Annotated in this window: 429 protein-coding genes, 6 tRNA genes, 1 other RNA gene and 5 pseudogenes (2 of these 441 running past the window's edge); 146 read left to right on the forward strand and 295 right to left on the reverse strand. The window is 64.5% G+C overall.

Annotation, left to right across the window (positions count from 1 at the left end):
• Positions 1-449: the 5' portion of a ribonuclease J gene (locus GUY30_RS10885; protein WP_167197286.1), read on the reverse strand. 1,198 nt of this gene lie to the left of the window's left edge; 449 of the gene's 1,647 nt are visible here — the first part of the coding sequence; its start codon is at positions 447-449; the stop codon falls past the left edge of the window.
• A 34-nt stretch (positions 450-483) separates the two neighbouring features.
• Complete coding sequence (gene dapA, locus GUY30_RS10890) at positions 484-1,407, reverse strand: 4-hydroxy-tetrahydrodipicolinate synthase (protein ID WP_062244047.1); 924 nt, start codon at positions 1,405-1,407, stop codon at positions 484-486.
• A 208-nt stretch (positions 1,408-1,615) separates the two neighbouring features.
• Between dapA and GUY30_RS10895 the strand changes: the two genes are divergently transcribed.
• Entirely contained in the window at positions 1,616-2,896 is a 1,281-nt protein-coding gene (locus tag GUY30_RS10895; RefSeq protein WP_323127748.1) for an ATP-binding protein, read from the forward strand.
• A gap of 38 nt (positions 2,897-2,934) precedes the next feature.
• Here the strand turns inward: GUY30_RS10895 and GUY30_RS10900 are convergent, their stop codons facing one another.
• The 3 genes from GUY30_RS10900 to ypfJ form a co-directional block, all read right to left on the reverse strand.
• Positions 2,935-3,558 carry a TetR/AcrR family transcriptional regulator gene (locus GUY30_RS10900; protein ID WP_167197289.1) on the reverse strand — a complete coding sequence of 208 codons (624 nt, stop codon included), beginning with the start codon at positions 3,556-3,558 and terminating at the stop codon, positions 2,935-2,937.
• The gene (locus tag GUY30_RS10905; protein WP_167197292.1) at positions 3,555-5,555 is read right to left on the reverse strand and encodes an oxidoreductase; all 2,001 of its coding nucleotides are present in this window, start codon (positions 5,553-5,555) and stop codon (positions 3,555-3,557) included. Before GUY30_RS10905 ends, GUY30_RS10900 begins: the two co-directional genes overlap by 4 nt.
• Positions 5,556-5,690: 135 nt before the next feature.
• A complete protein-coding gene (gene ypfJ / locus GUY30_RS10910; protein ID WP_167197295.1) occupies positions 5,691-6,572 on the reverse strand; it encodes a KPN_02809 family neutral zinc metallopeptidase in 882 nt (293 codons plus the stop codon).
• Between the two features lie 68 nt (positions 6,573-6,640).
• On the opposite strand from ypfJ, the gene GUY30_RS10915 reads away from it, so the two are divergent.
• Positions 6,641-7,933, forward strand: a complete 1,293-nt coding sequence (locus tag GUY30_RS10915; protein ID WP_167197298.1) for a heparan-alpha-glucosaminide N-acetyltransferase domain-containing protein — start codon at positions 6,641-6,643, stop codon at positions 7,931-7,933.
• Between the two features lie 96 nt (positions 7,934-8,029).
• Here the strand turns inward: GUY30_RS10915 and GUY30_RS10920 are convergent, their stop codons facing one another.
• From GUY30_RS10920 to GUY30_RS10955, 8 genes are all read right to left on the reverse strand, one after another.
• The gene (locus GUY30_RS10920; protein WP_167197302.1) at positions 8,030-8,488 is read right to left on the reverse strand and encodes a tetratricopeptide repeat protein; all 459 of its coding nucleotides are present in this window, start codon (positions 8,486-8,488) and stop codon (positions 8,030-8,032) included.
• The gene (gene dapB, locus GUY30_RS10925) at positions 8,488-9,234 is read right to left on the reverse strand and encodes a 4-hydroxy-tetrahydrodipicolinate reductase (RefSeq protein ID WP_167197305.1); all 747 of its coding nucleotides are present in this window, start codon (positions 9,232-9,234) and stop codon (positions 8,488-8,490) included. Before dapB ends, GUY30_RS10920 begins: the two co-directional genes overlap by 1 nt.
• A gap of 203 nt (positions 9,235-9,437) precedes the next feature.
• Complete coding sequence (locus GUY30_RS10930) at positions 9,438-10,001, reverse strand: GNAT family N-acetyltransferase (protein WP_167197308.1); 564 nt, start codon at positions 9,999-10,001, stop codon at positions 9,438-9,440.
• A gap of 131 nt (positions 10,002-10,132) precedes the next feature.
• Positions 10,133-10,759: a superoxide dismutase gene (locus GUY30_RS10935; RefSeq protein ID WP_101553700.1), complete on the reverse strand. Its 627-nt coding sequence runs from the start codon at positions 10,757-10,759 to the stop codon at positions 10,133-10,135.
• 183 nt (positions 10,760-10,942) lie between these two features.
• The gene (locus GUY30_RS10940) at positions 10,943-12,109 is read right to left on the reverse strand and encodes an acyl-CoA dehydrogenase family protein (RefSeq protein WP_167197310.1); all 1,167 of its coding nucleotides are present in this window, start codon (positions 12,107-12,109) and stop codon (positions 10,943-10,945) included.
• Between the two features lie 70 nt (positions 12,110-12,179).
• A complete protein-coding gene (locus GUY30_RS10945; protein ID WP_228281257.1) occupies positions 12,180-13,814 on the reverse strand; it encodes a thiamine pyrophosphate-dependent enzyme in 1,635 nt (544 codons plus the stop codon).
• Positions 13,815-13,816: 2 nt separating this feature from the next.
• A complete protein-coding gene (locus tag GUY30_RS10950; RefSeq protein WP_167197316.1) occupies positions 13,817-15,904 on the reverse strand; it encodes an acetate--CoA ligase family protein in 2,088 nt (695 codons plus the stop codon).
• Positions 15,905-15,908: 4 nt separating this feature from the next.
• Positions 15,909-17,087 carry a Glu/Leu/Phe/Val dehydrogenase dimerization domain-containing protein gene (locus tag GUY30_RS10955; RefSeq protein WP_167197319.1) on the reverse strand — a complete coding sequence of 393 codons (1,179 nt, stop codon included), beginning with the start codon at positions 17,085-17,087 and terminating at the stop codon, positions 15,909-15,911.
• Positions 17,088-17,202: 115 nt separating this feature from the next.
• Here GUY30_RS10955 and GUY30_RS10960 point away from each other — a divergent pair, with 115 nt between their 5' ends.
• Positions 17,203-17,868, forward strand: a complete 666-nt coding sequence (locus GUY30_RS10960) for an SDR family NAD(P)-dependent oxidoreductase (RefSeq protein ID WP_167197322.1) — start codon at positions 17,203-17,205, stop codon at positions 17,866-17,868.
• A 106-nt stretch (positions 17,869-17,974) separates the two neighbouring features.
• Here the strand turns inward: GUY30_RS10960 and GUY30_RS10965 are convergent, their stop codons facing one another.
• The 14 genes from GUY30_RS10965 to GUY30_RS11030 form a co-directional block, all read right to left on the reverse strand.
• Positions 17,975-18,667 (reverse strand): TetR/AcrR family transcriptional regulator, encoded by a 693-nt coding sequence (locus GUY30_RS10965; RefSeq protein WP_167197325.1) that lies wholly within the window; start codon positions 18,665-18,667, stop codon positions 17,975-17,977.
• 77 nt (positions 18,668-18,744) lie between these two features.
• Positions 18,745-20,100 carry a M16 family metallopeptidase gene (locus GUY30_RS10970; protein WP_228281258.1) on the reverse strand — a complete coding sequence of 452 codons (1,356 nt, stop codon included), beginning with the start codon at positions 20,098-20,100 and terminating at the stop codon, positions 18,745-18,747.
• A gap of 62 nt (positions 20,101-20,162) precedes the next feature.
• A complete protein-coding gene (locus GUY30_RS10975) occupies positions 20,163-22,385 on the reverse strand; it encodes a polyribonucleotide nucleotidyltransferase (RefSeq protein ID WP_167197328.1) in 2,223 nt (740 codons plus the stop codon).
• A 388-nt stretch (positions 22,386-22,773) separates the two neighbouring features.
• A complete protein-coding gene (rpsO, locus tag GUY30_RS10980) occupies positions 22,774-23,043 on the reverse strand; it encodes a 30S ribosomal protein S15 (protein ID WP_101547286.1) in 270 nt (89 codons plus the stop codon).
• A gap of 91 nt (positions 23,044-23,134) precedes the next feature.
• Positions 23,135-24,073, reverse strand: a complete 939-nt coding sequence (locus tag GUY30_RS10985; protein WP_167197331.1) for a bifunctional riboflavin kinase/FAD synthetase — start codon at positions 24,071-24,073, stop codon at positions 23,135-23,137.
• A gap of 89 nt (positions 24,074-24,162) precedes the next feature.
• Positions 24,163-24,534 (reverse strand): hypothetical protein, encoded by a 372-nt coding sequence (locus tag GUY30_RS10990; protein ID WP_167197334.1) that lies wholly within the window; start codon positions 24,532-24,534, stop codon positions 24,163-24,165.
• Entirely contained in the window at positions 24,524-25,159 is a 636-nt protein-coding gene (locus tag GUY30_RS10995; RefSeq protein WP_167197337.1) for a hypothetical protein, read from the reverse strand. The genes GUY30_RS10990 and GUY30_RS10995 overlap by 11 nt, the downstream gene beginning before the upstream one ends.
• A 125-nt stretch (positions 25,160-25,284) precedes the next feature.
• Positions 25,285-26,277, reverse strand: coding sequence for a tRNA pseudouridine(55) synthase TruB (truB, locus tag GUY30_RS11000; RefSeq protein WP_167197340.1), 993 nt, complete (start codon positions 26,275-26,277; stop codon positions 25,285-25,287).
• An 11-nt stretch (positions 26,278-26,288) separates the two neighbouring features.
• Positions 26,289-27,173, reverse strand: a complete 885-nt coding sequence (locus GUY30_RS11005; protein ID WP_167197343.1) for a VldE C-terminal domain-containing protein — start codon at positions 27,171-27,173, stop codon at positions 26,289-26,291.
• Positions 27,174-27,364: 191 nt separating this feature from the next.
• Positions 27,365-27,790, reverse strand: coding sequence for a 30S ribosome-binding factor RbfA (gene rbfA / locus GUY30_RS11010; protein WP_167197346.1), 426 nt, complete (start codon positions 27,788-27,790; stop codon positions 27,365-27,367).
• 192 nt (positions 27,791-27,982) lie between these two features.
• On the reverse strand, positions 27,983-30,910 hold the full coding sequence (gene infB, locus GUY30_RS11015; protein WP_167197349.1) for a translation initiation factor IF-2: 2,928 nt from the start codon (positions 30,908-30,910) through the stop codon (positions 27,983-27,985).
• A 130-nt stretch (positions 30,911-31,040) separates the two neighbouring features.
• On the reverse strand, positions 31,041-31,379 hold the full coding sequence (locus tag GUY30_RS11020) for a YlxR family protein (protein WP_323127749.1): 339 nt from the start codon (positions 31,377-31,379) through the stop codon (positions 31,041-31,043).
• 9 nt (positions 31,380-31,388) lie between these two features.
• Complete coding sequence (gene nusA / locus GUY30_RS11025; protein ID WP_101547295.1) at positions 31,389-32,351, reverse strand: transcription termination factor NusA; 963 nt, start codon at positions 32,349-32,351, stop codon at positions 31,389-31,391.
• Between the two features lie 137 nt (positions 32,352-32,488).
• Positions 32,489-32,953: a ribosome maturation factor RimP gene (locus tag GUY30_RS11030; RefSeq protein ID WP_167197353.1), complete on the reverse strand. Its 465-nt coding sequence runs from the start codon at positions 32,951-32,953 to the stop codon at positions 32,489-32,491.
• A 191-nt stretch (positions 32,954-33,144) separates the two neighbouring features.
• Here GUY30_RS11030 and GUY30_RS11035 point away from each other — a divergent pair, with 191 nt between their 5' ends.
• Positions 33,145-34,110: a hypothetical protein gene (locus GUY30_RS11035; protein WP_167197356.1), complete on the forward strand. Its 966-nt coding sequence runs from the start codon at positions 33,145-33,147 to the stop codon at positions 34,108-34,110.
• A complete protein-coding gene (locus GUY30_RS11040) occupies positions 34,107-35,126 on the forward strand; it encodes an aminoglycoside phosphotransferase family protein (protein WP_167197359.1) in 1,020 nt (339 codons plus the stop codon). Before GUY30_RS11035 ends, GUY30_RS11040 begins: the two co-directional genes overlap by 4 nt.
• Before the next feature lie 68 nt (positions 35,127-35,194).
• On the opposite strand, the gene GUY30_RS11045 is transcribed toward GUY30_RS11040, so the two are convergent.
• Both GUY30_RS11045 and GUY30_RS11050 read right to left on the reverse strand, forming a co-directional pair.
• Positions 35,195-36,004 (reverse strand): TSUP family transporter, encoded by an 810-nt coding sequence (locus tag GUY30_RS11045; protein ID WP_228281260.1) that lies wholly within the window; start codon positions 36,002-36,004, stop codon positions 35,195-35,197.
• A 9-nt stretch (positions 36,005-36,013) separates the two neighbouring features.
• Positions 36,014-37,861, reverse strand: coding sequence for a proline--tRNA ligase (locus tag GUY30_RS11050; protein ID WP_167197362.1), 1,848 nt, complete (start codon positions 37,859-37,861; stop codon positions 36,014-36,016).
• Positions 37,862-38,067: 206 nt separating this feature from the next.
• Between GUY30_RS11050 and GUY30_RS11055 the strand changes: the two genes are divergently transcribed.
• Both GUY30_RS11055 and GUY30_RS11060 read left to right on the forward strand, forming a co-directional pair.
• On the forward strand, positions 38,068-38,865 hold the full coding sequence (locus tag GUY30_RS11055) for an NUDIX hydrolase (RefSeq protein ID WP_167197364.1): 798 nt from the start codon (positions 38,068-38,070) through the stop codon (positions 38,863-38,865).
• 1 nt (position 38,866) lies between these two features.
• The gene (locus tag GUY30_RS11060) at positions 38,867-39,283 is read left to right on the forward strand and encodes an RNA-binding S4 domain-containing protein (RefSeq protein WP_167197367.1); all 417 of its coding nucleotides are present in this window, start codon (positions 38,867-38,869) and stop codon (positions 39,281-39,283) included.
• 12 nt (positions 39,284-39,295) lie between these two features.
• Here the strand turns inward: GUY30_RS11060 and GUY30_RS11065 are convergent, their stop codons facing one another.
• Both GUY30_RS11065 and ispG read right to left on the reverse strand, forming a co-directional pair.
• Positions 39,296-40,177 carry a GNAT family N-acetyltransferase gene (locus tag GUY30_RS11065; protein ID WP_167197370.1) on the reverse strand — a complete coding sequence of 294 codons (882 nt, stop codon included), beginning with the start codon at positions 40,175-40,177 and terminating at the stop codon, positions 39,296-39,298.
• A gap of 81 nt (positions 40,178-40,258) precedes the next feature.
• The gene (gene ispG / locus GUY30_RS11070; RefSeq protein ID WP_167197373.1) at positions 40,259-41,422 is read right to left on the reverse strand and encodes a flavodoxin-dependent (E)-4-hydroxy-3-methylbut-2-enyl-diphosphate synthase; all 1,164 of its coding nucleotides are present in this window, start codon (positions 41,420-41,422) and stop codon (positions 40,259-40,261) included.
• 280 nt (positions 41,423-41,702) lie between these two features.
• Between ispG and GUY30_RS11075 the strand changes: the two genes are divergently transcribed.
• On the forward strand, positions 41,703-43,103 hold the full coding sequence (locus tag GUY30_RS11075) for a serine hydrolase domain-containing protein (protein WP_167197376.1): 1,401 nt from the start codon (positions 41,703-41,705) through the stop codon (positions 43,101-43,103).
• Positions 43,104-43,123: 20 nt separating this feature from the next.
• On the opposite strand, the gene GUY30_RS11080 is transcribed toward GUY30_RS11075, so the two are convergent.
• Together GUY30_RS11080 and dxr are read right to left on the reverse strand one after the other, a co-directional pair.
• The gene (locus GUY30_RS11080; RefSeq protein WP_167197379.1) at positions 43,124-44,635 is read right to left on the reverse strand and encodes a M50 family metallopeptidase; all 1,512 of its coding nucleotides are present in this window, start codon (positions 44,633-44,635) and stop codon (positions 43,124-43,126) included.
• Positions 44,632-45,852 carry a 1-deoxy-D-xylulose-5-phosphate reductoisomerase gene (gene dxr, locus GUY30_RS11085; RefSeq protein ID WP_167197382.1) on the reverse strand — a complete coding sequence of 407 codons (1,221 nt, stop codon included), beginning with the start codon at positions 45,850-45,852 and terminating at the stop codon, positions 44,632-44,634. Before dxr ends, GUY30_RS11080 begins: the two co-directional genes overlap by 4 nt.
• Before the next feature lie 159 nt (positions 45,853-46,011).
• On the opposite strand from dxr, the gene GUY30_RS11090 reads away from it, so the two are divergent.
• Positions 46,012-47,211, forward strand: coding sequence for an acyl-CoA dehydrogenase family protein (locus tag GUY30_RS11090; RefSeq protein WP_167200928.1), 1,200 nt, complete (start codon positions 46,012-46,014; stop codon positions 47,209-47,211).
• A 206-nt stretch (positions 47,212-47,417) separates the two neighbouring features.
• Here GUY30_RS11090 and GUY30_RS11095 read toward each other — a convergent pair whose 3' ends face one another.
• The 9 genes from GUY30_RS11095 to rpsB all read right to left on the reverse strand — a co-directional run bounded on the left by GUY30_RS11095 (position 47,418) and on the right by rpsB (position 55,698).
• On the reverse strand, positions 47,418-48,299 hold the full coding sequence (locus GUY30_RS11095) for a class I SAM-dependent methyltransferase (protein ID WP_208091406.1): 882 nt from the start codon (positions 48,297-48,299) through the stop codon (positions 47,418-47,420).
• Between the two features lie 73 nt (positions 48,300-48,372).
• The gene (locus tag GUY30_RS11100) at positions 48,373-49,128 is read right to left on the reverse strand and encodes a hypothetical protein (protein WP_167197385.1); all 756 of its coding nucleotides are present in this window, start codon (positions 49,126-49,128) and stop codon (positions 48,373-48,375) included.
• Positions 49,121-49,681 (reverse strand): DivIVA domain-containing protein, encoded by a 561-nt coding sequence (locus GUY30_RS11105; RefSeq protein ID WP_025777300.1) that lies wholly within the window; start codon positions 49,679-49,681, stop codon positions 49,121-49,123. Before GUY30_RS11105 ends, GUY30_RS11100 begins: the two co-directional genes overlap by 8 nt.
• A gap of 112 nt (positions 49,682-49,793) precedes the next feature.
• On the reverse strand, positions 49,794-51,098 hold the full coding sequence (gene rlmN / locus GUY30_RS11110) for a 23S rRNA (adenine(2503)-C(2))-methyltransferase RlmN (protein WP_228281262.1): 1,305 nt from the start codon (positions 51,096-51,098) through the stop codon (positions 49,794-49,796).
• Positions 51,099-51,229: 131 nt separating this feature from the next.
• The gene (locus GUY30_RS11115) at positions 51,230-52,252 is read right to left on the reverse strand and encodes a phosphatidate cytidylyltransferase (RefSeq protein WP_167197388.1); all 1,023 of its coding nucleotides are present in this window, start codon (positions 52,250-52,252) and stop codon (positions 51,230-51,232) included.
• Entirely contained in the window at positions 52,252-52,809 is a 558-nt protein-coding gene (gene frr / locus GUY30_RS11120; protein ID WP_167197391.1) for a ribosome recycling factor, read from the reverse strand. Before frr ends, GUY30_RS11115 begins: the two co-directional genes overlap by 1 nt.
• 209 nt (positions 52,810-53,018) lie before the next feature.
• Positions 53,019-53,771, reverse strand: coding sequence for a UMP kinase (pyrH, locus tag GUY30_RS11125; RefSeq protein ID WP_092012402.1), 753 nt, complete (start codon positions 53,769-53,771; stop codon positions 53,019-53,021).
• A 184-nt stretch (positions 53,772-53,955) separates the two neighbouring features.
• Positions 53,956-54,783 (reverse strand): translation elongation factor Ts, encoded by an 828-nt coding sequence (tsf, locus tag GUY30_RS11130; RefSeq protein ID WP_167197394.1) that lies wholly within the window; start codon positions 54,781-54,783, stop codon positions 53,956-53,958.
• Between the two features lie 33 nt (positions 54,784-54,816).
• The gene (rpsB, locus tag GUY30_RS11135) at positions 54,817-55,698 is read right to left on the reverse strand and encodes a 30S ribosomal protein S2 (protein ID WP_167197397.1); all 882 of its coding nucleotides are present in this window, start codon (positions 55,696-55,698) and stop codon (positions 54,817-54,819) included.
• Positions 55,699-56,238: 540 nt separating this feature from the next.
• On the opposite strand from rpsB, the gene GUY30_RS11140 reads away from it, so the two are divergent.
• Complete coding sequence (locus GUY30_RS11140) at positions 56,239-57,309, forward strand: D-alanyl-D-alanine carboxypeptidase family protein (RefSeq protein ID WP_228281264.1); 1,071 nt, start codon at positions 56,239-56,241, stop codon at positions 57,307-57,309.
• Between the two features lie 16 nt (positions 57,310-57,325).
• On the opposite strand, the gene GUY30_RS11145 is transcribed toward GUY30_RS11140, so the two are convergent.
• The 5 genes and pseudogenes from GUY30_RS11145 to GUY30_RS11160 form a co-directional block, all read right to left on the reverse strand.
• Positions 57,326-58,447 (reverse strand): tyrosine recombinase XerC, encoded by a 1,122-nt coding sequence (locus GUY30_RS11145; RefSeq protein WP_167197401.1) that lies wholly within the window; start codon positions 58,445-58,447, stop codon positions 57,326-57,328.
• 27 nt (positions 58,448-58,474) lie between these two features.
• A complete protein-coding gene (gene dprA, locus GUY30_RS11150; RefSeq protein WP_167197404.1) occupies positions 58,475-59,704 on the reverse strand; it encodes a DNA-processing protein DprA in 1,230 nt (409 codons plus the stop codon).
• Positions 59,701-60,312, reverse strand: coding sequence for an ATP-binding protein (locus GUY30_RS11155; protein WP_228281884.1), 612 nt, complete (start codon positions 60,310-60,312; stop codon positions 59,701-59,703). Before GUY30_RS11155 ends, dprA begins: the two co-directional genes overlap by 4 nt.
• Before the next feature lie 128 nt (positions 60,313-60,440).
• Positions 60,441-60,644: pseudogene (locus tag GUY30_RS18240) on the reverse strand (IS1634 family transposase); the annotation flags it as partial.
• Positions 60,645-61,941: 1,297 nt separating this feature from the next.
• Complete coding sequence (locus GUY30_RS11160) at positions 61,942-63,240, reverse strand: LacI family DNA-binding transcriptional regulator (protein WP_323127750.1); 1,299 nt, start codon at positions 63,238-63,240, stop codon at positions 61,942-61,944.
• Between GUY30_RS11160 and GUY30_RS11165 the strand changes: the two genes are divergently transcribed.
• The 9 genes from GUY30_RS11165 to GUY30_RS11205 all read left to right on the forward strand — a co-directional run bounded on the left by GUY30_RS11165 (position 63,142) and on the right by GUY30_RS11205 (position 73,490).
• Entirely contained in the window at positions 63,142-63,363 is a 222-nt protein-coding gene (locus tag GUY30_RS11165; RefSeq protein ID WP_167197410.1) for a hypothetical protein, read from the forward strand. The two genes, GUY30_RS11160 and GUY30_RS11165, sit on opposite strands and share 99 nt — an antisense overlap.
• Complete coding sequence (locus tag GUY30_RS11170; protein WP_167197413.1) at positions 63,360-64,874, forward strand: sodium:solute symporter family protein; 1,515 nt, start codon at positions 63,360-63,362, stop codon at positions 64,872-64,874. Before GUY30_RS11165 ends, GUY30_RS11170 begins: the two co-directional genes overlap by 4 nt.
• Before the next feature lie 64 nt (positions 64,875-64,938).
• On the forward strand, positions 64,939-66,084 hold the full coding sequence (locus tag GUY30_RS11175) for a histone deacetylase-like amidohydrolase (RefSeq protein WP_167197416.1): 1,146 nt from the start codon (positions 64,939-64,941) through the stop codon (positions 66,082-66,084).
• 182 nt (positions 66,085-66,266) lie between these two features.
• Positions 66,267-68,270: a primary-amine oxidase gene (locus tag GUY30_RS11180; RefSeq protein ID WP_167197419.1), complete on the forward strand. Its 2,004-nt coding sequence runs from the start codon at positions 66,267-66,269 to the stop codon at positions 68,268-68,270.
• A 136-nt stretch (positions 68,271-68,406) separates the two neighbouring features.
• The gene (locus GUY30_RS11185) at positions 68,407-68,862 is read left to right on the forward strand and encodes a hypothetical protein (protein ID WP_167197422.1); all 456 of its coding nucleotides are present in this window, start codon (positions 68,407-68,409) and stop codon (positions 68,860-68,862) included.
• 77 nt (positions 68,863-68,939) lie between these two features.
• On the forward strand, positions 68,940-69,734 hold the full coding sequence (locus GUY30_RS11190; RefSeq protein WP_167197425.1) for a FadR/GntR family transcriptional regulator: 795 nt from the start codon (positions 68,940-68,942) through the stop codon (positions 69,732-69,734).
• Positions 69,731-70,429 (forward strand): cache domain-containing protein, encoded by a 699-nt coding sequence (locus GUY30_RS11195; protein ID WP_167197428.1) that lies wholly within the window; start codon positions 69,731-69,733, stop codon positions 70,427-70,429. Before GUY30_RS11190 ends, GUY30_RS11195 begins: the two co-directional genes overlap by 4 nt.
• Before the next feature lie 174 nt (positions 70,430-70,603).
• Positions 70,604-72,034: an APC family permease gene (locus GUY30_RS11200; protein WP_167197430.1), complete on the forward strand. Its 1,431-nt coding sequence runs from the start codon at positions 70,604-70,606 to the stop codon at positions 72,032-72,034.
• Positions 72,035-72,068: 34 nt separating this feature from the next.
• Positions 72,069-73,490, forward strand: a complete 1,422-nt coding sequence (locus tag GUY30_RS11205) for an aldehyde dehydrogenase family protein (RefSeq protein ID WP_167197433.1) — start codon at positions 72,069-72,071, stop codon at positions 73,488-73,490.
• 70 nt (positions 73,491-73,560) lie between these two features.
• Here GUY30_RS11205 and GUY30_RS17935 read toward each other — a convergent pair whose 3' ends face one another.
• The 5 genes from GUY30_RS17935 to GUY30_RS18110 all read right to left on the reverse strand — a co-directional run bounded on the left by GUY30_RS17935 (position 73,561) and on the right by GUY30_RS18110 (position 77,998).
• Positions 73,561-73,920, reverse strand: a complete 360-nt coding sequence (locus GUY30_RS17935; RefSeq protein WP_407645277.1) for an integrase core domain-containing protein — start codon at positions 73,918-73,920, stop codon at positions 73,561-73,563.
• A gap of 128 nt (positions 73,921-74,048) precedes the next feature.
• Entirely contained in the window at positions 74,049-75,659 is a 1,611-nt protein-coding gene (locus GUY30_RS11215) for an SIR2 family protein (protein ID WP_167197439.1), read from the reverse strand.
• Between the two features lie 143 nt (positions 75,660-75,802).
• Positions 75,803-76,468, reverse strand: coding sequence for a hypothetical protein (locus GUY30_RS11220; RefSeq protein WP_167197442.1), 666 nt, complete (start codon positions 76,466-76,468; stop codon positions 75,803-75,805).
• Between the two features lie 6 nt (positions 76,469-76,474).
• The gene (locus GUY30_RS11225; RefSeq protein ID WP_167197445.1) at positions 76,475-77,347 is read right to left on the reverse strand and encodes a restriction endonuclease; all 873 of its coding nucleotides are present in this window, start codon (positions 77,345-77,347) and stop codon (positions 76,475-76,477) included.
• Between the two features lie 267 nt (positions 77,348-77,614).
• Positions 77,615-77,998, reverse strand: a complete 384-nt coding sequence (locus tag GUY30_RS18110) for a helix-turn-helix transcriptional regulator (protein ID WP_323127751.1) — start codon at positions 77,996-77,998, stop codon at positions 77,615-77,617.
• On the opposite strand from GUY30_RS18110, the gene GUY30_RS11235 reads away from it, so the two are divergent.
• Positions 77,891-79,083 (forward strand): IS3 family transposase gene (locus GUY30_RS11235; RefSeq protein ID WP_228281248.1). Its coding sequence is split into 2 segments (ribosomal slippage): positions 77,891-78,175 and positions 78,178-79,083, totalling 1,191 coding nucleotides; the frame shifts between segments, so codons are not numbered across the junction. The genes GUY30_RS18110 and GUY30_RS11235 overlap by 108 nt on opposite strands.
• A gap of 767 nt (positions 79,084-79,850) precedes the next feature.
• Here the strand turns inward: GUY30_RS11235 and GUY30_RS11240 are convergent.
• The 20 genes and pseudogenes from GUY30_RS11240 to smc all read right to left on the reverse strand — a co-directional run bounded on the left by GUY30_RS11240 (position 79,851) and on the right by smc (position 100,582).
• Positions 79,851-80,072, reverse strand: coding sequence for a hypothetical protein (locus tag GUY30_RS11240; RefSeq protein ID WP_167197451.1), 222 nt, complete (start codon positions 80,070-80,072; stop codon positions 79,851-79,853).
• Positions 80,073-80,114: 42 nt separating this feature from the next.
• Positions 80,115-80,441: pseudogene (locus GUY30_RS18200) on the reverse strand (DUF6262 family protein); the annotation flags it as partial.
• On the reverse strand, positions 80,416-82,314 hold the full coding sequence (locus GUY30_RS11245; protein WP_167197454.1) for a tyrosine-type recombinase/integrase: 1,899 nt from the start codon (positions 82,312-82,314) through the stop codon (positions 80,416-80,418). The gene GUY30_RS11245 and the pseudogene GUY30_RS18200, both read right to left, overlap by 26 nt.
• Positions 82,315-83,011: 697 nt before the next feature.
• Complete coding sequence (locus GUY30_RS11250) at positions 83,012-84,151, reverse strand: tyrosine-type recombinase/integrase (protein WP_167197457.1); 1,140 nt, start codon at positions 84,149-84,151, stop codon at positions 83,012-83,014.
• 109 nt (positions 84,152-84,260) lie between these two features.
• Positions 84,261-85,313: an ATP-binding protein gene (locus GUY30_RS11255; protein ID WP_228281268.1), complete on the reverse strand. Its 1,053-nt coding sequence runs from the start codon at positions 85,311-85,313 to the stop codon at positions 84,261-84,263.
• The gene (locus GUY30_RS11260; protein ID WP_167197461.1) at positions 85,310-85,747 is read right to left on the reverse strand and encodes a YraN family protein; all 438 of its coding nucleotides are present in this window, start codon (positions 85,745-85,747) and stop codon (positions 85,310-85,312) included. Before GUY30_RS11260 ends, GUY30_RS11255 begins: the two co-directional genes overlap by 4 nt.
• Before the next feature lie 132 nt (positions 85,748-85,879).
• The gene (locus tag GUY30_RS11265) at positions 85,880-86,197 is read right to left on the reverse strand and encodes a DUF2469 domain-containing protein (protein WP_135810242.1); all 318 of its coding nucleotides are present in this window, start codon (positions 86,195-86,197) and stop codon (positions 85,880-85,882) included.
• Entirely contained in the window at positions 86,194-87,012 is an 819-nt protein-coding gene (locus tag GUY30_RS11270; protein WP_167197464.1) for a ribonuclease HII, read from the reverse strand. The genes GUY30_RS11265 and GUY30_RS11270 overlap by 4 nt, the downstream gene beginning before the upstream one ends.
• On the reverse strand, positions 87,012-87,719 hold the full coding sequence (gene lepB, locus GUY30_RS11275) for a signal peptidase I (RefSeq protein ID WP_167197467.1): 708 nt from the start codon (positions 87,717-87,719) through the stop codon (positions 87,012-87,014). The genes GUY30_RS11270 and lepB (GUY30_RS11275) overlap by 1 nt, the downstream gene beginning before the upstream one ends.
• A gap of 161 nt (positions 87,720-87,880) precedes the next feature.
• Entirely contained in the window at positions 87,881-88,504 is a 624-nt protein-coding gene (gene lepB, locus GUY30_RS11280) for a signal peptidase I (RefSeq protein WP_167197470.1), read from the reverse strand.
• Between the two features lie 31 nt (positions 88,505-88,535).
• Complete coding sequence (rplS, locus tag GUY30_RS11285; protein WP_025777317.1) at positions 88,536-88,877, reverse strand: 50S ribosomal protein L19; 342 nt, start codon at positions 88,875-88,877, stop codon at positions 88,536-88,538.
• 172 nt (positions 88,878-89,049) lie between these two features.
• Positions 89,050-89,868 (reverse strand): tRNA (guanosine(37)-N1)-methyltransferase TrmD, encoded by an 819-nt coding sequence (gene trmD, locus GUY30_RS11290; RefSeq protein ID WP_167200938.1) that lies wholly within the window; start codon positions 89,866-89,868, stop codon positions 89,050-89,052.
• 56 nt (positions 89,869-89,924) lie between these two features.
• A complete protein-coding gene (rimM, locus tag GUY30_RS11295; protein WP_167197473.1) occupies positions 89,925-90,425 on the reverse strand; it encodes a ribosome maturation factor RimM in 501 nt (166 codons plus the stop codon).
• Between the two features lie 178 nt (positions 90,426-90,603).
• Positions 90,604-90,834 (reverse strand): RNA-binding protein, encoded by a 231-nt coding sequence (locus tag GUY30_RS11300; RefSeq protein ID WP_039210974.1) that lies wholly within the window; start codon positions 90,832-90,834, stop codon positions 90,604-90,606.
• Between the two features lies 1 nt (position 90,835).
• Positions 90,836-91,279, reverse strand: a complete 444-nt coding sequence (gene rpsP, locus GUY30_RS11305) for a 30S ribosomal protein S16 (protein WP_167197476.1) — start codon at positions 91,277-91,279, stop codon at positions 90,836-90,838.
• Between the two features lie 157 nt (positions 91,280-91,436).
• Complete coding sequence (gene ffh / locus GUY30_RS11310) at positions 91,437-93,050, reverse strand: signal recognition particle protein (RefSeq protein WP_167197479.1); 1,614 nt, start codon at positions 93,048-93,050, stop codon at positions 91,437-91,439.
• Between the two features lie 636 nt (positions 93,051-93,686).
• Positions 93,687-94,907 carry an ammonium transporter gene (locus GUY30_RS11315; protein WP_167197482.1) on the reverse strand — a complete coding sequence of 407 codons (1,221 nt, stop codon included), beginning with the start codon at positions 94,905-94,907 and terminating at the stop codon, positions 93,687-93,689.
• A 182-nt stretch (positions 94,908-95,089) separates the two neighbouring features.
• Positions 95,090-96,232, reverse strand: coding sequence for a signal recognition particle-docking protein FtsY (gene ftsY / locus GUY30_RS11320; protein WP_167197486.1), 1,143 nt, complete (start codon positions 96,230-96,232; stop codon positions 95,090-95,092).
• A gap of 161 nt (positions 96,233-96,393) precedes the next feature.
• A complete protein-coding gene (locus GUY30_RS11325; protein WP_025777325.1) occupies positions 96,394-96,795 on the reverse strand; it encodes a hypothetical protein in 402 nt (133 codons plus the stop codon).
• 238 nt (positions 96,796-97,033) lie between these two features.
• Positions 97,034-100,582 (reverse strand): chromosome segregation protein SMC, encoded by a 3,549-nt coding sequence (smc, locus tag GUY30_RS11330; protein ID WP_167197489.1) that lies wholly within the window; start codon positions 100,580-100,582, stop codon positions 97,034-97,036.
• A gap of 87 nt (positions 100,583-100,669) precedes the next feature.
• On the opposite strand from smc, the gene GUY30_RS11335 reads away from it, so the two are divergent.
• From GUY30_RS11335 to GUY30_RS11345, 3 genes are all read left to right on the forward strand, one after another.
• Positions 100,670-100,742 (forward strand) — tRNA-Asn (locus GUY30_RS11335).
• A 281-nt stretch (positions 100,743-101,023) separates the two neighbouring features.
• The gene (locus GUY30_RS11340) at positions 101,024-102,850 is read left to right on the forward strand and encodes a BCCT family transporter (protein ID WP_228281270.1); all 1,827 of its coding nucleotides are present in this window, start codon (positions 101,024-101,026) and stop codon (positions 102,848-102,850) included.
• Between the two features lie 93 nt (positions 102,851-102,943).
• Entirely contained in the window at positions 102,944-103,441 is a 498-nt protein-coding gene (locus GUY30_RS11345; protein WP_167197492.1) for a hypothetical protein, read from the forward strand.
• 148 nt (positions 103,442-103,589) lie between these two features.
• On the opposite strand, the gene mutM is transcribed toward GUY30_RS11345, so the two are convergent.
• The 7 genes from mutM to GUY30_RS11380 all read right to left on the reverse strand — a co-directional run bounded on the left by mutM (position 103,590) and on the right by GUY30_RS11380 (position 108,641).
• Positions 103,590-104,504, reverse strand: a complete 915-nt coding sequence (gene mutM / locus GUY30_RS11350; protein ID WP_167197495.1) for a bifunctional DNA-formamidopyrimidine glycosylase/DNA-(apurinic or apyrimidinic site) lyase — start codon at positions 104,502-104,504, stop codon at positions 103,590-103,592.
• A gap of 94 nt (positions 104,505-104,598) precedes the next feature.
• Positions 104,599-105,303 (reverse strand): ribonuclease III, encoded by a 705-nt coding sequence (gene rnc / locus GUY30_RS11355; RefSeq protein ID WP_167197498.1) that lies wholly within the window; start codon positions 105,301-105,303, stop codon positions 104,599-104,601.
• A 4-nt stretch (positions 105,304-105,307) separates the two neighbouring features.
• Positions 105,308-105,511 (reverse strand): 50S ribosomal protein L32, encoded by a 204-nt coding sequence (gene rpmF, locus GUY30_RS11360; RefSeq protein ID WP_025777330.1) that lies wholly within the window; start codon positions 105,509-105,511, stop codon positions 105,308-105,310.
• A gap of 2 nt (positions 105,512-105,513) precedes the next feature.
• Positions 105,514-106,077 (reverse strand): YceD family protein, encoded by a 564-nt coding sequence (locus GUY30_RS11365; RefSeq protein WP_228281272.1) that lies wholly within the window; start codon positions 106,075-106,077, stop codon positions 105,514-105,516.
• A 93-nt stretch (positions 106,078-106,170) separates the two neighbouring features.
• Positions 106,171-107,358, reverse strand: a complete 1,188-nt coding sequence (locus GUY30_RS11370; protein ID WP_167197501.1) for an MFS transporter — start codon at positions 107,356-107,358, stop codon at positions 106,171-106,173.
• A 3-nt stretch (positions 107,359-107,361) separates the two neighbouring features.
• Positions 107,362-107,871, reverse strand: a complete 510-nt coding sequence (gene coaD, locus GUY30_RS11375; protein WP_167197504.1) for a pantetheine-phosphate adenylyltransferase — start codon at positions 107,869-107,871, stop codon at positions 107,362-107,364.
• Entirely contained in the window at positions 107,868-108,641 is a 774-nt protein-coding gene (locus tag GUY30_RS11380; RefSeq protein ID WP_167197508.1) for a GntR family transcriptional regulator, read from the reverse strand. The genes coaD and GUY30_RS11380 overlap by 4 nt, the downstream gene beginning before the upstream one ends.
• A gap of 116 nt (positions 108,642-108,757) precedes the next feature.
• Here GUY30_RS11380 and ehuB point away from each other — a divergent pair, with 116 nt between their 5' ends.
• From ehuB to ehuA, 4 genes are read left to right on the forward strand one after another with little or no spacing between them, the layout of a single operon-like run.
• Positions 108,758-109,636 carry an ectoine/hydroxyectoine ABC transporter substrate-binding protein EhuB gene (gene ehuB / locus GUY30_RS11385; protein WP_101544591.1) on the forward strand — a complete coding sequence of 293 codons (879 nt, stop codon included), beginning with the start codon at positions 108,758-108,760 and terminating at the stop codon, positions 109,634-109,636.
• Between the two features lie 20 nt (positions 109,637-109,656).
• Entirely contained in the window at positions 109,657-110,403 is a 747-nt protein-coding gene (ehuC, locus tag GUY30_RS11390; protein ID WP_167197511.1) for an ectoine/hydroxyectoine ABC transporter permease subunit EhuC, read from the forward strand.
• Complete coding sequence (gene ehuD / locus GUY30_RS11395) at positions 110,403-111,059, forward strand: ectoine/hydroxyectoine ABC transporter permease subunit EhuD (protein WP_167197514.1); 657 nt, start codon at positions 110,403-110,405, stop codon at positions 111,057-111,059. Before ehuC ends, ehuD begins: the two co-directional genes overlap by 1 nt.
• A complete protein-coding gene (gene ehuA / locus GUY30_RS11400; RefSeq protein ID WP_167197517.1) occupies positions 111,046-111,852 on the forward strand; it encodes an ectoine/hydroxyectoine ABC transporter ATP-binding protein EhuA in 807 nt (268 codons plus the stop codon). The genes ehuD and ehuA overlap by 14 nt, the downstream gene beginning before the upstream one ends.
• Here the strand turns inward: ehuA and rsmD are convergent.
• From rsmD to thiL, 4 genes are read right to left on the reverse strand one after another with little or no spacing between them, the layout of a single operon-like run.
• Entirely contained in the window at positions 111,849-112,451 is a 603-nt protein-coding gene (gene rsmD / locus GUY30_RS11405) for a 16S rRNA (guanine(966)-N(2))-methyltransferase RsmD (protein WP_167197520.1), read from the reverse strand. The two genes, ehuA and rsmD, sit on opposite strands and share 4 nt — an antisense overlap.
• Positions 112,452-112,461: 10 nt before the next feature.
• Entirely contained in the window at positions 112,462-114,609 is a 2,148-nt protein-coding gene (locus tag GUY30_RS11410) for an ATP-dependent DNA helicase RecG (protein WP_167197524.1), read from the reverse strand.
• Positions 114,606-116,237, reverse strand: a complete 1,632-nt coding sequence (locus GUY30_RS11415) for a DAK2 domain-containing protein (RefSeq protein WP_167197527.1) — start codon at positions 116,235-116,237, stop codon at positions 114,606-114,608. Before GUY30_RS11415 ends, GUY30_RS11410 begins: the two co-directional genes overlap by 4 nt.
• A 1-nt stretch (position 116,238) precedes the next feature.
• Positions 116,239-117,246 (reverse strand): thiamine-phosphate kinase, encoded by a 1,008-nt coding sequence (thiL, locus tag GUY30_RS11420; protein ID WP_167197530.1) that lies wholly within the window; start codon positions 117,244-117,246, stop codon positions 116,239-116,241.
• Between the two features lie 32 nt (positions 117,247-117,278).
• Here thiL and GUY30_RS11425 point away from each other — a divergent pair, with 32 nt between their 5' ends.
• Positions 117,279-117,803, forward strand: coding sequence for a DUF3515 domain-containing protein (locus GUY30_RS11425; protein ID WP_167197532.1), 525 nt, complete (start codon positions 117,279-117,281; stop codon positions 117,801-117,803).
• Positions 117,804-117,865: 62 nt separating this feature from the next.
• Here GUY30_RS11425 and GUY30_RS11430 read toward each other — a convergent pair whose 3' ends face one another.
• The 7 genes from GUY30_RS11430 to leuC all read right to left on the reverse strand — a co-directional run bounded on the left by GUY30_RS11430 (position 117,866) and on the right by leuC (position 125,046).
• Positions 117,866-118,981: a D-alanine--D-alanine ligase family protein gene (locus tag GUY30_RS11430; RefSeq protein WP_167197535.1), complete on the reverse strand. Its 1,116-nt coding sequence runs from the start codon at positions 118,979-118,981 to the stop codon at positions 117,866-117,868.
• A gap of 93 nt (positions 118,982-119,074) precedes the next feature.
• Complete coding sequence (locus tag GUY30_RS11435) at positions 119,075-119,608, reverse strand: YbhB/YbcL family Raf kinase inhibitor-like protein (protein ID WP_167197538.1); 534 nt, start codon at positions 119,606-119,608, stop codon at positions 119,075-119,077.
• 42 nt (positions 119,609-119,650) lie between these two features.
• Positions 119,651-120,664, reverse strand: coding sequence for an NAD(P)H-dependent glycerol-3-phosphate dehydrogenase (locus GUY30_RS11440; protein WP_167197541.1), 1,014 nt, complete (start codon positions 120,662-120,664; stop codon positions 119,651-119,653).
• On the reverse strand, positions 120,661-121,428 hold the full coding sequence (locus GUY30_RS11445) for a lysophospholipid acyltransferase family protein (protein ID WP_167197544.1): 768 nt from the start codon (positions 121,426-121,428) through the stop codon (positions 120,661-120,663). Before GUY30_RS11445 ends, GUY30_RS11440 begins: the two co-directional genes overlap by 4 nt.
• Positions 121,425-122,741 (reverse strand): UDP-N-acetylglucosamine 1-carboxyvinyltransferase, encoded by a 1,317-nt coding sequence (murA, locus tag GUY30_RS11450; RefSeq protein ID WP_167197547.1) that lies wholly within the window; start codon positions 122,739-122,741, stop codon positions 121,425-121,427. The genes GUY30_RS11445 and murA overlap by 4 nt, the downstream gene beginning before the upstream one ends.
• Before the next feature lie 204 nt (positions 122,742-122,945).
• A complete protein-coding gene (leuD, locus tag GUY30_RS11455) occupies positions 122,946-123,545 on the reverse strand; it encodes a 3-isopropylmalate dehydratase small subunit (RefSeq protein WP_167197550.1) in 600 nt (199 codons plus the stop codon).
• 16 nt (positions 123,546-123,561) lie between these two features.
• Positions 123,562-125,046, reverse strand: coding sequence for a 3-isopropylmalate dehydratase large subunit (gene leuC, locus GUY30_RS11460; protein WP_167197553.1), 1,485 nt, complete (start codon positions 125,044-125,046; stop codon positions 123,562-123,564).
• Positions 125,047-125,222: 176 nt separating this feature from the next.
• On the opposite strand from leuC, the gene GUY30_RS11465 reads away from it, so the two are divergent.
• From GUY30_RS11465 to GUY30_RS11480, 4 genes are all read left to right on the forward strand, one after another.
• A complete protein-coding gene (locus tag GUY30_RS11465; RefSeq protein ID WP_025777351.1) occupies positions 125,223-125,939 on the forward strand; it encodes an IclR family transcriptional regulator in 717 nt (238 codons plus the stop codon).
• 90 nt (positions 125,940-126,029) lie between these two features.
• Positions 126,030-126,788 (forward strand): DeoR/GlpR family DNA-binding transcription regulator, encoded by a 759-nt coding sequence (locus GUY30_RS11470; protein WP_167197556.1) that lies wholly within the window; start codon positions 126,030-126,032, stop codon positions 126,786-126,788.
• 149 nt (positions 126,789-126,937) lie between these two features.
• Entirely contained in the window at positions 126,938-128,635 is a 1,698-nt protein-coding gene (locus tag GUY30_RS11475; protein WP_167197559.1) for a sodium:solute symporter family protein, read from the forward strand.
• A 15-nt stretch (positions 128,636-128,650) separates the two neighbouring features.
• Positions 128,651-128,944 carry a hypothetical protein gene (locus GUY30_RS11480; RefSeq protein ID WP_167197562.1) on the forward strand — a complete coding sequence of 98 codons (294 nt, stop codon included), beginning with the start codon at positions 128,651-128,653 and terminating at the stop codon, positions 128,942-128,944.
• A 73-nt stretch (positions 128,945-129,017) separates the two neighbouring features.
• Here the strand turns inward: GUY30_RS11480 and GUY30_RS11485 are convergent, their stop codons facing one another.
• The 3 genes from GUY30_RS11485 to galT form a co-directional block, all read right to left on the reverse strand.
• A complete protein-coding gene (locus GUY30_RS11485) occupies positions 129,018-129,875 on the reverse strand; it encodes an alpha/beta fold hydrolase (protein WP_228281274.1) in 858 nt (285 codons plus the stop codon).
• A 150-nt stretch (positions 129,876-130,025) separates the two neighbouring features.
• The gene (locus GUY30_RS11490) at positions 130,026-131,321 is read right to left on the reverse strand and encodes a galactokinase (RefSeq protein ID WP_167197565.1); all 1,296 of its coding nucleotides are present in this window, start codon (positions 131,319-131,321) and stop codon (positions 130,026-130,028) included.
• Positions 131,318-132,529 (reverse strand): galactose-1-phosphate uridylyltransferase, encoded by a 1,212-nt coding sequence (gene galT / locus GUY30_RS11495; protein ID WP_167197568.1) that lies wholly within the window; start codon positions 132,527-132,529, stop codon positions 131,318-131,320. Before galT ends, GUY30_RS11490 begins: the two co-directional genes overlap by 4 nt.
• A gap of 119 nt (positions 132,530-132,648) precedes the next feature.
• Here galT and GUY30_RS11500 point away from each other — a divergent pair, with 119 nt between their 5' ends.
• Positions 132,649-133,713, forward strand: coding sequence for an aldose 1-epimerase family protein (locus GUY30_RS11500; protein WP_167197571.1), 1,065 nt, complete (start codon positions 132,649-132,651; stop codon positions 133,711-133,713).
• A gap of 175 nt (positions 133,714-133,888) precedes the next feature.
• Entirely contained in the window at positions 133,889-134,536 is a 648-nt protein-coding gene (locus GUY30_RS11505; protein WP_167197574.1) for a DUF4282 domain-containing protein, read from the forward strand.
• Between the two features lie 201 nt (positions 134,537-134,737).
• Here the strand turns inward: GUY30_RS11505 and GUY30_RS11510 are convergent.
• The 5 genes from GUY30_RS11510 to GUY30_RS11530 all read right to left on the reverse strand — a co-directional run bounded on the left by GUY30_RS11510 (position 134,738) and on the right by GUY30_RS11530 (position 138,849).
• Positions 134,738-134,810, reverse strand: a tRNA-Glu gene (locus GUY30_RS11510).
• 38 nt (positions 134,811-134,848) lie between these two features.
• Positions 134,849-134,920, reverse strand: a tRNA-Gln gene (locus GUY30_RS11515).
• A 181-nt stretch (positions 134,921-135,101) separates the two neighbouring features.
• Complete coding sequence (locus GUY30_RS11520) at positions 135,102-136,430, reverse strand: alpha/beta fold hydrolase (protein WP_167197578.1); 1,329 nt, start codon at positions 136,428-136,430, stop codon at positions 135,102-135,104.
• 2 nt (positions 136,431-136,432) lie between these two features.
• Entirely contained in the window at positions 136,433-137,899 is a 1,467-nt protein-coding gene (gene gltX, locus GUY30_RS11525) for a glutamate--tRNA ligase (RefSeq protein ID WP_167197581.1), read from the reverse strand.
• A 143-nt stretch (positions 137,900-138,042) separates the two neighbouring features.
• The gene (locus tag GUY30_RS11530; RefSeq protein WP_167197584.1) at positions 138,043-138,849 is read right to left on the reverse strand and encodes a fumarylacetoacetate hydrolase family protein; all 807 of its coding nucleotides are present in this window, start codon (positions 138,847-138,849) and stop codon (positions 138,043-138,045) included.
• A gap of 83 nt (positions 138,850-138,932) precedes the next feature.
• Between GUY30_RS11530 and GUY30_RS18205 the strand changes: the two are divergent.
• The 3 genes and pseudogenes from GUY30_RS18205 to GUY30_RS11545 all read left to right on the forward strand — a co-directional run bounded on the left by GUY30_RS18205 (position 138,933) and on the right by GUY30_RS11545 (position 143,948).
• Positions 138,933-141,798 (forward strand): annotated as a pseudogene (locus GUY30_RS18205) (ATP-dependent RNA helicase).
• Between the two features lie 37 nt (positions 141,799-141,835).
• The gene (locus GUY30_RS11540) at positions 141,836-142,804 is read left to right on the forward strand and encodes a 3-methyladenine DNA glycosylase (RefSeq protein WP_323127755.1); all 969 of its coding nucleotides are present in this window, start codon (positions 141,836-141,838) and stop codon (positions 142,802-142,804) included.
• An 88-nt stretch (positions 142,805-142,892) separates the two neighbouring features.
• Positions 142,893-143,948: a zinc-binding dehydrogenase gene (locus GUY30_RS11545; RefSeq protein ID WP_167197587.1), complete on the forward strand. Its 1,056-nt coding sequence runs from the start codon at positions 142,893-142,895 to the stop codon at positions 143,946-143,948.
• A 6-nt stretch (positions 143,949-143,954) separates the two neighbouring features.
• Here the strand turns inward: GUY30_RS11545 and GUY30_RS11550 are convergent, their stop codons facing one another.
• The 11 genes from GUY30_RS11550 to GUY30_RS11600 form a co-directional block, all read right to left on the reverse strand.
• Positions 143,955-144,389 (reverse strand): HIT family protein, encoded by a 435-nt coding sequence (locus GUY30_RS11550; RefSeq protein WP_167197590.1) that lies wholly within the window; start codon positions 144,387-144,389, stop codon positions 143,955-143,957.
• Between the two features lie 51 nt (positions 144,390-144,440).
• Positions 144,441-145,019, reverse strand: coding sequence for a maltokinase N-terminal cap-like domain-containing protein (locus GUY30_RS11555; protein ID WP_167197593.1), 579 nt, complete (start codon positions 145,017-145,019; stop codon positions 144,441-144,443).
• 50 nt (positions 145,020-145,069) lie between these two features.
• Positions 145,070-145,855 carry an FAD-dependent thymidylate synthase gene (gene thyX / locus GUY30_RS11560; RefSeq protein WP_167197596.1) on the reverse strand — a complete coding sequence of 262 codons (786 nt, stop codon included), beginning with the start codon at positions 145,853-145,855 and terminating at the stop codon, positions 145,070-145,072.
• Between the two features lie 93 nt (positions 145,856-145,948).
• Positions 145,949-146,593 (reverse strand): Type 1 glutamine amidotransferase-like domain-containing protein, encoded by a 645-nt coding sequence (locus GUY30_RS11565; RefSeq protein ID WP_228281275.1) that lies wholly within the window; start codon positions 146,591-146,593, stop codon positions 145,949-145,951.
• Between the two features lie 158 nt (positions 146,594-146,751).
• Positions 146,752-147,831 (reverse strand): lipoate-protein ligase small subunit, encoded by a 1,080-nt coding sequence (locus tag GUY30_RS11570; RefSeq protein WP_167197599.1) that lies wholly within the window; start codon positions 147,829-147,831, stop codon positions 146,752-146,754.
• A 10-nt stretch (positions 147,832-147,841) separates the two neighbouring features.
• Positions 147,842-150,028 carry a prolyl oligopeptidase family serine peptidase gene (locus GUY30_RS11575; protein ID WP_167197602.1) on the reverse strand — a complete coding sequence of 729 codons (2,187 nt, stop codon included), beginning with the start codon at positions 150,026-150,028 and terminating at the stop codon, positions 147,842-147,844.
• A 36-nt stretch (positions 150,029-150,064) separates the two neighbouring features.
• On the reverse strand, positions 150,065-150,727 hold the full coding sequence (locus GUY30_RS11580) for a GNAT family N-acetyltransferase (protein WP_167197605.1): 663 nt from the start codon (positions 150,725-150,727) through the stop codon (positions 150,065-150,067).
• 179 nt (positions 150,728-150,906) lie between these two features.
• Positions 150,907-152,502 carry an HNH endonuclease gene (locus GUY30_RS11585; RefSeq protein WP_167197608.1) on the reverse strand — a complete coding sequence of 532 codons (1,596 nt, stop codon included), beginning with the start codon at positions 152,500-152,502 and terminating at the stop codon, positions 150,907-150,909.
• A gap of 161 nt (positions 152,503-152,663) precedes the next feature.
• Positions 152,664-154,196 (reverse strand): MFS transporter, encoded by a 1,533-nt coding sequence (locus tag GUY30_RS11590; RefSeq protein ID WP_167197611.1) that lies wholly within the window; start codon positions 154,194-154,196, stop codon positions 152,664-152,666.
• 259 nt (positions 154,197-154,455) lie between these two features.
• The gene (locus GUY30_RS11595) at positions 154,456-155,547 is read right to left on the reverse strand and encodes a branched-chain amino acid aminotransferase (protein WP_167197614.1); all 1,092 of its coding nucleotides are present in this window, start codon (positions 155,545-155,547) and stop codon (positions 154,456-154,458) included.
• A gap of 178 nt (positions 155,548-155,725) precedes the next feature.
• The gene (locus tag GUY30_RS11600) at positions 155,726-156,763 is read right to left on the reverse strand and encodes a 3-isopropylmalate dehydrogenase (RefSeq protein ID WP_167197617.1); all 1,038 of its coding nucleotides are present in this window, start codon (positions 156,761-156,763) and stop codon (positions 155,726-155,728) included.
• A 297-nt stretch (positions 156,764-157,060) separates the two neighbouring features.
• Between GUY30_RS11600 and GUY30_RS11605 the strand changes: the two genes are divergently transcribed.
• Together GUY30_RS11605 and GUY30_RS11610 are read left to right on the forward strand one after the other, a co-directional pair.
• Positions 157,061-157,912 carry an HpcH/HpaI aldolase/citrate lyase family protein gene (locus GUY30_RS11605; protein ID WP_139468861.1) on the forward strand — a complete coding sequence of 284 codons (852 nt, stop codon included), beginning with the start codon at positions 157,061-157,063 and terminating at the stop codon, positions 157,910-157,912.
• Positions 157,909-158,610: a phosphatase PAP2 family protein gene (locus GUY30_RS11610; protein ID WP_167197620.1), complete on the forward strand. Its 702-nt coding sequence runs from the start codon at positions 157,909-157,911 to the stop codon at positions 158,608-158,610. The genes GUY30_RS11605 and GUY30_RS11610 overlap by 4 nt, the downstream gene beginning before the upstream one ends.
• A 21-nt stretch (positions 158,611-158,631) precedes the next feature.
• On the opposite strand, the gene GUY30_RS11615 is transcribed toward GUY30_RS11610, so the two are convergent.
• The 6 genes from GUY30_RS11615 to GUY30_RS11640 all read right to left on the reverse strand — a co-directional run bounded on the left by GUY30_RS11615 (position 158,632) and on the right by GUY30_RS11640 (position 166,182).
• A complete protein-coding gene (locus GUY30_RS11615; protein ID WP_167197623.1) occupies positions 158,632-159,396 on the reverse strand; it encodes a hypothetical protein in 765 nt (254 codons plus the stop codon).
• Positions 159,397-159,456: 60 nt separating this feature from the next.
• Positions 159,457-161,049 carry a phosphoglycerate dehydrogenase gene (gene serA / locus GUY30_RS11620; protein ID WP_167197626.1) on the reverse strand — a complete coding sequence of 531 codons (1,593 nt, stop codon included), beginning with the start codon at positions 161,047-161,049 and terminating at the stop codon, positions 159,457-159,459.
• A gap of 127 nt (positions 161,050-161,176) precedes the next feature.
• The gene (locus GUY30_RS11625; RefSeq protein ID WP_167197629.1) at positions 161,177-162,469 is read right to left on the reverse strand and encodes a GNAT family N-acetyltransferase; all 1,293 of its coding nucleotides are present in this window, start codon (positions 162,467-162,469) and stop codon (positions 161,177-161,179) included.
• Positions 162,470-162,597: 128 nt separating this feature from the next.
• Positions 162,598-163,629 (reverse strand): ketol-acid reductoisomerase, encoded by a 1,032-nt coding sequence (gene ilvC, locus GUY30_RS11630; protein ID WP_167197632.1) that lies wholly within the window; start codon positions 163,627-163,629, stop codon positions 162,598-162,600.
• 106 nt (positions 163,630-163,735) lie between these two features.
• Positions 163,736-164,251 carry an acetolactate synthase small subunit gene (ilvN, locus tag GUY30_RS11635; protein WP_167197635.1) on the reverse strand — a complete coding sequence of 172 codons (516 nt, stop codon included), beginning with the start codon at positions 164,249-164,251 and terminating at the stop codon, positions 163,736-163,738.
• Positions 164,248-166,182, reverse strand: coding sequence for an acetolactate synthase large subunit (locus GUY30_RS11640; RefSeq protein WP_167197638.1), 1,935 nt, complete (start codon positions 166,180-166,182; stop codon positions 164,248-164,250). Before GUY30_RS11640 ends, ilvN begins: the two co-directional genes overlap by 4 nt.
• Before the next feature lie 407 nt (positions 166,183-166,589).
• On the opposite strand from GUY30_RS11640, the gene GUY30_RS11645 reads away from it, so the two are divergent.
• Both GUY30_RS11645 and GUY30_RS11650 read left to right on the forward strand, forming a co-directional pair.
• Entirely contained in the window at positions 166,590-168,380 is a 1,791-nt protein-coding gene (locus GUY30_RS11645; protein ID WP_167197641.1) for an ABC transporter ATP-binding protein, read from the forward strand.
• Positions 168,377-170,230: an ABC transporter ATP-binding protein gene (locus GUY30_RS11650; RefSeq protein WP_167197643.1), complete on the forward strand. Its 1,854-nt coding sequence runs from the start codon at positions 168,377-168,379 to the stop codon at positions 170,228-170,230. Before GUY30_RS11645 ends, GUY30_RS11650 begins: the two co-directional genes overlap by 4 nt.
• Positions 170,231-170,232: 2 nt before the next feature.
• Here GUY30_RS11650 and GUY30_RS11655 read toward each other — a convergent pair whose 3' ends face one another.
• Complete coding sequence (locus tag GUY30_RS11655) at positions 170,233-170,847, reverse strand: protein-L-isoaspartate O-methyltransferase family protein (protein ID WP_167197646.1); 615 nt, start codon at positions 170,845-170,847, stop codon at positions 170,233-170,235.
• An 89-nt stretch (positions 170,848-170,936) separates the two neighbouring features.
• Between GUY30_RS11655 and GUY30_RS11660 the strand changes: the two genes are divergently transcribed.
• Complete coding sequence (locus tag GUY30_RS11660) at positions 170,937-171,455, forward strand: adenine phosphoribosyltransferase (protein ID WP_167197649.1); 519 nt, start codon at positions 170,937-170,939, stop codon at positions 171,453-171,455.
• Between the two features lie 49 nt (positions 171,456-171,504).
• On the opposite strand, the gene GUY30_RS11665 is transcribed toward GUY30_RS11660, so the two are convergent.
• From GUY30_RS11665 to GUY30_RS11675, 3 genes are all read right to left on the reverse strand, one after another.
• Positions 171,505-172,209 (reverse strand): hypothetical protein, encoded by a 705-nt coding sequence (locus GUY30_RS11665; RefSeq protein ID WP_167197652.1) that lies wholly within the window; start codon positions 172,207-172,209, stop codon positions 171,505-171,507.
• A 303-nt stretch (positions 172,210-172,512) separates the two neighbouring features.
• Entirely contained in the window at positions 172,513-172,965 is a 453-nt protein-coding gene (locus GUY30_RS11670; protein ID WP_167197655.1) for a PTS sugar transporter subunit IIA, read from the reverse strand.
• 123 nt (positions 172,966-173,088) lie between these two features.
• Positions 173,089-173,322: a PTS sugar transporter subunit IIB gene (locus GUY30_RS11675; RefSeq protein WP_039211300.1), complete on the reverse strand. Its 234-nt coding sequence runs from the start codon at positions 173,320-173,322 to the stop codon at positions 173,089-173,091.
• A 116-nt stretch (positions 173,323-173,438) separates the two neighbouring features.
• Here GUY30_RS11675 and GUY30_RS11680 point away from each other — a divergent pair, with 116 nt between their 5' ends.
• Together GUY30_RS11680 and GUY30_RS11685 are read left to right on the forward strand one after the other, a co-directional pair.
• The gene (locus tag GUY30_RS11680; RefSeq protein ID WP_167197658.1) at positions 173,439-174,809 is read left to right on the forward strand and encodes a PTS transporter subunit EIIC; all 1,371 of its coding nucleotides are present in this window, start codon (positions 173,439-173,441) and stop codon (positions 174,807-174,809) included.
• 125 nt (positions 174,810-174,934) lie between these two features.
• Positions 174,935-175,756, forward strand: a complete 822-nt coding sequence (locus tag GUY30_RS11685) for an aldo/keto reductase (RefSeq protein WP_167197661.1) — start codon at positions 174,935-174,937, stop codon at positions 175,754-175,756.
• A gap of 132 nt (positions 175,757-175,888) precedes the next feature.
• Here the strand turns inward: GUY30_RS11685 and mdlC are convergent, their stop codons facing one another.
• The 9 genes from mdlC to cysK form a co-directional block, all read right to left on the reverse strand.
• On the reverse strand, positions 175,889-177,508 hold the full coding sequence (gene mdlC / locus GUY30_RS11690) for a benzoylformate decarboxylase (protein WP_167197664.1): 1,620 nt from the start codon (positions 177,506-177,508) through the stop codon (positions 175,889-175,891).
• A 95-nt stretch (positions 177,509-177,603) separates the two neighbouring features.
• On the reverse strand, positions 177,604-178,545 hold the full coding sequence (locus GUY30_RS11695; protein WP_167197667.1) for a D-2-hydroxyacid dehydrogenase family protein: 942 nt from the start codon (positions 178,543-178,545) through the stop codon (positions 177,604-177,606).
• Between the two features lie 103 nt (positions 178,546-178,648).
• Positions 178,649-180,361, reverse strand: a complete 1,713-nt coding sequence (gene ilvD / locus GUY30_RS11700; RefSeq protein ID WP_039211062.1) for a dihydroxy-acid dehydratase — start codon at positions 180,359-180,361, stop codon at positions 178,649-178,651.
• 182 nt (positions 180,362-180,543) lie between these two features.
• The gene (locus GUY30_RS11705) at positions 180,544-181,488 is read right to left on the reverse strand and encodes a 2-hydroxyacid dehydrogenase (protein ID WP_062243761.1); all 945 of its coding nucleotides are present in this window, start codon (positions 181,486-181,488) and stop codon (positions 180,544-180,546) included.
• 113 nt (positions 181,489-181,601) lie between these two features.
• On the reverse strand, positions 181,602-182,066 hold the full coding sequence (locus GUY30_RS11710) for a MarR family winged helix-turn-helix transcriptional regulator (RefSeq protein ID WP_167197669.1): 465 nt from the start codon (positions 182,064-182,066) through the stop codon (positions 181,602-181,604).
• 1 nt (position 182,067) lies between these two features.
• Positions 182,068-182,781, reverse strand: a complete 714-nt coding sequence (locus GUY30_RS11715) for a CE1759 family FMN reductase (protein ID WP_228281277.1) — start codon at positions 182,779-182,781, stop codon at positions 182,068-182,070.
• On the reverse strand, positions 182,778-183,968 hold the full coding sequence (locus GUY30_RS11720; protein ID WP_167197672.1) for an LLM class flavin-dependent oxidoreductase: 1,191 nt from the start codon (positions 183,966-183,968) through the stop codon (positions 182,778-182,780). Before GUY30_RS11720 ends, GUY30_RS11715 begins: the two co-directional genes overlap by 4 nt.
• 325 nt (positions 183,969-184,293) lie before the next feature.
• Positions 184,294-184,968 (reverse strand): serine O-acetyltransferase EpsC, encoded by a 675-nt coding sequence (gene epsC / locus GUY30_RS11725; protein WP_167197675.1) that lies wholly within the window; start codon positions 184,966-184,968, stop codon positions 184,294-184,296.
• Positions 184,969-185,114: 146 nt separating this feature from the next.
• Positions 185,115-186,041 carry a cysteine synthase A gene (gene cysK, locus GUY30_RS11730; RefSeq protein ID WP_062243758.1) on the reverse strand — a complete coding sequence of 309 codons (927 nt, stop codon included), beginning with the start codon at positions 186,039-186,041 and terminating at the stop codon, positions 185,115-185,117.
• A gap of 393 nt (positions 186,042-186,434) precedes the next feature.
• Here cysK and def point away from each other — a divergent pair, with 393 nt between their 5' ends.
• Positions 186,435-187,007 (forward strand): peptide deformylase, encoded by a 573-nt coding sequence (gene def / locus GUY30_RS11735; protein ID WP_167197678.1) that lies wholly within the window; start codon positions 186,435-186,437, stop codon positions 187,005-187,007.
• Between the two features lie 18 nt (positions 187,008-187,025).
• Here the strand turns inward: def and GUY30_RS11740 are convergent, their stop codons facing one another.
• From GUY30_RS11740 to GUY30_RS11785, 10 genes and pseudogenes are all read right to left on the reverse strand, one after another.
• Positions 187,026-188,060 carry a hypothetical protein gene (locus GUY30_RS11740; protein ID WP_228281278.1) on the reverse strand — a complete coding sequence of 345 codons (1,035 nt, stop codon included), beginning with the start codon at positions 188,058-188,060 and terminating at the stop codon, positions 187,026-187,028.
• A 213-nt stretch (positions 188,061-188,273) separates the two neighbouring features.
• Entirely contained in the window at positions 188,274-189,755 is a 1,482-nt protein-coding gene (gene gatB, locus GUY30_RS11745; protein ID WP_167197681.1) for an Asp-tRNA(Asn)/Glu-tRNA(Gln) amidotransferase subunit GatB, read from the reverse strand.
• Positions 189,752-191,254: an Asp-tRNA(Asn)/Glu-tRNA(Gln) amidotransferase subunit GatA gene (gene gatA, locus GUY30_RS11750; protein ID WP_167197684.1), complete on the reverse strand. Its 1,503-nt coding sequence runs from the start codon at positions 191,252-191,254 to the stop codon at positions 189,752-189,754. Before gatA ends, gatB begins: the two co-directional genes overlap by 4 nt.
• Position 191,255: 1 nt before the next feature.
• Entirely contained in the window at positions 191,256-191,561 is a 306-nt protein-coding gene (gene gatC / locus GUY30_RS11755; RefSeq protein WP_062862017.1) for an Asp-tRNA(Asn)/Glu-tRNA(Gln) amidotransferase subunit GatC, read from the reverse strand.
• Between the two features lie 153 nt (positions 191,562-191,714).
• The gene (locus tag GUY30_RS11760) at positions 191,715-192,278 is read right to left on the reverse strand and encodes a hypothetical protein (RefSeq protein WP_167197687.1); all 564 of its coding nucleotides are present in this window, start codon (positions 192,276-192,278) and stop codon (positions 191,715-191,717) included.
• Positions 192,279-192,434: 156 nt separating this feature from the next.
• Positions 192,435-194,645 (reverse strand): NAD-dependent DNA ligase LigA, encoded by a 2,211-nt coding sequence (gene ligA, locus GUY30_RS11765; RefSeq protein WP_167197690.1) that lies wholly within the window; start codon positions 194,643-194,645, stop codon positions 192,435-192,437.
• Positions 194,642-195,865: a uroporphyrinogen decarboxylase/cobalamine-independent methonine synthase family protein gene (locus tag GUY30_RS11770; protein WP_228281280.1), complete on the reverse strand. Its 1,224-nt coding sequence runs from the start codon at positions 195,863-195,865 to the stop codon at positions 194,642-194,644. Before GUY30_RS11770 ends, ligA begins: the two co-directional genes overlap by 4 nt.
• Positions 195,858-197,951 carry a S9 family peptidase gene (locus GUY30_RS11775; RefSeq protein ID WP_167197694.1) on the reverse strand — a complete coding sequence of 698 codons (2,094 nt, stop codon included), beginning with the start codon at positions 197,949-197,951 and terminating at the stop codon, positions 195,858-195,860. The genes GUY30_RS11770 and GUY30_RS11775 overlap by 8 nt, the downstream gene beginning before the upstream one ends.
• Positions 197,952-198,017: 66 nt before the next feature.
• Positions 198,018-199,230: pseudogene (mnmA, locus tag GUY30_RS11780) on the reverse strand (tRNA 2-thiouridine(34) synthase MnmA).
• Positions 199,227-200,438, reverse strand: a complete 1,212-nt coding sequence (locus GUY30_RS11785; RefSeq protein WP_167197697.1) for a cysteine desulfurase family protein — start codon at positions 200,436-200,438, stop codon at positions 199,227-199,229. The pseudogene mnmA and the gene GUY30_RS11785 overlap by 4 nt, the downstream one beginning before the upstream one ends.
• Before the next feature lie 114 nt (positions 200,439-200,552).
• Here GUY30_RS11785 and GUY30_RS11790 point away from each other — a divergent pair, with 114 nt between their 5' ends.
• Both GUY30_RS11790 and GUY30_RS11795 read left to right on the forward strand, forming a co-directional pair.
• The gene (locus tag GUY30_RS11790) at positions 200,553-200,903 is read left to right on the forward strand and encodes a hypothetical protein (protein ID WP_139468900.1); all 351 of its coding nucleotides are present in this window, start codon (positions 200,553-200,555) and stop codon (positions 200,901-200,903) included.
• A 131-nt stretch (positions 200,904-201,034) separates the two neighbouring features.
• Positions 201,035-201,427, forward strand: coding sequence for a hypothetical protein (locus GUY30_RS11795; RefSeq protein ID WP_167200957.1), 393 nt, complete (start codon positions 201,035-201,037; stop codon positions 201,425-201,427).
• A gap of 104 nt (positions 201,428-201,531) precedes the next feature.
• On the opposite strand, the gene GUY30_RS11800 is transcribed toward GUY30_RS11795, so the two are convergent.
• The 3 genes from GUY30_RS11800 to GUY30_RS11810 all read right to left on the reverse strand — a co-directional run bounded on the left by GUY30_RS11800 (position 201,532) and on the right by GUY30_RS11810 (position 206,118).
• Positions 201,532-203,208, reverse strand: coding sequence for a hypothetical protein (locus GUY30_RS11800; RefSeq protein WP_228281281.1), 1,677 nt, complete (start codon positions 203,206-203,208; stop codon positions 201,532-201,534).
• Between the two features lie 167 nt (positions 203,209-203,375).
• The gene (locus tag GUY30_RS11805; protein ID WP_167200961.1) at positions 203,376-204,341 is read right to left on the reverse strand and encodes a tetratricopeptide repeat protein; all 966 of its coding nucleotides are present in this window, start codon (positions 204,339-204,341) and stop codon (positions 203,376-203,378) included.
• Between the two features lie 157 nt (positions 204,342-204,498).
• Positions 204,499-206,118 carry a DUF8094 domain-containing protein gene (locus tag GUY30_RS11810; protein ID WP_228281282.1) on the reverse strand — a complete coding sequence of 540 codons (1,620 nt, stop codon included), beginning with the start codon at positions 206,116-206,118 and terminating at the stop codon, positions 204,499-204,501.
• A gap of 311 nt (positions 206,119-206,429) precedes the next feature.
• Here GUY30_RS11810 and orn point away from each other — a divergent pair, with 311 nt between their 5' ends.
• The 3 genes from orn (at position 206,430) to GUY30_RS11825 (ending at position 209,164) form a co-directional block, all read left to right on the forward strand.
• Positions 206,430-207,014, forward strand: coding sequence for an oligoribonuclease (gene orn, locus GUY30_RS11815; RefSeq protein ID WP_139909818.1), 585 nt, complete (start codon positions 206,430-206,432; stop codon positions 207,012-207,014).
• Positions 207,015-207,131: 117 nt separating this feature from the next.
• Entirely contained in the window at positions 207,132-207,503 is a 372-nt protein-coding gene (locus tag GUY30_RS11820; RefSeq protein ID WP_062862026.1) for an ArsR/SmtB family transcription factor, read from the forward strand.
• The gene (locus GUY30_RS11825) at positions 207,500-209,164 is read left to right on the forward strand and encodes a SulP family inorganic anion transporter (protein ID WP_167197700.1); all 1,665 of its coding nucleotides are present in this window, start codon (positions 207,500-207,502) and stop codon (positions 209,162-209,164) included. The genes GUY30_RS11820 and GUY30_RS11825 overlap by 4 nt, the downstream gene beginning before the upstream one ends.
• A 7-nt stretch (positions 209,165-209,171) precedes the next feature.
• On the opposite strand, the gene GUY30_RS11830 is transcribed toward GUY30_RS11825, so the two are convergent.
• Entirely contained in the window at positions 209,172-210,092 is a 921-nt protein-coding gene (locus GUY30_RS11830; RefSeq protein WP_167197703.1) for an SCO6745 family protein, read from the reverse strand.
• A gap of 309 nt (positions 210,093-210,401) precedes the next feature.
• Here GUY30_RS11830 and GUY30_RS11835 point away from each other — a divergent pair, with 309 nt between their 5' ends.
• The 9 genes from GUY30_RS11835 (at position 210,402) to GUY30_RS11875 (ending at position 219,563) form a co-directional block, all read left to right on the forward strand.
• On the forward strand, positions 210,402-211,397 hold the full coding sequence (locus tag GUY30_RS11835) for a (Fe-S)-binding protein (RefSeq protein WP_167197706.1): 996 nt from the start codon (positions 210,402-210,404) through the stop codon (positions 211,395-211,397).
• Complete coding sequence (locus GUY30_RS11840) at positions 211,394-212,917, forward strand: lactate utilization protein B (protein ID WP_228281287.1); 1,524 nt, start codon at positions 211,394-211,396, stop codon at positions 212,915-212,917. Before GUY30_RS11835 ends, GUY30_RS11840 begins: the two co-directional genes overlap by 4 nt.
• On the forward strand, positions 212,914-213,636 hold the full coding sequence (locus tag GUY30_RS11845) for a LutC/YkgG family protein (protein ID WP_167197709.1): 723 nt from the start codon (positions 212,914-212,916) through the stop codon (positions 213,634-213,636). The genes GUY30_RS11840 and GUY30_RS11845 overlap by 4 nt, the downstream gene beginning before the upstream one ends.
• Before the next feature lie 91 nt (positions 213,637-213,727).
• Positions 213,728-214,459: an LmeA family phospholipid-binding protein gene (locus GUY30_RS11850; protein WP_167197712.1), complete on the forward strand. Its 732-nt coding sequence runs from the start codon at positions 213,728-213,730 to the stop codon at positions 214,457-214,459.
• 81 nt (positions 214,460-214,540) lie between these two features.
• Complete coding sequence (locus GUY30_RS11855) at positions 214,541-215,779, forward strand: M20 family metallo-hydrolase (RefSeq protein WP_167197715.1); 1,239 nt, start codon at positions 214,541-214,543, stop codon at positions 215,777-215,779.
• 26 nt (positions 215,780-215,805) lie between these two features.
• Positions 215,806-217,356: a SulP family inorganic anion transporter gene (locus tag GUY30_RS11860; protein WP_228281289.1), complete on the forward strand. Its 1,551-nt coding sequence runs from the start codon at positions 215,806-215,808 to the stop codon at positions 217,354-217,356.
• 149 nt (positions 217,357-217,505) lie between these two features.
• Positions 217,506-217,655 carry a hypothetical protein gene (locus GUY30_RS11865; RefSeq protein ID WP_167197718.1) on the forward strand — a complete coding sequence of 50 codons (150 nt, stop codon included), beginning with the start codon at positions 217,506-217,508 and terminating at the stop codon, positions 217,653-217,655.
• 113 nt (positions 217,656-217,768) lie between these two features.
• On the forward strand, positions 217,769-219,055 hold the full coding sequence (gene nhaA / locus GUY30_RS11870; protein ID WP_228281291.1) for a Na+/H+ antiporter NhaA: 1,287 nt from the start codon (positions 217,769-217,771) through the stop codon (positions 219,053-219,055).
• Between the two features lie 139 nt (positions 219,056-219,194).
• Positions 219,195-219,563: an antitoxin gene (locus GUY30_RS11875; protein ID WP_167197724.1), complete on the forward strand. Its 369-nt coding sequence runs from the start codon at positions 219,195-219,197 to the stop codon at positions 219,561-219,563.
• Between the two features lie 121 nt (positions 219,564-219,684).
• Here GUY30_RS11875 and GUY30_RS11880 read toward each other — a convergent pair whose 3' ends face one another.
• Both GUY30_RS11880 and GUY30_RS11885 read right to left on the reverse strand, forming a co-directional pair.
• The gene (locus GUY30_RS11880; RefSeq protein WP_167197727.1) at positions 219,685-220,419 is read right to left on the reverse strand and encodes a hypothetical protein; all 735 of its coding nucleotides are present in this window, start codon (positions 220,417-220,419) and stop codon (positions 219,685-219,687) included.
• Positions 220,419-221,279, reverse strand: a complete 861-nt coding sequence (locus GUY30_RS11885; protein WP_167197730.1) for a hypothetical protein — start codon at positions 221,277-221,279, stop codon at positions 220,419-220,421. The genes GUY30_RS11880 and GUY30_RS11885 overlap by 1 nt, the downstream gene beginning before the upstream one ends.
• A gap of 193 nt (positions 221,280-221,472) precedes the next feature.
• Here GUY30_RS11885 and GUY30_RS11890 point away from each other — a divergent pair, with 193 nt between their 5' ends.
• Both GUY30_RS11890 and GUY30_RS11895 read left to right on the forward strand, forming a co-directional pair.
• Positions 221,473-222,804: a glutaminase gene (locus GUY30_RS11890; protein WP_167197734.1), complete on the forward strand. Its 1,332-nt coding sequence runs from the start codon at positions 221,473-221,475 to the stop codon at positions 222,802-222,804.
• Positions 222,805-222,986: 182 nt separating this feature from the next.
• On the forward strand, positions 222,987-223,805 hold the full coding sequence (locus GUY30_RS11895) for a siderophore-interacting protein (RefSeq protein ID WP_167197737.1): 819 nt from the start codon (positions 222,987-222,989) through the stop codon (positions 223,803-223,805).
• Positions 223,806-223,823: 18 nt separating this feature from the next.
• Here the strand turns inward: GUY30_RS11895 and GUY30_RS11900 are convergent, their stop codons facing one another.
• The 4 genes from GUY30_RS11900 to GUY30_RS11915 all read right to left on the reverse strand — a co-directional run bounded on the left by GUY30_RS11900 (position 223,824) and on the right by GUY30_RS11915 (position 228,204).
• Positions 223,824-225,974, reverse strand: a complete 2,151-nt coding sequence (locus GUY30_RS11900) for a choice-of-anchor I family protein (protein WP_167197740.1) — start codon at positions 225,972-225,974, stop codon at positions 223,824-223,826.
• 172 nt (positions 225,975-226,146) lie between these two features.
• Entirely contained in the window at positions 226,147-227,040 is an 894-nt protein-coding gene (locus tag GUY30_RS11905) for a dihydrodipicolinate synthase family protein (RefSeq protein ID WP_208091527.1), read from the reverse strand.
• A 102-nt stretch (positions 227,041-227,142) separates the two neighbouring features.
• Positions 227,143-227,988, reverse strand: a complete 846-nt coding sequence (locus tag GUY30_RS11910) for a ribokinase (RefSeq protein WP_167197746.1) — start codon at positions 227,986-227,988, stop codon at positions 227,143-227,145.
• 143 nt (positions 227,989-228,131) lie between these two features.
• A tRNA-His gene (locus tag GUY30_RS11915) sits at positions 228,132-228,204 on the reverse strand.
• 227 nt (positions 228,205-228,431) lie between these two features.
• Between GUY30_RS11915 and GUY30_RS11920 the strand changes: the two genes are divergently transcribed.
• From GUY30_RS11920 to GUY30_RS11955, 8 genes are all read left to right on the forward strand, one after another.
• The gene (locus GUY30_RS11920; RefSeq protein ID WP_167197749.1) at positions 228,432-230,138 is read left to right on the forward strand and encodes a hypothetical protein; all 1,707 of its coding nucleotides are present in this window, start codon (positions 228,432-228,434) and stop codon (positions 230,136-230,138) included.
• A gap of 385 nt (positions 230,139-230,523) precedes the next feature.
• Positions 230,524-231,924, forward strand: coding sequence for a hypothetical protein (locus GUY30_RS11925; protein WP_167197752.1), 1,401 nt, complete (start codon positions 230,524-230,526; stop codon positions 231,922-231,924).
• 6 nt (positions 231,925-231,930) lie between these two features.
• Entirely contained in the window at positions 231,931-232,653 is a 723-nt protein-coding gene (locus tag GUY30_RS11930; RefSeq protein WP_167197755.1) for an ASCH domain-containing protein, read from the forward strand.
• A 96-nt stretch (positions 232,654-232,749) separates the two neighbouring features.
• On the forward strand, positions 232,750-233,034 hold the full coding sequence (locus GUY30_RS11935) for a DUF3618 domain-containing protein (RefSeq protein ID WP_062862037.1): 285 nt from the start codon (positions 232,750-232,752) through the stop codon (positions 233,032-233,034).
• Positions 233,027-233,347 carry a GroES family chaperonin gene (locus tag GUY30_RS11940; protein WP_082819400.1) on the forward strand — a complete coding sequence of 107 codons (321 nt, stop codon included), beginning with the start codon at positions 233,027-233,029 and terminating at the stop codon, positions 233,345-233,347. Before GUY30_RS11935 ends, GUY30_RS11940 begins: the two co-directional genes overlap by 8 nt.
• A gap of 150 nt (positions 233,348-233,497) precedes the next feature.
• A tRNA-Lys gene (locus GUY30_RS11945) sits at positions 233,498-233,570 on the forward strand.
• A gap of 289 nt (positions 233,571-233,859) precedes the next feature.
• The gene (gene nhaA / locus GUY30_RS11950) at positions 233,860-235,713 is read left to right on the forward strand and encodes a Na+/H+ antiporter NhaA (protein ID WP_167197757.1); all 1,854 of its coding nucleotides are present in this window, start codon (positions 233,860-233,862) and stop codon (positions 235,711-235,713) included.
• 444 nt (positions 235,714-236,157) lie between these two features.
• On the forward strand, positions 236,158-237,351 hold the full coding sequence (locus GUY30_RS11955) for an alcohol dehydrogenase catalytic domain-containing protein (protein WP_167200968.1): 1,194 nt from the start codon (positions 236,158-236,160) through the stop codon (positions 237,349-237,351).
• Positions 237,352-237,761: 410 nt separating this feature from the next.
• Here GUY30_RS11955 and GUY30_RS11960 read toward each other — a convergent pair whose 3' ends face one another.
• A complete protein-coding gene (locus GUY30_RS11960; protein WP_167197760.1) occupies positions 237,762-238,400 on the reverse strand; it encodes a GntR family transcriptional regulator in 639 nt (212 codons plus the stop codon).
• Positions 238,401-238,606: 206 nt separating this feature from the next.
• Here GUY30_RS11960 and GUY30_RS11965 point away from each other — a divergent pair, with 206 nt between their 5' ends.
• From GUY30_RS11965 to GUY30_RS12000, 8 genes are all read left to right on the forward strand, one after another.
• Positions 238,607-239,911, forward strand: a complete 1,305-nt coding sequence (locus tag GUY30_RS11965) for an NRAMP family divalent metal transporter (protein WP_167197763.1) — start codon at positions 238,607-238,609, stop codon at positions 239,909-239,911.
• Positions 239,908-240,699, forward strand: a complete 792-nt coding sequence (locus tag GUY30_RS11970) for a LamB/YcsF family protein (RefSeq protein WP_228281292.1) — start codon at positions 239,908-239,910, stop codon at positions 240,697-240,699. The genes GUY30_RS11965 and GUY30_RS11970 overlap by 4 nt, the downstream gene beginning before the upstream one ends.
• Complete coding sequence (locus GUY30_RS11975; protein ID WP_228281294.1) at positions 240,696-241,514, forward strand: putative hydro-lyase; 819 nt, start codon at positions 240,696-240,698, stop codon at positions 241,512-241,514. Before GUY30_RS11970 ends, GUY30_RS11975 begins: the two co-directional genes overlap by 4 nt.
• On the forward strand, positions 241,511-243,151 hold the full coding sequence (locus tag GUY30_RS11980) for a 5-oxoprolinase subunit B/C family protein (protein ID WP_167197766.1): 1,641 nt from the start codon (positions 241,511-241,513) through the stop codon (positions 243,149-243,151). Before GUY30_RS11975 ends, GUY30_RS11980 begins: the two co-directional genes overlap by 4 nt.
• Before the next feature lie 3 nt (positions 243,152-243,154).
• Positions 243,155-244,915, forward strand: a complete 1,761-nt coding sequence (locus tag GUY30_RS11985) for an acetyl/propionyl/methylcrotonyl-CoA carboxylase subunit alpha (protein ID WP_167197769.1) — start codon at positions 243,155-243,157, stop codon at positions 244,913-244,915.
• A 138-nt stretch (positions 244,916-245,053) separates the two neighbouring features.
• Entirely contained in the window at positions 245,054-245,527 is a 474-nt protein-coding gene (gene bcp, locus GUY30_RS11990) for a thioredoxin-dependent thiol peroxidase (RefSeq protein WP_167197772.1), read from the forward strand.
• Positions 245,528-245,663: 136 nt separating this feature from the next.
• Positions 245,664-245,745: transfer RNA gene (locus GUY30_RS11995), tRNA-Leu, on the forward strand.
• Positions 245,746-245,875: 130 nt separating this feature from the next.
• Complete coding sequence (locus tag GUY30_RS12000) at positions 245,876-246,340, forward strand: GNAT family N-acetyltransferase (protein WP_167197775.1); 465 nt, start codon at positions 245,876-245,878, stop codon at positions 246,338-246,340.
• A gap of 117 nt (positions 246,341-246,457) precedes the next feature.
• Here the strand turns inward: GUY30_RS12000 and GUY30_RS12005 are convergent, their stop codons facing one another.
• The 3 genes from GUY30_RS12005 to GUY30_RS12015 all read right to left on the reverse strand — a co-directional run bounded on the left by GUY30_RS12005 (position 246,458) and on the right by GUY30_RS12015 (position 248,231).
• Complete coding sequence (locus tag GUY30_RS12005; RefSeq protein ID WP_167197778.1) at positions 246,458-247,087, reverse strand: maleylpyruvate isomerase family mycothiol-dependent enzyme; 630 nt, start codon at positions 247,085-247,087, stop codon at positions 246,458-246,460.
• The gene (locus GUY30_RS12010) at positions 247,084-247,521 is read right to left on the reverse strand and encodes an ASCH domain-containing protein (RefSeq protein ID WP_167200974.1); all 438 of its coding nucleotides are present in this window, start codon (positions 247,519-247,521) and stop codon (positions 247,084-247,086) included. The genes GUY30_RS12005 and GUY30_RS12010 overlap by 4 nt, the downstream gene beginning before the upstream one ends.
• 80 nt (positions 247,522-247,601) lie before the next feature.
• Complete coding sequence (locus tag GUY30_RS12015) at positions 247,602-248,231, reverse strand: TetR/AcrR family transcriptional regulator (RefSeq protein WP_167197781.1); 630 nt, start codon at positions 248,229-248,231, stop codon at positions 247,602-247,604.
• A gap of 131 nt (positions 248,232-248,362) precedes the next feature.
• Here GUY30_RS12015 and GUY30_RS12020 point away from each other — a divergent pair, with 131 nt between their 5' ends.
• From GUY30_RS12020 to GUY30_RS12035, 4 genes are all read left to right on the forward strand, one after another.
• Positions 248,363-250,009: an amidohydrolase gene (locus GUY30_RS12020; RefSeq protein ID WP_167197783.1), complete on the forward strand. Its 1,647-nt coding sequence runs from the start codon at positions 248,363-248,365 to the stop codon at positions 250,007-250,009.
• Between the two features lie 15 nt (positions 250,010-250,024).
• A complete protein-coding gene (locus tag GUY30_RS12025) occupies positions 250,025-251,386 on the forward strand; it encodes an APC family permease (RefSeq protein WP_167197785.1) in 1,362 nt (453 codons plus the stop codon).
• 450 nt (positions 251,387-251,836) lie between these two features.
• Positions 251,837-252,184, forward strand: coding sequence for a PadR family transcriptional regulator (locus GUY30_RS12030; RefSeq protein WP_167197788.1), 348 nt, complete (start codon positions 251,837-251,839; stop codon positions 252,182-252,184).
• Positions 252,181-253,152 (forward strand): HAAS signaling domain-containing protein, encoded by a 972-nt coding sequence (locus tag GUY30_RS12035; protein ID WP_167197791.1) that lies wholly within the window; start codon positions 252,181-252,183, stop codon positions 253,150-253,152. The genes GUY30_RS12030 and GUY30_RS12035 overlap by 4 nt, the downstream gene beginning before the upstream one ends.
• Before the next feature lie 56 nt (positions 253,153-253,208).
• Here the strand turns inward: GUY30_RS12035 and GUY30_RS12040 are convergent, their stop codons facing one another.
• From GUY30_RS12040 to GUY30_RS12070, 7 genes and pseudogenes are all read right to left on the reverse strand, one after another.
• Positions 253,209-254,477, reverse strand: coding sequence for a class I SAM-dependent methyltransferase (locus GUY30_RS12040; RefSeq protein WP_167197793.1), 1,269 nt, complete (start codon positions 254,475-254,477; stop codon positions 253,209-253,211).
• A 53-nt stretch (positions 254,478-254,530) separates the two neighbouring features.
• Positions 254,531-254,812 (reverse strand): HPr family phosphocarrier protein, encoded by a 282-nt coding sequence (locus GUY30_RS12045; RefSeq protein WP_025778672.1) that lies wholly within the window; start codon positions 254,810-254,812, stop codon positions 254,531-254,533.
• Between the two features lie 121 nt (positions 254,813-254,933).
• Positions 254,934-256,603, reverse strand: a pseudogene (ptsP, locus tag GUY30_RS12050) (phosphoenolpyruvate--protein phosphotransferase).
• 38 nt (positions 256,604-256,641) lie between these two features.
• Positions 256,642-258,858, reverse strand: a complete 2,217-nt coding sequence (locus GUY30_RS12055) for a PTS fructose transporter subunit IIABC (RefSeq protein WP_167197796.1) — start codon at positions 258,856-258,858, stop codon at positions 256,642-256,644.
• On the reverse strand, positions 258,855-260,078 hold the full coding sequence (locus GUY30_RS12060; protein WP_167197799.1) for a 1-phosphofructokinase family hexose kinase: 1,224 nt from the start codon (positions 260,076-260,078) through the stop codon (positions 258,855-258,857). Before GUY30_RS12060 ends, GUY30_RS12055 begins: the two co-directional genes overlap by 4 nt.
• Positions 260,075-260,869, reverse strand: a complete 795-nt coding sequence (locus tag GUY30_RS12065; RefSeq protein WP_167197802.1) for a DeoR/GlpR family DNA-binding transcription regulator — start codon at positions 260,867-260,869, stop codon at positions 260,075-260,077. The genes GUY30_RS12060 and GUY30_RS12065 overlap by 4 nt, the downstream gene beginning before the upstream one ends.
• A 297-nt stretch (positions 260,870-261,166) precedes the next feature.
• Positions 261,167-262,543, reverse strand: a complete 1,377-nt coding sequence (locus GUY30_RS12070) for an MFS transporter (protein ID WP_228281296.1) — start codon at positions 262,541-262,543, stop codon at positions 261,167-261,169.
• Between the two features lie 326 nt (positions 262,544-262,869).
• On the opposite strand from GUY30_RS12070, the gene GUY30_RS12075 reads away from it, so the two are divergent.
• On the forward strand, positions 262,870-263,280 hold the full coding sequence (locus tag GUY30_RS12075; protein WP_039209735.1) for a universal stress protein: 411 nt from the start codon (positions 262,870-262,872) through the stop codon (positions 263,278-263,280).
• A 120-nt stretch (positions 263,281-263,400) separates the two neighbouring features.
• Here GUY30_RS12075 and GUY30_RS12080 read toward each other — a convergent pair whose 3' ends face one another.
• A complete protein-coding gene (locus GUY30_RS12080) occupies positions 263,401-264,189 on the reverse strand; it encodes an HAD family acid phosphatase (RefSeq protein ID WP_167197805.1) in 789 nt (262 codons plus the stop codon).
• Positions 264,190-264,300: 111 nt separating this feature from the next.
• A complete protein-coding gene (locus GUY30_RS12085; RefSeq protein ID WP_167197808.1) occupies positions 264,301-265,443 on the reverse strand; it encodes a threonine aldolase family protein in 1,143 nt (380 codons plus the stop codon).
• A gap of 63 nt (positions 265,444-265,506) precedes the next feature.
• Between GUY30_RS12085 and GUY30_RS12090 the strand changes: the two genes are divergently transcribed.
• Positions 265,507-265,938 carry a DeoR/GlpR family DNA-binding transcription regulator gene (locus GUY30_RS12090; protein ID WP_167197811.1) on the forward strand — a complete coding sequence of 144 codons (432 nt, stop codon included), beginning with the start codon at positions 265,507-265,509 and terminating at the stop codon, positions 265,936-265,938.
• Positions 265,939-266,194: 256 nt separating this feature from the next.
• Here GUY30_RS12090 and sucD read toward each other — a convergent pair whose 3' ends face one another.
• Entirely contained in the window at positions 266,195-267,091 is an 897-nt protein-coding gene (gene sucD, locus GUY30_RS12095; protein WP_167197814.1) for a succinate--CoA ligase subunit alpha, read from the reverse strand.
• A gap of 18 nt (positions 267,092-267,109) precedes the next feature.
• Positions 267,110-268,279, reverse strand: a complete 1,170-nt coding sequence (gene sucC, locus GUY30_RS12100) for an ADP-forming succinate--CoA ligase subunit beta (RefSeq protein WP_062243592.1) — start codon at positions 268,277-268,279, stop codon at positions 267,110-267,112.
• A 197-nt stretch (positions 268,280-268,476) separates the two neighbouring features.
• Here sucC and GUY30_RS12105 point away from each other — a divergent pair, with 197 nt between their 5' ends.
• From GUY30_RS12105 to GUY30_RS12120, 4 genes are all read left to right on the forward strand, one after another.
• Entirely contained in the window at positions 268,477-268,971 is a 495-nt protein-coding gene (locus GUY30_RS12105) for a MarR family winged helix-turn-helix transcriptional regulator (protein WP_167197817.1), read from the forward strand.
• Between the two features lie 55 nt (positions 268,972-269,026).
• Positions 269,027-269,716, forward strand: coding sequence for a GNAT family N-acetyltransferase (locus GUY30_RS12110; protein ID WP_167197820.1), 690 nt, complete (start codon positions 269,027-269,029; stop codon positions 269,714-269,716).
• 140 nt (positions 269,717-269,856) lie between these two features.
• Entirely contained in the window at positions 269,857-270,567 is a 711-nt protein-coding gene (locus GUY30_RS12115) for a hypothetical protein (protein WP_167197853.1), read from the forward strand.
• A gap of 66 nt (positions 270,568-270,633) precedes the next feature.
• Positions 270,634-271,821, forward strand: a complete 1,188-nt coding sequence (locus tag GUY30_RS12120; RefSeq protein WP_167197856.1) for an FAD-dependent oxidoreductase — start codon at positions 270,634-270,636, stop codon at positions 271,819-271,821.
• Positions 271,822-272,007: 186 nt separating this feature from the next.
• Here GUY30_RS12120 and GUY30_RS12125 read toward each other — a convergent pair whose 3' ends face one another.
• The 5 genes from GUY30_RS12125 to GUY30_RS12145 form a co-directional block, all read right to left on the reverse strand.
• Positions 272,008-272,448, reverse strand: a complete 441-nt coding sequence (locus GUY30_RS12125) for a hypothetical protein (RefSeq protein ID WP_228281309.1) — start codon at positions 272,446-272,448, stop codon at positions 272,008-272,010.
• Entirely contained in the window at positions 272,445-273,548 is a 1,104-nt protein-coding gene (locus GUY30_RS12130; protein WP_167200980.1) for an adenosine deaminase, read from the reverse strand. The genes GUY30_RS12125 and GUY30_RS12130 overlap by 4 nt, the downstream gene beginning before the upstream one ends.
• Before the next feature lie 35 nt (positions 273,549-273,583).
• Positions 273,584-274,750 (reverse strand): BMP family ABC transporter substrate-binding protein, encoded by a 1,167-nt coding sequence (locus tag GUY30_RS12135; RefSeq protein ID WP_167197859.1) that lies wholly within the window; start codon positions 274,748-274,750, stop codon positions 273,584-273,586.
• Between the two features lie 38 nt (positions 274,751-274,788).
• Positions 274,789-275,961: an amidohydrolase gene (locus GUY30_RS12140; RefSeq protein ID WP_167197862.1), complete on the reverse strand. Its 1,173-nt coding sequence runs from the start codon at positions 275,959-275,961 to the stop codon at positions 274,789-274,791.
• Between the two features lie 145 nt (positions 275,962-276,106).
• Entirely contained in the window at positions 276,107-277,216 is a 1,110-nt protein-coding gene (locus tag GUY30_RS12145) for a mannose-1-phosphate guanylyltransferase (protein WP_208091407.1), read from the reverse strand.
• A 345-nt stretch (positions 277,217-277,561) separates the two neighbouring features.
• Between GUY30_RS12145 and sdhC the strand changes: the two genes are divergently transcribed.
• The 6 genes from sdhC to GUY30_RS12175 all read left to right on the forward strand — a co-directional run bounded on the left by sdhC (position 277,562) and on the right by GUY30_RS12175 (position 282,929).
• Positions 277,562-277,939, forward strand: a complete 378-nt coding sequence (sdhC, locus tag GUY30_RS12150; protein WP_092011973.1) for a succinate dehydrogenase, cytochrome b556 subunit — start codon at positions 277,562-277,564, stop codon at positions 277,937-277,939.
• 1 nt (position 277,940) lies between these two features.
• Positions 277,941-278,390, forward strand: a complete 450-nt coding sequence (locus GUY30_RS12155) for a succinate dehydrogenase hydrophobic membrane anchor subunit (RefSeq protein WP_062243580.1) — start codon at positions 277,941-277,943, stop codon at positions 278,388-278,390.
• A gap of 9 nt (positions 278,391-278,399) precedes the next feature.
• A complete protein-coding gene (gene sdhA, locus GUY30_RS12160; protein WP_167197869.1) occupies positions 278,400-280,160 on the forward strand; it encodes a succinate dehydrogenase flavoprotein subunit in 1,761 nt (586 codons plus the stop codon).
• Positions 280,160-280,948, forward strand: a complete 789-nt coding sequence (locus tag GUY30_RS12165) for a succinate dehydrogenase iron-sulfur subunit (RefSeq protein WP_167197872.1) — start codon at positions 280,160-280,162, stop codon at positions 280,946-280,948. Before sdhA ends, GUY30_RS12165 begins: the two co-directional genes overlap by 1 nt.
• Positions 280,949-281,176: 228 nt before the next feature.
• The gene (locus GUY30_RS12170) at positions 281,177-282,397 is read left to right on the forward strand and encodes a D-alanyl-D-alanine carboxypeptidase family protein (protein WP_167197875.1); all 1,221 of its coding nucleotides are present in this window, start codon (positions 281,177-281,179) and stop codon (positions 282,395-282,397) included.
• A 361-nt stretch (positions 282,398-282,758) separates the two neighbouring features.
• A complete protein-coding gene (locus tag GUY30_RS12175; protein WP_167197879.1) occupies positions 282,759-282,929 on the forward strand; it encodes a hypothetical protein in 171 nt (56 codons plus the stop codon).
• Between the two features lie 211 nt (positions 282,930-283,140).
• Here the strand turns inward: GUY30_RS12175 and GUY30_RS12180 are convergent, their stop codons facing one another.
• From GUY30_RS12180 to GUY30_RS12190, 3 genes are read right to left on the reverse strand one after another with little or no spacing between them, the layout of a single operon-like run.
• Complete coding sequence (locus tag GUY30_RS12180) at positions 283,141-283,338, reverse strand: hypothetical protein (RefSeq protein WP_167193013.1); 198 nt, start codon at positions 283,336-283,338, stop codon at positions 283,141-283,143.
• A 10-nt stretch (positions 283,339-283,348) separates the two neighbouring features.
• Complete coding sequence (locus tag GUY30_RS12185) at positions 283,349-283,612, reverse strand: hypothetical protein (RefSeq protein WP_167197883.1); 264 nt, start codon at positions 283,610-283,612, stop codon at positions 283,349-283,351.
• Positions 283,613-283,653: 41 nt separating this feature from the next.
• Complete coding sequence (locus tag GUY30_RS12190) at positions 283,654-284,052, reverse strand: hypothetical protein (RefSeq protein WP_167197886.1); 399 nt, start codon at positions 284,050-284,052, stop codon at positions 283,654-283,656.
• Between the two features lie 128 nt (positions 284,053-284,180).
• Here GUY30_RS12190 and GUY30_RS18210 point away from each other — a divergent pair, with 128 nt between their 5' ends.
• Positions 284,181-284,654 (forward strand): helix-turn-helix domain-containing protein, encoded by a 474-nt coding sequence (locus tag GUY30_RS18210; protein WP_167197889.1) that lies wholly within the window; start codon positions 284,181-284,183, stop codon positions 284,652-284,654.
• Here GUY30_RS18210 and GUY30_RS12200 read toward each other — a convergent pair.
• The 11 genes from GUY30_RS12200 to GUY30_RS12250 all read right to left on the reverse strand — a co-directional run bounded on the left by GUY30_RS12200 (position 284,620) and on the right by GUY30_RS12250 (position 300,754).
• Positions 284,620-286,380 (reverse strand): glycosyltransferase, encoded by a 1,761-nt coding sequence (locus GUY30_RS12200; protein WP_167197892.1) that lies wholly within the window; start codon positions 286,378-286,380, stop codon positions 284,620-284,622. The two genes, GUY30_RS18210 and GUY30_RS12200, sit on opposite strands and share 35 nt — an antisense overlap.
• 295 nt (positions 286,381-286,675) lie before the next feature.
• Positions 286,676-287,047: a hypothetical protein gene (locus GUY30_RS12205; RefSeq protein ID WP_167197895.1), complete on the reverse strand. Its 372-nt coding sequence runs from the start codon at positions 287,045-287,047 to the stop codon at positions 286,676-286,678.
• 3 nt (positions 287,048-287,050) lie between these two features.
• Positions 287,051-288,085: a peptidoglycan recognition protein family protein gene (locus GUY30_RS17785; protein ID WP_208091408.1), complete on the reverse strand. Its 1,035-nt coding sequence runs from the start codon at positions 288,083-288,085 to the stop codon at positions 287,051-287,053.
• Positions 288,086-288,113: 28 nt separating this feature from the next.
• Entirely contained in the window at positions 288,114-288,419 is a 306-nt protein-coding gene (locus GUY30_RS12215) for a hypothetical protein (RefSeq protein ID WP_167197898.1), read from the reverse strand.
• A 2-nt stretch (positions 288,420-288,421) separates the two neighbouring features.
• Positions 288,422-288,823 carry a hypothetical protein gene (locus tag GUY30_RS12220; protein ID WP_167197901.1) on the reverse strand — a complete coding sequence of 134 codons (402 nt, stop codon included), beginning with the start codon at positions 288,821-288,823 and terminating at the stop codon, positions 288,422-288,424.
• A gap of 22 nt (positions 288,824-288,845) precedes the next feature.
• Entirely contained in the window at positions 288,846-290,420 is a 1,575-nt protein-coding gene (locus GUY30_RS12225) for a phage baseplate protein (RefSeq protein ID WP_167197904.1), read from the reverse strand.
• A 15-nt stretch (positions 290,421-290,435) separates the two neighbouring features.
• Complete coding sequence (locus tag GUY30_RS12230; RefSeq protein ID WP_167197907.1) at positions 290,436-291,032, reverse strand: hypothetical protein; 597 nt, start codon at positions 291,030-291,032, stop codon at positions 290,436-290,438.
• A 10-nt stretch (positions 291,033-291,042) separates the two neighbouring features.
• Positions 291,043-291,924 carry a hypothetical protein gene (locus GUY30_RS12235; protein WP_167197910.1) on the reverse strand — a complete coding sequence of 294 codons (882 nt, stop codon included), beginning with the start codon at positions 291,922-291,924 and terminating at the stop codon, positions 291,043-291,045.
• A complete protein-coding gene (locus tag GUY30_RS12240) occupies positions 291,917-293,068 on the reverse strand; it encodes a DUF5047 domain-containing protein (RefSeq protein WP_167197913.1) in 1,152 nt (383 codons plus the stop codon). The genes GUY30_RS12235 and GUY30_RS12240 overlap by 8 nt, the downstream gene beginning before the upstream one ends.
• Positions 293,069-293,078: 10 nt before the next feature.
• Positions 293,079-294,266, reverse strand: coding sequence for a hypothetical protein (locus tag GUY30_RS12245; protein ID WP_167197916.1), 1,188 nt, complete (start codon positions 294,264-294,266; stop codon positions 293,079-293,081).
• A gap of 311 nt (positions 294,267-294,577) precedes the next feature.
• Positions 294,578-300,754: a phage tail tape measure protein gene (locus tag GUY30_RS12250; RefSeq protein ID WP_167197919.1), complete on the reverse strand. Its 6,177-nt coding sequence runs from the start codon at positions 300,752-300,754 to the stop codon at positions 294,578-294,580.
• Positions 300,755-300,801: 47 nt separating this feature from the next.
• Between GUY30_RS12250 and GUY30_RS12255 the strand changes: the two genes are divergently transcribed.
• Positions 300,802-301,068 carry a hypothetical protein gene (locus GUY30_RS12255; protein ID WP_167197922.1) on the forward strand — a complete coding sequence of 89 codons (267 nt, stop codon included), beginning with the start codon at positions 300,802-300,804 and terminating at the stop codon, positions 301,066-301,068.
• Here GUY30_RS12255 and GUY30_RS12260 read toward each other — a convergent pair whose 3' ends face one another.
• The 4 genes from GUY30_RS12260 to GUY30_RS12275 form a co-directional block, all read right to left on the reverse strand.
• Complete coding sequence (locus GUY30_RS12260; RefSeq protein ID WP_167197925.1) at positions 301,069-301,290, reverse strand: hypothetical protein; 222 nt, start codon at positions 301,288-301,290, stop codon at positions 301,069-301,071. It lies immediately after the preceding gene.
• Positions 301,291-301,379: 89 nt separating this feature from the next.
• Complete coding sequence (locus GUY30_RS12265; RefSeq protein ID WP_167197930.1) at positions 301,380-302,042, reverse strand: deoxyribodipyrimidine photo-lyase; 663 nt, start codon at positions 302,040-302,042, stop codon at positions 301,380-301,382.
• A 129-nt stretch (positions 302,043-302,171) separates the two neighbouring features.
• Entirely contained in the window at positions 302,172-302,699 is a 528-nt protein-coding gene (locus GUY30_RS12270) for a phage tail tube protein (protein WP_167197933.1), read from the reverse strand.
• Positions 302,692-302,907 (reverse strand): hypothetical protein, encoded by a 216-nt coding sequence (locus GUY30_RS12275; RefSeq protein WP_167197936.1) that lies wholly within the window; start codon positions 302,905-302,907, stop codon positions 302,692-302,694. The genes GUY30_RS12270 and GUY30_RS12275 overlap by 8 nt, the downstream gene beginning before the upstream one ends.
• A gap of 93 nt (positions 302,908-303,000) precedes the next feature.
• On the opposite strand from GUY30_RS12275, the gene GUY30_RS12280 reads away from it, so the two are divergent.
• On the forward strand, positions 303,001-303,183 hold the full coding sequence (locus GUY30_RS12280; RefSeq protein WP_167197939.1) for a hypothetical protein: 183 nt from the start codon (positions 303,001-303,003) through the stop codon (positions 303,181-303,183).
• A 50-nt stretch (positions 303,184-303,233) separates the two neighbouring features.
• Here GUY30_RS12280 and GUY30_RS12285 read toward each other — a convergent pair whose 3' ends face one another.
• From GUY30_RS12285 to GUY30_RS12510, 46 genes are all read right to left on the reverse strand, one after another.
• Positions 303,234-303,644 carry a hypothetical protein gene (locus GUY30_RS12285; protein ID WP_167197942.1) on the reverse strand — a complete coding sequence of 137 codons (411 nt, stop codon included), beginning with the start codon at positions 303,642-303,644 and terminating at the stop codon, positions 303,234-303,236.
• On the reverse strand, positions 303,641-304,009 hold the full coding sequence (locus GUY30_RS12290) for an HK97-gp10 family putative phage morphogenesis protein (protein ID WP_228281313.1): 369 nt from the start codon (positions 304,007-304,009) through the stop codon (positions 303,641-303,643). Before GUY30_RS12290 ends, GUY30_RS12285 begins: the two co-directional genes overlap by 4 nt.
• A complete protein-coding gene (locus GUY30_RS18215) occupies positions 304,006-304,416 on the reverse strand; it encodes an HNH endonuclease signature motif containing protein (RefSeq protein WP_167197946.1) in 411 nt (136 codons plus the stop codon). Before GUY30_RS18215 ends, GUY30_RS12290 begins: the two co-directional genes overlap by 4 nt.
• Complete coding sequence (locus GUY30_RS12300; protein ID WP_167197948.1) at positions 304,416-304,856, reverse strand: DUF6093 family protein; 441 nt, start codon at positions 304,854-304,856, stop codon at positions 304,416-304,418. The genes GUY30_RS18215 and GUY30_RS12300 overlap by 1 nt, the downstream gene beginning before the upstream one ends.
• On the reverse strand, positions 304,853-305,218 hold the full coding sequence (locus GUY30_RS12305; RefSeq protein ID WP_167197950.1) for a hypothetical protein: 366 nt from the start codon (positions 305,216-305,218) through the stop codon (positions 304,853-304,855). The genes GUY30_RS12300 and GUY30_RS12305 overlap by 4 nt, the downstream gene beginning before the upstream one ends.
• 78 nt (positions 305,219-305,296) lie before the next feature.
• Positions 305,297-306,388: a phage major capsid protein gene (locus GUY30_RS12310; protein ID WP_167197952.1), complete on the reverse strand. Its 1,092-nt coding sequence runs from the start codon at positions 306,386-306,388 to the stop codon at positions 305,297-305,299.
• Between the two features lie 26 nt (positions 306,389-306,414).
• Positions 306,415-306,756, reverse strand: coding sequence for a DUF2190 family protein (locus tag GUY30_RS12315; protein WP_143924201.1), 342 nt, complete (start codon positions 306,754-306,756; stop codon positions 306,415-306,417).
• A gap of 1 nt (position 306,757) precedes the next feature.
• Positions 306,758-307,993: a hypothetical protein gene (locus GUY30_RS12320; RefSeq protein ID WP_167197954.1), complete on the reverse strand. Its 1,236-nt coding sequence runs from the start codon at positions 307,991-307,993 to the stop codon at positions 306,758-306,760.
• A complete protein-coding gene (locus GUY30_RS12325) occupies positions 307,990-309,042 on the reverse strand; it encodes a phage minor head protein (protein WP_167197956.1) in 1,053 nt (350 codons plus the stop codon). Before GUY30_RS12325 ends, GUY30_RS12320 begins: the two co-directional genes overlap by 4 nt.
• A gap of 12 nt (positions 309,043-309,054) precedes the next feature.
• Positions 309,055-310,605, reverse strand: a complete 1,551-nt coding sequence (locus tag GUY30_RS12330; RefSeq protein ID WP_167197959.1) for a hypothetical protein — start codon at positions 310,603-310,605, stop codon at positions 309,055-309,057.
• A 15-nt stretch (positions 310,606-310,620) separates the two neighbouring features.
• Positions 310,621-312,114 carry a phage terminase large subunit gene (gene terL / locus GUY30_RS12335; RefSeq protein ID WP_228281314.1) on the reverse strand — a complete coding sequence of 498 codons (1,494 nt, stop codon included), beginning with the start codon at positions 312,112-312,114 and terminating at the stop codon, positions 310,621-310,623.
• A gap of 815 nt (positions 312,115-312,929) precedes the next feature.
• Positions 312,930-313,559, reverse strand: coding sequence for a hypothetical protein (locus GUY30_RS12340; protein ID WP_167197961.1), 630 nt, complete (start codon positions 313,557-313,559; stop codon positions 312,930-312,932).
• On the reverse strand, positions 313,556-313,717 hold the full coding sequence (locus tag GUY30_RS12345; RefSeq protein WP_167197963.1) for a hypothetical protein: 162 nt from the start codon (positions 313,715-313,717) through the stop codon (positions 313,556-313,558). The genes GUY30_RS12340 and GUY30_RS12345 overlap by 4 nt, the downstream gene beginning before the upstream one ends.
• Positions 313,710-313,925, reverse strand: a complete 216-nt coding sequence (locus tag GUY30_RS12350) for a hypothetical protein (protein ID WP_167197966.1) — start codon at positions 313,923-313,925, stop codon at positions 313,710-313,712. The genes GUY30_RS12345 and GUY30_RS12350 overlap by 8 nt, the downstream gene beginning before the upstream one ends.
• Positions 313,922-314,077: a hypothetical protein gene (locus tag GUY30_RS12355; protein ID WP_167197969.1), complete on the reverse strand. Its 156-nt coding sequence runs from the start codon at positions 314,075-314,077 to the stop codon at positions 313,922-313,924. Before GUY30_RS12355 ends, GUY30_RS12350 begins: the two co-directional genes overlap by 4 nt.
• On the reverse strand, positions 314,074-314,274 hold the full coding sequence (locus GUY30_RS12360; RefSeq protein ID WP_167197972.1) for a hypothetical protein: 201 nt from the start codon (positions 314,272-314,274) through the stop codon (positions 314,074-314,076). The genes GUY30_RS12355 and GUY30_RS12360 overlap by 4 nt, the downstream gene beginning before the upstream one ends.
• Entirely contained in the window at positions 314,271-314,399 is a 129-nt protein-coding gene (locus GUY30_RS18055; RefSeq protein ID WP_266096026.1) for a hypothetical protein, read from the reverse strand. The genes GUY30_RS12360 and GUY30_RS18055 overlap by 4 nt, the downstream gene beginning before the upstream one ends.
• Positions 314,400-314,566: 167 nt before the next feature.
• The gene (locus tag GUY30_RS12365) at positions 314,567-314,890 is read right to left on the reverse strand and encodes a hypothetical protein (RefSeq protein ID WP_167197975.1); all 324 of its coding nucleotides are present in this window, start codon (positions 314,888-314,890) and stop codon (positions 314,567-314,569) included.
• Positions 314,887-315,147: a hypothetical protein gene (locus GUY30_RS12370; RefSeq protein WP_167197978.1), complete on the reverse strand. Its 261-nt coding sequence runs from the start codon at positions 315,145-315,147 to the stop codon at positions 314,887-314,889. The genes GUY30_RS12365 and GUY30_RS12370 overlap by 4 nt, the downstream gene beginning before the upstream one ends.
• Positions 315,144-315,779 carry a hypothetical protein gene (locus tag GUY30_RS12375; RefSeq protein ID WP_167197981.1) on the reverse strand — a complete coding sequence of 212 codons (636 nt, stop codon included), beginning with the start codon at positions 315,777-315,779 and terminating at the stop codon, positions 315,144-315,146. Before GUY30_RS12375 ends, GUY30_RS12370 begins: the two co-directional genes overlap by 4 nt.
• Before the next feature lies 1 nt (position 315,780).
• Positions 315,781-316,002, reverse strand: coding sequence for a hypothetical protein (locus GUY30_RS12380; protein ID WP_167197984.1), 222 nt, complete (start codon positions 316,000-316,002; stop codon positions 315,781-315,783).
• 210 nt (positions 316,003-316,212) lie between these two features.
• Positions 316,213-316,515, reverse strand: a complete 303-nt coding sequence (locus GUY30_RS12385) for a hypothetical protein (RefSeq protein WP_167197987.1) — start codon at positions 316,513-316,515, stop codon at positions 316,213-316,215.
• Positions 316,516-316,579: 64 nt separating this feature from the next.
• Complete coding sequence (locus GUY30_RS12390; RefSeq protein WP_167197990.1) at positions 316,580-316,756, reverse strand: hypothetical protein; 177 nt, start codon at positions 316,754-316,756, stop codon at positions 316,580-316,582.
• 114 nt (positions 316,757-316,870) lie between these two features.
• Positions 316,871-317,263 carry a hypothetical protein gene (locus GUY30_RS12395; RefSeq protein ID WP_167197993.1) on the reverse strand — a complete coding sequence of 131 codons (393 nt, stop codon included), beginning with the start codon at positions 317,261-317,263 and terminating at the stop codon, positions 316,871-316,873.
• Entirely contained in the window at positions 317,260-317,493 is a 234-nt protein-coding gene (locus tag GUY30_RS12400; RefSeq protein WP_167197996.1) for a hypothetical protein, read from the reverse strand. The genes GUY30_RS12395 and GUY30_RS12400 overlap by 4 nt, the downstream gene beginning before the upstream one ends.
• A complete protein-coding gene (locus GUY30_RS12405; protein WP_167197998.1) occupies positions 317,486-317,713 on the reverse strand; it encodes a hypothetical protein in 228 nt (75 codons plus the stop codon). Before GUY30_RS12405 ends, GUY30_RS12400 begins: the two co-directional genes overlap by 8 nt.
• Before the next feature lie 142 nt (positions 317,714-317,855).
• A complete protein-coding gene (locus tag GUY30_RS12410; protein ID WP_167198001.1) occupies positions 317,856-319,133 on the reverse strand; it encodes a replicative DNA helicase in 1,278 nt (425 codons plus the stop codon).
• On the reverse strand, positions 319,133-319,825 hold the full coding sequence (locus tag GUY30_RS12415; protein ID WP_167198004.1) for a hypothetical protein: 693 nt from the start codon (positions 319,823-319,825) through the stop codon (positions 319,133-319,135). The genes GUY30_RS12410 and GUY30_RS12415 overlap by 1 nt, the downstream gene beginning before the upstream one ends.
• The gene (locus GUY30_RS12420; RefSeq protein ID WP_167198007.1) at positions 319,826-319,990 is read right to left on the reverse strand and encodes a hypothetical protein; all 165 of its coding nucleotides are present in this window, start codon (positions 319,988-319,990) and stop codon (positions 319,826-319,828) included. It lies immediately after the preceding gene.
• A 456-nt stretch (positions 319,991-320,446) separates the two neighbouring features.
• Positions 320,447-320,824 (reverse strand): RusA family crossover junction endodeoxyribonuclease, encoded by a 378-nt coding sequence (locus GUY30_RS12430; RefSeq protein ID WP_167198010.1) that lies wholly within the window; start codon positions 320,822-320,824, stop codon positions 320,447-320,449.
• Positions 320,821-321,162: a hypothetical protein gene (locus GUY30_RS12435; RefSeq protein ID WP_167198013.1), complete on the reverse strand. Its 342-nt coding sequence runs from the start codon at positions 321,160-321,162 to the stop codon at positions 320,821-320,823. The genes GUY30_RS12430 and GUY30_RS12435 overlap by 4 nt, the downstream gene beginning before the upstream one ends.
• Before the next feature lie 3 nt (positions 321,163-321,165).
• Positions 321,166-321,522 (reverse strand): hypothetical protein, encoded by a 357-nt coding sequence (locus GUY30_RS12440; RefSeq protein WP_167198016.1) that lies wholly within the window; start codon positions 321,520-321,522, stop codon positions 321,166-321,168.
• The gene (locus GUY30_RS12445; RefSeq protein ID WP_167198019.1) at positions 321,519-322,229 is read right to left on the reverse strand and encodes a hypothetical protein; all 711 of its coding nucleotides are present in this window, start codon (positions 322,227-322,229) and stop codon (positions 321,519-321,521) included. The genes GUY30_RS12440 and GUY30_RS12445 overlap by 4 nt, the downstream gene beginning before the upstream one ends.
• Before the next feature lie 203 nt (positions 322,230-322,432).
• Positions 322,433-322,720 (reverse strand): hypothetical protein, encoded by a 288-nt coding sequence (locus tag GUY30_RS12450; protein WP_167198022.1) that lies wholly within the window; start codon positions 322,718-322,720, stop codon positions 322,433-322,435.
• Positions 322,717-323,097 carry a WhiB family transcriptional regulator gene (locus tag GUY30_RS12455; RefSeq protein ID WP_228281315.1) on the reverse strand — a complete coding sequence of 127 codons (381 nt, stop codon included), beginning with the start codon at positions 323,095-323,097 and terminating at the stop codon, positions 322,717-322,719. The genes GUY30_RS12450 and GUY30_RS12455 overlap by 4 nt, the downstream gene beginning before the upstream one ends.
• Positions 323,075-323,593 (reverse strand): single-stranded DNA-binding protein, encoded by a 519-nt coding sequence (locus GUY30_RS12460; protein ID WP_167198029.1) that lies wholly within the window; start codon positions 323,591-323,593, stop codon positions 323,075-323,077. Before GUY30_RS12460 ends, GUY30_RS12455 begins: the two co-directional genes overlap by 23 nt.
• 2 nt (positions 323,594-323,595) lie before the next feature.
• Positions 323,596-324,450, reverse strand: coding sequence for a recombinase RecT (locus tag GUY30_RS12465; RefSeq protein WP_167198032.1), 855 nt, complete (start codon positions 324,448-324,450; stop codon positions 323,596-323,598).
• The gene (locus GUY30_RS12470) at positions 324,447-325,379 is read right to left on the reverse strand and encodes a lambda-exonuclease family protein (RefSeq protein WP_167198035.1); all 933 of its coding nucleotides are present in this window, start codon (positions 325,377-325,379) and stop codon (positions 324,447-324,449) included. Before GUY30_RS12470 ends, GUY30_RS12465 begins: the two co-directional genes overlap by 4 nt.
• A gap of 157 nt (positions 325,380-325,536) precedes the next feature.
• Positions 325,537-325,731: a hypothetical protein gene (locus GUY30_RS12475; RefSeq protein WP_167198038.1), complete on the reverse strand. Its 195-nt coding sequence runs from the start codon at positions 325,729-325,731 to the stop codon at positions 325,537-325,539.
• The gene (locus tag GUY30_RS12480) at positions 325,728-325,943 is read right to left on the reverse strand and encodes a hypothetical protein (protein ID WP_167198041.1); all 216 of its coding nucleotides are present in this window, start codon (positions 325,941-325,943) and stop codon (positions 325,728-325,730) included. Before GUY30_RS12480 ends, GUY30_RS12475 begins: the two co-directional genes overlap by 4 nt.
• A complete protein-coding gene (locus GUY30_RS12485) occupies positions 325,940-326,158 on the reverse strand; it encodes a hypothetical protein (RefSeq protein WP_167198044.1) in 219 nt (72 codons plus the stop codon). The genes GUY30_RS12480 and GUY30_RS12485 overlap by 4 nt, the downstream gene beginning before the upstream one ends.
• Positions 326,155-326,337: a hypothetical protein gene (locus tag GUY30_RS12490; protein WP_167198047.1), complete on the reverse strand. Its 183-nt coding sequence runs from the start codon at positions 326,335-326,337 to the stop codon at positions 326,155-326,157. Before GUY30_RS12490 ends, GUY30_RS12485 begins: the two co-directional genes overlap by 4 nt.
• Complete coding sequence (locus GUY30_RS12495; RefSeq protein WP_167198050.1) at positions 326,334-326,600, reverse strand: hypothetical protein; 267 nt, start codon at positions 326,598-326,600, stop codon at positions 326,334-326,336. Before GUY30_RS12495 ends, GUY30_RS12490 begins: the two co-directional genes overlap by 4 nt.
• The gene (locus tag GUY30_RS12500; RefSeq protein ID WP_167198053.1) at positions 326,597-326,998 is read right to left on the reverse strand and encodes a hypothetical protein; all 402 of its coding nucleotides are present in this window, start codon (positions 326,996-326,998) and stop codon (positions 326,597-326,599) included. Before GUY30_RS12500 ends, GUY30_RS12495 begins: the two co-directional genes overlap by 4 nt.
• Positions 326,995-327,774 carry a phage regulatory protein/antirepressor Ant gene (locus GUY30_RS12505; RefSeq protein WP_208091409.1) on the reverse strand — a complete coding sequence of 260 codons (780 nt, stop codon included), beginning with the start codon at positions 327,772-327,774 and terminating at the stop codon, positions 326,995-326,997. Before GUY30_RS12505 ends, GUY30_RS12500 begins: the two co-directional genes overlap by 4 nt.
• 78 nt (positions 327,775-327,852) lie before the next feature.
• Positions 327,853-328,134: a hypothetical protein gene (locus tag GUY30_RS12510; protein WP_167198056.1), complete on the reverse strand. Its 282-nt coding sequence runs from the start codon at positions 328,132-328,134 to the stop codon at positions 327,853-327,855.
• A 241-nt stretch (positions 328,135-328,375) separates the two neighbouring features.
• On the opposite strand from GUY30_RS12510, the gene GUY30_RS12515 reads away from it, so the two are divergent.
• From GUY30_RS12515 to GUY30_RS12530, 4 genes are all read left to right on the forward strand, one after another.
• Positions 328,376-328,927, forward strand: coding sequence for a hypothetical protein (locus GUY30_RS12515; RefSeq protein ID WP_167198059.1), 552 nt, complete (start codon positions 328,376-328,378; stop codon positions 328,925-328,927).
• On the forward strand, positions 328,924-329,721 hold the full coding sequence (locus tag GUY30_RS12520; RefSeq protein ID WP_167198062.1) for a DUF3800 domain-containing protein: 798 nt from the start codon (positions 328,924-328,926) through the stop codon (positions 329,719-329,721). The genes GUY30_RS12515 and GUY30_RS12520 overlap by 4 nt, the downstream gene beginning before the upstream one ends.
• Before the next feature lie 188 nt (positions 329,722-329,909).
• Positions 329,910-330,320 (forward strand): ImmA/IrrE family metallo-endopeptidase, encoded by a 411-nt coding sequence (locus tag GUY30_RS12525; protein ID WP_167198066.1) that lies wholly within the window; start codon positions 329,910-329,912, stop codon positions 330,318-330,320.
• A 4-nt stretch (positions 330,321-330,324) separates the two neighbouring features.
• A complete protein-coding gene (locus GUY30_RS12530) occupies positions 330,325-331,422 on the forward strand; it encodes a tyrosine-type recombinase/integrase (protein WP_167198069.1) in 1,098 nt (365 codons plus the stop codon).
• A gap of 58 nt (positions 331,423-331,480) precedes the next feature.
• Here GUY30_RS12530 and nrdF read toward each other — a convergent pair whose 3' ends face one another.
• The 4 genes from nrdF to nrdH form a co-directional block, all read right to left on the reverse strand.
• The gene (gene nrdF, locus GUY30_RS12535) at positions 331,481-332,452 is read right to left on the reverse strand and encodes a class 1b ribonucleoside-diphosphate reductase subunit beta (protein WP_167198072.1); all 972 of its coding nucleotides are present in this window, start codon (positions 332,450-332,452) and stop codon (positions 331,481-331,483) included.
• Positions 332,453-332,608: 156 nt separating this feature from the next.
• On the reverse strand, positions 332,609-334,735 hold the full coding sequence (nrdE, locus tag GUY30_RS12540; RefSeq protein ID WP_228281888.1) for a class 1b ribonucleoside-diphosphate reductase subunit alpha: 2,127 nt from the start codon (positions 334,733-334,735) through the stop codon (positions 332,609-332,611).
• Between the two features lie 5 nt (positions 334,736-334,740).
• Entirely contained in the window at positions 334,741-335,154 is a 414-nt protein-coding gene (nrdI, locus tag GUY30_RS12545) for a class Ib ribonucleoside-diphosphate reductase assembly flavoprotein NrdI (protein WP_167198078.1), read from the reverse strand.
• Between the two features lie 2 nt (positions 335,155-335,156).
• Entirely contained in the window at positions 335,157-335,402 is a 246-nt protein-coding gene (nrdH, locus tag GUY30_RS12550) for a glutaredoxin-like protein NrdH (RefSeq protein ID WP_025778731.1), read from the reverse strand.
• A gap of 702 nt (positions 335,403-336,104) precedes the next feature.
• Between nrdH and GUY30_RS12555 the strand changes: the two genes are divergently transcribed.
• From GUY30_RS12555 to GUY30_RS12585, 7 genes are all read left to right on the forward strand, one after another.
• On the forward strand, positions 336,105-337,100 hold the full coding sequence (locus tag GUY30_RS12555) for an AAA family ATPase (protein WP_167198081.1): 996 nt from the start codon (positions 336,105-336,107) through the stop codon (positions 337,098-337,100).
• 12 nt (positions 337,101-337,112) lie between these two features.
• Positions 337,113-337,997, forward strand: a complete 885-nt coding sequence (locus GUY30_RS12560; RefSeq protein WP_167198083.1) for a DUF58 domain-containing protein — start codon at positions 337,113-337,115, stop codon at positions 337,995-337,997.
• Complete coding sequence (locus GUY30_RS12565; protein WP_167198087.1) at positions 337,984-338,436, forward strand: hypothetical protein; 453 nt, start codon at positions 337,984-337,986, stop codon at positions 338,434-338,436. Before GUY30_RS12560 ends, GUY30_RS12565 begins: the two co-directional genes overlap by 14 nt.
• A complete protein-coding gene (locus tag GUY30_RS12570) occupies positions 338,427-339,401 on the forward strand; it encodes a vWA domain-containing protein (RefSeq protein WP_167198090.1) in 975 nt (324 codons plus the stop codon). The genes GUY30_RS12565 and GUY30_RS12570 overlap by 10 nt, the downstream gene beginning before the upstream one ends.
• Positions 339,398-340,627, forward strand: a complete 1,230-nt coding sequence (locus GUY30_RS12575) for a vWA domain-containing protein (protein ID WP_167198093.1) — start codon at positions 339,398-339,400, stop codon at positions 340,625-340,627. Before GUY30_RS12570 ends, GUY30_RS12575 begins: the two co-directional genes overlap by 4 nt.
• On the forward strand, positions 340,624-341,406 hold the full coding sequence (locus GUY30_RS12580; RefSeq protein WP_167198096.1) for a tetratricopeptide repeat protein: 783 nt from the start codon (positions 340,624-340,626) through the stop codon (positions 341,404-341,406). Before GUY30_RS12575 ends, GUY30_RS12580 begins: the two co-directional genes overlap by 4 nt.
• A gap of 70 nt (positions 341,407-341,476) precedes the next feature.
• The gene (locus tag GUY30_RS12585; protein WP_167198099.1) at positions 341,477-342,601 is read left to right on the forward strand and encodes a histidinol-phosphate transaminase; all 1,125 of its coding nucleotides are present in this window, start codon (positions 341,477-341,479) and stop codon (positions 342,599-342,601) included.
• Positions 342,602-342,655: 54 nt separating this feature from the next.
• On the opposite strand, the gene GUY30_RS12590 is transcribed toward GUY30_RS12585, so the two are convergent.
• Positions 342,656-344,077 (reverse strand): PucR family transcriptional regulator, encoded by a 1,422-nt coding sequence (locus tag GUY30_RS12590; RefSeq protein ID WP_167198103.1) that lies wholly within the window; start codon positions 344,075-344,077, stop codon positions 342,656-342,658.
• A gap of 145 nt (positions 344,078-344,222) precedes the next feature.
• Between GUY30_RS12590 and speB the strand changes: the two genes are divergently transcribed.
• The 4 genes from speB (at position 344,223) to GUY30_RS12610 (ending at position 350,550) form a co-directional block, all read left to right on the forward strand.
• A complete protein-coding gene (speB, locus tag GUY30_RS12595) occupies positions 344,223-345,233 on the forward strand; it encodes an agmatinase (protein ID WP_167198106.1) in 1,011 nt (336 codons plus the stop codon).
• 2 nt (positions 345,234-345,235) lie between these two features.
• Positions 345,236-346,939, forward strand: a complete 1,704-nt coding sequence (locus GUY30_RS12600; protein ID WP_167198109.1) for a thiamine pyrophosphate-binding protein — start codon at positions 345,236-345,238, stop codon at positions 346,937-346,939.
• A 24-nt stretch (positions 346,940-346,963) separates the two neighbouring features.
• Positions 346,964-348,550: a sodium:solute symporter family protein gene (locus GUY30_RS12605; protein WP_167198113.1), complete on the forward strand. Its 1,587-nt coding sequence runs from the start codon at positions 346,964-346,966 to the stop codon at positions 348,548-348,550.
• Positions 348,551-348,873: 323 nt separating this feature from the next.
• Positions 348,874-350,550: a thiamine pyrophosphate-binding protein gene (locus GUY30_RS12610; RefSeq protein WP_167198116.1), complete on the forward strand. Its 1,677-nt coding sequence runs from the start codon at positions 348,874-348,876 to the stop codon at positions 350,548-350,550.
• Here GUY30_RS12610 and GUY30_RS12615 read toward each other — a convergent pair.
• The 9 genes from GUY30_RS12615 to GUY30_RS12655 all read right to left on the reverse strand — a co-directional run bounded on the left by GUY30_RS12615 (position 350,531) and on the right by GUY30_RS12655 (position 357,609).
• Complete coding sequence (locus GUY30_RS12615) at positions 350,531-350,725, reverse strand: DUF418 domain-containing protein (protein WP_167198119.1); 195 nt, start codon at positions 350,723-350,725, stop codon at positions 350,531-350,533. The two genes, GUY30_RS12610 and GUY30_RS12615, sit on opposite strands and share 20 nt — an antisense overlap.
• A gap of 236 nt (positions 350,726-350,961) precedes the next feature.
• On the reverse strand, positions 350,962-351,315 hold the full coding sequence (locus GUY30_RS12620) for an SdpI family protein (RefSeq protein ID WP_167198122.1): 354 nt from the start codon (positions 351,313-351,315) through the stop codon (positions 350,962-350,964).
• Between the two features lie 198 nt (positions 351,316-351,513).
• Positions 351,514-351,891: a transfer-messenger RNA gene (gene ssrA, locus GUY30_RS12625) on the reverse strand.
• 221 nt (positions 351,892-352,112) lie between these two features.
• Positions 352,113-352,583: an SsrA-binding protein SmpB gene (gene smpB / locus GUY30_RS12630; protein ID WP_167198126.1), complete on the reverse strand. Its 471-nt coding sequence runs from the start codon at positions 352,581-352,583 to the stop codon at positions 352,113-352,115.
• Positions 352,584-352,746: 163 nt separating this feature from the next.
• On the reverse strand, positions 352,747-353,976 hold the full coding sequence (locus GUY30_RS12635) for a M23 family metallopeptidase (protein ID WP_167198129.1): 1,230 nt from the start codon (positions 353,974-353,976) through the stop codon (positions 352,747-352,749).
• A 1-nt stretch (position 353,977) separates the two neighbouring features.
• On the reverse strand, positions 353,978-354,892 hold the full coding sequence (gene ftsX, locus GUY30_RS12640; RefSeq protein WP_167198132.1) for a permease-like cell division protein FtsX: 915 nt from the start codon (positions 354,890-354,892) through the stop codon (positions 353,978-353,980).
• Entirely contained in the window at positions 354,889-355,578 is a 690-nt protein-coding gene (gene ftsE, locus GUY30_RS12645) for a cell division ATP-binding protein FtsE (RefSeq protein ID WP_025780920.1), read from the reverse strand. The genes ftsX and ftsE overlap by 4 nt, the downstream gene beginning before the upstream one ends.
• 230 nt (positions 355,579-355,808) lie before the next feature.
• Positions 355,809-356,933, reverse strand: coding sequence for a peptide chain release factor 2 (gene prfB / locus GUY30_RS12650; protein ID WP_167198136.1), 1,125 nt, complete (start codon positions 356,931-356,933; stop codon positions 355,809-355,811).
• Between the two features lie 163 nt (positions 356,934-357,096).
• Positions 357,097-357,609, reverse strand: a complete 513-nt coding sequence (locus GUY30_RS12655; RefSeq protein WP_167198139.1) for a ferredoxin reductase domain-containing protein — start codon at positions 357,607-357,609, stop codon at positions 357,097-357,099.
• Positions 357,610-357,905: 296 nt separating this feature from the next.
• Here GUY30_RS12655 and GUY30_RS12660 point away from each other — a divergent pair, with 296 nt between their 5' ends.
• The 8 genes from GUY30_RS12660 (at position 357,906) to GUY30_RS12695 (ending at position 366,731) form a co-directional block, all read left to right on the forward strand.
• Entirely contained in the window at positions 357,906-359,129 is a 1,224-nt protein-coding gene (locus GUY30_RS12660; protein WP_167198142.1) for a TadA family conjugal transfer-associated ATPase, read from the forward strand.
• Positions 359,126-360,100, forward strand: coding sequence for a type II secretion system F family protein (locus tag GUY30_RS12665; RefSeq protein WP_167198145.1), 975 nt, complete (start codon positions 359,126-359,128; stop codon positions 360,098-360,100). Before GUY30_RS12660 ends, GUY30_RS12665 begins: the two co-directional genes overlap by 4 nt.
• Positions 360,097-361,035 (forward strand): type II secretion system F family protein, encoded by a 939-nt coding sequence (locus GUY30_RS12670; RefSeq protein WP_167198149.1) that lies wholly within the window; start codon positions 360,097-360,099, stop codon positions 361,033-361,035. The genes GUY30_RS12665 and GUY30_RS12670 overlap by 4 nt, the downstream gene beginning before the upstream one ends.
• An 83-nt stretch (positions 361,036-361,118) precedes the next feature.
• Positions 361,119-361,397, forward strand: a complete 279-nt coding sequence (locus tag GUY30_RS12675; protein ID WP_228281922.1) for a hypothetical protein — start codon at positions 361,119-361,121, stop codon at positions 361,395-361,397.
• 7 nt (positions 361,398-361,404) lie between these two features.
• Positions 361,405-361,854: a TadE/TadG family type IV pilus assembly protein gene (locus tag GUY30_RS12680; RefSeq protein ID WP_228281316.1), complete on the forward strand. Its 450-nt coding sequence runs from the start codon at positions 361,405-361,407 to the stop codon at positions 361,852-361,854.
• The gene (locus tag GUY30_RS12685) at positions 361,847-362,311 is read left to right on the forward strand and encodes a hypothetical protein (protein ID WP_167198152.1); all 465 of its coding nucleotides are present in this window, start codon (positions 361,847-361,849) and stop codon (positions 362,309-362,311) included. Before GUY30_RS12680 ends, GUY30_RS12685 begins: the two co-directional genes overlap by 8 nt.
• A gap of 1 nt (position 362,312) precedes the next feature.
• On the forward strand, positions 362,313-362,786 hold the full coding sequence (locus tag GUY30_RS12690) for a pilus assembly protein TadG-related protein (protein WP_167198155.1): 474 nt from the start codon (positions 362,313-362,315) through the stop codon (positions 362,784-362,786).
• A 144-nt stretch (positions 362,787-362,930) separates the two neighbouring features.
• Entirely contained in the window at positions 362,931-366,731 is a 3,801-nt protein-coding gene (locus GUY30_RS12695) for an FtsK/SpoIIIE domain-containing protein (RefSeq protein WP_167198158.1), read from the forward strand.
• On the opposite strand, the gene GUY30_RS12700 is transcribed toward GUY30_RS12695, so the two are convergent.
• Positions 366,705-367,745 (reverse strand): GNAT family N-acetyltransferase, encoded by a 1,041-nt coding sequence (locus tag GUY30_RS12700; protein WP_167198161.1) that lies wholly within the window; start codon positions 367,743-367,745, stop codon positions 366,705-366,707. The genes GUY30_RS12695 and GUY30_RS12700 overlap by 27 nt on opposite strands.
• 44 nt (positions 367,746-367,789) lie before the next feature.
• Here GUY30_RS12700 and GUY30_RS12705 point away from each other — a divergent pair, with 44 nt between their 5' ends.
• Together GUY30_RS12705 and GUY30_RS12710 are read left to right on the forward strand one after the other, a co-directional pair.
• The gene (locus tag GUY30_RS12705; RefSeq protein ID WP_167198164.1) at positions 367,790-368,599 is read left to right on the forward strand and encodes a purine-nucleoside phosphorylase; all 810 of its coding nucleotides are present in this window, start codon (positions 367,790-367,792) and stop codon (positions 368,597-368,599) included.
• Positions 368,600-368,664: 65 nt separating this feature from the next.
• Positions 368,665-370,488 carry a phospho-sugar mutase gene (locus tag GUY30_RS12710; RefSeq protein ID WP_167198167.1) on the forward strand — a complete coding sequence of 608 codons (1,824 nt, stop codon included), beginning with the start codon at positions 368,665-368,667 and terminating at the stop codon, positions 370,486-370,488.
• 62 nt (positions 370,489-370,550) lie between these two features.
• Here the strand turns inward: GUY30_RS12710 and deoC are convergent, their stop codons facing one another.
• The 7 genes from deoC to GUY30_RS12745 all read right to left on the reverse strand — a co-directional run bounded on the left by deoC (position 370,551) and on the right by GUY30_RS12745 (position 378,362).
• Positions 370,551-371,198, reverse strand: a complete 648-nt coding sequence (gene deoC / locus GUY30_RS12715) for a deoxyribose-phosphate aldolase (protein ID WP_167198171.1) — start codon at positions 371,196-371,198, stop codon at positions 370,551-370,553.
• 52 nt (positions 371,199-371,250) lie between these two features.
• Positions 371,251-372,582, reverse strand: a complete 1,332-nt coding sequence (locus GUY30_RS12720) for a thymidine phosphorylase (protein WP_167198174.1) — start codon at positions 372,580-372,582, stop codon at positions 371,251-371,253.
• Entirely contained in the window at positions 372,566-373,072 is a 507-nt protein-coding gene (locus GUY30_RS12725) for a cytidine deaminase (protein ID WP_167198177.1), read from the reverse strand. Before GUY30_RS12725 ends, GUY30_RS12720 begins: the two co-directional genes overlap by 17 nt.
• A 74-nt stretch (positions 373,073-373,146) precedes the next feature.
• Positions 373,147-374,430 (reverse strand): ABC transporter permease, encoded by a 1,284-nt coding sequence (locus GUY30_RS12730; RefSeq protein ID WP_167198180.1) that lies wholly within the window; start codon positions 374,428-374,430, stop codon positions 373,147-373,149.
• Between the two features lies 1 nt (position 374,431).
• Positions 374,432-375,664: an ABC transporter permease gene (locus GUY30_RS12735; protein ID WP_039209838.1), complete on the reverse strand. Its 1,233-nt coding sequence runs from the start codon at positions 375,662-375,664 to the stop codon at positions 374,432-374,434.
• Positions 375,661-377,220, reverse strand: coding sequence for an ABC transporter ATP-binding protein (locus GUY30_RS12740; RefSeq protein WP_167198183.1), 1,560 nt, complete (start codon positions 377,218-377,220; stop codon positions 375,661-375,663). The genes GUY30_RS12735 and GUY30_RS12740 overlap by 4 nt, the downstream gene beginning before the upstream one ends.
• Positions 377,221-377,294: 74 nt before the next feature.
• Complete coding sequence (locus GUY30_RS12745; protein ID WP_407645281.1) at positions 377,295-378,362, reverse strand: BMP family lipoprotein; 1,068 nt, start codon at positions 378,360-378,362, stop codon at positions 377,295-377,297.
• A gap of 338 nt (positions 378,363-378,700) precedes the next feature.
• On the opposite strand from GUY30_RS12745, the gene GUY30_RS12750 reads away from it, so the two are divergent.
• The 4 genes from GUY30_RS12750 to GUY30_RS12765 all read left to right on the forward strand — a co-directional run bounded on the left by GUY30_RS12750 (position 378,701) and on the right by GUY30_RS12765 (position 383,743).
• Positions 378,701-380,554 (forward strand): ABC-F family ATP-binding cassette domain-containing protein, encoded by a 1,854-nt coding sequence (locus tag GUY30_RS12750; protein ID WP_167198186.1) that lies wholly within the window; start codon positions 378,701-378,703, stop codon positions 380,552-380,554.
• 92 nt (positions 380,555-380,646) lie between these two features.
• Complete coding sequence (locus GUY30_RS12755) at positions 380,647-380,997, forward strand: TraR/DksA family transcriptional regulator (protein ID WP_167198189.1); 351 nt, start codon at positions 380,647-380,649, stop codon at positions 380,995-380,997.
• Positions 380,998-381,110: 113 nt separating this feature from the next.
• Positions 381,111-382,481 carry an acyltransferase family protein gene (locus GUY30_RS12760; RefSeq protein ID WP_167198192.1) on the forward strand — a complete coding sequence of 457 codons (1,371 nt, stop codon included), beginning with the start codon at positions 381,111-381,113 and terminating at the stop codon, positions 382,479-382,481.
• 212 nt (positions 382,482-382,693) lie between these two features.
• Complete coding sequence (locus GUY30_RS12765; RefSeq protein WP_062862095.1) at positions 382,694-383,743, forward strand: homocysteine S-methyltransferase family protein; 1,050 nt, start codon at positions 382,694-382,696, stop codon at positions 383,741-383,743.
• Positions 383,744-384,182: 439 nt separating this feature from the next.
• On the opposite strand, the gene GUY30_RS12770 is transcribed toward GUY30_RS12765, so the two are convergent.
• Positions 384,183-385,325, reverse strand: coding sequence for an aminotransferase class V-fold PLP-dependent enzyme (locus GUY30_RS12770; protein ID WP_167198195.1), 1,143 nt, complete (start codon positions 385,323-385,325; stop codon positions 384,183-384,185).
• 152 nt (positions 385,326-385,477) lie between these two features.
• Entirely contained in the window at positions 385,478-386,920 is a 1,443-nt protein-coding gene (gene gndA / locus GUY30_RS12775; RefSeq protein ID WP_167198198.1) for an NADP-dependent phosphogluconate dehydrogenase, read from the reverse strand.
• A 124-nt stretch (positions 386,921-387,044) separates the two neighbouring features.
• Here gndA and GUY30_RS12780 point away from each other — a divergent pair, with 124 nt between their 5' ends.
• Both GUY30_RS12780 and GUY30_RS12785 read left to right on the forward strand, forming a co-directional pair.
• Positions 387,045-387,557, forward strand: coding sequence for a gluconokinase (locus tag GUY30_RS12780; RefSeq protein WP_228281317.1), 513 nt, complete (start codon positions 387,045-387,047; stop codon positions 387,555-387,557).
• Between the two features lie 50 nt (positions 387,558-387,607).
• Positions 387,608-389,011: a GntP family permease gene (locus tag GUY30_RS12785; RefSeq protein WP_167198201.1), complete on the forward strand. Its 1,404-nt coding sequence runs from the start codon at positions 387,608-387,610 to the stop codon at positions 389,009-389,011.
• A 72-nt stretch (positions 389,012-389,083) separates the two neighbouring features.
• On the opposite strand, the gene GUY30_RS12790 is transcribed toward GUY30_RS12785, so the two are convergent.
• Genes GUY30_RS12790 through rsmA form a run of 3 tightly spaced genes read right to left on the reverse strand, consistent with a single transcriptional unit; the run spans position 389,084 to position 391,730 of the window.
• Complete coding sequence (locus GUY30_RS12790; protein ID WP_167198204.1) at positions 389,084-389,857, reverse strand: FadR/GntR family transcriptional regulator; 774 nt, start codon at positions 389,855-389,857, stop codon at positions 389,084-389,086.
• A 2-nt stretch (positions 389,858-389,859) separates the two neighbouring features.
• Complete coding sequence (locus tag GUY30_RS12795) at positions 389,860-390,807, reverse strand: 4-(cytidine 5'-diphospho)-2-C-methyl-D-erythritol kinase (RefSeq protein ID WP_167198207.1); 948 nt, start codon at positions 390,805-390,807, stop codon at positions 389,860-389,862.
• The gene (gene rsmA, locus GUY30_RS12800) at positions 390,804-391,730 is read right to left on the reverse strand and encodes a 16S rRNA (adenine(1518)-N(6)/adenine(1519)-N(6))-dimethyltransferase RsmA (protein WP_208091410.1); all 927 of its coding nucleotides are present in this window, start codon (positions 391,728-391,730) and stop codon (positions 390,804-390,806) included. Before rsmA ends, GUY30_RS12795 begins: the two co-directional genes overlap by 4 nt.
• A gap of 183 nt (positions 391,731-391,913) precedes the next feature.
• Here rsmA and GUY30_RS12805 point away from each other — a divergent pair, with 183 nt between their 5' ends.
• The 3 genes from GUY30_RS12805 to GUY30_RS12815 all read left to right on the forward strand — a co-directional run bounded on the left by GUY30_RS12805 (position 391,914) and on the right by GUY30_RS12815 (position 395,333).
• The gene (locus tag GUY30_RS12805; RefSeq protein WP_167198213.1) at positions 391,914-393,131 is read left to right on the forward strand and encodes a class I SAM-dependent methyltransferase; all 1,218 of its coding nucleotides are present in this window, start codon (positions 391,914-391,916) and stop codon (positions 393,129-393,131) included.
• A gap of 95 nt (positions 393,132-393,226) precedes the next feature.
• Positions 393,227-394,060: a sulfurtransferase gene (locus GUY30_RS12810; protein ID WP_167198216.1), complete on the forward strand. Its 834-nt coding sequence runs from the start codon at positions 393,227-393,229 to the stop codon at positions 394,058-394,060.
• Between the two features lie 373 nt (positions 394,061-394,433).
• On the forward strand, positions 394,434-395,333 hold the full coding sequence (locus tag GUY30_RS12815) for a C40 family peptidase (RefSeq protein WP_167198219.1): 900 nt from the start codon (positions 394,434-394,436) through the stop codon (positions 395,331-395,333).
• 195 nt (positions 395,334-395,528) lie between these two features.
• Here the strand turns inward: GUY30_RS12815 and GUY30_RS12820 are convergent, their stop codons facing one another.
• From GUY30_RS12820 to GUY30_RS12840, 5 genes are all read right to left on the reverse strand, one after another.
• Positions 395,529-397,172: a glycoside hydrolase family 3 N-terminal domain-containing protein gene (locus GUY30_RS12820; protein WP_228281318.1), complete on the reverse strand. Its 1,644-nt coding sequence runs from the start codon at positions 397,170-397,172 to the stop codon at positions 395,529-395,531.
• Positions 397,173-397,210: 38 nt separating this feature from the next.
• Positions 397,211-398,725 (reverse strand): mannitol dehydrogenase family protein, encoded by a 1,515-nt coding sequence (locus GUY30_RS12825; protein ID WP_167198222.1) that lies wholly within the window; start codon positions 398,723-398,725, stop codon positions 397,211-397,213.
• Entirely contained in the window at positions 398,722-399,675 is a 954-nt protein-coding gene (locus GUY30_RS12830; RefSeq protein WP_228281320.1) for a carbohydrate ABC transporter permease, read from the reverse strand. The genes GUY30_RS12825 and GUY30_RS12830 overlap by 4 nt, the downstream gene beginning before the upstream one ends.
• Positions 399,672-400,517 (reverse strand): carbohydrate ABC transporter permease, encoded by an 846-nt coding sequence (locus GUY30_RS12835; protein ID WP_208091529.1) that lies wholly within the window; start codon positions 400,515-400,517, stop codon positions 399,672-399,674. The genes GUY30_RS12830 and GUY30_RS12835 overlap by 4 nt, the downstream gene beginning before the upstream one ends.
• 122 nt (positions 400,518-400,639) lie before the next feature.
• Positions 400,640-401,998 (reverse strand): ABC transporter substrate-binding protein, encoded by a 1,359-nt coding sequence (locus GUY30_RS12840; protein WP_167198225.1) that lies wholly within the window; start codon positions 401,996-401,998, stop codon positions 400,640-400,642.
• 130 nt (positions 401,999-402,128) lie between these two features.
• Between GUY30_RS12840 and GUY30_RS12845 the strand changes: the two genes are divergently transcribed.
• The 4 genes from GUY30_RS12845 (at position 402,129) to GUY30_RS12860 (ending at position 407,098) form a co-directional block, all read left to right on the forward strand.
• A complete protein-coding gene (locus tag GUY30_RS12845) occupies positions 402,129-403,139 on the forward strand; it encodes a sugar-binding domain-containing protein (RefSeq protein WP_167198228.1) in 1,011 nt (336 codons plus the stop codon).
• Entirely contained in the window at positions 403,136-404,791 is a 1,656-nt protein-coding gene (locus tag GUY30_RS12850) for a xylulokinase (RefSeq protein ID WP_167198231.1), read from the forward strand. Before GUY30_RS12845 ends, GUY30_RS12850 begins: the two co-directional genes overlap by 4 nt.
• A gap of 5 nt (positions 404,792-404,796) precedes the next feature.
• Complete coding sequence (locus GUY30_RS12855) at positions 404,797-405,894, forward strand: ABC transporter ATP-binding protein (protein ID WP_167198234.1); 1,098 nt, start codon at positions 404,797-404,799, stop codon at positions 405,892-405,894.
• Positions 405,895-405,970: 76 nt separating this feature from the next.
• Positions 405,971-407,098 carry a glutamate--cysteine ligase gene (locus GUY30_RS12860; RefSeq protein ID WP_167198237.1) on the forward strand — a complete coding sequence of 376 codons (1,128 nt, stop codon included), beginning with the start codon at positions 405,971-405,973 and terminating at the stop codon, positions 407,096-407,098.
• Positions 407,099-407,371: 273 nt separating this feature from the next.
• Here the strand turns inward: GUY30_RS12860 and GUY30_RS12865 are convergent, their stop codons facing one another.
• From GUY30_RS12865 to GUY30_RS12880, 4 genes are read right to left on the reverse strand one after another with little or no spacing between them, the layout of a single operon-like run.
• Positions 407,372-407,926, reverse strand: a complete 555-nt coding sequence (locus GUY30_RS12865) for an NUDIX domain-containing protein (RefSeq protein ID WP_228281323.1) — start codon at positions 407,924-407,926, stop codon at positions 407,372-407,374.
• A complete protein-coding gene (gene tsaD, locus GUY30_RS12870) occupies positions 407,913-408,992 on the reverse strand; it encodes a tRNA (adenosine(37)-N6)-threonylcarbamoyltransferase complex transferase subunit TsaD (protein ID WP_167198243.1) in 1,080 nt (359 codons plus the stop codon). The genes GUY30_RS12865 and tsaD overlap by 14 nt, the downstream gene beginning before the upstream one ends.
• Positions 408,989-409,516 (reverse strand): SRPBCC domain-containing protein, encoded by a 528-nt coding sequence (locus tag GUY30_RS12875; protein WP_167198246.1) that lies wholly within the window; start codon positions 409,514-409,516, stop codon positions 408,989-408,991. Before GUY30_RS12875 ends, tsaD begins: the two co-directional genes overlap by 4 nt.
• Positions 409,513-410,460, reverse strand: a complete 948-nt coding sequence (locus tag GUY30_RS12880; protein WP_167198249.1) for an aldo/keto reductase — start codon at positions 410,458-410,460, stop codon at positions 409,513-409,515. Before GUY30_RS12880 ends, GUY30_RS12875 begins: the two co-directional genes overlap by 4 nt.
• 155 nt (positions 410,461-410,615) lie before the next feature.
• On the opposite strand from GUY30_RS12880, the gene GUY30_RS12885 reads away from it, so the two are divergent.
• Positions 410,616-411,254, forward strand: a complete 639-nt coding sequence (locus GUY30_RS12885; RefSeq protein ID WP_167198252.1) for a biliverdin-producing heme oxygenase — start codon at positions 410,616-410,618, stop codon at positions 411,252-411,254.
• Here the strand turns inward: GUY30_RS12885 and GUY30_RS12890 are convergent.
• Genes GUY30_RS12890 through alr form a run of 4 tightly spaced genes read right to left on the reverse strand, consistent with a single transcriptional unit; the run spans position 411,251 to position 414,289 of the window.
• On the reverse strand, positions 411,251-411,751 hold the full coding sequence (locus GUY30_RS12890) for a GNAT family N-acetyltransferase (protein ID WP_167198254.1): 501 nt from the start codon (positions 411,749-411,751) through the stop codon (positions 411,251-411,253). The genes GUY30_RS12885 and GUY30_RS12890 overlap by 4 nt on opposite strands.
• Positions 411,748-412,440 carry a tRNA (adenosine(37)-N6)-threonylcarbamoyltransferase complex dimerization subunit type 1 TsaB gene (gene tsaB / locus GUY30_RS12895; protein ID WP_167198259.1) on the reverse strand — a complete coding sequence of 231 codons (693 nt, stop codon included), beginning with the start codon at positions 412,438-412,440 and terminating at the stop codon, positions 411,748-411,750. Before tsaB ends, GUY30_RS12890 begins: the two co-directional genes overlap by 4 nt.
• Entirely contained in the window at positions 412,437-413,081 is a 645-nt protein-coding gene (gene tsaE, locus GUY30_RS12900; protein ID WP_167198276.1) for a tRNA (adenosine(37)-N6)-threonylcarbamoyltransferase complex ATPase subunit type 1 TsaE, read from the reverse strand. Before tsaE ends, tsaB begins: the two co-directional genes overlap by 4 nt.
• Entirely contained in the window at positions 413,081-414,289 is a 1,209-nt protein-coding gene (gene alr / locus GUY30_RS12905; protein ID WP_167198279.1) for an alanine racemase, read from the reverse strand. The genes tsaE and alr overlap by 1 nt, the downstream gene beginning before the upstream one ends.
• Positions 414,290-414,541: 252 nt before the next feature.
• Here alr and GUY30_RS12910 point away from each other — a divergent pair, with 252 nt between their 5' ends.
• Both GUY30_RS12910 and GUY30_RS12915 read left to right on the forward strand, forming a co-directional pair.
• The gene (locus GUY30_RS12910; RefSeq protein ID WP_167198282.1) at positions 414,542-415,219 is read left to right on the forward strand and encodes a hypothetical protein; all 678 of its coding nucleotides are present in this window, start codon (positions 414,542-414,544) and stop codon (positions 415,217-415,219) included.
• A 162-nt stretch (positions 415,220-415,381) separates the two neighbouring features.
• Positions 415,382-415,867, forward strand: a complete 486-nt coding sequence (locus GUY30_RS12915) for a hypothetical protein (RefSeq protein ID WP_167198285.1) — start codon at positions 415,382-415,384, stop codon at positions 415,865-415,867.
• A 6-nt stretch (positions 415,868-415,873) separates the two neighbouring features.
• On the opposite strand, the gene GUY30_RS12920 is transcribed toward GUY30_RS12915, so the two are convergent.
• From GUY30_RS12920 to glmS, 4 genes are all read right to left on the reverse strand, one after another.
• The gene (locus GUY30_RS12920; RefSeq protein WP_167198289.1) at positions 415,874-417,403 is read right to left on the reverse strand and encodes a bifunctional ADP-dependent NAD(P)H-hydrate dehydratase/NAD(P)H-hydrate epimerase; all 1,530 of its coding nucleotides are present in this window, start codon (positions 417,401-417,403) and stop codon (positions 415,874-415,876) included.
• 82 nt (positions 417,404-417,485) lie between these two features.
• Positions 417,486-418,796, reverse strand: coding sequence for a M20 metallopeptidase family protein (locus tag GUY30_RS12925; protein WP_167198293.1), 1,311 nt, complete (start codon positions 418,794-418,796; stop codon positions 417,486-417,488).
• An 84-nt stretch (positions 418,797-418,880) separates the two neighbouring features.
• On the reverse strand, positions 418,881-419,351 hold the full coding sequence (locus tag GUY30_RS12930; RefSeq protein ID WP_167198297.1) for a holo-ACP synthase: 471 nt from the start codon (positions 419,349-419,351) through the stop codon (positions 418,881-418,883).
• A 10-nt stretch (positions 419,352-419,361) separates the two neighbouring features.
• The gene (glmS, locus tag GUY30_RS12935; protein WP_167198300.1) at positions 419,362-421,236 is read right to left on the reverse strand and encodes a glutamine--fructose-6-phosphate transaminase (isomerizing); all 1,875 of its coding nucleotides are present in this window, start codon (positions 421,234-421,236) and stop codon (positions 419,362-419,364) included.
• A 171-nt stretch (positions 421,237-421,407) separates the two neighbouring features.
• On the opposite strand from glmS, the gene coaA reads away from it, so the two are divergent.
• The 3 genes from coaA (at position 421,408) to GUY30_RS12950 (ending at position 426,381) form a co-directional block, all read left to right on the forward strand.
• Complete coding sequence (coaA, locus tag GUY30_RS12940; RefSeq protein WP_167198303.1) at positions 421,408-422,445, forward strand: type I pantothenate kinase; 1,038 nt, start codon at positions 421,408-421,410, stop codon at positions 422,443-422,445.
• Between the two features lie 249 nt (positions 422,446-422,694).
• The gene (locus GUY30_RS12945) at positions 422,695-424,557 is read left to right on the forward strand and encodes an ABC transporter ATP-binding protein (protein WP_167198306.1); all 1,863 of its coding nucleotides are present in this window, start codon (positions 422,695-422,697) and stop codon (positions 424,555-424,557) included.
• An 87-nt stretch (positions 424,558-424,644) separates the two neighbouring features.
• Positions 424,645-426,381 carry an AfsR/SARP family transcriptional regulator gene (locus GUY30_RS12950; protein WP_167198309.1) on the forward strand — a complete coding sequence of 579 codons (1,737 nt, stop codon included), beginning with the start codon at positions 424,645-424,647 and terminating at the stop codon, positions 426,379-426,381.
• Here the strand turns inward: GUY30_RS12950 and GUY30_RS12955 are convergent.
• The 5 genes from GUY30_RS12955 to rplM form a co-directional block, all read right to left on the reverse strand.
• A complete protein-coding gene (locus GUY30_RS12955) occupies positions 426,314-427,741 on the reverse strand; it encodes an FAD-binding oxidoreductase (protein ID WP_208091411.1) in 1,428 nt (475 codons plus the stop codon). The genes GUY30_RS12950 and GUY30_RS12955 overlap by 68 nt on opposite strands.
• A gap of 367 nt (positions 427,742-428,108) precedes the next feature.
• Positions 428,109-428,876, reverse strand: coding sequence for a putative endonuclease domain-containing protein (locus GUY30_RS12960; RefSeq protein WP_062243420.1), 768 nt, complete (start codon positions 428,874-428,876; stop codon positions 428,109-428,111).
• 366 nt (positions 428,877-429,242) lie between these two features.
• Complete coding sequence (gene glmM, locus GUY30_RS12965) at positions 429,243-430,595, reverse strand: phosphoglucosamine mutase (RefSeq protein ID WP_167198312.1); 1,353 nt, start codon at positions 430,593-430,595, stop codon at positions 429,243-429,245.
• 490 nt (positions 430,596-431,085) lie between these two features.
• Complete coding sequence (rpsI, locus tag GUY30_RS12970; RefSeq protein WP_025779545.1) at positions 431,086-431,595, reverse strand: 30S ribosomal protein S9; 510 nt, start codon at positions 431,593-431,595, stop codon at positions 431,086-431,088.
• A gap of 32 nt (positions 431,596-431,627) precedes the next feature.
• The gene (gene rplM / locus GUY30_RS12975; RefSeq protein WP_101554123.1) at positions 431,628-432,071 is read right to left on the reverse strand and encodes a 50S ribosomal protein L13; all 444 of its coding nucleotides are present in this window, start codon (positions 432,069-432,071) and stop codon (positions 431,628-431,630) included.
• A gap of 269 nt (positions 432,072-432,340) precedes the next feature.
• Here rplM and GUY30_RS12980 point away from each other — a divergent pair, with 269 nt between their 5' ends.
• A complete protein-coding gene (locus tag GUY30_RS12980) occupies positions 432,341-434,809 on the forward strand; it encodes a glycosyltransferase family protein (RefSeq protein WP_167198315.1) in 2,469 nt (822 codons plus the stop codon).
• The gene (locus GUY30_RS12985) at positions 434,806-437,112 is read left to right on the forward strand and encodes a hypothetical protein (RefSeq protein WP_228281325.1); all 2,307 of its coding nucleotides are present in this window, start codon (positions 434,806-434,808) and stop codon (positions 437,110-437,112) included. Before GUY30_RS12980 ends, GUY30_RS12985 begins: the two co-directional genes overlap by 4 nt.
• A 437-nt stretch (positions 437,113-437,549) precedes the next feature.
• On the opposite strand, the gene GUY30_RS12990 is transcribed toward GUY30_RS12985, so the two are convergent.
• From GUY30_RS12990 to GUY30_RS13000, 3 genes are all read right to left on the reverse strand, one after another.
• Positions 437,550-440,150, reverse strand: a complete 2,601-nt coding sequence (locus tag GUY30_RS12990) for a bifunctional metallophosphatase/5'-nucleotidase (RefSeq protein ID WP_167198318.1) — start codon at positions 440,148-440,150, stop codon at positions 437,550-437,552.
• A 231-nt stretch (positions 440,151-440,381) separates the two neighbouring features.
• Positions 440,382-441,236, reverse strand: coding sequence for a tRNA pseudouridine(38-40) synthase TruA (gene truA, locus GUY30_RS12995; RefSeq protein WP_167198321.1), 855 nt, complete (start codon positions 441,234-441,236; stop codon positions 440,382-440,384).
• A complete protein-coding gene (locus GUY30_RS13000) occupies positions 441,233-441,859 on the reverse strand; it encodes a LemA family protein (RefSeq protein WP_167198324.1) in 627 nt (208 codons plus the stop codon). Before GUY30_RS13000 ends, truA begins: the two co-directional genes overlap by 4 nt.
• 250 nt (positions 441,860-442,109) lie before the next feature.
• Between GUY30_RS13000 and GUY30_RS13005 the strand changes: the two genes are divergently transcribed.
• Entirely contained in the window at positions 442,110-443,291 is a 1,182-nt protein-coding gene (locus GUY30_RS13005; protein ID WP_208091412.1) for a glycosyltransferase family 4 protein, read from the forward strand.
• Positions 443,292-443,324: 33 nt separating this feature from the next.
• On the opposite strand, the gene GUY30_RS13010 is transcribed toward GUY30_RS13005, so the two are convergent.
• The 9 genes from GUY30_RS13010 to GUY30_RS13050 form a co-directional block, all read right to left on the reverse strand.
• Positions 443,325-443,891, reverse strand: a complete 567-nt coding sequence (locus tag GUY30_RS13010; RefSeq protein WP_167198327.1) for a cysteine hydrolase family protein — start codon at positions 443,889-443,891, stop codon at positions 443,325-443,327.
• A gap of 196 nt (positions 443,892-444,087) precedes the next feature.
• On the reverse strand, positions 444,088-444,738 hold the full coding sequence (locus tag GUY30_RS13015) for an energy-coupling factor transporter transmembrane component T family protein (RefSeq protein WP_167198330.1): 651 nt from the start codon (positions 444,736-444,738) through the stop codon (positions 444,088-444,090).
• The gene (locus GUY30_RS13020) at positions 444,735-445,463 is read right to left on the reverse strand and encodes an energy-coupling factor ABC transporter ATP-binding protein (RefSeq protein WP_407645282.1); all 729 of its coding nucleotides are present in this window, start codon (positions 445,461-445,463) and stop codon (positions 444,735-444,737) included. The genes GUY30_RS13015 and GUY30_RS13020 overlap by 4 nt, the downstream gene beginning before the upstream one ends.
• Positions 445,460-446,116 carry a biotin transporter BioY gene (locus GUY30_RS13025; RefSeq protein ID WP_167198333.1) on the reverse strand — a complete coding sequence of 219 codons (657 nt, stop codon included), beginning with the start codon at positions 446,114-446,116 and terminating at the stop codon, positions 445,460-445,462. Before GUY30_RS13025 ends, GUY30_RS13020 begins: the two co-directional genes overlap by 4 nt.
• A 184-nt stretch (positions 446,117-446,300) precedes the next feature.
• Positions 446,301-447,884: a glutamine-hydrolyzing GMP synthase gene (guaA, locus tag GUY30_RS13030; RefSeq protein WP_167198336.1), complete on the reverse strand. Its 1,584-nt coding sequence runs from the start codon at positions 447,882-447,884 to the stop codon at positions 446,301-446,303.
• Between the two features lie 171 nt (positions 447,885-448,055).
• A complete protein-coding gene (locus GUY30_RS13035; RefSeq protein WP_167198339.1) occupies positions 448,056-448,493 on the reverse strand; it encodes a DUF3817 domain-containing protein in 438 nt (145 codons plus the stop codon).
• A 2-nt stretch (positions 448,494-448,495) separates the two neighbouring features.
• Complete coding sequence (locus GUY30_RS13040; RefSeq protein ID WP_228281327.1) at positions 448,496-449,440, reverse strand: SURF1 family protein; 945 nt, start codon at positions 449,438-449,440, stop codon at positions 448,496-448,498.
• Between the two features lie 55 nt (positions 449,441-449,495).
• Positions 449,496-450,629 carry a GuaB3 family IMP dehydrogenase-related protein gene (locus GUY30_RS13045; protein WP_167198342.1) on the reverse strand — a complete coding sequence of 378 codons (1,134 nt, stop codon included), beginning with the start codon at positions 450,627-450,629 and terminating at the stop codon, positions 449,496-449,498.
• Between the two features lie 135 nt (positions 450,630-450,764).
• Positions 450,765-451,670, reverse strand: a complete 906-nt coding sequence (locus tag GUY30_RS13050; RefSeq protein ID WP_167198345.1) for a LysR family transcriptional regulator — start codon at positions 451,668-451,670, stop codon at positions 450,765-450,767.
• Positions 451,671-451,870: 200 nt separating this feature from the next.
• Here GUY30_RS13050 and GUY30_RS13055 point away from each other — a divergent pair, with 200 nt between their 5' ends.
• A complete protein-coding gene (locus GUY30_RS13055; RefSeq protein WP_228281329.1) occupies positions 451,871-452,626 on the forward strand; it encodes a LysE family translocator in 756 nt (251 codons plus the stop codon).
• 74 nt (positions 452,627-452,700) lie between these two features.
• Here GUY30_RS13055 and panC read toward each other — a convergent pair whose 3' ends face one another.
• Both panC and panB read right to left on the reverse strand, forming a co-directional pair.
• Positions 452,701-453,603 (reverse strand): pantoate--beta-alanine ligase, encoded by a 903-nt coding sequence (panC, locus tag GUY30_RS13060; RefSeq protein WP_167198352.1) that lies wholly within the window; start codon positions 453,601-453,603, stop codon positions 452,701-452,703.
• A complete protein-coding gene (gene panB, locus GUY30_RS13065) occupies positions 453,603-454,589 on the reverse strand; it encodes a 3-methyl-2-oxobutanoate hydroxymethyltransferase (RefSeq protein ID WP_208091413.1) in 987 nt (328 codons plus the stop codon). Before panB ends, panC begins: the two co-directional genes overlap by 1 nt.
• Positions 454,590-454,918: 329 nt before the next feature.
• On the opposite strand from panB, the gene nadA reads away from it, so the two are divergent.
• Together nadA and nadB are read left to right on the forward strand one after the other, a co-directional pair.
• On the forward strand, positions 454,919-456,202 hold the full coding sequence (gene nadA / locus GUY30_RS13070) for a quinolinate synthase NadA (RefSeq protein ID WP_167198355.1): 1,284 nt from the start codon (positions 454,919-454,921) through the stop codon (positions 456,200-456,202).
• A protein-coding gene (nadB, locus tag GUY30_RS13075) for an L-aspartate oxidase (protein ID WP_167198358.1) crosses the window boundary here: on the forward strand, positions 456,202-457,818 show its 5' portion. 69 nt of this gene lie beyond the right edge of the window; 1,617 of the gene's 1,686 nt are visible here — the first part of the coding sequence; the start codon lies at positions 456,202-456,204; its stop codon lies off the right edge, out of view. The genes nadA and nadB overlap by 1 nt, the downstream gene beginning before the upstream one ends.

The raw sequence follows: 457,818 nt of genomic DNA on the forward strand, positions 1-457,818 counted from the left end.
GTGCGGATGAACACGGCCAGGGCGTCGGGGATCGAGTGGTTGACGGCGACGAATTCGAGGTCGAAGGGGCCGAGCTGGTCGACGTCGTCTTCCTTCACCACGCGGGTGATGGGCTTGATGCGGTGTTCTTTGAGCTTGGCTTCGATGAGCGCGATCGTCAGCTGCGAACCGAGGATCGGGATGTCGCCCTTGCGGCGCAGCAGGTAGGGAACGGCGCCGATGTGGTCTTCGTGGCCGTGGGTGAGGACGAGGCCGACGATATCATCGAGGCGGTCGTCGAGGTAGGAGAAATCGGGGAGGATGAGGTCGACGCCGGGCTGGTCCTCTTCGGGGAAGAGCACACCGCAGTCGACGATGAGGAGTTTGCCGTGGTATTCGAAGACGGTCATGTTGCGGCCGACTTCGCCGAGTCCGCCGAGCGCGACGATGCGGACGGCTTCTCTGTCCATCCTCGGCGGGAGGGACAGTTCTTGGGTCAATGCATTATTCACTGAGGTAACCACTCCTGGTCAATTGGGCGGCGACGAACGCCATCTGGTCCTCATCAGCTGGGAGCAGCGGCATACGCACGTCGCGGTTGTCGAGTATTCCTTGGGCCTGCAGAGCGGCCTTCGCCGAGATCACTCCCGGCATGTGGTTCATGAGCGCATCCACCACGTCCGCGGTGTCGCGGGAAAGGGTGCGTGCGGTGTTGAGGTCGTTGTTCGCCACTGCGGCGACCATGGCTGCGAACCGGTCCGAGCAGACGTGCCCGGCCACGGACACGAGTCCGAGCGCACCGAGGGACAGCAGCGGCAGGTTGAGCGCATCTTCGCCGGAGTAGTACACGAGCGAGGAGTTGTTCATCACGAACGAGGAGGCAAAGAGGTCGCCCTTGGCGTCCTTGACCGCGAGGATGTTCGGATGGTCCGAGAGCCGCAGGAGGGTGTCCGTGATAATCGGGGCACCGGCTCGGCCGGGGATGTCATAGAGCATGACCGGCAGGTCGGTGGAGTCGGCGGCCGCACGCATATGTGCTTCGATCGCCGGCTGGGTCGGCTTCGAGTAGTACGGGGTGACGAGCAGGATCCCGTCGGCTCCGGCATCAGCGGAGCGGCGGGAGAGGTCGATGGTGTGTGCGGTGACGTTGTTGCCGGTGCCGGCGACGATCTTCGCCCGCTTGCCGATGACGCCGCGGACGACGCGGATGAGCTCGACCTTCTCATCGTCGGTCGTCGTGGGAGACTCGCCGGTGGTGCCGGAGACGACGAGCATGTCGTTGCCGAGCTCGACGAGGTGGTTCGCCACCTTCTCCACAGACGCATAGTCGATGCTGCCGTCGCGTTTGAATGGGGTCACCATTGCCGTGCCGACGGAACCGAAAGCGTCAATGGCAGTCGCTGCTGCCTGGTCACCGAGAATCGCCATAGAACCAGGATAGCGCCCACGTCGAATCATCAGTGCAGTGGTCCACCCGCGTTGCGGGTGTCGTTCGCCTCGCCTGCGGCGCTGATGCGGTCATGTTGAGAGACGGATCACACCCGCGCCGGCCCGATCGCCTACTCTTGAGCACTGCCCGCCACCGAAACACAGGAGTTTTCGATGACCCGCACCCGCATCCGCGATTTCCATGATAATGATCTCGACGGAATCATCCGTCTCTTCGAAGCAGCCGTCCCGGAATCTGCGGCCGTTCCCCCCGCTCTATCCGCTCTCCGAGGTGCTGGCCGCCTGCCAGCGCAACCAGGCCGTCGTGGCCGTCCGCGATGAGGAGATCGTCGGTGCTGCCGTCGGCCGTGCCGCCCACGGTCAGGGAGTTCTCGTGTTCTTCCATGTCCTCGAGGCGGTGCGTGCCGATCCGGAGCACGGCACCCGCGCCGAGGCGGGGCTGCTCGATGCGCTCGAACGCCGTCTCATGCCGCTGGGGCTGGGGAAGCTGTCGATGCTCATTCCCGCTGGTACGTCTGCCTGCGATGGTCTGGTGGCCAATGGCTTCGAGACCCGGTCCGGGCTGAAGTACGTCGAGCGGCATCTGCCCGTCCAGCGGCGGGAGCTCGATCGGCTCAAAACGGTCGGGGGACGGATCCTGCCGCGCCACCTCTGGGATGGGGTGAGCGGGATGCAGGAGGAGAAGGACATGCTCGAGGACCGCCTCGTCGTGCCTTTGGCCGAGCCGGATCTCGCGGATCATTTCGGAGTGGTCCCGCCTCGGGCGGTGATGCTCTTCGGTCCTCCGGGGACGGGGAAGACGACGTTCGCGAAGGCGGTGGCATCGCGGTTGGATTGGCCGTTCGCCGAGGTGTTCCCGTCGCGTCTGTCCGGTGAGCCCGGCGGTGTGGCGGCGGGTCTGCGGACGACGTTCGAGCAGATCAATGAGCTCGAGCATGCGGTGGTGTTCATCGATGAGGTCGAGGAGATCGCATCGAAGCGCGGGGGTGAGCCGCCGTCGTCGACGCAGGGTGTGACGAACGAGCTGCTCAAGCAGGTTGCGGAGTTCCGGGATCGGGAGGGCCGGCTCCTCATCTGTGCGACGAATTTCGTCCGCGCCCTCGACGCGGCGTTTTTGCGGCACGGGCGCTTCGACTATGTCATTCCCATCGGGCTGCCCGATGGGACCGCCAGGGAGGCGATCTGGTCGCGCTACATTCCCGAGCACACGATCGCCGGTGTCGCTCTCGACGTGCTCGTCGATGCCAGCGACAGGCTGACCCCGGCCGATATCGAGTATGCGGCCCGGCGTGCATCACAGGAAGCTCTGGCATCGTCGCTGCGCCAGCAGCACGTCGATATCGCCTCCCGCACGGAGGTGCTCTCAACCGATGACTACCTCGAGGCTCTGCGGGCGACGCGGGCGACGGTGTCCGAGGAGACGGCTCGGGAGTTCAGCGAGGACGTCGATACGATCGCGCGGCTGTGAGACGGCCGCGCCCACCCGTCGCGCGGGCGCGGTGCCCCCTACCCTTCGAGCAGGCGGTCTGCGGTCTCGATGAGGATCCGCGTCATCGTGGACGGATCGGGACCGTGACCGGCGACGGTGGCCAGGTCGAATCCGTCGATGATGGCGACGAACGTGTTGACCACCTCGGCGGCGGAGAGCTGGAAGAGCCCGAATTCGTGCCTCTTCAGCCCATCATCGACGATCGTCCGGAACAGCTTCCGCCATCCGTCGAACACGGCATCGACACAGTTCTGCAGGCCTTCGTCCGTGCGCGCGGCGGTGACGAGTTCGAGCCAGATCCGCGACCGCTGCTCGTGCATTCCCACCCCATGGACTGCCGCGAACGCATCGTGCAGGCGATAGCGAGCCAGTCGACCGCGCGGGTCATCGCCTGGCTTCGCCATCTCCTCGAGGTGCAGCAGCACCGTCGCGGTATGGAAGGAGAACGCCTGGGCGAGCAGGTCGTCCCGGGACTCGAAGTAGTACTGCACGGTGCCGATGGACATGCCGACTGCTTTCGCCACGTCCCCGAGCCGGACCGCGGCGGGACCCTTGGCGACGATGGCGTCGAGGGTCGACTGGATGATCGCGAACTTCTTCGCCTCGGCCTGCTCGGGCGGCTGAGCCGGACGGGGGCTCATGCCGTGACCGATTCTCGTCGTTCGGCCAGATCGGTGGCTGCGGTCAGACCTTCGTACACGGCCTCCTCGACCGTGCGCGGGGCCAGAGCGTCGCCGATCACCGTCACCGAGGCGGCCCCGAGGTCGATGTCGACCAGTACCGATCGTGGTGCCGCGGACACGATCGTCGCGGCGACGTCGTCGACCTCGTGGACGACTTCGCAGAGTGTGGACTGCAGGTAGCCGGTATCGGCATCAACGCCGACGAGGCGGGAGTCGTTGATGAAGTCGATCCGACCGGAGCGCAGTGCCTGAGAGACGAGCAGGGTCCGCGTGTACTGCTGGAATGCGGCTCCGACGAAGTTCGCCGCCGTCGCCAGACTCACGTGTCGTCCGGCTTCGGCCAAGCGCAGGGCGATGCCGAGACCGATCCAATCGCCCTTCCAGTCGGTGACGAGCACGCGGCCAGGAGGCAGGACCGGGTCCTCGCGCAGATAGTCACGGGCGCCGATGACGAAGGCGTCGTCGGCGACTTCTAGGGCGGGCATGCGCTGCTCGGCTCCCGTGGCGATGATGACATGGTCGGGGGCCACCTCGGTGATGAGATTCTGGGTGGCCGGTGTAGACGTACGGATATCGACTCCGGCGCGGGCCGCCTCGGCGGACAGGTTCGTCACCGCTCCCCCGAATTCGGACCGGTACGGCAGTTCCTGAGCCAGCAGAACCGCCCCGCCGAGGTGGGGATCCCTCTCGCACAGGACGACGTCATCGCCCTGTTCGGCGGCGACCGCGGCCGCCTTGAGACCGGCCGGTCCCCCGCCGATGACAATGACCTTGCGGCGCGTGCGCACTGTCGGTCGGGGCAGGAAAGTCAGTTCCCGACCCGATTCCGGGTATTGGATGCACGAGATCGGCACGCCCTGTTGGAAGTGGCCGATGCAGGCCTGGTTGCAGCCGATGCAGGCGCGGATCTCATCGACTCGGTCGGCAGAGGATTTGTTCGCGATCTCGGGGTCGCAGATCATCGCACGGGTCATGATCGCCATATCGGTGCGGCCTTCGGCGATCGCGGTTTCGGCTTCGTGGGGTTGGTTGATGCGGCCGGCGACCATGACGGTCTTGTCGGTGATCTTCTTGACCTGCTCGGACAGACTCGTGGCGTAGCCCGGGTCGATCTGCATCGACGGCACGATGTGAACGGCGCCCTGCAAGGTGGAAGAGTCGCCGGCGGTGATGGAGAAGTAGTCGAGGCAGTCGACGTCGCCGGCCCGGAGGGAGTCGAGGTGGCCGATGAGGTCGAGGATCTCGGTGGCGACGAGTCCGTCCTCGGTCTTCTCCTCGCCTGAGATCCGCAGGCCCACCACGACGTCGGGGCCCACGGATTCGCGGACGGTCTGGGCCACCTCGGCGAGGAACCGGCGGCGATTCTCCAGGCTGCCGCCGTAGTCGTCGGTGCGGGTGTTCACGGACGGGTTGAAGAACTGGATGGGCAGGTAGCCGTGGCTGGCGACGATCTCGACGCCGTCGATTCCGGAGTCGGCGATGCGCTTCGCGGCACGTCCATAGCCGGCGATGATGTCCTTGACCTCGGCGGTGGACAGCGTTTCGGGGACGACCTTGAAACGCTCCTGCGGTTCGTCGCTCGGGGCTTTGGCGCGGGGTGCCATTCCGCGCTCGCCATCCATGACCTCGCGGCCGGGATGGAAGAGCTGGGCGAAGATCGTGGCGCCGTGACTGTGGACCGCCTCGGAGACGGCTTGGTATCCGGGCACGGAGGATTCGTCGGTGGCCATGAGGACGTGGCTGGTGTAGCGGGCAGTTTCGTGGACGCCGGAGACCTGGAGGACGATGAGCCCGGCCCCGCCCTTCGCACGGGCTTCGTGGTAGGCGACGAGGTCGTCGCCGATGTGGCCGTGATCGTCGAGCACGGTGTCGTGGCCGGAGGAGACGATGCGGTTGCGGATCGTCGTGGAGCCCAGCGTGATGGGTTCGAAGAGGTGCGGGAACAGCTTTGACATGATCGTCCTTGATCATTCGCGAATGGGGCTGACACGGTTATTCATAACACCGTATGACTAACGGCGGCAAGGGTTGCCCCCCCTGCTGCCCATCGCCGAAAGGGCGGCGCCCCTGCCGCCGAACGGATCGGTCTATCAGAGCTCGCTGCCCGACACCGCGAAGGTGTCGCAGCTATTCAGCCCCTCGTTGTATCCGGTGGTGAACCAGTTCTGGCGCTGCTCGCTCGAACCGTGGGTGAAGGATTCCGGGTTGACGAATCCGGACTGCTCCTGGATGTGATCGTCGCCGACGACGAAGGCCGCGTTGAGCGCGTCGTCCAGCTGTTCCTTGCTGGGCTCTTCGAGGTACGGGGTGCCGTTGTCGTCGGTGAGAGTGGTGACATTGCCCAGCCAGGCGCCGGCATAGCAGTCGGCTTGGAGTTCGATGCGCACGCCGTTGCTTTCCGGTCCGGTGCCGTTGTTCGGGTGCTCACTCATCACGCCGGTGATGTTCTGGATGTGGTGTCCCCATTCGTGCCCGACGATATAGAGCTGGGCAAGTTCATCGGCCGAAGCACCGTACTGCTGGCGCAGAATGTCGAAGAAGCTCGGGTCGATGTAGACGCCTTGATCGGCCGGGCAATAGAACGGACCGACTTGGTTCGAGGCGGTTCCGCATGCCGTCGAGGTCTGTCCGTCGACGATCGTCATCTCCGGCGGCTGGTAGCCGTCGACCTTCTGCGCCCAAAAGTCGTCGAGGACAACCTGGGCACCGGCCATGCGGCAATCCATATTCTCGTTCGCGTCCTGACCGGTATCGCACTGGGACATGCTCGTCCCGCTCGAGGAGTTCTGGCTGCCGTCGCCTTCCGGGGTGATGCCGCCCATCAGCCCGGTGACGTCGACTCCGAGCAGAGGTCCGATGAGGAAGACGAGCAGACCGACGATGCCCACGCCGCCACCGCCGACGATCGCGGTGTTGCGGCCGCGTTTGCTCGTCCTGTTGCCGCTGATGTCGGCGTTCGGGTTGAAGGTCATGGCATAAAGATACCCCGGCCGCGTGCCCGTTCGGGCGGGCGGAAGTGAAGTCGTGTGAGAATCGTTTCATGAGCTCTCACCCGGCGGACCCCCACCGAGCGTACGACGCGAACTCCACAGCCTCCTCGGCGAGGGTGGTCCGTCGTCTCAGCCCTGCCGGGCGGCTCATCGGACTCGATGTCTCCCGCGGGATCGCCCTGCTGGCGATGATGGTCACGCACATCTTTGCGTTGGCCGACGATGCGGGGATGCCGACGTGGGCGGCGGTCTTCGCCGGTCGCGCCTCGGCGCTGTTCGCGGTTCTCGCCGGCTGTTCGCTGGTGCTGTCCACGCACTCCCGACTGGCGGCGTCCGGGCGGCCGCGCGATGCCGCGCCCAGCGTGCTCATCCGGGCCGCGGCGATCGTGTTCATCGGGCTGTGCCTCGGATCGGTCTCCAGCCTCTTGGCGGTCATCCTCGTCAACTACGGGATCATGTTCGCCCTCGCCCTGTTCTTCCTGCGGCTGCGGGCGCCTGCGCTCTTCGCCATCGCCGGGGCGTGGATGCTGCTCTCCCCGGTAGTCTCGATGTGGGCGCGGTCGGCGTTCCTCCTCGAACCGAGCTACCTGCCGATGGGCTTCTTCGACTTCGCGACGCCTGCCACGATGCTCACGGACCTCTTCCTCACCGGCTACTACCCGGTGCTGCAGTGGATGTCCTACATCCTGCTGGGCATGGCCGTGGCGAAGCTCGACATCGGCAAGCACCTGATCGGCCTGTTCACCTTCGGGCTCGGACTCTTCGTCGTCGGTCGCGGCGCCTCGTGGGTGCTGCTCAACGTCGTCGGTGGGGATGCCGCGCTCGTTGAGGATGCGCAGATGTGGGGCATCGATCTCACTGCGGCCCTGTTCACCGGCAGCTATGGGGTGACTCCGGCGACCTCGTGGTGGTGGTTGGCGATCGCGGGACCGCATTCGGGCACGCCGTTCGATCTGCTCTCCACCGGCGGAACCGCGGTGATGACGATCGCCGCATGCCAGGCCATCGCCGCGCTGCTGGGCCGTCGTTCGTGGCTGCTCGCGCCGCTGTCAGCTCCGGGATCGATGCCGCTGAGTGTCTATGCGGCGCACGTGGTGCTGCTCGAGATCACCCGGCCGGCGCTGGTCGGCGATCCGATGGAGGGCGCGGGAACCGTGGCCGAACAGTCCACCGAATATCTCGTGCACGCGCTGAGCTTCGTGCTCATTCCGCTGCTGTGGAAGCTGTTCGTCAGTCCGCGCGGACCGTTGGAAGGTGGGATCGCGGCGATCATCCGTTCGACGTCGCGCTCACCTTCGCCGACGCGCTCACCCTCGCCGAGGCGGCCCGACGATTCCGTGTGAGTTCGGCCCGACTTCGCGTGGGTTCGGCCCGGCCTTTCCGTGTGAGTTCGGCCCGGCCTTTCCGTGTGGGTTCGGGGCGACTCCGTGTGAACGCGTTCAGGCGCCCTGCGTCTGACCTTCGCGGAAGAGGCTGATCGATTTGCGCATCGTGGCCCGGGCGCGCTTGCGGTCTCCGCTGGCGTCGTAGGCGCAGGAGAGGCGGAACCAGGACCGCCAGTCCTCGGGCGCGGCCTCGGCTTCGGCCTGGTACTTCACGAATTCCTTGTCGGCGGCTTCGCGGATGATCTTCCCGCCCGGAGTCCTGGGCAGGTCGTCGACGGGCAGTCCGCCTTCCTCGCCGAGGATGCGTGCGAGCTTCTCCGTCCGAGCGCCGAAGATGAGTTCGACGATGAGCGTCCATGCGCCGATGACCGGAAGCACGAACAGGGCGATGCCCATGACCTTGGGGATCAGGTCGGGTTCGCAGACGAGGATCCATGCCCGCTGCCCCATGAGCACAAAGTAGAAGACGAGGACGACGGAGACGACGATCGCCCCGATCTTAGCCTTCGACATCAGAGGTCGAGCATGTTCTCGAGGCCGTGGATGAGCCCCGTGTAATCGGCGATCGAGCGCACCGCAGTGACGATTCCCGGCATGAACGCCGAGGTGGAGTGCGAGTCGGTGCGGATGGTCAGGGCTTCGCCGTCGGAGCCGAAGTGGATCTCCTCGTGGGCGTTCATGCCCTGCTGGCGGATCGCGTGGACGTGGATGCCGTCGATGACGGCACCGCGGGCACCGAGCGGATCGGATTCTGTCGAGTCGGGAACGGCGGGCAGACCGGCGGCATTGCGGGCCGCGGCGATGCGCTGGGCCGTGTGGTTCGCGGTGCCGGACGGGGCATCGAGTTTGCGGGTGTGGTGGGTCTCGACAACTTCGGCAGAGTCGAAGTACGGAGCTGCGAGCTCGGCGAAGCGCATCGCCAGGACTGCACCGATCGAGAAGTTCGGGGCGATGAGGACCGCGGTCTTCGGGTGGTCTTTGAGCGTGGCTTCGAGGCGGGCCAGGCGGTCGTTGTCCCAGCCGGTGGTGCCGACAACGGTGTCGATGTCGTTCTCGACAAGGAAGGTGACGTTGTCTTCGGTGGACTTCGGCACGGTGAGTTCGACGGCGACGTCGATTTTCTGATCAACCAGGGTCTCCAGGGAGTCGCTGCTGCCGAGCGCGGCGACGAGTTCGAGTCCTTCGGCGTCGTTGATCGCATCGACGGCGTGGGATCCCATCCGACCCTTGGCTCCGATGACGGCTACGCGAATGCTCATATGCTGTGACTCCTTGTGTGACGATCCCTGCGAGGTAAGTCGATCCCTGCGATCTCCGCCAGCCAGTCTAGCGACTCCCCCACCCCGCACCGCGCATCCAGTGACCATCCGAACACTCCTTATTGCTACCTGACGGGGGCTGAGATACCTGGCGCCAGGTTGCTGAGCCCCCGTCAGGTAGTTCTAGAGGGGCGGGAGCTGGGTCAGTGAGGCGGTGCGGTGATCGGCATTCGCGAACCGGGGTGCCTCGGGTCTCCACTCAGACGAGCACATACCTCGGTGTCATAGCGGACGCCGTCGTAGAGCAGCTTCTCCCGTTCGCGGCCCTCGACGATGAAGCGCGCGTTCCGTGCAACTGCGGCCGAGGCCGGATTGTTCACGCGATAACCGAGTTCGAGCCGGTAGATCCCGAGATCGTCGTGAAGGAGATCGACAAAGCTGCGCAGCGCCGCCGAGACCAGGCCTTGGCCTCGAGCCTCAGCCGCGGACCAATTGGAGATCCAGGCGCTCGAATGCGGGCGATCGACCCCGGAGGCCATAACGTTGCCGAGGATGCGGTGCTCGGAACCGTCCCCGTCATCAACGATCGCCCGAGCGCAGAGGTCACCAGCTGCCTCGGCGTGGGTGATACTTGTGATCCATGTCCGGGCGCCATCGACGCTGCGGTCGTCGGGGATGTTGCTCAGCAGGGCATCATCGGCCCGTTCGTACACCTCAGCCAATGCCTCGGCGTCACCCGAATGCCACGGTCTGAGAATTGCGCTCATTCGGTCACCCTATCCGCAGCGGCCAGTCCGACGGCACCTCCACCGGCGCCGGTTTCGCTCCCCAAACAACGTGACGGCGGCCCAGCTACCTCGCGCGAGGTAGCTGGGCCGCCGTCAGGTAGCAATTAGTGTCAGCCGAGGAGGAGGCCCTTGGTCTGAGCGACTGCGCGGTCGAAGCGTGCGCCGGCGTCGGCCCAGTTCACGATGTTCCACCAAGCCTTGACGTAGTCGGGCTTGACGTTCTGGTAGTCGAGGTAGAAGGCGTGCTCCCACATGTCGAGCTGCAGAACCGGGGTGCCACCGAGCTGGATATCGGACTGCTGGTCCTTGAGCTGCTCGATGAAGAGGTTTCCGCCGAGCTGGTCGTAGACGAGGACGGCCCAGCCGGAGCCCTGGATCGTGGTGGCTGCGGTGGTGAAGTGCTCGCGGAACTTGTCGAAGGAACCGAACTGGTCGTCGATGGCTGCGGCGAGTTCACCGACCGGCTTGTCTCCACCGTCCGGGGACATGTTGTTCCAGAAGATCGAGTGGTTGACGTGACCGCCCAAGTTGAACGCGAGGTCGCGGGTCAGCTTCGGCACATTCGCGAGGTTGCCGGACTCGCGGGCTTCGGCCAGCTGCTGGGCGGCGGTGTTGGCACCCTTGACGTAGGTGGCGTGGTGCTTGTCGTGGTGCAGCTCCATGATGCGAGCCGAGATATGCGGCTCGAGAGCGGAGTAGTCGTAGGGCAGTTCCGGAAGTGTGTACTGCTCAGCCATGAGATTCCTCCTGATCAGATTTGATGACCACCACATCGGTGGCTTCATTTCGACCCTATCCCAGGGTCTCATCTCGGACAACAAGGGGATCCGTCATCCTATTCCATATGACGCGCGGTGACGGGACACTTCCCCGCCCGCGATTGCTTAAGACACCTCCGCCTGAGATCGCTCAAGACACCTTCACCCGAGGTTGCGTGAGATGAGCAGCCGCATGATGTCCGAGGTGCCCTCCTCGATCTCCTCGAGCTTGGCATCGCGCATCCACTGCTCGACGGGATGCTCTCGCGAATACCCCCATCCGCCGAGGGTCTGCACGGCCGCCCAGGTGCAGAACATAGCCGTCTCCGAGGCGTTCAGCTTCGCCATCGCCGCCGCGGCCGTCATCCGCTGTCGATCAACGATATCGCCTGCGTCGAGCATCCGCGCCGCATTGAGCACCTGCAGCCACGCCGCATCGATCCGCGAGGACATATCCGCCAGGCGGAACGCGACGGCCTGGTGATCGATGATCTTCGTCCCGAACTGCGTGCGCTCCCGCGCATAGTCACGCGCATATTCGAAGGCCGCCCGAGCCGTGCCGAGCGCCGCAGCACCGAGCACCACCCGTGAGATGTCGAAGGTGCGCATGAGTCCGTAGAAGCCCTGCCCCTCCTCGCCGAGGCGGCCCGACGTGGGCACGAATGCGTCGGAGAAGAAGATCTCCCGACACACGATGGCTCGCTGTCCCATCTTCTTCATCGGCGCACCGAACTCCATCCCCTCGGTCTCCCTGGGCAGCAGGAATGCGCTGATTCCGCGAGAGCGCCGGCTCGAGTCCGTCTTGGCGAAGACAACGTAGAAATCGGCGAGCCCCGCGTTCGATATCCAGGCTTTCTGCCCGTTGAGCACGTATCCACCGTCGACGGCATCCGCCCGGGTCATGATCGAAGCCGAGTCCGATCCGGATCCGGGTTCGGTCGTTGCCAGCGCCGTGATCTTCGGGTCTGCTCCAGTCAGCGGGCGCAGCCACTCCTCCTTCTGCTCCGGCGTGCCCAAAGCGAGGATCGGGTCGGCGAAGAAGCCGTTCGAACACACGAAGTTCCCGATGCCCGGATCCCCGAAGCACAGCTGTTCCTGGACGAGGCATTGGGTGAAGACATCGGTGAATCCGCCGCCGCCGAATTCCTCGGGGATCATGAAGTCGGTGATCCCGAGCTTCGCGGCGGCGGTGAAGATGTCGACGGGCGATTCGGTGTCGGCTTCGTCGACGCGGCGACCGGCCGGTCGGATCGTGTCGTGAGCGAATCCGCGCACGAGGTCGAGGATGTCGTGCTGTTCATCGGTCAGCGGCCACGGTGTGTAGTTCATCGGTTCTCCTTCGCATTGTCAGTGGAGGTCGGGCGCCCCATTGCGCCCGACCGACGTCCCTCGTCCCCAGTCAGTCGAGCATGTCCGCTCCGGCCCGGGAATCCTCGGTGATGTGGATGAGCGTCGGACCATTGGCTGCCTCCGCCTCGCTGAGCGCGGCCAGCAGCGCGTCCGCGCCGTCGACGTGGATTCCGCGTGCCCCCATCGCCTGCGCGAGTGCCGGGAAATCCGGCCCGGTGAGCTTCACCCCGGACGGAGTGTCCCCGCGGTCCTCCATCTCATTGCGGATCTCCCCGTACCCGCCGTTGTCGACGACGATGAGGCACATCCGCACGCCCGCCTGCACGGCCGCGGCGAGTTCGGCGATCGTGAACATCGATCCCCCATCACCTTCCACCGCGACCACTCTGGCCTGCGGAGCAGCGAGTTTCGCACCGATGCCGGCGGGCAGCCCGTAACCGAGCGTGCCCGCCCCGGCCGGGTAGAGGAACCGGTCACCGGAGCGAGCTTTCCACCCGGTCTGCACCCCGTAATAGCAGGCCATCGTCGAATCCGCTGCGACGAAGAGCGGTGAGGTGTCCGATTCCGCGAACGCTGTGAGTGCGGCCGACAGATCGGCCCAAGGTCGGCCGTCGGTTTCCATCGCCGAGGCGGCCCTTGACTTCCAGCCGACCGTCCAGTTCCGTGCGGCGGCGGTCGCGGACTCCGTCCGCAGCGCTGACACTTGTTCGTTCAGGGCCGCTGTCGCGTTCTTCGCGGCGGCGAGGATCGGATGGGTGACGGCCGCGTTCGTGAGCATCTGCACTTCGTCGATGTCGATGCGCACCACGGCGTCGGGCAGTGGCAGGGGTTCCGGCCAGAAGTCACTGGGTGCCAGTTCCGTACCGATCGCGATGACCGCATCGGCATCGCTTGTGAGTTCTGGAAGCAGCTCGAGGACCCCGACGGCGCCGATGGTGGTCTCGGCGCGGTCATCGACGAGTCCCTTCGCGTTCGAAGACAGGACGATTCCCGCTCCGAGCGTCTCCGCCAACGCTGCGACCTCCTCTCCTGCTCCGTGAGCTCCGGCGCCGGCGATGATGAGCGGTCGCGTCGAACCGGCGATCGCCTCGGCTGCGGCATCGATCGCTGAGGGCACGGGAGCCGGCAGTGCCCGGGCCACGGACGGATGGAGCGTGCCCGGGCCGGCGGTTTCGATGAGGTCGAGGGGGATCTCGATAGCGGCCGGGCGGGGCCGGCCTGAGCGCATCGCCGACAGCGTCTGCCCGACGGCCAGCGACACCTCGCCGGGGCTCGTGACCCGCATGACCTCGGTCAGTACCGCCGAGAGGGCCGCGGACTGGTTGCGCACTTCGTGAAGGAGTCCGTTCCCGCGGCCGGGGTGGGTCAACGGCATGCCGGGGGTGATGAGGAGGACGGGCACGGAATCGGTGAAGGACTGCAGCAGGGCGGTGAGTGCGTTGAGCGCGGCCGGCCCGGTCGTCGTGACGATGACCTGCACCTCGCCGGTGACGCGGGCGGCTCCATCGGCCATGTAGCCCGCGCCCTGCTCGTGGCGAGGTGAGACGATGTCGATGCCTGCGGCGCTCAGCTGCGCGAAGATCTCGAGGTTGTGGGTGCCGGGGATTCCGAAGACGCGGGTGATCCCTTCGGCCTGGAGCGCACGAGCCAGGTGTGCTCCGCCGGTGATGGTCGTCTGGTCCATTCTCATTCCTCGCTGTTCGGTTTCTCTGCTGGCACGTTCTCTGCGGTCGGGTTCTCCGTCGTCACGACGAGCGCGTCGACGGCCAAGGCGCCGTCCGGGGCAACTCGCACCGGGTTGATCTCGATCTCGGCGATGGCGTTGTTCCCGGCCACCAGTCTGGATACCGCGACGATGATTTCGGCGAGGGCGTCGATATCCGCGGCGGGCCTGCCCCGCCATCCGTTGAGCAGCCGCGAGCAGCTCAGCCGCGAGATCATGTCCAGCGCTTCGGTGTGGGTGACGGGGGCGAGTTCGAGCCACGTGTCGGCGAAGAGTTCGGTCTCCGTCCCGCCGGCGGCCACGATGACGAGCGGCCCGAAGTTCTCGTCCTGCCGACCGCCGACGAGAATCTCGACGACGTGATCGCGTGTGTCCATCTCCTCGAGGATGTACTCACCCTCGCCGAGGCGACCCACCATGTCCGCGTATGCCGTTTCAACTGCGGGGAGATCGCTCAGTCCCAGGACGATGCCGCCGACCTCGGTCTTGTGGGCGGGCCATCCTGCCTTGAGCGCGAACGGCGGTCTGAGTTCGGACGCCTTGGCCGCCTCGGCGGGTGCACGGGACTCCCCCGGGCCCACGCTGCCCACAGTCACAGCGGCAGGGACGGGAATCCCAGCGCCCGCGATCACTGCACGAGCGGCCGCATATCCGGTGCCCCACGGAGTGACGGGACCGGTGAGTTCGAGGGATTCGGTGAGCCGACCCGAATGGGCGGCGTAGAAGCCGGCGCGGGCGAGCACGCGCATGGCCGCTTCGATGGAGGTGTAAGCGGGTATGCCGAGCTCCCAGAGGCGGGTGACGGCGGGCGACGATGCGCTCATCGAGTGGACGGTGACGGGCTTCTTCGCCTCGGCGACGAGCTCGCCCAGATGATCGACGACAGCCAGTTCTCGGTCGAGCAGGTCGGGGACGTCCTCGCCGTACGAGCCGAAGTATCCGGACAGGACGACGGCGTCGATGTCCGTATCGGTCAGCAGCACCTCGGCGAGGTCAGCATAGACATCAAGGTTCTTCTCTCCTGCGCCGTCGAGGTCGATGGGATTAACGATGTGGTCGGCCTCGGGCAGCAGTTCGCTCACGCGTCCGGCAGCGCCGGCGCTGAGTTCGTGCACGTCGAGACCCCAGCTCTCGGCCGTGTCGGCGGCGATCGCTCCCTGCCCGCCGGAGTCGGAGAGCACACCGATGCGCGGGCCGTTCGGCAGCCAGGCGGAGGCGAAGAATCCGGCGAGTTCGACGAGTTGTCCGGGAGTGGCGAGGCGGATGGCGCCGGCGGCCCGGCAGGCGGCGTCGATGGTGTCCATGGCCGAGGTCATCGATCCGGTGTGGGATCGTGCGAGACGCGCTCCTGCGCTGGAGGCTCCTGTGGTCAGGATCATCGTGGGCTTCCCGGCGGCGCGCAGGGCTTTGAGGGCTGAGACGAGGGCGGCTCCGCCGGTGAAGGATTCGAGGTAGAGCGCGGCCTGAGCGGTCGCGGGGTCGTCGACGAGGGTGGCGAGCACCTCGGCGGCGCGGACGTCGGACTGTCCTCCGATCGAAGCGAATCGGGAGACGCCGAGTCCGCTGCGGGCCGCGAGTGTCGCGATCTCCGTGCCGAGCTGGCCGCTCTGGGTGACCACGGCGAGACTTCCGGGAATGAAGTTGCCCCAGGCCAGGAGCAGATCGGCGTGTGAGTCGACGATCCCGAGCGAGTTCGGGCCGATGAGGCGGCCGCCGGTCTCACGGATAGTGGCAGCCAGTTGGTCGGCGTCGGGGACGCGGGCGGAGATGATGAGGAAGGCGCGCACTCCGTTCTCGAGTGCTTCGGCGACGACTCCGGCGACGGTGGGCCCGGGCACGGAGATGACGAGCAGCTCGGGCGTCTCCGGCAGGTCTCTCAGGCGAGCGTACGTCGGCTGGCCCTGGATCGAGCCGGCTTTGGCGTTGATGAGGTAGACGCGGCGGCGCTCGGCCCCGCGCAGAGCTCCGGCGGCGAGCCAGAACCCCCATTTGCTGGAATCGTTCGATGCTCCAAGGACGGCGACGCTGCCGGGATCGAAGAACGCGTCCATATTGCTAGTTTTCCGTCACCGAAACGGCAGCACGATCGCCCAAAGCGGCGAGATTCGCATCGACCTTCGCCTGGGCGGCAGCCCGGGGACTGATGCCCTGGTCGCGGGCTGCGGTGAGGACTTCGACGGTGAGGTCGCGCAGGGTCGTCGTGACGATGGTGCGGCTGTCCTCCCAGCTGCCGTCGACGTCGCCGAAGGTCACCCACCACCACCAGGCGTTCGTCGCCGAGTTCGCGAGGAAGTCCGGGACGACGGTGACGCCGCGAGCCAGCAGCGTCTCTTCGGCTGCGGGCAGGACAGGCATGTTCGCGGCCTCGACGATGAGTGAGGCGGTGACGCGGTCGCAGTTGTCCGGCGTGATCGAGTAGCTCACAGCCGCAGGGACGAGGACATCGGCGTCGGCGGCGAGCCAATCGTCGCGATCGCCGACGCGGTCCTCCGGGCGCAGCGCTTCGCGGTCGATACCGCCGAACTGGTCCCGAGTGGCGAGCAGAGCTTCGACGTCGAGCCCAACGGGGTTGGACACGAACCCGTCGGCGTCGGCGATGCCGACGATGCGCAGTCCCGCCTCGGCGAGATGCCGGGCGGTGGCACCGCCCATGGAGCCGAATCCTTGGATGACGGCGGTGGATTCTCTCGGGTCGCGGCCGGCGTCGTGCAAGGCCGCGATCGCCGAGGTGGCCACACCGAGGCCGCCGACGAGTTCGTCTTGGGCGACGCCGTCGACGATGGCGGAGAAGGCCTTCTCGGCGCGGGCCTCGACGGCGACGGGATTGTCGACGAGCTTGTTGACGGCGGAGAGCCCCGAGCCGAGTTCGCGGCGGGCGAGGATCTCGTCGATGTCGTCCTGGCGAACGCCGAGGTCTTCGCCGAGGGCCCAGTAGGCGTGCATGATCGGGTTGATGTCGACGAGGAAGCGTTCGAGGACGTCCTCGGCTCCGGGTGCGCGGGGGTCGAAGTCGATTCCGCCCTTGGCTCCGCCGACGGGCACATAGCGTCGGCCCTCGCGCAGATGGATCGCTTCCTTGCGGGTCATCCCCTGGGCGAGTCCGCGCACCTCCTCGAGGGTGCAGCCTTTGCGCATGCGCAGACCGCCCGAAGCGGTGCCGCGCACAAGGGTGTCGATGACGACATACCCGAGTGCACCGGTGTCCGGATCCTGCCAAGTGATGTCCATGAACATGGGGCTCCCAAAAGATCGGCGTCTCAAGACTCTTACTGAACCGCTATTCAGTAAGACATGTGACTCCAGTCTGTCCGGGTGAGGGCCACCACGTCAAGGCCGCTAGGATCGAAGCATGCCGACAGCACTCATCACCGGAGCCGGACGAGAGAACAGCATCGCCGCGGGAGTGGCCGCACGACTGTCGTCCGACGGCTGGACCGTGTGCACGAGCGATCTCGATCGCGGAGACTACCCATGCGACTTGTCATCCGCTCACGAAGCGCAGGAGCTGGTCGGTCGGGTGAGCAGGGATCACGGCACCATCGACGGGTTGGTGCTCAGCCACGCTCACGGCGAAGAGTCCGGGATCCTCGACACCACCGCCGACAGCTTCGACCGCCACATGGTTGTCAACGCTCGTGCGTCGCTGCTCCTCATCGCAGCGTTCGCGAGACAGATCGACGAGTCGGGAGGCGCGATCGTCGCCTTCACCAGCGATCACGCCACGGGTAATCTGCCCTATGGAGCATCGAAAGGCGCGCTCGATCGAATCGTCATCTCCGCTGCGCGGGAACTCGGACCGAAGGGGATCTCTGCGAACGTCGTCAATCCTGGGCCGATCGATACGGGCTGGATGGACGACGAGACGAGAACCGGGATGATCCCTTATCAGCCGCTCGGCCGTATGGGCACTCCTCGCGACATCGCCGGAGTCACTGCATTTCTGCTCTCTGGTGAGGGTCGGTGGATCAGCGGCCAACTGCTGTCTGCCGACGGAGGGTTCTCCGCTCGCTACTGAAATAAGCGCACGGCAGTCGGCTTCAGCACCGTCCGAAGCCGATTGTCGGGTCAATCCCCGGTGTTCTGGACGTCCAGACCGCCGTGGATTGACCCAACAATCACCCTCAGCCGAGTTCGCGGGTGAGGAAGTCGTCGACCCAGGTGCTCAGCGCCTCTGTGTCAACGGCCTCCGAATTGACCATCACCTGGATCGCCAGGCCGTCGAGGAAGGCGAGGACCCGGGTCGCACACTCCTCGGTGCCGCCTTCTGGAACAGAGCACTCCCCCGCCACGATGGCCTCGTCCATGAGTCCTGCGAGGATCGACTTCCACTCCTGGTCGAGTGCGGCGTAGGTCGATCTCAGCTCGGCGTCGAACAGCCCGGCCGACCACGCGTCGATCCAGATCTTCCAACTGCGCGAGGATCCGCTGGGCAGGTACCAGCCGACGACCTCCCGCAGCTGCTTGAGCGCCGATTGCTCTCCCCTCGCCGAGGCGGTCCCCGACGTGACGTCTTCTCCGCCGTCGCGCGGTGCTTCCGTCCTCGCCGAGGCGGCATCTCCACCGCCGTCCCCAGACACCGCCGTCCCAGCCGCCAGTTCCCGGGCGTGCTCGATGTCCTGCCGCCCGGCGAAGTGGAAGGCCGCGGAGACGAGGGCTTCCTTCGTCTCGAAGTGGTAGATGACGAGGCTGGCGCTCAGTCCGAGTCGGGCAGCGACATCGGAGACGCGCAGCGCACGCAGGCCGGATGATTCGATCTCCTCGACCGTGGCCGCCAGGATCTCCTCCCGGCGGACCGCTGCCTTCTTCCTCGCCATCTCGCCTGTCTCCCTTCAAGTTCCTGCCGACGGGCATCCCGCGCTCGAAGGCCGAAGCCCCGACCGCAGCCATGCGCTCAGGGCAGTTCGACCTCGGCGGCCGGTCCGACCAAGGCCAGAGCCTTGGGCCGTGACAGCAGCCGTCCGGCCATCTCGCTGACATCCTCGGCCGTGACCGAACGGACGCGTTCGATGAGATCCATCGGCGATTCGAGCGGCAGACCGAAGATCTCCGACCGGGCCAGACGATTCATCCGCGCCGCCGAGGACTCGAGTCCGAGCACCATCGACCCCGACAGCTGGGAGACGATCTCGTCGAGCTCGAACTGGCTCGGCGACTCCTGAGCCAATCGGTCCCATTCGCTCATGGCCAGGTCGACGACGGCCTGAGCGTTCTCGGCCGTGCAGCCGGCATAGATGCCGAAGGTGCCGGTATCCGTGAACTGACTGGCCACGCAGTTGACGGCATAGGCCAGTCCGCGTTCCTCACGCACGCTCTGGAACAGCCGCGACGACATTCCGCCGCCGAGCATCGTGAGCATGACCGAATAGATGAACCGGTCGTCATCGCCTTCCGGCAGGCCTTCGCAGCCGAGCAGAATGCCCAGCTGCTCGATGTCCTTGACGGTGTGCGAGACTCCCGCCTGGAAGTCCGGACGCACACGCGCGGCACCGGCCAGGTGCGAGCCCTTCGCCACCGAGGCGGCCCCGCCGTTCGCGTCGTCCGTGTCCACCGGGCCCTCACCGTGAACGCCACTCACGTCGTCCGTGCCCACCGAGCCTGCACCGGCAACGCCGTTCCCGGCCCCCGACCACACATCGGCACGGGACCCGAGCCCCGCCTCGGCGAGGGCGTCCTCAACCATCGCGAGGACCTCTTCATGGGTCGCGCCGCCTGCGGCAGCGATGACCAGACGAGGCGGAATGTACGTCGACTGATAGTGGTCGATGACGGTGTGGTGGCCGAGCACGCGGATCTGATCCTTCGTCGCACCCACGGGCCGGGCCAGCGAATGCGAGCCGAAGACCAGAGAATCGAAGTCGTCGAAGAGGACGTCTCCGGGATCATCGGCGGACATGGCGAGCTCTTCGATGATGACACCGCGCTCGCGTTCGAACTCCTCGACGTCGAGTTGGGAGCTCGAGACCATATCGACGAGGAGGCCGGTGATGTTCGGCAGATCGGTCACCAGGCACCTCGAGTAGTAGCAGGTGAGCTCCTTGGCGGTGATCGCGTTCGAGTCCCCGCCCGTACGGTCGAAGGCCGCGGCAATCGACTTCGCGTCCCGGGTGCCCGTGCCCTTGAACAGCATGTGCTCGAGGAAATGCGTGGAGCCTGCGGTCTCGGCGGATTCGTCGCGGGAGCCTGCAGCGACCCAGATCCCGATCGTCTCCGAGGCCAAGCCCGGCATGAATTCGGTGGTCAGCGTCAAACCACCGGGGAGGACAGACCGATCGATTCGGCTGCCCTCCCCGGTGTGTGAACTATTCAGTATCAGTTGTCTGATCCCTCTTCGTCCGAGTTCTCGTCGTCATCGGTGACCGGGGCCAGCGAGAGCTTGCCGCGGTCGTCGATCTTCGTGATCTCGACCTGGACCTTCTGGCCCACGCCGACGACGTCCTCGACGTCCTCGACGCGCTTGCCGTCATTGAGCTTGCGCAGCTCGGAGATGTGCAGCAGGCCGTCCTTGCCCGGGGTCAGGGAGACGAAGGCGCCGAAGCTCATCGTCTTCACGACGGTGCCCAGGTAGCGTTCGCCGACCTCAGGGACCTGCGGGTTCGCGATCGCGTTGATCATCGAGCGGGCGGCCTCGGCGGCCGGTCCGTCGGTGGCACCGATGAGGACGGTTCCGTCGTCTTCGATGCTGATGTCCGCGCCCGTGTCCTCCTGGATCTGGTTGATCATCTTGCCCTTGGGCCCGATGACCTCACCGATCTTGTCGACGGGGATGTTCACGGAGATGATCCGCGGAGCCGTCGGAGCCATCTCGGCCGGGGCGTCGATGGCCTCAGCGATGACGTCGAGGATGACCATGCGTGCTTCGCGGGCCTGCTTGAGTGCGGCACCGAGCACCGAGGCGGGAAGGCCGTCGAGCTTGGTGTCGAGCTGGATCGCGGTGATGAAGTCACGCGTGCCGGCGACCTTGAAGTCCATATCGCCGAAGGCATCTTCGGCACCGAGGATGTCGGTCAGAGCCGCGTATGCGGTCTGCTCGCCCTGGTCGGTGGAGATGACGTCGGAGACGAGACCCATGGCGATGCCGGCGACGGGCGCCTGCAGCGGCACACCGGCCGAGAGCATGGCCAGCGTCGAGGCGCAGACCGAGCCCATCGAGGTCGAACCGTTCGAGCCGAGGGCCTCGGAGACCTCACGGATCGCGTACGGGAAGTCCTCACGCTTGGGCAGAACTGGCACGAGGGCGCGTTCGGCGAGAGCGCCGTGGCCGATCTCGCGGCGCTTCGGGCTGCCCACGCGGCCGGTCTCACCGACCGAATAGGGCGGGAAGTTGTAGTGGTGCATGTAGCGCTTCGACGTCTCGGGTGAGAGCGAGTCGATGGTCTGCTCGAGCTTGAGCATATTCAGGGTGGTAACACCCAAGATCTGGGTCTCGCCGCGTTCGAAGATCGCCGAACCGTGCACACGCGGGATGACGTTCGTCTCGGCGGTGAGCGGACGGATGTCCTTGAGCCCACGGCCGTCGATGCGGACCTGCTCGGTGAGGATGCGCTTGCGCACGACCTGCTTGGTCAGGGCGTTGAGAGCGTTCGCGATCTCCTTCTCACGGCCTTCGAAGCGCTCTCCGAGCTTCTCGAAGAGCTCGTCGAGGAGTGCGGCACCGGCGGCTTCGCGCTCCTGCTTGTCAGCGATCGTGAAGTTCTCGGTCTGCTTCGCCTCGGCGAGTTCCTTCACCGCTTCGAAGACGTCGTCCTCGTAGTCGCGGAAGACGGGGAATTCGACGGTCGGCTTCGCGGCGCGATCGGCGAGCTCGGACTGCGCGCGGCAGAGCTCGGCGATGAACGGCTTCGCAGCTTCGAGACCTTCGGACACGACCTCCTCGGTGGGGGCAGCAGCACCGGTCTTGATCTTGTCGATGGCGTTGTCGGTGGCTTCGGCCTCGACCATCATGATGGCGACGTCGTCACCGACAACACGACCGGCGACGACCATGTTGAACACGGCGTCCTCGAGCTGCGAGTGGTTCGGGAAGGCGACCCACTGGCCGTCGATGAGCGCGATGCGCACACCGCCGATGGGGCCGGAGAACGGCAGACCCGAGAGCTGAGTCGACATCGACGCGGCGTTGATGGCCAGAGCGTCGTAGATGTGGTCGGGATTGACCGACATCACGGTGACGACGACCTGGACCTCGTTGCGCAGGCCCTTGACGAACGAGGGGCGCAGCGGACGGTCGATGAGGCGGCAGGTCAGGATCGCATCGGTCGAGGGGCGTCCCTCACGGCGGAAGAACGAGCCGGGGATGCGGCCGGCGGCGTACATGCGCTCTTCGACGTCGACTGTCAGCGGGAAGAAGTCGAAGCCCTCACGGGGATTCTTTCCGGCCGAGGTGGCCGAGAACAGCATGGTGTCGTCGTCGAGGTAGGCGACGGCGGATCCGGCGGCCTGCTGGGCAAGTCGTCCGGTTTCGAAGCGAATGGTGTGTTTGCCGAAGCTGCCGTTGTCGATATGGGCAACGGCGGATTCAGGGTTGAGTCCCACGTAGTCTCCTAGTTTGTGCCGGTGCGCGGCGGTCATCGCAGGACCTGCAACGCTCGAGGGAGGCCCCTCGGCGCGAAGAGGCAGCGCTCTGCATTGCACAGTGCGAAGCCCCGCGCCCTTCCGGCGGGATATTGGCAGTGGACGATGCATGGATCCACGCCGGTCATCGATCGGGGCCCACGGAACCGGAGCTGCCAGCCGCTTGCCTTTGCAAGCCGGTGTCAGCGCACAATCCTCCGGAGGCCACTACCGAAGACCGAAACGTCCATGGCATGTGCGTCCACGCATGAGTCTACCGCAGAAGCACGAAAGCGCCCCACCGAGTGGTGGGACGCTTCCGAACAGTTCGAGACGGTCCGATCAGACGGTGCCGATCAGCAGACTCGAATCAGCGGCGCAGGCCGAGGCGCTTGATGAGCGAACGGTAACGCTCGATGTCGACCTTCGCGAGGTACTTGAGCATGCGGCGACGCTGGCCGACGAGGAGCAGCAGGCCACGACGCGAGTGGTGGTCGTGCTTGTGATCCTTGAAGTGCTCGGTCAGGTCGATGATCCGGCGGGTCAGCAGGGCAACCTGGACCTCGGGAGAACCGGTGTCGCCCTCATGAGTTGCATATTCCTTGATGATCTCTTGCTTCACAGCGGTGTCGAGAGCCATGGAGTTCTCCTTCGTGTCGTTGCGCGGCGCAGGGACCTGAAGTCTCTGCCCTATGGGACCGCGGCCGGTGAAAACGGCAGAGATCAGCTTATCAGGTGTGCAGGACCTCGCGCACATCGGCAATGTCCTCATGCATCTGCACGATGAGGTCGTCCATCCCGGTGAACGCGACCTGCCCGCGGATGCGGGAGACGAATTCGAGAGTCATCTCACGGTCGTAGACGTCGAATTCGCCGAATTCCTTGTCGAGCACGTACGCCTCGACCCGTCGGACCTGTCCCTGGAAGGTCGGGTTCGTGCCCACGGAGATCGCGGCCGGGTACGACTGGTCCTCACCAGTGAACGTCGCCCAGCCGGCGTAGACGCCGTCGGCGGGGACGAGCCCGTCGGGATTCTCGGAGAGGTTCGCCGTCGGGAATCCGAGGTCGCGTCCACGGGCATCGCCGTGGACGACGGTGCCGTGGAGTGCGTGGTAGCGCCCGAGCTGGTCGGCCGCCTCGGCGACATCACCGGCGCTCAGCTGCTCGCGGATCCGGGAGGACGAATACCGTCCCCCGCGTCCGACCTCGTCGATCGTCTCGGTCCGGAAGTCGAATTTCTCGCCGAGGCGGCGCAGCGTCTCGATCGTGCCTTCATTGTCCTTGCCGAACCGGACATCGTCGCCGACGACGACGATCTTCGCGCGCAGGGCTTCGACGAAGTAGCGGCGCACGAATTCCTCGGCCGACTGGGCGGCGAAGTCGAGGTCGTAGGGCTGGATGAGGAGTCCGTCGATGCCGGTGGCGGCGATGAGATCGGCGCGCTGCCGGGTCGAAGTGATCATCACGGTCGGATCTTCGGGACGGTGGACCGTGCGCGGGTGCGGGTCGAAGGTCATCGCGATCGAGCGCAGGCGCTCCCGCCGGGCGAGGGCGGCGACAGTGGTCAGCACCGTCTGGTGCCCGCGGTGCACGCCGTCGAAGTTGCCGAGGGTGACGACGGTGCCGACAGCGTCGACCTCGATTTCACCGAGTCCGTGATACAGCTCCACCAGACATTCGCTCCTTCCGTGCACCGACTCAGATTATCGCAGAGATCTTCCGCCTCCTAACCCGCACCTCGCCGAGGCGGGAGGACGGTTCAGGCGATGATCGCCCAGCCGATGACGCCGAGGAGGGAGGCCAGGGCGATCGAGACGAAGGTGCCGATGATGAACCGCTCCCCCGCCGCCGCCGAGGACTTGATCTCCGCGAAGCGTCCGAGGCCTTTGACCGCGATGACCACGGCCATGAGTTCGGGCCTCCCGAGCACGATCGCTCCGGCGACGAGTGCGCGCTCGACGATGCCGATCCACAGTCCGCCGCGCAGGACTTCGATGTCCTCGGCTCCCGTCCGTTCGGGTTTGGCTCCCGGACCCGAGTGGGTCAAATGGAGGAGGAGCGGCACCAGCGGCCAGCCGATGAACGCAGCGACGACCGCGGCGGCGACGGCGACGAGCACTTCAGTCCACATGCGCGGCCCCTTCCGACTGGGCGGGCTGGTACTGAGCGGGTTGGTGCTGAGCGAGGTGGTGCCGGGCGAGACGCTCGGCTCCCGCGACGAGGTCGGCGGGACCAGCCGCCAGCACGCGGGAGACGGCCTGCTGGGAGACGTCGAATTCGGCGGCGATCTCGGCTTGAGTGGCATCGGGGTGATCGAGGCGGAAACCGACGTACCCGCGGGAGTGACTGCGCAGATCGGTCAGAGTGCCGACGAGGAGGCGCAGGGCCGCCTCCGCAAGCTCACGATGCTCACCATCCGGGTCGGCGCACACGACGAGGTGAGCGGGTGCGGATTTGGCCTCTTCGACCGCCTGACGGGCTGCATAGAAAGCTGCTCCCCTGCCCTCGGCGGTCGTCTCGGGCAGAGGTCGTTCGACCTCACCGATGCCGATGCCGATATGCCACCCGGAGTCGATGGCGATTCGGCGCACCGCCTCGGCGACGGCAGCGGGGTCGTCCAGGACCCCCTGGACCTCGTCACCGATGGTCCGGGCGAAGGGAACGACCGTATCGATCGGAGAGAGCGCATCGAGGATACGCGGCACCGCGTCGGCGGTCGAACGCGAATCCTGCTGGTCGATGGTCAAGACGAACATAGGACCAGTAGACCAGATGACATCGAGAATAACAACCATTTAAGTTGTAATTCATGATTACAACTGTTTCCGTTGTTACTGGGCGGCAGCCAGCGGAACGCTCAGTGAAGTGACCGGCGAAACGCTCAGGCGAGGTCGATGGCGAAGGCCGTCAACGACTTGAGACCGCCGTTCCGACGCACTTCGGCCACAGAAACGAGCGCATCGTCGCAGACGACGGCGACTTCGCGGTTCGCTGAGTCGTCGGCGCCAGAGCCGGCGCCCGAGTCAGCACTGCCGGAATCGGAGGGCGAGGCGATAGCAGCCTCGTCGGCACGCCAGTCGCCAGCAGCAACGGTCTTGCCCTGCATGAGCGCCTTGGCCCGGTCGACATCGACGGTGACGACAGGCAGAAGAGTGCGGGCCGCCTCGGCGAGGGAGATGAGGGCGGGCGAGGGAACGTCGAGGTCCTCGGGCAGGGTCACAGCCTGGTCGATATGGAAATCACCGACGCGAGTCCGCCTGAGCGCGGTGAGGTGGCCGTAGACACCGAGGTCGGTGCCGATATCACGGGCAAGAGCGCGCACATACGTGCCGGACGAGCAGTCGACCTCGACGTCGACATCGATATGCCCCTTATCGGCAGAGAAACGGATGTCGATGATCTCGAACTCCGAGACCTCGACGCGGCGAGCCTTGAGTTCGACCTCCTCGCCGGCGCGGACGCAGGCGTAGGAGCGCTTGCCGTCGACCTTGATCGCCGAGACAGCACTGGGCACCTGGTCGATGGGACCGCGCAGTTTGGCCACGGCGGCCTCGATGGCAGAAATGTCGACACGTGCAAGATCGGTCGGCTCGGCGAACCGATCGGGTTCGGAATCGGCATCATCGGTCGGGGTCGATGACCCCAGACGGATGGTGGCGAAATAGGTCTTCGAGACCCCGGTGATATAGGTGAGCAGCTTGGTGCCGCGGCCGAGGCCGAGCACGAGGACACCCGTGGCCATCGGGTCGAGAGTGCCGGCGTGGCCGACTTTCTTCGTCCCGAACCAGCGGCGGATGCGGGAGACCACGCCGTGGGAGCTCAGGCCCTGCGGCTTATCGCAGACGAGGATGCCCTGCGGGGAAGAATCGCTCACGAAGGCAGGGATCAGTTGAAGGACGCGTGCACGTGGTCGAAGTGGTTGGCGGTTGCGTCACCGCGGTCCTCCATGGCCTTCCAGCCCTGTCCGGGCATCCAGATGCGCTGTTCCCAGATGACGTACTTGACGTTGAGGCTGCCCTGGTTCTGGATGAGGTACTCGGCGATGCGGTCGCCGGTGGCGCCGCTGATCATGATGTCGACGGCTTCACCGGTGTTGTGATCCGAGCCGGTGCCGGGGCGACGTCCGCCGAAGGTCTTGACCTCGGGGAACTTCGCGCAGACTGCACGGTAGCCGTTGACGGCGTTCGGCAGCAGACCGGACTCGATCGAGGAGGACACGCTGCACGGCGGAGCCGAGGTGTCCGAAGAGGTGCCTTCGCCTTCGCCGGAGGACTTCTCATCGCTCGACTTCTCATCGGAGGACGAATCGTCGCTCGTCTTCGCAGCGGCCGAGGATTCCGCGGTCGGCTTGGGCTTCGGCGGAGCCTTGACCTCGAGGTCGGTCTTCGAGGACTTGTTCTTGTACTTCGGGTCGTCCTTGACCTTCTCCAGGTACTCTTCGCCGGCCTTCTTGCGTTCGGCGTCAAGCTCCTTCTGGCTCACGGTCGAGGAAGTGGTCGACTCCTCGGGGGTCGTCGTCGAGGCGGCTTCGGTGGTGACGTTGCCGGACTCGGGCGGCCCCATGACAACGGTCGAACCGACGACGGCGGCGGTCGCGGCTGCAGGAACGGCGATCGCGGCGACGACTGGACGCTGCTTGACGGTCGCCAGCACGGAAGTCGCCGAGGACGGCGCATTCGCTGCGCGTCGTCCGGCGGGGCGCTTGCCGGGAGTCAGATCCCGGATCAGCTGCTTCGCAAACGACGGCTTCGGTGAGGAGTGCTTACCCAATGCAGAATTCCCTTAACAGAGTCGTAATCATTTCGTTACCGCAAAAAGTCTACGACATCTCGGAAAGATAACAAAACTGTTACGAGAACTTTTTTTCCGACGTGACGAAGGTCAAATCGGGCCCGCATCCGGCGATCGCTCGCACTCCCCCGATGACCAGGCGCGATGCCCGGGTCGGCCGGATAGGACGATCAGTCGTCGTCGTTCTTCTTGTACGGGTCGGACTCACCTGCATGCTGTGCGTTCTTGGCCAACCCGGCCACGCGGGCGTCGTCGGCGGCAGCCTGAGCGAGCAGTCCGTCGAGACGGGCGGCAGCCTCGGGGACGGCGTCGGCGATGAATTCGAGACTCGGGGTCAGACGGATCGTCAGCCCCTTGCCCACTTCGGAGCGGATGAAGCCCTTGGCCGATTCGAGGGCATGACCGGTGCCGACGAGGTCCTGGTCGTCGCCGTAGACGGTGTAGAAGATGGTGGCGTGCTGCAGATCGCCGGTCACGCGCACATCGGTGACGGTGACGAATCCGAGGCGGGGATCCTTGAGCTTGCGCTCGATGGTGCTGGCGACGATGACCTTGATCTGGTCGGCGATCTTGCGGGCCCGTGTCGAGTCTGCCATGACGTGTGTCCTTCTGTTCGGGGCCGGAACAACTCTTCCGGCCCTATATTAGCTGTGGAATCGAACCGGCTCCGGCCGGTCCCCCATCCGGGGGCCGACCGGAGCCATCGATTCACGGTATGAGCCCCATCCTTGTCCTCGTCAGCGCTGCTGCGCTGACGAGCCACCGGGTGCGACTCGCTCCGCGACCGATCAGTCGCGCGGCTTCTCCTGCATCTCGAAGGTCTCGATGATGTCGCCGACGCGCAGGTCGTTGAACTTGCCGAGTCCGATACCGCACTCGTAGCCCTCGCGGACCTCGGTGGCATCGTCCTTGAACCGACGCAGCGATTCGATGTGGACGTTGTCGCCGATGACGATTCCGTCGCGGGTGACGCGAGCGGTCGAGTTACGCTTGATGAGGCCGTCGCGGACGATCGAGCCGGCGATGTTGCCGAACTTCGAGGAACGGAAGACCTCGCGGATCTCCGCCGTACCGGTCTGGACCTCTTCGTACTCGGGCTTGAGCATGCCCTTGAGCGAGGACTCGATGTCTTCGATCGCCTGGTAGATGACCGAGTAGTAGCGGACGTCGACGCCTTCGCGGTCTGCCAGGTCGCGAGCCTTCGCTTCCGGACGGACGTTGAAGCCGAGGACGATCGCGTTGTCGACCGTGGCCAGGTTGATGTCGTTCTCCGTGATCGCACCGACGCCGCGGTGGATGATCCGCAGGTCGACGTCGTCGCCCACATCGATCTTGAGCAGCGAATCCTCGAGTGCTTCGACGGCACCGGAGACGTCACCCTTGAGGATGAGGTTGAGCATGTCGACCTTGCCCTCAGCCAGAGCCTTCGTGAAGTCCTCGAGGCTGATGCGCTTGCGACCGCGAGCCTGAGCAGCGTTGCGCTCGATGGCGTCACGCTTCTCAGCGATCTGGCGAGCCGTGCGATCATCATCGGTGGAGATGAACGAATCACCGGCGCGCGGCACGGACGACAGACCGAGCACCTGCACGGGGCGGGAGGGTCCGGCCTCCTCGACGACATTGCCGTTCTCATCGAACATCGCACGCACACGTCCGTAGGCGGTGCCGCAGACGATGGCGTCGCCCTGACGCAGGGTGCCGGACTCGACGAGGACGGTGGCAACCGCACCGCGGCCCTTGTCGAGCTTGGCCTCGATCGCGATGCCGCGAGCGGACTTGTCGGGGTTCGCCCGCAGGTCCAGGGCCGCATCGGTGGTCAGCAGGACGGACTCGAGCAGCTGGTCGATGCCCTCGCGTTTAAGCGCGGAGATCGGCACGAACATGGTCTCGCCGCCGTACTCTTCGGCCACGAGGTTGTATTCGGTCAGCTGCTGCATGACCTTGGCGGGGTTGGCGCCTTCCTTGTCGACCTTGTTCACAGCCACGACGATCGGCACATCGGCCGCCTGAGCATGGTTGAGAGCTTCGATCGTCTGCGGCATGACGCCGTCGTCGGCGGCGACCACGAGGATCGCGAGGTCCGTCGACTTCGCACCACGGGCACGCATGGCGGTGAACGCCTCGTGACCAGGGGTATCGAGGAAGGTGAGCTTGCGCTCCTGCCCCTCGTGGTCGACCTCGACCTGGTAGGCACCGATGTGCTGAGTGATTCCGCCGGCCTCGCGGGAGGCGACATTGGCCGAACGGATCGCATCGAGCAGCTTGGTCTTACCGTGATCGACGTGACCCATGACGGTGATGACCGGCGGACGTGCCTGCAGATCCTCATCGTCCTCTTCTGCGGCTTCGGCATCGAGGTCGATGTCGAAGGTCTCGAGCAGCTCACGGTCTTCGTCTTCGGGCGAGACGATCTCGATCTTGTAGCCGAGCTCCTCACCGAGGACCTCGAAGGTCGCTTCGTCGAGGGACTGGGTGATCGTGGCCATCTCACCGAGGTGGAAGAGCACGGTCACGAGGTTCGTCGGATCGGTGTTGATCTTCTCGGCGAAGTCGGCCAGCGAGGAGCCGCGACGCAGACGCAGCGGCGTATTGCCGTCTCCGCGCGGAACGGTGACGCCACCGACCGACGGAGCCTGCATCTGCTCGAGCTCTGCGCGCTTCGCCCGCTTCGACTTGCGTCCCTTCTGACGGGGGCCGCCGCCGCGGCCGAATGCACCCTGTGTGCTTCCGCGACCGCGACCTGAACCGCGACCACCGGGACCGCCGCCGGGTCCACGACGAGGACCGCCTGGAGCGCCGCCCGGTGCACCGGGTGCGCCGCCGGGGGCATTTCCGCGGCCGCCTCCACCGCGACCGCGGCCGGGAGCGGGCTTGTTCAGTGCCGAGTTCTTCAGCATCGACGGGTTGGGGCGGGGTGCGCCCGGGCGAGGTGCCGGACGCGGACCGCCGGAGGATTCCTCACCGGAACCGCGCTGCTTCTGACCGGGCTTCGGCATTCCCTGCGAAGGTGCGAAGGGGTTGTTGCCGGGGCGTCCGCCCTGTCCACCTTGACCGCCTTGACCACCCTGACCGCCGGAACGACCGCCGGGCTTAGGTCCACGACCGGGCTTCGGCATTCCCTGCGAGGAGGCGAAGGGGTTGTTGCCGGGACGCGCGGCACCACGGCCACCGGGCTTCGGGGCACCCGGCTTGGGCGCTCCGGGCTTCGGGGCGCCGGGCTTAGGCGCGGCAGCCGGCTTCGGCGCGCCGGGCTTCGGCGCCGAGGAGGCAGCAGGCTTGGCCTCGGCTGCGGGAGCCTCGGTCGGTTCTGCGGCCTTCGGAGTCGACGGCTTGGCGGCCGGCTTGGCGCCGGGCTTCGGTGCGGACTTCGCAGCGGGGGCGGCATCCTCGGCGGGGGCCGATTTTGCCGAAGCAGCAGGCTTCGAAGCACCGGGCTTGGCAGCCGACTTCGCGGCGGGCTTGGGTGCGGGCTTCGCACCGGGTTTCGGGGCTCCGGGCTTCGCGGCCGGCTTGGCGGCCTTCTTCGCGCCAGCGGACTTCTCACCACCGGCGGGAGCGGAATCGGCGAAGGCCTCCTTCACGCGGCGCACGACGGGCGCTTCGAGCGTCGAAGAGGCGGAGCGAACGAATTCGCCCATGTCCTGGAGCTTTTCGAGGACGTTCTTGCTTGTTGTGCCGAGCTCTTTCGCGAGCTCATGGACACGGGGCTTTGCCACAGTTCTCCTGTCCGGGTTCTTTCCCGGTCAGGAAAGAACCTCATCAATGAAGAGCAGTACTCATCTCACTGCTCTCTCGAATTCCGTCTGGGTGTCATCGTGCGACACTCACAACTTGTCATCCATTCGGCTACCCGTTCTCTTTGGGTTCGGTGTCCGGCCTCGGGAGGTCCGAGGCGGTGATCTTCGTTCGAAAGGATCGAGCGAAGGCGGCAGTGGTCAGGGCCTTGTTCAGGCACTTCTCGTCAGGGTGCACCCACGCACCACGCCCCGGCAGTGTCGCTGACACATCGTGGACGACGGCGGGGTGCTGATCGGGGCGGAACACGAAGCGTGTCAGCTCGTCCCGACCGGCCTTCTGCCTACAGGCGATGCACGTCCTTACGGGTCCATCACCAACATTCACAATGAATGATTCTACAGCACCGCCACCCCCGCGCGCGCCAAGGGGGCCAGTGGTGCGAATCACTGCATGAGGCTACTCGCCTGCGACGATGTCGATCTTCCAGCCGGTGAGCTTCGCCGCCAGGCGGGCGTTCTGGCCTTCCTTGCCGATGGCCAGGGAGAGCTGGTCGGTGGGGACGACGGCGCGGGATTCCTGTGCGGCGGCGTCGAGGATCTCCACGCTCTTGGCCTTGGCCGGGGACAGCGCGTGGGCGATGAACTTCGCCGGGTCGTCGGAGTAGTCGACGATGTCGATCTTCTCCTGGCCGAGTTCGTTCATGACCGCGCGCACGCGGGAGCCGAGTTCGCCGATGCACGAGCCCTTCGCGTTGACTCCAGGCTTCGTGGCGCGCACGGCGAGTTTCGTGCGGTGGCCGGCTTCGCGGGCCAGGGACACGATCTCGACGGTGCCGTCGGCGATCTCCGGGGCCTCATGGGCGAAGAGTCGGCGCACGAGGTTCGGGTGGGTGCGGGAGACGGTGACCGACGTGCCCTTCGTTCCCTTGTGCACGTCGGCGATGTAGACGCGCAGGCGGGTGCCGTGGGCGTAGGTCTCGCCGGGGACCTGCTCGTGCGGCGGCAGCACCGCTTCGACGTCTCCGATGTCGACCTGGACCATCTGCGGGTCCCGGCCCTGCTGGATGATGCCGGAGACGATCTCGCCCTCACGGCCCTTGAACGTGCCGAGCAGCGTCTCGTCTTCGACATCGCGCAGCCGCTGGTGGATGACCTGTCGAGCAGTCTGGGCGGCGATCCGGCCGAAGCCGGTGGGAGTGTCGTCGAACTCGCCGATCGGATTGTCGTCGTTGTCGAATTCCACGGCGAGGATGCGCACCTCGCCGGTGGACTTGTCGAGTTCGGCGCGGGCGTCGGGCCAGGCCCCTTCGGTCTTCTGGTAGGCGAGGAAGAGCGCCTGTTCGATGAGTTCGATGAGGGTTTCCAGCGGAATCTCACGCTCTCGTTCGATGACGCGCAGAACATTGAGGTCGATGTCCATGTCTAAGTCCTCTCTCGCTCAACCGAGCATTGAATTGTCTGTGTTCACTTATGCAGGCGTAACAGTCTATCCCAGTCTGCGCCTGCACTCTGCCTGCGCTGGGGCCATCTCACCGCCGGCGGAGCGTGAGGTTCGCCTCAGCGGAACTTCAATTCCACCTGGGCCTTGCGAATCTCGCCGAGATCGACCGTCTTCGACTCCTTGCGCTGGGGGTCCGTGCCCGTGATCGAACTCTCCCCCACCTCGGCGAGGTCGAGCTTGAAGGTGTCCTTCTTCGTCGTGATCTCCAGGCGACGGCCGATGACGCGTCGGAAGTGGCGGGGGGTCTCGAGCTGCCGGGTGGCACCGGGGCTCGTGACCTCGAGCTGGTACGGCTTGTCCCGGAAGATCTCGACCTCGTCGAGGGCGTCGCCGACGATCTTCGTCGATTCGGCGACCTTCTCCATCGACATCGGATCGGTGCTCGATTCGTCGAGGTCGACGACGACGGTGAGCGTGCGCCGCGGACCGGCCGCCACCGCTTTGACGGTCTCGAGGTGGAATCCCGCATCCTGCAGGGGCGGGGCGAGCAGTCCTTTGATCCGCTCGACGTCTTCGTCCATTTCTCCTCCATATCCTTGTGCGTCCCCTTCGCCGAGGCGGGGCGAGGGGGCCGGCGCACCGTGCACGTGTGCGACCGCCGTGTTCTCCCCCACCCTAAGCGACAGCCGCCGTCGAGGTTAAGCCTTCGGCGCGGTTCGGGTGGTGATCGGGTCTCCCCCGCCGGTGACGGGGCATCCGATAGGATTGCCTTATGCGTTTTCCCGTCAGTCGCCGCGGCCTGCTCACTGCCGGCGTCGGCGGGCTGAGCGTCGGCCTGCTCACCGCCTGCGGCCTGCGACTCGATCAGGATCCCGAGATCCCCACGCTCGATTCGACCCAGCAGCTGCGCAATCGTCTGGCCCGCATCCTCGACTCCACCTCCCCCGGCTCCGGGGATCCCGAAACCGCCGGTGAGGACCTCGCCGATTTCGTTGACGCGGTCGGACCAGTGTGGAATCCGCCGACCGAGTTCGCCACCGAGGCGCCCCCGACCGAGGAGGACCGCACCTTCGTCCAAGCCGCCGAGGTGGCTTCCCGCGCCGTCTTCGAAGCGTCGTCGTCCTTGGGCTCGGATCTCATTCCCGTCCTGGCCGATGTGGCCACGGGTCTGGCTCTGGTCGCCGGGACGAAGAAGCCGGAGCTCATCACCACCGCAGATGAGCTCATCCGCGCCGGCCGTGAGGAGCTCGATCAGAGCAAGGACGGAAAGCAGACGCCTCAGGGCTCGGACGACGGGGACGAGGGCGACGAGAAGAAGGCCGATCGCGCGAAGGTCTTCAACGCGATCCTCAACCAATCACGGGCGGCCGCCTACGGCTATGAACGGCTTGCCGTGAACTTCCATTCGAAGTCGCGCGAACGCAAGGCTGCGTTGGCACGGCTCGAATCCTTGGGCGCTCTGTCCGGGGAGATGCTGGAACTCCTCGGTGAGGACTCGGCCGACCCGGCCGCCTCGGCGTGGAAGCTCGACCCCACCCCGACGGATGCGGAATCCGCGAAGGAACTCGCGCTCTCCCTCGAGGACGGCGTCGCTTCCGCGCTTCTGCCCTGGTTGGAGGCGGACGCCTCGGCGATTCTCCGGCTCTGGGAATCGGCCCGGACCCGGATGGTCTTCGCCGCTACCCAGCCGCTGCGTTTCACCTATGACGAACCCGGGCAGGCGGAGGTGCAGGAGTGAAGGTCCCACCGGTTCTCTACCGCGCGACGCGCGAGATCATCGGCGAATATCGCACCGATTCGTGGGTTGCCGCGCTCGACTATATGGCCAACGAGCTCCTCGACCGGTGGAAGCTGCGCTTCGACGATGTGCCAGGGGCACCGTGGGCCGGCTGCGAGTCCTTGGTCATTCCGGTGCTCACTCAGGAGAACTATCAGGGGGTGCTGCGGTTCGCCGCTCCCACCTCGGCGCATACAGCCGCGCATGCGCAGGTGCTGCGCGCGCTGAAGATGTGGAACGGGCACGGGGCCGTCCGGGTCATCCGGGATGATCGCAGCTTCCGGGTCACTCTGCAGGAGAGGCTGCGCACGAAGGACAATCTGTCCGTGCTCCCCCTGGCCGATGTCCCGCCGGTGTGGGGTGCCCTGCAGCGGTCCTTGGAGATTCCGGCGACCTCGGAGTTCCTGCGGGTCCAGGACGTCGTGGCCGGGTGGCTGAACTCGTTCGATGCCGATGCCGCGCTGCTGACCGGGTGGTCGGAGGCAGGTCCGCACGATTCCATGCTGCTGTCGTTCGCGCGCAATTGGATGCAGACTCTCGCGTCGTCGGATGAGAACTGGCTCATCCACGCCGATCTGCATTACTACAACATCCTCGCAGGCAATCCCGATCCGACGGGCATCTCGACGTGGAAGGCCATCGACCCACAGCCCTTGGCCGGTCCGACCGCCTACAGCCTGGCTCCGATCCTGTGGAACCGTCTGGCCGAGATCCCCTCGGACCATCCGCAGGCGCAGGCGGCGTGGCTGCGCGGCTTCGCCACGGATCTGGCGCTGTGCGCCGGGGTCGATCCGCAGTACGGGATGGGTGCGACCGTGGCGCGGGAGATCACGAATATGTTCTGGTACCTGCGCGCGGCCTCCGGCGGGTCGAACTCGGGCTTGGCCGATGCCGCCCGATCCCTGTGGGTGGCGCGCGCCCTGTCGGGTGCCGACGTGGCCGGCGTCAATGCCCACGCCCTCAAACCCATCGGCTGACCCTAATTGCTACCTGACGGCGGCCCAGATACCTCGCGCGAGGTTGCTGGGCCGCCGTCAGGTAGTAATTAGTGGATGAGGCTGGTGATGACTTCGAAGCCGAGTTTGAGGATGAGGGCGGAGACGACGATGACGAAGATGACGCGGACGAACCCGGACCCCCTCGCCAGCGCGGTGCGGGCACCGAAGATCCCGCCGGTGACGTTGCCGACGGCCATGATCACGCCCAGCAGCCAGACGACCTGACCGTCGGGGATGAAGTAGACGAGTGCACCGAAGTTCGTCGCCCAGTTGATGACCTTCGCCGTCGCCGAAGCCTGCAGGAACGAGAATCCGATGATCGAGACGAAGGCGATGACGAGGAACGATCCCGTCCCCGGCCCGAGCACTCCGTCGTAGATGCCGATGACGAGCCCGATCAGCCACGACAGGGCATGGTGACGTTTCGACGATTCACCGAAGCGCAGCGTGGCATCGGCCCCGAGACTCGGGTTGAGCACGGTGAAGATCCCGACCCCGATGAGCGCCACCAGGATGATCGGGGTGAACGCGTCGCTGGGCACCAGGGTCGCGAGCTTCGCACCGAGCACGGCGCCTAAGAACGCCGAGGCCGCCGCTGGGATCGTCGCCGACCGGTCCGGGGTGATCTTGCGCAGATAGGTGATCGCCGAGGCGGTCGTGCCCGCAATCGACCCGATCTTATTCGTCGCGACTGCTTGGACGGGGCTCATCCCCGGCACCAGAAGCAGCGCGGGCAGCTGGATCAGTCCGCCCCCGCCGACGACGGCATCGATCCACCCGGCGAGGACTCCCGCGGCGAGCAGCCACAGGACCATGGTCCACGTGACGTCGATGCCTCCGGCGAGGGCTTCGAACACCGAGGCTGCTCAGGCGTTCTGGTCGGCCGTGACCGCCGCATCGGCCGCGGCTGCGGCCTTCGCGTACGCCTCACGCACGCGTGCCACGGTCGTGGGCACCACCTCGGCGACGGGCTGGTCGGACTTCTCCCCGGCCAGACGGTCGCGCACCTCGACGACTCCGTCGGCCAGGCCGCGGCCGGCGACGATGACGGTGGGGATGCCGATGAGCTCGGCATCGGCGAATTTGAATCCGGGCGAGACCTTGTTGCGGTCATCGAGGAGCACGCTCACACCTTCGGCTTCGAGCTCGGCCGTCATCTTCTCGGCGGCTGCAGCGATCTCCTCACCCTTGCCGGCGACGATGATGTGCACATCGGCCGGGGCCAGGTGCTGGGGCCACAGGAGTCCGTCCTCGGAGTGGTATTCCTCGGCGATGCAGGCCATGACGCGGGTGACGCCGAGTCCGTAGGAGCCCATGGTCACGGTCGTCGCCTTGCCGTTCTGGTCGAGGACTTTGAGGTCGAGGGAGTCGGCGTACTTACGTCCGAGCTTGAAGATCTGACCGATCTCGACGCCGCGGGCGAGTTCCAGCGGTCCGGAACCGTCCGGTGCCGGATCGCCGAGGACGACCTGAGCGGCTTCGATCGTGCCGTCGGCGACGAAGTCCCGTCCGGCGACGAGGTCGAAGACGTGGCGGCCGGGCTCGTTGGCTCCAGTGATCCAGCGGGTGCCGTCGACGACGCGGGGGTCGAGCAGGTAACGGATCTTCGAGGGCGATTCGAGGCCGAGGACCGGCGCATCGAGCGAGTTTCCGGGCCCGATGTATCCCTTGACGAGCTCCGGATGGGCGGCGAGATCCTCAGTCGTCGCGGCTTCGAGGTCGACCTCACCGTCGCCGAGCATTCCGGTGCCGGCGGCGCGGTCGAGGTCGACTTCGCGGTCACCGGGCAGGCCGATGACGATGATCTCGCGAGTGCCGTCGGGGTGGGTGACGGCGCAGACGACGTTCTTCAGCGTGTCTGCGGCGGTCCATTCGCGATCGGTGCGCGGGTGCGATGCGTTCGCAGCGGCCACGAGGGTCTCGATGGTCGGGGTGTCAGGGGTGTCCTCGACATGCGCGGCGGGCGACTGCGAGTAGGGAATCGCCTCGGGCACGATCGAGGTCACGGCCTCGACGTTCGCGGCATATCCGCCCGGGGACTTCACGAAGGTGTCCTCTCCGACCTCGGAGGGGTAGATGAACTCTTCGGTTCCGGAGCCGCCCATGGCGCCCGGGGTCGCTTTGACCGGCAGGCACGGCAGGCCGAGTCGGGCGAAGGCACGCAGGTAGGCCACGCGCATGGCCTCGTAGGAGGCGTCGAGTCCGGCGTCGTCGATGTCGAAGGAGTAGGCGTCCTTCATGATGAATTCGCGACCGCGCAGCAGACCGGCGCGGGGGCGAGCCTCGTCGCGGTACTTCGTCTGGATCTGGTAGATCGACAGCGGCAGGTCTTTGTACGAGGAGTAGAGGTCCTTGACCAGGAGGGTGAAGACCTCCTCATGGGTGGGGGCGAGGATGTAGTCGTTCTCGCGGCGGTCCTTGAGGTGGAAGAGGTCGGGTCCGAAGGCCTCCCACCGGCCGGACTTCTTGTACGGATCGGCGGGCAGCAGGCCCGGGAAGTGAACTTCCTGGGAGCCGGCGAGCGCCATCTCTTCGCGCACGATGGCCTCGATCTTCCCGAGCACGGCCAGTCCCAGCGGCAGCCACGTGTAGATTCCCGGTGCTGACCTGCGGATGTATCCGGCACGGTGCAGCAGTTTGTGGCTGGCCACCTCGGCGCCGACCGGGTCCTCCTTCTGGGTTCGCACGAACAGGGACGACATGCGCAGGGCCATGGGTAAATCTCCTCAACTTGTCAAGACTCAGATCGAACACTATCGCACGCGGGCGAGCCGGAGGGAATCGGTGCGGGCGCGGATTCGTCACCTGGGGGAAGAGAATTAGACTGGGGGCTGCAGCACCGAACCACAGCATCGGTCGGGGCCGTCCGGTTCCCCGCCCGGTCACCGCCGAGATGACGAGTCCGAACGATACGAAGAGCATGCCTGATCCCAGCCAACTCACGCAGTTCCCGCGGCCCTCGGTCGCGGTCGACACCGCGGTCCTCTGCCCCGTGCCCGGCCGTGGCCTGCATGTTCTCATGACCCATCCCGGAGACGGGGTGTGGCAGCTGCCCGGGTCGATCCTGCGTCCGCAGGAACGCCTCGCCGAGGCGGTCGCCCGCTGCCTGCGCGAGAAGGCCCGCCTCGTCGACCGTGCCCCCGTCCAGCTGCACGTGTTCGATCAGCCCGACCGTGATGATCGCGGCTGGGTCATCTCCGTGGCCCACCTCGATGTCCTCTCTGCCGCCGATGTCGGACTCGCAGAGGATGGCGGTCCAGGTGAGCAGGGTGCGGAAGACACCCCCACCGAGGCGGCCGTCCCCGAAACCGCCGACGCTGAGCTGCCGGAGTCGGATTCCGATCACCCGGATTTCCCCGTCCACCGGCGGAAGCTCGTTCCCGTCCACGACGTCCATGAGCTCAGTGCCGAACATCAGGAGATCGTCCGCGTAGCCGTGCACCGTCTGCGGGCGTTCCACGAGCGCACCCCGGATCCCTTCGGACTGCTGGAGAAGGAGTTCTCGCTGCGTCAGCTGCGCGAACTGCATGAGATCGTCGCCGGTGAGAGTCTGCAGGCCGATACATTCCGGCGCACCATGCTGCCGCTGCTCGACCCCACCGGGGAGGCCGTCAGTCAGGGACGAGGCCGTCCCGCGCAGACATTCACCCGGCGCTCGGCTCTGGCGCTGCGTGCCGACACCCGGATACAGGTGCCCGAGGGACCCCGACGGGAGTGAGATGACGGAGATCAACCGAGACGCGGACAAACATATGCGCGTCGACGTGTGGCTGTGGGCCACGCGGATGTTCAAGACCCGCAACCTCGCCACTCAGGCCTGCCGCGGCGGACATGTGCAGGTCGATGGTCAGCGCGTCAAAGCCGCGCAGAAAGTGACGATCGGCCAAGAGGTGCGGGTGCGTAAGGCCGGCTCCGAGTTCATCTGGAAGATCACCGGCTTCATCCCCACGCGGATGCAGGCCTCCATCGCCGTCCAGTGCTATGACGACCTCACTCCCCCGCCCGATCCCGCGCTGCGCGGGTTCGTGCCCCGGCGTGACAAGGGTCTGGGACGTCCGACGAAGAAGGACCGCCGGGAGATGGAGAAGTTCCTCGGCGATATGGCCAAGCCGCAGTCCCGGAACCGCCGCGACTGACATCCCGACGACTCAGTACATGACGGTGGCGAAGGTTCCGACCTGCTCGAAGCCGACGCGGGCATACATGCGCAGCGCCGTCTCGTTGTAGTCGTTGGCGTACAGGCTCACCGTGGAATGCCCCTTGTCGCGGGTGCGTTGGACGACTGCTGCCATGCCCGCGGCCCCGAGCCCCTGGTTGCGCACCCCGGGGTGGACCCACACTCCTTGCACCTGGACGATGCGGCGGGCACGGATGCCGATATCGGCCTTGAACAGCACCTGTTCGTCCTGTTCGGTGGCCGGCCAGCGGGGCACCGCGCCTCCCTGCGGCAGTGTCGACGAGATCCGGGCGTAGCAGTTCTTGCCACGGATGATCCCCCGCACCCGCGACAGGTATCCGGCGGTGCCGTCCTCGATCGGTGAGAAACCGACCTCTTTGGTGAACATGTCGACACTGGCGGGAAACACCGCGCCGAGGTCGTCAAGGGTCACTCGATGCACGTGCTCATCCGGGGTGACCTGCGGGTCGGAGCTGATGGCCAGCAGCGGCTGCCGTTCGCGCACTCCGCGCGCTCGGCCCCAATTGAGTCGCTGCTGAAGGTCGAGGATGACTGACCGGTTGCCGATGAGTGAGCAGGACACGCGTCCGTCGGCGTTGAGTTTGCGGGCGAGCACTTCGTTCGTCGCCGGGGTCGCCGCGACCGGGATGATGTTGCCGCCCACCCAGTAGGCGGCGACGGGCCGGTCCCCGTCGAAGATTCCGTACAGAGTGCCGGCCGGAGAGCCCAACCGGGCAGTGCCCGTGACCTCGAGCAGGGAGATGAGGTAGACGTTCTCGCAGGGATTGCGCGCAAGCAGGTCCGTCAGCCACCGAGTGTGCTGATGTTCCAGTCGTGCGATCCTCAGCGCCATGTGCCCCTGAACTCTTTCTCAGCCGTGAGCATGGGCCGATGACCGGACCATGTCTCTGTTCGTCCTCACAAGGTATCGCACCTACCCGACGGTGACTTCAGGCGGCCCCGACGCAGCACCGGATGGCTGCGCCGCTGCCTCCTCGGCGATGCGGTTGGCCTCATGGATGAGGGTCTCGACGATCTCGGATTCGGGCACGGTTCGGATGACCTCGCCCTTGACGAAGATCTGCCCCTTGCCGTTGCCGCTGGCCACACCGAGGTCGGCGTCGCGGGCCTCACCCGGGCCGTTGACGACGCATCCCATGACGGCCACACGCAGCGGCACTTCCATGCCTTCGAGGCCTTCGGTGACGCGTTCGGCGAGCGTGTATACGTCCACCTGCGCGCGCCCGCAGGACGGGCAGGAGACGATCTCGAGCTTCCGGGGCCGCAGGTTGAGTGATTCGAGGATCTGGTTGCCGACCTTGACCTCCTCGGCAGGAGGGGCGGACAGCGACACCCGGATGGTGTCTCCTATGCCCTCGGCCAGCAGGTGACCGAAGGCGGTAGCGGATTTGATCGTGCCCTGAAAAGCGGGCCCCGCCTCGGTGACGCCGAGGTGGAGCGGCCAATCGCCGCGCTCGGCGAGCAGCTCGTAGGCGCGGACCATGATCACCGGGTCATGGTGTTTGACGGAGATCTTGAAGTCATAAAATCCGTGCTCTTCGAACAGCGACGCCTCCCACAGCGCGGATTCGACGAGCGCCTCGGGCGTGGCTCTGCCGTACTTGTCCATCAGCCGTTTGTCCAGCGAGCCGGCGTTGACGCCGATGCGGATGGACACACCCGCCTCGGCGGCGGCCTTCGAGATTTCCTTGACCTGATCGTCGAATCTGCGGATGTTGCCGGGGTTGACGCGCACTCCCGCACAGCCGGCGTCGATGGCGGCGAAGACGTATTTGGGTTGGAAATGGATATCGGCGATGACGGGGATCTGGGATTTGCCGGCGATGATCGGCAGGGCCGCGGCGTCGTCGGCGGTGGGGCAGGCCACGCGCACGATATCGCAGCCGGCGGCGGTGAGTTCGGCGATCTGCTGCAGGGTCCCGTTGATGTCCGTCGTCTGCGTCGTCGTCATCGACTGCACGCTCACCGGGGAATCGGATCCGACCCCGACCTTTCCGACGTTGATCTGCCTCGTCTTCCTTCGCGGAGCGAGCACGGGAGGCGGTGGGGCGGGCATTCCGAGATTGACCGATGTCACGAAGGATCCCTTCAGTCGGGCTGGTGACCAGCCACAATGTCCGAGCCGGCGCCGATGCGGGGCCCGGATTGTGCGAACCATCACCATTGTAGGACCTCCCACTGACACACGACTGTCCCTCCGCAGGGCGTACCCCGGACAGTCAACCGGCGCACCTCGGGCGGCCCCCGCGCGACCTCGACTCCACCCGTACCACGCCATGGCCCACTGGTCCCGATCCAGTGTCACCGGCCGACGGTAGTGTGAAGGTGACCTGACGTCTGCGCGAAGGAGCAGCCCTGTGAGCACACCCGGATTCGTCGAACCCGATGTCGAGGCGATGGCCGCGGCTCTCGAAGCCGAAGCACAGAAACTCGACGACCAGGGTGGGTCCCTGGCCTGGGGAATCTTTCGCCGAGGCGGCCCTGCCCGAACCGCGAACGCCGACGTCCCGTACCGGATCGCTTCGATGACGAAGTCCTTCACCGCCGCAGCCATCGGGCTCCTCGCCGCCGACGGACTCGATCTCGACGCTCCCTTCGGCGCCCTGCTCCCGGAACTGACCGATACGGCCATCGCCGACCGCACCTGCCGGCAGGCGTTGACGATGAGCACCGGTTTCACCAAGGACGACCCGTGGGCGGACCGGATGGAGGCGATGACTCCGACCGAGCTCACCGACTGGCTGCACCGCGGCGCCATCGCCTGCGCCCGCGCCGACACCGGCTATGAGTATTCGAACCTCGGCTATGCCCTGCTCGGCATGGTCGCCGAGGCGGTCACAGGCAGGGCTTTCACCGAACTCGTGTCCACTGAGATCTTCGAACCCCTGAAGCTCACGCGCACCGGTTTCGACCACACGGACTTCCCGGACCTGGCGACCGGGTTCCGCGTCGACCTGGGCGGCGGCCTCCACCCGGCCGAACTCACCGGCCCAGGAGTCTTCTCCCCCATCGGCGGGGTCATCTCCACGGTGAACGACATCGGCACATGGATGGACGCGCATCTCGACGCCCTCGAACGCATGGACTCCTATGCTTCCGGATCCTGGTCGCGGATCCTCACCGACAACCAACAGCCACGACGGACCATGGAGATCCAGAGGAGCGACCATCACGCGGAGACGCTCAACTACGGGTACGGGCTCGAGACACGTCTGGACACGCGTTTCGGTCGCGTCGTCTGCCATTCCGGCGGTTACCCCGGGTACGGCTCACATATGCGCTGGTTCCCGGATCTCGGGCTGAGCATCGTCGCCCTCGGCAACACAACGTACTATCCGGCGCAGCGCGTCGTCCAGGACGCACTCGATCTCGGCTGGGCGGCGGCCACGGGACGACCGGGCACCCGACTGGAACGACGGACCACCTCGGCGCCGGTGCCCCGTTATCCCGCCGCCCAACCCCAGATCGACACCGTGATGGCCGCGGCGAACCTCGTCAACGACTTCGACGACAACCTCGCCGAGGCGATCTTCTCGATGAACATGGACCTCGACGAACCCCGCGACGAGCGGCGGGAACGCTTCGCCCGGTGGCGGGCGGATAAGCAGCTCGACCGTCCCCTCACCGAGGCGGACCTCACGATGGTCTCCCCGCTGCGCGGAATCGCCACGGTGCCGAGTAAGGCAGAGGCGAAGGCCACGATCACGGTCGGGCTCAACCACCTCGGCGAGGTGCAGGCGATCACCCTCAACTCCTGAGCCCACCTGCCGCCCGGAAACTAACCCCCGGAGTTGAAGATCGCGTCGAGGGTGATGGGTTTGACGAGGTCGACGTAGACGAGCAGCGCGGTCATGCACAGCATCAGTCCGATGCACACATACGTCAGTGGCAGCAGCTTCGCCGTGTCGAAGGGGCCTACGAGTCCGCGTCCGCGCCACCGGTTGAAGCGGCGACGCGCACCTTCGTAGAGGCCCACGGCGATGTGCCCGCCGTCGAGAGGCAGCAGCGGGATCATGTTGAACGCGAAGAGGAAGATGTTGAGCGAGCCGAGCATGCCCAGCCCCATCTGCGCCTTGTCAATGACGTCGATCTGGTCGGTTGACACGATCTCGCCGGCGATGCGGCCGACGCCGACCATGCCGACGAGTCCTTCGGCATCCCGGTCCTTCGTCCCGACGGCCACCTCGCCGATATCGACGAGTTTGACCGGCAGGGTGATGATCGCGTGGAAGACTCCGGAGACCTGGTCCCACACCGCGCCGGGGAACTCAGCGAGCGGCAGGGACTGACGTTCCTGGACGGGTCCGACGCCGAAGAATCCTTGGGTCTCGGTCTGCGGAGTTCCGTCCGGGTTGAGCACGGCCTTGCCGGTGTCGTCGACCTTCGGCCGTTCGCTGGCGATGATCGGCACGGTCACCGTTTGGGCCTGACCATCTCGGATGAAGTCGACATCGACGCGTTCGCCTGCATGTTCCTTGATGACCGAGGACAGCTGGTCCCAGTCCTTCGTCTCGACGCCGGCGATCGAGGTGATCTCGTCACCCGGTTTGATCCCAGCCTCCCACGCGGGGGTGAGCTGATCGTCGGGACGGCAGGTGTTCTGCTCCGAGGCGGGACGCTGCTGCGCTTCGGACGCGGGCACCGCACATTCGACGACGGTCTGGACGGTCGTCGTCGGAGTGACCACACCGATGCCCAGCAGCGAGATCCCCATGATGAGGATGCCCAGGATGAGGTTGACGAAGGGACCGGAGAACATGACGACGAGCCGTTTGGGGACGCTGAGCGCATAGAACGTCCGGTGCTCCTCCCCCGGCTCGATCTCCTGGTTCGAGAACTCGCGGGCATCGGCCATCGTGTCTTCGAACAGCCGCCCCTTCCGCTTCTTCCGGTCCCGGCGCAGCGGAGCGGCATCACCGTCATCCATCCCCTCGCCGAGGCGGTCCGACGTGCCGTCGACCCCGCCGTCGGCTGCGTCGTCGGCGACACCGCTGACGGTGCCGCCCTTCTGCGCCGCGACGGCTCCCTCATGGCGAGCCTTCGTCGCCTCCTCGGGCGGATACATTCCCGGCATCGCGATGAACCCGCCCAGCGGGAACGCTTTGATGCCGTATTCGGTCTCACCACGGCGGAAGGAGAACAGGGTCGGTCCGAATCCGACCATATAGTGCGTGACCTTCACCCCGAACTTCTTTGCCGGGGTGAGGTGACCGAGTTCGTGCAGCGCAATCGAGATCGAGATGCCGATGAGGAACAGAATGACCCCGACGATGTAGAGCACAACTGTCATCGGCGGCCTCCGTTCTGTTCAGCGACATCGGCGCGAGCGAAGTCGCGTGCCCATGCGTCGGCGGCCAGTACGGTATCGACCGTGTGTTCGGCTGCGGGTTCGTGAGCGGCCAGGGCCCGGGCCAGGCCTTTGTCGATTCCGGTGAAGGCGATGTCGCCGGCGATGAATGCGGCGACGAGCTCCTCATTGGCGGCGTTGAGCACCGCCGGATAGCTGCGACCCTTCCTGCCGGCGTCGATGGCCAGACCGAGCGCGGGAAAAGCGAGATGGTTGACCGGTTCGAACGACCAGTGCATGGGCTGTCCCCAGTTGTGCGGGACGGCTCCCGAGGTCAAACGCCTCGTCGCTCCATCGTCCTGTGTGCCCAGAGCATAGGAGATCGGCAGGCGCATATCCGGCGGGGAGATCTGCGCGATCGTCGAGGCATCGGTGAATTCGACCATCGAATGGATCTGCGACTGCGGATGCACGACGACTTCGATGTGGTCGAAGTCGATGCCGAAGAGCAGGTGGGCTTCGATGACTTCGAGGCCTTTGTTGACCAGAGTCGCCGAGTTGATGGTGATCATCGACCCCATCGACCAGGTGGGATGGTTGAGCGCCTGGGCGGGAGTGACCCGACGCAGGGCATCGCGGGTCATTCCACGGAAGGGACCGCCCGAGGCGGTGATGATGAGTTTGCTGACTTCTCCGTGCGTGCCGGCGCGCAGCGCCTGGGCGATGGCGGAGTGCTCACTGTCGACCGGCACCAGGCGGGCCCCGGAGGCACGAGCGGCATCGAGGACGATGGACCCGCCGATGATGAGTGATTCCTTGTTCGCCAGGGCCACGTCCGTGCCGCGTTCAAGGGCGGCTAGGGTCGCGCCGAGACCGGCGGCACCAGTGATCGCGTTGAGGACCATGTCCGCGGCCAACCCCGCGACCGCCTCGGCGGCGTCGACACCTAAGTGGATGGCTTCGACGGGATCGGCGATGCCCCGCTCGGCAGCCATCTCGGTCAGCCGCGCACGCACCTCGGCTTCGCCTCCGGCTGGTGGGATCGTGAGCCCGATGACGGGGACGTGGAAATCGAGGGCCTGCTCGAGCAGAAGGTCGATCTGGGTCCCGGCGGCCAAGCCGAGAACCGCGTGCTCGTCCCGGTGCTCGGCGAGGACATCTAGGGCCTGGGTGCCGACCGAACCGGTTGAGCCGACTACAATGAAACCACGTTTACTCACGCCAACCGATGATGCCAAAGTTCTCTGGGAAATGACTCGACACGGACTCGTGTGGCGCCCGACGGACCATGGTCATCTGACGCGCTTCGGGACACCGACCCTTCGAGGTGTTCCGGCAGAGTAAGTGAGTGAAGAGAATCAATGGCGAAAGAGATGGATATGAGCAAGACGCTGAGCCCTGACGACATTCTTGGACTGGATTCGGTCTTCGAACCTGATGACCTCGAATTCGCATCGATCGTGAAGAAGTGGCTGGACGAGAACGTCCGTGAGAAGATCGGCGACTACTTCCTCGACGCCACCATCCCCGCCCGCGAACTGGCCGAAGGACTCGGCGAACTCGGCCTGCTGGGCATGCACCTCGACGGCTACGGCTGCGGCGGATCGACCGCAACTCAGTACGGACTGGCCTGCCGTGAGCTCGAGGCCATCGACTCCGGTCTGCGTTCGCTGGTGTCTGTGCAGGGTTCGCTGGCGATGTTCGCCATCCACCACTGGGGATCGGAAGCGCAGAAGGAAGAATGGCTGCCGAAGATGGCCGCCGGCAAGGCCATCGGCTGCTTCGGTCTGACCGAACCCGATGTCGGCTCCGACCCGTCGGGCATGAAGACGACCGCGAAGAAGGACGGATCCGACTGGATCCTCAACGGCGCGAAGATGTGGATCACGAACTCCCCTGTCTCCGACGTCATGGTCGTGTGGGCCAAGACCGAAGAGGTCGACGACAAGGGCAAGAACGTCGTCCGCGGCTTCGTCGTCCCCTCGAACACCGAGGGTGTGCAGACTCCCGAGATCCACCGCAAGATCTCGCTGCGCGCCTCCATCACCGGTGAGATCGTTCTCGACAACGTCCGCCTGCCCGAGGATGCGATGCTGCCGAAGGCCAAGGGACTCAAGGGCCCCCTGTCCTGCCTGTCCGAGGCCCGCTACGGCATCGTCTTCGGTGTCACCGGCGCCGCCCGCGATGCGCTGCTCTCCGCGCTCGAGTACACCGGCACCCGCGTCCAGTTCGATCGCCCGCTGGCATCGTTCCAGATCACTCAGCAGAAGCTCGCGAAGGCCTTCGGCCAGTACTCGCAGATCACTCTGCTCGCCGCTCACCTGGGCAAGATCAAGGACTCGGAGAAGGGTGTGCGTCCGGAGCAGATCAGCCTGGGCAAGATGGTCAACGTCGACACCGCGATGAATGTCTGCCGTGACCTGCGCGCACTGTTCGGCGGCTCGGGCATCACGAGCGAGTACCCGCCGCTGCGTCACGCGGTCAACCTCGAGACCGTGCTCACCTACGAAGGCACGCACGAAGTGCATCAGCTGACCCTGGGTCGCACGATGACCGGAATCAACGCCTTCGCCAACTGAGCGACGTCGCCTAGGCGCTGCTGAGCGCCGTGCAACCTACCGCCCGTCGAATCCGCAAGGATTCGGCGGGCGGTCTGCGTACCGACACCACCCGCACCGACTGGTTCAACGTGCAGGCGCGCAGCCTTAAGGCCGTGCGCGTGCATTTAGAACCAGTCGGTAGGCAACCGGGCCGGCTGAAACCACCCGATTTCAGCCGGCCGTTGTCATTTCCCGTGGCCCGCAGGTGTCCGTCGCAGTTCGAGGACGACGGTGTGGTCATCCTCGCCGAGGTGGGTCCGGACTTCCAACCCTCGCGCGGTGGCGAATCCGGTGGCTTCTGCGACCTGATCCCGTCCGAGTTCGATGAGCAGCACACCGCCCGGAGCCAACCAGTCGAGTGACTCCGTGATGAGACGGCGGACGAGGTCGAGCCCGTCCGATCCGCCGAAGAGAGCGGTGCTCGGTTCGAAGTCGAGAGCTTCGCGTGGCAGGAAGTCGACGGCTGTGACGGGCACATAGGGTGGAACGGCCGCGATGACGTCAATGCCGCAGCGCAGCACGTCCGGCAGTCCGTGCAGACAGTCGAGGACATGCCCTTCCACGGTGGCACCGGAATCCCCTGCCTGTGCAGAGGCAGCCATGTTCGTCACGGCGCACCGCAAAGCCTGTTCGTCGGCATCACCGAGGTGGATGACCGCATCCGACACCAAGGCGGCCACGACGGCGGCGACGGGACCGGCCCCGCAGAAGGCTTCGAGCACAATGGGTTGTGGGACCGATTGCGCTCCTGGTCCGGCGCCACTCCCCCGTTGGTCGGTCAGCTGCCTGACGGCGGCCACTGCGCGTTCGGCCAGCAGTCTTGTCCGCTGCCGTGGCACAAACACTCCGGGCTGGACACTCAATCGCAAACCGGCGAAGTCGACCCATCCGACGATCTGCTCGAGGGGCTCACCGGATACACGGCGAGCCACCAGCCCATCGAGTCTCGGCGCGGAGCCATCGACGACAGGTGCGGAGCCAGTGAAGTCAGTTGCGACCGCCGCCTCAAGGAGGATCACTGCTTCGTCTTCGGCGAAGACGCAGCCCGCCGCGCGCAGCGTGTCCACGGTCTGCGGGAAGCGCCGATCAGCCCGAGCGGCGATGTCGTCTCTCGGGTCGAAGCCCCTGGTCTGCCAGGCCTCAGGAGGCAGAGAGGACCTCGTTGCGGTACCAGTCGAGGCTCGATCCGGCTGGGATCTCACCGTCGTCGGTGAGCAGCAGCGTGTGGTCGGGTGCCAGCGGTACGACAGCGGCGAATTCGACTCGGGAGTCGCGCATCGCCTGGTCGAGGTTCGCGGTCTCGGAGCCGATAGTCAGGCCGACACCTTCGAAGCGTGAACGAGTGACCCGCACTGAGGCACGGCCCGGCTCGATCGGTTCGGCGACGATTCCGTGCAGGACGATCGTGTTCTGGGCAGAATCTGTGCCGACTCCTTCGCCGCCACCAACGCCAGCACCGCCACCGTCGACACCGCCACCGTCGACACCGCCACCGGGCGTCGCTCCATCGGTCCCGGCGCGCAGATCCACGGCGAGTCCGATCCGGGCGGCAGCGAGCAGTCCGAGCGCCCGCGCCAGGGGTGGGACATCCTCGGCGAGGGTGAGCGTGGCTCCGGACTCCGGAACCACGCCCATCGCACGCAGCACTCCGGCGAGCTTCGAACTGCGGTCGAGCACCTCGGCGCGATCGAGTTCGACGGGAACAGACAGCGCCTTGATCAGGCGGGGGTCCGTGACTTCACGGCCGTCGACGAGCGGTTTCTCCGGAGCCGGACCGGTCAGCACGATGTCTTCGGCCTTGCCCATCGCGATCGGGAAGTCGAGGAATTCGTACACCGGGTTGAGTGTGCCGGGATCGGTCGCGGTCGGGACCGCGAAGTAGTGGAAATCAGTCAACGGAGGCCATCACTTCGACGACGCGGTCGATGAACGCATCGACCTGGTCCTCGTTGTATGCCTTCTTGCCTTTCGCGGTCTTGAACAGCACGCGGCGGACCTGATCGACGCTCATCGCCACGCCCTGCGTGAAGTATGAGTTGACCTTGTCGCACATGTCGTCGACCTGGGTGATGTCGTAGCCGATGACCCCGGGAGGCGGGTTGTCGAAGCGCTCTCCTGGTTCGCGGACGAGGCGTCCCCGCAAGGACGCGGCCACACGAGTGAGCTCGGAGACCCAGGCGTCCTGACCGGACTGCGCGATCAGACGATCGCGCGCCTGCTTGGCGAATGCGTCTTCGAGACGGTCGAGTGCGGCATCGACGACGGCGACGTGGTAGCCCTTGCGGACGAGATCGAAGCCGACCGTGCGCACCGCCCGGGAATCGAGGTCGCCGGGCTGCGGCGTCGGCCGTTCGAAGGACTCACGTGCGCGCTTGAAGAAGCTGTCGACCTGCTTGGGGTCGTATCCGTTCTTCCAACCGGACATTCGAGGGAAAGTCGTGTCCGCCATGTCTCCTCCAGAAGCGAGTGGCTGTGGTGTTTCCACCATCTTAGATGGAAGCCGCTGAAATTGCGTGGCCGCGGTCAGCTGATGCCGATCCGGACGTCGTTCCGGGCGTCGATCAGTCGGCTGCGGCGAGCTGTCCGCAGGCGCCGTCGATGTCGGAGCCGCGGGTATCGCGGATCGTCGTCGGGATGCCCTGATCGACGAGGCGGCGGACGAATTCGTCGGCGACTTCCGGTTCGGAGGCTGTCCACACCGAGCCCGGCGTCGGGTTGAGCGGGATCGGGTTGACGTGGACCCAGCCGCGTCCGCGGGCGTTGAGTTTCTTCGCCAGCAGTTCGGCGCGCCAGGCGTGGTCGTTCATGTCCTTGATGAGCGCGTATTCGATGCTCACTCGCCGCCCGGTCACCTGGTAGTAGTTGTAGGCGGCGTCGATGGCCTCGTCGGCCTTCCAGCGCGTATTGACCGGGATCATCTCGTCGCGCAGTTCGTCATCGGGCGCGTGGAGGCTGAGCGCGAAGGTGACGGGGATGTCCTCGGCGGCGAGTTTGTTGATGCCGGGCACCAGGCCGACCGTGGAGATCGTGATCCGCCGAGCCGACATGCCCAATCCTTCGGGCGTGGGTCCGACGAATCGGCGTACCGCGTTCATCACTCGCTTGTAGTTGGCCAGGGGTTCGCCCATGCCCATGAAGACGATGTTCGAGACCCGTTCGGGACCGCTCGCCGAGGTGGCCGTGACCTCCCCGTCGAATGCGGACTCCCCCGCCGCATCGTCATCGTCGGCTTCCGCGCCGAGCGCGGTCTCGCCGGCACCGGGCATATCCGACTTCGGAGCCTCGGAGAGTTCGCCGGCGGCGATGACCTGGTTGGCGCGGACGACCTGTTCGACGATCTCGGCCGTGGACATGTTCCTGGTCAGACCCTGCTGTCCGGTGGCGCAGAACGGGCAGTTCATTCCGCAGCCGCACTGGCTGGACACACACAGCGTGACGCGGTTGCGATAGCGCATGAGCACGGACTCGACGAGAGCTCCGTCGAAGAGGCGCCACAGGAACTTGATGGTGTCGCCGTTCTCGGTGCGCAGGCGGCGTACCTCGGTGAGCAGGTGCGGGAAGAACCGCTCCTGGATCTCAGCCCGCTTGTCCTTGGGCAGGTCCGTCATCGCCTCGGTGTCGGTGACGTAGTGGCTGAAGTAGTGGGTGGAGATCTGTTTGGCCCGGAACGCGGGCAGCCCCATCTCCTTGACCGCGTCGATGCGTTCGTCCATCGTCATATCGGCCAGATGCTGAGGCGGCTGCTTGACCCGTGCGGACTTGAAGTTGAGAAGGGGACGGCCATCGCGCATCGGGGTCTTCGATGTCGTGCCGTCGGCATGTTCGACGACGGGCCTGGTCTGCCTTCTGCCTGCTTGAGAACTCACACGGCCATTGTCTCATGTTCGCCGCGCGGCTGTCGTGTGTGAGCCGCCACGTCGGGCGGGATGAGAACGGGGCGCGTGCGAACCAGGCCCTGGGCGGAGTCGGCCAGACGAGTCGGTGTCAGCCGGGCAGGTCAGAGGTAGCCGGGCAGCACCGAGAAGAGGACGAGCGCAACGGGAGCTGTCGGCAGGATCGAGTCGAGTCGGTCCATCACACCGCCGTGGCCGGGCAGCAAGGTGCCCATGTCCTTGAGTTCGAGGTCGCGTTTGATCATCGATTCGCTGAAATCGCCGAGGGTGGCGAAAGCGGGGATGACGGCACCGATGACCAGACCGGTCCAGAACGGGGCCCCGACGACCGCGACCGCCAGGATCGTCGCGACGACTGCGGCGAAGACGGTGGAGCCGAGGTAGCCCTCCCAGGACTTCTTCGGGGAGATCCGCGGGGCGATGGGGTGTTTGCCCCACAACACGCCGAAGACGTAGCCGCCGGTGTCGGAGGCGACGACGGCGGAGAGGAAGATGATGACGAAGAAATTGCCGTCCGGCTGGGTGAGGATGTAGACGATGAAGCAGGCCATGAGGCCGACGTAGGTAAGGGCGAAGAGGGAGAGCGAGACGTCTTTGACTGCGTTCTTCCGGCGCTCGACCATCGTGAAGAGCATGACCGCTCCGGCGCTGGCGGCGAAGGTGACCCAGAGGGCTTCGCGGCCGCCGATGAAGGTGGCGACGACCATACAGGCGGCCGATACCATTGTGGGCACGCGGGAGACGAGGGAACCGGAGCGTGACAGCGCGTTCGCCAGCTCCCACATTGCGGCGACGATGCCGATGAGGACGATGAAGAGGAAGGAGATCGGCAGGAAGATCAGGGATGCCAGCACTACTCCGCCGATGAGCAGCCCCATGCCGATCGCGGCCGGCAGGTTGCGTCCGGCCCGACCGTAGTCCTTCTGCTCTGGTTCGCTTTCGGCCGCGGCCGCCTCGGCGGTGGGGTTCGACTCCGGGTCGTCAGGCGAATACGGCTTGTCCGAGTTGCGCAGATCTCGACGTCTGGGGAAAGGGGTCTCTGACCGCGCGGCCTCGCCTGACGGATCCGGCTCCCCGAAGGGAGCCGGATCTGTCGCGGGGCTGTCGGACCCTGTCACTGCGATCATCAGACCTCGAGCAGCTCAGCTTCCTTCTGCGCAAGCAGCTTATCGACGCTTTCGACCTTGCTCTTCGTCAGATCGTCGAGTTCGGAGATGCTGCGAGTGACCTCGTCCTCGCCGGCTTCGCCGTCCTTCTTGATCCGTTCGAGCGTCTCTTTGGCGTGACGGCGGATGTTGCGGATGGAGACCTTGCCGTCTTCGGCTTTGCCCTTGACGATCTTGACGTATTCCTTGCGGCGTTCCTCGGTGAGGTCCGGGAGGACGACGCGGATGACGTTGCCGTCGTTGGCGGGGTTCGCACCGATGTCGGAGTTGCGCAGAGCGTTCTCGATGTCGTTCAGCGTGCCCTTGTCATAGGGGGTCACGAGGATCGTGCGTGCCTCGGGCGTCTGGAACGAGGCGAGCTGCTGCAGCGGCGTCGGGGCACCGTAGTAGTCGATCTCGATATCGGCGAACAGTGCGGGGTTGGCGCGGCCGGTGCGGATCGACGCGAAGTCGTCCTGCGTGAATTCGACGGCTTTGTCCATCTTCTCTCTGGCTTCGGCCAGTGTCTCTTCAATCACGGTTGCCTCTTTCCATCTCTTAAAGCTTTGAGTTCATTCTATGGGTCATCGCTGGAAAATGCCGCACCGAATCTTCGCAGGAATGTTCTCACCTGCGTGGATGTGCGGCGGCAGGCCGCCTCGTTGTCAGCGGTTCAACGCTGTCGGGATCGACCTGCGGTCAGGGCCGGGCCACCTCGGTGGGATGAACCGCCTCGGCGGGATGGGTCTCAGTGAACGACCGTGCCGATCTTCTCACCGATGATGGCTTTGCGCAGGTTGCCCTCGCCTTCCATACCGAAGACGTGCATCGGCAGCTTGTTGTCCATGCACAGGCTGAAGGCGGTCGCATCGACGACTTTGAGGCCGCGCTGCAGGGCGTCCTGGTAGCTGATCTCGGCGATCTTCTCGGCGTTCGGGTCGACCTTGGGGTCGGCGGTGTAGACGCCGTCGACACCGTTCTTGGCGATGAGGACCTCATCGGCGTGGACCTCGAGCGCGCGCTGGGCGGCCACGGTGTCGGTGGAGAAGTACGGGAGTCCGGCTCCGGCGCCGAAGATGACGACGCGGTTCTTCTCCATATGACGCATGGCGCGGCGGGGAATATAGGATTCGGCGACCTGCGACATCGGGATCGCGGTCTGCACGCGGGTGTCGACGCCCGTCTGCTCGAGGAAGTCCTGCAGAGCCAGGCAGTTCATCACAGTGCCGAGCATGCCCATGTAGTCCGCACGGGTGCGGTCCATGCCGCGCTGGGAGAGTTCGGCGCCGCGGAAGAAGTTGCCGCCGCCGACGACGATGCTGACCTCGACATCCTCGGTGGTGGGAGCGACCTCACGGGCGACAGCGGCCACGACGTCGGGGTCGACGCCGATCTTGCCGCCGCCGAAGACCTCGCCGGAGAGCTTGAGCAGAACACGGCGGCGATGAGTGCGCACCGCTCGACTGGCGTAGCTGGATTCGTGAACTGGGGTGCTTGTCATGGAGTCCTTCTTCCGTGCGGGCAGGTCTGTGCCCGGTGGGATCTTCACTGTGATCGGGCGTCTGGGACAGTCTAGCGAAAAACGGGGCCGGACCGATTGGTCCGACCCCGCTCCTCGGGTGAGTTCTCACTCACGCGCTGAACCTCGGAAGCAGAGACGTATCCGCTTCACGGTCAGTGGTGTATCAGGCTCCGACGCGGTAGCGCAGGAAGCCGGTTGCCTTGACGCCGGCAGCCTCGAGCACCTTGGCCACGGACTGCTTGGGATCCTTGGCGAATCCCTGGTCGAGCAGGCAGTTCTCCTTGAAGAAGCCGTTGACGCGACCTTCGACGATCTTCGGCAGAGCCTGCTCGGGTTTGCCTTCGTTCTTCGCGGTGTCTTCGGCGATGCGACGCTCGTTCTCGACGAGATCGGCGGGAACGTCTTCGCGGGAGAAGTACTTCGGGGCCATGGCGGCGATGTGCACGGCGACATCGTGTGCCACGGTCTCGTCGTCACCCTCGAATGCCAGCAGCACGCCGACCTGCGGGGGCAGGTCCTTGTTGGTGCGGTGCAGGTAGGAGGCGATCTTGGCGCCCTCGAGGCGACCCACGCGACGCAGGTCGACCTTCTCACCCAGGGAGGCACCGGATTCGGTGATGAACTGGGAGACGGGCTTGCCGTCGGTCTCAGCGGCGAGCAGCGACTCGGCCGAATCGGCCTTGTTCGCCACGGCCAGTCCGAGGACCTCTTCCGAGAGCTTGACGAACGGTTCGGACTTCGCCACGAAGTCGGTCTCCGAGTTGAGCTCGATCATGGTGCCGACTCCGCCTTCGACGGAGGTCGCGACCAGACCGTCGGAGGTCGAGCGGCCTTCGCGCTTGGTGGCGCCCTTGAGGCCCTTGATGCGCAGGGCCTCCATGGCCTTCGCCTGGTCGCCGTCGGACTCGTCGAGAGCCTTCTTGACGTCCATCATTCCCGCGCCGGTCTTCTCGCGCAGTGCCTTGATATCAGCGGCAGTGTAGTTTGCCATTCTTTCTCCTCAGGATGGTGGAGTTAAACGAAATCAGGACTCGGTCGACTCGGTGGAGTCGGCAGCTTCAGCGGTTTCGGCCTCAGCAGCAGGAGCGGCTTCATCGGCCGGAGCAGCAGCCTCGGCGGGCTTCTCCTCGGACGTGCCTTCGAGGAGCTCGCGCTCCCACTCGGGCATGGGCTCGACAGCGGAGACGTTTTTCTCGCCGCCGGCGTCATCCGAGGAGTGGCGGGCGATGAGGCCCTCGGCCACGGCGTCGGCGACCACGCGGGTCAGCAGCGAGACCGAGCGGATGGCGTCGTCGTTGCCCGGGATCGGGTAGTTGACGTCGTCCGGGTCGCAGTTGGTGTCGAGGATGCCGATGACCGGAATGCCCAGCTTCTTGGCTTCGTCGACCGCGAGGTGTTCCTTCTTGGTGTCGACGATCCAGACGGCAGACGGAGTGCGCTGCATGTCGCGGATGCCGCCGAGGGTCTTCTCGAGCTTGTCCTTCTCGCGACGCAGGATGAGCAGTTCCTTCTTGGTGTGCGAGGAACCTGCAACGTCGTCGAAGTCGATCTCTTCGAGTTCCTTGAGGCGGCGCAGACGCATCGAGATGGTCTGGAAGTTCGTGAGCATACCGCCGAGCCAACGCTGGTTGACGTAGGGCTGACCCACGCGCTGAGCCTGCTCAGCGATGGATTCCTGGGCCTGCTTCTTGGTCCCGACGAAGAGGATCGAGCCGCCGTGGGCCACGGTCTCCTTGACGAATTCGAAGGCGTTGTCGATGTAGCCCAGCGACTTCTGCAGGTCGATGATGTAGATGCCGTTGCGCTCGGTGAAGATGAAGCGCTTCATCTTCGGGTTCCAACGACGGGTCTGGTGTCCAAAGTGAACGCCGCTGTCGAGCAGCTGGCGGATGGTGACGACGGCCATGCCGACGCCCTCCTTTCTGTGCACCCGAGGGTGCTTTTACGTCACGCGCGCGCCTGATCGTCCTCGCCGCGGATTCGCGTCGATTCGATCAGATGTTGCGTCGATGACATTTTCGGTTGATTCCTGGTACCCGGTTCGTCCGCCCCACAGGCACACCTGACGGCTGCCTGCACCATGGGAAGGAGAAGAATTCGGATACGCGTAGTCAGAAGACACGCTTCTGCTGGGCTTAAGTCTATCCCGGTGGGGCAAGCCATTTCCAATCGAGATCGATCCCTCGCCGAGGCGGCCCACCGACCCGCATCGCCGCATCGACTCGTGCGTCGACCGGTGTGGATCGTTCGCTTCGGGGTGCGCCGCTGTGAACGATTCGCTTCGGTCGTGGTGAGCTGGGTGGCCGTCGTTTCGGTGCACTGGGCCACCGTTTCCTGTGGACGGTCGTCTGACTCGAACGTCGGAGCCCTGTGGATGGAGACGATTCGTCCACAGCGGTGATTCTCTACCGTGACTCGACCGTGCTCCATGGGGTTGCATGCTCCTATGTCTCTCTTCGCGTTCGACCGCCTCCGACTGCTGTTCCGTCTCCGAACGAGACGCTCCGACCTCCGCTCACCAGACTCACTGCTTCTTGCCGTGATCATCGCAGCGGCTCTGGTGGTCACGACCACTCCCCCGGAGGCGAGCGCCGCTTCCGGGCCCGTGTCGACAACGGCGCAGAGCGGTTCGCAGAGGAGTGCTCCGACGAATTGGGTCACTCCGGTCCCGGCGATGGAGACCATCGAAGCCTTCGATCCCCCGGACAAGCCGTGGCTCAAGGGACATCGTGGAATCGACGTGCTCGCTCTCGAGGGCGAGCCGCTGCGGGCTCCGACGGGAGGGACGGTCCGCTTTGCAGGATCGGTGGCGGGAGTGGCCACTGTCAGCATCCTCACCGAGTCCGATCATGTGCTCACCTTCCAACCGGCCGCAACGTCGCTGAAGAAGGGTGAGAGTTTCACCGCCGGTGAGCAGATCGGCACGGTGGGCAGCGGAGGTCACTGTCAGCGTTCATGTCTGCATATCGGGGCATGGCCGGCCGCAAGCGACAGGAGATACGTCGACCCGGGCAAATTCTTCGGTCAGGAGCAGTCGGCATTGCTGCCGCTGTCACGCAAGCCTGCAAAAGAACCGAAGGGCGGCGGGGATTCGACCACTTCCGGTGCCGGGGCGTGGGGCGGTCACAGCAATGGGCGGATTCCCGCCTCGGCGATGTGTCAGCTGAATACGGCTCCCGGGCAGATGCTGCGTTGTGATGCTCAGGCGGCGTTCGATCGGCTCTCGACGGCGTTCGAAGCTCGGTTCGGTGCCCCGATCTCCGTCACCGATGCCTACCGGGACTACGCCACGCAGGTGATCCTCAAACGGCGGAAGGGGCGGATGGCGGCGACACCGGGAACGTCGAATCATGGGTGGGCGCTGGCGGTCGACCTCGGCAGCGGGATCAATTCCTTCGGCACCGCGCAGCATCAGTGGATGCGGGCGAATGCGCCGAAGTTCGGGTGGATCCATCCGGGCTGGGCGAGGCAGACGGGGTCGCTGCCCGAGCCGTGGCATTGGGAATTCCGGAAGTAGAGAACCGCTGTGAGTCTTAGGCTCGGGGGTGTGCTCGACGGTAGGTGTCCTGCAGCCGCTGCATGGATACGTGCGTGTAGATCTGAGTGCTGCTCATGGTGGAGTGGCCGAGCAGCTCCTGGATCTGCCTTAGGTCGGCTCCGCGGTCGAGCATATGAGTGGCCGCCGAGTGTCGCAGCCCGTGTGGTCCGATGTCCGGGGCGCTGGGGTCGTCAGAGCCGTACCGATGAACGAGTTCGCGCACCTGCCGCGCACCGATGCGTCGCCCACGGACGCCGAGGAACAGTGCGTCGCCGCTGTGGGGACCGACGAACAGTTCGCGGGTGGCGAGCCAGTCGTCGAGGGCCCGGCGTGCCGGGGTTCCGAACGGAACGCGACGTTCCTTGTTGCCCTTGCCGAGCACAGTGATCATCGATGCCCGGTGATCGATATCGCTGCGGTCGAGTCCGGTCAGCTCCGAGACGCGCACGGCGGTGGCGTAGAGCATTTCGAGGATCGCGGAATCGCGAATGCGTTTGGCCGCTGAGAGCGGATCAGGCTTCCCCTCGGCCGAGGCGTCGTCTGTCTCTGTGCCGCTGCGGGCGAAACCATCCGACCGTGATTGCCCGGTGTCGCGTTGAGCATCGCGGGATCTCTCGGCAGCGGAGATGAGGTCGGCCGCCTGCTTCGGTTTGAGCACTGTGGGCAGACGGGAGTCCTTCTTCGGTGTCCGCAGGCGTGCGGCAGGGTTGTTCTGCAGGTCCAGATTGCTCACGCAAAAGGCGAAGAAGGAGCGCACGGCAGCGATCTTGCGGGCCACCGTCGATTTCGCGGCACCGGCATCATCGAGGGCGATGAGCCACGACCGCAGATCATCGAGTTCGATGTTGGCCAGATCAATACGTGTACCTGGGGCCCGCTGAGAGGCTCCAACGCCGTCCGGCGAACGCTGACCGCTATCATTCGGAGCCTGTTCCGACGCACGCGTTGTCGCTCCTCCCGCGGTCCCGCGGCGGAGCTTCGTCGAGTGCACGGCGTGATCGAGAAAATCGGAGACGTCGGCGATATAGGCACGAGCGGTGTGCTCGGAGACATCACGAGACCGCAGGTGGTCGGAATAGCCGGCCACCACCTCGGCGACGGTCGATGATGTGCTCACGTCCCCAGGATACGCGGACGATCCGGTTCAGCCTCGAGACTTGTGCAGCTTCACCCACCCTGTGTCGCGGCGCTCGGCCAAACCAGCCAGGTCGAGTGCACTCAGGGAGTTGAGCGCATCGGCGATCGTCAGTCCCGCCCGGGAGGCGATGGTCCCGACGTCGAGCGGCTTCGACACGGTCAGCGCATTCAGGCAGATCTTCTCCCTCTCGTCGAGCGCTTCACGGGGGTCAGCTTTCGACGGATGGTCTCCGTTCTCCGAAGCAGCACCGTCTGCGGTCGCTGAGAAGAGGGCCGGAGAGTCATCGTCCATGAGCGCGATGACATCGTCGCTGCAGGTGACGAGTTCCGCTTCGTGTTCTCGCACGAGTCTGTGCGCCCCGGTCGAGGACGCCGAATACACGGATCCGGGGAAGGCCGCGACCTGCCGGGAGAGTTCAAGGGCATGCCGGGCGGTGTTGAGGGCCCCGCTGCGCCAACCGGCTTCGACGATGACACTCACCTGCGAGGAGGCGGCGATGAGTCTGTTGCGCAGCAGAAACCGGTGGCGCATCGGCGTCATTCCCGGAGCCGTCTCGGACACGATGGCACCGGTGGCGAGTATCTGGTCGAACAGTTCGGCATTCGCCGCCGGGTAGAAACGGTCGACTCCCCCAGCCATGAATGCCACCGTCGGTGCTTCGCGCGCAATGGCGGCACGGTGAGCGGCCGCATCGATTCCGAACGCACCACCGGACACGACGGTGATTCCTCGAGCGGCAAGATCCCAGGCAAGGTCGGAGGCGCATTTGGTTCCGTAGTTGCTGGCCGCCCTGGCACCAACGACGGCGACGGCGCGACTCAGCACGGTGCTGAGCGAGGCGACTCCCCGCACCCACAGCCCCAACGGTGCTGCGGGACCAAGGTCATCGAGCATTCCGGGCCACTCCTCGTCTTCGGGAATGACCAGACGACCGCCGACCCTCGCGACCATGTCCAGATCATTCCCTCTCGTCACGGCGTCCCCAGCTCTCACTGCCCACCGGTCGATGGCCTCCGACATCTGCCCATGTTCGGCCGCCTCGGTGCCCGTGGCGGCGAGGCCCTGCACGGCTTCGTGAGCCGTGGTCTCGCCACGGCCGACGGCCACGACGATCGTGTGGGCGGCAACCGGACCGATCCCGTCGACGAGCCGTTTGAGCAGACCGTCGCCGGGTTCGCCGATGCGCAGGAGCGAGGCGATGGCCCCGCGGACGTCTTCGTGTGTGTTCACGGTCATGACTCCTGTGTCCTCAGGGCGAGCGCCATTCTCATCGTGTCCGGGTCGGGTCCGGGCTTCCCAGCCAGATCCGCCAGCGTCGTCGCAACGCGCAGCACCCTGTCATAGCCGCGCATGGTGATCCGGCCGGTGTCGAGCGCCCGATCAAGATCGGCCAGGTCGACCGGTGTGAGGGCGAAGTGCTCGCGCAGCCAGGTTCCGGGCGCTTCGGCATTGAGTCTCCAGTCACAGTCGGCGAAGCGTTCCGCCTGCCGATTCCGCGCTTCGAGCACGCGAGCGGCCACCATGGTGCTCGACTCCTGATCCCCGCCGAGCCGGATGTCGGCGGGAGAGACGGGGAACAGTTCGAGCTGCAGGTCGACTCGGTCGAGGAGTGGCCCGGACAGCCGATTGCGATAGCGGCGTTTGTCCAAGGGCGTACACCGGCAGTCCGCGCCGGCTCCAGCCATCCCAACCCCGCAGGGGCACGGGTTCGCGGCCATGATGAGCTGGAAGGACGCCGGAAGCACCATCGAACCCCAGGCCCGGTGGATGTGGACGCGACGGGATTCCATCGGCTGTCGCAGTGCTTCGAGGACGTCGCGGGAGAATTCGGGAGCTTCGTCGATTTAACTTACTCGAAGGTTGTGTGTAGAGCTTTGACCTGGAACAACACGTCGCACACACTTGCACGACAAGCGCACAGGCGTCTCACCTGAGTAGCACAACTTTAGTTACCCGCCGCTGACAGCCGAATTTACGACTTTCCCAGCGCCTTGCGCATGTTCTCGACGGCCTCAGGTACTCCCGGCGCGAACGTGATGTCCTGCCCACCCACGCGCCCGGTGAACTCCCGCAACGGCCGCAAACTCGTGATGATCTTCTTCAACGACGCCCCAGTCGCGGCCTGCATAAATCTCGACACGGCCAACGCGGTAGACACGACAGTCAGGTGCGCCTCAGAAGTAGGTATGTGGCGACTTACTGGAGAGCTATGTGGCGGCCCGACAATTGAGAGCAGTAGCTGTGTCAGTATGTTTGGGCATGAAGCCACTCGGGCTGAGGTCGGGGACGCGGCGCTTGCCTCAGGCGTTACAGAGACTGAAGCGGGTGGTTGACGAAGGGAGCGCCTTCGACGACGGCGACGGCTGGGTTGACAGCCAGGAAGATCTTGCCGCTCGGCGTGTTCGACTAAGTGGTCAGCCCGTTAGGCATGTCCCAGACGATGCATAATTGCCCAAGCTTCTAGATGAGATTGAGGATTCCTGATATCGAAGTTCGTGTAGTAGGCGGTGCACCAGCCTTGCCAAAAGTCGTGGTCGATATCTTGCCCCCACGTCGACACCCGCGGACATCCGATGTGCTCTATGCTTCGTCCTGAAGCTCGCCGCAAGTAGGGGGCTGCATTTGTGCGGAATCGTGGGCCTGACCGGGCCAAGAGAGACCGGATGTGCGCAAGGGGCACTCCGTAGGCAACCGATTCGGATCCATAATGTGCTCTGTCTTTGGAATGAGGGGAGCGGCGCGTCCCTTCGTACGAGATACTGAGATAAGTAGTAGCGTCCTAGTGGGCATAGCGTTGGCGAAGCGCAGAGACTCGCGTCCTATGACAATTATCGGGCGTGCCGTAATTGAGAGTGTAGGTCCGGTCTGGGCTCACCGGACTCGAAGAGAAGTCTGGCAACGTAGTGGGCGAAGTTTCGAACTCCTAGTGCCGATTCCCGCAGATGCTGGAGTCTGCTGTTAACGGCCCCGATTAGGCCACCTGACGTCCCGGCTGGGTGAAGATCGCGAAAACATCAGCGGCTGGACTCTATAGAGTCCAGCCGCCTGAGCTGCCCAGCCCTGGTGGCTGCCTCGCTGTCAGGGCGTCGACGACCGGCTGGAGGAGCTTCACACCGTCTCCGCGGTCGATGGTGTTCTAGGCGCTGACGCTGTCTGGGCGGATGGTGAAGTCCAGGTGCCTTTGAAAGTGCTCAAGCTTCGGTCTGCGAAAAGTTTCGTGATCCCCTCTTGCCGCCTGGCGGTGATCAGACTGGCAACCGTAGGCGGAGCCCTAGTCCGCGTGTCCGACGTGATTGCGGGCGATCCTGCGGACAGCGGTGCTACGGACCAGCCGTCTACCGTTCCGTCGGCACCAGTCGTGGACGGTGATTGGGGCAGAACTCGAGGACCTTTGTGCCTGGTGATGTACTGCCACTAAAGTTGTGGAACTCAGGTCAGATACACGCGCAACGACGCATCAGCGCTTCGCTTCCCTATCTAGAGGTTATCTCTACCGAGTGAGTAACGACTTCTGATGGAAGAAAGCGCACACCGTTTAGTACCTGGGCAACAATCTCGACCGCGCGCGCCCCGAAATCTGCGGCGCGAAGATTCACTGCCACGACGGATTCATTCGCATCGGCGGCATATGCGCTGCTAACAAGCGAACCTATCGCGATATCGGTATTTGGATTTCGTCCGGATTTCGTGATCTCAACAAGTGCACGTTGGGCAAATCCCTGTGGACCAAACACAATTCCACCGATCTGAGGGTCGGTGACGATTCTCCGGACGACGGAATGAATCTCATGGTCACTAGCGGTGATCGGTAACGGGTGCTCACTCGGCCCCACGTCGAATTCATGACAGTAGTCACGATATCCGTCGCACATGTCTTTTGTCGCTGAAGACTGAAACTTTGCATCGCTGCAGACAAGCGCAATCCGACCGTGACCGCGTTGATGCAGTAGACCGGCAACCTTCGCCGCCGTTCCACGATGGTCCGCTTGGACCGTTGCATCAACTTGCGACTGCTTCGGGCCCAAAACCCGCCCAGCAGTCACCACTGGTAGATCCGAGTCGATAAATGCCGCTAGCGCCGGATCATCGCCAATCGGGTCGACGACGATGACCGCGTCCACCTGGGGTAAGGCCCCGGCAGTCGTGCTCGGATCTCGAGCGATCAGAAGCAGATCGCAGTCGATTTGGGCCGCTGCAGCCGTCGCACCGTGTGCGAATTCCATAAAGTAGCCGAAGCTGCGTACCTGCAGGGGGATGTAGAGCCCGATCGCATTCGACCGTCCGCTCCGGAGCCCTCGGGCGATTCGATTTCCCCTATACCCGAGTTCTTTCGCAGCTTGCTGCACTCGATCTCTCGTCGCAGCTGACATCCGGCCGCGACCAGCCAGCGCGTCGGAGACGGTGGTTTTGGAGAGACCCAGGTGGGTCGCGAGTCCCACTAGCGTCGGGCGCGGCGGTCCGGTTCTATCGCCTCGGGGCATGGAAATGTCGTCGTTGTCTCTCGTGGTGAGCATTAGCACCCGCTGGGGAGTAGTCCATGTGATCAACTTACATCGACTTTCAGATGCAACCTTGACTTTGGGTGTGATGTAGGTAACGTTTGAGCCATGCCGGAACGTTCCGTCACTGTTGATAAGCGTCGGCAACTCCATGTTTCTCGGAAGGGTCCCTTCATGAACTTCGACATTCGGCCGCCAACCCGCATTGCACGAACCGCCATAGTTTGGGTCGTAATCATCGACTTCGCACTCCTCCTGTTTCCACCGCTGCATTGGAGCCTGGCTAGCCTCAATCCAGCCTATGCCCTGATCTCCCTCGTGCTTTCGAGCGCAATCGTCACCGCATCGTTGCCTCTTATCAGTCACATCAATCGCAGAGCGGAAGGTGAAGCATGAATATCCTCATCGGCTACGGTGGCGTCCTGGTCCTGTTCTTGCTCATCGTTTTCGTCCTCGAGCGAAGCAGAAGGGCAAAGGCGACGACTAACTTCAGCGAGTACGCCACCGCTGGGCGCTCGTTCGGCTCGTTCTATTCCACAATGGCCTTCGTCAACACCTGGCTGCCTGGCACAATCTTCATTTCGTTCGCAGGATTGGCCGCGTCATCCGGTTTGGTCGGGTACTACTTCGTTCCCTACTCACTCATTGCCGTGCTGCTGATGTTCTTCCTCGCCAAGCCTGTCCACATGTGGGGAAAGAAATTCGATCTGCGGACCCAAGCCGACCTTCTCGGCTTCCGATATGGGTCCAATTCCGTAAGATTCACCGCCGCAGTAATCGGGATTGTCGCTTCCCTTCCTTGGGTGGTGCTCGGCATGCAATCGCTGACCTACGTGTTCTCCTTCCTCTCCTTCGGATTGGTTCCCGCAACAGTAGCCGTCTACATAGGCATCGCAGTGATCATCGTCAGGCAGATCTGGACGGTAAGATTCGGCGCCCGAGGCCTTGTGGTCAGCGACATGGTTCAAGGAATCGTCGCCTATGGAATCGGCACGGTGCTTGCTGTAGGCCTCATCATCTGGCTGGCGGCCCACGATCACGGCGTCTCGGAGGTAGACCCTTCGTTCTTCTCTCTGCCCGATCCCGGCAGTGACCTCGGTGGCCTCTACTTCTTTTGCATCGTCCTCACCGGCGGACTGGGCGCCTGGAGTTGGCCCGACATCTTCATCCGATTGTTCACCTCGAAGAGCACAACGGTCATCAGAAAGTCTGCGGTCCAAGCGGCTCCGATCATCTTCTTTTTCGGAACAGCAGTCACCATCGCGGCAATTTTGGCCTCGACACTCCCGGGAGTCGCCGAATCCAGCGACCTGGTGTGGCTAATCGCCGCGGAAAATGGCGGTCCCATCATCTTGACCCTGGCCGGCCTCTGCGTCATCGCAGGAACGATGGGAAATGTCGGCGGCAACCTTCAGGCGCTGGGCACCCAAACAGCAAACGACATCGTCGGTGTCGTTCGGAGGAAGCGGATCACCTCTGCGTTAGTCGGCAAGATCTCAGTCGCGGTCCTGTGCGCAGTCTCCGCAATCTTCGCGATCGCCACCGCCGAAGTCTCGAATGGTCTTATCCGTCTGGCACTCCTATCCTACGAAGGCATTGTGCAACTGGCTCCCACTCTGTTTCTAGGCGTGTTCTGGAAGCGCGGTACCCCAGCAGCTGCAGTGTCCGCAATGGTCACCGGATTCGTCACCGCTTCGATCTTGGCCGCGATTTACCCGACTTCGATTCCATGGCTCGAAGGCATCACCCCTGGCATCGCTGGCCTGTTCGTCAATGTGGTCGTCTATCTGGCCGTCTCGTTCATTCGGCCGAACCGCACTAGCGAAAACGCCCGAATCGACGGAGTCTTCGCTCATCTCAAATCGGACGCAGGCGCTCCACAACCTGTTCGTGAACGGGAGACCTGAACGCTCCAGTATGTTCGCCGCAGACTAACGTCCAACGCTCAATCACACCGCCGAAAGGAACACCATGGCAACCACCACTCCAGCTGTTCGAAAGACCGGTTACATCTGGCACGAGATCTTCGCCTGGCACGACACAGGAACGCGAGCCGGATTCCCCTACCCCACCGAGTACGCCCAGCCCTACCGCACATTTGAGAACTCAGAGTCCAAATCTCGTCTCGCTGGCCTGGTGGAAGTCTCGGGCCTCCTTGACCAACTAGTGCGGATCAAAGCCGAACCCGCATCACAAGAAGCCATACTGGCGATACACGAGGCGGACTACATCAAGCGAATTAAGAAGGAAAGCGCCACGCTCGGAGGCGACGGCGGAGACGGAACTACTCCGTTCGGCCACGGAAGCTATGATATCGCACGACTCGCAGCAGGTGGAACGATTGCCGCTACCGATGCAGTGATGCGAGGGGACGTCGACAACGCCTACGCGCTCGTGCGTCCACCCGGACACCATGCCGAACGCGGGAATGGCATCGGGTTCTGCCTGCTCGCCAATGTGCCGATTGCGATCGAGCACGCGCGTCGCGAATACGGCGTAGAACGCGTGCTCATCGTCGACTATGACGTCCACCACGGCAACGGCGCTCAGTCAATATACTGGGACGACCCCAATACAGTAACTCTTTCAATTCATCAGCAGCGCCTCTTCCCTCCGCAAGGCGGCGAGCTGGAGGAAACCGGCGGAGATGAGGCGCGTGGCAGCTGCATCAACGTCCCGCTTCCCGCGGGCTGCGGGAATCAAGCCTACCTCGAGGCAATTGATCGAGTGGTGGCACCAGCCGCCGCAGCGATGAAGCCCGATCTGATCATGGTCTCGAGTGGTTTCGACCCCGGGGTACTCGATCCGCTCGGCCACATGACTGTCACATCACAGGGATTTCACGCCATCGCGACGAGACTTGTCGAGATCGCAGACAGCGTGTGCTCGGGACGGGTCGTGTTTTCTCATGAAGGCGGATACTCTCCGGTCCAGGTCCCGTTCTGCGGCCTGGCGGTCCTGCAAGCTCTTTCCGGTGCTCAAACCGATGTCGAAGACCCGTTCAAAATCTATGAGGGGCTTCCCTCTCACGAAATTCAGCCCTGGCAACGAAGCATAATTGATAAGGCCAACTCCTTGGCTGAACATCTCAGTGGCAGGTGGGGCACTCCGGTCTAGCGCCGTGAGCCACACGGTTCACGGCCACATTCGCAACGAATGTGGGCCGACCTTCCACCCGCCAGACGGCGATCCACATTTAAACATTAACAGTAACTATTATTGCTTAAGGCTGTTTGGTGGTTTACGGTAGTACCAACCCCGCGTGACTGCGGCCATGCACAAAGAAGTGAGGAAACACCATGAAAACAGTCCCCGACGCAACACATACCCACGGGAAGCGCATCAGCACCCCTCTTGAAGTTACCCATCCTCTCGACCCTTTGACCGCGACAGAGATCGATCAGGTGCGCGCAGTCCTCGAGGAGGCAGGCCACCTGGGCAGGGAGGTGCGCGTAGCGTCATTGTTACCCAAAGACCCCCCGAAAGCACTGGTCGCGCAGTGGCAGGTCGGACAGCCGATGGAGCGCCGCGCACTCGTCACGCTTCTCAACCGCAGCAGTGGAGAAGCTCACGAGGTCACCATCAATTTGGCCACCTCCCAGGTCGACCTGATCACCCCGCTGAAAACCGGCGAAGCCCCCTACGGACAACCGCAAATTCTCGAAGAGGAATATACGGGCATAGACGACATCGTCAAGTCATCTCCCGAATGGCAACAGGCGATGAAGCGCCGCGGCCTCGAAGACCACATCGACACGTGCTACTGCACGCCATTGGCGCCGGGCTATTTTCCCGGACGCGACGACGAAGTCGGGCATCGTGTAGTGCGATCGCTGACCTATTTAATTCCGAACCCAGGGGACAACCCCTGGGCACACCCTGTCGAAGGCCTGCTTGCCCTGGTCAATCTGACCGAACAGCGAGTTGTCAGTGTCGAAGACAGGGGCGATGTTCCGGTTCCAATGAAACACGGCAACTATGGGCTCGACGCTCAAGGTCCCGCACGGACGTCTCTCAAACCGATTGAGATCTCCCAGCCGGAGGGGCCCAGCTTCTCTGTGAATGGCAACGAAGTTTCATGGGAGGACTGGAACTTCCGAGTAGGGTTCAACGCCAAGGAGGGACTTGTTCTCAACCTCGTCAGCTTTGCAGATCAGGGCGAGCAGCGCCCCGTCCTCACTCGAGCCAGCATTCCAGAAATGATCGTTCCCTACGGTGACACGCACCATACCCGCTACTGGATCAGCTACTTCGACGCCGGGGAATACCTGCTGGGACAGAACGCGAATTCTCTTGAGCTGGGCTGCGACTGCTTGGGCGTTATTCACTACTTCGATGCATTTGTCGCCGACGGGAACTGCTCCCCTCAGAAGATTCCGCAGGCCGTCTGCATGCACGAAGAGGACTACGGCGTGCAATGGCGCCACACCGACCACCGAGGCAGAAGCGAAGTCCGTCGCAGCCGCCGGCTCGTAGTCAGCTACTTCGCGACCGTAGGCAACTACGACTACGGCTTCTTCTGGTACTTCTACCTCGACGGTTCGATCCAGTTCGAAGCGAAAGCAACCGGCATCGTGTTCGCAGGCGCGAACTATCCCGGCACCAAGGATCCTCACGGAACCGAACTGTCACCAGGAATATTCACCCCAATCCACCAGCACATCTTCAGCGCGCGACTCGATGCCGCCATCGACGGTGAAGACAACACCGTTCATCAGATCGATCTGCAACCCATTCCCACGGGAGAGGACAACCCCTTTGGAAATGCGTTCACCTGGAACGAACTCCAACTGACTTCGGAGTCAGAAGCGCAGAAGAACGCCAAGAATGAAGTGAACCGGGTGTGGGAGGTTCGCAGTTCCCACAGGACCAACCACGTCGGCAAACCCACTGCCTATTGGCTGCATCCAGAGGGCAAAGCCACTCTTCTGGCACAGCCGGATTCCACAGTGTTCGCGCGAGGCAACTTCGCAACCAAACACCTGTGGGTCACTCAATACGCAGAAGACGAGCTGTATCCCGCCGGAGACTATCCGAATCAGCATGAGGGATGGGCTGGCCTGCCGTCCTGGACCAAAGCCGATCGCAGTCTCGATAAAGAAGACATCGTACTCTGGCACAATTTCGGCTTCACCCACATTCCTCGCACTGAGGATTGGCCGGTGATGCCTGTTGACTACTCCGGATTCTGGTTCAAACCGCACGGCTTCCTCGATGAAAATCCAACGATGGACCTTCCCTCGACCGTTGAGTCACGGAGGTCGGACGACTCCGCGGAACAGTCGTGCTGCTCCAACGACTAGCACCCGGACCGATTCCTGGCCGTCGACCATGACTACGCTCCTTGAGGGAACAATGGTGGCGTCATCTGGTGCCTGCCTCGCGGGGGCAGTCACGGCCCGAAATCTGCGAGCGATAGTTCCGTCTCTAATAATGTTCGTGTCGATGTTCGATACTGTTCTCTGGCACCAGATACCACCGGCAGTGTGGTCAGGTCTGCTTCTCGTTGCTTCCTTTGTCATCATTTCGGAGCTGCGCGCGGTTCGCATCACGAACCCGATTGCGAAGACTCATCCTGAGGCGACACCACACTCCCCCGACGCTCGCCAGGAGCGTCGCCGGCTGCTTGTCATGATTCCGACCTACGTCACGATGGCTTGGCTGGTGCTCGTCCATTCTCACGGCGACAGCAATATTCACACTGCCACCGGGCATGCACATCATGCCGGGCCTGGACTTGCACCGATCCTCACGGTTGCGTGGCTGCTTGCAACAATTTCAACCATTCAAGCGATCGCTTCAGCGCGTCAGCACCAGTTCTGGTCAGCCGTCGAATCGGCAGCGATGGCCGCCATGCTCGCGAGCATGCTCATCCCGTTCCTCGGGGTGTGGTGACCACGCAGAACAGGAAAAGAATGAGCCTCGGTTCGGGACTACGGTCAAACTTCACTGACGCTGGATATGCTGACACCATGGGTGAAGACAACACAGGCGCGCCGAACATGGTCTCTCCCCGATCTCTCGACATGATGTTGCAGGTCGGGACCAACTTTCCTGACGATTCCATGAGTCTTGCAGAACAAATTATGCATCGCTTCGAAGCCGCACTCAGCATAGGCATCCTCAGCCGCGGAGACCGTCTTCCTCCCGAGTCCGATCTGGCCGAACATCTTGGAGTCTCTCCGCTGACCCTCCGCCATGGTTTGCACATGCTGCGCCAGAGAGGCCTGGTCGCAACCCGGCGCGGACGAGGCGGCGGGAGCTATATCAGCGGCCAGGTCATCGACCAGAACGAGAACACCGAACTGCGGTTGCAGCAGATCGACACGGACGGGCTTCGCGATCTTTTCGATCTGGCGGCCAGCGCGGGCCGCGCAGCGGCACGACTCGGCGCGATGCGCACGGACGCGAGCGAAGTGGCCGGAATGCGAGCATGGAACGAACATTTCCTCAAGGAGACAACCAATGCGGGCCTACGGCGGGCAGACAGTCGATTCCACATCGAGCTCGGCGTCCTCGCGCAGTCGCCGCAGCTGACTTCGCTACTCGTGCGGGTGCAGTCAGAACTCGCCCCGATGACTTGGTGGGAAAAACAGATCGCCGAGCGCAAATCCACCGCCTACGACGAACACAACAGCATTATTGATGCAATCGCCTCGGGCAATCATGAGGAAGCCGAGTCACTTACCACCAAACACATCGAGAAGGAACAGGTGTATGCGATCGAACATCACCTACGCCTCCTGATGACGGAGAAAGAATTGTGAGATCAGAGCGGAATCATAAATTTCTCGCCGACACAGCAGACACCATCGCCGAGCGAGTCGACTCAGTGTTCGCGTCGCTGGAAGCGCTCCGCGACGCTGCGCTACCCATCTTCGATGCGCCTCGGGTCAGACACGAAGATCTTGCGGTGCTCGAACCGAGTGTCGCTGACATCATTGGGGACCACGATGGCCTTCTCACTGGGGCAGGCGTTGCGGTCTCGCCTGGGGCGCTGTCGAACACCTCGGCATGGATGCAATCCTGGCATGTCTCGGCCTCCGGTCTTCGATTCACTCGTCACAGTCTCAATCCGTCGTCCGTTGACTTCTACAACTACACAGAAATGCCTTGGTACCAGCAGCCACGAGCGACACGAGAGGCCTATATCTCGGGCCCCTATATGGACTTCGGCGGAACCGACTCACGGATCATCACCGCCGCCCTGCCCGTGGACAGCTGGAACGACAGCACAAGCGTGGTGGCTGCGGATCTGTCTCTGCCCAGTTTCGAACGCATCCTGCTGAGCACGATTCACACGTTTGATCCTGAAACCGCGCTCATCTCCCCCAGCGGCCGAGTCATCGCCACCAATTCCGCCTCCATTGCCGCCGCTGGCAAGACCACGCGAGATCCAAAATCCAGAGTTCGGATTCCTGCGCTGAGAGTGCAATGCTCGTGGGAACTGTGCTCCTTCTGACCCACTGACCGCGCAGGCACAACATTGCCACCGAGAATAGTGGTGCGAGAACATCCGCGTGAGTTTAAACATTAATAGTAACGACTATTGAATAGTCGTTCGCGCCGCACTATTCTGAACTCACTGAACCATTCGCTCGGCAGTCGCTGCCTCACAACACAAGGACGTGTTTCCATGACTGGTCAACGAAACGTCGAACTGGAAAAGACATTGGGCGTAGCGTCAATCGTCCTCTTCGGCCTCGCCTACATGGGTCCCCTAATCATCATCGGGATGTTCGGGATCATCGCTAACGCCAGCCAAGGCGCCGCGGCAGGGTCCATGTTCATCGCAACCGTGGCCATCCTCTTCACAGCACTCAGCTATGCACGTATGGCCCGCCACTACCCGATGTCCGGCTCTGGTTACACCTACGTCCGCAAGACCATCGGCCCGAAATCGGGCTTCATGGTCGGATGGTGTCTCCTCCTGGACTATGTTTTCATCCCGCTCGTCATCTGGCTGGTTGGAGCGGAGTACCTCTACGCTCAGTTCCCAGAAATACCTAAGGCCGTCTGGCTACTCATCTTCGTTGCCGTCACCACAGCGATCAATCTCGTCGGGATCAAAGTGGCCGACCGTGCCAACATGATCGTCATCAGTTTTCAAGTCGTCATCCTGGCGCTCTACTTCATTCTCTCTCTGACCAGCATCATCAACGACGGCGGCGCCAGTCGGCTGATCGATCCAGAGCCGTTCATCGGTGTCCAGCAGGAGCTCGGTCCGATTGCTAGCGGTGCCGCCGTCGCAGCGTATGTGTTCCTCGGCTACGACGCCGTCACGACACTTTCCGAAGAGACAAAAGACGCCGCCAAGAACATTCCGCGCGGAATCGTGCTCGTAGCACTCGTCGGCGGAGCCATCTTCGTCGTCATGGCATTCCTGATGGCCCTCATCCTCCCTGGAGGCCAGCTAGAGAATGCTGAAGCGGCCGGATCTCAGATCGCACTGACGATCGGCGGACAAGTCTTCGCAGCATTCTTCCTCGCTGCCCTTGTCGCCCAGCAGTTCAATGCCGGAATCGCCGCACAGGCAAGTTCGGCCCGGCTCCTGTTCGCTATGGGTCGAGACGGCATCTTCCCACGATCGTTCTTCGGCTACGTCTCCAGAAAGTTCCGCACGCCCAGCCTCAATATCATTCTCTGCGGCGTCATCGGACTCGGCGCGGTCTTCCTCTCGCTCCAGACTTCCACTTCGTTCATCAACTTCGGAGCTTTCGTCGGATTCACGATGGTCAATGTCGCGGTAATCGCCTACTACGTCCGCCACCGCGCCGAGAGGCTAAACCGCTTCCTCTACATTGTGCTCCCGGCCATCGGTGCAATCGTCGACCTCTACCTTCTCGTCAATCTCGACAATCTCGCGAAGCTGGTAGGCGGCTCGTGGCTTCTACTGGGTCTGATCTATCTCGCCGTCCTCACGCGTGGCTTTACTCGAAAAGCACCCGAACTCGGTGCCAACACCACCGCCGAGTGGCCGTCGCCCGCCGAGTCCAACAGCGGCGAAGAAGAGAAGTCCACCAAGGTCAGCCCTGAACCTTCCGCCCCTGCAACAGACGTCAACTGACCTCAGAACGAGTTCAATTCGAGAAAGGAAAACAATGAGCAGTTTCGACCGCTTCTACATCAACGGAGACTGGGTTCCTGCCGGTTCAGCTCACGAGCGCCTTCCGGTGCTCAATCCCACCACGGAGGAGGCAATCGCTGAAGTCGCCCTGGCCTCCAAAGATGACATCGACCGCGCAGTCGACGCTGCGCAGCGGGCACTGCCAAGCTGGTCGTCAACAGAACCGAAAAAGCGAGCCCAGTATCTGCACGCGATCGCCGACGCAATTGAGCAGAACGTTGACGGCATCGCCGCAGTCCTGACCGAAGATGTCGGAGTGCCCACCAAGTTTGCTCAAGATGTGCAAGTCGGTTGGACCATCCAATATTTCAGGGACGCGGCAAATGCTCTCTCAGACATCGAATTCGAATCCGCGTATGGAGATTCGGCCATTGTCAGGCGGGAACCTGTCGGGGTCGTCGCGGCAATCACTCCCTGGAACTTCCCGCTCATGCAGTCGGCAGCAAAAGTTGCTCCGGCACTGGCCGCCGGATGCACCGTTGTACTCAAACCATCCGAAGTAGCGCCTCTCAGCCTATTCTCTTTGGCCGAGATCGCCTCCGAGGTCGGGTTGCCGGCGGGAGTTCTCAACATCGCCACCGGGTATGGGCCCGAGATTGGAGAGCATCTCGTGTGCCACCCGGGTGTCAACGCCGTGTCATTCACCGGATCAACTCGCGCAGGAACCAGGATCGCCGCACTTGCCGCAGCTGATGTGAAACGGGTAACGCTAGAACTCGGAGGCAAATCTGCCGGTGTTGTACTTCCCGGAGCCGACATCGAACAAGCCGCCCGAGCAACGCTCCTCGATTGTTACCTGAATTCAGGGCAGAAATGTGTTGCCCAGACCCGACTCCTAGTGCCGCGGTCGCAACTCGAAGCAGCCGAATCAACAACGAAGGCAGTGGCGCAGAAACTCACTGTCGGCGATCCCGCGGACCCTTCGGTCGACGTCGGACCCGTTGTCTCAGCTGCTCAGCTGGCTCGCGTCCGTGACCATATCATTCGAGCAGAAGAATCCGGTGCACAGCTGATCGTCGGTGGTGCGGACTCGCCAGCCAACCTCGGCCGCGGGTACTTCGTCCGCCCGACCGTCTTCAGCTCGGTAACAACCGACATGCCCCTCGCTCAAGAAGAGGTGTTCGGCCCGGTGCTTGCCATACTTCCCTATGACACCGTTGACGAAGCGATCGAAATTGCAAACGACTCCGAGTACGGACTGGGCGGTGGAGTGTGGGCCAAGACACGCGATGAGGGTATCGCCATCGCCCGAAAGATCCGTACGGGCCAAGTTGCCATCAACGGTGCAATCCCGACCCCCGACCTCCCGTTTGGAGGATTCAAGAAGTCAGGGTACGGCAGGGAAGGCGGAGCCTACGCAGTTAACGAGTTCTTGGAAATTAAAACCATATACTAATCAACTCTTCATTGGTCGGAAACGAGAATGTCAAGCCCCGGGTTTCGTAGCGGCTCCTTTTCTTGGTTTCCTAAGCAGCCGCCAGTTCTGTCGTGGACTGGTTGATCCATTCGGAATGGACCTCGAACGGTGGTCGGTACCCGATCCCAGAGTGCAGTCGGGTCTGGTTGTACCAAGCCACCCACTTCGACGTCTCCGCCATCACCTCAATCAACCCCGACCACACCTTCCGGTCGATAAGCTCGGCCTTGTAGACCGAGTTCAGCGCCTCCGCCATTGCGTTGTCATACGAGTCCCCAGGCGACCCCACAGTTGCCACGACCTCTGACTCCGCCAGGGTCTCGCCACAGCGAATCGACCGGAATTGCACCCCGCGATCCGAGTGATGCGCCAGCCCGGAGGCGCCCCAATCGTCATCACTGTATCCCATAGCGGTACTCACGAGTCATCCCCAGCCGGGGGAGGGAGGCGAAGGAACAAACGGTTCGAATCCAAAGTTGCTGAAACCCCGAAACATCAGCAGATAATCAAATTATCCACTATGTCTCGCAAAGTTGTTCATGATTCAGAGGAAATCAAACAGTTATAACCGCCAAACACTGACGAACCAACAATCCTCAAATTGATAACAGGACCAAAGACGTGGTCGAAATATACCGTTTTCACAGTATTGGATTCCCAAACAGGAAAGGATAAGACTGCAGTCGGCATAGTCTGCTGCAATGGATGCTTAAATCTGTGCTGCGGGGAAGACAGTCCGACCCTTTGAATTGATCCGTCCGCGTTCACGGCTACTGTCTCGCCATGCACTTCAGCACCATGCAACTTAGGACCGTGCCAAGTCAATTCCAGTTGCGTGGACCCTTCTCCCCGTACACCAACCACCGTCACCAACGGCTCAGGATCACACACCGGGCGAGCCTCAAGAGCAACCCCCAGCTGATCAGATGCCCTACCTTCAACTAAGTGAACTCGAGGATGTAGCGCGGTACCGTCGGAATCCTGATGCCGTGCATGCTTCCCGATCAGTTCAGGCAGAAAGCGTTGAGAACCTTCTTTTCCAACCGGCTCATACATAAACGGTTCAAAGCTAACGTCCAGAACATTCATCGTTCGTCTAGAATCGCCAGCGATCCAGTCACGAAGCAAAGCATTGATATGGGAATCGCCGAATGAATACCCGACGACCACGAGGTGGTTCGACCTGCGCAATGCAACGCGAGCAGCATAGTTCAGCTCAAGAGTCGGCCCATCGGTACCTAGTTTGTCACGGTCTCCGACTACAATCCAGGGCAAGGACCTCGATTCGTTTTCAAGATCCTGTGATGATACGACGTTCAGCGCTTTCGGCATCGTAGTCAAATACGAACCCGCAACTTGCTCTATCTCACGCCAGTCCAAAGACCCATGCAGTTTCAACAAATTTAGAACTCGGTCCTCGGCAGGAAAACTCAACTCCTCGCCGGGAGTCCAGGTATCGATACCGCGATTCACCTTGATCTTATCGAGAGCAGCAGCCTCTACTGTGAGATCGTAATTCAGAGTAATTACGTCAAGCCCACCGGTCTGTGATCGAGCCAGATCGATGATCGGTTCCAGATACTCAACGTTGCCGTGCTCGTAAAGTATCTTAGCTAGCTCACGCAAAACAAATCGTTCAGCACCCCGAAAAGAATCTCGAAGGTCGGGCTTTAGTTCCGAAGCAGCGATCTGCGCGATCGAATCACTAATTGACCGATGGGTGGCAATAGAAAACCTATCTAACGCTTCGGCGATTGAAGCCACCAATTGCTTAGTTTCTCGAAGTTTAAATCGCGATCCCTTGAACTCGTTAAACGCTGTTAACCAATTTCCAACAAACGGCGCAACCTCGTGATCGTCACGTACTTGAAGCAGACGCAATGAAGATATAAGGGTCTCAATGTTCACAGCAAGCTGCGGATCGCGTCCGCGTAAACCCTGGTAACCAGCCATGGCGCCATAGACTGCATTTAAGACTCTCGTCCACTCGCTAAGTTCCCAAGGGTCGCTCCCCGAGTTCGCCCTTGCCAATATCTGAGAAGCAAGTTGCGAAGTTACGGGTAAACCTGCATCTACAGATGCACCTGCTCCGAGCAAAACGGCAACTTTCCCCGAATCATTCGATTCGACGCCAGTCTCTTGCCACATCGTGATGTCCTAACGCTTAGTAAATCAACTCAATACTTCACTGCTCTTCCCGTTTCGAGAATCATCCACTTCTTCGAATACGATAAAGCAAAGCCAGTTCAAGGGCCGACTAGAGACTTCACCCCTGACTCCCAAATACCAACTCAACCTATGACGTAGCTCGAGGAGACCTTATAGTCACCGGGCTTTTCACTAAGTTGGCCATCGATTGTTCGCTCCCACCGAAGCCCATTAGTGTCAGTGAACGTGATCCCAATGCCTATCGGTCCGGCTCGCCATCCCCCTTCTACCCACTCTGAGCTCCCGTCGTCGTTCTGCTCTAGAGACTTGACGACCCCATCCTGGTTGGGCAGATTCCAAGACAAATCTATGCTCTTCACCTCGGCACGCTGTGAGTTGATAAATGCACTCATTCCAGAATGACGTTCGGGGGAACCCATGGGCGGCAACGTTCCGCCGATAATGTCGTTCTGATTATTCGGTGCGATGAAACTAAGCACCGCATTATAAACAGGTTGATTACTGGCGTTGAACACCCGCACCTCGAACGAATCCAAGACGTCCTTCGTTAGCCACGCCGAAATTTGCGAAGCTTGTTCGCGTCGTTTCTCCCGGCCGCGCTCGGTTGCTTCAGACTCAAGCGCATCCACTTGATCCTGAGCAGACTTCATCTGCTGGAACGCGTATGTAGCTGCGAAAGCAGCTGCACAAAACGCGAGGAACGTCGATACAGCCGAAATCCAATCTGGTACAGACCCATATTCCCATGCCGATGTATCGACGTTCAAAAACGCGTAATGAAAGATCATCCAATATCAGTCCCCGGAACTACTCGCGGAAATTATGTTCAACGACGGCAGCGCATCGACAATCCTCATAGTCTCCAAGGACAACGTGACGATCCGGGCAAGAAGATCAAAAACGTAACGCGGATCCCCTACCTCGCGCGCCCAACCGTTAGCGTCGTTGACGATGCCGACCTTCGCCTGAGCCATCCACTCGCGTAACGTTTGAGAAAGTAGTTGGATCGGGGGCACTAAGAACAAGACTGTGCCGCCCTTACCGACTTGATCCTCGGCAATCTTTAGCGAGGTGAAAGTCTTACCTGTGCCGCAGGCCATGATCAACTTACCTCGATCATTGTCCGGCAGACCTTTGCGAACATCATTGATAGCAGCAATTCGGTGACGGCGCGGTTGGTGGGCTGTTGCCAGCTCAACGTGGTCCGGTGCCGACCATGAGTACTTGGTCCAATCAATCCTCGCATCGTCGAGAACACCGATATCAATTCGCTGTGCTACGTCTTCAAGCGTCTCTTCGGCGTTACCGGTCCATCCTGACGCTGTATCAAAGATGTAACGCTCGGTCCACTTACTGCCCGCGCAGGACGCGATGAACTTGTCGATTTCAGCTTTGGACACCTTTTGCTCTGGAGCATAGAACTTGCACTGGATGGCAGCCAGACCTTCGCCATCACGACGTTCGGCAACTATGTCGATACCGGTGTCAGTGCGGTTCCCACGATTGGGCCATTCAGACCACAACCAAACATTCTCGAACCTTGCTGTCCACTCCGGCTCATTGGATTGATAGGCCTTGATCAAACCTTCAAACCGGTCGCCCTTGTCTCGTGCATCGAGAGCAGACGAGCTGAGGCTATCTAGGAGGCTACGAATCGACATCGGCATGACGTCAGTATCTCAGGTACGTGACACAAATACTGCACTAGCCACTTATTGGCGGTGATTTGAACCGAGAACCACAGTTGCCCCCTGGCAGAGCCAGAACGAGCTAAGCGAAGCAGTTACTCGGACGGTTCTTTGGTGTCTCTTCCCTAGGCAACTGAATGTCATCTCATGGCCCAATTGTGCGGTCGTCCCAAACTACGTGCCACCAAAGACAGCAGCGCAACGCTTCAGCCTAGGTCGAAGTGTGCAGCAAAAGTGTGGCCAAGACTAGCCTCGGTCATGCCACACAGGAGATAAGAGATCATCCAAACTGACGCCAAATGCTCGTGCTAGCTTGAGCCAAGTCCTTAGGTCCCCGTTGAACTTCCCACTTGAGATATTCAAAAGTGTATTTCGCGAAACCCCGCTTCGCTCGACCAGCATGTCAAAAGTCATGTTCGCGTCATGACGTGCGACATTGAGAATCACGCGAAGGGGACTGATGCAGGGTTTGGGGACATCTGATCTGGCTTGTTCACAGGCAAGCCTGGAAGGATTGACACCATGCCACAGCCCTATCCGAAAGAGTTCCGCGACGACGTCGTCCGCGTCGCCTTGAACCGCGACGAGAAGACCACGATCGCCCAGATCGCCAAGGACTTCGGCGTCCACGAAGGCACCATCGCGAAATGGCTCCGCCAAGCAGACATCGATGCCGGCAACAAGCCCGGAAACACCACGGACGAGTCCGCCGAGCTGCGCGAGCTGCGACGTCGAACCCGTCTGCTCGAACAGGAGAACGAGGTCCTGCGCAGGGCTGCCGCCTACCTGTCGCAGGCGAATCTGCCGTCAAAAGGCTCTACCCGCTCGTGAGAGAGCTCGCCGCCGACGGGATCCCCGTGGCGGTGTCGTGCCGGGTTCTCAAGCTCTCCCGCCAGCCCTACTACCGATGGCTGGCGGCCCCTGTCCCCGAAGCCGAGGTGAATGAGGCGTATCGGGCCAACGCCCTCTTCGACGCCCACCGAGACGACCCCGAGTTCGGGTACCGGTATCTTGCCGACGAAGCTGAGATCGCCGGCGAGCCCATGGCGGTACGCACCGCATGGCGGCTGTGCTCGGATAACGCCTGGTTCTCGGTCTTCGGCAAGGCCCGGGCCAAGAATGGGAAGAAGCCCGGCCCACCTGTTCACGACGACTTGTGTGTCGTTACCGACGCCGATGGGCGCACCCGCCACGAGTTCCGGGCCGATGGACCGAATCAGCTGTGGCTAACCGATATCACTGAGCATCGCACCGATGAGGGCAAGCTGTACATGTGCGCGATCAAGGATATCTACTCCTCGCGGATCGTCGGCTACTCCATCGGGGCCCGAATGAAGGCGCGCTTGGCCGTTGATGCCCTCGAGATGGCTGTGGCCCGTCGCGGTGGTGACGTGGCCGGATGCGTGGTCCATAGCGATCGCGGCAGCCAATTCCGGTCGAAGAAATTCACCCGCGCATTGGCCCGCCACGGCATCGTCGGGTCAATGGGCCGCGTCGGCGCGGCTGGCGATAATGCGGCTATGGAGAGCTTCTTCGCTCTGTTGCAGAGGAATGTCCTCGACCGTCGCCGGTGGGCGAGCCGAGAGCAGTTGAGGCTCGCGATCGTGACGTGGATTGAGCGGACGTATCACCGACGTCGGCGGCAAGCTCGGTTGGGTCGTTTGACACCTGTTGAGTACGAAACAATTATTGAGTCACCTGCAGTCGCAGCGTGACACCCCGATTGTCACCTCTCTCTGCACCAGTCCCAAGTTGGGACATATCTGGTTCATTCGGTCCAAGGTTCACTCATACAGACCACCTAGGTTCTAGCCGAATCACAGCCCAAGACCTTGTACTTTCTAGTAGAATTCGACTAGGAACTCGCAGTCCTGTCCCGTCTCTAAGAGGATGGAAGTGCCTCAAGATGCACCCGAGACCTCACCTCAGCAACGATTCCTCAGACGCATCGCGTTCGAAACTCAATGAAGAACAACACTTCTGCGCTCGATTGCGGCACGATGTCCAGTGGGATAGTTTGCCCACGGCGGTACAGCGTTTGGGCAACGAAGCACGTGGCACGATGGAGCTAGTTGAAGGTCTTCTATCGCAGCCCGCACCGAATTCACCAACCTTCTGGACCGTCTCTAGCCCGATTCCCATGAAGGGTGCTGACGGCCTGGTTCAGGTCAAATATGTACCTCACAAGACTATTCAGTGGGGAGGCGACGACAACCTGATCTTTCTAAATGACTTTCCCGGAGCTTCTGGCACCGATGTTCTGCGTGCGGTAGCAACTGTGACGGACCTACATGGTTCGATTTGGGCGGTTGACTTCTCATATGAGGTACGTTGGTATCAGATATTGCCAGAATCCGTCAGGCGGAAGATTATATTTTAGTGGATCAGCGCTACTAATGTAGCTACGTTTAAGCTCCCGCCTCATGGCGCGTTCTCAGCGCGCCACGAGCCTCATTGCGACGATCGCAGAGATTAGATTCGGTTACCGATCATGCTCACGAGCCTGCTCCTCATTCCTGGCTCGTAAGTCAAGAATTTCAACTTCAAGCTGCGAAATACGCTTTTCCCGGAATCGCATTAAGTCCCGAACAGCCTCCAGCTGTCGCTCATTTGACTCCGCTTTTTCCTGCATCATCTCCAGTTCACCAGACTTCTCTATAAGCAACTCGTGTAACGCCTTCACACCACCGGGAGGAAGTCCCATATCCAACTCCCTGACATGGTGAAACTGCTCGGCTAGAGTCTTTCGGAGGGCAACAATTTCTCGTCGAAGACGAGCGACTTCAGATTCCGAGTTTTTAGCTCGCGTTAGAAGATCCGCATGGCTCTCCACGTGGCATCGTTCACGACTACCTACCTGTCGCCTCTGCTGCCTCGAATACCTAGCAACAAGCTCTGCAGCCTCTTCATTTTGGTATAAGAACGAACGTGAAACCTCGGCCATTCGCGCTAGATCCGAGATCGATGCCTGCGAACCACGAGCGGTCTCTCGGCTGATAATTCTACTCAAAGTAGCGAGCCTGACCTTCAATAACTCTTGGCGTGCGTTATGAGCGTTCGACAGGCTCACCATCTACCCCTCTGAGGCGCTCTTCTGCCACCTCGTACCCATGGTTCCAGATCGGACGGAAGAAGTTCTGTGGACGTCGCATATCCAAATTGCTTGCCTCCTCAAGCAGGCCATTTTCTCGTAATGCAACTTCGAGACCCTTTAGTGCCCTGTTCAACGGCTCTACCACTTCGTGCATGTACTCACGTGCTGAATCCGAAGGAGCCGCTTCGGCCAGTATTAGCCATTGTTCGCGTTTACGACGCCAATACACTAAGTCCGCCCCAGTCATTACAAAGTGTTTACAGCCAGAGCAGTTCAGCTTCCAAGGACACTCGCCACCGCGCACCACAGGCTGATACAGACAAAGTCCGCCCTCAGTCGGACTGCTAGATTTCATCAGATCTATGTGCGTCAAGGTAGAAGTCTGCACTGTGCTGCCGCCTTCACCCGCTGGGTGAACTCGTTCCTTGGTAGCTGCACCAGGATGGTTTGCCCCGGGGCCATCCACCCATACCTGCATCAGAGTCCTCTCCAAATCCTCATTAGCAATATGAACATAGTGCTCGGTCATCCGCTCACTCACATGCCCGAGAAAATGCTTGATGTGAGTGGTGGAGGCACCAGCACGGAGAAGTCTCGTGGCGATGGTATGTCGCGCTTGATGATTGACAACGGGCCCGAGGTCGAGAGAGGTTATCCAGTCCCTGAACGCGGAACTGTATCCCCCGTAAGAGATACTCTTTAGGCAGTGCGGATTCCGAACATTTGACGGGAAGAGAGCAACTTTCGCTTCATCCTCGGCCGTCAGCGAGCGACCAAGCCTAGCCTCAATTCGTGATCGGGAGATCACCTGTCTTCCTTGTAGTCGCTGATACAGGACTTCTGGGATAGGGATCGACGTCTCCCCTAGACCGACCTTCGTTTCCGAAAACTTCAATACCTTTGTGCCGCGCAGCTCCTGCAAACAGTCAAATCTAAGCCGAATGATTTCGCTTGCACGACGACCGGTATAGAGAATCGTTTCCCAAACGTCTCGAAGTCCAAGTTTGGAGGCATCAAAATTCTGCTCAAAAGCATCAAGGTTGGCGGCATCGCAGACGGCTCTGTAGGTATCGTCACTTAGAGGCGCACGCCGCTGCGGCCCTGTGTTGATGGTTCCGAATGGAAACTCGACGACAAACTCCCTCGATAACCCCGTGCTTTCATCTTGGAAATTGTCAACCATGTGTCGCAGGATCTGTCTAGCGCCGTTTAGTACATATCTATAGGTATTGGCTGTGATTCTCGCAGATGAACCATCACTGTTTTTTAAGGCTCTCGATGGAAGCCCCTTCTGCATACGCCGACGATAATCCCGAACAAAACTTTGCGCATCACTGGCAGTCAATTCAGCTGGTCGGTGTCCGCGAAACTGACTGTGCTGCTCTAGGAAAGCGCCAAGCTCTATGGCGCTTCGGCGAGTGGTATCAAGTATCGCCCTTACACGAGGCGGATTGGGGCCTTCTATACGAAAGCGAAGATAGTCCCATGCAGCATCTCGCAACCACCGCTGTGGAATCATTCTCAAATCTACAGTGCCCAGCATACCGGGAATGCTGTGGCCAAAGTGATCAAGGTAAAGAATCCCTTCTTCTTTCGAGGATTCCACGTCGGAGTAGAATACGCGCAAATAGGTTACGATACCGCGCGCAATGACATCAGCTCTGGAATCGTTCATTCCAAGTGATCGAACCTGGCCGATGCCGACCTCCAAATCCATGAAGGAAGAAATACGTCTATTCACCATCAACTCAATTAACTTGCGCATAGGAGTCATGTCCCATTTTGTCCCGTCGGGATCCTCAGTTCGAGCTTGAATGGCATATCTAAGTTCCCAGGATGCAAGCGACTCCATGCCCTTAAGGTTCAAAGTTCCGTTGGTTACGGCGACTCCGGCCTTAACACGCCAACGATCCAAGGTGCCACCACGTTTCAAGGGGACACGTGTGATCTCTCCGCGAGCGTCTCTGTGCCCCCAGTTTTGTCCCAAGCCAATGTTCAGTGAGTTTCCTGCCCGTTGGAATGCAGACAGATGGGGAAGGCATAGTCCTATCGGGTGTGAGGCGGTCGCCTCACAACGCGATACCACGCACACTCCAAACGACGGGAGAGCGCATTGACTACTCAACCACCGCTCGTACGCCTCGATATCGTCCGAATCAATCCCTGAGCGCTGCAGAATCCATCGATGTCGAAGGCACACCTCCGACTTCTTGCCGTCAGTTGGACGTCCAGGACAGATTCTGCACGGTTGTCCGGTAAGTCGTAGTCCTGTGACAGGATTCTGCGCGCTCTCAGCGAATTTGATCTCACTGTCGAATCCCGCAGTTCGACGAAATTCTCGCAAATGGGTGTGACAAAGCTTGTTACTAGCTACCCGCTTGGATGAGCACCCCACAACGATGCAACACCAATAAAACGGCGGCGCATCACCTTTGAAGCTGATCACTTCGGCCAAAAGGTGCGAGTCAAGTTCGACCGCCTTCAGCTTCAGTATCTTGGTCTCTGTGGGACTAACGTCCGGCAGGGCCCTCGACTGGCTCGTACCATTGTTATGCATTGGTGTTCCACACTTCCGCTAGAGCGGCTTCAAAGACTGAACTCCCCAAATCCGGATGACCATACACCTGTTCCACCATCTGGGCGCTTTGCCAACCGCCTGCCGCACTCGCAATATGCGTATCTTGCGACGCTTCTAACACACGATGAGCAAATCTGTGCCGAAACTCATGTGGGTTAACCTCACGGAGATCAGCTCTTCGGCAGAGCCTCCTAAGAACGCCCCTAACGCCGTGGGTGCCGATTGGCTCGCCTAGATTTTTGTTGTCCATCCTCCTGAGAAGAAATCCACTCGTGTTAGCCCATTCGGAAGTTTGAAGATCAAAGTACGCATGAACCATGTCTGGGCTAACCCGCCGCACTTGACCGCCTTGGACTATTCCATTTTTGGTAGACCAGGCATGCTTCACCTTTACCCTCGCCCTATTGGGCGCATATTCTTTATGGCAAATATGCACGTGAGGAGAATCGCAATCTCCACATGGAGCGTCATCTTGCAGATGTATCTCTGAATATTTGACTCCGCAAATCTCGCCCACCCGAAATCCAGCGTCACGCAACCATACAATTATGAGCTTGTCGCGGGGATTTGCTGCAACCGCCAGAAGTGAATCAATCTCCGAATCTGATACCCACGAAGGAGAAACAGTATAGTTTCGTACACCCTTCAAAGCGGAAAGACGCACAGCTGGGCGACTCAGATGCCCCAACATCTTCCTATCGATCCTACTTCTCGTTTCATACGTCGGAGAGGACTTGGAAAGCGAGGCGGAACTTCGACCAGTTGCAATCAAATACTTGTAAAATTCCGACAGACACGTAGCACTGACATTAATGGTCGAGGTCGAGGGCACCCCTTTGGAATAGGGCAAATCTCCGCGCTTCAAAAGAAACATGTAGCGTTCAAGATCAGGGTTCTCGATTTCGCGGACGTTCTTTCCCCATGCTTCAATGCAACGCAGGTGTTTGACTAACAAATACGCATAAGTCCGCGCCGTTCCCGAAGAATATCTTCTTAGAAATTCCTCGGCATCAGAATGCACTTTTCCGGAAGAATCGACAACCGTGTACGAATAGCCCAAGTCTATGTTTCCGACTTGCTGTACTCGAGTCACACCTGTGATCAACTGCATGATTAATACCGCCTTCGCGCTAGTGGAATAGCGCTCAGCGGCGGACCGACCAGGCGAACGGGTATCCGCCTAGTTGGAGACTAGTGTGACTCATGCTACCTCACACACGTCAAACACGTGTTCCAACTGCGCAAGTTAAATCCATGAACAGAACCCCGCGGTGGGCGCGGCTCAGTACTCCTACCGTTCCGGGTCTGCGTCCGCCGATGAGCGCCGAGGCGGTGCTGCGGTGATGGGGCGCCTCGAACGGGGGCCGGTGATCGAGTCCGTCGCTGCCGTCGAGTTCTCCGCGCAGGGAGCGGACTGTGGCGACTTCGACGGCTTCCTCATCGTCGAGCGGCGGCAGAATTCCGGGCAGGCATTGAGCCAGGAGGGTCTTGCCGGCTCCGGGCGTGCCGCGCATGAGCAGGTTATGGCCGCCCGCGGCGGCGACTTCGAGACCGAAACGCCCTTCGGCCTGTCCCTGGACTTCGGAGAGATCGTGGAGTTCCGGGGAGACGGGAACAGGTCGGTCCATTTCAAGGACTGGAGGCAGTTCGGGCACGGCCATCGATCCTCCGCAGACATTGACCACTTCGGCCAGAGAGGCGACCGGGAGCACTCTTGCCCGTCCGATGAGCCGTGCCTCGTCGGCATTGCCGATGGGGACGACGAAACGATCGAATCCGGCCTGCAGCGCGGTGTGCAGGGACGGGAGCACGCCGGTGACGGGACGGATCCTGCCGTCGAGCCCGATCTCACCGCAGTGGATGACGGCACCGGTGTCGTCATCGGTGATCAGCGACAGTGCTCTGAGCACGGCGACGGCAATGCCGAGGTCGAATCCGGTGCCGATCTTCGGCACTGTTCCAGGGGTGAGGTTGATCGTCAGGTGTTCGGTGGCGACGGGTTTCCCGAGGTAGGCAAGGGCTGCCCGCAGTCGCTTGCGTGATTCGCTCACCGACGCATCCGGCAATCCGACGATGTCGATTCCCGGCAGTCCGGCACTCACGCTGGCTTCGATCGACACGATCTTCCCGGTCAGCCCCCACAGTGCCACGGCAGAGGCCCGCCCGATGATATGCGCCGAGGATGTGGGTTCGCCATCGTCGGCCTCGGCTGGCTCGATCGGCTCCGGCAGATCGACCGGGGGATCCTCCCGACCCGGTGTCTCCTCACTCATGAGTCGACCTGGATGTTCGGGCAGTGGAAGTACTGAACGCGCGGTTCCATGATGATCCCAAGCGCATCGATGCGCGTTGAGGGAAAGTATTCGTCTTGACCGCTCAGCCAGATCCCTGCGAGTATGCGGATCCGGGCAAGCTTTGTGCGGGTCACGGCCTCCAACGGTGATCCCAGCATTGCGGTGCGCCGCGTCTTCACCTCGACGAATACCGCGGTGTCACCGTCGCGGGCGATGATGTCGAGCTCACCTCGAGCGCACCGGAAGTTGCGTTCGAGAACGACCAGACCGGCGTCTTCGAGGAACTCCGCGGCGAGGTCCTCTCCACTGCTGCCGAGCGCCTGCTTGCGCAGGCCCTTGGTGGTCCTCGTGTTCTTCCCCGTGCGTGTCCGACCAGACGTGCGTGTCCGACCAGGTGTTCGTATCCGTCCCATGTCGGTCAGATGAACACGGTGACAGTAATCAGGGGAAGAACAGAAAAACGGCCTGTGGAAGAGCGTTGCTCATCCACAGGCTGCTGACGGTCAAGTCACGGCTACGTCCACAGCGATCGGCGCAGGAGTGCCTCAGCCGCGGATGGCCGTCGGCGGTTCGAGATCGGACTTCGCGATCTCCTCGATGTTGACGTCCTTGAACGTCAGCACGTGCACGGTCTTGATGAACCGTGACGACCGGTAGCTGTCCCAGACCCAGGCGTCGCGCAAGGTGAGTTCGAAGTACACGTCGCCGGCGTCGTTGTGAGCCTTGAGGTCGACGTGGTTGGCCAGGTAGAACCGGCGTTCGGTCTCGACGACATAGGCGAAGAGCCCGACGACGTCCCGGTATTCCTTGTACAGCGCAAGCTCGAGTTGTGCTTCGTAGTCGTCAAGATCATCGGCACTCATGACAGGCCCTCCTTCGCTCCTGTGTCCACGCTCAGGCGGAAGCTTCTCCGGTGGTGGATACTGGGTCCGAGTTCGGTGATGCCCTGCCGGTGCTTCACCGTCCCGTATCCGACGTTTGATTCCCAACCATAGTGCGGATGGGCTTCGGCCAGCGCGATCATCGTCTCGTCGCGTGCCACTTTCGCCACGATGCTCGCTGCCGCGATCGCCGGAACGGAGCCGTCGCCTTTGACCACGGTGCGCACCGGCGGCAGTTCGAGGTCGGCACAGTCACCGAATATCCCCAAGGTGTCGAGGGTGAGTGGGGCCGAGAGCCAATCGTGGCGACCGTCGAGGAGGACCATCGTCCGCTCCGTAAATCCCCTCGCCGAGGCGGCTTCCCCGCTCCCCTCGGAACCGCCGGAGCCGTCAGAACCGGCCAGAGCGTTCCCGGTAGACCCGGCGGCGGACCCTGCGCCCACCCATTCGCCGAGCATCGAGAGCATGGCGCGACGTCCGGCGAGGTTGAGCGCCATCGTCATCCCCACCTCGTCGAGTTCGGCGGGGGTCGTCGACCCCACTGCCGCGGCGGTCGCCCACGATCGCACGCGATCAGTGGCCTCCTGCCTCGACTGCGCGCTCAGCTGCTTTGAATCATGGATGCCGGCGGGCACCTCGGCGGCAATGAGAGCGCGCAGGTCGAAGAGGGCGACACCGACGCTGACGGGTCCGGCCAGCGCCCCGCGGCCCACCTCGTCGACACCGATGACGAAGTCGAATCCCTCGCTGAGAAGTCCTCGTTCGACGCTGAGGTCGGTCAGTCCACGTGCAGCCATCAGTTCCCGGTGACTCCTGCTGGGGTGTCCGGAACGTCCGCGAAGACCTCATCGGGGGTCGAGACCCAGCTGAAGTGCTTGAACGGCCAGTTGATGAGGAACACGGTGCCGACCACGTCATCTTCGGAAACGTAGGGGTCCGTGTCCGTGTGATACCGCGAGTCGGCCGAGTTGCTGCGGTTGTCGCCCATCACCCAGTAGTGGCCTTCGGGCACGGTGACTTCGAATTCGACGTCCGAGGGTGCGGTGCCCTCATCGAGGTAGGTCTCGTCGATCGGTTCGCCGTTGACCATCAGGCGGCCTTCGGCGTCGCAGCACTTGATCGTGTCACCGCCGACGCCGATGACGCGTTTGATCAGCTGATTTCCCGAATCCGAGGGCGCCAGGCCGATGAATTCGAGGATCGGGTTCGGTGTGTACTCGGCGGTCTCGGCGGCCGAGAGCCAATGATCCGGGTCGTCGAAGACGATGATGTCGCCGCGATCAGCGGGTCCGAAGCGGTGCGCCATCTGGTTGACGAGCACCCGGTCATCGACCTGGAGGGTGGTCATCATGGACTCGGACGGAATGTAGAAAGCGCGGACGACCCACGTCTTCAGCGCCGTCGAGATGAGCAGGGCGACGACGATGATCGCCAGGGTCTCCAGCAGCCCGCGCGCAAACCGTTTCGAGGTGGATGGCGGGGAAGCTTCGGATTCGCTTGTCATTCGTTCGCTTTCACATCGGACCAGGACTGCGGCTGTGGACTGAACCGAGCGTATCAGCACAACTGTCGCCGAACACTCAGCCGCAATGCAGTTCCGTGCGAACGCTCAGAACTCCTCACAGACACTCAGTCGAGGACGATCGCCCTCGCCGAGGCGGGCGCTCAGTCGATCGAGGAACCGTGCCTGATGACCGGGCCGATGACCCGGTCGGTGGGGATGTATCCCCCACCGGGCCGTCCCAACAGCGACCGCGAATCGGCGGAGTCATTGCGGTTGTCGCCCATCACCCACATCGTGCCCTCGGGGACTTCGATGGAGAACTCCACTGCCGAGGCGGGGGTGGGGGCATAGTCTTCGTTCAAAGGTTTGCCGTTGAGGAGCAGACGCCCCTTCGCGTCGCAGCACTCCAAGGTGTCACCGCCGACGGCGATGACGCGTTTGACGTAGTAGACGTCACGGGGGCCGAGTCCGACCCAGGATCCGATCTTCTGCAGCGGAGTGGGCAGCGCATCGTCGACGAACGATCCGCGGCCGTCGAAGACGACGATGTCTCCGCGTTGGAGTTCTCCGCGCAGGGCGTCCGGTCGCCACACTGTGATCGAGTCGTCGACTTTCAGGGTCGGCTCCATCGAGGCGCTCGGAATGGTGAAGCGCTGGATGACGAATCCGCGGATCGATCCGCCGAGGACGACGATGATGACGACGATCGCCGCGATCGTCTTCCAGAACCGTGCCGAAGACAGAAGACGCGACCCGAAGGTCGCGTCTTCATGTCTGTTCGGCACCGTGTGATCATCTCCCACAGCGCCGGGCAAATCAGGCCTTTTCGCGGATGCGAGCAGCCTTGCCGCGCAGTTCGCGCAGGTAGTACAGCTTCGCACGGCGCACGGCACCGCGGGTGAGGACCTCGATCTTGTCGACGTTGGGCGAGTGCACCGGGAAGGTACGCTCCACACCGACGCCGAAGCTGATCTTACGAACGGTGAAGGTCTCGCGGACGCCGTCGCCCTGGCGACGGATGACGATTCCCTTGAAGACCTGGATACGCGAGCGCGAACCTTCGATCACCTTGACGTGAACGTTGAGGGTGTCGCCCGGACGGAATTCGGGAACGTCAGACTTCAGCGAGGCTGCATCTACAACATCGAGCTTCTGCATTGTGGTTTCTCCTGTGGCCTCTGCTTCAGGTCGAGGACACGCATATCGGACCGGTGAACCGGCAGCTGGATCGTCTGTCGGGATCTCTCCCCTTCGACCCGCCGATCGAAGCGACGGGCCACCGTGGGCACTCATCCCCCTGAAGCAGGTGAGTGCCAACAAACGCGACGCTCTATTCTGTCACGGTTGAGCGCTCAGACTCAAACCGCTCGAGCGCCGCCAGATCGTCCTTGTTCAGGTCATTGAGCTTCTCGAGCAGATCCGGTCTGACCTCGGCGGTGCGTTCGAGACGTCGGTCACGTCGCCAGCGTGCGATCGCGGCGTGGTTGCCGCTGAGCAGGATCTCGGGAACTTCGCGTCCGCGCCAGGTCGACGGCTTCGTGTAGATGGGGTATTCGAGCAGTCCGTCTTCGTGACTCTCCTCGGTCAGCGACTCGGGATTGCCGATGACACCGGGGATGAGGCGGCTGACGGCTTCGATCATCACCATCGAGGCGACTTCACCACCGTTGAGGACGTAGTCGCCGATGCTCATGGGCAACAGGTCAAAGTGCTCTCCCGCCCAGTCGATGACGCGTTGGTCGATTCCCTCGTAGCGTCCGCAGGCGAAGACGAGGTGGTCGCGACCGGCGAGGTCTTCGGCGATGCGCTGGTCGAACACCTGCCCGGCGGGGCTGGGCACGATGAGCGTCGGTCTGGGTCCAGCCGCGGCACCGTCAACCAGGCCGCGATCAGGGCTGTCACCATCCTCGGCGCTTCCCCGTCCCGTGAGGATGTGCTCGAGGGCCAGGGCCCAGGGTTCGGCCTTCATGACCATTCCCGCTCCCCCGCCGTAGGGCGAGTCATCGACGGTGTTGTGCCGGTCGAAGGTGAAGTCGCGCAGGTCGTGGACATCCAGGCGCAGGTGCCCGCGGTCGACGGCTTTGCCGATGAGCGAGAGCTGCAGCCCGGCGAGGTATTCGGGGAAGATCGAGACGACGTCGATCGACATCTGCGGGCCGGCCGCCTCGGTGGGGGTGTCGTTGTCGGTCATCGGGGACGGTTCGCTCATTCGGCGTCGAAGAGGCCGGCGGGCGGGGTGACGCTGATGCGGCCGGAGTCGATGTCGACGTCGGGCACGATCGCGCTGACGAAGGGGATGAGGACGACGTGACCGGCGGTGTGCTTCATGTGGAGCAGATCCTGGGCGATGCCGTTGGTGACGTCGACGATTTCGCCGACGAGGGCGTCGTTCTCATACACCTTGAGTCCGATGAGGTCATCGAGGTACCAGGCGTCGGATTCGTCTTCCTCTTCGTCCGCCTCGGCGAGGATGAGGGTGTTGCGGATCTCCTCGGCGCGATTGCGATCGGGGACCTCGTCGAAGGCCAGGAGCAGACGGTCGCGGTGCCACCTCGCCGACTTCAGTGTCAGCGGTCCGATGTCGGGATCGGTGGCGAAGGTCGCTCCGGGGTTGAGCCGTTCCTCGGGTCGGTCGGTGCGCACCTCGACGGTGAATTCGCCCTTGATTCCGTGCGGCTTGCCCAGCCGGGCGATCACCGTGTCCATACTGCTCCTCGAAGTCTGCTGTCTCTGTCTGTCCGGCCGATCATGCCTCCGGATGACTGCGCTTGCGCTCAGCCGGCGGACCGCCGTGTCCTGGCACCAGTGTAGTCGGCGACTGGTAAGTGAATGCACGAGAGGGGATGCGGCGCATATGCACCGCATCCCCTCTCGGATGTTGGAATTACGCCTCGATGAGGTCCACTCGCACCGACTCACGGCCGGCCAGCGAGTTCATCACGGTGCGCAGGGCCTTGGCGGTCCTGCCTGCACGGCCGATGACCCGACCGAGGTCTTCGGGGTGAACCCGGACCTCGAGGGTCGTGCCGCGCTGCGAAGAACGCGAACGAACGGAGACGTCGTCGGGATGATCGACGATTCCGCGGACCAGATGTTCGAGCGAATCAGGCAACATCTCAGGCTTCAGCGCTTTCTTCAGCAGCCTCAGGTGCGGCTTCGGCTGCTTCCTCGGCCGGAGCCTCGGCAGCCTCAGCGGACTTGCCGCCCTTCTGCGTGATGGCTTCCTTGATCACCGATTCGGCGTTGGGGGCCACGTAGGCTTCCTTCTCCGGCTGCGGCTTCACGGTGTTGACCGCTTCACCCTCGCCCTTGAACTTCTGCCAGTCACCGGTGAGCTTGAGCAGGGCCCTGACCTGGTCGCTCGGCTGAGCACCGACGGAGAGCCAGTACTGAGCGCGCTCGGAATCGATCTCGATGACCGAAGGCTCGCGGGTCGGGTGGTAGATGCCGATCTGCTCGATGGCCTTACCGTCACGACGGGTCTTCGAATCAGCGACGACGACGCGGTAGAAGGGTGCACGGATCTTGCCCATGCGGGTCAGACGAATTTTGACTGCCACTTTAGTGGTGTCTCCTTTTGTGTTCTGTGTGCACAGCTGTACCAGAAGAATCGTGGGGTTGATCTGCTGGAAGCCGCGGCTCGGACTATCACTTCGGCGCGGATGAGAGGGCCCGGACCGAGAGCAAAAGTACAAGAGTCAATTGTGCCAGAAGGCGCTACTTCTTGCCACCTGGGAAGATTCCGCCGAAGCCCTTGGGCAGGTTCGCCGGATCGAATTCCTCGTCCTTGCCCAGATCGACTCCGCCGAAGGCCGAACCGACCTGATCCTGGGTCTTGCCCGCCTTCTTGTCGGCCAGCGCCTGCGCTTCCTGCGCACGCTTGGCCGGGTTGCCCGACTGACCGCCCTTGCGGCCCTTCTTCTTCCCTGCGGGTTTCTTCTTCTTTCCACCCGCAGCACCAGGCATTCCGCCCATTCCGGGCATCTGCGGCATCCCGCCGCCACCGGGCATTCCGGGCATGCCGCCGCCACCGCGGGTCATCGACCGCATCATCTTCTGCGCCTGAGTGAAGCGCTCCATGAGCTGGTTGACCGCGGTGACCGTGGTGCCGGCGCCCTTGGCGATGCGGGCGCGACGGGAGCCGTTGAGGATCTTCGGGTTGGAGCGCTCCTGGGGTGTCATCGATCTCACAATCGCTTCGACCCGGTCGACCTCACGCTCGTCGAAGTTCGCCAGCTGCTCCTTATACTGACTCATGCCGGGCATCATGCCCAGCATCTTCTTCATCGAGCCCATCTTCTTCAGGCCCGCCATCTGCGTGAGGAAGTCGTTGAGGTCGAAGTCCTCGCCGGATTCGACCTTCTTCTTGAGCTTCTCGGTCTCTTTTTCGTCGAAGTTCTTCTCGGCCTGCTCGATGAGCGTCATGATGTCGCCCATGTCGAGGATCCGATCGGCCATCCGGTCCGGATGGAACTGTTCGAAGTCCTTCATCGATTCGCCAGTCGAGGCGAACATGATCGGCTTTCCGGTCACCTCGGCGACGGACAGCGCGGCACCGCCGCGGGAGTCACCGTCGAGCTTCGAGAGCACGACTCCGGTGAAGTCGACGCCGTGGAGGAACGCCTCGGCGGTCTTCACCGCGTCCTGACCGATCATCGCGTCGATGACGAAGAGGACTTCGTCGGGCTTGACCGCGGTGCGGATGTCCGCGGCCTGCTGCATGAGCTCCTCGTCGATGCCGAGGCGGCCAGCCGTATCGACGATGACGACGTCGTGGAGTTTGGACTTCGCGACTTCGATCGAATCGGTGGCGACCTGGATCGGATCGCCCACACCGTTGCCCGGCTCCGGGGCGTAGACCACGGCGCCGGCACGTTCGCCGACGATCTGGAGCTGGTTGACGGCGTTGGGACGCTGCAGGTCGGCCGCGACGAGCATCGGCCGGTGGCCCTCGGACTTCAGCCAGTGGGCGAGCTTTCCGGCCAGGGTGGTCTTACCGGCACCCTGGAGGCCGGCGAGCATGATGACCGTCGGCGGACGCTTGGCGAAGTTGAGGCGACGGGTCTGACCGCCGAGGATGCCGACGAGTTCGTCATTGACGATCTTGACGACCTGCTGGCCGGGATTGAGTGCGCCCGAGACCTCCTCGGACAGGGCGCGTTCCCGGATCCGGCCGGTGAAGGCACGCACGACAGGCAGGGCGACGTCGGCGTCGAGCAGGGCACGTCGGATCTCACGAATGGTGGCATCGACGTCGGCTTCGGACAGCCGGCCCTTCCCGCGCAGATTCTTGAAAGTCGCGGTGAGCCTGTCGGACAGAGAGTTAAACACGTACAAGCCTTCTTCACGATGGTTTGGTCGACTCTCTAGACTAGCAACTCACCCGGGGCCGGCTGAAACTGCGCATGCTGACAAAGCACCCTGAACCCCCTCACCGAGGCGGCCCACCCTCGGACGTCACCTCGGCGAGGCGGGCGCCTCAGCATGCCGCCGAGGCAGGCACCCCTCACCGTTAGTGCTTCACCCGATGCTCACTGGCAGATCATCCCGGCAGTCGCAAACCCTCGCGTTGCACCAAGTCTGATTACGCCGAAAGGTGAGGGATCCCCGAGCGCCTGTAGGAGATACCGCCAGCGGTGAGTGATGCTCGCCCGCCGGAGAGGTGTCTCTGGTCGGCGCTGAGGTGGCGTCGATGAGTATTGACGTCGCGAAAACGCCAATGCACGGGCATCGTTTTCCCGACCAGAATCAGGCACCCCCATCGGTGGTCACACACCACCTCGTTGCAGCGGGGTGATGTGTGGCGACCGATGAGGGATGCGGAGCTGCCTGTAGGAAGCAGCAGCAAGGGGAAGAGCTGCCGCCAATGATGACGAGTTCCGAGAAGTGACCTGTGGCAAGCGACCTTCGGGGCGTTGCCCGGCAGGCACCTGCCACCGGCCGCCGGAGGTGCGGAGTGCCCTGCGGTCACCGGAAGGAGTAGGCCTGCTCCGCGTGCTCGAAGGCGTCGATCCCCTCGAGTTCCTCGCGGGGGTCGATCCGCAGCCCCATCGTCGAACGCAGCACCAGCGAGATGGCCAGCGTGACGAGTCCGGCGAAGACGATGGCCACGAGGCAGGCGAGCACCTGTGCGATGAGGAGTTCGAGTCCGCCGCCGTAGAAGAGTCCGGCCGGTCCATCCTCGTGCGGGAAGGCGAAGAAGCCGATCATCACGGTGCCGATGATCCCCGCGACGAGGTGGACGGCCACCACGTCGAGCGCATCGTCGTAGCGCAGACGGTTCTTCGCTTCGACGGCGAAGATCGCTCCCGCACCTGCGGCGATGCCGATGAGCACGGCGGCGTAGGGGTCGACGTTGGCGCAGGCCGGGGTGATCGCGACGAGGCCGGCGATCGCTCCCGAGACGCTGCCGATGCTGCTCGGTCGCGAGGCCCGCAGCCGTTCGATCATGATCCAGGTGATCATGCCGGCGGCCGGTGCTGCCAGGGTGTTGATCCAGATGAGACCGCCCTGTTCGATCGTCGAGGCGGCACCGCCGTTGAACCCGAACCAGCCGAACCACAGCAGGGCCGCTCCGAGCACGGTGATCGGGATGTTGTGCGGTTTGTGCGGGGCCGAGAAGCGGGCGCGGCGTCCCATGACGACGACGAGGACGAGCGCCGAGATGCCGGCGTTGATGTGGACGACGGTGCCGCCGGCGAAGTCGATGGCGGGCCCGAACAGCCTGCCGATCGCACCGGATTCGCTGAGCAGTCCGTCGCCCCACACCATGAACGCCAGCGGGCAGTACACGAGGGTCACCCAAGCGGCGGAGAAGACCAGCCAAGTGGAGAACTTCGCGCGGTCGGCGACGGCACCGGCGATGAGCGCGATCGCGATCATCGCAAACGTCGAACCGTAGCCGATCGAGATCAGCGAGGCGGGATCATCGGCCACGGCACCGGTGAGTCCGAGCTGGGACAGCGGATTGCCGACGAGCCCGGCGATCGAATCACCCGAGCTCAGTCCATATCCGTAGAGCACCCAGACGAGGCCGCCGACGGCCATCGCGGAGAAGACCATCATCATCATGTTGATGGCCGAGGTGATGCGCGTCATCCCACCGTAGAAGAACGCCACACCCGGGGTCATGAGCAGGACCAACCCTGCTGCGACCATCATCCATACGTTCACTGCATCGAGTTCCATGTCGTCTCCCATCTGTCGAAGTCGGTTCCGTACCGAACCGTGTCGGTTCCTGAACGAACCGCGCAGAGACAGTTTCCATGACACATGTCACAGTGATGCTTCGGTCATGTTTCGTGCATATGACGAGCCGGGCCCCACCCAGCAGAGACAAGGGTGAGACCCAGCAGAATCAGTGTGCGGAATCAGTCGAGCAGCGCGTCGACGAACCCTTCTGCGGTGAATGGTGCGAGGTCGTCCGCACCTTCGCCGAGGCCGATGAGCTTGACCGGCACTCCGAGTTCGCGCTGCACGGCGACGACGATTCCGCCCTTCGCGGTCCCGTCGAGCTTGGTGAGCACGATTCCGGTGATGTCGACCGCCTCGGCGAAGACCTTCGCCTGCTGCATGCCGTTCTGTCCGGTGGTCGCGTCGAGGACGAGGAGCACTTCGTCGATCTCGTGGCCCTCCCCCAGCGGGCGGGTGGCCACTCGCTTGACCTTGCCGAGCTCATCCATGAGTCCGCGCTTGTTCTGCAGACGTCCGGCGGTGTCGATGAGGACGACATCGGTGCCATCGGCCTGGCCCTGTTCGACGGCCGAATAGGCCACCGAGGCAGGGTCGGCGCCCTCTTCCTTCCGGACGGTTTCGACGCCGACGCGTTCACCCCAGGTGGCCAGCTGTTCGGCAGCGGCGGCACGGAAGGTGTCCGCGGCACCGAGCAGCACGGTCTTGTCCTCGGCGACGAGCACGCGGGCGATCTTGCCCACCGTCGTCGTCTTCCCGGCACCGTTGACTCCGACGACGAGGATGACGGAGGGGTCATCGCCCTTGCCGGTGTCGGCAAGGGAGCGATCCATCGTCGGGTCGACGAGTGTGATGAGCTCTTCGCGCAGCAGGCCGCGGACCTCTTCGGGGTCCCGGGTGCCGAGCACCTTGACGCGTTCGCGCAGGCGGTCGACGAGTTCGGTCGTCGGTTCGACACCGACGTCGGCGAGGATGAGCGTGTCCTCGATCTCCTCCCAGGCGGACTCGTCGAGGTTGTCGCGTGAGAGCAGGTTGAGCAGTCCGCGTCCGAGCCCCGAATTCGACTTCGCCAGGCGTTCGCGCAGGCGGACGAGGCGGCTGGCCGGTTCGGTGGGAACCTCGGAACCGCGTGCTTCGGCTTTGTCCTTCTCGACCGCCTCGGCGACGTCATCGATGCTCAGCTCACCGGTGACCTCCGCATCGATGCCGCGCTTGTCGTCGAGGCCCTTCTTGCGGGCGTTGACGCGCAGGGAGATGCCCACGCCGACGACGATTGCGAACACGATCGCCGCGACGATGAGCAAGATGATCGGCTGATCCATGGTTCTTCCGTCCTCCTTTGAGTGCCGCCGTTCGGGCCGCCGGCACTCGAGTTCCCGGACTCTTCCGGTGGTGTCTGTGTGGCGGTGAGCGCGCCGGAATCAGACGGCGCGATCTCCGTTGTCCGCGGCCCCGACCACTCGAGGCTGCGTGGATCTTGAGGTCAGGACCCCCGGCTGCCGAAGAGCAGCCCGGCGGTGGTCTTCCACCCGGTTCCCGACTCGGGGATCTTCCAGTGGCGGGTGCGCGGGCGCACCGTGATGAGCGAGGGGGCCGCATGGCGTCGGGGCTGGGGGCGCAGCACATAGGAGTGATCGCGGATCGCGGTCACCGCCGCCTGTTCCCTGGTCGCCAGGTGCGAGGTGCCGTCGTCGTGGCCGAAGAATTCGTGGACTTCGTCGTCGTAGCCGGTCCACTCGGGCGGCAGACGGAATCGCTGCACGTCGGAGGAGTATCGCAGGCGTCCTTCGGCGCGCAGGCCGGGCAGAGCCACGAGGAGGACGACGACGAGTGCCAGGGCGAAGGAGATCGCGAGTCCGACGATGACGACAAGTACCGAATTCATGCCCTCGAGCCACCTCGCAGTACAGCAGCCTCGGCCATGGACGTCTCGCTCCTCACGTTCTTCGAATACCTGTGTCTCGGCCCAAGTCTATAGTCCTCGGCCACGACAATTGTGCTCGCCCGCCGCACGGCAGTTGCAAAATTCCCTGGGACTGTCCTGGGCATCACTGCCAAACAGCCTTGTGCTCCCGCGGCAGGCCCGTGACCTCAGGTGCGTCGTCCGGAATATCGACGGTGGTTCACGGGATCCGCTGCGATATGACTTTCGACACTCCGTCGCCGTGCATCGTCACTCCGTAGAGGGCATCGGCGATTTCCATCGTCCGCTTCTGGTGGGTGATGACGATGAGCTGCGATGAGTCCTGCAGCTCCTTGAACACCGTGAGCAGACGCGAGAGGTTGAGATCGTCGAGTGCCGCTTCGACCTCGTCCATGACGTAGAACGGGCTCGGCCGTGCTTTGAAGATCGCGACCAGCATGGCCACGGCCACTAGCGACCGCTCCCCGCCGGAGAGCAGAGACAGTCGTTTGACCTTCTTGCCGGCCGGGCGGGCGTGGACATCGACGCCGGTGGTGAGCATATCGTTCGGGTCCGTCAGGCTCAGTGCGCCCTCACCTCCGGGGAAGAGGCGGGAGAAGATGTCCTCGAACTCCCGCGCCGTATCCGCATAGGCTTCGGCGAAGACGCGTTCGACGTGCCGGTCGACCTCCTCGACAAGCTGCATGAGGTCCTTGCGCGAGGATTCGATGTCCGCGATCTGCTTCTCGAGGAACTGATGCCGTTCCTTCAGCGCCTCGTATTCCTCGAGCGCGAGCGGATTGACCGTGCCGATGCGCTTGAGCTGCGACGCCGCCTGCTTCTGCCGCTTCTCCACCTCGGCGCGCACATACGGACGATCCTCCCCGTCCTCGTCGAAGGACGGAACCGGCAGATGCGGCCCGAATTCGTCGATGAGACGGTCGATGCCCAGCCCCGTCTCCTCCTCCGATCGGTGCGCGATCTCCTCGAGTCGAAGCCGGAAACGTTCTTTCGCGAGTTCGGCTTCGGCCGCGGCGTCCTTGAGCTTCTGCAGCTGGGTTCGCGTCGACCCCAATTCCTCGCCGAGGCGGCCCTTCTCTTCGCGCAGACCGCCGCGTTCGTCAACGAGGACCTGGATCGCCTCACCGAGTTCGGCCACCGTGGAGGTGGCGAGCTCCGCGGCTTCGGCCGCGGTTTCGGCGATGAGCTGCACCGAGCCGGCCGCGCGCTTCTTCTTCGCGATCGTGCGCTGCGCCTGCTCCCGCGCTGCCTCTTCGGCCTTCGCCGCCCGCAGGAGGGAGTCCACCCGATCGCCTAAGAACCGGGCCCGGTCGGCAGCCGACCGGTGGCTGATGCGGGCTTCGACGAGGTCTTCCGAGGATTGGGCGACCTGTGCGCTCAGTTCGTCCCGCGCGGCGGTATCGACGACCTCGTCGACCTCGGCAGCTCCGGCCAGGGCTGCCGCGGCCGACTGAGAGTCGCGCTCGGCGGCCGCGAGGCGGGATTCGAGTTCGGTGGCATTCTCTTCTGCACGCTGCAGACGGGTGCGGGCCACACCGATATCACCGGTGATGCGCGAGACCTCCTCGGCCGCGGCCATGATCTTCGCATCCGAGGAGTGAAGAGCATCGAGGGCTGCGGCTGATTCATCACGTGCCGCGGTCAGGCGCGGTTCGAGTTCCCTCAAGGAGGCGTCGAGCTTGCCCGCCCGAGCTTCGAGGTCGGAGATGAGGGAATGAGTGTCCTCGAGCGCGGTCTGCGAGGCCAGGCGTGTGCCCGAGGCGGTCCGGGCGCGGCTGATCCGGGTCGCGGTGAGCACTTCACCGTGGACGGTGACGGCGGTGAGTTCGGGCCGAGCTTCCGTCAGCTCGATTCCGGTGCGCGCATCGGGGACGCAGACGACACCATTCAGCGCCCGGGCCAGCAGAACGCGCAGTTCGGGGACGTCGCTGTCGACGACGTCGGAGAGCCAGCGCAGGCCTTCCACCGCAGGCAGCGCGGGCAGGGTCGGCAGTGCGTCGAGGGCACTCCCGCCGCCCTTCCCGGACGATGCTTCGGCACCGGCGGGGATCGTCAGAGACACGTTCGTGTCCTCGCCGAGGTGGTCGAGCACTGCCAGCGCCACTTCGCTGTCATCGACGATGACACCAGACACCGTCGTCGACAGGGCCGCTGCCGCGGCCATCTCGAACCCGTGGTCGACGCTCAGCCGTTCGGTCACGGCCGTGCGAACTCCCGGCAGCTCCGCATTGACGATGTCTTCGAGGTCGGCTTCCAGAGCGGTGCCCAGGGCCAGGGCCTCCGCGCGGGCCTTCGCCGAGGACAGTTCGGAGGCGACCTTTGCCCGCTGTTCCTGCAGCTCGGTGCGTTCGGTCTCCAGCTTCTCGAGCTTCTCCTGCGCGGCCTCGTAGGCGGAGTCGAGTTCGGTCTCTCCGGCTTCGACGTCTTCGACACCGGTCTCGGCGGTTTCGAGTTCCCGGCTGCGCTCGGTGATGCGAGCGGAGACGGTTTCGATCTCCGTCTGGTTGGCTTCGATCCGAGACTTGAGGTCGGTGATCCGCTCGGCCGCTTGGGTCTGCTTCGACTGCAGAGCCGAACGGTTCTTCACCGCCTCGGTGATGGCGATCTGTGCGGCCTTGACCTCGTCCTCGGCAGTCTTCAGAGCTTGGGTGAGCTCTTCCTTCCGCTGCTGGCTGGCCTCGAGTGCGGTCGTCTTCTCGGTCACGGCCGCCTCGGCGTCGCCCAGCTCACCGCGGAACCGTTCGGCCTGTGCGCGCAGCTCTTCGGGTGACTTCGCTTCCCTCTGACCCAGGCTCGTGACCTCGGAGAGCAGATGGGAGCGTTTGTCCTGGGCACGTTGGCTCAGTCCTTGGGCGCGCACGATCTGCGTCTGTGTCCGCGACTCCGCGGTGCGTTGGACTTCGAGTTCGGAGTCGAGTTCGGACAGACGGGCTTCGATCTCGGAGAGTCGCGCCTCGGTACGGGTGCGGCGGTGGTCGAGCTCGGCGATGCGGTCGCTGTGATCTTCGCCGTCGCTGGATGAGGCGAGCGAAGACTGCATCCGCACGGCATCGTCGGCGAGCAGCCTGGCGGTGGCGTCGCGCAGAGTCGCTTGGACGGTCGCGGCTTTCGCTGCCGCTTCGGCCTGCCGCCCCAGGGGCCCCAACTGGCGGTTGAGTTCGGTGCGCAGGTCGGTGAGCCGGTCGAGGTTCGTCTGCAGTCCGGTGAGTTTGCGGACCGCTTTGTCCTTGCGCCGTCGGTGTTTGAGCACCCCGGCGGCCTCTTCGATGAAGCTGCGCCTCTCCAGCGGGTCGGCGTGGAGGATCGCGTCGAGGCGGCCCTGACCGACGATGACGTGCATCTCCTTGCCCAGGCCGGAATCATTGAGCAGCTCTTGGATGTCGAGCAGTCTGGCCGGGGCACCGTTGACGGCGTATTCGGATCCCCCGGTGCGGAAGAGGGTCCGCGAGATGGTCACCTCGGTGTAGTCGACGGGGATGGCTCCGTCGGTGTTGTCGATGGTCAGAGTCACCTCGGCGCGTCCCAGAGCCTGACGTTTCGAGGTTCCGGCGAAGATGACGTCGTCCATCTTTCCGCCGCGCAGATTCTTCGCACCCTGCTCGCCCATCACCCAGGACAGGGCGTCGACGACGTTGGACTTGCCCGAGCCGTTGGGTCCGACGACGCAGGTGATTCCCGGCTCGAATCGGAGGGTCGTCGCCGAGGCGAAGGACTTGAATCCCCGCAGTGTCAGGCTTTTGAGATGCATATTGGCTCCCAGCATATCCGCAGGCGGCGGCAAGATCCCGAATCTTTTGGTAGAGTTTCTCCTCGTGCGTAGGCGACTGCGCTGTTTTCCTCCGTAGCTCAGTTGGCAGAGCATTCGACTGTTAATCGAAGGGTCGCTGGTTCGAGCCCAGCCGGGGGAGCTGGAAGGGGCCCTGTCGTGCGCGGCAGGGCCCCTCATCATTTAACGCCCCGTGGGGCGGTGAAGCACAGCGAAAGGCGACCGATGGGGGTCCGAGAAGAGGGATTTCCGACCATCTTCGCCCGTGTTCTGTCATGATCATGAGTGAGAAGTGTTCGGGTGCACTCGGCTCGGATTCCTTCGGCCACCTGTCCGATGCAGTCCATTCAAGGAAGGAACGCCGAGGCGGCAGCCCGTTCTCATCTGCTCCACTGAGGACCCGCGCCTGATCGGCCCGATCATATGAGCAGTGAACACACTAAGACTCAGGAGCTCATCGAGCACCTGAAGCATCCGACGACCGCACTCAAGCCCTTCAAACGTGAAGGTTTGGACAAGGTCGTGTTCTTTGCGGCAGGCATCCTGGCCGTCGCGTTCGTCGTCTGGGGCTTCGTCTCCCCCGACAGCCTCGGTGCGGTGGCGGGCACGCTGCTGACCGGCGTGATGGACAACTTCGGGTGGCTCTTCGTCATCGCCGCCACGGTCTTCACGATCTTCGTCATCGTCGTCGCCGTCAGCAAGTTCGGACGGATTCCGCTGGGCAAGGACGATGAGAAGCCGGAGTTCAAGACCTCCTCGTGGATCGCGATGATGTTCGCCACCGGCATGGGCATCGGCCTCGTCTTCTCCGCGGTCGGCGAACCCCTGTTCTTCTACATGTCGCCTCCCCCGAACACCGTCGACGGGTCCACGCCTCAGGCGATGGGCACGTCCATGGGCACGACGCTGTTCCACTGGACGCTCTACCCGTGGGCGATGTACGCCATCGTCGGCCTGGGTGTGGCCTACGGTTCGTTCCGTCTGGGTCGTTCGCAGCTGTTCTCGTCGATGTTCACCCCGCTGTTCGGCGAACGCGCCGTCAACGGAATCGGCGGCAAGGTCATCAACATCCTTGCGATCCTCGCGACTCTGTTCGGCTCGGCCTGCTCGCTGGGCTTGGGCGCCATCCAGATCGGCGGCGGCATCGAGTCCGCAGGCATCATGTCCGATGTCTCCTCACCGGTCCTCGTCATCATCATCGCGATCCTCACCGCCGCCTTCGTCGCCTCGGCGGTCTCGGGTGTGGAGAAGGGCATCCAGTGGCTGTCGAACATCAACATGGTGCTCGCGGTCATCGTCGCCCTCATCGTCTTCATCGGCGGACCGACGCTGTTCATCCTCAACGTCATCCCCTCCTCGGTGGGTGCGTTCATCCAGGATCTGCCGCAGCTGGCCTCCCGGACGGCCGCCGACGGTCAGGGCGTCAATGAGTGGCTGTCGTCGTGGACGGTCTTCTACTGGGCATGGTGGGTGTCATGGTCGCCCTTCGTCGGTCTGTTCATCGCGCGCATCTCGCGTGGTCGCACCGTCCGTCAGTTCGTCACCGGCGTGCTCATCGTTCCCTCCGTCGTCTCGACCATATGGTTCGCGATCTTCGGCGGCGGTGCCATCGGCATCCAGGAGCGCGCCGAGCGCGGCGAGGGCACGGTCCAGGCGCTGGCGAAGGTCGTCGACGGCGAGCCGGACATCAACATGGACACGATCCTGTTCGACCTCCTCGGCGCTCTGCCTCTGCCGAACCTCATCGCGATCATCCTCATGATCGTCACGGTCATCCTCATTGCGATCTTCTTCGTCACCGGCGCGGATTCCGCGTCGATCGTCATGGGCACCCTGTCGGCCAACGGCATGCAGGAGCCGGGCAAGGGTCTCGTGATCTTCTGGGGCACCGCGACCGGTGCCGTGGCTGCGGTCATGCTCTTGGCGGGTGGAACTGACCCCGCTGAGGCGCTCGACGGGCTGAAGAACATCACGATCGTCTCCGCCCTGCCGTTCGTCATCGTCATGCTGCTGCTGTGCGTGGCTGTCTGGAAGGACCTGTCGAAGGATCCGCTCATCATCCAGGAGCAGCTGGCCGCGCACGTGCTCGAGTCCTCGGTGGCAACCGCGGTCAACGAGTACGACGGCGAGGTCTTCGGCCTCGAAACCTCCGAACTCGAAATCGAGGACGAGGACGAGGACGAGAATGCGGACAAGGACAAGGCCGAGTCGGACACGAAGTCCAAGAACGAGGACTCCCCGAAGGCCTAAAACGCATTGACTACTACCTGACGGCGGCCCAGCTACCTCGCGCGAGGTTGCTGGGCCGCCGTCAGGTAGTTCTGAGGAAATGGAAGTCGACAGATGCACAGAGTGATCAGGCGCGAGGGGAACATCTCGAAGTTCATCGGTTGGATGCTGGTCGTCATGGCGATACTCGCGTTCATCACGGTGATCCTCTTGGCGATCTTCGCCGATCCCATACTTCTCATCTTCCTCTTCGGCCCGGTCATCCTTCTCATCGGCGCGTGGGTGAATTTCCACATGGGTGCACGCGCCCGGCTGGAGATCACGCCCGAGGAGTTCATCTGGTGCGGCTTCACCGGCAGACCCCGACGGATTGCGTGGCGGGATCTCGACCGCATCCTCATCCCTGCCCCTGGTTCTCGTTATCGGCTGGCGGCGGCCGCGGGTCTCAGAGACGGTCGGATCGTCGAAATCGACTCACTGTGGCTGTCTCCGACGAACCCCGCGAACGTACTCGCGCCGCCCGACCACACCGAGGCGCAACGGGCCCTCATCGACGGCCACAAAGCCTATTTGGCACGAGCGTCCGCTCAGACCCATTCCCCCATGCGCTGATCGCAGGAGTCCTTCACCACTGGTGTCGTGTCACCCCGATGCAGCGGTGCACATTGCCGCCGTTGATGAATGATGGCGCACTGACGGTAGGAAGCGCCGCGAATGGGAGGAACTAGGAGCTGCGGTGCGTTGACTGATCCGCGGTGCGTTACCGGTACCGCGGCGGCTTCTGACAGTTCGGGCAGAAGTGAGAGCCCCGCCCGCCGACGGTGATCTTGACGATCTCCGTCCCGCAGCGCACGCATTCCTGTCCTCCGCGCCCGTAGACGAGCAGAGCCCGGTCGAAGTAACCGGATTCGCCGTTGACGTTGACGTAGAGAGCGTCGAAGCTCGTGCCGCCCACGGCCAGGGCATCGCTCATCACCTTCGTCGCGGATTCGAGAACCTCGACGAGGCGGCTCTTCCGTGTCCGCGCCGACACCGCCAGAGGGTGGACTCCCGCCCGGAACAGTGCCTCATCGGCGTAGATGTTCCCGATCCCGCTGACGAGCGTCTGATCGAGCAGCGCGGCCTTGATCGCCGTGCGCTTCTTCGCCAGGTCCGCCACGACCCGTTCCGGATCGAACGCGGGCTCGAGCGGATCGGCAGCGATATGCACCGCCGAGGCGGGGACGAGCCGACCGTAGCCGTGCACAAGAGGTTGGACGCCGATATGGCCGAAGATCCGTTGGTCGACGAAGCGCAGTTCGCGTTCGCTGTCGAGGTGGAGAATCGCCCGAGTGTGCCGATGGATCTCCTCGCCGGGCGAGTGGATGCGCAGCTGGCCGCTCATACCCAGATGCACGAGGATGCCGAGTTCGGGCCTCGGCGTCGACTGCCCGGAAGTGACGGCATTCCCCTCCCCCAGGCTCAGCCACATGAACTTCCCGCGCCGTTCGGCACGAAGGATGTGCGCCCCGGTCACAGCCGAAACGAACCCGGAGACCGCGGACGGATCGATGCGCCGCTGGGACGTCGTGCCCAGAATTCGGGGATCGGCCACCTCGGCGCCGGTGATCGTGGTTCCGGCCGTCCATTCGTCGACGCCGCGACGAACGCTTTCGACCTCGGGAAGCTCAGGCATCAGGACATCGCCCCTTCAGTCAGCAAGGAAGACCACAGCGAAGAACCTGTCGGCGAAGAAGACCCCAGCAATGGACCCACCGGCAGAGGCGAACTCAGCGCCGGTAGTCCGGGTAGATGGTGCGGATGGCTTTGACGGCCACCTCGGCGGCCGCGGCTTCGGCGGCCTTCTTCGAGGATCCGTCGCCGGCGCCCCAGTTGTTCGCACCGAGCATCGCGGTGGCGGTGAAGACCATGGCGTGGTCGGGCCCGGACGAGGTGATCTCGTAGCTCACGGTGCCGAGGTCGAGGTCGGCAGCGGCCTCCTGCAGGGTGGTCTTGAAGTCCATCCCCGCGCCGAGGTTGACCGCGTCGTCGAGCATTCCGTCGATGAGACGGTGGACGAAGGCGAAGGCCTCTTCGCGTCCGCGGGAGACGAAGGTCGCGCCGATGAGGGCCTCGACGGTGTCGGCGAGGATCGAGTCCTTGTTCCGGCCTCCGGTCAGCTCCTCACCCTTGCCCAGCAGGATGTGCTCGCCGATTCCGTGCCGGCGGGCGATCGATGCCAGCGCCCGCGTGTTGACGACGGCCGAACGCATCTTGGCCAACTGGCCTTCGGGCAGATCCGGGTTGTCGTAGAACAGCGACTCAGTGGCCACAAGGCCGAGAACGGAGTCGCCGAGGAATTCGAGGCGCTCATTGGTGGGGATGCCACCGGCCTCGAAGGCGAATGAGCGGTGCGTGAGCGCGAGACGAAAAGTCTCGGGATCAATATCGATCCCGAGACTCTTCTTCAGTGCTGCTGTGGTGTCAGTGTCCACAGTCTCAGACGTCAGCGACCTTGCGGCCCTTGTACTCGAGGTACAGCGGGGTGCCGGCTGCGTCTTCGACGACCTTGGCCTGGTGGGGGCGCGAGTACACAACGCGACCGTTCTCCACAGTCTTGACCAGGTTCGGAGCCTTGGCCTTCCACTGCGAACGACGGTGGCGGGTGTTGCTGCGCGACAATTTACGCTTCGGAACAGCCACGTCTAGCTCTCTTTCTTCTCTTCCAACAGATTCTTCAATGATGCGAACGGCGATTCGGATTCGTCCTCGTCCACCTCGAGGTCCTCCCCCAGGGTGTAGCTGAACTCCTCGCTCTCATCCCGTGAGGGATTGAACGGCAGAGCCATCACGACGGCGTCTCTGATCGCGGGCTCGAGGTCGAGCTGATCCCGGTCGATGACGTAGGAGTCCTCGTCCCCTTCGGCCTGCTCATAGACGTACATCTCCTGGATGTCCACATCTATAGGCAGCTCGATGGGTTCGAGCGTCCTCGCGTCTTCGCCGCGGGCCGTCGCCGAGACTGTCCCCGACACGTAGATCCCCTCCGACACACTCTCGAACATCAGCTCGAGCGTCAGTGGTGAACCTTCCGCAACCCCGATCACTTCGATCTTGAGATCCGCTGGAGCCGACAAGGTGGTGTTCACCCGTTCCCACTCACCCGGCTGACCGAGCAATCCCATGGATCTGAGATCATAGACGAATTCAGATCTGTTCTTCATGCCCTGTCCTCCTGGTGCGTTTGAGGATGTCGCTCCTGCGTTCACACGCGACTCACCATTCTAATCATCTTGGGCGGCCATTACCAATCGATCCGGAACCGCACCGCCAGTGTTCCTCGTCACCACCACCGTTCCTCGTCACCATCGTTCGTGATGATTGCGCCAGGTCACTCCCCCGGCGATGATGAGCAGCGCCCCGGACATCGTGAACACGATCCCGGAGCCGGCGACCACCGTGAGCGCCGAGGCGGCCGATGGGATGGCGACCTGGCTGAGTCGGTTGCCCGCCAAGCGGATCGAGAGCACCGCAGCCCGATTCTTCGCATCGGCCAGCGCGGACACCCAGGACATGGTCAGCGGCTGGGTGAGCCCGAAGCAGAACCCAGCGACCGTGAGCAGCACACCGAGCATCCACGGCTGGCTGAACACGGGGATGAGGACGACGCTGATGCCGGCCATCGCCGAGGCGGTCCACAACAGAGACAGGTCCCGCCACCTGGCCGTGAGGCTTCCGATGAAGAGCCGTGAGATCACCGAGGCAAGGGTGCGCAGTGCGAGCAGCCACGTCACCGTGGTCACCGACAGTCCGTTCTGCTGACCGATGAGCGGCAGGTAGGCGGTCATCAGGTCGACGGCGGCGAGCGTGGCCATGGACGCGAAGATCGCCGGCTTCATCCCCCGCAGCGACAGCAGCGCCCACGGCGACTGTGCGCCTTCGGCCGCGTCGGCGCGGGAGACGTGCGGAGTCCTGCCGCGGAGCATGACGATGACGGCAGCGATGAGAGTGAGCGCGGAGACCGCGGTCATGAACCACAGCGCGTTCGTGATTGCCGTATCGCCGGAGGTGGCATCGGCGACCATTCCCGCCAGGGGCAGTCCGACGGTCTGGCCGATCGAGACGCCGAGGGTGAGGTGGCCGAACTTCGAGGTCATCTGCGCCGCCGGGAAGCTCTGCGGGATGAGCGCTTGGGAGGCGACCGTGGTCAGCAGCTGCCCGACGCCGAGGCTCATCGTGGCGATGAGGAGCACGCCGAGGTTGGGCGCCACGGCCGCAAGCGCGACGGGCAGCACCGACAGCACTGTCCCCGTCCACAGCACCGCGGTGGCGTAGCCCCGATCGACGAGGCGGCCGACGAAGAGAGCGGTGAGCAGCGGAACGAGGGAGTACACGGCCGTCATCAGGCCGAGGACGACTCCCGTTCCGCCGAGTTCGAGGGTTCGGTAGGAGATGAGAACGCGGACGCCGTTGTAGGTGGCGTGCGCGAGCACGGTGTGGATGACGAGGCCTGGGAACCAGGCCCGGTTCGCTGGAGTTGCCGGGCCCATCCCTCAGCGGGCGCCGTCGTCGACGGCGGCATCGCCTTGCAGGGCCGCCAGCACCGAGGTGGGGACGAGGCCTTCGATGTCTCCGCCGTTCGCGTGGACTTCCTTGATGAGTGAGGAGGAGACGTGTTCGAACTTCGGATCGCCGGGGACGAAGATCGTCTCGAGTTCGGTCAGGTGCTTGTTCATCAGGGCCATCGGCAGTTCGTAGGCGAAGTCGGTGCCCGAACGCAATCCCTTGACGACGGCGGGAGCGCCGATCTTCGCGCAGTAGTCAACGAGGAGGCCTCCCGGCACAAGGTCGATCGTGACGTTGCGCGCCTCCCGAGTGCGTTCGTCGTCGGCCAGGGAACGGCGGATGAGGTCCGCGCGGACCTCCGGGTCGAAGCGACCGGACTTCGAGGGGTTGTGGACGACCGCCACGACGACCTCTTCGAACATCCGAGAGCTGCGGGCGATGATATCGAGATGACCCATGGTGATCGGGTCATAGGAACCGGGGCAGACGACCTTCATGCCCTCATCGTATCGTTCGGACGCTCACGCAGCTGCAGCCACTGATCGTCGGCGGGTGTCTCGTCGTCGTGGCCTTTGACCACCTGAGCTTCGAAACCGTCTTCGGGTCCGTGCAGACGCGAGGCCGCTTCGGCCATGATCCGGGCGACGATCGCCAGCGAACGGGGTTCGTCACCGGCGGCGACCGCCTCGGCGAGTTTGCGGTGGCTGTCGATGAGGTCGCACCGGACCTCGTAGCCGCGCTGATCGGACAGCGACAGCAGCCGGGTGTGGACCATTGAGACCTTCATGAGGTCGGTCAGCCGCGCCGATCCGGAGCACGCGACGATCGCGTGGTGGAAGTTGAGGTCGGCATCGCCGATCGTGCGCGCAACGTTTTCCTCGATGGCGTGTTCGAGCTCCCGCAGCGCCTGGCGGATCCGTGACGTGGACCGCCCCTGCCGGACGATGAGCTTGACCGCCTGAGATTCGGTCGCCTCGCGAACGGCGTAGACGTCGTCGATGTCTGCGGTGCGCATCCTCCGCACATGCACGCCACGTCCGGGAGCATGCGTCATCACGCCTTCGCTGATGAGACGCTGCAGAGCCTCCCGCAGGGACGGTCGCGACACCTCGAGCAGCTCGGCCGTGCGCACCTCGTTGATCGACTGACCGGGCTCGAGCGAACCGGAATAGATGGCGTTGCGGATCTGGTCGACGATGAGGTCGATCGTCGAAGCGCGGACCACTTTGCGCAGCACCGGGAGCTCGGAAGTCGGAGGATTCGTCACGGTCACGATCATATAACGTTGTCAGACAGTGTGACATTCGGACAACATAAGTATTGAATACTGTTCCAGAGACGCACGTCACGTTGATGTGTCGACGTTCAAGGAAGGAACAGCACATGAAACTCAAAGGACTGGCCGCCGCGACATCGATTCTCGCGCTGACGCTGACTCTCGGTGCCTGCGGCGGAAGCGACTCCGACGAGTCCGCTCTGCAGAAGGCCATCGACGAAGGAAAGATCTCTGTCGGCTTCGCTGGTGAAGCCCCGTACAGCTTCGAAGAGGGCGGCGAACTCCAAGGAGCGTCGGTCGCTCTGGCGAAAGCCGTGTTCAAGGAGCTCGGCGTCGAGGACGTCGAAGGCGTCAACACCGAGTTCGGCTCTCTCATCCCCGGCCTCAATGCCGATCGCTTCGATGCGATCTCGGCCGGCATGTCGATCCTGCCCGACCGCTGCGAACAGGCGTCCTTCGGTGACCCCGAGTTCATGTACACCACTGCCCTGATGACCAAGGAAGGCAAGCTCGACGGGATGAAGAATCTCGACGACGTCAAGGAGAAGGGCGTCAAGCTCGCCACCATGACCGGCGCCATCGAATCCGACTACGCCAAGGACCTCGGCATCAAGACCCAGCAGGTCGGCACCCCGCAGGACGGCATGGACGCCGTGACCACCGGTCGCGCCGATGTCTTCGCGCTCACCGCCATCTCGCTCAACTGGATGGCGAAGAACAGCGAGGACTCCGGTGTCGAGGTCAGCGATTCCTTCGTCCAGGAGATCGACGGAGTGCCGCAGGTCGGTGCCGGTGCCACGGTATTCCGCAGCGATGACGAGGAACTGCGCGACGAATGGAACAAGGGCCTGGAGAAGATCGTCTCCGACGAGAAGGCCTACCTCGACGTCGTCGGCGACTACGGATTCACGAAGGAAGAGCGCCCCGACGGTTCGATCACGACCGATCAGCTGTGCAAGGGCGAACTTCCCACCGCTGATTCCTGAGTCGGTTCCTCCCAAGCACCATGAATGACAATGTCACGACGTTGCTGAACTTCCTCCCACAGGTGTGGGAGGGAGTTCAGACAACCATCATCCTCACGGTGGCCGGCAGCATCGGCGCCGTCATCATCGCCCTCATCCTCGGTCTGACGATGACGTCGCCGAGCGCCTGGCTGCGCGTTCCGGCCCGCATCGTGGTCGAGTTCTTCCGCGGCACCTCGCTGCTCGTGCAGCTCTTCTGGCTGTTCTACGTTCTCCCGCTCCTCGGCGTCGATTTCGACCCCATGGCCTGCGGTGTCGCTGCTCTGGCACTGAACTACGGAGCCTATTCCGCCGAGGTGGTCCGCTCGTCGATCAAGACAGTGGCCCCCGGCCAGTGGGAGGCTGCGATCGCGCTGAGCCTCTCCCCCACCCGCCGCATGATCCGCGTGATCTTCCCGCAGGCGTGGGCACTGATGATTCCGTCCTTGGCGACGCTGCTCATCCAGCTGCTCAAGGGCACGGCGGTCGTCTCCTTCATCACGCTCTCCGACCTCACCGACAAGACCGAACAGCTGCGCCAGGCGACCGGCGACACGATGTTCGCCTATTCGATCAGCCTCCTCATCTACTTCGCACTGGCGTGGCTGCTCCAGGAGTTCATGAACTTCCTCGAACGCAGGGCCACCGCCGCTCTGGGCCGCAGACGCCCGAACTCGCGCACCGATCGTCGCGAGGCCAGGCACACGGCCCGGGCCGATGCGGCACGCGCGAAGGCAGGTGACCTCTGATGTGGAATTGGGAATTCGCCGCCGAGGCGCTGCCGATCCTGCTCCGCGGGTTCGTCAACACTCTCATCGCCACCGTCGTCGGCACCGTCATCGCCGCCATCCTCGGCCTCATCCTGGCCGTGGCCATCCGTGGTCTGCCACGCTGGATCAATTGGCTCGTCCGCCTCATCGTGGCGTTCATCCGCAACACTCCGCTGGTCGTCCAGCTGCTGTTCGTCTACTACGCGTTCGCCGACATTCCGGGTCTGGTCAATGTGCCTGCGCTCGTCATCGGCTTCATCGTCATCGGCATCCACTATTCGACGTACATGTCCGAAAGCTACCGGGCCGGGATCGACTCGGTGCCGCCGGGCCAGTTCGAGGCCGCTACTGCGCTGTCGCTGCCGCCGGTGCGCACCTTCACCGCGATCGTGCTGCCGCAGGCTCTGCGGGCGACCATTCCGTCGCTGGGCAATTACGCGGTCGCGATGTTCAAGGACACCCCATTCCTGTTCGCGATCTCCGTCGTCGAGCTCGTCACCGCGGCGAAGGAATTCGGCGGATCGACCTTCGCCTACACGGAAGCCTTCACTCTGGCGGGAATCATCTTCCTCATCGCCAGCTACCCGACCTCACTGCTCATTCAGAGATTGGATCGACGCCTTGCCTCCTACTGAGAACACCCCCACTGCACCGTCCGCCTCGGCGACCCCGGCGATCGAGTTCAAAGACGTGGAGAAGAGCTTCGGGCCGACCACCGTGCTCAAGAATCTCAACTTCACGGTAGCTCCCGGCGAACGCGTCACCCTCATCGGACCCAGCGGTTCGGGCAAGACGACGATCCTGCGCCTGGTGATGACCCTCGAAGAACTCACCGGCGGATATATCTATGTCGACGGGAAACCGCTGACCTTCGAAGAGCGCGACGGCAAACGCGTCGAGCTGCCGAAGAAGCGCACGCGTGAGATGACCACGCGCATCGGCATGGTCTTCCAGCAGTTCAACCTGTTCCCGAACATGACTGTGCTCGAGAACATCATCGAAGCGCCCGTCCATGTGCTCGGCAAGTCCAAGGCCGAAGCGAGCAAGGAAGCCAAGGAGCTGCTCGAACGGGTGGGCCTGGCCGACAAGGCCGATGCTCATCCGACTCGCCTCTCCGGCGGTCAGCAGCAGCGCGTGGCGATCGCCCGTGCACTGGCGATGAGCCCGGAGATCCTCCTCCTCGACGAGGTCACCTCGGCCCTCGACCCCGAGCTTGTCGGAGACGTGCTCGGAGTGCTGCGCGATATCGCCGAGACTACGGACATCACGATGCTGCTGGTCACGCACGAGATGCAGTTCGCCCGCGATGTCTCACACCGTGTGATGATGTTCGACGGCGGTCAGGTGCTCGAAGAGGGTCCGCCGGACCAGATCTTCAACAACCCGCAGCACGAGCGCACCCGCTCGTTCCTCTCCAGCGTGCTCTAGTCAGCCGCGGGCTGGTCCGAGTCAGGCTCCCCGACGAGCTGGACGAAGTGGATCGCAGTCTCGCCGAAGGTCTTCGCCCGGAAGACTTCGAGGCCCTCCGGCATCGTCGGCTCCGGCGAGCGTGCGGCGCGTTCGACGACGACGATGGACTCCATGTCCAAGTGCGTGCTCAGCCGGCTGAGGATCTGCGTGACCGCGTCCTCACCCAGCGGGTAGGGCGGGTCCATGAACACGAGGTCGAAGACCCGTGACTCCGGGTGGCTGGGTCCGGGCAGTCCGGACAGGAAGTGGAGCACGTCCCCGGCGTGGACCGTCGCGGAGTGATCGAGGCCGAGCTTGTCCGCGTTGGATTCCAGGGCTCGCAACGAGGCCAGGGAGGAATCGACGAAATCGACCTGCGCGGCGCCCCGGGACATCGCTTCGAAGCCAAGGCCACCGGAACCGGCGAAGAGGTCGAGGACATTCGCGGCCTGCAGCACTCCGTAGCCGTCGAGCATGGAGAACAATGATTCCTTGACACGGTCGGACGTCGGCCGGGTATTCGCCCCCGACGGGGAGGTCAGTCTGGCCCCTTTGTGCGCTCCGGCGATGATTCTCATGTCTGTCTCCTCAGCCTGCCTCGATGAAGTGGGCGTCGTCCTCGGGCAGGACGCGCCTGATGAAGGCCTTGAGTGCAGGCACCGCTTCAAGAGTCGGGTCGATGGTCACGATCTGCTCGGCGATCGTCTTCGCTTCGGCCACGATCTCGGAGTCGCGGAGGATCGACAGGTGCCGCAGTGAGGATCCGCCCCACTGGGACCCGCTGAGCACATCGCCTTCGCCCCGGGCGTCGAGGTCGTATTCGGCCAGGGCGAACCCGTCCAGAGTCTCGGCCACGGCCTGCAGCCTCCCGTAGCTCTCGTCCGTCTCGCTCATCTCGGTGAGCAGGAAGCACATGGCCGAGCTGCCGTCACGGCCGACGCGTCCACGCAGCTGGTGCAGCTGAGCGACGCCGAAGTTCTCGGCTTCGATGATGACCATCATCGTGGCCCGCGCGACATCGACGCCGACCTCGATGACCGTCGTCGAGACGAGAATCTCGATATCGCCCCTGACGAAGTCCGCGAGCACCCGGTCCTTCTCCGCGGCGGACATCCGCCCGTGCAGCAGGCCGAACTTCTTGCCGGAAAGCTCCGGGGTCTCCTGCAGCTTCCGCGTGATGTCTTCGATCCCCTGCTTCTGACCGAGCGCCTCCCCGGATTCCGGATCTTCGATGTCCATCGGTTCGATCCGCGGGAAGACGACGAAGACTCCCCTCCCGTCTTCGACGGTCTGTCGCATGAGCTCCCGCACCCGGGCATACCAGTTCGGTTGGTCGACGATCGGCACCACATGCGTGGCGATGTCCTTCGGACCCGCCGGCATCTCGTCGAGCGTCGAGATATCGAGGTCGGCGAAGACCGTCATCGCCACCGTGCGCGGAATCGGAGTCGCCGACATCACGAGAGTATGCGGGGTCGTCTCCCCGCCCTTGGCGCGCATCGCCTCACGCTGTTCGACACCGAAGCGGTGCTGCTCATCGACGACGATGAGACCGAGGTCGGCGAACATCGTCGACGCCGACAGCAGCGCATGCGTGCCGACGACGATGTCGATGTTCCCGGTGACGAGGTCGAGGGCGAGTTCACGACGGTCCTTCGCAGGCATCGACCCGGTCATCAGAGCCACCGTCACCTGATCGTCGTCGGAGAGCAGCGGCGACAGCGCCATCTGTTCGTCGAGGAGGCTCTGGATGGAATGGAAATGCTGAGCGGCGAGCACCTCGGTGGGGGCGAGCATCGCGGCCTGGGCACCAGAATCGACCGCGGTGAGCATGGCCCGCAGAGCCACGAGGGTCTTACCGGAACCGACGTCACCGTGCAGGAGCCGGTGCATCGGCCGATCGGCGGCCATGTCCTCGGCGATCTCCTCGCCGACCCGGACCTGGGAGGCGGTGAGGGTGTAGGGCAGGTCGTCATCGAAGCGGCGGCTCTTCGCCCCTTGGGTGAGCAGCGGTGTCGCCTTCTCCGCGGCCAAAGTCGCCTTGCGGGAGGCGAATTCGGTCTGCAGGGCGAGCGCTTCCTCCCACTTCCACCGCAGCCGGGCCCGTTCGACATCCTCGATCTTCCGCGGCCGGTGCATGTCCTCGAGCGCGGTGCGCAGATCCGGGAGTTCGTGGGCCTCCCGCAGCCCTTTCGGCAGCGGGTCCTCGAACTCTTCGTCCCCGGCGACGGTGAGCAGGGTCTTGATCGAACTCCACAACCGGGACTGCGCGATGCCCTTGACGGCAGGGTAGATGGGGAACGGGGAATTGAGGTCCTCGGGAGTCCATTCGTGGTCATCCTCGGTGCGGTTGAGCCACACCGGCGACGCCAGGGTCAGCTGCCCGCGGAACGATTCGACCTTGCCGCCGAAGACGACGGTCAGCCCCGGCTTCAGCGACTTCTCCAACCAGTACTGGTTGAAGAACGCGATCTTCATCGACTGCTTCCCGTCGTGGACGATGACCTCGGTGATGGTGCCTTTCCGCTGCTTCATCCGCCGCGTCTCCACCCGGATGACTTCGGCCTGGATGATGGCGGTCTCTCCCAGAGGCAGTTCGCCGAGTTCCGTGCGCTCCCCGGGCACAAGGTAGCGCCGGGGGAAGAAACGCAACAGGTCGGTGACCGTATACACCCCGCGTTTGGAGAGGTGAGTGCGGTCGGCCTTGCGGAAGTTGTCTTCGAGACGGGTCGTCATTCGACCCCCATGATCACGAGCACCCCGGGGTCTCTGGCATCGATGTCCTGGAAGTGGACGGTCCCATGTGACTTCTGGATCCAGTCCCGCAGATGGTCGAGGACCTCCGGTGCGCAGTCGGGTCCGTGGACGACGGTGAGCAGCTCTCCCCCGGCCCCGAGCAGCCGATCGGCGAGCTTCTCGACCAAGGTCCGCAGCTCCGTGCTCTGAGTCTTCGCTCTGCCCTCGATGAACACCCGGTAGAACTGCGCCGGATGAGCCGCCACAGCCGTGACCAGACCAGAACCCGTGCCCTGCCCGAAACCTGCACCAGCCGCCGCGCGGACTTCCCCATCCTCATGGACGACCGGCAGCATCCCTGTCGGCGGGTCGGAGGCGAGCTGATCGGCCGAGTAGATCGTGCCCACCCTGGTGCCCGCGGCCGCTTCGGTCATGTCCGCAAAGATCTCCCCCGCCGGTGCGAAGGGATCGTAGACGGCCAGGGCCGAGAGCAGGGTGGCGACGTTGCGGGAGCGCACGACATACGCGCCCAGCCCGGTCAGGGACTTCAGCGCCGAGGTGGAGCTGGGGATGACGATGACCGCCCGGTCCTCGGCGGCGATGAGTTCGGACATCGTCTCGAACAGGTCCCCCACCACCGGGGTCAGCGCCGTGGCTCCGTTGAGCGCGGTGTGCATGAGCAGTCCCGTGCCCTTGACCAGGGCGATGAGCTTCGTCTCGCCCTCCTCCTCGTGCATGCGCAGGTCTTCCATATCGAGCCGAGCGATCCCAAACTCGCCGAGGCGGTCGATGACGGTCGCGGCGGTCGCTTCGTCGGCGACATGGACGTGGACCTTGGCCGCGTTGATGACGATGGAGGTTCCGCCGAGGCGGTCGAGTTCGTCGCCGAGCGAGTCGGTGGGTTCGGTGGCGAGGACGGCGACGATCTCGAGTTCGTCGGCGGTGGCTTCGTGGATGATCTTCGGTGCGCGGGCCACCTCGGCGAGCATCGAATCCTGCGGTGTGCGGCCGGTGACGGTGGCGTAGAGGAGGTCGAAGAGTTCGACGATTCCCGTCGATCCGGCGTCGACGACCTCGGCCTCGCGCAGCACGGTGAGCTGTCCGGTGGTCTCACGCAGGGCGGATCGGGAGCGTTCCCGCACGGCCGCGATGACCTCGAGCAGGTCTGCTCCGTCGTCGGCGCGCTCACGGGCTTCGGTGGCCATGGCGTCGAGGACGGTGAGCATGGTGCCGTCGACGGGACGGGCGACGGCGGCCCGGGCACGGTCGGACGCGGTCTCCAGGGCGGTGGCCATCGCGTCGGCGGTGGCGACGGTGACTCCGGCCAGGGCATCGGCGACTCCCTGCAGGGCGACGGCGAGGATGAGTCCGGAGTTGCCCCGGGCGCCGCGTCCGGCTCCGGCAGCGAGTGCCGCGATGACGTGCGGGAGGGTGACCGGTCCGGTGAGCTCTTCCACTGCGAGGTAGGCGGCACGCAGGGTGTGGTACATGTTCGTGCCGGTGTCGCCGTCGGGGACGGGGAAGACGTTGAGCTCGTCGATCTCGGTGCGCTCCTTGCGCAGCCGGTCGACGGCGCGGCGGGCCCAGCGTGCGGCCAGACGACCGTTGAGGCTGATGGCGTTGCTCATGTCACTTCCCGAAATGGCTGAAACCGCTCGCCGGCACGGGTGTGCCGTCGAGGCTGACATCGTGTCCGGTGCGGACCCGTCCGATTCTCCGCCAGCCTACTCCAGGGGCCGGACGCGACGGCGCAGACGCGGCGAAGCCGTGGTCCTCTCCCCCGTCGAGGACCCAGGACAGGGCCAGATCCTCCGCTGTCGCAGCCGTCCCATTCGCCGCCCGCGCATCGAGCACGAATTCGGCCGCCGGCAGCAGCGTGCCGATGAGGTCGGCCAGCAGAGCCCTATCGAGCTCGATGCCCACCCCCGAGGCGGTCGCCACCCGGGCGAGGTCGAGGCTGAGTCCGTCGGAGACGTCGATCATCGCAGACGCGCTGATCGTCCGCAGTGCACCGTAGTCCGGCCGTGGGGCCAATTGAGTCTCGATGAGGGGACTCAGTTCCGGGCCGGCGGTCTCGCGTCGCAAGCCAGCGAAGAGCAGGTCGAGCCCGGCGGCCGCCTGTCCGACCGTCCCGGCCAGATAGAGAGAATCCCCGGGCTGGGCACCGGAACGCAGAATCGCGGAACCCTCCGGCACCGTTCCGAGTGCGGTGATGGCGATGACAATGAGTGTCGATGACGACAGATCGCCCCCGATGATCGGCACCGTGCACTCCAACGCGGCACCTGCCCGCTCCGCTTCGTCGAAGAGCCCGGAGTACAGCGCTTCGAGGTCGGCGATATCCGTGTCATCGGGAACGGCCAGGGACACGAGCAGTCCGTGCGGGACCGCGCCCATGGCGCAGACATCGGCAAGATTCTGGGCCGCGGCCTTGCGTCCGAGCAGCTCCCAGTCCAACCAGTCGCGGGTGAAGTCCTCGTTCTCCACGAGCATGTCCGCGGTCGAGACGAGTCGACCCTCCGGTGCGGTCACCGCCGCATCGTCTCCGGGTCCGACGATCACGTGCGCGGGCTCGGGGTTGCGGGTGAGCAGGCGGGAGACGATGTGTGATTCGCCAAGTTCGGACAGTCGGGTCATGGCTCCAGGTTATCGGGAGATACGGTAGTCCTATGAGATCTCGCCCTGCTTCGACGCGCCGTTCTCCGCGTCCCGCGCACCGTCGTCGTTCTCTCACCTTCGTCGCCCTGGCCGCGGTGGTCACGGGTCTCGCGGTGACCGGATGTTCGCGCACCGTCATCGTCGAACCGGCCAAGGATGCGGCGGATCCGAAGTGTGCCGACATCCTGCTCACCCTGCCGGATGAGATCTCGGGTGAGAAGGCACGTACGACCTCCTCGCAGGGCACGAAGGCCTGGGGCGATCCCAACGTCGCGGTGCTGCGCTGCGGAGTCACTCCTCCCGGGCCGACGACGGATCAGTGCGTGAGCGTGTCCGGGGTCGATTGGATCTCGAAGCCGGTCGAGGACGATGATTCGACGTGGAGGTTCACCAGCTACGGGCGCACGCCGGCCGTCGAGGTGCTCGTCAACCGCAAGGCCGAGTCAGGCAATGACGTGCTCGCCGCGATCTCACCGACCCTGTCGAAGTTCCCTCCGGAGAACGAGTGCGTCGGCGCCGAGGACATCGCCGGCTAGAGCCTGCCCACGACGTCCGCGCTTGGTTCGCAGCGCCCGTGGCGACTCCGCCGCCTACCAGCTCACTTCGCGCGGGAGTGATCGATCAGAGCGATCGAGATGAGTTCCCCGATGAGCTCGGAGTACTCGAGCCCCGACTGCGCCCACATGAATGGGTACGCCGAGGTGGGGGTGAACCCGGGCAGGGTGTTGAGTTCGTTGACGACGACGTCCCCGGAATCCGTGACGAAGGTGTCGACGCGGGCGAGCCCGGTGCAGTCGAAGAGACGGAACACCGAGGCGGCCACTTCCTGAACCCGGGCTGTCACCGTCTCGTCGAGATCGGCCGGACAGGTGACCTCTGCAGCAGCGAGGTCGAGGTACTTGGCGTCGAAATCATAGAAGGAGTGGTCTCCGCTCACCCGGATCTCCCCCGGCTTGGACACGCGCAGATCCGTGTCAAAGACGGAGCCGAGCACGGCGCATTCGACCTCACGACCGCTGACCTCGGGTTCGACGATGACCTTGGAGTCGTGTTCGAACGCCCCGAGCAGCGCGGCTTCGAGGTCGGCCGCCTCGGCGACGCGGCTGACGCCCATGGACGATCCGGCGCGGGCGGGCTTGACGAACACGGGCAGGCCGAGCCCTGACACACGGCTCTCCGCCTCCGCGCGGTCTGCGGCCCACATCGTCTCGGTCACGAGCTCCCACGGGCAGGTGGGGACTCCGGCGTGGGCCATGAGTGACTTCGTGTAGTGCTTGTCCATGCTCGCTGCGGAGGAGAACACTCCGGAGCCGACGAAGGCGGTGCTGCTGAGTTCGAACAGTCCCTGCAGGGTTCCGTCCTCACCGAAGCGTCCGTGCAGGAGCGGGAAGAACACGTCGACCGAACCCAGTTCGGTGTAGTTGCCCTCGGCGTCGCGGTGCAGCAGCGGTGCCCCGTCGGCGGAGACCGGTGGGATCACCTCGGTGCCGTTGTCGGTGACTTCGGGCATGGCCTGCGGATCGAAGCGCATGCTCGCCCAGTCGTCGACGACCCGCCACACGCCGGTCTTCGTGATGCCGATCGGCAGGACGTCGAAGGCAGTGGTGTCGATGGCACCGATCACTCCGGCCGCCGTGACGCAGCTGACGGAGTGCTCGCTCGAACGGCCTCCGAAGAGGACTGCGACAAGGGGCCGGTGATCGTTGTCTGCCATGAGTTTCCTTGCTGAAGTGGTACTCCCGCGAACTGGGGTCGGACGCGGGGTGCGCACACCGCTTCAGGTGTGCGCGGACTGAAAGACTTTAGCTCACTTGGCCTCGAACGTGCATTCCAGCCACGCTCGTCCGATGCCCTTGAAGAACATGTTGAAGCCGGCGAAGGCCGGTGATGCGGATTCGTCGATGCCCAGCGGTTCGGCCAGGGCGGTGACGATGAAGAAGTAGCGGTGCGGTCCGTGACCCTCCGGTGGGGCGGCTCCGACGAAGCGGGGTTCGCCGGCATCGTTGCGCAGAGTCACGGCTCCGCCGGGCAGGAGGTCGGCGGCCGGGTCACCGGCGTTGGTCTCCAGGCTCGTCACGGAGGCGTCGAGGTCGGTGACGACCCAGTGCCAGAAGCCCGAACCCGTCGGTGCGTCGGGGTCGTAGCAGGTCACGGCGAAGGCCTTGGTCTCCTCGGGGAATCCGGACCAGGACAGCTGTGGGGAGACGTCCTCACCGCCGGGCACGCCCATGGCACCGGAGAGCTGAGGGCCGGTGAGCACCCCACCGTCTTCGATGTCGGTGCTGGTCAGCGTGAAGGTCGGAAGTTCGGGAAGGTTGAAGAACGGTGAGTTGGCGCTCATGTGTGCTCCTAATTTTCCAGCGGGTGGCCTGAGTCGTTCGGCTCAGGCCGGTGGTCCTTCGTGCTTACGTTTTCGAGACAACAGCAATCCGGCGAGTTCGTCAACCTGCAGTTTTCCGCCCAGCACCGCGCAGACCGCCTCGGTGATGGGCAGGTCGACGCCGTTGCGGCGGCCGAGTGCCAGGACGGCGGGAGCGGACTTCACGCCTTCGGCTGTCTGGGAGGTGTGGGCGATGACGTCCTCGAGGCTCATCCCCTCACCGAGGTGGCGTCCGAAGGTGCGATTGCGCGACAGGGGTGAGGCGCAGGTCGCCACGAGGTCGCCGAGTCCGGCGAGCCCGGACAGAGTGTGTGCTTCGGCGCCCATGGCTGCGGCCAGGCGAGAGGTTTCAGCGAGCCCGCGGGTGATGATCGAGGCCTTCGAGTTGTCGCCGAGCTTCTGTCCGTCGGCGATGCCCACGGACAGGGCGATGATGTTCTTGATCGCACCGCCGATCTCGACGCCGACGACATCGGTGTTCGTATACGGGCGGAAGTACGCGTTCGCGCTGATCTCCGCGACCACCTCGGCGGTGGTGATGTCGGAGGACGCGACGACGGTGGCGGTGGGCTGCCGGTCGGCGATCTCGCGGGCGAGGTTCGGGCCGGAGACGACGGCGATCTGGGATTCGTCGACCTCGGCGACCTCGGCGATGACCTCGGACATGCGTTTGCCGGTGTCGACCTCGATGCCCTTCATCAGGCTCACGAGCTTCACTCCGCGCTTCAGGTGCGGCTTCCACCGGGTGAGGTTCTCGCGCAGGGTCTGGGCGGGGACGGCGAGGACGATGACATCGGCATCGGTGACGGCGGCGATGTCGTCGTCGGTCGAGCTCAGCCCCTCGGGCAGGGTGCGCTCACCCAGGTAGCGCTCATTGGTGTGGGTGGAGTTGATCTCGTCGGCGACCTCGGGGCGTCGTGCCCACAGGGTGACGGGGAAGCCGGCGTCGGCGATGACTGCGGCGTAGGTGGTTCCCCACGATCCGGCTCCGAGGACGGTGATCTTGTCGACGCTCATTCGCCTGACTCCTTGCTCGTGAAACGCTGCGGCAGTTCGCGTTCGGACAGTTCGGCCACCATCGCCGCCACGGTGTTCTTCACACGCTGGGAGAGGTCTCCCAGCGTCTTCCTCTCATCCCGGTGATCCCACAGATCCGAATAGTCGACTGCGGGACCGAACGCCACGACCGTGTCGTGGCTGAAGGGGCGGAAGCGGAACTTCTTCTGTCCGCGCGGGTAGATCGTGTTCAGTCCCCAGTGGGCGACGGGGATGATCGGGGCTCCGGTCTCCAGCGCCAGCCGGGCGGTGCCGGTCTTGAAGTGCTGAGGCCACAGCTCCGGGTCCTTCGTCAGCGTGCCCTCGGGGTAGATGACGACGGTCTGGCCGTGGGCCAGGGCGTCCTTCGCGTACTCGAGGGAGTCTCCGGCCTGCGCCGAGGCGCGCAGCACTGGGATCTGCCCGATGGTCTTGAGGATCTTGCCGAGCACCCCTGTGAACAGCGTCGACTTCGCGAGGAAGTGCGGCATCCGGCCGTTGCGCTTCAGGGCCAGTCCCACGAGGATCGGGTCGAGGTGGTTGGCGTGGTAGGCGGCGGCGATCATACCCGTGCCGGCCGGCGGCAGGTTCTCGACGCCCCGTATGCTCATCTTCGTGGCCGTGCGCATGAGTCCGAAAGCCGCCGTGGCCGCGACGGTGCCTGCGCGGTTCTGGGAACGCACCGCTGCGGGGTCGAAGGAGACGAGATCGTGGTCGTTCGCCTCCGGTTCGGTCACCCGGCTCATACAGAGACCTCGGCACCGAGACCGGTGAGCTTGTCGAGGAAGTTCTCGTAGCCGCGGTTGATGAGTTCGATGCCGTGGACCTCGCTCGTGCCCTGAGCGGCCAAGGCGGCGATGAGGTGGCTGAAGCCGCCGCGCAGATCGGGAACGTCGATGCGGGTGCCCTTGAGGTCGGTGGGTCCGGAGATGACGGCCGAGTGCTGGTAGTTCCGACGGCCGAAGCGGCAGGGAGTGCCGCCGAGGCATTCGCGGTAGAGCTGGATCTGCGCACCCATATCGCGCAGGGCGTCGGTGAAGCCGAACCGGTTCTCATACACGGTCTCGTGGATGATCGACAGCCCTTCGGCCTGAGTCATCGCGACGACCAGCGGCTGCTGCCAGTCGGTCATGAAGCCTGGATGCACGTCGGTCTCGAGGGCAAAGGACCGGAGTTTGCCGCCAGGGTGGCGGAAGCGGATGCCGGACTCCTGCACATCGAATTCGCCGCCGATCTTGCGGAAGACGTTGAGGAAGGTGATGAGTTCAGGCTGGCTGGCGCCTTCGACGAAGATGTCTCCGCCGGTGGCCAGAGCCGCCGAGGCCCAGGACGCGGTCTCATTGCGGTCGGGCAGGGCGCGGTGGATGAACCCGCGGAGGGTGTCGACACCTTCGATGCGCACCACACGGTCGGTGTCGACGGTGATGATCGCGCCCATCTTCTGCAGCAGAGCGATGAGATCCATGATCTCGGGCTCGATGGCCGCGCCCCGCAGCTCGGTGACGCCTTCGGCGCGCACCGCGGTCAGCAGCACCTGTTCGGTGGCTCCGACGGAGGGATAGGGCAGTTCGACCTTGGTGCCCTGCAGGCGGCTGTGGGCCTTGAGCATGATGCCGCCGGGGGTCTTATCGACCTCGGCTCCGAACTTGCGGAGCACATCGAGGTGGAAGTTGATGGGGCGGTCGCCGATATGGCAGCCGCCGAGGTCGGGGATGAATGCCTGACCGAGGCTGTGCAGCAGCGGACCGCAGAAGAGAATCGGGATACGGGAGGAACCGGCATGGGCATCGATGTCGACGATGGACCCCGAAGCCACATCGGCCGGATCGAGGTGGAGTTCACCGTCGGTCAGGTCACCGTCGGGACCGGAGGTGACACGCACTCCGTGGAGTTCGAGGAGTCCGGTGACGATCTCGACGTCGCGGATCTGGGGCACACCGCGCAGCACGGACGGGGTCTCACCGAGCAGAGAGGCCACCATCGCCTTGGGCACCAGATTCTTGGCGCCGCGGACTCGGACGGTGCCGTCCAGCGGATTTCCCCCACGTACTTCGAGCATGTTCCTCCCTGATTCCGATGATCGGATCCGGGCAGGATTCCACCCGGAGACGGTGCCCGCTGATTGCCGCGGGCACCGTCCTAGACTAACCCAGCCGACGGTCTCCCACCCATTCGCCGAGGTGGCCCCGAGGTCGCGTTCGAGCGTTTCGGTGGGCCGCCTCGGCGGAGGTCGGATCGTGGCGCTGGGTTGCCGCGGTGAGGGTCAGACCTTAGCGGGCAGGGTCGTGGGTTTGAAGGCGAAGCGGGAGGATTCGTAGGCGACGATCTCGTCTTCCTTGGCCAGGGTGAGGCTGATGTCGTCGTGGCCTTCGAGGAGGCGCCAGCGCGTGTAGTCGTCGATCTGGAAGGATACGGTGACGGTGTCGCACGTCACGGTCTTCTCATTGAGATCCACGGTGATCGATGTGCCGGGGTGGTTCTCGAGGATCTTCCAGATGAGTTCGATGTCGGCCTGTTCCAGCTGGGCGGCCAGCAGGCCCTCCTTGCCGGAGTTGCCGCGGAAGATATCGCCGAAGCGCGAGGACAGGACGACGCGGAAGCCGTAGTCCTTGAGCGCCCAGACGGCGTGTTCGCGGGAGGATCCGGTGCCGAAGTCGGGGCCGGCGACGAGGACGGAGCCGTTCGCGAAGTCGGGGTCGTTGAGGACGAAGTCGTCGTTCGACCGCCAGCGGTAGAACAGGGCGTCCTCGAAGCCGGTGCGGGTGACGCGCTTGAGGAACTTGGCGGGGATGATCTGGTCGGTGTCGATGTTGGATCGGCGCAGAGGAACGCCGGTGCCGGTGTGGGTGGTGAAAGCTTCCATGGCTCGTCCTCCTTCTTCAGTCGTTCGCCGAGACGGGTGTCAGGTTCAGGGACAGGCGGCTGTCGGCCCATTCCACGGGTTCGGCATCCCGCGGCAGGTCGGCGACGTCGCCCGGTGAGGACAGGGTACCGCGCACCGCGGTGGCTGCAGCCACGAGCGGGGACACGAGGTGGGTGCGTCCGCCCTTGCCCTGGCGGCCTTCGAAGTTGCGGTTCGAGGTCGAGGCGCAGCGTTCGCCTTCTGCCAGCTGGTCCGGATTCATCCCTAAGCACATCGAGCAGCCGGCGAAGCGCCATTCGCCGCCGAAGTCCTTGAAGATGACGTCGAGGCCCTCTTCTTCGGCCTGGAGGCGGACCTTCGCGGAGCCGGGGACGACCATGAAGCGGACGTTGTCGGCTTTCCTGCGTCCGCGGACCACCTCGGCGGCGGCCCGGAGGTCTTCTATCCGGGAGTTCGTGCAGGAGCCGAGGAAGACGGTGTCGACTTCGATCTCGCGCAGCGGCGTGCCCGGGGTCAGGCCCATATAGGCCAGCGCGTTGGCCGCGGCGGCTTTGTCGTTCTCGTCGGTGAAGTCGTCGGGGCTGGGTACGCTTGCCGACAGCGGCAGGCCCTGGCCGGGGTTCGTGCCCCAGGTGACGAAGGGTTCGATGTCTTCGGCCTTGAGCACGACCTCGGCGTCGAATTCCGCGCCTTCGTCGGTGTAGAGGGTCTTCCAGTACTCGACGGCGGCGTCCCAGTCAGCACCTTCGGGGGCGTGCGGGCGGCCCTTGACGTATTCGAAGGTCGTCTCATCGGGGGCGACCATTCCGGCGCGGGCGCCGGCTTCGATCGACATATTGCAGATCGTCATCCGCGCTTCCATCGACAGCTGGCGGATGGCCGAACCGCGGTATTCGAGGACGTAGCCCTGTCCCCCGCCGGTGCCGATCTTCGCGATGATGGCGAGGATGATGTCCTTGGCGCTCGACCCCTCGGGCAGGTCGCCGTCGACGGTGATCGACATCGTCTTGAAGGGCTTGAGGCTCAGTGTCTGCGTGGCGAGCACATGTTCGACCTCGGAGGTGCCGATGCCGAAGGCGAGCGCTCCGAAGGCACCGTGGGTGGAGGTGTGCGAGTCGCCGCAGACGACGGTGGTGCCCGGCTGGGTCAGGCCCAGCTGCGGTCCCACGACGTGGACGATGCCCTGGTCGGCGTCGCCGAGGCTGTGCAGGCGGATGCCGAATTCCTCTGCGTTCTTACGCAGGGTGTTGATCTGCGTGGCCGAGGTGGGCTCGGCGATCGGCTTGTCGATGTCCCAGGTCGGGGTGTTGTGGTCCTCGGTGGCGATGGTGAGGTCGGGGCGGCGCACGGGGCGCCCGGCGAGTCGGAGTCCGTCGAAGGCCTGCGGGCTGGTCACCTCGTGGACGAGGTGCAGGTCGATGTAGATAAGGTCCGGCGCACCGTCTTCACCCTGTGAGACGACGTGATCGGCCCAGACCTTCTCGGCCAATGTGCGTGGCATGGTTCCTCCCGCCGGTGCAGGGATCTCTGCACCCGATGTAGACCTGACGGGCCGAGGTACGACCGCGTCGATGAACTGCTGAGTGCGCACTGGAGTGAGTGCGTATTCGAAATCTACTCGCCCGTATCGCAATGCGAACTTGCATCTCGCCCACTGAGACGCGCACAATAGTGCCTATGACAAGCAATGGTAGCGGCGTCGGAGTCATCGACAAGGCCGCAATGGTTCTCTCCGCACTTGAGGCCGGACCCGCCTCTCTCGCCGAATTGGTGACGCTGACCGGACTGGCACGCCCCACTGCCCACCGCCTGGCTGTCGCCCTCGAATTCCACCGCATCGTCGGTCGCGATCTGCAGGGACGATTCGTCCTCGGGCCGCGTCTGGCCGAGCTGTCTTCGGCCGCCGGCGAGGATCGCCTGCTGGCTGCGGCCGGCCCTGTTCTGGGACAGCTGCGCGATCAGACGGGTGAGTCCGCTCAGCTCTTCCGCCGCCAGGGCGATCTGCGCCTGTGCGTGGCCGCTGCCGAGCGTCCGGTTGGTCTGCGCGACTCCGTGCCGATCGGTGCGACCCTGTCGATGCGCGCCGGCTCCGCCGCTCAGGTGCTGCTGGCCTGGGAGGAGCCGGACCGTCTGCACACGGGCCTGCGCGGTGCCCGGTTCTCCGCCACCATGCTCTCCGGTGTCCGTCGCCGAGGATGGGCGCAGTCGATCGCCGAACGTGAGCGCGGCGTCGCCTCGGTGTCGGCCCCCGTGCGCGGGCCGAGCAATCGCGTGGTCGCGGCCGTCTCGATCTCCGGACCGGTCGACCGCCTGACTCGCCAGCCCGGTCGCCTGCACGCGAAGTCGGTCATCGATGCCGCGCGTGCGCTGACCGAAGCACTCGTGCGCGGCTGAACGACGCGCTTGCGCGCGGCTGAGCGCAGCTGATCCATTCGCGGGCCCGGGAGATCTCTCTCCCGGGCCCGCTGTCTGTACTATGGCCCCATGATCGCCGCTCAGAGACGCAATATCATCGTCGACACGATCGAGAGAGACGGCGCCGTCTCCATCACCTCCCTGTCGGAGAAGCTCGACACTTCGGCCGTGACCATCCGCCGTGACCTCGATCAGCTCGCCGAGGAGGGCAGACTCATCCGCACCCACGGCGGCGCCGTGCTTGCCTCGAGCGCGCGGGAGTCGAGTTATGCAGAGAAGCTCGAGCAGGCTCTGGCCGAGAAGACGGCGATCGCTCACGCCGCTGCGGCGCAGGTGCGCAACGGCGATGTCGTCGCACTCGGCCCCGGGACGACGACCGAGCTGCTGGCCAAGGAGCTCGTCACGCGCTCAGGTCTGCGCGTGGTGACGAATTCGCTGCTCGTCGCCGAGGCCATGGTCTCCTCCCCCGACAATGAGGTCATCGTCGTCGGCGGACTGCTGCGCCATTCGATCCGGGCCTTCGTCGGTGGCGGCACGGTGTCTCAGCTGCTCAAGCTGCGCGCCGATACCGTGTTCCTCTCCGGCAACGGGCTGGCGGCAGATTTCGGGCTGTCGACACCCGCGTTCCCCGTCGCCGATACGGACCGGGCGATGGCTGCCGGAGCCGGGCGCGTCACCGCCCTCGTCGATCACACGAAGGTCGGGCTCCTCTCGTCGGTGCTCACCGTCCCGACCGAGCAGATCCACCAGCTCATCACCGACTCGAAGAGCGAAGAATCCGAGCTCACGGCCCTGCGTGAGGCAGGCGTCGAGGTCGAGGTCGTCTGACCTGCCGACCAAACGATCAAAACTGTTCAGGTTCGATCACTAGCGATCAGGCTCACAATCCTCTAAAGTGTCCACTCGGGTGTCGCACACCACAAGCATCCATGCATTGACGCAATTTGAAGCCATGCACTGACGCATATGGAGGAACCTTGGAAGCAATCCGCTTGGACGCACAGTGGATCGACTATCTGCTGATAGCGATCTACTTCATCTTCGTCCTCGGCATCGGGTGGTTCGCCAAACGCGGGATCTCCTCGAGCATCGAGTTCCTCCTCTCCGGACGGAGCCTCCCTGCATGGGTCACGGGTCTCGCTTTCGTCTCGGCCAACCTCGGCGCTGTCGAGATCATGGGCATGTCCGCCACGGGCGCCCAGTACGGCATGCCGACGATGCACTACTTCTGGATCGGCGCGGTCCCGGCGATGCTGTTCCTCGGTGTCGTGATGATGCCCTTCTACTACGGTTCGAAGGTCCGGTCGGTTCCGGAGTTCATGCGCAGACGCTTCGGCACGGGCGCTCACCTCGTCAACGCGCTGTCCTTCGCCGTCGCACAGCTGCTCATCGCCGGTGTCAACCTGTTCCTGCTGGGCACGATCGTCAACCGTCTGCTCGGCTGGCCGCTGTGGATCACGCTCATCGTCGCCGCCGCCATCGTCCTGTCCTACATCACCCTCGGCGGGCTGAGTGCGGCGATCTACAACGAAGTGCTGCAGTTCTTCGTCATCGTCGCAGCCCTTCTGCCGCTGACCCTCATCGGCCTCAACCGCGTCGGCGGCTGGGACGGACTGGTCGACAAGGTGAGCAATGACGGAATGCTCGGCGCCGAACAGCTGAGCAGCTGGCCCGGCGAACAGCTCTCCGGGTTCTCCAACCCCGTCCTCTCCGTCGTCGGCATCGTCTTCGGCCTCGGCTTCGTCCTCTCCTTCGGCTACTGGACGACGAACTTCGTCGAGGTCCAGCGCGCCATGGCTTCGAAGTCGATCAACGCCGCGCGCCTGACCCCGATCATCGGCGCCTTCCCGAAGATGCTCATCCCCTTCATCGTCGTCATCCCCGGCATGATCGCCGCGGTCCTCGTTCCGCAGATGACGCAGTTCAAGGAGATCTCGGCCAACATCGACGAGGCGACCGCGCTCGAACAGACGGGCGTGACATACAACGATGCGCTCCTGCTGCTCATGCGCGAAGTCCTGCCCAACGGCCTCCTCGGTGTGGCGATCGCCGGCCTCCTCGCCGCGTTCATGGCCGGCATGGCCGCGAACATCTCCGCCTTCAACACCGTCTTCAGCTACGACCTGTGGCAGCAGTACGTGGTCAAGGACCGCGAGGACGACTACTATCTGAAGATCGGCCGCTGGGCCACGATCGGCGCCTGCGTCGTCGCGATCTTCACGGCGCTCATCGCGGGCAACTTCTCCAACCTCATGGACTACCTGCAGACGCTGTTCGGCTTCTTCAACGCCCCGCTGTTCGCCACGTTCATCCTCGGCATGTTCTGGAAGCGGATGTCGGCGACCGCCGGTTGGGTCGGGCTCGTCGGCGGCACGCTGTCGGCCGTGTTCGTGTTCATCCTCGCCGAGACCGGCGTCCTCGATCTGCCCGGTCAGGGAGCCGCATTCCTCGCGGCCAGCACGGCGTTCGTCGTCGACATCGTCCTGTCCGTGATCGTCACCCTGTTCACCACGCCGAAGCCCGACGCGGAGCTGCGCGGACTCGTCTATTCGGAGACCCCGAAGTCCGACTTCGAGGACCTCAGCGAACCGAAGCCGCCGTTCTGGAAGCGCCCCGTGCCCGTCGCGGGTGTCGCCCTGGTGCTCGTCATCATCCTCAACGTGACCTTCGGCTAAAGGAGCAAGAGACCCATGAGCAAATCCAACGAACTGACCAGGACCGCAGGCGCCTTCGACGTCCGCAACTTCATCGGTGCGCTGCTGGCGATCTTCGGCGTCATCCTCACGATCGCCGGAATCGTCGGCTTCACTCCCGACGAGGCCGAACGCACCGGCGGGGTCGATGCGAACCTGTGGACCGGCATCGGCCTCATCATCGCCGCAGCCGTCTTCCTCATCTGGGCGAAGCTGCGCCCGATCCGCATCGTCGAGACTCCCGACGAAAGTACGGACACCGGCACCGAGGCAGCCCCCGACACGAACTGATCCCCTGAGTCCGCGCGGGGTCGGCTGATTCCCTATGCCCGCGCGGGGTCGGGTCAGAGTCCTGCCATCGCGCTCAGAGTCGCGACATCGCCGCGACGACCTCGGGGATGTCCGCGACTGGCACGGCCCTCGATCCGTTCTCGAGGACGAGGAGTCGGGCACCTGGAATCTCCCGGGCGAGCGCCGCTCCATTGCCCACGGGGAAGAACGGGTCACGCCTGCCGTGCACGACGAGAGTCGGCACCGTCAGCTGCGGCAGTCGTTCTCGCCAGCGTGGCTGGCAGTCGAGGCGGGAGAACACCATTCCCAGCTGATCAGCCAGGTGCGTCTCCGGATTCGAGTCCTGCGTCCGCTCCCAGATCCGCACGGCGACATCGCGGGCCGCTATAGGGTCGTCACCGACGATTCGTGCGCCCTCGGCCATGAAGCCGGCCGCCTCGTCGACGTCCGTCCAATCCGGCTGCGGCAGGGAGAAGAGCGGCCCCATCGTGGCCTCATCATGATCCGGCAGGTCACCGTCGACCGGGCCGGGAGCGACCGGTCGGGTGCCGATGAGAGTGAGTGCCGAAAACGCCTTCGGATGGTCGAGAGCCGCGACCTGCGCAATCATTCCGCTGATGCCGATACCGGCCAGATGGGCGGGTCGCTCGTCGAAGGCCCGAGCGAGTGTGGCCGCATCGGCGGCGAGGTCTCGCAGGGTGTAGTCCGGTGATTCGAGATCACCATGGCTCGAGGTCCCGGCATCCCGGAGATCGCAGCGCACAACGTGACGTCCCTGCTCTGCCAGCTGCTCGCATAGGGCGTCGGGCCAGGACAGCATCGTCGGTGCCCCGAGGCAGAGAACCAGTGGCGCCTCCCGCTCACCGAACTCCTCGACGCCGAGGCTCACTCCATTGACCTCGCAGATGTCCATACCGCTCCCCCGCCTCATCGCGTCTCCATCGACCGCCGACTCGACCACAGCCGACTTCGGTTCAAGCATGAGCCGCTGGGGTTCCGGGAGTCAACGGCCGTGGCTCGGTCCGCGAACTGGCCGAGACTGCAGACCCGGTCGAGTCTGCGGCTCAGTCGACCCCGCCGTTCAATCGAACCGGGCAGCGCCCCCGCCTGCGCTGACGGCGAAGATGTCCGGTTCCCTGAAGCCGTGTTCGGCGAATGCTGCGGTGACGGCGTCGCCGACCATGTCGACCTGGTCTGCGTGGATGAGCGCGATCCCCGAGCCGCCGAAGCCGCCGCCGATCATTCGCGCCCCAAGCGCTCCGGCTCCCATCGAGGCGGCCACCGCCACGTCGAGTTCGACGCACGAGACCTCGTAGTCGTGCTGCAGAGATTCGTGGGAGGCCACCAAGAGGTCGCCGATGGCACTGAGGCGCGCACCATGCTCGTCGCCGGTTGCTCGTTCATTGTCCTCGAGCAGTTCGACGGTGGCGCGGACCCGAGCGTTTTCGGCGATGACGTGGCGCACCCGCTTCCGCTGTTCGTCGGTCAGTTCGCTCAGGTCGACGTCATCGCCGAGTTCCCGCAGACTGTCGACTCCGAAGATCGCAGCGGACTCCTCACAGGTCCTCCGCCGGGCGCCGTACCCGCTTTCGCTGTGCGAGTGCGAGACCTTCGAGTCGATGACGAGGAGTCTGAGCCCCTCGGCGTCGAGGTCGAAGGGAATCTGGCGGGCGCTGAGGTCCCGGCAGTCGAGGAAGAGTGCATGCCCGGCCTCGGTCATGATCGACGCCGCTTGGTCGACGATCCCCGTCGGCGCACCGACGAAGTCGTTCTCCGCCCGCTGAGTCAGCAGCACCTTCTCCCGGTCGTCGAGGCCGAGGTCGTACACCTCGTCGAGGGCGATGAGCACCGCGACTTCGAGAGCGTGCGATGACGACAGTCCGGCGCCGACGGGCACGGTGGACTCGATATAGAGGTCGACACCGCCGACGATCGTGCCGGTCGTTTTGGCGATCTCATCGACGACGCCCGCGGCGTGGCTCAGCCAGCCTGGCAGGGTACCGGGCACGAGTTCCGCGGCCGTGAACTGGCCGGACAGGCGCTGCCCGTTTTCATCGCGATGATCGGAGACGATGCGGATGCTCTCCCCGCGCCGAGGCGGCTCCACAATTCCAGTCTCCCCTGCGTTGTGCCAGGCCCGCGTTTCATCGCCACGCCCTTCTGCGTCGTTCTCGGGTCGCTGACCGATGGCGACGTACACGGCCCGGTCGATGGCGATGGGTAAGACGAACCCGAGGTTGTAGTCGGTGTGTTCGCCGATGACGTTGACCCGTCCGGGCGCGCGGAAGGATCCGAGCGGCTGGTACCCGAACAGGGCCTCGAACTCCTCGGCGAGATGGTCGGGGGTCGGGGCCGCCACCGATGTCTCGGCGCTCATGAACGATCACCTTCCGCCACGGTCACTGCGCTGTTCGCACTCGCGGGCACAGCCGCCTCGGCGAGAGGTTCCAGTGTCAACGCGCGCAGCCTGGCTGCGGCCTCCTCGGCGGAGACGTCGCCGACGAAGGCGCCCATGGCGGCCTCGGACCCGGCGAGGTACTTCAGCTTGTTCTCTGCCCTCCTCGGGCTGGTGATCTCGAGGTGGAGCCAGTCGGCGCGATGGTCGGCGCTGTTGACCGGTGCCTGGTGCCAGGCCGCGATATACGGTGTAGGGCTCGGGTAGAGGCCGTCGATGCGGCGCAGCACCTCCGGGTAGACGTGAGCCAGGTCGTCGCGTTCGGCCTCGTCGAGTTCGTCGACGCTTCCCACCTGGCGGCGCGGAACGATGTGGACTTCGATCGGCCAGCGGGCCGCGAAGGGCACATAGGCGGAGAAGTGATCGGTGTCGAGGATCATCCGCTCCCCTGCCTCACGCTCGAAGGCGAGCACATCGCCGAGCAGCGGTCGCCCGGTCCGACGCAGGTGATCATGCGCCCGGGCCGATGTGATCGCGGTGTGCGGGGTGACATAGGGGTAAGCATAGATCTGTCCGTGGGGGTGGTTCATCGTCACCCCGATCTCCTCTCCGCGGTTCTCGAACATGAAGACCTGCTCGATGCCCGGCAGGGCGGAGAGTTCGGCGGTCCGGTTGGCCCAGGCGTCGATGACCGTGCGGGCGCGTGCGGTGCCGAGCCCGGCGAAGGAGCCGGTGTGCTCAGAGGAGAAGACGACGACTTCGCAGCGGCCATGCCCGGGTCCCGACAGCGCAGAGGTCACGGTGTCGGCGGAGTCGGCGGCCACCTCGGCGAAAGTCTCGTCCACCGCCTGATAGGAAGGAACGTCACCGAGGCCGGGGCCGAGTGAGGGGAAGCGATTCTCGAAGACGGCGACGTCGAAGTATGCGGCCGGGATCTCCGTGGGACGGTCCGGTGTCGACGGGCACAGCGGACATTCGGCGGCGGCCGGCAGGTGGGTGCGCGTCTGCCGGTGTGTGGCCACGGCGACCCATTCGCCGGTGAGGACGTCGAAGCGCAGGGTGCCGCTGTCGGGTCGCGATTCGTTGGGCCGGGGGTCGGCGGCGATCGTCGGTGCAGGTGAATCGTGGTCCTGGAAGAACAGGATCTCGCGACCATCGGACAGGTTCGCCCTTTGATGCGACGCTGGCATCAGACCTCCCAAAAGTTATCATTTTCGATCATAATGCTAACATCTGGCGGTTCGGATAGGCACGGACAGAGTAGAATATCCGCAACCGTTCCTCCCGCTCACGAGCCCCCTGGAGACCCATGACCGCCACCATCGAACTCGCCTGTGACGAGTCAGCGGCGGTCATCTCCCCCATCGGCGCGAGCCTGGTTCGCTTCAGCGTCGGCGATCGCCCAGTCGTGGTGCCGATGAACGCCTTCGACGGTGCCGTGCTCGCCCCGTGGCCGAATCGGATCGATGGGGGTCGTTTCGATTTTGCCGGCACCAGCCATCAGCTGCCGATCGCCGAACCCGAGCTGGGTAATGCTCTGCACGGTCTCGTCGCCGATGTCGAGTGGTCCGTGGTCGAGCGCACAAAGTCGACGGTCAGTCTCGAATACACGTTGGAGGCGACGGAGGGGTATCCGTTCGAGTTCGCCCTGCAGGTCGATTTCGAACTCGCCGAGGCGGAGCTGCGCATGCGTGCACGTGCCCTCAACACGGGGTCCGGTCCCGCCCCGTTCGGTTTCGGTTTTCATCCGTGGCTCTCGGCTGGCCCATCTGCCGAAGATGCCGGCGGCCCGGAACATGACTGCCTTGTAGATGAGGCGCAGCTCGTCATTCCCGCCGCACGTTGGTATGAGACGAATGAGCGGCTCATACCCACGGCCGTTCGTCCTTTCGATGACGGTACGGCGGTCCCTGCCGATCACGTCTCCGATGATTCCGCATGCATGGTGTGTAAGGACTTCCGGGCATTGCGTCTGATCGGCGGAACGGTACTCGATGACGCTTTCGGGCAACCTCGGCGCGGTGACGACGGGTGGTCGCGGGCACGGTTGAAGGGCACAGATCTGCGCGAGGTCGTCGTTGGAATGGGGCCCGGTTTCCGAACCTGGCAGACATGCACGGGTGACGGGCTCGACGAGGATCTGGCGCGGCGGGCGATTGCGATCGAGCCGATGACGTGTCCGCCGAATGCCTTCGCCGCGGGCGAGGCAGGCGTTGACTTCGATGTCGTCGACCCAGGTGACGAGCTTGCTGTGGGGTGGAGCATCGCCCTCACCGGCGTCGACGGCGAACCTTCCGGCTCGAGTGCGGCTGAGGCTGAGAACGTCCCAGCAGGTTCCGACGGATCTTCGACAGCCCCTGAGGTAGCCGACTGAACGGGCACACTGAGCCGACTGGCCGAGTCTGCAAGCCGAGTTGCCGCTTCAGCATTCCTCCCACAATGACAGTCGCCCTGCCACGAGTCCGCGCATCCTGATAGGTTGCGACTACAGGCAGATATCAGGCGAGCGTGCCCTGCTTGGGGTGCGTTCCTTTCTCGAGAGGGACACAATGTCGACACCGCAGAACCCGAACGACCCCAACAGCAACGCGTCTGAGCAGAACCTCGACGGCCAGAACTCAGCAGCGGGAGACCAGCCGAAGGATCCTCAGTCCGCTCAGCCCACCTACCAACAGGGCACCTATGATCCCAACGCCTATCAGGCACAGGGGCAGCAGTACGCGCAGCCCGGCGCCTATCAGCAGGATCCCTATCAGCAGCGCGCATACTCGCAGGATGCCTCCCGGCAGCAGGCTTATGGTCAGCCCGCCTACGGTCAGCCTGCTTATGGTCAGCCTCCGCAGTCGAATCCCCAGCAGTCCGGGTTCTTCAAGTCGCTGTTCGACATCCGCTTTGACAACTTCATCGCGGTGAAGTGGGCGGGCTTCATCTACATCATCGCGATCGTGGTCGCGGCCCTGTCCTATCTCGGCACCATCGTCGCCGGAATCACCACGGGAATCGCCGCCGGTGCGACCTCGGCATATATGACCGGCGGCCCGAGCTTCAGCATCTGGCCGCTGCTGATCGCCATCATCTTCGGCTGGATCATTCCGGCACTGTGGGTCATCGGCGTCCGTCTCGTGCTCGAACTCATCGTCTCCAACATCAAGACGGCCGAACACACGCAGCGCATCGCCGACTCCGTCTCCCGCTGACACGGCTCCGAGCGCTTACTGCCCTGAGGCGACCACGGCACTGTCTGAGTCAGAAAGCACTCTCCGAAACATGTGCTTTCTGACTCAGACAGTGCCGTTGCCAATTGGCTGCCCCGAAGAGCATCTCCCGAATACCGCCGCAGGAAAACGCCGGTGAATTAGAGTGAGCCCCGCACCGAAATTCGATGCGGGGCTCAACCGTACCCCCGAGCAGATTCGAACTGCCGTTACCGCCTTGAGAGGGCGGCGTCCTAGGCCACTAGACGACGGGGGCTCAGAACAACACTCCTGGACTGATCCAGACTGTGTCCGCTGGGCTACCAGGACTTGAACCTAGACTAAATGAACCAGAATCACTCGTGCTGCCAATTACACCATAGCCCAATGTTTTTCAAGGCATTCCCCGTGGAGAATCCCCTGAGCAACGAGATATAACTCTACACAAACACACCGCCTCACGACAAATCCGAGAGGCTCCTTTTCGGTGTGACCTTCTTAACACAACAGGCTGACCGAGACCGGCCCGCCGACAGGCTCAATTCTCCCCTGCCGACGAACCCCGGCCTCACCCGCGAGCGAGGCCTATGAGCCGGTCGAAGACCCTGTATCCGTCGGCGCGCAGACCATTGTGTTCGTACTCGTTCGTCACCCACGGCTGCACCCCTGACAGATGCTCGGCCGTGGCCAGCGAATACTCCACCGGCACGTAGGCGTCCTCGAAATACACTGCCGCAGCACCGCGCACCGAGGCGGCCCGCAGAGCGTCGACATCGTAGAGACCGGGCCACTGACGTGCGGCAACGAGCTCGGCCACCTCGGCGAAGGGCTCAAGCTCCGGATCCTCGTGCAGCGACTCAGGCCCGGCGTGCTCACCGGCCAGCAGAGTCGGGTCCATGACCACGGCATCGGGCATCGCCCGCCTGGCCGCCCAGTTCGTCACCGAGCCGTCGGCCCAGCAGGATTCGTGGATGACCGCATAGAGCGGATTGCGCCCCGAGAACGGCAGGGACGCAGCGAGGTCATGCCGGAACGCCGCCGAGCCGAAATCGTGGTCGAGCAGATAGTGCAGCTTCTCCGGACCGTCGGAGGACCCGAGGAAGTGTCCGAGCAGACGGATCCGCTCCGGCGTCGCCCGTGCTCCCCCGGGCAGGGCAAGACCCTCACCGACGGAAGCGAGCTCGACGAGCCTGCGCATCTTTTCGCGGTCGCCGGGGAACGCCGTGTAGTACTGCTCGGATTTGCGGATCATCCCCTCCCACGTCCGTCCGTAGACGGTCGCCGGGTCGAGGCCGATCGCCGGCAGACCGCCGGTGAAGAACACCTCGTGCAGAGCGCTCGAATGCGCGGAGATATAGCGCAGCGTCGTGAATCCGCCGAAGGACTGCCCCAGCAGGGACCACGTCTCCGCGCCGAGGTGGCCGCGCAGGATCTCCGCGTCCTCGACGATCGAATCGGCCCGGAAGTAGGACAGCGCCTCGGCGATCGCGACCGGGTCTTCCCCCACCGACTCGAGGCCGGTGATGGCCCCTTCGACGGACCCGATCGGGTTCGACTTCCCGGTGCCGCGCTGGTCGAGCATGACGACCTGGAACTCCTCGAGAGCACGCTTCACCCACCCGCTGGGGCCGCCGACGATGCCCGGACGCGGAGCTTCCACGCCGGGCCCGCCCTGCAGGTACACGAGGTAGGGCTTCCGGCTGTCCGCCTCGGTGGCGATGATCCGGGCGAACACGTCGATCGTGTCCGGCAGATCCACCTTCCCCGAGGCGGCTGACGCGGCGCTCTCCCCCGCCGAGGCGGCGTCCCCCGATCGTCCGAAATGGTCGAAGGGCACGGTGATCGTCACGTCTTCGAAGTGCAGTCCTCCGCGGGTCCAGCTCGATTGCTCGACCATGGTCACAGCTGTGCCGCGAGTGCCTTGAGGCGCTTCAGCGAGGAGTCCTTGCCGAGGATCTCCATCGACTCGAACAGCGGCGGGGAGACCTTGCGGCCGGACACAGCCACGCGCAGCGGACCGTAGGCCAGGCGCGGTTTGATCTCCATCTCGTCGACGAGCTTGGCTGAGAGCACCTCTTCGAGCTTCGCCGTCGTCCATTCCTCGAGTCCTTCGAGGACCTCGATGGAAGCGGCAAGAACGTCGGGCGCGGAGTCCTTGAGCGTCTTCAGTCCGTCCTCGGCCATGACGAGGTCGTCATCGGAGGTGAAGAGGAACGCGAGCAGGTCGGGAGCCTCTCCGAGCAGCTTCATGCGGGTCTGCACGAGCGGAGCCGCCTCGTCGAGGATCCGCAGCTGAGCCTCCGTCGGAGACTCCGGGAGCACCTCGGCGGCCTGGAGGTACGGCACCAGACGGTCACGGAAGTCGCCGAGCTCGAGGAGGCGGATGTGGTCGGCGTTGATGGCGGTGGCCTTCTTCACGTCGAAGCGGGCCGGGTTGGGCAGGACATCGTGGATGTCGAAGGCTTCGGTGAATTCCTTGACGCTGAAGATGTCGCGGTCGGGTCCGATGGACCAGCCGAGCAGTCCGAGGTAGTTGATGAGTCCCTCGGGGATGAACCCGTTGTCGCGGTGGAGGAACAGGTTCGATTCGGGGTCGCGCTTCGACAGCTTCTTGTTGCCCTCACCCATGACGTAGGGCAGGTGGCCGAACTCAGGGGTCGCCTCGGCGATGCCGATGGCCTTGAGGTGTTCGTAGAGAGCGATCTGACGCGGGGTCGAGGACAGGATGTCCTCGCCGCGGAGCACATGGGTGATACCCATGAGCGCGTCGTCGACGGGGTTGACCAGGGTGTACAGCGGCTGGCCATTGGCACGAACGACGACGAAGTCGGGAACGGTGCCGGCCTTGAAGGTGATGTCGCCGCGCACGAGGTCGGTGAAGGTGATGTCCTCATCGGGCATGCGCACGCGCCACACGGGTTCGCGACCCTCGGCGCGGAAGGCAGCCTTCTGCTCGTCGGTGAGGTCGCGGTCGTACCCGTCGTAGCCGAGTTTGGGGTCACGGCCCGCAGCCTTGTGGCGGGCCTCGACCTCCTCGTTGGTGGAGTAGGACTCGTAGATGTGGCCGCCGGCCTTGAGCTTCTCGATGACGTCAGCGTAGATCTCACCGCGCTGCGACTGGCGGTAGGGTCCGTAGTCGCCGCCGACCTCGATGCCTTCGTCCCAGTCCAGGCCCAGCCATTTGAGGGCTTCGACGACCTGGCCGAAGCTCTCCTCGGAGTCACGTGCCGCGTCGGTGTCTTCGATGCGGAAGACGAACTTGCCGCCGGTGTGCTTGGCGTAGGCCCAGTTGAACAGGGCCGTGCGGACCATGCCGACGTGCGGGGTGCCGGTGGGTGATGGGCAGAAACGAACTTTGACGCTCACGATTGTCCTTTGCGTGATCTTCTCGGGTGTGAGTCTGTGGTGTGCGGTGGCGCTGGTGGTTCGGCGGCGCTGGTGTTCCGTGGATGCGATCGCCGAGGCGGTGGGAAGGTCCGGGCCGCAACCCCGCCGAGGCGGCGGTCGGCTCAGGCGTCCATGACCGGGTTCGACAGGACGCCGAGCCCTTCGATGGCGATGTCGACGCGATTGCCGGACACGATCTGGCCGACCCCTTCCGGGGTTCCGGTGAGGATGACATCGCCGGGCAGCAGGGTGATGGTCTCGGACAGGTGCTCGATGATGGTCGGGATATCGAAGATGAAGTCGGCGGTGGTACCGTCCTGTTTGAGTTCACCGTCGACCCAGGACCGGATGTTCAGGTCGTCGACGTCGAGTTCGGTTTCGATCCAGGGACCCAGCGGGGCCGAGGTGTCGAAGCCCTTCGCCCGAGTCCACTGCTTGTCGGACTTCTGGAGGTCGCGCAGAGTGACATCGTTGCTCGCGGTATAGCCGAGGACATGGTCAAAGGCGTTCTCCGCCTTCACACCCTTGGCCACACGACCGATGACGACGGCGAGTTCGGCCTCATAGGAGACGTATTCGCTGATCGCTGGCAGGCGGATGGGGTCGCCGGGGCCGATGACCGAGGTGTTCGGTTTGAAGAAGGTCACCGGGGTCACGGGAACCTCGTTGCCGAGTTCTGCTGCGTGTGCGGCGAAGTTGCGGCCCACGCCGATGACCTTCGAGCGCGGCAGGATGGGGCTGACCAGACGCACGTCGTCGATCTTCAGCCTCTCCCCTGTCGATTGGGCCGGAGAGAAGAAGGGGTCCGAGTCGAGGACGGCGAGTTCGAGTCCCGACGTGTCCCAGTTGCCGTCGGTGATCGGCGGCACTTCACCTTCGACGACTCCGTATTTGGGTTCGTCCTGATGTACAAATCTGGCGATACGCATGTGCCCCAGTCTAGTCAGTGCGGGCCGCCGTTCGCGCGTCGGTGCTCGTCGGCGTCGCGACGTCGACCTGCGAGACTTGTGTCATGCCCGATCCGCACCTCCCGTACACCTTCGATCTCGCCCGCATTGGGGCCGGATTGCCTGCCGCCGCGCTCATTGATGAGCTGAACCTCGCCGAGGCGGCTCCCTCCCCGAGGTTGGTCGTGGAGGCTCCTCCCGGTACCGGCAAGACCACCGTGGTGCCGCCGATGATCGCCGAGTACTTGGCTGGTGCTGTCGGGTCAGCTGGCACGACCGGGTCGGCTGGCGCAGCCGGCGGCACCGGCTCAGCCGAATCCCCGAGCCGCATCATCGTCACCCAACCCCGCCGGATGGCTGCCCGCGCCGCGGCCGGGCGGCTCGCGTCGTTGACGGGGACCCGCCTCGGCGAGGTGGTGGGTTTCACCGTTCGCGGTGAGTCGCGGACCTCGGCTGCGACTCGGATCGAATTCGTCACCACGGGTGTGCTCCTGTCCCGACTGTTGCGCGATCCTGAGCTGTCCGGCGTCGCCGGGGTCATCCTCGACGAGGTGCATGAGCGGCAGTTGGATACGGATCTCGCGTTCGCGATGTGCCGGGAGTTGGCGGATCTGCGTGAGGATCTGTCGGTGGTCGTCATGTCCGCGACCTTGGATGCGCAGCTGTGGGCCGCGCGCCTCGGGGACGGGCCGCAGGCGCCGGCGAACCTGCTGTCGGTGGCCGCAGATGCTCATCCTTTGGAGGTCCGCTGGGCGCCGGCGAAGGAGCGACCGCTCGATGCGCGGGGCGTGACATGGAATTTCCTTGATCACCTGGCCGCGGTGACGGTGCGTGCCATGGAGGAGAATGCCACCGGGGATGTGCTCGTCTTCGCACCCGGTGCGCGCGAGGTCGACGAGGTGGCATTTCGGGTGCGCCGTCGTATTGGGTCGAGCGCGGATGTGAAGGCAGGCACGAGCGGGGACGCGAGCGCGGCCGGCGGTTCGAATGCTGCAACGGTCGAGGTGCACACGCTGACGGGGCGGACGCCTGCGAAGGAACAGGACGCGATCCTTCGGCCGCGGACGGACAGTGGACGGAACCGGCGGGTCATCGTCTCGACGTCGGTCGCCGAATCGGCACTGACCATCGACGGTGTGCGCATCGTCGTCGACTCCGGACTCTCCCGGGGACCGCGCCTGGATTACAAGGCGGCACATGTCCGGGCTGGTGACGATGCGGGAGTCGAAGGCCTCCGGCACACAGCGCTCCGGTCGTGCCGCACGTCAGGGGCCCGGTGTCGCGTATCGGTGCATGTCAGAGGCGGATTGGGCGAGCCTGCCCGAGCACACTCCGCCCGAGGTCACGACCACCGATCTCACCTCCGCGGCCCTCGCGCTGGCAGCCTGGGGCGGAGACGAGAACCTGCTGCCCGATCCTCTGCCGACCGGTCCGAAGCGGCAGGCAGTCGACAATCTTGTGGCGTTGAGTGCTGTGGAAGTGGCAGCGGTATCAGACGACGCAGGAGCCGAGCTCCCAATCTCAGCCCTCCACGTCACCGCAACGGGGCGGACGATTGCGAGGATTCCGGCCTCGGTGTGGTCGGCGCGTGGCCTCCTCGACGGGGCTGACCTGCTCTCTCCTGCTCGTGCGGCCGAGGCGATCGCCGTCATCGAGTCCGATCAGAGGGCTCCCGGCGCCGACCTCTCCGCTCTGCTGCGCCAGTTGAGACGCAGCAGAGATGCTCGATTCGTGCAGGACCGCAGGCGGTTTGCGTCGATCGCTCGCGAATTCGCCTCGGAGAGCGAAGGCGAGAGCACCGGCAGCGGAACTCGCAGTGGAGGTGACGTCGCCGGACACAGCGGAACTGCTGCCGACGAATCCACCGGCGTCTCCGGCACATCGCTCACACCCGAGGACCTCGGCCTCGTCACCGCGTTGTCGTATCCGCTGCAGATCGCGCGGCTGCGCAGCGCCTCGGACTCCGAATACCTGCTGGCATCGGGCACCGCGGCGAGCCTTCCACGGGACTCGTCCCTGCAGGGCAGTCCATGGTTGGCCATCGCCGAGGTGGGGCTGTCCGGGTCGCGGGCAATCATCCGGTCAGCGGTTTCCATCGACGTCGACACCGCGGAACTCGCCGGCGCCGGACTGCTGCACACGGAAGAGACGGCGAGGTTCGAGAGCGGCAAGGTCCGTGCAGTTCGGCGCAGTCGCCTCGGCGGAATCGAGCTCTCGTCCACCCCGATTCAGGCCGGCCCCGAGCTCGCCCGCCGCGCCATCGCCGAATCCGTGCGCGAGCGGGGAGCCCGCGAGGTTCTGCGTCCGTCCGAGGCTTTCGAATCGCTGCGGGCCAGACTCGGTCTCCTCCGCGCGGTCTTCGGCGAACCGTGGCCGGAGGTGACGTGGGAGCACCTGTCGGTCACGCTCGATCAGTGGTGTCCGGAGGCGCTCGACCGGATCGCGAAGGGCTCCGACCCTGCCCGCGTGGATCTCACATCTGCGCTGCGCACTCTGTTGCCATGGCCCGAAGCGGCCCGGCTCGATGAGTTGGCCCCGACCCATATTGAGGTGCCCAGCGGATCCGCGATCCGTCTCGAGTACCCGGATCCCGATCTCGTCGAACCAGGCACCACTTCCGACGCGGACGACGAGGCGACGGCCGCACCCGAGCGCACCGAGATCCCGAGCCCGATCCTCGCGGTCAAACTCCAGGAGTGCTTCGGCTGGACCGATGTGCCTCGCGTCTGCGACGGGCGGGTGCCGGTCACGATGCATCTGCTCTCCCCCGCGCGCAGGCCTTTGGCGGTGACCAGCGACCTGGCATCATTCTGGGCCAACGCGTATGCCCATGTCAGAGCCGAGAATCGGGGCCGCTACCCGAAGCATCCGTGGCCGGAGGATCCGCTGACCGCGCCTGCTGCGAAGGGCACGAAGCGCTCAGGGCGCTGAGCTGGAGCCCGACTCGACGGTCTGGGACAATGGTGCGGTGACGTCCGCACCCTCGACCACGATTTCCGCCCCATTCACGGCGGCGACCGAGCGTACCGACACATCGTCGGGCCGCCTCGGTGACGGTGTCGTTCCTGCCGAGATCTGGCGCGAGCTGCGTGACGATCACGAACATCGGATCGCCGAGCGCACCGATGCGCATATCGACCGGCGGATGCGACAGGAGACCCACCCGGTCGAAGACTTCCTCTTCACCTACTACCCGTTCAAGGTCGGGCAGCTGAAGAAATGGCATCCCGGTCCGGGTGTGCGCGTCGCGCTTGAGACGGCCGAAGATCGTCGGTATTTCGACCGTCGGTGGTATCGCATCGACGATGCGCAGAATTTCGCCGAGGTGGACCTCGAGCCCTGGCGCACCGACCGTGGGGACGGAGCAAAGTTCATCGCCTCGCTGCTGTCGTCGACATTGGGTCGGGAAGCGAACTTCGGGTGCTTCGGCATCCACGAGTGGGCGATGGTCTACCGGCTCACCGACGAGCAGCGTCGGCATCAGCAGGTGCCGCTGCGGCTGAGTCCGGCCGAGACCGATGCCGTCGTCGAAGGCCACCGCATCCAGTGTTCGCACCATGACGCGTTCCGATTCTTCACCGATCCGGCCCGGCCGCTCAACACTCTGCAGCCGAGCCGCGATGGCATGATCAGCAACGAGCAGCCAGGGTGCCTGCATGCGGGGATGGATCTGTACAAATGGGCGATGAAGATCTCGCCGATCGCGGACTCGGATCTCGTCGTCGACTGCTTCGATCTGGCTCTCGACATCCGCACTCTGGATATGGAGGCCTCCCCCTATGACCTGCGCGGATGGGGGTACGGCGTCGTGGCCATCGAGACCGCTGCGGGCAAGGCCGAGTACATGGAACGGCAGAAGGAGTTCTCCGGCAGGGCGCAGACGCTGCGTCGTCGGCTGCTCGATGCCTTGGCCGTCGCCGGAGTCCATCCGCGCTGACGTGTCGGCGCGCTATCGGCCCGCCACAGACCCGCCGCAGAGCGGACACACGCGGACTCCGCAGGTCGCGGGTCTTATGATCGAGAGTATGCGTGCCGTCGTCTTCGATCAGTTCTCTGTCCGCCCTCGGATGCAGGAGATCCCTGCACCTGCTGCCCCCGATGCGGGCGTCGTCATCGACGTCGAGGCCACCGGGGTGTGCCGCAGCGATCATCACGCGTGGGCCGGCCACGACTCGACCATCACCCTGCCCCATGTCCCCGGGCATGAGCTGGTGGGTCGGGTCGCCTCGGCGGGGGTCGGGGTAGAGAAATTCCAGGTTGGGCAGCGAGTGACCGTACCGTTCGTGTGCGGGTGCGGGACGTGCCGGTGGTGCGACTCGGGCAATGCGCAGGTCTGCCCCGATCAGACGCAGCCGGGGTTCACGCATTTCGGGTCGTGGGCGGATCAGGTCGTCATCCACAATGCCGATGCGAATCTCGTGGCTGTGCCCGAGGAGCTGCCGGCCGCGGCGGTGGTCGGGCTCGGGTGTCGGTTCGCGACGGCCTTCCACGGTCTGCGGGTGCGGGCTCGGCTTGCCGCGGACGAGACGGTTGCCGTGTTCGGCTGCGGCGGGGTGGGACTGTCGGCGATCATGATCGCGCGGGCTCTCGGCGCTCGGGTAGTCGCCGTCGACGTCAGCGATGCGGCTCTGGAATCCGCCCGAAAGTTCGGTGCCGAACGACGCGTCAATGCCCGCAGTCTTGACTCGGCCGAACTCAGCGCCGAGGTGGTCGCACAGTTCGCGTCGACCGATCCCGATGGGGTGGCTGTGACCGTCGATGCCTTGGGTCGGGAGGACACGATCCGGGCGGCGATCGGTGCTCTGGCACCGTTGGGACGGCATGTGCAGATCGGTCTGCTGCCCGCCGAGCCGGTCGTCGATCTGCCGCGCGTGATCGCTCTCGAGCTCAGTGTGCTCGGCTCGCACGGAATGGCCGCGGCCGAGTACCCGGAGCTCGTGGACCTGGTCGTCCAGGGGCGGCTGCGCCCGCAGGACCTCGTCGCCAACGTCATCGGACTCGACGAGGCACCCGCGGCGATGGAGGCAATGGGCTCTCCCGCCGCCTCGGCGGGGATGACGATCATCGACCTGGGGCGCTAATGCCCATCACCCTTCGCCGAGTGACTCCCGCATACTCGCGGCGAGGGAATCGATGAGGTCCTGATCCCCGCGGACACCAGGTTGGAATGGCAGCCGCAGGTGGTCTTTGTTCTTGTCCCGGTAGCGCGGAATGACGTGCATGTGGAAGTGGAAGACTGTCTGCCACGCATCGGCACCGCAGCAGTTGAGGAGGTTGACGCCGTCCGCTCCCCACGCCGAATAGGCGTGCTTGGCGATGCGCTGAGACTCGAGCGTCACCGCCGTCAGATCGTCAGCCGGGATGTCCCGCAGATCCGTGCTGTGACGTTTCGGCACGACGAGCAGATGCCCGTCCGATCCCGGCTGGATGTCCATGAATGCGAACGTCGATTCGGTCTCGGCGATCGGCGCACTGGGCGCCTCACCTGTGACGATCTGGCAGAAGATGCAGTCGCTGCTCATCAGATCCGATTCCTCCCTCACCGTGAGTGGGCTGGTGTTCTGCTGCGCCTCTCAGACCATGATCGCGAGGACGACGTTCGTGTCCTGGCTGTCCCAGCGGCCCAGCAGCAGACCGGCGTCGGACTTCTCCGCCGGCGACTCGGGAGACAGGCGGTAGAGGATCTCGACGTCTCCTGCACCTGGCAGCGGCCCAGTTCCGAAGGCGTGAGCCACATCGGTGATCTCTTCGCCCCGGTTGCCCTCATCGTCGACGCGGTACTGCTCCGCAGCCGTTGACGCTGTGGCGATGGTGTGGTCGAGGCGCTGCCGGAACAGCGGGTCACCCATGCCGGCGTAGACCCACCGCTTGCCGAGCACCGAGTGCTCCATATTCGCCACGAAGGCCTGGTCGGCGCCCTCGAGCGGTGCACCGCGGTAGGTCAGCGGCACCTGCAGCAGCTGGTCGCCGCTGCGCACAATGTGGATCTCGATGCCGACCTCACCGGCGGGGTCATCGAAACGGTATGCGGTGACGGCTTCGAGCGGGTTCGCCTCAAGGTCGAGCTCGGTGGCCCAATCCTGTTCGGCCACCCAGTCGGTGACGACGTCGAGCTTGCCGGGATTGAGCTGAGCTGCGTAGATATCTGCCATGGCAGTTCCTCCTGAGAACTGGGTGACGACGGTGTCAGGTGCTGCTGGTGTCAGGCCTTCCGAGTGCCGGGGATCCATTCTCCGTCGACGACTTCGTAGTCGGCGAAGACGGCCGGAGCCTCTTCGCGCATGACTTCACCGATCTTGTTGAAGATGAGGCGGATCTCCTCTTCGGCACCCTTCGCGGTGCGCATCTCGATGACGTGGCGCAGTGAGCGGAGGTTCGCGGTGTAGACGATGCCGGTGGCCAGGCCCTCGGGGGCGAAGCGGCGCATGAACGAGGTCATGTGCTTCTTGTGCGAGAACTTCGTGCCTTCCTCGTCGAGCTCGAAGTGCTCGGCCATCCACTTCTGGTGCTCCTCGAGGGTGTCGAGGACCTTGAGGCTGCGTTCCATGAGCTCGGGATCTTCCCGCGCCCACTCCGGGAACCAGAACGGAATGTCGGTGAGACGGACGTAGCGCAGCGATTCCTGCGAGAACGCCGATCCTGCACGGTGACGGATGAGTTCGTGGGTGAGCACGCGTGAGACGTTGTGGAGGACGAAGGTGAAGTTCGCGTGTTCGAGCACGGATCCGTGCTGGGACTTCACGACGTTGCCGAGGTACTGCGCGGAATCGGTGCGCACGCGCGAGACGTTCGGGTTGAGTCCCGGCTCCCACGAGCGATAGCACATGCGTCCGGAGAACTCGAGGAGATCCTCGGCGTCCGGGGATTCGGCCTCTTCGACACGGTCCGCCCAGGAGGTTCCGCCCACCCCGTCGAGGTAAGTCCTCATCGCTTCCCAATCGATATTGGGCTTGGCGAGCAGTTCAACGGACGGTTCGACCTGGCGCATGGCTCTCCTAGTGAAGGGGACGTGATTGATTCCCAATCCTACAGACAGCTCGACTCGTTTCGTTGATGGGTCCGCGCCGAAATTCTGTTCGTCTCAGCCCTGTTGGCTGGAAGCCTCGAAGCGTCCATGTTCGTCGAGGTTGCGTAAGCTTCCGCCCGCATCGACGACATAGGCCGCGGCATCCGCAGATTCCACCATCACCGAGGTGGCCACACTGTCCACGTAGACGACCGCGGCATGGTCATCGACGACGATCCCCGGTGCGGGCAGGCTCCCATCCGTGATCCAGCCGAGGAAGGATTCCTCCCGCCCTGGTTCTCCGTGGAAGTGCGGGCAGGAACTCCCCCGCAGAAACCCGAGCCCGTCGCTCAACGGTGCCAGCGGACCGAACGAATCCGTCGAAGAGGCGTCGAACCAGCAGTTCGCACCGGCGCTGATCCCGGCGAGGATCGTGCCGCCGGCAGCCGCCTTCCTCATCAGATCGTCGACTCCATGCCGACGCCAGAGGCTGAGCAGGTTCGCTGTCGAGCCGCCGCCGACATAGATGAGGTCCATGTCGAGCAGCATCGCCGGATCCTCATAGTCCCACGGACTCTGTCCGAACAGGGAGAGGACGTGGGTCTTTGCTCGACCGTCGAAAGCCGCTTCGAACCTCTCGATGTAGTCACGGCTGTCGCCGGAGGCGGTGGGGACGAAGCAGACTCGCGGAAGCCCGGATGCGGCACCTCGCCCACTCACATCTGCGGAAGTCGATCGACCTCTGTCTGCGGACGTCCGCCGCCTCGCCATCAGCAGAAGTTCGTCGTCAATGGCCGAGTTCCCGGTTTCGGACATCGAGAACCCACCGCCGCCGAGAGCCACGATCGTGCCCCGGAAAACGGTGGGTTCGGAGGCGTTCACGGCACCCGGTGCGTCCACTTCTCGGTCCCGAATTTCTCGTCGACGAGTTCCTGCGCCCGCTTGAGCTCCTCCGGGGTGTAGGTGCCAAAGGTGGCCCCATATCGGCTGGCGAAGGTGTCGGCCATGACATCGATGATGTCCTTGCGTGCCTCACCGGTCTGGCTCCGCAGCGGATCGACGCGCTTCTTCGCACTCGCCACGCCTTTGTCGGAGATCTTCGCTTCGCCGATGCGCAGAACCTCGACCATCTTGTCCGCGTCGATGTCATAACTCATCGTCGCGTGGTGGAGCAGTGTGCCGTCGCGCATCCGCTTCTGTGCGGCACCGCCGATCTTGCCGCCGGTCGAGGAGATGTCGTTGATCGGCTTGTAGAACGCCTCCACCCCGAGGGTCTTCAGAGCCGCGAGCACCCACTGGTCGAGGAACACGTACGACTCCTCGTAGTCGAGACCGGCGACGAGGGCAGGCGGGACGAACATCGAATAGGTGATGCAGTTACCGCCCTCCATGAACATGGCTCCGCCGCCGGAGATGCGACGTACGACCTGAACGTCGTGCTTGTCCACACCTTCGGGCCGCAACTCGTTGACGTAGGACTGGAACGCCCCGATGACGGTGGCCGTGTCCTCCCACTCCCAGAACCGCAGCGTCGGCTGGCGACGACCTGCCGCGACCTCTTCGAGCAGAACCTGATCGAGCGCGACATTGAGCTGAGTGGGCAGCACCTCGCCGCGGATGACCTGCCAGTCGAAGTCCGTGAAGTTCGCCGCCGAACCCAACGCTCGACGCACGACCGTGGCGATGTCGGCAGTGGAGAACCCGTGCATCGCCAGTTCCGAACCGTAGCCGGCCAAGGCCTCGTCGAGGCGGCCGCGCAGTGTCGCGTTGTCGGCGTAGACACTGGCGCCGACGAGGGCCGGTGCGAGATCGAAGTAGGCTTCTTCGGGTTCGAGGAAGAAGTCACCGGAGATCTTCAACTCGGTGATGGTCTTACCGTCGGAGGTCACATCGGCGACGACGAGTTTGCCGCCGATGACCTTGTATTCGCCGTGGAAGTGCTGCGTCTCGTTCGTCATGTCTCCCAACCTACTCTCCTGTCAGTGCGTTCCACATGAACCGGTAGCTCAGGGCCCGGGTGAACGCGGTCTGCTCATTGTCCGAAGCGGCGGAATGTCCGCCTTCGGTGTCTTCGAAGAACCACACGTTCTCAATTCCCTGAGCCTGCATCCGGGCCGCCATCTTCCGGGCCTGTACAGGTCCCACCCGGTCATCCGAGGTCGCCGTCCAGAACAGCACCGGCGGATAGTCCTGCCTGTCTTCGAGGAGATGGTAGGGCGAGAATTCCTTGATGAACGCCCAGTCCTCGGCCACGTCCGGGTCACCGTATTCGGCTTTCCACGAATAGCCGGCGCTCAGCTTCGTGTATCGGGCCATGTCCAGCAGCGGAACTCCGCAGGAGATTGCGCCGAAGAGCTCGGGATACTGGGTGAGCATATTGCCGACCAGCAGGCCCCCGTTCGATCCGCCGGCGCAGGCGAGAGTCTTCGGGCTCGTCACTCCGCGAGCGATGAGATCGCGCGCCACGGCCGAATGGTCTTCATAGCAGCGCATCCGGTTCTCCCGCATAGCGGAGGTGTGCCACTCGGGTCCGTATTCGCCACCGCCGCGGATGTTCGCCAGCACGTAGACGCCTCGGCGGCCTTCTGGGAGGGTGCTTCCGGTGGTGCTCCGACTCAGCCAGCCGATACCCACGACGGGTGAGTATCCGGGAGTGCGGCTGACTTCGAATCCGCCGTAGCCGTCGAGCAGTGTGGGATTGTCACCGTCGAGCACGAGGCCCTCGGCCCCGATCTGGAAGTACGGGATCTTCGTTCCGTCGGCGCTGGTGGCGAAGTGCTGCTGAACGCTCAGTCCTTCGGCATCGAACATCGCCGGTGCCGATTTGATCACCTCTGTTGTGGGTTCAGCCGAGTCCGTTCCCAAGGTTCCGTACGACAGGGTCGAGGCAGTGAGGAAACCGGTGCTGACCATCCAGAAGTCGTTGGCGGTGGCCGGATCGAACTTGTCGACCGCGCGAAGGCCGACCATGTGATTGGCAGGAACACCGGGCAGGGTGGATTCGGCGAAGTCGTTGCCCAAATCGAGGACTGTGAGCTTCGACTGCACGTCGGCGAGCAGCTCGAGCACGAGGTAGTCGCGTGTGAAGGTGAAGGACTGCAGCGAGGTGTGGGCATCCGGGGTGAAGATCACGTGCGGAGTGATCTCGCCTGCCTTGACCGCGTCGATATCGGCGATGGCAAGGCCGCCGGCTGCCACCTCGGTGGTGGCGGACTTCCACGTCGACTGGGGACGGAAGAGCACGAGGTCGCGTTCGAAGCCGACCTCGACGTCGGTGGGAACGTCGACCCAGTTGAGCGAGTCGGCCCACTTCGCCGGTTCGGTGGAGAGCGAACCGTCTGCGGCCGTGATGTCGTCGAGGTCGAGGAAGCTCATCGTCGAATTGAAGAAGTCGATGGCATCGACGATGACGGCGCGATCGGTGGTTTCGGCGTCGGGCCGGATATCGCTGCCGACGAAGATCGCCACATGGTCACGGGGCACTTCGGCGACGATCGGGGCGTCGTCGAGGCTCTGGCCTCGGCGGAGGGCTCTGGCTTGGCGTGGATACGACGAGGTCGTCAATGAGTCGGCGTCGGTTTCGGTGGCGACGAGCACGGTGTCATCATCAAGCCAGGCCAGCCGCGTCTTGGCTGCGGGGATGTCGAAGCCGCCGTCGACGAAGGTGCGGTCGTTGAGGTCGAATTCGCGGACTCGGTGCGAGTCGCCTCCGTCCGGGGACAGGAGGACGAGTGCGCGCCGATTGTCGCTGCGGCGAACCATCGCTCCTGACCAGACCCAGGCAGTGTCTTCCTCTGCGGCCAGCGCGTCGAGGTCGAGCAGCACCTCCCACTCGGGTGCTGAAGTGCGGTAGCTGTCCCAGGTGGTGCGTCGCCACAGGCCCTTCGGGTTCGTCTGATCCCGCCAGAAGTTATAGAAGTGGTCGCCGCGTTTGGTGACCATCGGAATGCGGTCGTCGGAGTCGAGCGCGGTGCGCAGATCACCGGAGATGCTGTCGAAGAGGTCGTCGTGGAATCGCTCGAGGGTCTTCGCATTCTGGTTCTTCACCCAGGCGATCTGCTCCTCGCCGTAGATGTCTTCGAGCCAGAGGTTTTCGTCTTCGGGCAGATCGGCGCTCGTCGTCGGGGCCGTCGCTGGGGAGTCTTCTTCACGCATGTCCCCATCCTAGTGACCGCCGCTGACGTGGGTGCGTCACCGTGGGCTGCGGAACATGACCAGGCCGGGCTGCCCGTTGGGGGCTTCGGGTCCGTGGCCGAGCTCGGTGAAGCCGAGTCTCTCGTAGAGCCGTCGTGCCGGGCTGTCGATGTCGTCGGTCTGCAGCCAGCAGCCGTACTGTCCGACCTCCCCGATCCACGCTTCGAGAGTTCGCCGGCCCAAGCCTCGATCGCGCTGTTTCGGATCACGGGCGAGCAGATTGAGGGCAAAGGTCGATTCGAGTTCGGTCGAAGCCTCGCCGAGGCGGCTCTGCAGTTCGAATGCCCAAGGATACTTCTGTTCTTCCCATTTCCAATGGTGGCCGTAGGCGAATGAGCTCAGCCGTCCGTCGGGCTGGGCCCGTGTCAACGTCATTAGCACCTGTCCGTTGCGGACGGAGATGTCGTAGACATCGGCAAACATCGCCGCGAACCGGGGGTCCTCGTTCAGCGGTGGTTCAGCGGCAGCCGCGCCGTAGAGCGCTTCGATCTCGCTGCGGGGAGGGAGGACTCCGGAGATCCCCGGGCCCGAGGGCACGCCCCGCCACAATGAGCCCAACCCCTTGAGCATTCCCCACACGATCTCGACCGCTGGGCCGTCTGCTTGGACGGAGCGTGCAAGGAAGTCACCGGGCGACGGCTGCCCGTTGAGGTCGTTCATAACTATCACCATAATCCTGCGATGGAGCAGGCAGTTGAACTTTCGGTGACCACTTGCCATCGCCCCGGAGGACAGCTTATGAGCAGGGCCTCGCCCGCTCCTTCGCCGCCCCTGGCAACCGCTCTTCCTCCTGGGCGATGACTCGGGGCACGGCTCTTCCACCTAGCTGTCGAACGGGGTCACCGCCTGCCCCTATGTTCGAGGATCGCGGCGCAGAGGAGTTCTTCGATGGGACTCATCGGTCGTTCGTCGGCATCAAAGATGTCGATTCCAACAGTCGTCCCGCCGATATCGACGGTTGCAGGCTGCGAGCTCCGGCGTCTGTACCGCCATGGGATCATCACCGAAAACTCAGGATCTGCACTCAGTGGTTCAGCACGAGCTCTGTCGCCCGGCGGCGTGGCAGTCGCCTCATCCGAGGTTTCGTCATGGCGCTCCCCCGGTTCGGGGCCATGTTGCCGACCGGGATCGCGCTCACTGCCAAAGAGTTCTACCTGGTCGGAAGCACGCTTGGCGTCGGAAGCCCGCCTGGGATCGGGAGGACCGAGTGGTTTGGTGCGGGTCTTGTAGTGGTGGCCGGTCGGCGTGACCACCTCGAGGGCATCGGCTGTCGCCTTATGGAGCCACCCGCCAAGTTCCTTGAGATAGTTGCAGGCCGCACACAGTCCAGACGAGTTGTCCCAGTCGGTTTCCCCGCCGGCAGCAACTCCTTCGGCGTGATCGGCGTGTTTGATGGGCGCCTCGCACCAGGGCGAGCGACAGACATCGTCGCGGAAGACGACCATGCGTCGCAGCAGACCCGAGAATTCCCGACGGCGCGAGTCCATCCGGACGAGCTGACCATCTTCAGGCCGCGTGTACAGCCTGCGGATGAAAGTGGCGGCTTCGTTCTCGGCCACGATGTTCCGTGCGGCTTTCGCCGGGATCGGTCCGACGCCGGGGAACCACGCCGATTCTTCTCCTGGTCCGAACAGGCTGCTCTCCTGCATGATGAGGTGGACCTCGGTCGGCACAGCCTGGGCGGATTCCTGCCCGGTCAGTCGCTCAACCAACAGATCGGCCGCAATCTGGCTCTGCGATCGTCCGCCTGCATCACCCGTGGCGATGACGGTCTGCGCCGACTTCTTGAGGTTGGCGAATGCAGCCACAGCTTGCGACATCGGCAGCAGCGCGGTCAGATAGGCCATGTTGCCCGGCGCGGGACGCACACTGACCGAACGATCTTCGACACAGCGCTCCAAGTGGTCGACCGCGGCCTGCTGGTCGAGCTTCTGAGCCAGCGCCCGCACTTCATTGCCGAGGCGCCTGACGCCGACCTCTGGGAGTCGTTCGGCCATGCGCTCGTCGAGCTCGTGTTTCTTCTCCCGTGGAAGCCAGTCGGACTCTTTGGCGACGACCCGCGCCTTCTCTTCGGAGATGTCGCCGCTCTTCATCGCCGCGTATGTCTTGGGCAGGTCCACGAGCAGAGTGCGGGAGAATTTCAGCAGTGCGTCTCCGCGGGAGCGCGAGACCTTCCGCGCCAAGGCCACCTCGGCGCCGAGGCCCCGTCCTTGTTTCTTACTGGCAACCCCGTCCTCGGCTTCGCGGTTGCGGCGGAGCATGTCGAACGTCAGAGTTTCGCGAGCCTGCGCGGCGGCGCACGCGGAGGTCAGCTCCTCGAGCGCCGTGATGCGATCGATCGCTTCTTCCTCGGTCTTGGCCGGAGGCAATTCGGACAGGCTGTCGCGCCACCGAAGGATGTCGGTGAGTGCGTCTGGAACCTGCGTTGCCTCCATGCCCAGAACACTATAGGTCGGCACTGACACGAGAATTCTGACCAGCGTTCTCGCAGGTCAGAAACTATGCGCGCGATTTCAGGGCACTTCCTCGGCGTTGCCGGGGTTCAGACTGGAAGAGCCCCGAACGGAGCAACCTCGGAACGGAGAGATGAGCGAGCTCAGCTCAGTTCTTCGCCTGTGGTCTCTCGAGCGAGGAAGCCCATGAGCAGCACTGCGACGACCACAAGCGCACCGGTGAGAATGAACGTCAGGGTCAGTCCGAGCACCGGCCACATGAACGCACCGAATACGATCGGGGCGATTCCCGTGGCCAATCTCGACGCCGCTGATGCCCAGCCGAAACCGGATCCGCGCAGTCGGGTCGGATAGAGCTCGGAGACGTAGGTGTAGAGCGTCGGAATGGCGATCTGGATGACGAAACCGAACCCGATGATCGCAGCCTTCGCCGTGAACGTGAGTTCGGCGCCGGAGGCCTCGATGAACACTGCCGCCCCGACGAGCAGCACCGCGGCCACGATCGACGAGACGCCGAGCACCCACTTACGACCGAACCGTTCGACGATGAGCGCGGAGACGATCACGCCGAGGATGCCCACTGCAGTCATCGCCCCGGTGACAAGGAACGCCGCCTGATCGGCGAGCCCCTGCTTTTTGAGGATCCCCGGCAGCCATGTCAGTGCCGCATAGTAGACAAGAAGGACGGAGACGAAGAGCGCCCAGGCAACAAGTGTCGTCTTCGCGGAGTGCTGCCACAGCTGTATGAGCTGACCGCTGGCTGCACGCAGCTGTCTGCCGACCTCGGGTCCGTTGGCCGATGTCGCTGGCCTTGCGTCCGGGGACGGTGTCGCAGATCCCGCACCCGGGGTCGGCGTCGCTGGTCGAGAGCCCGGTGTCGGTGCCGCAGGCCCCGAGCCCGAGGTCGGCGTTGCATCTGCACCGGCCGTGGCCGGCCCCGCGCCATGGCTGCCCACTGGCTCGTGTGTCCATTCGGTGACGTCGGCGCCGGTGCGTTCGACGAGGCGGGCGATGATGGCGTCGGCCTCTTCGTAGCGCCCGACGGAGGCGAGATAGAGAGGTGATTCCGGAATTCCGAAACGCACGGCGACGGTGAGCAGGGCGGGAATGATCATGACGAGCATGATCAGTCGCCAGTCCCCGAAGTCGAGCAGGTAGGCCGACACGAACGCGCAGAGCGAAGCTCCGATCGGCCACCAGCCGTCCATCGCGGTGAGGACACGTCCGCGGTGGCGGCTGGGAGTGAACTCCCCGACCAGGGCGTAGTCGACGGGGATGCATCCGCCGAGCCCGAATCCGGCGAGGAAACGGAAGAGGATGAACCACCCGTAGGCGGGTGCGAATGCTCCGGCGACGGTGAAGATCGAGAACACGAGGAGCGTGAGGGTGAACGCTTTCTTCCGCCCGATGACATCGGCGATGCCGCCCCAGATGAAGGCCCCGAGAGCCATGCCGATGAGGTTGGCGGTCGCGATCCAGGCGGCCTGGCCGACGCTGAGACTCCAATAGTCGCTGAGCAGCGGAATGAGGAATCCGTTGAGGGCGACGTCCCATGCGTCGAACATGAAACCGAGCCCGCCGATGAAGAAGATGGCACCTTGAGTGCGCCATTTCCATGGCAGGCGAGCGATGACTTCGGAGGCTGTCGGTACCGACGCCGAGGTGGTCGTGTGCACGAGGCCACAGTACCTCAATTAACGCACAATTGAGTAAAACGTTCCAGGTGCGAGCACAGCAGAAGGCGGGCCGCCGCGAATCTCGTCGCAGCGGCCCGCCTCACCAGTACGGCCCGCCTCAACAGCATGGCCCGCCTCATGAGCATGGTCGGGACGCGCCCAAGCCGGGCCACACCACCCACAACAGTCAGCACTGCTCGAAGCAGACGGAGCCACTTACATCCGCCGGCGCCGCACAGACCAGACGGTGCCTAACGAATCAGGCCAGGCGCACGAGCCAGCTGTTCTTGTCCTCGACGCGTCCGTACTGGATGTCGAGCAGCGTCTTGCGCAGCTCCATGGTCTTCTCACCAGCGTCCTCACCATGGTCGATGGTGAAGTCTTCGCTGACGAGCTTGCTGATCGGCGTGATGACCGCAGCGGTGCCGCATGCGAATGCCTCGACGATCTCGCCGCTGGCAGCACCCTCACGCCACTCTTCGATGGAGATCTGACGCTCTTCGGGCTCAAGCCCGAGCTGCGGAGCGAGCTCGAGCAGCGAACGGCGGGTGACACCGTCGAGGATCGAATCGCTGAGCGCAGGAGTGAGCAGCTTGCCGTCCTTCGTCACGAGCATGAGGTTCATACCGCCGAGCTCGTCGATGTACTTGTTCTCGACCGAATCGGTGAAGAGCACCTGCTGGCACCCATTGGCGGCCGCCTCATTGGTTGCCACCAGCGACGATGCATAGTTGCCGCCGCACTTTGCGAAACCGGTGCCGCCGGCGCCGGCGCGCTTGAGCTTCGGCGAGAGCCAGATCGACAGCGGCTTGATGCCGCCGGAGAAGTAGGGTCCGGCCGGCGAGGCGATGACGTAGTAGTCGACCTCGTGGCTCGCCCGCACGCCGAGGAAGCGCTCCGTGGCGATCATGAACGGGCGCAGGTACATGCTCGACTCGTCGGCTTCCGACTCCGGCGTCGGGACCCAGGCCTGGTCAAGGCTGACCAGCTGCTTGAGCGAATCGATGAAGTCCTCTTCGGACAGCTGCGGCAGCGCGAGGCGTTCGGCGGACTTGTTGATGCGCGCGGCGTTGCGCTCGGGTCGGAAAGTCCACACCGAACCGTCGGCGTGACGGTAGGCCTTGAGCCCTTCGAAGACCTCCTGGGCATAGTGGAGAACTGCGGCCGCCGGATCGAGCAGCAGCGGCCCATACGGCCGGACCTCGTGCCCCTGCCAACCGTCATCGACCGTGTATCGGATGTGCGCCATATGGTCGGTGAAGTACTGGCCGAAACCGGGGTCCTTCTTGATGTTCTCGCGCACCAGCTCGGGTTGCGGCTGGAGGTTCTTAAGAACGGTGAAATCTGTCATGAAAACTCTCTTCTCATTTGTGATGAGTGACACTTTCAGGGTAGTCCATCACCCCGGTGCTCGTCGCACCGGGGTGATGTCGTCGACCCTGAGAACAGGTGTCGCTCGTTTGGGTTCAACCTCGCAGAGGTGACCCCGTCGTCACCTGCCCGCCCCCTCGCCGAGGCGGTCGATCACGTCAGCCGAGACGTGCCGCGATCGCGTCGCCCACCTCGGTGGTGGACCGCTTCGTTCCGTCGCGCTCGGCAAGGTCGGCCTCAACGGCCGTCTCGATCGCCTTCGCCACGGTCGCGAGTCCCAGGTGGGAGGCCATGAGGGCTCCCGAGAGGATCGAGGCGGTCGGGTCGGCGATCTGCTGGCCGGCGATGTCCGGAGCGGACCCGTGGATCGGCTCGAACAGGCTCGGCGCGGTTCCTTCGACATTGAGGTTCCCCGAGGCGGCCAGACCGATTCCGCCGGTCACCGCAGCAGCGAGGTCGGTGAGGATGTCACCGAAGAGGTTGTCGGTGACGATGACGTCGTAGCGCTCGGGGTTCGTGACCATGTAGATCGTGCACGCATCGGTGTGCTCGTAGTTGACGGCCACCTCGGGGTACTCCTGGCCGACCTTCTCGACCACGCGACGCCACAGGTGACCAGCATGGACCATGACATTGTGCTTGTGCACGTAGGTGAGCTTCTTGTTCCGGGCCTGGGCGCGGGCGAAGGCGTCGCGGACCGCGCGCTCGACTCCGTACCAGGTGTTGACCGAGACCTCGGTCGCAACTTCCTGCGGGGTGTCCGTGCGCACGGATCCACCCGATCCGGTGTACGAACCTTCGGTGCCCTCACGGACGACGACGAAGTCGATCTTGCCGGGATCGGCCAGCGGGCTGGTGACTCCGGCGAACAGCTTCGAGGGACGCAGGTTCACTGCATGGCCCAGCCCGAAGCGCATCTTGAGGATGACTCCGCGCTCGAGCACGCCGGAGGGCACGGACGGATCCCCGCAGGCGCCGAAGAAGATAGCATCATGTCCACGCAGCGATTCGAGCTCTTCCTCGGTGAGCGTCTCACCGGTCTCGTGGTAGCGCTGCGCGCCGACGGTGTAGTCGGTGAGCTCGAGCTCGACGGGCTCGCCGGACACCTCGATGGCGCGCTTGAGGACTTTGAGGCCTTCGGGGACGACCTCGTTGCCGATTCCATCTCCGGGCATGACTGCGATTGAGAACTTCATGCTCACAGAATAAGACTCAATCTCACGATACAACTACAGTGTCTTACAATGTGAACCGTCGTCTGCGCCGTCGCAGAGGGCGGAGATGCAGCGACGTCGGCGCAGCAGCGGCGCGAACACATCGGACGAAGACCGCCGCACCCGCCGCTGCCCCGCGCTTCGTGTGCCGACATGAACAAATTCACGTCTCAATCACTGTTCTCGGCTACACATCCGACGCCGCAGGGACGAAAATGGAGACAGCACCCCAAACCCCGTGGGGGCCAACCGCAACCAGCCCCGAGAGAAAGTCGATCATTGACCGAAATCATCCGCAACGCCCGCGCCGCAGCTCTGCCCGCCAAACTCTCCCGGTCCTGGCTGCTCGTCAATGCTGCGAGGGAGGAGCTGTTCACTCCTGCGCAGACCTCGGAAGCGGATTCCGTCATCTTCGACCTCGAGGCTTCTGTCGCCGATGACAAGAAGATCGAAGCCCGCGACAATGTCGTGCGCGCCCTCGACTCGGGAATGTCCGCCTGGGTGCGGATCAACAAGATGGAATCCGAGTTCTGGGCCGACGACCTCGCCGCCGTCGCCATGCTTCCGGGCCTGCGCGGAGTCATGCTGCCCGAGACCGAACGCCCCGAGCAAGTGTCCTACACCGCGATGCGCGCGAAGGCCGGCCTGCCCGTGCTCGCCCTCCTGGAATCGGCCCGCGGAGTGGAGAACGCCACCCGCATCGCCGAGGCGCCCGGCACCTTCCGTCTGGCCTTCGGCACCAATGACTTCCGCAAGGACACCGGCTTCTCCGGCGATCCGATGGCTCTGGCCTATGCCCGCTCACGCCTGACGATCGCTTCCCGCATGGGCGGCCTGCCCGGACCCATCGACGGCCCTTCGGCCGCCGATGCCGATGATGAGAAGGTCTGGGCCGATGCCGAAGTCACACACATGATGGGCATGACCGGAAAGCTCGTCCTCACCGTCGACCAGGTCAACACCCTCAACGAGGCGATGAGCCCGAGCGAAGACGAACGCGATTGGGCCCGCCAGATGCTCGAAGCCGCCGAAGGCGGATCCGAGATCACCGACGGCTCCTACCTGCCGCGCCTGGCCCGCGCCAAGAAGATCGCGTCCATGGCCGACGCCTACGGTCTCTGGAACGCTTGAGCCGACAGCCGCCTTGGCTGCTGTGGGCAACACTGCCCGCCGTCCTGCTCGTCATCGCCTTCGGACTGTGGCTGCATCTCGAGCGCATCGGCCCCACGCCGGTCGATCAGTCGTGGCTGGAGCTCGCCGGCCTCGATAGAGGCTCGGTGCCGTACTGGATCGCCGTCGTCCTCGCCGAGGTCGGCGGCGGTACCGGTGTGGTCATCTGCACCGCGCTGCTCGCGAGCATCTTCGTGCTGCGCAGACGCCTGCGCTCGGCGATCTTCCTCGTCACCACGATGTTCGCCGGCATCGCCGCCTCGGAGCTCCTCAAGGCCATCGTCACCCGGCTGCGCCCCGGCGACCAGCTCTACGCATCCTTGGGATTCTCCTATCCCTCTGGGCATTCGATGGGCGCTGCCGCACTGGCCATGAGTCTGGCCATCATCGCCTGCCGCCGTCATCAGCGGCGCGGATCGGCAACCCAGGCAACAGAAGCACAAGCACCGAGGATGGGCTTCCATTGGTCGTTCATCCTCGCCGGGATCTGGATCCTCGGCATGATGTGGTCGCGGACCGCGCTCCAGGTCCATTGGCTCACCGACACGATCGCCGGTGCCTTCATCGGCATCGCCGTCGCCGTTCTCGTCGACGAATTCTGGACCCTGGCAGCGCAGAAGACCCGCTCACCCCGCTTCGCTCTGTGGCTTGCGGATTGAACGGGTCCTCTTGCTGAGAAGCTATTTGGCGTAGTCATTCGTGGTTTCAGACAAGCTGGTAGCAGTCTTCTTCCAATATTTGCCGGAACTATCCATCAACTCCACATAATCGATCTCAGCCCTAATACCACAAATAATTCTCGATTCGTCCACATTTTCACTCACGTGAGCCAACAGAACAAATGATACAAACTCGTCCAGATCGTAGTGCTCCGCTTGCCCGCCTCGAATTATCGGATAATCAAAATCGCGATCCGGACCCCACGGCAACGACTTATCCGCACCAGTCGGATCACCTGGAGTCCATGACTGCTTCCAAGAATGGACCTTCTCATAGCCTCCTGCAATAGTTGCTGTATCCACCATGTAAGAGTTCTCACCAGTGATGGTCAGCCCCCGGCCTTGATCCGCAAAATACACGTACCAATCAATTACCACCTTGTAGACAACGGCCCGACTAACACCTAAATTCTCAATCACCAGCTCAGAGCCGGAATTACGCAAGAATAGAGGTCGATGGTCCGAATCTTCAATAGAAAGACTCACAAAATATTTATCAAGTTTCTGGTCATCTATATTTGAGAATTGCGGATCATAAGAGCAGACGACGCGATTGGCACCCTTAACTCGAAAATTAACCGAACGCGCAGTAGCTTCTTGGGCTCGCTCGTCAGCCTCCTGTCGTAGCTGAGAGTCCGCAACGTACGTTCGTAACGCGATAAAGCCGCCGATAGCCGCAACTAGAACTCCCGCAATCCCAACAATCGAGTCAACGACTTCGAGCATCGCTCATCTCCTTCAACTACCGCTGATGCGGGCCAAGATGATCTGGAAATCTTCCGATCCTCAGTCCTCCTGGAGCGAGACGCCGGTGAAGGCCGAAGCGTTCACGGCACCGGCCACGGCCTTGACGACCTCGTCCGAGACGACCGAATCCACTGCCAGGACGGACAGCGCCTCGTTGCTCGTCGACGCGGGCGAGACCTGCATGCCCGCGATATTGACGTTGTTGGCACCCAGCGCCAGACCCAGCTGACCGATGATTCCCGGACGGTCCTCGTAGCGGAAGATGAGCAGGTTGTCGGTCAGCTCGATCTCGAGCGAGTAGCCGTCGACTTCGGTGAGCTTCTGCACGAGCTTCGGTCCGGTCACGGTGCCGGACACGGAGATGCGCTGCCCGCTGCTCGTCGTCGCGGTGAGACGGGTGATGTTGCGGAACGATTCGCAGTACGGATCGGTGACGAGCTCGACGCCGATTCCGCGCTCTTCGGCCAGCAGCGGAGCATTGACATAGGAGACCTGGTCGGACACGACGTCCTTGAACAGGCCCTTGAGTGCGGAGAGCTTGAGGACGGAGACGTCCTTGTCGGCGATCTCGCCGTTGACCTCGACCTTGAAGTGCGTGACCGAGGAGTCGGCCAGCGCATTGACGACCCGGCCCAGACGTTCGGCCAGGGGAATGCCGGGACGCACATCCTCGTGGATGGCACCTCCTGCGACGTTGACCGCATCGGGGACGAGCTCGCCGGCCAGGGCCTTGCGCACGGACTTCGCCACGGCGACGCCGGCCTTCTCCTGGGCCTCATGGGTCGAGGCGCCCAGGTGCGGGGTGACGTTGACGGCGTCGAGGTCCATGAGCGCCGAGTGCTCCGGCGGTTCGACGTTCCAGACGTCGATTCCGGCTCCGCCGACCTCACCGCTGGCCACGGCCTCGGCCAGGGCCGCCTCGTCGATGATGCCGCCGCGGGCGACGTTGATGAACCGGGTTCCGGGCTTGGCGGCCTTGAGCTCCTCGGTGCTGATCATGCCGACGGTCTCCGGCGTCTTGGGCATGTGCACGGTGACGAAGTCGGACACGGCGAGCAGACCAGGCAGGTCGAGGACCTCGACGCCCATCTGAGCCGCACGGGCCTGAGTGATGTAGGGATCGTAGCCGACGAGGCGCATGCCGAAGGCCTTCGCGCGCTCGGCGACGAGTCCGCCGATGCGGCCGAGGCCGACGATGCCCAGGGTCTTCTCGTAGAGTTCTACGCCGGTGTACTTCTTCCGGTTCCACTCCCCTGCCTTCAGCGAAGTGTTTCCGGCACCGAAGTAGCGAGCCGAACCGAGGATGTGAGCCATCGTCAGCTCGGCTGCCGAGATGATGTTCGACGTGGGTGCGTTGACGACCATGACACCCGCCGAGGTGGCTGCGGGGACATCGACATTGTCGAGTCCGACTCCGGCGCGGGCGATGACCTTGAGGTTCTTCGCAGCGTTGATGGCTTCGGCATCGACCTGCGTGGCCGACCGGACGAGGATCGCATCGGCGTCGGCGATGGCGGGCAGGAGCTGGGATCGGTCAGCGCCCTCGGTGTGACGGATCTCGAAGTCTCCTCCGAGAGCTTCGATGGTGGCCGGTGACAGTTCTTCGGCGATGAGCACGACGGGCTTGGGCACTGATTTCCTCCTGTTGCGTCCGGGACGCGTCCACCTTATGAGACTTTCAGGATTCCTTCACAAGGTCTCAGATTCTGGGAACAATCGCTCAACAGACCGTTCGGGTTGCTCAGAATCCGCGGCGTGCTCAGAATCCGTTCGGCGAATACGGCGCCCGGCCGAGACTGAACATCGCACTGGCGAGCACAGCGGACCCCGGTGTGTGCTCATCGATGCGTCCAGCCCGGGCGAGGATGACGGGATCGGCACCGCCGAGGAACAGGGACCCGAGCTCGGCGATGCCGAGCCCCAGATCTGCCGGCGTCGAATCGGAGGCGGGGGTCACCTCGGCATCGGTGCCGTCCGATGTGATCGTGTACCGCCCGCCGGCGAGGTCGAGGGAATCGTCGATGTCGATCGTCAGCGTCCCGGGCACGTACCAGGGTCGGGCCTCGAGCGCGGCCTTGACGTCGAGGATGCGGATCCAGATGTTGTCTTCACTGGCGACGGTCTTCACGCGCCGCGAATCGGTGAGCAGCCACGGCAGCGGCGAGTATTCGGCGGACTCGCCGAAGGTCACGCGGGTCGAGAGGTCGATGGCGGCGAGGAACGACCACAGGGAGGCGTAGGCCGCATCGGTGGCGGCCACGAAGTCGATGATGTCAACGGTCGGCGGCGACTTCGACCAGCCGGCGAACTTGTAGGACACATAGCCGTCGGGCTCACCCTGTTCGTCGAAGTGCAGAGCCGCGCGGACCCCGCGGTCCTCTTCGCCGGTCTCGACGTTGAGGGCACCGGTGGCGCGTTCGATGTAAGTCTGCTGGCGCTCCATCGCCCCGGGCGAGGTGCGCATGAAACGGTGGTAGATCTTCGGAGCCAGCTCGCGCAGCTCACTGGGCAGGCACATCTCGACGCGGCGATCGGGTTCGCGGACCATCTTGAACCCGGGTGAGGTGTCGACCTCGATCGAACGCAGCCAGGTCGCCACGCCGAATCCGAACCGCGAGTAGATTCCGCCTTCGGTCGCGGTCAGCGCGGCGAACGGGTAGCCGGCGGCCTTCGCCTCGGCGAGGTCCGTGGTCATCAGCGATCGGAGGAGTCCGCGACGGCGATGCGTCGGGCGCACCGTGATCCAGGTGATGAGGTGGCCGGGGACCAGGCGGCCGCCGCCGACATTGACGAGCTTTTCGAACCACGCGAAGGTCGCGACCGGGATGGACGAGTCCAGTCCGTGTCCGAACTCCTGGTCGGCGTAGACGGCCGTGAGCTTGCGCCCATCGGCGATCGCCCGCTTCACTCGTCCGACCAGGGCCTTATCCGTGGAGCGGGGGTCGTGGAAGCCGACGCTCGTCGAGGCGAAGTACGCCTTGGTGCGCTCATCCGGCTCGCCGGTGGCTTCGTCGATGGTGGGCTCGAAGTCTTCGAATCTGTAATTCGTCACACCTCCACACTAGTCCAGTTCGGTGCCGCCGTCGGAAGATTCTCCCGGGTGAATGCGCAGGAGCCCCGGACACCAAACGGTGTCCGGGGCTCCTCTGCTCAGTTCTGCTCAGTGTCGAGCGATCAGACTCAGCGAGCGGCAGTGCCCTCGGTGTAGTCGTCGTCCGAGTCCTTGAGCCATGCGAACATCTTGCGCAGTTCGCGACCGGTGGACTCGATCGGGTGCTGCTCTTCCTTGGCGCGCAGCTCCTTGAACTCCGGTGCGCCGTTCTTCTGGTCGTTCATAAAGCGCTCGGCGAACTTTCCGTTCTGGATGTCGTCGAGGACGCCCTTCATGTTCTCCTTCACCTCGGGGGTGATGACGCGCGGGCCGGAGACGTAGTCGCCGTACTCAGCGGTGTCGGAGCAGGACCAACGCTGCTTGGCGATGCCGCCTTCGACCATGAGGTCGACGATGAGCTTGAGCTCGTGGAGGACCTCGAAGTAGGCGATCTCGGGCTGGTAGCCGGCCTCGGTCAGGGTCTCGAAGCCGTACTGGACGAGGTGCGAGACGCCGCCGCAGAGCACGGTCTGCTCACCGAACAGGTCGGTCTCGGTCTCCTCGGTGAAGGTGGTCTTGATTCCGCCGGCGCGCAGGCCGCCGATGCCCTTGGCGTAGGACAGGACGGTGTCCCAGGCCTTGCCGGATGCGTCGACCTCGACGGCGACGAGCACGGGCACACCGCGGCCGTCGACGAACTCACGACGGACCACGTGGCCGGGTCCCTTCGGGGCGACCATGATGACGTCGACGCCCTCGGGTGCCTTGATGTAGTCGTAGCGGATGTTGAAGCCGTGGATGAACACGAGGGTCTTGCCGGGAGCCAGCTGATCCTTGATCTCGCTGTTGAAGATCTCGGCCTGAACCTGGTCGGGAGCGGCGATGGTGATGACATCGGCCCATGCGGCCACCTCGGCGGGGGTGCCGACCTCGAGGCCTTCGGCTGCTGCCTTGTCGCGGCTGGCCGAGCCTTCCTTGAGACCGATGCGGACTTCTGCGCCGGAGTCGCGCAGGCTCAGCGAGTGGGCGTGGCCCTGGCTGCCGTAGCCGATGACGGCGACCTTCTTGCCCTGGATGATCGACAGGTCTGCATTGTCGTCGTAATAGCGTTCTGCTGCCATAGTTCTAGCTCCTTATGCTTACGGGATGATGTCCCCATTGTTTCACAGTTCGGTACTGCTGTTCACTTATTGAGATGACGGGGGTTCCACAGGTTGGAACGCGAAATCAGCTCCGGAGGGCGCGGTCGGTGATCGACTTCGCCCCACGGCCGATGGCCACGGTTCCCGACTGCACGATCTCCTTGATGCCGAAGGGCTCGAGGACCTCGCGCAGCGCTTCGACCTTGCCGAGTTCACCGGTGGCCTCGATGCTCACGGAGTCGGGTCCGACGTCGACGATCTTCGCGCGGAACATCTCCACCGCCGAGGCGACCTGCGGACGTGTCGCCGCATTCGCCTTGACCTTGTAGATGATGTGCGCACGACGCACCGAGGTCTCGGGTTCGAGCTCGACGATCTTGATGACGTTGACGAGCTTGTTCAGCTGCTTCGTCACCTGTTCCAGGGGAACATCGTTGACGTCGACGACCACCGTGATCCGCGAGAGCTCTTCGTGCTCGGTCACACCGACGGCGAGGCTGTGGATGTTGAAGCCGCGACGGGCGATGAGCCCGGTGAACCGGGTGAGCACACCGGGCTTATTCTCGACCAGGACAGAGAGTGTGTGCCGGCTGTTGTTCATTCCAGGCCTCCTTCGATCTGAGCCACGGAACGCACCGTGCCGTCTTCGTTCGCTCCAGCCTCGGCGATGGCGGCCTCGGCTTCCTCTTCGCCCTCCCCGTCGAATTCGGGGCGGATGCCGCGGGCGTACTCGATCTCATCGTTCGACACACCTGCCGCGACCATCGGCCACACCATCGCATCCGGCGGGACCGTGAAGTCGAGGACGACCGGTCGGTCATTGATCGACAGCGCCTTCTCGATCGCGGCGTCGACATCCTCGTTGCGGTCCACGCGCAGCGCTTCGCAGCCGTAGGCTTCGGCCAGTTTGACGAAGTCGGGGATGCGGATCGTCTCGTGACCGGTGTTGAGGTCGGTGTTCGAGTAGCGGCCGTCGTAGAACAGGGTCTGCCACTGGCGGACCATGCCCAGCGACGAGTTGTTGATGATCGCGACCTTGATCGGAATGTTGTTGAGCGCGCAGGTGGCCAGTTCCTGATTCGTCATCTGGAAGCAGCCGTCACCGTCGATCGCCCACACCACGCGGTCGGGCTGGCTGACCTTCGCACCCATGGCCGCGGGAACGGAGTAGCCCATGGTGCCGAGTCCACCGGAGTTGAGCCACGACTTGGGGCGTTCGAATTCGACGAACTGAGCCGCCCACATCTGGTGCTGCCCCACTCCTGCGGCATAGACCGCCTCGGGGCCGGTGAGCGCGGAGATCCGGGAGATGACGTACTGCGGATCGCACAGCTCGCCGTGCGTCTCGTAGCCGAGCGGGTAGGTCTGCTTGAGACGATTGAGGAAGCGCCACCACGGTTCGCGCTGACGCTCCAGGGCCTTGGGGAACTTGCTGCGCATCTCCGCGAGCATCTCGGCGAGCACTTCGCGGGCATCGCCGACGATCGCGACATCGACCTCGCGGTTCTTGCCGATCTCGGCCGGGTCGATATCGGCGTGGATGACCTGCGCGTTCGGGGCGAAGGAATCGAGCTTGCCGGTCACTCGGTCGTCGAAGCGGGCGCCGATGGCGATGAGCAGGTCGGCCTTCTGGAAGGCGGTGACGGCAGGCACGCTGCCGTGCATTCCGGGCATGCCCAGGTGCAGCTGGTGGGAGTCGGGGAAAGCTCCTCGGGCCATGAGCGTGGTGACCACGGGGATGTTCGTGGCCTCGGCCAGGCGCAGCAGCTCCTTCTCGGCCTCCGAGCGGATGACTCCGCCGCCGATGTAGAACACGGGGCGCTGAGCCTCCGACATCAGACGCGCGGCCTCGCGGATCTGCTTGGCGTGCGGCTTGAGGATCGGGCGGTAGCCGGACAGCGCCGGCTCCTCCGGCCAGACGAACGGAGCCGTGCCGGTCTGGGCGTCCTTGGTGATGTCGACGAGCACGGGGCCGGGACGACCGGTGGTTGCGATGTGGTGGGCGTTGACGAGGACTCCGGGGATATCCTCGGCGCGGGTGACGAGGAAGCTGTGCTTGGTCACCGGCATCGTCATGCCGACGATATCGGCTTCCTGGAATGCGTCGGTGCCGAGCAGCGTCGAGGCCTGCTGGCCGGTGATCGCGAGCATCGGCACGGAGTCCATGTTCGCGTCGGCCAGCGCCGTGATGAGGTTGGTCGCACCCGGACCCGAGGTGGCGATGCACACGCCGAGCTTGCCGGATGCGGCCGCATAGCCTTCGGCCGCGTGGCCGGCGCCCTGCTCATGGCGGACGAGGATATGGCGGATCTTCTCGGTCTCGAAGAGCGGGTCATAGGTGGGAAGGATGGTGCCGCCGGGAAGCCCGAATACCGTGTCGACCTCGAGCTTCTCGAGGCTGCGGACGATCGCCTGCGCGCCGGTGAGGACCTCGGGGCCGGTGTTGCGGCGAATACTGGACGGTGTGGCTGTGACCGGTGCGGACGCGGGTTGAGTGCCCGTGTCCTTCGCGGTCGAGGGCTTGGCTGCCATCGATTCCTATCCTTCCTAGGTTTCCTTCTCATCTCCGCATTAAAAAAGCCCCTCCGGATTCGGTAGGGGCGCGCGGAACGTGTCGTCTCGACAGGCTACGGAAGATCCGCGCGCTGGCTAATAACGACGACAAGAAGGTGAGTCATGCCTCAATAGTTCACCGCAGCGCTTGAGGGTGTCAAACCTCGCAATCGTTCGTCCCAACATTCGAGACTTCGGATAGTTGCCATGCGAGACTCGCCGAGGCGGCGCCGCGATCACATCTGCCCACGGTCCACGGCCCGTCAGCGCTATTCAGCAGTGTCATTCAGCGCAGAAAGACAGTCCGATTCAGCGCACAGAGAAACGGGAAGCCCGTTCGCCGGATTCGTGGAATAGGTCACAGTGTCCGACTAGGCTGGAGTATCGTGCGCCCCCTCCTCCGTTTCTGGCCTGATCTCCGCTCCCGCATCGGCGTATACGTGCTCGTGCTCGTCCTCACTCTCCTGGCCAACGGAATCCAGCTCATCGTCCCCGTGATCACCGGCTACATCGTCGACGGGCCCATCGCCCACCGCGATCTGTCGGCCTTGTGGCTGCCGATTCTCGGGGTGCTGTTCATCGGCATCGCCGAGGCGGTCGGAATGTGGGCGAGGCGCATGATCGTCGCTCCCGTCGTCTCGCATTGGGAGGTGACGTGGCGTTCGCGTCTGTTCGATCGTCTGCAGTACACCTCGGTGGCGATCCATGATTCCTGGGAGTCCGGCCAGCTGCTCTCGCGCGCGGTGAATGATCTGTCCCAGCTGCGTCGCTTCTTCGCGTTCGGTCTGCCGTTCCTCCTCTCCACACCGATCGTGCTCGCCGTCGGCACGGTGATGCTCGTGATCATGCAGCCCGTGTTCGGTCTGATCATGATCATCATGGCGGTGCCGGCGATCATCGCGGTCGCCGTCTTCGAGAAGCACTACCGCGAGACCTCCCGCCGGTCGCAGGACACCATGGGCGAACTGACCACGGACGTCGAGGAATCCATTCAGGGCATCCGCATCCTCAAGTCCTTCGGCCGCTCCCCCTGGGCCGCCGAGCGCTTCTCCGAGATCTCGACTCGGCTGAAGTCCTTGGAGATCCGCAAAGCGAAGCTCGACTCATGGCTGTGGAGCGTGCTCCTGCTGCTGCCGACCCTGGCGCAGGCCGCGATCGTCGCCGTCGGCACGTGGGGAGTCATCGAAGGCTGGACGACGATCGGCACGGTTGTGGCGGCGGTGACGATCTCGATGGTGCTGCGTATGCCCATCGAGATGCTCGGCTTCCTGCTCGCCGATGCGCTCATGGCGCTGACCGCCGCCGGCAGGTACTGGGAGGTCATCGACATCCGCCACGACATCACCGATACCGACGGCGGTGTCGACGACGCTCCCGAAGTCGGGCGGTACAGCGGGAAGCTGCGCTTCGACGATGTCGACTTCCATTTCGCCGATACCGAACGGCTGACACTGCAGGGCCTCGATCTCACCATCGAGCCCGGTCAGACCCTCGCTCTCGTCGGGGCGACCGGCTCGGGGAAGACGACGCTGGCGTCGTTGGTGCCCCGGCTGCAAGACATCTCAGCCGGGACGGTGAGCATCGACGACGTCGATATCCGGGATATGCCGGTCAACGAGCTGCGCCACCTCGTCTCCGTGTCCTTCGAGGATCCGATTCTGTTCTCGACCTCGGTCGCCGAGAATGTCGCGATGGGTGCGCCCGGTGCGAGCGAGGATGAGATCTGGGAGGCCCTCGAGATCGCGGCGGCGAAGGACTTCGTCTCCCGACTGCCCGATGGGTTGGACACGCAGGTCGGCGAGCAGGGGCTGTCGCTGTCCGGCGGTCAGCGTCAGCGCCTCGCTCTGGCTCGTGCGGTCATCGGGCGTCCGCGCATCCTCGTCCTCGACGATCCGCTCTCGGCCGTCGATGTCGACACCGAGGATCGGGTGCAGCGGGCCCTGCGGGAGATCCTGCCGGATTCGACGACTCTCATCATCGCCCACCGGCCCTCCACGGCGGCTCTGGCCGATGTCGTGGCTGTGCTCGATGAAGGACGGGTTGCGGCACTGGGCACGCACGAACAGCTGCTCGAATCCTCGAAGCTCTACCGCGAGCTCATGGGGGCGAGCGCGAAGTCCGATGCGCACACGCATCCGGGGACGACCGCCTCGGCGACGGGAGGAGGACCCTCATGAGCATGCCCCGTCTCGACAGCGACGACGAAATCGAGCAGCTGCCGCCGGACATTGCGAAGAAGGCGCGCGCCCTGCTGATGTCGCTGGTCAGGCCGCATCTGGCAATGGTCGTGTTCCTCGCCGTCATCGTCGTGCTCACAGCCGTCTTCATGGTCATCGGGCCGGTCTTCATCGCCGATGCCCTCGATAACGGCGTTCCGGCGGCGATCGACGGCGATATGGATCCGCTGATTCGGGCGGTCACGCTCTTCATCGTCTCGGCGGTCGCCGGGGCGATTCTGGCGTTCACGTCGACCCGGCTGGTCGGGATCACCGCGCAGAAGATCCTCTTCACTCTGCGCGAGCGGGTCTTCACTCATGTGCAGCGTCTTGACCTGGGCTATCACGAGAAGTCGACCTCGGGTCGGCTCGTGTCCCGGCAGACCTCGGATATGGAGTCGGTGCAGCAGTTCCTGTCGTATTCGCTCTTCGATACGGCGCTGGCGGTGCTGCAGATGCTCTTCATCGCCGTCACCCTGGTGGTCCTCGATATACCGCTGGCGATCGTCGTCTTCGCCGGGTTCGTGCCGCTGTTCTTCATCACGAAGTCCGCGCATTCGACTCAGCGCAGCGCCTACCGGCGGACGCGGACGTCGATTGCGAAGGTCATCGTCCACTTCGTCGAGACGATGGGCGGCATCCGCGCCGTGCAGGCATATCGCCGTCAGCCCGAGCGGCGCGGGACCCTGAGCGATCAGGATGCCCGCTACCGGGATGCGAACACGGATGCCCTGCGCGGGGTGGCGTGGTTCGCCGGGTGGACGCGGCTGATCGGCAACGTCACGCAGACGGTCATCATCGTCATCGGTGCGTGGCTCGTCATCGAGGGGTGGACGCAGATCGGCGTGCTCGCCGCGTTCATCCTCTACCTGCGCCGTTTCTACGGCCCACTCGACGAACTCGTGCAGGCGTTCAATCTCTATCAGTCCGCCTCGGCGGCGTTGGAGAAGATCGCGGCGGTCCTCGACACCGACCCCGAGGTGGTCGAACCGACCCAGCCGCGTGCGCTGCCTGAGCACGCGAGCGGTGCGGCCCCGTCTGCGGATGCCGACTCCGCACCGACGAACTCGGCCAGCGGTCGCGCCCTCGATCTCGATCAGGTCCGCTTCGCGTACGCAGACGGCCCCGATGTCCTCCCCCGCTTCAGCCTCCACATCCCTGCGGGGCAGATCGTCGCGCTCGTCGGGGCCACCGGCGCGGGCAAGTCGACCCTGGTCAAGCTCGTCACCCGCTTCTACGATCCAAGCGTTGGCCGGATCACTCTTGACGAGGTGGATCTGCGTGACCTCGATGACGCGCAGCTGCGATCATCGGTCGTCATGGTCACTCAGGAGTCGTTCCTCTTCGCCGGCACCATCGCCGACAACATCCGCATCGGCAACCCGAACGCCAGCGACGAGGATGTTGTTGCCGCAGCGACCGCCGTCGGCTTGGATGCGTACATCAGACGGCTGCCCGAGGGCTATGCCACGGATGTGAAGAAGCGCGGCGGTCGGCTGAGTTCGGGACAGCGTCAGCTCGTGTCATTCGCCCGAGTGTTCCTCGCCGATCCGGATGTCGTCGTCCTCGACGAGGCGACCGCTCACCTCGACATCCCGTCCGAACGCCTGGTGCAGAACGCTCTGGCCACGGTGCTCGAGGGCCGGACTGCGATCATCATCGCCCACCGCCTATCCACCGTCGAGATCGCCGACCGCGTGCTCGTGATGGAATCCGGCCGGATCATCGAGGACGGAACACCGGACGAACTCATCTCCGGCACCGGCAAGTTCGCGCAGCTGCACCAGGCCTGGCGCGACTCCCTCGTGTGAGGTCACTCGCTGACGAGCGGCACGAACCGGTACCAGCCGTGCCGAGTGATCGTCAGTTCGTCGGCGCCAGTGCCGCCACGAACGACTCGGAGCATCTCCCCCGCGACGGGAATGACCATCGTGGCACCGACGGCCAGCTGATCGACGAGCTCGTCGGGCAGTGAGTCGGCACCGGCGGAGGCGAGGATCCGGTCGAACGGGGCCTCAGCCGGGAGACCGAGGGCACCTGGAACGGCCTCGTGGATAGCCACCTCGGCGAGGGTCTCGCGGTCTGCGAACTCGGCGGTGACTGCCTCGATTGCTTCCCGCGAGGATTCGACGAGCTGCGCATGCCGTTCGACGCCGACCACTCTCCCGGTCGGACCGACCAGGACGGCGAGCAGCATCGACGTCCACCCGGACCCCGAACCGAGGTCGAGGACGACGTCACCCGGCTGAGGGTCGAGGAGCCGGAGCATGTCCGCGACGGTGCTCGGCTGCGAATTCGTCTGCCCCTGCCCGATCGGCAGGGGCACATTGTCGGAGGCGTGCCGTCGTTCCGCCATCGGCAGGAACGGTTCGCGTGGAACCCGGGCGAACGCCTCGGCGATTCGGTCGTGGTTCGCATGAGTTGTCATGGCTCCTCCGATCAGAAACGGCCTCCGGTACCTTCCATTGTGCCGATCCATGCGGAGGGCACAATGCCGTCACCGAGTATCGTTGTCCCGTGACTCAATCTGATCTCGCCCGCGCCCAGAGCCTCATCACCTCGATTCCCGACCATCCCGAACCGGGAGTGATGTTCCGCGACATCTCCCCGCTGCTGGCCGATGGCCCGGCCATGCGGGCCGTCACCGAGGCGCTCATCGAACCCTTCGCCGGACAGTTCGATATCGTCGGCGGGCTCGAAGCCCGCGGGTTCCTCTTCGCGGGTGCCATTTCAGCAATGATGGGCGTCGGAATCCTGCCGATCCGCAAAGCCGGCAAGCTCCCCCGACCGGCGGCCACCGTGTCCTACACACTCGAATACGGCACCGCCACCATCGAAGGCCCCGATGTCCTGAAGGAGGGCGAGCGCGTCCTCCTCATCGATGACATCCTCGCCACCGGCGGGACGCTCACAGCGGCCCAGTCCCTCGTACGCGATCTCGGTGCCGAGGTCATCGGTTCGGCAGTGGTCCTCGAACTGACTGAACTGGGCGGACGCGAACACACCGGTGAGGTACACGCCCTCTACGTCGAGTGAGGATGTCGCCCGCATCGCTCGGCGCCGACAATCGGCCTGCCGCGCGCACTCAGCGGCAGGTGTCGTAGATGGTTCGCAGCTGATCCTGAGTCGTCTGAGTTGCCGATGTGATCTGGCGGTCCGGATCCTCGTCATACTCGCATCCGCCTACGTTGGCTGAGCCTTTGGTCGAATAGTCAATGGTGCCGGTCGGATCTGAGCCCAGAGCCCAATCGAAGTACCAGGGCTGAGCGACTGAGGAATCAACCCGTTCGATGATGCCTCGCAGCCGACTGACCACGTCCGGTCCATCAGGGACGACCACGAAGAGCCCCGACACCTGATTGTCATCGATCACGACCTGCACTGTCATGGGGAGAATCGGTTCGATTGCGGTCTCCAGGCGAGCCTGCGCCTGCTCCGCGTAGGGGAAAGCCACGGCCCATTCAGTCTGGGCGGAGTCTCTGACCCTCAGGTCGAACTGTTCGGTACCGAGCTCTGCCCTCACTGCGTTGATCGTCCCGAAGACGTCGTTCTGCGGATCCGTCAGCTCCAGGACATCTTCGAAGGTCGTTTGTTCCGAAGCTTGACGCCATTCCAATCGGTTGACAGACATTTCTGATGCGAGCGCGAGAAGGTGCGATGCCCTGTCCGCCATGATGTCGCTGCTCGTAGCGTCTCTGATCTCGACTGCTCGACCTGACAAGAGCAACCTGAGTTCCTGATCGTAGCGATCGAACTCGTCGCCCGTCTCGTGGTCGAGTGCGGCGGCCACATCGACGGATTGGGCGGTTGATGCACCGGGGGCCATCTTGACGGTGTAAGTGATACTTCGGCCGGAGTCGAAACCGTTCTGGTACTGGGTCTCAACGTCCGCCACACCCGGTTTCCCGGACAGGACCGCGCCGATGTCATCTGCACGATCACTGAGATCAGGGCCCTGACATGCCGAGAGTCCAACGGCTCCGACGACAGCAACAATCAGGGCCGCGACTCGACGGCGGCGAGCTCCTCTTTCCAACATGCTCACCAACTTAGCGGAGGATCCTCAGCCTGCCTCCGCCGGGCCTACATCGCCTCAGCCGATACGGATGAGGCTGTCGCCCGCATCGATCGGCCCCGCCTCGGTGAGGGTCAGGTTCTCGGCGTCTGCTTCGAGGACGACGACCGGCACCACCACGGACTTCTCCGCCTCCCGTGCGGCTGCCAAGTCCCAAACGACGATCTCTTCGCCGGCCTCGACCTGTTGCCCGGCCTCGGCGCGGAGGGTGAAACCTGCGCCTCCCAGATGGACTGTGTCGATGCCCAGGTGGACGAGCACACCCTGATCGGGCCGGTGGGAGATGACGAATGCATGAGGTTTGAGGCTCGTCAGCTTTCCAGAGACGGGCGCCGTGACCGTCAGCGTCGCACCCTCACCGGGGTCGATGGCAGCTCCGGGACCGACGAGCGCCTTTGCGAATACCGGGTCGGGAACGTCCGTCAGGGGTACCACCGTGCCGGTGATGGGTGCAGCGATTGTGACTGCCATAGTCAGCAGGCCGCCTTTCTCCACAATCAGAAATATTTCGCCTAGACTGACCTCAGACTACAGACAAGGCTCACTGTCGACCAGAAGTTGCTCACCGGCGAGCAGAGGAGACGAAGACGTGACTCAGCCCATGAGGTCTTCGATATCATCGACGAGGTTGTCGGCCTCCGGACCGACGACGACCTGGACTGCGCTTCCCTGGACCACCACACCGAAGGCACCGGCAGCGGTGAGCGCCTGCTCATTGACGAGCGAGTCATCGTCGACCTCGACCCGCAGCCGGGTGATGCACGCTTCGATGTCGTCGATGTTGTCGGCACCGCCCAGTCCGGCGAGGATCTGCGCTGCTTTGTCCATGTCTGTCACCTTCATCTACGGCGCTAATGCGCCGGCGTCGATTTCACGTTCTGCGATCTGCGTCACAAGTCTACGGCGACTCGTGACCGTCTGCCCCACTTCCGAGGAGGAATCCGATGGCCATCCCATCCGCTGAGGCACCGAAGAAACGCAAAAAGGCGATACCGGGGTTCGCCCAACTCCAACGCATCGGCCGCTCTCTCATGCTTCCGATCGCCGTGCTGCCCGCTGCGGCCCTGCTGATGCGCTTCGGTCAGCCGGACATGCTCGGTGCAGACGGACTCGGCCAGTTCGCAAGTTGGCTGCTGCCGGTGGCGACGGTCCTCGCAGCCGCTGGTTCTGCTCTGTTCGACAACCTGCCGTTGATCTTCGCCGTCGGTGTGGCCATCGGATTCGCGAAGAAGGCCGACGGCTCCACCGCGCTGGCCGCGGTCGTCGGGTATATGGTCCTCACCGGAGTCTTCACGGCCATGTCTCCGAGCTTCGGCTCGGACAACGGCGAGGGTGAGAACGTCATCAACTTCGGAGTGCTCGGCGGAATCGTCGTCGGCATCATCACCGCCCTGCTCTATCAGCGCTATCACCGGATCAAACTGCCGACCTACCTCGGTTTCTTCGGCGGTCGTCGTTTCGTTCCGATCGTCACCGCGGTCGCGTCGATGGTCATTGCCGTGGTCATGGCCCTGATCTACCCCGTCTTCGACGCTCTCATCAACAAGGGCGTGGGCGGCTTCCTCATGGAGCACGGAGCCAATCCGGGCACCGGGTTCGTCTTCGGCACGATCAACCGCCTCCTCATCCCCTTCGGGCTGCACCACCTGCTGAACAATCTGCCGTGGTTCCAGCTGGGTTCGTGCACGACCTCCTCGGGGGACACCGCGCACGGCGACATCACCTGCTTCTTCTCCGGTGTGGACGGCACGGCCGACTGGACGGGGTCGTTCATGACCGGCTTCTTCCCGATCATGATGTTCGCCCTTCCGGCCGCGGCCCTGGCCATCTATCACACCGCCCAGCCGAACCGCCGCAAGGTCGTCGGCGGCATCATGCTCTCGGTGGCGCTGACCTCTTTCGTCACCGGTATCACCGAGCCGCTCGAATACGCCTTCGCCTATGTCGCATTCCCGCTCTACGCGGTCCACGCCGTGCTCACCGGCACGTCGTTTGTGGTGGTGAATGCACTCGGAATCAAATCCGGATTCGGCTTCTCGGCCGGTGCGCTGGACTATCTGCTCAACCTCGGACGAGCCTCCGAACTCTCCGGCGGCATCGGGCCCGTCCTGCTCCTGCTCGTCATCGGCCTGGCCTACGCCGTCATCTACTACTTCCTGTTCCGCTGGGCGATCATCAAGTTCAACCTGCACACCCCGGGTCGCGAAGACGAAACCGACACCGGCACGGGTGCTCCGTCGGTCTTCGACGAGGCCCAGATCGCCGCCGAGGAATCCACGGGCAAGAAACGCGCACAGGACGAAGGCAGAAGCTGAAGGAATGCTCCGGGCCTCGGTGACGTTATAGGCTCGGTTCGGCGCTCTCACCGGGTGCCGAACCGGCGGACCCGATCAGCCTCGGCTCCGTCCTGACCAGTGCATACGTGACGAAAGGCGGCACCATGACGGTTCCCACACTCACTCTCAACGACGGCAAGACGATCCCTCAGCTGGGCTTCGGCGTCTTCAAGGTCGACCCCGACGAGACGGAACGCATCGTCACCGACGCCCTCGAAGTCGGCTACCGCCACATCGACACCGCCGCCGTCTACGGCAACGAGGAAGGTGTGGGCCGGGCCATCGCGAAGTCCGGGATCGCCCGTGACGAACTCTTCGTGACGACCAAGCTGTGGAACGACCGCCACGGCGCAGAGGAGTCCAAACGCGCCCTCGGCGAATCCCTGGAGAAGCTCGGCCTCGACCACGTCGATCTCTACCTCATTCATTGGCCGACCCCGCAGAACAAGAATTCCGTCGAGACGTGGGAGGCCTTCCCCTCCTACCGCGATCAGGGCCTGACCACGTCGATCGGCGTGTCGAACTTCGACCACCGGTTCCTGCCCGAGATCCTCGACACCGGCATCATCCCCGCCGTCGACCAGATCGAGGTCCACCCTCAGTTCCAGCAGGTCGATACCCGTCCGCTGCTGGCCGAGAACGACATCAAGATCGAAGCCTGGGGACCGCTGGGACAGGGCAAGGTCGACTACGCGAGCACCGTCATCGGTGAGATCGCCGCCGCTCAAGAGAAGTCCTGGGCCCAGACCATCATCCGCTGGCACCTGCAGAAGGGTCATATCGTCTTCCCGAAGTCGAACAACCGCGACCGCATGGAGCAGAACTTCTCCGTCTTCGACTTCGAACTCACGGACGCCGAGGTAGCAGCCATCGGTGCGCTCGAAAACGGCGGTCGCGTCTCCGCCGATCCCGCCGAGGTGAACTGACCCCGTCAGCAATACCTCGCCGAGGCGGCCCTCCCATAGTCTGGACCGCTGAGAACGACGAAGCCGCCGAAGAGTTCCGACTCTCCGGCGGCTTCGTCGTTCTCGGTCAGGCGTTCATTCCGCCGGTTGTCCTCAGGCGCCGAGGACAACGGCGTCGATGAGCACCGGTCCGTCGGCCTGCAGCGCTTCCCGGTAGGCGGCGTCGAACTCCTCGCGAGTCGTGGTGCGGCTGGCCGGGACACCGTATCCCTGCGCCAGGGAGACGAAGTCGATCGTGCCCAGGGTCAGGCCCGGGGTGTCCGGGACTCCCATGCGCTCGGCGAATCCGGAGAGCGCACCGTATCCGGAGTTGTTGACGATGACGAAGATCGTCTTCGTGCCCAGCTGAGCGGCCGTGTACAGAGCCGTGAGCCCGTAGTTCGCAGAACCGTCGCCCACGGTGGCGACAACGGTCTTCTCCGGATCGCCGAGGGCCATGCCGACGGCGACCGGCAACCCGAAGCCCAGTCCTCCCGAGGCCGGGAAGTGATACATTCCGGGCCGGTCGATGACGATCCGCTCGAGGTAGTCGAGGTCGAGGGTGGTCGTCTCATTGACGTAGACGACACTGTCGTCGACGTGCTCGTTGAGGACATCGAGCACCTCGGTGCCGGCCATCCCCTGCTCCGATCGGGCAGGAGCGGTGACGGTTCGGGACCGGCGGTCGCCTCGGCGAGTTCCTCGATCGGTCGTCGCCTCCGCGAGGTCGGCGAGCGCAGCGGCGACATCGGCGACGACGGCGCGGCCGAACGGTGCCCGCGTCGCCTCCCGTGGATCCTGGGTGATCTGGATGACCTCGGTGCCCGGCTCCAGGTAGTTCGCCGGTTCCCAGCGGTGGTATCTGAAGGTGGCGGCGCCCATGACGAGGACGACGTCATGGCCGGACAGTCGGTCGCGCACCGACTTGATGCCCGGAACCAGGACGCCTTCGAAGTTCGGATGGGTTGTGGGGAACGGGCACCGCGTCGGCGAAGGCGCGACATAGACGGAAGCACCGAGGCGTTCGGCCAGCACCATTGCGTCCTCATAGACCGTCGGATCGGCGACTGCTGCGGCATCGACCTGCGGGCCGAGGACGAGGGCAGGGTTCTGCGCCCCGTCGAGGACGTCGGCGAGTTCGCGGCGCAGCGACTCCGGCATGGTGCCCGCCGTCGTCACCGAACGCTTCGCCAACAGCGCGTCGTCGGGAAGGGCCGGTTCGTCCCAGTCGTCGAGCGGAACGGACACATAGACGGGACCACTCGGCTGAGTACTTGCTTCGAGTGCCGCCTGCGACAAGGTGCGCGGCACGTCGGTGGCCGACAGCGGCTCGTGTGAGTACTTCACCAGCGGGGCGGGCAGGGTCGAGGCATCGACGCTGGCCAGCATCGTCTCCTGACCGACGGTGCGGCGCACCTGCTGACCTGCGAGGACGACGAGCGGAACGTGGCCGTAGTGGGCGTTCGTCAACGCACCCATTCCATTGCCCGACCCCGAGGCGGCGTGCAGATTGACCAGCGCCGGCCCTCCCGTGGCCCGTGCGTATCCTTCGGCCATGCCGACGACGACCTGTTCATGCAGACCGAGGACGAACCGGAAGTCATCGCCCAGTCCCGCGAGGAACGGCAGCTCGTTCGAGCCCGGATTTCCGAAGATCGTCGTCATCCCGTGGGCACGGAAGACCTCCAGACTCGCGTCGAGGACTGTCTTCTCACCTTCGGGCTGATCGGCCATTGTGCCTCTGCTTTCGTTTTGGGTGCTCTCGCGGTGGGGCGACGAGGGATGGCGTCCCTCTCACCTCACCATAGCCGTGGCTCATACGTTCCGGCTCAGCCGATCACGCGGATCGGCTCTCCCGAAATCCAGGCGGCGATGTCCTCGACAGCCTGCGTGAAGAAGATTCGGTAAGTGTCTTCGGTGACGTAGCCCAGGTGCGGGGTGAGCACGGTGCGCGGTGTGCTGCGCAGTCGATGGTCGACCGGCAGCGGTTCTTCGTCGTGGACGTCGAGTCCCGCGCCGCGGATCCCGCCGGCTTCCAGCACGGTGATGAGTGCATCGGTGTCGACGAGTCCCGAGCGGGAGGTGTTGACGAGGATGCTGTCGGGCTTCATCGTCTCAAGTTCGGCGGCTCCCACGAGTCCTCGGCTGCGGTCGCTCAGCTTGTAGTGGATCGTCACCACGTCCGCGGTGGAGAACAGTTCGTCCTTGCTCACCGCGCGCACGCCCAGGGCGTCCGCCCGTTCCGCGTCGAGGTTCTGGCTCCACGCCACGACGTCCATTCCGAAGGCCGCACCGACCCGCGCGACCTTCGTTCCCAGACGTCCCAGACCGACCACGCCGAGGCGGTGCCCATCGAGGTCTCCCCCGACGGTCGACTGCCAGCCCCCGCCTCGGACGGCGGCGTCCTCGGCCGGGATGCTACGCAGGACGGAGAGGATGAGTCCCCAGGTCAGCTCGGGTGTCGCCGAGGTGGTCGACTCGGTTCCGCAGACCACGATCCCCTGCGCACGCGCCGCCTCCACGTCGATGGAGGCGTTGACCCGTCCCGTGGTCACGAGCAGATGCAAGCCCGGCAGCCGTTCCAGCCGGACGGCGGTGAAGGCGGTTCTCTCTCGCATCGCCACAACCACCTCGGCGCCGGAGAGGACCTGCACCAGGTCATCGTCGTCGACGATGGGGCGATCGATGAACTCGACCTCGGCATCGAGACCGCTCCAGTCCGCGAACTTGCCTGCCACCTGCTGATAGTCATCGAGAACGACGATGCGCATGCTCCTCCTCGGTTGCTGTGAGATCTGACCGAGGCGGTGCAGACAATTCGTCCGCACCGCCTCGGCGATAGTGATATCGGTCAGCGGCGGACCGTGATCAGGCTCAGAAGCAGACTGCGCCCTTCGACGCCGACTGTACGAGCTTCGCGTACTTGCCGAGCACGCCGGTGAGGCGATGGTTGTCCGGGATCGTCCAGGACTTGCGACGCTCGGCCAGCACCTCCTCGTCGACGTGGAGCTCGATCGAGCGGGCCGCGATGTCGACGGTGATCTTGTCACCGTCCTCGACGAGCGCGATCGGGCCGCCGTCGACTGCCTCGGGGGCGATGTGGCCGATGCACAGACCGGTCGAACCGCCGGAGAAGCGGCCGTCGGTGAGCAGCAGGACGTCCTTGCCGATACCCGCGCCCTTGATGGCGCCGGTGATCGCGAGCATCTCGCGCATTCCGGGTCCGCCCTTGGGGCCTTCGTAGCGGATGACGACGACGTCGCCCTTCTTCAGTTCGCCGTTCAGCACGGCATCCATCGCCGGCTTCTCCTGGTTGAAGACGCGAGCGGTGCCTTCGAAGACATCGGCGTCGAAGCCCGCAGACTTCACGACGGCGCCCTCGGGTGCCAGCGATCCCTGCAGCACGGTGAGGCCACCGGTGGCGTGGATCGGGTTGTTGAGGGCACGCAGGATCTTCCCGTCCGGATCCGGCGGGTTGATCGACTCGAGGTTCTCGGCCACGGTCTTGCCGGTGACCGTCAGGCAATCGCCGTTGAGCAGACCGGCGTCGAGGAGTGCCTTCATGATCACGGGCACGCCGCCGATCTTGAAGACATCGTTCATCACGTACTGGCCGAAGGGCTTGACGTTGCCCAGGTGCGGAACCTTGTCGCCGATGCGGTTGAAGTCGTCGAGCTCGAGTTCCACTCCGGCCTCGTGGGCGATGGCCAGCAGGTGGAGGACTGCGTTCGTCGAACCGCCGAAGGCCATGACCACGGCGATCGCATTGTGCAGCGATTCGCGGGTGATGATGTCGCGCGCAGTGATGCCCTGGCGCAGCATGTTCACGACCGCCTCGCCGGACTTGCGAGCGAACATCGTGCGATTGCGGTGGATGGCCGGCGGAGCGGCCGAACCCGGCAGCGACATCCCCATGGCCTCGGCGGCCGAGGCCATCGTGTTCGCCGTGTACATTCCGCCACAGGCACCCTCACCGGGGCAGACGGCACGTTCGATGGCGTCGACGTCCTTCTGGGACATGGTGCCGGCGCGGCAGGCGCCGACGGCCTCGAAAGCATCGATGAGGGTGACTTCCTTCTCCGAGCCGTCCTCCATCTTTGCGGTTCCGGGCATGATCGAACCGTTGTAGAGGAAGACGCTGGAGAGTCCGAGGCGGGCGGAGGCCATGAGCATTCCGGGGATCGACTTGTCGCAGCCGGCCATGAGCACGGAGCCGTCGAGCCGTTCGGCGCTCATCACGGTTTCGACGGAGTCGGTGATGACCTCACGGGAGACCAGCGAGTAGTGCATTCCCTCGTGGCCCATCGAGATTCCGTCCGAGACGGAGATGGTGCCGAATTCCAGCGGGAAGCCACCGGCCTCGTGGACGCCTTCCTTGGCGGCCGAACCGAGACGCTGCAGCGACATGTTGCAGGGGGTGATCTCGTTCCACGAGGTCGCGATCGCGATCTGCGGCTTCACCCAGTCATCGTCGCCCATGCCGACGGCGCGAAGCATTCCGCGTGCGGCGGTGGCTTCGAGGCCGTCCGTGACATCGCGGGAACGGGGTTTGATGTCGGGAGTGGTGTTGTCTGTATCGATGCTCATGCAGGCATGCTACGCCCGATTTCAGCATCCGCACGCCGGACTCTCGCATGGTGGAACCTCTTCTGGGCACCATGCGAAAGTCCGACAGCGAGGCGGAGTTGCGGGCCTGCTTAGGTCAGGTTCGCGTGACCTAATGACGGCACGTCAGCCCTGTTCGAAAGCCTCAGTGCTGCGGTGGAACATCAGGCCTTGATGAGGTTGACCGGCTGCTGCCCGTCGTTGATCCGCCTGACCTGCTCGGCGAGAATCTTCACGACTCGGGGCTCGAACGCCGAGGTGTCGCCTCCGACGTGGGGCGTAATGAGGGTGTTCGGGGTGCCCCACAGTGCGTGGTTGCGCGGCAGCGGCTCCGGGTCGGTGACGTCGAGGGCGGCATGGAGTCGGCCGGTGGCGAGCTCGGCCACGAGCGCATCCGTGTCAACCACCTTGCCGCGGGCGACGTTGACGATGAGCGCATTGTCGGGAAGCTGGCTGAGGAACTTCTCGTCGACGAGGTGGTGGGTGCCCTCGTTGAGCGGGGTGATGAGCACAACCACCTCGGTGTGGGGCAGCAGCTTCGGCAGCTCGTCGACGCCGTGGATCTTCCCGCGCTCGTCCTCACGCGCGGTCGAGGCCACGCGAGTGAGCTGAACCTCGAAGGGGTCGAAGCGATCGGCGATGGCCGAGCCGATCTCACCGACGCCGATGATCATCACGCGACGGTCCTGCAGCGAACGGTAGCGATGGTGCTCCCACACCCGCGAGACCTGCGAGCGCACGGCGTCGTCGATGCCGCGCAGGCTGGCCAGGGTCAGTGCCAGAGCGAGCTCGGCGGTTCCTCCGGTGTGCACGCCCGAGGCGGTCGCGACCTGGATCCCGCGTTCGGGCAGGTGGGAGACGGGGTCGAATCCAGTCGTCTGCGTGATCACCAAGCGCAGGTTGGGCAGTTCGTCGAGCAGCTCGATCGTCGGTCCGGAATCCAGGTAGGGCAGGACGACGACGTCGACATCGTCGCGGCTGAGCTTGGCCGATCGCTCGGCATCGGAGAAGACGACGAGGTCGACATCGGCGCGCTGGTGAGCAGGGATCTGAGCGATCACACGGTTGCGGAGCTCGGAGTTCGGGAAGGCGATTGTGGTGATGGACATGCCCACATTGTGGCACGCAGACCCGCCCCGCGCCGAGAACTTCGTCACTCTGAGATGGCGGGCCTCAGCACACGGGAGGAACCCGCTTCATCACTCGGCCGGGACCCGCTTCATCACTCGGGCAGGGAGTTCCCGATCCGTGTGAACACGGCCTCGATCACCTCGAGTTCGGCGTCGCTGACATGGTCGAAGAAGACCTCGTCGACATAGCTCTTGTGCTGGGACCCGGCGGACAGGAATGCCCGCGCCCCCGCCTCGGTGAGTGCCACATTATGGGCACGCCCGTCTTCGAGGCATTGAGTCTTCGTCACGAGCCCCGCGTCGACGAGGACCTTGATCCGATAGTTCAGCCGCGATGGCGAGAAGACGAGCTTCTTCGCCAGGGCGCTCATCGTCAGCGTCCGCTCCGGCGCTTCCCACAGCAGGAGCAGCGTGTTGTAGTCGCTGACGTCGAGCCCTGCATCGTCCTTGAGCTGGACTTCGAGGGCCTGACGGAGGCGCTGCGAAGTCTCGAAATAGGTCCGCCACGCATTCTGCGCCAGCGTCTCCCTTCCGAGCCCGAATCTGATCTCCGTCATCTCAGCCCTCGAGCAGCTGCGCGAACGGGGTGACGTTCGCGGGGTCGAATTCGTCGACGATTCCGCGATTCGCCGAGGAGGCGCCCCGGGTCGCGCCCGCCCCTGCACCTGCGTGCGAATCGGGGTCGGCCACCTCGGCGAGGTCGTCGTTGCCGGCCCCGATGAACGTCGCGGTCAGGGACACGAGCTCCTCCCCCGCCTGGCGGATCCGGGCGGTCAGCGTCCGGCCGCCCTCGACGGTTCCCCAGTCGTCGGTCGCGGCGAAGACCGTCGTGGGCACGACGATGCCCTTGAGGTAGGACAGCATCGGCCGCAGCACCGCGTCCCCGGCCAGGGAATGGCGCGCCGTGCCGCCGGTGGAGCCGATGAGCACGGGCTTGCGGCTCAGCGCTTTGTCATCGATCAGCTGCCAGAACAGGGTGTGCAGACCGACCGGGGCGGCCTTGTACACCGGCGCGACGGTGACGATCGCATCGGCGGCGGCGATGGTCGCAAAGGCCTGCTCCAACGCTTCGGAGCGGAACCCGGTCAGGGTCATATCCGTGAGCGCGGTGGCGAGGCTGCGGACGTTGATGACGTCCGTGGTCACGCCGATGCCCACCGATTCCCCCGCCGAGGCGGCAGATGCGAGCACTCGATCGGTGAGTTTGAGTGTGGTCGAGTCCTCGCTCAGCGAGGTGGTCACGGCCACGATGCTCATCGTGTTCGTGCTCATGAGCGGTCGGCTCCTTCCTGTGTCGGATTCTGGGCCGCTTCGGCGGCGCGTGCCTGCCGGTCTTCGAACGCACGCGATCCCTCTCCGCCTCCGGGGATCGGGTCGCGGCCTTCGCGGTGCCGGATGACGAGGGATTCGTGGGTGGGAGCGTCGGGGACGTCGGCCGGGCGGCCCTTCGCGAACTCCTCGCGGAGGACGGGGATGACCTCTTCGCCGAGGAGGTCGAGCTGTTCGAGCACCGTCTTCTGCGGCAGTCCCGCATGGTCGATGAGGAAGAGCTGACGCTGGTAGTCTCCGGCCCAGTCGCGGAAGCTCAGGGTGCGCTCGATGACCTGCTGCGGCGAACCGACGGTCAGCGGAGTCTGCGTCGAGAAGTCCTCGAGGCTGGGTCCGTGGCCGTAGACCGGGGCGTTGTCGAAGTAGGGACGGAACTCGCGGACGGCGTCCTGGGAGTTCTTGCGCATGAATACCTGACCGCCGAGGCCGACGATCGCCTGGCTGGCCGTGCCGTGGCCGTAGTACTCATAGCGCTGACGGTAGAGCTGAACCATCCGCGCGGTGTGCGAGGTCGGCCAGAAGATGTTGTTGTGGAAGAACCCGTCGCCGTAGTAGGCGGCCTGTTCGGCGATCTCGGGGCTGCGGATCGATCCGTGCCAGACGAACGGCGGCACTTCGTCCAGTGGGGTCGGGGTGACGGTGAAGCCGCCCAGCGGAGTGCGGAACTTGCCTTCCCAGTCGATATTCTTCTCACGCCACAGGCGGTAGAGGAGGTTGTAGTTCTCGACCGCCAGCGGGATTCCGGCGCGGATGTCCTTGCCGAACCACGGGTAGACAGGACCGGTGTTTCCGCGGCCCATGATCAGGCTGATGCGACCGTCGGAAAGGTGCTGCGCGTACGAGTAGTCTTCGGCGATGCGCACGGGATCGGTCGTGGTGATGAGCGTCGTCGCCGTGGAGAGTTCGAGCTTCTCTGTCTGTGCGGCGATATTGGCCAGCAGGATCGGCGGGTTCGCCGGGGCCACGAAGGGCGGGTTGTGGTGCTGACCGGTGGCGAAGACGTCGAGGCCGACTTCTTCTGCCTTCTTGGCGATCTCGACTGTGTTCTTGATCCGCTGGTTCTCGCTGACGGTGGTGCCGTCGGTGGGGTCGGTGGTGACATCGCCGATGGTGAAGATTCCGAATTCCATGACGTCTCCTGCATCTGGGCCGATCGGGGTTCGCACGACCGGCCTCCTCATTGGATTAACTTCAATTTTGAAGTAACTAGTTGAAATCTTAACAGAAGTGTTCGAGAAAGTATTCCCGGCCTCGGCTGGCGCCGGGGTGGGCCTCAATGCCGCCCGGCCGATTGTTGGGTCGATCTCCGGTGATTCCCTCCCGATTTTCACCGTGGATCGACCCAACAATGCACGAAAAGCGGCCCCCGCCCGTAGGCAGGGGCCGCTTTCAGCTCGTTCACTAGGGCCGTTTCACTCAGAACAGCTCAAACCGAGCCCGGTCGAAGACGTGAACTCAGATCCAGAGGGCAGGGTCCTCGAGAACGAAGTCCGGGCGCCTGGTCGACGATTCGGGCTCCGCTTTCACCGAGGCGGCTCCGTCATTCTTCTTCGGGCGCACGGTCGCGGGAATGCCCACGGCGCTCGAATCGGCCGCCACATCCTTGACGACGACTGCATTGGCGCCGACCGCGGAGTTGTCGCCGACGACGACAGGGCCGAGGATCTTCGCCCCGGCACCGACGAGCACGTGATTGCCGATCGTCGGGTGCCGCTTCGTCTGCGCCATCGACGTGCCGCCGAGGGTGACCTGGTGGTAGAGCATGACGTCGTCGCCGATCTCCGAGGTCTCGCCGATGACGACGCCGTTGGCATGGTCGATGAAGAATCGACGCCCGATCTCCGCTCCCGGATGGATCTCGACCCCGGTCAGCGTCCGCACGAGCTGAGACATCAGTCGAGCCGGCACCTTTCCCGCGTCATGCTGCCACAGCCGGTGCAGTCCGCGGTGCGCCCAGATGGCGTGCATGCCGGGGTAGGAGACCAGCGAGACGAAATCATTGCGTGCCGCCGGGTCGCGTCGCTTCACGGTCTCAAGGTCTTCTTTGAGCGTCTCGCGCACACCGGGTCGGCTCAGTCCATAGGCTGCCGCACCCACGGCGGCCGCGGCCGCTGCCCACAGTGCCTTCATCGTTGACTCCCTTGCTCATCAGTCTCGGTCTATCTCGTGCAAGTCGGATCCGGTCGAAAGAATTCCCACGCCTCTCTGACGCAGAACTCCTCAGACAGCGAGGGCGCCAAACCGAAGTCTGACGCCCTCACGCTGATCACTCGATGTCAGTCGAGGTATTCGGAGAACAGCGGTGTCGACAGGTAGCGCTCACCGAAGTCGGGGAGGATGACGACGATGCGCTTGCCGGCGTTCTCTGGGCGTGCGCCGACAGCCTCGGCCGCCGCCAGGGCAGCACCGGAGGAGATGCCCACGAGGAGGCCCTCTTCCTTCGCGACCTCACGGGCACGCTCGATGGCTGCATCGTTGTCGACGGTGGCGACTTCGTCGTAGATCTCGGTGTTGAGCACCTTGGGCACGAAGTTCGCGCCGAGCCCCTGGATCGCGTGCGGTCCGGCCTTGCCTTCGGTCAGCAGCGGCGAAGCGGCGGGCTCGACGGCGACGATCTTCACGTCAGGGTTGGCCTCGCGCAGGGCTGCGCCGGCACCGGTGATGGTGCCGCCGGTGCCGATGCCGGAAACGAAGATATCGACCTTGCCGTCGGTGTCGGCGAGGATCTCGGGGCCGGTGGTGGCCTTGTGGATCTCGGCATTGGCCTGGTTCTCGAACTGGCGCACGAGCACGGCGCCGCCGGCGGCGAGTTCCTCGGCCTTGGCGACCGCACCCTTCATGCCGTCGGCCTTGTCGGTGAGGACGAGCTCGGCTCCGAAGGCGCGCAACAGGGCGCGACGTTCCTTCGACATCGACTCGGGCATCGTCAGCTTGACCTTGTAACCGCGGGAGGTGCCGACCATCGCCAGGGCGATGCCGGTGTTTCCGGAGGTGGCTTCGACGATGGTGCCGCCGGGCTGCAGTTCGCCCGACTTCTCGGCTGCGTCGATCATCGCCACACCGATGCGGTCCTTGACGGAGTTGCCTGGGTTGTACGATTCGAGCTTCGCAACGATTTCGGCACCGGAGCGTTCGCTCGCCTTGTTGACGCGGATCAGCGGAGTACGGCCGACCAGATCGGAGACGTTGTTGAAGATGGTCAAAGTAAGTCCTTTCACGCTACTGTGTGCATCCGCCGTCACAGGCCTCTCACCACTCGGCAGAGCTGCTCCGGCAAGGATTGATCGACAGCTTTCGTCTCGTGGTCCGAGACGGCTTGCCCTCATCATAACCATGCCGACCCTGAACATGTTCCCAGATATGTTGCTCAACAATCTCTGTTCGCTGGGGGCGAAACTATATGACAGCGCTTAGCACATACCCGAATCTGTCGCATACCGGTCCACCTGTTTCGGTGCCCGATCGAACCAACCGCTGAGCAATCGGTGGACACAATCACCGAGGTGGCCGCCTCGGTGATGGTGTCCCTGTGTGACCGGGGAGCTGCCCCCGGCCGGAGGCTGAGACCGGGTCAGGAGACCGATACGATGGTCGTCATGGCTATTCATCCCATCGTCGTCTACGGCGAGCCCGTTCTGCATCGTCGTGCCGAGAAGATCACCGAATTCGACGATGATCTCGCCGAACTCGTCAGAGACATGCACGAGACGCTCGATGCCAGCAACGGCGTCGGTCTGGCCGCGCCGCAGATCGGCGTCGGAAAGTCCATCTTCGTCTTCAATGCCGACGACGACTACGGTGTGCGTCGCCGCGGCACCTTCGTCAATCCCGTTCTCATTGCCTCGAAGGTCCCCGACATGCGTCCCGATCCGGACGAGGAGACCGAAGGCTGCCTGTCGGTGCCGAGCCTCGACTTCCCCCTCAAACGTGCCGATCGGGTCACCGTCAACGGCGTCGATGAATCGGGGGCGCCGGTGACGCTGAGCGCGGACGGGTGGTTCGCCCGCATCATGCAGCACGAATACGACCACCTGCAGGGAACTCTCTACGTCGACCGACTCGACAAACGCTGGTCGAAGAAGTGGAAGAAGGCCCAGGAAGCCCAGGGCTACAACCAGCCGGGCCTGTCATGGATGCCGGGAGTCGACCCCGATCCTTTCGGTCACTGAGCTCGCCCCGATCAGAGCCTAAGCCTCGAGTTCGTCCACGGACTTTTGAGCCGCAGCCAAGCGGGAGTCGAAGTCGTCGAAATCATCGGCAGTCTGGTCGAGTTCGGCGACGAGCCCGGAGATGATCGACGACTGCGAATCCGCATCGATGCGCAGCTCCCTGAACTGCCAATCGGCTGAATCATCGGCGGCGGTGCGAGACAGCACGTCGAGCACCCGGTCACCGAGCTCGCGGGAGCGTTCGGAGTTGTGCAGCAGCATGAGCTGCTGATCGAGTTCGAGCAGCCGCTCGTAGTATTCGTGCATCGACTCCACGCGGCGGGCCATCGACGAGAATGCGACGGCCAGCTTCGACAGATAGGTCTCCACCGACTTCGCGGTTCCCGCATCGCGGATGCCTTCGATCTCCTCGCGCAGGCTGACGAGTTCCTGCAGCCGCACTCCGATGGAGGCCACAGCATGGTCGAGGTCGACGCGGGAGACGTGGTCTTTGAGTATCGGGTGGGTCCACGCGCGGGTGCGCACGATCTTGCGAGCGATTGTGACGGCGAGATGGAACAGACGCTGCTCGTCGGTGTCGCGGCCTTCCTTGCGACCGGGCAGATAGCCGAGGCTGGCCGGGGTCACCCATTGGGCGCCGGAGACCTTGCGCCGGTTCTTCCGGCTCAGACGCTTCGGGTCACGCAGGTATTTGGGGCCGGTGACGGCGGCGAAGATTCCGGTGCCCAAGGCGGTTGCCGCACCCATTCCGCCGAAGGTCAGTGCGGCATCGGCGAATCCCGAGACCAGGGCCAGTCCTCCGGGCGCTGCGAATCCAGCGGTCACGGCAGTGCCGGCGGCGGTGCCGCCCTTGAACAGGACGCTGGAACGGAAGAAGTTCCGGCTCATCCCGCCGGTGAGGATGATCGCGCTCGGCGCTCCGGCCGTGTAGCGGTATCCGCGGGCGCTCCAGGCACGCAGCACCGCCTCGTTGACGCTGTCGGGCACGAGCACCCGGTAGATCGGCGCGGTCTTCCCGCATTCCCTCTTCCACAGCGACTTCCACTCAGACACCGCTTCACCTCCACGCGTGTGGGTCACGCACTCGGCCCTGTCCCTGTGGGCCATCGGTTGCGGGGAATGCGAACAGCCACACCCTCCGCTGTGTTCGGGAAACCGGTCGGTTCCCTTGGACGCACAGTCTAGAGGGTGTGGCTGGATCAATCCTGAGTTCTGGTCGGCACCATCAGATACCGGCGCCGGTCAGGATCAGCGTCAGACCTGCACTCAGCCGTTGATCTTGGCGAGGATGAGGTCCTTAGCCTTTCCGGCATCGGCCTGTCCGCGGGTGGCCTTCATGATCGGCCCCATGAGCGCACCGATGGCCTGCATCTTTCCGCCCTTGATCTTCTCGACCACATCGGGGTTGGCCGCGATGGCCTCCTCGACGGCGGCTTCGAGCGCCCCGGTGTCCTCGACGATCTCGAGGTCGCGGGCCTTCATCACCTCGGCGGGCTCGCCTTCGCCTGCTGCGACTCCGGTGAGTACGTCCTTGGCCAGCTTGTCATTGAGCTTGCCCTGGTCGATGAGATCGGCGAGGCCTGCCACCTGGGCGGGCGTGACGATCTCGGTGGGGTGCTTGTCCTCCTGGTTGGCCAGGCGGGCGACCTCACCGGTCCACCATTTGCGTGCCTTCGCGGGCTTCGCTCCGGCGGTGACGGTGTCCTCGATGGCTTCGAGGAGTCCCGCGTTGACGATGTCGCGCATCTCCAGGTCGGAGAACTTCCATTCCCCGAGGAGGCGGCGGCGCTTCTGCGCCGGCAGCTCGGGCAGGCTCGCCCGCAGCTCCTCGACCCATTCTCGGGACGGCTGCAGCGGGACGAGGTCGGGCTCGGGGAAGTACCGGTAGTCGTCGGCGTCGGACTTCGGACGACCCGAGGAGGTCTCTCCGGTCTCCTCGTGGAAGTGGCGGGTCTCCTGGACGACCTTCTCCCCTGCTTCGAGGAGCGTCGCCTGGCGGGCGATCTCGAAGCGCACTGCGCGTTCGATCGAGCGGAAGGAGTTGACGTTCTTCGTCTCCGTGCGGGTGCCCAGCGGTGCATCGGGGCTCTCCCGCAGGGACACGTTGACGTCGGCGCGGACGTTGCCCTGTTCCATGCGGGCTTCGGAGACGTCGAGGGCGCGGAAGATGTCACGGAGCGTCCGCACATAGGCGGCGGCCACCTCAGCGGCCCTCTCCCCTGTCCCGGTGATCGGGTGGGTGACGATCTCCACGAGCGGAACACCGGCGCGGTTGTAGTCGACGAGGGAGTGGTCGGCACCCTGGATGCGGCCGGTGGCCCCTCCCACGTGGGTGTTCTTGCCGGCGTCTTCCTCCATGTGGGCGCGCTCGACGGGGACGGTGACGATGGTGCCGTCCTCGAGCTCGACCTCGACCTGACCTTCGGCCGCGATCGGCTCATCGGACTGGCTGGTCTGGAAGTCCTTGGGCACGTCCGGGTAGAAGTAGTTCTTGCGGGCGAACCGGCAGGTCTCGGCAATCTCGCAGCCGAGGGCCAGACCGATCTTGATTGCGTATTCCACACCCTTCTCGTTGACCACGGGCAGGGACCCGGGCAGGCCCAGGGAGGTGGGGGTCACGTTGGTGTTCGGTCCCCCGCCGAAGGTGTTGGGGGCGGCGTCGAACATCTTGGTCGCGGTGCCGAGTTCGACGTGGACCTCGATGCCGATGACCGGATCGTATTTCTTGATCGCGTCTTCGTATTTCACTTGGCGTTCAGTCCTTCCGCGAGAGTGTCGAGCACGCGTCCGCCGGCGGATTCGAGTGCGGCTTCCAAGGGGCCGGCCACCTCGTAGAGTTTGATGTCCTCACGGGCCGGAGCCAGGATCTGGAAGCCGACGGGCAGACCATCGGCAAGGCCTGCCGGCAGGGACAGTCCGGGGATGCCGGCGAGGTTCGCCGGGATCGTCGCGACGTCGCCTAAGTAGAGAGCCATCGGGTCGGCTGCCTTCTCCGCACCGAACTTCAGCGCGGTCGTCGGGGCCGTCGGGGACACGAGGACGTCGCACGCGGCGAAGGCCTTCGCGAAGTCGTTCTGGACCAGGGTGCGGATCTTCTGCGCCGAGCCGTAGTAGGCGTCGTAGTAGCCGGCCGACAGGGCGTAGGTGCCGAGGATGATGCGGCGTTTGACCTCCGATCCGAAGCCGGCGGCGCGGGTGGCCGACATGACGGTCTCGGCGGTGACGGGGCCGGTTTCCGGTTCGACGCGCAGGCCGTAGCGCATGCCGTCGTAGCGGGCGAGGTTCGAGGACACCTCGGAGGGCATGATGAGGTAGTAGGCGTCGAGGGCGTAGGAGATCGCCGGGCAGTCGACCTCGACGATCTCGGCACCTGCAGCGGCAGCGGTCTCAAGGGCTGCGGTGAACGCGGTGCGGACTCCGTCCTGGTACCCCTCACCGGCCAGCTGCTTGATGACGCCGAGCTTCTTGCCCTTGAGTTCGCTGGTCTGGGCGGCGCTGAGGAATCCGCCGACCTCATCGGGCAGCGAGGTCGAATCGAGCGGATCGTGTCCGGCCAGCAGTTCGTGCAGGGCTGCGGCGTCGGCGACGTTTCGGCCCATCGGCCCGACCTGATCAAGGCTCGAGGCCATGGCGATGATGCCGAAGCGCGAGATCGACCCGTAGGTCGGCTTGACGCCGACGGTTCCGGTGAACGCGGCGGGCTGGCGGACGGATCCGCCGGTGTCGGTGCCCACGGACAGCGGGGCCTGGAATCCGGCGAGGGCTGCAGCTGCGCCGCCGGAGGAACCGCCGGGGACGTGTTCGAGGTTCCATGGGTTGCGGGTGTTGCCGAAGGCCGAGTGCTCGGTCGTCGAGCCCATGGCGAATTCGTCGAGGTTGGTCTTGCCGAGCACCGGCAGACCGGCGGCCTTGATCTTGTTGTGCACAGTCGATTCGTAGGGCGGAACCCAGTTCTCGAGCATCGTCGATCCCGCGGTGGTGGCCACACCTTCGGTGACGACGAGGTCCTTCAGCGCGACCGGGACGCCGGCCAGGGCATGGAGGTCCTCACCGGCGGAGCGCTTGGCGTCGACGGCCTTCGCGGTCTCCAGGGCGAGTTCGTCGGTGACGGTGATGAAGGAGTTGAAGTCATCCTCGGTGGCGGAGATGCGGTCGAGGTGGGACTGCGTGACTTCGACGGAGGAGAACTCGCCGGACTTCAGTCCTGCGGCGAGTTCGAGGGCGCTCTTGTTCGTCAGTTCGGTCATCTCATTCCTCCCCGAGGATCTGCGGGACGAGGAACTTGTCGTCCTCGGCGGCCGGGGCCGAGGCCAGTGCCTGTTCGCTGGACAGCGTCTCGCCCACCACGTCGGGGCGCATGACGTTCGTCAGCGGGATGGGGTGGCTGGTTGCGGGCACGTCATCGCCGGCCACTTCGTTGACCCTGGCGACGTTTCCCAGAATTGTGCTCAGATCACCCGCGAGCGATTTCAGCTCGTCTTCGCTCATGGCGATCCGAGACAGTGAAGCCAAATGCTCCACCTGTTCGGGGGTGATTGCGGAAGACTCCGTCATTCCCTGCCTTTCATCGTCGTTTTCACTCGCCCCCAGTCTAGTCTCTCCGCCGGACGCGGTTCCGTCGGTGCACTGTGACCTTCCCCCATTGCTACCTGACGGCGGCCCAGCTACCTCGCGCGAGGTTGCTGGGCCGCCGTCAGGTAGTAATTATCAGGGGGTGAGGCGTTCGGGCCAGGTGCGGTCGCCGTGGATGTACGGAGCGATGTCGGCGAGGACGCGGTCCGCGTCGGCCTGAGTGAACTCGCCGGCCGAGACTCCGGCCTGCAGGTCCGCGGAGAGATCGGCGATGCGGGTCTGGGCGTCAGCCGTGGTGGCTGCGACGAGCTCGGTGCCCGTTGAGAGTGCGCCTGCTGCTTGGGTGCCGGTCGAGAGTGCGCCCGCCGCCCTGCTTCCGGTGAACGCCGTTCCATTCGCCGAGGCGGTGCCGTCCGGGAGTGTGCCGACTGCACTCGAATCATCGACGATGGTGCCTTCGATGACCTCGTGGTCGTTCGTCGAATCGCCGACGAACGCGGTCGCCGACTCCTCGGTTCGCGCGGTGACCGGAGCAGCCGGAGTGCGCATCGAGGTCAGTGCCGGCTGAGGATTGCGTTTCGTACTGTTCGGTCCCGGGTTGAGAACCAGGTCAGCCAGGCCGGCCGTCACCGGCACTGCGGTCAGGGCCGCGGCAACGACCACGCATGTACCGGCGAGGACTTTGGGGATCCATCTCATGTCCCACACTCTTCCACTCGAAGCTGTCTCTGAGCTTGACTGAGTCTGAACCCCGACTTCGAGTTCGGTCACGAATGGGTACACAGCCACACCATGGAACCTCTGGGATCCGGGATGTATTCCCCTCAGGCACGAGGCTCAGTGAACGGACTCTTCTCAGTCGAGGCTGCCGGTCTCCAGCAGAACCCGGAACTGATCCTCGTCGAGGACGGGCACGCCCAGCGACTCAGCCTTCTCCAACTTCGACCCGGCGTTCTCACCGGCGACGACGTAGTCGGTTTTCTTCGACACCGAACCCGCCGCCTTGCCGCCGGCGCCGAGGATCGCCTCCTTGATTCCGTCGCGGGTGAACGAGCTCAGTGATCCGGTCGCCACGATCGTCAGCCCTTCGAGGGTCTGCTCGGCGGCCTCGACCTCGTCGTCTTCCATCCGCACTCCGGCGGCTGCCCAGGTCTCGACGATCTCGATGTGCCATTCGATCTCGAACCATGCGCGGATGCTCTGAGCGATCGTCGTCCCGATGCCCTCGACGGCGGAGAGCTCCTCTAGGCTGGCCTCACGGATGGCCTCAAGGGTGCGGAACTTCGCGGCCAGTGTCCGTGCGGCGGTCGGTCCGACATGACGGATCGACAAGGCCACGAGCACCCGCCACAGATCCTGGTCCTTCGCCTTCTCAAGCTCGTCGAAGAGCTTCTTCGTGTTCGCGCTCGGGGCGCTCGGCTTCTTCGCTGTCCCGCGGGTGTAGAAGTAGGGCACGAGCTCACGCTCACCGGTCTCCACACCCTTGACCTTCTTGTTCCTCCAGATCTTGACATCGGCCAAGTCCTCCGGAGTCAGATCGAAGAGGAAGGCCTCCGAGGTCAGCGGTGGCGTCTCCGGTTCGGCCGGTGCTGTCAGCGCCAAGGCAGCTTCTTCGCCGAGGGCTTCGATGTCGAAGGCCGCACGGGAGGCGAGGTAGAAGATGCGGTTGGCCAGCTGCGCCGGACAGGACCGCGAGTTCGGGCACCGCAGGTCCTTGTCGCCTTCCTTCTGCTCACCGAGCTCGGTTCCGCAGGACGGGCAGTGGGTGGGCATGACGAATTCATGTTCGGTTCCGTCTCGCAGGGCGGCGACCGGACCGAGCACCTCGGGGATGACATCTCCGGCCTTGCGCAGGGTGACGGTGTCGCCGATGAGCACACCCTTGCGTTTGACCTCGTAGCCGTTGTGTAGGGTCGCCCGCTCCACGGTCGATCCGGCGACTGTCACCGGTTCCATCACGGCGAAGGGGGTCACTCGGCCGGTCCGGCCGACCTGCACCTGGATGTCGATGAGCTTCGTCGTGACCTCTTCGGGCGGGTATTTGAAGGCGGTCGCCCACCTCGGTGCGCGTGAGGTGTAGCCCAGCGTCTCCTGCACGGCGATGTCGTCGATCTTGATGACGATTCCGTCGATCTCGTGGGTGACGTCGTGGCGGTGTTCGCCGTAGTAGGAGATGAAGTCTTCGATCTCGTCGACGGTCTCGAGGACCTTGAAGTAGTCGCTGATCGGCAGACCCCACGACCGGAACTGTTCGTAGACCTCGGACTGGTGGGCCGGTTCGGGGTGCGAATCGTCGGCAGCAGTCCACACGGCGATGCCGTGGACGAGCATGTGCAGAGGCCTGCGTGCCGTGACCGCCGGGTCCTTCTGCCGCAGCGAACCGGCCGCGGAGTTCCGGGGGTTCGCGAAGGGGGCCTTGCCTTCGGCGACGAGGGAGGCGTTGAGTTCGGCGAAGTCCTCGACGGGGAAGAACACCTCGCCGCGGATCTCGACCTCGGCCGGCGGATGCTCGGTGTCGAGGTGGTGCGGGATGTCGGAGATCGTGCGCACATTTGCGGTGATGTCCTCACCGATGCGTCCGTCGCCGCGGGTCGCGGCCCGCACGAGTTCCCCATTGCGGTAGAGCAGGTTGACGGCGAGCCCGTCGATCTTGAGTTCGCAGAGGAACTTCGACTTCACCGAGGTGGCCGACCGCACCCGTTCATACCAGGCACGCAGTTCGTCATAGTCGAAGACGTTGTCGAGGCTGTACATCGGACCGATGTGTTCGACCGGGTCGAAGGTCGAGGTGTCGACGACGCCGCCGACGGTCTGCGTCGGTGAGGAGTCGGTGACGAGTTCGGGGAACTTCGCCTCGAGGTCTTCGAGACGATGGACGAGCTCGTCGTACTCGGCATCGGAGACGAGCAGGGAGTCCTGATAGTAGGCGGCGCGCAGCTCCTCGATCGTCTCCGTCAGCTGCGCATGGACCTGGGCACGTGTGGCCGCATCCGACAGGTCTGCGTTCTGCAGATCGGGCGCCGACGCTTGCGCCTTCGAGTCAGCGTTCTCCGGTGTCGTGGTCATTCGATCTCCTCAAGAGCCCGCCGCAGACCGGCGGCGATGGTCATGGTCCCCCGATTGCGCTCGGGTCCGATGCCCTGTTGGTCCTCCAACAGCGGCGGGTAGGTCATCGGCAGTTCGGGCCCGGCGATGATCCCGAATTCGCGCAGACTCGCGACCCCCATGCCGATGCGCGACCACGGGGTGCGGATCCGCTCGCACCAGTGATTGACCGCGTCCGATCGTCCACCGGCCTCGGTCGGCAGCTTGATCCAGGTGCCGAGCCCCGCCTCGGCGAGGATCGCGAGCTGCTCCCAGCTGTGTGTCCTCAGGCTAGCCAACGGCACTGACACGGAACGGGCACCGGTGCGGCGGACCGCCTCGGCGGCGGGGATCTCCTTGCCCTGCAGGCGCAGAGGGTCGAGGTTCGGCAGCGCGAGCACGGCGGGTGGGAGGTGGCGCAGGGTGGATTCGAGGGCCGCCCACACCTGGGTTTCGCTGATGGCGGGCAGGCTCGCCCACCCGGACACCGTCGGCCAGGTGCCGGTGAGGACAGGGTTCAGGCGGGATTCGACGAGGCGGACCGTCGGCTGCATGCCCAGGCCCGCGATGCGGTCGGTGAACGCGGCGATGCCGAAGGCGTAGGCCTGGACGACGTCGCGGCGGGCGCCGTAATCGCCGAGGACGCGGGCGCCGGAACTCAGGCTCAGCGCGGTCACCAGCGTCCACGGTCCCGGCAGACTGATCTGGATCTGTCCGGGCCGGGAGGCCCCGTACTCGGCGATCGCGTCGAAGGCTTCGATCAGGGCCGAGTCCTCGAGTCGTTCGTCCTTGCCCGCCGAGGCGGTCAGCCGCCATCCGTAGGACGTGCGGTCGACGTGGAGTTCGGTGAGCAGACCGACGGCACGGCCGATCGCGTCGGCACCCCACCGGCCCTCTGCCTGGTGAGCGGTCAGGGGCACCGGCGGCAGCTGGTCGGCGAGGACGTCGAAGCCTGTGGCCGCGGCCTCGCGGACGGGGCTTGTCGCGATGTAGCCGCGGCGCGGATCACGGGCTCCGGGCAGCCAGATTCCTGTGGTCGTGGCAGCGGGCAGAACGAACGTCGGGATCTCGGGGGTGGCCGCCTCGGCGAGGGTGTCACCGGGACGGTCGCGATGGGGACGGTCACGGTCTGACCGATCGGACCGGTCTCTGTCGGAACGATCGCTGTTCCGGTCGCGGTCGGGTGTGCGGCGATCAGCCATGCTGGTGGGCGTGGGGGATTCCGAATACGTCGACATAGAATCCGAACTCGCTTTCCAGGGAATCGATGATGGTCTCGGCGCGGACGAAGCCGTGGGATTCGCCCTTGTACAGACGGTAAATGTACTCCACTCCGGCCAGTTCGAGTGTATCGACGAACTCCTGGGCCTGGGAGGGTGGGACGATCGGGTCACGGTCGCCTTGCATGACGGCCACGGGCACGGTGATATCGGTGGTCCGGCGGATCGGCGAACGGGTGATGTATTCGTCCTGGGCGGCGGGCCAGGGGCCGACGAGTCCGTCGATGTAATGGGATTCGAAGTCGTGGGTGTCGACGACGAAGCGCATGAGGTCGGTGACTCCGAAATACGAGGTGCCGCAGGCGAACACTTTCGTCGAGGCGAGGGCGGACAGCACGGTCCATCCGCCCGAGGAGGCTCCGGAGATCGCGATGCGGTTCGGGTCGGCGAGTCCGGCTGCGACGAGTCCGTTGACGGCGGCGACGGTGTCCTCGACGTCGACGACTCCCCATCCGCCGCGCAGCCGGTCACGCCATGCGCGACCGAAGCCGGTCGACCCGGCGTAGTTGACTTCGAGGACGCCGATTCCCTGGGAGGTGAAGTAGCTCGTGCGGGCCGTCATCTCCGGGGTTGCCTGCCCGGTCGGTCCGCCGTGGATCGAGACGATGTAGGGCGGGAGTTCGTCATCGGGGGCGGCGAAGCGGGGATTGTGCGGCGGATGGATGACGACGGGCACTCCCCCGAGCTCGCCGACCTGCGGGCGGGAGTAATAGCCCTGGTGGGTGTCGAGGCGTTCGCTGGCGATCTCGGTGAACAGTCCGGTCACCCGATCGACGGCGTAGAGGACTCCGGGACGCCGTGTCGATTTCGCCGTCAGCAGCAGGTGGGTGCGTCCGAGGTCGAGGAGCTCGATCGTGCCGAAGGTCTCCCCCGTCGTGTCGATGGTCTCCCAGGGAGTGGCGACAGGGTTCGGTGCGGCCGGGTCGGAAGACGGTGAGGACTGGTCTGGTTCGAGCGCGACGGGACTGTCAGTGAGACGGCGGCGCACGAGTGTCGCGGTGGCCCCCTGCGAATGCGCCCACACCTCGTCGCCGTCGTTGAGGTGCCACCTCGTGCCCAGCTGCCAGAGGGCACCGCCGATCTCCTCGCCGGTGTCGATGACCGGACGCAGACGGTCGATGTCGAGCTGAGCGGGAGCCGGTGCGTGGCGTGCGTCGGTGACGATGGGGCGCCTGGAAACGGGGTCGATGTCGAGGCCGTACAGCGACCAGTGACCTTCGTGGTCGGAGATGACGTGAAGCGAGGAATCGGAGGTGAACTCCGGCTGGAGCAACGAGATTCCCGGGTCGGTCGGGCTCGGCATCCCCGGATCGGATCGGCGCGGGCGTTCGACGCCGTCACCGCTGAGCACGGCGACCGCAGGGGTGGCCGGAGTGCGCACATCGACAAGCCGCAGAGTCGTTCCGTCCCAGGGCATGTTCGGGTGCTCCCAGCCGATGAATGCCAGGGTGCTGCCGTCGGGCGACAGCCTGGGCCAGGCCATGAAGTGGGAGTGGCTCGAGAGCACATTCGTCGTCCCGTGCTTGGTCAGCAGCACAATGGCGCGTTCACGCCGGGTAGACCGGCAGTCCTCACGCACGCACAGCAGACCCCACGGACTCATGTGCAGATCTCCATAGCGGATCCGCCCCGAGGTGTCCGGGGTCAGGGCGTGCGGGGCACGCCCCGGAATGATCTGCCAGACGCGCTGATCAGCGGCGTTGACGAAGTAGATGACCTCGCTGCTCTGATCGAGAGCCCACGAGGCTCCCCCGTATTCGTGGACGGCGGAGCGGATGTTGAAGCCGGAAGGAATGACCTGTTCGCTGTCTCCCGGACGCGACAGCGAGGTGCGGACGAGTCCGGTGCGAGCCTTCTCTGTGGGGATCTTCGTCGAATAGAAGATCTCATCTCCGCGGAAGGCGGCATCGAAGATCGGAGCAGCACCGGCAGCCACCTCAGCGGCGTTGAGAGGCGAAGACCAGGTTCCATAAGGTGCCGTGACGACATCTTGGGGAAATTCCTTCATGCCCCCAGAGTATCGTCAGTGGCCGACATCGGGCCCGAACTCGTCGCTTAAGTGAGGTGAGGCAGCTCAGGCGTCGGCGAATTCCGGTGCCGGGGTGATGCGGTCCTTCGCCGTGGAGTCGATGGTGGCCTGGCCGAGCACGCGAGTGCCGCGGTAGATCACCATGGTCTGGCCCGGGGCCACTCCGGAGAGCTCCTCATCGACGTCGACGTGCATGAGCTGCCCGGCCGGACGTGCGGCGGGCACCTCGACCTCGTCGATGATCGGATTCGCCTCATGCTCGGGTGCCTCGGCGACGAAATCGCCGAGCCAGGCACGGGCCGGAACCGGGTCGGCGTGGGCGCGGATCTGCACTTCGCAGTCGATTCCGGTCTCCGGGGTGTCCCCCATATCCGACGGAGCCGCTCCGGCCCAGGAGGTGCGTATGCCGGTGAGGTGGGAGACCGCGAGATCGGCGCGCGATCCGACGGTGACGGTGTTCGTCGCCGGGTCGAGGCCGGTGACGAAGCGCGGCTTGCCATCGGCAGCGGGCTTCTCGATGCCGAGGCCCTTGCGCTGACCGATCGTGTACGTCATCGCTCCGTCGTGACGCCCAAGCACTTCGCCTCCGGAGTCCTTGATGAGTCCCGGACGCATCGGGATCTTGTCGGCCAACCAGGCCTTCGTGTCCCCGTCGGGGATGAAGCAGATGTCATAGGAGTCGGGCTTGTTCGCCACGGAGAAACCGCGCTCGGCCGCCTCGGCACGCACTTCGGCCTTCGACGCGGTCGCACCGATCGGGAAGTAGCAGTGCTCGAGCTGATCGGAGGTGAGCACACCGAGGACGTAGGACTGGTCCTTGGCCAGGTCCTCACCGCGGTGCAGTTCGGGTCGCCCTTCGTCATCGCGGAGCACCTCGGCATAGTGACCGGTGGCGATGGCGTCGAAGCCGAGCGCCAGGGCGCGGTCGAGGAGGGCGGCGAACTTGATGCGCTCGTTGCAGCGCATGCACGGGTTCGGGGTGCGGCCGGCGGCGTATTCGGCGATGAAGTCATCGACGATGTCTTCCTTGAACCGCTCGGAGAAGTCCCAGACGTAGAAGGGGGATGTCGAGCATCCCCGCCACGCGGTGGGCGTCGCGGGAGTCTTCGATCGTGCAGCAGCCGCGCGATCCGGTGCGCAGGGTGCCGGGCATCCGGGACAGGGCGAGGTGGACGCCGACGACTTCGTGTCCAGCGACGGCACGTGCCGCGGCTACAGACGAATCGACTCCGCCGGACATGGCGACGAGTACTCTCATGATGCTCCTTGCATCCATCGGGGTGTTGCCGAAACCATCCCGGCTCGGCGTGCCTGGTCGACGACCTCAGGCAGGGCCGCGAGCAGGGCATCGACATCGGCTTCGGTCGTATCGTGACCGAGCGTGAAGCGCTGAGTGGTGCGGGCGCTGTCCTCATCCATCCCGCACGCCAAGAGCACATGGGAGGGACGGGAGACGCCGGCAGAGCAGGCCGATCCCGTCGAGGTGGCCAATCCCCTGGCATCGAGACCGAACAGCAGCGAATCCCCCTCGCAGCCCGGGAACGTGAAATGGGCGTTGGCCGGCAGGCGGTCCGCTCCGCGCGGGCCCGAGAGCACGGCACCGTCGATGCTCGATTCGATTCCCGCGATGAGGCGGTCACGCAGCGCCGACAGTCGTGCCGACCGGGTCTCGAGGTCGGCCGTGACGAGGTCTACGGCGGCGGCGAAGGCCACGGCACCGGCGACGTCGAGGGTGCCCGAACGCACGCTGCGCTCCTGTCCCCCGCCGTGGAGGATCGGAGTCGGGGTCGCCCCACGGTCGAGCAGGAGTGCGCCGATGCCGACGGGACCGCCGATCTTGTGCGCGGTGATCGTCATCGCCGTCGCCTTGAGCGCAGCGAAGTCGAGCGGAATCTGCCCGAGGGCCTGCACGGCGTCGATGTGGAAGGGAATGCCGAGGTCCGCGGCGACTTCACCGATCGCAGCGATCGGCTGCAGAGTGCCGATCTCGTTGTTCGCGGCCATCACGCTGATGAGCGCGGTGCGTTCGGGATCGCGGCGCAATTCAGCGGTCGCCGCGTCCAAATCGAGACGCCCCGCCGAGTCGACGTCGAGGTACACGGCTTCGGCGCCTTGCGCCTCCAGCCATTCCACGGTCTCGAGGATAGCGGGGTGTTCGATCGTCGTCGTCAGCACCCGCGGGCGTGCGGGCGCGGTGAACGTCCCGTTGTTGCGAGCGAGGTAGAGGCCCTTGAGAGCGAAATTGTCGGCCTCGGTGCCTCCCGAAGTGAAGATCACCTCCGACGAGGTGGCCGCACCGACCGCGCGGGCGATGGCCTCGCGTGCTTCTTCGATGCGCATCCGTGCCGCCTGTCCGACCGCATGCAGGGCCGAGGGGTTGGCCCGACGAGCCAGCTCCTTCGTGTACACCTCGAGCACCTCGGCGGGCATCGGCGAGGTGGCTGCGTGATCGAGATAGATGGGCACCCTGCAATTTTAGGGCGTGAGCCAGGCTACGGCCAGGATCCGTGCGGCATCTCACCTGCCAAGCGACACATCCGGACGAGTTGCCGGCTGGTATGGCCGACTAAACTGGTCTCCGTGTTCACCGTTTTCACCATCGTCCTCTATGCCGCCACCGGCATCCTGACCCTGTGGTCGATCGTCGAGACCATCCGCAACCGCCCGGCCGGCAAGGCTCTGCTCGGCGGTGCCGCTCTGCTTCTGCTGCTGCTCATCGTGCAGCTGATCATCTCGATCGCGACCTTCGGCTCCACACATGATGTCGACCCGCTGCTCTACTTCGGCTACATCATCACAGCGATCATGGTCATGGCGCTGGCCGGGTTCTGGGCGTTTGCGGAACTGAGCCGTTGGGGGCCGGGTGTGCTGGCCGCGGCAGGACTGACGGTGATCGTGATGATCGAGAGATTGGACCAGATTTGGCAGTGACCAGGCGCAATCGGTTCGGCGGAGACTCCGCCGACGATGCGGACTCAGCAGGCAGCGCGAACGCGGCGGACAACCCGGACTCCTCGGCCGCCTCGGCGAAGGGAAAGACGGGACGGTCACCGTTCTCGGCGATGCATACCGGACCGGGACGGGCGCTGACGGCGGTGTACGGGGTCTTCGCGCTCTCGGCCACGGCCCGGGCGGGCTACCAGCTCATCCGCGAATTCGACGTCGCGCCGATCGCGTATTCGCTCTCGGCGCTGGCAGCGGTGATCTACATCCTCGCCACGGTCTGCCTCGTCATCGGCAACCGCATCTCACACCGGATCGCCGTCGCCGCCTGCGCGGTCGAGTTCGTCGGCGTCATCGTCGTCGGCATCCTCAGCCGCACCCACCCCGAGGATTTCGCGAAGCCGTCGGTGTGGTCGAACTTCGGCAGCGGCTACGGCTACATTCCGCTGATTCTGCCGCTCATCGGCCTATGGTGGCTGCTGCGCGTCGGCCGCCGCGCGAACCGCGACTGAGCGGCGCATGAGCGGGTTCAAAGCTCATATGCGGTGATCGTGATCAGCGCGTATGAACTTCGAACCCGCGGGTGCTGACACGACGAGCGAACTGCAGCCCCGGGTCACTCCACCTTGGAGGAGATGACGTTCCAGTCGGTGGCCACCGCGGTGAGCTCGTCACCGGTCTTCATCAGCACATAGGGGTGTGCAGTGTCGACCTTGATGGTGTCGCCCTCTTTGTCATTCGTCTTCACGGCCTCGACGGTGTCGCCGAGGTCGAGAGCGTAGTCGGACGGCGCCTTGATCGTCAGCGTGCAGCGGACTTCGCCCATCCCGATCGCACCGTTCTCGGTGCTCAGGGTCATGTCCTCGAACTTGAGGTCCTCATAGGGCTTGCAGTCGACGTCGACCTTGTCGAAGCCGGAGTCCTTGTCCCGCAGGTCACCCACGTAGTCGCGGAATCCCTTGAATCCGCCTTCCTTGAGCCCATCGGGTCCCCCGGACTTCGCCTTGCCGTCGACGAGGAACGACGAGACGTCTCCGGAGGCGGTGGTCAGATCGCTCGAGAATTCCTCCGGTGCCTCTTCCACGGCTCCCTGATCGTCGGCCATGAGCGCCGGAACCTGATCGGTGGGCACATACGATGCCTGGCGCACGAGGGGGTCGGTCGACGCCGATTCCCGCGTTACCAACATCACCTGGGTCAGCTGCTTGTCCCCGTCCGTGGACTTCTTGTCCGCGGTGCCGAAGGCGTAGAACCACATCGGGTATTCGGTGAAGCTCGGGCTGCCGGCGACGACCTCGGTGAAGTTCGGTGCGCGCAGCTTCTGCTTCGCGTTGTCCGCGATCTGGATCTGCGCGCGGGTGTGATCGATGAGCGGTGCCGCTTGGATCTTGTCGAGGTCGGTGCCCTTGTCGCCGAGGGTCTTGTCGAGCGATTCCGTGTAGTTCGTCATGAACTTCCCGGCCTCACCGGGGCGCACCGCGGTGCGCTCGTACGGGGTGACATCCGGGCTGCTGGGTTTGGCGATCGGCATGTTCGCGCAGCCGCTGAGCACGAGTCCCGTGCCTATCATCGCGGCCGTCACCGTCCGCAGGGACCGACGGTTCCGCAGATCCCGTCGCCGAGGCGGCGCTGAGCTTGCGGTTCCCGGCTGTACCGTCGAGATCGGCTGAGTCGCCGGACCTGGCTCGCCCTTGCCCGCGCGGTCATCGGCCGCTGACTGGCCGCCTCGGCGGGGGTTGCGTTCGTCGGGGCCGCTTCCGCCGCCATCCGAGCCGCCGCGGCCGTTGCTGCCGCCGCCATCGGATCCCCTTTTGCCCGAGCGACCGACGTCCTTCTTGGGCGGGCGGATGCGTGAGGACCACCAGCGCATGAAGAAGAACACCGAGAATCCGGCGAGGAAGATCGTGCCGGCAATGCCGAGCAGGCTGAGTGCGAACACGCCCTTGACGCGCATCTGGAGACTCACCGTCGTTCCGTCGAGACTGTCATCGGAGTTCGCAGGGGCGATGACGAGCACCTGCGGTTCGGCATCGAGGTCGAAGGTTTTCGCGACCGTCTTTCCCGTGTCCGTGCTGATCCACCAGTCACGGTCGGTGATATCGGCCTCCGGCTTCGCATCACCGGGAGTGAACCGGTGGGAGGCGGAGTTCGGGAACGACACATCACTGATCTGCTCCTGCGCCACCCCGTCGAGGTAGCTGTCGGCGTCGACGCCGCTGGCGGTGCCGACGAAGAGCTCCGTGCCCTTCGAGTTCTTCGCCGTCACGGTCACGCTCGAGCCGGAATAGGGCACGATCGCTTCGTCGAGGACGACGGCGTACGCCCCGTCCTTGACCTTGAAAGCGGGCGTCTCGGTGATCTCGTCGGTGCCGACGACCGAGAGCGCAGAGATGACCAGTCCGGCGAGCGTGAGTGCCGCTACGCCGAAGAGGATGGCGGTGATGAGTCGGATTTGCTGGATCAGAACAATGCCCTCATGAGTGCGGTCCGTGCCTTGGTCACGGCTGGGTCGTCGGCGCCGAGGACCTCGAACAGGTCGAGGACCCGCAGGCGCAGGGATTCCTTCTCATCACCCGCGGTGGTGCGGATGAGAGAGATGAGTCGGTTGAAGGCGCTGTCGGCGTTGCCACTGACGATCTCGGCGTCGGCGGCGGCCTTCGCGGCTTCGACGTCCTGGGGGTCGGCTTCGGCGGCGGCGATGAGGTCGGCCGGTTCCTGGTCGATGAGTCGGCGGCCCAGACCTGCCCGTGCGAGACCGAACTTCGCCTCCTCGTCGGCCGGAGAGTTCGCCAGTGCGGCCTTGAACAGGCTCTCGGCGGTGTCGAAGTCGCCCTTGGCGAGTGCCTCCTCGGCCTCCGGGTGGGCGGGACCGGCCGGTTCGGGTTCGGCTCCCCCGACGGCCGCATAGCCGGTCACACCGTTCTCACCGGCGAGCTTGAGGAGTTCGTCGAAGTACGCCTGGACCTGCGGTTCGGGCAGAGCGCTCTGGAACAGCGGCACGGGCTGGCCCTTGATGAGGGCGACGACCGTCGGGATCGACTGGACGCCGAATGCCTGCTGCAGACGCGGGTTCGCATCGACGTCGACCTTCGCCAGCACCAGGCGTCCCCCATAGGAGGTGACGACGCGCTCGAGGACCGGGGAGAGCTGCTTGCAGGGCTCACACCATTCGGCCCACAGGTCGATGACCACGGGCACGCGGTCGGAGATCGCGACGAGGCTGGTGAAGGTCGATTCATCGACGTCGAAGACCAGGCCCGGAACGGCGACCGCGTTCGGGTCCTGACCTGCCTGGCCGCCGGCGCCACCGGCGCCGGCACCCGCACCGGCCGCCTGCCCGCCCTGGTCGGCGGGCATATTCTTGCTGCGCACTGCCGACAGGTCGAGTCCCTGGTTGGGCTGCGTATTCTCCTGCGAGGGCTCCATTGACACGTGGTCTCCTTTGTGACGCGGTCGGTGGGCTCGGTGAAAACCGTGACGCACCTGATCCATGTTTATCCAACAGAACGTATCAACATCGGTGCGCCCACGGCTATTTCCTCAGCCGTCAGGGAAGGAGCGCCACGGTGCCGACCCGTCCGCCTCAGCCTGCTTCGGCCCCGGCGAGTGTCTCGAGACCGCCGATGAGCTTGACCTTGCCGTCCTTGGGCACGAGGAAGGTGAGCACCTGGGTGGTCTTCGTCGTCACAGGCTGCTGGGTCGACCCGGAGCCGACGAGCTCCTTCTGCGGCGACGACAGCGACAGGGTGCCGGTGCGTCCTTCCTTCGATTCGGGACTGATCGTCGATTCCGCGTCGATGACTCCCGTGACGATGGCGGCGTCACCGGCGGTGCCTTGGGCGACGAGCTCCTTGCCCGGGGTGTACTTGTAGTCCACTTCGGCCTTGCCTTCTTCGGCGCTGGCCTTCTGATCCTTCTGGTTCTTCCAGATGGACTTCGAGAAATCATCGGACTCGAACTTCTTCGCTTCCTTCGAGTCCGCTCCGCTGCCGAGAGCCTTCGCGTAGTCGGCGACGGCCTTCTCCGGAGTCGTGACGAAGTCCTTGGATCCTGGTTCGAGCATCTTCGCGCCCTGACGCGAGTCGGGCAGTTCGGGCAGCTTCGTGCCGGCCGTCAGCTGGGTCTGCGACCACAGTTTGTAGTCGCTGCGCGGATCCTCCTGGGTCAGCACCAGCAACTGCGAGTTTCCGCCGGCGGAGGTGATGAGGCTGGTCACGCGCGGCCAGGCGTCGGTGGCGGAGGTGTAGTTGGCGACGATCTCTTCGCTGGCCACTGCCGGCGCCATCTTCTGATCCTCGACCTTCTCCTTGACCTTGTACAGGTCTTCCCGCTGCTTGAGCGCGGGTCCGGTCGCACGTTCGGCCAGTGCCTTCTTATCGGTCTTCTTGTCCGCGGCCTTGACGTCGGCGGCCACGGAGTCGAGGATCCGCTTCGCCTGGTCGTCGGTGACTCCCGCGGCCGCTGAGCTCGGAGCCTCGGAGGGCTCGGGCTTGGGCAGCTCTTCCGGCCCGCAGGCGCTGAGCGCGAGCACGGGGACGACGGCGAATGCGGTGCCGTACTCGGCGAGCTTGCGGCGGCGCTCCTGGCGAGCCTTGCGCCGGTTCGCTTCCTTCTTCGAATTGTTCGCGCCGAGGAAGAGGAGGACGACGCCGACGATGAAGATGACACCGCCGATGATCATCAGCGGGAGCGCCCATGGGGTCTCGGCATGGTTGGGCCAAGTCAGGGTCACGGATTCGACCTTTCCGGCTTCTCCGTCGCCGGCGACGAGGAATCCGGTGCGGTTGGCGTCGTCGTTCCATTCCAGTTCCACCGAATCGGTGCCGGTGACCTCGGACTGCCACAGATCGGCCCCGGCGGGGTTGGGAACCTTGCCCTCGCCGTCGGTGCCCTTGACCGTGAGCTTGCCGCCTTCGGCGATCCCGGTGACGCGATCATAGGCGGACTGTCCCGCCCAGGCTTCGACGTTCTCGATCGGAGCTTGGGCGATCGTGAGATCACCGCTGCCCTCGACCGTCAGGGTCGCAGGCGTTTCGTAGAGGTTGAGCATTCCGGGGTCGACGATGACTGCCGGTTTGTCGGCGTCGATCTGTGCGGTGGCAGTGATCGTATCCTCCGGCGCCCACAGGGTCTTCTGCAGGATGCCGAGGCCACCGACGACGACACCCACCACCATGAGAATCACAGCGATTGTGTAACGCACGTGCGAACCTTCCCTCAGCCGAGCAAAATGGCACCCCTCGTTCGGGGACACTCCAAGTTTAAGTCACTTACCGGACATCGCCTTTGTGCGCACACTCAGTGTGTGTCGACGTTCACAGGCACTCCCCTCCCCCGAACGTCACCGAGGCGGCCCTCCGACAGCCGTCCGTGCCCCGTCCTCCACCCTCGCCGAGGCGGGCGCGATCCCGCCCGCGGATGGGCACCGATTCGGTCCCGGAATGTCCCCAACACCGCCCCCTGCCCTAAGCTGGGCGGGTGAGCAACAACAGAATTGTGTGGATCGACTGCGAAATGACCGGCCTCGACGAGGTGCGGGACGAACTCATCGAGGTGGCTGCGATCGTCACCGACTTCGAGCTCAACCCCCTCGACGACGGAATCGACATCGTCATCAAGCCCTCGGCGGATGCACGGGCGAACATGAACGAATTCGTCACGAACATGCACACCACCTCGGGCCTGATCACCGAACTCGATGCGGGCACCACAGTCGCCGAGGCGCAGACCCGAGTCCTCGAATACGTGAAGAAGCATGTCCCCGAGGCCGGCAAGGCACCGCTGGGAGGGAACTCGGTCGGCACCGACAAGGTGTTCCTCACCAAACAGATGCCCGAACTCGTCGAGCACCTGCACTACCGGATCATCGATGTCTCCTCGATCAAGGAACTGTCCAAGCAGTGGTTCCCACGCGCCTACTTCCAGGCACCGGCCAAGCACGGTGGCCACCGTGCACTCGGAGACATCATCGACTCGATCATCGAGCTCCAGTACTACCGGAAGGCCGTGTTCTCCGCCGAGGGGCCGAGTTCCGATGAGGCGAAATCGATTGCCGCCGAGGTGGCCGAGGCCTACCCGAAGGCGACCGACGAGGACTGACCGCCGCCTTCCGAGGCGATCGTGAGCACAGCCCGGTTCCGCAGCTGCGGAACCGGGCTGTTCATTCTCTGAGACCAGCCGGATCTGAACCCGAGCGTTCGATATGATGGTTTCATCATGCCATTGAATCAGCTTCAGCGACCCCTGTACGAGGTCAAGGCGAACCTCTTCAAGGGCCTCGCCCACCCCTTCCGCATCCGCATCCTCGAGCTCCTCTCCGGCAACGACGAGGTCAGCGTGGCCGATCTGCAGGCCGAGACCGCGCTCGAGGCCTCGCACCTCTCGCAGCATCTCGCAGTGCTGCGGCGCCACCGTCTCGTCGAATCCGAACGTCGGGCCAGCCATGTCTACTACCGTCTGGCCGACCGGCGCACCGCAGAGCTGCTCGCGGTGGCCAGGAGCCTGCTGCTGACGATGCTCGAAGACGATGAGCAGCGACTCGCCGAAGCCCGTTCGCTGCCAAAGATCCCGGGCGCGGATACGGCATGAGCCCGACATCTCCGCTGCGCCGCACCCGATCTCTGCTGCCGTCGGTCGCCGACTACCGTGAGACCCGCCGCTCCTGGCCGAAGGACCTCCTCGCCGGCGCCACTGTCGGCATCGTCGCCCTGCCCCTGGCTCTCGGCTTCGGAGTCAGCTCCGGGCTCACTGCCGATCAGGGACTCATCACCGCAATCGTCGCAGGCTTCCTCGCCGCGGTCTTCGGCGGATCCCACCTGCAGATCTCCGGTCCCACTGGTGCCATGGCCGTCGTCCTCGTGCCGTTCGTCGCCAGCCACGGCGCCGAGGCCGTCATCGCCGTCACCCTCATCGCCGGACTCATCGTCGTCGTGGCCGGACTGCTCCGGCTCGGCCGGACGGTGTCCTTCATCCCCTGGCCGGTGATCGAAGGCTTCACCGTCGGCATCGCTGCGATCATCTTCCTCCAACAGGTGCCGTTCGTGACGGCCCCCGATGATCTGGCTCCGGGCGAGGTGAGCACGAATGCCTTCGCCGCCGCCGTGCAGCTCGTTTCGTCGGCGGACTGGTCGTATCTGCCCTACTCCCTGGGTGCGGTCGCGATCGTCGCCGTCTGCATGCTGCTGGCTCCGAAGTTCCATGAGTCGATCCCCGGATCATTGGTCGGCATCGTCGTCGTCACCGTGCTCGCCGGAATCGTGCCCAATCCCCTGGCCACGATCGAAGAGATCCCCCAGTCGCTGCCGACCCCCAGCCTGCCGGTCGTCGACCCGGCCTCCCTGCCGTCACTGCTGCCGGCGGCGGGCACGATCGCCGCGCTCGCGGCCATTGAGTCGCTGCTTTCGGCCAGGGTCGCCTCGTCGATGTCCGACGCCGGCGCCTACCAGCCTGACCGTGAGCTCGTCGGCCAGGGCGTCGCCTCGATCGGATCGTCGCTGTTCGGCGGCATCCCTGCCACCGGTGCCATCGCCCGCACCTCCGTGAACATCCGTGCCGGCGGTCGCACGCGCCTGGCCTCGATCGTCCACGCGGCCGTGCTGCTGCTCATCGTGCTGGTGGCTGCGGGACCGGTGAGTCGGATTCCGCTGGCGGCCCTCGGCGGAGTCCTCTTCGTCACGGCGGTCCGGATGGTCGATCTCAAGACGATGCGGTCGATTCTGCGCTCGACGAAGTCCGATGCCTTCGGGTTCGTCATCACTGCGCTCATCACCATCTCATTCGACCTCATCGTCGCCGTGGGCATCGGCGTCGTCGTTGCCGCGGTCTTCGCTCTGCGGAAGCTGTCGTCGATCACCTCGGTGCGCATCGAACGACTCTCGGAATCAGAGTCCGAGTATCCGGGTGCTGAGAGGATCGCCATCGTCCATTTCCACGGACCGCTGTTCTTCGCCTCGGCCGACCGCATCTCGGATGAGGTTCTGAGGCTGCGGGGAGTCGAGGTCGTCGTGCTGCGCATGTCGCAGCTCGAACTCGTCGACGCCACCGGCGCACACATCCTCACCGATATGGTCACAGCCTTCGAACGCCGCGGGATCACTGTGCTCATCAAGGGCGTCAGAGACAGCCAGGCCGGACTGTTCGAACAGGTCGGGGTGCTCGCCGCACTGCGCCACCACAAGCATCTCTTCGATGAGCTGCCTGCTGCCCTCGCCCATGCCCGCTCGCATGTGGAGCGGGCACGGCAGAGCTGATCGTGCCTCAGCCGGCCTTCTTCTCGGGGCGGGCGAAGATGTTCGACGGGAAGGCACCTGACTTCGCGATGACGCGCACCAGGTCACGGCTCGGTGAGAGCAGCGATTCGATCGTCTCGTCGTCGAGTGCCGACCATGCGGCTGCGACGGTGCCGTCGGTGAGGACTTCGACCTGTTCCTTCAGGTCACGTCCCGCCTCGGTGATGGTGGGAAGGTCGTACCCACGGTCGTCCTTGTCCACGGTGATCAGCCCCGCCTCGGCGAGCCTGGTCTGCGCGGTCTTCCATTCCGCATCGGTGTAGCCGCGCGTCTTCTGTGCCGCTCGCGGACGGAATCCTGCACCGGTCGCGACGTCGAGCATGAGGGCGTCGATTCCGGGCACGCCGGCGGTGACGAGTGAGGCGACATGGCCGTCGCCGCGGAATTCGCGGGCCACGGTCGCCACGTCCCACATCCTCTCGAACGCGGTGGCCGCCTGGTGGCCGCCGATGACGTCGGCGGTGGCCGCGGCCAGTGTGCGGCCGGAGAAGTCCATGGCGGCGAGCACAGGAGCCAGCGTCTCCGTCATCTGGTGGGCCGCCTCGGTGAGCAGGGCGATGTCGTCACGGTCGCCGAAGAGTTCGGCCATGAATGCGGACACGGCGTCGAAGCGGGCCTGGACCATCTGCTCCGGGCTCACCGTCTCCCACAGTCGCGGCAGCAGATCGGCGACGAAATTCGGGGAATAGTTGTAGTACGCGGCGGACACGACTCCGGGATTCACCCGCCCCAGCGGCGCCGAACGCGCGGCCATATTGCCCTCGACTCCGGGTTCGAGTCCGTACTTGGCGTATTCGGCGCCGACCGTCTGTGAGAAGTACATCGACGAGTGGAAGGAGTTGATGCGGGCCGAGACCGTTCTGATGTTCTGTGTGCGCTGGGAATCCATATCGTCATCCTATGGGCGGTCCCGTCCCAGGTAAATGGGTCTGCACGTGCATCGTCGCCGCTCTGATCGGCGCCGGAGATTAGCGCAGTCCCATAGGACCTAAATCGCTTGCCCCTCCCCCGAGGTGGCCGGACTTCCGCGTCGATCCGCGCACCGGCGCGCCCCTCCGGTCGTGTCCATTTGCCGCGTCAGGACCCGGTGCTACGGTCTGAGCACGGAGTGACACGGACCGTTTGCGACCACGGCATCGTCCCGGTCGGAAGCCGATCCCGCCAACCGCATCAGCACAGCGTCCGGCTTGGAGGTCAGATGAGGATCGCACTGTTCGCCACCTGCATCGTCGATGCGATGTATCCCGAGGTTGCGCAGGCAACCGTGAGAATTCTGCGCCGACTCGGCCATGAGGTGATCTTCCCCGAAGGCCAGTCGTGCTGTGGGCAGATGCACATCAACTCCGGCAAGTTCGCGCAGGCCGAACCGGTCATCGCCAATCACGTCCGCGCTTTCACAAGCACCGAATGGGATGTCGCCGTCGCCCCGTCCGCCTCCTGCGTGGCCTCGCTCGGCCACCAGCAGCCGATGGTCGCCACCCGGATGGGCAATGATGCCCTGGCTTCCGAGGCCGCCGAGGTGGCCGAACGCACCTATGAGCTCACCCAGTTCCTCACCGACGTCCAAGGCGTCACGGATGCCGCGGCCGATCTCGGGTCCTATTTCCCGCACCGCGTGACGTATCACCCGTCGTGCCACGGAATGCGGCTGCTGCGCCTCGGCGATCGACAGTCCTCCCTCGTCCGGTCCGTCGAGGGCATCGACTTCGTCGAACTGCCTCTGGCCGATTCCTGCTGCGGGTTCGGCGGCACTTTCTCCGTGAAGAACCCGGAGGTGTCCTCGGCGATGCTCGCCGACAAGGTGCGCACGATCCAGGCGACCGAAGCCGATGTCTGCACCGGCGGCGATGCCTCCTGTCTGCTGCACATCGGCGGTGGAATGTCGCGGTTCGAACGCACCGGAAGCTGCGACGGCGCCCCGGACGTCACCGCCGTCCACGTCAAGGAGACGAGCTCGACCGATGAGCGGGGGCACACGACCGAGACGCTGACGACGGTCGTCGGTGCCGACGATGACGACCACCTCACCCCAGGCCATCGGGGCACCTCTCCGGCCGAGCCGAGCCGCACCCAGTCCGGGTTCCGCGTCGGTCAAGCCGCGGTCCATCTGGCCCGGATCCTCGCATCGACGAAGGAGGACCCGCTGCGGGTGCCGAGCGAAGGAGCAGAAGTGAGCGGAGGGAGCCTGCGATGACCTTTCTGGGAATGCCGCTGCTGCCGTCGAAGCGACGCAGCGATCTGCCCGGCGGGCAGGGCAACATCATCGAAGCCGAGGCCTTTCCCGAGGCCTCGCACGAACATCTGAGCAACCAGCAGCTGCGCAACAACATCGGCCACGCCACCTCGACGATTCGGTCCAAGCGCGCCGAGGTCGTCTCCGAGCTCGACGACTGGGAAGCCCTGCGCGACGCCGGTGAGGCCACGAAGAACGAAGTGATGGCGAACCTGCCCGAGTACCTCGCGCAGTTCGAAGAGGCATTCACCGCCGCCGGCGGCATCATCCACTGGGCCCGCGACGCCGATGAGGCCAATGCCATCGTCACCGAACTTATCGAGGACAATGCGCCGATGCTCGAGACCGGTCGTCGCGAGGTCATCAAGGTCAAGTCGATGGCCACCCAGGAGATCGGTCTCAACGAACACCTCGAGGCCGAAGGCATCGATGCGTTCGAGACGGATCTGGCCGAACTCATCGTCCAGCTCGGCGAGGACAAACCCAGCCACATCCTCGTTCCCGCCATCCACCGCAACCGGGATGAGATCCGTGAGATCTTCATGGACAAGATGCCCGACGCCGGGGAACTGACGAACGAACCTGCCGTCCTCGCCGAGGCGGCCCGCCGACACCTGCGCCACAAATTCCTCACCACGAAGGTCGCGATCTCCGGAGCGAACTTCGGCATCGCGGAGACCGGCACCCTCGGCGTCGTGGAGTCCGAAGGCAACGGGCGCATGTGCCTGACCCTGCCGGAGACCCTCATCACGGTCATGGGCATCGAGAAGCTGCTGCCGAAGTTCGCCGACCTCGAGGTGTTCCTGCAGCTGCTGCCACGCTCGTCGACGGGTGAGCGGATGAACCCGTACACCTCGTTCTGGACAGGGAAGTCCGAGGGAGACGGTCCGCAGAACGTCCATCTCGTTCTCCTCGACAACGGACGCACCCGGGCCCTGGCCGATGAGCACGGACGTACGGCGCTCAACTGCATCCGCTGCTCGGCATGCATGAACGTCTGCCCCGTCTACGAGCGCACCGGCGGCCACGCCTACGGCTCGACCTATCCGGGACCGATCGGAGCGATCCTATCCCCGCTGCTCACGGGAGTCCAAGAACAGGGCAACGGTTCTCTGCCGTACGCGTCGAGCCTGTGCGGCGCCTGCTACGACGTGTGCCCTGTGAAGATCAACATCCCGGAGATCCTCGTCCATCTGCGGGGCGAAGATGTCAAAGCCAACCACTCCCCTGTGTCCTCCCAACTCGACACCGCCCTCACCGGCGCGTCATGGATGATGGGCGACGGGAAGCGGATGGCCGCGGCGGAGAGGGGACTGCCTCTCGCGCACAAGGTCACCAGCGGTGAGCAGATCAACGCTCTGCCCGGAATCGCCAGTGCCTGGACATCGAGCCGGGACATCCCGGCCCTGCCCGAGAAGAGCTTCCGACAGCTGTGGGCCGAAGAGGAAGCGAACGACCGCGACGAGGAGGGACAGCGATGACCGATACCGCCCGCGAGGAGATCCTCGCCCGCATCAGCGAAGCACTCGGTCGCCGCGGCGGCGGGGAATACGTGTCGTCGTCTCCGCGGACGGCGGTACCGGGCACCGGCGGCACGGCACATGCCGAATCCGGTGGAGTCGCCTCGGCGAACACCGCCGCCACGGCCGCCGACGCCGGATACCACCATGAGGGCACACACACGGGTGAGAGCCTCATCGAGCTGCTCATCGACCGTCTCGTCGACTACAAAGCCAACATCCACCGCGCCGACGGCGACCCGAGCGCGACGATCGCCGAACTCATCGGCGGCCATTCCTCGGTCGTCGTCCCCCGCGGTCTCGACTCGTCCTGGCTGGCGGGGTACTCCGGTGGGGTGCGGGTCGATGCTCCGGGTGAGGAACTCAGCGTCGACGAACTCGACGCTCAGGGGGCGGTTGTGACCGCCTCGGCGGTGGCGATCGCGCAGACGGGCACCATCGTCCTCGACGGATCGGACGAGTGCGGGCGGAGGGCGATCACGCTCGTGCCCGACCATCATGTGTGCATCGTCCGGACGGACGACATCGTCGACATCGTCCCTGAGGGAATATCCCGGCTCGACGCGCACGCACCGCTGACGTTCATCTCCGGCCCCTCGGCCACGAGCGACATCGAGCTCAGCCGGGTCGAAGGAGTGCACGGACCGCGCACCCTCGACGTCATCATCCTCAGCAGTTGAGCGCAGCAGGGACCTTCGATTCTGCCGAGCCGGCGAGCGCACTTGGACCGGCGAGTGCGAACGGATCGGCGAGTGCGGAACAATAGAGCCCATGACCACGGCGCAGACTCTTCAGTACCCGCAGCCGGACCGGCCACGACGTCGCAGCCGGCGGACGACGCTCATCGTCTCCGCTGTCGTCATCGTCCTCACCCTCATCATCGGTGTGATCGCGGCCGACCGCATCGTCGACTACACCACGGAGCAGCGCATCGCCGACGGGCTCGCCGACTACGGTGAGACCGAGGTCTCCGTCGACGGCTTCTTCGTCCTCACGCAGCTGGCCTCCCGGGAGCTGAACTCGGTGCATGTCACCGCCGACGAGGCGACCTATGAGGGTGTCGACTTCACCGATGTCGATGCGAAACTCTATGACGTTCCGACCAGCGGGTCGAAGCCCATCGGCACCGTCGACGGTACGGCGGTGCTCCCCCACTCGACCCTCGACGAACTCGCCGCCGAGCATGCGAACCTGCCCGAGGGGATGTCCTTCACCACCGTCGGAGACGAGCTCTTCCTCAAGGGGTCGATGTTCGGTCAGGATCTGCTCGTGGGCATCGACCCGAAGGCCGACGGACGACGGGCCGTCGTCGACGCGACGACGATCAAGCTGGGGTCGGCGGAGTTCCCCCTCGACCGTCTGCCGGCGTTCCTCACCTCGGCGATCTCCGATATCGTCATCGATCTCGACTTCCTGCCCGCCGGACTCGAACTCACCGACATCACCGCCACCGACTCGGGCCTGCAGGTCCGCCTCCACGGGTCCGGGGTCAGCATGCAGTAGACGAACACGGCTGAACCCGCGCCGTCGATTCTGGTGCGCGGACTCCCCGGCATCGGCTCAAGAGAGGACTCAATGATGAGCATGATCAATCCCGTAAGCGAACGCGTCGCCTCCGAACTCACCGAGCTGTCGACGCTGACCGACTCCGAGCGTCCCGGCTGGACGAGACGTGCCCTCAGCGAGTTCGACGTCTCGGGTCGAGAATTCGCACGCAGGCTCATGCGGCAGGCCGGGATGGACACCCGCATCGACGGTGCCGGCAATGTCATCGGAGTGCTGCCCGGTCGCCTCGGTGGTCGACAGATCATGCTCGGCTCGCACACCGACACCGTTGACGGCGGCGGACGCTTCGACGGGATCGTCGGGGTGCTCGGCGCGATCGAGGTGGTGCGGCTCATCCGGGAGCACGGCATCCGCGTCGATCACGATCTTGTGGTCGTGGTGTTCTTCAACGAGGAGCCCAACGAGTTCGGTCTCTTCTGTGTCGGCTCCCGCGCGATGACCGGTCAGGTCGACCGCAGCACCTTGGCGGTCACGGACCCGCACGGGCGCAGCCTCGCCGAGGCTCTGCCGGACTCACGCATCGACCCTGAGGAGTTCCTCAGCTCGGCCTACGATTTCACTCCAGTCACTGCGTTCCTCGAACTTCACATCGAGCAGGGCCCCGAGCTCGAACGCGCCGGTCGACAGATCGGCGTTGTCGAGACGATCACGGGAATCAACCACTTCCGGGCCCTCTTCACCGGCCGCCAGGACCATGCCGGCACCACCCCGATGGACGTGCGGGCCGATGCCGGCTGCGCCGCGGCCGGAACGGTGCTCGCCGTGGAATCGATCGCCGAATCGGGGACGAACACCCGCGGCACCAGCGGACAGATCCGCTTCACTCCCGAAGCCGTCAATGTCGTCTCGCAGATCGCGCAAGTCGAAGGTGAGTTCCGCGGCCCTGACGGCTCCTGGCTCAACGACGCACAGCGTCGCCTGACCGCTGCGGCCGGCACGGAGGCCGAGAAGCGCGGAGTCGAGGCAGAGATCGAGTGGACCACCGATGATGCGCCGGTCCCCCTGCACGAGTCGATCACCTCGACTATCACCGAGGTGACCGACGAATTCGGGCTCACTCGATCCACGATGTTCTCCGGAGCCGGACACGATGCCGGGATCATCGCAGCGAAGACCCAGGTCGGCATGATCTTCGTGCCTTCCGTCGACGGACGCAGCCACTGCCCTGAGGAGTTCACCGACTTCGCCGACATCATGCCCGGCATCTCTGTCCTGCTCGAAACCGTTCTGCGCATCGATCGCCGCAGTCGCGACTGATAGCGGGGGCGGGTAATGTTCCGGTCGTGACGACTCCCATTCCCGCCGAAACCGCCGACGACTCCAGACGCTACCGCCCCGACCCGACCGTCCTGAACGCACTGACCTCACCGAGGCTGCTCACCCGTGAGGTCCTCGCCGGACTCGTCGTCGGGCTCGCCCTCATCCCCGAGGCGATCGCGTTCTCGATCATCGCCGGGGTCGATCCGAAGGTCGGGCTGTTCTCCGCTTTCATCATGGCGACCTCGATCGCGTTCCTCGGCGGGCGTCCGGCCATGATCTCGGCGGCAACCGGAGCGGTGGCGCTCGTCATCGCCCCCGTCGCCCGCGAGCACGGGATGGACATGTTCATCGCCACCGTCATGCTCGCCGGTGTGTTCCAGATCCTGCTGGCAGTGGCGGGCGTGGCAAAGCTCATCCGGTTCATCCCCCGCAGCGTCATGGTCGGGTTCGTCAACGCCCTGTCGATCCTCGTCTTCGCAGCTCAGGTCCCCCACGTCATCGGAGTGCCGTGGATGGTCTACCCGCTGCTGGCCATCGGCATCGTCGTGCTCGTGTTCATGCCGAAGCTGACGAAGATCGTGCCGGCGCCGCTGGTCACGATCGTGCTCATCACCGGCATCGCCATCGTCTTCGCCATCGATGTCCCCACCGTCAGCGATCAGGGCGAGCTGCCTCGCAGCCTGCCCGAGCTCTTCATTCCGGACATCCCGCTGACTTGGCAGACCTTCACCACGATCGCGCCCTATTCGCTGGCCATGGCTCTGGTCGGGCTGATGGAATCGCTCATGACCGCCAAACTCGTTGACGAGATCACCGACACGCACTCGAACAAGACCCGCGAGTCCTGGGGCCAGGGTGCCGCGAACATGATCTCCGGCCTCTTCGGCGGTATGGGCGGCTGCGCGATGATCGGGCAGACGATGATCAACGTCCGTGCCTCGGGTGCGAGGACCCGGATCTCGACGTTCATGGCCGGAGCGTTCCTGCTCATCCTCGTCGTCGTGCTCGGCGACGTCGTGGGCATGATCCCAATGGTCGCGCTCGCTGCAATCATGATGATGGTCTGCGTCGACACCTTCGACTGGCATTCGATCCGCCCCTCGACGCTGAAGATGCTGCCGAAGTCCGAGACCTTCGTCATGATCGCCACCGTTGCGGTCGTCGTCGCCACCGGCAACCTCGCCATCGGCGTCGTCGTCGGAGTGTTCGTGGCCAGTGTGCTCTTCGTTCGGCGGGTCGCCCACTTCGTCACCGTCGAACGCACGATCACCAGATCCGCGGCAGGTCCGGATGGGGACGATTCCACCGACACCGAGGCGGTTGCCCGCTATGTGGTCCGCGGCGAGCTCTTCTTCGCCTCGTCGAACGATCTGACGACTCAGTTCCGATACACGCACGATCCCGATCACGTCGTCATCGATATGACGGAATCACATGTCTGGGACGCGTCGACCGTGGCCGCCCTCGACGCGATCGTGACGAAGTACGAAGCGCTGGGCACGCGCGTGGAGATCACCGGAATGAACGCCTATACCGAGACACTGCATGCTCGGCTCTCCGGCGGGCTGGGGTAGGTCCCCGGCGACGCTGCGCAGAGGCTCGTGTGCCCTCAGCTCCCCCGATAAGTGTGGCCAGATTGCCATTTTCGCGCCCGAAGCGTGCAATCTGGCCACACTTATCTCCCGTTGACGCGGTGTGCAGAGGGTCGGTTAGACTGCAACGGATGATTTCCACCATGCGCGGCGCCGATTTCAGGCCGCAGGTGTGGGTGCTCGGACATTCCGGCACCAACGGCTACATCACCTCCTGGGGCATGATGCTCTCCGGCACTGCCCCATTGCCTGCCGGATCACCACTCCGGCCCTCTCCCTGAGCAGAAGATGACACTCGCCCCCGCCTCGGCGACCTAGCGGTGACCTGACGGGGCGACCACTCGCACATTTCGGGCCGGACATGCACAGACTCCGGCAACGAAATGGAATCATCGTGACCTCACCTTCCCTCGCCACATCTCCCGGTTCCCGCCTGCTTGCGACGCTGCGCCGCGACACCGTCGGCGGCGCATTGCTCCTCATCGCCGCTGCTGCCGCTCTGATCTGGGCCAACTCTCCGGCATCGGCCGGATACCTCGCGATCCGAGACTGGGAGTTCGGCTATGAACCCTGGCACCTGCGGCTGGGCATCGGGCAGTGGGCCTCCGACGGACTGCTCGCGGTCTTCTTCTTCCTCGTCGGCATCGAACTCAAGGCGGAATTCACCCGCGGTGACCTGCGCCGGCTCCGCACCGCCGTCGTCCCGATCACTGCGGCGGCCGGTGGAGTCCTCGTCCCCGCCCTCATCTGCGCGGCCTTTCTGCTCACCCGCCCGGAGCTGATGCGCGGCTGGGCCATTCCCACCGCGACCGACATCGCCTTCGCAGTGGCCGTCCTCGCGATCGTCGGATCCCATCTGCCCAAGGCTCTGCGTCTCTTCCTGCTGACTCTGGCCGCGGTCGACGACCTATTGGCGATCGCCATCATCGCGATCTTCTATACCGAGACCATCGCGATTCTCCCCCTCGCCACCGCGCTTGGAGTCGTCATCGTCTACGGACTCATCGCAAGTCGTTTCCGTCGCATCTTCGTCGAGCGCGCCTGGGCCACATGGGTCGTTCTCCTCCCCCTCGGGCTCGTCGCCTGGGCGCTCATGCACGCCTCAGGTGTCCACGCGACCATCGCCGGAGTGCTGCTGGGTTTCACGATCCCCGCAGTCGTCGGCCGTGCTTCGAACCAAACGCCCGCTGCCTCCGGCGGTCACTCATGCGAAGGCGAGGCCCAGTCCGGAATCGACCTCGCCGAGGCGCTCGAACACCGTATACGACCGCTGTCGGCCGGGCTCGCCGTCCCGGTCTTCGCCTTCTTCGCCGCCGGTGTCGATATCGGAGGAACTGACGGCCTGGTATCGGCGTTCTCCCATCCCCTGACCTACGGAATCATGGCGGCACTGGTCGTGGGCAAGCCGGTGGGCATCCTCGCCTCCACATGGCTGGTCAGCCGGTTCACCGCAGGTTTGGATCCCAGCCTACGTTGGGCCGACCTCACCGGCATCGGACTGCTTGCCGGAATCGGCTTCACCGTCTCTCTCCTCGTCGCCGAACTCAGCTTCACCGCCGGTTCGGTCGAACACGATGTTGCGAAGGTCGCCGTTCTCAGCGCCTCTCTGCTCTCGGCAGTACTCGCCGCGCTCATCCTCACTGCCCGTAATGCCCATCACCGTCGCCTGTCGCAGGAGTGAAGGAGGTCGGTGACCGGCGAATCCGCATCATGTGATTGCCAGTTCCGACACAGACTGCCGCACTAGGATTCGAACCGTCCCTGTTCATCCCGACGACCAACATCGACAGAGCATTCGACCAACTGAGAAGGACCGTGCCATGGCATTCGACAAGTTTCTCAACAAGGCCAAGAACCTCGCCAATGATCCCAAGGTCAAGGACAAACTCAATTCGGACAAGGGCGAGAAGATCACTGACTCAGTCCTCGACAAAGCCGCCGGCGTCGCCGACTCGCTGACCGGGGGCAAGCACTCGGACAAGATCAAGAAGGCCCGGGATGCGGCGGATAACGCCATCGGCAATGACCGTGGCCAGACCGGTGGAACGAACCGTGGAGACGATCAGCCCGGTGGCGCGAACCGCAACGACGTTCGCGGGAACGACGTCCGCGGAGACGATCAGACCGGCGGAGCGAACCGTCGTGACGATGGCTTCGACGGCGACAATGGATCAGCCGGAAGCCGCTGACCACTGATCTTCTGCATCAGCTGTTCGAGCCCCTGCCGACCACGGCAGGGGCTCGAACTCTGTTCGGCGGTGCCCTGCGACACAGCAGAGGCAGAGACGCAGTGCGGTCGGCAACGCAGACTCAGGAATCGATCTCCGGGGTCGGCAGGGATGCCGGGTCGGCGTCGATCGTGATCCGCACCGCGTCGATGGCGGTGTGATCGCGCAGCAGCTCCTCGCCCGACACCTCCCACCCATCTCCCTTCTTCTCGCCGCACGACTCGCTGTGCGGAGAGATGACCTCACAGTCGACGGCGGTGATCGGCGCCTCGGACTCGATGACGAGGTCGCCGCGGTCCAAGGGCCGGAAGTACACGACAATGCCGCGGCCCTGTTTCCCGTGGACGTCTGCGGCCGGCACCGCCGCCCCGGCAACCTCGTAGTCGAGGACGCCGCGGTGAGATCCTGCAGCGAGTTTGTCCGTGGAGAAGCCGATGTCGACGGAATGCAGCTCTTTCTCGATGGACGCCTCCGCTTTGGTCGAATCGATGGTTCCTCGCGGATTCGAATAATCCGTCCGCAGGTACGGCGGCAGCAGGGACTCAGTATCTGGCAGGCGGAATCCGTCGTGGATGTCACCGCCGAACGACCATTTCATATCCCGCGCGAGCTCGAATCTCGTGTCCAGCCGCACCGAGTAGCTGCCATCGGCGGCGATGCTGAGCGTGTGCTCAGCGGTTTTGCTGCGCAACGGATTCGGTGCTGCGTCCACCCAACTGGGCACGGCAACCGCGGTCACGATCATCGCGGTGAGGGCGAGCGCTGCCAGCGAGGACGAACCGCGGCGGCGCCTGGTTCCTCGTTTGATCTCTCTCATCACTGCCTCTCATATGCACGGATCGGGGATGCAGTCATTCCTGCGGGAGGGGTGAAGGCGATGACGTCATGACTGTCGGTCAGGGACTCCCGCCAGACCACGCGGGCGCCGGCCTCCGAGTCTTCACCATCATCGACTCGTGCGAATGCTGCAGCGTCGCAGCCATCACCGAGTTCGAAGTCGACGTTGTCGGCCGGACAATGCACCGGCCCGTCGGTGTCGATGTTCAAAGTGTGTGTCTTCTGCGTGTGCTGACCATTGCCGATCACGGGGATGGGCACGGCGAAGACATCCTCGCCGGCCACGGTGATGAATACCTCGTCGAGGACGTATTCGAGTTCGATGACGTGTCGGCCTTCGCTCCACTGTCCGGTCTTTCCGTCGGAATCCTCCGGGTTGAACTTGAAGTGCGCCTCCGGGGGGTCAAAGCCCTGCTCCCTCTCTTCATCGACGGCGATGTCCAACTCTCCGAGTGTCTTCGGTGAGGTCCGAGTCGAGTCGTCGGCTGTGCTCAGCTCGACGGCGCTGAGCGAAGACAGTTTCGGCATCATCGCCAGTCGGTTCCCGGTCTGAGGATTCCGACCCACTCCTGCATCACTGATCCACAGACCGACCGGTTCTCCGCCTTCAGGCGGGGTCTCGTAGATCAGCCTTTGGCGGATCTGCACGGTCCCGTCCCTCTGCGGGGCCACCTCGGTGATGGATTCCTGCGGGGTCAGCGCATGCTCGGACAGACGTTCGGTCTCCGGGTCCGGCGGTGCCGACCGCAGCACCAGCGCGGTGACGATCACGCCGATGACGACGACAGCGACGGCGGTGAACGCGATGCCGACGAGGAGGAGCAGCTTGGAACGGGTCATGACTTCACACTAGGGTCAGGACCCGTCACAGGAGCCGCACATTCGGTGCCAGACCTGGAACATGCCAGGACCGGATCGGCCGATTCATCGGCTCAGTCACCGACACACAGCGGGCAGCGAGCGAGTGTGTGAGAATGGCAGTCTGCGTCAAGCCACGCTGTGCCGACCGACCACTACTGCAGCAGGAGGTGCCATGCGATCGCCCATTCCGGATTTCCTCGATGAGACGCTCGACCGATTCCGACCGGATCGGTCCGGCGAGAATGCGGACTACATCCCGGACCTCGCAGCAGCGGATCCGGAGAAGCTCGCGATCTGCATCTCCACCCTCGACGGCGTCGGATACACCTCCGGCGATGCCGACCACGAGTTCTCGATCCAGTCGATGTCGAAGCCCTTCATCTACGGCCTCGCCCTCGAACAGGAGGGTCTGGCCGGAGTCCTCGAGAAGGTCGGCGTCGAACCCAGCGGTGAGAAGTTCAATGAGCTCTCCCTGGACAAGAAGTCCGGCCGCCCGCTCAACCCGATGATCAACGCCGGGGCCATGACCATCCACTCCATCCTCGGCGATCCCGGTGCAGGACTGGCCGAACGCACGGAGATCGTGCGTGCCGGGCTCTCCCGCTTCGCCGGCCGAGAGTTAACGATCGACGACTCGGTGGCCGACGGCGAATGGCGTGAGGCTTACCGCAACGTCGCCATCGCGAACATGCTCCGGTCCTACGACATCTTCTACGACGACCCCGACGAGGTGGTCCGCGGCTATATCGAACAATGCTCGATCACCGTCACCGTCAAGGACCTCGCCATCATGGCCTCGACCCTCGCCGGGGGCGGGATCAATCCGCTGACCGGTGAGCAGGTGCTCTCTCCCAGGGTCAACCGGCAGGTGCTCGCGGTCATGATGACATGCGGCATGTACGACGCGGCAGGCGACTGGATGACGGAGATCGGGATTCCCGCCAAGAGCGGCGTCTCCGGCGGCGTCTTCGGCGTCATGCCAGGTCAGGTCGGCATTGCCACGTTCTCTCCGCGCCTGGACAAGCACGGCACGAGCGTCCGCGGGTCGAAGATCTTCCAGGACCTCTCCGACCGGTTGAGCCTGCACATCATGGATGCACCGGAACCGGCCCGCTCGATCATCCGCCGTGACCGTCGCTTCGTCGATTCCGAGGGCAAGATGGTCCGCATCTGCAGCCTGCAGGGCCTCATCCAGTGGAGCGGTTCGGAGAACGTCCTGCGCACGATGGACGAGCCCGGTTCCACCACGAACACCTTCGTCCTCGACCTGCGCCGAGTCAATGAGATCAACTCCATCGCCCGGAGCATGCTCACCGAGGCGCTGTCGCGCATGAAGGACGACGGAATCCGCGTGGTGCTGCTCGACCCCGACGACATGATGCAGTGCAAGGGACCGAACTCCCCGCTTCCCGGCGTGCAGATCCTCGATTCTCTCAAATCGGTCAAGGGACTCAAACGCATCCGCGACGATCGCCGCCGAGAGATGGCCGACCGCGCCCACTGACGGCCATGGCGGGTGGTCGAGGCCAGCGGCAGGAACGGTGCGAAACCGTCCGCTGAGACCCGAGGTCGGCCGTTGGAACGGGTTTGATAAGGTGAGCCTTACCGAATCCCTGCGCCGAGGCGGCTTCGCCCTCCGAAGTCGACCTGAGCTTTCAGGGGTACCCCGTTTGAGAAAGGCCGCCTGTGACGACCGCACCCAACACCCCAGAGCGCACTGCACGACCCGCCCGCCAGCAGGTGGTGCTCACCGTCCTCGAGGCGACCGAGGTCAGCCCGCATCTGGTGCGGCTGCGCCTCGGTGGCGACACCTTCGACAACATCGACTCGAACGATGCGACCGACAAGTACGTCAAACTCCTCTTCGCCGATCCGGCGCATGGACTCGTCCCGCCTTACGATCTGGCGGAGCTGCGCGAGCAGTCCCCCGAGAAGCTGCCGAGTCGCCGCACGTACACGGTGCGAGAGATCGATGTCGAGGAGAAGTGGCTGAGCATCGACTTCGTCATCCACGACGATGACGGCATCGCCGGACCCTGGGCGAAGAACGCGAAGCCCGGGGATACGCTCGTCCTCTCCGGAGCGGGCGGCAAGTACGCCCCCGCTGCCGAGTCCGCCTGGCACCTGCTCATCGCCGACCACTCCGCGATCCCGGCGGTGAGCTCCGCCATCGAGGCGATGCCCGCCGGAGCCACCGGAGTTGTCCTGGCCTGTGTCACCGACGAAGCCGATCGGGTTCTGCCCGAGGCGCCCGCTGGCATAGAGGTGAGATGGGTGGACTCGCAAGAGGAACTCATTGCTGCGGTCGAGGGACTCGAGTGGCGTGCGGGAACTCCGCAGGTCTTCGCCCACGGCGAGCGCGAGACGATCAAGGTCATCCGCAAGATCCTCAAGGAACACGAAGTGCCGCGGGAGGCACTGTCGATCTCGGCCTATTGGGCCCGCGGCCGCGCCGAGGATCAGTTCCAGGCCGAGAAGCGCGAACCCATCGGCCAGATCGACTGAGCTCCCTGATTAGCGAACTCAGCGGCGGCGCGTGACGAAGAAGGCTGCTGTGCCGAGGGCGATGAGTCCGACAGCGATGCCGCCGAGGATGAGGTACTGACCGAGGTCGGCACCGGTGCGCGGCAGCGGATCGCCGTCGGCCTCGTTCGGGCTCTCGGAGCCGTCAGCGTTCGATCCTGCGTCGGAGCTGGTGTCGGAGCCAGCGTGCGAGCTGCCCGCTGAGTCGCTGCCCGCACTGGCGCCAGAGCCGCTGTCCGACTCCGCCCCATCAGCGCCTGATTCGGAATCGCTGCCAGCTTCGGCCTGAGCGTTGTCGTTCGCACCGGCCTCGGTGTCGACGTCGCTCTCGGAGCCTGCCTCCTGGTCAGCGCCCGCATCTTCATCAGCACTGGCGTTCTTCTCGTCTCCGCCGGCATCGGCCTCGCCGTTCTCGTCCCCGTCGTCCCCGCCGTTCGCGAGGTCGGCAACCGAGTAGAGGCTCGTGGTTCCCGAGACCTCGTTGCCGACGACGAGTGCCGCCTCGCCCGACGGCGACTCATCCGCGCTGAGGAAAGTGATGCCCTCCGGCCCGAGGTCACCGGCGCTCGAGAGCAGCGCAGCAGAATCCGAGGCGTCCTCGATCTCGTCCTCGGCCGAGATGGAGAAGTCCCTGTTGTTGAAGTAGGTCGCGAACTTCGGGTCACCGGGATTGCTGAGATCGAAGGCCGCGATTCCGCCGATGCGTTCGAAGCCGACGAACGCGTAGGTCGTCTCCCCCACCTCGCCGATGGTCAGCGCCTCGGGTTCGGGTCCCTTGTCGTCGCTGCGTCCCTCGAGGTTCGACTCGGAATGGTTGGAGTTGAAGAAGTCGGGCACAGCCTCGGCGGTCAGACGTTCGAACTCATCCGCGGAATCGGCGACGAGCTTTCCGTCGGTCGTCCACACGGAGAACGAGCGGGCACCGAACGCCACGAGCTCCTCATAGCAGTCACCGGCTTCGTTGAGCCCCAGATCGGTGATGATGTTCAGCCGTCCGAGATCCTCATCGCCGAGCTTGTCCTTAAGCGGCGAGGTCTCGCACACCGGCGCCAGACCGTCCTCGCCGAGGTCCTTGACCCTGGCCGCATCGACGAAGTCTCCCCATTCGCGTGAGTCGCCCTCGTTCGCGGTGACGAGGTAGTCGGTGCCGCCGGAGGTGAACGTCGAGATCGTGTCGGGCATGTACGCGCCCTTGAGTCCCTCGTGTTCCGTGATGTTCACGGTCGGGGCATCCTCGGGGTCACGGTCGGAGGCGTCGAGTCCGTTGCCGGCCTGCCCATGGTCCTTGAGCCCCAGCGGGAGGATGTCCTCCACCTCGGCGGAGGCGATGTCGACGACCGCGAGCGCGTTCGCCTCCTGCAGGGTCGCGTAGGCCTTGCTTCCTGCGACGGTGATGTATTCGGGTTCGAGGTTGCGCGAGATCGGCAGGTCGTCTTCGGGGGTCGGTCCGAAGATCCGCACATCCTCCGGCAGCGTCTTCGCTCCCCCGTCCTCGAATTCGTGGAAGTCCGCGGTGTGCACATCCGAATCCGACGGCGCAGCCACCTCGGCGGGGAGGTCGATGACGGACACCGAACCTTCTGGATCGGTCGAGAAATCGTCGGCCGGTTCGCCCTCGTTCGCCACCAGGGCGTGAGTGCCGTCGGGGGTGACGGTGACCATGTCGGGCAGGGATCCGACGGGAACCTCGCCGAGGATGTCCGCCTCGGGGTCGTTCGCGTCGAAGAACATCACGGTTCCGGGCTGCGTCTTGTCCTCGTCCTCGAGCGCAATGACGCCGAGTCCGTCCTCGCGGATGGAGATCGAGTTCGCCACCCCGGTGCCGGTGATCTCGGAGACCTTCTTCGGGTTTGTCGGATCCGATGCATCGATGACGTCGACTGTGGCCGCCTGCGCGTTGACGGTGAAGACCGTGTCGCCGTGGACGGCGGTGATCTCGGCGGCGGATTCGTCGAACTGTCCGGTCTCGTGGGAGCCGAGGAAGCCCATCTCGATCTGTGCATCCTCGGCCGAGAAGCTGATGGGGTCGTCCACCTCTGCGGCGTGAGCGGGGCTCGTGCTCGGCACCGTGCCGCCGACGGTGAAGCCGGTGGCCAGCAGGAGGGCGGCTGCCGAGGCCGTGAGCGTCTTCGCAGACAGTGGGATCGTCATCGGTTCTCCGGGATGAATGGGCGTCGCGGGCCGACTGAACCCACAAGCACCTATTCATAGGCCCCCGGAATGGACCGATTCCGAACCGCAGGTGGACGGATCGTGAACTCGTTCACCTGGAGCCGGAGGTCGGAGCCGGAGGTCGGAGCCGGAGGTTGGAGCCGGTGGCTGGTCAGGCGAGGTCGAGGCTCTCGGCCACCTCGGCGACCTTGCGCTTGGCCGCCTCATCAAGGTCGCGGAGCGGCAGAGGGAGGCTGCCCGCGCCCACGAGCCCGAGGTGTTCGGCGATGGCTGCGGTCACGCGCAGGCTTCCCCCGACCTCGGTGAACAGATCCCACAGCGGCTGCAGCTCGGCGGAGAGTTCGCGAGCGAGATCGGCATTGCCGAGTTCGGCGGCCCGGGTGATCTCGAGCAGCGGCTCCGGAAGGGTTCCGCCGACTGCCGCGTACCAGGCATCGCAGCCGGCGATGAGGCCCTCCGCGCCGTGAACGTCGCCGGAGATGCCGATCGTCACCTCGTCACCGATGGCTGCGCGGATCTCACCGATGCGCTCATCCCATCCGGCAGGTGAGGCCGGCGCCCCGGGGATTTTGATCGAAGCCACTCCGTCGAGCGCGGCCAGACGAGAGTAGAGCTCTGTGGTGAACGTGAAGTGCGTGGTGCCCGGGTTGTCGTAGACGACGACGGGCAGGTCGGTGGATTCGGTGACCGTGCGGAAGAGTTCGACCACCTCGTCGTCGGTCAGCGGCTGATAACTCACCGGTGCCAGCAGCAGCCCCTGGGTTCCCGCGGTTTCGGCGAACGCGACATTGGCCAGCACGTCCCTCGTCCGCAGTGCCCCGACGCCGATGAAGACGGGGATGTCGAGAGCGGATTCGACGCTCAGCTGCGCGACCCGGGCGCGCTCCTCGATATTGAGGTAGGCGTACGAACCGGTCGATCCCAGCGCCGTAATCGAATCGACTCCCGCGAGGACGAGGCGTTCGATCAGTCCGACGAAGGCATCCTCGTCGAGGGAATCACCCTTCAGCGGAGTCAGCGGGAAGGCGCTCAGCCCGGTGAACAGGGACGGGTCGTGCGCGGGGGTGTTCGTCAATGATCCTCCTCATGTGGCGGCGGATCCCGGGTGGCGACAGTGGATGGATCCGCTTTCGTCCAGTCTGTCAGGTCAGTCGATGACCGGCAGATAGGTCTCGAGCCGATCGAACTCCGGTTGGGCGGATGCCACTTCCACAGCCGCTGAACCCACGGCGTTGGCCGCTCTGAGTGCGCGTTCGGGTTCAAGCCCGCTGGTCAGCCCGATGGTCAGGGCCGCACAATAGGCGTCCCCGGCGCCGACAGTGCTCACGGGGTTGGCTCGGACCGCCTCGGCGAAGGCGATCTGTTGGCCGTGCCTCAGCAACGCCGATCCTTTCGCCCCGAAGGTGACGGCCACGAGCTTCGCGGCCTTCAGCTGCGGCAGCTGGGAGTACTCGTATTCGTTGACGATGATGAGATCGGCCCGGTCGACCACCTCGGCGGGCAGCGGAATGGCGGGAGCCGCATTGACGGCGAGGAATCCGGGCACCCGGTCAGCGAGTTCGACGATGAGGTCGAGGGAGATCTCGAGCTGGGTGAGCACGGCCTCGTCGGCGCAGAATTCGATGCCGGCGAGACTGACCTCGGCATTCGCACCTTCGCACACGGCGATCTGATTCTCACCGGCGGCGTCGACCATGATGAGCGCGGTCCCGGTCTCGGCGGTCGCCTCGGCGATGTCATCGGTTAGGACGCCGGCAGAGTGAAGGGCGTCGAGCATCGCCTGACCGTCGGAATCGGGGCCGACCGCGCCGATCATGCGGGTCCGCGCACCGAGGCGGGCGGCAGCTGCGGCCTGGTTCGCGCCCTTCCCGCCGGGCGACCTGCTGAGCCGGCCGCCTCCCACGGTCTCACCGGCGGCGGGGAGTCGGGACGTGGTGGCGGTGATGTCGGCGTTGATGCTGCCGACGACCGTCAGGGAGCCATCGATGGTCATGTCCCCATTATCGGCGATCGGGGTCGATCGAGGACGACCGTCGGCAACCTGGGGTGGGAAAGTGTGGGCACACAGTGGGCAAGCTGTCGGGATGAGAGAAGCCCCGTGATCCGTTCGCACGGATCACGGGGCTTCCCGATCGGGGTGAGTAACGGGACTTGAACCCGCGACATCCGCGACCACAACGCGGCGCTCTACCAGCTGAGCTATACCCACCACATGCGCTGCACCATCAGGCGCAGACAGCAAGATACATCTTAACCGCACCCGCTTGACCCGGGCAAACCAGAACCGCCCACGATTCCCGATGAGACGCAGATCTCATTACATGCAACGATTCAGTAGCGATCTATAACGGTTTCGGAAAACTGGTAGGAGCGACCCTCGACATTCATTAGTATTGACTCGGCCCTGCCCTCGATAACTGTCAAGGAACCCTGTACATGCCTCGTGCGTTGATCGCCGTCTCCGATGACGGGTTCACCTACACCACCCTCAACGGGGCGACGAGTCGCTATTCGGACACCGGGCAGGCCATCTCTTACCTCGGCGACTACGCTAAGGAGACCGCGACTCCCCTGACCGTCACGATCGACGACGGCACGAAGACCACCGAGATCGGCATCGACGAAAACGGCAGAGTCGGGGCCGTCCCCAAACAGGACACCCCCACCGAGGCGGCTCCGGACGAATCGTCGAACGCTCCGTCCACGGATGGGTCGGCAGCTGGTTCGACTGAATCGGCCGGAAATTCGGCCGGGCAATCGGAGAATGCCGAACTTTCGGATCCTGCCGACCAGAGCACGAACGGCCGGTCCGGCCAGTCCTCAGGCGGGCAGAACGGCTACGTCGCCCAGGACGATTCGTCAGGCTCGAACGGCGAGGCCTACCCGATGGGCACGCCGTTCTCCGGACCAGCCACACCGGCTGCGCCGACGGTGAAGAAGACACCGGTGCGCAGACGATCGGCTCGCAACCGCCCGCAGCGGCTGAAGAAGATCACCGTTCCCGGGCTCGTGCTCATCGGTCTGGCGATCCTCATGATCGGCGCATTCGTCGTTCCCAATATCGTCCCCGTCGACTCCCCCGACACCCCGCAGACGATCGGCTCGGAACAGCAGGTCAATCCCGCGTCCGAACTCTCCGTCGACAAGACTCAGGACGTTGTTCCCAGCTACGACAATTCCCCCAAGTGGGAAGCCGAGGTGCCCGAGGACGCCTCGGTGACGGCCTCCGATCGCGGGGTCCTGCTGGTCAACGACGGCCGCCTCGAAGTCCTCGACGCCGACACCGGCAAGACTCGGTACAAGACGAAGATCGATCAGTCCCCGACCTTCGCCGTCGACACCGTCATCGACGGGCGTCCGGCCCTGCTGTGGCAGGCGGGCGACACCGCCGAGGCGCTCTTCGACGGAGACTCGAAGCCCAAGAGCTACGAGCTGCCGGAGAAGGCACGCATCACCTCGGCCGGCAAGAGTGTGCTCATCAAGTCGGGCAACAAGCTCTCGACCTTCGGGGCCGAGGGACTGGAAGACGTGCCCACCCCGCAGGCCGGTTCGACGCCGATGGCCATCGATGACGATGAGCTCTACAGCTCCGACTGGAACGGCCCGGTCAAGGCGAAGAACATCAAGACCGGCGACGAGCGCAGCATCAAGCTCGAAAGGCCCGGCGACGAACTGAAGATCATCGACTGGATCTCGGCCGGCCACGGCAAGGCGATCACACTGTGGGGCGAGCAGGGCGCCTCGACGAACTCGGGCCACAGGATCCAGCTTGTCGTCCACTCCCTCGAGGACGGTTCGATCCTGTCGACCGTGACGACGACGACCGACATCGTCGGTGAGAAGTCCTGGGTGCGCGGACAGGCCGGAAAACGCGCCTACATCGGTCCGTATCTCTTCGATCTGGAGTCGGGTCTGCTGCTGATGGACGTCTCCAGCCGTGACATCCACCTCTCCGAACCGCGCGGATCCATCGTCCCCTGCACGATGGACACGAACACCTCGTGTCTGCTCGCCGGCAAACAAGCGTTCAAGACCGACACCGATCTGCTGGCGGTCATCGACGACGGCAACGAGGCACTGGTGCTCGGCGACGACTCGACCGTTCGGGCGTATCCGAAGAAGTCGGACAAGCAGGATCGCTAGCAGGATCGTTAGCTCTGTGGAGGGGCCTCCCGCCGCCGGGCGCCGGTTGCGAACCGCCGCTCGGTCATGGATCCCGCGCCACGGCGAAACACGCCAGCGGCTTTAACACATCTGGTCGAGACATTAAGATGGGCACCGATGTGTCTGAACGTCATGTCCCCTTGACCCAATAAAGTCGGAATCCCCACCGCGAAGGAACGTAGTGCCAGTCTCACACCGGTTCAGCCGCAGAGCCGCCGCAATCGGCGCTGCGCTTGCCCTGGCCGCACTTCCTCTCTCGGGGACTCTCACCTCGCCACCTGCCGTCGCTCAACCGAGTCCCACGACCGCCGCAGACGCCGGGTCGACCGCCACCGAGGCGACCGGAGGTGTCGATGGGACGGATGTGGGTTCCGACTCAATCAAGGCCGCGGACAGCGACACCGGTGCAGACTCCGCCGACAAAGACGAGTCAGGCAAGGGTACCAACAGTGATTCGGACGGCGGCGATGACGAGCCCGGCGGCGACAAGGCCTGCGCTTCAGCTGAAAAAGACGAACTGACTCCAAGCGCCGACGGACCCTGCGAGGTCGAGGCACCGCTCCCCGCACACTGGGATGAAGACGACCAGACCTTACAACTTCCCTCGCCCGCAAATGAGCCGGGCAGCATGCCCAAGAGCTGGAAGGAAGAGAAATTCAAACTTCGGAAGGGACAGCCCGTGCGTCTTCCGGTCCAAGACTCCTCGCAATCGACTACCTCCGGGGACGATACTGATGACAGCGGGAATCCTCTGCCATCCGCGGCTTCTCAGGCAGATGTCCCAGATGACCTGAGGCTCCGCTCAGACGGCTTCGTTGTGCCAGCAAGCGGTGGAGAACCGGTACGTTTCACCGGGTTCACTGACGACCCCGAATGGAAATTCGATGTGGAAGACGGAAAAGTCACAGTCGTCTCTGGTCGTGGATACCCAGATTCGGATGACGGGTCCTCCAGTGATGAAGCAGATGGTTCCAAGAACGGAGCTGCAGGCTCAGAAGGGAGCAAGGACGGCTCAGACAACGGCTCTCCTACCGCCGGGGATAGCGCGAAGTCCACTGCCGACAGTGATTCGTCGAAGTCGGCGGACATGGACTCCGACGGCTCCAGCGCCGACAGCGACACCGGCAGCGATTCTGACAGCGCTGCATCCGACAGCAAATCGTCTGCCGACAGTGACACCTCATCCGACAGCGACACTTCGACGAACTCCGATTCCAAGGATCGGAGCAACTCCTCGACCGACAAAGACTCCGACGGCAGGGAATCTGACACCGACACCAGTTCAGGTTCCGACGGCTCACGCAGCAGCGATTCCGACAGCTCAGGCTCCGACTCGGATTCCGACGAGGACGAAGAGAAGGATTCGGACAAAGACGGTTCCGGATCACCGATCGGCGCCTCCGACGCCGACGGCACCACACCGGACCCGGCGAACGGCAACGGCTCCCCCGATGAACGCGAAACCATCCCCGGCACCGCAGGTGATGAATTTCTGCCCGGAGATGACGAGGGCGCAGAACGCCCCGACTATTCGGATCCGGTTCCTCGCAACCCAGACGAACAGACGCCCAAAGACGATACGGACCTCATCACGGGTGGCGATCAGCCGTCCCCGAGGGCCAATCAGAATCCAGCGACCTCGTTCGGCGAATCCATCATCTCCACGATCGTCAGCTCCTGGCCCATCTTCGTTCTCGCCGCCTCCGGTATGGCAGCAGTCGGGATTATCATCTACCTCATGGGACGCCGCGGAAAACAGGACTGAGGCCGAATGGACCTCTTCGACTCAGAGCTGCGCGTAATCGCCGCCGCTAAAGAACTCGTACGCGGCCTCAGGCCGGATGAGAACCACACCGTTGCCGCTGCCGCCATGGACACTGTCGGGCGAATCCACACCGGTGTCAACGTCCACCACTTCAACGGTGGACCCTGCGCGGAACTCGTCGCGATCGGCACCGCCGCGGCCGCGAACGCCGGTCCGCTCGTCACTATCGCCGCGGTCGGCGACCAAGGCCGTGGGCTGCTGGCTCCGTGCGGACGATGCCGACAGGTCCTCCTCGACCTCCATCCCGATGCCCTCGTCATCGCTCCGGATGACACCACGGGCGAACCGTCGATCGCCACGGTCCCCGCTCTGCTCCCATACTCCTACCGACATCCGGATTCTGCACCCGCACGGCTGCTGAGGTTCCACGCGCGCTACGTCGACGCGGTCACGAACGGGACGAAGACGCTCACTGTGCGGTGGAACGAAGGCCATCGCACGGGGCCAGCTCTGGCCTGCTTCGAGAACACCGAGCATGGCACGATTCCCATGGAAGTCGCCTCGGTGATGGTGAAGCGACTCGACGAACTGGGAGCTGAGGATCTCGACCTCACCCGCCCGGGTGGATTGGAACGGTATATCGCCAATCTCCGCGGGCACTGCCCGACCATGCCCGCGGACGCGAACGTCGACATCGTAAGATTCCGTCGAACCGCGGCCGATATCTGACACTCGCAGTGCCCAGCCGCTAAGCTGGACAGCGAAGCACTGTGGCACAAGGTCACAGACGCAGCAAAGCATTCTCGACCGGGAGGACTCGACCCGATGACTGACAACGTCTACACCTCAGATGTGACCGTCGACCAGGCGACAACCGCACAGCTCGCGGAGTCGATCCGATTGCGCGAGGAGCGCATCGCCGAGAACATCGATGAGCTCGTCGGCCGCATCCACCCGAAGGTGCTGGCGACGCGCGCCGTCAACAAGGCGAAGTCCGAGGTCGTCGAGGAAGACGGCTCCCCCAAGCCCGAGATCATCGCACTCGGTGCCGGTGCCGTCCTCGGTGTGGCCGCCCTCATCGTCGGACTCTCCGGTCGCAAGCGTGGCTGAAGCCGCCCTTCCGATCCGGATGCTCCATGACCGGATCCTGCTCGAACCCAGCGCGGAAGCCGGGGAACGCAAATCCTCGGCGGGCATCGTCATTCCCGCCACCGCCAGCATGGGCAGACGCCTCGTGTGGGGCAAGGTCGTGGCAGCGGGCCCGCATGTGAGGCAGGCCAACCTCGGCGATACCGTCCTCTACGATCCCGAGGAACTCGCCGAGGTGGAGCTCGAGGGACGCGCGTATGTGCTGCTGCGCGAGCGCGACGTCCACGCGATCTCCGAACCGGCCGAACAGTCGAGCTCCGGGATGTACCTGTAGGGATCCTTTGGGGTTCGCAGCCCCATGGAAAGGGACTCTGACCTGGGGCTTGCGACCTTCATCACAAAATCGAATATGGGCCGATCTCGGTTTGCATGATCGGCAGACACCTGAGTAATATTAATTCTCGTTGCGCAGGATGCGCGGCACGCACCTCTAGCTCAATTGGCAGAGCAACTGACTCTTAATCAGTGGGTTCCGGGTTCAAGTCCCGGGGGGTGCACAGCACACTGACAACCGCCATTCGGATCATCCGGGTGGCGGTTTTCTGTTCTCTTTCCTGCGAAGAGACCGTGGGCTGTAGGCGAAGATGTGGGTCTGGACTGGACGTGTCAGCCTCGACACTGCTTTCGGTCCCTGAGAAGCCGATCGTCTCCTCCCAGCCCATCTGGAGTTTCGCCACCTTCGGGGCGCCACACGATGATAGCCAGGCCCAGGGAGCACCGAACGACCACTGGTCCTCGGGTGCCTCGGCATGAAGTTACAACAGCAAGTTCAGATAGACTTCCTCCATGCAGAACTTCGCTGACCGTAAGCCAGGTCTCGGTCAAATCGTACGCAGTCTACGAACAGAGTCCGGATCGGCGATGTTTCTGGCGCTGGTCACAGTATTGGCGCTTGCATGGGCGAACTCGCCGTTATCTGAAAGCTATTTCGCGCTCTGGCATCAGGAGGTCGGCTTCGATGTCGGTCCCGTGGGCATGCATATGACTCTGCACCACTGGATCAACGACGGACTCATGGTGATCTTCTTCTTTGTTGTCGGACTAGAGGTGCGGCAAGAGTTCGCGCACGGATCTTTGCGCGATCGAAGTCGTGCTCAACTCGCTTTGATAGCTGGCGTCGCAGGCGTCGCTCTCCCGGCTCTCGTGTATGCGGTTGTCGTCAGCTTGTCCGGCGGTAGCGGACTTGGCGGATGGGGAGCTGTCGTCGGAACGGATACAGCGTTCATGCTCGGCGCTTTGGCAATAGTGGGTCCACGACTGTCAGGTCAGTTGCGTGTCTTCCTCCTCACCCTGACAGTGGTCGATGACTTCCTGGCAGTATCGATCATTGGCATTGTCTACAGCGATGAGATCAAGTTTGTCCCATTGTTGATCGCTCTAGCCTGCCTCATCGGCTTGTGGGCGCTTGGCCGTTCACGACAGTGGATTACGGGGCCTTATGTGATCATTGTGATTGTTCTGTGGTTCGCCACTGTCTCTTCCGGGGTTCATGCTTCACTCGCGGGCATGATAGCCGGGCTGCTCATCCCTGCCTACCCTACCCAGCGCCACGAGGTAGTTGCTGCCCGCCAGCTTTTCCGTGACTTCTGGCAGTCGCCCAGCGCCGCCTCGGCGCGCGGTGTCAACCGCGGCCTCGCACGGGGGATCTCGGTGAACGAGAGAATGCACGAAGTCCTTCGCCGGCCCACTGCGCTGCTTGTCGTGCCGATCTTCGCACTCGCCAATGCCGGCGTCGACCTCAGAGGTGGATTGCTCGCTGATTCCCTCGGCTCATCCGTGACCTGGGGAGTCATTGCCGGCCTCGTACTCGGTAAGCTTCTTGGAATTGGCTTTGCCACTCTGCTGGCAGTCCGGATGGGTCTTGGCCGACCGCCAGAAGGAGTGGGAATGGGCAGCGTCTTCGGCGGTGCAGCGCTTTCAGGCATCGGGTTCACCGTCTCTCTGCTCGTCATCGGACTTGCCTTCGGCTCGACAACTGATCTCGGGAGACAGGCGACTGTGGGTGTCCTGGTCTCCATGGTGCTCGCCGTTGCCCTGGGCTGGTTGATTTTCAAGATCGCTGCCAAGCGGTGGGGTGAGGAGACTGCAGATCTGCCCATGGTGCTCGATCCTACGGTCGATCCCGAAGTCGATCACATTCGCGGCCCGCAGGACGCCAAGCTGACTCTGGTCGAATATATCGACTTCGAGTGCGAGTACTGTGCACACGCCACTGGCTCCTGGGAGGACCTGCGCGCGCAATTCGGCGACGATCTTCGTTACGTAGTGCGACATCTTCCCCACCACCCACACGGGCCATTGGCTGCAAAAGCGTCTGAAGCAGCTGCAAACCAAGGCGAGTTCTGGCGATGGCTCGATTTCGTATTCACACACCAGGACGCGCTCGAGCGGGAGCATCTCCTTGCCTATGCGGAAGAGCTCGGGCTGAACGTCGATCGCTTCATCCAAGACATGGACAGCGAGGATGTCGCGCAACGAGTCAACCGCGACCTCGTGAGTGCCGAGGCCAGCGGTGCTCATGCCACCCCAACGTTCTTTGTCGAAGGTCGGCGCCTGTTGGGCGACTATGACGCCCGGACGTTGACTGCGGCGCTCGAAGCGAGGAGGCGCGGCACACGTACCCAGGAGGCACCCCGCTGAAAGGATGGTGAGGGGGTCGGCGACTACTACCGAGGCCTGTCAAGCCGCGGGTTTCACAGAGGCTCCTATTCTGGTCTCCTTGGCAGCCGCGGGTTCTGTCGCGGACTGGTTGATCCACTCCGAATGGACCTCGAGTGGCGGGCGGCACCCTGTCGCTGGGTGCAGTCGGGTCTTGTTGCACCAGGCCACGACCACGTATTGCGTGTTTGCCCCGTTTGCGACGTCCAGATCGGCCTCGGCACGGACGACGCGCTCGACGGCACGATCCTTGAACTCGTCGGTGTATTTCACTGGCAACAGAGAATCCCCTTCCTCCCATCTCCCTGCCTCTGTTGTCCCTGGGGCGATTCAACTAGGCTGAACCAGCAGGCGAAAAATAAACGCTTTCGCATGCAAGTTCCAGCAGAAAGCTGGATGACCATCCTATGGAAGGACACGAAAATCATGGCTGATGGCAATCGCGCAGTAGTGTTCGCTAATCCACAAGACATGCAGGTCGAAAATCTCGACTTCCCAAAACTGGAGATGCCCGACGGAGCAAAAGCACCGCACGGTGTCATATTGAAAATCGTCGCTACGAATATCTGCGGAAGCGACCTCCACATCTACCGTGGCTCCTTCCCAGTGCCCCAAGGCATGGTCATGGGACACGAAATGACAGGCCAGGTAGTTGAGCTCGGATCCGACGTCACTTTCCTCAAAGAAGGCGATCTCGTCTCGGTGCCGTTCAATGTCGCTTGCGGCCGGTGTCGCAATTGCCGGGCGCGCAGGACGGAAATCTGCGAGACGACGAATCCAGATGTCGCCTGCGCAGCCTACGGGTTCAACCTCGGCAATTGGCAAGGTGGACAGGCGGAATACCTGTTTGTGCCCTATGCCGACTTTCAGCTGCTCCGCTTCCCAGACAAGGACCAGGCCATGGAGAAGATCCGCGACTTGGCCCTCTTGTCAGACATTCTTCCCACTGCATTCCACGGACTCATGGAGGCCGGCGCCAAGCCAGGCTCCACGGTCTATATTGCCGGTGCAGGACCTGTCGGCCGGTGCGGGGCAGCGGCAGCTCGCCTCCTCGGAGCGTCATGCATCATTGTCGGCGACTACCACAAGGACCGCCTCGATCTGATGAAGCAGAACGGCTGCGAGACTATCGACCTCAACGAGGATGTTCCTCTGACCGATCAGATCGAAGCTATTCTAGGCGAGCCCATGGTGGATTGTGCGGTAGATTACGTGGGCTCGGAAGCACATGGAATCGGTCGTGACGCCAATGATATGGATCCCGCGCACGCGATCAATCAAGTCATGGACGCTACCCGACCTGGCGGAGCCACCGGCATTATCGGAGTCTACGGACCCGATCCGCTTGCAGAGTCGAAAGCAGAGCAGGAAGGAACTTTCCCACTCGACTTCGGAAAAGCATGGATCAAGTCACCTCGAATCTCGGGCGGCCAGGCACCGATCATGCACTACAACCGCGAGTTGATGATGGCCATTCTCTGGGACCGCATGCCGTACCTCAGCGACATGCTCAACACGAAGATCATCAGCCTCGACGATGCTCCAGACGCCTACGCAACCTTTGATAAGGGTGCTTCGGACAAGTTCATCATCGATCCGCACGGGCTCATTCCAGCCTGACCTGATCCACCCTCCAGAAGGACTGCAAGCTTCATTCAACGACATCTGAGAACGGGTTCGGGTGCCACCTTTGGTGGCACCCGAACTGCACTAACTGTCCGATCAGTCTGTCTTCACGTCGATTGACACGTCTTCGCGCGAAGCTAGATGGTGTCGTGACCTTAGCGAGCCAACTCTGCCACCCGCCAGATTTCAATCGGCCAGCTGGTCAACTCCGAAGAGCTCAAGGATTGATGCTCCAGACTACTGGCAGCACACTCGTAAGCAGGCTTACGTTGGTGTCTCCGACGGCCCCTTCTCATCTAAGCTCAAAGGCGCGTCCAAGCTGACTCCTCAGAACGACCGCTATTCGCAGCTCGAGGCGTCATCGAATCCGGTTCAATAGCACTCACGAGCCCCAGCTTCCCAATTCAGTCCTGACCGGCGCGGGCATAGGCACCGAGAACCTGTCTCTCCGAATCCCCGAGGTAGACGGCAAGCCTAGCAGCGGCGGCCCCCGGCCCATCAGAGCGATAGATCTCGACCACCTCGCGGTTGCGCTCGATGAAGGGCGCATGGAGGAAGTCGAGAACCTCCACCTTGAGGAAGGCCAGGCGCAGCTCGGCGAGCACATTGGCAAACGAGCGCATCAACCGCCTGCTGTCCGACAGCGAGACGACGGCATTGTGGAACCCCATGTTCGCCGTGCCGACTTCCAGCCAGTTCTCTTCGGCTGCGAACTTCTCGGCAGCCTCGACGGCCGCCTCCATCCTCACCGCGTTCGGGTGATTGCGCGGAGCGTGCTCGAGCACCGAGCACTCGACATGATGGCGCACCCGGTAGATGTCGACGACATCGGCGGTGCTCGGTGACGCCACTGAGACGCCTCGGTGCGGGATATGCGTGACCAGGCCCTGCTCCCCGAGGACCCGGAACGCCTCACGCAGAGTATTGCGCGAAACATCGAATTCCTTCGCCAGCGCGGTTTCGGACAGCCGCTCACCGGGGCGCAGCTCTCCAGCGATGAGGCGGTCAGTGAGCCTGTTGACCAGGGACGAATCGTGATTCACCTCTCCATCCTACTGAAACAGCACCCCGAACTCCCATCCGTCCGTCGACAAAGCGACGAAGAAAAGTGTGACCCCCGTCTATGTTTGTTGAACAATCAGTGCTAGATTGTTTACCACTTCACGTGCGCCAGGACACAGACATCGCTGTCCTCACCCCATCGGCGCACACGAAGGAACAACTGACCACCAGACAGTCGGAGACTCCCATGTCACACGCACCGGAATCCCAACCGCCGGAATCCTCTTCTACGGATTGGGCCGCCTCGGGCCTTGACAATGCCAAGAGCGAAATCGGATCCAAGATCAGCCGCAGCGCGATCATCGGCGCCATCTTCCTCATGGCCACCTCGGCGATCGGTCCGGGCTTCATCACCCAGACAGCCACATTCACGGCTCAGATGGGTGCGGCCTTCGCCTTCGCGATCTTCGCGTCGATCCTCATCGACATCGCCATCCAGCTCAATATCTGGCGGATGGTGACCTCCTCGGGCAAACGCGCAGCACAGCTGGCTTCCTCGGCCGTGCCGGGTTCGGGCATCCTCCTGTCCGTCCTGATCGTCGTCGGCGGACTGGCCTTCAACATCGGCAATATCGCCGGTGGCGGCCTTGGCCTCAATGCGCTGCTGGGCATCGACCCGAAGCTCGGCGGACTGCTCACCGGCGTCCTGGCGATCGGCATCTTCCTGTTCAAACGCGCCGGAAAGGTCGTCGACGCCGTCGTCCTCGTCCTCGGCGTCGGAATGATCATCCTCACCTGTGTCGTCGCCATCGTCTCGAACCCGCCGGTCGGTGAGGCGCTCAGACAGTCGATCGCGCCCGACACCATCAACTTCGCCACCGTGACCACGATCGTCGGCGGCACCGTCGGCGGCTACATCACCTATTCCGGCGCCCACCGGTACCTCGACTCGGGCAAGACCGGCCCGGAGAATGCCGGTTCTGTCATGCGCTCGGCTCTGTCGGGGATCCTCGTCACCGGTGTCATGCGCTACGTCCTCTTCCTCGCCATCCTCGGCGTCGTCGCCTCCGGTGTCGCTCTCGACCTCGACTCGAGCGTGGCCAACCCCGCCGGTCAGGCCTTCGCCGCAGTCCTCGGCGATGCGGGAATGCGCATCTTCGGCGCGATCTTCTGGGCCGCGGCTCTGAGCTCGGTCATCGGTGCCGCCTACACTTCGGCGACGTTCCTCTCGGCGTTCTCCAAACGCCTCGAGGGCGGCTGGCCGCTGCAGCTGGCGACGGTGTCCTTCATCGTCGTCTCGCTCGTCGTCTACCTCGTCCTCGGCACCGCTCCGGCCACGCTGCTCGTCTTCGTCGGCGGCTTCAACGGGCTCATCCTGCCGATCGGTCTGACGATCTTCATGTACATCGGCTGGTTCAGGCCGCGCCTGCTGCGCACTGATTCGTACCCGAAGTGGTTGCTCATCATCGGCACCGCGGCAACACTGGTCACGTGGTACACGGCCACACAGTCCATCGGCCCCATCTTCGCCATGATCGGAATCGGAGGGTGACATTGTCTGTCAACAGCGAACTGAGAATCGACCTCAACTCTGACCTCGGGGAAAACGTTCCCGACCGTGTCGTCAGTGACGATGCCGCCATGCTCGGCCTCGTCACCAGCGCGAACGTGGCCTGCGGTTTCCATGCCGGAAACCCCGAAGGCATCCGTGCCACCGTCGCCGCCGCGACGAAGGGCGGAGTCGTCATCGGAGCACATCCCGGCTACGACGATTACGAAGGCTTCGGTCGCCGCGCCCTCGACGTGCCCGCAGCCACCCTGCAGGCGCAGGTCGAATACCAGATCGGCGCGCTCATCGGCCTGACCACAGCCGTCGGCGGAACCGTCTCCTACGTCAAGCCCCACGGCGGCCTCTACAACGCGATCGTCCACGACGAAGCGCAGGCGAAGGTCGTCGTGGACGCGGTCAAAGCCATCGACGACTCGCTGGTTTTCCTCGGCCTCGCCGGCAGCGTGGCCAACCGCGTCGCCGCCGGGGCCGGGCTGACCGTTGCCGCCGAGGCCTTCGCCGACCGGTCCTACAACCCCGACGGTTCCCTGGTCTCCCGGTCGGAGCCGAACGCGGTCCTCCACGACCCAGAGGCCGTAGCCTCCCGCGTCCTGCGCCTCGTCCAGACCGGACAGGTCGAAGCCATCGACGGCAGCCACGTCGACGTCGATGCGCAGTCCATCTGCTTCCACGGCGACAGCCAGGGATCCATCGACATGGCCCGGGCCGCCCGTGATCTCCTCGAATCCGAAGGCGTCACGATCGCCGCCTTCGCCGGAGTCGGCAAATGAGCGCTGCCACCCCCACCAGCACATCTGCCATGGACACGATGCGGGCTGCGGGTGCGGAAGCCCGCGCACGCATCCGGGCAGGATTCGACGGCCCCACCTCGGGGATGGCGCCGGGACTCGTCCAGGCGAACCTCATCTCCGTCCCCGTGGATTGGGCCTTCGACGTCCTCCTGTTCACCCAGCGCAACCCGAAGCCGTGCCCGGTCGTCGACGTCCTCGAACCCGGGCAGCTGTCGTCCGCACTGGCTCCGGGCAGCGATATCCGCACCGACATTCCCGGCTACCGGATCTGGGAGAACGGCGCGCTGACCGGCGAGGTCACCGATGCCACCGAGGTGTGGGAGCAACATCCGGACCTCGTGTCCTTCCTCATCGGCTGTTCGTTCACCTTCGAGAACGGCCTGACCGAGGCGGGCATCCCGATCCGCCACCAGGGGGCCGGTCGCAACGTGCCGATGTACCGCACGTCGACGACCTGCCTTCCGGCCGGTCGGGTCAGCGGCGACATGGTCGTGTCCATGCGCCCGATCCCGGCCTTCCAGGTCGCCGAGGCTGTGCGCATCACCGACCGCTTCCCCGCCGTCCACGGTGCACCGATCCACATCGGCGAACCCTCCCAGATCGGCATCGAGGACCTCGATGCCCCGGATTTCGGTGACGCCCCGGTCATCGAAGACGGCGACATTCCCGTCTTCTGGGCCTGCGGTGTCACCCCGCAGGCAGCCATCCAGGCATCGGGAATTCCCTTCGCGATCACGCACTCACCTGGGAAGATGTTCATCACCGACGAACCGGAAGACACCTACCGCCAATGACTTCGACCCCGCTGACCGACTCCCTGACCTTCCACACCGCCTCGAGGCGCCACCTCCTCGTCGAGTGTGTCGACCTGTCCGCGACGATGGCCCTCCACCACAACCTCGAAGCCGCCGACCTGCCCGGCGTCATCGAGCTCATCCCGGCCGCGCGTACGGTGCTCATCAGCTTCGATCCCGCCCGCACGAGTGCCGAGATCCTCGCCGAGGCTGTGCACGGGTTCGGGCACACCGAGTCGGTCTCGGATGCGGCCCGGGAAGTCACGATCGATGTCCGCTATGACGGCGATGACCTCGCAGAGGTGGCCGACCTCCTCTCCGTGTCCCCCGCCGAGGTGACCGCCCGCCACCAGGCCGCGACCTGGGAGGTCGCGTTCGCCGGCTTCGCTCCCGGCTTTGGCTACCTCGCCGGTGACGACGAGCTCTTCACCGTTCCCCGCCGCTCGTCCCCACGCACTCGTGTGCCCGTGGGTTCGGTGGCTCTGGCCGGTGAATTCACGGGCGTCTACCCTCGCTCCTCCCCCGGCGGGTGGCAGCTCATCGGACGCACCGATGCGAAGCTGTGGGATCTCGACCGTCACCCCCCGGCCCTGTTCGTGCCCGGCACGATCGTGAAGTTCGTCGAGGCGGAGCGGGAGATCGTCGACGTTGCGGCGGAAGATTCTGCCGCAGGTGCGGAGGCGAGCGCCGATGTATCTCACTCCCTCGAGGTGCTGCGTCCCGGGCTGCAGCTGCTCATCCAGGATCTCGGTCGACCCGGTTTCGCCTCGATGGGTGTCTCCGCTGCCGGTGCCGCCGATCGCACCGCCTTGACGACTGCCAACCGTCTCGTCGGCAATGCCGAGTCTGCTGCCGGCCTGGAGAGCTTCGGCGGCGGAGTGCTTCTGCGCTTTCGCGGTGACGGAGTCGCCGCTGCCACAGGTGCCACCGGAACGATCACCGTGACCGCGGTCGATGGCACGGTCCTCACGCCCCGCCTCGGCGAGGCTTTTGCCCTGGCCGATGGGGACGAACTCGAACTCGGACCTGCCGAACGCGGAGTCCGGCGCTATCTGGCGGTCCGGGGTGGAATGGATGTCGAGACGGCGCTGGGCAGCAGCTCCGCTGACACCCTGGCCGGGCTCGGTCCGGCCGTCGTCGACAAGGGCGCCACGGTCGGTGCTCACGATCCGCGGACGGCGCCCCACCTCGTCGATCCCGTTCCGGCCCGGCCTAGGGACCTGCCGCAGGCGGGTGAGACCGTGGAGATGACGGTGACCTTGGGCCCCCGCGAGGACTGGTTCACCGACGCCGGGATCGAGACGCTGCTGTCACAAGTATGGACGGTCACCCACGAATCGGACCGGGTGGGACTGCGACTGTCGGGCGAGGTTCCGCTCGAGCGCGCCCGCGCCGGGGAGCTGCCCAGCGAGGGCGCGGTCACCGGTGCCCTGCAGGTTCCGCCGAACGGTCAGCCGGTGCTCTTCGGTCCCGACCATCCGCTCACCGGCGGCTACCCGATCATCGCCAGCGTCGATGATCTCGACCTCGCCGCGCAGCTGCCTCCGGGAGTGAAGCTGCGCTTCACCACCTCTGCCCGACCGACGCCGAACGCCCGCCCGGCCGAGGCACCCCGTACCGACGACAACGAAGGCTGAACAATGTCGAGAATCCTCATCGCCAACCGCGGCGAGATCGCTGTCCGCATCATCCGCGCCTGCGCCCAGCACGGGCACACCTCGGTGGCCGTCTACGCCGATCAGGACGCTGACGCCATGCATGCCCGGATTGCCGACGAAGCGTTCGCCCTGCCCGGGACCACCGCGGGTGAGACCTACCTCAACATCGACTCGATCCTGGCCGCAGCGAAGTCCGCCGGCGCCGATGCCGTCCACCCCGGCTACGGATTCCTGTCCGAGAACGCCGACTTCGCCGCCGCCGTCGAAGCCGCAGGTCTCATCTGGATCGGCCCGACGGCCGACACGATCACGGCCCTCGGCGACAAGGTCACCGCCCGTCAGCTCGCACTGAAGGTCGGCGCTCCCCTGGCGCCGGGCATCGACCGTCCCCTGGAGAACGCGGCCGAGGTCGAATCCTTCGCCGCCGAGGCGGGACTGCCGATCATCATCAAGGCCGCCCACGGCGGCGGCGGACGCGGAATGAAGATCGTCCACGAGCTCACCGAAGTGGCCGGTGCCTTCGAATCGGCGACCCGTGAGGCCGTCGAGGCCTTCGGCCGCCCCGAATGCTTCGTCGAGAAGTACCTCGAGCGTCCCCGCCATGTCGAAGTCCAGGTCGTCGGCGACGGTCAGGGTCGAGTCGTGGCCGTCGGTGACCGCGACTGCTCCGCCCAGCGACGCAACCAGAAGCTCATCGAAGAAGCGCCCGCCCCAGGCCTGACAGATGAGCAGCGGGAGCGTCTGCACCGTTCGGCCGAGGCCATCTGCGCCGTGGTCGACTACCGCGGTGCCGGCACCGTCGAGTTCCTCCTCGCCGCTGACGGCACCATGACATTCCTCGAGGTCAACACCCGTCTGCAGGTCGAGCATCCCGTCACAGAGGTGACCTCCGGGGTCGATCTCGTCGCCGAGCAGTTCCGCATCGCTTTCGGTCAGGGTCTGTCGCTGGAGTCGACTCCGCAGCCGGTCGGTCATGCGATCGAGCTGCGCATCAACGCCGAGGATCCCGGTCGCGGATTCCTGCCGACCCCGGGACGCATCGATGTCCTCGATGTGCCCGGCGGCCTCGGAGTGCGGTGGGATTCCGGAGTGCGAGCAGGTGACACCGTGCAGCCGGCCTTCGATTCCCTCTTCGCGAAGCTCATCGTCCACGGTCCCGACCGTGAGCAGGCGATCGCGCGCACCGTGACAGCGGCGAAGGAGCTCACCGTCGAAGGCCCGGCCACAGTGGTGCCGTGCTCCCTGGCGATCCTCACCGATGAGGCGTTCTTGGGCCTCGGCGTCGACGGTGTCGACGGCATCCACACGCAATGGATCGAAGCCGAGCTGCTGCCGCGCTTCGAGACCCAGGACCGCCCGGCCCCGGTGGCCGACGGCGAGATGCAGCGCATGCAGATCGAGATCGGCGGGAAGCTCACCACCATCGGCCTGCCTGCCGGGCTGCTCTCAGCACTCGGTTCGGCCGGTGGGGCTGGACAGGGCAACGTCGGTCAGGGCGGTGCCGCCGGGAACAATGGAGCCGCCTCGGCGAGTGCCGGGGATGTCACCGCTCCTGTGCCGGGCAGCCTTGTGGACTTCCTCGTCGACGACGGCGCGCAGGTGGCGGCCGGTGACGAGGTCGCCGTTCTCTCGGCGATGAAGATGGAGACCTGGGTCGAAGCACCCGTGGCGGGAACGTTCCGCCGGTCGGCGGCTGTCGGCGATGTCGTCGCCGTCGGGCAGACCATCGCTCGGGTCGAGTGAGACGTCGGGCCGCCTCGGCGAGGAAGAGCGTCGAGGCCGTCGCCCGGACCGCGGCGGCATCAGTCGCAGCGACGGAATAGAGTGGTGGGCAGCAATGGTTGTCCACTTCGGAGACCGACCCCACTAGGAGGAGCATTCATGTCACGTCTGTCAGTCGGCGACACCGCCCCGGAATTCACCCTCGTCAACCAGGACGGGAAGTCCGTCAGCCTCAGCGATTTCCGCGGTCAGCGGGTTGTCGTGTACTTCTACCCGGCTGCAATGACCCCGGGCTGCACGACCGAGGCCTGCGATTTCCGGGACTCGCTTGCCGCACTCAAGGCCGCCGGGATCGCCGTTGTCGGCATCTCTCCGGACAAGCCGGAGAAGCTCAAGCAGTTCATCGAGAAGGAGGGTCTCAACTTCGACCTCCTCTCCGATGAGGACAAGACGATGATGACCGAATGGGGTGCCTTCGGCGAGAAGAAGAACTACGGAAAGGTCGTCCAGGGCGTCATCCGCTCGACCGTCGTCGTCGATGCCGAGGGCAAGGTCGAACTCGCCCAGTACAACGTCAAGGCCACCGGGCACGTCGCCCGCGTGCGCAAGGAGCTCGGCATCGACGCTGCCTGAGTCTGCTGCAACTTGAGCGTCGGGCGGGCTGAACTGTCCGTACTCAACGTGAGCATCGGGGCGGTCCGAGTTTTCAACAACTCGGGCCGCCCCTGCTAATCTTGAGGACGTTGCGGCCGCGTGGGTGGCCGCTTCAGCGCGAGTGGCGGAATTGGTAGACGCGCTGGATTTAGGTTCCAGTGTCTTCGGACGTAGGGGTTCAAGTCCCCTCTCGCGTACCGCGGTCCCCGGCGCGGAAGTCGACAGGCTTCCGTACCGGGGACGTTTTCGTCCTCGCATCTGTACGCGAACAGACGCGGAGAACGTAGTGTGGTCATTGGTGCACCGAACCTAGTGAGAGGACTGCCGATGACGACGTCCCCGGCCCCGACGATCCGCCCCACCGCTCCTGCCGACGAGGCCCGGTGGAAGGAACTCTTCCGCGCCTACCGCGAGTTCTACCGACTGGAGCCCTCCGAGGAGATCGTCTCCCGCGTGTGGTCGTGGCTGACCGACTCCGCCCATGAGTGCCAGGGACTCGTCGCCGAGGCGGACGGATCGATCGTCGGAATCGCCGACTATCGTCGTTTCTCGCGTCCCTCGACAGGCAGCCTCGGCATCTGGCTCGACGATCTCTTCACCGATCCCGAGGCGCGCGGCCGAGGTGTCGGCCGTGCCTTGATCTCCCGGCTGCAGATGATCGCCGCGGCCGAAGGCTGTTCGGTGGTCCGGTGGATCACCGCCGACGACAACGCTCAGGCTCAGGTGCTCTATGACGATGTCGCAGCGAAGACGAACTGGCTCACCTACGACGCGAAGCCGACGGAGTCGTGAGCACGGAGTTGCCGAGTAAGGAGAGGCAGAGCTCGGTAGGCCAGGGCGAAGTGCTGCTGAACGAGCAGGATCAGCGCCTCGAGCAGCAGTAGGCGAAGCGCTCCGACCGCTGAGGTTTCAGTTCATCCGTCGCCGGATCTCGGCGACTCCGCTCCCGGTCAGATCTGTCAGTGCCTCCGGCCGGCCGGCCATGGCCAGGACGAGGTCGAGGACACGACCGGTCACTTCCGGCCCGCTTCCGGATTCGAAGTCAGCGTCGACAGCACTGAGCTTCAGCCCTTTGACCAGGGTCTTCGAGTTCACGGCGAAATCCTTAGAGGCGAAGTATCGGGCCATCTCGACTGTCGCCTCGGCGTCGGGGGTCAGGTCGCGTTCCAGTGGTCGTGCGATGTCCTGTCCGTGGACGATGACTTCGCCGAGGAAGGCCGGGAAGTCTTTGGTCGGCGCGATAGTCAGTGGGATCGAGCTGTGGAACTTCGCAAGGGTCTCCTCTGGTGAGTCACCGAGGCGGCGCTCGAGCAGTCGCGCATTGTGTTTGGCAGGATCGAATCCCGCCCGGACGATGCTGCGGATCCAGGCCCACTTCCCGGTGTTGGCTGCGGCTGTCAGGTGGGCGACGACCTGCTCGACCGTCCAGTCTGCACACAGAGTGGCGAGCGCCCACTGCGCGGGTTCGAGTGTGGTGAGCAGATCGGCCAGGCGCGCGCGTTCCGTGTGGATGAGGCCCCAGTATTCGGTCTCGTTCATCTGCTCGTCTCCTGTGATTCGTCGCCGAAGACGCTGACGGGCGCTTCGCCGTCAGCACTGAAGACTAAACGGAAGCGTTCGCAGACGACCGGCATCTCGGTCGAAAATCCGCGTCGACCATGCTCTTGCCAAAAGCGCTCATGGATCTCGCGCCATGCGGCCAGGGTTCGGTCGCCCTCCCCTTCCGAATGGGCATGCTCGGCGGTCACCTCGCAGAACGGAACGATATCGATCGCCGTGGTTTCGATGAGGGCCCTCGGTCGGCCACGTCCGTCGAGGATGATGCTCAGTTCACCCACCTCGGGGACGGCTTCGCCGACGGCCTCGATGTCCCACAGCGCCGAGGCGGTGCCGGTCTTGGTCCCAGCCAGCACGAGAGCGAGGAGGTCGTCCGCATGCTCGGGAGTCGCGCCGAAGGCCCATGCTTCGGGCATCGCCTCCGGTAGGTCGGGGATGCAGCTGCGGACCCGCACCCAGAACGAGTCGAGTGTGACATCGAGCCTTGCCGAATGACTCACGACACGGCCTCAAGCCAATGCTTCAGACCTTGGATCAGGCTAGTCAGCCCGAACTCGAAGGACGCCACCGCTGACGAGTTCTCGCCGAATCGAGGATCCAGCGCACCTCGGATCTCCGCAAATCTGTCTCCGGCCGATTCTTGAGTGATGAGGTCGACCGGAGCGACGATGTCCAGAGCGGAACCGAGGACATAGGCTTCGACAGACCGCATCACCGCCACAGTCTGACCCTGCGGCCATCCCCCTCGACGAAGTCCACCGATCACGGAGTCATACATTTCATACGTTGAGAGGTCTCGAATCGAGGTCGTGGCCAGCAAACGGATGAGGTTCGGATGGTCGGCAAAAGCCCTGAGATACGACCGCGCCCACAGCTCCACAGCCCTGTCCCACGGCATGCTCTCCGACGAACCCTCGATACCAGCAAATACTTGAACGTCGATTCCAGCCACTATACGCGCGCGCATCAATTCGATGAGTTCACCTCGGCCGGAGACATGGTTGTACAGAGAGGACACCTGCCGGTCGACGCGAGCCGCCAGAGTTCGCATCGACAATGCCTCTTCGCCGAGGTCGTCGACAAGCGCGAGCGCGGCATCAACCAGCCGACCCTGATTCAATCTCACAGAATGCTCGCTCTCAATTTCGCACTTCCTTCCACCTTTCGAGCAGTGTATCGTGTTCCCAGTCACACACGAACACTGTTCGTGTAAACGCCGGTGCGGCCGGCCATACGCAATGGAGCAGGAGGACGGCCATGAAGACTCAGCACTTCCACAACGGCACCATCTGGTTGGGCGCCGGCGCCCAAACTGAGGATTCCCTTGTGGTTCAAGACGGCACTGTGGTTGCCTCTGGTTCACATGCGGTGGCGGCCGTCCTCGATCAAGTCTCGAGCCACGTCGGCGCAGAGCTTGAGTCAATAGACCTCGATGGCGGGTTCCTCATGCCGTCCTTCGGCGACGGCCATGCTCATCCGATCTTCGGTGGCATGGAAGCAGAGGGCCCACAGGTGAGATCGTGCACGAGCGTCGAAGAGATCATCGCCGAAGTGGAACGGTACGCCGAGGCGCATCCCGACGACGACTGGATCACTGGTGCCTCATATGACGGCAGCCTCGTACGTGACGGTCTCTTCGACGCCGAATGGCTCGACAGAGCCGTGTCCGACCGACCGGTCGTCCTTCGCGCCTGGGACTACCACACCGTGTGGTGCAATTCTCGAGCATTGGAACTCGCGGGAATCACCGCTGCAACACCTGAACCGCAGATAGGCGGGATTCCTCGCCGAGACGACGGCTCACCGCTTGGCACTCTGCGTGAATGGGGTGCGGTAGATCTGATCGATGCTTTTCGTCCGCCGCACCACGAATCCGTCCGACTCCGCGCTCTCGATCGGGCAGCCGACTATTACCTGGCTCGAGGCGTCACTTGGGTCCAGGACGCGTGGGTGGAACCAGCCGATGTCGAGACCTATGTGTCCGCCTCTCAGCAGGATCGGCTCAAACTGAGATTCAACCTCGCGTTCTACGCCGATCCCCGCCGCTTCACGCAACAGCTGCCCGAAATGCTCTCAGCGCGCCAAAGGATCGAGGGACTGTCGGATCCGCTCCTGACCGCTCGGACCGTGAAATTCTTCGCCGACGGAGTCATCGAGAACGAAACCGGTGCACTCATCGAGCCCTACTGCACCTCCCTTCACAACCACGGTATGCGAGTCTGGGAAGGAGATTCGCTGGCAGAGGCGGTTCGTGAGGTCGACGCGGCAGGGTTTCAGGTCCACATCCACGCCATCGGCGACGCGGCCGTTCGACAGGCATTGGATGCCATCGAGTACACAATCCGGCACAACGGCGCCCGTGATCGACGGCCGGTGATCGCACATGCCCAGATCATCGACTCTGCCGACCTGTCCCGCTTTGCTGAACTCGGCGTCATCGCGAATATGCAGCCTCTGTGGGCTCAGCTCGATGACCTCATGACAGTACTCACTGTCCCCCGGATCGGCAGAGAACGCGCCGTGGCGCAATATCGGATGCGCAGCGTCCTCGACAGCGGCGGACACCTTGCGTTCGGTTCAGACTGGCCCTGCACTTCAGGGGCGCCGCTCGAGGGCCTCGCCGTTGCCGTGAGCAGACAGACCGACGACGGTGAGCCCGACGGCGGGTGGACTCCCGAAGAGATCCTCGACATCGAACGCTCCCTCGACGCCTATTCGGCCGCGGTGGCCCACCAAGCATTTGCAGACCAAAGATCCGAAGAGTGGGGAGTGATCCGTCCAGGTGCGAGCGCCGACTTCATCATTCTCGGTACGGATCCTCGGAAACTGCTCCCACAGGAACTGTCTGCAACCCCAGTTCGCCGCACATACCTGCGCGGCGTAGCCGTCCACTCAGCGGACTGAATCGAAAGGACAATGATGTCCCGTTCCAATCACACCGTCACCGCCCCGGGCACCGCCGAGACCCACTTGAAACGAGCCCTCGGGGTACCTTCACTCGTCTTCTTCGGCCTCGCCTATATGGTTCCGCTGACGGTCTTCACGACTTACGGAATCGTTACTCAGATCACCGGCGGTCGCGTCCCAGCCGCTTACATCATCACCTTGCTGGCAATGGTGTTCACCGCCAGGTCATACGCGAAGATGGCCGGGGCGATGCCCTTCGCCGGTTCGGCATACACGTACACGCAGAAGAGCTTCGGAGCCGGAATCGGCTTCGTTGCCGGTTGGGCACTGCTTCTTGACTACCTGTTCCTACCGATGATCAATTATCTCGTCATCGGCATTTACCTCAGCGCGGCCTTCCCCATGATCCCGGCGTGGGTCTTCGTGGTCTCTGCCATTGTTCTCGTCACAGTCCTCAACGTCATCGGGATCGTCTCAGTTGCGCGCGCCAACATTGTCATCATCGCTGCTCAAGCAATCTTCATCGTTGTCTTCGCCGCGCTCGGCATCGCCTCATTCACCGGATCCGGTTCTGTCGACCTAGCGGCGCCGTTCACTGGTGACGGCTCGGCACCCGGATTCGACAATGTCATGGCCGGCGCAGCGATACTGTGTCTGTCATTCCTCGGCTTCGATGCGGTCTCGACTTTGTCCGAGGAAGCCAAGGACGCGAAGAGAGCAGTCCCCCGCGCAATCGTCATCGCCACTGTCACCGGCGGGCTCATCTACATTGTTCTGTCATACCTGGCTCAGCTGGTCTACCCGTCGAATCAGTTCGCCGATGTCGATTCAGGCGCGCTCGACGTCATGGCGGCGGCAGGCGGCGAATTCCTCACCGCCTTCTTCACCGCCGCCTATGTCGCCGGAGCATGCGGCTCAGCTCTGACCTCGCAGGCATCAGTCTCACGCGTTCTCTTCGCGATGGGTCGAGACGGCGTGCTCCCGAAAAGCTACTTCGGCCGCTTGTCACCGCGCTTTCACACACCCACGATTGCGACTCTCACAGTCGGCGGAGTCTCTCTGCTTGCGCTCGCCGTCGACCTCGCATTCATATCGGAGATGGTCAGCTTCGGTGCTCTGATCGCGTTCTCAGCAGTGAATCTGTCTGTTATCAAACACTTCGTCGTTGACGAGAAGAACCGTGGTTCACGTGCTGTTCTGAGTTACATCGTTCTGCCGGGAATCGGATTCTGCCTAACCTTGTGGCTGTGGACGAGCCTGTCTCCACGGACTCTTCTCACCGGCGCAATCTGGCTGATCCTCGGAGTCGGTTACCTCGCATTCGTCACACGGGGCTTCCGGAAGCCGACACCGATGCTCGACCTGGCAGACTGACGCCTCCGCACCCAGCTTTCCGAATTCGCCGTTGACTCCGCCGACTCCGAACAGCCGGAGGTCATGGCACGGGCCTGACGCGATCGCACTTCGTTCATCGCCTGTGGGGTCGGGACTTCACCGTCCCGTCCCCGCAGGCGATGACACATCCGGCGGCCATCCACGCTCCCCACACATGCCAGGCTGCAGGAACATCCAGCAGTCCTGGAAAGCAGCATCAGCACCGCAGAGGACACTGCCAGGCGCAGGTCTGAGGTTTGGTACGCCCTGCTCCAATATGCACACCGAGGAACCTGATCAGTTGAGAGGAATCTGTACCTAAACGGCTGTCGACGCCGATGGTCTGCCGTGGCGTACGCTGCACCGTGTTTCGCCGTGCCGCACACCGTGCCGCAGCGAAATATACCTCTCCTCTTGTCATAGTGTGTGTCACACACTATCGTGTGATGCATGAACGAGGACGCACAGAAGGCATTGGCCACACACGAACAGGAGCTGCGACGCGGCACCGTGGTCTTCGCCAGTCTCGTCGCCTGTCGACGGCCGCAGTACGGCTACTCGCTGCTGACGACGCTGACCGAAGCAGGCATCACCACCGAGGCCAACACCCTCTACCCCCTCCTGCGACGGCTCGAGAAACAGGGCCTGCTCACATCGGTTTGGAACACCGAACAAGCCCGCCCCCGCAAGTACTACACGCTCACCGACAGCGGCGCCGAAGTCGCCGCCGCACTGCACAGCCACTGGCTCGAACTCAACTCCAGCATCACCAAGCTCTGGAAGGACGGAACACCATGAGTGCGCTCACCGAAATCTACGTCGACAACGTCACCCGCCACCTGCCTGAAGACTCCCGTCCCGACATCGCCGCCGAGATCACCGCCACGATCGACGACATGGTCGAAGCCCGCCTCGGCGAGGATGCGCCCGCGTCCCCGGATCGCACGGCCGCCATCGAACGCGAGGTTCTCGAAGAGCTCGGTGATCCCGTCGCGCTGTCTCGGGAGTACTCGAACTCCCCGCAGCACCTCATCGGGCCCAATTCCTACCCGCTCTATATCTGGTCGCTGCGCTGGGTATTGCCCATCGTCGGCCTGCTCGCCGTTCTCACAAACGTCGTGACCACCATCGCTGTCTCCCCCGAAGTCCAGATCGGAGAAATCATCGGCAAGACGGCCGGCAACACGGTCATCGCCCTGCTGACCGCCTTCGCCGCCATCACGATCATCATCGGCCTCGGCGACCGCGGAATGGACGGCGGTGCGGCCGAAGCGATGCAGAAACGACAACCGGGCACGTGGACGGTCGATGACCTCGATCGTCGCGATTCCCACGGCAACCAGATCCGCGCCGAGGCAGGGCTCGGGCTGGTCTTCATCGTCGCCCTGGCAGCCGTCCCGTTCATCCCGACAACCCTGCTCTACGTCGGCCACCTCAACGATGGGGAGACGTTCACCAACCCCGACCTCGGCATCGGCTGGCTGGTCGGCTACTGGGCCTTCCTCGCGCTGATGGCGACAGTCGAGATCTTCAAGTTCACGACTGCCTCGGCGAAACCAGTCGTGGCCCTCATCGGCGGAATCGTCGACGTCGCGATGGCTGTCTTCCTCACCATCGCCCTGCTCACCCAGCCGGTCCTCCACCCCGAGCTCACGAACACCGCGAACGCCGACATCCAGCAGATCATCACGGTCATCGCGATCTGGATCATCACCGTCTGGGACCAGGTGAGCACCTGGCGGATCTATCGCCGCATTCGTCGGTGAGGTTGTGCGATCGGGACGGCCAGCGGCCGACCCGATCGCACATCTGCCGAGAGATCTCAGCCGCGGCGGCTGGCGATGACCGTGAACTTCTTGTTCCGGGCCAGCTGCCGACTCGGTCCGATGATCGATTCGAGCCGATCCCGGTAGCGCAGGTGCGAATTGAACACCGTGAGCACCTGCCCGCCCGGAGCCAGATGCTCGGCGGCCGTGGCCATGAGTGCCGCGGCCGTCTCGGTTTCGATGGCCGTTCCCTGATGGAACGGCGGATTGAGCAGGATGAGGTCGAATTCGCCGAGGCCCGCCAGGGCCGGCCCCTCCGGATCCGCAGCATCACCGAGGATGATGTCGACTCCGACTCCGTTCGCCGCTGCAGTCGCCCGCGCCGAGGCGACCGCCGCCTTCGACACATCGATGCCGAGTCCCGTATTCGCTCCCGAGGCCCGCATCGCTGCTGTGAGCAGCCAGCCGTTGCCGCAGCCGAGGTCGAGCACGGATTCCGGCGCCTCGTCGTCGAGCAGTCCCAGCAGTGAGTCGATGAGCAGCGCCGAGCCCTCATCGCTCTTCGTCCCGGAGAAGCAGGCCCCATGTGCACGGACTTCGAACTCGCCGACGCCGCGATGGGAGATCACCCCGAGGCGTGGGAATTCGGGCAGGCTCGGCGAGGACAGGGGGCGGCTGCCGATGATCATCCGGTGCTTGCCGACCCCGGGCGAGACATCGACTCGGCCGAAGCCGCGGGCAAGTTCCTTGTTGACGCCGCGACTCATCGCATCGCTGCGGCCGATGACGATGATGGTGCTCACGAATGGCTGCAGCACCGCGATCGTCTCGGTGAGCGCATTCGTCGCCTTCGGAGCGTTGACGACGGCCCACGTCTCCCCCACACCGAGTTCGGCCAGTCCCGCGATCTCACTGAGCTCGCTCACCGCCAGTACGGGGGCCGCCTCGGTGACGGCCTCCCCGGCGAATTCGCCGGCTCCGGCCAGGGACTCGACCGCCGCGGCCAAGGTACGCGCCTCGTCGAGACGGTCGTTGTATGTGCATACCTGAGTCAGACGGCTGAGCAGGGTCGCCTGCAGACCGTGCGCATCGTCGACGAGGATGAGGTTCTCGGGGACCTCGGCTGAGAGTTCGGCGGCGACAAAGGTGCCTTCGGTGTCTCGGCCCGAGACGTCGAGGGCTCCGCAGCGACGACCGATGACGTAGTCGATGAGCATCCGCGCCTGCGGCAGACCGGGCAAGTCGCTCAGCTGGGGGAATTCCGCCAGCAGATCCCGGCCGCGGTGGGCGGCGGCGGAGTCAGGGGGCAGCAGGGAGGCGGACATTCGATCAGTCTAGACTGAGCGGACCGGTCACCGCCTCCTCGCGGGTGTGACGCTCAGCCTTCGGCGTCGTGGTCGGTCTCGATGAGCTGCTTGAGGTCGGCCAGTGCTTCGTCGGCTCCGTCACCCTCGGCGCGCAGAACGACCTTCTGACCGTATTCCGCGCCGAGGCCCATGAGGGAGAGCACGCTGGCCGCATCGAGGGCGTCCTCGGCCGGTTCTCCCTCCAAGGCGATAGTGATCTCGAGGTCATAGTCTGCGGCGGCCTCGGCCAGCAGTGCTGCTGGACGGGCGTGCAGGCCGACGGTGCTTCCGACTGTTGCGATGGTCTCTGCCATGAGTTGTCCTTCCTGATCAGACCGGCCGTGGTTCGGCCTGCCCGGTGTTTCGGCGTTTCCTGTTGGTGGTGTCTGTAGTGGTGCTGAGTATGTCACGGGGTCACTCCCCCGACGGCCGGACTCACAGGCCGAGCTCGTCGAGGATCGGCAGCTCGGCTCGCACCGCGGCCTTCGCCTCGCTCGGGCTGCGCGCCGCAAGTGCACTGCCGGCGATCTGCTGTGCCCGCTCCAGGGAGACACCGGACAGCACCTCGGCGACGGCAGGCAGCGCTCGGGGCGCCATGGACAGGCTGGTGATTCCGAGACCGACGAGCACGACGGCCAATGCCGGATCGGCTGCGGCCTCTCCGCACACGCCCACCGACTTCTCCGCCGCAGCTCCTTGGGCGGCGGCCATGCCGATGAGCTGCAGGACTGCCGGCTGCCAGGAGTCACTGAGTTCGGCCAGACCGCCGAGCATGCGGTCGGAGGCCATGACGTACTGGGTGAGATCATTCGTGCCGATGGACGCGAATTCGACTTCCTCGAGGATCGTGGCGGCCTGCAGCGCCGCTGAGGGGACCTCGACCATGACACCGGCGGTGGGGAGTCCTGCCGCACGGACGAGTTCTGCGAACTGCCGGGCCTCCTCCGCGGTGGCGATCATCGGAGCCATGACGTGGACGGTCACCGCATGCTTCGAAGCGGCCAGCGCGATCGCCTCAAGCTGACGTTCGAGGACTCCCTGAGCCTGCGGCTGGTCCGGAATCCGCGTACACCCAGGGCCGGGTTCGGTTCATCGGAGTCGGTGAGGAACGGCAGAGGCTTGTCGGCTCCGGCGTCGAGAGTGCGCACGACGACTTTGTGATCGTCGAAGGCCGCGAACACCTGCCCGTAGGCGTCGGCCTGTTCCTCGACGCTGGGTTCGGTGTCGCGATCGAGGAAGCAGAACTCGGTGCGCAGCAGTCCGACACCTTCGGCACCGGCGGCCGCCGCTGCCCGTGCCTGAGCGCCGTCGCCGACATTCGCACGCAGCGGAATCCGCGTGCCGTCTGCCAGCAGACAGGGTCCCGTGAAGGACTGCAGCCGTCCGGCCGTCTCCACCCACGCTTCGACGAGTTCAGTCTCCGACGCTCCGGGTTCGGTGCGCAGGATGCCCGCACCGCCGTCGACGAAGACGGGTGTGCGGTCGGTGATCTCGCGGACTCCGGTGGCTGCAACCACGGCCGGAATGCCCAGCGATCGGGCGAGGATGGCCGTATGGCTCTGTGGCCCGCCCTCTTTGCAGACGAGTCCGATCACAAGCTCGGGATCGAGCGTCGCGGTGTCGGCGGGAGCGAGGTCGGTGGCGATGAGCACGAACGGCTCGGTCGAGTGCGGGATGCCGGGTGCCGGCACTCCGCGCAGGTGGGCGACGAGGCGGGCACGGACGTCGAGGACGTCGGCTGCGCGTTCGGCCATATAGCCGCCGAGCTTCTCCAGCTGGGCTGCGGTTTCCGCGGCCACCGTCCAGACGGCGGTTTCCGCGTCGGTGTCGGACAGGCGTTTGATCGCCGTCTTCACCAGGGTGGGGTCTTTGGCCATGAGTGCGGTGGCCTTGAGTACGTCGCGGGCGTCTCCGGTGACGGTCTCCGCCCGCTCACGCAGTTCGGCGTGGACGGCGGCCGAGGCTTCACGGATTCTGTTCGCCTCCGCCTCGGTGTCGGCCGGGGCCGGCTTCGCCACGGGTGCGGACACGGGTTCGGGCATGCTGAGCGCCGGGGCGATGACCCGTCCGGGTACGACTCCGATGCCTGAGATCTCTGAGGACATCCCCATTCCTTCCTCTCTTGCCTCTCGCACTATGGCGTTCAGACTCGCGTGGCGTCAGCGTTCGACGATACCGGTTCAGTCGGATTCGCCTCGTCGGCTGAACCGGATCCGGTGGTCGAATCGGTTCCGGTGGTCGAACCGGTCGTCGCGGCTGCGGTCGCGGTCGCTGCGGACGGGGCGGTCGCCTCGGCGAGGCCTGCCGCTCCGCCCTTGCGGACGAAGATCTTGAGCGCGAGCACGAGCAGGGCGCTGATGATCGTGCCGACGACGACGGAGAGCAGGAACAGCAGGAACGAGTCGATGGCGAAGAAGACGAACACTCCGCCGTGCGGGGCCTGGCTGGTGACGGAGAAGGCCATCGTCATGCCGCCGGTGACGCCGGCTCCGACGACCGATGCGGGGATTACGCGCAGCGGATCGGAGGCGGCGAAGGGAATCGCGCCTTCGGAGATGAACGCGGCGCCGAGCAGCCAGGCGGCCTTGCCGTTCTCCTTCTCCGCCTGGGAGAAGATGCGCGGGCGGACGGCGGTGGCCAACGCCATGGCCAGGGGCGGAACCATTCCGGCGGCCATGACCGTGGCCATGATCTCCCACGGCACGGGGTTCTCGACGGAGCCTGCGGCGAGCCCGGCTACGGCGAACGAGTACGCGACCTTGTTGACGGGGCCGCCCAGGTCGACGGCCATCATGGTGCCGAGGATGAGCCCGAGGATGACGGCGGCGGTTCCCGTCATCGAGCTCAGCCAGCTGTCGAGGCCCTTGGTCAGGGCGCTGATCGGTCCGCCGAGGACCATGAACATCAGCCCCGAGGAGACGAGGGAGGCCACCAGCGGAATGATGACGACGGGCATGAGTCCGCGCAGCCACCTCGGTGCGGCGAAGGAGCCGATCCAGTGGGCGATGTAGCCGGCGAGGAGTCCGCCGATGATGCCGCCGATGAAGCCGGCGCCCATGAGCACGGCGACGGCGCCGACGGTGAAGCCGGGAGCGATTCCGGGCCGGTCGGCGATTCCGAAGGCGATGTATCCGGCCAGGGCGGCGACGAGGAAGCTCATCGACAGGTTGCCGATCTGGAAGGCCACGGCGCCTAAGTAGGCGCCGACGGGTCCGAGGGCCAGGTCGCCGTATTCGGTGGGCAGATTCCACAGGGAGTTGCCGAGGACGATGTCCTCGGCGTAGTCGGGGATGTCGAAACCGCCGAGGAGGAAGCCCAAGGCCATGAGCAGACCGCCGGCGGCGACGAAGGGGATCATATAGCTGACGCCGGTCAGCAGCACGCGTTTGAGATGGGCGCCGACGCTTTCGCGTGAGCCGGACTGCGCATCGGACGAGTCGTCGGCGGCGTGAGCGGCGGTGAGCCTGCGGCCGTTGGGGGCGTCCGCCTCGGCGAGGGCCTTCGTGATGAGGCCCTGCGGATCGTCGATCCCGGCCTTGACCGGCACCTGCACATAGGGTTTGCCGGCGAACCGTGCCTTGTCGCGGACGTCGACGTCGACGGCGAAGACGACGGCGTCGGCGGCATCGATGACGGCTTGGTCGATCGGGGTCGTGCCGCTCGATCCCTGGGTCTCGGTGACGACGTCGATGCCCATCTCGGAGCCGGCCTGGGCGAGCGCGTCGGCGGCCATATAGGTGTGAGCAATTCCCGTCGGGCAGGCCGTGACGGCGACGACGCGGCGGGGATTGTCGGTCGAGGATGCGGGGGATTCGGTGGGGGCCGCTGATGTGGGGGTCGGCTCGGTGGTGGTCGGCGCTCCGCCGGTGGGGGCCGCCTCGGTGGGAGTCGCCTCTTCGGGCGTCTCGCGCAGGCCCAGTGCGGTTTCGACGAGGTCGACGATCTCCTGCTCGGTTGCAGCCGCGCGCAGTGAGGCGACGAAGTCCTTCTTGACCAACGATCGCGCGAGCTTCGACAGAAGCTTGAGGTGGTCCTTGCCGGCGCCTTCGGGGGCGGCGATCATGAACACGAGGTCGGCGGGGCCGTCCTTGGCACCGAAGTCCACCGGAGGGTTCAGTCGGGCCATCGCGAGGCTGGGTTCGGTGACCGCCTCGGTGCGGGCGTGCGGGATGGCGATGCCTCCGGGAACACCTGTCGGGGTCTTCTCTTCGCGGGCGATCGCCGCGGCGGCCAGCCCGTCGGCTGAGTTCGCGCGGTCCTGTTCTGCGATCTTGGCGGCCAGGGCGCGGATGACAGCGGACGACTCCGTCCCCTGATCCGCGTCGAGGATCACCAGTTCTGTTGTGATGAGCGATGTCATCGTGCCTCCTCGGTTTCGGGGACTGTGCCCTCATGTCGGTGGGAAGAGTCGTCGGTGGGTGCGGCAGCTTGTGCTGCGGGCGCGGCTGCTGGTGCTGCCACGGTTGGTTCAAGTGGTGTCACGGTCACCGCGTCGGTCCGCGCGTCCTCCGGGCTCGGCACTCCGGTGCCGCGCAGCCCGGCTGCCGCGGCCCCATAGGCGACGGCCTGGGCCAGCGCTGCACTGGGTTCACGACCGCCTGTCAGTCCGAGCAGGTACCCGGCCAGGGTGGAATCGCCTGCGCCCACGGTGCTGAGAACGTCCATCGGCGGATGCTGGGCATGCCACGCGGTCTCCGGCTGGGCGAGGACTGCTCCACCGGCGCCCAGAGTTGCAAGGATCGATCGTGGGTGGGCGCCGCCTGCCGTGAGCAGAGCCGATGTGGCGCGGGCTGTGAGCTGCGGTGAGGATTCCAGGCGCCCGGCGATCGCGAGCAGGTCTGCGGTTTCGAGGGGTGCGGCAGACTCATGCGCTTCTGCGGTCTTGCGAAGTTCGGCGGCCTCGAACGATTCGGTCGCGCCTCTGTCGCTGTCCGCCCGAGCGTCGCCCCGGGGTCCTCCGGCGTTGAGGAGACCGGCAGCCCGCAGGAGTCCTGCGGCACTGAGGAGTTCGGCGAGTTCCTCGGCGTTCGGTTTGATGAGATCCGGTGAGGCCGTCAGGGCCGCAGCCAGTGGAGCACCGGACGTGTCGACGGCGATCAGCGGCGGCTCGTCGAGCCCACGGATGCGTTCGATGGCACGGGCGTAGAAGTCATCATCGACTCCCGGCGGCAGCGACCCGGCCAGGACAACCCAGCTCGCGCCTGCGGCCTGGTCGGCAACGAGGTCGAGCAGTGCGTTCTGGGACTGCGGGCTCAAGAGTGAGCCTGGTTCGTTGATCTTCGTCGTCGTGCCGTCGGGTTCGGTGACGGTGATATTGGACCGCAGCGGTGTGCCGGTGGGAATGGAACGATGAGCCAGTCCGATCGCGTCGAGTCCGGTGAGCACCGGGTCGTCGACGTCTCCGGGCAGAACCGCCAGAGTGTCACGATCGGCGGCGGCCACGGCACGGGAGACATTGACTCCCTTGCCGCCGGGCTGCTGTCCGGCCCAGACTGCGCGCTGAACCTGGCCGCGGAGGACCGGGCCGGACAGCTCGATGGTCCGGTCGAGGCTGGGGTTGGCTGTGAGGGTGAGGATCATGGAGTGACGACCTCGACTTCCGCGGTCTCCAGGTGGGTCGCCATCGGCTCGTCCGGCGCATCGTCGGTGATGAGAACATCGATCTGGTCGAGCTCTGCGAACCGCACCAGGGAGACGGCATCGAACTTTGCGGAATCGGCGAGCACCGCGACCCTGCGTCCGGAGTGCACGAACGCCGATTTCGTCGCCGCCTCGTCGTGGTCGGGCGTGGAGACGCCGTCGTCGCTGAGTCCGTTGGTGCCGAGCACGGCGAGATCGACGCGGTGGCCGTCGATGGCCGTGATCGTCTGCGGTCCGACCATGGCCCGGGTGACCGGGCGGAAGCGACCGGGCAGGACGAAGATCTCGACGCCGGGAGCACCCGCCAGACTGTCGATGACGGACAGCGAGTTCGTGATCACGCGCAGCTGTCGCGGGGACTGTCCGGCGGACTGGCGCGCGGTGGCTTCGTCTGCGATCGCACGGGCGAAGGCCGCGCAGGTCGTGCCGCCGTCCAGGGAGATGCTCATCGTCTCCTCCAGCAGACTCAGTGCGGTCCGGGCGATCGCGGTCTTCTCATCGAGATTGTGGATCTCACGGTCGCCGAAGGTCGGCTCTTCGAGGCTGTGGGGACGGCACGGTACGGCTCCCCCATGGACGCGCTGGAGGGCTCCGGCCTTTTCCAGGGCGGCGAGGTCGCGTCGGACGGTTTCCGTGGTGATGTCGAAATCGGCGGCCAGATCGGTGACATTGACCCGGCCCGCTTCGCTGACCAGCTCAGCGATGCGTCGTTGCCGTTCTTCAGCGAACACGTCCGGCCCTTTCCTTCGCGCGGCTCATCGTCAAACGGACGAATAACCACGTGGCTATCTGTTGGTTTGAATGATCTTAGGGCTCTATTTACGTGCCGTCAATCACGTTCCAACATATTTCCAAATATTCCAACATCGAGTTCCGGGCAGACGACGAGTGCCCCAGAACGCAGGGTTCTGGGGCACTCGTCATTCACGGCCGGGGCGAGCCGCCTCGGCGATGGGATCAACCGTCGGGGCGGGCCGGATCAGCGGTCGGGGTGGGCCGCCTCGGCGATGGGGTCGGCTATCGACGAATCAGCTGCCGATGCGTTTGTACGCCGAGGAATCGGCGTTGTCGATCGTCGAGTGTTTGCGGTTGTCGTGCATGAACGCCACGGCGACGAAGCCGACGATCGCGATGACGACGACGTAGACGGCGAACCACGTGCCGATTCCCGCGTTGCTGAACCACAGGGCGACGTATTCGGCGGAGCCGCCGAACAGCGAGTTGCCGACCGCATAGGTGAAGCCGACGCCGATTCCGCGGATGTGGGAGGGGAACATCTCGGCCTTCACGATTCCGGAGATCGAGGTGTACATGCTGATGAACGCCATGGCGATGACGATGAGGATGCCGGCGGTGAGGACGGATTCGGCCCTGCCGATCATGCCCAGCAGCGGGATGGGCAGCGCGATCATGCCGATGACGAAGATGAGCATGTTGTTCTTGCGGCCGATCTTGTCCGAGATCTTGCCGGCGATGGGCTGCATGACGACGAAGATGAGCAGGCAGATGGTCATGAGGTCGGCAATGGAGCCCTTGTTGAACTCCGCTTCGCCCGGTGTGCCTTCGTTCTGCAGCAGCAGGAACTTCTGCATGTACGTGGTGAAGACGTAGAACACGAGCGATCCGACGCTGGTGATGCCGAGGACGACGAAGAAGGCGCGCGGGTGGCGCAGCACTTCGCGGAAGCTGCCGGAGTTCTCGTCCTTGCGGCTGTCCTCGGAGGTGGTCTCTTGAAGTCCGCGACGCAGCCACAGTGAGACGATCGCGGCGGCGGCGCCGATGGCGAAGGGCAGTCGCCACCATCCGGCTTCGATCTGCTCGGTGCCCAGAGTATGGGTCATGACGACGGCCAGCAGGCTGGCCAGCAACTGACCGCCGATGAGGGTGACGTACTGGAACGAGGAGTAGAAGCCGCGTTTGCCCTCGGTGGCGACCTCGGACATGTAGGTGGCGGTGGCGCCGTATTCGCCGCCGACGGCCAGGCCCTGGATCATCCGCACGATGAGCAGCAGGATCGCGGCCCAGGAGCCGACAGTCGCGCTCGTGGGCAGCAGGGCCATCATCAGCGATCCGGCGCACATGAGCAGGATGGAGATGAGCATCGAGTTCTTGCGCCCGAGGCGGTCGGCGGCGCGGCCGAAGATGTATCCGCCGATGGGGCGCATGAGGAAGCCGACGAAGAAGACTCCGGCGGCCTGCATCAGCGACAGCGTCTGGTTGTCGGCGACGAAGAACTGGTCAGCGAAGTAGACGCTGAAGAAGGCGTAGATGTAGAAGTCGAACCATTCGACGAGGTTGCCCGACGAGGCGGCCATGATGGCTTTGACCGTCTGCCATTCCGACTTCTTCTGCGTTGGGGTCTCACCGGTCTTCGCCTGGTCGAGATGCGTGTTCTGATCTGTCAATGCTTCTACTTTCTCACTCGTACGCGGCGCCCGGAGCGCCCAGGTCACCTTACTGCCGTGTCAACGCAACTGACGATTCGGTCAGTAATTGAGATCTGCTCTCGGATGCCCGCTTTCGCGCGGATTCGGCGCGGATTCAGTGTGGATTCGGCGCGGATTCAGTGCAGCAGCGCTCGATGACGAAAAGGCCTGCTTCCGGCCGGGTGAGAAAGATCTCAGCCGCGTTCACCTTTCCGTCCTCGCAGAGGTGAACTGCCGCCCGTCCGAACAGGGCGGATATGCTACTAATTGAGAGAGCTTCGTCCAATGTCGCACCAGGAGAGATCATGACAATTCTCGTCGGTTATTCCCCCTCGCCCGAAGGCAAGGCCGCTGTCGAATTCGGCATCGAGCAGGCCCGCGCATTCGACGACGTCCTCGTCGTCCTCAATGCCGGAATCGGTGAGACTCCCGACGAGCGCGGCGTGGCCACCAGCAAGGACATCGAGGAGCTCAAGGAGACGCTGAAGTCCTCCGAGGTCTCTCACGAGATCCTTCAGTTCCTCCGCGGCAATGATCCCGTCGAAGAGCTCCTGGCCCTCGCCGAGGCGACCACCGACACCCGCATGATCGTCATCGGATCACGCCGCCGCTCCCCCGTCGGCAAGCTCATCATGGGTTCGACGGCCCAGCGCATCATTCTCGACTCCGAGGTTCCCGTCGTCTCCGTCAAGGTCGACCGGCGCAAGAAGAAGTAGTCGCGCGCCGGTTCGCTGGAACGAGAATGCCCCGCACTGTCGTCAGTGCGGGGCAATTTCAATGGGATCGCTGCTGGGGTCGGCGTTCAGCCGGGCCCGCAGTCGGTCCGCCGACCGACTTCAGTCATCAGCGCGAACCGGTGCGTCCCATGCGTCCAGGTCGGATTCGCTCCAGTCGCCGTAGGTCGGATTGGGTAGGACGATCCATTCGGTGCCGAACTTCGCACGGTTCTTCTCCACCAGTTTCCTCTGCTCGTCGACGGACGCATCCGCGAATGCGCCATCGAAATCGTGCAGGGTGTCACCGAGCTGCATGAGCAGGGTGTGGTTCGCCTCGACCTTCGCGCGCCGTTCATCCTTCGGCGGGCCAAGCAGCATCACGTGTTCGTCATCGGCCTGGGGCAGGCCCAACTTGGCAATGGCTTCGACATTCTTCGCCCGATTCTCTTCCGTCCGGTCCGAGACGTAGTAGATGTCGACTCCGAGCTGGTCGGCATGTTCGAAGAATTCCAACGCACCGGGGATCATTGCCGGCTCCCCGTTCTCCTCCCAGTCGTCCCAGGTGTCCCAGCCGCTGAAGTCATGGCACTTGGCGATATCACGGGCCAGCAGCTTCGAATTGTCGACGGCAGTCTCGTCGAGGTCGGTCATGATAGCCAGATCTTCCCCGCCCGGGGCCTTGGAAACGGCCTTGTCGAGCTGACGCGCAGCCATCTCATAGGTCTGTCCCTGCAGTGCCATCGCCTCAGCGCTCTGCTGTTGCCACTTCACACCCATGGTGTAGGCCGAGACGTCGCAGTCATCCGCCGCTTCGTCGCCCGATACCGGACCCGAATTGAGGATGTATCCGATCACCCCGACGATGAGCACGAGCAGAATCGTCAGGGCAGGAACGAGGGCTTTCTTCATTCATCTTCTTTCTTCAGTGTTGTTCTCTGCGAACAATTGTCAGTACAGGAGGGTATCAGCCGTCGTGGCTGGCACGGCCGCTCGACGGTTCCGCAGCCTGGGAGCGTCGGATCAGTCCCCTGCGATGGCGGCGACGAGTGCGTCGATGTCCTCGGTCGTCGTGTCGAAGGCGCACATGAGGCGGACGATGTCCTTCTCCAAGGGCCAGTCGGCGAAGGCGAACGTCTGTCGGGCATGGGCGGCCACCTCGGCGGGCATCCGGACGAACACGACGTTCGACTCAACTCTCTGCACGATCTCGATGCCGTGGACACGGCTCTGAGCGACCGCCTCGGCGAGGCTGTCCGCGAGATACAGCGCCATCTCGTTCGAGCGGGTGGCGGAGTTCCTCCACAGGTCGCCTTCGTACAGGGCGTTGAGCTGTGCGGAGAGGAAGCGCATCTTCGAGGCCAGCTGCAGATTCATCTTGCGCAGGAAGCGCATTCCGTGGCCGATGTCGGGGTTGAGGACGACGACCGCCTCTGCGCCGAGCAGTCCGTTCTTCGTCCCGCCCAGGCTGATGATGTCGACGCCGACCGCGGTCGTGATGTCGCCGAGTCCGACGCCGAGGTGGGCGGCGGCGTTGCCCAACCGGGAGCCGTCGACGTGGACGATCATGTCGAGCTCATGAGCGGTGGCAGCGATCGCGGCGATCTCGTCCGGGGTGTAGGTCGTGCCCCATTCGGTGGACTGGGAGATGCTCACGGCCAGCGGCTGCGCATTGTGTTCGTGGCCGCGGCCGATGATCGCGCCCTTGATGGTCTCGGGGGTGAGTTTGCCATTCTCGGTCGCGGCGCCGACGATCTTGAGTCCGCCGACCTTCTCCGGGGCGCCGGTCTCGTCGTAGTTGATATGCGCCGAGGCGGCCGTGATCACCGCCGCCCACCGCGGCAGTGCCGACTGCAGGGCGAGGACGTTCGCTCCGGTGCCGTTGAAGACGGGGAACGCCTGGGCTTCGGGTCCGAAATGGTGGGCCATGATCTCGCGGAAACGCTGCGTCCACGGATCTCCGCCGTAGCCGGGAGTGTGGCCGACGTTGGACTCGTCGATGGCGGCGATGACTTCGGGGTGGACTCCGGCCCAGTTGTCGGAGCCGAAATTTCGCGGGTGCGCGTCGGGGCTGGTGTCGACTGGTGGGGCTGCGGTGCCGGTGTCGGGGAGAAGGTCCGCGGGGTTCGTCGACTGCGCTGTCTGATCAGATGTCTGAGAGTTCACATTCTCAGACTAGTCCCTCCTCAGTGAACGTACTCAATACCGAGGTCCGGGGCCTGCGGCCCTGTGCACCAGCAGTCGTACTCAACACCGGGGAATACGGTTGTCCCCGTCGGTCATCCTCGTCATCCGCTGTCTTTCGACCTGGGCGATGACTTCGGCGTCGACATCAACAGCGGGTCCTCGAGCGGGCCTCTGGCCGCGGCGACCCTGGCCTCGCCCTCAATCGACACGGCGTTCCTCAGCGCCGGTGCTTGGGATCTGGACCACGGCCTGACCACCTCGGAGACCGACAAGCTCACGCTCAAACGCGCAGCGCGGCAGGCCGCCCAACGCACGTTCCTCGTGGCCGACTCGACGAAATTCGACACCCATGCTCGGTTCAAGGCAGTGGCGCTCGACGAGCTCGATCTCATCATCACCGACGACCGTCTGTCCGAGCCTGACCGGAAGCGCCTCGAGGATTCGGGCGTGCGCATCGACTGCGCGAGGCTCTGAGCACCATCCCACACCTTTAGCTTCACACTGCACCTTTGCACCGGTGTGTTTTGCCGCTGACGGTGATGGATGGTGCAGCACCTGTAGGGAAAGCCAGCGAGGGTGACTGATGCCGAAGCACCTAGAGAAGCAGCCGACAACAGTACGTCGTGGCTGAAAAACAGAAAGACGTCGGGCCGGGACTGTTTGAACAGTCCCGGCCCGACGCCAGAGTCTCAGCGGCTCCACGAATCAGCGACTCAGATACTCAGCACCTTCAGCCGAGGAGTCCGCGCATGAGCTCAGCGGTCTCGGTCGGGGTCTTGCCGACCTTGACGCCTGCAGCCTCGAGGGCTTCCTTCTTGGCCTGAGCGGTTCCCGAGGAGCCGGAGACGATGGCTCCTGCGTGGCCCATGGTCTTGCCCTCGGGAGCGGTGAAGCCTGCAACGTAGCCGACTACCGGCTTCGTCACGTTCTCCTTGATGAAGGCGGCTGCGCGCTCTTCGGCGTCTCCGCCGATCTCGCCGATCATGACGATGGCTTCGGTCTCCGGGTCGGCCTCGAAAGCTTCGAGCGCATCGATGTGCGTGGTGCCGATGACCGGGTCTCCGCCGATGCCGATGGCAGTCGAGAAGCCGAGGTCACGCAGTTCGTACATCATCTGGTAGGTCAGGGTGCCCGACTTCGAGACGAGGCCCAGCTTGCCCTTCTTCGTGATGTCGGCCGGGATGATGCCGGCCAGCGACTCACCGGGGGTGATGATGCCGGGGCAGTTGGGTCCGATGATGCGGGTGGCGTTTCCTGCCGCCTGCGCACGAGCCCAGACCTCTGCCGAGTCCTGCACCGGGATGCCCTCGGTGATGATGACGAGCAGACCGATCTTCGCGTCGATGGCCTCGATCGCGGCGTCCTTGGAGAATGCCGGCGGCACGAAGGCCACGGACACGTCGGCACCGGTGGCTTCCATCGCTTCGGACACGGAGCCGAAGACGGGCAGCTCGACCTCGTTGCCGTCCTTGTCGTTGTGCTTCACGATGGTGCCGGCCTTGCGGGCGTTGACACCGCCGACGACGTTCGATCCGGCGGCGAGCATGCGAGCGGTGTGCTTCGAGCCCTCTCCGCCGGTGATGCCCTGGACGATGATCTTCGAATCGGAATTCAGAAAGATAGACATTGTTGTAAAGACCTTTCCTTACTTGGCCGCAGCCAGTTCGGCGGCCTTGTCGGCTCCACCGTCCATCGTGTCAGTGAGCGTGACGAGCGGGTGCGCTGCGTTCTTCAGGATCGCGCGTCCCTCTTCCACGTTGTTGCCGTCGAGGCGGACGACGAGCGGCTTGGTGGCCTGGTCGCCGAGGATCTCGAGGGCCTTGACGATGCCGTCGGCCACAGCGTCACAGGCGGTGATTCCGCCGAAGACGTTGACGAACACGGACTTCACCTGATCATCGCCGAGGATGACGTCGAGACCGTTGGCCATGACCTCAGCCGAGGCGCCGCCTCCGATGTCGAGGAAGTTCGCGGGCTTGACGCCGTTGTGGTTCTCACCTGCGTAGGCGACGACGTCGAGGGTCGACATGACCAGTCCTGCGCCGTTGCCGATGATTCCGACCTCACCGTCGAGCTTGACGTAGTTGAGGTCGAGCTTCTTGGCCTTGAGCTCCAGCGGGTTCTCTGCGCTGATGTCGCGCAGTTCCTCGTGCTCCTTCTGGCGGAAGTCGGCGTTGTCGTCGAGGGAGACCTTGCCGTCGAGGGCGATGATGTCACCGGCACCGGTCTTGACCAGCGGGTTGACCTCGACGAGGGTGGCGTCTTCCTTCTCGAAGACGGTCCACAGGCTGGTCAGCACGGGGGCGACCTTCGCGGCGGTGTCGGCGTCGAAGCCGGCCGCCTCGGCGATTTCAGCTGCCTTGGCATCGTTGATTCCGTCGATAGCGGAGACGGGGATCTTGGCGAGCGCTTCCGGACGTTCCACGGCCAGCTGCTCGATCTCCATGCCGCCTTCCTTCGAGCACATGGCCAGATAGGTGCGGTTGGACCGGTCGAGGAGGACGGAGAAGTAGTACTCCTCAGCAATGTCGGCACCTTCGGCGATCATCACCTTTTCGGTGATGTGGCCCTTGATGTCGAGACCCAGGATGTCCTTGGCGCGTGCCTCGGCCTCATCGGGGTTCTTGGCGACCTTGACGCCGCCGGCCTTTCCACGGCCGCCGATCTTGACCTGAGACTTGACGACGACGACACCGCCGCCAAGATCTTCGGCTGCCTTCTTCGCTGCTTCTGGCGTCGTCGCGACCTGGGCCTTGAGCACGGGCACTCCGTGCTTCTCGAACAGGTCACGTGCTTGATACTCGAAAAGATCCACGTGTTTTCCTTCGTTTCTGCTGCCGGGTGGTTGGCCCCTGCAGGTTCGTTGACGGATGCAACAACCAAGGACAACCATATTCCCAAACGCACCCGTCCATCCAACCTTGCAGGTTAAATGGACCCTGAGCGTAAGGAATCTCTCGTCAAAAAGTATCTTTGCGCTCAAGATTCTTGATATGGACGTAAAATCGTTTCATGGACGAAGTGGATCGAATTGTCGCAGCCTGGCGACGTGAGCGTCCGGATCTCGACGTCTCCCCGATGGAGATCCTCTCCCGAGTCTCGCGTCTGGCCAGGCAGTTGGACTTGGCACGGAAGTCGAGCTTCTCCGATTACGGCATCGAGGGGTGGGCCTTCGATGTGCTCTCCGCCCTCCGCCGAGCCGGCGAGCCCTATCAGCTCTCCCCCTCGACACTGTTGCAGGAGACACTGGTCACGAGCGGCACCATGACCAATCGCATCGACCGACTCGTCGCCCGCGGGTGGGTCGACCGCCGTCCCGATCCCGGTGATCGACGCGGGGTGCTCGTCCAGCTCAGCGACAGCGGCCGCGCCACGGTCGACTCCGCCCTGGCGGATCTGCTCGTGAAGGAGCGGGAGATCCTCAGCGGCCTCACCCCCGCCGGCAGCCGAAAACTGGCCGCACTGCTGCGGGAGCTGTCCACCGGTTTCGACGGCAGCGAGGACTGAACCGGTCTCCTGTCACAACTGCCCCACCACGAACCCCGACGACGAGGACTCAGCCATGCACGACGACCTCACGAATTTCCGGGGCGCACAGCCGCCTCGGCGAGAGACGATCCATGGTCGGTATGTCGACCTCGAACCGCTCGATGCGGCCGATCACGGCGATAGCCTCTTCGCCGCGGTGTCGACCGCAGCGGGGATCGACGATCGGTTCCGATACCTGCCCCAGACGCCGCAGACCGAACGCGGGGATTTCGATTCCTGGATCGTCGAGGCGGCCGACTCCTCCGATCCCCTCTTCTTCGCCGTCGTGGACCGATCCACCGGTCGGGCCGAGGGCCGGCAGGCGCTGATGCGCATCGATGCGGCCAACGGCGTCATGGAGATCGGGCACATCCTCTGGGGCCCGGCACTGTCGCGGACTCGGGCGGCCACCGAGGCGCTGTACCTCTGCGCCGATCTTGCCTTCTCCTCCGGTTTCCGTCGGTTCGAGTGGAAATGCGATGACGCGAATGCTCCGTCGAAGAAGGCCGCCGAACGGTTCGGTTTCACCTTCGAAGGGGTCTTCCGTCAGCACCTCGTGTACAAGGGCCGCAACCGCGACACCGCATGGTTCTCGATCATCGACGGCGAATGGCCGGCGCTGCGCTCTGCCTACGAAGCGTGGCTCGACGATGCGAACTTCGATGCCTCGGGAACTCAGCTCAAGGGACTGCGCGAACTCATCGCCGAGGTTCGTCAGCGTTGAGACCTTGGGCTGGGTCCCAAACTGAGCGCCCGCGCGCCCGCCGCTTTCGCCGCCCTGCCGCGCGTCCACCCGGGCTCGGACCGTCCCGCGCATTAGGCTGGACGCGATACCACCTGGACGCTGATGACACCTGAGGAACCATGCGACTTCGCCCCCTTGCCCTGCTGTCCGCCGCTGCGATTGCTGCCACGACGACGGCCTGCGTGTCGACCCCCGAAGAGACCCGCCCGCAGCCGCGCCCCTCGGTGAGCAAGGAAGAGGTCACGCCGATCGAGACTCCCGACGATGCGCCGAAGGTGTCCATCGTCGATTCCTCCCCCGGCGGCGCGAAGGACACTGACCCGCTGTGGCAGGGCCTCGCCGAGGCGGCCGAGAAGAAGACCGAGGCCTACCTCAAGGTCTACGTGCACACCGGCAATCCCGAGGTTCCCGAGTCCGGCGAGACGGCCGTGACCGCCGACAGCCCGGACAGCGTCAGCGTCACCGTCGATGCGAAGAACGTCGATGACGGTGCCTCCCCGTTCCTGCTCATCCACGGCACCTTCGACGTCGAGGAGATCGGCAACTCGGCGTACACTCTCAAGACCGTCGACGACGAAGATATCCCCGAGCTCGACCCGAAGGGCCCGAACGACGAGAAGCGCTGCACCGCCGATGACGCTCAGGACCGCATCGCCCTGGCCGCCGACGACCTCGCCGAGGATCCCGGCCGCCGCGAAGAGTTCCGCCAGCAGTGGGGCGGTTCGCCGCGCGTGTGGTGGGGCATCCAGAAGACCGCCATCAGCCTCGGCGAAGAGGGCGGAGTCGCCGGCGACTTCCTCACCGAAGCCTGCGGAGAGTTCCTCCAGTAGTCACTCCGTTCCGCTTCGCGCCCGCCGCCTCTCGCCAGCCGACGCCCTGCGTGCGACGATGTTTCTATGAAGATCGCCGTCATCGGAGCTGGAATCGGCGGACTCTCGACGGCCGTGGGCCTGCAGAGAGCGGGCGCCGAGGTGACCGTGTTCGAACGCGCATCTGAGCCCAGGGCCGGTGGTTCAGGTCTGTCGATCTTCGCCAACGGCATTGCCGCTCTGGAGACCTTGGGTCTGAGCGAGGCATTCGATGCCGTGACCGACGCCGGTGTCGAAGGTTTCGCCGCAGGTCAGCGGCTCGCCGACGGGCGCTGGATCGCACAAGTGCCCAACGATGCGGTCGGTGCTCTGCGCATCGTCGACCGTGCCGATCTCCACCGCATCCTCCTCGATGCTCTGGACCCGGGGACGGTGCTCACTGGTTCCGAGGCGACCGTGACCGCCACCGACGGGACGCTGACGGTCGAAGAACCCGGGTCCGCCGGTTCCGCAGTATCCGAGCACTTCGACCTCGTCATCGGCGCCGACGGTCTGCACAGCCGGACCCGCACCGTCGTCGATGGGGAAACGGTCGCCCCGCGGTACTCCGGGTATTCCGCGTGGCGGGGCATCACCTCGGTGCCGGTGGATCTGTCCGGTGAAGCCGGGGAATCGGTCGGACACGGGCGCCGCTTCGGCATCGCCCCGTTGGCCGACGGCCGCGTCTACTGGTTCGCGGTGGCGAATATGCCGCAGGACGCGGTCTTCGCCGACGAGAAGGCCACCGTCGAGCAGATGTTCACGGGCTGGCACTCCCCCATCGCCGATCTCATCGCCGCCACCCCCGCCGAGGAGGTCCGCCGCACCGCGATCTCCGACCTCTCCCGCCGGTTGGCCAGGTTCCATCGTGACCGGGTCGTGCTCATCGGCGATGCCGCTCATGCGATGACGCCGAACCTCGGTCAGGGTGGAGGGCAGGCCCTCGAGGACGCGGCGACGCTCACCGTCCTGCTCGGTCCGCTGCTCGCGCGCGGTCGTGCAGGAAACAGTGCGGAGGACCGTGCCGAGCTCGAGGCGGCGCTGCAGCGCTATGAGTCACTGCGTCGGCCACGGACGCAGTCGATCGCGCAGAAGTCCCGCCTCATGGGGCAGGTGTTCCAGCTCGAATCGCCGCTGTTGGCAGGGCTGCGCAATGCCGTCATCTCAGCCGTACCGTCGAGACTCATCGCCTCGCAGGCCGCGAGCGTCCAGAAATGGTCGCCTCCGTCGGTCTGATCTTGATTGCAGAGCGCCACTGGCACGAGTGAAGTGTGGGAAGAATGTCGCTGAGAAGCTGGTTTTCGGAATTCTGTGACCATTTTGCCCACCTAGTGTGACCATTTCGACCACTCAAGCCCGGCAGTCGGCGCCCGTGAGCTACAGCCCGTGGGCTAGAGCCCGTCAGCCAACGCCCCGGCCGGTTCAGTCGGTCAGGGCGCGGTTGTAGGCCTCGACGACGGCGGGCAGGAAGAAACCCAAGAGCACGGCGATGGCGGTGACCAGGCAGGCGAGCCCCAGCCACAGGGACCCCGCGATGACGCTGAAGGCGAAGACGATGACGAGCAGCTCGAAGGCGATCGCCGCCGGACGCGCCCACCTGTGCAGACGCCAGGCGCCGCGGGCCGCGGCACCGACACCGGCTGCGAAGATGAAGAACATGACGGCCAGGCCGATCAGCGAGGTCGCCAACGGTCCGGCGGTGACCGCCGTGATGATGAACGACACCGCCGACCCGACCAGGGCCAGCGCCTGGATGCCGAGGACGCTCACGGGCAGAAGCATCGCCCGCGGGGTGGGAACGCCGTGCCCCTCAGGCTCCGGTGAAACGCCGGTGCCTGCGGCCCGGTCATTGCGTGCGGTCAAATGGTCACCCGGGCGAATCCGGGGATGAGGATCTCGTCGAGCATGCGCTCACGCACATCCAGCGGCAGGAAGGCTGCGGTGATGGCGTTGACCGTCGCCCATTCGAGGTCGGTCTGGTTCCAGCCGGCCTCGTCGACGAGCAGGCGCATCTCACGCGACACGGAGGTGCCGGACATCAGCCGGTTGTCCGGGTTGATGGTGACCGCAAAGCCGAGGTCTTTCAGTCCCGTGATCGGGTGGCTGGCGATGGTGCCGCCGATGTCGGTCTGCAGGTTCGAGCTCGGGCACAGTTCCAGCGGAATCTGCTGGTCGAGGACCCAGGCGGCGAGGCTGCCGAGCTGACCCTGACCGTCGACGATGTCCATGTCCTCGACGATGCGAGCGCCGTGGCCCAGACGCTGGGCGTGGCAGATGGTGACCGCCTCGTGGATGGATTCTTTGCCGGCGGCCTCTCCGGCATGGATCGTCACCGGCACATACGCCTGGTGCAGGGCGTTGAAGGCGGAGAGATGCGCGGACGGCGGGAATCCGTTCTCGGGTCCGGCGATGTCGAAGCCGACGACACCGGAGTCCGCACCCTTCTCACGATGGCGGATGGCCGATTCGGCGATCGCCAGCGAGTTGTCGGCCTGACGCATGGCCGTGATGAGCTGCCCGACGCGGATGTACTTGCCGTCGGCCGCGGCCTCGGCGACACCTTCTTCGAGACCGGCCTGGACGGCTTCGACCACGGCGTCGAGTTCGAGTCCGCCCTCGAGGTGCTGTTCGGGAGCCCACCGAGCCTCGGCGTAGAAGACTCCGTCGGCCACCTGGTCGAGGACCCATTCCTTGGCCACACGGCGCAGGTTGTCCTCGCTCTGCATGACCGCCACGGTGTGCGAGAACGTCTCGAGGTAGCGGACCAGATCACCGGAATTCGCGGACTCCGAAAACCATCTGCGCAGCGATTCTGCATCGGAGGCGGGCAGGGTGTGACCGATCGAGTCGGCCAGTTCGATCATCGTCGACGGGCGCAGACCGCCGTCGAGGTGATCATGGAGGGAGACTTTGGGCAGCTGCAGGATGGGGTCGTCCGATGCGACGCCGGCGGGTACATTCATCACCGTCTCAGCTTATCCGATGACGACTGAGCCCCTCATCCTTTCTCCGGGTCGATCTCCCCGCTCTTGATCCGCTCCCTGAGGTCCGTGATCCCGCGACCGGCGTCGGAGACGCGGGAGAGGAATCCGTCCTCGGCGACGATGCGCACTCCACCGTTGTCGAGGGTGCCCCGGTAGTGGCGGTCGGCGATGCGGAAGCCGCCGATCTCCTCGGGCCCGGTCTTCGGCGCAGGGGCCACCTCGTCGGGGTTCTTGCTCTGCGGCCAATCGGGGAACATCGTGCGCAGTCCACGGCGCACGTTCGGTTCCACGCTGGCCACGATCGTCTTGGAGAATCCGCCCGCTGTTCCGTACCACACGATCTTCGGCAGGCTCGGTCCTTCGTCGTCGCCCTCGGGTGCCTCCGTGGCCGTGGTCAGGTTCATCCGCTTCTCCTCCGCCGAGGTGACCACCCCCATCGCGGCCGCCGACCCGAAGGGAACGAGCACGTCGACGTCGGCGCCGAAGGACCGTTCGAAGTACTCCTTCCCCGCTTTGCGGGTGTCGTCGATCGTCCGAGGCGAACCGCTCGCCGAGGCGGCCCCACCCGAGGAGGGACGGTAGGACTCCGCCTTCGGCAGGTCCTCGTCCTTCTCCTTGTTGTAGAGGTCGACGCCGGCGTCGAAGGCATTCAGAATGCGTTCGGACTGTGGGAACCCGTGGGAGACGACGACGCCGACCTTCCCTGTCTCGGAGGCAGTGGCCGCGGTGTAGCCGGCGATGAACGCCGGCGGGACGAGGTCGAAATCCATGCTCAGCACGTTCTTCGGCAGGTCGTCTGTGCCGCTGGAGACTCCGAGGAACAGGTCGTCGGGGTGCGCGGCGGCGAAGTCCGCGAGTTCGTCTGCTCCGCCGGGCCCGATGACCGTGGTCAGTGCACAGTCGTGTCGGTTCATCCGCTCCAATGCCGCCGAGGTGGCCGACCCACTCGAGACGCGTTGACTCGAGGTGCCCGAGAAGACCCCGGCGCCACGGGCCAGTTCCGTCTCCTCGAGGGTGAGAGCACCGGCGGAGTGATCGTCGAAGCCGGCCGGTGCCGAGACGAGGCAGCCCAGTCGCTCCTCTTCGAGGGCTTCGGGAGCAGAGACGGAGCAGCCGGTCAGCACCAGGGTGCCCACCGCGGCGAAGGCAGCGATGGAGGTGCTGTGGGCTGCGTGGCTCATGGCATCCAGAGTATCGGCCCGGCACCCCGGCCGGGTAATCAGCGGTCCCGGTCGAGGACCTTGAGCGCGGTGGCTGTGAACACGCGGGAGGCGATCTCCACGGCTCGCTCATCGATGAGCAGATCACCCTGGTGGATGTCGTAGGTGATGCCGCCGGGCGTGCGGGTGCCCAGACGGATGAGCGCTCCCGGGCAGTGGGTGAGGTACCAGGCGAAGTCCTCACCACCCATCGACTGCGGGGTCAGCTGCACGGAGTTCTCACCGAGTTCCCCGCGGACCGCCGATTCGATGAGGGTGACTTGGTCTTCGGTGTTGACCACCGGAGGGACGCCTCGGCGATGTTCGAGGTCGACCTCGACCCCGTAGGGTCCGGCGATGCGATCGACGAGCTCGGGCAGCACCTCAGCGACCTGATTCCACCCGTCGACGTCGAGGCAGCGCAGGGTTCCGCGCAGGATCCCCTCGCTGGGGACGACGTTCGCGGCGTGACCGGCGCTGATCTCACCCCACACCAGCGAGATCGCGTGGCGCGGATCGATGAGGCGACCGAGAGTCGAGGGCAGGTCGGTGGCGAGTTTGCCGAGCGCGTAGACGAGGTCCTCGGTCAGGTGCGGGCGTGAGGTGTGGCCGCCGTGACCGGAGAGGCGGATGATCACGGTGTCGCCGGCTGCGGTGATGGCGCCGATGCGCGATCCGACCTTCCCGATGTCGACGTTCGGGTCACAGTGGACGGCGTAGACCTCGGGCACGTCGTCGAGGACGCCCTGGGAGATCACGCGCAGCGCCCCACCGGGGGTGACTTCCTCGCCGGGCTGGAAGATCAGACGCACGCGTCCGCCGAGTCCGCCGGGGCGGGTCTCGTGGATCTTCTGCAGGGCGATGCCGGCACCGATGAGTGAGGTCAGGTGGACGTCGTGGCCGCAGGCATGGGCGACGCCGGGAACGGTGGAACGGAATTCCTCATCGATGAGGTCGTCGACGGGCAGGGCGTCGATATCGGCCCGCAGCCCCACGGCCACTGGGCCTTCGCCGACGTCGCAGACGACTCCGGTGCCGTCGAGGCGCTTCGGCGTGAGTCCGGCGGCCTCGAGTCGGGCGACGATCTTGTCGGTGGTCGCGAACTCCTGGAAGGACAGTTCCGGATGGGCATGGATGTCGCGGCGGAAATCGATGAGTTCAGCACCGATCTCAGCGATTGTCGAGCTGATCACGTCGGGTCCTTCAGTGCGGGGAGGTCGGGGATGGGCGATGTCGAACATTTCAAGCAATGCTAGGCACTCGATGTCATAGATGTGCCCATTGCGACCAATTTCGACATACTTCGGGCTCCACTCCCCCGGGAGCGCCGACTGTGGATCAGAGCAGTTCGTCGAGTCCGCGCTCACCGGCGACGGACACGGCCTTCTTCACATCCTGAGCGTGTGAGCGCGAGGTGATGAGCAGAACGTCGTCGGTGTCGACGACGACGAGGTCTTCGAGTCCGACGATCGCCACCGTCCGCGGGCCTTCGGAGAAGACGACCCCCGAGGCATCGACTTCGAGGAGATCGGTGTTCCCGCCGATCGAGATCACTCCCCGCGGCTCCCCCGGCACCGGCTGGCGCAGTCGGGCCACCGAGTCGAAGTCGCCGACGTCGTCCCAGCCGAAGTCACCGGGGATGACGATGACCCGACCGGCCGCGGCTGCGGGCTCGGCCACCACATAGTCGATGGCCCGCTTCTCCAGTCCGGGCCATACGGCGGGCAGGACCTCGTCGTGGTCGGGGGTGTCCCAGGCCTCAGCGATCCGGGCCAGTCCGGAGTAGAGGGCGGGGTCCTCCTCGGCGAGGATGTCGAGCAGCGATGAGGCCTTGGCGATGAACATGCCTGCGTTCCAGCGGTAGCGGCCGGAGTTCACATACTGACGAGCCGTGCTCGCCTCCGGCTTCTCTGCGAAGGCCAGCGCACGCCTGGCCGTGGGCGCCCCGTCGAGGCCGAGCAGGTCGCCGGTCTCGATATAGCCGTAGGCGGTGGCGGGATTGCGCGGCATGATGCCGATCGTGACGATGTCCCCGGTCTCCGCGGCCGCGACGGCCTGGTCGATGACGAGGCGGAATTCGTCGACATTCGTGATCGAATGGTCCGCGGAGAACGATCCGACGATGGCCTCGGGATCCTCGCGGGCGATGAGCATGGCGGCCAGTCCGATGGCCGCCGCGGAATCCTTCGGGGAGGGTTCGGTGATGATCTGGCCGCGGGCGATATGCGGCAGCTGTCCGGCGACCTGATCGAAGTGGCTCTCACCGGTGACCACCCAGACCCTGTCTTCGCCGACGATCGGCGCGACCCGGTCCCAGGTGGCCTGGATGAGGCTGCGGCCGAGGCCGAGGACATCGTGGAGGAACTTCGGCGACGCCCGGCGAGACAGCGGCCACAGGCGCGTTCCGGATCCGCCGGCGGGGATGATGGCGTGGAAGTGCGTGTTCACCATTTCAGTGTCTCAGAGTTCGGGCATGCCTTCCCCGAGGTTGCCCGCCGTGTCGGATGAGCCGATCCTTAAGGCTCCGGTGGGGAGATCCCCACCTCAGGGCCGCCTCGGTGATGGTCTGCCCTTGTTCCGGGGCCGTCCAGGTCAGGACGGCAGCGAAACAATTTAGCGCATACGATTGTGATGTAAATGAAATTCCGTGAGACGCGAAATCCCAGTTTTGAGGGAATTGCCAGGGTTGTCGTGTGATCCGGGACGCTCAGCCGTGTCTCGACTGGCACGGAAGCGGTCTTCGGCGTAGTTTCTAGACGTACACACCCGAATATTCAAGATGGAGGATGCTCCGTGGCCAAAGCGTCTACGGGCACTCTGTACCGAGGAAACGAAGGAATGTGGTCCTGGGTCGCGCATCGCGTCACAGGCGTCGGAATCTTCTTCTTCCTTCTGGTCCACGTGCTCGATACTGCCCTCGTCCGCGTCTCGCCCGAGGCCTATAACGCAGTGATCGGAACCTACAAGACACCGGTCATGGCATTCGGTGAGATCGCGCTCGTCGCCGCAATCGCATTCCATGCGTTCAACGGTCTGCGCGTCATTCTCGTCGATTTCTCGAAGAGTGGCCCGAAAAATCAGAAGAAGCTGTTCTGGGGAGTCATGATCGTGTGGCTCATCATCATGATCGCCTTCATTCCCCGCCAGCTGATGCACACCTTCGGAGGCTGACATGAGCACAACATCCATTCCGGCTCCGCGGACCGGCTACTCCCGGCATAAGTCGACGCGTTCGAAGTTCGAGATGTTCGCATGGCTGTTCATGCGCATCTCCGGCGTCGTGCTCGTCATCCTCATCTTCGGCCACCTGTTCGTGAACCTGTGGGCCGGCGACGGCGTCCAGGCCATCGACTTCGGCTTCGTCGCAGGCAAGTGGGCCAGCCCGTTCTGGCAGATCTGGGATCTGCTCATGCTGTGGCTGGCGATGCTGCACGGCACCAACGGTCTGCGCACCATCATCATGGACTACTCCGAGAAGCCCGGCACGCGCATGGCCCTGCAGGTGATCCTCTACATCGCCTCGGTCATCGTCATCGTGCTCGGCACGCTCGTCATCTTCACGTTCGATCCCTGCCCGGCCGGAGCGGACCCCTCGGTCCTGGCTGAGTTCTGCAAGGCCTAAAGGAGAAACATGCAGGTACATCATTACGACGTCGTCATCGTCGGCGCCGGCGGCGCCGGCATGCGTGCGGCGATCGAGTCGGGCCAGCGTGCCCGCACCGCCGTTCTCACCAAGCTCTACCCCACCCGTTCGCACACCGGCGCCGCCCAGGGCGGAATGTGCGCCGCACTGGCGAACGTGGAAGAGGACAACTGGGAATGGCACACCTTCGACACCGTCAAGGGCGGTGACTATCTGGTCGACCAGGACGCCGCCGAGGTGATGGCCAAGGAAGCCATCGACGCCGTCCTCGACCTCGAGAAGATGGGGCTGCCGTTCAACCGCACCCCCGAGGGCAAGATCGACCAGCGTCGCTTCGGCGGGCACACCCGCGACCACGGCAAGTCCGCCGTGCGCCGCTCCTGCTACGCCGCTGACCGCACCGGTCACATGATCCTCCAGACCCTGTACCAACAGTGCGTCAAGCACGGCGTGGAGTTCTACAACGAGTTCTACGTCCTCGACCTCGTCATGACCGAGGTCGACGGAGTCAAGCGTCCCGCCGGCGTCGTGTCCTACGAACTGGCCACCGGCGAGATCCACGTCTTCCAGGCCAAGTCGGTCGTCTTCGCCACCGGCGGTGTCGGCAAGGTCTTCAAGACCACGTCGAACGCGCACACCCTGACCGGCGACGGTATGGCCGTGACCTACAACCGCGGAATCCCGCTGGAGGACATGGAGTTCTTCCAGTTCCACCCCACAGGCCTCGCCGGCCTGGGCATCCTCCTGTCCGAGGCTGCACGTGGTGAGGGCGGCATCCTCCGCAACTCCGAGGGTGAGCGCTTCATGGAGCGCTACGCCCCCACGATCAAGGACCTCGCCCCGCGTGACATCGTGGCCCGTTCGATGGCCAACGAAGTCCGTGAAGGCCGTGGCTGCGGACCGAACAAGGACTACGTCCTGCTCGACCTCACCCACCTCGAGCCCTCGCATATCGACGAGAAGCTGCCCGACATCACCGAGTTCGCTCGTACCTACCTTGGTGTCGAGCCCTACACGGAGCCGGTGCCGGTCTTCCCGACCGCGCACTATGCGATGGGCGGCATCCCGACGAACATCAAGGCCGAAGTGCTGGCGGACAACGACAACGTCATCCCCGGCCTCTACGCCGCCGGTGAGGTCGCCTGCGTGTCCGTGCACGGCTCGAACCGCCTGGGCACGAACTCGCTGCTCGACATCAACGTCTTCGGCAAGCGCGCCGGCATCGCCGCCGCGGAATACGCGAAGACCGCTGAGGTCGTCGAGCTTCCGGAGAGCCCGGAGACCGAGGTCGTCGAGATGCTCGAGAAGATGCGCACCTCGGACGGCACCGAACGCATCGCCGCCATCCGCAAGGACCTGCAGGACCTCATGGACGCCAACGTCCAGGTGTTCCGCACCGACGAGACTCTCCGGTCTGCTCTGGACGAGATCGCGAAGCTGCGCGAACGCTACAACAACGTGGGCATCCAGGACCGCGGCAAGCGGTACAACCTCGATCTGCTCGAGGCCGTCGAGCTCGGCTTCCTGCTCGAGCTCGCCGAGGTCATCTCTGTCGCCGCCATCCACCGCAAGGAATCGCGTGGAGGACACTTCCGCGAGGACTTCCCGGATCGTGACGACGAGAACTTCATGCACCACACGATGACCTACCTCGATCCCGAAGCGGAGACCGACGGCATCAAGGGCATGCGTCTGGAGACGAAGCCCGTCATCGTCACCCGTTACCAGCCGATGGAGCGTAAGTACTGATGAGCACCGATACCACCCCAGAGCCAGCGTCGAAGATCGACCTGCCGACACACGTGTCCGGCGATGGCGGAACCATCCCGTCCTTCGACTGCACCTTCCGGATCGCCCGCTTCGACCCCGAGGTCGATTCCGAGGCGCACTGGGAGGAATACAACGTCACGATGTACGGCACCGACCGTGTGCTGGATGCCCTCCACAAGATCAAGTGGGAGATCGACGGCTCGCTGTCCTTCCGCCGGTCCTGCGCCCACGGCGTCTGCGGCTCCGATGCGATGCGCATCAACGGCCGCAACCGCCTGGCCTGCAAGACGCTGCTCAAGGACCTCGACACGTCCAAGCCGATCACCGTCGAGGCGATCAAGGGCCTTCCGCTCGAGAAGGACATGATCGTCGACATGGAGCCCTTCTTCCAGTCGTACCGCGAGGTCATGCCGTTCCTCGTCACCTCGGGCCACGAGCCCACGCGTGAGCGTCTGCAGTCGGCCGAGCAGCGTGCGGCATTCGACGACACCACGAAGTGCATCCTCTGCGCTGCGTGCACCTCGTCGTGCCCCGTGTTCTGGACCGACGGCCAGTACTTCGGTCCGGCCGCGATCGTCAACGCGCATCGTTTCATCTTCGATTCGCGTGACGAAGGCGGAGACATGCGCCTCGAGGTCCTCAACGACAAGGAAGGCGTGTGGCGCTGCCGCACCACCTTCAACTGCACCGAGGCCTGCCCTCGCGGCATCGAGATCACCAAGGCCATCGCCGAGGTGAAGCAGGCGATCCTCCAGCGCGCGTTCTGATCGCGTCAGTCTGAGACAGACTGCGGCGGCCCCGCACCACACGGTGCGGGGCCGCTTTCGTCTGTCCCGGGCGGACAACTTCCTCAAAAGCTCGATTGAAGGCAGACAGCACTGATTTGAACACGTGCTATTCGACTTCAACCGTGCTTTCACGGAAGTGGTCCCGCCTCGGTGCGGGTGAGGGAAACCTGAGGACGCGCAGCTTAGGACGAAAGTAGACTGGGGCGCATGCGTTTCCACCGCTCGACTGCTTCCTCACCGCGCACCCTGTCGCTGAGCGTCATCGGCTTTGCCGCCGCACTGCTCGTGCTCGCGGCCCAGCTCATCCACTCCCCCGCGCAGGCGGTGCCCGAGCCGGCGCAATCGACGGCACCGGCGTACGTCAGTCCCGGCGACCTCAGTGATGGGGCGAAGCCGCCGAAGCCGACGGGCACGTCCTGGCTCGTGGGCGACCTCGACTCCGGGGAGCTGCACGTGGCGAAGAATGTGGAGAAGCGGCACGCTCCGGCTTCGACGATCAAGCTGCTCACGGCTCTGGCGCTCGTCGACGAGTTCGATGACAAGAAGAAGAAAGTGACCGCCGAGTTCGAGGATATAAAGATCGACGGGACCAAGGTCGGACTCATGCAGACGAACAAGTACTCCATCGATCTGCTCTTCCACGCGATGCTGATGTCGAGCGCCAATGATGCAGCGAATGCTCTGGGGCGGGCAGCAGGCGGGCAGGACAAGGCCGTGAAGCTGATGAACGAGAAGGCCGCGGAACTGGGAATGTCGAACACGCAGGCGAAGAACACCTCGGGGCTGGACGCGAAAGGCCAGTACACGACCGCTGAGGACCTCATGAAGCTCGCGTGGGCCGTCTGCGAGGACGACTACCTCACGAAGGTCATCGGAACGGAAACCTTCAAATTCCCGGGCGGGAAGAACCCGCAGACGAAGGAGAAGTTCAAAGGCTACGAGATCCAGAACCACACGAAGATCGTCGGGCAGGTCGACGGTGGGCTGGGTCTGAAGAACGGATTCACCCGGGCTGCGAAGGGCTCGTATGTGGCCGTGGCCGAACGTGACGGGCACCGTGTGGTCACGACGATGCTCGGCATCGACAACAACTCCCGGCAGGTCGCAGTCGACCTGCTCGAATGGGATTTCGCCCAGGAAGACCCCCAATCGCTGCAGACTGTTCCCGTCGGAGTTCAGGCCACCGCCGAGGCGGACCCCACCGCCACCGGCGGCTCGAGTGATGCTGGTGGTGCGGAAATGGATGCGAACGGCAAGACGGAGTCCAAAGTGACGGATGAGTCGGAGCCGTCGATGGCCGCCCAGACCGTCGGTGCGGCACTGGACAACCCCCTCGCGCTCGGCCTACTGGCCGGCGGAGTGGTGCTCTTCGTCCTCACCGTGGTGCTGTGGGCACGTCTGCGGGCGCGCATGCAGGGGCGACGATAAGGATATTTCGCGCCGCCTCGGCGAGGATTTCGGAAATCCGGGGCGCCGCCTCGGCGAGGTTTTCGTTGTCCTGATTCGTCGACTCTGCGCTCGGGTGGACAATCCGAGCTTGGGCGCGCTATGCTGGTTCTTTGCGTTCGAAGTTGTCCGCATTCATCGAACCGATCGTTGCGTTGCTCCTGACGACAAGCTTTTGAGGTCGTAGGCCCCGATCACGGTTCGACTTTGCAGATGAATGTTCCGGACACTGTGTCTCTTCGACTCGCAGATCCCCATGGCGACCACCCAATCGCCGACTTGAGAACCTGAAGAATAGCGCGCGTCGTTGCCTGCTATTCACAATTGAAGAAAGGAGGGAACCATGTCTGAGTTCCCACAGTGGGTCCAGCGCGGACTCGCACACGCAGGAATGATCGATCCCCGGATCAGCCGTCGGGCTCCTGGTGAGATCACGATCGAGGATGCGACCGGCCGCGTTGTGCTGTTCACCGGCACTTCGCTGCGTGAGATCACGCCGATGGCCGCCGCCTGACCTCCAACGAGGTCACCCTGATCTGCAGGGATCAGCACGGCCCATCAGGGCCTGATCCGGACTGATTGAGTAGACGCCCACTTGCTGCCGGGTTTTACGCAGCGGGTGGGCGTCTGCCATTCACGACGTAAACTCTCATCGCCAATGCCGAAACGGCCCATCCGAGCAAACATGCTTGGATGGGCCGTTCAGGTATCTGTGGTGCGAGGGCTCAGAAGTCCCAGTCGTCGTCTTCGGTGTTCTCGGCCTTGCCGATGACGTAGGACGAACCCGAGCCGGAGAAGAAGTCGTGGTTCGTTCTCCCTCCGAGGTGAACCGTGTGATCGTTGAATTCCTGCGGCTTCTGGATGGGGTGCGCCTGGGTTGAATGTGGGTTGATTTGGGCGAAGTGTGGGCAATTTCTGGGCACGCGTGAGCGCTCACTTCCCCGGCCACCACACATCCTCCGGCGGCAACCATGCCCCGACAGTCTGCAGGCGACGGTCGTGGAGCTCCACGAAGATCGCACCATCGAAACCAAGCCTCGTCGCCGTGCCGTCGAGCCACACTTCACCGTCACGCTCGAACACGAGCCGAGCACGTACCGAGACGGGCGGACGGCTCTGGAACGAACCGCGGGCGCCGGCATCGTTGCGGATCTTCTGCCAGTACCGCCAGGTGGCTGTGCCAAAGTCATCGGTCATGGGGACAGTATGTGACGGAGCGCTGACATGACTGACGTAGATCAGTTAAGTCGGCGCAGCTCAGCCACAATACTTTCGAGCATGTGGATTACTCCTGCTCCTATCGCCAACATCAACGTAGAGACCAGCGACATCCAAAAGTAGTACGGATCGACCATCAAGATAATGAAGCTGGCGATCCCACTGAGGGCGACGAGAACGAACATCAGTGTTGACCAGCCGCGGTTGGCGATCGTCTTGAACTTGATCGCCCTCGTTATAACGTACCCGTTCGGTGTCAACATGACACCGCCCGGCTGTGACGACGGCACTCCGTACACAGCGTGGGGGTCGTTCGGGAATGAGTCCGTCTGGGGTTGCTGAGGGTAGTACTGATTCGGCTGGCCCTGGGGATTCTGCTGGTTCCAGTTCTGGTGATGCCTCTGGGGGTTGTTCGACATGAAGCACCTTTCTGCGTTCCAATGGCACGGCGAACGCCAAGGAGAAGGCATCGCTCATCGAATCGTATCTGTAGTTTTGCGCTCCCAAAGCTCTACATGGTTACGACTGAGTCTCATATACTGCGGTGATGACGACCTGTGCCGCAGTGTGGTGTGACCGGGACGCGGTGGCGCGTGGTCTGTGCAAGCGTTGCTATGACCGGTACCGGCGCGGCATCAGCCCCATCTCTCCAACTAAGCGGCATGCGGTGGCCGAGGACAAGGCGCGCCTGCGTAACGAGATCACCCTACGACGTGAGGCCGGACAGAGCATCGCCGACATTGCAGCCGCCGTCGGAGTGAACACCTCAACTGCGAGTAGGTGGTTGCGCGAATGGGAGGTCGAAGTCGGCCGCCGCGAAGATTCGAGAGCTACAAACCTGTGGCAGCCATGGACGCGAGACGACATCGACTTCGCGGCGACGCGCACCGACCTCACGATCTCGGAACGGGCTGCGGCTCTAGGACGATCCGTGTCCAGCGTTGAGGAGTGCCTGCGGAAATACGGTAGATCGCCGCTCGCTCCAACTACTCAGAGGCACCAGCGAGGCACTTCACACTGAAGTTTCCGTACTCAGTGCGGTACCAGTGCAGCCCGTGTGCTTCGACGCTCGCGAACGGCGCTGGAAGCTTCAATCTCGCTTTCGCATCCCATCGGGCCCCGATCTTACGGACATACACGTCGAACGTTTGCCCCTCTGCCTGGGAGAAAAGATCATTGGAAAGCGTGAAGTTGTAGACGATTCGCCCATCTGTGCGCTGCCAGCCGTCAGCGGAACTGACTGCTTGGAAGAAGGTGTTCTTCGACCTACTGGCGACAATCAGTCGTAGGTTCTTGTTCTCAACGTTGTCGCCGTCGGCGAAGAGGATGCCGAGTTTCGTGGCGTTCCGTGAAGTGGTTATCGCAATCTCTCGAGTGCGCAGGTATTCCGGGTCCGAGAACGGTGCCGGGTTGTGGATTTTGACCGGCTCTTCTAGGGCCTTCTTCCACCGTTCGTAGCTTTGTTCGGGGAGGAAGTCCTTCGCTCGCTCGATTGCTGCCCGGCGCATTTCGAGCTTCTCGTTCGACGGCATTGCGAGGAATGCTTCAATCTGGGCGGCGAGTGCGTCGATGTCGTTCGCCGGCACGATGAACCCGTTGACTCCGTGAGTGATGATTTCGGCGGGCCCGTATTTGATGTCGTAGGTGATTGGAATGCAGCCGGCGGCCATTGATTCTAGGATCGCGAGTCCGAGTCCTTCGAACTTGCTTGTTAGGAGTGAGAAGGAGGCTGTGGCGAGGCGGTCGGTGACGTTGTTGACGTGGCCGAGCAGTTGGATGTCGTCAGCGTGGTCATGATCGTCGATGAGCTGTTGCAGCTGTGCTTGCTCTTCTCCTGTGCCGGCGATGTCGAGGGAGATGTCGGTTCGGGTCGTTTTGGCTTTCGCGACCGCATCGATGGCGTGGTCGATTTGTTTGAGGTCGACTAGGCGTGCGACGACGAGTCCTTTGGTTTCGTCGCGGTCTGTGTTGTCAGCGAGGCGTATGGCTTCGGGTGGCAGTTCGCTGGGAATAAGGCGCATGCGTTTGCGGCTGAGGCCGATCTTTGCCATGTCGTCGATCTGCTGTTGGGTCTGGACTGCGACGATGTCGAACTGTTCTTGCTCGCGGAAAGCTTCGACGCGGTTGGAGGTCAGTTGACCGTAGATCCCTTCCAGGGGGTGTTTCAGGTGTGAGACGTGCAGGAAATGTGCGAGCTTGAAGTTTCGGTCTGTGAGCTCATGGGCGATCGTTGCGATGGGGCCTGAGTCGACGATCAGCAGTGAGGGTTCTTTGTCGATGACGTATTGGATCCATGGGTTGTAGAGACTGCGTGCTCGGTCCCATTCGATGATGGGTTCGCCTGCGTTATTGTGGAGTATCACGCGGCGCTGATTTTTCACTTCGTTGATATCGGTGAAAAGTCGGGATCCATCGTCCCTGTAGTGCTCTTGGCGGATGACCTTTCCCGAGGCCCCAAGAAACCTGGTGTAATTCTTCGTGATTGTTTCTCTGGTTCCGTGTGCGTCCGGGATTTCTTCGGTGGGATTCTCTCCGGAAAAGGCATCCAGGAGTTGCGCGTCAGTCATTGGTCGCAGATCGTCCCAGAGGTTGCGGATGATCACTGATTCGTCGAGCAGGCCCGTTCCTACTAAACGGTCTCGTACTTCACCCACATCGAGCTGGTGGGCGAAAGTGAGGATCGTGGCGGACAGTGGGTTTCCGTGCCGGATGAAGCTGTTGGTGCGGCGCAGGACGGAGTTGGTCATGCCTCCGAAGTCTTCGAGTACGCCCCACAGGGTGCCGTAGAGGTGAACTCTGTCCGTGCGTGTATCCCGCGGGTGCAGGGATTGTGGCTGAGGGGTTTCGCGGACGACTGCACGTTTGATGCGGGAGAACGCCTTTGTGACTGAGCTCACTTCTCACTACTCCAATGCTTGTTTCGACACAATTCTTCCACTGTAGACATAGTTGGCACGGTGAAGAGGAACCGACACGATTTCGGTATGAATAGGAAACAGGCCCCCATCAAACTTGTGTGATGGGAGCCTATTTCAAGTTGTGTCAGTGCCGGGGCAGATATCCCGCCGCCGGCGGAGTGTTGTCCACCTCGGCGGCGGCGAGCGCCTCGTAGTCCTCTTCGATTGGTTCGTCAGCGTCGGTGAGCTCGTCGAGCGGGATGTCGTCGGTGTCGTCGGGTTCGATCTCTTCTGCATGGTCGGAGTCGGTTGATCGACTGACGATGGTGTTCGCGGCTGCGGTGAGTCCGAACGCGCCGCCGATGTAGAGGACGACGTTGGTGGTCACGGCGTGCCATTCGGGGACGTTGTCGGGCCCATAGGCGGTGGCGATTGCACCGAGGGCGACGCCGACGAGTGCGTAGGCGACGTAGACGGGTTTGCGGTACTTCGCTGGGATGATGTCGTTCAGGGTCATGGGTCAGCCTTTCAGGAACTTGGTCTGGATGCTGGTGATCTTCGCGGTGTTCGAGTCGGTCCACACTTGAACGCGGAGCCGGTTCGAGCGGCCGTTCTTGCCCTTGCCGGTTTTGCCGATCTGGGTGTGCGAGATGTAGGTGCCGCCGCCGGAACCGTGCTGCTCCTGCTTCGGGTAGTACCCGTTGTTCTTCGTCGTCGTCCCCTTCTTGTAGGAGGCGGTGATGAACCGGACCTGGATGGTCTCTTCCGGTTTCAGGCCGGTCACGGTGAGGTACACCTGGGCGAGGTAGGGGTTGCCGTCGCAGGTGAGGATCGACATGGACCCTTTGTCGATGAAGAGTGACTTCCATTTGCCGCGGGTGAGTGCTTGCAGGGCTTTGTAGATTTTGCCGCCTGAGTATTTGGTCATGCCGAGGATGCCTTCCTTCTTCGGTGCCGGTGCGGTGTCGCTTGGGGCGGCGCCGCCTTGTGCGAGTCGCACGATTTCGGGGATCTGGGAGATGCGGTTCTTGCCGGGGCAGACTTTCCCGGCGTATTTCGACCACTGGTAGCGGGTGCCGCGTAGCGAGTTGGGGAGTTCGTTTCCGGGGACTCCCATGGCGTGATAGCCGATGCCGCGGTCGCGGACGGTCTTCATCTGCTGGATGGGGATGTCGTGGGTCGTGCAGGCCCAGACGATGATCTTCACGATCGCGGCGATCTGAGCTGCGTTCCAATAGGGCACGTTGTCGCCGGCAGTGTTCCAGCGTCCGAAGGAGCCGCCGTAGTCGGCGGTCTCGATGCTGATGACGTGGCCGGATCCGAGGTAGTTCGCGTCGGCGGTGTACTTGGTGTCGACCCACTGGTAGATCTCACCGTTCTCGCCGACACCGAAGTGGGATTCAGTGCCGACGGTGCCGTCCTTCTGGAACATGCTGTCGGTGCCTGCGAGGCTTCCGACCATCGTATGGAGCGAGATTCCCTGGTAGGACTTCATCAGGCCCTGACGTGCCTGGTTTGCGAGGAGCTTGTTCACGGCTCCGGGCATCATGGCCATTACTGTCTCCTTGAATGAGGAGAACCCTTCACACGGAAGGGTTCTTGGGTTGATCGGGTGGTGGTGGGACGACGGGGAACTTCTCCTTGTCGTCCGGCGGTAGCCTTTGGTAGGCGTGCCATAGCCGCGGGTAGAAGCCGCGATACCACTGCAGTTCAGATTTCAGCTCCCGGATCTCCTGCAGCCGGGCCTCGGCGATCCCTCGCCATTGAGCAACAGCGGAATCTTCCTTGATGACTCGGCCCTGGATGAGGTCGTAGATGAACTTGCCGACTGCGCCGAGGAGGATTGCGACGCCACCGCCGAGGAAGAATTTGATGAGTTCTGCATCCATCCCTACCCCGCATCTACGATCTCGTTAATTGCTCTCTCATCTCGGCCGAGCCGCCACCATCTCTCGAAAGCCCACAGTCCGAACCCGAGGTAGACGAGGGTGCCGCCACCCCGCGTCCAGGTGATGGGGTCGGCGAACATGACCAGGGATTGGCCGGCGACGAGCATGGCTGCCGCGACGACGACGAAAAGCACGCCGAGGCGTTCCAGGTGCACAACTCGTGTGAACGTGCCGATCAGGGAGATGAGTCCACCGGCTGCGAACACCCATCCCCACATCACTGCGGGTGCTGGGGTGTCGAAGAAGTTCGTGGTGGTGTTCGGTGGGGCGAGGACATAGAAGGCCCCGGCAAGCGTGAACACGACCGACCCGATTGCTCTCAAGACTCGTGATGTTCTGTCCATGACCAGCTCCTCTTCCCGGTATTCACTCGGTGATTCCGTTGATTCCGGGCCCGTAATAGGCATGCCAGTGAACAGTGGTCGCCGAGGCTGACGTGCGGTTGATATAGGCGGTGAACCCCTGTGGAGTCTCGTTGCCAAACGAGGCACCCTTCACGATGCCGCCGGGTGAGGTTGTGCCGGGAGTGACTACGATGTCCGGCACCCCGGGAAATTCCCATTTGAACCGCACCGGAGTTGACGTAATCTCTCCGCTGCCACCGGGAACAATGACTTTCCCTGACTGAAAACTGGTAAGAGCTGCGCGCAGTGATTCTCCCGCCGGGTGCTCAGCCGCCGGCGGTGAAAACGAATACACCAGTGCCTGCCGATAACCGAACGACCCGACTGCCTTACCAAACAGCAGTGAGGGGGTCCCGCCCTGCCCGCGCCAGACAGTCACTCCCTCATTCTCGTTACGGCCACCGGGCCACGTAGACCCGGTACGGCCAACATCAGTGACGTCGATGACAATCTGATCGCCCGTTTCCCAATCGATGCGCGTAATCGTGCACGGGTTCCCCTGGTCAACATTGCCGCGGGACATATAGAGATGTCCGTCGATAGTGCAGTGCCCCTGATACGGTCCGTCGTCAGCCTCGGACCACGTGTACGGGCCGAGCATCGCCAGCGGGGTGTTGCGGTTCGCTTTATAGTCCGACAACCGATACAGCAGGTACTGCTCATTGGTGCCGCCCGGGGTGACTCTCAGGGCGATCCTGTCAGCAGCCTGGTCGATTTCGTAGTTGACGAGAAGATTATCGGACACGTCCATGACATCCAACACGGCGGGATCATTGCGTTTCACAGTCAGCCCAGGCTGGTACTTCGCCCGCACCATCCTGTTCGTATAGCCACTGCTCGTCGAATCGTAAGTCCACCGGAACCACAACCACACATTCTGCCCGTCACGTTCGATCGCGGTCGTCGACCCGTGTCCGCCCCCTTCGAACGTGCATTGGTCGATTGGTGTCCCAGCTGAGTCGTAATGGGTCACCACGAGGTTGGTAGTGCCACCGATCTGCCCGATCGCCTGGGAGGCATAGTAGTCCCCCGACAGTGGATCACGAGCAAACGACTGCACAACCCCTTGAGGATCGCCGCGCAGCTGCGTAACAAAAGTCGGTGACAGTTTCGTGATATCGAACCCGAGCTTCGCGTCCACCTCCGCGAACGCCAAATCCGCCTTCGTTCCAGCCTCCGTGGCGAGCGCTTCTGCTTTCTGTGCGGCTGTGACCGCTGCCTCAGACTTTCCGAGGGCCGTGTAGGCGGCGGAGAATGCTTCACGTGCGGGCACCGCCCATCGCATCCCGTATCCGGCGTCCAGGTAGAGGATCTGGTATTGGTCGGAGGCTTGGAAAGTGACTCGCCCCTCGTTATCGCCTTCGGCCTCAGAGGTGACGACGCCGGATAGGGGTTCGCCTGTGGTGTCGTAGAGTTCCGTGACCTGTTGGCCGCCGAGGGCGGCCGTGTACACCTTCATGGTGACGCCGCCGATGATGTTGCCCGCGGAGTCGGAGGTGACGTCGCTGGGGCCTCCGCCGAAAACGTTCAAGGCCATGCTTTTCCCCTTTTGTCAGTTGTTCCAGGTTGCGGAGAACCAGACGTTGTTTCCGTTCTGGATCGACGAGTTGGTGTGGAGGTCGTAGAGTTTGACGATTCCGTCGGTTTTCAGGGCTGCGGCTCCTGACGTGTAGTCGGCTTTGAGCGATCCCATGACGAGGAAGTCCGAGATTGTGGCGCTAATCTGTGCGGGGACTATGGCGATGTCGACGTCGGGGATGTTTCCTACTGAGCTGGCGTTGAGGTCTGAGCCTGTGCGGATGAGTTTGATTCTGACCTCAGTGGTGTAGGTGTTGCGGATCGCTTTCGCCGCGTCGAGTTCCCACCCTGACAGGGCGGTGAACCCAGTTCGGTATTCCTGTCGCTCGTACACCGTCCACCAGTCAGTGGGTGTGGGTCCGGTCTTGACCCAGATCTTCCGGGATTCCCCGGACACCACCATGGTGGATATAGGTGCGTCCGCGTACTTCGCATCCCGATCGGCTTCGTCGACGGCGGGCAGGACGAGGCGGGGGTCCATGGCCATGACGAGGCCCATCATGTCCGCTGCCGCGGCAGGCGCGTCGGGACCGGACGGGTAGGGAACATTTGCGAGTGGCGAGTTGGGCATGAGGTTCTCCTTATGTCTTGAATTTGATTCGAAGATTGCCGCTGCCTTCGGTAGCAATCATGTAATTCGACTTCCCCGTCCCCGCACCGATCCCGACCCCTCGGGAGGCACCGGATGCCAGCCGTGCTGCTTGTGAGGCGGGGATGGTGATCCATTTCGAGTCGCCCATGCCGAGGCCGGGCCCGTCCCACCGGTTCGTGAGCTTCGGGGTCTTCGACGGTGGGGATGTTTCATCGTGCAGGCCGAGGCGTGGCCGGACCTTGCCTGACACACCGTGGTATTTCGAGGTGCGAGCGACCCGGATTTGCATGCTATCCACGGTTTTGCCCTCGCAAGCTGCAGCGATCCGACTGCCGTAGAGGAACACCGAAGAATACGGATGCGGATAACTCGGCCACGCGCCCTGAGCAGGTCTCGACCCATCGCGTCGACCATCCCGGTATGCCGCCGTTGACGCCGGATCCAAGGTGACGGGTTTCGGTTTCGACTTCCGAGGCGGTTCACCCGGGCCCGGCGCCGGGCCTTCACCAATGAGCCCGTAGATCGCGCCGTCCTTCATAAACACCGAATTCACCTGCACGAAGTCACCAGCGGGGAGTCCGTCGCCGAAGGTGAGGTCGACGGGTTCGGGAATGTCGACTTCGACGGGCCCGCCGATCTTGTCCATGACCCGCCATCCGGCTGAGTGTTGAAGGACGAGGACCACATCTCCCTCGGCGCGAGGGTTGTACGCCTGGTTGGCGGCGACGTCGTTGATGATCGTCTCGCCCCATTGCAGATTGACCTTCCCGTCCTCGCGGACCGAGCTCACTTGCATGATCTGGAACGGGTTCATCTGCCGTTCGACCTCAGCCCGGACCAGGGCGGCGAGGTCGCTCTCAGCGTCACTCAAAATTGCCCTCCCCGTAGTCGTCGTTGTCGCCTTCGATGGTGATGCGCCCACCAGCGGGTGAGGTGGTGGAGCGGGTTTGCATGGACATGGTTCCTCCGGTCAGGGGGAAGGTGATGGAGTCGATGATGTGGTTCTCCACGGTTTCGTCAGGCATCGTCACGGAGATGACGTCGTCGGGTTCGAGCGCATAGTTCAACAGCGACGACACGGACACCTTCTGTTTCAGACCTAGGCGTGGGGCCAGGAGGCCGAGTGCGGTGGTTTGGCACTGTTGCAGGCTGGTGATGAGTTTCGACGTGTAGAACAGCGGCACCGCCCCGAACGGCCCCTTGTAATAGGTCGGCGAGACGGGGTCGTCGTCGGAGGCGACGGACGGGCCGATGGGTGGTTGCCCGTTCTCGGACGCTCCGGAGGCGACGATCTGGTTGTACACCCCGTCGCGGGACAGTGTTTGTTGCGGTTCGACGAGGGCACCACCCGGGCCGGCGGCCAGTTCCCACACTGTAGGGTCCTCGAGTGTGGGGACGGGAGCTGCGACGAAAGATCCGCGGGAGTCGCAGAACACTCGGCCGCCGAGGGACTTGGCAATGGAGGGGTCGCGGGAGCGGCCGTCGATGAGTCCCCACCGGTCTCGTTCTTCGACGAGCTGCGGAATGTTGGTGTCGCCGAGCCGCCAGGACATGCCGACCTCGGGTAGCACTTCCTTGATGAGGGTGGTGGCCCAGTATTGACCGGTGCCGATCGCCAGGGTGCGGGGTTGGTGGAACCGTTCATCCTGCACCTGCGCCTCAAGCGACAGTCCATCCACCTGTGCGCGTCCGGGTCGGAGACCAGCTTGGGAGACTTCTTCGACCCGGTACACACCCAACGGAACGGTCTCGATGGTGTGACGGTCGTAGTGCATGCGCATGAACACGCGAATCCGGGCACCGTATGGGGAGAGTGCTCGGCGGCCTATGTCTGCGCCGGAGATGATGAGGCCGCGGGCGGTCCATCGGACTTGCGAGGTGGAGGCGGCGGTAATGGACCCGTCGTGAAGGGTCAGATCTGACCAGGTGGTTCCGCGGTCGGGTGACCATTGCACGACGGGTTCATACCGAGCCAGGGAAAGTGCTTCGAGCCACCGATCGGAGACTGGGAACACGGGGGCCTCCTTATGGTTCGAGCAGCTTGTTGTATGACTCAACTGTGGCCGCGAGCTGGTCGTAGGTGGTCCAATCGCGAGCCACAGTGTCGTACGACAGTCCCGGGATCCGCAGTGGTGAGTCGGTGGTGTCGGGGCGGTCGATCTGGATGGCGTCCCATTGGTATCGGCGCCAGGGCCATCCGTCCCAGTGGACGTGTTCGAGGTCGAGTTTCCCGCGGATGAAGTAGAAGTCCGGCAGGCCTGCACAGGCGGGGAATTGTGCGAGGACTGGGCCTTCGTCCAACAGGGCCATGAGTTGTTCTTCGACGTCCTTCTCGCGCACGAGGGACCGCAACTGGGTGGTGAACCCTTCGAGGATGTCCCAGGTCGCGGCGGGGCGGGGTGCGCCGGCGATGCTGGTTGTGTCGACGCGGCCGTCGTAGGACAGGTCTGGTGGTTCGACTTTCAGCAGCATGGCTTTGTCGGGGTCGGTGACGGGTTTCAACCACGCCCACCCATCAGACAGGCCCGGGATGACTGCGCCCACGTATTCGGATGGTTCGCCTTCGGTGCCGTCGAAGCGGATGGGGACGGCTCGCCAGAGTGTGCCGCCGCCGAGTGTGGCTTCGTGGTCGTAGGCGTGCGCGTACCCTCCGGGCGCCCAGGCTGGGCTGCCGGAGCGGACGAGACTGCCGTCCTGCCGTTCGAACCGGACCTTGGCTGTGGTTGCTTCCTGCGCCGGTATTGCTGGAACCTCAGGAGTGAATTCTTCCGACGATGAACGTTGCGGTTGCCCAGTCCAACGGAGCTTCCTCCCACTCGCGGGAGAACTATCGCCGTCGAAATACGCGCCCGAAGTAGTGCCTTCTTCGATGGAGAGGCAATCCCACCACACCGGCTGCGTGGTTGAACCATTCGTGAGCCGGATCGCCCACCCCCGGCAATCTGCCGGCAGCGTGAACGTCACCTTCAGCCGAGTGGTTCCTGGTTCATTCGGTGCGGAAACTGAATCGACGAAATGTGCGTTCAGGCTTCCGTTTGCCCCGAAAGTGGTGATGTTGATCTGCCGGGCGTTGTTCCACAGCGCTCCCGTCTGCTTCGCGTCGAGGTGTATATCAGCGGCGACGGTGAACGTCTTGCCCGCATCACTCTGCCGTTCCCCGAGCTCTTCACGAGTGACAGTGGCCAGGGTGTAGTTCGCCGTTGCTGAGGCCACGCCGATCTTCAGAGCGGTTTGCCCTCGCGAGGACCAGTCCCTCGACACGGAAACGTCAGCACCGGCGATCCCGGTGATCTGGCCGGAATCAAACATTCGGTCCATGTAGGAGAATGAAGGATTCCTGGCCAGATTCCGGCGATGCAACACTTCCGGCTTGCCGGGAACGCTGGGCTTCGAATCATCAAAATCAGCCCGCAACAGCACCCCAGCATGGGCAGGGTCGATTATCGCCGTGATCCGACCATCTGGTGACACCACAGGGTCCACCTCCGGCGGCCAAGCAAACCCCGGATCAACAACAATCGGCATCAGTGAGCCCTCCCAGCACCAACAGCAACCTGGCCTATCTGCTTCTTCATATACGCATCCATCTGAGTGCCGTCCCGCATCACGAGCTGCAGCGGCACACCATCAAACGCGGTCGCGATCTGCTCCGGAGTCACCTGCATCCCCTTCACCGCAGACGCAATCGACGACGACAAAGTTGCCGCATCGAATGCAGGTGCAGTGTTCGGAATGTAAGTGCGGTTCGCGGCCATGAACTTCATCGAATCCGCGGTCGACATGACCTGTTCGCCGCCCTGGAAGTTCACGAGTTCAGGGCCTTCCTCACCGACGACAGCCAGACCGCGCTTGGCGCGTTCCGTGCCGCCCTCATACCAGTTGGAACGCTGGTGATGAGCACGAGCCGCAGCTGGGTTCCCGTATGTGGATTTGATGTAGTTCAGACCCCACCGGGCCTGACCCTCCACCGTGTCCTCAACCGGGCCATGCAGAGAAGTCATCTTCTGGAACAGGCCTCGGGCCGACGATGACGGGTTGGCTGCGTTCGGATTCCACGAGGACTCCTTGTTCACCAACCAGTCAATGTCGCCCCAGTACTTGCCCCAACCCATCTGCTCCGCGATCTTGCGGACAGCAGCCTTCACTGCGGGGTCGCCGGCAGTGGTTCCGGAGATGGCAGTGGTTTTGCCGTACTCCTTCGCCTTACCGACCAGTCCCTCGGAAACCTGGGACATGATGCCCTTGCCGAGTTGCCCAGCAATCCCATCCGGGAGTTGCTTGGCGTGCTTGGCGTAGATCTGCTGGGTCAGCTTCTCGGCCGCCTTGGCGTAGGAAGCCTGCAAGTCGGAACCGGCAGTCACGCCAGCACGGTCCAAGAACGGGTGCGACATTTCCCCACCCATGCCCGGCAGACCGCCGGCCATAGCGTCCGACAGGGCTTGCCGTGCGGCGATGTGGACGTGGTTGAAGTGCATGCCGCGGACGGCACCGGTGTAGTAGTGGTTCGAACCGTTCTTGATCTGCTTCCCGTTCGCGGGCGAATAGATCAGTTCGGCAAGGTTCGCACCGTACTTATTGCGCCAGAAGTTGAAAATGTCCATCGACGGGGACACGTCGATCGCCATACCCCTGGAGTGGTACGAAGCGTTGCCCGACACTGTGCGGGAACCACCACGGTAAGCGGACGTGAGGCGAGCATTCGGGAACTGGTCCCTCGTGATCGCCCAAAGGTTCCGCCACACACCAGCATCCGCGAACGCATTCACGCCCGGAACGCGACCGAACACGCCACCAGTAGCGAACGCCTGCGACTGAGCATGCAGAAGGTCATCCAAACGACCCTGACGTGCAGCATCGTTTTGAGCCTTCACCCCAGCCTCGCCGCCCATGGCGCGAGTCCACTCGGGGCGCATGATTGCTTCCCCACCCGACAAATGCAGATTCCCTGCAGTCGGCGAGTAGAACTGGTGAACGTCCCGACCGGGCGTATACCCGGGCATGACACCACCAGAAGCGAACTTCAATGCGGCCGGGGCGGAGAGCTTCACGCCCACATCCCCGAACGCCTTATTCACACTGGCAGTGAACGAGGACAGGACACCGATGAGAGCATTCAGCCGGCCACCCAGTTCGGGTTTCGCCGCCGCCATCTCACCGTCAATGCCCTCACGGATGGCTTCCATGTTCTTGTTCGACGTGGACAGCAACGACTCGAACCCGGTCTTGTTCAACGACTTCAGGTTCGCGAGACGCGTCGAGTAGTCGCCGTGCAGTCCCGACATGGTGGTGTCAGTGTTGGTGCGCATGGTCGAAAACTTCGAACCGGTCGTGTTCTTCAACGCTTCGAAATCAGTCTCGGACCTGGTTTTCATCTGCGACTGCTTGTCGATGAGCATGAGCCGCATGAGTTCCTGCTGCTCAGTCGACACCGACAGTTGCCCAGCCTGCTTGGCCGCAACGGTGGCCCGCATAGCTTCCTGCTGAGTCTGCGTGTCCAACAGCATCGCTGCGTTCTGCGTCTGCGTGTTCGTGAGCATGCCCAACTGGTTTTCCTGCGTGGACAGGAGCATCCCCGCCTGCGCAGTCTGAATGTTCGCCAGCATTCCAGCGAACCCCTCAGACACGGACAGGTTCATCTGCTCCATCGCATCCAACGTGGTCGCAGACATGTCCTGCATTGCAAGACCCGCCGCACCTTCATCGTCAGCAACAACAGGAGTCACACCCACATCCATGGACATGGCACCCACAGACGGGACGGCAGCAGCACCCAGCATGGCGGCCGCGGACTGAACATCCGAAACACCGCCAAGCATGCCCTGCACGAGCCCCTCAGCAGTGAACTCACCAATCTCACCAGTCACACGCGACGGCGAATGGATACCCAGAACCTGCTTGAACGTCGACTCCATCGCCTTCGCAAGATTCGCGATCGCGGCTTCAACGTTCTTCTGCTTGCCCTGCAGACCCTTCACCACACCGTCAGCGGCATTGACTCCACCCTTGTAGAAGCCCTCCGTGACGAACTGGCCAGCCTGGTTCGCGTACTTGTCGAACTCAGCCCACGACGACACCAACTGGTTCCGCTCCCCCAAAGGAGCGTTCAGCAGAGCATCCGCGGCACTATTGCCGCCCTCGATACCCTGCGACGCAACCTCCTGCAGGAGAGCACCAGGGATGCCCATCTTCGCAAGCTTGCCCAGCTTCCCGACAAGCTCCTTCAGACGAGCGGTCTTCCCAGTCATCGACGACAGAGACGACACCTGTTTGAAGTTCCCGTCGCCAGTCGAAACCACCGAAGTGGACACGTCGAGGTCACGGTCGTTCAACAGGCCAGACGCGACCGAGTCCTTGATGCCCTTCAGCTCGGTCGCCTTGTCCTGCGCCTTCTTCAGCCGGTTGTCGATCCGCTCAGCCTGCGCGTACAGGCTGCGGAGGTTCGCTTCGAACTTCCGAGCCGACGAATTCGCACGTGACCGCGAACCACGAGACAAGTCCTGATTCGAACCCAAGTCGTACAGGCGGTCGACGGCCGAGTAGCCGCCAGACAGTCCACCGGTCACCTGGTCGCGAATGTTGCCGCGGCGAAGATCCACACGCAGATCCGTGCGGAGGTCGTTCACACGGGCCTTGCGTTCACGCTCCTCCTTGGCGCGGTCGGCTGCGATCTTTGCGGCCTTCTCGTCGGCCTTCTGCTTCTCCTTGGCCGCCTTGAGAGATTTCTTCGCAGATTCGAGTTCATCCTCGGCAATGCGGATGCGGCGATCAGCCTGGGCTTTCGCCTTCTTCGACTTCGCGTCCTGCTTTTCCCGACGGGCTGCACGGAGGCGATCCTGTGCCGCATCGACCGACTTTTCAGCCGAGGCAATACCACCCTTCGCCATTGGCATGGCGCCGGGCATGCGGGAGATCGCTTCCATCATGATCTTCCACGACCGCCGGGAACCGTCGAGTGGGATGAACGCCTCGTCGACGTCCATGCGGTCACCGACGATGCGCCAGGTGTTGGGCTTGACCATCTCGGCGATGTTGTTATGGACTCCACCTGCGGCCATCGGCATCAGATCGATGCCGCCGAAGTACTTGAACTTCTGGACCGACTTGTTCTTGGGGTCAGACGAGTAAACGGTCTCGTCGCCCTCTTTGCGGATATGAACCTCATTGACCCGGACCCAAACGGTCTTGTCTTTGATCGAGTCCATCCACTGCTTCGTCTTCTTCAGCTTCGCAGTGGCGTCGCCCGTGTTGACCTTGACATCGGTTTCGATCTCGTCCGGGGTCTTAAGAAGCTGGTCAACGTACGCCTTGGCCTTCTTCTCCGAACCGAAGAATGCGGTGGCAACACGCACCATTTCGTCGCGTTGCTTCTTGTGCTTCTTCGTGACCTCTTCGACCGACTGGCCCTCTTCGATGTTTGATGCCGTGGAGTCGTTGATGTTGCGAATCTGGGCATCCAGCATCTCGTTGTTCTTGCGACCGGACTCGGTGGTGTCATCGAGAGAGGTCTTCCCCGACTTGATTGCCTCGTTGAGGTCATCCCAGCCGGCCTCGACGGCACGCGTGGCCGCTCGTGCATCAAGCGTTTCTGACCCGAACCCGCGGATCTCATCGGCGAGCGAGGCGATCTTCTCCTCGGTCGTCTGAGCGCTCACGCCCAGTGCTTTGAGGTCTTCTTCGTTGCCGTTGGCCGCGGCTCCGGCCTCGATCATCGCCGGGGTGATTTCACCGTAGGCAATCTTCAGAAGGACGGCTTCCTTCTCCTGCTCGGACATGGAGTTAGTGAGGAAGCCGGACGATTCCGCAATGGTCTCAAGTTGCTTCCTGTATTCCGGGAACTCGGAGAAAGTCTCTTGGAGCGAGACGCCAGCAGCGCGACCGTCATACATGACTGCTTTGAATCCAGCCTGAGCCGCTTCGAGTGACCCTCCGGATGCAAGATCGGTGACGGCGGTGTCCAGTTCCCTGAACGCTGCTTCCGCCTTGTCCGCACCCGACTCGACGCCAGGAATCCATCCGAGAGCGGTGTTGATCTTGTCAGAGAAAGTCGAGTTGTAAAGCCGGTTGAACGCGCCAGTCAGGTCGTCAACGGCAGTGAACGTCTTGCCGGTCTTCTCGCCGACCTTTGAAACGTCTTCCATTTCGCGGTTGACGCCCTTGAGGATCTCCTCAGCGTTGCCGCCCGACATGACGATCGCTTCCATGAAGTTCGACGAAGACGTGGTGCGCTCGGTCGCCTTCAGTGCCTCGGACGCCGCCACAGCCGCCGTAGCGACAGCGGCAATGACGCCTGCGGCAATGCCGGCAGATTTTCCGAACTTCCCCATCTTCGTGGTCAGGTCGGGGAACTGTGTGCGCAGGGTGTTGAATCCTTCGATGATGTCGAACACCCGTGGCGCGAGCAGCAGGAAGCCTCCCACGGCGAGTGATGCCGCGCCGCCGATAGCGCCGAGGCCGGCGCCCACTTCGAGCACCGGTTTCGGGAGCTTGCCAATCCACTCAGCAAATTCAGCGACAGCCTTGGATCCTTCAGCAACAACAGGCAGAAAGGTGCCACCGATGGTGATGGCGGAATCCTTGATCGAGTTTCCGGCCATACGGATCTTCGACTCGGCTGTGTCGTACCGTTTGTTCGCCTCGATCATGAGAGCGATGCCGTTGGCGTACTCTTCGTTGCCGGATGCCAGTGCATCCTTGAGGACATCAGAAGCGTTCGATAGGCGCAGCAGTGCATCAGACTCACGAATGCCGGTGATGCCGAGGTCCTTGAGGGCGCCATTGACGTTCTGACCAGCCGCCTGAGCGTCACCCAGACCAGCAATGAAGGTGGACAGTGCGCCCGCGGCGTCGTCCTTCCATGCCGCAGAGAACTCCTTAGAGGACATGCCTGCGACCTCGGCGAACCCGGCCATAGCGTCGCCGCCCTCGGAGACGGAGTTCCCCATCTTCTTCATGACCATGGAGATGGCCGTGCCACCAGCTTCAGCGTCAATGCCCACCGAAGACAGAGCGGCGGCGAGACCGAGAACGTCGCCCTCGGACATGTTCGCCTGCTTGCCTGCGCCGGCGATCCTCATCGCCATTTCCATGATCTCGGACTCGGTGGTAGCGAAGTTGTTGCCGAGACCGACGATCGCGGCACCAAGGCGGCCAATGTCCTTCTGATTGGTTCCCATGATGTTCGAGAACCGGGCCAGTGAGGTTGCGGCTTCTTCGGCGGAAAGATTCGTCGACTCGCCCATGTCGATCATGGTCTTGGTGAACGACACGACATTGCCGGTCTCGATGCCGAGCTGACCGGCAGCTTCCGCAACAGCCGCGATTTCTTCGTGAGTAGCGGGGAGTTCTCGGGCGAGTCCTCGCAGACCTGCCTCAACCTCAGCCAACTGTTTCGGAGATCCATCGACCGTCTTGAGCACGCCAGTCCAAGCCGACTGCCAGGACATGGCCGCCTTCGTGGCGAGGCCCATTGCGCCAACGACAATGCCACCGAAGGTGGCCATCGCGCCGCCGATCTCACTAATCTCGCTTCGGTACTGGCCGATCTTCTGTATGGCCTTGCCTGCGCCAGTTTGAGACTTATCCCAGGCGGTCTCGGTCTTGTTTGCGGCATCTACTGCCGCTTTGCCCGCAGCCGCCATGTCGGCCTTGAATTGATTGACCTTCACCGAAAGGAGGGCTGACACATTACGAACTTCTGCCATGACAGTGGCCTCCTATATACTTCTGGTACTACAGAGGGGATAAGAAAATGACGACCGCTATTGCAGGCAAAAGCAGCGACGCGACATATCGGAAGCTCAAGAAGGCATCCGCAATTCTTCTGCTCATTGGTGTGGTCGCCATGGCTGTGGGTGTCGTCGCCTACGTCGTCCAGGTCGGCGCAGTGCAGTCAGGAATGGGCGGAGAGGGTGCGATGCTGTTCGCCACCTACGGGATGCTCTTCGGCCTATTCGGTGGCTTTCTAGTGCTGTTCGCGTCACTCGTTGTGCGAATCGTCGCCGCTATCAAGCGTTAGTCACTCATCCACGACGACATAGGTCTTTGTGCCCGGCTCAAGGTTCTTCGACTTCTCTGACTGCTGGAACTCTTCGAGTTCGGCGCACGCCATGCATCTCGTGTCGCGGATGTCGTAATCGTGCGGGTGCTCGCCAGACGACAGGGACATCGGTTGCCCGCATCCATTGCAGAGATCCGCCTCATAGAGGGTGAGAGCAAGGGCGAATGCGCGGTCCCTCATGGTCCACTTCTTCCCGGGCTTCCGGGCTCCGCGCAGCACAGACACGGGCTCCCCCCATGCCCGTGCCGTGCGCGTCTCCGTGAGACTGCTTAGTCCTCGGCCCTCGGCCCAGGCTTCAGCGATTTTGGGACGAACGAACCCGGATCGGTGGAAGTCAGATCGTAGAACGCGTCGCGCAGGTTCTTTACCTGCGGTTCGCCGATCTTGTTCGACACTTTCCGCATCTGATCTGGGGTGAACACCTGCGCACCGTCTTCGTTCACGATCGCGGCAGAGAGCACGTAATGCCCCGTCTCGTCTTGGATGATCGCGCTGGACGCATTTGAGGCGGCGCGCCGGACCGCTTCGCGAATGTCGTTCTTGTCGCCGATCTCGGCACGACGGCACTCTTCTCGGGCATATCCAGCGGCCTCCTTGGCTGCCTGGTCTGCCTTCTCTGCACACGCCTTCCGGGCCGCTTTCGCCAGCTCTTCGACCTCTTCGGGGTCTATGGCGCGGACGATGAACTCGACCGCCGAATTCTCGAGTTCGGCCTGCAGTTCGGCCTGCTTCTCAAGCAGCTCCGCCTTCTCTGCTCCGGCCGTGAGATCCTGCTCTTCACCGTCATCGGTGAACAGTGCCAGGTCTGCCTCGACCGCCTGCAATTCGCCGGCGAGATCGGCTCGCTGGAAGATGGTCACTTTGGTCTGGGCCGTGCGGATGCCAGCGATGAATGCATCGGGATCAAACTGAGTTGTCATTTCTTCCTCCATGTGAAAGTTGTGGGGTCTCCATGAGGGGCGGTGGGCCCGTGGGCAGGCCATGGAGGAACCTGCCCACGGGGGTATTTCGGGCACAAAAAATGCACCGGCAATGCGGTGCAATCTGTGCGTCAGGATGGATCAGGGCGTGGTTGCAGCGACCTCACAGTTGGGCCACGCATCCTGGTAGGCGCCAACGATTCGCTTCTTGATGTAGCCGGTGCGGTCGACCTGCTGCGGGTTGTCTGTGAGGAACTCGAAGCCCTCGCACTCATCTTCAGCTGCCCACGGGTCAGTGGACTTCTTCGAGGTCTCGCGCTGGTAGATCCAGAGGCGGGTTCCCTTGACCTTGGTGGCCTGGAAAACGGCGTCTCCGACTTCGGCCTCTTCGGTCGGTTCGGGCTGGCCCATGTCGGTGAAGTACCGGAACGGGGTGAACTCGATGGTTGCGTTCGATGGCCCGAAGGCGACCGCTGCGCCTTCGACGCACAGTTCCTTCTCGTCGACCGTCTCGGACGCAGCGAACGCCACGTTGTAGTCGGACGAGCTGATGCGGCACGACGCATCGATGCCGGCGTTGAGCTCGGCGAGGGTAGGAGCCTTCGGATCGGCGGGCTTGGTGGACAGAAGAGCGACCTTGGTGTGGCCGTCGGCGAGGGACTTAGGCATCTTCAGCCTTCCTTTCAGTGTTCTCGGATGAGATGAAGTCGGGAAGTTTGGGCTTCTCGACGGGCTTGGGCCGGTCGGCCTTCGCCTGGGGTGTGACAGCCAGGTGCGGGAAGATGGTCAGGTGCGCACGGGGAACCCGGCCCACCTTCTTCCCGGTTCGGGTGTCGTAGGCGGTGACGAACTGGTCTTCGTCATAGATGTGAGCCACGTGGGCCTCCTCTTGTGTGCGGACATGACAAAGGCCCCGGTTTCCCGAGGCCTACGGATAGAATCCCCTCAACAGGAGTAGTTGGGAGGTGAAATGAAAATCGAGTGGAATGACGATGGGATGGACAAGCTCAGCAAGGAAGTTGAGAAGCAGTTCAAAACCGCTGTCGAGGGATTCAACCGATCAGGCTCGCAGTCGGCCAGTGACCTGCAAAAGCACATGAAGAAGAACGGCTTCGACATAACGCTGGCAAAAGCGAGAAGCCTGCTGAAGTAGTCACAAACTCCGGCCAGATAATTGCTATCCGCCTGGCCGGAGTCCGCTACTCATGGTTGCTGGAACGAAAACGACAACGGCAGGTAGTACCTGACGGGACTCACTTGACCGTCGTGCTGGATGGGTATGTGTGGTTCGGCATGCCGGTACTCTCCCCCGCCGGGCGCCGGTATCCGATTAAGTGTGCGGATGACCTGTTGGGCGAGGTTGCGGACCGTGCCGACTGTCGCGCCAGCGACGGTGACGGTGAGCGCCCCAGCGGACTCCTGTGCGGAGTAGTCGAGGGGCTGCTCGTAGTGCTCCCGGAGGGGTTGCGTCCACACGGCCAGATAGGGCTTGATGATGCCGCCTGCACTGGTGGGCACGGATTCGGGAACCATTCCGTCATACACGCCCACGCCGACAGTTTTGAGTCGGTCGAGCGTCCACGTGGTGATGGTGATGATGTCCAGGGCACTCACCCCTTCCATGTACCGTCGAGCATGTTGCCGAGAGCTTTCTCAAACCCAGGTATCCGGCGGTCGAACGCCGGGCCAAGGTAAGGCTGCGGGGCCATCCGGCTCGTGCCCCATTCGACGAACCCTGCGTAGCTCGTGGTGGGTCCGATTTCGGCACCGGTCTCCCCGCTCGTGTCGAACAGGTCGTGTCCGATGGAGCTGCGGAGGTTTCCGGTGTCGACAGGGGCGAATTTCTTCGCGTCCGCGGTGATATCGGCTGCGGTCTTCGCGACTACTTCCCGAGCACCACGCTGGGCGTTCATCCCCGCCTTGGTGAGGTCGTGGCCAAGCGATCGGAGTTCGCTTGCGTCGAACGCTTTGCCGGTCACGCTGCGGCCTTTCTGCTTGCGTATCTAGCAACGCGCTCACGAATGCAAGTGCGACAATCTCGCTGACCGCCGTGTTTTCTCGCAGGCCGAATGTAGGTGTTCTCCGGCGTATACTCGTGCCCGTTCTTGCAGTGAGTCTTGATCGCACTCCGCTGGTTGGCCGAGTTATCGGGCAAGGATAAGAGGCGCAAGTGGCCAGGGTTGACGCAGGCCGGGTTGAAACAGAGATGATCTACCGTCATGTCATCGGGGATTTCCCCGACATGCTGTTCATATGACCAGCGGTGGGCGTAGTACCCACGCTTCCCTGCGAATGTCAGTCGACCGTAGCCGCTTCGATCCAAATAAAGGATCCACTCCCAGCAGCCCGTCTCTGCATTGACGATCCATTTCGGGGTGGTAATCATCAAGCAGCCCTCACTTCCTGTCCGTTGACGTCCTGGCACAGGTAGTCGCGTGTCCAGTTCGTGGTCCCTGATTCAGCCACGAGCACTTGGAATTCCCGCCCGTTCAGGTCCGGGTCGTCCGGGTTGTCGAGCACTTTGATCGTGGTTCCGTAGTGGAGCCATTTCGCGGCGATCGGTACCGAGATTCGGTGGGTGGCAATCACTTCGAGACCATCGGCGACCAGGACTGGTCGGGACGATTGGGTGAGGAACTGCACCGAGCACGGCGCGGACTCCCAGACAGGCATGACTTCCGGTTCCTGTGGTGCGGGCCAGTCAGGAATACCGCCGAGCGTGTACGCGGTGCATTCGCCGGTGAGGAACCCGTACGCAGTGGGACGGTGATGCTCAGACCACCCCGGAGGGATGACCTTGAGGCGGCCGCGGGCGATGCGAGTCATAACCGCACCTCCTCACCCTCTTGCGCGGATCCGCCGTCGAGGTTGAAGGCCACGAAGAACGGTTCATCGTCCTCAGCGTCTTCCTCTTCCTTGGCCCGGGCCCGGAGTGCTACCGCGTGTTTGCGGAGCGCATCCGCGACAGCCGGCCCGTCCGATGAGCGGTCCTGAGTGGTGATCTTCTTCGACAGGAGTGCTTCGTCCGTGGCGATCGCATCCAGGGCGTCCGCAGCCGCCCGCAACACTGAGTCACGGGCAATGGTGAGGAAACCTTTGATCTGATCGTTGTCGAAGTCGCGGTCATCCGCATTGGTGTCGCCGATGATGAGCCGCACCTGACTCACTGGATCGTTGTAATCAACCATTACAACTCCCTTGGTTGTGCCGTTCCCCGCCCCGCTGCATGGTGGTCACAGTGGGGCGGGGCCCGTGCTCAGATGGGGTCAGGAACCGGTCGATGCGTAGGCGACGAGCGCCTTACCATCAGCGTCCACGAGGCCCTTCGCGGCACCGTCGACGGAACGACCGCGGAAGTCGATCGTGTCATCGAGGTAGGAGCCTTCCTCGAACGGGATCTCACCACCGCCGACCCGGTTGCCCTGGTCGCGCTTGGTGCGAATGTCCACGTTCTCGTGACCGATGAGCTGCGAGTGGATGACTGCCGGGTGGTCGCTCGACTTGTTCGCCAGCAGGTACCAGGTCTTGGCACGCTTGTCGGACTTGTCGATCTTGACCAGCCACTTCGCGACCTGCACAGTGACGAGACCCCGGAACGGGTTCTGCATCTCCGTGGTCGTTTCCTTGTTGCCCTCGGTGACCTTCAGCTTGAGAACGTCCGCGTTGATGATGCGGTTCGCTTCGATCTGCATGGACGGGGGCACGAGAAGCACGAGACCGGTGGTGTCGACGAGGTCGCCACGATGGTCTTCCTTCAGCGCGAACGACTCGACGGCGGCCTGCAGGTTCTCCGGCGACAGGGGCTTGTTGTCCACTGCGGCGAAGAAGTCGGCACGCGGTCCGGTCTCGGACACGAAGGTTTCGAACACGTTCCGGTTGGAACGCTCCGTGGCACCGTTGCCGAGGCGGCGAGGGAAGTCAGCCATGTCGGTGAAGTCACCGGACAGTGCGAGCTCCCACGTGTACCCGAAGCGGCGACCGAACTTGCCGACCTTGTACTCGACTTCGAGTTCGTCGAGGGTGTCGGCCTTGTACTCTTCGCCTTCGCCGACGGGATCGAATTCGGTGTTGCCGAACAGGTCGCGCAGCTTCTTCGGTCGGAAGTCGGGAACCTTCTTCTCGATCGCGAACGCTTCGTACTCCTTGACGGCATCCTTCTGAGCCTGGATGGCTTCGACTTCGAACCCCTTCGACAGGAGGATCGGGAAGTCGCTGGTGGACATGGCCTCACGGAACTGCGCGAGGGCCAGGTTGGTGCCCTTCTGGGCTTCGTTGAACAGCTTGGCGGCGCTGAGCACCTTCTGCTTCATGTTGGGGGCTGTGCGGAATTCCGCCTCAGCCAGCAGATCAAGTTCCATTGTTATCTCCTAAGAGTGTGGTGGGGTCAGGCGCCAGCAGGGGCGGGCGGGACGGCACCGAACGGTGCGACTTCGGCGGGGCCGGTGCCGGTGGCCTTGGCCTGGTTCGACACACCCCATGGGGTGTCGTTCGCGGTTGCGGTGAGACCGCTGGAGCCGAGGTAGACGACCTGCCCTTCGGTGAGGGCGCCGGTGACGTCGATCTCCCAGGAACCGTCGAGCCACACGGTGACTCGGTCGCCCTGTTCGGCGTCGATGAGGGCGACACCGCGGTAGGCGCCGATCGCGACAGCCTGACCGGACTTGTAGGCCTTGTCGGCGGTGAGGGCGATGTGCTTGTTCTCGGGGTACTTCTGGTTCTTCGCCATGTCAGGCTCCCTTCAGGGCTGTGAGTTCGTCGTACGACGGCAGCTCGGATTCGGTGGCAGTGGTGTCGGTGGTGATGGGTCGGGACTCTCCCAGACCACGAACCTGACCGGTACCGGCTGTCTTGGTTTTGTAGTCCTCGGCGAACGTCCGGGCCTCCTTGATCAGGTCGTCCCCGGCGGCGTCGGATTCGGCGAGTCGGTCGATGAGCAGCTCCTTGACCATGCCGGGGTCGACTCCGTCGAATGCTTCCTCGACGACGTTCTCGACTTCGGCTCGGCGGGCTTCCTTCGCCTTGGCGGCCTTGAGTCGGGCGATTTCAGCCTTGAGTTCGGCGTTCTCCTTGCGGAGTCGTTCGAGTTCACTGCCGCCGCCGTTGCCACCCCCGCTGTTGGGTGGGGTGGGCTTCTTCGAGTCGGCTTCGTCGACCCGGTTGGTGTTCTCGGTGTCAGCCATGCTGGCTGCCTCCTTCGGATTGGTTTCCTGATTTCCATTCCCAACCGGGGCTGGGGTGGTCTTGGGGACGTACACGGTGGTCGGCACGACTTCAGCGGGTTCGCCTTCGAGTGCGATCGTGATGCCGTTGCGCGTGTACTTCTGCTCGAATGTGGAGTTCCCGCCGCGATCGGTTTCGACGTTGAACCACACGGTGGAGTCGGTGTGGTCGGTGACGTGGCACCACCGGTCGCCATTGGCGGCGCGCACAGCCTGGTGGAGGAGCTGACGAGTCTCGTCATTGACGCCTTCGTGCAATCGCGCAGACTCGAGCACCTCGATGACTCGACCGCCGCGTCCGGCCTTGGTTACGAAGTCGACGGACCGTGCCTCGGTGAGCTTCGTGACAACACGCTCACCGCCGGCCTCGCTGACTTCCCCGGATGCGCGGATGCTCACGCCTATGTCTTCGGCCATGTCGGCGATGATGGGCTTCCAGTGGGAGAAGATCTTCGCCTCGGCGACGAGCCCGCCGGATTCGTTGTCCCAGTGGGCGTCTTCGGTGAGAATGCCGACGAGGTTGTGCAGGTCGCCTTCGGGGCGGGACCAGTCCTCGGCTTCGGTGGCGTGGTTGAAGAACATCTGCGTTCCTTTGGGGAACACCTTGTCTCGCCCGGCGGCCTCGATGGTTTCTTTCGGGTACACGCCGCTCGATCCTGCACCGGGTGTGATGATCCCGATCTTGGCGCGCCCACCCGCCTTCGGGGTGACGGTGGCCTTTTCTCGGAGTATTGCGATGGTCATGGGTTCGCCTTCCTGCGGAGGTCTGCGAGTGGGGTTGCCTGATACGAGGGACGCCAATCGGGGTTGTCGACACGGCGGGCCATGTCGGCAAGGCTGATCTGCCCGTCTTGGAGCATCCGGTACCGGTCGGGACCGAGGGCGGCAACAGCGTCGTGAGGGTTGTTCGCTATCCAGTCCTCTGCCGAGGGGATGATGTCGGGTGGTTCGTCGATGTCGAATCCGAGGTCGCGCCACGACTTTGTTTTGGGGATGAACGTGCATCGGCCGTTCTGGTGATCGAACGGGCCTTCGGTGTCGGGTGGATATTCGGTTCCGTGCTTCGCAATGCACGACGGGCACGTGCGAGACGAGAGTTCTGCATGCCACACGACCGCGGTCACAGTCGGGTTGGCGATGTTCTGTGCCCGGTTCGCAGCCCGATGAGCATCCAACTGTTCGGTGCGGGCGATTCTGAGCGCCCGTGTGAGTCCCCCGTTGAACCCTGAGCGTGCCCGTTTGAGCATCTCCCGTGCTGCCCTGTCCGGATGCCAGCCACTGGGGACTGCGCGAATCAGTGCACTCTTCATCGCGTCGACAGCTTCATCCGACAGCGGCAGTGATGAGGCGTGGATCTGACCGAGGGACCGTTCGATGATCTGTTCAAGTGCCGACTGGTCGACACGCGTGAACGACGGGAGCAGCTTCGAATCGACGGGCGGCATCTGGGACGCCGCAACAGCGGTGGTGAGATCCGCGGTGCGTTCGACGACTTCGCGCACCGAATCCTCGAGTAGTGGCCCGAGCTCGGCTGCGAGTTCACGCAGTTTCGCCGCGGTCATCGCCAACGCTCGTTGAGTGCGCGCCAGGTTCGTGATCTGCGCCGGCGTGAGCGGTTCGCCCGCAGCCTTCTTCGCGAGGATGACGGCGATCGTGTCCTGCCACTCCTGGGCAACTTCCTGCCAGGCTTGCGCCCAGCGGGCAGTGAGTGCCCGGGTGGAGGCGTCAACATAGTCGTCGACCATGGCTCGCAATTCGGCGGCCCGACGTAGCGTCAACTCTGTGATGGCCACGCCGAACCTCCTCTACTGGTTGAGCACTGCTGCGGGATCCTCGCCCCGGTTGTACGCATCCACGGCCGCATCCCCGGCACTGATATTTGGGTCGATGAAGTTGCCGGCGTCGTCGGTGAACTGGTCGAGGATCTCGTCGACATCCCTGACTCCGAGTGCACGGAGTAGGAGCCGCATCGTCTCCAACGGTGGGAGCTTCTGTGTTGCGTCGGCATCGACAATGGCTTTCACCATGACGTCAATGGGAGTGTCGTCGAGTTCCGGCCAGGTGAACGTGATCGTGCGGTCGTCTTCGTTGCCGAGGACAACTTCCTGCCGGCCCGTGTACGGGTCTGCTTTCACCCCGCCCTTGAGAGGTCCGCGGGGCGAGAGGACGGCTTGATCGATGACGTGGTTGAGGATGGCCCGGTAGGTTTCCGTCCACACGTCACGGCGTCCCTGCATCTGCAACCGTGTTGGCTGGTTCAGGGTTTCCGCGACAGCACGTGCGCCGGTCTGCCCGGGGTCGGACATGAGCGTCGTGACAGGGATCCCGAACGCAGCCGCGACCATCGTGGCCAGCGGCCGGCCCGACTCGGCATCGATAGTGGCGCCAGTCTTCGGGACGGCCTCGAGTTGTGTGCCCGCGTCCCCGCCGACGATGCCACCAGCCTCAGTGAGGCTGTTGAGCTGGGAGCGCATCTGCTGGGCGGTGTTCTTCTTGCCCGACATCTTCCAAGCGATCCGGGACAAGGCTTTGGTGAGCTTTGCCCAGTCGTCAAGGAAACCCGTGTACCCGCGAGCCCAGGGTAGGGCGGCGTAGGCGTCTCCGATGCCGTACTTGCCGACCTTGTTGACGGCTGTGTGGTGCACGCTGGCGGACCAGTCGACGGGGTTGCCGTCAATGACTGGGAACTTCCGAGTCGGGTTATACCCGAGCGCCGGATACCAGGTGGTCTTCTGACGAGTGGTGACTTTCGCGGTGCGTTCACCGATCGTTGTTTCAACGTAGTCGCGACGGTAGAACCACGGTTCGGATGCATCCTCGGGGTTAGTGAGGATGTCCGTGACTTCGAGCGGGTCGAGAGTGCGAACGCGAACGAACCCAGTATCGGGCGCGGTGAACAGGATCGCGTACATGTTACCGTCCGTCGACAACTGGCGCTCCAGCTGCTCGTGTGCCTGGTGGCCAGTGAACGCGGCCCGGTTACCCGGGTCGTCAAGGAAAGCTTGGATGACGGTGTTCACGTCCTGCGTGCCCGTCTCTTTGCCATCGGCGGCAACGACACCAATGCCGCCGTTGCCGTGGATATACCCGGTGCGGACGGCAATCCCTCGGGCGATCAAGGGGTTCGCGATGGCCATGACCCTGCAGGCCTGCGCGGCCTGCTTGCGACCCTCAGGTGAGAGGTCGCGTTCCGTCTGGTCACCGAGCTTCGACCACCCGGCGTCCTCGGCGAACATGCGGGATAGCTGCTCGTACGATTCCTCGAGACGGAACGACAGGGTATCGACTTCACCCTTGAGCCGGTTCACTTCCGGGTCCGTGGACTCTTGGAGGCCGAGCCAATTGCGAATACCCATGAGGCCTCCGTTCGGTTAGAAGTAGCTGATAGGGATAGCGTCGTCGGCGAACTCCTCAGCGACGAGCTGTTCCTGATCGATGAGCGGATGAAGGAGCAGGTTATTGATTGCCTGCGAGAGGGCATCCACACAATCGTCATGAACTCCGTCTGGAAAGGCTCTCGCCTCTTCGATCAGGTCATCCACGCCAGGGAATAGCTGTGACGACGGGAGAATGATGTTCTTCGAGAACGCGAGCGGGGACACCGCTGATGCTCTCGACATCTTCGAGCCTTGCGGTTCGACCGGGACGAGGCCGGGTATTGAGTGTTGCAATGCGTTGATGACTGCAGGGCCATTGGCCTTGTTTTCAACAAGCTTCATTGTGGCTTGGGGCCAGCGTGCCGACATGGACTTGATCGCGTCCACTGTCGTCTTGAAGTTCATGCGTTCGCGCACCTGGTCGACAAGGTAGGCGTTGATACCCACGCGCAGCCATGTCTGCCCGACCACGAAGTCTGAACCGTCAGTGTCGGAGAAAGTGAGATCCCAGGACTGGGCGACCTCGTAGCCATTCTCTGCGAGACCGGGGACGATTCGTACCCCATCGGGCCTCTCGACCCACATCGGCTGCTCGTAGCGCTCCCACTCCTTCGGGAACACGCCACCATCGTCGACCGTGGGGTTTCCTTGATAGAGACTCTGGAACACCTTCGGCCCGACAGCGGTCTTGATCTGCTCCCACTGCTCGACAGTGCGGCGGCGAGCCGATTGCAACCACTCCCCCGGCTTGCGGCCAAGGGGGTCGTTCTCTTCTGCCTGGGCGGGAATGTTGATGACTCGCCAGCGGTCGGCATCCTCGGCCTTCAGGAGCCGCCCTGCGAGGTCGTCTTCGTGCCATCGGGTGAGCACCAGAATTACGGGCGCGCCGGGTGCGAGACGCGTGTTCGCAACGGAGGTCCAGAAGTTCCATGCACGCTCTCGGTAGGTTTTGGAGAACGCTTGTTCGAGGTTTGAGATCGGGTCATCGATGAATAGCGCGTCCACTGCTTTACCGGTGAGTCCACCGGATAGTCCGACTGCACGGACGCCACCTTGACGGCCGGCGATGCGGAAGCGACGGATTGCGTTATTGTCCGCGGCGATGCGCAGCCCGAGGTCGAGTGAGCCTTCGTCGCCTTGGTTGTCCTCGATGTGGTTGCGAATGTTTCGTCCGAACTCTTCGGCGAGGTCTTGGGCGTAGGACACGACTGCGACACGACGGTCAGGGTTGCGGGTGAGGAACCAGAGTGGCCCGAACGTGGTCACGCGGGTGCTCTTCCCCTCCTGGGGTGGCAGGTTCAGGATGAGCCGGTCGTTGCGACCTGCTTCGACATCTACGAGTGCTTGGTCGATGACATCGAGCGCAGGCGTCTGCACGGTATTCGGTTCAATCGCTCGGGCTAGTTCGCCAGGGGTTTCCCAGCGGTGCAAGTCCTGGCCCTGCGACTCGAGCTTATCGGCCAGTGCTGTCATCCAGTCGACCGACATGCTCACCTCCATGAAGTTGACCCCGCTTTAAACGAGTACGGGAAACTCGAACCACGGCGGCAAGGTAGCGAGCCCGGTGCTGTGGTTGGTAAGGGTGAGACCCCCGGAGCCAGCAGCAGCGCGGCTTCTACGGGGGTCTCAGGTGGTGGGTAGAAAAGTGACAAACACCCCACCACGATTAGGGGGCGGATGCGGTCAGTCTGGGGTTTCCGTCCGATACTTGACTGGCATCCGGTTTCTTCGTTCTCGTTCGTCCTGCCGGACCTTGCGTGCACATTTGGGGCAGGCACCGTCTTCGTCAGGGTTGAACGCGAGTGGATATTGGACTTCGACGAGAGTCCCGCAGGCAGCCTTCACTCGATCGTCGACGTTGATCTTCGTGAGGGGTTTGTATATTCCACCGACCGTGCCCATGCGTACGGCGTGGAATTCGTCTACCACTTCGGGCAGGAATTCTTCTTCCGGGTAGCCCACTCGTTTCGGCATGGGTTTCGCGAAGCGGGCCGCTGCATAGAATCGGGGAGTTGGTTTCCAGTCCAAGTCAGTTCCTCACTGAACTACACGGATGTAATTTACCCGCTGACGCTAGTCTAACATTTGATTGTCCCATCGGGAAGAAGCGACTCACCGTATCACCGGGTTCTTTTTCCGCGCCTGTAGTTCCGCTTTCGCAATGTCTTCGACGCACATCATGAGTGGTAGCCGGCGGGAAAGTCGGGCTTCCCGAATTACGTACTGTTCGCGCCACCTGTTGACAGTTGAGCGGGACACTTCGAATAGTTCGGTTGCTTCCTGCATTGTCACCCATTTTTTCGTCATGCTGCTCGCCCCTTCGCTGCCTGCTCAGCTCGGTGTTGCAATCGCTGTTCGGCGATTTCGGTTTCCGTGTGCCACCTGCCGCAGGACTCGCAGACGAACGTTTCGTCGAATCCGAACGATCGGGGTGGGTGCATGTACACGAGCATCACTTCGCAGGCGATGCATCTGACTGGAAGGTGCTGGCGGGGCGCTTCTGCAGGGTATTTCTTGGTTGCCTTCAACCATCGTTTGATGATGTCGCGTTGGATACTTTCAGTGAGGTCATTATCGCGAACCATGGGGAGTTGGTGTTCGATGAAGCGTGCGAGGGTACGGGATTGTGCGAATGCGGTTTCTGGTGGGGTGTTGGCTGGTAGCCCGTTTTCTCGGTTTTTGGCCCAGGCGATTGTGGTGGGTGGTTTCGTTCCGAGCTCGTCTGCGATGCAGGCGGCGTGCTCGCGGAGTGTGGCGTAGAGGTCGTCTGCGTCGTCGACTGGTCCGAGTTGGATGGGCGCGGTGAGTTTCGCTCCGGGTGCTGCCCGTCCGGTGGTGCCTGATCGTCCTGGTTCGAGGTAGCCGCGGAGTTCCCCGATAAGGCCGGGGATTTCTGTGAGCGCGGCGTGAAAGCCTGGGTGTGGGTAGCTCATTCGTGTGCCTCTCTGCCGTCGAGGGATCGGTGGGTGATGATCCAGAAGTCTCCGTGCTCGTCGGGCGCGAATTCGACGTGTGGACCGCAGACGCAGTTCTCGCCGTCTGTGTGTTCGATGTGATCGTCTGCGGGGATGATCTCGGCGTAGTCAGGCATGTGGTCCCCTTTCGATGTAGGCGTGGTCGTTCCACGCGTTGCCGCAGCAGTGGCAGTGGAAACCAACAGCGGTCCCGCCGATGCCGTCGGAGGTGTACACGGGTTCACGGTGGTCGTGGAGGCAGATGATGGTCGTCCTGGCCTCGCGTTCGCATAGCACCTTCTCGTCGACGGTCTCGTGGGTGCAGTCTTCGTGGCCGGGCTTCATGCGTCCTCCTTGGCGTCGTTTGCGGTCGCTTGCATCCCGCGCAGTGCGTCCAGGAACTCGCTCTGCCAGTGGTCAGCCTCCGCCTGGGCGAGGTCGCGCTCGGTGTGCGTCATGGGCCACGTGGTGCCGGTCTTTGTCGGTTTGCCCGTCATGCGTCCTCCTGCCAGTCGGTCGGGGCATCGCGGCCTTCTTCGGCATCACGCTTTGCGGCGGCTAATCCGTACTGGATCGTGCCGTCAAGGAGTCCTTGGTATCGCTCTGATGTGAAGTTCATGAGAACCCAGTTCGCCAGGCGCACAGCAAGCCCCTCGATCAACGGGCTCGGCTCAAATCTCGGCAGCATCTTCATTCATCCTCCTGGTGGCAGTCGCATCCGCATTCGGTGGGTTCGTCGTTGATGTCGTCCCAGGCTTGCAGGTCGCACTTGCGGTCATTGCCGTCTCGGCAATCTGGGCTGAGGAATACGGGGGTCATACGCTCTCCTTGGCCTTGTGTGTCAAGTGGTAGTAGCGGCAGTGTGGGCACTTGTATGCCCGCTGCTCGAGGTCGGGCCGATGCGACTTGTCTTTCCATTGGATCTTCGCCAGTTGGAGTTTCGCGGCGATCATGTCGCGGTACTTCACCTTGCGGCACATGACCAGTCACCCTTCCCTGAGTTTGTTGATCTTCGCGGCTTCGCTGTCGTCGCAGATCCTTGCCGTGTATGTGTGCTTGAGGAATCCACTTAGGTCGTCGTCAGGGGCTACCGCGTCGGGCGCTCCAAGAACTCGGTGCCCTTCAATGTCCTTCATGAGCGCGGTGATCGTGATCGCGTCGTGTTGCATGTGGAGTTCGGTGACTGCTGATGGGTCGAGGCCGAGGGCTTCGATGGCGGCACGGATCTGGCTTCGGCTGATGGCCTTGTTTGCGATTCCTGGCTGGTTGTCGAGGTCGAAGGTGTACTTGCGGTCGATGTTGTTGCTCATGGTGTGTTCACTTTCTGTAATCCGGTGATGTTCTCTTCGAGTTTTTCGGCGATCATGCTGGCCGCGTGAGTCCAGAGCATTGCCCCGGTTGCGGCCATGTTTTCGGCCTGCTCGATCGCCTCAGTTGCGATCACCTCCTGGTGGTGGGCGATGCTCCAGCCGTCCGGTGTGCGCCCGAGTCGGTCGTATTCGAGTGCCAGGAGTCCTGCTGCGCGTTGGAGGCGTTGCCGTTGCGCCATGACTTGTTGGATGGTCATTTGCCGCTCCCTGCGAGGTTGCGGAGGATCCGCGGGATCTCGGTGGCCGCGGTTTGCATCTGCTCGGGTGTGGCTTGGATGGCGGTGAGGAGGGATGTGAGGACGGTTTCGAACTGGGCGCCCGTCTGCTCCGCAAGCTTGACTTGGCGTTCGTCGACGCCGGCCTTCAACGTCTCAGCCGCGTACCGGGCGAGCTGGTCCTGGGCTTTGTGCAACAGCGTGTACACGACGTGCTGGCGGGCTTCCTCGGTGCGTTCGAACTGTTCCCCGAACTCGGGGTTGTCCTTGCCGACGACCTTGGTTTCACCCCACCAGAGGTCGCCGTCGGTTTCGAGGAGTTCCACTTGGTGCCGCAACCATTCGACTTCGCCGGCTTTGGATGCGACGAGGTCGAGGAGCGCCTGCGCAGGGTCAAGGTTCTCGTGGGGTGTGCCCAACCTGCGGGCGACGCGGGTGAGTTTCTCCTGCTCGAGGTTCCGGCTAGCGGCTGCCCTGGCCTTCTTCGATCCCCCACCGTGGCGCAGGCACACGCGGAGACCGCGGACAGGGTAGTTGCGGCATTGGTCCCCAGGTCGCTTCTTCGACTCGGCCTGACACTTCTTCGGATCCCAGTTGCTCTTGTCGACGGCCATGTCACATTCCTCGCAGTTCAACGGTGTCGAGGACGTCGATTCTGGCCCCGAGCGGGACTGTGTGCAGGTGGTCGTTGATCTGGAGGGTGATGGTGCCTGGGGTGGCTGTGTGGATGGCGTGGAGGGTGCCTCTGCGGCAGTAGCCGAGGGCGGACCAGGTGGGGAATGAGACGGTGGAGCCGATGTGGTCGGCGGTCAGCTCCGAAACGTATTGGATCTTCATACCCGAAGCTAAACGCCGGACACGGGAGAGTTACCAGGGACGACACGCCGGTGTGTCAGGGTTTCCTGGATCGTTGGTTGAGTGCCCATGCGAGAGTGCGGAGCGGCGCTGCTATCCACCATGCGAGAACGTCGGGGCGGGCTCGTGTGGGACGTTCGGGCCGGTGGAGGTTGCGCCGGTAACGCTGGTACAGCCAGCGGTCGTAGGACTTCATTCGTGCCCACATCCTGGCCAGTGGCGTTCCACGTCGGCGGCTGAACCACGATGGTGTGGTGGCGGGCAGGTGCGGCTCCCCAGCTTCACCAGTTCCGGCCCCGGTTCCCCGACGATCTTCCATCCGTAGCCTTTGCGCATGTCGGGGTTACTGGTTTTGATGTACTGCCCGCTCGTCAGCAGCCAGTGACGGTGCCATTCGCCTCTCGTGTGCTTGGCGAGGTGGTTCCAGTACTTCCGGCCCGGCTGGGGGCGGAATGCGCGGTTGATGTAGTCGCTGTCGGTCATGGTGTTCTCCATCCTGGGAAGTATCCGGTGGGCACGATGGTGCGGTGGCCGCGGGGGCGTTCATGCTGGTCTTCGATCATGGTCGTGGCTCCATCCATCCGTGGACGTGTGTTGTCGTGTGCCCGTCGTGTCGAGTGAACGGGTACGACTCAAGGTGCAGGTCGTCGATGATTGCCTGGGCGGCGGATTCGCCGTCGTCGGTTTCATCGACAAGGTGCTTGATCCTGTCCCGCAGGTTGTCGTGGTCAGTCATTGCCAATACCCCTTTCGCTTGCATGGTTTGCATGGTGCTGGGCCGAAGTCGTCAGCGTCATGCAGTCGTTCTTGCCCGACGAATGCGCCGCACCGTGAGCACCTGAACGGCATGTCATCCTCGCTCACCATTGATTGCTCCTTCGATTGCTTGAACAGTCGGGCAAGGCCAGTAGCTAACGCCGCATGAGCACACGTCAGCCACACCACCATCTGGTGTTCCGCCCGTCTCTTTAACGTGCAGTTCGAGTACCGCGTTCAATGCGTCCAGGGCGCGAGGGAACATGCTGTGAGCGTCCACGATTGCGTTGCCGTCGAAGTCGTGGATTGCTTCGACAACGGCACCGTCGCGGCCAAACCCTCCTGCCACGTCGTAGTCGTCGCCCTCGGGCCAGTGCACGCTTTCGCTGAGGATTCGGTCGTTCGGGGTCTTGTACCAGGGTCCGTCTGTTGCTGCCGCGTGGATTGCCTGCCGCTCCTCGACCCACGACTTCACGGTGTCACTCATGCTTCCTCCTCGATCCGGTCGGCACGTTCCATGAGAGGGAAGTGCGGGAATCCCTCTCGCCCGTCTCCCCACTCCTTAGCGAACTCCCTCAGCGCATCCGCTTTGATCTTCGCGATCCCGCGCTCAGCATCCGCCTTGGCCGTCGCGTAGTTTTCGCCGGCCTGTTCTTCCATGGCTCCGGCGTAGCAGCCGATAAGCTCAGCCTCGTCGGGGGTGTACTTCTCACTCATGGTCGTATCCTCCAAGTCGGTTAGTGATTGCGACGATGATCCCGGCCGCCTGGTCACCCATGCCCAGGTCGGCATACATGCGCACCACGTTCACCAGGGTTGCCGTCCGCTGCTCATGAGCTAGGGCGAGAGTGGCTTCGGCCTCGTCGCTCGCCTCGATCTTGTTGAACTGTTGGGCGTACGGGTTGCCGGGCATTGGGTTGGTCACTTTGTCTCCCATGCTTCGATTCCATCCCGACCCACGAGACTTTTCCCAGCCCCGACACGCGGTTGGTGAGGTTCCGTTTCGGGGTTGATGGTTGGTGAGGTTCGGTGCGCTTGGGTGAGTCGCCGGCGGGTGATGAGGTACTCGATGAGACGGATCATGCTGCCTCGATCGCTGGTCGCCAGTGCCGGTCGGACACGGACGCGAAGTGGCCCTCCCACTGCAACGTGATGGCTTCTCGCATGCCGTGCCGGTTCTTCGCCACGAGCATGTTGAGTTCGTCCGGGCTCTCTTCGTCCCGGTGGAGCAACAGCACCACGTCAGCGTCCTGTTCGATCGCACCTGATTCGCGCAGGTCCGCAAGTGTGGGCTTCCCACCGCGGGCGCTTTCACGGTTGAGCTGGGACAGGACTAGGACGGGCACGTCGAACGTCTTCGCCATGACTTTGAGCGCTCTCGTCCAGCGTGCGATTTCCTCGTGGCGCTTCTTGTCACTCTTGCCCGTCGATTCCATCAGCTGCAGGTAGTCCACGACGATCATCGACAGCGGGTGCCGGCGTTGGATGGTCCGTGCCTGCCTTCGGATGCCTTCAACGGTCTGGGCAGGGTTGTCGTCCACGTAGAACCGATCACGGTTCGTGGCCTTGCGATTCGTCAGCCGCTCCCACTCGTTCGGAGTCATGTTCGAGTCGAGGATGTTGCCCAGCGGAATGTGGAGCAGCTGGGAGAACACGCGCTTGTGGATTTCTGACTGCGACATTTCGAGGGTGCACATGAGCACCGATCCGCGGTGGAGCATGTTCACGGCCGCCTGCAGGCCCACGAGCGTCTTACCGCTGCCCGGGCGTGCTCCGATGACGTAAAGCGCTCCTGGTCGCCATCCTCCGATGAGGTGGTTGAGATCCTGCCATGGGGTGACCGTGAACCTCGGTGGTGCGTTGAGTTCCGCGATGGTTTCAGCCTCAACTTCTGCCATGGATCGGATTTCGGTGGTGCTGACGTTCCCAGCATCGTCGATTGCTTTGCGGGCGACTTCGATGACCTGGTTGATGTCATCGACTTCGTTAACGGCTTGACTGATCGCGGTAGTTGCGTTGATGAGGCGGCGCCGGATGGAGTGTTCGCGGGTGATGGATTGGTATTGGCCGATGAGCGCACTGGTGGGGGTGTTGTGCATGGCTTTGGCCAGGTAGGCGGGTTCGAGGAGTCGCTTCGTCTCAGCGTTCGATGTGGCGATAGCTGATCCGGTGGAGACGAGATCAACGGCCTGACCCTTGGCCCAGAGCGCCTGCATGAGCTCGAAGGCTCGGGCGTTGCGGGGGCTGGCGAAGTCGTCGGCAGTGAGGGTGATTTCTTCGAGGACTTTGCCGCCGGTCATGAGGATGGAGCCGAGGACGGAAAGTTCGGCTTCGTCGGTGCTGGTGGGTTCGTTCATCAGAATGGTCCTTCCTTTGACCAGAGGTCAGTCTGCGGTGGTCGTGGTTGTTGTTCGGCTGTACGGATGAGCCAGTTGGTGAAGGCTGCGTTCCAGTTGGCTTTGCGTTCGTCTTTCGACTCAGCCCAATTTCGGAACTTCTCAACCTCGGCAGGGAGGTTGATTCGGTGTTCTGAGGCTTTGGCCCGATGAGTGTCTGTGGGCACCCAGTCGGGCGAGAGTGGTCGTGCTGGTCGCTTGCGACCGGTCGCACTCTCTATAGGGGTCGGGACGGGTCGGGTCGGGGGGACCGTGACATCACCCGTGACTAACGGTTGAACTTCGCCGTGAGTCACGGTGTTAGTCACGCCGTGACGTTTGCGTGACGATGAAGCCTTGTCCCGTGCCCTTTGTTGCCTCTGACGTGCGCTTTCACGTTCTGCGAGCACCTGTTGACGTGATGGTTGATAGTCCAGCCAGTCGTGAAATTGGTAGCCGTTTGGGGTCTCGTCCCATAGGCCCGCTTCAACTAAGCTACGTGCGTCCTTCGTCGACGCTCCGAGCATGAAGCATGTCTGCTTCGTCACCGCTCCGTCCGTCAGTTGCGCCATGCACCATGAGAGTGCAGACACCCAGAGGGCTTTCCCGCCCTTGCTGACGGTCATCCATTTGGGTGACGAGTAGAGCTTGTCGTCGATCTTGCCCCACGGCATTTATGCCGCCTCCTCGAGTCCGACGAGTTCGTCGATCTGTGCCCCCTCGAGGGCTGCAATGGCGAGGTCGACGGTGCGAGCGTTGGGCAGGCGGTGTCCGAGGATGGACTGGGCGAGGGAGATTCGTTTGGTTGCTTCGATGGCGGTGAGGTTTTCCATTGTCATTCCCTCCCTGGTCGTGGTGGGAGCAGTCCGAGGGTTTCGAGGACGTCTCGTGCTTCGTCTGCGGGTAGCCATGATTGGACGACTGCGGTGGCTTGTCGGCGTTCGTGTGTGGTGTTGGTGAGTTTCTCGAGCGAGTAGGTGCTGAGGCTGGCGCCGGCGGGGGTTCGCGTACCCGATGCTGTTCGTCATGCCGCTGCTCCTGTCTTCACGGCTTCGGCATAGGCGTTGAGCTTGTCCGGTTGGTATCCACCCCAGTCTTCGACGGTTCCGTCTGGGTAGGTGACCGCGACGACAGGGGCCTGCATGTAGCCGAGGGCTTTGACTGCCCGGTATGCGTCGAGGTCTTCTGTGAGGTCGATGACGTCGTGCTTGATGCCGAGCTGGTCGAGTTTTCTGGCGGTGGCTGCACTGGACGCAGTTGGGTTTGGAGTACAGGGTGAGCAAGGTGTGGTCCTTTCAGAAGGGGACGTGTTGCGGAATGAACTTCAGGTGGATGCGGTACCGGTCTTTGTCCGGTGCTTTGGGTCCGCGGCGGTAGTCGGGGCCGAGGACGTGTCGGCTGTCGTCGTCGGGCCATGCGCCGGCGTCGGTGAGACCGTCCAAACATGCTTTGACCGCAAGTGATGCGTTACCTGGGTCGGCTCGGCCGCCTGTGCGGAATCCGATCTCGGCGATGACGATCACGGGTGTCGGGAGGACGAGTTTCTGCTGCTTGGCTGTGTAGCGTGCGAGTTGCCGAATGTGCTTTGTGCGTTTCGCTTTGTCTGCCCAGTGCAGTCGGTCGTTGTCCGAGATCCAGTACGCCTTGTGCACGTCGATGGCTAGCTCGGTCATGCGGCCTTCCTTGTCCGATAGGCGGCTGGCCGCCAGCATCGTTCAATGAACTCCAGCCCCTCCGTGGTCTTCGCGAACTCAGCGACCTCGGGCCACGTGATCGGATCCTCAGCACGCTCCTGCACCGGTTCCGGTTCGGGGCCCATCCCAGCCTCGAACAGGATCGCTTCCGCGAACGTGCGACTGATCTTCACTGACTCGCTGCTCAACGCTCGCCATATGGTGCGCGGGGTGACTCTGAGACGGCGTGCCAGTTCCTCCTGCGAATGCTTCGCGCTCAGTTCTTCGAGCGCTGCCCTGTACGGGGCGGCGGGAACGTAACGGGAGTTCGGTTTCATGCTTCACTTCCTTGGTGTGACCGTCTTGAGGACGGCTTTGATCTGTGTGTCTGTGCATCCGTGCTGCTTCGCACGGAGGATCGCGCCGAGTAGGTCGGTGGTGTATATCGGCGGGTTCTCTGTAAAGCCCATGTGCTGCTGGTTTCCGAGCTGGAAGAGGCTGATTGCCTGGTTCTCGCACTTTCCGGCGATTGACCCGCCATAGGGCCAGTGCCCTGACCCCTTGAGGTGGTCGGCGAGAGTCGGTAGCCCGGACTTCGACAGCGTCCACCTGTGATGGCAATGGGGGCAGGTGGTTGATGCGGCGGGCTCACGCTCGTCATCGAGTTCATCGAAGATAGACAGCTGCCCGGCGATCATGATGCGATCTGGCGTGCCTGGTCGTTGCGCTTCAGGCGGTCGACATGTTCGAGTTCCCCTGCTCGCTGCAGTGCCCTCCAGGCGGATGCTCGCGATGACCATCCAGCGCGAACGTAGGTGTCCTCGTTGTCGCCGTACCCATCTCGCGCCAGCAGCTCGAGACGGTCAAGCTTCTCCAGCGTGCTCGCGGCACGGGAGTCGGTGACTTCGTTGCCGATGTCCGCCTTCGGCACCTCGGTGGGATCATCAATGTCATCCCATGCCGCGGCAGTCACCCAGCCTTTCGCGGCGGCTTCACGTTTCGCTCGAGTGATCCCAGCCTGCTCGAACCTCGTCGCGGCGACCGGTGGGGTACTCCAGTTCTCGTTGAAGAATTCTCCGATCTGCTTCGCCGTTGACACGCGAATGCCGCCACGTTCACCGTGGATGACCTTCCCGAAGTTCCCTGGAAACATGTCGAATTCCCGGGCGAGGCGATGCTGTGACCATCCGATGGCGGCGAGCGCCTGTAGACGTCGGACACTGCCGAGGTTGTCGACGATGGACCCGTCTGCCATGTCTGGGGTGACTGCCAGCAGCTTCGCCTCCAGGGCTTTGCTGATCTGCTTGCGGATCGGTCGGGGGTCTGTCCCGCCACGTCCGTAGAGCAGCGGGTACAAGGTTGACGAAGTGATCCCAGCGGCTTTCGCTACCCGCTTCCATCCCATGCCGGCCTCCATAAGGCTTCGGACGTGCTGTCGTGCTGGTTCTGCATCGGTGAGGTGGTAGCGGCCGTACAGCTGGTCTTTGCGTCGCTGGCGTGCGTGCTGCATGGTCACTTTGCGGCAGTGGTCACATCGACAGCGGTGCACGACGTACATGGTGTAGGTGCCGTGCTCGTGGCGTGCCTGTTTGCAGTCGCACACCGGGTTCATTGCCCCTCCATGAGGTCCAGGAACTCCTGCGGGAGTTCGGGTTGATAGCCGTCGAATGCTTCGATCGTTTCGGCGTACTCGAGCAGCTGGGAGTAGTCGACGATCTCGGTTGGGTGGAGCTGGATTGTCAGCGACGATCGATCTGCGTCGTGAGGTTGCCGGGCGACTCTCGCTCTTGTAATGCGACGGTCGAATGCTTCGCTGGCCGTGACGTTCGCCTGCTGGGTGATTCCGACTACCTCACGCCCGCCGGGATGTCGTGTCGTGATCTTGATGAAGCTCAAGCCGCGTCCTTTCGTCGTTCGCGTTCGTATTCGCGACGGTGTTTGAGGCGGTGGATTTCGCGGTCGTCGTCGCAGTGGGGTGATTTCGTGATGACGGGTGAACCGCAGTCGGGGCAGATCTTCCCGGGATCGAGTTGGGCACGTTGTGTGGCGGTGAGGCCGCCGCGGATCCCGAACCGTTCGGTTGCGGGTTTGCCGCGCTCTTCCTCGAGTGACCTGCTGGCACAGATTGCGCGGAGTGGGCACGTCCAACAAGTGGCGACGGCCTGGGCCGCCCGGTCGGGGGTGGAGGGGAAGAACAATTCGTCTGCCACCTCCGCCCCCAACTGGGCACAGACCGCTCCCTCCCAGTCGTCAGAATGGCGGAAGGTCTGCATCGGCTGCTCCCGGGTTACTCCCCCACGCTGGTGATTGTTGCGCCTGCTGCTGGTTGCCCCAACCGCCTCCCTGCTGGGACTGCTGTCCACCGAAGTTCCCGCCGGACTGCTGACCGCTGGAACCTCCGCCGCCTTGAGTCTTCGTGACAACGGCAGTCGCACGGCGAAGGGATGGTCCCACCTCGTCGACGTCGAGTTCCATGACGGTGCGCTTCTCGCCTTCCTTCGTCTCGAACGAACGGGACTTGAGGCGGCCCTGCACGATGACGCGAGTTCCGCGCTGTAGTGATTCCGCACTGTTCTCGCCGAGCTCTTTCCATGCCGAGCAGCGGAGGAATAGGGTCTCGCCGTCGACGAACTCGTTGCGTTGCCGGTCGAAGATCCGCGGCGTGGATGCGACAGTGAAGTTCGAGACCGCGGCTCCGTTCGGAGTGAAGCGCAGTTCCGGATCGCTCGTGAGGTTGCCGACCACTGTGATGACTGTTTCGCCTGCCATGCTCAGGCCCCCTGTCCCTGGATCACGCCGTCAGCGTCAACGAGTTCACCTTCGACGTATTCGTCATCGTTCGGGAACGGTTCATCCTGCACCTGCTGGGGTGCGGGAGATTGCGGGGGCGCTACCGGAGGCTGCGGGGGGACGGGTTCTTCTGCCGCCACGTCACGTTCTGCCCGCAACTGTTCTCGCACGTATTCGGAAGAGGTGGGCACCCACTTGGCAAGGTCGTGCGCGGCAGTCTTGGCCCACATGGCTGCAGGGTCGTTCATCCACGGTGAGTACTTCGAATCCGCGCCCTGTGAGGATGCTTTCGCCCGTTTGATTCGTTCCTGATTGACGATGACAACCTTGGACACGGCGCCGTCTTTCATCAGTGCGTAGGCGTATGCGAGTCTCAGTTCTCCGCGGTCGCTGGCCATCCAGTCGATTTCATGGATCGGTTTCGCGTCTCTGCCCGGCACGTAGTCGAACTTGTCGTTCGCATGCACAGTCTCAACGATCACGGAGGACACGGCACCGGCCCGGTACATGAGCTCGATCTCACCCTGGTAGCCGGTGATGCCAAGGATCTCGTTGCGGCCCTTGTTCTTCCTCGGGGTGAGGTAGTACTCCTCGGTTCCCGGCTGGAGTCCCTTCTGCGCCGCCTCGGACAGTGCGTTGATGAGTGTGTGCGGCGACTCAGCGGCGGCCTGCAACAGTTGCGGGTTGCGGCGGATTGAAGCGAGCGCTGACGACATCCAGCCCGCGCCCTTCTCCTGCAGGTGGCTGGGGAGGGTGGACACAAGTTCACCCTTGTATGCCTTCATGGTCTGCTGGACTGCCTGCACCATGCTGGTGCCGGGATTCTGCTGGTTCATGCTGCTGCACTTCCTTCTGTGATAGCGGTGGATTCGGTGAAGTCGATCGATTTGAGGCTGGGCGGGAACACGACATACGGTGTGCCGTCTCCGCGTGCTTGCCTGCGGGCGATCTTGTGTCCCTCGAACAGGGCGTCTTTCGCGCCCCCCATGAGGTCAGTGAGTTGGATCTTCAGGAGGTTCGTGCGACGCTCCAGTGACTCCTTGTCGAGCACCGCGTCCTGCACGGCGAGCGCGAGCCTGAACGGCACTTCCACCTCTTCGAGTTCGATATCCGGGTGGAGGTAGCGAATAGCGACATAGGTCTCCATGTGCCCATCGAGAGCATCAATGGACGGCTTCTCACCAGCCCACAGGGACTCCATGAACACACGCCCCTCCCCCACCAGACGGGCAAAATAGTCGGCGTTGAACTCGACCCGATACGCCTTGAACTGCAGGCCAGAGAACAGCGCCGCGACGTGGCAGACCTCGAGCCCGAAAACGCCGAGCTGCCAGATCACCTGGTCGTAGTAGTACGGCGGGATCTCGTCCGTGCCATCTTCGCCCCACTCCCACGAGTTGTTCGCAGTCTTGGCTTCGAGGAGTTCGGGTTCGCGTCCGTCTCCGTAGCGGACGATCCGGTCAGGTGTTGCGGCCACCCATTCCCACAGTGGGTGCCGGTACATGGGCGAGCGGTAGAGTTTCGCGTCCGGGTGCATTGATGCCCACCATTCGCAGACTGCCGGTTCAAGAAGGGCTCCTCGCTGCAGTTCGTCGTTCTCGACCTGCGCGGGAACGGTACCGTTCATGCGGTGCCACAGCGAGAACCGCGATTCGTACGGTGAGTGACCCACGACGGCTGCGATCTTGCTGGCAGTCATGTACTGCATCCACTGGTCGGAACCAGGGTCGATGTAGCCGACGCGTTTGCCGGTGATGCCTTTCATGATTCGTCCTTTTCTTCGTAGTACCCACAGTGCGAGCATCGAATGTGGTCGGGTATGTCGTAGGGGTCTGTGATGCGGTTGTCGACCGCTAGGCACGCCTGGCATTCGTAGACCGCGTTCATGCCGTCGTCTTCGTTCCGGCTAACGGGTCGTGCTCTCAGGAGGTCCATGGTGTTGACTCCTTCGTGATGGCGACGAGGGCTGCGAATGCGGTGAGCATGGTGAGCAGGCCGAGGCCGTTGAGGGTGATGGTTTGGGTGTAGCTGTAGAAGTACGCGGCCATGGAGGTCACGAGGATCGGCGTGTAGATCCAGGCGATGCGCCGGCGGCGATGGACGGGTAGGCGACTCATGCGGCACGTCCCGGATCCCACGGGCCTGCCGCACCACGGTCGTGTGCGTGCTGTTGTTCGAGCACTGCGTCCTCGACGTCGTTGAGGAACTGTTCCCCGGCACCGTCGGCGAGGACACCGGTGACCTGTTTGCCTTTGACGGTGAGGAACTCGACGTGGAGTTCGCCGTCAATGCAGTTGACGGTCGCGGTCTTCGCGTTGAAGTGCATCATGCTGCGGCTCCTTTCGTTTCGTGCCGGTCGAGCCATGCGTCGACAGCGGACTGACGTGTACCTCTGGCGCGAGGTCTCCATGAGGTGCCGACTTCGATCCATGCGGGTACTCGATCTCCGCCGTCTCCGCGGTCGAGGGCCCGGTCTGCTTGCAGTTGGTAGACGCTGTAACCGATCTGTTCGGCGACTTCTTTGTCAGTGAGGAGGCGGTTCATTGCTTGTCCTCCGGGAGTAGGGACCAGGGGAAGTTGGTCACGTGGTCGTTTGTGACGAATGTGCCGCGGTGGTTGTTCCGGTCCGTCTGGTACTGCATGGCCCCGATCAGGGTCAGGGATGCGAGTCCGAGGACCACGACGGCGGTGGTGATCAGGAGGAATCCTGTTTGCGGTTTCATTTGTGGGTCTCCTTATGGAGGGCGATGGCATCACCGCTAATTTCCAGTGGCCAGTCCTTGTCGGGGTGGCGGTTAAGGTCGCGGACGCTGACGTCGGACATGACTGAGAAGTCTCGTCTGGCGTCGTCGGCGTAGGTGGCGAGGAACTGCAGGCGTTGCCGTTCGTCGCAGGTCATGGTGTGGAGGTCGATGACGTCCTGCACGGTCTGGCCTGGCTCGAGTGGGATGCAGGCTCCGCAGCAGTCGAACGACACAGCAGTCACGACCAGTCACCGGCCTTATAGCGGGCGACCTTCTCGGCGCTTTTTTCGGCCTGGCGCGTCTCGTAGTCGAGGACCCTCTCGCGCTGCTTTTCGACGAGCGCACGCCAGTGTCGTCGGGGGTCCTCGTTCCATTCGTCGAGAACGAAGTCCATGGCTTCTCGCGCTTCTCTCGCGTCGATGTTGTCGTCGACCTTGACCCCTGCCAGGTCGACTCGCGTCCCGTCGATGTTCACTTCGAGGTTGACGGTTCCGCCGTTCGCGAAGACGTTCGACCAGGTGGCCAATCGGGCGACCGGCTCATCCTCCGGCGAAGGGTTCTTGCTCGCGATCGTGAACTGATTGGACGACTTGATGACGTCGCCGACTGAGGTGGGGATTTTGCGGTAGTCGATGCTCATGCCGCAACCTCCGTGTTCTTGACGAGGCGGGCGATCGCTGACGCTCCAGCCGGGGTGATCTTGAGCGTCCACATGACCTCGCCACGGAAGCGTGGGGCATCGTTCTCAAGTCGGCGATAGAAGTAGAGCTTCTTGTGCGAGTACTCCGAGTACCGCGTGATCTTGACCTTCTCTTGCCGCTTCTCCGACCAGCGGGTGGTCTCTTCGGCATAGATCCAGCCTTTGGCGATCAGCAGCTGTCGCAACGCCTTCTCGGTCATGTCGAGGCTGGATGCGACAGTGCGAAAGAGGATCTTGTCGTCATCGGCGGCGAACGTGTCCACGTAGTCGACCTTCGGCGCATCCTCGGCGACCTTCGCTTCGAGAGCCTTCACCTTGCGGTTGGTGATCTGCAGAGCCTGCAGTACGATTTCGTCCTCGGTGAGGGCGGGAGTCTTGTTCTGTTCCATGAGCATCTGTCGCATGGCGTAGAAGTCCTGGACCAGCTTGAGTTTGAGCTCTCGGACGCTCGGGGTGTTCTTGAGGTATGTGATGAGCAGAGTTCCCTGCTGCTCATTGAGCTGGGCGACCTCTCGGCGCTGGACTCCGCCGGCCGTCTGGAGGGGTGCAATTTCAAATGCGACCCTTCCGAAGCTCTCAAGGTCCGCGAGATTCGCTCTCACGAGCTGGATGACTCCGCGGTGCCCGTTCCCGGTCTTATCTGCGATCGTGGTGGTTGAGACTCGCGGCTCCCCGTCAATGACCTCGACGAGGCTGGTATCATTGGCGTTAGGCATTTGTTTCACCTTCCTGGTGTCGTGGCCCTCGCCCTGTCCGGCGGGGGTCTTTTCTTTGTCCTGGTTCATGTCGGCTCCCTATGCGGCCATATCGCTAGATCTATCGTCTAGTCTGTCGGGCAAAAAACACACTTCCATCGGGATCTTCCACGCGTTCTCGATCTTTCGTGCGGTCGAGAGGTTCACGTGCGTCTTGGGGATCCTGCGCCCGTCTTTGGTCGTCTCCCGCCCGAGGCGGAGTGACTGAATGAGCGTGTGTGAAACGCCTGCCCGCATTGCTGCTTTGCGCTCAGATCCGAGCTCTTGGACTACCTCTGCCAGGTACTGCTTGAAGACTCTGCGGTCTACCTTGTATCTCATCTTCACCTCCCTAGTTGGTATATCTAGCGTATAGCGCCTTGCCAGGATTTGGCAAGCCCGAATCTGAAAAATCTTTATATCCCCCTAGGGCATAGGAAATTACGGGCCTGTAGTTCCGTGCCAGTAGTGGCAAGGGTAGATTTGTGTCGACTGCACCCTCTGCCCGAAAGTGATTGTTGTGAGCGATCTTTCCGACCGTCTAGCGGATGCAAAGCGGAAGCTGGACATCTCTACTCAGAAGATGTCTGACCTTGCGCAGGCCGCCGGCTACCAGTTGTCGAACTACTCGGCGACCGTGTACACCAACGGCAAGCACCCCGCCAAGGCATCGGCGGCAACACTCGAGGCACTGTCCTATGTGCTCCGTGTACCGCTGGCTGAGCTTCGGGAACTGGCCGGACTACCCCAGCACCACGGGAAGTTCGAGCCGCTGCCCGAGGCCGACACGCTCACTGCTCCACAGCGTGCCGCTGTGAACGAAGTCATCCGCCAGTTGGCGGAAGCGAACGCGAAAGCAGGTGATGGCAGTGGAAACGCCACCCCCACCAAACGCGCCGGAGTGAGTCCGGCACCAGAGGACGACGGGCTCGGCTCATTCGGAGGCCGTGCCCGTGGAGACCTCGACCACGAATCCGTGAACGACGGCGCCGGCGACAACGTGCACGAACTGTTCACTCCCCCACCCGGGCGCGAGGACACTGCCGCCTACGATGCACCCAACCGGGGCAAGCAGCAGAAGGAAGAGTCGGAGCAGCGTGGGGAGGAATCGCAAGATCCGGAGGACTGGGAGTGAGTAGACCCAAGCGGCTACACGCATTTGTTGACGAATCCGGCCAGCGCTCTCCGTCAGAGAAGTCGAGCGATTACTTCATCATGTCGGCGGTTCTGGTTTTTGACTACTGCCTTGACCTCGCTCGAGAACACCTCGTCGAGCTAAAGACAGCGACCAACCGAAAGCCGGAGCATCTGCTGCACTGGAGCAAGCTGAAGTCGCACCATCGATCAAAAGTCTCAGAAATGATGGGATCGGCAAGCGGCTTCATGGGCTATGTCTCTGTCGTGGCCTGCAAGCGAGTCCTTGCCGATCAGGTCACGATGGAGATGAACTTCGGAGGTGAGAAGTACAAATTCTCAGCGTTCACTCCACTGTCCGAGGACGAGGCATATCTCAAGACTTATCAGTATCTTCTCGAACGAATCTCGTGGGTAGCTTCGCGAAGCCAAACCTCTGCAGATATCACGATTGAACACACTATTCGATTCAAGCGAAAGACTCTCGAGGAATTCGAATCGAGAATCAAGAAAGACGCCAGTTGCTCAGCCCATTGGGGCAGTCTCCCTGATGGCGCGAAACTGCGATCCAAAAAGGACGAAGATCTCCTTCAGCTTGCAGATCTCGTAGCGAGTGGAATTGGCGCGGCCTTCAATGGGCATCCGAGAAATGGAGTCGACACTTCGCATGTAAGCAACATGGCGCAGGCAATGTGGAGGGGCCCGAAGAAGAATAAGCTCACGACATACGGGCTGAAGATGCACCCATGGAATGAGGTAACGAGATCTCTTCATCCATGGCTGCTTGAGATATAACGAAGCGACCGCCTTACGCTGCATGTACAGGTGCTGGGTTGAACCCCCGGCAGGCGATCGCTCCGTGGCTTCAGTGTCACACGGCGGGACATTGGGAAACAAGGGGAAACACCGAACTATGCGCAACTTCACGCAACTATCGGTAACCACGTCCGTCGTGTCAGCCCCTCCCCATATGGTCTTGAGTCATGCACCATCCATGGAGAGAACTACGTGAACGCGGGGACGGCGTTGTCCTGCACTTCACCAGGTTCAACGACACTCGAGTAGCCGCCACAAACGGCAACAACGCCATCTGGCTCGACCAAGATCTACTGCAGGTCGAGCGCCGCTGCGCCATCCAGCACGAGCAAGCGCACATTGACCTCGGGCACACGAACTGCGACGACCCGAGAGAAGAACAAGCAGCACGCCGACTCACAGCCCAGAAGCTCATTCACTGGGATGCCCTCGTCGACGTCTTCAAATGGGCCCACACAGCCTCTGAGGCGGCCGACGAACTATGGGTGACACCGGAAGTCCTTGAAGACCGTCTCCGGTTCCTCCGCCCCCACGAGAAGCACCTGCTCCGACTCATCGGGGCAGCACGACAAGGATGACACCATGGCCAGCATTGAACCGTACGAGACTGCGAAGGGGCGCCGGTACAGGGTTCGGTACACCAAGCCCGACCGGAAACCCACAGATCGCCGTGGGTTCCGCACGAAACGCGAGGCCCAGATCTTCCTCAGCACAGTCGAAGTGTCGAAACTTGAAGGCACCTACGTGGACCCGACGAGGGGAAAGATCACTGTCGAAGAGCTGGGCACGCACTGGCTGAAAACCGTCAGCGCCAAGGAATCATCGAAAAGGGTGTACGAGACCGCGTTGCGTATTCACATCTACCCGCAGTTCGGCGCACTACCCGTGAACGGGGTATCCCGATCGAACGTCAGAGAGTGGGTTTCGAAGCTGTCGGAGAAGCGAGCAGCCAGAACCGTACGCAGGGCACACTACGTCCTCCAAGCAGTTCTTCAGATGGCTGTCGACGATCACCTGATCCCCCGCAACCCCGCCAGCGGTGTCAAGAACCTACCGTCGCCGACTCACCGGAAGAACGTATACCTCACCTATGAGCAGGTAGAGAAGGTGGCGCAGGCGGCCGATGAGCACCACTTGAGAGCTCAGCGCGGCCGGTACGGGTTCGTCATTTACATTGCCGCATACATGGGATTGCGGTGGAGCGAGATCGCGACCCTGACGCCGGAGGACGTCGACTTGGAGGACCGGCGCGTGCGGGTTCGCGCCGAGGTGTCGAAGAACAGCAGGGAACGGTCAGTCGGGTATCCGAAGTTCATGCACGATCGGTTCCGAGCTCTCACGCTGAAAGCTGTTCCCGGTGGTCTGCTCATTCCCGATCTGGCTGAGCCGAAGAATCAGGAGTCGTGGTTCCTGTCTGTGAGGAAGAAGGCCAAGCTTGACGAGGGGTTCGTGTTTCACGATCTGCGCCACTCCGCGGCATCGTTTGCGGTATCCGCTGGCGCTTCGGTGAAGGTCGTGCAGAACATGCTCGGTCACTCCTCCGCAGCCATGACCTTGGACGTGTACTCGGATCTGTTCGACACCGATGTGGATGATGTTGCCGAGCGAATCGACGAGGCGCGAAAACGAAACATGGGCAAAACGTGGGCAGACGGCGATTCGATCCCCGCTGGGGAGTGAATGCAGAAAAGCGGCCCACCCAAACATTTCTGCTTGGATGGGCCGCTGACCTAGTGTTTCAGAAGTCCCAGTCGTCGTCTTCGGTGTTCTCGGCCTTGCCGATGACGTAGGACGAACCCGAACCGGAGAAGAAGTCGTGGTTCTCATCGCTGCCGGGCGAGAGCGCCGCGAGGATCGCGGGATTGACCTTCGTGACCTCCTTGGGGAACATCGCTTCGTAGCCGAGGTTCATCAGCGCCTTGTTGGCGTTGTAGTGGAGGAACATCTTGCAGTCCTCTGACAGCCCCACCGGATCGTAGATGTCGTGGGTGTAGGCGACCTCATTCTCGTAGAGCTCGAACATGAGGTTCATCGTGTAGTCCTTGAGCTCCTGCTTGCGCTCCTCGGACTGCGACTCCAGACCCCTCTGGTACTTGTAGCCGATGTAGTAGCCGTGCACGGCCTCATCGCGGATGATCAGACGAATGAGGTCAGCCGTGTTCGTCAGCTTCGCATGGGCCGACCAGTACATCGGCAGGTAGAAGCCGGAATAGAAGAGGAAGGACTCGAGCAGCGTCGAGGCGACCTTGCGCTTGAGCGGATCGTCACCCCGGTAGTAGCTGAGGATGATATCGGCCTTGGACTGCAGGTACTTGTTCTCACGCGACCAGCGGAAGGCCTCGTCGATCTCCTTCGTCGAGCACAGGGTCGAGAAGATCGAGGAGTACGACTTCGCGTGCACGCTCTCCATGAACGCGATGTTCGTCAGCACTGCCTCTTCGTGCGGGGTCACCGCGTCCGGGATGAGCGAGATCGCACCGACGGTGCCCTGGATCGTGTCGAGCAGGGTCAGACCGGTGAAGACGCGCATCGTCAGCGTCTTCTCATCGTCGGTCAGAGTCGCCCAGGACTGGATGTCGTTGCTCAGCGGGACCTTCTCCGGCAGCCAGAAGTTGCCGGTCAGGCGGTCCCAGACCTCATCATCGATCGGATCGACGACGCGGTTCCAGTTGATGGCATCGACGTGCGATGCCAGAGTCAGATTCTCCAACGCTTTCTCTCTTCCCAAAGTGCTGTTCGTCGTGAGTACGATTTGTCTGCGCGAGTGTCTGCACGGCAGACGAAAGTCAAATGCGCGCCCGGCCGGTGGCGTGGGGCCCGCATGAAGCCGGCGGACCGATTCACATCGATCCGCCGATTCCATTGATCAGAGCATGCAGGAGACGCAGCCTTCGACCTCCGTGCCCTCCAGAGCGAGCTGCCGGAGCCGGATGTAGTAGATGGTCTTGATTCCCTTGCGCCAGGCGTAGATCTGCGCCTTGTTGATGTCACGTGTGGTGGCGGTGTCCATGAAGAACAGCGTGAGCGACAGGCCCTGGTCCACGTGCTTCGTGGCCTCGGCGTACGTGTCGATGATCTTCTCGTAGCCGATCTCGTAGGCATCCTGGTAGTACTTCAGGTTGTCGTTGTCCATGAAGGGGGCCGGGTAGTACACGCGACCGACCTTGCCCTCCTTGCGGATTTCGATCTTCGAAGCCACCGGGTGGATCGACGAGGTCGAGTTGTTGATGTACGAGATCGAACCGGTCGGCGGCACCGCCTGGAGGTTCTGGTTGTAGATGCCGTGCTCGGCAACAGCGGCCTTGAGCTCGCGCCAGTCATCCTGAGTCGGGATGTGCACGTTGGCTTCCGAGAACAGCTCGGCCACCCGAGCCGTGCGCGGCTGCCAGACCTCGTCGGTGTACTTGTCGAAGTATTCGCCGGTGGCGTACTTCGAACGCTCGAAGCCGGCGAAGGTCTCACCGCGCTCCTTCGCGATCTCCATCGACGCCCGCACGCAGTGGTAGGCGACGGTGTAGAAATACATGTTCGTGAAGTCCAGACCCTCATCGGAACCGTAGTAGATGTGCTCCCGAGCCAGGTAGCCGTGGAGATTCATCTGTCCCAGACCGATGGCGTGCGACATGTCGTTGCCGCGGGCGATCGAGGGCACGGACTGGATATCCGAGGTCTCGGCGACGGCAGTGAGCCCGCGGATCGCGGTCTCGATGGTCTGACCGAAGTTGCTCGAGTCCATCGTCAGAGCGATGTTGAGCGAACCGAGGTTGCAGGAGATGTCCTTGCCGACGACGTCGTAGCCGAGGTCATCGTCGTACTTGCTGGGTTCGGAGACCTGGAGGATCTCCGAACACAGGTTGGACATGATGATCTTGCCGTCGATCGGGTTCGCCTTGTTGACGGTGTCCTCGAACATCACGTACGGGTAGCCGGACTCGAACTGGATCTCGGCCAGAGTCTGGAAGAACTCGCGGGCGTTGATCTTCTTCTTCTTGATCGCCGCGTTGTCGACCATCTCGGTGTACTTCTCGGTGACGTTGATGTCGGAGAAGGGCACACCGTAGACGCGCTCGACGTCGTAGGGGCTGAAGAGGTACATATCCTCGTTGCGCTTGGCCAGTTCGAAGGTGATGTCCGGGATCACAACGCCCAGGGACAGGGTCTTGATCCGGATCTTCTCGTCGGCGTTCTCGCGCTTGGTGTCGAGGAAGTTGTAGATGTCGGGGTGGTGGGCGTGCAGGTACACGGCACCAGCACCCTGACGGGCTCCGAGCTGATTGGCGTAGGAGAACGAGTCCTCGAGCAGCTTCATGACGGGGATGACGCCGGAGGACTGGTTCTCGATCTTCTTGATCGGGGCACCGGACTCACGGATGTTCGTCAGCGCGAAGGCCACACCGCCGCCGCGCTTGGACAGCTGCAGAGCGGAGTTGATGGAGCGGCCGATCGACTCCATATTGTCTTCGATGCGCAGCAGGAAGCAGGAGACGAGCTCACCGCGCTGCCTCTTGCCGGCGTTGAGGAACGTCGGGGTGGCCGGCTGGAAGCGACCGGAGATGATCTCGTCGACGAGCTGGGTGGCCAGCGCCTCGTCTCCGCGCGCCAGGAAGAGAGCGACCATGACGACGCGGTCCTCGAAGCGTTCGAGGTAGCGCTTTCCGTCGAAGGTCTTCAGCGTGTAGGAGGTGTAGAACTTGAAGGCGCCGAGGAAGGTCTGGAAGCGGAACTTCTGATCGTAGGCGCGCGTCGACAGCTGCTCGATGAACTCGAAGGAATACTGCTCGAGGACCTCGGGCTCGTAATAGTCTTTCTCGACGAGGTAGTCGAGCTTCTCCTTGAGGTTGTGGAAGAAGACGGTGTTGTTGTTCACGTGCTGCAGGAAGTACTGCCGGGCAGCCTGCTTGTCACGCTCGAACTGGATCCTGCCGTCCTCGTCGTACAGGTTCAGCATCGCGTTGAGCGCGTGGTAATCCAGATCCGTCTCTTCGCGGATGATGTCCTCTACATTGCGGTCTTCAGCGAGCTCGCGCACAGTTTGTCCAATCCTTGGTTTACAGCGTCGACATCCTCCTGAGTGCCCAGGAGTTCGACTCGATACATGAGGGGTACTTGGCACTTTGCCGCGACCTTGACGGCCGCTCGGCAGAAGTCCTCGCCGAAGTTGGTGTTTCCGGCGCCGATGACGCCGAGCAGATGGCGCCGGTTCTCTTCGACATTGAGGAATTTGATGACTTGCTTGGGAACGGCCCCGCGATTGCGACCGGCCCCGTAGGTGGGGGTGACGAGAACGAATGGCTCATCCACTCGCAGCGTCGGCTCCTTGGTCAACGTCGGCAGCCGCACTGCCGGGTGATGCAGCTTCGCAACGAAGCGGTGCGTGTACTCGGAGTTGGCGGAGAAGTAGACCAGAAGCATTGTCAGGCCACGACGGACGCAGACTGTTCGCCGGTCAGGGTGGCGATCTTGTCCGGACGGAAGCCCGACCAGTGGTCGTTGTCGGTCACGACGACGGGAGCCTGCATGTAGCCCATCGCCTTGACGACATCGAGGGCGTTCTCGTCGACGCTGAGATCGACCGACTTGTACTTCAGGCCCTTGGCGTCGAGAGCACGGTAGGTGGCGTTGCACTGGACGCAAGCTGGCTTGGTGTACACGGTGATCATGACGACTCCTTCATTCTGCTGTGCAGTTCGGCATTCTGATGGCTGTGACCGTGTCCCGTCAACTGCTCGATCATGATGAATATCACGAGGCGCAGGCTCAGGGGTGACCACTAGATGTTGTGTTCTGGTTAGACCCTACCCCTATATCCAGTGTTACACCAGTGTCATTTGAAGGTTCCACACCCTGTGTCATCACCGTCCACAATCGTCCACAGGCTGTGAACGACACTCGTGTAGTTCGATCACCTGCGCGGACGCTGGCATCGGCGGCTTCCGAGCCGATTTTCGACCCATTCTCCACCTCCGTTTTCCACCGCTTTCCACAGGAAAAATTTTTGCCTGTGGGCATGTCGCGAAACCCTCGATCGACGATTTCGACCTCCTCCATGCGGTGCCGGTCACGTCGCAGCGGAGGCGATCATCACAGCACCTCCTCCCATCTGTCTGTCGGTCCCACCGACGCTACAGCTCGGTCCTGACATGAGATGGCCCCGCCGTGAACGGAGGGTGGCTGGCCGGCGGGAGCAGACCGGGACGCGGTCGAAGTGTGTCAGCACTGCAACGTTCTCGGCTGTTGCGTGTCAGTGCCAGCCAATATGCTGGAGACCACAGAAACGCACCGCACTGCGTGACTGACGACCACAGTGACACCGCAAGACACGTGGCACCGAGGAACCGGTGACACCGAGAGACTGAGGGACCATGACGGCAACGGCACCGGCGAACACGCAGGAGATCGCACACGCACAGACGATCCTCAAGGCCCTGGAGTCCTACCTCGACCATTTCGTCGTCGGGCAGCAGCGACTGCGCGAATCACTGCTCATCGGACTCCTCTCCAGCGGACACCTCCTGCTCGAGAGCGTGCCCGGGCTGGCGAAGACCACGGCGGCTGCCGCTCTGGCCAATGCCGTGGACGGAAAGTTCTCGCGCATCCAGTGCACCCCCGATCTGCTGCCGGCCGACATCATCGGCTCGCAGATCTACAACGCGCACGAAGGGTCGTTCAACACCGTGCTCGGTCCGGTGCATGCGAACATCGTCCTCCTCGACGAGATCAACAGGTCGTCGGCGAAGACCCAGTCGGCGATGCTCGAAGCCATGCAGGAGAAGCAGACGACGATCGGCGGCAAACGCTTCGAACTCCCCCGCCCCTTCCTCGTCATGGCCACGCAGAACCCGATCGAACAGGAGGGCACCTACCAGCTGCCCGAGGCTCAGCTCGACCGGTTCATGATCAAGGATCTGCTCACCCACCCGAACCCCGGCGAGGAGATCGAGATCCTCTCCCGTCTCGACTCCGGGGTCTTCGACAAGGAGTCGGTGCCCGATCCGGCCTGCACGCTCGACGATGTCGTGACCATGCAGAGCTATGCCCGCACCGTCTACATCGACCCGGCCATCACCCGCTATCTCGTCGAACTCGTCCACGCCACCCGCAATACGACGAAGTACCTCGGCCGCTTCGCCCCGTTCATCGAATACGGCGCCAGCCCGCGCGCCTCCATCGCGTTCACGAACGCCGGACGGGCACTGGCGATGATCCGCGGCCGCAACTACGTCATCCCCGAAGACATCAAGGACCTCGCCCACCGAGTGCTCGCCCACCGCATCCAGCTCAACTTCGAAGCCGCCGCCGAGAACATCACGAGCGCACAGATCGTCGATGCCCTCCTCATGGCCGTGCCCACCCCCTGATCGGCGATTTCGATGACTGTCCTGCTCAATCGCATCAAGGCGCGGATGACCATCCACGCCCACAGGCGGACGCGGCGCCTGCTCGACGGCGACTACTCCTCGGTCTTCCACGGCCACAGCCTCGACTTCGACGATCTGCGCGACTACATCCCCGGTGACGAGATCCGCGACATCGACTGGAAGGCCACGGCCAGGCATACCGAGCCTCTGGTCAAACGCTATGTCGCCCACCGCCGGCACATCCTCGGGCTCGTCGTCGACACCTCGAGGAACTTCGACGCCGTGACCTCCGCCGGCGCCGACAAACGCCACCTGGCCATCCTCATGGCCGGGATGGTCGGCTACCTCGCCGTCCGCCACGCCGACGACGTCATGCTCATCCACGGACATGCCGACCACACCACCGCCTCCCCCAGGAAGGGCAGCGAGGCCCACCTCGAACACCTCCTGCAGCAGATCCTCGCCGAATCCGGCAGCACCTCTCCTGGGTCGATCAACACCCAGCTGCAGTGGATCACCAGTCATATCAACCATCGGATGCTGCTCGTCGTCATCTCCGACCAAGCTCCGCTGGGACCGGAAGCCGAAGCGACGATCCGTCGGCTCCGTGCCCAGCACGAGGTCCTGTGGATCACGATCACCGACGCGGACCTCGCGGGCCTGCCGGCCGCCTCGGCGCCGTTCGACGTCGCCCGACCCGAACACGGACTGCCCACCTCGGTGATGACGAAACCCGAGGTAAGACAGGAATTCGCACTCGCCGAGGCGGCCCGCCGTCAACAGCGCATCGACCTTCTCGCGAAGCTGGGCATCGCCCACATCGAAATCGACCACCCGAAGTCGGCCCTCGGCCGGCTCCACACTCTTCTGCTGAGGCACCGCCGTGGGCCCCGCTGAGCTCATCGGCCCCCTGGAGGTCTCGCCGGCATGGTACGTGGCGGCCTGCTTCGTGCTGCTGCTGGCGCTCGGGAACCTCTTCGCCCCGCTCTTCCGCGCCGCGGCCGGAGCCACCCCGTCGGAGGGGCCGCGCATCCCGATCCCCGTACGCAGCACCTACCTCTCCCGCATCAGCGCAGTGGAGTCGGGCTTGAGCGGGGAGGCTGCGGATGTGCGCGAATCGGCACAGCAGCTGGCGACGATCGTGCGCGAATTCGCCCATGATGCCTGGGGCGTCAAAGCCGAACACCTGACCTACCGTGATGCAGCCGTCGCCGGCCTCGACGACCTCGCCGACTGCCTGCTCGGTCTCTACGAGGCGGAATTCGCCGAAGCGGAGCCGTCCGGTCTGCAGCCGCAGATCACCGAGGCGCGGAAGCTGGTGGCGCGATGGTCCTGATGTTCTGGTGGCTGGCGCTCATCCTGCTCGCCCTCGCCGCGGCCGCAGTCTTCTTCTTCCGCCGTCCGAAATCGACGGAGTCCTCGCTGGCCGTCGCCCACAGCGGACGGATGACGAGCCTCCCGAGCTTCCGCAGGGCCATGCGCAGGCGACTGGTGACCACGGTCGCCCTCCTCGGCGTCATCGTCCTCACCGGGCTCTCCGCGTTGGCGGGAATCGCACGCCCGGCCTGGGTGGAGACGGTCAACCCGGAGCGGAAGATGCGCGATGTCATGCTCTGCCTCGACGTGTCCGGGTCGATGCTCGGCTACGATGCCGATCTGCTCGAGTCCTATCAGGAGCTCGTCGACCGCTTCGACGGCGAACGCATCGGCCTCACCGTCTTCAACGCCACCGCGGTCTCCGCGTTCCCGCTCACCGACGACTACGACATGGTCCAGAACTACCTCGCCGAAGCCGAGGAGGGGTTCCGCACCTGGGGCGCCGAAGGCACCGACTACTCATGGTCGACCTCGCCCCCGAACATCGGCGGCTCCTCGCTCATCGGCGACGGACTCGTCAGCTGCGTGGACAACTTCGACCGCCAGGACGAGGACCGGTCCCGGTCGATTATCTTCGCCACGGACAATATGCTCGCCGGACAACCGCTCTTCGAACTCAACGAAGCCGCCGATATCGCCGTCGACGCGAAGGTCCGCGTCTACAGCCTCTCCCCTCCCTCGGTGCTGACGACCACTCAGACGAAGGAGCTGCGTTCCGTGTCCGACCGCACCGGCGGCGAACAGTTCGATATGGGTTCGGCGTCGACGATCGACCGCATCGTCGAGGAGATCCAGAGCCAGGAAGCTGAGAACACCCCCGGACATTCGTACACGATCGTCCACGATATGCCGGTGGTTCCGCTCGGAATCGCCGTCTTCGGCCTGGCCGGAGTGTTCGTGCTGGCATGGAGGACGAAATCATGATCTTCGATCCCGTCTTCACCTGGTTCGGCTGGGGCTTCATCGTCCTCTCCCTGCTCACCGTGTGCATCATTCCGGCCATCCTCGGCGACGGAGCACGCTGGAAGTGGTTCGCCCGCATGGGTGTCGTCGGCGTGCTCGCGCTCGCGCTGGCGCGCCCCGGCATTCCGATCAAGTCATCGACCGAAGAATACGAGGCACGAGCCGATGTGTACTTCGTCGTCGATGTCACGACGTCGATGGCCGCCGAGGACTTCGACGGGGACAGCACCCGCCTCGAAGGGGTCAAGAAGGACATGCTCGAACTCGCCGATGCCTTCCCCGGCACTCGGATGAGCATCATCACTTTCGCCTCGACCGCGGCCACCGTGATGCCGCTGACGACCGATCACGCCGCCTTCGCCTCCGCCGTCGACGTGCTCGAGCCCGAATCGTCGATGAACTCCAGGGGATCATCGATCACCGAGGCCGGTGAGGAGCTCGACAAGCGGATGACCTCGAACGATGAGGATCGTCCTGAGAACAAGAACGTCGTGTTCTACTTCGGAGACGGTGAGCAGACCGTATCGGAGAATCCGGAATCATGGTCGCCCTTCGCCTCCCGCATCGACAGCGGAGCCGTCTTCGGATACGGCACCCAGCAAGGTGGGAAGATGCGCGACAGCCAGCCGTTCGGTTACGGGTCCGGCGTCGGCGATCCCGGCAATGCCCCGGGGATCGGCGACCCCGATGACCCCAACGACGATCAGTCACCGTCCGAATACATCCAGGACCGCAACGGCAACCCTGGGGTCTCGAAGATCGACGAGGGCAACCTGCGCCAGATCGCCTCGGACCTCGGAGTCGACTACCACCACCGCGACGGCAACGGTCCGATCTCCAGCGTCTACACCGCCCCGAAATACGATCAGGCCCTGGTGAAGAAGGACGGCCGGGTCACCGTCGACGAATACTATTGGGTTCCGCTCATCCTCGTCTTCGCATGGATCGCCGTGGAGCTCGTCTTCGGAGTCCGCGAATATCTGCGCCTCAAGGCGATCACCCCGAAGCGCCCGCGCCGAGGCGGCCCGCCCGGTCCATGGGGCCCCAGCGGTCCCGGTGGTCCGGCTGGTCCCGGTGGTCCGGCTGGTCCCGGTGGTCCGGGGCCCTACCAGCAGGCGCCTCAGCAGGCGGTCCCCCATCCGCCGTCGCCTCACCCATCGGTGCCCCACCAGGGAGGTCCGCGATGAACCGCGTGAAGAGTCTGTGGTCACGGCTGCGCCGGATCACGAAGATCAACCTCGTCCTCGGCACCATCTTCGCCCTGATGTTCGGCTATATCGCGATGGCCACCTACTTCGGAACCGCTTCGCAGGTCCGATACACCTCGAATGACTTCCCCGGTGCGAAGAAAGCAGCGACGGCGTTCCTCAAGGTCAGCCCGTTCCAGCGCCATATCGGCTACTTCAACCGCGGCACCGCCGAGGCCGCCGTCGGCGACTTCGATGCCGCCCAGACCGATCTCGAATCCGCTCTGGAGATCGCTCCGACCTCGGCCGAATGCGCTGTGCGGATCAACCTGTCCTACGTCTATGAGAAGCAGGCGGATCAGATCGCCTCGCAGGACCCCGACCAATCGCAGGAACTCTACGACCGTTCGCTGAAGACCCTCGAAGACGCTCCCGAGGAATGTCAGCCGAAGAAGAGCGAAGAGAAGCAGAAGAGCAACCAGGCGAAGGAACGCGTCGAAGACAAGAAGCAGGGCGAGAAGACCAAGGAAGAGGGAACCGACGACAGCGAGTCCGATGACAAGGATTCGCAGGACCAGGACTCCGGGGACGAGAAATCCTCCGGAGACGAGGGCCAGGAATCCGGCGAGGAGGAGAAGCCGGACGATTCCTCGGGCAAGTCCGAACGCGAGAAGAAGCGCGACGAGTTGGAGAAGCGCCGTGAGGACTCCGAACGGCACCAGCGTCAGCAGGGCCCCGGCGGCGACGGAGGCCGGTCGACCCCGGAGAAACCCTGGTGATCGACAGCGCAGGAACCTGACCACCCCAGCGAGTGGTGGCGGCGGTGATGCCCTGTGACATCATGAGTCCATGACCGACTCCGACTCCGCCGCCTCAGCTTCTGCCTCCACCACAGCCGCACCCCGTCTGCGGCCCGCCCTGGAGACCTTCCCGCCGTATATTCCGGGCAAACCTCCGCGCCAGGTCGACGGTCTCGAGTCATTCAAGCTCTCCTCGAACGAGAATTTTCTGCCCCCTCTGCCGGCCGTCCTCGACGCCATGGTCGCTCATGCGACGAACCCCGCGCTCTACCCCGACGATGCGGCGCGGGCTCTGCGTGAGGGACTGGCCGACCGCCTCGGTGTCGGGCTGGATCAGCTCGTCGTCACCACCGGTGCCAGCGAACTGCTCGTCGCACTGACCCAGATCACGTCGGACGCCACCACCGAGGCGATCTATCCGTGGCCGTCGTTCGAGATGTATCCGCAGACCACCGGTCTCGTCGGTTCGACTCGCCACGAGGTGCCGCTGACAGCGGACGGGCGCCACGACCTCGATGCGATGGCTGAGGCGATCACCGATCGCACCAGCTTCATCATCCTCTGCTCACCGAACAATCCGACCGGACCGGTGCTGCGCGATGACGAGGTCCGCGCATTCTTCGACAAGGTGCCCGCCCACGTCCTCGTCGCCCTCGACGAAGCGTACTGGGAGTTCGCCACCGCACCCGGCCGAGCCGATGGACTGAGTCTCGTCCGCGACTATCCGAATCTCGTTCTGCTCCGCACCTTCTCCAAGGCGCACGGACTCGCCGGACTGCGCGTCGGCTACGCCGTCGCCCATCCGCCGGTCATCGAGGGGCTCCTCAAGGCCGTCATCCCCTTCGGCGTCACCGACCTCAGCCAGACTGCCGCCCTCGAATCCCTCAAACACTGGGATGAGGTCATCGAGCGGGCCGGCGAAATCGCACAGACCCGCGATGCCTTCGCAGCTGCGCTGCGCGAACAAGGCTGGGATGTGCCCGAGGCACAGGCGAACTATGTGTGGCTGCCGCTGGGCGAGAAATCCGATGCCTTCGAAGACGCGTGTGTCGAACAAGCCGTAGCGGTGCGCAATCTCGGTACCGGAGTGCGTATCAGCATCGGTGAAGACGAGGCTCTCGCCCGGGTGCTCGAGATTGCCGAACGCTTCCGCGTCGAACACTTCGCGGAGTAGTCAGCGGGCACAGCCGCACAGAACACTGTGCCGAGCAGTCGGTGAGAGCGACGCCTAGAGTTCGGCAAGCTCGAGGGCCATCGACACCGCCTGCCGCGTTTCGGCGCGGCTGAGGTCGCGGCCGAGCAGCTTCTCGATCTTCGCCAACCGCGCCCGCACCGTGTGCCGGTGGACTCCCAGCTCGGCGGCGATGCGCTCCCGCGCCCCGGACGCGGCGATGAAGACCCGCAGGGTCTCCAACAGCTCCTGGCCGCCGCGGGCCCGAAAGAGCCCGCCGAGGATGCGCTCGACGAATCGGTCGGCAGCCTCCTCATCGACTGCGGACAGCAGGGCCTTGACCTCGGAGGCCTCGGACTCATGCTGCGTCCGCCACAGCATCCACGTGTGATGGAGCTGTTCCAGCGGCAGCCTCTTCTGCGCAAGCGCGTCCAGGCCGGTGACCTCGGCGGCCTTCGTCACCAGCTCATCGACCCCGGCCTCCTGCGCACCGACGACCCCGAGCAGCGAACCGGAGCGGGTGAGCAGACTCCGACCGACGATATCGGCGATGAGGCGTTCAGCCGAGTCCCCGCGGACCCCGCCGAAGATGTGCATCCCGACGGTCGCCACCGGTGCCAGACCCGTCACCCGAGTCCACTCCTCGCGCGCCTCAACCTCGCTCAGGTCGGTGTCGAACAGCGGTGCACCACCGGAGGGAACGGGCAGGTCTGCCAACGTCATCGCCAACAGGGCCGAAGCGGTCGACAGCAGCAGGGCACGCGTCTTCGGAGATCCGGCCGCCTCGGCGGGGGTGAGAATCCACCCGAGCGGATGGTCACCCCCGACCGGAACGGCCTCGACGATTCGCGCACCGGTGCGAATCAGACGAGGCCCCGAAGTCGGTTTCAATGACTCCTCGATGAGCGCCGAACGCACGTCTTCTTCGGCATCGTCCCCGCTCAGCGCCCTGCCGGTGGGCGAGACGAACCGAACCGGCGCCTCCAGCGTCTCCGCCAGGTCGGCGACCAGGGCCGCGGGGCCGACACCCGCCAACGCGGTCGCGAAACGACGAGCCGCGCTGCTCGCCCGGGTCAGCTCTCGGTTCGTCTCCGCCTCGCGCATCCGGGTGAAGGCATCGACGACGGCGACGAACGGAACAGGCTCGGGCACCCCGAACAGCGCCAGCTCCTCCTCCTGCGCGGCGGCGATGAGCTTCGGCGGGACCTGCTTCCACGGAAGGTCGGAGCCCAGACCGATGCCGAGCGCATGGACGCCCACGGACTTGAGCCGGCGCACATAGTCCCCGACGGTGTCCCCGCCGAGGTCCTGACCGACCCCGATCGTCAGCAGCACCTCACCGCCGGCAAGCCATTCGTCGACCTCCGGCAGCTCCGAGGAATGGACGATCGTGACCTCCTGGTCCGCAGCCGTCGGCGAATCGACGATGACGTCGAGAGCGAGTTCGGTGCGTGACCAGATCTGTTCCAAGGTGACCATGCACCTAATTCTATCCAATCTGGATAGCAGCGGTGTCAAATACGCCGCTCTGGATATCGGTGTTGTGTGAGCCACGTCCTAGGCTGAGGGCACGACCACCGGCCCGCCCGGATCCGGTCAACCGCCACGACGAAGGAGAAAGCCAGTGACGTCTCAGCCGCTCGGCCCAGCCGACTATAGCAAGACACCCCGCTACGCAGGACCCCCGACGTTCGGACTGCTGCCGCGCATCGACGAGGTCGAAGCCGAGCGCCCCGGCGAGAAGATCGACGTCAAAGTCATCGGCATCCCCTTCGACGCCGGCGTCAGCTACCGTCCCGGCGCCCGTTTCGGACCGGCTCACATCCGCCAGTCCTCGAAGCTGCTGCGTCCCTACAACCAGGCCACGAACGTCCACCCGTTCACCTGGCAGCAGGTCGCCGACTGCGGTGACCTCGGCGTCAACCCTTTCGACATCGAAGAGGCCATCACCACCGTCGAAGCCAACGCCGACGCCATGCGCGCCGATGGGGCCAAGCTGCTCACCCTCGGTGGTGACCACACCCTGGCCCTGCCCAACCTGCGCTCCCTGCACAAGACGCATGGCAAGATCGCCGTCCTCCACTTCGATGCGCACCTGGACACCTGGGACACCTACTTCGGTGCGCCCTACACGCACGGCACTCCCTTCCGCCGCGCCAGCGAAGAGGGCCTCATCGATATGACGGCCTCGATGCACATCGGCATCCGCGGTCCCCTCTACGGGAAGAAGGACCTCGAGGACGATGAGGTGCTCGGCTTCCAGATCATCCGCAGCGACGAATACCAGTTCACCTCCGTCCAGGACGTCGTCGCCCGGATGCGGGGTCGCCTGGGCGACGCTCCGGTCTATCTGTCCGTCGACATCGACGTCCTCGACCCCGCGGCCGCACCCGGCACCGGCACCCCCGAGGCAGGTGGAATGACCAGCCGTGAGCTGCTCAACTCGATCCGCGGCCTCCAGGGACTCAACGTCGTCGGCGCCGAGATCGTCGAGGTCGCCCCGGCCTACGACCATGCCGAGGTCACTGGACTCGCCGCGGCCCATGTCGGCTACGAGGTCCTGTCCCTGTGGGCGGCGGAGAACAACGGAGTCACTGCTCCCTCCGGTCCGTCCGGCACCGCCCTCGGAGTCTGACCATGAGCACCGAGAACACCGTCCGCAACGGCGGTCGTGCCGTGGTGGCCGCCCTGGCCGCCCACGGTGTCGACACGATCTTCGGCATCCCCGGCACCCATAATCTCGAGTTCTACCGGCATCTGCCGGAGTTCGGGATCCGTGCCGTGACTCCCCGCCACGAGCAGGGAGCAGGCTACGGGGCCGACGGGTACTTCCTCGTCTCCGGCAAGCCCGGGGTCGTCATCACGACCTCGGGTCCGGGCCTGACGAACGTCATCACCGCCGCCGCGACCGCCTATGCCGAGTCCCGGCCGATGCTCATCCTCTCCCCCGGTGTGCCCACCGGGTTCGAGCGCGCAGACGTCGGAATGCTGCACGAGACGAAGGACTCCTCGGGCGCCCTCAATCGCCTTCTCGTGTCCTCCCAGCGCACCCGCACCGCCGAAGGAGCTGCGCAGGCCGTCGCCGAGGCGTTCGCCATGTTCGACTCGGCCCGTCCCGGACCCGTGCACATCGAGGTTCCCCTCGACGTACTCGAGGGAGCATGGAACGGCAGCGTGCCGGTCCCGTTCGCGGGCCGCCGCCCCGGACTCGATGAACATGTCGTGGCCCGCGCCGCCGAGGCGATCAGTGCGGCCACGCGCCCGCTGGTCATCGCCGGCGGCGGTGCCAGGAGAGCACACGCCGAGGTGGCCCGTCTCATCGAGGCCCTCGACGCTCCCCTGGCGACGACCGCCAACGGCAAGGGCATCGTGTCCGAGACGCATCCGCTGTCTCTGGGTTCGAACGTGCGCTTCCCCAGCGTGCAGGCCGAATCCGCGGCCGCCGATGTGCTCATCGTGCTCGGATCCGAACTGGCCGACTCCGACCTCTGGGGCGGAGTCATCGGTGCGCAGACGAGCATCGGCGTCCGTGATGACTCTGCCCGGCAGACCGTCATCCGCTGCGATATCGACCCCGACCAGCTGAATAAGAACCTGCCCGGTGACATCCTCGCCTGCGCGGACACCGCGGAGTTCCTCACCGCGCTCATGACCGCGCTCGAGTCAGCAACGGCCACCGCCGCCTCGGCGAGGGAAAACGGGACGGCTTCGTCCGACTCGCACGGATCGGCCGCCTCGGCGAGGGAATCCGGGGCCGATCGGGTCACCCGGATCCGGCAGAGCTGGGCCACTGATTTCGACTTCGACGCGATCGGGGCCAGGGTCACCCGGCTCGTCGAAGACGGTGCGGGAGCGAACGTCGTCATCTCCGGTGACTCCTCGCAGGTCACCTACGATGGCACGGTGCACGCGCTGACGGCGAGCACGCCGGATCAGCTGCTGTACATGCCCGGATTCGCGACCCTGGGCTACGGCATTCCCGCCGCGCTCGGGGCGAAGCTCGCCGATCCTGCGCGACCGGTCGTGTGCATCCTCGGCGACGGTGCGGCCATGTTCTCCATCCAGGAGCTCATGACCGCGGCCGAGCTGGGACTGGGAATTCCCTTCGTCATCGTCGACAACGGTGGGTACGCGGAGATCGAGGGCCAGATGGTCGATCGCGACATCGAACCCTTCGCCGTCCGGCTCGCCCGTCCGGACTTCGCGAAGCTCGGTCAGTCCATGGGCGGGGCTGGGGTGACGATCGCCGAGGCGGACATCGATTCCGCGCTGCCGCAGGCCATCGCCGAGGCGCTCGGTCGCACCGTACCCACCGCCATTCACATCACCGTCGGTCACTGAGCCGATCCAACAGAAAGGGTCGCTGTGGACTCTTTGGTAGTCATCATCTATCTCGCCGCCATGGTGGGATTCGGAGTCTGGGGCCGGTTCAAGGCCCATAATCAGGAGGACTTCCTCGTCGCCGGCCGTCGCCTCGGCGGGCTGCTGTACACCGGCACGATGTCGGCCGTCGTCCTCGGCGGCGCGTCGACGATCGGCGGTGTGGGTCTCGGCTACACCGCCGGGCTGTCGGGAATGTGGCTCGTGCTGTCGATCGGTCTGGGCATCATCGTGCTCTCACTGTTCTTCGCTCCGAAGATTCAGAAGCTCGAGATCTACACGGTCTCGCAGATGCTCGAACTCCGCTACGGCAAGGGTTCCCGATTCGTGTCCGGAGCGATCATGACCGCCTACGGTCTGATGATCTCGACGACGTCGACGGTCGCCTACGCCACGGTCTTCCATGCCCTGTTCGACCTCAACAAGGTGTGGTCGGTGCTCATCGGCGGCGGCATCGTCATCCTCTATTCGATGCTCGGCGGCATGTGGTCGATCACGCTGACGGACTTCGTGCAGTTCTTCATCCAGACGATCGGCATCTTCCTCATCATGCTGCCGCTCGTGCTCTCGAAATCCGGCGGCTTCTCCGAGCTGTTCTCGTCGCTGCCCGAAACGCACACCTCACCGGTGGGCATCGGCTGGCAGGCGATCCTCGGCTACATCCTCATCTACACCCTCGGCCTGCTCATCGGCCAGGACATCTGGCAGCGCGTGTTCACCGCCCGCAGCCCGGGTGTGGCCAGGTGGGGCGGCTTCTCCGCCGGCGTCTACTGCCTGCTCTATGCCGTGGCCGGAGCACTCATCGGCATGGCCGCGACGAAGATCGTGCCCGGCATCGAGGTTCAGGACGATGTGTTCGTCGCCGTCGTCGATGCCTCGATGTCGCCGGTGCTCGGCGGAATCGTGCTCGCTGCTGCTCTGGCCGCGATGATGTCGACGGCGTCGGGGTCGCTCATGGCGGCCTCGACCGTGTGCCGTCAGGACATCGTCGAGCCGATCCTCGCCCGCAAGGACATCGTGCCTGATTCGGGTGGCAACGTTGGTGCGGGCTCGGGTGCCGCGGTTGACGGAGCCGGGGCGGACGGCGTTGCTGCGGACGGCGCAGCGACGGGTGGATCGGCCGCCTCGGCGAATGCGTCGGGCGTTGCCGGCTCCGGCTCCGGTGCGAAGTCGACGCTCGTGCGGTCGCTGGTCCGCGAGACCGGTGACGAGGTGCGCGACTCGCGCATCTATCTCATCGGGCTCGGCGTCGTCACGCTGGTGCTCGCGATGATCATGCCCAGCGTGGTCGAGGCCCTCACCGTGGCGTACAACCTGCTGGTGGCAGGCCTGTTCATCCCGATCCTCGGCGGTCTCGTGTTCAAGCGCGGCACGATCGTCGGCGTGATGGCCGGAATGATCCTCGGCGCCGTGACCACCGTGGTCGTCATGATCGTCTCCGGCATCTACGCCGAATCGGCGATCTACCTCGGCCTCATCGCCTCGCTGGTCGGATACCTCGTCGGGTCCTTCGCATCGAAGCCGACCCCGCCCGAGGTCATGTCCGCCTGGAAGGCCCGCCTCAACCGCTAATTACTACCTGACGGCGGCCCAGCAACCTCGCGCGAGGTATCTGGGCCGCCGTCAGGTAGTTCTGGGGCGTCGGGACGGCACCCGACTTGGTGCCTCACGCCGCAGTCGCCTATATTCGAAGAGTCAGGCTGAGCCGCCCTCAGCGACGCCGGGAATCGGCGAACAGGGCGAGCGCACATCAGCCGGTGCCCGAAAAAGGGGCACGAAGCCGCCGGGCCCGGGCTCGATTGAACCGCAGCGCCCCGAACTCGCCGCAGTGGCCGGGTCAGCGTGTGAGACATATATGGATCGAACTTCCATATCTCATTCGCGAAAGGCCAACCATGGCTCATACCTCCGCGCACGTCGCGCACACCCTTGCCGCCCACATCGACGAAGTCTTCGGACTCATGGGCAACGGCAACGCCTACTTCCTCGACGCTTTGCTGCGCGACACCTCCGCCACCTACACGGCCGTCCGCCACGAAGCCGGCGCCGTCGTCGCCGCCGATGCCCACTTCCGCACTTCAGGGCGGATCGCCGCGGCCACCACGACCTATGGCGCCGGGTTCACGAATACGCTCACCGCACTCGCCGAGGCGGCCCAAGCCAGAGTGCCCCTCGTCCTCGTCGTCGGGGATGAGCCCACGTCCGGTCCGCGGCCGTGGGACGTCGACCAGATCGCGATGGCCTCGGCAGTGGGAGTGCGCACCTACACCGTCGGGCGGGTCGATGCCGCCGCCGCGACCGTGACCGCCATCGAGCATGCCCTGACCTACCGGGTGCCCGTCGTCCTGGCCATCCCCTACGACGTCGCGACTCTGGAGATCGGTGATGTCCCAGCCGTTCCCGGGCCCAGCCGTCCGACACCGCTGGCGCCGAACGGCGAGTTCGCTCATGCTGCTCTCGATCGCCTCGCGGCCGACCTGGCCGGAGCAGAACGTCCGCTGCTGCTCGCTGGCCGCGGAGCCTGGTTGGCCGGAGCCGAAACCGAACTCGGCGAACTCGTCGACATCACTGGTGCCCTGACCGTGACGACCGCGCTGGGCCGCAATATCTTCCCGGCCACCGAACACGACCTGGGCATCGCCGGCGGCTTCGGCGCACCGGTCGCGATGGAACGCATCCGCGAAGCCGATGTGGCCGTGGTCTTCGGTGCTTCGCTCAACCAGTTCACGATGCGTTTCGGCGAGCTCTTCCACCCCTCGACGACGGTATGGCAGATCGACACCGACGAACGCGCAACGAATGCTCGAGTCGGCGGGTTCGTCCGAGCCGACGCGAGACTTGCTGCCGCTGAGCTTCTGGAACGGCTGAAGGCGGGGAGTGTCGACGGCGTGAGGACTTCGGACGGGGCGACCACGCGCTGGCACGATTCCGTCGACACCGCCGCCGACCGCGCCTACGTCGTCGGGTCGGAGCTCGCCGAGGACGGTCGGCTCGATCCGCGTGCAGCAGCGAACCGCCTCGGCGAGGTTCTGCCCGAGGATCGGGTCGTTGTCTCCGACGGCGGACATTTCATCGCCTGGGCGAACATGTTCTGGGAGCCCAGCGCACCAGACCGACTGGCGATGGTCGGCACCGCCTTCCAATCGATCGGGCTCGGCTGGCACAGCGTCGCCGGAGCCGTCCGTGCGAACCCGGACTCGACGATCGTGCTGACCAGCGGTGACGGCGGCGGAGCCATGGCGCTGTCCGACCTCGATACCGCGATCCGGGTGGCCGGAGGTCGCGGGATGGCTGTGATCTTCAACGATGCGGCCTACGGTGCCGAGGTCAACCTGTACGGGCTCAAGGGACTGGAGAAGTCCCCCATGCTCATCGACGAGATCGATTTTGCAGCCCTCGCGACGGCCGCCGGCGGACACGGAGTCGCCGTGCGGTCCCTCGCCGATCTCGCCGTCGTCGAGGAGTGGAAGACCCGCCCGGTTGATGAGCGACCCTTCCTGCTCCTCGATCTGCGGATCTCCGGCGAGGTCATCGCGCCGTACCAAGAAGAGGTTATTCGCGTGAACTCGTGAACGCACCCGGCTGGTCGCGGTGCTGATGTCGGTGCGTCGCCGAATGTTTCGCGCGACCCCAGGTGACGAGGCGCCACAGTTTCTCCAGAGGTCCCTGTCCGAAGCGGCGCAGCCACAGGGTCGAGACGATGATCTGGACGACGATGATCACCAGCGCGATGAGTGCCTTCATCATCAGTGGTGGGAATCCTTGCCGGATCGGAGTGGGCAGTCACCGCGCTCGGCCACAGGATCGTGGTCGGCAGATGGCTGCTGTCTGACTCTGTCAATCCTTCCGGTTTCGGGCAGGCGGAACCTTCACCCAATGGCTGATCGTGCTCGGCCGAGTGGCCGGAAGAGTGCCTGCCTGGTGGGCGGGTCGCGGGCGGACGGGGCGCGGGTCAGTCGGCTGCGGACTGCGACTGCGGGAGGTCAGTCGTCCGCGGACTGCGCCGCACGGTTCGCGGTCAACCAGACTCGGATGAAGAGGCCGAGGATGAGCAGCCACCCCGAGACCGCGAGAACATCTCCGACTGCTTTCGGCCAGGCAAAGAACTCAACGCCCAAGAGCGCAAGCGCGTACCCGATGGCAATGATTCCGATGGTGATAAGCATGGGAACTGCCGCACGGTGACCGGCCCGCCACGCAGCGTCGGACCGCATCGTCTTGGCTGACCGGATCCCGATCGCACGATTGCGGGGCAGGCGGTCGCCGCGGATGACCTGCACGAGGACGACGCAGACAACGGCGAATACGAGGTAGCCGATCAGCGGCGGATAGAACATCGGGGCCGGTCTCCTCCTTGGACTCGGATCCACCGTATCGCACTGGTAGTTGAACTCAACGGAGGACGAAGGGACAGGTGGGAGGGGAACTGTTTGGCCGCCTCGGCGAGGGTGTCCTTTCGACGGGGCGACGTTGCTTGTCCGGGGGCTTTCGGACAGCGAAAAGCCCCGGATCCTTGCGGAATCCGGGGCTGTGACACGTGGAGATGGCGGGAATCGAACCCGCGTCCGTCGGCAGATTGTCAGGACTTCTCCGGGCGCAGTTCGTGAAGTAGTGTCTTAGGTTCTGGCTATCGCACGAACACGTAAGCCAACGAACGGAGTTGAGTAAAAGTCCCTCAGGCACCCCCAACATGTGCCTGAAGCAGTGGCCTCTTAAACGACGCCAGGATCTAGAGCAGAGGCAACTCTAGGCTGACGGATTCGCAGCTCGCGCTCTATCAGGCAGCGAGGGCGAAATCGGTGCGGTTGTTAGACTTAGCACCTATTGTTTTGCAGAGGACATTAACGAGATGACTCTGCATTCTCGGCCCGCTTCTCCCGACGCAGTGTCCGACGTCGAAACCGATCATCCCCATATTCTGTTACCAAAACTGATCAGCTGTTTCATCCGCCGAGGCGGCTGCTGGCGCCGATCAGGTACTCCAGCATACTCGTACAACGCAGACCGAGCCAATTGCATTCCCTGAACTCCGCGAATATGTGACCGGGCGTGCTCGGATACGCTCGGACCGCCTCGGCGAAGGAGTCGAGAGACGATGGTGATGGCGGGGATCTCACCCGCCATCGACCGGCCCTTACAGGTACTGCTTGGACTTCATGGCGCGTTCGGCTTCGCGTTTGTCCTGCGCTTCGCGCAGTGCCTGACGCTTATCCCATTCGCGCTTGCCGCGGGCCAGGGCGATCTCGACCTTGACGCGTGAACCGTCGAAGTAGAGCTCGAGCGGGACCAGGGTCCGGCCGGATTCCTTGACTTTCTGCGAGATCCTGAGGATCTCCTCGCGGTGGAGCAGCAGCTTACGACGACGGCGGGCCGAGTGATTCGTCCACGTCCCCTGCAGGTATTCGGGAATATAGACGTTCTCCAGCCACGCTTCATTCTGGAAGATGAGGGCGAAACCGTCGGTGAGCGATGCTCGGCCTTCGCGCAGCGATTTCACCTCGGTACCGGTGAGTACGAGTCCGGCCTCCCACGTGTCTTCGATGTGATAGTCGTGGCGCGCCCTGCGATTCCTCGCAATGACTTTCTTGCCTGTGTCCTTCGGCATGACCGGCCTCCTCTCTGCTTCCGATCACCTGTGCACACGTTCGCGGGCACAGCCATCAATTCTATCCCATCGGCCGCCTTCCGCGCGCCCGTCCCCTCCCAGAACTACCCGACGGCGGCCCAGCAACCTGGCGCCAGGTTGCTGGGCCGCCGTCGGGTAGCAATTAGAAGATGAAGGGTTTGGGGTCGACGTAGCCGCCGTTCTCCATGATCTCGAAGTGGAGGTGGCAGCCGGTCGACGCGCCCGTCGTGCCGGAGTACGAGATGATGTCGCCCTTCTTGACCCTCTGCCCGTCGTGGACCTTGAGCTTCGTGTTGTGGTTGTAGGTCGACGCGATCGAATTGCCCTTGATCTTGCCGTGGGAGATGACGACGCGGTTGCCGTAGCCGCCGGTCCAACCGGAGGTGACGACGATTCCGTCGCCTGCTGAACGGATCGGGGTTCCGCAGGGCACGCCGAAGTCCATTCCGGTGTGCAGCTTCTTCGCGCCGGTGATCGGGTGGATGCGGTATCCGAACGGAGACGTCGTCGGGTATCCCTTGGCCGGGTTGCCCAGGACGCCGTCGCCGAAGACGAACTTGCCCTTCTTCTCCTGTTCCTTCTCCCACTCCCGGACCTTCTCGGCCAGACGCTCCTGTTCGGCCTTCTCGTCGGCGAGCTGCTTCTCGGTCTTGTCCTTGTTGTCGGAGATCGTCTTCTCCGCATCGTCCTTCGCGGAGATGAGGTCGTTGAGGCTGTCGGCCTTCTTCTTCGCATCGACCTGCGCGGCTTCCTTGGCCAGCACCGCCTCGGCGGCTTCGTCCTTGAGGTCGGAGATCTTATCGGTCACGCCCGAGAGCCGCTCTTCGTTGTTCTTGTTCAGCGCCCGCTGTTCGGAGAGTTTGTCGATCGTGCGCTGCTGCGACCGCACAGCGGAGTCGACGCGCCCGATGCCGCCGTCGGCGCTCGTACCCTCGGCCATCTGCAGCAGCATCGCCAGGTCGGAGGTGATGCCCGAGTTCTGGTATGCCTGTCGTCCGATGCGCGCCGCCGAGGTCTTATGCTTGTCGATCTCCTCCGTGCCGGACTTGATCGTGTCCTTGAGATCCTTCTGCGCGTTCTCCGCCGAGGTCAGGCGCGCGGCCATGTCCTCATCCTTCTCGATCGCCTTCGCCAGCGCATCGTCGGCGGCCTTCGATTCGGCTTCGGCATCCGGCAGCTTCTCCTGCGCGGCATCGCGTTCGGCGATGACGCGGGCGAGGTCCTCGTCGAGTCCTTCGAACTCCTGCTGGAGTTCCTTGACGCGTTCGTCGACCTCGCTCTTGTCGTCGCGAGGATCGGCCACCACCGAGGCGACCGGCATGACCACTGCCAGCGCAGCTGCCGTGAGGACGAGTCCGAGTCTGCGTCTCATCTCAGACCTTCGTGTACTTGTTGAGCGTGATCAGCGACGATGCTCCGGCCATGAGTACGCCGATGATGATGAGTACGGGGGTGATGAGGAGGACGTCCCATCCGGAGATGAGGCTGAATCCCGTGGCCTGCGACTGCAGCCAACCGCTGACTCCGAAGTGGACGAGCAGTCCCAGGGCACCGGCGGACAGTGTCGCACCGATGGCCGAGGCGATGACGCCCTCGAGCAGGAACGGCATCTGGATGAAGGTGTTCGACGCGCCGACGAGCCTCATGATGCCGGTCTCCCGGCGCCTCGAGAACGCGGAGAGTCTGATGGTGGTGGCGATGAGCAGCATCGCGCACAGCAGCATGATGCCGGCGATCGCGATCGCCACGATGGTCGCGATATTGAGCACCCCGAACAGGCGGTCGAGCAGCTGGTTCTGGTCGACGACCTCTTCCACCCCGGGGGTCGACGAGAACGACTCCTTGATGATGTCGTACTTCTCGGCGTCCTTGAGCTTGACCCGGAAGGACTCGTTCATCTCGTCCTTGGGCACGGTGCCTTCGAGGCTGGTGCCCTTGAACTGCTCCTGGAAGTGCTCGTAGGCCTCGGTCTTGTCTTCGAAGTAGACCTTGTCGACATAGGGAGCGAGATCGGAGCTTTCGAGTTCGGCCCGGATCTGATCCTTCTGGTCTCCCGTGACTTCACCGTCGACGCAGTTCGTCGCCTCCGAATCCGGCGGGCACAGGAACACGGAGACCTGCACGCGGTCGTACCAGAAGTCCTTCATCTGCCCGACCTGCATCTGCAGCAGGATCGCAGCGCCGACGAAGAGCAGGGACACGAAGGTCACGAGCACGACGGAGATGACCATGGAGAAGTTCCGGCGCAGTCCCGACCAGACTTCGGAGAGGATGAACCCGGCCCTCATGAGGCGACTCCGTAGGTGCCCTCTTCGACGTCGCGGACGATTTCGCCTTCGCGCAGTTCGATGACCCGCCGACGCATCCGGTTGACGATCTCGCCGTCGTGGGTGGCCATGAGCACGGTGGTGCCGTTGCGGTTGATCTTCTCGAGAACGTTCATGATGTCGGCGCTGGTGGCCGGGTCGAGGTTGCCCGTCGGCTCGTCGGCGAGCAGGATTCCGGGTTTGTTGACCACGGCGCGGGCGATGGCCACACGCTGCTGCTCACCGCCGGAGAGCTCACTGGGGTACCGCTTCTCCTTGCCGGCCAGACCCACGGTCTCGAGGACGTCGGGGACGAGGGTCGACATGGCGGCACGGGATTTTCCGATCACCTGGAGGGCGAAGGCGACGTTCGCGAATACCGTCTTGTTCGGCAGCAGGCGGAAGTCCTGGAACACGGTTCCGATCCCCCGCCGCAGGTAGGGCACCTTCCAGCTGGGCATCTTCACCACGGATTTCCCCGCGATGTGGATGCGTCCGGCGCTGGGGACCTCTTCACGCAGAATGAGTCGGATGACCGTGGACTTTCCCGAACCGGAGGCCCCGACGAGGAACACGAATTCCCCGCGGTCAGCCTCGAACGAGATGTCGTCGAGTGCTTTGCGGGAACGTGTGTCGTAGGACTTCGAAACGGAGTCGAATCTGATCAAGTCGGTCTTCAATCATGTTGCGGGTGGCTCGGCCGCTTCCACTGTACGTAACAGTTCCGTGATGTTCGCGGAGGCGGCCGGGCGTGTGTTGCGATCTGATGAAGTTCACAGTCGCCTCGGTGATGGTCGAAACCTCGCCGAGGCGGCCGACCCTCAGTCGGCCGTCGCCCGAGCGAGACGGCTCGGTACCGTTGCCCGAGGAAACAGGCCTGTTGCTCGAAGAATCAGGCTCAGGCCTCGGCCTCTTCGGCCATCTCCTGTTCCTTGCGCCAGCGGATGCCGGCTTCGATGAGTCCGTCGAGGTCACCGTCGAAGACGGCAGAGGGGTTGTTGACCTCGTAGCCGGTGCGCAGGTCCTTGACCATCTGGTACGGGTGGGTGACGTACGAGCGCATCTGATCGCCCCAGCTTGCCTTGATGTCGCCGGCCAGCTCCTTCTTCTGCGCCGCCTCTTCCTTGCGCTTGAGGTCGAGGAGCCTCGACTGGAGGACGCGCATGGCGGCCTCACGGTTCTGGATCTGAGACTTCTCATTCTGCATGCTCACGACCACGCCCGTGGGTTCGTGGGTGATGCGCACGGCCGAGTCCGTCGTGTTCACCGACTGCCCGCCGGGGCCCGACGACCGGTAGACGTCGATGCGCAGATCGTTCTCGTCGATCTCGACATGGTCGGTCGATTCGATGAGCGGGACCACCTCGACGGCGGCGAACGAGGTCTGGCGGCGTCCCTGGTTGTCGAAGGGGCTGATGCGCACCAGCCGGTGAGTGCCGGCTTCGACCGACAGCGTGCCGTAGGCGTAGGGCGCGTCGATCTGGATGGTCGCGGACTTGATGCCCGCACCTTCGGCATATGAGGTGTCGAGCTCCTGGACCTTGTAGCCGCGGTTCTCCGCCCACCGGACGTACATGCGGGTGAGCATCTGCGCCCAGTCGGTCGCGTCGTCGCCGCCGGCGCCCGAGCGCACGGTCACGACGGCGGAGCGCTCATCGTATTCGTGGTTGAGCAGCGTCGAGATCTCGAGTTCGGCGAGCTGATCGCGCAGCTTCGCGATGTCACGGTCGGCCTCTTCGAGTGAGTCCGCGTCACCTTCGTCCTGGGACATCTCGACGAGCAGTTCGGCATCGTCGATGCGTTCGCCGAACTTCTCGAGTTTCTCCAGGGTGCCCTGCTTGTGCGAGAGCTTGGCCGAGGTCTTCTGCGCCGAATCAGGGTCGTCCCAGAATGTCGGTGACGATGCCTGCTCCGTGAGCTCGGCAACCTCGTCGCGTAGATTGTCCAGATCGGACACGTCGAGAATCGCTTTGTACGTCTGGCGGAGGTTGGCGATTTCAGAAGAGTAATCAGTGGTGGCCATAATGATCCGATTCTAGTGCATGCACCCACCCCGCCCAGAACCGACGGATGCGCGCCGAGGTGGGGCCACCTCGGCGCGCATCTGCACAATCCCCCGGTTCGGGGACGGACGACCACCCCGGTCCGGGTCGGAAGTGATCCGACCCGGACCGGGCGATCCCGACTCAGGCGGGGACGAGTTCGGGCACGGTCGCCCAGGTGTCGGGGCCGAAGACCTCGAAGTGAATGTTGGACTCGGGCACACCGAGTGCGTCGAGTCCGCGGCGCACGGCCTTCATGAACGGGGGCGGGCCGCACAGGTAGACCTGCGCGTCGGCGGGAACGTCGACCTCGGCGAGGTCGATGAAGCCTTCGTGGACGGTCTCGTTCGTCGTCCGCGCGCCGAGCTGTTCGTACCAGTGGTGCATCCGGGCGCCCGGCAGTTGAGCGGCGAGCTGCGCCATCTCCTGTCGGTGGGCGTGGGCGGCCATCGATTGGTCGGCGTGGAGGACCGTGACTTCGCGGCTGGATTCCTTGGACACGAGGTCGTTGAGCGCGCCGAGGATCGGGGTGCAGCCGATGCCTGCGGAGATGAGGAGCAGCGGAGTCTCGGCGTCTTCGACGACGAGGTCGCCGTAGGGCAGGGAGCAGCGGACCGTGTCGCCTTCGAAGACGTTGCCGTGGATGAAGCTCGACACCTCACCTGCGGGGATGTCCGCCTCGGCGCGGCCGGCGGGAGATCTGATTCATCCCGCCGACGGCGCGGCTCATATCGCGTCATGCGAAGGCTAGTGAGGAAAATATAGACCGGATCCCACCCCCGCGCAAGACGAAGAATCGGCGCAATGACAGTCGTGAAACTACACGTTGAGCATTTGCGGAATCGATTCCCGGTTATCCACAGATTTGGGAATACACTAGATTCTTCATTCGACTACAGCTAGGTTAAACAGCAAATCACGCTGTCAATTGAATGATCGGGCAAGGGTTCAGAGTGGAAGCCACCGAAGTCATCACCAGCGAGGTTCACAAACGGATCAGAGATCTCGATGTGGATCCCCGCGCCGATATTCAGCGCTCTCGCGAGCTCATTCGCACCGTCATCGCCGAATACGATGAGCGCAGCCTCGTCGCCGACCTTCCTCTTCTCGAAGACAAAGAGGCGACGTTCCGCCATATCGACAATCAACTCTCGGGCTTCGGTGCTCTGCAGGACTATTTCGATGACCCGCATGTCGAAGAGATCTGGGTGAACTCCCCGAGCGAGGTCTTCATCGCCGTCGATGGAATCCACCAGCTGACGACGACGAAGTTGAGCTCCGGCGAACTCGATGACCTCATCGAGCGGATGCTTCGGACCTCGGGCCGCCGCGTCGATCTTTCGCAACCATTTGTCGACGCCATCCTGCCCGACGGGTCCCGCCTGCATGTCGTGCTGCCCGATATCACTCGCGCCCATCCGGCCGTGAATATCCGCAAGTTCATCGCCCGGCCGCGCAATCTCGCCAGCCTGGTCTCCTCCGGGTCTCTGACTCCCGCGGCCGCCGAGTTCCTTGACGCAGCCGTGGCGTGCGGGGCCAATATCCTCGTGTCCGGGGCCACTCAGGCGGGCAAGACGACCATGCTCAACGCCTTGGCCGGGTCGATTCCGGCCCGCGAACGCACGATCTCCTGCGAAGAGGTCTTCGAACTCAATCTGCCCAGCCGCGACTGGGTTCCCATGCAATGCCGCCAGCCGTCGCTGGAAGGAACCGGCGAAGTCACCCTCCGCGCTCTCGTCAAAGAGGCGCTGCGGATGCGGCCGACGCGAATCATCGTCGGCGAGGTCAGAGAGGCCGAAAGCCTTGATCTCCTGGTCGCACTGAATTCGGGGTTACCCGGGATGGGCACCATCCACGCGAATTCCGCCCGCGCGGCGATCACGAAGATCTGCACTCTGCCCCTTCTTGCCGGGGCGAACATCTCCTCGGCGTTCGTCGTGCCCACCGTCGCCGTCAGCCTCGACGTCGTCGTCCATCTGCGGCGGGACCCGTCCGGGGCGCGCCGAGTCGATGAGATCTGCGCGGTGCCCGGAGGGGTCGAAGGCGACGTCGTCGAACTCGATACGATCTTCCATTCGCCACGCGGACAGCTCATCCGCGGCCAGGGGTTCGGCCACCTCGGCGAGCGTTTTGCGGCCATCGGCCGCGATCTTCACACCGTTCTGGAGGCGGCGTGAGCTATTCGCAGTCCGCTCTGCTCATCGGCGCCTGCCTCGGGGCGGGACTCTTCCTCATCTGGATGTCGCTGTGGCAGCGACCGCCGGGCAAACGGACGCAGTCGCGGTGGGTGCGCGAACTCGATGACATGCTCACCGGGGCCGGATTTCCCAGGCTGCGTCCGGCGCATCTGCTGCTCATCTCGGTCGCGGCGTTCTGTGTGGTTGCGGTTGTCTCGACGGTGCTCACCGGTTCGTGGGCGATCGCGCTGTGCTTCGGTCTCTTCGCGTCCTGGCTGCCGCACCGTGCGCTGCAGCATCGGGCGCGCAGCAGGCAGGTGATGCGGCGCGAGCTGTGGCCCGAGACGCTCGACCATCTCAATTCCGGAGTCCGTGCGGGGCTGTCCCTGCCCGAGGCTTTGAGTTCTCTGGCCCATCGCGGACCCGAACCGCTGCGACCACTGTTCGAAGTCTTCGCCGAGGAATATCGGGCCAGCGGCTCGTTCGCCTTGGCACTGGAGCGGTTCCGGCAAGTCAGCGCCGACCCGGTGGCCGACCGCATCGTCGTCGCGCTCAGCGTCACTCGGCAGGTCGGCGGCAGCGATCTGGGCACCATGTTGCGGACCCTGGCACAGTTCGTCCGTGATGATGCCCGCACCCGCAATGAGCTCTCCGCCCGTCAGCAGTGGACGGTCAACGGCGCCCGATTGGCCGTCGCCGCACCGTGGGTGGTGCTCGCGTTCCTGTCGACCCGACCCGAAACGGCGGCGGCGTACAACTCGCGAACCGGGCTGCTCCTCCTGGCTGCGGGCTTCGTCGTCTCTCTGCTGGCCTATCAGGCGATGAAGCGCATCGGTCGGCTCCCGGCCGAACCCCGGGTCATCGAGGGTTCCTCGCTCAGCGCCGCCCACCGACGCTTTGCAGGCAGCGCTGGAAGGAGCAGCGGATTCACCTCCGACGGCGATGACGCTGCGGATGGGCGGGCGGCATGAACCTCCTCGGCGAGCCTTGGTCGATACTGGCCCTCGGACTCTTCAACGGCTTCGCTCTGTGCGTCTTCGTGCTCTCCCTCCCACCGCTGCGCAAACCGACGCTGTCGTCGCGGATCGCGCCCTATCTGCGGGATCAGGAATCCTTGGTCGACATCTACGCCCCGCCGACCCCGCGCACCGAGGGATTCTGGGGACTGGTGAAGTCCTGGCTGGTCAGCTCGACCCTGTGGGTGACGTCGCGCATCACCACGGATGCGACTCTGCGGCTGCGCATCGACCGCCTCGGCGGCAATGCCACGATCGAACGGTTCCGCATCAACCAGGTGCTGAGCATCCTCGTCGGGATGATCGTCGCCGGTGGTCTGGCCGGTGCCCTGTCGGCACAGCGCGGTTTCTCCCCCATCGTCACAATCGTCCTCGTCATCAGCGGCGGCATCGCCGGGCACGTCGTCAACGATTGGCGACTCAGTCAAGCCATCGCCCGCCACGAATCCCGTGTGCTCGCTGAGTTCCCGACCGTCGCCGAACTCCTTGCGCTGTCCATCACCGCCGGTGAGGGGATCGTGGAAGCTCTCGAACGAGTGTGCCGGACCTGCTCCGGCGATCTCATCGACGAACTCCGCGCGGCCCTGGCCGCCACTCGCACCGGCACGCCGTTGGTCGACGCGCTCGATGCGATGGCCACTCGCATCGCCATCCCCGAGATCGTCCAGTTCGTCGACGGCCTCGCAGTGTCGATGACCCGCGGCACCCCGCTGGCCGAAGTGCTCCGTTCCCAAGCCGCTGACGTGCGTGAACAGTCCCGACGGCGCCTCCTCGAACTGTCCGGTCGCAAAGAGATTGGGATGCTCATCCCGGTGGTCGTCTTCGTGCTTCCCGTCACCGTCATCTTCGCCGTCTTCCCGTCGCTGACCGTCCTCGACCTCAGTCCGTAACGACCAATCCCACGCCCACGACCATCTCCCGCATCAACGACCACGCGGATCGATACCTCGACCTCGCCGAAGAAGGAGACACGATGTTCCGCCAGTTCACCTACCGCCTCGTCCCGCTCATGCTCGGGCTCATCCCCGGTCCTCCTCCGCGAGGAGGAACCACTATCGCCGAGGCGGCCGACCACGGCATCGACCCGAACCTCACCGAGGAAGTCGACCGGCCCGATCGCGGAGACGTTCCCGGCTGGGTCCTCATCACCCTGATGACCGCGGGACTGGTGGTTGCACTGTGGGCGCTGGCCGGCGAGGCCTTCACCTCGATGTTCCAGGACGCGATGAACAAGGTCCGCGGGGCCGGGTGACCGCACGGTGCGCAGAGACGACGACACGGAACGGGGAGACCGACTGGGGGCCGCCTCGGTGAGCGCGGCAGGCGAGCGCAGCGATGCTGGATCCGCCGTCGCCGAGTTCGCTCTCATCGCCTCATTGCTGGCTCTCATCCTGGCCGGAGCTCTGCAGATCGGTCTCGTCATCCATGTCCGCAACACCGTCATCGATTCCGCCATCGCCGGAGCAAGACAGGCGAGCCTGGCCGATCAGACTCCACGAGACGGGCAGAAGCTCACCCGCGACCTCATCCGAGTGTCCGTGGGCGAGCGCTATGCCCAGAAGGTCACCGTCTCGACGTCAAAGCACGGTGCCGTCGAGATCGTCGAAGTTCAGGTGACGACTCCGCTTCCGGTCCTCGGGCTGTGGGGACCGGCCGAGGTCTGGGAGCTGCGCGGACGATCCATCGTCGAGGACATCGACCGTGACTGAGGCAGAGCTCGGTCAAGGCGTCACCTCCGACGTCGCCGAGTCCAGAGGCGCCGATGAGGGAACGGCGGTCATCGAGTTCATATTCGCCTCCGTCGTCCTGCTCATTCCGGTCATCTACCTCATGCTCACTCTCTCCCAACTGCAGGCGGCCAGCTATGCGACCACCTCGGCGGCCATGTCGGCCTCACGCATCGCCGCTCGCGACGCGAACCCCTCGGAGGCCCGCGCCCACGCCGTTGCCGAGATGCATTTCGCTGACTTCGGACTGCGGGATGCACCGACCTCCATCACCTACTCGTGCTCCGGACCCTGTGGACAGGCCGGATCTCTCGTCACCGCACGTGTCGAGACGAAGGTGTCACTGCCCGGGTTCCCACTCCTCTTCGGCTCCGACCGGTCACCGCATATCACTCTGCGCGCGAACCACACCGACGTCGTCGCCACAGGACGTCAGTGACATGCCGACCACGAGTGAGCAAATTCCGGAGCGGCGCCGAGAAGCGCAGATCGATCATGAATCGGATGCCGGGTCCATCACACCGTTGGCCATCGGATTCGTCGTCATCGCCTTGCTGCTGGCCTTCCTCATCGCTGCCCTGACCGATCTGCACATGGCGCGCCGCGAACTGCAGGGGCTGGCGGATTCCGCGGCGCTTGCGGCATCGGACTCGTTCGAACCGGCTCCCGGCGACGATCCCGGCCTCGTGTTCTCACCTCCCGCGGCCAAACGGGCCGCCGGACGGTACCTCGAAGCGGTGCCGACCCCGAAGGACATGGGAGAACTGCGGTTGAGCGCCGATGCCGATGGGACACATTCGGTGCGCATCCGCATCGAGGCCCGCTACTCTCCGGCGCTGCTCTCACCGTTCGTACCCGGCCTCATCGACCTCCAGGCCACCGCTTATGCCCGGGGCGCCCTGCGTCTCGACTGATCGGTGCGCGTCGTCCACTCCGACGCCGATGCCTGTGGGAACTGGCCCCACTCACGCATCCTGAGGGTGTGGACGTCCATGTCGCTTCCACAGGGCGTTTTGTCCCTCTTGCCCGACCCATATGCTCCCGGTGAATCTATAGGCATGAGAACCCTGGGACTCATCCACCGCCTCGAGACGAACGGAGCCGTCACGAGCATCAGCGTCGAAGCCGATTCCGCCCAGCCTGCCTTCGACGTCTTCCGGTCTGCCTTCGGACCGGAACTGACTCCTGAGGACCTCCTCGCCGGCAACCGGCTCGAGAACCACAGGCTCGATTCGATCAGCTGGGGTCACTGGCAGAGACTCAATCCCATCACCGTCGTCGGTGCGGATTCTCTGCGCACCACCGACGACTGCGCCGGCTCCGCATCGACGACCGTATCCGTCACGGCAGGGCCCGACTCCGGCTTCATCCTGACACTCGACCCACGGCGAGCCTTTCTCTCTCGCTTGCCCCATTCCGATTGCCTGACACTCGTCGACCCCTGCATCTCCCGCACCCCGCAACCGCTGCAGCTCGATGCCACGAGTGACCAGCCCGCCATTCATGTGGGTGCGACCGTGCTCGCACCGGGCACAGCCGACAGTTCGTCGGCCGACCCTTCGTACTCGGCTTCCCGTTCGGCTCCGCCGATACGGTCCCCGCCGCTGCACCGCAGCGACGACATCCATATCGCGCCGAAGACGATCGACGATCCTCGACCGGCCAGGCCTCCGCAGTGGTGGACGTTCCTCATCCCCGTCGGCATCGGCGTCGTGCTTGCCGTGGTCACCGGAATGTGGTGGTTCCTGCTCTTCAGCGTCTCGGCCCCGCTCTCCGGATGGGTCGCCTACCTGGTGGAGAAGAAGCGCTTCACCCGCGACAGTGCACGATGCCTGCTCGACCGCGACGAGGCATTGGCCGAGGCCCGCGCCAGGCTGCGTCGCCTCGAGGCCACGCACCGACACCTGCTCTTCTCCTCCCCCGGTCTGTGCCTGGGTTTCGGGGCAGTCTTCAGCGACCTCACCGTCGACGAAAGCCTGCAGGACGAAACTGACCACGTCGACGGTCGAGTCGTCTGCACCGATATGCCAGTTCGCATCGATCCGCGCACGACGACGGTCACCGTCAGCGGAACCCCCGCAGTCCTGCGCACCATGGCTTTCGCGTGGCTGGCCGACCGACGATTCAGGTGGCGGCCCGACCCCGAGCTCGCGCGTCTGCCGGAGCTTGCAGGCACCGAATTCTCCGCCGACCGTTCCGCACACCTGACCCGGTCCGACGGCCGACCCGCGGACACCGCCGATGACCCCATCGCGATCACCCTCGACGAGGCGGCCCACCCTGCCGTGCTCACGCTCACCGCCCCGCATGCCGGTTCTGCGGTGTCGATGACGGTGGGAACTCTCGCGCAGGCGCGCACCACGTCCTCGACCGCACCCGGCGGCCCGGTGCCCGGCCGGACGCTCATCGCCACCCTCATGCCGGCTGCTCGATTCGTCACTCTGCACTGTGGTCACTCGGCGCAGACCGAGCCCCGAGCCTGGCCCGATCACGGGCTTGGCGAACTCTGCGACGATGCGCCCGAGGCCATCCGGTCGCGGTGGCGGCGCCCCGCCTCGGGGCCGGTGCCGATCGGTCGCGGAGCCGACGGTGACGTCGGAATCGATCTGTTCTCCGACGGTCCCCACGCTCTCGTCGCCGGCACCACGGGCAGCGGAAAATCCCTGCTCCTCCAGACCTGGCTGCTGTCGATGGCCTTGGCACAGCCGCCTCGGCGACTGCGTTTCGTCCTCATCGATTTCAAGGGCGGGGCTACGTTCTCCCCTCTGCAGGGGCTGCCGCACACCGACAGCGTGCTCGACGATTTCGACTCCGGACTTGCCTTTCGCGCCCTCGTCTCGGTGCGCGCTGAGATCACCCGCCGTGAACGACTGCTGGCCGACCACGGATGCGCCGATGTCGCCGACCTCGCCGCCCCTCCCCCGCGACTCGTCGTCGTCATCGACGAGTTCCACGCGCTCATGGCCACTCACCCTCGCGCCGCCGATCTGCTCGAACACCTCACCGCGCTGGGACGATCCCTCGGCGTTCACCTCATTCTCGCCACTCAGCGCCCCATGGGCGTTGTGACCGGGCAGATGAAGGCGAACATCAACATCCGTGTGTGCCTGCGAGTGCGTGACGAGACCGATTCCTTCGACGTCATCGGCACCGAGGCGGGAGCACTCCTGCCTGCGGACAAGCCCGGCGCCGCCTGCCTGGACTCCGGAATCAGCGTCACCCAGTTCCGCGTGGCGGTGCCCTTCGGACATGGCCCCCACGCCGAGGCGGCCATCCGGCCTCGCGTTCGTCCGTGGGGCCGGGGACCGGTTCCGTCGCTGGCCAGCGGAGTGCACGGTGTCAGTGTCGACAACATCGTCGCCGCCACGCGGGACAATGCTGGGCCCGGGAACGATGCAGCGGCCGGAGCCGACGAGATGCCTGAGAAGTCGTCGCGTCAAGGGCAGGAGCGACAGATCGTGCTGCCGCCCCTGCCGACTCCGGAGGACATGGCGGCCTGGGCAGTTGGAGGGCCGACCCGGGACGCCGAGGGGACGGTAGAGGCAGACACAGGACTCGGCACAGTGATCACGGGGATCATCGATGTCCCCAGTGAACAGCGGCAGTTGAAGTGGACATTCGATCCGCATGTGGACAGTTCCACGGTCCTGACGGGCGGCAGCCCCGAAACCGTGGAATCCGTGCTCGTGAATATGGCTCGCGCAGCGGCGCCGACCCGGCGGATCATCGCGATCGGCAGGATCGCCTCGGCCCTCGACTGGGCCGACATCGGCTGCGGAACGAACACGGGCTGGCAGATCCAGGCGGTTCTCGACCATCTCTCTGCCAACGGGAGCCCGGGCAGGATCGCCCCGGACGGTGACGGCACCGCGACCGCAGCAGGAGCGACGACGAGCCGACACGCGCCGAGTCTGCTCGTCTGCAGCAATTGGGCGGAATTCGTCGACTCGCTCGACCACTTTTGGGCGGAGCGCGCTGATCGCCTCCTTGGGTTTGGCGCCGGATCGGATCTCAAGCTCCTGCTCGCCGGGTGTCGGAACGTGACGAGCAGAAGTTCTCGGTTCGCCACTCAGATCAATTTCCCGCCCGAGGCAGGAGACGACGGAACGAGCGTCGGACTCAGCCGACAGCGGTTCGCCGGCAGATGGCCGGATCTTCGCGCCGTCATCCGCGGTCCCCGAGTGCAGTCTGCGGGTGGAGACGGTGCCGATGTGCAATTCGTGCCCAGTGACGCGGCACCACATGACTCGTCCATTTTGGGAGAGGACACGAACATCCTCGGCGCATATTCTGGCGAACCGGAGTCCCGCGAGGAATTCGCTCCGCGGTGGCGTGGTCTTGACCGACCGGCAAGCGAGAGCGAAGAATCTTTCGGCAGCATGGCGGTGCCCGGAGTCATCCCCATCGGCATCGACGTCTTCGGCGACGTCGTCGTGTGGGATCCCCTGCGGCAGGGTTCGGTTCTCACTGTTCGCGGTTCCCCGCAGAGCGGCAAGACCGGATTCGCGACCTTGGTACACCGCCTCGGCGGGGTTTCTGTCCACGACGATGCCCACATCGAGTCGGACCCGGTCGACTGGGATCTGTTCGACGGACGCTTCCATGTGCTCACCGTGCCGACACGGTTCACTCCTGGCTATGGTTCCCCTCTGTCCAAGGCGCAGAACCTCGGGCCGCTGCTCGTGCTCGGTGTGCACACCAAGCAGGATCTCACCGGGCTCGGGGTGCTGCGGCACGCCTCGCTCGACGGGCAGGCGGGGACGGGCTGGTTCGTCACCGAAGAACAGACGCGTCCAGTTCGCCTCTTCAGCCCCACAGTCGTCGAGCCTGATTCAGCTCACGTCGGCAGGGGGTCCTGAGAGAGTCTCGTAACGGTAGAGTTCGGTCGCTGTTCCCGCCTCGAGCAGGCGGTCGGCCAGCGCCGAGACCACGGGCATTCCGCTCGTGACTTCGATGACGACATCGGCGTCGACCGACAGCCGCGCCAGCAGGAGTTCGGCGTCGGCGACAGCCGCGGCGAAGTCCTCGCCGCCTGTCTCGGCGGCATCGTCACGGGTTTCGAACATGGATCCGAGGATGAGCTCGGTCGGCGGTTCCTCAACGACCTGATCGACGACAGCGGTCCCGTCCCCGGCACCGGTTCCGGCACCCGGTTCACCGGCCGAGGGCAGAACGCCGGCGGACTCATCGGCTTCACGCGCATAGGACACGGCGAAGGCGCTGAGCCCGCCCGCCTCGGCGGTCCCGGCGGCACCATTCAGCAGCGCGGCACCATGGGCTCCGGCCGCCTCGGAGAGGAATGCGTTGTTCACCTGTCCGATGGTCAGCGGTCCGACAGCGTCATCTCGGTTGACGGCGGTGTACCACGCGAGGAAAGCTTTCGTCAGCTTCACCGACCCCGTCGCGACGATCTCGAGGTCCTCGGCCCGACCACCGCCGGCCGGGGGCAGAGCACCGGCGGGCACCTTGATCACGCGGGTCGTCGTCAGCGGGGTGAAGCCGAGCGCCTGAGCGAAGCCTTCGCCCGCACTTCCGGCCTGCACACGGGCGCGCAGATCGAGGCCTTCGAGCGCGGTTCCGCGCGTCTCCGCACACACCGCTTCGAAGAGTTCACGCCCCTGACCATGCCCTTGCTCCTCGGCGGCGACCTCGACGTGGACCCACGCCCGGTAGGGGTGAAGCGGGGATTCAGCGATCGCGGCGGCTCCGACGGGAACGTCGGGAACCACCTCGGCGATGACGGAGCGGATCAGCGGCGAATCCGAGGACGGACGGAACAGGGACCTCGCCATATGACCGGCCGGGGTGGTCGCGTCGGCGAACACCTCATTCAGGCGCAGATCGTCACCGTCGTTCAGCTCTCGAATCGGCATGTGCTCGCTCCTTGGGCGGTGGGGAACTTGATAATCTTGGCGTCATGACTGACTTAAGCGATCCTACCGCCGCCGCGCACGCCGCGGCCACGACCATCAACGCGAACGCGGGCATCGAATCGCATGACATCGCACTCGTCCTCGGTTCCGGTTGGGGTGGGGCGGCAGACCTCCTCGGCGAGACCGTTGCCGAGATCTCCGCTGGGGAGGTCCCCGGATTCCACGCCCCCGCCGTCGAGGGCCACGGTGCGACGTTGCGCACGGTGCGCATCGAAGCCAGCGGCAAACATGCGCTCGTCCTCGGATCGCGCACCCACTACTACGAGGGCAAGGGCGTCCGGTCGGTCGCCCACGGTGTGCGCACCGCCGCTGCGGCCGGCTGTTCCTCACTGGTGCTGACGAACGGGTGCGGCGGGCTCAACCGCAATTGGGGGCCCGGCACTCCGGTGCTCATCTCCGATCACATCAATCTCACCGGCACCTCTCCGATCGAGGGCGCGAACTTCGTCGATCTCACCGATCTGTACTCCCCGCGCATGCGCGCCATCGCCAAGGAGATCGATCCGACCCTCGACGAAGGCGTGTACGCACAGTTCCGCGGACCTCATTACGAAACCCCCGCCGAGGTGCGCATGGCAGGGATCCTCGGAGCTGACCTGGTGGGTATGTCGACGTCGTTGGAGGCCATCGCCGCACGTCAGGCCGGGCTCGAGCTCATGGGCATCTCGCTGGTAACGAACCTCGCCGCCGGCATCCAGGAGACCCCGCTCTCCCATGCCGAGGTCATCGAGGCCGGAGCCGCGGCCGCCCCGCGCATCTCCCGACTGCTCGCCGACATCGTCGCGAAGCTCTGAGACGCAGTGCTACCAGCACTCCCCTGACTCATCCCTCTTCACCGCAGACCCGCAAAGGACGGAACATGACCCGCGTAGCCGACAGGTTCACGAATGGATTCGACGCCGAGGTGGTCCGCGCCTGGATCGCCGATGACCCCGACCAGCAGACGGCGACGACCCTGGAGCACATTCTCGCCGAGGCCGAGAGCGGGGATGCTGCCGCAATCGCCGATCTCGAGGACCGGTTCTCCGGCCCCCTCGTCTTCGGCACCGCCGGACTGCGCGGTGAGATCGCAGCCGGTCCGAATCGAATGAACCGGGCCGTCGTCATCCGGGCAGCCGCCGGTTTGGCCGCATTCCTCGCCGACACCGTCGGTGAGGGATTCCGAGTCGTCATCGGCTGCGACGCTCGATACAAGTCCGCGGAATTCGCCGCGGACACCGCCGCCGTCGTCACAGCTGCCGGCGGAGTCGCGATCCAATTGCCCGAGCGGCTGCCGACCCCGATCCTGGCCTTCGCGCTGTCGCATCTCGAAGCCGACGCCGGTGTCATGGTCACGGCCAGCCACAACCCTCCGGCCGACAACGGGTACAAGGTCTACCTGGGCAAACGTCCCCTGCAGACGCTCGGGTCTGAGGCTGATGCTCTCGCAGGTGCTGGCGCCCAGATCGTCAGCCCGGCCGATGCACAGATTGCAGAGAAGATCGCGGCCGTCGATTCTGTGACGTCTGTGCCGCGTGCCGAGTCCGGGTGGGAGCACCTCGATGAGTCGATCGTCGAGAACTACCTGTCTCGCATCGACGATCTGGGTGTGCGGGCGGAGGCAGATCTGTCGATTGTGCTCACCTCCCTGCACGGGGTCGGAGCCGGAGTCGCCGAAGCTGCCCTGACCCGCACCGGGTTCACGAACCTCCACCCGGTGGCCTCTCAGCAGGCCCCGGATCCGGACTTCCCGACGGTATCGTTCCCGAACCCCGAGGAAGCCGGGGCCCTCGATGAGTCCTATGCGCTGGCTCGGGAGATCGGTGCCGAACTCATCATCGCCAACGATCCGGATGCGGACCGGTTCTCCGCTGCCATTCCGGATGCGGCGTCGGCCGTCGGGTACCGGCAGCTGACCGGCGACGAGGTGGGACTCCTCCTCGGTGAGGATGCCGGGACCCGACTCGCTGCGGGAACGCATCATGCTATGGGAGCGGAGGCTCCGGTCTTCGCGAATTCGATCGTGTCCTCCCGCAGTTTGGCGGCAGCGGCTGCCAGCCACGGCTTCACCGGGGTGAACACGCTCACCGGATTCAAGTGGATCTCCCGCGTGGCCGGACTCGTCTTCGGCTACGAAGAAGCACTCGGGTACTGCGTCGACCCGGCTGCGGTGCGCGACAAGGACGGGATTTCAGCGGCCGTGACGTTCGCCTCTCTGGCGTCCCGGCTGAAGTCGGAGGGGTCAAGCATCGAGGCCGAGCTCGATCGGATCCGCAACCGCGACGGCTACTTCGCCACCGCTCCTCTGAGTTTCCGCCTCGACGATGTCTCTCTCATCGCCACGGCGATGGCGAAGCTGCGCGAGAATCCTCCGGCGACGCTGGCCGGTTCCCCCGTCGCCGAGGTCCGCGACCTCTCCGCCGGGTACGAAGGTCTGCCGCCGACCGACGGGATTCTGCTGCTCTCCGAGTCGAACTCGCGGGTCATCGTGCGTCCTTCGGGCACCGAGCCGAAGCTCAAGTGCTATCTCGAAGTCGTCGCCGATCCCTCGGAACTCCAGGCTGCGGCCGATGCCGATGCCCGTGCGGCCGCCAGCGCAGGAGTGCGACTGTCGGCCACCTCGGCGAGTGCATCCCTCAAACCGGCCCTGACGGAGCGCTTGAACTCGATCAGCACCGAGCTGAAAACCTTCTTCGCCCTCTAATTACTACGTGACGGCGGCCCAGCAACCTCGCGCGAGGTTGCTGGGCCGCCGTCAGGTAGTAATTAGAGGGATTCTAGGATCGAACGGCTGCCGGAGAGGCCCAAGCGGCTGGCGCCGACGGCGATCATCTCTTCGGCGGCCTCGGCGGTGCGGATTCCGCCGGAGGCCTTGACGCCGAGGCGATCGCCCACGGTCTCGCGCATGAGCGACACGGCATGCGCGCTGGCACCGCCGGCCGGATGGAAACCGGTCGAGGTCTTGACGAACCCGGCACCGGCGGCCTCGGAGCGACGGCAGGCCTCGACGATCTGCTCATCGGTCAGCGCCGCCGATTCGATGATCACCTTGACGACGGCATCCCCGCTGGCCTCGACGACACCGCGGATATCGGCCTCGAGCCCGTCGAAGTCCCCGGCAACGGCCTGACCGATGTTGATGACCATGTCGACCTCGGCGGCACCGTCGGCGACGGCCTGCTTCGCCTCGGCTGCCTTGATCTCCGGCTTCACCTGACCGGAGGGGAATCCGACGACGGTGGCCACGACGAGTTCACCCGGGTCGGTGACCGGCAGCATCGACGGTGACACGCAGATCGCGAGCACGCCCAGCTCCTTCGCCTCCGCCACGAGGGCATCGACGTCGGCGGGGGTCGCTTCGGGCTTGAGCAGGGTGTGGTCGATGATGTTCGCAACATCGGTGCGGCTGGTCATGGGTTCCTCCAAGATGGTTGGTGCGGCTTCTTCAGGATAGCGAGATGCGAACTCAGGTGATCGTCTCGAAGACGATCGACTCGGGCACCGAGGCGGCATCCCCGCCGATCTCGACTGCGGAGTCCAATGCCTCGATCGCCCGTTCGAAACGCTCCGGGGTCGCCGTGTGCAGGGTCATGAGCGGCTGACCGGCCGTGACTGTGTCCCCGGGTTTGGCGTGCAGTTCGATGCCGGCGACGTCCTGGACCGGATCTTCCTTCCGTGCCCGTCCGGCGCCCAACCTCCACGAGGCGACTCCCACCGAGAGCGCATCGAGCCCGGTGAGCACCCCGGATTCGGTCGCGGTAACGACTTCGGTGTGCTCGGCCACGGGCAGAGCGGAATCGGGGTCACCGTGCTGGGCACGGATCATCTGCTTCCACTTGTCCATGGCCCGACCGTCGGTCAGTGCCGCGCGGACGTCGACATCGGTCTTGCCGGCCAGGCGCAGCATCTCCTCGGCCAGGGCGACGGTGAGCTCGACGACGTCGGCGGGTCCGCCGCCGGCCAGGACCTCGACGGACTCACGAACCTCGAGGGCATTGCCGACGGTCAGGCCCAAGGGCGTGGACATATCGGTCAGCAGCGCCGAGGTCTTCACCCCGGCGGCCTTGCCGAGCTCGACCATCGTCTGGGCTAGCGTGCGGGCCTTTGCCAGGTCCTTCATGAACGCACCGGATCCGACCTTGACGTCGAGGACGAGCCCGGAGGTGCCCTCGGCGATCTTCTTCGACATGATCGACGAGGCGATGAGCGGAATGCAGTCGACCGTCGAGGTGATGTCGCGCAGAGCGTAGAGCTTCTTGTCCGCCGGAGCCAGACCGGTTCCCGCCGCACAGATGACGGCCCCGACGTCCTCGAGCTGATCGACGATCGCCTGATTGCTCAGGCCCGCCTGCCAGCCGGGAATCGATTCGAGTTTGTCCAACGTGCCGCCGGTGTGGCCGAGGCCGCGGCCAGAGAGCTGTGGGACGGCCACGTCGAAGACCGCGACGAGCGGGGCCAGGGGCAGCGTGATCTTGTCACCGACTCCCCCGGTCGAATGCTTGTCCGAGGTCGGCCGGGACAGGGACGAGAAGTCCATGCGCTCACCGGAATCGATCATCGCCTGCGTCCAGTGCGCGATCTCCTCCGGCTCCATGTCGTTGATGAAGATCGCCATGGCCAGGGCAGCCATCTGCTCTTCGGCGACGGCGCCGCGGGTGTAGGCGTCGATCACCCAGTCGATCTGCTCCTTGCTCAGGGCACGGCCATCACGCTTGGCGGCGATGACGTCGACGGTGTCGAATGCTTCTACGCTCACGGTCTCAATCCTTCGTTGTCGTCGATCAGTGCTTGGCCTCATGGCCGCTGGGCGTCCCGGCCAGGTGGTCGGGTCCGAAAGCCTCGGGCAGGACCACGGACATCGGGGCGCGTCCGCTGGGCATGTTGAGGACGAGGTCACTGCCGCCGTGCTCGAACAGCAGCTGCCGGCACCGCCCGCAGGGAACGAGGGTGTTGCCCTCCCCGTCCACACAGTCGAAGGCGACGAGGCGGCCCCCGCCGGTCATGAACAGCTCGGAGAGGAGCGAGCATTCCGCACACAGGGTCACACCGAATGAGGCGTTCTCGATATTGCATCCGCCGACGATGCGGCCGTCGTCGACGAGGCCGGCCGCCCCTACCGGGTAGTTCGAGTACGGCACATAGGCCTTCGTCATCGCCCGCTTCGCTTCGGCACGCAGCAGCTCCCAGGTGCCTTCGCTGAGATCCTCGGGGCAGACGGGGGTGGGTTCCTCGCTCCAGACCGGGTCGGTTGACTCGGGTGCGGAAGCGCGGGGTTCGGGGACAGTCATGGGGATACTTCTTCCTTCAGGTTGCGGCTGTGGGGTATTCGAGGGGTCGTGCTGATTCGTCGCCGAGGCGGGACTCACTTCACGTAGGGCACACCTTCCGCGGCCGGCGGGCGGACCCGACCGACGAAGCCGGCGACGGCGAAGACGGTGACGATGTAGGGCAGCATGAGCAGCAGCTCGTTGGCCACCGGGGTGCCGATGGACTGCAGAGTGTTGCCGAGGCTCTTGGAGAAGCCGAACAGCAGCGCCGCGAACAGCGCACCCTTCGGGTTCCATTTGCCCAGGATCATCGCGGCCAGGGCGATGTAGCCCTGTCCTGCTGACATCTCCTTGCCGAACGCCAGTCCGGAGCCGACGGTGAAGAAGGCTCCTCCCAGGCCAGCGATGGCGCCGGCGAGCAGAGTGTTGCGCACGCGGGTGAAGTTGACCTTGATGCCGACGGTGTCCGCGGCCTTCGGGTGCTCGCCGACCGCACGCATCCGCAGTCCCCACTTCGAGCGGAAGACGAAGATCTGCAGGGCGATGACGACGACGTACATGATGTAGACGAGGATGTTCTGGTCGAACAGCACTCGTCCGAGCACCGGAATGTCCGCGAGCAGCGGGATCGGCAGATTCGGCAGCTTCTGGCGGGAGTTCCACAGTTCCGGATCCTGGGTGAGGACCGTCGAGTAGAGGAAGCTCGTGACGCCGACGACGAGGACGTTGAGGACGACGCCGATGATGATCTGGTTGACCCAGTACTTCACCGCGAAGAAGGTGAGCACCACGGCGACCAGGGCACCGGCGATGGGAGCGGCGAGCAGACCCGCGTACGGGTTCTTCACAACGGAGGCGACGACCGCTGCGAGGAACGCACCGGCCAGCAGCTGGCCTTCGATGGCGATGTTGATGATGCCCGAACGCTCTCCGACAAGGCCGCACATGGCGCCGAAGATCAGCGGCACGGACAGCGCCAGGGCACCGGCGAGCAGCGTGGTCAGCGGGATGACTCCACCGGATCCGCCGCCGGCCCACGCGAGGAAGGACAGGACGAAGATCACGCCGAAGAGCATCGGGAACCAGGAGCCGAGGTCGATGCGCTTGACCGACACATAGATCGACACGGCGGCCATGATGACGAGGATGATGCCCAGCGTCAGACCTGCCGCGGTCGAGGACACGGCGAAGTCGGGGATGGCGAAGAAGTCTCCGCCGGTGGCCACTCGGAAGGTCGTGTCACCGTCACGGCCGATGAGGCCGAAGAAGATGAGTGAGACGAGGGCGAGGATCGTATAGACGATCGGGAATTTCCATGCGATCGGCGCAAGCGCCTTGACCTGGGTCGAAGGTGTTCTATCCACGGTCTGAGCAGTCATCTCAGTCCTCCTTCCGCTTGAGCACCGGTGTGGGCAACCGGAAGATCGACCTCACCAGGGGCGGGGCCGCGATGAGCAGCACGATGACGGACTGGACGACAAGGACGATGTCGATCGGCGTTCCCGTTTGGGACTGCATGAGGTAGCCGCCGGCTTTGAACGCGCCGAAGAGCAGACCGGCGAGGAATGTGCCCAGCGGCTTCGACCGTCCCAGCAGGGCGACGGTGATCGCGTCGAAGCCGATCGATCCGCTGATGCCGCCGGTGAGTTTGAATTCGGTGCCGAGCACTTGGGCGGCGCCGCCGAGTCCGGCCAGGGCACCGGCGACGATCATGACGAGGATCGTCACCTTCGACACGGAGATGCCTGCGGTCCGGGCCGCGTGCGGGTTCGCGCCGACGGCCTTGAACTCGAAGCCGACGGTCGAGCGCTCGAGCAGCCACCACACGAAGATCGTGGCGAGGATGGCGATGATGAAGCCGAAATGCAGGCGGAACGGCGGGGGCAGGAGCAGGAACATCTGCGCGGAGTCATCGACGACGCGTGACTGCGGGTTCGCCGACGTCGTGTGCGTGAACCAGTTCTCCTTGAGCAGGTAGCCCAGCGCATACCCGGCGATCGAGTTGAGCATGATCGTCACGATCACCTCGTTGGCGCCGGTGCGCGCCTTGAGGACACCGGCGATTCCGGCCCAGATCGCACCGCCGATGATTCCGCCGATCGCGGCCACGAGCATGTGGACGACGGGAGGCAGCGGCAGCGCATAGCCGAGGAAACCGGCGATGGTCGCACCGAGGATGACCTGGCCCTGTCCGCCGATGTTGAACAGACCGCAGCGGAAGGCCAGAGCGATGCCGAGACCGGTGAGGATGAGCGGTGTGCCCGAGACCATCGACTCGGTCAGGGGGCGGATGGCACGTTCGGTCGTGCGGGCCTCCCAGTCGAAGACCGCGCCGCGGAACAGCGCCGAATAGGCGTTTCCGACGGTCTGGAAGAGAGCGGAGAAGAACTCGCCGGGGGCGGCGAAGAAGTTCTCGGCGGCCGCAACGACCTCGGCATTCGACACGGCGATGAGGACACCGCCGAGGAGGAGTGCGAGCACGATCGCCAACAGCGAGACCAGCCACGAACCCGACATGATCTGCTGCAGCAGCGTCTGTTCCTTGCCGTCCTCGGCCTCGGACTCCGGCGGCGGTGCCGCCGAGGGAGCCGCCGGTGAGATATCAGTCGTCATTTGGTCTCCTCCGCCGAGGTGGTGGCTGAGTCGTCGTCCGTTGCTTCGAGGGCTTCGTCGGCGGGCACGCCGGCCATCATCAGGCCCAGTGCCTCACGGGAGGTCTCGGGTCCGACGATGCCGACGACGCGTCCGGCGTACATCACGGCGATGCGATCGGCGAGTCCGTAGACCTCGTCGAGTTCGGTCGAGACGATGATGCAGGGCGTGCCGGCATCGCGTTCGGCGATGACGCGCTTGTGCACGAATTCGATCGATCCGACGTCGAGGCCGCGGGTGGGCTGGCTGGCGATGAACAGTCGCAGATCGCGCCCGAGCTCACGGGAGAGCACCACCTTCTGCTGGTTTCCGCCGGAGAGCGTCGAGATCGGATCGGAGACGCTGCCGAGTCGGATGTCGAATTCCTCGACCTTCTTCTTCGCCTCTTCGTTGATGACCTTCGACCGCATATTCAGGCCCTTGGCATAGGGCTCACGGTCGTAGACGTCGAGGATCATGTTCTCGTGGATCGCGAATTCCGCGATGATGCCGTCGGTCGAACGGTCTTCGGGAACGAAGCCGATGCCGGCACCGAGGCGGTCCTTGACCGAGCTGCCGACGAGCTTCTTCCCGTCGAGAGTGATCGTGCCCAGACGCGGTTCGGTGAGTCCGATGATCGTCTCGGCCAGTTCCGTCTGTCCGTTGCCCTGGACACCGGCGACGGCGAGAATCTCACCACGCCGGACGTCGAAGGACACATCATCGACGACGACGTTCTCGGCCTTGTCGACGACGGTGAGTCCCCGGACCTGGAAAGTCGCATCGCCCGGATCGGCGGCTTCCTTCTCGGTCGTCAGCGACACGGCGCGGCCGACCATCTGGCTGGCCAGTTCGGCCTCGGTCGACTCGGGCGAGGCCTCGCCGACGATCTTGCCGCGGCGGATGACCGTGATCGCGTCGGCGATCGCGCGGACCTCACGGAGTTTGTGGGTGATGAACACGATCGATGTGCCCTGCTCCTTGAGCTGGCGCATGATCGAGATGAGTTCGTCGGTCTCCTGCGGAGTCAGCACGGCCGTCGGCTCGTCGAGGATGAGGATCTTGGCATCCCGGGACAGAGCCTTGATGATCTCCACACGCTGCTGTGCGCCGACCGGCAGATCCTCGATGAGGGCGTCGGGATCGATATTGAAGTTGAAGCGCGAGGAGATCTCCTTGACCTTCTTCCGCGCCTCGTTGATGTCGAGGAGCCCGAGGCTCTTCGTCGGTTCGTAGCCCAGCGCCACGGACTCGGCGACGGTGAATACGGGCACGAGCATGAAATGCTGGTGGACCATGCCGATTCCCGCGGCCACGGCATCGCCGGGGCCGGAGAACTTCACCGGCTTGTCGTCGATGAGGATCTCTCCCCCATCGGCGTCGTAGAGTCCGTAGAGGACATTCATCATGGTGGATTTGCCGGCGCCGTTCTCACCCAGCAGAGCGTGGATCTCGCCCGGCTCGATGGTGAGATCGATGTGGTCGTTCGCCACGAACGATCCGAACACCTTGGTCATCCCGCGAAGCTCGAGTTTCACTGCTTCCGGTTCTCCTCACAAACTTGAAAACTGCAGGGCCGACAATGTCGGGCCCTGCAGTTTAACCGACGAGCTTACTTCGGTGTGCTCTCCGACTCGACGACGAGGCTGCCGTCGATGATCTGCTTCTTGAGCTCTTCGACTTCCTTCTTCACGTCTTCGGGAACTTCCTTGTCGAGGTCGTGGTAGGGAGCGATGCCCACGCCTTCGTTCTCGAGGGTGCCGACGTAGGGTTCGTTGGTGAACTTGTCCTCCGTGCCTTCCTTGACGGTGTCCTCGACCGCGTTGGCGATCTGCTTGACCACCGACGTGAGCATGATGTCGCCGTATTCGGTCGACTCGTAGCCGTCGGAGTCGACCCACACGAGCTTGACGTCGCCGGCTTCCTTCGCAGCAGCGGCGGCGCCGAGGCCGACGGGTCCGGCGACCGGCATGATGACGTCGGCGCCCTGGGAGATCATCTGCTTGGTCAGTTCCTGACCCTGTCCCTGGTTCTCGAAGTCACCAGAGAACGATCCGTCCTGCTTCTCCTTGTTCCAGCCGAGCAGCTTGACGTCCTTCTTCTTGTCTTCGTTGAACTTCTTCACACCATCGGAGAAGCCGTCCATGAAGATCGTCACCGACGGAATCTGGACGCCGCCGAAGGTGCCGACCTTGCCGGACTTCGAGGTCGCGGCCGCAACATAGCCGGCGAGGTAGGCGGCCTCTGCGGTGTTGAAGACGACGGGCTTCGCATTCTCGATCGTCACCGGCTTGCCGTCTGCGTCGGAGAAGCCCGAGTCGATGAGGGCGAAGTTGAGGTCCGGGTTCGCCTCGGCGGCTTCCTGGATCGTGTCCTCGAGGAGGAACCCGACGCCGAAGGTGAGGTTGCAGCCCTGCTGGACCATGTTGTCGACGTTCGGCCCGAAGTCGGCGTCGCCCTGGGACTCGGCGAGGCTCTCCTCGATGCCGAGGTTCTTCTTCGCGTTGTCCAGGCCCTCGCGGCTCGACTGGTTAAAGGACTGGTCGTCCCAACCGCCGGAGTCGGAGACCATGCAGGCGAGGTAGTCCGAGCCGGATTCGCCGCCTTCGCCGGAACCGCAAGCGGAGAGGACGAGGGCGGAGGCGGCGATCATCGACACCGCGGAAGCGAGCTTCTTCACGTTTTCTCTTTTCTGATACAGACAGCGCACACGGATGAGGGCCCTGTCTGCCCTTACCGAAAATGTGAAACCACTGGACGAACTGTCATATTTTGATGAGTTTCGGTCAGTCTAATGCACTGAACTCGTTTCAGCGGCTCCGATAACACTTCAATCACGCACACCGATATGAAAAAGAAATACTCCGTCATCCGCGACCATTCTCGGTCCAAAATGCGAACGCGAAAGCCCTCGACTTTGAGACAGTCAGCCGACGCGTGTAGTGAGTCGACCGACATGTCGGCAGGCGCCCGGCAGGCACAGGAGTCCGCCCGTCGTGAACTAGGCTAGAGAGTCCTATGGCACATCTCCTCGGGGCAGAAGCCCTCCACCTCGAATACCCCACGCGCGTCGTCTTCGACTCCGTCACCCTCGGCGTCGAGTCCGGCGACATGATCGGCATCGTCGGCCGCAACGGCGACGGCAAATCGAGCCTGCTCGGCATGCTCGCCGGCACCATCGAACCCGATTCCGGACGGGTGACCTATCGCGGTGGTCTGCGCTTAGGGATGCTCGGCCAACGCGATGACCTCGATGACGAGGCCACGGTCGGCTTCTCCGTCGTCGGTGACGCCGCCGATCACGAATGGGCAGCAGACCCGCAGGCCCGAGACATCATCTCCGGCCTCATCGCCGATCTCGATTGGGATGCGCAGATCTCCTCACTCTCCGGCGGTCAGCGCCGCCGAGTCGCCCTGGCGGCTCTGCTCATCGGCGATTGGGACATGCTCATCCTCGATGAGCCGACAAACCACCTCGACGTCGACGGCATCGCATGGTTGGCGAAGCATATTCGCGCCCGCTGGCCGAAGAACTCCGGCGCCCTGCTGCTGGTCACCCACGACCGGTGGTTCCTCGACGAAGTCTGCACGAAAACCTGGGAGGTCCACGACCGCATCGTCGAACCCTTCGAAGGCGGCTATGCCGCCTATGTCCTCCAGCGGGTCGAACGCGACCGGATCGCCGCCGCCACCGAGGCGAAGCGACAGAATCTCATGCGCAAGGAACTCGCGTGGCTGCGACGCGGTGCACCCGCCCGAACGTCGAAGCCGAAGTTCCGCATCGAAGCGGCCAATCAGCTCATCGCCGATGTGCCCGAGGTGCGCAATCCGATCGAATTGAAGAAGATGGCCACGGCCCGTCTGGGCAAGGACGTCGTCGACCTGCTCGACGTGTCCAAGCATTTCGGCCAGACCACGATCCTCGAGGATGTCACGTGGCGCATCGGTCCCGGTGAGCGCACCGGGATCCTCGGCCCCAACGGTGCCGGGAAGTCGACCCTGCTCGGCCTGGTCTCAGGGGAGATCGAACCCGATGCCGGTCGGGTCAAGCGCGGCAAGACAGTGCAGATCGGAGTGCTCGATCAGCAGTTCAAGGATCTGGCCCGCATCGCCGATGCGCGAGTACGAGAGGTTCTGGCCGAGTCGAAGACCTCATTCAACATCGAGGGCAAGGACTTCACTCCGGCTCAGCTACTCGAACGACTCGGCTTCGCAAAGGAACATCTGTCTGCCCGGGTCAAGGAACTCTCCGGTGGACAGAAGCGCCGGCTCCAGCTTCTGATGCTGCTCATGGCCGAACCCAACGTCATCATCCTCGACGAGCCGACGAACGACGTCGACTCGGACATGCTCACCGCGATGGAGGACCTCCTCGACTCCTGGCCGGGCACTCTCATCGTCGTCTCCCACGACCGATACCTCCTGGAGCGCGTCACCGATCAGCAGTACGCGATCCTCGACAACCGACTGCGCCATGTTCCCGGCGGCGTCGAAGAGTACCTGCGGCTGCGCGCCGAACAGGAACGCCGAGGCTCTGCCGGTTCGAATAAGACCGCCGGTTCGAACGGGGCCACGGCGGGAGCCGGCGGGAACGATTCCGGTGGGGCCGCCTCGGCGAGCGAGGGATCGGAAACGGCCGCGAAGCTCACCGGCGCGGAAGCCCGCGCGGCGAAGAAGGAAGTGTCCTCGATCGAACGTCGGATGGACAAGCTCAATTCTCAGATCGCGAAGAAGCACGAGGAGATGGCCGCTCACGACCAGACCGACTTCGAAGGACTCGCCACGCTCACGGCCGCGATCCGTGAGTACCAGGACGAACTCGACGAACTCGAGATGCGCTGGCTCGAGGCGTCCGAGGCACTCGAGGCCTGAGCTTTCGAGGCACGAGCGCTCGCGACCTGAACGTTCGGGGCCTTCACTAGAGGCCACCGGCGACACAGCCGGAAGGAATCGAGGAGACGACGATGATCGACGAAGCGAAGATGAGAGACCTGCTCGAGGGGGAGCGGGCGGATGCGCAGGCGCTCATCGCCCGCCTGACCCAGGGCATCGACGAGGTCTCGGCCGCTCGCGAGGGTGACAACAGTGACGACGAACATGATCCGGAAGGCGCGACGCTCGCCTTCGAACGGTCGCAGGCCGCGACCCTGCTCGAACAGTCCGAGAACCGACTCACAGAGATCGCCGAGGCGGTCGACCGCCTCGCCGTGGGAACGTTCGGAACCTGCATCGACTGCGGCAAGCCCATCGCCGAGGCGCGACTGGAGGCCCGTCCCTACGCGGCGAAATGCGTGGACTGCGCCGCCCGCGGTTAGGCATCCACAACTCCGTTCGGACACGCGAGTACACGGTCGTACGGGACCGTTCGGCCGCCTCGGCGAGGGTAAGATCTTTCCCCTTATACGGCCGGGTGCGGTAGTGTATCGGCGTGTCATCACGGGACTATCGCATCGACCGCGCCAAGGGAATACTCATCTTCCTGGTGGTTCTGGGCCACCTCCTCGCCAGGACCTCCCCATGGGAGTCGCCGATCCTGGGCGCACCGATGTACTTCATCTACATGTTCCACATGCCGGCGTTCGTCTTCCTCGCCGGCATCACGGCGAAGTCGAACAAACTGGCCGAGCGGGTTCTGACCTACTTCGTCCTCCTGGCCACGGTGCTGCCGCTCATGTGGGGGTGGATGTGGCTCTTCGGGCTCAATCCCGACTACGACTTCCTCAGACCGTTCTGGTACACGTGGTTCCTGCTGTCGATGGCGTGGTGGATGATCACGGTCCCCTTCATCGAGCGCTTCCCGCGCACGATGCTCGTCGCTTCTCTGGTCGCCGGGCTCTTCGGCGGAATACTGCCGATCCTCGACACCGAACTCTCCGCTGCTCGGACGCTGGCGTTCTGGCCCTTCTTCGTCATCGGCAAGCTCTACGGCAAGCAGATCATCGGCTGGGCCGGCAGTCTTGCGATCTGGCAGAAGCTCTGCCTCAGCGCCGCCGCACTCGGCACCGTCGGATACTTCTACCTCGACGAAGTCGATCACAACTGGCTCTTCGGCAGCCTCAACTTCGCCCACTTCGACGTCAGCGTCCCCGAAGGTGTGGGACTGCGCCTCATCGTGGACATCGGAGCGGTGCTGCTGACACTGGCCCTGCTGTCGTGGCTGAGCAACACGAAGGACACGCTCGCGAAGATCGGCAAGAACAGCCTCGCTGTCTACATCCTCCACGGTTTCGTCGTCCGCGGTCTGCAGCCGGTGCTCGACGACAGCCGCAACGTCCTCCACGATGCCGTCGTCCTCCTCATCTGTGTGGCCCTGGCCGTGGCGTGGACCGGCCTTCTGGCTTGGTCGCCCTTCGAACGTGCCCTGCGCTGGTGGTCCTCGACCGTCACGGGCCTCCTGCTCAAGCCGTTCCCGTTCCTGCGACCGGAGGATTCCGACCGTCGCGGCCGGCGTGGTCGTCGTGGGGACGTCGACGCCCATGCCGCCTATCCCGGCGACACTCATCATCCCGGCAACGCCTACAGCGAAGGCGACGGACCGGACCGGCAGGGACTGGGCCTGCAGCCGCTGCCCGGTGTCGGCTACCAACACTCCCCCGGCTACGAACAGCAGCCCGGTCAGCAGCAGTCCTTCGCCTCCCCTGCGCCGGCCACGGGCGACCCGTTCCCACTGCCCGGTTCGCACGAGGTTCCGCAGAACAACGCCACCTATGAACCGACTCAGGAAGTTCCCGCCGGTGCCGCCCAGCGGGCAGTGCGCTACCGCCGACTGCCGGTGTACCTCAGCGGCGACGACCACTGACGGTCGGGCCGCCTCGGCGGACCCTGTCACCTACCGGAACCCTGCGTTGCTTGCTCTTCGTCGGGCCGCCTCGGCGAGGGTCGTGTCATTTCATGGCGATCGGCGTCGTTTTATGTCGATGTGACGCTCCTCGCTCCCCCGTTTGATGGTGTGATACCGGAGTTCGGGCCGCTCGCCCGGGCTCGACCACATCATCGAATCGGAGAGCATCCATGACCGCGACCAACGCCCTGACCCAACGCCTCGACGCCGGCCCCGTGATCTGCGCGGAAGGTTTCCTGTTCGAGCTCGAGAAGCGCGGATATCTGTCCGCCGGCGAGTTCGTCCCCGAGGTGGCCCTCGAATTCCCCGACGCCCTGCGTTCCCTCCACGTCGACTTCCAGCGGGCCGGTTCCGACATCGTCGAGGCCTTCACCTACAACGGACACCGTGAGAAGATGCGCGTGATCGGCAAGGAGGACCTGCTCGAGCCGCTCAACCGCGCCGCCTTGCAGATCGCCCGGTCCGTTGCCGACGCCAAACCCGGGAACTTCATGGCCGGCAACATCTCGAACTCGAACATCTGGGATCCCGCCGATGAGTCCAAGCAGGCCGAGGTGCGGGCCATGTTCGCCGAGATGGTGGCCTGGGCGGTTGAGGAAGGTGCCGACCTCATCATCGGCGAGACCTTCTACTTCGCCGGTGAGGCCATCGCCGCGGCCGAGGTCGCCAAGGCCAGCGGCCTGCCCGTCGTCCTCACGCTTGCGCCCATGGGCTTCCAGGAGATGGCCGACGGGGTCGGGATCGTCGAGACTGCGCAGCGTCTCGAACAGCTCGGCGTCGATGTCGTCGGCCTCAACTGCTTCCGCGGACCAGCGACGATGCTGCCGTGGCTGAAGGAGATCCGCGCGGCCGTGTCCTGTCACGTCGGCGCGCTGCCGATCCCCTACCGCACCACGGAGACCGAGCCGACGTTCTTCAACCTCTCCGACCCCCGCGCCGAGGTGGCCTCGCCGCACGGACGCACGTTCCCCACCGCTCTCGATCCCCTGCAGACCAACCGCTACGAGATCGGTGCGTTCGCCAAGGAGGCCTTCGACCTGGGCGTCAACTACATCGGCGTGTGCTGCGGCGCGACCCCGATGCACATCCGCGAAGTCGCCGAGGCGGTCGGGCTGACGACCGATGCCAGCCGGTTCTCCGAGAACATGGCCAACCACTTCATGTACGGCAGCAACGAACGGCTCGCCGACAACGTCGTCGCCCTCGGAGACACCGCCTGAGTCGAGCCGAGAAGACGGTGCGCGGCTGTTCACGCACGCCTCGGGAAAGGTCTAGGGACCGCGAGGCACGAGCTGGTCGCGGACAGTGTGCATTGTTGGGTCGATCCGCGGTGTTCTGACCTCGAAAACCACCGTGGATCGACCCAACAATTCAGGCACAAGCGCCGCGCGAGGCCGATCAGCACCTGCAGTGTCTGGTTTCGAAATGTGACCGCAGCCGACTTTCGTGTCCAGGGACGGGTGAGATTCGGCAGCAGCTCGTGATACAGGTCCACTCCGCGTCAGAGCTGAGCATCCCGCACCGGTAGTGCCGAAACATACAGTCGGCGCCATAACCCCTCGTTGCAACGGGAGGTTATGGCGCCGACGGTATGTTGCGCGACTACGCGGGGGCGAAGACGCTAACGGTGAGGGATGCTCACCGACCGCGCTTGGGCGCTCAGGCTTCGGCGGTCACGCCGATCGAGTCGAGAGCAGCCTCGAGGCGCGAGATCGTGCCGTCGATGTCGCCGAGCTTGTCGAGACCGAACAGGCCGATGCGGAAGCTCGAGAAGTCCTCGGGCTCATCGCACTGCAGCGGCACTCCGGCTGCGATCTGCACGCCGACTTCCTTGAAGCTGGCGCCGGTGGCGAGCTTCGGGTTGTCGGTGTGGACGACGACTACGCTCGGCGAGGCAAACTCGTCCGAAGCCACCGAAGGCAGTCCGCGTTCGGCGAAGACGGTGCGCACCCGCTCACCGAGTTCGGCCTGTGCGGCGGCGAGCTTGTCCAAGCCGCGCTCCTCGCTCTCGGCCATGAGTTTGGCATTGTGCGCCAGAGCGTCGGTGGGCATCGTCGCGTGGTAAGGCGCACGGCCCTCTTCGTATTCGTCGGCGATGAACAGCCACTTCTTCAGGTCCATCGCGAAGCTCGTCGAGGTCGATGCCTCCACGGCGGCGCGGCCGGCCTTGCTGAGCATGACGTAGCCGGCGCACGGCGATCCGCTCCAGCCCTTCTGCGGCGCGGAGATGAGCACATCGACACCGAGATCGGTCATCGACGCCCACACCGCACCCGAGGCGATGCAGTCGAGAACGAAGATTCCGCCGACCGCGTGCACGGCTTCGGCGACCTGGCGGACGTAGTCATCGGGCAGGAGCATCCCCGAGGCGGTCTCGACGTGGGGAGCGAACACGACGGCGGGCTTCTCGCGCTCGATGGCGGCGACCACCTCGGCGATGGGGGCCGGCGACCACGGCGACTGGTGCTCGGTGCTGTCCGGGGAGGCCTTGAGCACGGTCGTCTCCGAGGCGATGGCCCCGGCGTCGAGGATCTGCGACCAGCGGAAGGAGAACAGACCGTTGCGCACGATCAGCGCCTTCTTGCCGGTGGCCAGCTGACGTGCCACGGACTCCATGGCGTAGCTGCCGCCGCCGGGGACGATGGCAGCGGAATCGGCATCGTAGGCCGAGCGCAGGATCCGGTTGATCTCCTGCATCACGGACACGAACCGCTGCGACATGTGGTTGAGCGATCGGTCGGTGAAGACCACCGAGTATTCGAGCAGTCCGTCTGGGTCAACATCTTCGTGTGGCAAAGTCATGGCTCTAACATATCGGCAGTCCGCCATCCGGGCCACCAGAGTCGATCAGTGAGACCGCGGCGACCGTCGCCGAGGCGGCAGAACGTCGGTGTCGCCCTGCACCGAGGCGGCCCCGTCGTACCGGTCGACCCTCACCGAGGCGGCCCCGTCGTTCAGACCTCGACTTCGCTGCGATCGCCGGACCACAGAGTGTGGAAGGTCCCGGGACGGTCGGTGCGCGCATAGGTGTGCGAACCGAAGCGGTCACGCTGCGCCTGGATGAGAGCGGCACTGCCCGCCTCGGTGCGCAGACCGTCGAAGTAGGACAGAGTCGAGGCCAGCCCGGGCACGGCGATGCCGTGGCCGATGGCCCGGACGGCCGTCGAGCGCAGGGATCCCTGGCAGCTCCCGGCGATCTCTCGCACGAAATCGGCGCCGAGCAGGTTCTCGGGCGGGGTCGGGGAGTCGAAGGCCGCGACTATGCGATCGAGCAGGCGGGCCCGGATGATGCACCCGGCCCGCCAGATTCCGGCGAGCGCCCCGAGATCGATGTCCCAGTCGTTCTCGCGGGCGCCGACTGCGATCTCGTGGAAGCCCTGGACGTAGGCCATGACCTTGCCGAGCAACAGCGCGCGACCGATCTCGTCGACGCGGGCCGCACGATCGTCCGCAGACAGTGAAGACGGCTCGGCGCCTGGCCGGGGACCGGCCAGGTCGAGTCCCTCGGCGCGCAGATCGACGGCCGATGACAGCGAACGGGAGAAGACCGCCTCGGCGATGGTGGGCACCGGGACCCCAAGGTCCAGACCGACCTGCGCCGTCCATGCACCCGTGCCCTTGGCCTTCGCGGCATCGGCGACGACGTCGACGAAGGGCCGGCCCGTTGCCTCATCGACATGGGCGAGGACGTCGGCGGTGATCTCGATGAGGTAGGACTCGAGCTCTCCGGTGTTCCAGTCGGCGAAGACCTCAGCAATTTCGGCGGGCGCCATCCCCAGGTCGTCGCGCAGGAGCGTGAAGGCCTCACTGATGAGCTGCATATCGGCGTATTCGATGCCGTTGTGGACCATCTTGACGAAGTGCCCGGCCCCGTCGGTGCCGATGTGATCGACGCAGGCTTCGTCTCCGACCTTCGCGGCAATGGGTTCGAGCAGGGGACACAGGCGCTGCCACGCGGTCTCCGTTCCACCGACCATGAGGGAGGGCCCGAGCAGAGCGCCGACCTCTCCCCCGGAGATGCCGACCCCGGCGAACTCAATGCCGGTTCCCTCGAGTCGGGCCCCGCGGGCGATCGTGTCCCGGAAGTGGGAGTTGCCGCCGTCGACGATGATGTCACCGGGAACGAACGCCTCGGCGAGATCGCCGATTGCCGCATCCGTGGCTCCTCCGGCGTTGACCATGAGGATCGCCACCCGTGGTTCGGTGAGCTTCCCGGCCAGGTCGGCCGGGTCGGCGGCGACGAGGAAGTCGGCCTCGGGGAAGTCAGCGGCCAGCCTCTGGGCGCGCTCGACGTCGCGGTCGTAGACGGCGACTCGGTGGCCCGGCTGACGGGCGAGGTTGCGGGCCAGGTTCGACCCCATCACGCCGGTTCCGATCACCGCGACATCGGCCTTCATGAGCATTCCTCTTCCCTGTGATCAGCAGTGTTGACAGTCGCTTCCCACCAGCACTACGGTGCTATAAATCTGTTTTAATAACTGATTATAGATATTTCTTCATATTTTATCGAGAGGTTCGGTAATGGGTCACAGCCCTTTCCTTCCACCGCTCGTCATCATGGGTGTCTCGGGAACCGGCAAAACCGTCCTCGGCGCGCAGGTGGCGGACACCCTCGACCGTCGGTTCGTCGACGCCGACGATCTGCACTCCGGTGAGAACAAAGCGAAGATGGGCTCCGGTGTGCCGCTCACGGATGAGGATCGGGCACCCTGGCTCGACAGCGTCGCTATCGAAGCAGCCCGCACCCCAGCCCCGGTCATCGCCTGCTCCGCCCTCAAACGCTCCTACCGTGACCTGCTGCGCAGGTCCGCACCTTCGCTCGTCTTCATCCACCTCGACGGCCCCCGCGAAGTCATCGCCGACCATCTGGCCCGCCGCGACCACGAGTTCATGTCCCCGGATCTGCTCGACTCGCAGCTGGCCACACTCGAACCGCTCGCTGCCGAGGAGGCACATGCCACCGTCGACGTCGACCAGTCGATTCCCGATGTCCTGAATGCGATCCTCGAGTCCGTGAACCGGATGAGCGCATGATCGCCCCGTCCACCGTCCGCCCATCCACCTGACCTCAAGGAAGAGGAACAATGACCGAACTCGAATTGGCCTGGACTCTGTCGACTCCAGCCCTCCTGGGAATCGCAGCCGCTGCCATCGCCGTGCTGCTCCTGCTCATCATCAAGGCACGAGTCCATGCCTTCATCGCTCTCGTCATCGTCTCCGTGATCACGGCCCTGGCCGCGGGAATCATGCCCGCTGACCTCATCGACGTCCTCTACGACGGCTTCGGATCCACCCTGGCCAGCGTGGCCCTGCTCGTGGGACTCGGTGCGATGCTCGGACGGATGCTCGAACTCTCCGGCGGCGCCGAGGTGCTCACCGACGCTCTCATCCGTCTTTTCGGTGAGAAACGAGCACCCTTCGCCCTCGGTGTGACCTCTCTGCTCTTCGGCTTCCCGATCTTCTTCGATGCCGGGCTCGTCGTCATGCTGCCGATCATCTTCACGATCGCACGCCGCCTCGGCGGATCTCTGCTGCTCTACGCGATGCCTGCGGCAATGGCGTTCTCCGCTATGCACATCTTCGTACCCCCGCACCCCGGCCCGGTCGCGGCCTCCGGACTGCTCGGCGCGAACGTCGGACTCGTCCTCATCTGCGGAATCATCATCGCCATCCCAGCCTGGTATCTCACCGGATACCTGTTCGGACTCATCATCGGAAAGCGCATCGACGTCGCCGTCCCCACGGTGCTCTCGGCCGGAAAGGACGACTCGTATGCCGATTTCGCCTCACGTCCGAAACTCGGCCACGTCATCTTCCTCCTCGTCCTGCCGCTCGTGCTCATCTTCTTCAACACCGGACTGAACTTCGCTGGTGAGGCCGGGTGGGTCGATATCGAATCGGTGTTCATCAGCTCCCTGCGGCTGCTCGGCGAGACCCCAATCGCCCTGCTCATCACCGTCGTCATCGCCATGTGGCTGCTCGGGTGGAAGCAGAAGAAGGACCAGTCGCTCATCGAGACCGTCGTCGACTCAGCCCTCGGCCCGGTGTGCTCGATCATCCTCATCACCGGAGCCGGCGGAATGTTCGGCGGAGTGCTGCGCGCCAGCGGCATCGGCGATTCCCTCGCCGATTCACTGTCCGCCCTCGGCCTGCCCGTCATCGTCGCCGGCTTCGTCATCGCCGCGATCGTGCGCATTGCACAGGGTTCGGCCACCGTGGCGCTGACGACAGCGGCGGCGCTCGTCCAGCCCATCGTCGTCGGCAACCCGGATTTCTCGAGCCTGCAGGTCGTGGCGATCGTGCTGTCGCTGGCCGCCGGTTCGGTCTTCGCCAGCCACGTCAACGACTCCGGCTTCTGGCTCGTCTCCCGCTTCTTCGGCATGGACACGAAGACGACGCTGAAGACCTGGACAGTCGCCGAGACGCTGCTGGGCACCGTCGGGTTCCTGCTCAGCCTCGCCCTCTACGGAGTCGTCAGCCTGTTCTGAGGCAGTTTTTCGGCCGCCCGAGTGCCGGGCAGCAAGGCGACAGGGTTTCCTGCCACTCGAGTGCTTCGGTCCTCAGCTCCCCTGATGCCGGGGTTCGTCGGCCCAGACGGTGCCCATCTCCGCATCGGCCTTGGCGACGATCTTCGCCATCGCCTCTCGGGCGCGCTCGGCGTCCTGTCCGCCGATGGCATCGGCGACGTCGAAATGCCATTGCAGGGCATCCGGGTGCGGGAACTTCGGCATCAGTCCCGCCCCCGTGCGGCCGGAGAGGATCTCACCGATGACGGTGTCGAAGGCGGCGAAGAGCTCGTTGCCTCCGGCACCGAGCACTGCTCGGTGGAACGCCACATCGGCTTCGAGGAACGCTTCGACATCGCCCTGCCTGCCCGATGCCCGCATGCGGGCGGCCAGGCCCATGATCTCCTCGGCGGCTTCCGCCGGAGCATGTTGGGCGGCGAGCCCCGCAGCCTCGGGCTCGATGGCCACTCGCAGCTCGGTGAGCGACCGCAGCTGCCTCGCCGGAGCTTCAGTCATCCTCCAACGGATGACGAGCGGGTCGAGCAGCATCCATTCGCTCATGGCGAGCACGACGAGACCGACGCGACGGATCGGCTGCAGCATGCCGAGGGATTCGAGGACTCGGACGACCTCGCGCACCACCGACAGCGACACGTCATAGCGGGCCCGCAGATCCTCGGCCTTGATGATCGTCCCGGCGGCGAGCCGTCCGGCGACGATGTCCTGTCCGACCTGATCACGCAGCGTTTCGTGGAGGCTCCCGCGGTTCTCCGGGCCCGATTTCGGACTGGCGGCCGCCTCGGCGGGGGTGTGATTCTCCTCCCCCATGATCACCCGCCGTCCACGATATGTGCTCCGGGCGCGGGGCCGGTGGTGCGCAGCGCTTCGTTGACGCCTCGTGTGGCCTGCAGGAGCACGGCCAGGTCGAGGGCGTGGTGGGCGTCGCGGGCAAGGAAGCCAAGCGTCGGCCCCGACCCGCTGAGCAGGGGCAGGACGGCGCCGGCGTCACGGCCGGCCTCCATCACCTCGGCGATTTCGGGCATGAACGACACGGCCGCCTCGGTGAGGTCGTTCGCCGCGGATTCCGCGAGCGCGTCCGGTTCGCCGGCGGCAAGCGCCTTGAGCACCTGATCGGGCACTGCCGCGGGGGCCGGGTCGGGGTTGAGTTCGTCGAAGCGGGCGTAGACGTCCGGAGTGGGCAGGGGCGACGCCGAGGTGGCCATCACCCAGTGGAAGGTTCCGCGGGTGAGCACGGGGCTCAGCTGTTCCCCGCGGCCCTGGCCGATGGCCGTGCCCCCGCGCAGGAGGAACGCGACGTCGGCTCCGACGGCGACCGCGCATTCGCGGACGGTCGCCTCGTCGACGCCGCCGACGAGGTGGGCGGCTCCGACGAGTGCGGCTGCCGCGTCGGCCGATCCCCCGCCCATTCCGCCGGCCACGGGCACCTGCTTGTCGATGACGATGTCGAGGTCGCGCAGCACATCGACGTCACGGTCGCCTTCGAGCGCGGTGATGAGGAGGTCGACGGCGCGCCTGGCGAAGTTCGATTGGTCGCGCGGGACCGCGGCATCCGCGTAGCGGCCCTGGACGATGATCGACCGCGTTCCACCTGGAATGAGGGTCAGGGTCTCGCCGAGGTTGAGCGCCTGGAACACCGTCGCGAGCTCGTGATATCCGTCGTTCGCCGCACCCACACCGAGGTGGATGTTGATCTTGCCCGGCGCCTGTACTCTCACCGGGGCCGGGATCGTCGTGCGCGGGTGCAGCGGGGTGGTCATGGTGAGGGGTCCTCGCTCGGCGCGGCCGGTGCTGCGGCATCACCGTCGACGGCGGCGAGGCGTTCGAAGTCGGCGACGGTGAGTGCCTCACCGCGGGTCTTCGGGTCGATTCCGGCCGCCGTCAGGAGGTCTTCGGACTGCTGCGGGCTGCCGGCCCAGCCGGATAGGGCGGCGCGCAGTGTCTTTCGACGCTGGGCGAAGGCGGCGTCGATGAGGGTGAAGAGGCGGCTGCGGACAGTCGGGTCGCGGTCGGTGCGAGTGACGTCGATGCGGACGAGTCCGGAGTCGATGTTCGGGGCCGGCCAGAACACATTCTTGCCGATCTTGCCTGCCAGTTTCACGTCCCCGTACCACTGGGCTTTGACGCTGGGGACTCCGTAGGTGCGGGAGCCGGGAGCGGCGGCGAGGCGTTCGGCGACTTCGAGCTGGACCATGACGAGGACGGTCTTCAGGCTCGGGAAGGTCTCGAGGAAATGCAGCAGCACGGGCACGGCCACGTTGTAGGGCAGGTTCGCCACAAGAGCATCGGGCTGGTTCCCGCCGGCTTCGGGTGCGACAACCGCGGCTTCGGTGGTGTGCTCCAGGGCCGGAAGCGTCGTGACCCGCAGCGCATCGGCATTGACCAGCTGGAACGGCGCGTCGCTGCCGGCGAACGTCGCGACCGTGCTCGGCAGCTTCTGGGCGAGCACCTCGTCGATCTCGACCGCGGTGACGGTATGACCGGCCTCGAGCAGACCGAGAGTGAGCGAACCGAGGCCCGGGCCGATCTCGACGACGTTCGAGTTCTCCTCGAGGCCTGCAGCGGTGACGATCGAGCGCACGGTATTGGGGTCGATGACGAAGTTCTGGCCCTTCTGCTTCGTCGGGCGCAGACCGATGTCAGCGGCTAATTCGCGGATATCGCGGGCGGTCAATAACGTCACAGCCAACAACTTACCGCACCGCTCGGCTCGCACAATCACCGCAGCCGCGCGGCGGTTCGGCCGGGCCGCTGCGGTGAGGGCAGAGGGCGCGAACCCCGGCGAAGCGCGGACGGCGTGGGCACGGCTGCGGTGGGCCGCCTCGGCGAGGGGATCGCTCCACTGCGCAGACGATAGGGTGAAGCCATGGATCCGCAGACACTGACTGAACTGCTCGACGTCGCCGTTCTCGACCGACTCGACCGCATCGACGACCTCGAAGGCGATGAGCTCGCACGGTCAACCGCACTGCGCAAAGAGGGCTTCTCCGCCGAGGTGACTGCAGCCCTGCTCACTCAGGCCCGGCTGCGGCAGGAGGCGGCAGCGAAGCTCGGACCCTTCGCGGAGGACATGCTCTTCACTCGCGACGGACTGGCCCAGGCCACGCGGCTGCCGGTCGCCGCTCATCATGCGCGTCGCCTCATCGGCGACGTGGCCGAGGGTGAGTCCTTCCGCATCGCCGATCTCGGATGCGGGATCGGCGCGGACTCGGTCGCCTTCGCCGGAATGGGCGCGCAGGTCTCGGCTGTCGACGCCGACGAAGTCACTGCCGCCATCGCCGCCTTCAACCTCCGTCATCTGCCCGATGCCGCGGTCGAACACGCTCGCGCCGAGGATGTCGACCTGGATGGATTCGATGCCCTCTGGTTCGATCCGGCCCGGCGGACCATCGGCAAGGCCGACAAACGCGGATCGACGTCCCGCATCACCGACCCCGAAGCCTTCTCCCCCTCTCTGTCGTGGGTGATCGAGAAGGCCAGCGCGGCGAAGGCGGCCGGAGTGAAGCTCGGCCCGGCACTCGACCACGACCTCGTCCCCGAGGACGCCGAAGCCCAGTGGGTCTCCCACAACGGCGAGGTCGTCGAGGTCTGCCTCTACTTCGGTGCCGCCAGGCAGCGCCCCGGCCGCGGCGCCCTCGTCATGGGCGAACGCACCCTCCTCGTCCACGAGGACAACTTGCCCGACGAGGACGAGGCGGACATCGGGGAGCTCGGGAAGTATCTGCTCGAGCCCGATGGTGCGATCGTGCGCGCCGGACTCGTTGCCGCTTTGTGCGCACCGCTGCAGGCGCGCCGGCTGCACCCGAAGATCGCCTATCTCACCACCGACGTCGAACCGAGCGGCCCGGCATCGGCAGGAGTCACCGCCTATGAGGTGATCGACGTTCTGCCCGCGAAGGTTCCGAGCCTGCGCAAGGAGCTCGTCTCCCGCGGAATCGGTTCGGTCGTGATCAAGAAACGCGGTGCCGACATCGTTCCCGACCAGGTCCGCCGCCAACTCAAACTGCCCAAGGGCGACAAAGCCACGCTCGTGTTCACTCGCCTCGGCGAGAAGCACGTCGTCCTGCTCACCCAACCGGTGTGAGCCTGTTGCAACCTGTGTGACCCTGTCCCGACCGATGCGACCCCGTCCCTGGATCCCGTCCAGACGGTGTGACCCTATACAAGAAGGAGATCGAATTGACCCGCTCCGACGTTCTCATCAGCGCCGATGAACTGCTTACCCGCATGGCCGATTCTCCGGCGCCGAGGCTGCTCGACGTCCGCTGGACCCTGCCGAAGCCCGATGGCAGCGAGGACTTCGCCGCAGGGCACATCCCTGGGGCCCTCTACGTCGACCTCGACACCGAGCTCGCCGACCACGGCAGCACCGACCCGACGGCCGGCCGGCACCCGCTGCCGAGCCCCGAAGCCTTCCAAGAGACTGTGCGCTCCTGGGGCATCGATGCCGACACCGAGGTCGTGGTCTACGACGACAATTCCGCCCTCGGCGCGGCCCGTGCCTGGTGGCTGCTGCGCTGGGCCGGGTTGAGCGCCCGCGTCCTCGACGGCGGACTCGCCGCGTTCCGTGACGCCGGCGGGACGCTCGAGACAGGACCCACCCCCGAAGTCACACCCAGTTCATTGGAGATCAGCCCAGGGAAGCTGCCCGTCATCGACGCCGAGTCGGCGGCCGACTTCGACGGAGTCCTGCTCGATGCCCGCGCCGGTGAGCGCTTCCGCGGAGAGACCGAGCCGCTCGATCCGCAGGCCGGGCATATCCCCGGGGCGAAGAATGCCCCGGCCACGGACAACGTCCCCGCGGGGACGTTCCTGCCCGAGGCTCTTCTGCAGGAACGCTTCGAGGAGCTGGGCGCCCTCGACGGGCCGGTAGGCGTGTACTGCGGTTCGGGCGTCACCGCCTGTCACAATGCTCTGGCGCTGGCGACCCTAGGCATCGAGCCCAGTCTCTACCCCGCGAGCTGGTCCGGATGGTCATCGGATCCCAGCCGACCTGTCGAGACCGGAGCCTAACGCTCAGTCACCACCACGCGTGCGCACCACCACACGCGCCGTCAACACCGCACGCGCGATCTCACGCCGTCGGCATTCTTGGGTCGATCCACGGTGGTTTGGGCGGGAAAAACGCCGCGGATTGACCCAAGAATTGCGTCTTGCGAATGTCACGAAACGTTATTCAAGGCTGAGACTGAGCGCTGAATCACAGTCACAATCAGGCGGAACCACAGCCCACCACCAGCCATTCTTGTCCACACCGACCCTGTGACCTGCAATTATACCCTCGAACCTGCCTGCGAATCCGTTTGTAACAAAAACGTGACAGAAGATCACGAATTCGTTACAGTGGAGGACATCGTCATACTCAGACAGGCAACGAGAGGAAATCGTGGCATCTAAGCAGCACGGCCGCCGCGCCGCGAACGCCAAGGCCAAAACACCACTGACCGAGCTGAGCGAACTGCTCGCAACGAACTCCGGCGCATTCGGCCGCCGTGCCGCAGTCGTCGCCGCCAGCGGCGGACTGCTCACCGCAGCGATCATGCCCGCCGCTGGGCAGGGAACCGACGACGAGGCGAAAGTCGCAGCCGAGTCCGAGAAGCAGGCTCCCGTCGAGTTCAAGAACCAGACGCCGAACATCGATGCCGGCGGTTCTTCGAAGAAGGGTGATCAGGATTCCTCGGTCACCGTCGACACGGACGTGGTCACGGCCGAGGCCGCCCCTAAGCCGAAGCCCAAGCCGAAACCGAAGCCTGAGCCGAAGGAAGAGCCGGAGGAGACCGTCGCAGAGCCGGCGCCTGCCGAGGAGCCGAAGGAAGAGCCGAGCGAGAACTCCGACGACGATTCCGCCGGCACCGGCGATGAGGGCTCCGATTCGGGCGACGACAAGAGCAAGGACGACGGCGCGGACTCGGGCTCCGGAGACGTCAAGGTCCCGGACGGATCGAAGGCCGAGCAGGTCATCGCCATCGCGAAGCAGTACGTCGGAACGCCTTATGTGCTGGGTGGGACTTCGCCCAGCGGCTGGGACTGCTCCGGCTACACCTCATTCGTCTACGGCAAGGTGGGCGTGGACCTGCCGCGCACGTCGTCGGCACAGAAGGGCGCCGGACAGATCGTCTCGGCTTCCGAAGCGAAGGCCGGGGATATCATCTGGTCACCGGGCCACGTCGGCATCTACGCAGGCGACGGCATGATGTACGACGCTGGGAACACTTCGGTGGACACCAGCTACCGCAGCGTCGATTGGATGACCCAGCAGGGCGCCCAGTACATCCGCGTGCTCTGATCTCCACCCAGAACTGAATACATAAGGAATCCCCTCGCCGGCACTGCGCCGACGAGGGGTTTTCTCATCTCCGAATCCCTGGATACTGCTGAGCCTCTCACCGAGGAGCCAGAGAAGCGAGTTCCGGACGATGTGTGCGGGATTCCCAGTTGTTTTCCGGCATGCATCGTCCGGAAGTCGCAGAGCCGGCCGTGATCACCCGCAGTCGGGAGCTTTGTCGCTGCCGTCGTATTCGGCAGGCAACTGCCCGGACGCTTCGAGGTCGCCCTTCAACCACTTCGCCACGGCTCGCAGCGCGTAGGGGTTCGAATCATACGCGGTCACCGCGGATTTCGCCGAGGTGCTGCGCATCGTCCACGGAGCAGCGGTGCCCACAGCCACCTCGGCGGAGGTCGACGGGCTCAGGCTCACGGAGGTTCCGCCGGATCCGACGGTGAGGTCCTCGGCTTCGGCCGCTTCCTTCAGCGCCGCCTTCTCCTTGTCACTGCCGCCGACGATCGAGATCGAGTCCGTACCCGCGAAGGAGCATTTGCCCTTGAGCACGGTGAGGGACTTGTCAGCGACCTTCGTGAGGACCTTCTTCGGATCCTTGGCGTCCGAGTCACCGGCCTGCACGCTCTTCTGCGCCTCGGCGGTGGCCAGCTGCGCGGCGACGACGCGCTCGGACTTCTCGACGAGGTCCTTCTTCTTCAGCGTCCCGTCCCCCATCGCCTTGACGATCGCCTTCTGTGCCGCACCGGAATCCGGGGGCATGAGCGCGATATCGGCTCCGGCGGCGAGCGCCTTGACGGTCTCTCCGCCGTTCAGGTTCTGCGGCACGGCTTTCATGTTCAGCGCATCCGTGGCGATGACGCCGTCATAGTCGAGGGTCTCACGCAGCGCCGAATACGCCTTCTCATTCAGCGTCGCGGGCGTCGTCTTCGCATCGGGCAGCCCGATATGGCCCATCATCACCATCGGCACCCCGGCCCTGACCGCGGATTTGAACGGCAGGAGATCCGAGTCCTCCATCTCCTCGATCGACTTCTCCGACACCGGCAGGCTCTCGTGCGAATCCACGCCGAGGCGGCCGTGTCCCGGGAAGTGCTTCGCCGAACTCGACACCCCACCGGAGCGGTAACCTTCGACGGCGTCGGCGACGACCTCGGCGACGTCCTCATGGTCGGTGCCGCCCGAGCGGACGTTGATCGCCTTGTCCTTCGGCCCGACCGTGACGTCGGAGTCCGGGGCGAAGTCGATGGTGAAGCCCAGATCGGCGAGGTTCTTCCCCTGCACGGTCGTGGCGTCGGTGATGAGGTCGGAATCGTCGGTGGCGGCCAAGCCCATGAGTGGTGGGAACGGCAGCGCGGCCGAGCTCAGCCGAGACACCGGACCGCCTTCCTGGTCGACGCCGATCGACACGGGCTGGCCTTTAGTCCGTGCCCCGGAGATCTGACCAGTCAGTTTCGTGACCTGATCCTTCGTCGGATTCTCCGACAGGTTGTAACCCATGACGATGACCCCGCCGAGGTGGTTCTGCTTGACCATGTCCACCGGGGTCTGCGTGTCCGTGCCTTCCCAGGTGCCGATGATGAGGGACCCGGCGAGTTCGTCGTCGGAGAAGTCGCCGACGATGTCCGCGGCCTCATCTTTGAAATCGCCCGGATCCGCTTCGGCGGGATCGTCCAGAGACGATTCGGTCTCCGCCTGGGCACCCGATTGCGGACCAGACTCAGCGGCCGATCCCGCAGATGACTGCGTGTCATTGGTATCAGGTCCGGGCGTCGACGCTCCGCCGGAACAGCCGACGAGCGCGAGAGTCGTGGTCAGGGCCAGGAGGCTCAGGCGAGAACGCAACATGCCTCCATGCTAAACGTTCTCGCCTGCGCACCGCCTGTTCACAGCTCCTCGTGAGCGGCCAGGCGGCGGGCGGTCTCCTTCGCTCCTCGTTCGTGCAGTGATGCCAGTGCCTTCAGGTACGGTTCGGTGAACCTCGGCTCCTCGGCCAGCGGTCCGAAGAACTGTTCCTGCCGGACGAAGGCCAGCGGGTCCTCTCCCTGTGTCGCGGCCACCGCCTGCAGCTCCTCGGCATAGCGGTCGACGATGGTGAACCGACCGCCGGTCTCGTCATGTCCTTCGGCATAACGGGCCCACGAGGCGCAGATCGCCGCGGCCACCTCGATCGGGTGACCGAAGGCGAGGTTGTCCTTGACCACGGGCAGCAGCCATTTGGGGATCCGGTCGGATGATTCGGCACCGAGACGGGCGAGAGTATCGCGGATCTCCGGGTTGCTGAACCGTTCGATGAGCGAATCTTTGTACTTCTCGAGGTCGATCCCGGGCAGCGGCGACAGGCTCGGTGTGCCCTCTTCGTCCATGTATCGGCGCAGGTAGACGGGGATGTCCGGGTTCGCCATCGCCTCGTGCGCGAAGGTGTATCCGCCGAGGAGGCCGAAGTACGCGAGCCCCTGATGCCCGGAGTTGAGCAGCCGCAGCTTCATATGCTCATAGGGCTGCACATCGTCGACGACCTGCACCCGGGCCTCTTCGTAGGGCGGACGTCCGGAGGTGAAGTCGTCTTCGAGCACCCATTGGAAGAAGGGCTCGGCGACGACCGGCCAGGCATCGGTGACTCCCGTGTCGGCCAGCAGATCGGCCCGGTCACCATCGGTGGTGGCCGGGGTGATGCGGTCGACCATCGAGTTCGGGAACGACACGGTCTCACCGATCCACTCGGCGAGATCGGCATCCACGAGGCGTGCGAAGGCAGCGAACATCTTCGCCGCCACCTCACCGTTCTCGGAGATGTTGTCGCACGACTGCACGGTGAACGGTGCGACTCCGGCTTCGCGCCGCGCCCGCAGGGCGGAGACGACGTATCCGAAGACGGTCGCCGGCAGCTCACCGGCGCGCAGGGCCTCGACATCGGCGACGATCGTCGGCTCGTCGGCAATGAACTCCCCGGTGACGGGGTTGACGTTGTAGCCGCCTTCGGTGACGGTCAGCGAGACGATCCTGATCGTCTCATCGGTGAGCAGATCGAGCAGTCCGGGAGGGTCGTCGGGTCCGAACCGGTAGTCGATGATCGACCCGATCACCCGACGCTCCTTGGCCCCGTCGGCGTGCTTGAGCGTCAGCGTGTACAGATGGTCTTGGTCGGCCAGGGCGTCGCGCATGGCCACATCGTGCGGCAGCACTCCTGCCCCGACGATCCCCCAGTCGGTCGCGAGCCCTGACTGCATGAGGTCGTCGAGGACCATCGCCATATGGGCGCGGTGGAATCCGCCGACTCCGAAGTGGACGATGCCGGGACGAACGGCCGACCGATCATAGGTGGGGACGGCGATTCCGTGGTCGGCCACCTCGGCGAGGTTATGGGTGTTGAGGGACAGCGCGGTGGTCGGTGCGGTCATTTGACGGCTCCCATGGACAGGCCCTGGACGAGTTTGTCCTGGGCGGCGATTCCGGCCACGAGCACGGGCACGGAGATGATGAGCGAGGCCGCGCACACCTGCGACAGGAACAGACCCTGGGAGGTGACGAAGCTGGTGAGGAACACGGGTGCCGTCGACGCCGCCGTGGAGGTGAGCACCGTGGCGAAGAGGAGTTCGTTCCACGAGAAGATGAAGCAGATCAGGGCGGTCGCGGCCAGTCCGGGGGCCGTCAGCGGCAGCAGGATCTGCATGAATACACGCGGCAGTCGGGCACCGTCGAGTTCGGCGGCTTCGAGGACTTCGACGGGCACCTCGGCGAGGAAGGAGCGCATCATCCACACCGCGATCGGCATGTTCATCGCCGAGTAGATGATGATGAGCAGCAGCCAGGTGTCGAGGATGCCGAAGGACTTCGCGACGAGGTAGACGGGCAGGAGGCCCGCCACCATCGGCAGCATCTTCGTCGACAGCAGGAAGAACAGCACGTCAGACCAGCGTTCGATGCGGCGGATCGCCAGCGAATACGCGGCCATCGTGGACAGGACGAGGACGATGAGGGTCGACACGATCGCGGCGACGGCGGAGTTGATGAGGAACGGCCACGGGTTCGCGCCGTTGCCGCCGCCGAAGAAGTTCGCATAGGACTCCAAGGTCAGCGGGGCGAAGTAGCTCGGCGGGTTCGTCGAGGCATCGGTCTCCGCGTGCAGGCTGGTCAGCAGCATCCACAGCAGGGGTGAGACGAACAGGAGTCCGACGAACCAGGCCAACAGGCCGAGCAGGATCTTGCCCGCCCGACCCTGGCCGGGCCGCCTCGGTGCGTTCGCCTTCCGCCGAGGCGGCTCTGCGGATCCGGGTCCGCCCGGTTCGGTCGGGGTGGGGGTCACCCCGGATGCGGGGTGGGAGTCCACGGTGAGATCGGGGGTGCTCATGAGTTCTCCTCCTTGAGCAGGGTCGATGCGGTGCGCAGGGCGAAGGTCGCGGTGATGAGCGAGGCGATGACGACGATGACGCCGACGGCGGACGCGACTCCGTTGTCCTGGGCGACGAAGAACTCCTGGTAGATGACATACGGCAGGGTGGCCGTGCCGAGTCCTCCGGAGGTCATGGTGAAGACCATGTCGAAGTTCTGGACGATGTAGATCGTGCCCAGCAGCGCGGCGAGCTCGATGTATCGACGCAGGTGGGGCAGGGTGATGAAGCGGAAGGTCTGCCACGGTCCGGCCCCGTCGACCAGCGCCGCCTCGTAGACGTCCATGGGTCGCGACTGCAGTCCGGCGAGCATGATGAGCATCATGAACGGCGTCCACTGCCAGACGAGGACGATCCCGATGCCCAGCAGCGGATTGGAGGTCATGAGGTCCGGCTGCGGAGCGTTCTCACCGAACACTGTGGTCAGCAGCCCGTTGATCAGACCGTAGGAGGGGTTGAAGATCGCGTGCTTGAACAGCAGCGCGGCGGCGACGGGAACGACGAGGAACGGGGTGATCATCAAGGTGCGGACGAACCCCCGGCCGATGAACTTCCGATCGAGCAGCAGGGCGATGCCCAGTCCCAGCAGAGCGGAAGCCAACACGACGCCGACGGTGAGCCCGACGGTGACGAACACGGCCTTGAGCAGGTTCGCATCGGTGAAGACGGTGACATAGTTCTGCAGCGTTCCGAAGCTGATGTCATCGGGGTAGGCGGCATTCCAGTTCATGAACGAGATGATGATCGTGATCGCGAACGGAATCTGGGTGACGAGGATGACGAAGATCAGCGCCGGCAGCATGGGCGCACGTTTGAGCCATCGATCCTTGGCACGGGGTTTCGGCGGCGTGATCGGCTGCGATGCACGCTCAGCGGCTGGAGCTGACACTTCGAAATCCTTCGTCAGGTGGGTGGTGCGGGCAGTCACTTCTTGTACTTGTCTCCGACCTTCTCCGCGGCCTTCTGTCCCTTCTCCAGGGCAGCGTCGGCGGTCGTGCGTCCGGCGATGGCGGAGCTGACGTCTTCGGAGATGCCCGTGGCGAGATCCGCGAATTCGGGGATCGTCACGAACTGGACGCCCAGCGTCGGCCGCGGCTGGACTCCGGGGCTGACCGGATCGGCCGAGTTGATGGCGTCTTCGGTCTGCTTGAAGAAGGGCTCAGCAGCCTTCTGATACTCGGGGTTCTCATAGGTCGAGGTCCGCTTGCCGGCGGGCACATGCTGCCAGCCGAGCTCCTCGGCGACGGTCTCCTCGTAGTCCTTCGACGAGGCCCAGGCGACGAACTGCTTCGCCGCGTCCTGGTTCTTGCCCGCAGCCTGGATGCCCCACGCCCAGGTGTAGAGCCAGGAGCTCGACTCCGTCTCCTTCACAGGTGCCGCGACGTAGCCGATCTTGCCCTTGACGGGAGAGTCATCGGCTTCGAGGGTGCCGGTGGCGGCCGTCGAGTCGTACCACATGGCGACCTTGCCCTGCTGCAGGTTCGTCAGGCATTCGGTGTAACCGGCCTGCGGGGCACCGGATTCGCCGTGGTCCTTGATGAGATCGACGTAGAAGTTCGTCGCCTCCTTGAATTCCTTCGAGTCGACCTGGGCGTTCCAATCCTCGTCGAACCAGGTGCCGCCGAAGGTGTTGACCACGGTCGTCAGCGGGGCGAACATCTCACCCCAGCCGGGCAGTCCGCGCAGGCAGATGCCCTTCGTGCCCTTCTCCGCACCGTCGACCTTCGCCGCGAGCTTCGCGACTTCGTCCCAGGTCGGCTTCTCCGGCATCTCCACACCGGCCGTCTCGAAGATGTCCGTGCGGTACATGAGGAACGAGCCCTCACCGTAGAACGGCTCGCCGTAGATCTTGTCGTCGACCGTCATCGATTCGGCCATGGGGGCCAGGATGTCGTCCTGGTCGAAGCCCTCGGCATCGACGACGCCTTCATCCATGGGCGTGAGCCACTTGTTCTTCGCGTAGGTCGGGATCTCGTAGTTCGACAACGAGGCGACGTCGTAGTTGCCGGCCTGGGCGGCGAACTCCTGGCCGATCTTCGCCCGCACCTCGTTCTCGGGCAGCACGGTGTAGTTGACCTTGATGCCGGTGTCCTTGGTGAAATGGTCGGCCGTGAGCTTCTGCAGGTCCTGCATCTGCGGGTTGTTGACCATGAGGACGTTGACCTCATCGCCGCCGCCTCCGGCCGAGCTGCCACCGGCGCCGCCACAGCCGGACAATGCCAGCGCTCCGACCATTCCGATGGCCGCCCAGGTGACTCTCCGGCCTGTGATCAGGTGTTTCATCGTTGTGCCTTCCCTCGTCCTTGCGGGATTGCAGCCCGCCATCGGTTCGCTGCGAGAAAATCATATGAGCATCGGCGCTCATATGTGCAATACTGTGTCACGAACCGATCAGATGTGCAACACTTCACATATGAGCGAACACAAAGACGTCGACGCCGAAGGGAGGACAATGTCCACGGTGCCCACCGCCCGCCACCGACGCTTCCTCGCGCAGCTGGCCCGCGATCACTACCTCGAGGGTCGGTCGAAGGTCGAGATCGGCAAGGCGAACGGACTCAGCCGGTTCCAGGTCGCCCGCCTCCTCCAAGAGGCCGTCGACACCGGAGTCGTGACCATCAACATCGAAGCCGATGTCGGTGAAGCCGACGGTCTGGCCGAGCAGGTCGCGGAATCGCTGGGCCTGAACTCGGTCGTCATCGTCGACATCCCCGACGACACCCAGGCCTCCCAGCAGATGGGCCGTGCCGCACTGTCGCTGGTCGGTCGCCACGCTCATGCGGGAATGCGCATCGGCCTGTCCTGGTCGCGCACGCTCGATTCCGCGGCCGCATTCACTCCGGCCCTGCCCCGGTGCACCATCGTCCAGCTCGCCGGTGCCCTCCGCTTGGAATCGCACCGTCCCAGCTCGGAGATCTTCACCCGACTGGGCCAGGATCCGGCCGTGAGCATGGTCCGCCTGCCCGCCCCGCTGCTCGTCACCGAGGCCGGAACCGCCGCCGACCTGCGTGCACTGCCCGAGATCTCCGGAACTCTGGCCGCCGCCGATGACCTCGACCTCGCCGTGGTCTCCGTGGCATCCTGGGCCGAGGGCCTGTCCTCCGTGTGGGAGAAATGCTCCCCCGCCCAGCGTCAGGCCGGCATCGACGACGGCGCCATCGCCGAGGTTTCCGGCCGGCTGTTCGCCGCCGACGGAGCCGATGTCACCACGATCGACGACCGCGTCATCGCCGTCACCCTCGATCAGCTCCGCCGCGCCACGACGACCGTCGGAGTCGCCCGCGGAGCCGAACGCGCCCGCGCCGTCCGGGCCGCCTGTGCCGCCGGGATCCTCGATATCGCGATCATCGATCGTGCACTCGCCGATGAGATCCTCGCCGAGGCGGCCGGTACTTCCCCATCTGCAGCCGAGGAGTCCCGATGAGTGCGAATCGCAGGTTCGTCGCCGGCGTCGACTCGTCGACCCAGAGCTGCAAGGTCGTCATCGCCGACCCGGACTCCGGTGACATCATCCGCACCGGTTCGGCCCCGCACCCGCCAGGCACCGAGGTCGACCCCGAGGCGTGGTGGACGGCTCTGCATGAGGCGATCGCGGCCGCCGGCGGACTCGATGATGTCGCGGGATTGAGCATCAGCGGTCAGCAGCATGGCCTCGTCGCCCTCGACTCAGAGGGACGGGTCATCCGTGACGCCCTGCTGTGGAACGACCTGCGCAGCAAGGCCGCGGCCAGGGACCTCATCGCCGAGGTCGGGGCTGCCGACTATGTCGCACGCACCGGGATCCTGCCCGTCGCCTCATTCACCGCCGCCAAACTGCGGTGGCTGCGCGATGCCGAACCGGACAACGCCGCCCGGGTCGCCGCCGTCGCCCTGCCCCATGACTGGCTGACCTGGCGCTTCCTCGGATACGGACCCGCCGACGTCTCCGCTCGCGGTCCCGTGCTCGACGCGCTGGTCACCTACGCCTCCGACGCCAGCGGCACCGCCTACTTCGACCCCTCCGCCTCCCGCTACGACCTCGACCTCTTCCAGACCACTTTCGGTCGGCCCCCTCGTGAAGCTGCGGGATTGCCGTGCGCCGCGGATACGGACGTGGAGACGGATTCACCGGAGGTAGACGGGGACGGGCGAGCCGCCTCGGCGATCATCCTTCCCCGGGTCCTCACCTCCACCGAGGCCGCCGGGCACAGCCCGGACGGAATCGTCGTGGGGCCCGGGGCCGGGGACAATGCGGCCGCGGCGCTGGGACTCGGGGTCACCTCGGGGGATCTCGTCATCTCGATCGGCACCTCGGGCACAGTCTTCGGCACCACCGACCTGACCATCGCCGATTCGACCGGCGCGGTCGCCGGATTCGCCTCGGCCGACGGCGGGCGCCTGCCGCTGGTCGCCACGCTCAATGCGGCCAGGGTCCTCGATTCGGCGGCGACGCTGCTGCGTGTCAGCCACGACGAACTCGCGGCCCTGGCTCTGGCGTCCCGGCCGGGATCGGACGGGCTCACGCTCGTGCCGTACTTCGAGGGCGAGCGCACCCCGAATCTGCCCGATGCCACGGCCCGCCTCGAGGGGATGACCTTGGCGAACTCCTCGGCGGAGAACGTCGCGCGGGCCTTCGTCGAAGGCATGCTGTGCGGTCTGGCGGACGGCCTCGACGCGGTGCAGGCGCAGGGGTTGGAGGCCGGACGGCTGCTGCTCATCGGCGGGGCGGCGCGCAATCCCGCCGTCCGTGAGGTCGCCCGCGATATCTTCACCGTGCCCATCGACGTTCCCGAGCAAGCCGAATACGTCGCCATCGGTGCGGCCCGGCAGGCGGCGTGGACGCTGTCGGGGAGCCTGCCGGACTGGAGCGTCGAGCTCGTCGCCACTCTGCATCCGCGGCCATCGCGGGTGCGTCAGCAGTACCGGTTCTATGCACAGCAGACGGCGCATCTCGTCTCGTCCGAAAGCTCGTCGCCCGATCGCTCATCGTCCGAAAATTCGTCGCCCGATCAAACACCGTCCGATCAAACTCTGTCCGATCAATCACCGACCGATCATCGTGGATCTTCGGGTGCGAATGCATCCGTGAAAGGTTGAGAACAATGGCCACAGTCACCTTCGACAAAGCACTGCGTCAGTATCCTGAAGCATTGAAGCCCTCCGTCAACGAGGTCAGCCTCGACATCGCCGACGGGGAGTTCCTCGTCCTCGTCGGCCCCTCGGGCTGCGGGAAGTCGACGACCCTGCGTATGCTCGCCGGGCTCGAACCCGTCGATTCCGGGCACATCCGCATCGGCGACCACGATGTCACGGACCTCTCCCCCAGGGAACGCGATATTGCGATGGTGTTCCAGAACTACGCGCTCTACCCGCACATGACCGTACGCGACAACATGGCCTTCGCCCTCAAGATCGCAGGCGTTACGAAGCAGGAACGCAACGAACGCGTCGAGGAGGCCGCCCGTCTGCTCGACCTCGAGGAGTATCTCGATCGCAAGCCGAAGGCGCTCTCCGGCGGGCAGCGGCAGCGTGTGGCGATGGGTCGGGCCATCGTCCGATCCCCGCAGGTCTTCCTCATGGACGAGCCGCTGTCGAACCTCGATGCGAAGCTGCGTGTGCAGACCCGCGCGCAGATCGCGTCACTGACCCGCCGCCTCGGCGTCACCACCGTCTACGTCACCCACGATCAGGTGGAGGCGATGACGATGGGCGACCGGGTCGCGGTCCTCGCCGATGGACGGCTGCAGCAGGTGGACACTCCGGCGAATCTCTACGATCGTCCGGCGAACCTCTTCGTCGCGGGCTTCATGGGCTCGCCGGCGATGAACCTCATCGACGTGCCGGTTCAGGGAACGTCGCTGCGCCTCGGCGATGTCGAACTCTCCCTCACTGCGGAACAGCGTGACCAGGTCACGGGTGAGACGGTCACCGTCGGCGTCCGTCCGGAGGATCTGCAGGTCACCGACGACAAGGGGCTCGAGGTCATCGTCGATCTCGTCGAGGAGCTCGGCGCCGATGCCTATGTCCATGGCAGGGCGGGACTGGCTTCGGGTGAGACGACGGTCGTCGCGCGGGTTGCCGGTCGGTCGACGATCCGTCGTGGGGACACCGTGCGCGTCGTTCCCGACGTCGCGCGCCTGCACCTCTTCGACACCGGTTCGGGCAGCCGGCTGGAGAAGGACGCACGCCCGGCAGCGTGAGGAATGCGGGGCATCACACAGCTCGAATATCGCCGCCGAGTCAGGCGAATCGAGCGTGCGCGTTTATGATCGGACCATGGTCGATTTCGCGCGCTCTCCCCGCTCCACCCTCGGTGTCGAGTGGGAACTGGCTCTGCTGGATTCTCGCAGTCTGGATCTGACCCCGGCTGCCGAGACTCTGTTGGCGGATGTGGCCGAGCATGCGCCCGAATTCGAAAAGCACATCGTCGGTGAGATGCTGACGAACACCATCGAACTCGTCACCGGGGTGCATACCCAGGTGTCGACCGTCGCCGAGGATCTGGCCACCTCGATCGGGGCGATGCGGAAGCTGACCGAGGCGCGCGGTGTCGAGCTGATGTCGGCGGGCACCCACCCATTCGCGCAGTGGCAGTCGCAGGAGGTCCGGGCGAAGGACCGCTATCTCGAACTCGTCGATCGCACCCAGTGGTGGGGTCGGAACATGCTGATCTTCGGTGTCCACGTCCACGTCGGCATCGACTCACGCGACAAGGTGCTGCCGATCGTCAACGCACTGCTCGCCTATGTCCCGCACCTGCAGGCACTGTCCGCGTCGTCTCCGTTCTGGGGCGGCACGGACACCGGCTATGCCTCGAACCGGGCGATGATGTTCCAGCAGCTGCCGACTGCCGGTCTGCCGTTCCAGTTCGATCAGTGGGCGGACTACGAGAAGTACGTCGACGATATGCTCACCACCGGCATCATCGACAACATCAACGAGATCCGCTGGGACATCCGCCCCGCACCGCACTGGGGCACCGTCGAGGTCCGCGTCTGCGACGGACTGCCGACCCTCGAGGAGATCCTCGCTGTCACCGCGTTCATCCAGTGCCTCGTCGATGACATGTCCGAGCGCCTCGACGCCGGTGAGATCCTGCCGACGATGCCCGATTGGTTCCACAACGAGAACAAGTGGCGCGCCGCCCGCTACGGCATGGACGCGATCATCATCGAAAACGCCGCGGCCGACGAGCGTCTCGTCACCGAATGCCTCGCCGATGAGATCGAGCGGCTCTCTCCCGTCGCCGAACGCCTCGGCTGTCCCGACGAGCTGCACTCGATCACCTCGATCATCGAAAGCGGTGTGCCCTACCAGCGTCTGCAGAAGGTCTTCGGCGCCACCGGTTCGCTCACCGAGGTGACCCGGTCGCTCATCCGCGACCTCCGCAATTCGTACAGCTGAGACCTGGCCGTTCGCCGAGAAACGGGCTGAGCGTCTAAAAACGGTTGCGCACGGCACACCCGTGTCTCGACACGTTGCCCGTTTCTCGACGAATCGAAGTGAGCCTCAGCCCGTTTTTCGCGCGCAGCACGTCGCCGCCCTCGATTTCCTGGTCGATCCGCGGCGTTCAGAGAGCCTGAATCACCGTGGATCGACCAAACAATCCGCCGCGGAGTCGCGCCAGAGCGCGTGCACTGCGAACAAGCACCCGACCCGCCGCCCCTAGTCACCCACTCACAGGTGCGGGCGGAGCAGTTCCATCAGCGTCGGCAGTGCTGAGGCGACTCCCGGGTGCAGCTCGTAGTCGTCGAGCTCGTCCAACGGCACCCACGCCAGCTGGATGCTCTCGGGGTCGTTGATGACGGCGTCGAAACGTCGCAGGGTCTTCGCGATCACCGTCGTGTACGACCAGGTGTCGAGGTCGAGGACATGCGTCTCGAGGATCTCGATGCCCGATCCGTCCTGCTCAGGCACTCCGGCTTCTTCCCACGATTCTCGGATCGCGGCTTCGACGGCTGACTCACCCATATCGCGGGCCCCGCCGGGGAAGCCCCAGGTTCCGCCCTCGACCGACCACAGCGCCCGATGCTGCATGAGCACCCCGCGTTCGGGATCGACGAGCATGAGCCCCGCGGCCCCGTTGAGGCCCCAATGCTTCTTCCCATCGGACCCGTACGTCCACCCATCACCCGATCGCCGAGGCGGCCGACCGTCAGGCAGACGCGTTGACTTCGCCGCCTGTGAGTTCCGCTCGGCGGCGCTGTTCGGGTCGTTCTCAGACGAGGACATGATCGACATCCAATGAGGAGACGGCAGCGAAGGACAGGTCGCTCGGCCCGATTCCGCGGGAGACGAGCTCCGCACCGAGAGCCGCGACCATGGCCCCATTATCGGTGCAGAGTTTCAGCGGCGGCACCCGCAGCGTCACGCCCGCTTCGGCGCAGCGCTCAGCAAGCACTTCACGCAGGTGAGTGTTCGCGGCGACTCCCCCGCCGAGGACGACATGGTTGATTCCCGTGTCGGCCGCCGCGAGCAGAGTCTTGGTCACGAGGACGTCGACAACGGCGCCTTCGAAGCCAGCGGCGATATCGGCCACCCGCAGGTCCGCGCCCAGAGTCTCCGCCTTCGTCACCTCGCGCAGGGCCGCCGTCTTGAGTCCGGAGAACGAGAAGTTATACCGGCGCTCTGGGTCGCGGAGGTCCTGCTTCTTCGCGAGTCCACGCGGGAACTTCACGGCATTCCGGTCGCCGGGGGCTCCGGTACCATCGAGCAGGCCGAGGGCGGCCTTCGAGATGTTCGGGCCGCCGGGATAGTTGAGCCCCAACAGGCGTGCGGTCTTGTCGAAGGCCTCGCCTGCGGCATCGTCGATGGTGGCGCCGAGGAGTTCGATGTCGTCGACGACATCTCCGATGCGCAGAATCTCAGTGTGCCCGCCCGAGACGAGCAGAGCGATGGTCGGCGTGGTCAATCCGTCGATATCCTCGGCGACGAGGTCGACGGCCACATGCGCGGCCAGATGGTTCACTCCGTAGAGCGGTTTGTTCAGCGCCGCGGCAAGCCCTTTGGCCGCGCCGACTCCGACCATGAGTGCACCGGAGAGCCCAGGCCCGGCGGTCACGGCGACGGCGTCGATATCGGCCAACTCCACTTCGGCGGTCTCACACGCCGACGCGATGGCCGGGCCGATGGCCTGCACATGAGCGCGGGAGGCGACTTCGGGCACGACTCCGCCGAAGCGGACGTGCTCGTCCATCGACGAGGACACGGTGTTCGTCAGCAGTGTGCGTCCGCGGACGATGCCGACCCCGGTTTCGTCGCACGAGGATTCGATGCCCAGGACGAGCGGTTCGCTCATGCCTCGCCCTCCGTGCCGTCCGCAGTCTCTGCGATTTCGAGGTCGAGGTCGGAATAGGTGGCGACGAGTTCGGGTTCGGTCGCCTCGGCGATGTCGATGCCGAGGGTGCGGGCGAACAGGCGCAGATGCGTGTCCCACATCGGCCCCACCTCGGCGGCCTGGGCCCGGGCGGTCTCAACATCCGATGCAGTGTGGGTGAACACGAGCAGGGTCTCCTGACCGGTCTCCCCCTCGAGCGGCATCACGCGGAGGCCGAGCACTCCGAAGTCGTCGAGTTCGAGCAGAACGTGGTCGAAGTCCTCGCAGCTGAGGACGGACCCGCTCAGATCGATGTCTTCGAGTGCGAACGCAATCGTGCGTGTCTCTCCGTCCTCGCCGAGGCGGAACGGCGCGAACCATGTCCGCGCACTGTCCGAATCGGTCAGCGCGTTCCACACCGTTTCGACGTCGCGGCCCAGGAGCAGCTCGATGACGAGATCGGTGCCGTTCTCCCAGGTGACCAGGCGCGGGCTGGTGTCGCTCATGCTTCCACCCAGGCTCCGTCGAGGGCGGCCTTCTGATCAGGACTCAGCTGCATCTCCGTTCCGGCGAGCAGCTCGGTGAGCTGTTCGGGCACGCGCGCCGAGGCGATCGTCGAGGGAATGAAATCGTGGGTAAGCTGCCAGGCGATGGCCGTGGCCGTCATCGTGGCACCGTGGTCGGCGGCGACATCGTGGAGGACTTCGAGAGCTCCGAGGGCCTTCTGATCCTCGACGAAATCGGCCACACGTTCACCGCGCACACTGCCGGTGGCGTCACCGCCGGTGTGCTTTCCGGTGAGGAACCCGGAAGCCAGCGAGTGGAACGGCAGTTCGGCGATGCCCTCGGAGCGCAGGTACGCCTGCTTCTGCGGATCGACCGCGGCGCGGGAGACGAGGTTGAAACGGTCCTGGACGACCCGGTAGCAGGCCAGGGAGAACTTCGTCGAGATCTTCCGCGCCTTCTGCAGACGTTCGAGGCTGAAGTTCGATGCCCCGAGGTAGCTGACCTTGCCTGAGCGGACGAGCGCGTCGAAGGTCTCGGCGACGGCGACCTGGTCGATGTCGGGATCGTCTTTGTGGGCGTAGTAGACGTCGATGCGATCGGTGCCGAGCCGGCGCAGCGACGCATCGACGCAGTTGCGGATGTTCGCCGGGTCGAGGCCCTGTCCCTTCGGGTGCATGCCGACCTTGGTGGCGATGACCATGTCGTCGCGATTGCCGCGCGCCTTCATCCATTCGCCGATGATCGTCTCGGATTCTCCGCCCGAGTTCCCCTCGACCCAGGCCGAGTACGCATCGGCGGTGTCGATGAAGTTTCCGCCGGCCTCGGCATAGGCGTCGAGGACCGCGAAGCTCTGATCCCGATCCGCACCCCAGCCGAAGGGATTGCCTCCCAGCTGAAGAGGGTGAACGAAGAGATCGGTATCTGCCAATTGCACACGTGTCATAGCCCCCAGACTACCCTTTGGACCTCCACGGCTTCGGGGCCGGACCACCTCCCGGAACTCAGGTTAGGCTAAGCTATAGATACGCAATGATGCCCGTCACACTACCTCGGCGGCAGACCAGCATTCGGTTGGCCGCCCTCCCCCAAGGAAACATCATGTCTGAACCGTTCTCCGCTCGCCTCAAGGCCAGCACCGCCACCATCCACGACGAGGTCGAACACACCACCTTCATGGTCGACCTCATGGAAGGACGGCTCGATTCCCGGGCCTACGCTCTTCTGCTCAAGCAGTACGACGCCATCTACGCTGTGCTCGAGTCGAGGTCGCGGGAGTTCGCCGACGATCCGGTCTTCGCACCGTTCTTCGACGCTGCGCTGTTCCGGGCCGAACGCATTGCCGCCGACCTGACTGCACTCGACGGCACCGAGCTGCCGGTCATGCCCAGCGCCACCGCCTATGCCACGCACCTTGCGGGACTCGAGCGCGCCGAACAGATCATCGCCCACCACTACACGCGCTACCTCGGGGACCTCTCCGGCGGCCAGGCGATCGGCACCCTCATGGGCCGGCACTACAGCCTGCCTGCGACCTCACTGACGATGTGGGACTTCGCGGCTCTGGGCAAGACGAAGCCGTACAAGGACGCCTACCGCAGACTCCTCGATCAGGTAGCGACCACCGGCGGCGATGAGCAGATCGTCATCGACGAGACGATGGAGGCGTTCCGACTCAACGGAGCGCTCCTCGTCGACCTCACCGAGGCGACCGAGAACCGCGCGCTTCCGGTCGCCTAGTCGCCGATCCGCAGCCGCATGAGGATTGCCGCCGCACCCGGGTAGTAGTCGGGGCGTCGTCCCCACTCTTCGAATCCGAACGAGGCGTACATCGCCAGCGCCGCGGCATTGCGTTCATCGACTTCGAGGTGGATGACCTCGGAGCCGCGGTCCTGCGCCCAACCGATCCCGGCCTGCAGAAGGGCGCGGCCGATTCCCTTGCCGCGAGCCGCCTCGGTGGTCGCAATCGTCATCACGTCGGCTTCCGCGCCGGCCCCCGACATGACGATCCAGCCCACCAGCTCCCCCGCCGAGGCGGTGACGTCCCTGTCGGCGGAAGTGGAGTCCGCGTCCCCCGCCGAGGCGGTCCTGGCGGCGAGCATGACCGTGCCGTTCTGTGCCTTCACCGACCAGTAGTAGCCGAGCGTCCACGCGGTCGGACCGAAGATCGCCGCATCGCGGTCGGCCACCTCGGCGAGGTCCCACCAGGGAAGCTCGGCGATGGTCGTGGAGGTCATTTCAGTGAGCTCTCACGCACCGGGGTCGCTTTCGCATCGGGTTCTCGCAGGTATTCGGGGATCGGTTCGCGCAGTTCTCGACCGGCGGCGAGTTCCCGCGCCGCCGCGAGGGCGAGGTACTCGGCGCGAGGATCGGTGATCGACTCGACGCTCGGCCCTCCGAGGATGTCCGGGTAGAGGAGGAACCCTCGGCCGAGCTTTTCCTCGATCGCGTCGAGCTGAAAGCCGTTGTCGGCAAGAACCGAGGCGACCTCGGCCGGTTTCGCCACGAACGGCCCGGCGCTCAAAGTAGCGTCGGCGGAATCGACGACGCTGAAATAGACCTCTTTGCGGCGGGCGTCCGAAGCGATGAGGACGGGGCGGCCCGATTCATCCGCCACGGTGCGCACGAATTCTTCGGCGATCGCCGCCTGGGACAGCAGACCCTTGACGGGGATTCCGCGGGCCTGGCCGACGGCGATTCCGGCGGCGATGCCCACGCGCAATCCGGTGAAGGGGCCGGGCCCGATGCCCACGACGACGAGCTCGGGCCGGGCATCCTCAGCGAGGATCCGGGCCAGAGCCGGGCCGATGAATTCGACGTGTCGACGCTGGTCATCGGCCTGTTCGGCAGCGATGACCGAACCGGTGTCTGTGTCGACCAGCGCCACAGAAGCCGACTGCGAGGTGTCGATGCTCAGAATGATCATGGTTCGTCTCCCTCATTCGCCGAGTCCTCACCGGGTCGGTCTGCGGAGGTCGGGCCGTCGACTCTGATGCCCGCTAGAGCCGAGACGGCGGCCTCAACCTCAGGCATGCGGGCGACCCAGGCGGCTCCATGACCGGTGATGTCGACGGTGCGCCGTTCGTCCTCGAGTGCGTCCTCGTCGTCTGCACTGACCAGTTCGTCATCTGCACTGACCAACTCGTCGCCCCCGGCGTCCCCGGCAACCCTGGCGTCTACGTCCCCCACCGGTGTGATGGTGATGTCGAGGTGATCGCTGCTGAGCTGCTCGGCCATCCCGGCACCCCATTCGACGACCGTGATCGACTCGTCCAGTTCGGAGTCGAGATCGAGGTCTTCGAGCTCCTCCCCATCGGCCAACCGGTACGCGTCGACGTGGACGAGGGCAGGGCCGCCCGTGCGCGACAGGTGTTCGCGTGCGATGACAAACGTCGGCGAGGTGATCCGCCCGGTCACATCGAGGGCCTTGCCCAACGACTGGGTGAACGTCGTCTTCCCCGCCCCGAGGTTGCCCGTGAGGATGAGCAGGTCACCGGCGCACAGGTGGTCGGCCAGGGCCGCAGCGAACGTGCGCATCTGCTCCAGGGATTCGAGATGGACCCTCATTACTCGTCTTCCTTCTTGACGACCCGGTCGACGCGGGCGCTGAGCTGGGTGACGATCTCGTAGTTGATCGTATTCGCCCAGGTCCCCCACTCGGCCGCGCTCGGCCCACCTGGACCGAAGAGGACGACCTCGTCGCCGATCGCCACCTCAGTGTTGCCGGCACCGATATCGATGATCATCTGATCCATGGCGATGCGCCCGACGACGGGATAGCGACGACCGCGGATGGCCACCTCGGCGCGGTTCGATGCCGCCCGCGGCAGTCCGTCCCCGTACCCACCGGGCACGAGCGCGAACCGGGTGTCGGTCGCAGCGGTGAACGTCAGCCCGTAGGAGGCGCCGTGACCTGCGGGAACGTCCTTGAGATTGATGACGGTGGAAACCAGCCGCATGACCGGACGCAGCCCGAGAACCGCCGGATCTCCATCCTCGAGCGGGGACAGGCCGTAGAGCGCGAGTCCCACCCTCGCCGAGGTGCCCGGGCACGGTCCCAGGGTGAGTGCGCCCGGTGAGTTCGCGATGTGGACGTCCAGGTCATCCGATTCGCCGAGGCGGCCGTCCGTGGCGTCGAGCACTGCCCGCAGCTGCCCGTGGGCGGAGGAGAAGACCGCGCTCTGCGCTGCGGTCTCGGGACGTTCGGGTTCGTCGGCGACCGCGAAGTGGCTCATGATCCCGACGATGCGGATATCGGCAGCAACATCAGGGTCGGTCTCAGCGGCGAGACTGTCTTCGGCGTGACGGCGCAGCCAGTCGAAGGCGCGGACGAGGGCCTCCGGGGACAGTCCGTTGCGCCCGAGTCCGGTGTCGACCTTCAGGTGGGCGCGGGCGGTGATGCCGGTGCGGCGGGCCGCCTCGGCGACTCGGTCGAGAGAGTCGACCGTTGAGATCCCCAGCTGGATGTCGGCGCGCACAGCCTCGTCGACGTCGGTGGTGGGCCCATAGAGCCAGGCGAGGATCTGCGCTTCGGGTCCGAGCAGGCTGCGGAGATGAAGGGCTTCCGGGATCGTGGCCACACAGAACTCGCGCCACCCGGCCGAGTAGAGGGCGGGGGCGACGAGGTCGATGCCATGGCCGTAGGCGTTGGCCTTGACGACGCATTTGAGGCGGGCGGGAGAGAGGCGATCGGCAAGGACGGCGGCGTTGCCGCACAGGGCAGCCTCGTCGATCTCGGCCCGGACGAGAGCCTCGGGGATGTCGAAAGATGTCACTGGATAAGACTACCGCCGACCCTTGCCGACCAGCAGTATCGGGACCTGCTGTCGGACCCGGACGAGGCCGATCCCACAACGGGTGCGGAGGTCCGGATCGTCATCGTGAGAATGCTCCGTCCCCGGTCAGCGGCTTCGTTACGCTGGTCCCCCGCGACCGTCAGCACCTCTTGTGCCGTCGTCGCAGGTGCAGCCGACGACGCGTTCGGCGAAAACCGGCTCGACGAGTCATTCGATGAAGAAGGAGACATCATGCACACCACATCAGCCCGCACCCTCGCAATGGTGATCACGGCAGTCCTGTTCGCTGCGGTCCTCACCGTGGCCGGTCAGACCGGCCCCGCCGAGGCGGCCGCGAAGTACTGCACCGGCGTCGAGGCGAACTCGTCGGTCACTGCCGCGAAGGCCATCGAGGTCAAGCAGCGGTCGACGATCACCGCCGATATCTACCTGTGCAAGAAGTCCGGCGACCGGTACGTCCGCGACAGCGGCCCGTTTAAGGCTCGCCTCGGCTACAACGGAACGACGTCGAACAAGCGGGAAGGCGACGGGAAGACCCCGAAGGGCGTGTTCGGGATGCGCGACGGCTTCGGCACCTCGTCGAATCCCGGACTGAGCAAACCGTGGACGAAGGTCACCCGCGACCACGTCTGGGTCGACGGCGATGCAACGAAAGCCGAGGGCTACAACACGATGCAGCTGAAGTCGGAAGGGTTTGAGGGCGAATCGCTCTACCAACCGAAGCCGTACAAGTATGCCCAGGTCATCGGCTACAACGAGGCGCGCACCCCGGGCAAGGGATCGGCGATCTTCCTGCACGCGAATACGGAGTCGATGAAGACCGCCGGCTGCGTGTCGATGTACGAGTCCAGCCTCGTCAAAGCGATGAAGTGGCAGGGATCGACGAAGACGCAGATCCTCATCCACTGAGGTTCGGACCCGTTCTATTTGTCGCATTCCGCAGCGCATTCCGCAGTCCGGCGAGATCCCCCACAGGGACTACTCGGCCTACGGCGATTCGCTACCTCACGGTGATGACTCCGCGACCGACACCCTGGTCGTATGGGGTCACCGAAGAGGAGGACTTAAGAAATGGAACGAACCAGTCGACAGACGGAACGGCCCATCGCAGCGACAGACGGAGACGAGCAGCAGGACGCTGGGGCACGCAGACGCCTGGCGGTGACGGCGCTGTTCACGGCGTTGGCGGCCGGAGTCGTCGAAATGGCCGCTCATCTGTGGCCGTTCGACGACCTCGCGGACAACGCCGGGGCGGTGGTCATCCGCCTGACCATCTATGCCCTCATCGCCGTTGTCATCGTCCGGTTCGCACGCGGCAGGGAGTGGGCCCGGCTCCTCCTGCTCGTCGGACTCGGCGTGATCGGGACGGCGTCGCTGCTCGTCGAACCCGTCATGTGGCTGTTCGACGATGCCGATGTCGGCGCCTACTTCAGTGCACTCGACGGCCCCGGAACGGTGATTCTCGTCAGCCGAGTCGTGCATCTGGCGGCGGTCGCCGTCGGCGTGACCGCCATGGTCACCCTGCATCCACGATCACTCGCCGACGTCACCGAGTGATCGGATTCAGTCCGCACCGTGGATGAGTTCACTGACCACCTCGGCGAGGGCGTCGGCGAACCCGGACGCGGTCACAGCACGCCGGCCGGCCTCGTTGTGCAGCAGCACTCCGAGCCCGACCAGGCGCGCCCACTCGCGGGGCGGACGTGTCCGGTCGTCACCGTCGTAGCGTCCGTGGGCGGCGGCGATCGCGGCGAGCGTGCCGAGAATCCCGGCGAGCACGTCCCCGGACCCTGCCGTGGCGAGGCTGCCCGGCCCAGGTGTCGGCAGGACGACGTGCCCGTCGGGGGCCGCGATGACCGTGTGATGGCCTTTGAGCAGGACGATCGCACCGGTCAGCTCCGCGGCTCGCTGCGCCCACCGGATCGGGTTCGCCCCGATCCGACCCGCGGTGATGATCTCGCCGAGGAGGCGGCTGAGCAGCCGCGCCAGCTCGGCGGCATGCGGGGTGATGATGAGCGGCCGGTCGGCCAGCCAGGTGTCGGCCATCGATTCGGCCCGCGCGATCATGTCGAGGCCGCCGGCGTCGACGACGACCGGTGTGCGGTTACCGGCCAGCGCCTCGGCAACACCTTGCACGAATTCGGGTTCGGGGTCGCCCGGGCCGACGACGACGGCGTCGATGCGTCCGGACGCGCTGACCACCTCGGGGTGGAGGCCGAGGACGTATTCGGCGACGAGCGGGGAGCCGAGGTAACGGACCATCCCGGCTCCGGTGTTCACCGCCGAGGTGGTGGTGAGCACGCCCGCGCCCGGGTAGTCCTCGGAGCCGGCGAGGACCCCGGTGACACCGCGGGAGTACTTGTGGCCGGTCGCATCGGGGCGCGGGAATCCGGTGACGAGATCATCGTGATCGAGCAGCTCCGCGGCGGCCGAGCTGGGGTCGAGGCCGAGGCCGATATCCATGACGTCGATGGTTCCGATGAACTCGTCCACACGCGGATTGATGAGTTCGGTCTTGAGGCCGCCGAAGGTCACCGTGAGGTCGGCGTGGAGTCGTTTCTCTGCCCCGGTGTGGTTCGGGTCGAGGTCGGAGGGAACATCGACGGCGATGAGGCGGCCGGTGCGGTGCGGGGCCCAGTCGGCGATGAGTGCGGAGATGTGCTCGGGCAGTCCGCGCCGACCGCCGGTGCCGAGGATGCCGTCGAGGACGAGGTCCGCACGAGAGAGTTCGCTCAGGGCATCGGCACGATCGGCATCGGACTCGGCCGTCGTGAAGGTGACGACCTGTGCCGCGGCTGCCCGTGCCGCAGCCAGCCCTTCGTCGTGAGTGCGGTCGAAGAGGGTGATGACCGTGACGGCGGCACCGCGCCTGCCCAAGGTCGCCGCGGCGAAGAGGGCATCTCCGGCGTTGTTGCCGGGCCCGGCGAGGACGCACACACGGGTGCCGGTGACCTGTCCGCGGTCGGACTTCATCATGGCGGCCGCACTGTTCGCCAGTGCTCGGGCCGCTCGGGCCATGAGCGGGATGCCGGCCTCGAGCAGCGGCTTCTCGGCCTCCCTGATGGTCTCGCTCGGGTAGGCGAACACACTCATCGACTGCTCCTGCACATCGTCACGATTCGATTCCTCATTGCACCGTATGCCTTCTTACGCACACGTGCCAGGGTCGGGCGGATCAGCCCTCGACCAGCTGAGCCAGCCGGCGCCCGGCCAGATGCGCGAGGAACAGAGCCTGGTCGGCCAGCCCGTCGTCGCTGTGGCGGGCGCGCGGGGAATGGTTGGCTTCGCGTTCCTCGACCGGCAGGTTCGGCAGGGCGACTCCGAAGTGCCCATAGGCTCCGGGTACGGCATCGAGCACGCGGGAGAAGTCCTCCGAACCGGGCAGCGGATTCGCCTTGCGCACGGTCCGCTCCTCACCGAAGAGATCGGTAAACGTGGAGAGGAAGAACTCGGCCTCGGCGTCGTTGTTGATCGTCGGGGGCAGGATCTGCTCATACTCGACCTCGGCGGACAGGCCATGGGCGACGACGAGGTCACGGACGAGCTGAGGCAGCTCCACCTCGGCGCGGGAGGTCACTGCGTCGGAGAACGTGCGCACGCTGACGACCAAAGTCGCGAAGTCGGGGACGACATTGGGTGCGGTGCCGCCGTTGAACTGGCCGACGGTGACGACGAGCGGGTCGAAGATGTCGAAGCGGCGGGTGACATACTCCTGCAGCTGACCCACGAGCATGGCGCCGACCTGGATGGGGTCCTTGCCGGTGGCCGGGCGGGAGGCGTGCGTGCCTTTTCCGTTCACGGTGATCGTCATCTTCGAGAACGCCGCCATATACGGCCCGGGACGGGAGCTCGCGACGCCGAGGTCGGCGTCGGCGGAGACGTGGATGCCGAACGCGGCCTTGACGCGGGGACCGGCGGCGTCGAGGACGCCTTCGTCGATCATCTTCCCGGCCCCGTCATAGCCTTCTTCGCCGGGTTGGAACATGAACACGACATCGCCGGGCAGGGAGTCGCGGTCGCGGTGGAGGAGTTTGAGGGCACCGACGAGTCCGGCGGTGTGCAGGTCGTGGCCGCAGGCGTGCATCCTCCCCGAGGTGGCCGCGAAGTCGAATCCGGTCGCCTCGGTGACGGGCAGTCCGTCCATGTCACCGCGCAGGAGGACGGCGGGCACGACTCCGGTCGAGTCGGTCTTCCGGGCGCCGCCGCGCAGGACGACGACGATCGAGGACAGCCCCTCCCCTGTTGTGACTTCGACGTCGAGGCCTTCGATGGCGTCGAGGACGAGTTTCTGCGTCACCGGCAGGTCGAGTCCGACCTCGACGTTCTCGTGCAGGGCCCGGCGCAGGGTGACCAGGCCGGGTGCGATGTCGTTCGCGTCATCGGCGGTGGGCAGGTGCACGGCGGTGGCCGCCTCGGCGAGGGTCGGGATCGTGGGGGTGGCGGGGTCGGTGGCGGTTTTGTCGGTGTCGTTGGGAAGTGAACTCATGCCCTGAGTCTATTACCACCGTCGATTCCCGCTTCCGCGATATCGGCCCTGTTCGCCGACGTGGAACCCCGACCGTCTGGTCGATCAGCGTTCCGGCATCTCGCCGAGTCGGGCACCCTTCCCGTACATCGAGTGGGTGAAGTGCTCAGCGGCACCTTCGATGCCGGGGCTCAGCGACGGCCCGTCGCCCTCGGCGATGACGAAAGTCATCGTCAGGTGCGCATCGTGGGTGATCGACAGGTGGATGTTCGTTCCGCCGATGGCACGGAAGTGCTCGAGGACGAGCCCGCGCAGACGGAAACTCGGCGCACCGGATAAGGCGGGGACCACCTCGGCGGACTGCCAGGGCAGCCATCCGGGAAAGCCGATCGCCTTCTTCAGCGCCTCCTTCGCGGAGAACCGCGCGGCCAGGGAGGCGTCCGTCCGGCGTTTGCCGTTGCGTTTCAGCTGCTCACCCGGGGTGAGCAGACGGTCGAGGAGCTCGGGCACCCGCTCGATGTGCTCGGCGAAGCGCGGCACGTCGGCAATATCGGTGCCGATTCCCAAGATCGCCATGCTCGCGTCCTTACTCGACCGTGACCGACTTCGCGAGGTTGCGCGGCTGGTCGACGTCGAGGCCCTTGGCCGTGGCCAGCTCCATCGCGAAGATCTGCAGCGGAACGGTCGTCAGCAGCGGCGCCATGAGCGTCGTCGTCTCGGGAACGAAGATGACCTCGGAGGCGAACTGGTCGACCTCTTCGTCGCCTTCCTCGGCGATGACGACGGTGTTCGCACCGCGGGCGCGGACTTCCTGGATGTTCGAAATGACCTTCGCATGCAGCGAATCGCGACCGCGCTTCGACGGCACGACGATGATGACGAGCTGACCGTCGTCGATGAGCGCGATCGGTCCGTGCTTGAGCTCACCGGCGGCGAAGCCCTCGGCGTGGATGTACGCGAGCTCCTTGAGCTTGAGCGCGCCCTCCATCGCCACCGGGTAGCCGACATGACGGCCGAGGAACAGCACCGAACCGACTTCCTGGTTGCGGTCGGCCAGGGCGAGGACCTGCGACTTCGTCTCATCGAGGATGTGCTGGATCTTCGCAGGGATCGACTGCAGCTCGGCGAGGATCGATGCGATCTCGTCGCGGAACTTGTTGCCCCGCAGCTGGGCGAGATAGAGGCCGAGCAGGTAGCAGGCGACGACCTGCGACAGGAATGCCTTCGTCGAGGCCACGGCGATCTCCGGACCGGCGTGGGTGTAGAGCGCAGCATCGGATTCGCGCGGAATCGTCGAGCCGAAGGTGTTGCAGATCGCGATGACCTTCGCACCCTGCTGACGTGCGTGGCGCACGGCCATGATCGTGTCCATGGTCTCCCCCGACTGCGAGATCGCCACGACGAGCGTCTTCTCCGTGACCACCGGATCCCGGTAGCGGAATTCGTGGGCCAGCTCCACCTCGGTGGGGATGCGGCACCAGTGCTCGATCGCGTACTTCGCGACCTGACCGGCGTACGCGGCGGTGCCGCAGGCGATGACGACGATCTTGTCCACGGACTTGAGCACGTTCTCGTCGATGTGCATCTCGTCGAGCGTCAGACGGCCCTCGGTGTCGAGGCGGCCGAGCAGCGTGTCGGCCACGGCCTGCGGCTGATCGTGGATCTCCTTGTCCATGAAGGACGCGAAGCCGCCCTTCTCCGCCGAGGCGGTGTCCCAGTCGACCTCGAACTGCTCACCTTCGACGGGGTTGCCCTGCGTATCCGTGATCGTGACCGTCTCCGGCGTGATCGTCACGACCTCGTCCTGGCCGATCTCGACGGCCGTGCGGGTGTAGTCGATGAACGCGGCGACATCGGAGCCGAGGAAGTTCTCTCCCTCGCCGAGACCGATGACCAGCGGCGAGTTCCGGCGGGCGGCGACGACCTGGCCGGGAGCATCGGCGTGGACGGCGAGCAGGGTGAACGCACCCTCGAGCTCATCGGCAGTCTTGCGCATCGCGGCGGTGAGGTCGCCGGTCTCTGTGAAGTTCTTCGCGAGCTGGGCAGCGGCCACCTCGGTGTCGGTCTCGGAGAGGAACTCGACGCCCTCGGCGACGAGGTCCTTCTTCAGGTGGGCGAAGTTCTCGATGATCCCGTTGTGGATGAGCGCGAGCTTGCCGCCGTCGGCCAGGTGCGGGTGGGCGTTGACGTCGGTGGGTCCGCCGTGGGTGGCCCAGCGGGTGTGGCCGATTCCGGTCTGCGCCGCCGGCAGCGGGTTGGCCTCGATCTCCTCGGTCAGGGCGGAGAACTTTCCGGCCTTCTTCGCCGAGGCGAGCTGACCGTCTTCGGTCACGAGCGCCACTCCGGCCGAGTCGTAGCCGCGGTATTCGAGCCTCTTTAGGCCGCCGAGCACGACATCGAGAGCCGAGTGATCGGCATTGTCAACAGGGGCCTTGGATACATAGCCAACGATTCCACACATGAGGGAGATTTTACGCACTGATAGCCGATCTCGTGTATTTCGGCGAGTCACGATGGGGTCAACGTGACGAACTGCACGCGCACGCGGGCACGATGGGACCGCCTCGGTGAGGGTGAGTCCGGTGTCCGACCTGGCGCGGGCGGCGAACATGACGCATGACACAATGGTGGAATGAGCCATGTCGACCCTCAGTTGGACCGTGCACGCAGACTCGCCGGCCTCAATACCGCCCGGCGCAGCGAGCCGGACACGACGTCACCGTTCTGGGAGTTCGACCGGGAAGTGTGGGGCACTCTCGCCCAGGCCACTCCGCTGCCGCTGAAGCAGCGCGATATCGAACGGCTGCGCGGCCTCGGCGATCGGATCAACCTCGATGAGGTCTCCCAGGTCTACCTGCCCCTGTCACGACTGCTCAACCTCTACGTCGCCGCGCGGCGCGCGAAACACGACCTGACCAGGGAATTCTTCTCTCCCCTCCACGATCAGGGGCTGGAACCTCAGGATGCCAAACGCACGCCCTTCGTCATCGGCGTCGCCGGATCGGTGGCCGTGGGCAAATCGACGACGGCGCGTGTGCTGCGTGAGCTGCTCGCCCGCTGGCCCGACACTCCGCGCGTCGAGCTCATCACCACCGACGGATTCCTCTACCCCAATGCCGAACTCGACCGTCGCCGCCTCAACGGGCGGAAGGGATTCCCCGAATCCTACGACCGCCGCAAGCTGCTCAAGTTCATCTCCGCCGTGAAATCCGGAGCGCCCGAGGTCCGCGCGCCCGTGTACTCGCACCACACCTATGACATCGTTCCCGGCGCCGAGGTGGTCGTGCGCTCCCCCGATGTCCTCATCGTCGAAGGACTCAACGTCCTCCAACCCGCCCGTCCCCGTCAGGACGGAACCGTGGGCTTGGCCATCAGCGACTACTTCGACTTCTCCGTCTACGTCGATGCGCGCTCCCGCGATATCCGCCAGTGGTACATCTCCCGGTTCCTCAAACTCAAGCACGGTGCGTTCCAGGACGAGGACTCGTACTTCCACCGCTACTCGCAGCTCGACGATGACGAAGCGATCACCCTGGCCACGGAGATCTGGGACTCGATCAACTTCCCGAACCTGCGCGAGAACGTCCAGCCCAGCCGCGGTCGAGCCGACCTGGTGCTCCACAAGTCCTCCGACCATACGATCCGGAAGGTGCAGCTGCGGAAGCTGTGACGGGGGTCGCCGGGTCGGAGCATCAGGTCTTGGCGGCCGCCTCGGCGAGCTTGTAAGCGGACCTGTGACGGGAGTCGCCGGGCGGTGGGGAAATAGTTTCACCGCTCTGGCGGTTGCACAGTATGCACTGAACTACTCACCGCCGGCAGGCCACCCGCCCACGGCGGCGACCGGATGCGAGCGATCCTCGCACCGTCACGGGATCCCCCGTGCATGCTCGGTCGTTTCGGCAGCAGAAAGGGACCCAGTATGAGCGTGCCATCCGCACATCACCTCATGTACTCCTCGGTCAAGAGCAAGAAGACCCCCGAGACGCGCATCCAACCGGGCATCTACAAGCGGATTGCCGGGTATGCGACCCGGCACAAGCGCAAACTCATCATCTTCCTGCTGCTGTCCGTACTCACCGCGGGCATCGGCGTCCTCAACCCGGTGCTCGCCGGCGACGTCGTCAACGCGATCACCGGCGGCGGGCCCGTGTCCACGGTCGTGTGGCTGGCCGTGGCCATCGGCGGGTTGGCCATCGCCGATGCGGCCATCTCGATCACGAACCGGTACCTGTCCTCACGGATCGGTGAGGGACTCATCTTCGATCTGCGCACGGCCGTCTATGATCACGTCCAGTCGATGCCGATCGCATTCTTCAACCGCACCCGCACCGGCGCCCTGGTCTCCCGGCTGAATACGGACGTCATCGGTGCGCAGCGAGCGTTTTCGAACACCCTGTCCGGCATCGTGTCGAACTTCGTCTCCCTGGCCCTGACCGTCGGCGTCATGGTCACGATCTCCTGGCAGGTGACCGTGCTGTCGATCCTGCTGCTGCCGCTGTTCATCATCCCCACCCGAATGCTCAGCGGGAAGCTCGCATCCCTGCAGTTCGAAGCGGCCAACAATTCCGCAGACATGTCGACCCGCATGACCGAGCGCTTCTCCGCCGCCGGTGCCACCCTGGTCAAACTCTTCGGCAATCCTCGCCAGGAGAACGAGGAGTTCGCCGACCGCGCCGGCCAGGTCCGCGATATCGGGGTCAAGGTTGCGATGCTGCAGTCGACGTTCGTGTCCTCGCTGACTCTGGTCTCCGCCCTGGCGCTGGCTCTCGTCTACGGCGTCGGCGGTGCACAAGCCGTCGTCGGCAACCTCAACGCCGGACAGGTTGTGACCCTGGCACTGCTGCTGACCAGGCTCTACACGCCGCTGACGATGCTCGCCAACGCACGCCTGGACATCCAGAGCGCCGTGGTGTCGTTCCAGCGGGTGTTCGAGATCCTCGATCTCGTGCCCTACTTCAAGGAGCCTTCGCAGCCAAAGGCCCTGCCCACCGGTGGGTTGGATGTGCAGTTCGATCACGTCGACTTCGCCTACCCCAGCGCCTCGCAGGTCAGCCTGGCCAGCCTCGAAGACGTCTCCGTGCTCGACACCCGCGGCGGCGATCAGGTTCTCCACGATCTGAGCTTCACGATCCCCGCCGGGCACACCGTTGCCCTCGTCGGATCCTCGGGTGCGGGAAAGTCGACGATCGCGTCGCTGCTGCCTCGGCTCTACGACGTCACGGACGGCACGATCACCATCGGCGGCGTCGATGTCCGCGATCTGTCGTTCGCCGATCTGCGCGAGGCCGTCGGCGTCGTCACCCAGGACGGTCATGTATTCCACGAGTCGATCCGCGCCAACCTGGCGCTGGTCAATCCCGATGCCACCGAGGAGCAGATGCTCGATGCCATCGACCGGGCACAGTTGAGAAGCGTCATCGATGCGCTTCCCGATGGACTGGACACCGTCGTCGGCGAACGCGGGTACCGTCTCTCCGGAGGCGAGCGTCAGCGCCTGACCATTGCCCGGATGCTGCTGGCGTCTCCGGAGATCGTCGTGCTCGATGAGGCCACCTCGGCGTTGGATTCGACGAATGAGGCCGCGATCCAGCGTGCCCTGGCCCAGGCGATGCACGGGCGGACGGCTCTGGTCATCGCCCACCGTCTGTCGACGATCCGGCAGGCCGACACGATCCTCGTCGTCGAGGCCGGTCGCATCATCGAGAAGGGCACTCACGACGAGCTGGTCAGCCGCGGCGGCCGCTATGCCGAGCTCTACGCCACCCAGTTCGCCTCGAGCTGACGGACTTATTCCCGCTCAGTCAACCTGAAAGTTCGTGAGGTTCGTCGAGGTATTCCACCAGATCTCCCGAGACTCTACGATGGCCGGATGGAATTGCGCGTAATGGGGCGCGTGGAGATTCTCCATGATGGTGTGGCCCACGGGATACAGGGACGCACGCAGCGAGCCCTTCTGTCTCTGTTGGTTCTCCGGCTCCGAACCTGGACGCCGGCATCGCTCATCGTCGAAGCACTCTGGCCGGACGAGTGGTCCGACCGTGTCGCCACTCGCCTGCACGTCCAGATCCACCGTCTGCGCAAACAGCTGGGAAACGGCGTTCTGCTCAGTTCTCCCAATGGCTACAGACTCGATCTGGACCAGCATTCCGTCGATGCGTGGCGCTTCGAGCACAGTGCCCGGACCGCCCTCGCCGAGGATATGCCCGACCATGATCTCGAGACGCTGCGCTGCCTCGAAGCGGCCGCGTCCCAATGGGGCGGCGAGCCGTTTCCCGACGTCGATCTGCCAGGGACGGCGGACTGGCAGTCCGAGCTGCACGACCTGCATACCCGGATTCGGGAGAAGTGTGCCGAGTTCCATTTGGAGTTCGGCGACGGGAGCACGGCACTCAGGCTGCTCACTCGCCTGACGCACGAACACCCGGAGAACGAACACGCTCACGTCCTCAGACTCTCTGCCCTGCAGCAGACCGGGCAGGACACGGAACTGGCCGGAGCATTCGTCGAAGTGCACCGGGCGCTTAAGGAACTGGGGCTCGATCCGAGTCCGGATCTGCTCCATACTCAGCGAGCGCTCGTTCGCAATCGTGAAGAGGAGATCCGGTCCAACCTCGCCGTCGTCGACCCTGCTGGCGATCTCACTCCCAGCACCGAGGATGAGGCGGATCCGACGATGCGCGGATCGGTTCTGCGCCGCGAACTCGCCTATATCCTCATGGCGAAGGGCCGCCACAGCGAAGCACTGTCGCTGTTGGAACGTTTGGAAGTTCTCCATTCCGGGCTGGGACACGAGAACCTGTGTGCGATCCTCCTCCGCGACATGGTGGCCGTCATGTCACTGACAGGAGACCTCCGCCGTGCCCTGCGACTCCTCGGTGAAGCGTCGAGACTCGACCAGCGGACGACGGGAACCGATGCGATGCTCCACATCATCCGTGCCCTCGTCCTCGCCCATATGTCTCGCCTGCGCCGGGCCGAGGACGCTCTGTCGGCTGTCGGTGAACCGACCGGGCCCAAGGCACGCCAGGTCATGTGGTGGCGCACCCGCAGCCAGATCGATCGGCGGACCGGTCGACATCACGACGCAGTCGTCGGAGCGCTCACTGCCTGGAACCTTGCGCGAAGCGATGCCGCCGAGGCCGACGTGGGTCCGATCCTGCTCGATGTCGCCTGCTCGATCCGTGATGACGGCGATGCCGCATGCTTCGATTGGTACCGAACCGCCCTCCGGTTCGCCTACGAGGACATGCGCTTCCCGCTGGCGGCCAGCGCCCATGCGTCGATGGCGAAGGCACAGCTTCTGTGGGGCAGACCGAAGACGGCGATCGTGCATTCGCGAGCCGGCCTCGAACTCGCCCGGTCATCCGGCTGCTGGCTGTTCGCCGGCAAGGCAGCCGCACGCCTCGCCGAGGCGGAAAAGCAGATGGGGAACGCCTCCGCTGCTCTCCGCCACCGGCAGGAGGCGAAGTCCTTCTACCGTCGCATCGACTTCCCCACGCCGTTCCCGGTCGAGAGCGTCCCAGGTATCGGTTCGACGCTCACGGCTGGGCAGGTGGCACGGGATGGTTCGCGGCGAACACGTTCTCCGGATCGTATGCGCTCTTGACCCGGGTCAGTGTCAGCCACTCGCGTTCCCCGAAGTTGTCTCCGACGTCGACGGGCTCCTCGGCGAAGTTGAGATACTGACGTCCGGTGCTCCACGGTGTCATGGCCCGAACCAGGTCGGTCGCGTCCTCCTTGCCCCGAGCTTCGTTCTCCGGGGTGTCGGCGATCGCCGCACCGAAGAGCAGGAAGCTTCCGTCCATCCGGCTGAGTGCTCCGCCGTCGGGGTGCTTCCTGGCCAGGGCACCGCCGAGCTGTCGCAGTTCGGCCGAGAGCAGGGAGTGCTCCGTTCCGGCACCGACCTGGGCGAGGAACGCATCGACGGCCTCGTCCGTCAGCCGTCCCAACAGGGCAGTGTCTCCGGTGACCGGGGTCGGCCCTTCCGGGTCCATGTGGAGCCGGGTGATCGAACTCGGCGGCACCTGGGCGAAGGTGTCGACCCGCGGGGACAAGTCCCGCAGCGGTGCAAGCACCCGTCTCGCGCGCTTCCTGTCGGACAGCACTGCTCCGTCCATGCAGACGACGGGTCGACCTGCCACGGCGTCGGGGATGCCCGGTGTGTCCGGGAGGTTGAGGATGCGCATCGTCGTCGTGATCTCATGCGGCGCGGTCGGAGCCCATTCGGCCCAGGCCCGCAGCACTCGAGCGGCGTCGTCGATGTCCCAGACCATCATTCCCGCGTGCACGGTCTCCAGCGGGTAGAGGGAGAATTCGAAGGCGGTGACGATGCCGAAGTTGCCGCCGCCACCGCGCAGAGCCCAGAACAGCGACTGGTGCTGGGTGTGGTCGGCGCGGATGAGTTCGCCGTCGGCGAGGACGATCTCCACGGCGGTGAGGCTGCTGGTGGCCATGCCCAATCGGCGTGCGTAGAGGAATATTCCCCCACCCAGCAGGTACCCGCCCACGCCGACGTCGGGCGATGATCCGTGCAGGCAGGCCAGTCCGTGACGGCCGGCCGCCTCGGTGACATCGCCCCACAGCGCACCGCCTTGGACTCTCGCCATGGCCATCGAGGGGTTGATCTCGATCCCGTTCATGGCGGAGAGCTTGACCAGGACGGTCGAACAGAGTTCGTGCTGGACGAGCGGGCCGGCGTTGTGGCCGGTGCTCACCGGTGCGATCTGGAACCCGAGCTGGCTGGAGGCTGTGACGACGGCCGACACCTCGGCGGCGGTGGTCGGTTCGGCGACCGCGACGGGACGCAGATCGACGGCGGTGTTCCACAGCATCCGCGCCTCGTCATAGCCCGGGTCGCCAGGCAGGTGGATCACGGTCGAACCCACCATCGCAGCCAGGCGGGTCGCAGAATCGACAGTTTCCTCACGACTGGCATCGCTGAGGACCGTGTGTGATTGCAGAGTCATGGATCTCCGATCGTTGGAAGAGATGAGGTTCTCATCCGACGACAGTCGACTCTGATCCGCCGTCGGATGCCTCGATGCTCCCAACCGACGCTTACATCTCACTTACGTCTGCGCTCTCAACGGGGATTGCATGATACCGATCGGTTGCCGAAGCTGCTCCGGATGCTTTTTCCGCCCGGCCCGCCCCTAGGTCAACGCGAAACGCGAAAGAGTCGTCGCCAGTGACAACTTTTCCGAGCTTCGCGTTGCCTGGCGGAGGCCTGCTGCACATCGACTGCCTGAGCACCATCACTTCCCTCCCCCGCAGCTCTGCTCTCAGGCTCGTCACCACCCCACGGAGGTCCTCAGGTTTCCCGCCTGAGACCGTTCATCCGCTGCGTCGTTTGACGCTGTCCTTGATCCGCAGGAAGAGGTCGCCTCTGAAAAGGTCCCTCCAGGTGATCCTGAAGACCTGAATGCCAAGATTGCGCAGGGAATACTCCCTGCGACGCTCAAGCTCGAAGGCACGTTTCGGGTCGGCACCGTCGAGGTAGTACTTCCCGGCCCCGTCGAATTCAGCGACGACGCGCGCCTTCGGATTGGCGAAGTCGGTCCGCGCGACGAAATCCCCTCTCTCATCTCGAATGACTACCTGCGGCTCGAAACCCGCAATCGAGTATTCGACGAATCGGACTGCAGTGATCGATTCGGCCACGGATTCCCGTCGCGCGTCAGCATTCGCGATGACTGCATCAATGCGACCTTGCCGCGTTCTCACCGGATTGTGAGCACAGTAGTCTGCGAATTCTCGAACCGAGATGAGATTTCTACGAAGCGCTGCGTCCACAGCTGCGACGGAGAACGCCAGTGGGTAGTCACGGGCGACGTCCAGAAGTGTCTGAGGCAAGGTGGTGACTCGAAAGTCATTGACGACCTCAGTGCTTCCCTCGAGCGGCCTCTTCCTGATGTGGACGAATGAACGCCGCACTCCGACCTCCGGATGGACGAACTCTGCGCAAAGAGGTGCACCGTTCTCGAAATACGGGATCGGCAAGCCGTGAATGATCAGGGCGCTGCGGTGAGAGAACGCGGCTCCTTCGGGACAATCATCGACATAGGATCGTACGAGGATGCGCAGATCCTCATCGCGCTTCATAGTCCCTGCCGATTCACACGGCAGAGTCGTCCCCGGCCCTGCACCAACAGCGGCGATGAATCGATGTGTCGGTTCGGCGCAGACCGATGTCACAACGTAGACGCCCCGTCGGACTCTTCTCAGGCAGCAACGCTCAGCTATTCGCAGCTGGTGGGAACTCAATCCGGCCACGCTGAGTTCTGCGGAAGTCAGACACGCGAACATCCCTCAAGCATTCCGGAGCTGGGTGGCCGACCACAACGGTCACTACCGGGCCTGTGGATAACGGCCGACTCAGTTCCACAGGCTCAATCAACGCGAAACGCGAAAAAGTCGTCACTAGTGACGACTTTTTCGCGTTTCGCGTTGATTGAGACCGGAGAGACGTTACAGCGCGAGGTGTTCCTTGACTGACGCGGCCAGGCGCTCGGCCTGGGCGGAGGCGGCATCCTCGGTGGCGGCTTCGACCATGACCCGGATAAGCGGCTCCGTACCCGAGGCGCGCAGCAGCACGCGCCCGGTGTCGGCGAGTTCGGCCTCGACAGCGGCCACCTCGGCGGCGACCTGCGGGTGATCGACGTTGTTCTTGTCCACGCCCTTGACGTTGACGAGCGCCTGCGGCAGCTGCGGGATCTCCGCGGCGAGGTCGGCCAGGGTGCGCTTGGCATCGGCCATCCGCTTCATCAGATGCAGGGCGGTCTGCACTCCGTCGCCGGTGGTGCCGTGATCGAGCATGAGCACGTGTCCGGACTGCTCCCCGCCGAGCGCATACCCGTCGGCCAGCATCCGCTCGAGCACATACCGGTCGCCGACAGCGGTCTGCACGGTCTCAATGCCGTACTTGTCCATCGCCTGCTTCAGACCCAGGTTCGACATGACGGTCGTGACGAGGGTGTTGCCGCGCAGTTCACCGAGCTCCTTGAGCCCGATCGCCAGGATGCCCATGACCTGGTCACCATTGACGACCCGCCCGAGCGAATCCACGGCCAGGCAGCGGTCAGCGTCACCGTCGAAAGCCACGCCCAGATCGGACTGGGTCTCGACGACGAGGCGCTGCAGCGGTCCGAGGTGGGTCGATCCCACACCGTCGTTGATGTTGAAGCCGTCGGGTTCGGCGGCGGAGACGATGACCTCGGCGCCGGCCTGGCGCAGGGCGGCGGGTCCGACGATGGACGCCGCACCGTGAGCGCAGTCGACGACGACCTTGAGTCCCGACAGCGGGCGCACATTGTCGGCGTCGACACAGCGCACCAGGTGTTCGGTGTACTCGTCGGCAGCGGCCGGGTAGCGCGAGATGCGGCCGATGTCCGCGCCGGTCGGACGGTCCCAGTCCTCATCGAAGATCGCGAGGATCTCGTCTTCGACTGCGTCGTCGAGCTTCGTGCCTCCCGCGGCGAAGAACTTGATGCCGTTGTCGGGCATGGGGTTGTGGGAGGCGGAGATCACGACTCCGAAGGCGGCGCCGGTGTCCTTGACGACCTGGGCGATGCCCGGCGTCGGCAGCATGCCCGCGTCGAGGACGTCGACTCCCGTCGAGGCTATTCCGGCGCTCAGCGCGGCGGAGAGGAATTCGCCGGACACGCGCGTATCACGTCCGACCACGGCGAAGGGGCGCTTCTCACCCGTCCAGCCGCGGCTGAGCACGCGTGAACCTGCGACCGAGAGCTGGAGCGCGAGTTTGGCCGAGATATCGCGATTGGCCAGTCCGCGCACTCCATCGGTGCCGAAGAGTCGAGACATAGTGCAAATCCTTTCGTCAATGTCGGAGTCGATCTTAGTCGATCCGCTGTGTGTCGCTCGTGATGTCGGCACCCTCGCCGAGGCGGCCGGCCGCAGCCACGACCGTTGTGATCGCGGCGTCGCGAGTGTCCGTTCAAGGCCGAGCGCGCTTTTCGTGCCGTGCCCAGCTCGAAATATGTGCTTCGCCTTGAACGACGGGAACGAGCGGAAGGTGATCGGTTCGTTCAAGGCGGAGCGCACTTATCGTGCTGTGCACCATGCGATATTCGCGCTCACGCATGAACGACGGACTATGCGCCGAGGCGACACACCCGACCGCAGCCGCGGTCACGCGCAACGCCGGCCACGTCAGTGACCGTGTGAGATGAGTCCGGATATGAGAAATGCGGCCCCGAACCAGGTTCGGGACCGCATTCTCATGTTCATGATGCTGAACTGTCGATGACTGCGACTCAGTGGCAGACCAGCCGCAGTCGGTTCGCCAGCGAGATCAGCGCTTCGAGAACTGAGGTGCCTTACGGGCCTTCTTGAGACCGGCCTTCTTGCGCTCAGGAACGCGAGCATCGCGGCTGAGGTATCCGGCCTTCTTCAGCTCGGCGCGGTTGGACTCCGCGTCGATCTGGTTGAGCGAACGAGCCACGCCCAGGCGGACGGCACCGGCCTGGCCGGAGGGTCCACCGCCGGAGATCCGGACGATGACGTCGAAGCGTCCGCCCAGGTCCAGCAGGGTGAAGGGCTCATTGACGAGCTGCTGGTGCAGCTTGTTCGGGAAGTACTCCTCGAGAGTACGTCCGTTGATGGTCCACTCACCGGTGCCGGGGACGAGGCGCACGCGAGCAATTGCCTGCTTGCGGCGGCCGACTCCGTTGCCGGGAGCGGTCAGGGACTGTCCACGTCCACCGGCGGTGCTTTCGCCCAGGCCAGCGGATGCGGGAGTCTCGGAAGTGTATTCGGTGATCTCTTCTTCGACAGTTTCTGTCGCGTTGGTGGTATCAGCCACGGTTCTCCTCGGGATGTCTAGAGCTCAGGCGCTTACTGCGCGACCTGGCTGAGTTCGTACGGCTGCGGATTCTGAGCGGCGTGCGGGTGCTCGGCACCTGCATAGACCTTCAGCTTCTGCATCTGGGCACGTCCGAGACGAGTCTTCGGGACCATACCGGCGACAGCCTTCTCGACTGCACGCTCGGGGTGGGTGGCGAGGAGCTCGGCGTAGTTCACGCTCTTGAGGCCACCCGGGTAACCGGAGTGACGGTAAGCGCGCTTCTTCTCGAGCTTCGCACCTGTCAGCGCGACCTTGTCGGCGTTGATGATGATGACGAAGTCACCGGTGTCCGTGTTCGGAGTGAACGTGGTCTTGTGCTTGCCGCGCAGGAGGCGTGCCACCTGCGAAGCAAGGCGACCGAGCACCTGGTCAGTGGCGTCAATGACGTGCCACTGGTGCTCAACGTCACCGGGCTTAGCTGTATACGTACGCAAAAGTAGCCTTCTTTTCGTATCTGTGTTCAGTGCAGCGCCGGGTCCTCATCGGGTCGTGAGTCCAATGGGTCTCAAGCGCTGGTTGTCTTCAATCGGGTGAACCTATCGACGCATTCCCCTCACCTACGGGCCTGCAACGCATGAGGCTATGTAAGGGAGTGCGACAAGCACACACAACGACAATCAAATATACATGGCCGCAGGCCCGGGGAGCAAACGCCCAGAGCGGTCTCAGGGCTGCTCGAAACCTGAGCCGATAGTATTGATCTGTGCCGACTCATTCCAGCCTGCTCTTCCGACTTCCCGCATTGAGAATCCTGATGCTGGGTCTGCTGGTCGGGCTCCTGACGGCAGGCCTCGGACTCGGCTCCGCCTCCGCGTCGGCATCAACGGACGGCACGGCACCACGCGATGATTCGGCATCGACCGAAGATTCGGCTGCCAACGTCAGCGCATCCTCCGCGCAGGCCGCGGACACCAGTAGGCCCCCGTCCGGGCAGACGATCGTCTTCGGCATTCCGGGCCTGACCATCGATGATATCGACCCCGAGCGCACTCCGAACCTCTACCGCCTGATCTCCGAGGGCGCGGCCGCGAACCTCAACGTGCGCACGATCGGCGCGGCCACCTGCCCGGCATCGGGTTGGCTGTCCTTCGGCGCGGGCGCCCGTGCGCAGGCCGGACCCTCCCCCATCGCCGAGGATGCCGACCCCGATGACTCGGCCAGATGCCCGACGATGATCGCCCCCACCACGGACGGTTCCGCGGACGCCGAGGACGGGGCCGCCTCGGCGAAGGACGCCGCGGACAGTGATGAAGCTCATGCCGACGAATCCGCTGCGGGAGCGACGACCGCGCGGATCGAGGGCTTCGACGCGGTCACGGAGCCCAACATCGGCTCCGGCTACACCGTCGACTACGGAATGCTCGCGCGCACCGTCGTCGACGCCGGTGAAGCCGTGCCCGCCGGCACCACCGCAACCGATGCGCACTCCCTGCTCGAACCCTGCGTCGCAGCCGAAGGTCCCGGCGCAGCATATGCCGCCGCGGACGAAGACGGGGTGGTGACGAACTTCACGGAGGATGCGACCGCCACGGACTGCCGTCTCGGCGTCGTCGACCTCGGTGCGATCGGCATCCGCTCCTGGCTGTACGACCCGATCCCGAACTACTCCTATACCGTTCCCCCGGATTTCGACCGGGAGACCCGCGTCGCCGAAGCCGACCGCCGCCTCGGCGTGCGTCTGCAGGAAGTGCGGGAGAACGCGAAGGACGGGGCCGCCGATCCGACCATCATCGTCGCGGGCCTCGGCGACAGCTCCGGTCTGCCGCAGCTGCGAGCCTTCATCGCCGCCGGCCCCAGCTTCGAACCCGGGTCCCTGTCCTCGGCGACGACCCGGACTCCGGGGCTGCTGCAGATCACCGATCTGGCACCGGGCATCCTCGACGGCCTCGGCGTCGATTCCCCGCGCGCCGTCGGCTTCGACTCGACTCCCACCGATGACGATCCGCAGCAGCGCATCGACGATCTCGTCGCCGAGGCGCAGAAGTCGACGACGATCCATCAGAATCTCTCGACGTTCTCCATCACCCTCGACGTCATCTTCTACGTCCTCTTCCTCGCGTGCGCGATTCTGCTCAACCGCTCCATCCTCGGTCGCCGAGGCGGTGCCACCCGTGCGCCCCACGTCCACCGATTCCTCGGCTGGGTGTCCTTGGGCGTCGCGTCCCTACCGATGGGAGCGTTCCTCGCCGGGCTCGTCCCCTGGTCACGGACGGCCGAACCCGGGCTCGGTCTGTTCCTCTCGGTCATCGGCACGGCCGCCGCCCTGTTCGTCCTCGCCCTCATCCCGCCCTGGGGTCGGACCTGGCGAGGACGGGTCGGTGCCCTGGCCGGGGCGAACCTGCTCATCCTCGCCACCGATCTCGCCACCGGCTCCCATCTGCAGGCGAACTCGCTCCTCGGCTACAACCCGATCGTCGGCGGCCGCTACTACGGACTCGGCAATCAAGGTGCGGCGATCTTCATCGTCAGCCTCTTCATCTTCTTAGGTGTCGTGGTGTCCTGGCTGCGGGCGCGCGGCCACCGCCGCGCCGTGATCGTCGTGCCGATCGTCATCGGCCTGGCCGCCGTGTTCGTCTCCGGCAACCCGTCCTGGGGTGCGAAGTTCGGCGGCACGATCGCAATCCTCGCCGGTCTCATGGTCCTGCTCGCGCTGCTGTCGAAGATCCGTCTGACCCTGCTGCGCCTCGCGCTCATCGGGGTGGCGTCGCTGGCGATCCTCATCGGCATCGCCTTCCTCGACTGGCTGCGCCCGGCCGGGGCACGCTCGCACTTCGGCACGTTCTTCGACCAGATCGTCACCGGTGAGGCCCTGCAGGTCGTCGGCCGCAAGCTCGGCGCGAACCTCCACATCATCCAGATCAACCCGGCCCTGGCCATCGTCACCCCGCTCGCGGTGATCGCGATCCTCGTCTTCCTCCGCTACCTCCTCCACTTCCCCCGTGTCCACCCCGGCAGCCGCACCGGGCGCCTGGTCAACAAATGGCGAGGACGCCTCCCCCAGCTCTTCACCGACTCCGACCTGCACTTCGGTTTCCTCGCCGCCGCCACCGGGCTCGGCGTCGGGCTCGTGCTCACCGATTCCGGAGTCGCCGTCCCCTCGACCGGAGCCATGGTCCTCCTGCCCTTCCTGCTGGCGCTCAGTGCTGAACACGCCGAGGAGGCTCACCGATGAGAGCCCCCGTGACCTCCCCGGCCACCCGGGTTCTCCTCGGGATCCTGGCCATCGCCCTCTTCGTCCTCGGTCTGCCCCAAGCCGGGCAGGCGGCCCCTGCCGCGGGATCTGTCACGGGCCTGGCTGCGGGGCCGTCGGCACGAGCCGACCTGCAGGCGGAAGCCGAGACGGACGACGCAGCTCCGCCTGCGGGAGACGATGACGACGGGGCCGCCTCGGCGAATCCCGGGGTCGTGTCGATCAACGTCTCCGGCTTCAGCTTCGAGGATCTCGATCCGCGCACCACACCGAATCTGTGGGTGATGATGGAGGGCGGGCAGATCGGGACGATCACGCCGCGCAGCGTGCGCGCGACGAGCTGCCCGGTCGACGGCTGGCTGGGGCTCGGATCCGGACGGCGCGCCGCCGACGAACCCCGCGATCAGTGCCGCGAACCGGCTTCGCCGCTCGACGGCTGGGTCGCCGATTGGGACGTGTACGCGCAGGTGGCCCGCGGTGACAACTACGACGCGTCACTTGGGGCGCTGGCCGAGTCGGTGCCCGATATCCGTGCCTTCGGCAACGGTGCCGCGATCGCCGCCGCCTCCCCCTCCGGCCGCGTCGAGAACTGGTCGCCCGTCGACTCCGACCTCGGCGCGGACGTGGCGAGATCGGCCGCGGACGGTGAGCTCGCCCTCGTCGATCTCGGCAATACCGCCGCCGACGGCTACTCGCTGAAGAAACTCGATGCACAGGTCGGGGACATCCTCGAATCGACCGGGTGGATGAGTGCGGATCGGCCGAACCGCCTCGGCGAGGGTCGCGTTCCCGTGGTGTTCTCCTCGATCGCCGACGGCGCGCATGAGGGATCGTCGATGCAGGCGACGATGATGATCGAGCCGGGCGAGCCGGCGGGACTGCTCACGTCCTCGTCGACACGGCAGCCGGGGCTGGTTCAGGTGCCCGACTTGGCGCCGACGCTTGTGGCTCTGTCCGGGGCCGAGGAGATGGACAATGCGGCCGGGGCCCCGATGACCTCCGGTGCGCATGGTTCCGATTGGCAGGCGCGCTATCAGGCCGTGCTTGACCGGCAGGTGGCGGTGAAGACGCAGAACGATCTGTCGACGTGGTTCTTCCCCGTCGTCGCAGTGCTCATGGTCGGGCTGCTGGCGATGGCGTGGTTCCTGCGGAAGAACCACCGGGAGCTCGTCCATTCCGCGGCCTACCGCCTCGGTGTCGTGTTCGCGGCGATGCCGATCTCGACGTATCTGGTCAATACGGTGCCGTGGGAGCGGGCGACGAACCCGGACATCGCGATGCTCGGTGCGCTGGCGGGGTGGGCGCTGCTGCTCGGAGTACTGGGGCTGCTCGGTCCCTGGCGGCGGCACAGATTCGGGCCGGTGCTCTTCGTGTCCACCGTGACCGTCGCCGTGCTCGCCTACGACGTCGTCACCGGATCCCAGCTGCAGATGTCGACGCTGTTGGGCGAACCGCTGCTCATCGCCTCGCGGTTCTATGGGATCGGGAACTCCGCGCTTGCGCTGTACTGCTGTGCGCTGCTGTTGGCGGTCGCCGGGTTCGCGTCCCTGGTGACCAAGCCGCTGCATCGCGTCCTCATCGTCACTCTTCCCGTGCTCGTCTCCTGCGTCATCCTCGCCGCACCCGGTCTGGGCACGAAATTCGGATCCGTGCCGACCCTCATCATCGGAGTCGCCTACCTCGTGCTGGCCGCGGCGAGCATCCGGTTCTCGCTCAAACGACTCGGGCTGACCGTGGGCATCGCCGGTTTCGTCATGCTCACCGTGCTGTTCCTCGACTGGCTGCGCCCGGCCGATCAGCGCACGCACTTCGGCCGGTTCTTCGATACGATCATCAGCGGTCAGGCGCTCAGCGTGCTGGCCCGCAAGATCGGGATGAACATCGACATCCTCACTCAGTCGTGGATGACTCTGGTGCTGCCGCTCATCATCATCGGCGTGTTCTGGATGGCGCTCGATCCGGCGCGCTTCCGCCTCCACGGACTCCAGGACACCTACCGGCGGATCCCGCTTCTGCGCGCAGCGATGATCAGCCTGGCGATCCTGCTGGGAGTCGGCACCCTCATCAACGACTCGGGCATCGTGGTTCCTGCCGTCGGCATCCTCTTCCTCGTCCCGGTGCTCACTCACCTCGAGACCTTCCGCGCCGGCCTTCCGCCGGTCCCGCCGGCCGCGTCCGCCGGTGGCAGTGCTGGCGGCGGTGCTGACCGAGCTGGCGGCGAAGGTACCGAAGCCGAGGCTGACAGCGAAGCCGCAGACGACTCCGATTCGTCCCCACGCCCCTGACACAGCCGGTATCCGCCAACGGTAGTCTCAACTTCCCCCGCTCGTTGCAGAACGCTCCCGCAGCAGCACTTTGCACTCGTACACCGGTGCACATTGCGACTAGCTAGCGGAGATGACAATGACGGTGACGGATGCTCTGCAGAAAACGCCCTTCACCAGCGCATCCCTCACCGTCAGTGGCGTCCCCGCCGCTTTCGCGCACAACACCCTCTCGGCGCCAATTCGCACTCGTGCACTGGTGGACTATGCAACTACGTGGTGGAGATAGAGCAATCGGTGAGAGATGGTCCTCCACGAGAGATGCGAATGCGACAAAGGTCCGTGCACACAATGGCGGGGCCGGACAGTGTCTGGAAACGACGGCGGGGCCGGAGAGAAGAACTCTCCGGCCCCGCCGTCTCGTGTCAGCCTGACACAGCGTCTGATGCCAGTCTGACTCAGCTCTCGAGGCTGAGCTTGCGGCGACGGACGATCGTGACCGCCGTGCCGCCGGCGACGATGAGGGCCAGGGCCGCAGCGACGATGTTGAAGGTCTCGAAGCCGGTGCGCGGCAGATCGCCGCCGTCCTTCGAACCGTTCGCATCGGCCCCAGTTCCATCGGCCGAACCACCGTCGGCAGATGCATTCGCGCCATCGGCTCCGCTCCCGGCATTCGACGAACCGTCTGATCCACCGGCCGCATTGTCCCCGCCATCGGCAGCGCCACCATCGGCGTCTCCGCCGTCGGCCGAACCGTCATCTCCGGCTGAGGCATCTGCGTAGTCACCGACTGCCGCGGTGGCTTCGAACCCATGCGCCATCGGCAGCGGGTTGTCATCCCACCACGGTCCTTCGACATTCGCCTGCACGCTGACCTTGACGGTCACCTCACCAGAAGCATCTTTCGGCGCAGTTACGGTCACGGGAGTCTCGGACTCCCCCGCCGGGATCGAATCGAGAGTGATCGTCGTGGCAGCCGCCTCGGCGCTGACCTCAGGGGCCTTGCCCTTGGCAGCATCGGCGGAAGCCGACTGGGACTCGGACTGTGCGGCCGCCTCGGCGGTATAGCCCTCCGGCAGATCGACGGTGACGTCGACGGGACCGGAGACCTCGGACTTCGCATTCGACTTGAGCGCGAACTCGGCACTCTCGTCCGGCCTGATGGTCTTCGGCCCGGTCAGCTCGGCGCTCAGATCACCGTTGTCGATGACGTCCTTGGCCGCGTCTGCCTGACGCTCGTTCTTGTCCGGGGTGACGTCCTTGCCTTCGGCCTGGTGCTTGTTGAAGTAGTTCTCCCAGGTCTCGAAGTCGGTCAGGCCGGACTGTTCGAAGTCGCCTTTGGCGAAGGAGGTGAAGTTGTCACCACCGGCGGCGAGGAAGCTCAGCGTCGCAACCCGGTAGTCCTGATTCGGGTCGATCTCCTTGCCATCGACCTTGACGGACTTCACGTGCTCACCCTTGTCGGCATCCGTGTCATAGACGACGTCGAGGTCCTCGGAGATGCCCAGGTGGAGGAACGACCGGGACGCACCGTCGGGCTGCCACTGCTCTTCGAAGAGGCCGATGACGTCCGACCCCTTCATCGTCACGACACCGTGGTCGTTCGCGAAGGGAAGCACGCTGTTGAGCTCGGCAACGGTGACTTCGCACTTCTCCTCGGAGTTGTAGATGTCATCGCAGAGCAGATCGGTGCGCAGTCCGCCCGGGTTCGTGATGCCGAAGTCGGCTTCTTCCAGTTGGGTCTCTTCGACACCTTCCTTGAGCGCATCGGCGACGAGGTTGCCGAGCGTGGACTCGGCACCGCGGTCCTCCTCGCCGTCCTTCTTCGCTCGGGTGATGTCCTCGCTGATCGTGCCGGTGACCTCGGAGCCGAGTTCCTTGGCCTTCTCCTCTGCGTCGCTGACGATGCCGGCGACCTTGTCGACGACCTCGGAGTCATAGCTCTTGTCCTTGGTCTTGATGAGATCGATGCCGCTGGCCTGCCAGTCGCTGTTGCCGTCGACTCTCATCGTCACCTGACCGACGTATTCGCCGTAGCTGCCGGCCTCGATGACGGGACGGGTGCGATCGGGCTCACCGGGTACGGGAGCTTCGAAGGTGTACGGAATGTGGGTGTGGCCGGTGAACATGGCGTCGACCGAGGCGTCGGCCTCGGTGACGAGCTTCTTGAACTCCGCGTTCGACGCCTTCGCGTCTTCCAGGCTCTCGGTCGACGACGCGCCGAGGTGGGCCTCGACGACCGTCATATCCGGTCGTTCGTCCTCGGGCAGGTTCTCGAGATCGTCGGCGACGCGGTTGACTGCGTCCGTGGGGTCACCGAAGTCGAGGTCGGCGATGCCGTCCGGTGAGACGAGTGAGGCGGTGTCCTTGGTGACGACGCCGATGACGGCGATCTTGACTCCCGCCACGTCGACGATGGAGTACTCGTCGAGGCCGTCGACGACATTCTGAGTTCCCTTGTCGTAGACGTTGGCCGCCGAGTACGGGAAGTCGGCTTCGTCGCTCACTCGTCCCGTGAGGTCATCGATGCCTTTGTCGAATTCGTGGTTGCCGACCGCAGAGGCCTCGACACCCATGGCGTTCAGGACATCGAGCGTGGGCTTGTCGTTCTGCGATGAGGAGGTGTAGGTCGAGGCACCGATATTGTCACCGGTCGAGAGCAGAGCAGTGCCCCTGTTGTCGCCGCTGGTGCCGAACTTCGCTCGCTCCTCCTCGACGACCGAGGCGACCTGAGTGCCTGCCTCGGAGATGCGTCCGTGGAAGTCGGTGATATTGAGCAGCTGGACCGAGGTGCCCTCGGGCGCCGACTGCGCCTCGCTGTCGGAATCCTGATCAGCGCCCGCGTCGCCCTCCGATGTCGCGGACTTGCTGCCGGCGGACGAGCCGTTCGATGTCTCGTCGGAGTCTGCAGGAGCCGATTCGCTCGGCGCTGTGGCGCTGGTGCCGGTCGAATTTCCGTTGCCCAGAGAGGGTGCCCCGATGGCGGGCGCGAGGCCGGGCAGAGTCAGCATTGACACTGCGGCGCCCGTGGCCAGCACTGTGGTCACAAGTTTCGACATGTATTCAGTTCCTTCGATCGATCAGTCAGTCGCACATCAACCATGCCGGTGGGGATGAAGACGGATTCCATCCTGCAGTGCCAATGCGAACTCAGAGTTACTTAAGTGTGAATCTACACAGGATTCTCACACCTGGAAAGAGGAATTCTCACATGATCCCGACTTGCGCGATAAAAGGCGGCTTGATGCTGCGGCTTGATACTTCTGCAGGAGACCCGCCGAACCGTCGGCCTATTCCTGGTCGCGGCGGGCCATCGTCTGGGCGTTGCGAGCAGCGTAGTCCTCGGGTGCCGGATAGCCGACCTCGGTGAGGACGAGTCCTTCGGCAGGCGTGACGAACATGGGCACTTCGGGGGTCAGCCCGGCGTCCGCCTCGGCGATGAGTTCGGCCGGGCGGGTCACCGCCCAACTGCCGGATCCGACCTTGATCAGTCCGCCGACGAGCGCACGGACCATGTGGTGACAGAAGGCGTCGGCACGCAGATCGATGGTGATGACAGCTTCCTGATCGCGCTCGACGCGCAGCTCATACAGGGTGCGGATCGTCGTCGCGCCCTCCCGGGGTTTGCAGAACGGCAGGAAGTCGTGGAGCCCTTGGACCTCGCGCGCGGCCTCGGCCATGGCTTCGGCATCGAGTTCGCCCTTGTGCCGCGGCGTCACCTGGGTCAGCAACGGGTCGATGAAGGACCGATGATCGGCCAACCGGTACTGATACGACCGCCACAGCGCGGAGAACCGAGCGTCGAAGTCCTCGGGCACCTCGACCACCGCGTGGACGACGATGTCGTGGAACTCACCGGCGATGAGGACTCCGCGCAGACGTGACAGGAGGGCCGCCTCGGCGGATCGATTCGACTGGCCGATGAGCTTGCCGATCGCCTCATCGCCGAGATCGATGTGCACGACCTGACGGCGGGCGTGGACGCCGGAGTCGGTGCGGCCGGCGACGACGGTGGCCACCTCGGTGCCGGTGATCCGTTCGAGCCCGGATTCGACGGCGGCCTGGACCGTGCGCAGCCCCGGCTGCTTGGCCCAGCCGTGGAAATCCGTGCCTCGATAGCCCAGGTCCAGACGGAAGCGGGTCATGGGGTCATCCTCGCCGAGGCGGGACCCGCCGTTCCGGGACCGCCATCGTCATCGATCGCCTCGGTGAATGGGGCGCGGGGCTTGAATACCCCGCCGAAGAGGCGGGAGACCAGTCGCGCCCGCTGCCGGTGATAGCGTTCGACATTCGTGTTGTAGAAGCGCGCACCGGCGAGGATCCGTTCGGTGAGCACCTGCAGCTGGCCGTGCAGAAGCTGGATCGTCGTGTCGATCTCTTCGTTGACCGCAGCCCGCTGGGAACGGGCAGAGTCCGAGGTGAGGGACCTCTCCGTCAGCGCCGCGGGGATGAGTGCGGCGTCATCGACGGCGTCGGTCAGGGCGTTTTCGGCTGCGGCGCCGCGGTGGTCGAAGGAGGCGCGTTCGGCAGAGGCGAGCGCGAGTTCGAGCCGGGACAGGTCCTGTCCGGCGATCTGCTGGAGGGTGCCGATATAAGCGGGCACGAGAGCGTGGCGGGCGCGGATCTCGCCGATGAGCTGGCGTTTGGCCTCGTCGCACAGCGACCGGGCCATGGACAGCTGGTTGAAGCGCAGGACGGTGAGGATGACGAAGAGGACGATGAGAGCGGCGAGCACGCAAGCGCCGACGATGAACCAGACCACGGCCATTCCCCTCGTTCCATGTGCTGCGCGAGCATTTCCGACACCTCAGTTTACGCGGGGTTCAGGCTCGTCGCGAACAGGTCATCATCCGGACACCGAGACGACCATGCGCGGTCACGGAGACGGTCCAACACCAGTCACCGACACCGGCATAGAGCGGTCGCTGGGGCCACGATGGGCCGATTTCGGCCAGATGTCGCCGACCTGTCGCCTTCGGGTCATGCGCTCGTCACCCGGCGGGCCTTAGCTGGGGCTCGTGAGAGTAGCGATCGTTGCAGAATCCTTCCTCCCCAATATGAATGGGGTCACCCACTCACTCCTGCGGGTCCTCGACCATCTGGCCGACCGCGGCGACGAGGTCCTCGTCATCGCTCCGGGCACGCGCAGGGACGGTCCGAAGGAGGTCGCCGGCGCCCGCATCGTCCGGGTCCCCTCGATCGCCTTGCCGAAGTATCGGCGCATCCGTGTCGCCCCCGGCGGCGTCACCCGGATCCGCCGACTGCTGCAGCGCTTCGCCCCGGACGTCGTCCATCTGGCCAGCCCGTTCGTCCTCGGTTGGCGCGGGGTCCTCGCCGCCCAGGCACTCAATCTGCCGACCGTGGCGATCTACCAGACCGAGGTTCCCGCCTATGCCGCCCGGTACGGAATGCACGGCATCGAGGCCATGCTGTGGAACCACGTCCGCAATATCCACCAGCATTCCTCTCTGACGCTGGCCCCGTCCTCGTACACGATCGATCAGCTGCAAGGGCTCGGGGTCGCCGAGGTGGCATTGTGGGCCCGTGGGGTCGATTCCTCCCGCTTCGACCCGGGTCACCGGTCCGAGGCCTGGCGTCGAAGCATTGCCCCGAACGGTGAGAAGATCATCGGCTTCGTCGGCAGGTTGGCCGCGGAGAAGCAGGTCGAAGACCTGGCCGCGCTCACCGATCTGCCCGGGGCGAAGGTCGTCATCGTCGGTGACGGTCCTTGGCGGACACGTCTGCAGCGGCTGCTGCCGGAGGCTCATTTCACCGGGTTCCTCGGCGGGGATGCCCTGGCCCAGGCGGTGGCGAGCTTCGACCTCATGGTCGCCCCTGGTGAGCTCGAGACCTTCTGCCAGACGATTCAGGAGGCCATGGCCTCCGAGGTGCCGGTCATCGCTCCCGCCCGAGGCGGCCCGCTCGACCTCGTCGACTCCTCACGCACCGGGTGGCTCTACACCCCGAAGGACCTCGGTGCCATGCGAGCGCATGCGGCCGACCTCCTCGGCGACGAGGCGAAACGGCGGGCTTTCGGAGTCGCCGGTCGTGAGCAGGTGCAGGCCAGGAGCTGGAAGAGCGTGTGCTCACAGCTCGTCGGCCACTATTCGCGGGCGATCGAGAACCCCGCCCCGCAGGTGCTCGGCCGCGGATTCAGCTCGATGGTCAACTCCGGACTGGAGAATCCACTCCCCTACTGATGCGACCACGTGGCCGCGGCCTCGCCTCGGCGCTCAGGCGAGGCTTGTCGTCCAGTCGGCGACAGTGAGCACTGTCGCCTGCTTGGGGAACACTTTCTCGGTGAGCACGGTGTGCACTTCGGGGTCGCGGTCGGCACAGGCGTCGGAGAGCACCGTGAGTTCGAAGTCGAGGTCAGCGGCCTGACGCACCGTTGAGAGCACGACTCCGCTCGTGGCGACTCCGGCGAGAACGAGAGATGATGCCCCATAGCCGCGCAGCAGCACCTCGAGGTCGCTGCCGGTGAAGGCGCTGATGCGACGCTTGGTCACGATAGGCTCGCCCTGATGGCGGTCGAGGGTTTCATGGATGCTCGTCGAGGCATGCGTCTCGTCGACGTCGCCATGAGCGGCGATCTGCGCGAACGACGCCGTTGCGGCCAGTTCGGGATGTCCTTCGCGCAGGGCCACTCGCACCCAGACGACGGGGATGTCGTGGCTGCGGGCTGCGGCGACGGCGTCACGCGCGCGTTCGAGCACACCGGTCGAGGCGAAGGCGTCGTCTCCGGCGATGCCGTTCTGGAAGTCCATGGCCAACAGGACTGTATTCTCGGTGCCGGTCATCATGTCTCCTTCGGTTCGGGCGGGGGTTCGTCCCCTCTGCCGCCGAGGCTACTCCTCCCACCAGGTGTTCCGCTGAGTCCCGGCTCACAACCGGCTCAGACTCTCGGAATCGAATCGCCGACCGCTCACGTCAGCGTCGCCGCATCAAGCTATGCGATGAGCGATCGACGGCAACTCGAGCGGTCGATCGAGACGGTCAGTCCACGATGCCGCGGGCGTCGAGTGCCCGGCCGGTGTCCTGTGCGTACTTGACCGACCGAAGGATCGCCGGGACGACCCGAGCCTTGATGCTCGAGTCCATTCCCCTGGCCCGCGCGGCACGTTCAGCCTCCCCGAGCAGGCCGGAGATATGCGAGATCGCCCGGACCATGAGGCCCGCGGTCAACGCGATCGCTTCCGTATTCACCCCGAAGAACCGCAGCGGTGAGACGATCACGGTGAACGCGTCGAGCAGCTGCCCCACCGAGGTGGTCAGGGTGAGCATCAACGCCGCCTGCACACACGCGAAGATGGTCCCAGCGACCGCCAGGCCCGAGCCGGTGGATCCGAAGAAGAACTGCAGCCCCATGATGAGCGCCACGAGCACCGCGACGTAGATCCACGTGAGCAGGAAGTTTCGCAGCCGCAGCCGAGCCGTGAATCCGATGACGACGAGGACTGCGAACATCGACCAGTTGACCGTCGCGTCGCGGAATATGAGCGCCACGATGCCGATGATCCCGATCACCGACAGTTTCACCCCGGTCGGCACATCATGCAGCCATCCCCGAGGATGGGCCACCTTTCCGAAGAGCTGCGGGCGGGATTTGATGCCCGCCTTCTTCCGCCACGTCTCCAGCTGGGTCATGGCGTATCGCTCATGATGATGTTCCGGTAGGTGGCGACCGCCTCGGCGGGGGTGGAATCGGCTGCGATTCGACCGTCTTCGACGACCACGGCGCGCTGGGCGATCTGTGCGAACCCCAGATCATGGGTGGTGAGGATGATCCGCACTCCGCGCCGCGTGACGAGTTCCTGCAGATGGAGGCGCAGGCGCTCCTTGTTGCGCAGATCGAGCAGAGTCGTCGGCTCGTCGAGGACGAGGATCTGCGGGTCGACGGCGAGCACAGCGGCCAAGGCCACGAGCTGCCGCTGACCGCCGGAGAGTTCGTAGACACTGCGATCGGCGAGGTCGGCGATGCCGAGCTCATCGAGGACCGCCAGCGCCGCGGCCCGACGTTCCCTCTTGGGCACAGATTTGCGCAGGGACAGTTCGATGTCCTCGATCGCGGTCGGCATGACCAACTGCGCGGCCGGATCGGTGAAGACGAAACCGACGCGCGATCGCACCTTCGCTGCCTGGCGGCGCGGGTCGAAGCCGTCGACGAGGACTTCGCCCGCATTCGCTGTGACCAGACCGTTGAACAGCTGCAGCAGGGTCGACTTTCCCGAGCCGTTCGCGCCGATGACGGCGACGATGTCTTCGGTGAGGGTGAGGTTGACGTCTTGGAGGATCGGGCGCACGACATCGCCGTCGGGTCCTTCGTCGAGGACTCCGACGCCGACGTCGTTCAGCCGGATCTCCCGTGTCACTTGGCGTCCTGCTCCTGACGCACCGACACCGATTCCACGCTGACGCCGCGACGACGCAGGATGTCCGGGAACGCACGGTGGATGAGCAGAGCCACCGAGGCGGCCAGGATGTTCTTCACAATGTCACCGGGCCAGTAGATGAGGTCCGCGGCCGCTGCCGCACTCAGCGGCAGGTCGCCGTTGATCGACATGCCGAGGATGCCCAGGGGGTGGTTGAGCAGGATGCTGCCGCCGAATCCGCCGACGAACAGTGCCACACCGAGCCTCATCCCCTTGAAGCGACGCACGGCCCAGTGAGCGGCAAGTCCGGCGACGAGGGCGTAGAGGGCGAACGAGACGATGTAGCCGGCGCTCGGCCCGGCGAGGATGCCGATTCCGCCGCGCATCCCCGAGAAGATCGGCAGGCCGACGAGCCCGAGCACAACGTAGAGCAGGGTGGCCGCGAATCCGCGCCACGGCCCGAGCACCATTCCACACAGAGCGATCGAGAAGGTCTGCAGAGTGATCGGCACACCGAGGGGCCCGACCGGGACCGGGGGCATCATCGCAAAGGCCGCGATCAGCGCAGCGAAGACCGCAATGAGAGCGATATCCGTGCCGGCAGAGCGGGGGCGGGTGATTCCCGCCGAGGTCGTGCTGTGAGTCGGTGTCATGAGTACTCCATTGTTCGTGGTTCGTCCGGCTCCGGACCGGGGAACGCTCGAGGCGGCCTCGAGCGCCCCTCAACTGTAGCTGAACGGTGTTCAGGAGCAGTACTCGGGGGTCTTATTCGAAGCCGCCTCGGTGAGGGTGTGCCCACGTTTCCGTGCGCAGGAGCCCCTCAACGGTCGCGGAGGATCACTCCCATTCGATGGTGCCCGGAGGCTTCGAAGTGACGTCGAGGACGACGCGGTTGATGTCGTCGACCTCGTTGGTGATGCGGTTGGAGATCACGGAGAGCACGTCATAGGGGATGCGCGTCCAGTCCGCGGTCATCGCGTCTTCGCTCGAGACCGGGCGCAGCACGACGGGGTGGCCGTAGGTGCGGCCGTCGCCCTGGACTCCGACGGAGCGGACATCAGCCAGGAGCACGACCGGACACTGCCAGATCTCTCCATCGAGGCCGGCCTTCGTCAGCTCTGCGCGGGCGATGGCGTCTGCCTTGCGCAGGATGTTCAGTCGCTCCTCGGTGACCTCGCCGATGATGCGGATGCCCAGGCCGGGGCCGGGGAACGGCTGGCGGGAGACGATGACCTCGGGCACCCCGAGCTCGCGGCCGATGGCGCGGACCTCGTCCTTGAACAGGGCGCGCAGGGGTTCGATGAGCTGGAACTGGATGTCATCGGGCAGGCCGCCGACATTGTGGTGGCTCTTGATGTTCGCGGTGCCCGATCCCCCGCCGGATTCGACGACGTCGGGGTAGAGGGTGCCCTGGACGAGGAAGGCGATCTCTTCGCCTTCACCTTCCTGAGCCTCGAGCACGAGGTCGGCGGCGGCGGTCTCGAAGGTGCGGATGAACTCGCGGCCGATGATCTTGCGCTTCTCCTCCGGGTCGGTGACTCCGGCGAGTTGGGACAGGAACTGTTCGCGCGCATCGACGGTGACGAGGCGGACGCCGATCGAGTCGACGTAGTCCTTTTCGACCTGGACGCGTTCGTCCTGACGCAGCAGACCGTGATCGACGAAGACGCAGGTGAGCTGATCGCCGATGGCCTTGTGGACGAGCGCCGCGGCCACGGAGGAATCAACGCCGCCGGAGAGGCCGCAGATGACCTTCTTGTTGCCGACGCGGGCGCGGATGAGTTCGACCTGTTCGTCGATGACGGATTCGTTCGTCCAGTCGGCTTCGAGGCCGGCGACGTTGAACAGGAAGTTCTCGAGGATCTTCTGCCCGTTCTCCGAGTGGAGGACTTCGGGGTGCCACTGCACGCCGGCGAACTTCTTCGCCGCGCATTCGAAGGCTGCGACGGGGGTGTCCGGGGTGGAGGCGAGGACGTCGAAGCCGCCGGGCGCCTCGGCGACGGAGTCCCCGTGGGACATCCAGACCTTGTAGTTGCCCGGGGTCTCGGCCAGGAGTGCTCCGGCCTGCGACACGGAGACCGGGGTGGATCCGTATTCGCGCTTATCGGTCTTGGCTACGCGGCCGCCGAGGGCGGTCGACATGAGCTGGAAGCCGTAGCAGATGCCCATCGTGGGCACTCCGAGGTCGAACACCGAGGTGTCGAAGTTCGGGGCGGCGGCGTCGTTGACGCTCGAGGGGCCACCGGAGAGCACGATGGCCACGGGGTTCTTCGCCGCGAACTCGGACGCGGGCGCGTCGTGGGCGATGATCTCCGAGTACAGGCCGGCTTCGCGGATGCGGCGCGCGATGAGCTGGGCGTACTGGGCGCCGAAATCGACGACGAGGACGGGGGGCACCTGCGTGCTCTGGGATTGCGTCATGATCCAATTCTAAGCGTCGGCGACCGGACGCCCGAATTCGGGTCAGACGGCCATCTCAGTGCGGTTGCGCACGCATCGACGGGCCACCTCGGTGAGGGGTGAACTGGGCCGGCCTCACCACCGCGGTTGCGCACGGATCGGTGGGCCGCCTCGGGGAGGGTGGGTTCTGTCTTAGGACTTGGGGGCGACGACGACGGCGGCTTCGAGCTCCGCGTCGACCTGGCGGTGGATGCGACGTTCGAGGATGAACGACATCACGGGCACGACGCCGGCCAGGGCGAGGATGAGGTAGCGGCCGAGCGTCCAGCGCATCTGCTGATTGAGCCAGAAGCAGCCGATGAGGTACACGACGTAGCACCAACCGTGGCAGATCGCGATGGCCGCGGCGAGGTTGAAGCCGCCGAAATTCAGGGCGGTGGCCGGGTCGGCGGCGATGAGGTACTTGTAGATCATCTCGACCGTGAGGATGAGCAGCATCGTGCCGGTGATGAACGCCATCACACGGTAGAACTTCAGCGCATTGCGCGCGGAGGTGAAGCGTTTGACGCTCCACACGTCGTTCTCGTCGAAATCGGGGCGGGAGTCCAAGGACTCGTGTTCTTCGCTCACGCTCAGTTTCCTCCGGTCGTGGAAGTGTCGGTCGGTTCGGATGTCTTTCCGGGCGTCTTCCCGGCCTTCTTTCCGGGTGTCTTCCCCGGCTTCTTCCCACCGTGACGATGGGCCGGCAGTCCGGTCAGTCCGGACATCACCTCGGGGTCGATGGTCGCATCGCCGGCGGGTTTGACGACAACATACTCGACGCGCTTCTCCGAATCCTGGGAGTCCTCGTCGAGGCGGCGCCGGACGAAGTCGTCACGCAGCAACTGGAACCACATGTAGAGGGCCATGGCTGCGAAGATGATCCACTCGAGGGCGTAGACCGCCGACTGCAGATCGAATCCGCCCTCGTCGCGCGTGGTCGTCGTCGGTACCTGTTCGAGGCCGTCGGTGCCCACCGAGGCGGCCGCGCCGTCGGCGGTTTCGGGGATGAGGAACCCGGAGTAGGTGAGCAGGTCGGGGAACAGGTTGATGATCTGCGAGGTCGAGACCGTGTGCACCTGACCCTCGGGCAGGTCATTGCCCTCGACGGGGCCTTCGATGGGCCCGATCCGCGCGGTCAGTTCGACCTGGCCGTCCCGGGCCTCGGAGGTCATCGCCGTATCCTCGTCGGTGGTGAAACCGCGGACGACGGGGATCGCGATCGTCTTCTCATCGGCGTTCGGGACCTTGACACCCTCACCGAGGTGGCCCCCGTCCGGGGCGAACATCGTCACGACCCAATATCCGGAGTCCCCGTCCTGGACGCGTCCGGGGATGACGACCTGAGCGTCGGGGATCCAGTGTCCTGACAGGCTGACCCGCTGGTCGGCGAGGATGCCGGGCATCGGGGCCTGGGCGTCCATGACGTCGTTGAAGTCCTTGAGCTCATCGACTTCAGCGGATTCCGTGACGTCGTTCTTGTGCTGGGCTCGGTCGACCTGCCACGCGGAGAGTCCGACGAAGCAGGTGACGAGCACCAGGACGAGGAGCAGGGACCCCAGCCATTTGGGGGTCAGTGCCAGGCGGAACAGATCAGACCACCGAACCAGTCTGGTAGGGCGAGACGGTGACGTCGACGCGTTGGAATTCCTTGAGGTCGAGATAGCCGGTGGTGGCCAGCGCCCGACGCAGTGCGCCGGCGAGGTTGAGTTCGCCGATCGCGGTGCGGCCGGGGCCGAGGAGCACCTGCTCGAGGCTGCCGACGGTGCCCAGTTCCACGCGGTGGCCGCGCGGCAGGTCCGGGTGGTGGGCCTCGGCGCCCCAGTGCATTCCGCGACCGGGAGCTTCGGTCGATCGGGCCAGGGCGGTGCCGAGCATGACGGCGTCGGCGCCGACGCCGAAGGCCTTGACGATTTCGCCGCTGGTGCCGAGTCCGCCGTCGGCGATGACGTGGACGTAGCGGCCGCCGGATTCGTCCATGTAATCCCGCCGGGCGGCGTGGACGTCGGCGACGGCGGTGGCCATCGGGGCGTGGATGCCCAGGGTCTTCCGCGTCGTGGCCGCCGCTCCCCCGCCGAAGCCGACGAGGACGCCGGCGGCACCGGTGCGCATGAGGTGCAGGGCCGCGGTGTAGGTGGCGGCTCCGCCGACGATGACGGGAACATCGAGTTCGTAGATGAACTGCTTGAGGTTGAGCGGTTCGGTGTGGGTCGAGACGTGCTCGGCCGAGACCGTGGTGCCGCGGATGACGAAGATGTCGACTCCGGCGTCGATGACGGTCTTGTAGAACTCCTGAGTCCGCTGCGGGGTCAGGGCACCTGCCACGGTGACCCCGGCTTCACGGATCTGCTCGAGGCGAGCAGTGATGAGTTCGGCCTGGATGGGGGCGGAGTAGAGCTCCTGCATCCGGGAGGTCGCCATCTCCGCCGGCAGCTGTGCGATTTCGGCCAGCTGCGGGGTGGGGTCCTCGTACCGGGTCCACAGTCCTTCGAGGTCGAGGACGCCGAGGCCGCCGAACTTGCCGAGCGAAATGACGGTCTCCGGCGACATGGCCGAGTCCATGGGGGCGCCGATGAACGGCAGCTCGAACTGGTAGGCGTCGATCTGCCAGGTCAGGGACACGTCTTCGGGGTCGCGGGTGCGCCGAGCGGGGACGATGGCGATGTCGTCGAGCGAATAGGCGCGACGGCCGCGCTTGCCTCTGCCGATTTCGATTTCAGAACTCACCCCAACAGCCTATCCCACCACCGTTCTCCACTGGTCTCAGCCCACTATGAGGAACGGCGCATCTCCCCTCCCAGGACTACCTGACGGGGGCCCAGCAACCTGGCGCCAGGTTGCTGGGCCGCCGTCGGGTAGCAATTAGGGGGTGGTGAGGTGGGACTCGACTGCTTTCGACGTGGCTGTGGCGAAGGCGCGGACGTGGGGTAAGTGCACGTCTCTGTCGCGGATGTGCATGACGACCCGGCGCATCGGGACGGGGTCGGTGAGGTCGACGGCGACGAGGCCGGGCGGCAGCTGCAGAGTCGAGAGCCGTGGGAGGACCGTGATGCCCATGTTTGAGGCAACGAGAGCCAATGCCGCGAAGTCGTCCTCGCAGGCGGCGAAGCTCCTGCGTTCGAATCCGGCCGCGGCACACGCATGATCGACGACCTTGCTCGAGGGCCCGGCCCACATGTCATAGTCGACCCAATGCTCGCCCTCGAGGTCGATGAACGGCACCGACTCTCGCCCCGCGAACCGGTGCCCCTCGGGGACGACGACCCGATAGTCATCATCGAAGAGCGGGATGCGCCTCATCTCCGGCAGATGGTTCTCCCCGTCCTGCGGAACCTCGGCGCGGATCTCGATGAGGCAGTGCCCGCGCCGGTTCTTCGCCGGCTCGTTGAGTTGGATGTCGAACCGCAGATCCGGATGATCCAGGGCCACGGCATCGATGATGCCCGGCAGCAGACGCGCATTGAACGAAGTGAACGCCGCAATCCGCAGCCGGGGCCTGCTGATGGCGCGGAAGCCTTCGACCAGATCGTCGAGGCGGCCGACCGCGGTGAAGACCTCCGCCGAATCATCGGCCAGACGTCGGCCGAGCTCGGTGATCTCGATGCCGCGCCCCGAACGACGGTAGAGCGGACCCCCGACGGCCTTCTGCAGGGTCGTGATGTGCTGGCTGACGGTCGCCGGCGTGTAGTTGAGGTTCTTCGCGGCCGCGACCACGGAGCCGGTGGCGACGACGGCTCGCCATATTCGGAGTCGATTGAGATCCCACATGTGTGCATCGTAGCCGTTAACCATTCGGTTCTGCCTGGTGATCGTTCACGATCAATTGCTTTTCCCGATTGTTCGGCGCAGGCAGAATTGAAGAGCGGGACATCCACGTCGCCCGGCCGGCAGGTCCGATGACCGCGGCCGACGCCGCCCCGACCCGCGTATCTGTCAGAACCCGACCCCCAACCGTTAGAAGGAGTGCTGTGACCGGACCCGAGATCTTGACCATCACCGGCGCTGCCGCCGCTCTGGCGATCACCCCCGGCCCCGAGACGATCCTCACGATCCGTCTGTCCTCCCTGCGCCGCAAGGCCGGACTCGTCTACGCCCTCGGCACGGCCACGGGCACCGTGATCTGGATGGTGCTGGCGCTCACCGGGGTCTCCGCCCTGCTCACGGTTTTTCCGGCCGCCGTCCAGGTGCTCAAGATCGTCGGTGGGCTCTATCTCTGCCTCCTCGGGCTCCTCGCCGGGCGGCAGGCGCTGCGGCTGCGTCGCGAACTCCGCACCGCCTCCGCGGATTCCGATTCCACACAGGCGTCCGACCCCGAAGACACACCCGATCCCGCGTCGAGCGCCACCGCCGAATCCCCCGCCGAGGCGGCCGCCGGCCCGGTCAGCGAGATCGCCCACGTCATGGAGTCGACTTCGTGGGGCCACTTGCGCTCGTTCGTTTCCTATCGCCGCGGCATCATCTCTTCGCTGTCCAACCCGAAGGTCGGCCTGTTCTTCCTCGCGATCCTGCCGACCCTCGTCCCCGCATCCCCGACCAGCATCGACTACACCGTGCTCGTCGCGCTGATCCTCGGCGTGCTCCTGTCGTACCAGCTTGTCCTCGCATGCCTGGCCAGCCTCGCAGCGTCGGCGATGGCCCACCGCAGCGCCGATTTCTTCATCGAGGCCGCCTCCACGCTCATCCTGCTCATCATCGGCATCGCCGTCATCGCGATCCCGATCTGAGCTGCTCCGGACAACGAAAGGCCGAATGCCGAGGCTGATCGTCGCCCGGTGCGTTCTGAGGCGCACCTACGTGATCAGAATTCCAGCGGCAGATTGTCGATGAGATGAGTCCCACCGACCGTCGCGGAGACGAGCAGCAGAGCCGGTCCCGTGAAGTCCGGCGGGCACGGCCGCAGGGTCGCAGCCTCGACGAGACTGCAGTAGACGATCTCGAGATCCCCACGTTCAGCGGCCGTCTCCAGCTCGGCGAGCGCGGCCGCCTCGACGTCAGCAGGCAAGCCGACCCCAGCACCAGCCCCGGAATCAGAACCGCCACCGGCGCCGGACTCCGCCTTCTCACGGCTTCGCTCGGCCACCTCGGCGGCGGCGTCGAGGGCCCGCGGAATCGCCAGGGCACGTTCCCGATCGGATCCGGTGAGGTATTCGTTGCGGCTCGACATGGCCAGGCCGTCGGCGTCCCGGACGACGGGTAGGCCGACGAGTTCGATATCGAAGTTGAGGTCGGCGATCATGCGTTTGACCAGGACGAACTGTTGGATGTCCTTGAGCCCGAATACCGTGACGTCGGGGGCGATGAGAGTGAAGAGCTTCGCCACGACGGTGAGCACGCCGTCAAAGTGCCCGGGCCTGGCCGCGCCTTCGAATACGGCCCCCATGCGCCCGGCGACGACCCGCACTTCGGGTGCGGACGGGTACATCTCGGCCAGCGCCGGGGCGAAGACGAAGTCGACTCCGGCCTCTTCGCACTTCCTCAGATCCTCTTCGATAGGCCGCGGGTACTGGACGAAGTCCTCGTCGGCACCGAACTGGAGAGGATTGACGAAGATCGAGGCCACGACGAGATCGGACTCTGCGCGGGCACGCGTCATGAGCGCCTGATGCCCGGAGTGCAGGGCGCCCATCGTCGGGACGAGACCGACGCGGCCGGACTGCTCGGCCCGCCACCGGCGCAGTGCCTGGATGCCGCCGACCTCCATCAGTCGAAGCTCCTCTCGGTTTCGGGGAAGACCCCGGACTTCACTTCGTCGACATAGGTGCCGACCGCCTCGGTGAGCACGGAATGCAGGTCGGCGTAGCGCTTGACGAAGCGCGGGGCCCTCCCGGTGCGCAGACCGGCCATGTCCTGCCATACGAGGACCTGGGCGTCGCAGTCCGCACCGGCGCCGATTCCGACGGTGGGGATCGTCAGTTCGGATGTGACCTGGCCGGCCAGCCCGGAGGGCACCATCTCCATGACCACGGAGAAGGCTCCGGCTTCGGCCACGGCGCGGGCATCGTCGAGCAGGGCGCCGCCTGCGTCGCCGCGGCCCTGGACCTTGTAGCCGCCGAGGTTGTGCTCGGCCTGCGGGGTGAAGCCGATGTGCGCCATGACCGGAATGCCCGCCGTCGTGATCGCCTTGATCCGCGAGGCCATCCGCGCCCCGCCTTCGAGTTTGACGGCGTGGACCCCGGCTTCCTTCATGAAGCGCACGGCCGTGGCCACGGCCTGCTCATCGGAGATCTCGTAGCTGCCGAACGGAAGGTCGGCGACGATGAGTGCCCGGCTCGTCGCCGAGGCGACGGCACGGGCCAGCGGGATGAGTTCGTCGACGGTGACCGGCAGGGTGGTCGCGTGGCCATAGACGTTGTTCGCCGCCGAATCGCCAATGAGCAGGGCCTCGACACCTGCCTGTTCGAACAGGGCCGCCGTGTACTGGTCGTAGCTGGTCAGCATCGCCCACCGCCAGCCTTCGGCCTTGGCCTTGATGAGGTCGAGGGTCCGAATCCGCCGAGGCGGCGCTGCCGGTGCGGACACCGGACCGCCGTACGGGGCCGGCTGTTCCGCCGAGGCGGCCCCCGCCGTCGCGCCGGGGCTGGCCGTCGCGTTGGGGCCGGCCGGGGCATTGCCACCGGCAGCAGCGTTGCCCGCAGCGTCGGTGGCGGAGGAGGACGTGAACTGGTTCGAGTGTGCCGCTTCGGGCATGAGAATCCTTCAGATATGCGATGTCGTCGGTGCCGGCGCGGGCGGGGCGAGACCGACGCTTCGGTCCGAAGCCTCGGCAACTCTCACGGGGCGCCCACCGCAGTGCGCATCGACTCGGATTGCGAGCCAGACCACAGCCTATTGCATCCCCGGGCACAGAGCCATCGACCGTCACAGCGCAGAGCCATCGACCGCCGAGTTGTACATTGCCCACCCTCAGGATTAAGCTCAAATCTGCGCAAACAAATAAACGCACAAGTGCGCAAAACATTTCGGGCGGTTTCATCTCGTGCGAGGCGCGGGTCCCGCCCACCGAGCGAAGGACGATGATGACCACGACAGCTTCGATCGAACTCACCCTCAAGGACATCTCTGCCTCGGGCGCGAACGACGATATGTGCTCGACGGAGCTGCTCGATGCACCGTGGGACGTCGACGAACGCCCCGGTTACGGTCCCGGTTCCTCGATGGCCGACCCGATCCCGGTCGCCGCTCCACGTCAGGGCGACATTCCCGACGACTACAAGCAGGCATCGCCTGAAGAGCTCGACGCCCGCATCCGCGCCGCGAAGGCCACCCTCGGCGATCGCGTCGTCATGCTCGGCCACCACTACCAGCGGGTCGAGGTCGTCGAACATGCCGATTACATCGGCGACTCGTTCATGCTCGCCCAGGCCGCCCAGAACCATCCGGAGGCCGAGGCCATCGTCTTCTGCGGCGTCCACTTCATGGCCGAGACCGCCGACCTGCTGTCGAAACCGGAACAGTCGGTCATCCTGCCCAACCTCGCCGCCGGCTGTTCGATGGCCGATATGGCCAGCATCGATCAGGTCGAGGACTGCTGGGAGCAGCTTGCCGAGATCTTCGGCACCGAACCCGATGTCGACGGTCGCGTCCCGGTCATCCCCGTCACGTACATGAATTCCTCGGCAGCGATCAAGGGCTTCTGCGGCCGCAACGGCGGCATCGTGTGCACCTCCTCGAACGCCGAGGTGGTCCTGGAGTGGGCCTTCGAACGCGGGCAGCGGGTCCTGTTCTTCCCCGACCAGCACCTCGGCCGCAACACGGCGGTGAACATGGGAATCAGCCTCGACGAGATGCCGCTGTGGAATTCCGCCCGACCGCTGGGCAACAACGACGAGCAGACGCTGCGTGAGGCCCGCGTCATCCTGTGGCAGGGCTTCTGCTCCGTGCACAAGCGCTTCACCCCCGCCCAGATCGACAAGGCCCGCACCACGCACCCGGACGTGCGCGTCATCGTCCACCCCGAATGCCCGCGTGAGACCGTCGAAGCCGCAGATGAGGCCGGGTCGACCGCGTACATCACGAAGGCCATCGCCGAGGCGACCGAGCCGACCACGTTCGCCATCGGAACCGAGATCAACCTCGTCCAGCGGCTGGCCGCCGAACATCCGCAGCACGAGATCTTCTGCCTCGATCCCGTCATCTGCCCGTGCTCGACGATGTATCGCATCCACCCCGGTTACATCGCCTGGGTCCTCGAATCCCTCATCGACGGCCATGTCGTCAACCAGATCTCCGTCGACGCCGAGGTGGCCGAACCTGCGCGTGTGTCCCTGGAGCGGATGCTCGCCGCGAAGCCGCGGATCTGATGAGCCGCGTCATCGTCGCAGGCTCCGGGATCGCGGGGCTGACCACGGCACTGCGCCTGTCCGGACGCCACACGGTCACACTCGTGACAAAGGATCGTCTCGGCGAGTCGAACACCAAATGGGCACAGGGCGGCATCGCCGGTGTCATCGGCCCCGACGACACGGTCGCCTCCCATGTCTCCGATACGCTCACGGCAGGTGCCGGACACTGCGACCAGGAGGCCGTGCGCATTCTGTGCGAGGCCGGTGGTGACGCGATCATCTCCCTCGCCGAGGCAGGGGTGGACTTCGACACCGACCTGACCGGAGCCTGGGCCCGCGGAATGGAAGGCGCGCATTCATATCCGCGCATCTTCCATTCCGGAGGCGATGCTACCGGTCGGGCGATCGGCACCGCACTGGCGGAGAAGCTGCGCGCCGAGGCGGCCGCAGGTCGCGTCACCCTGCTCGAGGACACCATGCTCGTCGATATCCTCACCACCGACGAGGAGCATCGACCCGTTCGAGCCACGGGAATCACCGTGCTCCGCGGCGGTCGGGTCAAGAGCCTCACCGCCGATGCTGTCGTGCTGGCCACCGGCGGGGCCGGGCAGCTCTTCGCGCATACGACGAACCCGGCCGCGGCGACCGGTGACGGTTTGGCCGCGGCCATCCGTGCCGGTGCCGAGGTCGCCGATCTCGAGTTCTTCCAGTTCCATCCCACCGCCCTTTCTGGTCCCGGTTTCCTCATCTCTGAGGCCGTTCGCGGAGCCGGCGCTCTTCTCCTCGACGAGCAGGGCCACCGATTCATGTGCGAGCTCGACGATCGTGCCGAACTCGCCTCCCGGGACGTCGTCGCTCTCGCTCTGCATCGCCGCCAGGCGGCTCAGGACGGACGCCCGTGTTTCCTCGATGCCCGGGCCATCCCGGATGTGACGGCGAAGTTCCCGAGCATCACCACTGGTCTGGCCGCTCATGGTCTCGACCTGTCCCGAGATCTCATTCCCGTCACCCCAGCCGCCCACTACTTCATGGGCGGGGTGGCCACGGATCGCGACGGTCGCACGAGCATCGCGGGGCTCTTCGCCATCGGCGAGGTCGCGTGCACCGGAGTGCACGGCGCCAACCGGCTGGCCTCGAATTCGCTGCTCGAGGGCGCGGTCTTCGCCTCCCGCGCCGCCGCGGCGATCGACGCACTGCCGGCCGACACATCCGCTGCCGGCCTCTCCGCACACCGTGCAGACCTCGCCGTCGAGGATTCGAATCCAGTGAGTCATGACCTCCCACTCCCCCAGTTCGGTTCATTCCACCAGACGGCACTGACACGAACCGAGCTGCAGGCTCTGACCTGGGCTCATCTGGGTGTGGAGCGCACGGCCGAGGGCCTGCGGACTCTGCTCGACCGCCTCGACGACGGTGCCCACAAACACGCCGCCCACGACGACGGCTCCACCGGCGACCTCACCAATGACGAGGAATTCAACGCCGACCATTCCGTACCCGGCATCAAGCCACTCGAGACCGCGAATCTCGCTCTCATCGCCGAACACATGGCTCGGCATGCGTTGGCCCGGGAGCACAGCCTCGGCGCGCATACCCGCACCGACACCGCCGCCGACGACCGCACCGACACCCGC

The sequence above is a fragment of the Brevibacterium pigmentatum genome, from assembly GCF_011617465.1.
Taxonomy (GTDB): domain Bacteria; phylum Actinomycetota; class Actinomycetes; order Actinomycetales; family Brevibacteriaceae; genus Brevibacterium; species Brevibacterium pigmentatum.

Bases quoted from the DNA above. Each gene is read 5' to 3' on its own strand.
- dapA (WP_062244047.1), bottom strand. From the start codon at position 1,407: ATGGCGATTCTCGGTGACCAGGCAGCAGCGACTGCCATTGACGCTTTC.
- GUY30_RS10895 (WP_323127748.1), top strand. From the start codon at position 1,616: ATGATCTCGACGGAATCATCCGTCTCTTCGAAGCAGCCGTCCCGGAAT.
- GUY30_RS10900 (WP_167197289.1), bottom strand. From the start codon at position 3,558: ATGAGCCCCCGTCCGGCTCAGCCGCCCGAGCAGGCCGAGGCGAAGAAG.
- GUY30_RS10905 (WP_167197292.1), bottom strand. From the start codon at position 5,555: ATGTCAAAGCTGTTCCCGCACCTCTTCGAACCCATCACGCTGGGCTCC.
- ypfJ (WP_167197295.1), bottom strand. From the start codon at position 6,572: ATGACCTTCAACCCGAACGCCGACATCAGCGGCAACAGGACGAGCAAA.
- GUY30_RS10915 (WP_167197298.1), top strand. From the start codon at position 6,641: ATGAGCTCTCACCCGGCGGACCCCCACCGAGCGTACGACGCGAACTCC.
- GUY30_RS10920 (WP_167197302.1), bottom strand. From the start codon at position 8,488: ATGTCGAAGGCTAAGATCGGGGCGATCGTCGTCTCCGTCGTCCTCGTC.
- dapB (WP_167197305.1), bottom strand. From the start codon at position 9,234: ATGAGCATTCGCGTAGCCGTCATCGGAGCCAAGGGTCGGATGGGATCC.
- GUY30_RS10930 (WP_167197308.1), bottom strand. From the start codon at position 10,001: ATGAGCGCAATTCTCAGACCGTGGCATTCGGGTGACGCCGAGGCATTG.
- GUY30_RS10935 (WP_101553700.1), bottom strand. From the start codon at position 10,759: ATGGCTGAGCAGTACACACTTCCGGAACTGCCCTACGACTACTCCGCT.
- GUY30_RS10940 (WP_167197310.1), bottom strand. From the start codon at position 12,109: ATGAACTACACACCGTGGCCGCTGACCGATGAACAGCACGACATCCTC.
- GUY30_RS10945 (WP_228281257.1), bottom strand. From the start codon at position 13,814: ATGGACCAGACGACCATCACCGGCGGAGCACACCTGGCTCGTGCGCTC.
- GUY30_RS10950 (WP_167197316.1), bottom strand. From the start codon at position 15,904: ATGGACGCGTTCTTCGATCCCGGCAGCGTCGCCGTCCTTGGAGCATCG.
- GUY30_RS10955 (WP_167197319.1), bottom strand. From the start codon at position 17,087: ATGTTCATGGACATCACTTGGCAGGATCCGGACACCGGTGCACTCGGG.
- GUY30_RS10960 (WP_167197322.1), top strand. From the start codon at position 17,203: ATGCCGACAGCACTCATCACCGGAGCCGGACGAGAGAACAGCATCGCC.
- GUY30_RS10965 (WP_167197325.1), bottom strand. From the start codon at position 18,667: ATGGCGAGGAAGAAGGCAGCGGTCCGCCGGGAGGAGATCCTGGCGGCC.
- rpsO (WP_101547286.1), bottom strand. From the start codon at position 23,043: ATGGCTCTCGACACCGCTGTGAAGCAAGAGATCATCAAGGAATATGCA.
- GUY30_RS10990 (WP_167197334.1), bottom strand. From the start codon at position 24,534: ATGTGGACTGAAGTGCTCGTCGCCGTCGCCGCCGCGGTCGTCGCTGCG.
- GUY30_RS10995 (WP_167197337.1), bottom strand. From the start codon at position 25,159: ATGTTCGTCTTGACCATCGACCAGCAGGATTCGCGTTCGACCGCCGAC.
- rbfA (WP_167197346.1), bottom strand. From the start codon at position 27,790: ATGGCAGACTCGACACGGGCCCGCAAGATCGCCGACCAGATCAAGGTC.
- nusA (WP_101547295.1), bottom strand. From the start codon at position 32,351: ATGGACATCGACCTCAATGTTCTGCGCGTCATCGAACGAGAGCGTGAG.
- GUY30_RS11030 (WP_167197353.1), bottom strand. From the start codon at position 32,953: ATGGACGAAGACGTCGAGCGGATCAAAGGACTGCTCGCCCCGCCCCTG.
- GUY30_RS11035 (WP_167197356.1), top strand. From the start codon at position 33,145: ATGCGTTTTCCCGTCAGTCGCCGCGGCCTGCTCACTGCCGGCGTCGGC.
- GUY30_RS11050 (WP_167197362.1), bottom strand. From the start codon at position 37,861: ATGGCCCTGCGCATGTCGTCCCTGTTCGTGCGAACCCAGAAGGAGGAC.
- GUY30_RS11055 (WP_167197364.1), top strand. From the start codon at position 38,068: ATGCCTGATCCCAGCCAACTCACGCAGTTCCCGCGGCCCTCGGTCGCG.
- GUY30_RS11060 (WP_167197367.1), top strand. From the start codon at position 38,867: ATGACGGAGATCAACCGAGACGCGGACAAACATATGCGCGTCGACGTG.
- GUY30_RS11065 (WP_167197370.1), bottom strand. From the start codon at position 40,177: ATGGCGCTGAGGATCGCACGACTGGAACATCAGCACACTCGGTGGCTG.
- GUY30_RS11080 (WP_167197379.1), bottom strand. From the start codon at position 44,635: ATGACAGTTGTGCTCTACATCGTCGGGGTCATTCTGTTCCTCATCGGC.
- GUY30_RS11090 (WP_167200928.1), top strand. From the start codon at position 46,012: ATGAGCAAGACGCTGAGCCCTGACGACATTCTTGGACTGGATTCGGTC.
- GUY30_RS11105 (WP_025777300.1), bottom strand. From the start codon at position 49,681: ATGGCGGACACGACTTTCCCTCGAATGTCCGGTTGGAAGAACGGATAC.
- GUY30_RS11115 (WP_167197388.1), bottom strand. From the start codon at position 52,252: ATGATCGCAGTGACAGGGTCCGACAGCCCCGCGACAGATCCGGCTCCC.
- pyrH (WP_092012402.1), bottom strand. From the start codon at position 53,771: ATGACAAGCACCCCAGTTCACGAATCCAGCTACGCCAGTCGAGCGGTG.
- tsf (WP_167197394.1), bottom strand. From the start codon at position 54,783: ATGGCAAACTACACTGCCGCTGATATCAAGGCACTGCGCGAGAAGACC.
- rpsB (WP_167197397.1), bottom strand. From the start codon at position 55,698: ATGGCCGTCGTCACCATCCGCCAGCTGCTCGACAGCGGCGTTCACTTT.
- GUY30_RS11140 (WP_228281264.1), top strand. From the start codon at position 56,239: ATGTCTCTCTTCGCGTTCGACCGCCTCCGACTGCTGTTCCGTCTCCGA.
- dprA (WP_167197404.1), bottom strand. From the start codon at position 59,704: ATGACCGTGAACACACACGAAGACGTCCGCGGGGCCATCGCCTCGCTC.
- GUY30_RS11165 (WP_167197410.1), top strand. From the start codon at position 63,142: ATGAACTTCGACATTCGGCCGCCAACCCGCATTGCACGAACCGCCATA.
- GUY30_RS11160 (WP_323127750.1), bottom strand. From the start codon at position 63,240: ATGCAGCGGTGGAAACAGGAGGAGTGCGAAGTCGATGATTACGACCCA.
- GUY30_RS11170 (WP_167197413.1), top strand. From the start codon at position 63,360: ATGAATATCCTCATCGGCTACGGTGGCGTCCTGGTCCTGTTCTTGCTC.
- GUY30_RS11175 (WP_167197416.1), top strand. From the start codon at position 64,939: ATGGCAACCACCACTCCAGCTGTTCGAAAGACCGGTTACATCTGGCAC.
- GUY30_RS11180 (WP_167197419.1), top strand. From the start codon at position 66,267: ATGAAAACAGTCCCCGACGCAACACATACCCACGGGAAGCGCATCAGC.
- GUY30_RS11190 (WP_167197425.1), top strand. From the start codon at position 68,940: ATGGGTGAAGACAACACAGGCGCGCCGAACATGGTCTCTCCCCGATCT.
- GUY30_RS11200 (WP_167197430.1), top strand. From the start codon at position 70,604: ATGACTGGTCAACGAAACGTCGAACTGGAAAAGACATTGGGCGTAGCG.
- GUY30_RS11205 (WP_167197433.1), top strand. From the start codon at position 72,069: ATGAGCAGTTTCGACCGCTTCTACATCAACGGAGACTGGGTTCCTGCC.
- GUY30_RS17935 (WP_407645277.1), bottom strand. From the start codon at position 73,920: ATGGGATACAGTGATGACGATTGGGGCGCCTCCGGGCTGGCGCATCAC.
- GUY30_RS11215 (WP_167197439.1), bottom strand. From the start codon at position 75,659: ATGTGGCAAGAGACTGGCGTCGAATCGAATGATTCGGGGAAAGTTGCC.
- GUY30_RS11220 (WP_167197442.1), bottom strand. From the start codon at position 76,468: ATGATCTTTCATTACGCGTTTTTGAACGTCGATACATCGGCATGGGAA.
- GUY30_RS11225 (WP_167197445.1), bottom strand. From the start codon at position 77,347: ATGCCGATGTCGATTCGTAGCCTCCTAGATAGCCTCAGCTCGTCTGCT.
- GUY30_RS11240 (WP_167197451.1), bottom strand. From the start codon at position 80,072: ATGGGACTTCCTCCCGGTGGTGTGAAGGCGTTACACGAGTTGCTTATA.
- GUY30_RS11245 (WP_167197454.1), bottom strand. From the start codon at position 82,314: ATGGAGTCGCTTGCATCCTGGGAACTTAGATATGCCATTCAAGCTCGA.
- GUY30_RS11250 (WP_167197457.1), bottom strand. From the start codon at position 84,151: ATGCAGTTGATCACAGGTGTGACTCGAGTACAGCAAGTCGGAAACATA.
- GUY30_RS11255 (WP_228281268.1), bottom strand. From the start codon at position 85,313: ATGAGTGAGGAGACACCGGGTCGGGAGGATCCCCCGGTCGATCTGCCG.
- GUY30_RS11260 (WP_167197461.1), bottom strand. From the start codon at position 85,747: ATGGGACGGATACGAACACCTGGTCGGACACGCACGTCTGGTCGGACA.
- GUY30_RS11265 (WP_135810242.1), bottom strand. From the start codon at position 86,197: ATGAGTGCCGATGATCTTGACGACTACGAAGCACAACTCGAGCTTGCG.
- GUY30_RS11270 (WP_167197464.1), bottom strand. From the start codon at position 87,012: ATGGCTGCACGTGGACTGACCGACCTCAGCGTCGAACGAGGACTTCTC.
- lepB (WP_167197467.1), bottom strand. From the start codon at position 87,719: ATGACAAGCGAATCCGAAGCTTCCCCGCCATCCACCTCGAAACGGTTT.
- rplS (WP_025777317.1), bottom strand. From the start codon at position 88,877: ATGCAGAAGCTCGATGTTGTAGATGCAGCCTCGCTGAAGTCTGACGTT.
- trmD (WP_167200938.1), bottom strand. From the start codon at position 89,868: ATGTCGATCGACGTCGTCTCGATCTTCCCCGAATACCTCGCCGGGCTG.
- rimM (WP_167197473.1), bottom strand. From the start codon at position 90,425: ATGGACACGGTGATCGCCCGGCTGGGCAAGCCGCACGGAATCAAGGGC.
- GUY30_RS11300 (WP_039210974.1), bottom strand. From the start codon at position 90,834: ATGTTGCCTGATTCGCTCGAACATCTGGTCCGCGGAATCGTCGATCAT.
- GUY30_RS11315 (WP_167197482.1), bottom strand. From the start codon at position 94,907: ATGGAACTCGATGCAGTGAACGTATGGATGATGGTCGCAGCAGGGTTG.
- ftsY (WP_167197486.1), bottom strand. From the start codon at position 96,232: ATGGATCAGCCGATCATCTTGCTCATCGTCGCGGCGATCGTGTTCGCA.
- GUY30_RS11325 (WP_025777325.1), bottom strand. From the start codon at position 96,795: ATGAATTCGGTACTTGTCGTCATCGTCGGACTCGCGATCTCCTTCGCC.
- smc (WP_167197489.1), bottom strand. From the start codon at position 100,582: ATGCATCTCAAAAGCCTGACACTGCGGGGATTCAAGTCCTTCGCCTCG.
- GUY30_RS11340 (WP_228281270.1), top strand. From the start codon at position 101,024: ATGAGCAGTGAACACACTAAGACTCAGGAGCTCATCGAGCACCTGAAG.
- GUY30_RS11345 (WP_167197492.1), top strand. From the start codon at position 102,944: ATGCACAGAGTGATCAGGCGCGAGGGGAACATCTCGAAGTTCATCGGT.
- mutM (WP_167197495.1), bottom strand. From the start codon at position 104,504: ATGCCTGAGCTTCCCGAGGTCGAAAGCGTTCGTCGCGGCGTCGACGAA.
- GUY30_RS11370 (WP_167197501.1), bottom strand. From the start codon at position 107,358: ATGGGCCCGGCAACTCCAGCGAACCGGGCCTGGTTCCCAGGCCTCGTC.
- coaD (WP_167197504.1), bottom strand. From the start codon at position 107,871: ATGAAGGTCGTCTGCCCCGGTTCCTATGACCCGATCACCATGGGTCAT.
- ehuB (WP_101544591.1), top strand. From the start codon at position 108,758: ATGAAACTCAAAGGACTGGCCGCCGCGACATCGATTCTCGCGCTGACG.
- ehuC (WP_167197511.1), top strand. From the start codon at position 109,657: ATGAATGACAATGTCACGACGTTGCTGAACTTCCTCCCACAGGTGTGG.
- ehuD (WP_167197514.1), top strand. From the start codon at position 110,403: ATGTGGAATTGGGAATTCGCCGCCGAGGCGCTGCCGATCCTGCTCCGC.
- rsmD (WP_167197520.1), bottom strand. From the start codon at position 112,451: ATGAGAATCATCGCCGGAGCGCACAAAGGGGCCAGACTGACCTCCCCG.
- GUY30_RS11410 (WP_167197524.1), bottom strand. From the start codon at position 114,609: ATGACGACCCGTCTCGAAGACAACTTCCGCAAGGCCGACCGCACTCAC.
- GUY30_RS11415 (WP_167197527.1), bottom strand. From the start codon at position 116,237: ATGAGCAACGCCATCAGCCTCAACGGTCGTCTGGCCGCACGCTGGGCC.
- thiL (WP_167197530.1), bottom strand. From the start codon at position 117,246: ATGACCCGACTGTCCGAACTTGGCGAATCACACATCGTCTCCCGCCTG.
- GUY30_RS11425 (WP_167197532.1), top strand. From the start codon at position 117,279: ATGAGATCTCGCCCTGCTTCGACGCGCCGTTCTCCGCGTCCCGCGCAC.
- GUY30_RS11430 (WP_167197535.1), bottom strand. From the start codon at position 118,981: ATGGCAGACAACGATCACCGGCCCCTTGTCGCAGTCCTCTTCGGAGGC.
- GUY30_RS11435 (WP_167197538.1), bottom strand. From the start codon at position 119,608: ATGAGCGCCAACTCACCGTTCTTCAACCTTCCCGAACTTCCGACCTTC.
- GUY30_RS11440 (WP_167197541.1), bottom strand. From the start codon at position 120,664: ATGAGCGTCGACAAGATCACCGTCCTCGGAGCCGGATCGTGGGGAACC.
- GUY30_RS11445 (WP_167197544.1), bottom strand. From the start codon at position 121,428: ATGAGCCGGGTGACCGAACCGGAGGCGAACGACCACGATCTCGTCTCC.
- murA (WP_167197547.1), bottom strand. From the start codon at position 122,741: ATGCTCGAAGTACGTGGGGGAAATCCGCTGGACGGCACCGTCCGAGTC.
- leuD (WP_167197550.1), bottom strand. From the start codon at position 123,545: ATGGAAGCTTTCACCACCCACACCGGCACCGGCGTTCCTCTGCGCCGA.
- leuC (WP_167197553.1), bottom strand. From the start codon at position 125,046: ATGCCACGCACATTGGCCGAGAAGGTCTGGGCCGATCACGTCGTCTCA.
- GUY30_RS11465 (WP_025777351.1), top strand. From the start codon at position 125,223: ATGACAAGCAATGGTAGCGGCGTCGGAGTCATCGACAAGGCCGCAATG.
- GUY30_RS11470 (WP_167197556.1), top strand. From the start codon at position 126,030: ATGATCGCCGCTCAGAGACGCAATATCATCGTCGACACGATCGAGAGA.
- GUY30_RS11480 (WP_167197562.1), top strand. From the start codon at position 128,651: ATGAGCAAATCCAACGAACTGACCAGGACCGCAGGCGCCTTCGACGTC.
- GUY30_RS11485 (WP_228281274.1), bottom strand. From the start codon at position 129,875: ATGAGGCGGGGGAGCGGTATGGACATCTGCGAGGTCAATGGAGTGAGC.
- GUY30_RS11490 (WP_167197565.1), bottom strand. From the start codon at position 131,321: ATGAGCGCCGAGACATCGGTGGCGGCCCCGACCCCCGACCATCTCGCC.
- galT (WP_167197568.1), bottom strand. From the start codon at position 132,529: ATGCCAGCGTCGCATCAAAGGGCGAACCTGTCCGATGGTCGCGAGATC.
- GUY30_RS11500 (WP_167197571.1), top strand. From the start codon at position 132,649: ATGACCGCCACCATCGAACTCGCCTGTGACGAGTCAGCGGCGGTCATC.
- GUY30_RS11505 (WP_167197574.1), top strand. From the start codon at position 133,889: ATGTCGACACCGCAGAACCCGAACGACCCCAACAGCAACGCGTCTGAG.
- GUY30_RS11520 (WP_167197578.1), bottom strand. From the start codon at position 136,430: ATGGTCGAGCAATCGAGCTGGACCCGCGGAGGACTGCACTTCGAAGAC.
- GUY30_RS11530 (WP_167197584.1), bottom strand. From the start codon at position 138,849: ATGCGTATCGCCAGATTTGTACATCAGGACGAACCCAAATACGGAGTC.
- GUY30_RS11545 (WP_167197587.1), top strand. From the start codon at position 142,893: ATGCGTGCCGTCGTCTTCGATCAGTTCTCTGTCCGCCCTCGGATGCAG.
- GUY30_RS11550 (WP_167197590.1), bottom strand. From the start codon at position 144,389: ATGAGCAGCGACTGCATCTTCTGCCAGATCGTCACAGGTGAGGCGCCC.
- GUY30_RS11555 (WP_167197593.1), bottom strand. From the start codon at position 145,019: ATGGCAGATATCTACGCAGCTCAGCTCAATCCCGGCAAGCTCGACGTC.
- thyX (WP_167197596.1), bottom strand. From the start codon at position 145,855: ATGCGCCAGGTCGAACCGTCCGTTGAACTGCTCGCCAAGCCCAATATC.
- GUY30_RS11570 (WP_167197599.1), bottom strand. From the start codon at position 147,831: ATGACGAACGAGACGCAGCACTTCCACGGCGAATACAAGGTCATCGGC.
- GUY30_RS11575 (WP_167197602.1), bottom strand. From the start codon at position 150,028: ATGCGTGAAGAAGACTCCCCAGCGACGGCCCCGACGACGAGCGCCGAT.
- GUY30_RS11580 (WP_167197605.1), bottom strand. From the start codon at position 150,727: ATGAACGACCTCAACGGGCAGCCGTCGCCCGGTGACTTCCTTGCACGC.
- GUY30_RS11585 (WP_167197608.1), bottom strand. From the start codon at position 152,502: ATGGAGGCAACGCAGGTTCCAGACGCACTCACCGACATCCTTCGGTGG.
- GUY30_RS11595 (WP_167197614.1), bottom strand. From the start codon at position 155,547: ATGACAGATTTCACCGTTCTTAAGAACCTCCAGCCGCAACCCGAGCTG.
- GUY30_RS11600 (WP_167197617.1), bottom strand. From the start codon at position 156,763: ATGAAGTTCTCAATCGCAGTCATGCCCGGAGATGGAATCGGCAACGAG.
- GUY30_RS11615 (WP_167197623.1), bottom strand. From the start codon at position 159,396: ATGCTCGAAGTCGTTGACTCGATTGTTGGGATTGCGGGAGTTCTAGTT.
- ilvC (WP_167197632.1), bottom strand. From the start codon at position 163,629: ATGGCAGCAGAACGCTATTACGACGACAATGCAGACCTGTCGATCATC.
- ilvN (WP_167197635.1), bottom strand. From the start codon at position 164,251: ATGAACAACAGCCGGCACACACTCTCTGTCCTGGTCGAGAATAAGCCC.
- GUY30_RS11640 (WP_167197638.1), bottom strand. From the start codon at position 166,182: ATGGCAGCCAAGCCCTCGACCGCGAAGGACACGGGCACTCAACCCGCG.
- GUY30_RS11650 (WP_167197643.1), top strand. From the start codon at position 168,377: ATGAGCATGCCCCGTCTCGACAGCGACGACGAAATCGAGCAGCTGCCG.
- GUY30_RS11655 (WP_167197646.1), bottom strand. From the start codon at position 170,847: ATGACAACTCATGCGAACCACGACCGAATCGCCGAGGCGTTCGCCCGG.
- GUY30_RS11670 (WP_167197655.1), bottom strand. From the start codon at position 172,965: ATGGCAGTCACAATCGCTGCACCCATCACCGGCACGGTGGTACCCCTG.
- GUY30_RS11675 (WP_039211300.1), bottom strand. From the start codon at position 173,322: ATGGACAAAGCAGCGCAGATCCTCGCCGGACTGGGCGGTGCCGACAAC.
- GUY30_RS11680 (WP_167197658.1), top strand. From the start codon at position 173,439: ATGGCCATCCCATCCGCTGAGGCACCGAAGAAACGCAAAAAGGCGATA.
- GUY30_RS11685 (WP_167197661.1), top strand. From the start codon at position 174,935: ATGACGGTTCCCACACTCACTCTCAACGACGGCAAGACGATCCCTCAG.
- mdlC (WP_167197664.1), bottom strand. From the start codon at position 177,508: ATGGCCGATCAGCCCGAAGGTGAGAAGACAGTCCTCGACGCGAGTCTG.
- GUY30_RS11695 (WP_167197667.1), bottom strand. From the start codon at position 178,545: ATGCGCATCGTCGTTCTCGATGACTATCAGCAGGTGGCAGGCAAGTTC.
- ilvD (WP_039211062.1), bottom strand. From the start codon at position 180,361: ATGAGCATCGATACAGACAACACCACTCCCGACATCAAACCCCGTTCC.
- GUY30_RS11705 (WP_062243761.1), bottom strand. From the start codon at position 181,488: ATGTCCATCACCACAATCGCCTTCCCGAACTCCGAGCTCCGCAACCGT.
- GUY30_RS11710 (WP_167197669.1), bottom strand. From the start codon at position 182,066: ATGACGGAGATCAGATTCGGGCTCGGAAGGGAGACGCTGGCGCAGAAT.
- GUY30_RS11715 (WP_228281277.1), bottom strand. From the start codon at position 182,781: ATGAGCACGAACACGATGAGCATCGTGGCCGTGACCACCTCGCTGAGC.
- GUY30_RS11720 (WP_167197672.1), bottom strand. From the start codon at position 183,968: ATGGAATTCGGAATCTTCACCATCGGCGATGTCACCACCGACCCCACC.
- epsC (WP_167197675.1), bottom strand. From the start codon at position 184,968: ATGAAGGCACTGTGGGCAGCGGCCGCGGCCGCCGTGGGTGCGGCAGCC.
- def (WP_167197678.1), top strand. From the start codon at position 186,435: ATGGCTATTCATCCCATCGTCGTCTACGGCGAGCCCGTTCTGCATCGT.
- gatA (WP_167197684.1), bottom strand. From the start codon at position 191,254: ATGACCGAACTGACGAACAAGAGCGCCCTCGAACTCGCCGCAGGACTG.
- gatC (WP_062862017.1), bottom strand. From the start codon at position 191,561: ATGACGGAGTCTTCCGCAATCACCCCCGAACAGGTGGAGCATTTGGCT.
- GUY30_RS11760 (WP_167197687.1), bottom strand. From the start codon at position 192,278: ATGAGATGGATCCCCAAAGTCCTCGCCGGTACATGCGTGGTCGTTGCC.
- ligA (WP_167197690.1), bottom strand. From the start codon at position 194,645: ATGACCACGACACCGGAGAACGCTGACTCGAAGGCGCAAGCGTCGGCG.
- GUY30_RS11770 (WP_228281280.1), bottom strand. From the start codon at position 195,865: ATGGCTGATCGCCGCACACCCGACCGCGACCGGAACAGCGATCGTTCC.
- GUY30_RS11775 (WP_167197694.1), bottom strand. From the start codon at position 197,951: ATGAAGGAATTTCCCCAAGATGTCGTCACGGCACCTTATGGAACCTGG.
- GUY30_RS11795 (WP_167200957.1), top strand. From the start codon at position 201,035: ATGCATACCGGACCGGGACGGGCGCTGACGGCGGTGTACGGGGTCTTC.
- GUY30_RS11805 (WP_167200961.1), bottom strand. From the start codon at position 204,341: ATGGAGCCCTCGCAGGAGAATACGCAGCCCAACCAGGGACTCGACCTG.
- orn (WP_139909818.1), top strand. From the start codon at position 206,430: ATGACCGGCCTCGACGAGGTGCGGGACGAACTCATCGAGGTGGCTGCG.
- GUY30_RS11820 (WP_062862026.1), top strand. From the start codon at position 207,132: ATGCCATTGAATCAGCTTCAGCGACCCCTGTACGAGGTCAAGGCGAAC.
- GUY30_RS11825 (WP_167197700.1), top strand. From the start codon at position 207,500: ATGAGCCCGACATCTCCGCTGCGCCGCACCCGATCTCTGCTGCCGTCG.
- GUY30_RS11830 (WP_167197703.1), bottom strand. From the start codon at position 210,092: ATGGATTCCCAGCGCACACAGAACATCAGAACGGTCTCGGCCCGCATC.
- GUY30_RS11835 (WP_167197706.1), top strand. From the start codon at position 210,402: ATGAGGATCGCACTGTTCGCCACCTGCATCGTCGATGCGATGTATCCC.
- GUY30_RS11840 (WP_228281287.1), top strand. From the start codon at position 211,394: ATGACCTTTCTGGGAATGCCGCTGCTGCCGTCGAAGCGACGCAGCGAT.
- GUY30_RS11845 (WP_167197709.1), top strand. From the start codon at position 212,914: ATGACCGATACCGCCCGCGAGGAGATCCTCGCCCGCATCAGCGAAGCA.
- GUY30_RS11850 (WP_167197712.1), top strand. From the start codon at position 213,728: ATGACCACGGCGCAGACTCTTCAGTACCCGCAGCCGGACCGGCCACGA.
- GUY30_RS11855 (WP_167197715.1), top strand. From the start codon at position 214,541: ATGATCAATCCCGTAAGCGAACGCGTCGCCTCCGAACTCACCGAGCTG.
- GUY30_RS11865 (WP_167197718.1), top strand. From the start codon at position 217,506: ATGATTTCCACCATGCGCGGCGCCGATTTCAGGCCGCAGGTGTGGGTG.
- GUY30_RS11875 (WP_167197724.1), top strand. From the start codon at position 219,195: ATGGCATTCGACAAGTTTCTCAACAAGGCCAAGAACCTCGCCAATGAT.
- GUY30_RS11880 (WP_167197727.1), bottom strand. From the start codon at position 220,419: ATGAGAGAGATCAAACGAGGAACCAGGCGCCGCCGCGGTTCGTCCTCG.
- GUY30_RS11885 (WP_167197730.1), bottom strand. From the start codon at position 221,279: ATGACCCGTTCCAAGCTGCTCCTCCTCGTCGGCATCGCGTTCACCGCC.
- GUY30_RS11890 (WP_167197734.1), top strand. From the start codon at position 221,473: ATGCGATCGCCCATTCCGGATTTCCTCGATGAGACGCTCGACCGATTC.
- GUY30_RS11900 (WP_167197740.1), bottom strand. From the start codon at position 225,974: ATGACGATCCCACTGTCTGCGAAGACGCTCACGGCCTCGGCAGCCGCC.
- GUY30_RS11910 (WP_167197746.1), bottom strand. From the start codon at position 227,988: ATGACCATCGATGGCTCCCTGACGGTCGTCGGCAGCATCAACGCCGAC.
- GUY30_RS11920 (WP_167197749.1), top strand. From the start codon at position 228,432: ATGCCTCGTGCGTTGATCGCCGTCTCCGATGACGGGTTCACCTACACC.
- GUY30_RS11930 (WP_167197755.1), top strand. From the start codon at position 231,931: ATGGACCTCTTCGACTCAGAGCTGCGCGTAATCGCCGCCGCTAAAGAA.
- GUY30_RS11935 (WP_062862037.1), top strand. From the start codon at position 232,750: ATGACTGACAACGTCTACACCTCAGATGTGACCGTCGACCAGGCGACA.
- nhaA (WP_167197757.1), top strand. From the start codon at position 233,860: ATGCAGAACTTCGCTGACCGTAAGCCAGGTCTCGGTCAAATCGTACGC.
- GUY30_RS11955 (WP_167200968.1), top strand. From the start codon at position 236,158: ATGGCTGATGGCAATCGCGCAGTAGTGTTCGCTAATCCACAAGACATG.
- GUY30_RS11965 (WP_167197763.1), top strand. From the start codon at position 238,607: ATGTCACACGCACCGGAATCCCAACCGCCGGAATCCTCTTCTACGGAT.
- GUY30_RS11975 (WP_228281294.1), top strand. From the start codon at position 240,696: ATGAGCGCTGCCACCCCCACCAGCACATCTGCCATGGACACGATGCGG.
- GUY30_RS11980 (WP_167197766.1), top strand. From the start codon at position 241,511: ATGACTTCGACCCCGCTGACCGACTCCCTGACCTTCCACACCGCCTCG.
- GUY30_RS11985 (WP_167197769.1), top strand. From the start codon at position 243,155: ATGTCGAGAATCCTCATCGCCAACCGCGGCGAGATCGCTGTCCGCATC.
- bcp (WP_167197772.1), top strand. From the start codon at position 245,054: ATGTCACGTCTGTCAGTCGGCGACACCGCCCCGGAATTCACCCTCGTC.
- GUY30_RS12000 (WP_167197775.1), top strand. From the start codon at position 245,876: ATGACGACGTCCCCGGCCCCGACGATCCGCCCCACCGCTCCTGCCGAC.
- GUY30_RS12005 (WP_167197778.1), bottom strand. From the start codon at position 247,087: ATGAACGAGACCGAATACTGGGGCCTCATCCACACGGAACGCGCGCGC.
- GUY30_RS12010 (WP_167200974.1), bottom strand. From the start codon at position 247,521: ATGCCCGAAGCATGGGCCTTCGGCGCGACTCCCGAGCATGCGGACGAC.
- GUY30_RS12020 (WP_167197783.1), top strand. From the start codon at position 248,363: ATGAAGACTCAGCACTTCCACAACGGCACCATCTGGTTGGGCGCCGGC.
- GUY30_RS12025 (WP_167197785.1), top strand. From the start codon at position 250,025: ATGTCCCGTTCCAATCACACCGTCACCGCCCCGGGCACCGCCGAGACC.
- GUY30_RS12030 (WP_167197788.1), top strand. From the start codon at position 251,837: ATGAACGAGGACGCACAGAAGGCATTGGCCACACACGAACAGGAGCTG.
- GUY30_RS12035 (WP_167197791.1), top strand. From the start codon at position 252,181: ATGAGTGCGCTCACCGAAATCTACGTCGACAACGTCACCCGCCACCTG.
- GUY30_RS12040 (WP_167197793.1), bottom strand. From the start codon at position 254,477: ATGTCCGCCTCCCTGCTGCCCCCTGACTCCGCCGCCGCCCACCGCGGC.
- GUY30_RS12045 (WP_025778672.1), bottom strand. From the start codon at position 254,812: ATGGCAGAGACCATCGCAACAGTCGGAAGCACCGTCGGCCTGCACGCC.
- GUY30_RS12055 (WP_167197796.1), bottom strand. From the start codon at position 258,858: ATGACATCGCTCATCACAACAGAACTGGTGATCCTCGACGCGGATCAG.
- GUY30_RS12060 (WP_167197799.1), bottom strand. From the start codon at position 260,078: ATGATCCTCACCCTCACAGCCAACCCCAGCCTCGACCGGACCATCGAG.
- GUY30_RS12075 (WP_039209735.1), top strand. From the start codon at position 262,870: ATGACAATTCTCGTCGGTTATTCCCCCTCGCCCGAAGGCAAGGCCGCT.
- GUY30_RS12080 (WP_167197805.1), bottom strand. From the start codon at position 264,189: ATGAAGAAAGCCCTCGTTCCTGCCCTGACGATTCTGCTCGTGCTCATC.
- sucD (WP_167197814.1), bottom strand. From the start codon at position 267,091: ATGTCTATCTTTCTGAATTCCGATTCGAAGATCATCGTCCAGGGCATC.
- GUY30_RS12105 (WP_167197817.1), top strand. From the start codon at position 268,477: ATGGACGAAGTGGATCGAATTGTCGCAGCCTGGCGACGTGAGCGTCCG.
- GUY30_RS12110 (WP_167197820.1), top strand. From the start codon at position 269,027: ATGCACGACGACCTCACGAATTTCCGGGGCGCACAGCCGCCTCGGCGA.
- GUY30_RS12115 (WP_167197853.1), top strand. From the start codon at position 269,857: ATGCGACTTCGCCCCCTTGCCCTGCTGTCCGCCGCTGCGATTGCTGCC.
- GUY30_RS12120 (WP_167197856.1), top strand. From the start codon at position 270,634: ATGAAGATCGCCGTCATCGGAGCTGGAATCGGCGGACTCTCGACGGCC.
- GUY30_RS12130 (WP_167200980.1), bottom strand. From the start codon at position 273,548: ATGAATGTACCCGCCGGCGTCGCATCGGACGACCCCATCCTGCAGCTG.
- GUY30_RS12135 (WP_167197859.1), bottom strand. From the start codon at position 274,750: ATGAGCCACGCAGCCCACAGCACCTCCATCGCTGCCTTCGCCGCGGTG.
- GUY30_RS12155 (WP_062243580.1), top strand. From the start codon at position 277,941: ATGAGCACAACATCCATTCCGGCTCCGCGGACCGGCTACTCCCGGCAT.
- sdhA (WP_167197869.1), top strand. From the start codon at position 278,400: ATGCAGGTACATCATTACGACGTCGTCATCGTCGGCGCCGGCGGCGCC.
- GUY30_RS12165 (WP_167197872.1), top strand. From the start codon at position 280,160: ATGAGCACCGATACCACCCCAGAGCCAGCGTCGAAGATCGACCTGCCG.
- GUY30_RS12170 (WP_167197875.1), top strand. From the start codon at position 281,177: ATGCGTTTCCACCGCTCGACTGCTTCCTCACCGCGCACCCTGTCGCTG.
- GUY30_RS12175 (WP_167197879.1), top strand. From the start codon at position 282,759: ATGTCTGAGTTCCCACAGTGGGTCCAGCGCGGACTCGCACACGCAGGA.
- GUY30_RS12185 (WP_167197883.1), bottom strand. From the start codon at position 283,612: ATGACCGATGACTTTGGCACAGCCACCTGGCGGTACTGGCAGAAGATC.
- GUY30_RS12190 (WP_167197886.1), bottom strand. From the start codon at position 284,052: ATGTCGAACAACCCCCAGAGGCATCACCAGAACTGGAACCAGCAGAAT.
- GUY30_RS18210 (WP_167197889.1), top strand. From the start codon at position 284,181: ATGACGACCTGTGCCGCAGTGTGGTGTGACCGGGACGCGGTGGCGCGT.
- GUY30_RS12200 (WP_167197892.1), bottom strand. From the start codon at position 286,380: ATGACCAACTCCGTCCTGCGCCGCACCAACAGCTTCATCCGGCACGGA.
- GUY30_RS12205 (WP_167197895.1), bottom strand. From the start codon at position 287,047: ATGACCCTGAACGACATCATCCCAGCGAAGTACCGCAAACCCGTCTAC.
- GUY30_RS17785 (WP_208091408.1), bottom strand. From the start codon at position 288,085: ATGGCCATGATGCCCGGAGCCGTGAACAAGCTCCTCGCAAACCAGGCA.
- GUY30_RS12215 (WP_167197898.1), bottom strand. From the start codon at position 288,419: ATGGATGCAGAACTCATCAAATTCTTCCTCGGCGGTGGCGTCGCAATC.
- GUY30_RS12220 (WP_167197901.1), bottom strand. From the start codon at position 288,823: ATGGACAGAACATCACGAGTCTTGAGAGCAATCGGGTCGGTCGTGTTC.
- GUY30_RS12225 (WP_167197904.1), bottom strand. From the start codon at position 290,420: ATGGCCTTGAACGTTTTCGGCGGAGGCCCCAGCGACGTCACCTCCGAC.
- GUY30_RS12230 (WP_167197907.1), bottom strand. From the start codon at position 291,032: ATGCCCAACTCGCCACTCGCAAATGTTCCCTACCCGTCCGGTCCCGAC.
- GUY30_RS12250 (WP_167197919.1), bottom strand. From the start codon at position 300,754: ATGGCAGAAGTTCGTAATGTGTCAGCCCTCCTTTCGGTGAAGGTCAAT.
- GUY30_RS12255 (WP_167197922.1), top strand. From the start codon at position 300,802: ATGACGACCGCTATTGCAGGCAAAAGCAGCGACGCGACATATCGGAAG.
- GUY30_RS12260 (WP_167197925.1), bottom strand. From the start codon at position 301,290: ATGAGGGACCGCGCATTCGCCCTTGCTCTCACCCTCTATGAGGCGGAT.
- GUY30_RS12265 (WP_167197930.1), bottom strand. From the start codon at position 302,042: ATGGAGGAAGAAATGACAACTCAGTTTGATCCCGATGCATTCATCGCT.
- GUY30_RS12270 (WP_167197933.1), bottom strand. From the start codon at position 302,699: ATGCCTAAGTCCCTCGCCGACGGCCACACCAAGGTCGCTCTTCTGTCC.
- GUY30_RS12280 (WP_167197939.1), top strand. From the start codon at position 303,001: ATGAAAATCGAGTGGAATGACGATGGGATGGACAAGCTCAGCAAGGAA.
- GUY30_RS18215 (WP_167197946.1), bottom strand. From the start codon at position 304,416: ATGATTACCACCCCGAAATGGATCGTCAATGCAGAGACGGGCTGCTGG.
- GUY30_RS12300 (WP_167197948.1), bottom strand. From the start codon at position 304,856: ATGACTCGCATCGCCCGCGGCCGCCTCAAGGTCATCCCTCCGGGGTGG.
- GUY30_RS12305 (WP_167197950.1), bottom strand. From the start codon at position 305,218: ATGGTTGATTACAACGATCCAGTGAGTCAGGTGCGGCTCATCATCGGC.
- GUY30_RS12310 (WP_167197952.1), bottom strand. From the start codon at position 306,388: ATGGAACTTGATCTGCTGGCTGAGGCGGAATTCCGCACAGCCCCCAAC.
- GUY30_RS12315 (WP_143924201.1), bottom strand. From the start codon at position 306,756: ATGGCGAAGAACCAGAAGTACCCCGAGAACAAGCACATCGCCCTCACC.
- GUY30_RS12320 (WP_167197954.1), bottom strand. From the start codon at position 307,993: ATGACCATCGCAATACTCCGAGAAAAGGCCACCGTCACCCCGAAGGCG.
- GUY30_RS12330 (WP_167197959.1), bottom strand. From the start codon at position 310,605: ATGGGTATTCGCAATTGGCTCGGCCTCCAAGAGTCCACGGACCCGGAA.
- terL (WP_228281314.1), bottom strand. From the start codon at position 312,114: ATGTCGGTCGACTGGATGACAGCACTGGCCGATAAGCTCGAGTCGCAG.
- GUY30_RS12340 (WP_167197961.1), bottom strand. From the start codon at position 313,559: ATGAGCTACCCACACCCAGGCTTTCACGCCGCGCTCACAGAAATCCCC.
- GUY30_RS12345 (WP_167197963.1), bottom strand. From the start codon at position 313,717: ATGCCTGACTACGCCGAGATCATCCCCGCAGACGATCACATCGAACAC.
- GUY30_RS12350 (WP_167197966.1), bottom strand. From the start codon at position 313,925: ATGAAGCCCGGCCACGAAGACTGCACCCACGAGACCGTCGACGAGAAG.
- GUY30_RS12355 (WP_167197969.1), bottom strand. From the start codon at position 314,077: ATGACGGGCAAACCGACAAAGACCGGCACCACGTGGCCCATGACGCAC.
- GUY30_RS12360 (WP_167197972.1), bottom strand. From the start codon at position 314,274: ATGAAGATGCTGCCGAGATTTGAGCCGAGCCCGTTGATCGAGGGGCTT.
- GUY30_RS18055 (WP_266096026.1), bottom strand. From the start codon at position 314,399: ATGACCCCCGTATTCCTCAGCCCAGATTGCCGAGACGGCAATGACCGC.
- GUY30_RS12365 (WP_167197975.1), bottom strand. From the start codon at position 314,890: ATGAGCAACAACATCGACCGCAAGTACACCTTCGACCTCGACAACCAG.
- GUY30_RS12370 (WP_167197978.1), bottom strand. From the start codon at position 315,147: ATGACCATCCAACAAGTCATGGCGCAACGGCAACGCCTCCAACGCGCA.
- GUY30_RS12375 (WP_167197981.1), bottom strand. From the start codon at position 315,779: ATGGCCGTCGACAAGAGCAACTGGGATCCGAAGAAGTGTCAGGCCGAG.
- GUY30_RS12380 (WP_167197984.1), bottom strand. From the start codon at position 316,002: ATGAAGATCCAATACGTTTCGGAGCTGACCGCCGACCACATCGGCTCC.
- GUY30_RS12385 (WP_167197987.1), bottom strand. From the start codon at position 316,515: ATGGAGAACACCATGACCGACAGCGACTACATCAACCGCGCATTCCGC.
- GUY30_RS12390 (WP_167197990.1), bottom strand. From the start codon at position 316,756: ATGACTGACCACGACAACCTGCGGGACAGGATCAAGCACCTTGTCGAT.
- GUY30_RS12395 (WP_167197993.1), bottom strand. From the start codon at position 317,263: ATGAGTGACACCGTGAAGTCGTGGGTCGAGGAGCGGCAGGCAATCCAC.
- GUY30_RS12400 (WP_167197996.1), bottom strand. From the start codon at position 317,493: ATGAGTGAGAAGTACACCCCCGACGAGGCTGAGCTTATCGGCTGCTAC.
- GUY30_RS12405 (WP_167197998.1), bottom strand. From the start codon at position 317,713: ATGGGAGACAAAGTGACCAACCCAATGCCCGGCAACCCGTACGCCCAA.
- GUY30_RS12410 (WP_167198001.1), bottom strand. From the start codon at position 319,133: ATGAACGAACCCACCAGCACCGACGAAGCCGAACTTTCCGTCCTCGGC.
- GUY30_RS12415 (WP_167198004.1), bottom strand. From the start codon at position 319,825: ATGCCGTGGGGCAAGATCGACGACAAGCTCTACTCGTCACCCAAATGG.
- GUY30_RS12420 (WP_167198007.1), bottom strand. From the start codon at position 319,990: ATGACAATGGAAAACCTCACCGCCATCGAAGCAACCAAACGAATCTCC.
- GUY30_RS12430 (WP_167198010.1), bottom strand. From the start codon at position 320,824: ATGACCGAGCTAGCCATCGACGTGCACAAGGCGTACTGGATCTCGGAC.
- GUY30_RS12435 (WP_167198013.1), bottom strand. From the start codon at position 321,162: ATGAAACCGAACTCCCGTTACGTTCCCGCCGCCCCGTACAGGGCAGCG.
- GUY30_RS12440 (WP_167198016.1), bottom strand. From the start codon at position 321,522: ATGATCGCCGGGCAGCTGTCTATCTTCGATGAACTCGATGACGAGCGT.
- GUY30_RS12445 (WP_167198019.1), bottom strand. From the start codon at position 322,229: ATGGGATGGAAGCGGGTAGCGAAAGCCGCTGGGATCACTTCGTCAACC.
- GUY30_RS12455 (WP_228281315.1), bottom strand. From the start codon at position 323,097: ATGCAGACCTTCCGCCATTCTGACGACTGGGAGGGAGCGGTCTGTGCC.
- GUY30_RS12460 (WP_167198029.1), bottom strand. From the start codon at position 323,593: ATGGCAGGCGAAACAGTCATCACAGTGGTCGGCAACCTCACGAGCGAT.
- GUY30_RS12465 (WP_167198032.1), bottom strand. From the start codon at position 324,450: ATGAACCAGCAGAATCCCGGCACCAGCATGGTGCAGGCAGTCCAGCAG.
- GUY30_RS12470 (WP_167198035.1), bottom strand. From the start codon at position 325,379: ATGAAAGGCATCACCGGCAAACGCGTCGGCTACATCGACCCTGGTTCC.
- GUY30_RS12475 (WP_167198038.1), bottom strand. From the start codon at position 325,731: ATGAGTCGCCTACCCGTCCATCGCCGCCGGCGCATCGCCTGGATCTAC.
- GUY30_RS12480 (WP_167198041.1), bottom strand. From the start codon at position 325,943: ATGATGCACTTCAACGCGAAGACCGCGACCGTCAACTGCATTGACGGC.
- GUY30_RS12485 (WP_167198044.1), bottom strand. From the start codon at position 326,158: ATGAACCGCCTCCTCACTGACAAAGAAGTCGCCGAACAGATCGGTTAC.
- GUY30_RS12490 (WP_167198047.1), bottom strand. From the start codon at position 326,337: ATGAAACCGCAAACAGGATTCCTCCTGATCACCACCGCCGTCGTGGTC.
- GUY30_RS12500 (WP_167198053.1), bottom strand. From the start codon at position 326,998: ATGAGCATCGACTACCGCAAAATCCCCACCTCAGTCGGCGACGTCATC.
- GUY30_RS12505 (WP_208091409.1), bottom strand. From the start codon at position 327,774: ATGCCTAACGCCAATGATACCAGCCTCGTCGAGGTCATTGACGGGGAG.
- GUY30_RS12510 (WP_167198056.1), bottom strand. From the start codon at position 328,134: ATGAGATACAAGGTAGACCGCAGAGTCTTCAAGCAGTACCTGGCAGAG.
- GUY30_RS12515 (WP_167198059.1), top strand. From the start codon at position 328,376: ATGTCTGACCTTGCGCAGGCCGCCGGCTACCAGTTGTCGAACTACTCG.
- GUY30_RS12525 (WP_167198066.1), top strand. From the start codon at position 329,910: ATGCACCATCCATGGAGAGAACTACGTGAACGCGGGGACGGCGTTGTC.
- GUY30_RS12530 (WP_167198069.1), top strand. From the start codon at position 330,325: ATGGCCAGCATTGAACCGTACGAGACTGCGAAGGGGCGCCGGTACAGG.
- nrdI (WP_167198078.1), bottom strand. From the start codon at position 335,154: ATGCTTCTGGTCTACTTCTCCGCCAACTCCGAGTACACGCACCGCTTC.
- nrdH (WP_025778731.1), bottom strand. From the start codon at position 335,402: ATGATCACCGTGTACACCAAGCCAGCTTGCGTCCAGTGCAACGCCACC.
- GUY30_RS12555 (WP_167198081.1), top strand. From the start codon at position 336,105: ATGACGGCAACGGCACCGGCGAACACGCAGGAGATCGCACACGCACAG.
- GUY30_RS12560 (WP_167198083.1), top strand. From the start codon at position 337,113: ATGACTGTCCTGCTCAATCGCATCAAGGCGCGGATGACCATCCACGCC.
- GUY30_RS12570 (WP_167198090.1), top strand. From the start codon at position 338,427: ATGGTCCTGATGTTCTGGTGGCTGGCGCTCATCCTGCTCGCCCTCGCC.
- GUY30_RS12575 (WP_167198093.1), top strand. From the start codon at position 339,398: ATGATCTTCGATCCCGTCTTCACCTGGTTCGGCTGGGGCTTCATCGTC.
- GUY30_RS12580 (WP_167198096.1), top strand. From the start codon at position 340,624: ATGAACCGCGTGAAGAGTCTGTGGTCACGGCTGCGCCGGATCACGAAG.
- GUY30_RS12585 (WP_167198099.1), top strand. From the start codon at position 341,477: ATGACCGACTCCGACTCCGCCGCCTCAGCTTCTGCCTCCACCACAGCC.
- GUY30_RS12590 (WP_167198103.1), bottom strand. From the start codon at position 344,077: ATGGTCACCTTGGAACAGATCTGGTCACGCACCGAACTCGCTCTCGAC.
- GUY30_RS12600 (WP_167198109.1), top strand. From the start codon at position 345,236: ATGAGCACCGAGAACACCGTCCGCAACGGCGGTCGTGCCGTGGTGGCC.
- GUY30_RS12610 (WP_167198116.1), top strand. From the start codon at position 348,874: ATGGCTCATACCTCCGCGCACGTCGCGCACACCCTTGCCGCCCACATC.
- GUY30_RS12615 (WP_167198119.1), bottom strand. From the start codon at position 350,725: ATGATGAAGGCACTCATCGCGCTGGTGATCATCGTCGTCCAGATCATC.
- GUY30_RS12620 (WP_167198122.1), bottom strand. From the start codon at position 351,315: ATGTTCTATCCGCCGCTGATCGGCTACCTCGTATTCGCCGTTGTCTGC.
- smpB (WP_167198126.1), bottom strand. From the start codon at position 352,583: ATGCCGAAGGACACAGGCAAGAAAGTCATTGCGAGGAATCGCAGGGCG.
- GUY30_RS12635 (WP_167198129.1), bottom strand. From the start codon at position 353,976: ATGAGACGCAGACTCGGACTCGTCCTCACGGCAGCTGCGCTGGCAGTG.
- ftsX (WP_167198132.1), bottom strand. From the start codon at position 354,892: ATGAGGGCCGGGTTCATCCTCTCCGAAGTCTGGTCGGGACTGCGCCGG.
- prfB (WP_167198136.1), bottom strand. From the start codon at position 356,933: ATGGCCACCACTGATTACTCTTCTGAAATCGCCAACCTCCGCCAGACG.
- GUY30_RS12670 (WP_167198149.1), top strand. From the start codon at position 360,097: ATGAACCTCCTCGGCGAGCCTTGGTCGATACTGGCCCTCGGACTCTTC.
- GUY30_RS12675 (WP_228281922.1), top strand. From the start codon at position 361,119: ATGTTCCGCCAGTTCACCTACCGCCTCGTCCCGCTCATGCTCGGGCTC.
- GUY30_RS12690 (WP_167198155.1), top strand. From the start codon at position 362,313: ATGCCGACCACGAGTGAGCAAATTCCGGAGCGGCGCCGAGAAGCGCAG.
- GUY30_RS12695 (WP_167198158.1), top strand. From the start codon at position 362,931: ATGAGAACCCTGGGACTCATCCACCGCCTCGAGACGAACGGAGCCGTC.
- GUY30_RS12700 (WP_167198161.1), bottom strand. From the start codon at position 367,745: ATGCCGATTCGAGAGCTGAACGACGGTGACGATCTGCGCCTGAATGAG.
- GUY30_RS12705 (WP_167198164.1), top strand. From the start codon at position 367,790: ATGACTGACTTAAGCGATCCTACCGCCGCCGCGCACGCCGCGGCCACG.
- GUY30_RS12710 (WP_167198167.1), top strand. From the start codon at position 368,665: ATGACCCGCGTAGCCGACAGGTTCACGAATGGATTCGACGCCGAGGTG.
- deoC (WP_167198171.1), bottom strand. From the start codon at position 371,198: ATGACCAGCCGCACCGATGTTGCGAACATCATCGACCACACCCTGCTC.
- GUY30_RS12720 (WP_167198174.1), bottom strand. From the start codon at position 372,582: ATGAGGCCAAGCACTGATCGACGACAACGAAGGATTGAGACCGTGAGC.
- GUY30_RS12725 (WP_167198177.1), bottom strand. From the start codon at position 373,072: ATGACTGTCCCCGAACCCCGCGCTTCCGCACCCGAGTCAACCGACCCG.
- GUY30_RS12730 (WP_167198180.1), bottom strand. From the start codon at position 374,430: ATGACTGCTCAGACCGTGGATAGAACACCTTCGACCCAGGTCAAGGCG.
- GUY30_RS12735 (WP_039209838.1), bottom strand. From the start codon at position 375,664: ATGACGACTGATATCTCACCGGCGGCTCCCTCGGCGGCACCGCCGCCG.
- GUY30_RS12750 (WP_167198186.1), top strand. From the start codon at position 378,701: ATGGCACATCTCCTCGGGGCAGAAGCCCTCCACCTCGAATACCCCACG.
- GUY30_RS12755 (WP_167198189.1), top strand. From the start codon at position 380,647: ATGATCGACGAAGCGAAGATGAGAGACCTGCTCGAGGGGGAGCGGGCG.
- GUY30_RS12765 (WP_062862095.1), top strand. From the start codon at position 382,694: ATGACCGCGACCAACGCCCTGACCCAACGCCTCGACGCCGGCCCCGTG.
- GUY30_RS12770 (WP_167198195.1), bottom strand. From the start codon at position 385,325: ATGACTTTGCCACACGAAGATGTTGACCCAGACGGACTGCTCGAATAC.
- gndA (WP_167198198.1), bottom strand. From the start codon at position 386,920: ATGAAGGCCGATGTCGCGGTGATCGGAACCGGCGTGATGGGGTCGAAC.
- GUY30_RS12780 (WP_228281317.1), top strand. From the start codon at position 387,045: ATGGGTCACAGCCCTTTCCTTCCACCGCTCGTCATCATGGGTGTCTCG.
- GUY30_RS12785 (WP_167198201.1), top strand. From the start codon at position 387,608: ATGACCGAACTCGAATTGGCCTGGACTCTGTCGACTCCAGCCCTCCTG.
- GUY30_RS12790 (WP_167198204.1), bottom strand. From the start codon at position 389,857: ATGGGGGAGGAGAATCACACCCCCGCCGAGGCGGCCGCCAGTCCGAAA.
- GUY30_RS12795 (WP_167198207.1), bottom strand. From the start codon at position 390,807: ATGACCACCCCGCTGCACCCGCGCACGACGATCCCGGCCCCGGTGAGA.
- GUY30_RS12805 (WP_167198213.1), top strand. From the start codon at position 391,914: ATGGATCCGCAGACACTGACTGAACTGCTCGACGTCGCCGTTCTCGAC.
- GUY30_RS12820 (WP_228281318.1), bottom strand. From the start codon at position 397,172: ATGTTGCGTTCTCGCCTGAGCCTCCTGGCCCTGACCACGACTCTCGCG.
- GUY30_RS12825 (WP_167198222.1), bottom strand. From the start codon at position 398,725: ATGACCGCACCGACCACCGCGCTGTCCCTCAACACCCATAACCTCGCC.
- GUY30_RS12830 (WP_228281320.1), bottom strand. From the start codon at position 399,675: ATGAGCACCCCCGATCTCACCGTGGACTCCCACCCCGCATCCGGGGTG.
- GUY30_RS12835 (WP_208091529.1), bottom strand. From the start codon at position 400,517: ATGCTGCCGGCGCTGATCTTCGTCATCCTCGTCACCCAGATTCCGTTC.
- GUY30_RS12840 (WP_167198225.1), bottom strand. From the start codon at position 401,998: ATGAAACACCTGATCACAGGCCGGAGAGTCACCTGGGCGGCCATCGGA.
- GUY30_RS12845 (WP_167198228.1), top strand. From the start codon at position 402,129: ATGAGCGAACACAAAGACGTCGACGCCGAAGGGAGGACAATGTCCACG.
- GUY30_RS12850 (WP_167198231.1), top strand. From the start codon at position 403,136: ATGAGTGCGAATCGCAGGTTCGTCGCCGGCGTCGACTCGTCGACCCAG.
- GUY30_RS12855 (WP_167198234.1), top strand. From the start codon at position 404,797: ATGGCCACAGTCACCTTCGACAAAGCACTGCGTCAGTATCCTGAAGCA.
- GUY30_RS12860 (WP_167198237.1), top strand. From the start codon at position 405,971: ATGGTCGATTTCGCGCGCTCTCCCCGCTCCACCCTCGGTGTCGAGTGG.
- GUY30_RS12865 (WP_228281323.1), bottom strand. From the start codon at position 407,926: ATGTCCTCGTCTGAGAACGACCCGAACAGCGCCGCCGAGCGGAACTCA.
- tsaD (WP_167198243.1), bottom strand. From the start codon at position 408,992: ATGAGCGAACCGCTCGTCCTGGGCATCGAATCCTCGTGCGACGAAACC.
- GUY30_RS12875 (WP_167198246.1), bottom strand. From the start codon at position 409,516: ATGAGCGACACCAGCCCGCGCCTGGTCACCTGGGAGAACGGCACCGAT.
- GUY30_RS12880 (WP_167198249.1), bottom strand. From the start codon at position 410,460: ATGACACGTGTGCAATTGGCAGATACCGATCTCTTCGTTCACCCTCTT.
- GUY30_RS12885 (WP_167198252.1), top strand. From the start codon at position 410,616: ATGTCTGAACCGTTCTCCGCTCGCCTCAAGGCCAGCACCGCCACCATC.
- GUY30_RS12890 (WP_167198254.1), bottom strand. From the start codon at position 411,751: ATGACCTCCACGACCATCGCCGAGCTTCCCTGGTGGGACCTCGCCGAG.
- tsaB (WP_167198259.1), bottom strand. From the start codon at position 412,440: ATGATCATTCTGAGCATCGACACCTCGCAGTCGGCTTCTGTGGCGCTG.
- tsaE (WP_167198276.1), bottom strand. From the start codon at position 413,081: ATGAGGGTCCATCTCGAATCCCTGGAGCAGATGCGCACGTTCGCTGCG.
- GUY30_RS12910 (WP_167198282.1), top strand. From the start codon at position 414,542: ATGCACACCACATCAGCCCGCACCCTCGCAATGGTGATCACGGCAGTC.
- GUY30_RS12915 (WP_167198285.1), top strand. From the start codon at position 415,382: ATGGAACGAACCAGTCGACAGACGGAACGGCCCATCGCAGCGACAGAC.
- GUY30_RS12920 (WP_167198289.1), bottom strand. From the start codon at position 417,403: ATGAGTGTGTTCGCCTACCCGAGCGAGACCATCAGGGAGGCCGAGAAG.
- GUY30_RS12925 (WP_167198293.1), bottom strand. From the start codon at position 418,796: ATGAGTTCACTTCCCAACGACACCGACAAAACCGCCACCGACCCCGCC.
- GUY30_RS12930 (WP_167198297.1), bottom strand. From the start codon at position 419,351: ATGGCGATCTTGGGAATCGGCACCGATATTGCCGACGTGCCGCGCTTC.
- glmS (WP_167198300.1), bottom strand. From the start codon at position 421,236: ATGTGTGGAATCGTTGGCTATGTATCCAAGGCCCCTGTTGACAATGCC.
- coaA (WP_167198303.1), top strand. From the start codon at position 421,408: ATGAGCCATGTCGACCCTCAGTTGGACCGTGCACGCAGACTCGCCGGC.
- GUY30_RS12945 (WP_167198306.1), top strand. From the start codon at position 422,695: ATGAGCGTGCCATCCGCACATCACCTCATGTACTCCTCGGTCAAGAGC.
- GUY30_RS12950 (WP_167198309.1), top strand. From the start codon at position 424,645: ATGGAATTGCGCGTAATGGGGCGCGTGGAGATTCTCCATGATGGTGTG.
- GUY30_RS12955 (WP_208091411.1), bottom strand. From the start codon at position 427,741: ATGACTCTGCAATCACACACGGTCCTCAGCGATGCCAGTCGTGAGGAA.
- GUY30_RS12960 (WP_062243420.1), bottom strand. From the start codon at position 428,876: ATGAAGCGCGATGAGGATCTGCGCATCCTCGTACGATCCTATGTCGAT.
- glmM (WP_167198312.1), bottom strand. From the start codon at position 430,595: ATGTCTCGACTCTTCGGCACCGATGGAGTGCGCGGACTGGCCAATCGC.
- GUY30_RS12985 (WP_228281325.1), top strand. From the start codon at position 434,806: ATGAGAGCCCCCGTGACCTCCCCGGCCACCCGGGTTCTCCTCGGGATC.
- GUY30_RS12990 (WP_167198318.1), bottom strand. From the start codon at position 440,150: ATGTCGAAACTTGTGACCACAGTGCTGGCCACGGGCGCCGCAGTGTCA.
- truA (WP_167198321.1), bottom strand. From the start codon at position 441,236: ATGACCCGCTTCCGTCTGGACCTGGGCTATCGAGGCACGGATTTCCAC.
- GUY30_RS13000 (WP_167198324.1), bottom strand. From the start codon at position 441,859: ATGGCCGTGGTCTGGTTCATCGTCGGCGCTTGCGTGCTCGCCGCTCTC.
- GUY30_RS13010 (WP_167198327.1), bottom strand. From the start codon at position 443,891: ATGACCGGCACCGAGAATACAGTCCTGTTGGCCATGGACTTCCAGAAC.
- GUY30_RS13015 (WP_167198330.1), bottom strand. From the start codon at position 444,738: ATGACCCAGCTGGAGACGTGGCGGAAGAAGGCGGGCATCAAATCCCGC.
- GUY30_RS13025 (WP_167198333.1), bottom strand. From the start codon at position 446,116: ATGACACCGACTCACAGCACGACCTCGGCGGGAATCACCCGCCCCCGC.
- guaA (WP_167198336.1), bottom strand. From the start codon at position 447,884: ATGACGCAATCCCAGAGCACGCAGGTGCCCCCCGTCCTCGTCGTCGAT.
- GUY30_RS13050 (WP_167198345.1), bottom strand. From the start codon at position 451,670: ATGTGGGATCTCAATCGACTCCGAATATGGCGAGCCGTCGTCGCCACC.
- panC (WP_167198352.1), bottom strand. From the start codon at position 453,603: ATGGAGGTCGGCGGCATCCAGGCACTGCGCCGGTGGCGGGCCGAGCAG.
- panB (WP_208091413.1), bottom strand. From the start codon at position 454,589: ATGCCCGAAGCGGCACACTCGAACCAGTTCACGTCCTCCTCCGCCACC.
- nadA (WP_167198355.1), top strand. From the start codon at position 454,919: ATGACCACGACAGCTTCGATCGAACTCACCCTCAAGGACATCTCTGCC.